Source organism: Syntrophobacter fumaroxidans MPOB (assembly GCF_000014965.1).
GTDB classification, from domain to species: domain Bacteria; phylum Desulfobacterota; class Syntrophobacteria; order Syntrophobacterales; family Syntrophobacteraceae; genus Syntrophobacter; species Syntrophobacter fumaroxidans.
This window is the reverse complement of sequence record NC_008554.1, coordinates 3,675,904-4,137,276: the sequence shown is the minus strand read 5'-3', so window position 1 is coordinate 4,137,276 and position 461,373 is coordinate 3,675,904. Positions and strand designations below refer to the sequence as shown.

The 461,373-nt window shown below is 59.7% G+C and carries 389 protein-coding genes, 1 tRNA gene, 1 pseudogene and 1 riboswitch (1 of these 392 only partly in view); of the genes and pseudogenes, 204 read left to right on the top strand and 187 right to left on the bottom strand.

What is annotated here, in order from left to right:
- Positions 1 to 14, bottom strand: a riboswitch (cyclic di-GMP riboswitch) (it extends 74 nt beyond the left edge of the window).
- Between the two features lie 164 nt (positions 15 to 178).
- Positions 179 to 907, bottom strand: a complete 729-nt coding sequence (locus SFUM_RS17415) for a glutaminyl-peptide cyclotransferase (protein ID WP_244148127.1) — start codon at positions 905 to 907, stop codon at positions 179 to 181.
- On the opposite strand from SFUM_RS17415, the gene SFUM_RS23835 reads away from it, so the two are divergent.
- A complete protein-coding gene (locus tag SFUM_RS23835) occupies positions 872 to 1,105 on the top strand; it encodes a hypothetical protein (RefSeq protein ID WP_167321295.1) in 234 nt (77 codons plus the stop codon). The two genes, SFUM_RS17415 and SFUM_RS23835, sit on opposite strands and share 36 nt — an antisense overlap.
- 163 nt (positions 1,106 to 1,268) lie before the next feature.
- On the opposite strand, the gene SFUM_RS17410 is transcribed toward SFUM_RS23835, so the two are convergent.
- A complete protein-coding gene (locus SFUM_RS17410) occupies positions 1,269 to 2,585 on the bottom strand; it encodes a UDP-glucose dehydrogenase family protein (RefSeq protein WP_011700168.1) in 1,317 nt (438 codons plus the stop codon).
- A gap of 353 nt (positions 2,586 to 2,938) precedes the next feature.
- On the opposite strand from SFUM_RS17410, the gene SFUM_RS22060 reads away from it, so the two are divergent.
- Both SFUM_RS22060 and SFUM_RS17400 read left to right on the top strand, forming a co-directional pair.
- A complete protein-coding gene (locus tag SFUM_RS22060; protein WP_167321372.1) occupies positions 2,939 to 5,524 on the top strand; it encodes a DEAD/DEAH box helicase in 2,586 nt (861 codons plus the stop codon).
- A gap of 204 nt (positions 5,525 to 5,728) precedes the next feature.
- Positions 5,729 to 6,943, top strand: coding sequence for an MFS transporter (locus SFUM_RS17400; protein WP_011700166.1), 1,215 nt, complete (start codon positions 5,729 to 5,731; stop codon positions 6,941 to 6,943).
- 140 nt (positions 6,944 to 7,083) lie between these two features.
- Here SFUM_RS17400 and gatB read toward each other — a convergent pair whose 3' ends face one another.
- From gatB to aspS (SFUM_RS17385), 3 genes are all read right to left on the bottom strand, one after another.
- Positions 7,084 to 8,517 carry an Asp-tRNA(Asn)/Glu-tRNA(Gln) amidotransferase subunit GatB gene (gene gatB / locus SFUM_RS17395; protein ID WP_011700165.1) on the bottom strand — a complete coding sequence of 478 codons (1,434 nt, stop codon included), beginning with the start codon at positions 8,515 to 8,517 and terminating at the stop codon, positions 7,084 to 7,086.
- Positions 8,514 to 9,731, bottom strand: a complete 1,218-nt coding sequence (locus SFUM_RS17390) for an amidase family protein (RefSeq protein ID WP_011700164.1) — start codon at positions 9,729 to 9,731, stop codon at positions 8,514 to 8,516. Before SFUM_RS17390 ends, gatB begins: the two co-directional genes overlap by 4 nt.
- A 109-nt stretch (positions 9,732 to 9,840) precedes the next feature.
- Positions 9,841 to 11,958 carry an aspartate--tRNA ligase gene (gene aspS, locus SFUM_RS17385; protein ID WP_011700163.1) on the bottom strand — a complete coding sequence of 706 codons (2,118 nt, stop codon included), beginning with the start codon at positions 11,956 to 11,958 and terminating at the stop codon, positions 9,841 to 9,843.
- Positions 11,959 to 12,640: 682 nt separating this feature from the next.
- Here aspS (SFUM_RS17385) and SFUM_RS23180 point away from each other — a divergent pair.
- A complete protein-coding gene (locus SFUM_RS23180) occupies positions 12,641 to 12,790 on the top strand; it encodes a hypothetical protein (protein ID WP_153307220.1) in 150 nt (49 codons plus the stop codon).
- 237 nt (positions 12,791 to 13,027) lie between these two features.
- On the opposite strand, the gene SFUM_RS17375 is transcribed toward SFUM_RS23180, so the two are convergent.
- Together SFUM_RS17375 and SFUM_RS17365 are read right to left on the bottom strand one after the other, a co-directional pair.
- The gene (locus tag SFUM_RS17375) at positions 13,028 to 14,266 is read right to left on the bottom strand and encodes an L-lactate MFS transporter (RefSeq protein ID WP_011700162.1); all 1,239 of its coding nucleotides are present in this window, start codon (positions 14,264 to 14,266) and stop codon (positions 13,028 to 13,030) included.
- Positions 14,267 to 15,511: 1,245 nt separating this feature from the next.
- Positions 15,512 to 15,928, bottom strand: coding sequence for a hypothetical protein (locus SFUM_RS17365; RefSeq protein ID WP_011700161.1), 417 nt, complete (start codon positions 15,926 to 15,928; stop codon positions 15,512 to 15,514).
- Positions 15,929 to 16,351: 423 nt separating this feature from the next.
- Between SFUM_RS17365 and gmd the strand changes: the two genes are divergently transcribed.
- From gmd to SFUM_RS17280, 16 genes are all read left to right on the top strand, one after another.
- Positions 16,352 to 17,518, top strand: coding sequence for a GDP-mannose 4,6-dehydratase (gene gmd / locus SFUM_RS17360; protein WP_011700160.1), 1,167 nt, complete (start codon positions 16,352 to 16,354; stop codon positions 17,516 to 17,518).
- 19 nt (positions 17,519 to 17,537) lie between these two features.
- Positions 17,538 to 18,638, top strand: coding sequence for a GDP-L-fucose synthase family protein (locus SFUM_RS17355; protein WP_011700159.1), 1,101 nt, complete (start codon positions 17,538 to 17,540; stop codon positions 18,636 to 18,638).
- 447 nt (positions 18,639 to 19,085) lie between these two features.
- Positions 19,086 to 21,014, top strand: a complete 1,929-nt coding sequence (locus SFUM_RS17350) for a polysaccharide biosynthesis protein (RefSeq protein ID WP_011700158.1) — start codon at positions 19,086 to 19,088, stop codon at positions 21,012 to 21,014.
- 353 nt (positions 21,015 to 21,367) lie between these two features.
- Positions 21,368 to 21,943 carry a VanZ family protein gene (locus SFUM_RS17345; RefSeq protein ID WP_041440861.1) on the top strand — a complete coding sequence of 192 codons (576 nt, stop codon included), beginning with the start codon at positions 21,368 to 21,370 and terminating at the stop codon, positions 21,941 to 21,943.
- 133 nt (positions 21,944 to 22,076) lie between these two features.
- Positions 22,077 to 23,105: an SDR family oxidoreductase gene (locus tag SFUM_RS17340; RefSeq protein WP_011700156.1), complete on the top strand. Its 1,029-nt coding sequence runs from the start codon at positions 22,077 to 22,079 to the stop codon at positions 23,103 to 23,105.
- Positions 23,106 to 23,592: 487 nt separating this feature from the next.
- Positions 23,593 to 25,290, top strand: a complete 1,698-nt coding sequence (locus tag SFUM_RS17330) for a nucleotide sugar dehydrogenase (RefSeq protein ID WP_011700154.1) — start codon at positions 23,593 to 23,595, stop codon at positions 25,288 to 25,290.
- Between the two features lie 120 nt (positions 25,291 to 25,410).
- Positions 25,411 to 26,241: an ABC transporter permease gene (locus SFUM_RS17325; RefSeq protein ID WP_011700153.1), complete on the top strand. Its 831-nt coding sequence runs from the start codon at positions 25,411 to 25,413 to the stop codon at positions 26,239 to 26,241.
- A 26-nt stretch (positions 26,242 to 26,267) separates the two neighbouring features.
- Positions 26,268 to 27,503 carry an ABC transporter ATP-binding protein gene (locus SFUM_RS17320; RefSeq protein WP_011700152.1) on the top strand — a complete coding sequence of 412 codons (1,236 nt, stop codon included), beginning with the start codon at positions 26,268 to 26,270 and terminating at the stop codon, positions 27,501 to 27,503.
- A 132-nt stretch (positions 27,504 to 27,635) separates the two neighbouring features.
- Positions 27,636 to 28,574 carry a glycosyltransferase gene (locus SFUM_RS17315; RefSeq protein WP_011700151.1) on the top strand — a complete coding sequence of 313 codons (939 nt, stop codon included), beginning with the start codon at positions 27,636 to 27,638 and terminating at the stop codon, positions 28,572 to 28,574.
- Positions 28,575 to 29,039: 465 nt separating this feature from the next.
- Positions 29,040 to 29,651 (top strand): class I SAM-dependent methyltransferase, encoded by a 612-nt coding sequence (locus tag SFUM_RS17310; RefSeq protein ID WP_167321371.1) that lies wholly within the window; start codon positions 29,040 to 29,042, stop codon positions 29,649 to 29,651.
- 99 nt (positions 29,652 to 29,750) lie between these two features.
- Positions 29,751 to 30,725 (top strand): class I SAM-dependent methyltransferase, encoded by a 975-nt coding sequence (locus SFUM_RS17305; RefSeq protein ID WP_011700149.1) that lies wholly within the window; start codon positions 29,751 to 29,753, stop codon positions 30,723 to 30,725.
- A 295-nt stretch (positions 30,726 to 31,020) separates the two neighbouring features.
- Positions 31,021 to 31,764, top strand: coding sequence for a class I SAM-dependent methyltransferase (locus SFUM_RS22055; protein ID WP_049766415.1), 744 nt, complete (start codon positions 31,021 to 31,023; stop codon positions 31,762 to 31,764).
- A 91-nt stretch (positions 31,765 to 31,855) separates the two neighbouring features.
- Positions 31,856 to 32,950 (top strand): peptidoglycan bridge formation glycyltransferase FemA/FemB family protein, encoded by a 1,095-nt coding sequence (locus tag SFUM_RS17295; protein ID WP_011700147.1) that lies wholly within the window; start codon positions 31,856 to 31,858, stop codon positions 32,948 to 32,950.
- The gene (locus tag SFUM_RS22050; RefSeq protein ID WP_011700146.1) at positions 32,947 to 33,894 is read left to right on the top strand and encodes a glycosyltransferase family 2 protein; all 948 of its coding nucleotides are present in this window, start codon (positions 32,947 to 32,949) and stop codon (positions 33,892 to 33,894) included. Before SFUM_RS17295 ends, SFUM_RS22050 begins: the two co-directional genes overlap by 4 nt.
- Before the next feature lie 18 nt (positions 33,895 to 33,912).
- Entirely contained in the window at positions 33,913 to 35,121 is a 1,209-nt protein-coding gene (locus SFUM_RS17285; RefSeq protein ID WP_011700145.1) for a prenyltransferase/squalene oxidase repeat-containing protein, read from the top strand.
- 37 nt (positions 35,122 to 35,158) lie between these two features.
- The gene (locus SFUM_RS17280; protein WP_011700144.1) at positions 35,159 to 36,421 is read left to right on the top strand and encodes a glycosyltransferase; all 1,263 of its coding nucleotides are present in this window, start codon (positions 35,159 to 35,161) and stop codon (positions 36,419 to 36,421) included.
- A 446-nt stretch (positions 36,422 to 36,867) separates the two neighbouring features.
- On the opposite strand, the gene SFUM_RS22660 is transcribed toward SFUM_RS17280, so the two are convergent.
- Complete coding sequence (locus SFUM_RS22660; protein WP_083764115.1) at positions 36,868 to 37,686, bottom strand: class I SAM-dependent methyltransferase; 819 nt, start codon at positions 37,684 to 37,686, stop codon at positions 36,868 to 36,870.
- Between the two features lie 596 nt (positions 37,687 to 38,282).
- Here SFUM_RS22660 and SFUM_RS22655 point away from each other — a divergent pair.
- The 21 genes from SFUM_RS22655 (at position 38,283) to SFUM_RS17175 (ending at position 66,744) form a co-directional block, all read left to right on the top strand.
- Positions 38,283 to 39,437: a glycosyltransferase gene (locus SFUM_RS22655; protein ID WP_011700142.1), complete on the top strand. Its 1,155-nt coding sequence runs from the start codon at positions 38,283 to 38,285 to the stop codon at positions 39,435 to 39,437.
- 50 nt (positions 39,438 to 39,487) lie between these two features.
- Entirely contained in the window at positions 39,488 to 40,534 is a 1,047-nt protein-coding gene (locus tag SFUM_RS17265) for a glycosyltransferase (protein ID WP_083764114.1), read from the top strand.
- A gap of 358 nt (positions 40,535 to 40,892) precedes the next feature.
- Positions 40,893 to 42,272 (top strand): O-antigen polymerase, encoded by a 1,380-nt coding sequence (locus SFUM_RS17260; RefSeq protein WP_041440844.1) that lies wholly within the window; start codon positions 40,893 to 40,895, stop codon positions 42,270 to 42,272.
- A 469-nt stretch (positions 42,273 to 42,741) separates the two neighbouring features.
- Positions 42,742 to 43,644: a glycosyltransferase family 4 protein gene (locus SFUM_RS17255; RefSeq protein WP_167321368.1), complete on the top strand. Its 903-nt coding sequence runs from the start codon at positions 42,742 to 42,744 to the stop codon at positions 43,642 to 43,644.
- Between the two features lie 189 nt (positions 43,645 to 43,833).
- Positions 43,834 to 44,808 (top strand): glycosyltransferase, encoded by a 975-nt coding sequence (locus SFUM_RS22650; protein ID WP_083764113.1) that lies wholly within the window; start codon positions 43,834 to 43,836, stop codon positions 44,806 to 44,808.
- 330 nt (positions 44,809 to 45,138) lie between these two features.
- On the top strand, positions 45,139 to 45,807 hold the full coding sequence (locus SFUM_RS17240; protein WP_011700137.1) for a methyltransferase domain-containing protein: 669 nt from the start codon (positions 45,139 to 45,141) through the stop codon (positions 45,805 to 45,807).
- Positions 45,800 to 47,047: a glycosyltransferase gene (locus tag SFUM_RS22045; RefSeq protein ID WP_011700136.1), complete on the top strand. Its 1,248-nt coding sequence runs from the start codon at positions 45,800 to 45,802 to the stop codon at positions 47,045 to 47,047. The genes SFUM_RS17240 and SFUM_RS22045 overlap by 8 nt, the downstream gene beginning before the upstream one ends.
- A 94-nt stretch (positions 47,048 to 47,141) precedes the next feature.
- On the top strand, positions 47,142 to 48,395 hold the full coding sequence (locus tag SFUM_RS17230; RefSeq protein WP_011700135.1) for a glycosyltransferase: 1,254 nt from the start codon (positions 47,142 to 47,144) through the stop codon (positions 48,393 to 48,395).
- A gap of 226 nt (positions 48,396 to 48,621) precedes the next feature.
- The gene (locus SFUM_RS22645; RefSeq protein ID WP_167321367.1) at positions 48,622 to 49,308 is read left to right on the top strand and encodes an FkbM family methyltransferase; all 687 of its coding nucleotides are present in this window, start codon (positions 48,622 to 48,624) and stop codon (positions 49,306 to 49,308) included.
- A gap of 15 nt (positions 49,309 to 49,323) precedes the next feature.
- Complete coding sequence (locus SFUM_RS22985; RefSeq protein WP_011700133.1) at positions 49,324 to 50,325, top strand: DUF6625 family protein; 1,002 nt, start codon at positions 49,324 to 49,326, stop codon at positions 50,323 to 50,325.
- 301 nt (positions 50,326 to 50,626) lie between these two features.
- Positions 50,627 to 51,490, top strand: coding sequence for a glycosyltransferase family 2 protein (locus SFUM_RS17225; RefSeq protein WP_049766413.1), 864 nt, complete (start codon positions 50,627 to 50,629; stop codon positions 51,488 to 51,490).
- Between the two features lie 29 nt (positions 51,491 to 51,519).
- The gene (locus SFUM_RS17220) at positions 51,520 to 52,578 is read left to right on the top strand and encodes a CapA family protein (protein WP_011700131.1); all 1,059 of its coding nucleotides are present in this window, start codon (positions 51,520 to 51,522) and stop codon (positions 52,576 to 52,578) included.
- Positions 52,579 to 52,761: 183 nt separating this feature from the next.
- Positions 52,762 to 54,012 (top strand): phenylacetate--CoA ligase family protein, encoded by a 1,251-nt coding sequence (locus SFUM_RS17215; RefSeq protein WP_011700130.1) that lies wholly within the window; start codon positions 52,762 to 52,764, stop codon positions 54,010 to 54,012.
- Positions 54,013 to 54,111: 99 nt separating this feature from the next.
- On the top strand, positions 54,112 to 56,271 hold the full coding sequence (locus tag SFUM_RS17210) for a bi-domain-containing oxidoreductase (RefSeq protein WP_011700129.1): 2,160 nt from the start codon (positions 54,112 to 54,114) through the stop codon (positions 56,269 to 56,271).
- Between the two features lie 31 nt (positions 56,272 to 56,302).
- The gene (gene wecB / locus SFUM_RS17205; protein WP_011700128.1) at positions 56,303 to 57,391 is read left to right on the top strand and encodes a non-hydrolyzing UDP-N-acetylglucosamine 2-epimerase; all 1,089 of its coding nucleotides are present in this window, start codon (positions 56,303 to 56,305) and stop codon (positions 57,389 to 57,391) included.
- A 722-nt stretch (positions 57,392 to 58,113) separates the two neighbouring features.
- Positions 58,114 to 59,571: a heparinase II/III family protein gene (locus SFUM_RS22040; protein WP_150109552.1), complete on the top strand. Its 1,458-nt coding sequence runs from the start codon at positions 58,114 to 58,116 to the stop codon at positions 59,569 to 59,571.
- Between the two features lie 25 nt (positions 59,572 to 59,596).
- On the top strand, positions 59,597 to 60,835 hold the full coding sequence (locus tag SFUM_RS17195) for a glycosyltransferase family 4 protein (protein WP_011700126.1): 1,239 nt from the start codon (positions 59,597 to 59,599) through the stop codon (positions 60,833 to 60,835).
- A 331-nt stretch (positions 60,836 to 61,166) separates the two neighbouring features.
- Entirely contained in the window at positions 61,167 to 62,732 is a 1,566-nt protein-coding gene (locus SFUM_RS17190; RefSeq protein WP_011700125.1) for an MraY family glycosyltransferase, read from the top strand.
- Positions 62,733 to 62,760: 28 nt separating this feature from the next.
- Positions 62,761 to 64,269, top strand: a complete 1,509-nt coding sequence (locus SFUM_RS17185) for an O-antigen ligase family protein (protein WP_011700124.1) — start codon at positions 62,761 to 62,763, stop codon at positions 64,267 to 64,269.
- Positions 64,270 to 64,307: 38 nt separating this feature from the next.
- On the top strand, positions 64,308 to 65,654 hold the full coding sequence (locus SFUM_RS17180; RefSeq protein ID WP_011700123.1) for a glycosyltransferase: 1,347 nt from the start codon (positions 64,308 to 64,310) through the stop codon (positions 65,652 to 65,654).
- A gap of 13 nt (positions 65,655 to 65,667) precedes the next feature.
- On the top strand, positions 65,668 to 66,744 hold the full coding sequence (locus tag SFUM_RS17175) for a mannose-1-phosphate guanylyltransferase (RefSeq protein ID WP_011700122.1): 1,077 nt from the start codon (positions 65,668 to 65,670) through the stop codon (positions 66,742 to 66,744).
- A gap of 299 nt (positions 66,745 to 67,043) precedes the next feature.
- On the opposite strand, the gene SFUM_RS17170 is transcribed toward SFUM_RS17175, so the two are convergent.
- Genes SFUM_RS17170 through SFUM_RS17160 form a run of 3 tightly spaced genes read right to left on the bottom strand, consistent with a single transcriptional unit; the run spans position 67,044 to position 72,517 of the window.
- On the bottom strand, positions 67,044 to 68,975 hold the full coding sequence (locus tag SFUM_RS17170; RefSeq protein WP_011700121.1) for a J domain-containing protein: 1,932 nt from the start codon (positions 68,973 to 68,975) through the stop codon (positions 67,044 to 67,046).
- A gap of 27 nt (positions 68,976 to 69,002) precedes the next feature.
- Positions 69,003 to 70,202: a tetratricopeptide repeat protein gene (locus tag SFUM_RS17165; RefSeq protein WP_011700120.1), complete on the bottom strand. Its 1,200-nt coding sequence runs from the start codon at positions 70,200 to 70,202 to the stop codon at positions 69,003 to 69,005.
- A complete protein-coding gene (locus SFUM_RS17160) occupies positions 70,199 to 72,517 on the bottom strand; it encodes a GumC family protein (RefSeq protein WP_011700119.1) in 2,319 nt (772 codons plus the stop codon). Before SFUM_RS17160 ends, SFUM_RS17165 begins: the two co-directional genes overlap by 4 nt.
- Positions 72,518 to 73,030: 513 nt before the next feature.
- Here SFUM_RS17160 and SFUM_RS17155 point away from each other — a divergent pair.
- A complete protein-coding gene (locus SFUM_RS17155; RefSeq protein WP_041440831.1) occupies positions 73,031 to 73,765 on the top strand; it encodes a hypothetical protein in 735 nt (244 codons plus the stop codon).
- Between the two features lie 99 nt (positions 73,766 to 73,864).
- Positions 73,865 to 74,920 carry an SLBB domain-containing protein gene (locus SFUM_RS17150; RefSeq protein ID WP_011700117.1) on the top strand — a complete coding sequence of 352 codons (1,056 nt, stop codon included), beginning with the start codon at positions 73,865 to 73,867 and terminating at the stop codon, positions 74,918 to 74,920.
- A 202-nt stretch (positions 74,921 to 75,122) separates the two neighbouring features.
- On the opposite strand, the gene SFUM_RS17145 is transcribed toward SFUM_RS17150, so the two are convergent.
- The 4 genes from SFUM_RS17145 to SFUM_RS17130 all read right to left on the bottom strand — a co-directional run bounded on the left by SFUM_RS17145 (position 75,123) and on the right by SFUM_RS17130 (position 80,374).
- Complete coding sequence (locus tag SFUM_RS17145; protein WP_011700116.1) at positions 75,123 to 76,316, bottom strand: M24 family metallopeptidase; 1,194 nt, start codon at positions 76,314 to 76,316, stop codon at positions 75,123 to 75,125.
- A gap of 185 nt (positions 76,317 to 76,501) precedes the next feature.
- Complete coding sequence (locus SFUM_RS17140) at positions 76,502 to 78,064, bottom strand: DHA2 family efflux MFS transporter permease subunit (protein WP_041443013.1); 1,563 nt, start codon at positions 78,062 to 78,064, stop codon at positions 76,502 to 76,504.
- Positions 78,065 to 78,068: 4 nt separating this feature from the next.
- Positions 78,069 to 79,340 carry an HlyD family secretion protein gene (locus SFUM_RS17135; protein ID WP_011700114.1) on the bottom strand — a complete coding sequence of 424 codons (1,272 nt, stop codon included), beginning with the start codon at positions 79,338 to 79,340 and terminating at the stop codon, positions 78,069 to 78,071.
- Between the two features lie 305 nt (positions 79,341 to 79,645).
- Positions 79,646 to 80,374, bottom strand: coding sequence for an HAD family hydrolase (locus SFUM_RS17130; RefSeq protein ID WP_011700113.1), 729 nt, complete (start codon positions 80,372 to 80,374; stop codon positions 79,646 to 79,648).
- A gap of 329 nt (positions 80,375 to 80,703) precedes the next feature.
- On the opposite strand from SFUM_RS17130, the gene abc-f reads away from it, so the two are divergent.
- Both abc-f and SFUM_RS17120 read left to right on the top strand, forming a co-directional pair.
- Positions 80,704 to 82,707: a ribosomal protection-like ABC-F family protein gene (abc-f, locus tag SFUM_RS17125; RefSeq protein ID WP_011700112.1), complete on the top strand. Its 2,004-nt coding sequence runs from the start codon at positions 80,704 to 80,706 to the stop codon at positions 82,705 to 82,707.
- A 35-nt stretch (positions 82,708 to 82,742) separates the two neighbouring features.
- Complete coding sequence (locus SFUM_RS17120) at positions 82,743 to 83,651, top strand: selenium metabolism-associated LysR family transcriptional regulator (protein WP_011700111.1); 909 nt, start codon at positions 82,743 to 82,745, stop codon at positions 83,649 to 83,651.
- Between the two features lie 220 nt (positions 83,652 to 83,871).
- Here the strand turns inward: SFUM_RS17120 and rsmA are convergent, their stop codons facing one another.
- From rsmA to SFUM_RS23395, 3 genes are all read right to left on the bottom strand, one after another.
- A complete protein-coding gene (rsmA, locus tag SFUM_RS17115) occupies positions 83,872 to 84,729 on the bottom strand; it encodes a 16S rRNA (adenine(1518)-N(6)/adenine(1519)-N(6))-dimethyltransferase RsmA (protein WP_011700110.1) in 858 nt (285 codons plus the stop codon).
- A gap of 310 nt (positions 84,730 to 85,039) precedes the next feature.
- A complete protein-coding gene (gene tsaD / locus SFUM_RS17110) occupies positions 85,040 to 86,059 on the bottom strand; it encodes a tRNA (adenosine(37)-N6)-threonylcarbamoyltransferase complex transferase subunit TsaD (protein WP_011700109.1) in 1,020 nt (339 codons plus the stop codon).
- A gap of 310 nt (positions 86,060 to 86,369) precedes the next feature.
- Entirely contained in the window at positions 86,370 to 86,768 is a 399-nt protein-coding gene (locus SFUM_RS23395) for a tetratricopeptide repeat protein (RefSeq protein WP_167321366.1), read from the bottom strand.
- A gap of 667 nt (positions 86,769 to 87,435) precedes the next feature.
- Here SFUM_RS23395 and SFUM_RS17100 point away from each other — a divergent pair.
- Both SFUM_RS17100 and SFUM_RS17095 read left to right on the top strand, forming a co-directional pair.
- Positions 87,436 to 87,618 (top strand): hypothetical protein, encoded by a 183-nt coding sequence (locus SFUM_RS17100; RefSeq protein ID WP_041440825.1) that lies wholly within the window; start codon positions 87,436 to 87,438, stop codon positions 87,616 to 87,618.
- An 11-nt stretch (positions 87,619 to 87,629) separates the two neighbouring features.
- Positions 87,630 to 87,833 (top strand): DUF6485 family protein, encoded by a 204-nt coding sequence (locus SFUM_RS17095; RefSeq protein WP_011700106.1) that lies wholly within the window; start codon positions 87,630 to 87,632, stop codon positions 87,831 to 87,833.
- 151 nt (positions 87,834 to 87,984) lie between these two features.
- Here the strand turns inward: SFUM_RS17095 and SFUM_RS17090 are convergent, their stop codons facing one another.
- The 4 genes from SFUM_RS17090 to SFUM_RS17075 all read right to left on the bottom strand — a co-directional run bounded on the left by SFUM_RS17090 (position 87,985) and on the right by SFUM_RS17075 (position 91,021).
- Positions 87,985 to 88,524 (bottom strand): rhodanese-like domain-containing protein, encoded by a 540-nt coding sequence (locus SFUM_RS17090; RefSeq protein ID WP_011700105.1) that lies wholly within the window; start codon positions 88,522 to 88,524, stop codon positions 87,985 to 87,987.
- A gap of 166 nt (positions 88,525 to 88,690) precedes the next feature.
- Positions 88,691 to 89,251, bottom strand: a complete 561-nt coding sequence (locus SFUM_RS17085; protein ID WP_011700104.1) for a nucleotidyl transferase family protein — start codon at positions 89,249 to 89,251, stop codon at positions 88,691 to 88,693.
- An 80-nt stretch (positions 89,252 to 89,331) separates the two neighbouring features.
- On the bottom strand, positions 89,332 to 90,075 hold the full coding sequence (locus SFUM_RS17080) for a CDP-alcohol phosphatidyltransferase family protein (protein WP_011700103.1): 744 nt from the start codon (positions 90,073 to 90,075) through the stop codon (positions 89,332 to 89,334).
- A 139-nt stretch (positions 90,076 to 90,214) separates the two neighbouring features.
- Positions 90,215 to 91,021, bottom strand: a complete 807-nt coding sequence (locus SFUM_RS17075) for a sugar phosphate isomerase/epimerase family protein (RefSeq protein ID WP_011700102.1) — start codon at positions 91,019 to 91,021, stop codon at positions 90,215 to 90,217.
- A 564-nt stretch (positions 91,022 to 91,585) separates the two neighbouring features.
- On the opposite strand from SFUM_RS17075, the gene hisS reads away from it, so the two are divergent.
- The 5 genes from hisS (at position 91,586) to hisD (ending at position 98,944) form a co-directional block, all read left to right on the top strand.
- A complete protein-coding gene (hisS, locus tag SFUM_RS17070; RefSeq protein ID WP_011700101.1) occupies positions 91,586 to 92,851 on the top strand; it encodes a histidine--tRNA ligase in 1,266 nt (421 codons plus the stop codon).
- A gap of 193 nt (positions 92,852 to 93,044) precedes the next feature.
- Positions 93,045 to 94,886, top strand: a complete 1,842-nt coding sequence (aspS, locus tag SFUM_RS17065; RefSeq protein ID WP_011700100.1) for an aspartate--tRNA ligase — start codon at positions 93,045 to 93,047, stop codon at positions 94,884 to 94,886.
- Positions 94,887 to 94,891: 5 nt separating this feature from the next.
- Complete coding sequence (locus SFUM_RS17060; RefSeq protein ID WP_011700099.1) at positions 94,892 to 96,721, top strand: triose-phosphate isomerase; 1,830 nt, start codon at positions 94,892 to 94,894, stop codon at positions 96,719 to 96,721.
- 144 nt (positions 96,722 to 96,865) lie between these two features.
- Complete coding sequence (locus SFUM_RS17055) at positions 96,866 to 97,639, top strand: septal ring lytic transglycosylase RlpA family protein (RefSeq protein WP_041440822.1); 774 nt, start codon at positions 96,866 to 96,868, stop codon at positions 97,637 to 97,639.
- Positions 97,640 to 98,944 carry a histidinol dehydrogenase gene (gene hisD / locus SFUM_RS17050; RefSeq protein WP_011700097.1) on the top strand — a complete coding sequence of 435 codons (1,305 nt, stop codon included), beginning with the start codon at positions 97,640 to 97,642 and terminating at the stop codon, positions 98,942 to 98,944.
- Positions 98,945 to 98,968: 24 nt separating this feature from the next.
- Here hisD and cutA read toward each other — a convergent pair whose 3' ends face one another.
- Positions 98,969 to 99,289 carry a divalent-cation tolerance protein CutA gene (cutA, locus tag SFUM_RS17045; RefSeq protein WP_011700096.1) on the bottom strand — a complete coding sequence of 107 codons (321 nt, stop codon included), beginning with the start codon at positions 99,287 to 99,289 and terminating at the stop codon, positions 98,969 to 98,971.
- A 371-nt stretch (positions 99,290 to 99,660) separates the two neighbouring features.
- Here cutA and SFUM_RS17040 point away from each other — a divergent pair, with 371 nt between their 5' ends.
- Entirely contained in the window at positions 99,661 to 100,284 is a 624-nt protein-coding gene (locus SFUM_RS17040; RefSeq protein WP_041440819.1) for a hypothetical protein, read from the top strand.
- Positions 100,285 to 100,349: 65 nt separating this feature from the next.
- Here the strand turns inward: SFUM_RS17040 and SFUM_RS17035 are convergent, their stop codons facing one another.
- From SFUM_RS17035 to SFUM_RS22035, 5 genes are all read right to left on the bottom strand, one after another.
- Positions 100,350 to 100,622, bottom strand: coding sequence for a flagellar biosynthesis anti-sigma factor FlgM (locus SFUM_RS17035; RefSeq protein ID WP_041440818.1), 273 nt, complete (start codon positions 100,620 to 100,622; stop codon positions 100,350 to 100,352).
- A 60-nt stretch (positions 100,623 to 100,682) separates the two neighbouring features.
- Positions 100,683 to 100,940, bottom strand: a complete 258-nt coding sequence (locus tag SFUM_RS17030; protein WP_041440816.1) for a hypothetical protein — start codon at positions 100,938 to 100,940, stop codon at positions 100,683 to 100,685.
- A 209-nt stretch (positions 100,941 to 101,149) separates the two neighbouring features.
- On the bottom strand, positions 101,150 to 101,665 hold the full coding sequence (locus SFUM_RS17025) for a chemotaxis protein CheD (protein ID WP_208597069.1): 516 nt from the start codon (positions 101,663 to 101,665) through the stop codon (positions 101,150 to 101,152).
- A 203-nt stretch (positions 101,666 to 101,868) separates the two neighbouring features.
- Positions 101,869 to 102,696 (bottom strand): ATP-binding protein, encoded by an 828-nt coding sequence (locus tag SFUM_RS17020; RefSeq protein ID WP_011700091.1) that lies wholly within the window; start codon positions 102,694 to 102,696, stop codon positions 101,869 to 101,871.
- Between the two features lie 216 nt (positions 102,697 to 102,912).
- Positions 102,913 to 104,421, bottom strand: coding sequence for an HD domain-containing phosphohydrolase (locus SFUM_RS22035; protein ID WP_011700090.1), 1,509 nt, complete (start codon positions 104,419 to 104,421; stop codon positions 102,913 to 102,915).
- A gap of 538 nt (positions 104,422 to 104,959) precedes the next feature.
- Between SFUM_RS22035 and SFUM_RS22030 the strand changes: the two genes are divergently transcribed.
- Entirely contained in the window at positions 104,960 to 106,627 is a 1,668-nt protein-coding gene (locus SFUM_RS22030; RefSeq protein ID WP_011700089.1) for an acyl-CoA dehydrogenase family protein, read from the top strand.
- Positions 106,628 to 106,897: 270 nt separating this feature from the next.
- Here SFUM_RS22030 and SFUM_RS17005 read toward each other — a convergent pair whose 3' ends face one another.
- A complete protein-coding gene (locus SFUM_RS17005) occupies positions 106,898 to 107,287 on the bottom strand; it encodes a sulfite exporter TauE/SafE family protein (RefSeq protein WP_011700088.1) in 390 nt (129 codons plus the stop codon).
- Between the two features lie 202 nt (positions 107,288 to 107,489).
- Positions 107,490 to 108,809, bottom strand: a complete 1,320-nt coding sequence (locus SFUM_RS17000) for a sulfite exporter TauE/SafE family protein (protein ID WP_011700087.1) — start codon at positions 108,807 to 108,809, stop codon at positions 107,490 to 107,492.
- A 785-nt stretch (positions 108,810 to 109,594) separates the two neighbouring features.
- On the opposite strand from SFUM_RS17000, the gene SFUM_RS16995 reads away from it, so the two are divergent.
- The 3 genes from SFUM_RS16995 (at position 109,595) to SFUM_RS16985 (ending at position 112,846) form a co-directional block, all read left to right on the top strand.
- The gene (locus tag SFUM_RS16995; protein WP_041440812.1) at positions 109,595 to 109,960 is read left to right on the top strand and encodes a response regulator; all 366 of its coding nucleotides are present in this window, start codon (positions 109,595 to 109,597) and stop codon (positions 109,958 to 109,960) included.
- Positions 109,961 to 110,010: 50 nt separating this feature from the next.
- Entirely contained in the window at positions 110,011 to 112,098 is a 2,088-nt protein-coding gene (locus SFUM_RS16990) for a molybdopterin-dependent oxidoreductase (RefSeq protein ID WP_011700085.1), read from the top strand.
- 223 nt (positions 112,099 to 112,321) lie between these two features.
- A complete protein-coding gene (locus SFUM_RS16985; protein WP_011700084.1) occupies positions 112,322 to 112,846 on the top strand; it encodes a 4Fe-4S dicluster domain-containing protein in 525 nt (174 codons plus the stop codon).
- Positions 112,847 to 112,986: 140 nt separating this feature from the next.
- On the opposite strand, the gene fabD is transcribed toward SFUM_RS16985, so the two are convergent.
- Positions 112,987 to 113,907, bottom strand: coding sequence for an ACP S-malonyltransferase (fabD, locus tag SFUM_RS16980; RefSeq protein ID WP_011700083.1), 921 nt, complete (start codon positions 113,905 to 113,907; stop codon positions 112,987 to 112,989).
- Positions 113,908 to 114,386: 479 nt separating this feature from the next.
- Here fabD and SFUM_RS16975 point away from each other — a divergent pair, with 479 nt between their 5' ends.
- The 4 genes from SFUM_RS16975 to SFUM_RS16960 all read left to right on the top strand — a co-directional run bounded on the left by SFUM_RS16975 (position 114,387) and on the right by SFUM_RS16960 (position 117,597).
- Positions 114,387 to 115,022, top strand: a complete 636-nt coding sequence (locus SFUM_RS16975; RefSeq protein ID WP_011700082.1) for an MlaC/ttg2D family ABC transporter substrate-binding protein — start codon at positions 114,387 to 114,389, stop codon at positions 115,020 to 115,022.
- Positions 115,023 to 115,061: 39 nt separating this feature from the next.
- On the top strand, positions 115,062 to 115,739 hold the full coding sequence (radC, locus tag SFUM_RS16970) for a RadC family protein (protein WP_011700081.1): 678 nt from the start codon (positions 115,062 to 115,064) through the stop codon (positions 115,737 to 115,739).
- On the top strand, positions 115,736 to 116,737 hold the full coding sequence (locus SFUM_RS16965) for an NAD(P)H-quinone oxidoreductase (RefSeq protein WP_011700080.1): 1,002 nt from the start codon (positions 115,736 to 115,738) through the stop codon (positions 116,735 to 116,737). Before radC ends, SFUM_RS16965 begins: the two co-directional genes overlap by 4 nt.
- Positions 116,738 to 116,808: 71 nt before the next feature.
- Positions 116,809 to 117,597 carry an ABC transporter ATP-binding protein gene (locus SFUM_RS16960; RefSeq protein WP_011700079.1) on the top strand — a complete coding sequence of 263 codons (789 nt, stop codon included), beginning with the start codon at positions 116,809 to 116,811 and terminating at the stop codon, positions 117,595 to 117,597.
- Positions 117,598 to 117,700: 103 nt separating this feature from the next.
- Here the strand turns inward: SFUM_RS16960 and SFUM_RS16955 are convergent, their stop codons facing one another.
- Positions 117,701 to 118,516 (bottom strand): NTP transferase domain-containing protein, encoded by an 816-nt coding sequence (locus SFUM_RS16955; RefSeq protein WP_011700078.1) that lies wholly within the window; start codon positions 118,514 to 118,516, stop codon positions 117,701 to 117,703.
- 106 nt (positions 118,517 to 118,622) lie between these two features.
- Positions 118,623 to 119,753, bottom strand: a complete 1,131-nt coding sequence (gene mltG / locus SFUM_RS16950) for an endolytic transglycosylase MltG (RefSeq protein WP_011700077.1) — start codon at positions 119,751 to 119,753, stop codon at positions 118,623 to 118,625.
- Between the two features lie 357 nt (positions 119,754 to 120,110).
- Here mltG and purM point away from each other — a divergent pair, with 357 nt between their 5' ends.
- The 7 genes from purM (at position 120,111) to SFUM_RS16915 (ending at position 126,987) form a co-directional block, all read left to right on the top strand.
- Positions 120,111 to 121,157, top strand: coding sequence for a phosphoribosylformylglycinamidine cyclo-ligase (purM, locus tag SFUM_RS16945; RefSeq protein WP_011700076.1), 1,047 nt, complete (start codon positions 120,111 to 120,113; stop codon positions 121,155 to 121,157).
- Between the two features lie 37 nt (positions 121,158 to 121,194).
- Positions 121,195 to 122,127, top strand: coding sequence for an AAA family ATPase (locus tag SFUM_RS16940; protein ID WP_011700075.1), 933 nt, complete (start codon positions 121,195 to 121,197; stop codon positions 122,125 to 122,127).
- Entirely contained in the window at positions 122,124 to 123,008 is an 885-nt protein-coding gene (locus SFUM_RS16935) for a DUF58 domain-containing protein (protein WP_011700074.1), read from the top strand. The genes SFUM_RS16940 and SFUM_RS16935 overlap by 4 nt, the downstream gene beginning before the upstream one ends.
- Positions 122,983 to 124,887 (top strand): transglutaminase TgpA family protein, encoded by a 1,905-nt coding sequence (locus SFUM_RS16930; protein WP_011700073.1) that lies wholly within the window; start codon positions 122,983 to 122,985, stop codon positions 124,885 to 124,887. The genes SFUM_RS16935 and SFUM_RS16930 overlap by 26 nt, the downstream gene beginning before the upstream one ends.
- Positions 124,888 to 125,158: 271 nt before the next feature.
- Complete coding sequence (rpmB, locus tag SFUM_RS16925) at positions 125,159 to 125,353, top strand: 50S ribosomal protein L28 (protein WP_011700072.1); 195 nt, start codon at positions 125,159 to 125,161, stop codon at positions 125,351 to 125,353.
- Between the two features lie 215 nt (positions 125,354 to 125,568).
- Entirely contained in the window at positions 125,569 to 126,369 is an 801-nt protein-coding gene (gene ubiE, locus SFUM_RS16920) for a bifunctional demethylmenaquinone methyltransferase/2-methoxy-6-polyprenyl-1,4-benzoquinol methylase UbiE (protein WP_011700071.1), read from the top strand.
- 9 nt (positions 126,370 to 126,378) lie between these two features.
- Entirely contained in the window at positions 126,379 to 126,987 is a 609-nt protein-coding gene (locus SFUM_RS16915) for a class I SAM-dependent methyltransferase (RefSeq protein WP_011700070.1), read from the top strand.
- Positions 126,988 to 127,406: 419 nt separating this feature from the next.
- Here the strand turns inward: SFUM_RS16915 and SFUM_RS16910 are convergent, their stop codons facing one another.
- Both SFUM_RS16910 and SFUM_RS23175 read right to left on the bottom strand, forming a co-directional pair.
- On the bottom strand, positions 127,407 to 129,962 hold the full coding sequence (locus SFUM_RS16910; RefSeq protein WP_208597068.1) for a TOTE conflict system archaeo-eukaryotic primase domain-containing protein: 2,556 nt from the start codon (positions 129,960 to 129,962) through the stop codon (positions 127,407 to 127,409).
- 459 nt (positions 129,963 to 130,421) lie between these two features.
- Entirely contained in the window at positions 130,422 to 130,580 is a 159-nt protein-coding gene (locus SFUM_RS23175; RefSeq protein ID WP_153307219.1) for a hypothetical protein, read from the bottom strand.
- Positions 130,581 to 131,425: 845 nt separating this feature from the next.
- Between SFUM_RS23175 and SFUM_RS16905 the strand changes: the two genes are divergently transcribed.
- The 6 genes from SFUM_RS16905 to SFUM_RS16880 all read left to right on the top strand — a co-directional run bounded on the left by SFUM_RS16905 (position 131,426) and on the right by SFUM_RS16880 (position 140,272).
- Positions 131,426 to 133,267, top strand: coding sequence for a sensor histidine kinase (locus SFUM_RS16905; protein WP_244148076.1), 1,842 nt, complete (start codon positions 131,426 to 131,428; stop codon positions 133,265 to 133,267).
- Complete coding sequence (locus SFUM_RS16900) at positions 133,260 to 134,702, top strand: sigma-54-dependent transcriptional regulator (protein WP_041440808.1); 1,443 nt, start codon at positions 133,260 to 133,262, stop codon at positions 134,700 to 134,702. The genes SFUM_RS16905 and SFUM_RS16900 overlap by 8 nt, the downstream gene beginning before the upstream one ends.
- 607 nt (positions 134,703 to 135,309) lie before the next feature.
- Positions 135,310 to 135,663 (top strand): hypothetical protein, encoded by a 354-nt coding sequence (locus SFUM_RS16895; RefSeq protein ID WP_011700065.1) that lies wholly within the window; start codon positions 135,310 to 135,312, stop codon positions 135,661 to 135,663.
- A 2-nt stretch (positions 135,664 to 135,665) separates the two neighbouring features.
- Complete coding sequence (locus SFUM_RS16890; RefSeq protein WP_150109548.1) at positions 135,666 to 136,010, top strand: hypothetical protein; 345 nt, start codon at positions 135,666 to 135,668, stop codon at positions 136,008 to 136,010.
- Between the two features lie 36 nt (positions 136,011 to 136,046).
- Positions 136,047 to 137,306, top strand: a complete 1,260-nt coding sequence (locus SFUM_RS16885) for a Glu/Leu/Phe/Val family dehydrogenase (protein WP_011700063.1) — start codon at positions 136,047 to 136,049, stop codon at positions 137,304 to 137,306.
- A 275-nt stretch (positions 137,307 to 137,581) separates the two neighbouring features.
- Complete coding sequence (locus SFUM_RS16880; protein WP_011700062.1) at positions 137,582 to 140,272, top strand: PEP/pyruvate-binding domain-containing protein; 2,691 nt, start codon at positions 137,582 to 137,584, stop codon at positions 140,270 to 140,272.
- Here SFUM_RS16880 and SFUM_RS22025 read toward each other — a convergent pair.
- The gene (locus SFUM_RS22025) at positions 140,247 to 140,936 is read right to left on the bottom strand and encodes a class I SAM-dependent methyltransferase (protein WP_011700061.1); all 690 of its coding nucleotides are present in this window, start codon (positions 140,934 to 140,936) and stop codon (positions 140,247 to 140,249) included. The two genes, SFUM_RS16880 and SFUM_RS22025, sit on opposite strands and share 26 nt — an antisense overlap.
- Before the next feature lie 172 nt (positions 140,937 to 141,108).
- Between SFUM_RS22025 and SFUM_RS16870 the strand changes: the two genes are divergently transcribed.
- The 7 genes from SFUM_RS16870 (at position 141,109) to SFUM_RS16840 (ending at position 149,643) form a co-directional block, all read left to right on the top strand.
- A complete protein-coding gene (locus SFUM_RS16870) occupies positions 141,109 to 142,617 on the top strand; it encodes an RDD family protein (protein WP_011700060.1) in 1,509 nt (502 codons plus the stop codon).
- A gap of 117 nt (positions 142,618 to 142,734) precedes the next feature.
- On the top strand, positions 142,735 to 143,013 hold the full coding sequence (locus SFUM_RS16865; protein ID WP_011700059.1) for a hypothetical protein: 279 nt from the start codon (positions 142,735 to 142,737) through the stop codon (positions 143,011 to 143,013).
- Entirely contained in the window at positions 143,010 to 144,158 is a 1,149-nt protein-coding gene (locus SFUM_RS16860) for a phosphotransferase enzyme family protein (RefSeq protein ID WP_011700058.1), read from the top strand. Before SFUM_RS16865 ends, SFUM_RS16860 begins: the two co-directional genes overlap by 4 nt.
- Complete coding sequence (locus SFUM_RS16855) at positions 144,155 to 144,694, top strand: DOMON-like domain-containing protein (RefSeq protein WP_011700057.1); 540 nt, start codon at positions 144,155 to 144,157, stop codon at positions 144,692 to 144,694. Before SFUM_RS16860 ends, SFUM_RS16855 begins: the two co-directional genes overlap by 4 nt.
- 521 nt (positions 144,695 to 145,215) lie before the next feature.
- Positions 145,216 to 146,328, top strand: coding sequence for a cobalamin B12-binding domain-containing protein (locus tag SFUM_RS16850; RefSeq protein ID WP_011700056.1), 1,113 nt, complete (start codon positions 145,216 to 145,218; stop codon positions 146,326 to 146,328).
- On the top strand, positions 146,316 to 147,920 hold the full coding sequence (locus SFUM_RS16845; protein WP_041440806.1) for an MEDS domain-containing protein: 1,605 nt from the start codon (positions 146,316 to 146,318) through the stop codon (positions 147,918 to 147,920). Before SFUM_RS16850 ends, SFUM_RS16845 begins: the two co-directional genes overlap by 13 nt.
- 451 nt (positions 147,921 to 148,371) lie before the next feature.
- Positions 148,372 to 149,643 (top strand): double-cubane-cluster-containing anaerobic reductase, encoded by a 1,272-nt coding sequence (locus SFUM_RS16840; protein ID WP_011700054.1) that lies wholly within the window; start codon positions 148,372 to 148,374, stop codon positions 149,641 to 149,643.
- 146 nt (positions 149,644 to 149,789) lie between these two features.
- On the opposite strand, the gene SFUM_RS23390 is transcribed toward SFUM_RS16840, so the two are convergent.
- Positions 149,790 to 150,419 carry a methyltransferase family protein gene (locus SFUM_RS23390; RefSeq protein WP_011700053.1) on the bottom strand — a complete coding sequence of 210 codons (630 nt, stop codon included), beginning with the start codon at positions 150,417 to 150,419 and terminating at the stop codon, positions 149,790 to 149,792.
- A gap of 664 nt (positions 150,420 to 151,083) precedes the next feature.
- Between SFUM_RS23390 and SFUM_RS22020 the strand changes: the two genes are divergently transcribed.
- Positions 151,084 to 152,769 carry a sensor histidine kinase gene (locus tag SFUM_RS22020; RefSeq protein WP_011700052.1) on the top strand — a complete coding sequence of 562 codons (1,686 nt, stop codon included), beginning with the start codon at positions 151,084 to 151,086 and terminating at the stop codon, positions 152,767 to 152,769.
- Positions 152,770 to 152,932: 163 nt separating this feature from the next.
- Here SFUM_RS22020 and SFUM_RS16820 read toward each other — a convergent pair whose 3' ends face one another.
- From SFUM_RS16820 to SFUM_RS16810, 3 genes are all read right to left on the bottom strand, one after another.
- Positions 152,933 to 154,126 (bottom strand): FprA family A-type flavoprotein, encoded by a 1,194-nt coding sequence (locus SFUM_RS16820; RefSeq protein WP_011700051.1) that lies wholly within the window; start codon positions 154,124 to 154,126, stop codon positions 152,933 to 152,935.
- A gap of 34 nt (positions 154,127 to 154,160) precedes the next feature.
- Entirely contained in the window at positions 154,161 to 154,736 is a 576-nt protein-coding gene (gene rbr / locus SFUM_RS16815; RefSeq protein WP_011700050.1) for a rubrerythrin, read from the bottom strand.
- 102 nt (positions 154,737 to 154,838) lie between these two features.
- The gene (locus tag SFUM_RS16810) at positions 154,839 to 155,315 is read right to left on the bottom strand and encodes a Fur family transcriptional regulator (protein ID WP_011700049.1); all 477 of its coding nucleotides are present in this window, start codon (positions 155,313 to 155,315) and stop codon (positions 154,839 to 154,841) included.
- Between the two features lie 307 nt (positions 155,316 to 155,622).
- Here SFUM_RS16810 and SFUM_RS16805 point away from each other — a divergent pair, with 307 nt between their 5' ends.
- From SFUM_RS16805 to SFUM_RS16775, 7 genes are all read left to right on the top strand, one after another.
- The gene (locus SFUM_RS16805; RefSeq protein ID WP_011700048.1) at positions 155,623 to 158,118 is read left to right on the top strand and encodes an ABC transporter ATP-binding protein/permease; all 2,496 of its coding nucleotides are present in this window, start codon (positions 155,623 to 155,625) and stop codon (positions 158,116 to 158,118) included.
- A complete protein-coding gene (locus SFUM_RS16800) occupies positions 158,093 to 158,608 on the top strand; it encodes a Crp/Fnr family transcriptional regulator (protein ID WP_011700047.1) in 516 nt (171 codons plus the stop codon). The genes SFUM_RS16805 and SFUM_RS16800 overlap by 26 nt, the downstream gene beginning before the upstream one ends.
- Before the next feature lie 14 nt (positions 158,609 to 158,622).
- Positions 158,623 to 158,892, top strand: coding sequence for a hypothetical protein (locus SFUM_RS16795; RefSeq protein WP_150109547.1), 270 nt, complete (start codon positions 158,623 to 158,625; stop codon positions 158,890 to 158,892).
- A 203-nt stretch (positions 158,893 to 159,095) separates the two neighbouring features.
- A complete protein-coding gene (locus SFUM_RS16790; protein ID WP_011700045.1) occupies positions 159,096 to 159,881 on the top strand; it encodes an HD domain-containing protein in 786 nt (261 codons plus the stop codon).
- Entirely contained in the window at positions 159,853 to 160,821 is a 969-nt protein-coding gene (locus tag SFUM_RS16785) for a P1 family peptidase (protein ID WP_011700044.1), read from the top strand. Before SFUM_RS16790 ends, SFUM_RS16785 begins: the two co-directional genes overlap by 29 nt.
- Before the next feature lie 89 nt (positions 160,822 to 160,910).
- On the top strand, positions 160,911 to 161,855 hold the full coding sequence (locus tag SFUM_RS16780) for a universal stress protein (RefSeq protein ID WP_011700043.1): 945 nt from the start codon (positions 160,911 to 160,913) through the stop codon (positions 161,853 to 161,855).
- A 205-nt stretch (positions 161,856 to 162,060) separates the two neighbouring features.
- A complete protein-coding gene (locus SFUM_RS16775; RefSeq protein WP_011700042.1) occupies positions 162,061 to 163,311 on the top strand; it encodes a Glu/Leu/Phe/Val family dehydrogenase in 1,251 nt (416 codons plus the stop codon).
- A 107-nt stretch (positions 163,312 to 163,418) separates the two neighbouring features.
- On the opposite strand, the gene SFUM_RS16770 is transcribed toward SFUM_RS16775, so the two are convergent.
- Positions 163,419 to 165,773: a PAS domain-containing sensor histidine kinase gene (locus SFUM_RS16770; protein WP_011700041.1), complete on the bottom strand. Its 2,355-nt coding sequence runs from the start codon at positions 165,771 to 165,773 to the stop codon at positions 163,419 to 163,421.
- 618 nt (positions 165,774 to 166,391) lie between these two features.
- Between SFUM_RS16770 and SFUM_RS16760 the strand changes: the two genes are divergently transcribed.
- The 3 genes from SFUM_RS16760 to SFUM_RS23595 all read left to right on the top strand — a co-directional run bounded on the left by SFUM_RS16760 (position 166,392) and on the right by SFUM_RS23595 (position 171,305).
- A complete protein-coding gene (locus SFUM_RS16760) occupies positions 166,392 to 166,829 on the top strand; it encodes a DUF5661 family protein (RefSeq protein WP_011700039.1) in 438 nt (145 codons plus the stop codon).
- 757 nt (positions 166,830 to 167,586) lie between these two features.
- Positions 167,587 to 168,078: a transposase gene (locus tag SFUM_RS16755; protein ID WP_011700038.1), complete on the top strand. Its 492-nt coding sequence runs from the start codon at positions 167,587 to 167,589 to the stop codon at positions 168,076 to 168,078.
- A 431-nt stretch (positions 168,079 to 168,509) separates the two neighbouring features.
- The gene (locus SFUM_RS23595) at positions 168,510 to 171,305 is read left to right on the top strand and encodes a beta propeller repeat protein (protein ID WP_011700037.1); all 2,796 of its coding nucleotides are present in this window, start codon (positions 168,510 to 168,512) and stop codon (positions 171,303 to 171,305) included.
- Between the two features lie 215 nt (positions 171,306 to 171,520).
- Here the strand turns inward: SFUM_RS23595 and SFUM_RS16745 are convergent, their stop codons facing one another.
- Positions 171,521 to 172,039: a c-type cytochrome gene (locus SFUM_RS16745; RefSeq protein ID WP_167321365.1), complete on the bottom strand. Its 519-nt coding sequence runs from the start codon at positions 172,037 to 172,039 to the stop codon at positions 171,521 to 171,523.
- A 960-nt stretch (positions 172,040 to 172,999) separates the two neighbouring features.
- On the opposite strand from SFUM_RS16745, the gene SFUM_RS22010 reads away from it, so the two are divergent.
- Both SFUM_RS22010 and SFUM_RS16735 read left to right on the top strand, forming a co-directional pair.
- Positions 173,000 to 176,647: an NERD domain-containing protein kinase family protein gene (locus SFUM_RS22010; RefSeq protein WP_049766407.1), complete on the top strand. Its 3,648-nt coding sequence runs from the start codon at positions 173,000 to 173,002 to the stop codon at positions 176,645 to 176,647.
- Complete coding sequence (locus SFUM_RS16735) at positions 176,644 to 178,566, top strand: HD-GYP domain-containing protein (protein WP_208597067.1); 1,923 nt, start codon at positions 176,644 to 176,646, stop codon at positions 178,564 to 178,566. Before SFUM_RS22010 ends, SFUM_RS16735 begins: the two co-directional genes overlap by 4 nt.
- 163 nt (positions 178,567 to 178,729) lie before the next feature.
- Here the strand turns inward: SFUM_RS16735 and SFUM_RS16730 are convergent, their stop codons facing one another.
- Entirely contained in the window at positions 178,730 to 179,545 is an 816-nt protein-coding gene (locus tag SFUM_RS16730; RefSeq protein WP_011700033.1) for a class I SAM-dependent methyltransferase, read from the bottom strand.
- A 430-nt stretch (positions 179,546 to 179,975) separates the two neighbouring features.
- Between SFUM_RS16730 and SFUM_RS16725 the strand changes: the two genes are divergently transcribed.
- The gene (locus SFUM_RS16725; protein ID WP_041440799.1) at positions 179,976 to 181,265 is read left to right on the top strand and encodes an OmpP1/FadL family transporter; all 1,290 of its coding nucleotides are present in this window, start codon (positions 179,976 to 179,978) and stop codon (positions 181,263 to 181,265) included.
- A gap of 137 nt (positions 181,266 to 181,402) precedes the next feature.
- On the opposite strand, the gene SFUM_RS16720 is transcribed toward SFUM_RS16725, so the two are convergent.
- From SFUM_RS16720 to SFUM_RS16710, 3 genes are all read right to left on the bottom strand, one after another.
- On the bottom strand, positions 181,403 to 182,998 hold the full coding sequence (locus SFUM_RS16720) for a B12-binding domain-containing radical SAM protein (RefSeq protein ID WP_011700031.1): 1,596 nt from the start codon (positions 182,996 to 182,998) through the stop codon (positions 181,403 to 181,405).
- The gene (locus SFUM_RS16715) at positions 182,991 to 183,896 is read right to left on the bottom strand and encodes an alpha/beta hydrolase family protein (protein ID WP_011700030.1); all 906 of its coding nucleotides are present in this window, start codon (positions 183,894 to 183,896) and stop codon (positions 182,991 to 182,993) included. Before SFUM_RS16715 ends, SFUM_RS16720 begins: the two co-directional genes overlap by 8 nt.
- Positions 183,897 to 184,378: 482 nt before the next feature.
- On the bottom strand, positions 184,379 to 184,984 hold the full coding sequence (locus tag SFUM_RS16710; RefSeq protein WP_337833059.1) for a peptidylprolyl isomerase: 606 nt from the start codon (positions 184,982 to 184,984) through the stop codon (positions 184,379 to 184,381).
- Between the two features lie 232 nt (positions 184,985 to 185,216).
- Here SFUM_RS16710 and SFUM_RS16705 point away from each other — a divergent pair, with 232 nt between their 5' ends.
- Entirely contained in the window at positions 185,217 to 185,636 is a 420-nt protein-coding gene (locus SFUM_RS16705) for a secondary thiamine-phosphate synthase enzyme YjbQ (protein ID WP_011700028.1), read from the top strand.
- 126 nt (positions 185,637 to 185,762) lie between these two features.
- Here SFUM_RS16705 and SFUM_RS16700 read toward each other — a convergent pair whose 3' ends face one another.
- The gene (locus SFUM_RS16700; RefSeq protein ID WP_041440793.1) at positions 185,763 to 187,115 is read right to left on the bottom strand and encodes a M16 family metallopeptidase; all 1,353 of its coding nucleotides are present in this window, start codon (positions 187,113 to 187,115) and stop codon (positions 185,763 to 185,765) included.
- Positions 187,112 to 188,593, bottom strand: a complete 1,482-nt coding sequence (locus SFUM_RS16695; RefSeq protein ID WP_011700026.1) for a M16 family metallopeptidase — start codon at positions 188,591 to 188,593, stop codon at positions 187,112 to 187,114. Before SFUM_RS16695 ends, SFUM_RS16700 begins: the two co-directional genes overlap by 4 nt.
- A 387-nt stretch (positions 188,594 to 188,980) precedes the next feature.
- On the opposite strand from SFUM_RS16695, the gene SFUM_RS16690 reads away from it, so the two are divergent.
- The 16 genes from SFUM_RS16690 to SFUM_RS16605 all read left to right on the top strand — a co-directional run bounded on the left by SFUM_RS16690 (position 188,981) and on the right by SFUM_RS16605 (position 203,770).
- Entirely contained in the window at positions 188,981 to 189,691 is a 711-nt protein-coding gene (locus SFUM_RS16690) for a DUF2231 domain-containing protein (protein ID WP_011700025.1), read from the top strand.
- 553 nt (positions 189,692 to 190,244) lie between these two features.
- Complete coding sequence (locus SFUM_RS16680; protein WP_011700024.1) at positions 190,245 to 191,186, top strand: universal stress protein; 942 nt, start codon at positions 190,245 to 190,247, stop codon at positions 191,184 to 191,186.
- 477 nt (positions 191,187 to 191,663) lie between these two features.
- A complete protein-coding gene (locus SFUM_RS16675; RefSeq protein WP_150109545.1) occupies positions 191,664 to 191,903 on the top strand; it encodes a hypothetical protein in 240 nt (79 codons plus the stop codon).
- 52 nt (positions 191,904 to 191,955) lie between these two features.
- The gene (locus SFUM_RS16670) at positions 191,956 to 192,153 is read left to right on the top strand and encodes a heavy-metal-associated domain-containing protein (RefSeq protein WP_011700022.1); all 198 of its coding nucleotides are present in this window, start codon (positions 191,956 to 191,958) and stop codon (positions 192,151 to 192,153) included.
- Entirely contained in the window at positions 192,146 to 194,620 is a 2,475-nt protein-coding gene (locus tag SFUM_RS16665) for a heavy metal translocating P-type ATPase (RefSeq protein ID WP_083764099.1), read from the top strand. The genes SFUM_RS16670 and SFUM_RS16665 overlap by 8 nt, the downstream gene beginning before the upstream one ends.
- 264 nt (positions 194,621 to 194,884) lie before the next feature.
- Positions 194,885 to 195,043 (top strand): rubredoxin, encoded by a 159-nt coding sequence (gene rd, locus SFUM_RS16660; protein ID WP_011700020.1) that lies wholly within the window; start codon positions 194,885 to 194,887, stop codon positions 195,041 to 195,043.
- Between the two features lie 505 nt (positions 195,044 to 195,548).
- The gene (locus SFUM_RS16650) at positions 195,549 to 196,043 is read left to right on the top strand and encodes a ferritin-like domain-containing protein (protein WP_011700018.1); all 495 of its coding nucleotides are present in this window, start codon (positions 195,549 to 195,551) and stop codon (positions 196,041 to 196,043) included.
- A gap of 456 nt (positions 196,044 to 196,499) precedes the next feature.
- Positions 196,500 to 196,748, top strand: a complete 249-nt coding sequence (locus SFUM_RS22980) for a glutaredoxin family protein (RefSeq protein ID WP_011700017.1) — start codon at positions 196,500 to 196,502, stop codon at positions 196,746 to 196,748.
- Between the two features lie 26 nt (positions 196,749 to 196,774).
- Entirely contained in the window at positions 196,775 to 197,962 is a 1,188-nt protein-coding gene (locus SFUM_RS16640; RefSeq protein WP_011700016.1) for an FAD-dependent oxidoreductase, read from the top strand.
- 52 nt (positions 197,963 to 198,014) lie between these two features.
- Complete coding sequence (locus SFUM_RS16635; RefSeq protein ID WP_011700015.1) at positions 198,015 to 198,209, top strand: ferredoxin; 195 nt, start codon at positions 198,015 to 198,017, stop codon at positions 198,207 to 198,209.
- Positions 198,210 to 198,223: 14 nt separating this feature from the next.
- Positions 198,224 to 198,913 carry a DVU0298 family protein gene (locus SFUM_RS16630; protein ID WP_011700014.1) on the top strand — a complete coding sequence of 230 codons (690 nt, stop codon included), beginning with the start codon at positions 198,224 to 198,226 and terminating at the stop codon, positions 198,911 to 198,913.
- A gap of 43 nt (positions 198,914 to 198,956) precedes the next feature.
- Complete coding sequence (locus SFUM_RS16625; protein ID WP_011700013.1) at positions 198,957 to 199,871, top strand: TIGR01777 family oxidoreductase; 915 nt, start codon at positions 198,957 to 198,959, stop codon at positions 199,869 to 199,871.
- Positions 199,872 to 200,078: 207 nt separating this feature from the next.
- Positions 200,079 to 200,282 (top strand): cold-shock protein, encoded by a 204-nt coding sequence (locus tag SFUM_RS16620; protein WP_011700012.1) that lies wholly within the window; start codon positions 200,079 to 200,081, stop codon positions 200,280 to 200,282.
- Positions 200,283 to 200,382: 100 nt separating this feature from the next.
- The gene (locus SFUM_RS16615) at positions 200,383 to 201,741 is read left to right on the top strand and encodes an acyclic terpene utilization AtuA family protein (RefSeq protein ID WP_011700011.1); all 1,359 of its coding nucleotides are present in this window, start codon (positions 200,383 to 200,385) and stop codon (positions 201,739 to 201,741) included.
- Positions 201,738 to 202,073, top strand: coding sequence for a DUF4387 domain-containing protein (locus SFUM_RS16610; RefSeq protein WP_011700010.1), 336 nt, complete (start codon positions 201,738 to 201,740; stop codon positions 202,071 to 202,073). The genes SFUM_RS16615 and SFUM_RS16610 overlap by 4 nt, the downstream gene beginning before the upstream one ends.
- A gap of 512 nt (positions 202,074 to 202,585) precedes the next feature.
- Positions 202,586 to 203,770: an ATP-binding response regulator gene (locus SFUM_RS16605; protein ID WP_011700009.1), complete on the top strand. Its 1,185-nt coding sequence runs from the start codon at positions 202,586 to 202,588 to the stop codon at positions 203,768 to 203,770.
- 40 nt (positions 203,771 to 203,810) lie between these two features.
- Here the strand turns inward: SFUM_RS16605 and SFUM_RS16600 are convergent, their stop codons facing one another.
- The 3 genes from SFUM_RS16600 to SFUM_RS16590 form a co-directional block, all read right to left on the bottom strand.
- Positions 203,811 to 204,326, bottom strand: a complete 516-nt coding sequence (locus SFUM_RS16600; RefSeq protein ID WP_011700008.1) for a hypothetical protein — start codon at positions 204,324 to 204,326, stop codon at positions 203,811 to 203,813.
- A gap of 57 nt (positions 204,327 to 204,383) precedes the next feature.
- Positions 204,384 to 205,229, bottom strand: coding sequence for a PAC2 family protein (locus SFUM_RS16595; protein WP_041440783.1), 846 nt, complete (start codon positions 205,227 to 205,229; stop codon positions 204,384 to 204,386).
- 109 nt (positions 205,230 to 205,338) lie between these two features.
- Positions 205,339 to 206,022, bottom strand: a complete 684-nt coding sequence (locus tag SFUM_RS16590) for an HAD family hydrolase (protein WP_011700006.1) — start codon at positions 206,020 to 206,022, stop codon at positions 205,339 to 205,341.
- A gap of 269 nt (positions 206,023 to 206,291) precedes the next feature.
- Between SFUM_RS16590 and SFUM_RS16585 the strand changes: the two genes are divergently transcribed.
- The 7 genes from SFUM_RS16585 to cobA all read left to right on the top strand — a co-directional run bounded on the left by SFUM_RS16585 (position 206,292) and on the right by cobA (position 212,888).
- Complete coding sequence (locus tag SFUM_RS16585) at positions 206,292 to 207,269, top strand: aminotransferase class IV (RefSeq protein WP_011700005.1); 978 nt, start codon at positions 206,292 to 206,294, stop codon at positions 207,267 to 207,269.
- 4 nt (positions 207,270 to 207,273) lie between these two features.
- Positions 207,274 to 207,888, top strand: a complete 615-nt coding sequence (locus tag SFUM_RS16580) for a D-sedoheptulose-7-phosphate isomerase (protein WP_011700004.1) — start codon at positions 207,274 to 207,276, stop codon at positions 207,886 to 207,888.
- A complete protein-coding gene (locus SFUM_RS16575; RefSeq protein ID WP_011700003.1) occupies positions 207,885 to 208,853 on the top strand; it encodes a GSU2086 family protein in 969 nt (322 codons plus the stop codon). The genes SFUM_RS16580 and SFUM_RS16575 overlap by 4 nt, the downstream gene beginning before the upstream one ends.
- 2 nt (positions 208,854 to 208,855) lie before the next feature.
- Positions 208,856 to 209,275, top strand: coding sequence for a cyclophilin-like fold protein (locus tag SFUM_RS16570; protein ID WP_011700002.1), 420 nt, complete (start codon positions 208,856 to 208,858; stop codon positions 209,273 to 209,275).
- Positions 209,276 to 209,672: 397 nt separating this feature from the next.
- Complete coding sequence (locus SFUM_RS23830; RefSeq protein ID WP_244148075.1) at positions 209,673 to 210,050, top strand: FmdB family zinc ribbon protein; 378 nt, start codon at positions 209,673 to 209,675, stop codon at positions 210,048 to 210,050.
- A gap of 45 nt (positions 210,051 to 210,095) precedes the next feature.
- Positions 210,096 to 211,025, top strand: a complete 930-nt coding sequence (gene hemC, locus SFUM_RS16560; RefSeq protein WP_011700000.1) for a hydroxymethylbilane synthase — start codon at positions 210,096 to 210,098, stop codon at positions 211,023 to 211,025.
- 303 nt (positions 211,026 to 211,328) lie between these two features.
- Positions 211,329 to 212,888, top strand: a complete 1,560-nt coding sequence (cobA, locus tag SFUM_RS16555) for a uroporphyrinogen-III C-methyltransferase (RefSeq protein WP_011699999.1) — start codon at positions 211,329 to 211,331, stop codon at positions 212,886 to 212,888.
- A 150-nt stretch (positions 212,889 to 213,038) separates the two neighbouring features.
- Here the strand turns inward: cobA and ltrA are convergent, their stop codons facing one another.
- The gene (ltrA, locus tag SFUM_RS16550; RefSeq protein WP_011699998.1) at positions 213,039 to 214,442 is read right to left on the bottom strand and encodes a group II intron reverse transcriptase/maturase; all 1,404 of its coding nucleotides are present in this window, start codon (positions 214,440 to 214,442) and stop codon (positions 213,039 to 213,041) included.
- A 541-nt stretch (positions 214,443 to 214,983) separates the two neighbouring features.
- A complete protein-coding gene (locus SFUM_RS16545) occupies positions 214,984 to 215,748 on the bottom strand; it encodes an MlaA family lipoprotein (protein WP_011699997.1) in 765 nt (254 codons plus the stop codon).
- A 455-nt stretch (positions 215,749 to 216,203) separates the two neighbouring features.
- Between SFUM_RS16545 and ftsH the strand changes: the two genes are divergently transcribed.
- The 4 genes from ftsH (at position 216,204) to SFUM_RS16525 (ending at position 221,816) form a co-directional block, all read left to right on the top strand.
- Positions 216,204 to 218,147, top strand: coding sequence for an ATP-dependent zinc metalloprotease FtsH (gene ftsH / locus SFUM_RS16540; RefSeq protein WP_011699995.1), 1,944 nt, complete (start codon positions 216,204 to 216,206; stop codon positions 218,145 to 218,147).
- 489 nt (positions 218,148 to 218,636) lie between these two features.
- Positions 218,637 to 219,035 (top strand): hypothetical protein, encoded by a 399-nt coding sequence (locus SFUM_RS16535; RefSeq protein ID WP_011699994.1) that lies wholly within the window; start codon positions 218,637 to 218,639, stop codon positions 219,033 to 219,035.
- Positions 219,036 to 219,213: 178 nt separating this feature from the next.
- Positions 219,214 to 221,127 (top strand): molybdopterin-dependent oxidoreductase, encoded by a 1,914-nt coding sequence (locus SFUM_RS16530; RefSeq protein ID WP_011699993.1) that lies wholly within the window; start codon positions 219,214 to 219,216, stop codon positions 221,125 to 221,127.
- A 26-nt stretch (positions 221,128 to 221,153) separates the two neighbouring features.
- Positions 221,154 to 221,816, top strand: a complete 663-nt coding sequence (locus SFUM_RS16525) for a cupin domain-containing protein (RefSeq protein ID WP_011699992.1) — start codon at positions 221,154 to 221,156, stop codon at positions 221,814 to 221,816.
- Positions 221,817 to 221,827: 11 nt separating this feature from the next.
- On the opposite strand, the gene SFUM_RS22000 is transcribed toward SFUM_RS16525, so the two are convergent.
- Genes SFUM_RS22000 through SFUM_RS16510 form a run of 3 tightly spaced genes read right to left on the bottom strand, consistent with a single transcriptional unit; the run spans position 221,828 to position 223,479 of the window.
- Positions 221,828 to 222,865: a glycosyltransferase family 9 protein gene (locus tag SFUM_RS22000; RefSeq protein WP_011699991.1), complete on the bottom strand. Its 1,038-nt coding sequence runs from the start codon at positions 222,863 to 222,865 to the stop codon at positions 221,828 to 221,830.
- A gap of 46 nt (positions 222,866 to 222,911) precedes the next feature.
- Positions 222,912 to 223,202 (bottom strand): hypothetical protein, encoded by a 291-nt coding sequence (locus SFUM_RS16515; protein WP_150109541.1) that lies wholly within the window; start codon positions 223,200 to 223,202, stop codon positions 222,912 to 222,914.
- A gap of 31 nt (positions 223,203 to 223,233) precedes the next feature.
- The gene (locus SFUM_RS16510; protein ID WP_011699989.1) at positions 223,234 to 223,479 is read right to left on the bottom strand and encodes a KH domain-containing protein; all 246 of its coding nucleotides are present in this window, start codon (positions 223,477 to 223,479) and stop codon (positions 223,234 to 223,236) included.
- A gap of 631 nt (positions 223,480 to 224,110) precedes the next feature.
- On the opposite strand from SFUM_RS16510, the gene SFUM_RS16505 reads away from it, so the two are divergent.
- The 8 genes from SFUM_RS16505 to hflX all read left to right on the top strand — a co-directional run bounded on the left by SFUM_RS16505 (position 224,111) and on the right by hflX (position 232,482).
- Positions 224,111 to 225,676 carry an ASKHA domain-containing protein gene (locus SFUM_RS16505; protein WP_011699988.1) on the top strand — a complete coding sequence of 522 codons (1,566 nt, stop codon included), beginning with the start codon at positions 224,111 to 224,113 and terminating at the stop codon, positions 225,674 to 225,676.
- A gap of 294 nt (positions 225,677 to 225,970) precedes the next feature.
- Positions 225,971 to 226,339, top strand: coding sequence for an FtsB family cell division protein (locus tag SFUM_RS21995; protein ID WP_011699987.1), 369 nt, complete (start codon positions 225,971 to 225,973; stop codon positions 226,337 to 226,339).
- 139 nt (positions 226,340 to 226,478) lie between these two features.
- Positions 226,479 to 226,922, top strand: a complete 444-nt coding sequence (gene rpsF / locus SFUM_RS16495) for a 30S ribosomal protein S6 (RefSeq protein WP_011699986.1) — start codon at positions 226,479 to 226,481, stop codon at positions 226,920 to 226,922.
- Positions 226,923 to 226,984: 62 nt separating this feature from the next.
- A complete protein-coding gene (gene rpsR, locus SFUM_RS16490) occupies positions 226,985 to 227,230 on the top strand; it encodes a 30S ribosomal protein S18 (protein ID WP_011699985.1) in 246 nt (81 codons plus the stop codon).
- Positions 227,231 to 227,262: 32 nt separating this feature from the next.
- Positions 227,263 to 228,240 carry a YybS family protein gene (locus tag SFUM_RS16485; RefSeq protein WP_011699984.1) on the top strand — a complete coding sequence of 326 codons (978 nt, stop codon included), beginning with the start codon at positions 227,263 to 227,265 and terminating at the stop codon, positions 228,238 to 228,240.
- A 100-nt stretch (positions 228,241 to 228,340) separates the two neighbouring features.
- Complete coding sequence (rplI, locus tag SFUM_RS16480; protein WP_244148072.1) at positions 228,341 to 228,790, top strand: 50S ribosomal protein L9; 450 nt, start codon at positions 228,341 to 228,343, stop codon at positions 228,788 to 228,790.
- A gap of 5 nt (positions 228,791 to 228,795) precedes the next feature.
- On the top strand, positions 228,796 to 230,133 hold the full coding sequence (gene dnaB, locus SFUM_RS16475) for a replicative DNA helicase (RefSeq protein WP_011699982.1): 1,338 nt from the start codon (positions 228,796 to 228,798) through the stop codon (positions 230,131 to 230,133).
- Positions 230,134 to 230,868: 735 nt separating this feature from the next.
- A complete protein-coding gene (gene hflX, locus SFUM_RS16470) occupies positions 230,869 to 232,482 on the top strand; it encodes a GTPase HflX (protein ID WP_244148071.1) in 1,614 nt (537 codons plus the stop codon).
- Positions 232,483 to 232,516: 34 nt separating this feature from the next.
- Here the strand turns inward: hflX and SFUM_RS16465 are convergent, their stop codons facing one another.
- A complete protein-coding gene (locus SFUM_RS16465; RefSeq protein WP_011699980.1) occupies positions 232,517 to 233,455 on the bottom strand; it encodes a bifunctional riboflavin kinase/FAD synthetase in 939 nt (312 codons plus the stop codon).
- Positions 233,456 to 233,549: 94 nt separating this feature from the next.
- Between SFUM_RS16465 and SFUM_RS16460 the strand changes: the two genes are divergently transcribed.
- A tRNA-Leu gene (locus SFUM_RS16460) sits at positions 233,550 to 233,636 on the top strand.
- Between the two features lie 379 nt (positions 233,637 to 234,015).
- On the opposite strand, the gene SFUM_RS16455 is transcribed toward SFUM_RS16460, so the two are convergent.
- Together SFUM_RS16455 and SFUM_RS16450 are read right to left on the bottom strand one after the other, a co-directional pair.
- Positions 234,016 to 234,840 carry a hypothetical protein gene (locus SFUM_RS16455; RefSeq protein ID WP_011699979.1) on the bottom strand — a complete coding sequence of 275 codons (825 nt, stop codon included), beginning with the start codon at positions 234,838 to 234,840 and terminating at the stop codon, positions 234,016 to 234,018.
- Positions 234,834 to 235,895: a type IV toxin-antitoxin system AbiEi family antitoxin gene (locus tag SFUM_RS16450; RefSeq protein ID WP_011699978.1), complete on the bottom strand. Its 1,062-nt coding sequence runs from the start codon at positions 235,893 to 235,895 to the stop codon at positions 234,834 to 234,836. Before SFUM_RS16450 ends, SFUM_RS16455 begins: the two co-directional genes overlap by 7 nt.
- Before the next feature lie 810 nt (positions 235,896 to 236,705).
- Here SFUM_RS16450 and SFUM_RS16445 point away from each other — a divergent pair.
- From SFUM_RS16445 to SFUM_RS16430, 3 genes are all read left to right on the top strand, one after another.
- The gene (locus SFUM_RS16445) at positions 236,706 to 237,518 is read left to right on the top strand and encodes a hypothetical protein (protein ID WP_011699977.1); all 813 of its coding nucleotides are present in this window, start codon (positions 236,706 to 236,708) and stop codon (positions 237,516 to 237,518) included.
- Positions 237,519 to 238,060: 542 nt separating this feature from the next.
- The gene (locus SFUM_RS16435; protein WP_041440776.1) at positions 238,061 to 238,531 is read left to right on the top strand and encodes a hypothetical protein; all 471 of its coding nucleotides are present in this window, start codon (positions 238,061 to 238,063) and stop codon (positions 238,529 to 238,531) included.
- Positions 238,532 to 238,979: 448 nt separating this feature from the next.
- Positions 238,980 to 240,197, top strand: coding sequence for a choice-of-anchor J domain-containing protein (locus SFUM_RS16430; RefSeq protein ID WP_011699976.1), 1,218 nt, complete (start codon positions 238,980 to 238,982; stop codon positions 240,195 to 240,197).
- On the opposite strand, the gene SFUM_RS16425 is transcribed toward SFUM_RS16430, so the two are convergent.
- From SFUM_RS16425 to SFUM_RS16405, 5 genes are all read right to left on the bottom strand, one after another.
- Positions 240,164 to 240,376: a hypothetical protein gene (locus SFUM_RS16425; RefSeq protein ID WP_011699975.1), complete on the bottom strand. Its 213-nt coding sequence runs from the start codon at positions 240,374 to 240,376 to the stop codon at positions 240,164 to 240,166. The genes SFUM_RS16430 and SFUM_RS16425 overlap by 34 nt on opposite strands.
- 466 nt (positions 240,377 to 240,842) lie before the next feature.
- Positions 240,843 to 243,935: a hypothetical protein gene (locus SFUM_RS16420; protein WP_011699974.1), complete on the bottom strand. Its 3,093-nt coding sequence runs from the start codon at positions 243,933 to 243,935 to the stop codon at positions 240,843 to 240,845.
- Positions 243,936 to 244,187: 252 nt separating this feature from the next.
- Positions 244,188 to 246,920 (bottom strand): MMPL family transporter, encoded by a 2,733-nt coding sequence (locus SFUM_RS16415; RefSeq protein WP_011699973.1) that lies wholly within the window; start codon positions 246,918 to 246,920, stop codon positions 244,188 to 244,190.
- A 402-nt stretch (positions 246,921 to 247,322) separates the two neighbouring features.
- On the bottom strand, positions 247,323 to 248,144 hold the full coding sequence (locus SFUM_RS16410) for a DUF169 domain-containing protein (protein WP_011699972.1): 822 nt from the start codon (positions 248,142 to 248,144) through the stop codon (positions 247,323 to 247,325).
- A 122-nt stretch (positions 248,145 to 248,266) separates the two neighbouring features.
- Complete coding sequence (locus SFUM_RS16405) at positions 248,267 to 248,926, bottom strand: CerR family C-terminal domain-containing protein (protein ID WP_041440773.1); 660 nt, start codon at positions 248,924 to 248,926, stop codon at positions 248,267 to 248,269.
- A gap of 658 nt (positions 248,927 to 249,584) precedes the next feature.
- On the opposite strand from SFUM_RS16405, the gene SFUM_RS16400 reads away from it, so the two are divergent.
- Positions 249,585 to 250,040 (top strand): PAS domain-containing protein, encoded by a 456-nt coding sequence (locus SFUM_RS16400; protein WP_011699970.1) that lies wholly within the window; start codon positions 249,585 to 249,587, stop codon positions 250,038 to 250,040.
- A 185-nt stretch (positions 250,041 to 250,225) separates the two neighbouring features.
- Here the strand turns inward: SFUM_RS16400 and SFUM_RS16395 are convergent, their stop codons facing one another.
- The 19 genes from SFUM_RS16395 to SFUM_RS21985 form a co-directional block, all read right to left on the bottom strand.
- Complete coding sequence (locus SFUM_RS16395; protein WP_011699969.1) at positions 250,226 to 251,083, bottom strand: NAD(P)H-hydrate dehydratase; 858 nt, start codon at positions 251,081 to 251,083, stop codon at positions 250,226 to 250,228.
- On the bottom strand, positions 251,071 to 251,634 hold the full coding sequence (locus SFUM_RS16390; RefSeq protein WP_011699968.1) for a putative Se/S carrier protein: 564 nt from the start codon (positions 251,632 to 251,634) through the stop codon (positions 251,071 to 251,073). The genes SFUM_RS16395 and SFUM_RS16390 overlap by 13 nt, the downstream gene beginning before the upstream one ends.
- A gap of 50 nt (positions 251,635 to 251,684) precedes the next feature.
- A complete protein-coding gene (locus tag SFUM_RS16385; protein WP_041440771.1) occupies positions 251,685 to 251,900 on the bottom strand; it encodes a sulfurtransferase TusA family protein in 216 nt (71 codons plus the stop codon).
- Between the two features lie 19 nt (positions 251,901 to 251,919).
- Entirely contained in the window at positions 251,920 to 253,047 is a 1,128-nt protein-coding gene (gene yedE / locus SFUM_RS16380; protein WP_049766401.1) for a YedE family putative selenium transporter, read from the bottom strand.
- Positions 253,048 to 253,260, bottom strand: a complete 213-nt coding sequence (locus SFUM_RS16375) for a hypothetical protein (protein WP_167321364.1) — start codon at positions 253,258 to 253,260, stop codon at positions 253,048 to 253,050.
- Between the two features lie 317 nt (positions 253,261 to 253,577).
- Positions 253,578 to 254,306, bottom strand: coding sequence for an amino acid ABC transporter ATP-binding protein (locus SFUM_RS16370; RefSeq protein ID WP_011699964.1), 729 nt, complete (start codon positions 254,304 to 254,306; stop codon positions 253,578 to 253,580).
- Positions 254,303 to 254,959 (bottom strand): amino acid ABC transporter permease, encoded by a 657-nt coding sequence (locus tag SFUM_RS16365; protein WP_011699963.1) that lies wholly within the window; start codon positions 254,957 to 254,959, stop codon positions 254,303 to 254,305. Before SFUM_RS16365 ends, SFUM_RS16370 begins: the two co-directional genes overlap by 4 nt.
- Before the next feature lie 3 nt (positions 254,960 to 254,962).
- On the bottom strand, positions 254,963 to 255,685 hold the full coding sequence (locus SFUM_RS16360; protein ID WP_011699962.1) for an amino acid ABC transporter permease: 723 nt from the start codon (positions 255,683 to 255,685) through the stop codon (positions 254,963 to 254,965).
- Between the two features lie 12 nt (positions 255,686 to 255,697).
- Positions 255,698 to 256,585: an ABC transporter substrate-binding protein gene (locus SFUM_RS16355; RefSeq protein ID WP_011699961.1), complete on the bottom strand. Its 888-nt coding sequence runs from the start codon at positions 256,583 to 256,585 to the stop codon at positions 255,698 to 255,700.
- A gap of 70 nt (positions 256,586 to 256,655) precedes the next feature.
- Positions 256,656 to 257,027 (bottom strand): ABC transporter permease subunit, encoded by a 372-nt coding sequence (locus tag SFUM_RS24060; protein WP_011699960.1) that lies wholly within the window; start codon positions 257,025 to 257,027, stop codon positions 256,656 to 256,658.
- 133 nt (positions 257,028 to 257,160) lie between these two features.
- Positions 257,161 to 258,294, bottom strand: coding sequence for a double-cubane-cluster-containing anaerobic reductase (locus tag SFUM_RS16345; protein ID WP_041440767.1), 1,134 nt, complete (start codon positions 258,292 to 258,294; stop codon positions 257,161 to 257,163).
- Entirely contained in the window at positions 258,291 to 259,094 is an 804-nt protein-coding gene (locus tag SFUM_RS16340; RefSeq protein ID WP_011699958.1) for an acyl-CoA dehydratase activase, read from the bottom strand. The genes SFUM_RS16345 and SFUM_RS16340 overlap by 4 nt, the downstream gene beginning before the upstream one ends.
- Before the next feature lie 732 nt (positions 259,095 to 259,826).
- Positions 259,827 to 260,501: a ferredoxin-like domain-containing protein gene (locus SFUM_RS16335; RefSeq protein WP_011699957.1), complete on the bottom strand. Its 675-nt coding sequence runs from the start codon at positions 260,499 to 260,501 to the stop codon at positions 259,827 to 259,829.
- Between the two features lie 519 nt (positions 260,502 to 261,020).
- A complete protein-coding gene (locus SFUM_RS16330; RefSeq protein WP_011699956.1) occupies positions 261,021 to 262,307 on the bottom strand; it encodes a radical SAM protein in 1,287 nt (428 codons plus the stop codon).
- A 249-nt stretch (positions 262,308 to 262,556) separates the two neighbouring features.
- Positions 262,557 to 262,943, bottom strand: a complete 387-nt coding sequence (locus SFUM_RS16325; RefSeq protein ID WP_150109539.1) for a hypothetical protein — start codon at positions 262,941 to 262,943, stop codon at positions 262,557 to 262,559.
- A gap of 124 nt (positions 262,944 to 263,067) precedes the next feature.
- Complete coding sequence (locus SFUM_RS16320) at positions 263,068 to 263,970, bottom strand: carboxypeptidase-like regulatory domain-containing protein (RefSeq protein WP_011699954.1); 903 nt, start codon at positions 263,968 to 263,970, stop codon at positions 263,068 to 263,070.
- A 67-nt stretch (positions 263,971 to 264,037) separates the two neighbouring features.
- The gene (locus tag SFUM_RS16315) at positions 264,038 to 265,348 is read right to left on the bottom strand and encodes a M28 family metallopeptidase (protein ID WP_011699953.1); all 1,311 of its coding nucleotides are present in this window, start codon (positions 265,346 to 265,348) and stop codon (positions 264,038 to 264,040) included.
- 43 nt (positions 265,349 to 265,391) lie between these two features.
- The gene (locus tag SFUM_RS21990; RefSeq protein ID WP_011699952.1) at positions 265,392 to 266,483 is read right to left on the bottom strand and encodes a trypsin-like serine peptidase; all 1,092 of its coding nucleotides are present in this window, start codon (positions 266,481 to 266,483) and stop codon (positions 265,392 to 265,394) included.
- A gap of 796 nt (positions 266,484 to 267,279) precedes the next feature.
- On the bottom strand, positions 267,280 to 268,374 hold the full coding sequence (locus SFUM_RS21985; protein ID WP_011699951.1) for a trypsin-like serine peptidase: 1,095 nt from the start codon (positions 268,372 to 268,374) through the stop codon (positions 267,280 to 267,282).
- 480 nt (positions 268,375 to 268,854) lie between these two features.
- Between SFUM_RS21985 and SFUM_RS21980 the strand changes: the two genes are divergently transcribed.
- The 3 genes from SFUM_RS21980 to SFUM_RS16290 all read left to right on the top strand — a co-directional run bounded on the left by SFUM_RS21980 (position 268,855) and on the right by SFUM_RS16290 (position 271,224).
- The gene (locus tag SFUM_RS21980; protein WP_011699950.1) at positions 268,855 to 269,619 is read left to right on the top strand and encodes a class I SAM-dependent methyltransferase; all 765 of its coding nucleotides are present in this window, start codon (positions 268,855 to 268,857) and stop codon (positions 269,617 to 269,619) included.
- Between the two features lie 284 nt (positions 269,620 to 269,903).
- The gene (locus tag SFUM_RS16295; protein WP_011699949.1) at positions 269,904 to 270,671 is read left to right on the top strand and encodes a tetratricopeptide repeat protein; all 768 of its coding nucleotides are present in this window, start codon (positions 269,904 to 269,906) and stop codon (positions 270,669 to 270,671) included.
- Between the two features lie 100 nt (positions 270,672 to 270,771).
- Complete coding sequence (locus SFUM_RS16290) at positions 270,772 to 271,224, top strand: ferritin-like domain-containing protein (protein ID WP_011699948.1); 453 nt, start codon at positions 270,772 to 270,774, stop codon at positions 271,222 to 271,224.
- Between the two features lie 59 nt (positions 271,225 to 271,283).
- Here the strand turns inward: SFUM_RS16290 and SFUM_RS16285 are convergent, their stop codons facing one another.
- From SFUM_RS16285 to SFUM_RS16210, 16 genes are all read right to left on the bottom strand, one after another.
- The gene (locus SFUM_RS16285) at positions 271,284 to 271,814 is read right to left on the bottom strand and encodes a hypothetical protein (RefSeq protein ID WP_011699947.1); all 531 of its coding nucleotides are present in this window, start codon (positions 271,812 to 271,814) and stop codon (positions 271,284 to 271,286) included.
- 576 nt (positions 271,815 to 272,390) lie between these two features.
- On the bottom strand, positions 272,391 to 273,107 hold the full coding sequence (locus SFUM_RS16280; RefSeq protein WP_041440762.1) for a GntR family transcriptional regulator: 717 nt from the start codon (positions 273,105 to 273,107) through the stop codon (positions 272,391 to 272,393).
- A 225-nt stretch (positions 273,108 to 273,332) separates the two neighbouring features.
- The gene (locus tag SFUM_RS16275; protein WP_011699945.1) at positions 273,333 to 274,190 is read right to left on the bottom strand and encodes a hypothetical protein; all 858 of its coding nucleotides are present in this window, start codon (positions 274,188 to 274,190) and stop codon (positions 273,333 to 273,335) included.
- A gap of 42 nt (positions 274,191 to 274,232) precedes the next feature.
- Entirely contained in the window at positions 274,233 to 274,592 is a 360-nt protein-coding gene (locus SFUM_RS16270) for a cupin domain-containing protein (RefSeq protein ID WP_041440760.1), read from the bottom strand.
- Positions 274,593 to 274,658: 66 nt separating this feature from the next.
- On the bottom strand, positions 274,659 to 275,939 hold the full coding sequence (locus SFUM_RS16265) for a TRAP transporter large permease (RefSeq protein ID WP_011699943.1): 1,281 nt from the start codon (positions 275,937 to 275,939) through the stop codon (positions 274,659 to 274,661).
- Between the two features lies 1 nt (position 275,940).
- Positions 275,941 to 276,438 carry a TRAP transporter small permease gene (locus SFUM_RS16260; protein WP_011699942.1) on the bottom strand — a complete coding sequence of 166 codons (498 nt, stop codon included), beginning with the start codon at positions 276,436 to 276,438 and terminating at the stop codon, positions 275,941 to 275,943.
- Between the two features lie 68 nt (positions 276,439 to 276,506).
- Entirely contained in the window at positions 276,507 to 277,529 is a 1,023-nt protein-coding gene (locus SFUM_RS16255; RefSeq protein ID WP_011699941.1) for a TRAP transporter substrate-binding protein, read from the bottom strand.
- A 109-nt stretch (positions 277,530 to 277,638) separates the two neighbouring features.
- Entirely contained in the window at positions 277,639 to 279,576 is a 1,938-nt protein-coding gene (locus SFUM_RS16250; protein ID WP_011699940.1) for an oxidoreductase, read from the bottom strand.
- Positions 279,577 to 279,996: 420 nt separating this feature from the next.
- Complete coding sequence (locus SFUM_RS16245; RefSeq protein WP_011699939.1) at positions 279,997 to 281,436, bottom strand: 4-hydroxyphenylacetate 3-hydroxylase family protein; 1,440 nt, start codon at positions 281,434 to 281,436, stop codon at positions 279,997 to 279,999.
- Between the two features lie 71 nt (positions 281,437 to 281,507).
- Positions 281,508 to 282,044, bottom strand: coding sequence for a 2-oxoacid:acceptor oxidoreductase family protein (locus SFUM_RS16240; RefSeq protein WP_011699938.1), 537 nt, complete (start codon positions 282,042 to 282,044; stop codon positions 281,508 to 281,510).
- Positions 282,041 to 282,874 (bottom strand): thiamine pyrophosphate-dependent enzyme, encoded by an 834-nt coding sequence (locus SFUM_RS16235; RefSeq protein ID WP_011699937.1) that lies wholly within the window; start codon positions 282,872 to 282,874, stop codon positions 282,041 to 282,043. Before SFUM_RS16235 ends, SFUM_RS16240 begins: the two co-directional genes overlap by 4 nt.
- On the bottom strand, positions 282,871 to 284,028 hold the full coding sequence (locus SFUM_RS16230) for a 2-oxoacid:acceptor oxidoreductase subunit alpha (protein WP_011699936.1): 1,158 nt from the start codon (positions 284,026 to 284,028) through the stop codon (positions 282,871 to 282,873). The genes SFUM_RS16235 and SFUM_RS16230 overlap by 4 nt, the downstream gene beginning before the upstream one ends.
- Positions 284,021 to 284,275, bottom strand: coding sequence for a 4Fe-4S dicluster domain-containing protein (locus SFUM_RS16225; protein ID WP_011699935.1), 255 nt, complete (start codon positions 284,273 to 284,275; stop codon positions 284,021 to 284,023). Before SFUM_RS16225 ends, SFUM_RS16230 begins: the two co-directional genes overlap by 8 nt.
- Before the next feature lie 40 nt (positions 284,276 to 284,315).
- Positions 284,316 to 285,269, bottom strand: coding sequence for a hydroxyacid dehydrogenase (locus tag SFUM_RS16220; protein ID WP_011699934.1), 954 nt, complete (start codon positions 285,267 to 285,269; stop codon positions 284,316 to 284,318).
- Between the two features lie 647 nt (positions 285,270 to 285,916).
- On the bottom strand, positions 285,917 to 286,954 hold the full coding sequence (locus SFUM_RS16215; RefSeq protein WP_011699933.1) for a deoxyhypusine synthase family protein: 1,038 nt from the start codon (positions 286,952 to 286,954) through the stop codon (positions 285,917 to 285,919).
- A 322-nt stretch (positions 286,955 to 287,276) separates the two neighbouring features.
- Positions 287,277 to 287,522, bottom strand: coding sequence for a hypothetical protein (locus SFUM_RS16210; protein WP_041442930.1), 246 nt, complete (start codon positions 287,520 to 287,522; stop codon positions 287,277 to 287,279).
- A 531-nt stretch (positions 287,523 to 288,053) separates the two neighbouring features.
- Between SFUM_RS16210 and SFUM_RS16200 the strand changes: the two genes are divergently transcribed.
- The 11 genes from SFUM_RS16200 to hpnI all read left to right on the top strand — a co-directional run bounded on the left by SFUM_RS16200 (position 288,054) and on the right by hpnI (position 300,353).
- Positions 288,054 to 291,101 carry a CoB--CoM heterodisulfide reductase iron-sulfur subunit A family protein gene (locus SFUM_RS16200; protein ID WP_011699931.1) on the top strand — a complete coding sequence of 1,016 codons (3,048 nt, stop codon included), beginning with the start codon at positions 288,054 to 288,056 and terminating at the stop codon, positions 291,099 to 291,101.
- A complete protein-coding gene (locus SFUM_RS16195; RefSeq protein WP_150109538.1) occupies positions 291,101 to 291,535 on the top strand; it encodes a hydrogenase iron-sulfur subunit in 435 nt (144 codons plus the stop codon). The genes SFUM_RS16200 and SFUM_RS16195 overlap by 1 nt, the downstream gene beginning before the upstream one ends.
- Positions 291,535 to 292,203 (top strand): methylenetetrahydrofolate reductase C-terminal domain-containing protein, encoded by a 669-nt coding sequence (locus tag SFUM_RS16190; RefSeq protein ID WP_011699929.1) that lies wholly within the window; start codon positions 291,535 to 291,537, stop codon positions 292,201 to 292,203. Before SFUM_RS16195 ends, SFUM_RS16190 begins: the two co-directional genes overlap by 1 nt.
- A complete protein-coding gene (locus SFUM_RS16185) occupies positions 292,200 to 293,132 on the top strand; it encodes a methylenetetrahydrofolate reductase (protein ID WP_011699928.1) in 933 nt (310 codons plus the stop codon). The genes SFUM_RS16190 and SFUM_RS16185 overlap by 4 nt, the downstream gene beginning before the upstream one ends.
- A gap of 99 nt (positions 293,133 to 293,231) precedes the next feature.
- Entirely contained in the window at positions 293,232 to 294,638 is a 1,407-nt protein-coding gene (locus SFUM_RS16180) for a deoxyribodipyrimidine photo-lyase (RefSeq protein WP_011699927.1), read from the top strand.
- A gap of 360 nt (positions 294,639 to 294,998) precedes the next feature.
- Positions 294,999 to 295,613, top strand: coding sequence for a hypothetical protein (locus SFUM_RS16175; protein WP_011699926.1), 615 nt, complete (start codon positions 294,999 to 295,001; stop codon positions 295,611 to 295,613).
- Positions 295,614 to 295,964: 351 nt separating this feature from the next.
- Positions 295,965 to 297,392: a hopanoid biosynthesis associated radical SAM protein HpnJ gene (gene hpnJ, locus SFUM_RS16170; RefSeq protein WP_011699925.1), complete on the top strand. Its 1,428-nt coding sequence runs from the start codon at positions 295,965 to 295,967 to the stop codon at positions 297,390 to 297,392.
- A 46-nt stretch (positions 297,393 to 297,438) separates the two neighbouring features.
- A complete protein-coding gene (gene hpnK / locus SFUM_RS16165; RefSeq protein WP_041440754.1) occupies positions 297,439 to 298,305 on the top strand; it encodes a hopanoid biosynthesis-associated protein HpnK in 867 nt (288 codons plus the stop codon).
- Positions 298,302 to 298,703, top strand: a complete 402-nt coding sequence (locus SFUM_RS16160; protein ID WP_049766397.1) for a hypothetical protein — start codon at positions 298,302 to 298,304, stop codon at positions 298,701 to 298,703. The genes hpnK and SFUM_RS16160 overlap by 4 nt, the downstream gene beginning before the upstream one ends.
- A gap of 44 nt (positions 298,704 to 298,747) precedes the next feature.
- Positions 298,748 to 299,116, top strand: a complete 369-nt coding sequence (locus SFUM_RS16155; RefSeq protein ID WP_011699922.1) for an EamA family transporter — start codon at positions 298,748 to 298,750, stop codon at positions 299,114 to 299,116.
- Positions 299,117 to 299,177: 61 nt separating this feature from the next.
- Complete coding sequence (gene hpnI, locus SFUM_RS16150) at positions 299,178 to 300,353, top strand: bacteriohopanetetrol glucosamine biosynthesis glycosyltransferase HpnI (RefSeq protein WP_083764093.1); 1,176 nt, start codon at positions 299,178 to 299,180, stop codon at positions 300,351 to 300,353.
- A 58-nt stretch (positions 300,354 to 300,411) separates the two neighbouring features.
- Here the strand turns inward: hpnI and SFUM_RS16145 are convergent, their stop codons facing one another.
- The 7 genes from SFUM_RS16145 to SFUM_RS16115 all read right to left on the bottom strand — a co-directional run bounded on the left by SFUM_RS16145 (position 300,412) and on the right by SFUM_RS16115 (position 307,847).
- Complete coding sequence (locus SFUM_RS16145; RefSeq protein ID WP_011699920.1) at positions 300,412 to 300,831, bottom strand: hypothetical protein; 420 nt, start codon at positions 300,829 to 300,831, stop codon at positions 300,412 to 300,414.
- Between the two features lie 176 nt (positions 300,832 to 301,007).
- A complete protein-coding gene (locus tag SFUM_RS16140; RefSeq protein WP_011699919.1) occupies positions 301,008 to 301,322 on the bottom strand; it encodes a hypothetical protein in 315 nt (104 codons plus the stop codon).
- Positions 301,309 to 301,926, bottom strand: coding sequence for an RNA polymerase sigma factor (locus tag SFUM_RS16135; RefSeq protein ID WP_041440749.1), 618 nt, complete (start codon positions 301,924 to 301,926; stop codon positions 301,309 to 301,311). The genes SFUM_RS16140 and SFUM_RS16135 overlap by 14 nt, the downstream gene beginning before the upstream one ends.
- A gap of 124 nt (positions 301,927 to 302,050) precedes the next feature.
- Positions 302,051 to 302,548, bottom strand: coding sequence for a Spy/CpxP family protein refolding chaperone (locus SFUM_RS16130; RefSeq protein ID WP_083764092.1), 498 nt, complete (start codon positions 302,546 to 302,548; stop codon positions 302,051 to 302,053).
- A 485-nt stretch (positions 302,549 to 303,033) separates the two neighbouring features.
- Positions 303,034 to 303,594 (bottom strand): MlaC/ttg2D family ABC transporter substrate-binding protein, encoded by a 561-nt coding sequence (locus SFUM_RS16125; protein WP_041440746.1) that lies wholly within the window; start codon positions 303,592 to 303,594, stop codon positions 303,034 to 303,036.
- Positions 303,566 to 306,391 (bottom strand): MMPL family transporter, encoded by a 2,826-nt coding sequence (locus tag SFUM_RS16120; RefSeq protein WP_041440743.1) that lies wholly within the window; start codon positions 306,389 to 306,391, stop codon positions 303,566 to 303,568. The genes SFUM_RS16125 and SFUM_RS16120 overlap by 29 nt, the downstream gene beginning before the upstream one ends.
- A 58-nt stretch (positions 306,392 to 306,449) precedes the next feature.
- Positions 306,450 to 307,847: a TolC family protein gene (locus SFUM_RS16115; protein WP_011699914.1), complete on the bottom strand. Its 1,398-nt coding sequence runs from the start codon at positions 307,845 to 307,847 to the stop codon at positions 306,450 to 306,452.
- 347 nt (positions 307,848 to 308,194) lie between these two features.
- Between SFUM_RS16115 and SFUM_RS21975 the strand changes: the two genes are divergently transcribed.
- Entirely contained in the window at positions 308,195 to 309,076 is an 882-nt protein-coding gene (locus SFUM_RS21975; protein ID WP_011699913.1) for a ChbG/HpnK family deacetylase, read from the top strand.
- Positions 309,073 to 310,077 (top strand): glycosyltransferase family 2 protein, encoded by a 1,005-nt coding sequence (locus SFUM_RS16105; RefSeq protein ID WP_011699912.1) that lies wholly within the window; start codon positions 309,073 to 309,075, stop codon positions 310,075 to 310,077. Before SFUM_RS21975 ends, SFUM_RS16105 begins: the two co-directional genes overlap by 4 nt.
- Before the next feature lie 99 nt (positions 310,078 to 310,176).
- Here SFUM_RS16105 and SFUM_RS16100 read toward each other — a convergent pair whose 3' ends face one another.
- A complete protein-coding gene (locus SFUM_RS16100; protein ID WP_011699911.1) occupies positions 310,177 to 310,518 on the bottom strand; it encodes a lipid-A-disaccharide synthase N-terminal domain-containing protein in 342 nt (113 codons plus the stop codon).
- 578 nt (positions 310,519 to 311,096) lie between these two features.
- Here SFUM_RS16100 and SFUM_RS16095 point away from each other — a divergent pair.
- Complete coding sequence (locus SFUM_RS16095; protein WP_011699910.1) at positions 311,097 to 313,298, top strand: hybrid sensor histidine kinase/response regulator; 2,202 nt, start codon at positions 311,097 to 311,099, stop codon at positions 313,296 to 313,298.
- 198 nt (positions 313,299 to 313,496) lie between these two features.
- On the opposite strand, the gene SFUM_RS16090 is transcribed toward SFUM_RS16095, so the two are convergent.
- The 6 genes from SFUM_RS16090 to ald all read right to left on the bottom strand — a co-directional run bounded on the left by SFUM_RS16090 (position 313,497) and on the right by ald (position 319,973).
- Positions 313,497 to 314,873, bottom strand: coding sequence for a sigma-54-dependent transcriptional regulator (locus tag SFUM_RS16090; RefSeq protein ID WP_011699909.1), 1,377 nt, complete (start codon positions 314,871 to 314,873; stop codon positions 313,497 to 313,499).
- Between the two features lie 24 nt (positions 314,874 to 314,897).
- Complete coding sequence (locus tag SFUM_RS16085) at positions 314,898 to 315,551, bottom strand: hypothetical protein (RefSeq protein ID WP_011699908.1); 654 nt, start codon at positions 315,549 to 315,551, stop codon at positions 314,898 to 314,900.
- Between the two features lie 2 nt (positions 315,552 to 315,553).
- On the bottom strand, positions 315,554 to 317,011 hold the full coding sequence (locus SFUM_RS16080; protein ID WP_011699907.1) for a sensor histidine kinase: 1,458 nt from the start codon (positions 317,009 to 317,011) through the stop codon (positions 315,554 to 315,556).
- A gap of 184 nt (positions 317,012 to 317,195) precedes the next feature.
- The gene (locus tag SFUM_RS16075; protein ID WP_011699906.1) at positions 317,196 to 317,831 is read right to left on the bottom strand and encodes a hypothetical protein; all 636 of its coding nucleotides are present in this window, start codon (positions 317,829 to 317,831) and stop codon (positions 317,196 to 317,198) included.
- Positions 317,832 to 317,852: 21 nt separating this feature from the next.
- Entirely contained in the window at positions 317,853 to 318,689 is an 837-nt protein-coding gene (locus SFUM_RS16070) for a hypothetical protein (protein ID WP_011699905.1), read from the bottom strand.
- Positions 318,690 to 318,851: 162 nt separating this feature from the next.
- On the bottom strand, positions 318,852 to 319,973 hold the full coding sequence (ald, locus tag SFUM_RS16065) for an alanine dehydrogenase (RefSeq protein ID WP_011699904.1): 1,122 nt from the start codon (positions 319,971 to 319,973) through the stop codon (positions 318,852 to 318,854).
- 531 nt (positions 319,974 to 320,504) lie between these two features.
- Here ald and SFUM_RS16060 point away from each other — a divergent pair.
- The 7 genes from SFUM_RS16060 (at position 320,505) to SFUM_RS16030 (ending at position 327,554) form a co-directional block, all read left to right on the top strand.
- Positions 320,505 to 321,674 (top strand): ABC transporter substrate-binding protein, encoded by a 1,170-nt coding sequence (locus tag SFUM_RS16060; protein ID WP_011699903.1) that lies wholly within the window; start codon positions 320,505 to 320,507, stop codon positions 321,672 to 321,674.
- A 129-nt stretch (positions 321,675 to 321,803) separates the two neighbouring features.
- Positions 321,804 to 322,697, top strand: coding sequence for a branched-chain amino acid ABC transporter permease (locus SFUM_RS16055; protein ID WP_353743170.1), 894 nt, complete (start codon positions 321,804 to 321,806; stop codon positions 322,695 to 322,697).
- Between the two features lie 16 nt (positions 322,698 to 322,713).
- Complete coding sequence (locus SFUM_RS16050; RefSeq protein ID WP_011699901.1) at positions 322,714 to 323,736, top strand: branched-chain amino acid ABC transporter permease; 1,023 nt, start codon at positions 322,714 to 322,716, stop codon at positions 323,734 to 323,736.
- Positions 323,737 to 324,513: an ABC transporter ATP-binding protein gene (locus SFUM_RS16045; protein ID WP_011699900.1), complete on the top strand. Its 777-nt coding sequence runs from the start codon at positions 323,737 to 323,739 to the stop codon at positions 324,511 to 324,513.
- On the top strand, positions 324,506 to 325,225 hold the full coding sequence (locus tag SFUM_RS16040; protein ID WP_041440736.1) for an ABC transporter ATP-binding protein: 720 nt from the start codon (positions 324,506 to 324,508) through the stop codon (positions 325,223 to 325,225). The genes SFUM_RS16045 and SFUM_RS16040 overlap by 8 nt, the downstream gene beginning before the upstream one ends.
- A gap of 75 nt (positions 325,226 to 325,300) precedes the next feature.
- Positions 325,301 to 326,878, top strand: a complete 1,578-nt coding sequence (gene serA / locus SFUM_RS16035) for a phosphoglycerate dehydrogenase (protein ID WP_011699898.1) — start codon at positions 325,301 to 325,303, stop codon at positions 326,876 to 326,878.
- A 211-nt stretch (positions 326,879 to 327,089) separates the two neighbouring features.
- Entirely contained in the window at positions 327,090 to 327,554 is a 465-nt protein-coding gene (locus tag SFUM_RS16030) for a hypothetical protein (protein WP_011699897.1), read from the top strand.
- A 359-nt stretch (positions 327,555 to 327,913) separates the two neighbouring features.
- Here the strand turns inward: SFUM_RS16030 and SFUM_RS16025 are convergent, their stop codons facing one another.
- A complete protein-coding gene (locus SFUM_RS16025) occupies positions 327,914 to 328,987 on the bottom strand; it encodes a branched-chain amino acid aminotransferase (protein WP_011699896.1) in 1,074 nt (357 codons plus the stop codon).
- A gap of 159 nt (positions 328,988 to 329,146) precedes the next feature.
- The gene (locus tag SFUM_RS16020) at positions 329,147 to 331,810 is read right to left on the bottom strand and encodes a 1-acyl-sn-glycerol-3-phosphate acyltransferase (protein ID WP_011699895.1); all 2,664 of its coding nucleotides are present in this window, start codon (positions 331,808 to 331,810) and stop codon (positions 329,147 to 329,149) included.
- A 543-nt stretch (positions 331,811 to 332,353) separates the two neighbouring features.
- Between SFUM_RS16020 and recN the strand changes: the two genes are divergently transcribed.
- Positions 332,354 to 334,036 (top strand): DNA repair protein RecN, encoded by a 1,683-nt coding sequence (gene recN, locus SFUM_RS16015; protein ID WP_041440733.1) that lies wholly within the window; start codon positions 332,354 to 332,356, stop codon positions 334,034 to 334,036.
- Here recN and SFUM_RS16010 read toward each other — a convergent pair.
- The 3 genes from SFUM_RS16010 to SFUM_RS15995 form a co-directional block, all read right to left on the bottom strand.
- A complete protein-coding gene (locus SFUM_RS16010; protein ID WP_011699893.1) occupies positions 334,033 to 334,827 on the bottom strand; it encodes an ATP-grasp domain-containing protein in 795 nt (264 codons plus the stop codon). The genes recN and SFUM_RS16010 overlap by 4 nt on opposite strands.
- Positions 334,828 to 334,872: 45 nt before the next feature.
- Positions 334,873 to 335,460 (bottom strand): DUF4337 domain-containing protein, encoded by a 588-nt coding sequence (locus SFUM_RS16005; RefSeq protein WP_011699892.1) that lies wholly within the window; start codon positions 335,458 to 335,460, stop codon positions 334,873 to 334,875.
- 647 nt (positions 335,461 to 336,107) lie between these two features.
- Positions 336,108 to 336,491, bottom strand: coding sequence for a hypothetical protein (locus tag SFUM_RS15995; protein ID WP_011699890.1), 384 nt, complete (start codon positions 336,489 to 336,491; stop codon positions 336,108 to 336,110).
- A 352-nt stretch (positions 336,492 to 336,843) separates the two neighbouring features.
- Between SFUM_RS15995 and SFUM_RS15990 the strand changes: the two genes are divergently transcribed.
- From SFUM_RS15990 to SFUM_RS15955, 8 genes are all read left to right on the top strand, one after another.
- Positions 336,844 to 337,320 (top strand): PaaI family thioesterase, encoded by a 477-nt coding sequence (locus SFUM_RS15990; protein WP_011699889.1) that lies wholly within the window; start codon positions 336,844 to 336,846, stop codon positions 337,318 to 337,320.
- A 219-nt stretch (positions 337,321 to 337,539) separates the two neighbouring features.
- Positions 337,540 to 338,196: a TetR/AcrR family transcriptional regulator gene (locus SFUM_RS15985; RefSeq protein WP_011699888.1), complete on the top strand. Its 657-nt coding sequence runs from the start codon at positions 337,540 to 337,542 to the stop codon at positions 338,194 to 338,196.
- Entirely contained in the window at positions 338,197 to 339,318 is a 1,122-nt protein-coding gene (mqnE, locus tag SFUM_RS15980; RefSeq protein ID WP_011699887.1) for an aminofutalosine synthase MqnE, read from the top strand.
- Between the two features lie 136 nt (positions 339,319 to 339,454).
- The gene (mqnC, locus tag SFUM_RS15975; protein WP_011699886.1) at positions 339,455 to 340,519 is read left to right on the top strand and encodes a cyclic dehypoxanthinyl futalosine synthase; all 1,065 of its coding nucleotides are present in this window, start codon (positions 339,455 to 339,457) and stop codon (positions 340,517 to 340,519) included.
- Positions 340,497 to 341,771: an amidohydrolase family protein gene (locus SFUM_RS15970; protein ID WP_011699885.1), complete on the top strand. Its 1,275-nt coding sequence runs from the start codon at positions 340,497 to 340,499 to the stop codon at positions 341,769 to 341,771. Before mqnC ends, SFUM_RS15970 begins: the two co-directional genes overlap by 23 nt.
- Positions 341,744 to 342,604, top strand: a complete 861-nt coding sequence (locus tag SFUM_RS15965) for a menaquinone biosynthetic enzyme MqnA/MqnD family protein (RefSeq protein WP_011699884.1) — start codon at positions 341,744 to 341,746, stop codon at positions 342,602 to 342,604. Before SFUM_RS15970 ends, SFUM_RS15965 begins: the two co-directional genes overlap by 28 nt.
- Before the next feature lie 163 nt (positions 342,605 to 342,767).
- On the top strand, positions 342,768 to 343,571 hold the full coding sequence (locus tag SFUM_RS15960) for a class I fructose-bisphosphate aldolase (RefSeq protein ID WP_011699883.1): 804 nt from the start codon (positions 342,768 to 342,770) through the stop codon (positions 343,569 to 343,571).
- A 26-nt stretch (positions 343,572 to 343,597) separates the two neighbouring features.
- The gene (locus tag SFUM_RS15955) at positions 343,598 to 344,197 is read left to right on the top strand and encodes a UbiX family flavin prenyltransferase (protein ID WP_011699882.1); all 600 of its coding nucleotides are present in this window, start codon (positions 343,598 to 343,600) and stop codon (positions 344,195 to 344,197) included.
- 14 nt (positions 344,198 to 344,211) lie between these two features.
- Here SFUM_RS15955 and SFUM_RS15950 read toward each other — a convergent pair whose 3' ends face one another.
- Both SFUM_RS15950 and SFUM_RS15945 read right to left on the bottom strand, forming a co-directional pair.
- On the bottom strand, positions 344,212 to 345,498 hold the full coding sequence (locus SFUM_RS15950; protein ID WP_011699881.1) for an AICARFT/IMPCHase: 1,287 nt from the start codon (positions 345,496 to 345,498) through the stop codon (positions 344,212 to 344,214).
- A 79-nt stretch (positions 345,499 to 345,577) separates the two neighbouring features.
- A complete protein-coding gene (locus SFUM_RS15945) occupies positions 345,578 to 346,828 on the bottom strand; it encodes an OmpP1/FadL family transporter (protein WP_011699880.1) in 1,251 nt (416 codons plus the stop codon).
- Positions 346,829 to 347,736: 908 nt separating this feature from the next.
- On the opposite strand from SFUM_RS15945, the gene SFUM_RS15935 reads away from it, so the two are divergent.
- The gene (locus SFUM_RS15935) at positions 347,737 to 348,807 is read left to right on the top strand and encodes a uroporphyrinogen decarboxylase/cobalamine-independent methonine synthase family protein (RefSeq protein WP_011699877.1); all 1,071 of its coding nucleotides are present in this window, start codon (positions 347,737 to 347,739) and stop codon (positions 348,805 to 348,807) included.
- Positions 348,808 to 349,405: 598 nt separating this feature from the next.
- Positions 349,406 to 349,828, top strand: a complete 423-nt coding sequence (locus SFUM_RS15930; protein ID WP_011699876.1) for an AbrB/MazE/SpoVT family DNA-binding domain-containing protein — start codon at positions 349,406 to 349,408, stop codon at positions 349,826 to 349,828.
- Between the two features lie 75 nt (positions 349,829 to 349,903).
- Here the strand turns inward: SFUM_RS15930 and SFUM_RS15925 are convergent, their stop codons facing one another.
- The 5 genes from SFUM_RS15925 to SFUM_RS15905 all read right to left on the bottom strand — a co-directional run bounded on the left by SFUM_RS15925 (position 349,904) and on the right by SFUM_RS15905 (position 354,758).
- Positions 349,904 to 350,536 (bottom strand): CDP-alcohol phosphatidyltransferase family protein, encoded by a 633-nt coding sequence (locus SFUM_RS15925; protein ID WP_011699875.1) that lies wholly within the window; start codon positions 350,534 to 350,536, stop codon positions 349,904 to 349,906.
- 77 nt (positions 350,537 to 350,613) lie between these two features.
- The gene (locus SFUM_RS15920) at positions 350,614 to 351,906 is read right to left on the bottom strand and encodes a molybdopterin molybdotransferase MoeA (RefSeq protein WP_011699874.1); all 1,293 of its coding nucleotides are present in this window, start codon (positions 351,904 to 351,906) and stop codon (positions 350,614 to 350,616) included.
- On the bottom strand, positions 351,897 to 352,472 hold the full coding sequence (locus SFUM_RS15915; protein WP_011699873.1) for a molybdenum cofactor guanylyltransferase: 576 nt from the start codon (positions 352,470 to 352,472) through the stop codon (positions 351,897 to 351,899). The genes SFUM_RS15920 and SFUM_RS15915 overlap by 10 nt, the downstream gene beginning before the upstream one ends.
- Positions 352,473 to 353,129, bottom strand: a complete 657-nt coding sequence (gene mobB, locus SFUM_RS15910; protein ID WP_011699872.1) for a molybdopterin-guanine dinucleotide biosynthesis protein B — start codon at positions 353,127 to 353,129, stop codon at positions 352,473 to 352,475.
- Between the two features lie 186 nt (positions 353,130 to 353,315).
- On the bottom strand, positions 353,316 to 354,758 hold the full coding sequence (locus tag SFUM_RS15905; RefSeq protein ID WP_011699871.1) for an aldehyde dehydrogenase family protein: 1,443 nt from the start codon (positions 354,756 to 354,758) through the stop codon (positions 353,316 to 353,318).
- A 655-nt stretch (positions 354,759 to 355,413) separates the two neighbouring features.
- Between SFUM_RS15905 and lgt the strand changes: the two genes are divergently transcribed.
- From lgt to SFUM_RS15850, 10 genes are all read left to right on the top strand, one after another.
- A complete protein-coding gene (gene lgt / locus SFUM_RS15900; protein WP_041442898.1) occupies positions 355,414 to 356,247 on the top strand; it encodes a prolipoprotein diacylglyceryl transferase in 834 nt (277 codons plus the stop codon).
- A gap of 30 nt (positions 356,248 to 356,277) precedes the next feature.
- Positions 356,278 to 358,215 (top strand): GNAT family N-acetyltransferase, encoded by a 1,938-nt coding sequence (locus SFUM_RS15895; protein WP_011699868.1) that lies wholly within the window; start codon positions 356,278 to 356,280, stop codon positions 358,213 to 358,215.
- A gap of 125 nt (positions 358,216 to 358,340) precedes the next feature.
- Positions 358,341 to 359,453, top strand: coding sequence for an SPFH domain-containing protein (locus SFUM_RS15890; RefSeq protein ID WP_011699867.1), 1,113 nt, complete (start codon positions 358,341 to 358,343; stop codon positions 359,451 to 359,453).
- Positions 359,440 to 360,687, top strand: coding sequence for a hypothetical protein (locus SFUM_RS15885; protein WP_150109537.1), 1,248 nt, complete (start codon positions 359,440 to 359,442; stop codon positions 360,685 to 360,687). The genes SFUM_RS15890 and SFUM_RS15885 overlap by 14 nt, the downstream gene beginning before the upstream one ends.
- Positions 360,688 to 361,114: 427 nt before the next feature.
- The gene (locus SFUM_RS15880; protein WP_150109536.1) at positions 361,115 to 362,017 is read left to right on the top strand and encodes a hypothetical protein; all 903 of its coding nucleotides are present in this window, start codon (positions 361,115 to 361,117) and stop codon (positions 362,015 to 362,017) included.
- Positions 362,018 to 362,274: 257 nt separating this feature from the next.
- On the top strand, positions 362,275 to 363,012 hold the full coding sequence (locus SFUM_RS21970) for a cell division ATP-binding protein FtsE (protein ID WP_049766391.1): 738 nt from the start codon (positions 362,275 to 362,277) through the stop codon (positions 363,010 to 363,012).
- Between the two features lie 53 nt (positions 363,013 to 363,065).
- The gene (locus SFUM_RS15870; RefSeq protein WP_011699863.1) at positions 363,066 to 363,995 is read left to right on the top strand and encodes a cell division protein FtsX; all 930 of its coding nucleotides are present in this window, start codon (positions 363,066 to 363,068) and stop codon (positions 363,993 to 363,995) included.
- A 901-nt stretch (positions 363,996 to 364,896) separates the two neighbouring features.
- The gene (locus SFUM_RS15865) at positions 364,897 to 366,213 is read left to right on the top strand and encodes a S41 family peptidase (protein ID WP_011699862.1); all 1,317 of its coding nucleotides are present in this window, start codon (positions 364,897 to 364,899) and stop codon (positions 366,211 to 366,213) included.
- A 165-nt stretch (positions 366,214 to 366,378) separates the two neighbouring features.
- A complete protein-coding gene (locus tag SFUM_RS21965) occupies positions 366,379 to 367,530 on the top strand; it encodes a divergent polysaccharide deacetylase family protein (RefSeq protein ID WP_049766390.1) in 1,152 nt (383 codons plus the stop codon).
- A 241-nt stretch (positions 367,531 to 367,771) separates the two neighbouring features.
- Positions 367,772 to 368,875, top strand: coding sequence for an OS_HP2 family (seleno)protein (locus SFUM_RS15850; RefSeq protein ID WP_268815319.1), 1,104 nt, complete (start codon positions 367,772 to 367,774; stop codon positions 368,873 to 368,875).
- Positions 368,876 to 369,006: 131 nt separating this feature from the next.
- Here the strand turns inward: SFUM_RS15850 and SFUM_RS15845 are convergent, their stop codons facing one another.
- The 5 genes from SFUM_RS15845 to SFUM_RS15825 form a co-directional block, all read right to left on the bottom strand.
- A complete protein-coding gene (locus SFUM_RS15845; protein WP_011699858.1) occupies positions 369,007 to 369,540 on the bottom strand; it encodes a rhodanese-like domain-containing protein in 534 nt (177 codons plus the stop codon).
- Complete coding sequence (gene ahbD / locus SFUM_RS15840) at positions 369,537 to 370,670, bottom strand: heme b synthase (RefSeq protein WP_011699857.1); 1,134 nt, start codon at positions 370,668 to 370,670, stop codon at positions 369,537 to 369,539. Before ahbD ends, SFUM_RS15845 begins: the two co-directional genes overlap by 4 nt.
- A 316-nt stretch (positions 370,671 to 370,986) precedes the next feature.
- Positions 370,987 to 371,961: a porphobilinogen synthase gene (gene hemB, locus SFUM_RS15835; RefSeq protein WP_011699856.1), complete on the bottom strand. Its 975-nt coding sequence runs from the start codon at positions 371,959 to 371,961 to the stop codon at positions 370,987 to 370,989.
- Between the two features lie 369 nt (positions 371,962 to 372,330).
- The gene (ahbC, locus tag SFUM_RS15830; protein WP_011699855.1) at positions 372,331 to 373,512 is read right to left on the bottom strand and encodes a 12,18-didecarboxysiroheme deacetylase; all 1,182 of its coding nucleotides are present in this window, start codon (positions 373,510 to 373,512) and stop codon (positions 372,331 to 372,333) included.
- A 137-nt stretch (positions 373,513 to 373,649) separates the two neighbouring features.
- Positions 373,650 to 375,434 carry an AAA family ATPase gene (locus SFUM_RS15825; protein WP_011699854.1) on the bottom strand — a complete coding sequence of 595 codons (1,785 nt, stop codon included), beginning with the start codon at positions 375,432 to 375,434 and terminating at the stop codon, positions 373,650 to 373,652.
- Positions 375,435 to 375,781: 347 nt separating this feature from the next.
- On the opposite strand from SFUM_RS15825, the gene SFUM_RS15820 reads away from it, so the two are divergent.
- Both SFUM_RS15820 and SFUM_RS15815 read left to right on the top strand, forming a co-directional pair.
- Positions 375,782 to 376,501, top strand: coding sequence for an MgtC/SapB family protein (locus SFUM_RS15820; RefSeq protein ID WP_011699853.1), 720 nt, complete (start codon positions 375,782 to 375,784; stop codon positions 376,499 to 376,501).
- A 261-nt stretch (positions 376,502 to 376,762) separates the two neighbouring features.
- Positions 376,763 to 377,740, top strand: coding sequence for a M28 family peptidase (locus tag SFUM_RS15815; protein ID WP_011699849.1), 978 nt, complete (start codon positions 376,763 to 376,765; stop codon positions 377,738 to 377,740).
- Positions 377,741 to 377,921: 181 nt separating this feature from the next.
- Here SFUM_RS15815 and murI (SFUM_RS15810) read toward each other — a convergent pair whose 3' ends face one another.
- Entirely contained in the window at positions 377,922 to 378,737 is an 816-nt protein-coding gene (murI, locus tag SFUM_RS15810; protein ID WP_041440718.1) for a glutamate racemase, read from the bottom strand.
- 377 nt (positions 378,738 to 379,114) lie between these two features.
- Between murI (SFUM_RS15810) and SFUM_RS15805 the strand changes: the two genes are divergently transcribed.
- The 4 genes from SFUM_RS15805 (at position 379,115) to SFUM_RS15790 (ending at position 385,261) form a co-directional block, all read left to right on the top strand.
- Positions 379,115 to 380,464 carry a cytochrome ubiquinol oxidase subunit I gene (locus SFUM_RS15805; protein ID WP_011699847.1) on the top strand — a complete coding sequence of 450 codons (1,350 nt, stop codon included), beginning with the start codon at positions 379,115 to 379,117 and terminating at the stop codon, positions 380,462 to 380,464.
- Positions 380,465 to 380,546: 82 nt separating this feature from the next.
- Positions 380,547 to 381,578 carry a cytochrome d ubiquinol oxidase subunit II gene (gene cydB / locus SFUM_RS15800; RefSeq protein ID WP_011699846.1) on the top strand — a complete coding sequence of 344 codons (1,032 nt, stop codon included), beginning with the start codon at positions 380,547 to 380,549 and terminating at the stop codon, positions 381,576 to 381,578.
- A 312-nt stretch (positions 381,579 to 381,890) separates the two neighbouring features.
- Positions 381,891 to 384,260, top strand: coding sequence for a leucine-rich repeat domain-containing protein (locus SFUM_RS15795; protein ID WP_011699845.1), 2,370 nt, complete (start codon positions 381,891 to 381,893; stop codon positions 384,258 to 384,260).
- 752 nt (positions 384,261 to 385,012) lie between these two features.
- Positions 385,013 to 385,261, top strand: a complete 249-nt coding sequence (locus SFUM_RS15790) for a DUF2795 domain-containing protein (protein WP_011699844.1) — start codon at positions 385,013 to 385,015, stop codon at positions 385,259 to 385,261.
- A 531-nt stretch (positions 385,262 to 385,792) separates the two neighbouring features.
- Here SFUM_RS15790 and rsmI (SFUM_RS15785) read toward each other — a convergent pair.
- The 12 genes from rsmI (SFUM_RS15785) to SFUM_RS15730 form a co-directional block, all read right to left on the bottom strand.
- Entirely contained in the window at positions 385,793 to 386,674 is an 882-nt protein-coding gene (gene rsmI, locus SFUM_RS15785; RefSeq protein ID WP_011699843.1) for a 16S rRNA (cytidine(1402)-2'-O)-methyltransferase, read from the bottom strand.
- Positions 386,652 to 387,029: a YraN family protein gene (locus tag SFUM_RS15780; protein WP_041440715.1), complete on the bottom strand. Its 378-nt coding sequence runs from the start codon at positions 387,027 to 387,029 to the stop codon at positions 386,652 to 386,654. Before SFUM_RS15780 ends, rsmI (SFUM_RS15785) begins: the two co-directional genes overlap by 23 nt.
- Positions 386,968 to 387,639 carry a ribonuclease HII gene (gene rnhB / locus SFUM_RS15775; RefSeq protein WP_435051181.1) on the bottom strand — a complete coding sequence of 224 codons (672 nt, stop codon included), beginning with the start codon at positions 387,637 to 387,639 and terminating at the stop codon, positions 386,968 to 386,970. Before rnhB (SFUM_RS15775) ends, SFUM_RS15780 begins: the two co-directional genes overlap by 62 nt.
- Before the next feature lie 29 nt (positions 387,640 to 387,668).
- Positions 387,669 to 388,010, bottom strand: coding sequence for a 50S ribosomal protein L19 (gene rplS / locus SFUM_RS15770; RefSeq protein WP_041442878.1), 342 nt, complete (start codon positions 388,008 to 388,010; stop codon positions 387,669 to 387,671).
- Positions 388,011 to 388,064: 54 nt separating this feature from the next.
- Positions 388,065 to 388,634 (bottom strand): RNA methyltransferase, encoded by a 570-nt coding sequence (locus tag SFUM_RS15765; protein WP_011699839.1) that lies wholly within the window; start codon positions 388,632 to 388,634, stop codon positions 388,065 to 388,067.
- A gap of 9 nt (positions 388,635 to 388,643) precedes the next feature.
- Positions 388,644 to 389,402, bottom strand: a complete 759-nt coding sequence (gene trmD / locus SFUM_RS15760) for a tRNA (guanosine(37)-N1)-methyltransferase TrmD (RefSeq protein WP_011699838.1) — start codon at positions 389,400 to 389,402, stop codon at positions 388,644 to 388,646.
- On the bottom strand, positions 389,399 to 389,929 hold the full coding sequence (gene rimM, locus SFUM_RS15755) for a ribosome maturation factor RimM (protein WP_011699837.1): 531 nt from the start codon (positions 389,927 to 389,929) through the stop codon (positions 389,399 to 389,401). The genes trmD (SFUM_RS15760) and rimM (SFUM_RS15755) overlap by 4 nt, the downstream gene beginning before the upstream one ends.
- Positions 389,922 to 390,155 (bottom strand): KH domain-containing protein, encoded by a 234-nt coding sequence (locus SFUM_RS15750; protein WP_011699836.1) that lies wholly within the window; start codon positions 390,153 to 390,155, stop codon positions 389,922 to 389,924. Before SFUM_RS15750 ends, rimM (SFUM_RS15755) begins: the two co-directional genes overlap by 8 nt.
- Positions 390,156 to 390,195: 40 nt before the next feature.
- Entirely contained in the window at positions 390,196 to 390,456 is a 261-nt protein-coding gene (gene rpsP / locus SFUM_RS15745) for a 30S ribosomal protein S16 (RefSeq protein ID WP_011699835.1), read from the bottom strand.
- A 188-nt stretch (positions 390,457 to 390,644) separates the two neighbouring features.
- Positions 390,645 to 392,009, bottom strand: coding sequence for a signal recognition particle protein (ffh, locus tag SFUM_RS15740; RefSeq protein ID WP_011699834.1), 1,365 nt, complete (start codon positions 392,007 to 392,009; stop codon positions 390,645 to 390,647).
- A 223-nt stretch (positions 392,010 to 392,232) separates the two neighbouring features.
- Positions 392,233 to 394,278 carry a sodium-translocating pyrophosphatase gene (locus SFUM_RS15735; protein WP_011699833.1) on the bottom strand — a complete coding sequence of 682 codons (2,046 nt, stop codon included), beginning with the start codon at positions 394,276 to 394,278 and terminating at the stop codon, positions 392,233 to 392,235.
- Between the two features lie 579 nt (positions 394,279 to 394,857).
- Positions 394,858 to 396,702 carry a dynamin family protein gene (locus SFUM_RS15730; RefSeq protein WP_011699832.1) on the bottom strand — a complete coding sequence of 615 codons (1,845 nt, stop codon included), beginning with the start codon at positions 396,700 to 396,702 and terminating at the stop codon, positions 394,858 to 394,860.
- 328 nt (positions 396,703 to 397,030) lie between these two features.
- Here SFUM_RS15730 and SFUM_RS15725 point away from each other — a divergent pair, with 328 nt between their 5' ends.
- Positions 397,031 to 397,915, top strand: coding sequence for a lytic murein transglycosylase (locus tag SFUM_RS15725; protein WP_049766389.1), 885 nt, complete (start codon positions 397,031 to 397,033; stop codon positions 397,913 to 397,915).
- Positions 397,916 to 397,927: 12 nt separating this feature from the next.
- On the opposite strand, the gene coaD (SFUM_RS15720) is transcribed toward SFUM_RS15725, so the two are convergent.
- The 13 genes from coaD (SFUM_RS15720) to ilvN (SFUM_RS15660) form a co-directional block, all read right to left on the bottom strand.
- A complete protein-coding gene (coaD, locus tag SFUM_RS15720) occupies positions 397,928 to 398,434 on the bottom strand; it encodes a pantetheine-phosphate adenylyltransferase (protein ID WP_011699830.1) in 507 nt (168 codons plus the stop codon).
- Positions 398,435 to 398,477: 43 nt separating this feature from the next.
- Positions 398,478 to 399,035, bottom strand: a complete 558-nt coding sequence (gene rsmD / locus SFUM_RS15715) for a 16S rRNA (guanine(966)-N(2))-methyltransferase RsmD (RefSeq protein ID WP_011699829.1) — start codon at positions 399,033 to 399,035, stop codon at positions 398,478 to 398,480.
- Positions 399,036 to 399,040: 5 nt separating this feature from the next.
- Positions 399,041 to 400,060 (bottom strand): aspartate-semialdehyde dehydrogenase, encoded by a 1,020-nt coding sequence (locus tag SFUM_RS15710; RefSeq protein ID WP_011699828.1) that lies wholly within the window; start codon positions 400,058 to 400,060, stop codon positions 399,041 to 399,043.
- Between the two features lie 81 nt (positions 400,061 to 400,141).
- Entirely contained in the window at positions 400,142 to 401,215 is a 1,074-nt protein-coding gene (locus SFUM_RS15705) for a 3-isopropylmalate dehydrogenase (protein ID WP_011699827.1), read from the bottom strand.
- A 46-nt stretch (positions 401,216 to 401,261) separates the two neighbouring features.
- Positions 401,262 to 401,759, bottom strand: a complete 498-nt coding sequence (locus SFUM_RS15700) for a 3-isopropylmalate dehydratase small subunit (protein WP_011699826.1) — start codon at positions 401,757 to 401,759, stop codon at positions 401,262 to 401,264.
- A 48-nt stretch (positions 401,760 to 401,807) separates the two neighbouring features.
- Positions 401,808 to 403,067: a 3-isopropylmalate dehydratase large subunit gene (leuC, locus tag SFUM_RS15695; protein ID WP_011699825.1), complete on the bottom strand. Its 1,260-nt coding sequence runs from the start codon at positions 403,065 to 403,067 to the stop codon at positions 401,808 to 401,810.
- Positions 403,068 to 403,359: 292 nt separating this feature from the next.
- Complete coding sequence (gene pssA, locus SFUM_RS15690; protein ID WP_011699824.1) at positions 403,360 to 404,223, bottom strand: CDP-diacylglycerol--serine O-phosphatidyltransferase; 864 nt, start codon at positions 404,221 to 404,223, stop codon at positions 403,360 to 403,362.
- A complete protein-coding gene (locus SFUM_RS15685) occupies positions 404,208 to 404,873 on the bottom strand; it encodes a phosphatidylserine decarboxylase family protein (RefSeq protein ID WP_011699823.1) in 666 nt (221 codons plus the stop codon). The genes pssA (SFUM_RS15690) and SFUM_RS15685 overlap by 16 nt, the downstream gene beginning before the upstream one ends.
- A 130-nt stretch (positions 404,874 to 405,003) precedes the next feature.
- The gene (ilvC, locus tag SFUM_RS15680; protein WP_011699822.1) at positions 405,004 to 406,005 is read right to left on the bottom strand and encodes a ketol-acid reductoisomerase; all 1,002 of its coding nucleotides are present in this window, start codon (positions 406,003 to 406,005) and stop codon (positions 405,004 to 405,006) included.
- Between the two features lie 129 nt (positions 406,006 to 406,134).
- Positions 406,135 to 406,635 carry an acetolactate synthase small subunit gene (gene ilvN, locus SFUM_RS15675; RefSeq protein WP_011699821.1) on the bottom strand — a complete coding sequence of 167 codons (501 nt, stop codon included), beginning with the start codon at positions 406,633 to 406,635 and terminating at the stop codon, positions 406,135 to 406,137.
- Between the two features lie 38 nt (positions 406,636 to 406,673).
- Positions 406,674 to 408,392 (bottom strand): biosynthetic-type acetolactate synthase large subunit, encoded by a 1,719-nt coding sequence (ilvB, locus tag SFUM_RS15670; RefSeq protein ID WP_011699820.1) that lies wholly within the window; start codon positions 408,390 to 408,392, stop codon positions 406,674 to 406,676.
- A gap of 468 nt (positions 408,393 to 408,860) precedes the next feature.
- Positions 408,861 to 410,546, bottom strand: coding sequence for a biosynthetic-type acetolactate synthase large subunit (gene ilvB / locus SFUM_RS15665; RefSeq protein ID WP_011699852.1), 1,686 nt, complete (start codon positions 410,544 to 410,546; stop codon positions 408,861 to 408,863).
- A gap of 39 nt (positions 410,547 to 410,585) precedes the next feature.
- Positions 410,586 to 411,104, bottom strand: a complete 519-nt coding sequence (gene ilvN / locus SFUM_RS15660) for an acetolactate synthase small subunit (protein WP_011699818.1) — start codon at positions 411,102 to 411,104, stop codon at positions 410,586 to 410,588.
- Between the two features lie 249 nt (positions 411,105 to 411,353).
- Here ilvN (SFUM_RS15660) and SFUM_RS15655 point away from each other — a divergent pair, with 249 nt between their 5' ends.
- A complete protein-coding gene (locus SFUM_RS15655) occupies positions 411,354 to 411,935 on the top strand; it encodes an HD domain-containing protein (RefSeq protein ID WP_011699817.1) in 582 nt (193 codons plus the stop codon).
- Here SFUM_RS15655 and SFUM_RS15650 read toward each other — a convergent pair.
- Together SFUM_RS15650 and SFUM_RS15645 are read right to left on the bottom strand one after the other, a co-directional pair.
- Positions 411,923 to 412,297, bottom strand: a complete 375-nt coding sequence (locus SFUM_RS15650) for a hypothetical protein (protein WP_011699816.1) — start codon at positions 412,295 to 412,297, stop codon at positions 411,923 to 411,925. The genes SFUM_RS15655 and SFUM_RS15650 overlap by 13 nt on opposite strands.
- Before the next feature lie 168 nt (positions 412,298 to 412,465).
- Positions 412,466 to 412,777, bottom strand: a complete 312-nt coding sequence (locus SFUM_RS15645; protein ID WP_011699851.1) for a hypothetical protein — start codon at positions 412,775 to 412,777, stop codon at positions 412,466 to 412,468.
- Positions 412,778 to 413,662: 885 nt separating this feature from the next.
- On the opposite strand from SFUM_RS15645, the gene SFUM_RS15640 reads away from it, so the two are divergent.
- The 5 genes and pseudogenes from SFUM_RS15640 to SFUM_RS15615 all read left to right on the top strand — a co-directional run bounded on the left by SFUM_RS15640 (position 413,663) and on the right by SFUM_RS15615 (position 420,866).
- Positions 413,663 to 414,280 (top strand): RDD family protein, encoded by a 618-nt coding sequence (locus SFUM_RS15640; RefSeq protein WP_167321362.1) that lies wholly within the window; start codon positions 413,663 to 413,665, stop codon positions 414,278 to 414,280.
- A 367-nt stretch (positions 414,281 to 414,647) separates the two neighbouring features.
- Positions 414,648 to 415,022 (top strand): response regulator, encoded by a 375-nt coding sequence (locus SFUM_RS15635; protein ID WP_011699813.1) that lies wholly within the window; start codon positions 414,648 to 414,650, stop codon positions 415,020 to 415,022.
- A 48-nt stretch (positions 415,023 to 415,070) separates the two neighbouring features.
- On the top strand, positions 415,071 to 415,853 hold the full coding sequence (gene pcaD / locus SFUM_RS15630; protein ID WP_011699812.1) for a 3-oxoadipate enol-lactonase: 783 nt from the start codon (positions 415,071 to 415,073) through the stop codon (positions 415,851 to 415,853).
- 982 nt (positions 415,854 to 416,835) lie between these two features.
- Positions 416,836 to 417,231, top strand: a pseudogene (locus tag SFUM_RS23990) (hydrogenase iron-sulfur subunit); the annotation flags it as partial.
- Positions 417,232 to 417,845: 614 nt separating this feature from the next.
- Complete coding sequence (locus tag SFUM_RS15615; RefSeq protein WP_011699809.1) at positions 417,846 to 420,866, top strand: FAD-dependent oxidoreductase; 3,021 nt, start codon at positions 417,846 to 417,848, stop codon at positions 420,864 to 420,866.
- Positions 420,867 to 421,039: 173 nt separating this feature from the next.
- On the opposite strand, the gene SFUM_RS22975 is transcribed toward SFUM_RS15615, so the two are convergent.
- Positions 421,040 to 421,234 (bottom strand): hypothetical protein, encoded by a 195-nt coding sequence (locus tag SFUM_RS22975; protein WP_041440708.1) that lies wholly within the window; start codon positions 421,232 to 421,234, stop codon positions 421,040 to 421,042.
- A 279-nt stretch (positions 421,235 to 421,513) separates the two neighbouring features.
- Here SFUM_RS22975 and SFUM_RS15605 point away from each other — a divergent pair, with 279 nt between their 5' ends.
- Entirely contained in the window at positions 421,514 to 422,491 is a 978-nt protein-coding gene (locus tag SFUM_RS15605; RefSeq protein WP_011699849.1) for a M28 family peptidase, read from the top strand.
- A 181-nt stretch (positions 422,492 to 422,672) separates the two neighbouring features.
- Here SFUM_RS15605 and murI (SFUM_RS15600) read toward each other — a convergent pair whose 3' ends face one another.
- A complete protein-coding gene (gene murI / locus SFUM_RS15600; RefSeq protein WP_041440718.1) occupies positions 422,673 to 423,488 on the bottom strand; it encodes a glutamate racemase in 816 nt (271 codons plus the stop codon).
- A gap of 377 nt (positions 423,489 to 423,865) precedes the next feature.
- Here murI (SFUM_RS15600) and SFUM_RS15595 point away from each other — a divergent pair, with 377 nt between their 5' ends.
- From SFUM_RS15595 to SFUM_RS15580, 4 genes are all read left to right on the top strand, one after another.
- Positions 423,866 to 425,215 carry a cytochrome ubiquinol oxidase subunit I gene (locus tag SFUM_RS15595; RefSeq protein ID WP_011699847.1) on the top strand — a complete coding sequence of 450 codons (1,350 nt, stop codon included), beginning with the start codon at positions 423,866 to 423,868 and terminating at the stop codon, positions 425,213 to 425,215.
- A gap of 82 nt (positions 425,216 to 425,297) precedes the next feature.
- Entirely contained in the window at positions 425,298 to 426,329 is a 1,032-nt protein-coding gene (gene cydB / locus SFUM_RS15590; RefSeq protein ID WP_011699846.1) for a cytochrome d ubiquinol oxidase subunit II, read from the top strand.
- A gap of 312 nt (positions 426,330 to 426,641) precedes the next feature.
- Positions 426,642 to 429,011, top strand: coding sequence for a leucine-rich repeat domain-containing protein (locus SFUM_RS15585; RefSeq protein ID WP_011699845.1), 2,370 nt, complete (start codon positions 426,642 to 426,644; stop codon positions 429,009 to 429,011).
- A 753-nt stretch (positions 429,012 to 429,764) separates the two neighbouring features.
- Positions 429,765 to 430,013, top strand: a complete 249-nt coding sequence (locus SFUM_RS15580; protein WP_011699844.1) for a DUF2795 domain-containing protein — start codon at positions 429,765 to 429,767, stop codon at positions 430,011 to 430,013.
- 531 nt (positions 430,014 to 430,544) lie between these two features.
- Here the strand turns inward: SFUM_RS15580 and rsmI (SFUM_RS15575) are convergent.
- The 12 genes from rsmI (SFUM_RS15575) to SFUM_RS15520 form a co-directional block, all read right to left on the bottom strand.
- Complete coding sequence (gene rsmI, locus SFUM_RS15575) at positions 430,545 to 431,426, bottom strand: 16S rRNA (cytidine(1402)-2'-O)-methyltransferase (RefSeq protein WP_011699843.1); 882 nt, start codon at positions 431,424 to 431,426, stop codon at positions 430,545 to 430,547.
- Positions 431,404 to 431,781 carry a YraN family protein gene (locus tag SFUM_RS15570; protein WP_041440715.1) on the bottom strand — a complete coding sequence of 126 codons (378 nt, stop codon included), beginning with the start codon at positions 431,779 to 431,781 and terminating at the stop codon, positions 431,404 to 431,406. Before SFUM_RS15570 ends, rsmI (SFUM_RS15575) begins: the two co-directional genes overlap by 23 nt.
- The gene (gene rnhB / locus SFUM_RS15565) at positions 431,720 to 432,391 is read right to left on the bottom strand and encodes a ribonuclease HII (RefSeq protein ID WP_435051181.1); all 672 of its coding nucleotides are present in this window, start codon (positions 432,389 to 432,391) and stop codon (positions 431,720 to 431,722) included. Before rnhB (SFUM_RS15565) ends, SFUM_RS15570 begins: the two co-directional genes overlap by 62 nt.
- Before the next feature lie 29 nt (positions 432,392 to 432,420).
- On the bottom strand, positions 432,421 to 432,762 hold the full coding sequence (gene rplS / locus SFUM_RS15560; protein WP_041442878.1) for a 50S ribosomal protein L19: 342 nt from the start codon (positions 432,760 to 432,762) through the stop codon (positions 432,421 to 432,423).
- Positions 432,763 to 432,816: 54 nt separating this feature from the next.
- The gene (locus tag SFUM_RS15555) at positions 432,817 to 433,386 is read right to left on the bottom strand and encodes an RNA methyltransferase (protein WP_011699839.1); all 570 of its coding nucleotides are present in this window, start codon (positions 433,384 to 433,386) and stop codon (positions 432,817 to 432,819) included.
- A gap of 9 nt (positions 433,387 to 433,395) precedes the next feature.
- Positions 433,396 to 434,154: a tRNA (guanosine(37)-N1)-methyltransferase TrmD gene (gene trmD / locus SFUM_RS15550; protein WP_011699838.1), complete on the bottom strand. Its 759-nt coding sequence runs from the start codon at positions 434,152 to 434,154 to the stop codon at positions 433,396 to 433,398.
- A complete protein-coding gene (rimM, locus tag SFUM_RS15545; RefSeq protein ID WP_011699837.1) occupies positions 434,151 to 434,681 on the bottom strand; it encodes a ribosome maturation factor RimM in 531 nt (176 codons plus the stop codon). Before rimM (SFUM_RS15545) ends, trmD (SFUM_RS15550) begins: the two co-directional genes overlap by 4 nt.
- Positions 434,674 to 434,907, bottom strand: coding sequence for a KH domain-containing protein (locus SFUM_RS15540; protein WP_011699836.1), 234 nt, complete (start codon positions 434,905 to 434,907; stop codon positions 434,674 to 434,676). Before SFUM_RS15540 ends, rimM (SFUM_RS15545) begins: the two co-directional genes overlap by 8 nt.
- Positions 434,908 to 434,947: 40 nt before the next feature.
- Complete coding sequence (gene rpsP, locus SFUM_RS15535) at positions 434,948 to 435,208, bottom strand: 30S ribosomal protein S16 (protein WP_011699835.1); 261 nt, start codon at positions 435,206 to 435,208, stop codon at positions 434,948 to 434,950.
- 188 nt (positions 435,209 to 435,396) lie between these two features.
- Positions 435,397 to 436,761 (bottom strand): signal recognition particle protein, encoded by a 1,365-nt coding sequence (gene ffh, locus SFUM_RS15530; protein ID WP_011699834.1) that lies wholly within the window; start codon positions 436,759 to 436,761, stop codon positions 435,397 to 435,399.
- 223 nt (positions 436,762 to 436,984) lie between these two features.
- On the bottom strand, positions 436,985 to 439,030 hold the full coding sequence (locus SFUM_RS15525) for a sodium-translocating pyrophosphatase (RefSeq protein WP_011699833.1): 2,046 nt from the start codon (positions 439,028 to 439,030) through the stop codon (positions 436,985 to 436,987).
- 579 nt (positions 439,031 to 439,609) lie between these two features.
- Positions 439,610 to 441,454, bottom strand: coding sequence for a dynamin family protein (locus SFUM_RS15520; RefSeq protein WP_011699832.1), 1,845 nt, complete (start codon positions 441,452 to 441,454; stop codon positions 439,610 to 439,612).
- A 328-nt stretch (positions 441,455 to 441,782) separates the two neighbouring features.
- On the opposite strand from SFUM_RS15520, the gene SFUM_RS15515 reads away from it, so the two are divergent.
- The gene (locus SFUM_RS15515; RefSeq protein WP_049766389.1) at positions 441,783 to 442,667 is read left to right on the top strand and encodes a lytic murein transglycosylase; all 885 of its coding nucleotides are present in this window, start codon (positions 441,783 to 441,785) and stop codon (positions 442,665 to 442,667) included.
- Between the two features lie 12 nt (positions 442,668 to 442,679).
- On the opposite strand, the gene coaD (SFUM_RS15510) is transcribed toward SFUM_RS15515, so the two are convergent.
- The 13 genes from coaD (SFUM_RS15510) to ilvN (SFUM_RS15450) all read right to left on the bottom strand — a co-directional run bounded on the left by coaD (SFUM_RS15510) (position 442,680) and on the right by ilvN (SFUM_RS15450) (position 455,856).
- Complete coding sequence (gene coaD, locus SFUM_RS15510) at positions 442,680 to 443,186, bottom strand: pantetheine-phosphate adenylyltransferase (RefSeq protein ID WP_011699830.1); 507 nt, start codon at positions 443,184 to 443,186, stop codon at positions 442,680 to 442,682.
- A 43-nt stretch (positions 443,187 to 443,229) separates the two neighbouring features.
- Entirely contained in the window at positions 443,230 to 443,787 is a 558-nt protein-coding gene (gene rsmD / locus SFUM_RS15505) for a 16S rRNA (guanine(966)-N(2))-methyltransferase RsmD (RefSeq protein ID WP_011699829.1), read from the bottom strand.
- Positions 443,788 to 443,792: 5 nt separating this feature from the next.
- The gene (locus SFUM_RS15500; RefSeq protein WP_011699828.1) at positions 443,793 to 444,812 is read right to left on the bottom strand and encodes an aspartate-semialdehyde dehydrogenase; all 1,020 of its coding nucleotides are present in this window, start codon (positions 444,810 to 444,812) and stop codon (positions 443,793 to 443,795) included.
- Positions 444,813 to 444,893: 81 nt separating this feature from the next.
- Positions 444,894 to 445,967 carry a 3-isopropylmalate dehydrogenase gene (locus SFUM_RS15495; protein WP_011699827.1) on the bottom strand — a complete coding sequence of 358 codons (1,074 nt, stop codon included), beginning with the start codon at positions 445,965 to 445,967 and terminating at the stop codon, positions 444,894 to 444,896.
- Between the two features lie 46 nt (positions 445,968 to 446,013).
- Positions 446,014 to 446,511 (bottom strand): 3-isopropylmalate dehydratase small subunit, encoded by a 498-nt coding sequence (locus SFUM_RS15490; protein ID WP_011699826.1) that lies wholly within the window; start codon positions 446,509 to 446,511, stop codon positions 446,014 to 446,016.
- 48 nt (positions 446,512 to 446,559) lie between these two features.
- Positions 446,560 to 447,819: a 3-isopropylmalate dehydratase large subunit gene (gene leuC, locus SFUM_RS15485; protein ID WP_011699825.1), complete on the bottom strand. Its 1,260-nt coding sequence runs from the start codon at positions 447,817 to 447,819 to the stop codon at positions 446,560 to 446,562.
- Between the two features lie 292 nt (positions 447,820 to 448,111).
- Positions 448,112 to 448,975 carry a CDP-diacylglycerol--serine O-phosphatidyltransferase gene (pssA, locus tag SFUM_RS15480; protein ID WP_011699824.1) on the bottom strand — a complete coding sequence of 288 codons (864 nt, stop codon included), beginning with the start codon at positions 448,973 to 448,975 and terminating at the stop codon, positions 448,112 to 448,114.
- Entirely contained in the window at positions 448,960 to 449,625 is a 666-nt protein-coding gene (locus SFUM_RS15475; protein WP_011699823.1) for a phosphatidylserine decarboxylase family protein, read from the bottom strand. The genes pssA (SFUM_RS15480) and SFUM_RS15475 overlap by 16 nt, the downstream gene beginning before the upstream one ends.
- Positions 449,626 to 449,755: 130 nt before the next feature.
- Entirely contained in the window at positions 449,756 to 450,757 is a 1,002-nt protein-coding gene (gene ilvC / locus SFUM_RS15470; protein WP_011699822.1) for a ketol-acid reductoisomerase, read from the bottom strand.
- Positions 450,758 to 450,886: 129 nt separating this feature from the next.
- Entirely contained in the window at positions 450,887 to 451,387 is a 501-nt protein-coding gene (ilvN, locus tag SFUM_RS15465) for an acetolactate synthase small subunit (RefSeq protein ID WP_011699821.1), read from the bottom strand.
- Positions 451,388 to 451,425: 38 nt separating this feature from the next.
- Positions 451,426 to 453,144 (bottom strand): biosynthetic-type acetolactate synthase large subunit, encoded by a 1,719-nt coding sequence (ilvB, locus tag SFUM_RS15460; protein ID WP_011699820.1) that lies wholly within the window; start codon positions 453,142 to 453,144, stop codon positions 451,426 to 451,428.
- Between the two features lie 468 nt (positions 453,145 to 453,612).
- Entirely contained in the window at positions 453,613 to 455,298 is a 1,686-nt protein-coding gene (ilvB, locus tag SFUM_RS15455) for a biosynthetic-type acetolactate synthase large subunit (RefSeq protein ID WP_011699852.1), read from the bottom strand.
- A 39-nt stretch (positions 455,299 to 455,337) separates the two neighbouring features.
- The gene (ilvN, locus tag SFUM_RS15450; protein ID WP_011699818.1) at positions 455,338 to 455,856 is read right to left on the bottom strand and encodes an acetolactate synthase small subunit; all 519 of its coding nucleotides are present in this window, start codon (positions 455,854 to 455,856) and stop codon (positions 455,338 to 455,340) included.
- Positions 455,857 to 456,105: 249 nt separating this feature from the next.
- On the opposite strand from ilvN (SFUM_RS15450), the gene SFUM_RS15445 reads away from it, so the two are divergent.
- Positions 456,106 to 456,687, top strand: coding sequence for an HD domain-containing protein (locus tag SFUM_RS15445; RefSeq protein WP_011699817.1), 582 nt, complete (start codon positions 456,106 to 456,108; stop codon positions 456,685 to 456,687).
- Here the strand turns inward: SFUM_RS15445 and SFUM_RS15440 are convergent.
- Both SFUM_RS15440 and SFUM_RS15435 read right to left on the bottom strand, forming a co-directional pair.
- A complete protein-coding gene (locus tag SFUM_RS15440) occupies positions 456,675 to 457,049 on the bottom strand; it encodes a hypothetical protein (RefSeq protein ID WP_011699816.1) in 375 nt (124 codons plus the stop codon). The two genes, SFUM_RS15445 and SFUM_RS15440, sit on opposite strands and share 13 nt — an antisense overlap.
- Before the next feature lie 168 nt (positions 457,050 to 457,217).
- A complete protein-coding gene (locus SFUM_RS15435; protein ID WP_011699815.1) occupies positions 457,218 to 457,559 on the bottom strand; it encodes a hypothetical protein in 342 nt (113 codons plus the stop codon).
- Positions 457,560 to 458,414: 855 nt separating this feature from the next.
- On the opposite strand from SFUM_RS15435, the gene SFUM_RS15430 reads away from it, so the two are divergent.
- The 3 genes from SFUM_RS15430 (at position 458,415) to pcaD (SFUM_RS15420) (ending at position 460,605) form a co-directional block, all read left to right on the top strand.
- Positions 458,415 to 459,032 (top strand): RDD family protein, encoded by a 618-nt coding sequence (locus SFUM_RS15430; protein WP_167321362.1) that lies wholly within the window; start codon positions 458,415 to 458,417, stop codon positions 459,030 to 459,032.
- A 367-nt stretch (positions 459,033 to 459,399) separates the two neighbouring features.
- Complete coding sequence (locus tag SFUM_RS15425; protein ID WP_011699813.1) at positions 459,400 to 459,774, top strand: response regulator; 375 nt, start codon at positions 459,400 to 459,402, stop codon at positions 459,772 to 459,774.
- 48 nt (positions 459,775 to 459,822) lie between these two features.
- Positions 459,823 to 460,605 (top strand): 3-oxoadipate enol-lactonase, encoded by a 783-nt coding sequence (gene pcaD / locus SFUM_RS15420; protein WP_011699812.1) that lies wholly within the window; start codon positions 459,823 to 459,825, stop codon positions 460,603 to 460,605.
- Positions 460,606 to 461,373: the final 768 nt, after the last annotated feature.

Below are 461,373 nucleotides of genomic sequence, written 5' to 3'. Positions count from 1 at the left end.
TGCCATTATCGAACATGAGCATTTAATCAGCCTTTTCTCACCGTGTCAAGATCACCGGTCACCGCCGCTCCCCTCGGAAGGCACTCTGTATCACCGGTATTCCTTTCCTCCGCTCTCTCATCGGCTGCGCTCTCGACGCTTCTCGTTCCGGACGCGCACCGCACCCGCCCCGATCGGCCTATCGCCGCGCAACGCGGCAATCCGTCGCGGAACGACCGCTTCTGGCGACGATCCTGATCTCGAAGAGCTTGGGCCACAACTTGCCCGTCACGAGAATGCGGTCTCCCTGCGCATCGTAGGCTATGCCGTTGAGCACCTCGGCCGAATGCGACTGACCCAGCCGGTCCCGCAGCCCACGCAAGTCGATCCATCCCCGAACCTGTCCGGTGTCGGGGGATATTCGCGCGATCACGTCCTCACACCAGATGTTGGCAAAAATCTCCCCTTTGATGAATTCCAACTCGTTCAGTCGCGTCACCGCACCCCTGTCGTCGCGAACCTCGATCCGCCGTGTTTCCGAAAAGGTCTGAGGGTCGAGGAAATAAAGCCTCGCGCTGCCGTCACTCATGATCAGTTCCCTGCCGTCGTGAGTGATCCCCCATCCCTCCGTGGGATACGTGAATTCACCCTGCTGCTCAAAGGACTCCCGGTCGAACACGAACCCGACGCCCGTCCGCCAGGTGAGCACGATCAGCTTGTCTGCCCAGGCGGTCAATCCCTCGCCGAACACTATCCCGGGAAGCGGCTTGAACTTGGCGACCTGCCCTGTTTCGAGTTCCACCCTGCGCAGGCTCGACTTTCCGGTCAACCCGGTGCTTTCATACAAATATCGGTGAGAAAAGGTCAAACCTTGAGTGAATGCGCCGGGATCATGCGGAAATTCCCGAACGACTGCAACATCATACACCGGCAATCGAGAACCGTGAATACGGGACCGCTGTGCGTGGAGGAGGTCGCCCAGGCCCGGGTCGAGACCGGGGAGGCGGACCGTGGGGAGAGCGGCCGGGCGGACGCGCAACGCTTCTCCTGGGTCGCAGGATCGGCCCCGGCCAAGCTTATTCCCGCCCCTCTCATTTCCGGTCGAACCGGCGTCGTGCAATCCTGAAGCCGAATCGGGGCAGGGAAACCCCGTCTCGGGAGGACCGGAAAGAAGCACGCTCAAGAGCACGATCAGCAGCCCGGCCGCCCTGCGGGCCGTTTCGACGTTGCGCCTCCCGTTCGAAAAGACGGGAGGCCGTTTCTTGAACGATGAATGAGGAGCGATCCCGCTAGCCAACCTTCACTCTTCCCACGCTGTGGTAGGCAAAACCGAGCTGAGCCATCGCCTTCGGCCTGTAAACGTTGCGAAGGTCTATGAATATGGGTTGCTTGAGCGACTGTTTGATGCGCATCAGGTCCAGAGCGCGGTACTCGTTCCATTCGGTCAGGAGAACCACAGCGTCCGCACCTTCACAAGCCTCGTACGGGCTCGAGCAATACTTCACTCCGGGAAGAACCTTCGCCGCCTCCGGCATTGCCTGGGGGTCATGAGCGCGCAATCGGGCTCCATGCTCCAGCAGCGTTGAAAGAATGGTCAAGGCGGGAGCGTCGCGGAGGTCGTCGGTTTCGGGTTTGAATGCGAGGCCCAGCACGGCGATGGTCTTTCCCCCCTCATCGCCGCCCAGGGCTTTCCTTATTTTCCTGGCCATCCTGGCCTTTTGAGCCGCGTTGACTTCGACCACCGCTTCCACGATGCGGCAAGTCACTCCGTTTTCCTGCGCGATGCGCAGCAGGGCATGGGTGTCCTTCGGGAAGCAGGAGCCGCCGTAGCCGGGGCCGGCATGCAAAAACTTCTTCCCGATTCGCCCGTCGAGGCCCATCCCTTTTGCCACATCCTGGACATCCGCTCCGATCTCTTCGCAGATGTTGGCCACCTCGTTGATGAAACTGATCTTGGTGGCCAGAAAGGCGTTGGCGGCATACTTGGTCAATTCGGCCGTTTCTATGCTGGTTATCACGAAAGGGGTCTCGATGAGGTACAATGGGCGATAGACCGCTTTGAGGACTTCCTCGGCCCTGGTGGAGTCCACGCCGATCACGACCCGATCGGGATGCATGAAATCGTTTATGGCGGCACCCTCCCTCAGGAACTCCGGGTTGCTCGCCACGTCGAAGGTCGCCGTGGGATTCGCCTCCGACATGATCCTGGCCACCTGGCGCGCCGTTCCAACCGGCACCGTGCTTTTGTTCACCACGACCGTGTAGTCGCTCAAAAAGGGGGCCAACTGCCGCGCCGCGTCATACACGAAGCTCAGATCCGCGTAACCGTCCCCCCTGCGGGATGCGGGGGTCCCCACCGCAATGAAGACCACTTCGGCCTCGGGCACTCCCGGGCTATACCCCGTCGAGAACACAAGCCTGTTGGCCTCGAGGTTTTTTTTCACCAGGACATCCAGCCCCGGTTCATAAATCGGTATTTCTCTCTGTTCAAGACGGGCGATCTTCGCTTCATCGTTATCGATGCAGGTGACCTCGTGTCCGAATTCAGCAAAGCACGCACCGCTCACCAGCCCCACGTACCCGGTTCCAATCACGGCGATTCTCATCTTGTTCCAATCCCTTCAATTGAGCCAAACGTGGACAAATCCTCGTGCCCGCGCGAGCACGTTCGATTTGCCCGCATATTTAACAAGTTCCGAAGCGCCTTACAAGAGCCGACATGGCCGCTCGCAGCGACGCACGTCCTTTCGGATCATATCTCTTGGCTTCAGCGCCTTTCTGGACGATAATACCATAATTGAGCATCCAATCATGCATCCATGTCGGGGGAACCTTGGGAATCGACGCGCACGGTTCATTTGACCGCAGGAGAACGAGAAGGGGATCCCCCCGCAAATTCGTTGCGAAAGAGCGTCAGCGGCCGTTTTCCTTCAACATTCACCGCAGCCTCCAACGTATATTGGAGAAGATAGGGGTTCCCGAGCCCAAACCGTTCGTTCCCGATCCGTTTCAGTTGCAGGCGCTGGAGAAGCTCGACGCTTCCGATGTATTGGTTACCGCGCCCACCGGGGCCGGAAAGACCTATATCGCCGTCGAGGCGATCCGGAAAGTGTTCGGTCGAGGCGGCAAGAGCTGGTACGCATCCCCCCTGAAAGCGCTTTCGAACTCGAAATACGAAGAGTTTATAGCCGATTTCGGCGCATCGAACGTGGGAATACTCACCGGGGACCGCAAGGAAAATGCGCAGGCCCCGATAATCGTGGGAACGACCGAGATCCTGCGAAATCAACTCTACGACACCATGCACCGGGGAGAAGATCTCGAGGTCGACCTGGTGGTGCTCGACGAAGCCCACTATCTCGGCGACGAGGACCGCGGAGTGGTCTGGGAAGAGGTCCTGATCTACCTGCCTCCGCGCGTGAAGCTGCTCCTGCTTTCGGCCACCGTCGAAAATGCGGGGGATATCTGTGCATGGCTCGAGTGGCTGCGCCGCTCCCCCTGCTCCTGGGTCAACACCGAGGAGAGACCCGTCCCGCTTTTCCCCCTCTTTGTCTTTCCGTCGGGCGAGCTGACTCCCCTGGGGACACGGCGCGGGTTGTTCGCAAAGATTCGCGGCGTGGAACCCGGGTCGTTTTCACGGAACGAATTCCCCAATATCCCCGGGCTTATGGAGGTGCTGGACCGCGCCAATCTCCTCCCCGCGATCTTCTTTCTGAAGTCGAGGGCCGATTGTGACCGGGCAATCTCCCTGTGCGGGGCGCCGCGCCGCAAATCGGAAGAGGTGAAACAATTTCACAGGAGGCTGAGCGGGCTCCTCGACTCGTTCCCGTTTCTCAGAAACCACCAACACCTGTCCATCCTCCGGGAAACCGCGGTCGGGGCGCACCACGGCGGCCAACTGCCGCACTGGAAGCTCCTTCTTGAAAGACTCATGCAGCAGGGACACCTGCGGGCCATCTTCTCGACATCCACGGTGGCTGCCGGAGTGAACTTCCCCGCGCGCACGGTTGTCGTCCTGCAAAGCGACCGGTTCAACGGCAGGGAATTCCTCGAGCTCACCGCCACGGACCTGTTGCAGATGACCGGCCGAGCCGGACGGCGCGGAATGGATGAAATCGGTTTTGCGCTCGTCGTTCCCGGACCCTTCCAGAACCCCCAACTGATCCACGATCTGCTGAAAAGCCCCCCGAATCCGATCACCAGTCAGATTCGGGTGAACCATTCGATGGTCCTGAACCTGCTTCTCTCCCACGCTCCCGAGGAAATACGCACCCTGTTCGGCGCGTCCCTGGCCACGTTTCAGAACCTCCATCGCGAAAAAGACATCTCGCGGGAACTCGATGAGGCGCGCATCGAACTCGATAAATATATTCCCGAAACGGCGTGCGGATCGGTGGAACAACTCGCCGAGATTCGCCCTCGATACGACGCGTTGAGGGAAATGCGGCGAAGAGCCAAGAAAAACCTGAGGAGGCAAACGACGTCCGGTTCCATGGGATCATTGCTGGTTCCGGGCAGAGTATTTCGCAGCAGGCGGGGTACCCCCTATATTGCGGTCGCACATCCCCAGATCTCCCGAAGGTCCGTCGAAGCGGTACGGCTGGCGGAGCCCCTGCGCTTTCGCAGGGACCACGTACGGACCCATCACGTGGTCTTCCATCGCATCATGGACCTGGGCGAGCTCATCACGCCCCTGCCTTCCCTCAAGAACCGGCAGGAATGGGAGGCGTTGATGTTCGAAGCGACCGAGCATCCGCCGCGCCCGATGCGCTGCCGGCCCGAGGGGGAGCCGACAATGCCCGTCCCGGACGCGGTGCGCGAGATCAACGAGCTGACCGTTCAACTGGCGGCGCTGCCCTGCGGCACGTGCGCGCTCTTCGCCCCGTGTCTGAAAGGCACTTCCCACCCTTTCACCGCTGCGCTGCAACGCCACTTCGAATACCGTGCACGCGTGCTGACCATCCAGGATCAGCTCTGGCAATCCTTCCTCAAGCACCTCCGTCTCCTCGGGGATGAAGGATACGTGGACGCCGCAGGGCGGCTCACCCGTGACGGCACCTGGGCATCGAAACTCAGGCTGGACCAGCCGCTGCTCATCTCAGAAGGGATCCGTCGCAACGCTTTCCCCGCCGAAGACCCCGAACTGCTGGGTGCCCTCATTGCGCCTTTCGTCATGGACCGGGAAAGGCACGGGGACATCCAGCTCTCCTCGCTGGTCTGGAAATTCCCGGGTCTGGCCAAGCCTTTTTTCCGCATGTTGCACAGTCTCCAGCCTCTGCGGGAAAGACTCCAGGCCGAGGGCTTCTCCGTTCCCCCCATGCCCTTCTGGGCTACGGCAACCGTCTATCACTGGGCCGGAGGATCGTCCTGGCAGACCGTCAGGGAAATCTCGGGCATGGATGAAGGGGACCTTGCCATGCTCATCCTGCGGACCGCCGATCACCTCCGGCAGATCGAGTCCCTCTCGGAGACACACCCATCCCTGGCCGCCGCCGCCCGTCGCGCCATCGAGCTGATTCTCCGGGAACCCGTGCTGGTCGAATAGCCCGCCGTCCCCGTCCGATTGACCGCATGATGCCCTCTCCCCGGGAGATGCCGCGGCGCTGCAGTATTTCAAATGAGACTCACACACCGGCTCACGCCCGGTTGACTCCATGATTTCCGGCTGAGGGCGAAGGGGCTTGACTCGCCAATCCTTTCATGAGCTAATATTTATTCTTCGTTCTCGATCGCTAACGGAGTTGCCGGCATGCAAGTCACCAGCAGCGTCAAGATCACGTCGAGTCATATTCCCACAGGGATTTGGGTTCTTGGTTTCGTGAGTATGCTGATGGACATCTCGTCGGAGATGATCCACAGCCTGCTGCCCCTGTTCATGGTCACGGCGCTGGGGGCCGGCGCCTTTGCCGTCGGCGTGATCGAGGGGCTCGCCGAGTCCACGGCGCTGATTGTCAAGGTATTCTCGGGGACGTTGAGCGATTACCTCGGCAAGCGCAAAGGGTTGGCCCTGTTGGGCTATGGGCTTGGCGCGTTGACCAAGCCGCTGTTTGCGATTGCATCCGGCATCGACCTTGTGTTCACCGCACGCATGCTGGATCGGATCGGCAAAGGGGTGCGCGGTGCGCCGCGCGATGCGCTGGTTGCCGATATCGCACCGCCCCACTTGCGCGGTGCGGCATTCGGCCTGCGCCAGTCGTTGGACACCGTGGGAGCGTTTGTCGGCCCGTTGCTGGCGGTCGTATTGATGCTCCTATGGGCGAACGATTTTCGTGCCGTGTTCTGGGTGGCGGCGATTCCGGGTCTGATGGCGGTCGCGCTCCTGTTCCTCGGCCTTCACGAGCCGGCACGTCATCCGGGCGACAAGCGCGGCAATCCGATCCGCGGGGAGAACCTGCGCCGTCTTGGCGGCGCTTATTGGTGGGTGGTCGGCGTCGGCGCGGTGTTCACCCTGGCACGTTTCAGCGAGGCTTTCCTCGTCCTGCGAGCCCAACAGGGCGGCATTCCGGTTGCTTTCGTGCCGCTTGCGATGGTGGTGATGAATGTCATCTACTCGTTGTCTGCGTACCCATTCGGCAAGCTTTCCGATCATGTGAGCCACACAAAACTGCTGGCACTCGGATTGCTCGTTTTGATCGGGGCCGACCTGTTATTGGCGATGAGCGATCACTGGGAGGTCATGCTTGCGGGTATCGGCCTTTGGGGTGTGCACATGGGCATGACCCAGGGGTTGCTCGCGACCATGATCGCGCATACGGCACCGCCGGACCTGCGCGGCACAGCCTACGGCTTTTTCAACCTGGTGAGCGGACTGGCGATGCTGCTGGCAAGCGTGTTGGCCGGACTGCTTTGGGATCGTCTCGGCGCGGCATACACCTTCTATGCCGGCGCGGTGTTTTGCATCCTCGCCCTCGGCGGCCTTGTCCGGACGGCGGGCCGGCGACCGGTTCCACTTCAGGAACCTTGACGCGCGACGGCGATACGACGGGCTGCCGAAGGGGAGGAAGACCTCGGGCTTGTGTTTCAGGGAGTCACACGGGCAATCCCCCGGCCATCGACCGCGCAGCGTGAATGATAAACCGTGATGGGAACGCCGATCGGGCCGGCTCAGCCGAGCTTGCGCGTCATGATTTCCTTCAACAGGCGGGGGTTCGCCTTGCCCCGGGTTGCCTGCATCGCCTGGCCCATGAGGAATCCCAGGGCTTTCGATGCCCCTTTTCTGAAATTCTCCACGGCGGAAGGGTTTTCTTCCAGGACCCGATCCACGACCGCTTCCAGTTGGTCGGCCTCCGAAACCTGCCTGAACCCCCCCGATTCAACAATTACCTTTAGTGGAGCGTCGCTTCCCCGGAGCTTTCCGAGAATCTCCTTCGCCGCGCTGCTGTTGATTTCATCGCGTTCCAGCATCTTGAGCAGACCCGCGAGGCGATCCGGCGTCAGGCGGCTCGTGGAAACCGTTTCATCGCACTCCTTGAGCAGGGGCAGCACCTGGCCGGCAATCCACTGGGCCGCGAGCCGCGACGACACGCCGCAGTCCGCCACCGCTTCGAAGTATTCGGACACGGACCGCTCGGAACACATGGTCGCGGCATCCTCGTAAGTAAGCCCATAGTGCTTCACAAAACGTTGCGCCTTCTGCTCGGGCATTTCCGGCAGGCGTGTGCGCACCTCATCGAGGTATTCACTTTCGATCACGATCCGCGGCACCGAGGGATCCGGCACGCAAGGGCCTTCAAATTTCCCCCGCATGGGAGACGTCACGCGTTTTTCCGGATCCCAGAGGCGGGTGTGAAGCACGATGGGCTCTCCGTCCACGAGACATTCCTTCTGCCGCTCTATTTCATACGCGATGGCATCCCCCACGCTCCGGATGGAATTCATGTTCTTGATTTCCACCTTCGTGTTGAATTGATCGCTGCCCGCGGGCCGGATGGAGACATTGGCGTCCACGCGCATCGTCCCCTGTTCCATGCTGCACTCCGAACTGCCCGAGTACCGGATCTGCCGGATGAGGCAGCGCAGAAACTCCATCGCGTCCCCGGAATTGCGCAGATCGGGCTCCGTCACGATCTCCACCAGGGGCATCCCCGCGCGGTTGAAGTCCACCAGGCTCACGGGCGTCCTTCCTTCATTCTCATGGACGAGCCGTGCGACGTCCTCTTCCATGTGTACTTTCCGAATCCGGATGGTCTTCCTTGCTCCGTTCGCATCGGTGACGTTCAAATGACCGTTCATCGCCAGAGGCATGTGGAACTGGGAAAGTTGGTAACCCTTGGGCAAGTCCGGATAATAATAGACTTTCTGATCGAATGCGCTTTCCTTTTGAATTTCACAGTCCAGCGCAAGGGAGGCGAGAATCGCCTGCTCGAGTGCCTCCCGGTTGAACCTGGGGAGATTGCCCGGCAGCCAGAGACATATCGGGCAGGTGTTTCGATTCGGTTCATCCCCCGGCCTGCTCGGACACCGGCAGAACATTTTCGTTTCGCAATTCAGCTGGACGTGTATTTCGAGCCCTATTACCGCCTCGTGATCCATACTCATCCTGTTCCTTCCAATTCTTGAAGTATCCTGCCCGCAATCCCGAGAAGGAGCTCATCGCCAAAGGGCGCGCCCATGAGCTGAAGGCCGAGATCCCCGCCTTCACACGTCACAAGCCCCGGGAGTGTGAGCACGGGTTGGCCGGTCACATTCGCGGGAAGCGTGAGCGAGAATGCCTCATAGAGTTGCCCGACGGTATTGGCCCTCCCAAAATCCGACGCGGCCCGCCGGGCGGGAGAGACAACCACGTCCACCTCCCCGTGCAGCCTGCGGCTCTGCCCGACAAGCTCCGAGCGAATCCTGCAAGCCTTTTCGAAAACGGCGTATTGCTCGAACTGGAAGCAGGCGCCCTGGAACAGGTACGCCTTCAAAGGCAAGCCGAAGGATTCGGCCCTTGACCGCAGATACATCTCGTTCCAGTTCCTGGAACCCGCGGCCCTGTGCCCGTAGCGCACCCCGTCGAATTTGCCGCAGCTCGACGATGCTTCGACCGAACCGATCACATTATGGACGACCGGGAAGAACTCGTACTTATCGAACGGTATCTCCCGAACGGCGATGCCCACGCGTTCGAGGTTCGAGAGTGCGGCCTCGAAGGCGGCGCGTTCGATGGAAGAAAGGCCGTGCAAGCATTGAGCAACCACGCCGGCGCTCAGCGGCCGACGGCCGGGCCCCGCGGACGGACTCAATGAAGGCGGGGCGGGATCGGGCAAGGACGGATCCCGGTCGTCACCGCCCCGGATCGCGGTGAAAACATCCTCGATGTCCCCGAGCCTTTTCGCCAGGATACTGCAGCAATCCATGGAGGGAACCAGGCCCACAAGGCCGAAACGGGACACCTGCCCGTAGCTCGGTTTGAAACCGAAGACACCGGCTGAAGCGGCCGCGGCCCGTGCTTCACCCATGGTGTCCGTCATCAGGGCAACGTCGACGTGTCCGCCGGCCACGGCTTTCCCGGCTCCGTCCCCGAGAAGGCCGAAGCCCAGCTCGCACGAACGGGTATTGCCGACAAGGCTTGCACCGGCGTCCCTCAGGCGTTCAACCACGGTGGCGTCCTCGACCGCCACAAATCCCCGCAGCGCCGCGCTGCCCGCTTCCGTGGGCCACCCCTGGACCGATATGCAGGCCTGAACCGCCGCCCGCTTCCCGACGAGCGCTCCTCGCGCGATATTCGAACCCGGCCGTGTATCGATATGACAGAAGATTTCCGAATGCATTGGACTCTCTCCGATTGTCCCCCGCCGCTTTTGCTTCATGCCTGCGCTTCCCTGAGCGGCGTCAGGGGAACGCGATCCGTCCCGGTCCACGCCAGGCCCGATCACAGTCCTATTCCAGGATGCTCGCCACCTTGTAGTAATTCCCCTTCACCGACGGAGCGTTCTTTAAAATCTCGCCGGTTGCAGCCAGGGAGCACTCCCGGGCCCCCATTTTTTCGCCCATGCGGTACACTGCGGAGACGGGCGAGAAGAGAGGCTCGAAATCGCAGTCGATTCCCTCCAGGGTTTCGACCATGCGCACGGCATCGGCAAGCGCGGTGGTGATGGCCGCACGTTCGGCCTCGTCGAACCCGATCCGGGATACCCACGACAGGGAATCGATAAGTTCCTTGCGCTCCTGCAGGAGCCGAACCTGCCTCGCTTCCCCCATGTCCGTCAGGCCAAGCTCCCTGAGCTGTTCCTGCGCCACCTGCGAAGGCGCTCGGGTGAGGGGACAGTATGCGCTGCGGTTCTTGGGGAATGCCGTGACCTCGCGAATGGACGGCGTGCGCAGGATCATGGAGACCACCCTGTCCAGTCCCAGGGCAATCCCTCCGTGGGGCGGCGCTCCATAGTCCAGCGCGCGGACGAAAAAGCCGAACTTGTCTTCGATTTCCTGTTCGGAAAGCCCGAGTGCCCGGAAAATCCGAAGCTGAATATCCTTTTTATTGATGCGCATGCTGCCGCCCCCGAGCTCCTCTCCGTTCACCACCAGGTCGTAAGCGCGGGAACGAAGATCGAGGAGCCCCTGGAGATCGAGGGGATCAAAACTCTCCCGATCCGGAGCCGTAAAGGGGTGGTGGCTCGAAGTGACGCCGTCCTCGGTGGCTTCGAAAAGGGGAAAATCCGTAACCCACAGGGGATGAAAGACTCCGGGAGGGATCAACCCCAGCCTGTCCGCCAGGTGCAGACGCAATTGCCCCAGAGCCGACAACACCAGGTCGTGGGAGGCATCGGCAATCATCAGGATGACGTCGCCGTCGCGTGCATGGAAGCGCCTCAGCACTGCGCCTTTTTCCTCCTCGCTGAAAAACTGGACGATGTTCGAATCCAGCCCCCCTGCCGACACCCGCATCCAGGTCATGCCCTTTGCCCCGAACGAAGGCACGATTTCCTTGGCGTATTCGTTCTGGAGCACGTTCTTGCTGAGCTTCTCCGACTGCCCGCTGACGTTGATGCCCTTGATTCGCCCCCCACGCTGGAGAATCTGCTTGAAAATTCCGTAACGGGTGTTTTCGAAAATATCGGTCGCCTCGATGAATTTCAGGTCGAAACGGGTATCGGGCCGGTCCGAACCATATGTTTCCATGGCTTCGCCGTAAGGCATCCGGGGAAAAGGACGCGGCAGCTCGATTCCCCCCACCTCGAACATCCGTGCCACGAGCTCCTCGGTCAGCTCGAAGATGAATTCCTCGTCGATGAAAGACGCCTCCATATCCAGCTGAGTGAATTCCGGCTGCCGGTTCGGACGCAGGTCCTCGTCGCGAAAGCACCGGACTACCTGGAAGTAGCGCTCGAACCCCGCCATCATGAGCAGCTGTTTGAAGAGCTGAGGCGATTGCGGAAGGGCGTAGAACTCCTTCGGATGCACGCGGCTCGGCACCAGGTAATCCCGAGCCCCTTCCGGAGTGCTCTTGGTGAGGATCGGCGTCTCGATTTCCAAAAAGCCTCGCGTGTCCAGAAAATCACGGGCGCGTTTGATGATGCGATAACGTTTGGCGAGGTGATCCTGCATGCTCGGACGACGCAAGTCGAGATAGCGGTATTGCAGCCTGAGATCCTCGGAAACCGCATCGGCGCGTCCCGATCCGCCTCCGGCCGTCATCGCCTTTTCGGAAATGGGAAAAGGCAGGACGACCGAAGCGGCAAGGATGGAGAGCTCCCGCACCATCACCTCTATTTTCCCGGTCTCGATATGAGGGTTCTCCGTCTCCTCGGTGCGCCTTTGAACCCGGCCTTGCAGCGAAACACAAAACTCGCTCCTCAGCGATGACGCCAATTCGTAAACCCGGCGAGGGGTGTGCTCCGGGCTGAACACCGCCTGTATGAAACCCGTACGGTCACGCAAGTGAATGAAGAGCACCTCCCCATGATCCCTCAAGGCATCGACCCAACCGGAGAGACAGACCTCGCTGCCAACGTCCGAAAGACTCAGATTCCCACAAAATGAGCGGTCGTTTTCTGCCATTTTCCGCTTGTCCTCCCCCGGATTCCCGATCGCGGTCTCCGCATACTTCCCGCCACGGCGTCTCGCCGGACAACGCCTCCCAAGGCGATCCCCATATCCTCCACCGAAGACATGGCCCCTTCAACGGTTATGAGTCACACTGAAAACACAGGCGCAATTCTAAGTCAAACCGAAAAACACGAAGCTACGTCCGGCGGGCACATCGGTCCGCAGCAACTGTGTTCTTCAGTAGGGTGGGATGCGCGACAGCGCAGCCCACGGTCCCAATGCCCTTGCCCCAGTGCTTGGCACCATGAATGATCTGGAGCCGACGCGTGGAACGCCCTCATTAAAGAGGCTAGTGGCCGCGCGCTTTCGCAGCGATCATGACCAGTGCGGGCGCACGAGGCCCGGCTTGAGCGTGGGCACGGAGGAACCGTGCCCACGCTACGGATCCGCACGGTCCCCGGGGTTTATCCCCGCCCGGGTCAACCTCCCCCGACGGGCATGTGTTGTGCCGTCTTGAACGCACCTCGGTATGAGGATTCCGGAAGGGTTCCCGATGGAATGCTCCCCATCTTTATAAAGTTGCGCTACTAATAAATAATGATTATTATAAAGTCGTGCCAAGAGGAAATTGGCACTCGAAGAGGGCCTGCCTCGAATGAACAGTCAGCGGATGAGGCGGGCGAAGGAGGAAAAAATGGAATACAAGGATGGTGGGCTTTGCGTGATGCAGGATCGCAGATTTGCGAGCGGTCAGGAAATCTGTGACGATAAGAGCTGTTATCGGTGCAATAACGGAAACTGGGAACCCAGATTCATTGATCTGGTCTACGGTGTCGGTCCGTAACCCATGCCCGCAGGCTCGAGTGCTGACGTTCACGTTACGGACATGTGCGCGGGATCGGAGAATCGACCGGTAAATCATGTTCCCGTGGAATTCGGCTCCGATCCATCTTAGGGTAAGGCAAAAAAGAACCGCCCCTGATGCAGTGGGGCGGTTTTTTTTGCGAAACGATGAGCTGCCCCGGGAAACCCGGAGCAGCTTACATTCAGACTCCCGGAAACTTGACCCGGAGTGTGCTGACTATGCGTGTTTCTTCTCCGGCGGCTTCGTCATGAAAACGATCGCCGTTCCGAGGGCGCACAGAGCTGCTGCGCAAAGGAAGGGAAGGTAGTACGTCCCCGTCGTATCCTTCAGCCAGCCGCCGACCCAGGGACCGGCAAACCCGGCGAGACCACACGCCGTAAACAGGAGGCCGTAGTTGCTGCCCTGCGCCGTCGGCCCGTAGAACTGGAGGCACGTGGCCGGGAACAATGTAAACATGGCGCCATAGTTCCAGCCGATGACGATGGCAACGATCGACAAGCCGACGACACTGCCGCCGAGCTGAAAAATCGCGATCATCGCCGCTGTCTGCAAGGCAAACAGTGCGGCAAAGTAGACTCGAATACCGATCTTGTCAACAAACCAGCCGGAAAGAATACGCGTCGCCGCATTGCTGAAGGCAAGGGAGCTGACCGCACCGGCGGCGGCCATGGCCGTAAGACCGGCGTCTCTTCCAAAACCGGCGAGATGTCCGATGACCATCAAGCCTGCAAACGAACCGCAGAAGTAGGCCAGGTAGAGCAGCCAGAACTTGGTATCCCCCTTGGCCTCTTCGTACGTCCAGTCGCGGGTCACCTTGGGTGCTGCCGCGCCCGCAGGAGGCGCGGGAGGAGTGTAACCGGCCGGCTTCCAGCCCGCGGGCGGCGGCTCGAGAAAAGCACCGGCAATCAGCGCCATGATCCCCATGGCAACGCCGCAGTACCAGAACACGTAGCGCCATCCCATGCCGGGTTTCTCAATGATGTAGGTCGCCAGGGGGCCCATGAGAAACGATCCGAGACCCAGACCTACCACCGCGAAACCCGTAGCGAGCGCCCGTCTGTCCGGCCACCACTTGGGCGCCGTCGCGATGGGCGGCAAGTAGATCATCCCGCCGCCGAAACCGGCAATGACACCGTACGTAATGTAGAGCTGATACTTTGACTGGATGAATCCCGACAGGATGAATCCGATCGCCAGCAGGACACCGCCCGTCATAACAACCTTGCGGGGACCCATCTTGTCGCTCAATCGCCCTGCGGGAAACGTCATCAACCCGAAAATCAGACAACAGATCGCGAACGCCATGGCGATCTCTGCGCGGGACCACCCGAATTCCGCGTTCAACGGCTTGATAAAAACACTCCATGCGTAAAGAAGCATACCGCATGTGGTGCTACCCAGTAAGCCCAAAAGCAGGGGGACCCATCTCGGCATCGTCGTTTGCTGGTCTGCCATGCCAAATCCTTTCATTTATGATTGTTCATGTATCGAAAATGATCGGAATGCTAATACGTGTCACAAAAAGCCCCAGAGTTCATCGAGGATTAACGGGAAAACCGTGTGAAACCTCCACCACCTCCTTTCTCCGTCGCCGGATGGTCGCAGCAACTGTCGCACACCTGGAATTCGGGCTCTTCGGATTACCTGGAATGATGAATGCGAATATCAAGGGTTCCGGACGATGTCAGAACACGAATGCGAAACGAGCCCGCCCCGAGAAGGGGAAGCGGGAGCCGCCGACGGAGTGCGGCCGTCGACGCTGCTCCGAACCACATCTGGAATGTGCAATACCCTCGAGCCCTTGTCGTCGGACCCCGGTCTCGGCCATCCGACTCGGTCCAGGTGATTTTCTTGAACTCACCTCCTGCTGTGGAACCGGCAGTCATCCGGTGAACGCATGGCCTCTCCGCCTTCGTGGGAGCAGCCAGCCCGGTGGGAACCGGCAGGGTCGACCCGACCGATCCCGCCCCGGTTCGACGGGCCTGCCGCAGGATCGGGCCCGGCTTAACATCGCTCGACATCGAGCGAAAGACCGCCGTCGCCCTTTCCACGAAATGCCACCTCTGTGCATCCCGCCGCGCGGCAAGCCAGGCCCGGGCTTTCCCGTCAGATTGAGAACCCGAATGAGCCTGATTCGCGACCTTCCCGACTGATCGGAAAACAAAAGCAAAACAGGTTGACGATGGTTACGGTAATGACAAACAAACGGCTCCACCCGGAGCATACAACGAAACGCCACAACACGAGTGCCGTAATCGATCCGGCATATGAACAGCGTGGAAATAACTTCAGAAGTGCAGATCGGAGTTGTCAGTATGGCAGCAGGATAATCAGCTCGACCCCGGATACGTGATGATTCGGTCCATCCGCGATACGTGATCGCACAAAGAGTCTCCATCCGGAATCATGGATCACTCGAACGAATTCAGGAACGATTCTTCGGCGCCTCCCTAATATATATCGAATTCAAATAGTTAATGGCGACGAGGTCGCCCCACACCTATACCTTCTATCTATGGGCTTTCATCCCTGCTTATTGCATAGGGACAAACCATTGTCAAGGCAAATTCATATTGTTTCCAGGCGCTTGTAATCATGCACAAGGCCTGATGGCAATTATGCGAAATAATTTGCCATGTTAACCCAATACTCACGGTGTCCGTTCCAACGGACGGCATTCCGGAAGGACGCCTCACAACCCTAGGCAAAATGGTCAAACGGCCGCAAGTGAACGTGTTGAATCTCGGCGTTCAGAAAGAAGCGGCTCTCCTGCACCTTTTTCTCGATCATGCCCGTGGTGAAAATGACCTTGTTCCGGGCGGCGAAGCTCCCGAGGCTCTTGACGGCGGCCAGGGCAACCAATGTGTCGAAACATATCGCCCACGCGATTTCCAGATCCTCGCGGACGACGATGAGATCGACGGCGCGATCCTGCACCCTGGGAGGCAGGTAGTCCGCCACCACTCGGACCTCCGCACTGCAAATCCTTGCGAACAGGTGGCATTGCAGCGTCCGTCGCACTGAATGATCGTTGCGAAAGGGCTTCGGTATTGCGCGCCATGCCCCTTCGAGCTCCCGTTTCCATTCCGCCAGCTGTTCCACAGGATCTTCAAGCATTTGCCCAACTCTCCACAACGCGCCGCATCCGCGCCATCCCGCGCCGACGACGCGCGGGGAAAGCGGAATCGCACCGCCGCAAAACCGCGGGACGAATGTGTGCTTGTGAGCAAAAAGCATACGGTCATCCGCAAGCGAAATCAAGTTCGATGTTCTCGAACCCGCGACAGTCCCTCTTCAACCGTGAGCGCGAAGGCATGCCGGGTTTCCCGTCCGGGAGACTGGCGCCCGGTCAAATGCCTTGACATATCGGTGCATACTCGCTATGTACCGGTGGCAAGAATTCTTGACTATCCCTTTGGTCTCGCGCCCTTTCACCGACCGGGTTCGCGAGGGTGCTTCGACCGTCTGATCCAGGCCCTGTTGGGCTGAGATCATTTTGCCGATAGTTAAGGACGAATCCATTCGAGGAATACGGTATCGATGAGCTCACACAAGGTTGCACTAATAACGGGGATTACGGGCCAGGACGGGGCATACCTGGCGGCTTTTCTGATCAGGAAGGGTTACCGCGTTCATGGAATCAAGCGTCGGGCCTCCCTTTTCAACACTCAGCGCATCGACCATCTCTACCAGGATCCTCACGAACAGGACCGACGTTTCATACTCCACTACGGCGACCTCACGGATGCCACGAATTTGCTGCGCATCATTCAGGAGGTGCAGCCCGACGAGATCTACAACCTTGCGGCCCAAAGCCACGTCAAGGTGTCTTTCGAGACTCCCGAGTACACGGCCAACGCCGACGCCATGGGAACGCTGAGACTGCTCGAGTCGATCCGCATTCTGGGTCTGGAAGCGCGGACCCGCTTCTATCAGGCGTCCACATCCGAGCTTTACGGAAAGGTGCAAGAGACTCCCCAGACGGAGCGCACCCCGTTCTATCCGAGGTCGCCCTATGCGGTGGCCAAGCTTTACGGTTACTGGATCACCGTCAATTACCGGGAGGCTTACGGCATATTCGGATGCAACGGCATCCTTTTCAATCATGAATCCCCCATCCGTGGAGAAACGTTCGTCACCCGCAAGATCACCCGATCGGCTGCCCGCATCGCTCTGGGGCTGCAGGAAAAAATCTATCTCGGCAATCTCTCCGCCCTGCGCGACTGGGGACACGCGCGGGACTTCACGAAGGCGCAGTGGCTGATCCTTCAACAGGACCAGCCGGACGACTACGTGATCGCCACGGGCGAGCAGCATTCGGTTCGCGAGTTCTGCCGGAAAGCCTTCGAAGCGGTCGGAATCGTGCTCGAATGGTCCGGTACGGGCGTCGAGGAAACGGGGAGAATCGCCGCGCTCCGAGACTCCGATCTTCTCCGGCAGGTGTCGGCGCATTGCGGCATGGCGTCTTTGCGGCCCGGCCAGACCATCGTTCATGTTGACCCGCGGTATTTTCGCCCGACGGAAGTCGAGACCCTCCTGGGTAACCCCGCCAAGGCGCGCGAGCGACTGGGGTGGACTCCGGAGGTCACTTTCGATCATCTCGTTCGAGAGATGGTCCTGTATGACTTGCGGGAAGCGGTACGCGACGCCATCTGCCAGCGCAACGGCTTCCCCAGGGCCGCCAGTTGCGAGGCGGATTTCGGTTAGCATTCGTTTGGATACCGCCATGATTCCCACTTCCAGAATATACGTCGCCGGGCACCGCGGCCTGGTGGGCTCGGCGCTCCTCAGAAGGCTGCGAGCGGCCGGCTGCGCGAATCTCATCACGCGCACGCACGCGGAATTGGACCTGGAGAGACAGGCTGACGTGGAGGCGTTCTTTGCCGGGGAACGCCCGGAATACGTTTTTCTTGCAGCCGCAAAGGTTGGGGGAATACGCGCCAACGACACCTACCCGGCCGATTTCATCCGGATCAACCTCAAGATCGAGAGCAATGTGATCGAGGCGGCCTGGCGCAACGACGTGAAAGGGTTGCTTTTCCTGGGCAGTTCCTGCATCTATCCCAAGTTCGCCGGGCAGCCCTTGAAAGAGGAATACCTGCTCACGGGCCTTCTGGAACCGACCAATGAGCCGTACGCCGTGGCCAAGATTGCGGGCATCGAGCTGTGCGAAGCGTTTAACCGCCAGTACGGCACGCGGTTTTGCAGCGTCATGCCGACCAATCTGTACGGTCCGAATGACAATTACGACCTGCTGACTTCCCACGTGCTGCCGGCTTTGATCCGCAAGTACCATCTGGGCAGACTCGCGGCACGGGGCGACTGGGATGCAATCGCCCGGGACGAGGCAAAATACGGCGCCATTCCCGTCGATTTCTTTTCCACCCTGGTGTCCATCGCCAGGTTCGGAAACAAGCCGGTGCCGCCCGTTCCCCACATGCCTCCCCCGAGGAATTCGATCCGACTTTGGGGCACGGGCACCCCGCGACGCGAGTTTCTCCATTCCGACGATCTGGCCGATGCGTGCATTCTGTTGATGAACCGCATCGAAACCCTGTTTTCCAATCCCGGGGAAGTCACTGAAGGCTCACGAGCCGCGAGGCATCTGTTCAACATAGGTTCCGGCCACGACCAGTCCATTGCCGACCTGGCCGCCATGGTGGCTTCCGTGGTGGGGTATGACGGAGAGACCGAATGGGATGCTTCGGAACCCGATGGTACTCCTCAGAAATTGTTGGACATATCGCGGTTGACAAATATGGGCTGGTACCCTAAGATGGGTCTTAGTGAGGGTGTCCGATCCGCTTATGAAGCTTATTGCAGCTGATTTCTACAGGATAGAGCCGCGTCGAGCCGGGTCTCCGCTGCGGGAGTGCGTACGGGCCGGCTGGATAGAGTGGAAGCGTGTGGCTCGTGAGCTGCCATGACTCGGAGGACCGGCTCTTGATGAAATTCCCGGACGTCACGTATTGCCTTTTTACCGAATCCGAATATGCACCGAGTGAACTTCCATGCGAATCTATTTTCCTGTTCGAGCTGTAGTCTCGGATTCCGTTTTGCACGTCTTGTACAGATGACCCCGGCTTCTGCGCGTATTAAAGGGAGCTGGGCTCATGCGTCGGGTGTGACGGATATTGCCGGATTGCTCCGACAGCCCGAATGAAGCGAAGCAATCAGAACCGAAGCGCATGTTGAACCCGGTTCGTCTTTTTGCCCGCCCGGCATGTGGAAAGGCGACTGGGAAACGGTCCTCAGCTCCCGAAGGGTTGTGACCATGATACAGCAATTGCGGAATCCGAAATTTTACTCAATGCTCATCATTGACGCATTTCTTTTCGCCGTGGCCTATTACGGAGCCTACCTGCTCCGCTTTGAATTCACTCTGCCTCCCAATCACCTGCCCCTCATCAATGCTCTCGTTCCTTGGGTCGTCGGCATGAAGCTGGGCGTTTTCTGCCTGTTCGGCCTCTACAGGGGGATGTGGCGGTTTTCGGGACTGGAGGATTTCTGGCGTCTGGGACAGGCGTCCGTTCTTTCCATGCTTCTGATTGTCGCTACGGTGGCTTACACTGACAACTTCACCGGATATCCCCGATCCGTCTTTCTTCTGGACTGCGTTTTGACGTTTCTGCTGACCGGCGGTCTGCGTGTATGCATTCGGTCCTACTATATCGCCAGGAATACGCCGCGGGGGATCCGGGCATTCTCCCTGCCCAGGCTGAATTACGTTGAGAAAGAGCGCAAGCAGATTCTCATCATCGGCGCCGGCGGGTCGGGAGAAAAGATGCTCCGCGAGATCTTCGACAATCCGCAGCTCCATTATCACGTGGTCGGGTTCCTGGACGACGATCCGGGCAAGCGGGGCCGCACGGTGCATGGGGTGCGGGTACTCGGGCCCGCGGACCATTTGTCCAGAGTCCTGGAGCAGAACAATATCGAACAGGTATTTATCTCGGTACCTTCCGCGACCGGAGCTCAGATGCGCCGGCTCATCGATATCTGCAAGGGATGCGGGATTTCCTACAAGACGCTTCCCGCCATCGGTTCGATCATGAACGGCAACGTGAGCATCAAGTCTCTGCGGGACGTCAATTACGAGGATTTGCTGCGCCGTCCTCCGGTCAGCCTGGAAACCGATGCCATCTCAGGCTACCTGACCAACCGCACGGTAATGGTGACGGGGGCGGGCGGGTCCATCGGCTCCGAACTCTGCCGCCAGGTCGCCCAGTTCAAGCCGCAGTTGCTGATCCTGGTCGATGCCAGCGAGTCCAACCTGTTCCATATGCAGATGGAATTGCAGCATGAGAGGGAATTTCGCAACTATCAGTGTATCTTGGGTCAGGTGCAGCAGCGTCTGCTGATGGAGAGCGTGTTCCGGAAGTACCGCCCGGACGTGGTGTTCCACGCCGCGGCTTACAAGCACGTCCCGATGCTGGAAAGGAATCCCTGGGAAGCCGTGTTCAACAACGTGCGCGGCAGCCAGGTAATGATGAAGCTGTCCAAGGATTACGGGGTGAAACGTTTCGTCCTGGTTTCCACCGACAAGGCGGTCCGGCCGACGAACGTGATGGGAACCAGCAAGCGCCTCACGGAGCTCATCCTGCAGTCCTTTCAGGGCAATGGGACAAAGTACATGGCCGTGCGATTCGGCAATGTGGTCGGGTCCTCGGGTTCCGTCATTCCCCTCTTCCGCCGCCAGATCGAGCAGGGAGGCCCGGTCACCGTGACTCATCCCGAGGTCACCCGGTACTTCATGACGATTCCCGAAGCGGCTCAACTCATCCTGCAGGCCGGAGCGCTCGGGGAAGGCGGAGAAATCTTCATCCTGGAAATGGGAACCCCGGTAAAGATCGCGGACATGGCACAGGACCTGATCCGGTTGTCGGGGAAGCAACCGGGCAGGGACATTGAAATCCAGTTCACCGGCCTGCGAGAGGGCGAGAAGCTTTACGAAGAGCTGATCACCCTCGATGAAGGCATCGTAAACACCAGGCACGAAAAGATCCTGGTGCTGCGCCCCAACGGAAATGGAAACGGCAACGGCCATCATGCGGGAAACCACGATGCTTTTCGGCAGTGGCTGGATCGGGAATTGGAAGAGCTTTGCGCCATTGCGCGCAAGCATGACTCATACGCCATCAAGCGCAAGCTCAAGCAACTGGTTCCGGAATACACCCCCCAGGATGCGGAGTGCGTCCTGTAAGCTCCTTCCTTTGCGAATACCATTGTTCTCAACGCCGCACCCGACCGAATATATCTATGCACAACAACAGAAAGGATTGCCTGACGCGGAGCCGAGTCGGAATCGGTTCGGGCGATCTGGCCGCGAAGGGCGGGCGCTTGTCTTCCGAGGGGGCAACTCGCTTGACTTGACTGCCTGTTCGCGATATCTAACCACAATCGCATTGCCCGGATGATTCTTGATTCAGCGGCACGCGTGTAATCGAGTTTGCGGAGCTTTGTGAGCATCTGAGTCATTGTGCTCAGGCAAAGCGAACATCATGTGCCGATGGGGGCGCCTTGCAGGCACCGTGCAGTGGAATACGGCGGGAGCTCATGATTGCTCGAATCACCCCGTGGGGGGTTGTCGCCGCGATTTTTGCGGCTCAATTCTGCGGTGCGGTGGTTGTCGCCGCGGCGTTTCAAATGGACTTCAGGGACCTCGGATTCCAGTTGCTCATCCTGTTTCTGGGGTGTGTCAGCGCCCTGGTTTTCCTGCGCCGCGACCGGGATAACCGCCCAAACGATTTCAGATGGTGGATTCCGCCCTGCCTTTATGCGCTCTTCATCTTCCTGATGTCCGACGATGCTTATCCGGACGCTCTGCCCCTGTTCGATACGAACATTTTTCATCCCATCGAGTACCTCACCTTGGCCTTTCTGCTGGGCTTCGCTTTCGATCGCGTCTTCCGGTACAGGAGCGCGGGCGGGCTGTGCCTCTTTGTCTTTTGCACGGGAGGATTCTGGGCTGTCTGTGACGAAATCCACCAGTCCTTCGTCCCGGGACGCACGCCGACCTTTGCCGACATCGCGATCGATTTCTTCGGGATCGCCGCGGGGTGCGCCGTTTACCTGGCGTTCAGGCGGCTGCCTCTGATGAAACCCGGCGCAGGCGAAAAGAGCCCCGCATGATTCCCTGTACCTGGGCAAGCCGGAGGACGTCCGTTCCGCGGAATCGCTTCCATGCCGTCCTGGAGGCGAAGAAGGCTCCGCTCCATCCGGCCTTGACGGCTGCAACCCCCTCGAAAATAAGGTTGATGACGCGTTGAGCGCCATGGAAGCCGCCACGGAAAGCCTTCGACAGTCGCCCCGGACATGGCTTGTCACGGGTGTGGCCGGGTTCATCGGTTCCAACCTGTTGGAACGCCTCCTCCAGCTTGACCAGCGAGTGGTCGGGCTGGACAATTTTTTTTCGGGGTCTCCTCGGAACCTCGCTGAAGTGAAATCGTCGGTCGGCCCAGGGAAATGGGAACGATTCACCTTTGCGGAAGGGGATGTCCGTGACCCGAAGGCCTGCCTGGAAGCCTGCCGCGGAGTGGATTACGTCCTGCACCAGGCGGGATTCTGCTCGGTGCCCGCCTCGATCGACGAACCCGCTTTGTGCAACGAGGTCAACGTCTGCGGTACGGTCAACATGCTGACGGCGGCACGCGACCTGGGGGTCGGGCGGTTTGTCTACGCATCCAGCAGTTCGGTGTATGGAGACAGCCCTGAGCTGCCCGAGAAAGAGGAGGTCATCGGCAGGCCGTTGTCCCCTTATTCCGTCACCAAGCGGACCGGCGAGCTCTATGCCGCGGCTTTTGCCGCGACCTGCGGGCTTGAAGCCGTCGGGCTGCGCTATTTCAACGTATTCGGTCCGCGGCAGGCTGCCGGCGGAGCCTATGGAGCCGTCATTCCGGCATGGATTTCGGCAATGATCCGCGGGGAGGCCTGCTTCATCAACGGAACAGGCGAAACGAGCCGCGATTTTTGTTACGTGGAAAACGCCGTCCAGGCCAACCTGCTTGCCGCGACCACAGGCAACGCCCAAGCCGTAAACCAAGTCTACAACGTCGCCTTCGGCGAGAGTACAAGCCTGAATGAGCTTTTTCAGATGCTTCTTGACAGACTGTCTCCGCACAATGCTCGTCTCGAGGACTATCGCCCGGTCCACCGGGATTTTCGCCCGGGCGACATCATGCACTCCGTTGCCGACATCGGCAGGGCTCGCGAGCTGCTGGGCTACGAGCCCACTCACGACGTTGCGGCCGGCCTGGACGCGGCGCTGGAATGGTACACGAGAAATCTCCCGTGACCGATTTTTTGTGTTGTTGCGTGCGCGGGATTCGTGGATACTTGGCGCCGAGCCCCGCAAGGGCTTCGACATTTACTCGTTCCGAACCGCAACGGTTCCCTCATTTCCGCAAACCACCATCGGCCGGCGGGTCACAGCGAAGCATGAGCACCGATCATCCCTGCGAACCCTGATGGGCCGGCGGATCGCAACGAACCGTGAAGACGGGCCGGAGCATTTTCACGGGAAAGCGGGAATTCGGAAAGACAGTCCGGCCCCCCGGTTTTCGCCGGGATGAGAATCGCATTTTCTCTCGGGAGCGGGAAATCCTCGGATACTCCCCGGTCCCCGGTTTTCATCGAGGTGAAGGTTCCCTTTTTACAGACAGCCCTCGGTCCCGGGTTCGTCCATGAGAATCGCGATGTCGAAAGGCTGACGTCGAAGTCTCGCATGGGCATGAATCCAAGGTACGAGGGGCCGTCTTCCAACCGCCGAAAAAGGTCGTCACATGCAAAAATCGAATCCACCCAAAGCTTCGGACACATCCGCTTCCTCCGCGGGGCCCGTTGAACCCGCCTGCTCGACCTGTCCCGCAGGGGAAGCGTTCGCCCTGCCCTCTCCCGAAGACTACGAAACCGAGCTCGAGCGCCTGCGGAAGCTGGCGCGCGAACAACGTCTCATGGGACGCGAGATCGTCGTGGTGATGGGCGTGGGGTTCGTGGGGGCCGTTATGGCCGGCGTTATCGCCGACTCAACGGATCCGCGAACGGGAGGCCCCACCCGGTTCGTCATCGGGATGCAGCGCCCGTCCCCCCGCTCCTTCTGGAAGATTCCGTACCTCAACCGCGGGATTGCGCCGGTTCAGGCGGAGGACCCCGAGGTTGCGCCGCTCATCGCGCGTTGCGTCAACGAGAAGCACACCCTCACGGCGACGTTCACCTACGATGCGCTGACCCTGGCGGATGTGGTCGTGGTGGACGTTCAGTGCGACTATCATAAGGAGACCCTCGGGGATGTGCGCCAGGGGCATGCCGACATCGTCGCGCTGGAAGACAGCCTCAAGGTCATCGGCGACAAGATCCCGCCGGAGTGCCTGGTGCTTATCGAGACCACGGTCCCGCCCGGGGCGACGGAATATGTGGCCTACCCCATCATCAAGAAAGCGTTCGCGCGGCGCGGGGTGCAATCGGAGCCGCTCATCGCGCATTCCTTCGAGCGGGTCATGCCGGGGCGCAACTACGTGGCTTCCATCCGCGATTTCTGGCGCGTGTGCAGCGGCATCAACGAGGAATCCCGGCGCAGGGTTCAGGAGTTCCTGTCCGGCGTGCTCAACGTCGCCGAATTTCCCCTGACCGTGCTGGACCGGCCCCTGGAAAGCGAGACCTGCAAGATCATCGAGAATTCCTACCGGGCCACGATTTTGGCCTTTCTTCATGAATGGAGCCTGTTTGCGGAGCGCAACGGCGTCGACCTCATCAAGGTGATCGAAGCCATCAAGGTACGGCCGACCCATTCGAACATGATCTTTCCCGGGCCCGGAATCGGCGGCTACTGCCTGCCCAAGGACGGGGGGCTGGGGGTCTGGGCTTACCAGACGCTGATGGGCTTTGAGGACGACATTTTCAAGATCACGCCGCAGGCCATCGACATCAACGACACACGGGCCCTTCACGTGGCGCAGCTGGTGCGTGACGGGCTCCGCAACATGGGCCGGATCGTCGCCGCGTCCAAGATAGCGCTGCTCGGGGCGTCGTACCGGGAGGACGTGGGAGACACCCGGTACAGCGGTTCGGAGCTGATCGTCCGCAAGCTCACCGAAATGGGGGCCGACGTGGCCGTTCACGACCCGTACGTGCGCCACTGGTGGGAATTCGAGAAGCAGGACACCTACCCCTCACCGGGGCATTCGCGGTCGAGGTTCTTCCGGAACCAGGAAAGGCTCTCGGAGCTCAGAGTCGACGACGACCTTGCCGAGACCCTCAAGGAAGCCGACGCGGTGGTCCTGGCCGTGCGCCATAAGCCTTACGAATCCCTGACGCCGGAACAGGTCGTCGAGATGACGGGGCGTCCCGTGGCCGTGGTGGACTGTTTCGGCATGCTCAACGATGCGAAGATCCGCCGCTTCTTCGAGCTCCGGTGCGAGGTGAAGGGGCTCGGGCGGGGGCACATTCAGCGCATCAAGGAAGAAGTGAGGGGGACGCGCTGAGACCATGGCCCTGCATGGCCCATGAGAATTGCGAATGTGTAATGCTCGCCGTCAGGGAGACATCCACGGGAGAAGGTGCTGTCCGCGCGCGGCCTTTGCGGATGAATGGGGAGCGGGGGTGTGAGCCGGGACACTCAGTTTGATCTCGTCATAGAACCGGGCCGCATCGAAAGGAATTACTTCCGCGATCTGTGGCGGTACCGGGAGTTGTTCGGTTTCCTTGCGTGGCGCGACATCCTGGTGCGCTACAAACAGACCGTCTTCGGGGTGCTGTGGGCGGTGCTCCGGCCTTTTCTGACCATGGTGGTGTTCACGGTCGTGTTCGGCAAGCTGGCCGGGCTTCCCTCGGAAGGGGTTCCGTATCCCATCCTCGTGTATGCCGCCATGTTGCCCTGGCAGTTCGCCTCCACGGCTTTCGGCGAGGCGAGCAACAGCCTGGTTGCCAACGCCGGCCTGTTGACCAAGATCTACTTCCCGCGGCTGATCGTGCCCGCGAGCGCGGTGATCGTTGCGTTCGTGGACTTCCTGGTGGCCTTCGTCATCCTGATCCTGCTGATGATCGGGTACGGGTTCGCCCCTTCCTGGACCATCGTGACGCTGCCGCTCTTCATCCTGCTCGCCTTTTTGACGGCCATGGGAGCGGGCCTGTTTATCGCCGCGCTGAACGTCAGGTACCGGGATTTCCGGCACGTGGTGCCGTTCATGGTCCAGTTCGGCCTCTTCATCTCGCCGGTCGGTTTCTCCAGCAGCGTGGTGCCGGAGCAGTGGCGCCTGGTGTATTCCCTGAACCCCATGGTGGGGGTCATCGACGGCTTCAGGTGGGCCATCCTCGGCAATGCGCGGCTCTATTGGCCGGGCTTCGTCATCTCGACGAGCCTGTCCCTGTTGTTGCTCTTCATTGGACTCCGGTATTTCAGACAAACGGAGCGGACGTTCGCGGACGTGATCTGATCCGGTCGTCCGCATGCCGATCAGCCATGAGTGACGTCGTCATATCGGTAGAAGGTCTCGGGAAGAAATACCGGATCCGCCATGCGCGGGTGGGGCGATACCGGACGTTCCGCGAGGCTCTGGCTCAGGGAGCGGGCAGGCCTTTCCGGGCATTGCGCAGGGCGCTGGGCGCGCGGTCATTGGGCGGGGAAACGCCCGCCGGCGGCGGCGAACGCCCCTCTTCGGAGGATTTTTGGGCCTTGGAGGACGTCGGCTTCGAGGTGCGTCGGGGCGACGTCGTGGGCATCATCGGCCGCAACGGGGCGGGCAAGAGCACGCTGCTCAAGATTCTGAGCCGCATCACCGAACCGACGGCGGGCCGCGTGCGACTGCGGGGGCGCGTGGGGAGCCTGCTCGAAGTCGGCACGGGATTTCACCCGGAACTGAGCGGCCGTGAAAACATCTTCATGAACGGGGCGATCCTCGGCATGACCAGGGCCGAGATCACCCGCAAGTTCGATGAAATCGTGGCTTTCGCCGAGATCGAGAAGTTCCTGGACACCCCGGTCAAACGTTATTCGAGCGGCATGTACGTCCGTCTTGCCTTCGCCGTGGCCGCGCACCTCGACCCCGAGATCCTGCTGGTGGACGAGGTGCTCGCGGTGGGGGACGTCCAGTTCCAGCAGAAATGCCTGGGCAAGATGAGCGAAGTGAGCCGGAGAGGCCGGACGGTGTTGTTCGTGAGCCATAACATGGCGGCGGTGAACGCGTTGTGCGCGAGGGGGATACTCCTGTCGCGCGGCCGCGTCGCCGAGGACGGGCCGGTGTCCGGGGTCGTGGCGGCTTACCTGGCCGATTCCGTCAAGGATCGCGTGAACCTGGAGACGGGCCCCTTGAAGTGGGTGGCCGCCAGGCAGACGATGACGGGTCTGGAGATCTCCGCGGAATACGCCTTCGACCGGCCGGTATCTCTCCCGTGCCTGGGATTCGTCATCAGCGACCATTACGGAAACCCCATCTTCGGTTGCAACCCGAAGATGTCCCACATTCACAGCCTGGAAAACCCCGTCTCGGCGGGCAGCGTCACGGCCAGCATCCGCTCCCCCGAGTTGCGCAACGGGACCTACAGAATGTCCATATGGTTCGGCGACGGCAAGGTCAACTCGGTGGTGATCAGGGACTGCCTGACGTTCGACGTTACGAACCTGGCGGAAACCGGTAATCACAGCGCGGCCGTCAACGGCCCGGTCATCGCCCGCTGCGAGTGGGACTTCAGCGGGTGAGGCGTTTCCGGGCGGGTCGGACCACTTAGCGGTTTCGATGAGGTCTTTCCGGTGTCACCGCCCATCCATCGGTCTCGCCGGAAAAGACTCTGCTCTGATTTCATTTTTGCCCGTTGGTGCCGATGATGCGGCATGCACCGAAAGGAAATGGGGGCTCTGAACTTTTCCATCGTAATCCCCACGTACAATCGTGCCGGACTGCTGGATCGCACGCTCTTCAGCGTGAGCCGGTTGAGGGTCCCAACCGGGGCAGAGGTCGAGTTGGTCGTTGTGAACAACAATTCCACGGATAACACTTCCGCGGTCGTCGGCCGCCATGCCGATGACTTCCCCTTCCCGGTCCGGGAAGTCATCGAGACGAAACAGGGCCTCAACCATGCACGCAACCGCGGAATCGTCGAGGGACGTCACGAGATGCTCGTCTTCCTCGACGACGACGTGAAGGTCAACCCCGAATGGCTGGCAGGATGCCGTGAGGCCGCCGAATCCAACGGGGCCGACTACGTGGTCGGCCCGGTATTTCCGGATTACGTCGACGGCAAGCCCTCCCATGTGACGCCGCGGATCGAGAGGTGGGTGGACTCGTGGTACAGTCGGCGAGGAGACGTCCCGTTTCGATTCGAGGCAGCGGGCGGAGCCTTCCTGCCGGGGTGCAACTTTGCGGTCCGCAAGTCTGTGGCGGAAGAGATCGGAGGATTCAGACCGGATCTCGACCGATGCGGCAAGGAAATGCTTGCGGGAGGGGACACCGAATTCGGATATCGGCTGGTGGAATCCGGTAAGCAGGGCTGGTATGAACCGCGCTGTTCCATCCGGCACGCCGTTACCCTCGACAAGCTCGGCAAGCCCGCCTTGCGGCGGAGGGTCGCCGGGCTCGGACGCACCTGGGCGGTGATGGAAATCGTGCGGTCGGGACCCCGCCCGATCCGCATACGCGAGTGGTGCGGCGGACTGAAACCGGTGGCATTTTGCCTGGCATGCGCAGTGAGCGGGGACCTGAACCGGGCCTTCGAGCTCGAGCTGGACGCCAGGTTCGCTTGGCATTTTTTTCTGAGACGCAACCGAAACTGATGCTGCAAACAGTTCAGTTGCGGGGTTATCGGCAGCTCCATCCAATGCGCCGTCCGGGTTTCGCGAATGCGGCACTTCATGCTGCGACGCATCCGAAAGGCCATGTTCTATCCACCAAGTCCGCCACGCACGGAATTTCTCGTTCACGAATCGAAACGATATCACCCCCACGCGGGGAAGAAATCGCTTGTCCTGCTGCTTGAACAGATCAGCGACTACGAGCCGAACCGGCATCGGCCCTCATCCAATTGATCCATTCGCTCACGGCACCCGTTGGTCGAGCGGTGAATCCTGCCGAGGCCCCGGTCCGGTGGCCGGACCGTCTCGCGGACGGTCTTTCCGCAGCGGAATTGCAGCCATCCGGACACGCAATGACCCTCCGTTATGAATGATCGTATTTCCGATATTGACCTGCTTCCTCCATGTCAGGTCCTTCGCGAAATGTTCGCGACAAGAACCGTTCTGATGCCTGACGGATCGCGCAAGCCGCTGACCGCCAACATCAGCGCGAAAGGGTGCGCCGCCCTGTACAGAATGGTTCTGGCCCTCAGGCCGGTCCTCGTCGTGGAAATCGGCATGGCGCATGGAGTATCCACACTGAGCATTCTCGCGGGGCTGATGCAAACCGGGGGGCGGCTGATCTCCATCGACCCATACACCGACTGGGAATCGGGGAAGCTCGCGGCACTGCACGGCGTATGCAGGGCAGGCTTTACCGGTAATCACAGACACCTGCAACTGCGAAGTTATGAGGCGCTCCCCCGGCTGCTGCTCGAAGAAACCAGCGTGGACCTGGGGTACATAGACGGATGCCATGATTTCGACCACGCATTCATCGATTTCTTTTTCCTGGACCGTATGATTCCGTTCGGCGGCGTTCTGGGGTTCAACGACGCCGGGTGGCCAGCCGTGTTCAAGGTTATTCAGTACCTTCGCAAACATCGCGAATATGAAGAGCTGGACGTGGGCTTGAAACCGGACTACAGCGCGAGGAACGCTTTCCTGGGCGTTGCAAGAAGAATCTTGAACATGCCCCGCCAGGACCGGTACTTCTGCAAGACGGGAGATACAAAATAGCCCGCCATTGTCGGGGGCTTCCGAGACTCTTGTTTCGGCTGCATCAGCCCTGAGAAACTCCGTCGAACGTGTGAATCGGTTTCCTACCGGGTGAACTGAATGAAGGTGCATTTCTCGTGTCCGATCTGCGGAGCCGACCGATGGGAGCCTTTGGCGAAAAGGCGCTACAAACGTTCAGACGCGGTGGGAACGAACACCCCCTATCTATCGACTCGACTCCGGATTCTGTTTGAGTTGTGGTTGCCGGGACGGTGCGACGTTTCTCTCACGGTTCAAGGATGCCGGGAGTGCGGGTTCGTCTGCTATTCCCCGAGACCGGAGGTCGCGGACACGGAGGCGAAGTACCGGTTTTTGAGCGGTATCGAAAAGATCGGCTCCGGCGACATCCCCGCGGACAGCACGTATGAGCTGCGACGTGCCGGGCGGCTTTTCAGATGCGTGGATCGTATGTATCCCATCACCCTCGGGCTGAAAGTGCTGGATTACGGAGGGGGTGACGGGCGACTTCTGCGGTATATCGCGGACCGTGGAGCACAGTGTTTCATCGTCGACTACAACGACTCCCCATGTCCCTGGGTGACCAGGCTCGGGGCGACGGTGCAGGACATGTCATGCAACGATGCCCGGTTTGATCTGGTGATTCTTTCACACGTCCTGGAGCACGTGGCGGATCCGGTGAGCCTTCTCAAGAGCCTCGGCAAGATGTTGGCGCCGGAAGGAATGTTGTATTGCGAGGTTCCAATGGAGCTGTGGCGAAGACTGCCTCAATTGGACGAGCCTGTCACTCACTTGAATTTCTTCACCCCGGGATCGTTGGCTTCGACCATGAGGACTGCCGGGTATCGGGTGTTGAAGTGGAGTTGCCAGGAATACTGGGCGACCCCACCGAATCACTTGGGACTTGCGCTTCAATGCTTTTGTCGATCTTCGGAAACCCTGCCGGAAGGACATCCACGATCGGATCTCGATGAATGGCTACGGCCATCAATCTGCAAACGAGCCGCAATCCGATGGATGACATCGTTGAACAAAATCATCCGGTCGTTGCAGGATGACCTCGAGTCAACAAAATGATCTGTCTTCAGCGCGGCATATACTGTCTGCGTCTTTCGGACAAACCGGCAAAGCCTGCGTTGCTCATCCACCCAGAACGGTTGGATGACGAGACCGGAACGCTTCCGCGCAGTCCTGAAACCTGCCCCGCCAGGAGTACCCGGAGCATGCTTTGGGCATGGGGCAGAACAAAGACTCCGCGAGAATCAGACCCTCGTGGAAAAGCTGATTGGATTGGGTTGAAAGGGCTCGGCTTATGAGATTCCCTGAGTCTTCATCATTTCAGGGGAAGTTGCTGCGATGGATAAAGGGCTCGATGGGCAAAGCTTTTCGAATCGCCGTCAACAATCCCCTGCTCAATTCGGCCGCTGCATGGTGTGGTGCTGATCCACTGCTTTGCCGGCTCCACCATCAGTGGGTGGGCCGCAACTTCAATCCGGCCAAGTCGCTTCAGGAAAACGTGGGCTTTTCGCACCGTGAGGATGTTGAAGCTGCCCTGAGCAAAGTGCATGGTACACTTTGGTCGTTTGCTTGCGGGAATCTTGAGGAGGGCGCTTCGATTCTCGACCTAGGCAGTGGGACAGGCTTGATCGCCAAGCGCATGTCAAGCCGCTTCAAGATTGTCGGGATCGACATTTCGGAAGAATTGACCAGGGTAGCTCGGAAAGAAAACCCCCAATGCGAATTCCACGTGGGAGATTTCCTGAGTTTCGAGTGCGGGTCCGACTTCGCACTGATATACAGCATAGGCGTCCTGATGTATTTCCCACCAAGCCGGCTGAGACTTTTCTTTGAGAGAGCCCATGAAGTCCTCCGCCCTGGCGGATATCTGTTCCTTCAATACTCGCACGCTCTGAAGCGGAGCGACCTTTGGTTTCCCGATATCAGCAGCATCAAGTATTCACCGGCCATTGTGGAGCGGTGCGCTGCGGAATTCTTCAAGATCGAGGCCCATCACCACAGCTTTTTCGAGGAAAAGATCGTCCAGGACTACGACAGGGATCCTTTCCCCATGGACTCCTTTGTCAACGGCTACCTTTTGATTGCGCGAAGGCCCTGATTCCGCAAGAAAACCGTGCGTAATCGAATCCCCCGGCATCCTGGCCGATTCCGAGTGGAACAAGATTGAGTAATGTGGTGCCCAACGAATCATGACAATAGTCCTTGCGCGCTACGGTGACCCTGATGCCAAGAAGCTTCTTGCGGGCATTGACGAGAGGTATCCTTTTCCTTTTCTCGAATCCTACCACAACTACTTGCGCGATTGCCGAAGGGGCGACCCTGTTTTGGCTTTCTCCGAAGATGGCTTCTCATGCATTCCTTTAAGGATGTTCCGGATTCGCGTCTTCCGTTTCGCCGAATTGATGTTCCCCCCTGTGCACGACGGAGAGACTTTGGACGCGGAGAAAGAAGCGGATTTCATATCGACTCTGGTGACCTCACTCACAAGGTTGAAATGCTGTGACAGGCTTATTCAGCCGCCTCCGCACTGCCTGTTTCGCTCTGTCCCGAAAGGCGCGACTGCCTGTGGTTTCGGAAGTTATGTTCTACAATTGGAAGGGAGATCCGAGGACGACTTATTCGCCGGCTTGCACAGCGATCATCGTCGCAAAATTCGCTTGGCTGCGAAAGCGAGATTGCACGTTGATTTCGGCTTCCACCGTGTTAACGACTTTTACGCGCTCTACTCGCGGACAATGCAGCGTTCGAACATGCCTCACGTGAGTTTCAGCGAATGCGCTCGGTTCCATGAACGATTGGCCTCCTCCAATAACGTTTTGTGTGGCATGGTGTACCATGGCGAATCTCCACTTGGAGGGCTTCTGATTCCCTACACCCGACAGGGTGCATACTATTTGTACGGCGCCTCTGCTGAGGAGGTGACCGTGGCGGGAGCGATCAAGCTGCTTCATTGGGAGACAATTCGGCTACTCATGCATCATGGAGTGAAACGATACAACTTCGTTGGAACCCGGTTGAGCGACGTTTGCGGTTCAAAGCTTGAGCACATCCAACGCTTCAAGTCCCGTTTCGGCGGTGTCCTGGAAACCGGGTACCTTTGGAAAATGGACCTCCTCAGGCAACGGGCACGGATTTTCGACTTTTTGGTCGGGCTGCGGAAGAAGACCAGCTGGAATAAGCATGCAACAGCGAGGGACATTATCGATCAAGAACGGCTGAAGTCAGAAACCAAGACCGCCGCCCCTCATACCCTCTCCCCGACACAGCGAAACCGAGCTCTATGAGATATCCTCTGATCAGCATCGTAATTCCTTGTTTCAATTGCGCTGATTTTGTTGGGCAAGCGATTCAAAGCGCACTGTCGCAGACTTACACCAACAGGGAAATCATTGTGATCGATGACGGGTCCGAGGATGAGAGCCTTCGAGTCATTCAGTCTTTCCGGAATGAGATTCAGTGGCAGAGTGGCGAGAATCGCGGCGCATGTGCAGCACGAAACGCTGGTTTGGAGCTTGCTCGTGGCGAGTTCGTGCAGTTTCTCGATGCCGATGACGCTCTTTTTCCCGATAAGCTTGCCAGGACTGTGCCGGTGGCTGTGAGAGAGCGGGTGGACTCAGTGGTCTGCGATGTCCATGTCGTGGGTCTCACCGGAAAAACTCAGGTATGGAGACCGACCTGTGATGCCGACCCAGTGGCAGCGGCTCTTGGCATGGAGGTGGGGCCGGCGGGCCACTTGCTTCGCACCGGATTGGTTCGGGACACAGGTGGCTTCCGTGAGGAGTTGCCATGCGCGCAAGAGCGGGATCTTCACCTCCGGTTCGCCTGTGCCGGAGGGACATTGGCGTATGTGCCTGAAGTACTCGCCAGACTGCTTAAGAGACCGAGGAGTTTGTCCTCTAACACGATCAGAGTGCTCGACCAGTATGCTCGTATCCTGCAGCCGGCCTTTGAGCATCTCGAGTTGGCGGGCAAGCTCAATGACCATCGGAGGCGAGCCTTTGCCGGATTCATGGCGCGCGCAGGACGCTCGTACCTAGCCTTCGGAGAGAGAAGCAAGGCTAACATCTATTTTAATATCGCCCGGCGGTTTCATCACCACGGTGGGGTTGACGAAGCTTATGGAAAACTCGGCGGCAGCATCTGCCGAATCGTGGGCCCATTCTGGACCGACCGTCTCATCAGGATCAGGCGACGGACAACAACACTCCTGATCTCCCCAAACGGCTAGGCATGATGGCGGGGCTCGGTGCAGGCCATCGGGAAAGTCAACCTGTTGTCGATCTCTAGTAGAATTCGACAGACCATGCGGCGAGCAGGATTCCGCTGCGCAGAGTCTTTTCGAGGACGCGGTAAACCGCATCGATCCATTGAGGAATATGCCCGATCAACTATCGATTGGCTGTTTCGAGCTCAGGCCGCCACCTCCGACGGCGGCGTTGCAGAGAGCTATAATGTGGTCAGTCGCAGTTGGAACCCCTCCTACCCGGAGACTACCGGCTACATAGTCTGTTCGTTGCTGCGAGCCGAAAGCCTGCATCTCAAGGAACCGGAGATCCTGCGTGATGCGGTGGTCAAGATGGGTGACTGGCTGTTGTCAACGCAGATGGAATGCGGTGCTTTTCCGGGAGGTCATATCGGCATTGCGCGTAAACACCCCACCGTCTTCAATACGGGACAAATCCTTAAGGGACTTACCGATCTCATTGACAGGGGGTTGGACAGGGATGGACAGTTCGCCGGATGCGCCGCGCGCGCAGCCCACTGGCTGAGGGAAGTCCAGGAACCGACCGGTGAATGGCGCCGTGGTCGCTCTCCTTTGACCCAGGGAACCGTTCACTCGTATGACATACGCACTGCCTGGGCTCTTGCCCGGTATGGAAGATGCGTTTCGGATGACGCAGCGATCCTAGCAGGAATCCGCAACGCCGCATGGTTGTGCTCGCTCGCTGACGCAGCAGCATGGTTCCCCCATATGAGCTTCAGGCCCGACGATGCGCCATTGACTCACACGGTCGCATACACCGTCCAGGGATTGTTGGAAATTGGGTTTCTTGCAGGCCGTTCTGAGTTCGAAGAAATAGCAATGGCTGCCGCCTCGCGCATGAAGGATCTGCAGGACCCGCATACGGGTGCGCTGCCTGGACGCATCGCCCCTGGTTATCGTCGCGCTTCATCCTGGTCCAGCACGACGGGAAATGCACAAATGTCCATCATCTGGTTTCGTCTGGCCGAAGTCACTGGCGATGAATCGTGGCGCAAGTCTGCGCTGCACTCGAATCTTTTCAATTGCTCCCTTCAGGAGTTGGATATGGATCATCCCGACGACGGCAGACGGGGAGGACTCCGGGGATCATTTCCGGGGCACCTCGGCTATGGTCGTTACTGGTACATGAACTGGACGCACAAGTTCCACCTTGACGCCTTGCTCGCCCAAATGGGTATGTCCATCCATTAGCATCCCTGCGTAGTGCGCGAAAGGCCGGTGCCAATACATGGCGGTGCGCGTAAATTACTGTGTCTACCGAGAAGGCTTGAGTCCCGTGTTCGCATCGCAGGTGGTCCGCCCGGCGGAGAGAGTACGCGAATTGGGCCTTTCTGTCGGCTTGACTCTGTTGGTATCCGTTGGCCAACTCCTGCGTCCGGGGTTGGCACGCCGTTGGCACGAAAGGTGGTCATGGCTGAGGAAATCTCTGGGTGAAAGCCCGTGCTTGATTCCTTCCCCTCCTGCAAGAAGCAGGTGGCTGTGGCCGGAGGATCAGGTTCTGCAAGCGTGGCTCCGTTTCCGTTACCGCGCGAAAACACCCGTCATATTGCACTGCCGTGGGACTGAAATGACCTCCATTGCGCTGGCTGCAAGGCGCTCTCTTTCCGGCATCAAAGTCATCTTTGACTGCCGCGGCATTAGCCATGCGGAAATCGAGTACGTCGTGCGTTCGCAGCAATTGTCCCGGATGGATCAGCACCAACTGGACGCAAGAGTCAAACTCCACAGACAGATGGAATTGTCCGCCCTTCAGGAAGCGGATGCAGTGGTCTGTGTCTCTGAGGCAATGTCCGGCTATCTTGCGACAGAACACGGAACACCGAATTCCAGAATCACCACCATCCCTTGCTCGGTTGAAACAGGACCTTTTTGCAATGCATCTGCAAACAGGGAACAGATACGTCATGAATTGGGGCTTTCAGAGCGGCTGGTGGTTGCCTATTGTGGAAGCCTTCATGCGTGGCAACTTCCCGGAACATCCCTTGATCTATTCTGTTCGGTCAAGCAGATCGACCCCACCGCCCACTTTCTCGCCATCACAACCAATGCAAACAGTATGAAACACATGATAGCGGCTCATGGGATACAAAAAGAAGACGCCTCTGTGGTTTCTATTCCACACGATCGCGTCCCAAGCTATCTGGCGGCCGCCGACGTCGGACTTCTACTCCGGGAAGCATCCCTCCTAAACCGGGTCTCGTCACCTGTCAAGTTTGGAGAGTATCTTGCAGCCGGCATACCTGTAGTCATGAGCGAAGGAATCGGTGACTATTCAATGCTGGCAGAATCTGAACGAGTGGGCATGGTTATTGATATGCGATCTTTACAACACCCTGAAAAGATCGCGGCTGCAGTGTGTGGTTTCGTCCAACAATGCCGCCGGGAGGGCGAGGCCTTGCGAAGCCGGTGTAGAGCGGTTGCGAGGCAGCAGCTGTCGTGGGATGCCCACCTGCCAAAGCTCGTGCGTCTCTACGAAGCCCTCGCTTCATGAATCATACCGCAGGAGACAAAGGTTACGTATTGCACTTTCGCTGCCGTTGTGTGTTTACCGAAGAGTCAAGAACCAGCTGCCAGGCAGCCTCGGACATTGATGAGCCCATGCTTCGGAAGAAGTCGGCTTCAGCTGCTCTCGTCCTCTGGATGGCTCTTCTTCCCAGGTGGAAGAAGCTGAAATGCACAAGAGGTCTCCTTGCATGGAGTACAGGTATATGAACTGCAACAACCTATAAGAAGACTACTCACAGAATCATCATGACACTAAGACCACTGAGAAAGAGCTAAATATTCCAACATTTTTTTCATCGAATTCTTGCAATGTTCTTAATGTAAGAATTGGAATATTTGAAAAAAAATCTATAATAAAATGAACTTTACAATTTATAGATAATATCAATAAAACATAATTCTTCTTAAGTATATAATGTTTTCTTATTCCTGCTATTTTGAACAACAGAATATGCTCTCATCCATGATAAGTCCATATTTCTTTATGTCTTCCAAACTGAATAAATGTGAACATCTGTTGACTTCTACATGAAATCCAACTTGTCTAAGCCTCAATATGTAATCTAGTCCATATATACGAACATGATCATCTTGTCCGAACGCAATCAATCTTTCCAATGGACTTTCTATTGATGAATCTTCAATAGTTCTTTCCATTGAATAGGATATTGGAACCTGAAGAATAGCCAGTCCATTTTTTTTCAAGATTCGATACAATTCACTCATAGCCTTTCTATCGTTTGGAACATGCTCCAATACATGATTACATATTATTAAATCATAACTTTCATTTTTTTGTTTAATATCAGTGATATCCATTTGCATATCAACTGATGATGAATATAGGTCTGCCGTAGTATATCTAATATATGGTAAAGATCTTAATTTTCTACTTAGATTTAATTCAGGTGCAACATGCAATACATTTATAGGTTTATTGTAAATATATTCTTTATAGGTTTTTAGGAAAAGATATACAAAACGCTCTCTGTCCCACGAATGACAGCGTGGGCATATGGAATTGAGTCTATAACCGCCGCCTATGACTTGTTTAGCCTTCAGAACTGGAACACTCAATCCACATGGCAACAATGTGGAAAAATGTCCTCCGCAAAACGGGCACTTGTGCCTTATCCCAAGATACTTGAATGAAGCCAAGTAGTGGTAATTATCCAAGATCATTTCATAAAGTCCGCAAGAGACAACGATCCTCTTAAGCTGCCTTCCAAATTGCTGAGCAAAATGGAACATGCCGTTTCTCCTACCATATCCGACAGAGATGATGATTCGCAAACGACCGTGTGGTTCATATCGATTTGCCTGCTTGCCTTACTGGTGTTGTTATTCACTCGGCATCATTATTCTCGTGCCACTGAATGGAAAATCCGGAGAATCACTATGTCAGTCGCCCATATAAGGCAAGTAGTACCGGCTCAATGCGCACGGTACGAAAGACGACCATGGCAGTCAAGGAGTTCTTTGCCCATCATGTCAATTCCCGAGTCTTGCTTCCACAGGTCATCTTCTCAATCGTGAGAAAACCGATGCTCTCTGCATCCGAGCAGAACCATAATTTTGAGCCATCGCTAGTAAGCGCTGATGGACACCAGCGCGGGGGCATTTCACGCTCATCTCCTGTTCCCATGGATAGGAGCGAAATGGTAAGCGGCCAACTCGGTCGTTTCAATGGTTACTGTGGTCTTGACGGCTCTCTGGATTTCTCAGGCAGATAGGAAGAAGACGTTCGCCTTTCCCGTGGATAATAAACACCGAGGCGGATTGCGTTTCTCGATAAAGGCGTACCGCCATGAAACACAGGATCGCTCTGGCTCGAGCAACGCCGATTCATGACAGGAACAACACCGACGGTGCGTGTCCTCCACTGTGTTGACGCTCTCTGGGCGGGCGGCGGGGCGCGTTTCATGCAAACCCTGATCCGCTACCAACAACGACGAAAAGACTGCCAACCCGCTCTATGCGTGTTCTCACCGCGTGGTCTTGAGCCGTCTAATCTTGTAAATATAGATGATTCCCGGAGCTTGGAATTCTCGGGCAGTTTGAAAGACTTTCCAGGGCTTTTCCGCTTTGCCCTCAACTTCCGGTCCGTTCTGAGAGATTTCCAACCGGACATCATCCATTCCCACATGTGGCCCGCGTGTCGCCTCTCCGCCCTGGCAGGTGCCGGTATGGGCCTCCGCCATGTCTGGCATATCCACGATACCTGGCCGTGGTTGTGGTCGTCACGTCCTAGAGCGCGGTTTTACAGGTCATGGACCGGTCTGGCGCACCGGCTTGCTCGACCGCGCATGATCGCCGTGTCCGGCAGAGTGGCCCAATTCACGGCGGCCCACCTGCGATGGAAACCGGATGTCCTGACCGTAATTCCGAATGGCGTCGACCTCAGTGCCGTTCAGCCGGCACGGAGCTCGAAACACGGAACCGGAGAACGCCTGGTGGTGGGAATGACGTCGCTGTTTCTCCCCGGAAAAGGGCATGAGGTATTGATCCAAGCGGTTGCCGAAATCGTCGGTCGAGGGTTTGACGTTGAGGTCCGATTTGCCGGGTATGGCAGCACCGAAGCCCGATGCCGCGCGCTTGTGGCGGAGCTCGGGCTTGAAAATCGGTTCGACTTCCGAGGATTCGTGAACGACATCCCAGCATTCTTGGCTGAACTGGATGTCTTCGTTTTCCCCTCGACCGCGCGCGAGGGAATGCCGATGACCATCCTTGAAGCGATGGCCGCAGGCATACCCGTGGTTTCCGCACCGTTTGACGGAGTGGCGGAGTTGATCGGTTCCGGGCAAAGCGGCGTCATTGTGCCTGAAGTCACTCCCTGTGCCTTGGCTGCGGTGCTGGAGGATTTGGCGCAAGACCCGCAAATGCGACTCGCCCTGGGGTCTGCTGCCCGGGAAAGGGCATGGATGAGGTTTGGCTTCAACCGGGTGGACGAAGAGATTGCCGGGGTGTACCGGGCGGCCCTTAGGGGACGGGCAATCCTTTGAATTCGCAAGACTTGTCCCTCCGCCCATTGGGATGCGGGCATTGACGCTCGATGACTTTGAGAGAACAGCGCTTTTCTCCCTGCATGGCCCCCCCGTTCAGCCCGGATTATCGGGATTGCCGGCTCTGGAGCTTCACTCTGATGGCAGAAATTGACGTCAGCGTTATCATCGTTGCGTGCAATCGACCCCCGGAATTAGAACGAGCATTGCGGTCATCGTTCGCCCAGACGGGGGTCAGTTTCGAGGTTTTCGTATTCGATAACAGCACGGATGGCCGTGTCGCTGCGTTGATTTCCGAAAAATATCCCGATGTAATCTACATGAAAGCACCATCGAACACGGGACCGTGCGTTGCGCGTAATCGTTGCGCCGAGCATGCGGCGGGCGAAGTCCTGGTTTTCCTGGACGACGATGCGTTCTTTACCGATAACACCACCCTCAAGAAGGTATCCTGTGCAATAAGGGCGGCCGAGGATATTGGAGGCCTGGCGATGACCTTTGTCGAGCCTTTCAATCCGCGGAATAAGCTCGACAGTCCCTTGGCCGGGCGGGTTCCGCCCGAGGGAATGAAATCGTTCGTGGCGTGTGCCGCAGCCGTGCGGAAATCCGCTTTTTGTGAGGCTGGAAGCTTTCGTACCGCATTGCTCATCGACGGTGAAGAGCGCGACCTCTGCGTTCGGCTTCTGCTGAAAGGGTATCGGATCGGGTACGTCGCCGTTGGGCCGATTGTCCACTCCAAGAGTCCCATTCGAGACACTGGGAGCAGGGGTGTCCACGCAATAGCCAACCAGATACTGTTTGACTACTGGTATCTTCCCGGCCCGCTCGTCTTGCCGTCGATTCTCCGTCATGCGTGGAAGCTTCTGGTTTACCGGTTCTCCTGGGAGAGCATCCCTCCGAGATTGGAGGGAATCGCGCGAGGCATCGCTGGGTGCCTGCGCTTCCGTGACCTCCGCATGCCGATGACCTTTACACAGTGGCGCTCTTATATCAATCTTCCCCCTCACGGCGCCGAGCCCATCCCCATGTATCCAGCCGCCCTGGAAGGTCATGGAAGCATCGCAGATATGAGCTATGTGTGCACCTCGAATCCCTGAGCGTCCCGAAACCGTGATCTCCAGGTCCCTCTCTTGAGTCGTGCGAAGAAATCTGCGTTTCAGAATGCCTTTGCGAAGCATCGCTGATAGCTCCACGCCCGACATACGCATCCAGCGATGAGGCCCTTCGGCTGCTTCGCTCCTTTGTTGATGGGGTGTCATTTCGCGCGCATTGCGCGCCCGTGACTCCGAAATGTTACGCAGGCGCCCTTTCCGTGCTCAAGACTTAAAACACCGAAATGAGGATGATTTCCGATTCAATCGGGTCGAAGGGCTGAGGCAGGAAACACCCCCAGTTCACGGGACTCGAAGGCTCGCGCTGAAGCCGGATGGGGCCCGGGAAACGAATTCCCACATCATGACCATTCAGTACTCGTTGATCTTTCTTACGGCGTTGGTCTGTCTCGGGGCGATGATCTGGGTCTGGATCAAATACAAGGAGACCATTCACCCCGTTCTGATCATCGGGCCGCTGATGTTCGGAGCTTACGCCTGGACACCCTTCCTGGGCATACTGGAGGATGCCTTCCCCGCCTTGATCGACAGCGAGCGGCTGACAATCGTTCTGTCAGTGAATCTTGCCTTCATTTCCGCCTATTTTGCGGGATGCCTGTGGCAAACGAAAAAGATCCCGCGTAGCGCAGCCCTTTCATCTTTTGACGAGATGCTTGCCTTCATGCGCAGGCTGCGGCCGAAGGTCACCAAACTGGCCGTATTTTTAGCGGCCTTCGCCCACTTTGGCTATTGGTCCGGTATCATACACTCGGGCGGTTTCCTGTCGGCGTTTGGCCAGGCGAAAGGCGGCGGGAGCACCGGGGTGGGTTATCTGGACGAATCCATGCTGGCCGGATTTCCAGCGGCCATCGCTTTTGCTGCTTCACGGTCCGGCAGGGGCAAACTCGCACGCCAGTTGGTCTGTTGCGCGCTCATGATGCTTCCCGGTCTGATCCAGGGGACCTTCGGAGGGCGGCGTGGCCCTCTTTTCCTCTCTTTGATGACACTTATGTTGTGCTGGTTTCTCATCAGAGGCAAACAACCGACCATAAAAGCCCTTGCGATTGCCACACTGGTATGCAGCCTTGCGGTCTTGTTCTGGGGGTCACAACGAAAGCATGTTTACCTCGGCAGCACCGAGGGAATGGAAGTTGATCGTTTCCTGGAGTCGATCCAGGAAGAGCGTGGCAGCGAGGGCGGAACATTCACAACGGGGGCCGCTCTGATAGTGACGAGCATGGAAAGCGGCAAGTACAACTGGGGGAGCAGGTATCTTGTGACCTATTTCGTACGTCCGATCCCCAGGCAGTTTTTCGAGGATAAGCAGCAGGTTTACTATTGGGGCACCAGCGGTGCGCCCGATGCGTATGACTTCTTGAGGGTCATGGGCTGGGAGCCTCTCGCCGGTTTCGCGACGGGTTTTGTGGCCGACCTTTTTGTGGAATTCTCCTGGGGGGGCCTGATCGTCGCGTTCTTGTACGGAGCGCTGGTTGGGTTTGTTTGGCGCCGCGCCCGCCTGTTGGGGGGAATTTGGCTGATGGAACTCTGCCTGGCAATGATGCTGTCAATTTATATCCCCACTCAGAGCGTTTCGGCATTCTTACAGCGGTTCCTGCTGATGAGCGGGTTCTGCTGGATTGGGTGGCGGCTCATCCTGCAACGCGACTGGCGGCTTTGGCAATCAAGGCTGCGGCTCGAGCGGCAGGGCCGTAGCGTCGCCCCGGTACCGGGCCTCCTCAGGTGAGTTTCCGTTCAATGCTGCACTGCCAACCGACTTTTCCGGTCCCCCGTCAATTCTCCAAGGTGCTTCTCCGCACCTGTCCGGAGAGGATCCGATGAGGCTTCTGGTCGCACAAATAGGGGCGAGACGCCACTACGCGGTACCCAGGGTTCTGCATGGGGCAGGCATGCTGGATAGGTTGGTAACCGACGCCTGCGGGGACCTGTTTCCCTGGTCGCTGGCTGATCTCGTTCCGGCGTTTCTTCGCAGAGACGCTCTCTCGCGACTGGCAGCCCGTTCCTCCGGTTTGCCCCGTGGAAAAGTGACGGGCCTTTTCATCTTCACCGTTTCCGCTTTGCTCGGTCCCTCGCGACGCAAACCCGGAGGGAACAACATCTCCTGGTGGCTGCATCGCAACAGACGGTTCAATGAGCTCGTGATCGGGAAAGGCTTTGGCTCTGCTGACGGGGTATATGTCTTCAATGGAGCGGGGTTGGAGGTCTTGAAGGAGGCGAAAAGACTGGGCCTTTTCCGCGTGTTGGACCAGACCTCCGCCCCGATGCGACACGATGCCGAGTTGTTGATCTCGGAATCCGAACGGTGGCCGGACTGGTCGACCGAAGCCGACTCCATCTACAATTGGCTTCCAATGGCCGAGCGCGAAGAAGAAGAATGGCAACTGGCGGACCGGATTATCTGCGGGTCGGAATATGTAGCGGAAGGCATTCGGGTATTGGGGGGCCCCGCAAAGAAATCCCGCGTGGTCCCTTACCCATGCGATCATGGCATGCAGCCACCGGCAACTGAACATGTCACGCCGGCGGAAAAGCAGGAAAAGCGATGCGGACAGCGGAGCAACAATTTGATGCAAAGCCGCACGCGATCTACAGCCGGGTTGCACATCCTTTTTGCCGGCACACTCAACTTGCGCAAGGGGCTCCCCTATCTTCACGAGGCCATACGGCTATTCGGAGCTGGCCGCGCGAAGTGGCGGATTGTGGGTCCACCTGCGATCAGTCGGCAAGCTCTTGCCATGCTCGGGAGGGTGGCGGAGGTACGAGGGGCAGTGCCGCGCTCGGAAATGGTTGAGCACTACGCGTGGGCAGACATCCTGGTGTTGCCCACCATCTCCGAGGGGTCCGCCAACGTTTGTTATGAGGCACTTGCCCGAGCGGTGCCGGTGATCACGACACCCAATGCCGGCTCCATAGTCCGCGATATGATCGATGGCTTCATCGTCCCTGTTAGATCCCCAGCTTCGATCGCCGAGAAATTGGCTCTCCTGGAAGGAAATCCCTCATTATTACAGGAAATGTCACTTCGGGCTCTTGAACGATCACGAGAATTCACGGTGAATACATATGCATTCTATTTGGAAAATGCCATAAAATACTGAACAATACGATAGCATCCGCTTCCATTTAAGAGCACTATTTTTAGTTCTTTTCCATTTCATATAATAATGTACATATCTAACATATACAATCGATTCAGAAATTAATCAATAAGAAATAAATATGTTTAATTTAGTAACATAACCACGATATAGTAAATTTGGCAATTAGAATCAATATTTAGATTTCATATGAGTGATATAGTTTACAATTTTGTAATACCAAATGATCTGAAACATAGTCATGATGATTGGGAACCATCGCATAAAGACTTCCATATATTCAATGATGGCCGCTATGCATGGGTTCTTCTTACATATTATTTGATGAAGAAAACCGGCTTGAAGGCTAGAATATCGTCTTCCTTATCATTCGAGCAAATCAATTTGACTCATGTCCGAACCGTATCCGAAATGAAGGTCGTCCCCCCGTGCTTCCTGATCACATGCCTGGCGGATTGGACCACTCGCGTTCCATTTCGACATCTGGACGTAGTGCAGAATCAGCTTCAAGCAGGTCCAAGTGCCGTGTGGATTCCCCATTGGCCTCAAGCGGGGCTTCTGCCGCGTGCCCATGACCGGGCGGAAGTCCGCCGCGCAGGATTCCTTGGCCGCGTCGACAACGAGACGGAATTTAAACGCATTGGTGAGAGGCTTCGCGTGAACGGGATTGACTTCATAGTGCGCGGGGAAGAAACATGGAACAACTTCTCGGATTTGGACTTGTCTCTGAGTCTGAGGTTCATGGCGCCCTACCGCATTCGTCGCAAACCACCCACCAAGCTGATCAATGCATGGTTGGCGGGTGTGCCCTTCGTGGCCTTGGATGAGCCCGCTTTCGAACAGATAGGCTGCAACGGCCAGGACTACCTCGGGGTGCGGACTCCTGAGGAAGTGGTTGAGGCGATCATCGCACTGAGGGAAAACCCCGAGTTGTACCGGATGCTGGTAGAAAACGGTCGGAAGAAGGCAGTCGAATACGATTGGAAAGCAACCACACAAAGATGGACAGAGCTGCTGGAAGGTCCGCTGCGTGAGCGGTACGAGCTCTGGAAGCGTCGTCCGCTGTTCGAGGCGGTGCGCTTCCGACTGCTCCATGCCGCATGGATGTTCTGGAAACGGTCGATAAAAGTCTTCGCGCATCATGTTCACCACACAAGAGCATAGCAGTACCGCCGCTAGGAGTCTCGGAACCCTTTGACCGCTCAGTGAGCAGCCTGTACGGGACCACTTCGACATCTCGGGACGAAATCGCCACGTCGTGTCCAAACGAGGTGCTCTGCCGGCATTGCCTTTCTAAAGTGCGGACACTGTTCGGCATTACCTGATGATATAAGTTGGCAACATGTCGGGCACACCTGGAACCGGCTTTTCGCAGGAATTGGTCAAGGTGCTTCCAAGACCTGTAATTTCCGGTGATTGTCACAAGCCGCTGATCCCTGTCACCACGTCGATAGCAAGAGAGCATCCAATTTTTTTCCTGGAGGATGATATCAAATGGTTAGGACGTTCACTGCCTTGGTTTTTCGCACACTGTACAGGATGGCGACCATTGGTCTGGCCAAAGGGCCGCACGTCAGCCGGTACACCATGTACGCAAGGCTGGGAGCGCATCGGCGCGAGAGGAGACCGGGCGAGCGGGCGCTCGCGGTCAGCGGATCGGAGGATCTGGCCCGGCTGCTGGGTTTCGGCCCGGAACAGATCACCGATGCGTCGTACCCGGAATGCAATATCCTCGGTCTGCCGTTCGAGGACGATCGGTTCGAGGCGGTCGTGAGCGACCAGGTTGTCGAGCACGTCGAAGGAGACCCTTTCGCGGCGGTGGCGGAGAGTTTCCGCGTCGTGAAACCGGGAGGGCTGGTGGTGCACACTTCCTGTTTCATGACCCCGGTTCACGGGTCGCCGGGCGATTTCTGGCGGTTTACGCCCGAAGGGCTGGCGCTGCTGGTCAAACCGTTCGGAGACATCATCGAGGCGGACGCATGGGGAAACCCGTTGGTGCTTCTCTACGGCTTTCTCGGGCTGCGACGCGAACCCGTGCCCCATGCCGCCTGGCACCCGGCGCACCGGATCGCCGCCTGGAACGTGCGGTCCTGGCCCATGAGCACCTGGGTGGTGGCGAGAAAACACGATCCGCTCGGACAGGCAACGGCATCGAATGCGTAGCATCGCGGTCCTCTGGATGCGCTTTGGTCCCTACCATCTCGCTCGCCTGCGAGGAGCGGCCGAACGTGCCGCGCGGGACGGCGCGGTCGTGCACGGCATCGAAGTGGCGGGCATGGACCACTACGGGTGGCGGCGGACGGATGGAGCCGCCGACTTTGCCCGGCACTGCCTCTTTCCGGACCGGCACTACGACGAACTGTCCGCCGGCGCGATCGCCCGGGCCGTGGGTCTGGAACTGGATAAGCTCCAGCCGGACGGCGTGGGCATCAACGGGTGGAGCGTCCCGGAAGCGCGGGCGGCGCTTGCGTGGTGTCGAAAGAACGGCAGGAGGGCGGTGGCCTTCTCGGAATCCCTGCCGGGAAAGCCTCGGCCTCCTGTCTGGAAAGAATGGGTGAAATCCTGGATCGTGAGACGCTTCGACGCGGCGCTCGTCGGCGGGGCGCCTCACCGGGAATACGTCGTGAAGCTCGGCATGCCTGCCGAACGCGTGTTTCAAGGGTATGACGTCGTCGACAACGATTATTTCCGCGCGGCAGCGCAAGCGGTTCGCACATCGACGCCCACACGGAAGGGCGGCATGCCGAAAGCGCGGAATCCTTCCCCCGGGACCGAAACGGTCGTGTCCCGTGCAACCGTCGATCAAGGAGAGCGCGGCATGCCCGCGCCCTCTCCCGTGCATTTGCCTCATGCCGGGGACGGCCCGCTCTATTTCTATGCAAACACGCGCCTCATCGCGCGCAAGAACATCGACGGACTGCTGCGGGCTTACGCATCGTACCGAAGAGAGTTCGCCGATCCCTGGGACCTCGTGGTGACGGGAAGCGGCGAGGAAGAACCCCGGCTCAGGGCGCTCTGCTCGGAGCTCGCCCTGGACGAGCACGTGCGGTGGCCGGGTTTCGTCCAGTACGAGGAGCTGCCTCGATATTACGGGCCGGCGGGAGCGTTTGTCCACCCGGCCAGGTCGGAGCCCTGGGGGCTCGTGGTGAACGAAGCCTGTGCCAGTGGGCTGCCCGTGCTCGTGTCGCGGACGGTGGGCGCGGGTTTCGAGCTGGTTGAGGAAGGACTCAACGGTTTTCTGTTCGATCCCTTCGACGTCGGGGCCATCTGCGCGGCGCTGGTGAGAATGAGCGAAATGACGCCGGGCGAGCGCGCGGACATGGGCGGGCAATCGTGGGAGATCGTCTCCCGGTGGGGCCCGTCCCGTTTCGGAGAGGCCTTATGGGCCGCAATGACCGCATGATCGACACCACCCCGACGATCCCGCGGGGGCGCGCGGATGGTTCCGGCTCGCGATCCTCCGCCCGGCGCGCAGACCGACCGCCACAAGTGAAACCATGAAAATCCTGCACGTCGTCAGGGGGGTGAACCAATCCTCGGGCACCACTCACGCCATTCTTCCCATGGCCGAGGAACAGGCGCGGCGAGGACACGAGGTGTGGCTCTATCACGTCCGCAAACCTCCCGGCGTGCTCGAGGCGGCTCCCGACCCCACATTTGTGAAGACCCGTGTCTTCGATCTGTCCCTTCCCTTCGACCACCCCGGATTCTCCACAAGCTTTGCCCGCGCGGTGTCGCGGGACATCGGCCGCTTCGACGTGGTTCACATCCAGGCCGTGCGGAATTTCGCGACCTGGTGGACCATGCGTTGCGCTGCCGGAGCGGGTGTCCCTTACATCGTCGCTCCCCAGGGGTCGTATGAAGACTGGAACCTGGGCCGACGGTCCGTGAGAAACCGTTTATATGACCGGTTCTTCGAAATCCCTCTCCTGAACCGCGCGGCGCGGGTCCATTGCCTGACCCCGCGCGAAGTTGAGCAGGTCCGGGCGATGGGGGTCACCGCGAAGTGCGTGGTCATTCCCAACGGCGTGCTCGTCGACGGAGCTCTGCCAGGGCCGGGACTGGAACCAAATCCCAAACGAAACGCTTACAAGAAAACGGACGGATTGCGGCGGCTCCTTTTCCTCGGTCGCATCCACCCCAAGAAGGGACTCGACCTGTTGCTGCCCGCCTTTGCGCAGGCGGCTGAAAAGCTGCTCGACCTGCGGCTGGTGATCGCGGGGTCCGACAACGGGAGCGGGGAACTCGTCAAGACGATCGCCGCCGCGGAAGCGCTCTTCCCCGGCCTGGTGGACTCCTCCTCTGCCCGGCCAACCCCGGCGTCCGCCCGCCGTCACGGTGCCGCGATCCGCGAGGAGAATCGTGCCCCGGCTCGTATCGTGTTTCTGGGAGAGGTGAAAGGCCGGGCGAAAGAAGCCTGCTTCGCCCTGGCCGACGCCTTCATCCTGCCTTCGTATTCCGAGGGATTGCCCGTGGCGGTGCTTGAGGCCCTCGCACACGGGTTGCCCACCATCGTGACCGACGGCTGCAACCTCCCCGAAATCGCCCGGGAAGGAGCCGGAGTGCAGGCCGATACCACGCCCGACGGCGTGGCGGATGCAATTTTGAGGCTGTTCGCGGATTCAACCGCGCTGGCTTCCTGTGCCCAAGCCGCACGAAACCTTGCGCTGGAACGCTTCTCCTGGCCGAAGATCGTTGACCGCCTGCTTGCGGTCTACGCGGCTCTGCCAATAGCTCATTCATTTGGTTGAGCTTCTGCTGCGCACTCGTCCGAAGCCCCTCGCACAAATCCGCCCCATCGCCGGCACATAGAAGCTGGGCTAACCCGGTTGCGTCACGCACTCATTGCGTTCCCCCTTTGTCAGGTACATCACACCTCCTCCATGGTGTGCCTAAACCTGAAAGGAATTTATGTACTTATATAAAATACTACATACATTCATCCATGGTTCAGCACGTAAGTTGGGATATATCATCATGAAATCCTGGAAATATCCTGAATCCACCATGAATTTATTAGATCTGGCAATCGAAGCCCATCTTGCACGCATGGCTATTTCCGACTTTGTCTTCGTTCAAATAGGTGCCAACAATGGAGTAGATGAAGATCCTTTAAGGAAACATATTCTTAGATGGAACTTAAAAGGTATTCTTGTGGAACCACTTCCTGATATTTATGAAGAATTGATTCAAAATTATAAGGATCAAGCTCAATTGCACTTCGAAAATGCCGCAGTCGCCGGTCACGATGGGAAAATTTCCATGTGGAGACATGAAACCCATGATACATTAAGACTCAAAGCACTGAGTAAGACGGCCTCTCTCCATCGAGAAATAGCATTTAAGCGACTTAATACTAATCCACAATTCGGGGATTATTTGCGGGAAATAGTTGTAACTTCTATTTCACTTTCATCTCTCTTTGCCAAGTATGGGATATCAAGACTTTCTTTGTTATTTATTGATGCAGAAGGCTATGATTGGAAAATCGTGCGAGAAGCACTTAGCATCGGAATCAAGCCAAGTATTATTTATTTTGAGCATTTGAATTTAGAGCAAGGTGAAAAAATTGAAAGCCGTACCAGACTACTACAAAACGGATATCAATATACTGAGGATAGCAAAGATACTCTCGCCGTAAGAAAAGTGATTGAAGGTTCATGATATGAGGACCACAGAATGAAACACAGTATTTGTATAGCATCAGTCTACTTTGGAAAACTTCCTGTTTATCATCCATTTTTTATTGATAGCTGCTCAAGAAATCCGTCTGTTGATTTTGTTCTTATCGGCGATCACTGGGAATTGATAAAATCTTATCTTCCTGAAAATTGCCGAACAATTCACTTAACTCTTGAAGAATTCAACAAATTGTCGACCAATATGTTGGGAATTAATATAGATCTTGTGAACCCTTATAAGCTGTGCGACCTAAAACCTGCACTTGGTAATATTTTTCGAAGTATATTTCATGAGTACGATTTTTGGGGATATACTGATATAGATTTGATTTTGGGAAATATTCGTTCATTTTTTACAAGAGAACTATTAGATGTATATGATGTATTATTTGTAAGGAAAGAATATGCCACCGGTTCGTTATTTTTGATTAGAAATTGTGGGTGCTGCAATTATTTATATATGAATAGCCCAGACTACGAATCTGTATTTGCAGATGCACACAAATATTATGATTTTGATGAATGTGCCCATGAATGGCAACAATTACGAGAAGGAATATCAATATTTGATATCAAGACTAATATTGTGAGTTTTACTCAAGTCGTAAAAAAAATGGAAATGGAAATGCAACTTCGGCCTTATTTCAAAAATATTGCTTTAGAGTACATACCGCGCAAGCAGAGTGCAGTATTCCAGAATGGGCGCATTTATTACAATGGGAAGGAATATATTATATATCATTTCGTCAGAAACAAGATGAGCAGCTTTTTTACATTCCCACATTGGAATGTGATTCCTACAAACTATCGAATTACTCCTTATGGCGTTTTTGAGATCGGAGAGCAGGACTCACCATTATATGTTTTTTTTCACAGAAGAAGCCAAATTATACCATGCTGGAAAAAGCGACTAAAAAGAGCAGTTGATTTGGCTCTACAAAACCAACTGTTTAGACATATTAAATCATACATACAATATAGATTTGCCAATCATACATAGACTATATATTAACGTATTATGATATGCATTGTATTACTATCAAATTATGATAAGTTTGGGAAAAGTGAGTTATATTCATCATCGATTGGAATTTTAACTTATCCAGTATTAAAATATTGGATTATTTGATCAAATATTATTTTTAAAGAAATGTATTATATATTATAAGGATTTTGTTAGGCAATTCACTGATGCATTTTAGATTTCAAATTAATACACTATCTCAAACATTCTAAATGAGCTGTTTTTTGTTAAGAAGCGAGTGGCCACTTCTTTTTCCATTATTATGCCTGAAACTCCCTTGACCGCCATCATCCTCACCTTCAACGAGGAAATCAACATCGTTCGCTGCCTCAATTGCCTCGACTGGGCGGATGATGTGGTCATCGTTGACTCTGGAAGCGCCGACCGGACCCTGGAGCTGGCTGCGCAGGCCCGTCCGGACATCCGGGTATTCACTCACCCTTTCAAGGATTTCGGCGACCAGCGCAACTGGGCGCTCGACAACGTTCAGCCGAAACACGAATGGGTTCTCTTTGTCGATGCCGATGAATTCTGCGTTCCGGAACTGGCCCGGGAGATCGGCGAGTACATTCGCTCACCGGGCGACACCGTCGGGGCATTCATCGCCGGCAAGAACCACTTCATGGGTAAATGGCTCCGCCATTCCGGCCTTTATCCCTCTTACCAGTTGAGACTGCTCAAAATGGGGGCCGTGCGCTACCGGAAGGAAGGGCACGGTCAGCGCGAAGTGACGGACGGTAAGGCGGCCTTTCTGAAAGAGGGATGGATACACGAAGGTTTCAGTAAAGGTTTAACGAATTGGCTCGACAAACACAATCGATATAGCACTGAAGAAGTGGACCTGATGGTGCGTCTTAGGAGCGAACCTCCCGGGCTGCGGCAACTTTTCTCCAAGAACCCTCTTCGCCGGAGGGAATGCATGAAACGCATGGGCGCCAAGCTGCTGCCGCTCATGCCACTTCTGAGGTTCGGGTACCGGTATGGGCTCCGTGGGGGGTTCCTTGATGGAAAACCGGGGTTTCTATTTTCTCTTTTATACGCTTCAGTCAGCATCCAGGTGGTCGCGAAGGTGTACGAGGCGGAACGCAACAGGACTCCCATGGGCGATGATCGAGCAAGAAGGCCTTCAAATCGGATTTGACGTGCAATAATCCGGGGCGTATTCGGTTTGTGGAAGACTGGTTGCTCTCACCAAAAATCCTACAGCAGGCATCTGCGGAAGAGGACATCTGCTGGGTCGGGAACTTTGAATGCGCTATTTCCCAAACCCCGGTCGACACCCCGGAGAAGGCCTACCATCTTGTCTTGCCGGAATCGGCCTGGGAATGGGTCGTGCGATCGCCTTTCCGGGCATTGAATCTTGCGAACAACCACTCGGCCGACGCGGGTGTGAAAGCCCTTGAAAGGCTCGTGCGCCGGCTCATGGATGAGACGACGATACAGCCCTATGGTCTGACGTTCCTCCCTTTCGCCCGCCTTCAGGTGGGCCGATACCGGTGTGCCGTCATTGGTTGCGCGGAACGGGGATACCCCCCTAACCGGATGCTCTTGCCCCTGGACGCCGTGGAAAGGGAGATCGCTCGCATCCGCCCGAATGCGGACCGAGTATTCATCACACCCCACTGGGGATATGAGGGCGAATTCGCCGGCCACCCGTCCCCCCGGCAGCGCAAACTGGCCAGACATTGGATTGAGGCCGGTGCCGACGGGATCTTCGGGCATCACGCGCATTCCATTCATGGCGTCGAGACCATCCGGGCAAAGCCGGTCTGGTTTTCTCTCGGCAATTTCGACTTCGATCATGTGGAAGGCGCAAAGCACCCTCTTTCCGGCCTGGGATTGACGGTTGATTATTCGGTTGCCGAGCACGATTCCTGGGTGTACCAATTCATCTGGCACCACGAGTTGATGCCTTTTTCAGCGGCGCTCCAGCCCCGCGCCGAAAAATATCTGCATGAAATCTCGAAGGACTTTAAGGGCGTATGCGGATGGCCAACGCGAAAATGGTTGCGGTCTGTGGGGCCTCGCTATATACGAAAGTCGGATTCGAGTTGGCGGAATCGGTTACGCAGAACCCCCCTTCCTGGAGTGATTGTGAAATGGATGCTCTGGAACCTGCTGCCGAAGACTCTGCTCATGCGAATGGCCTGCCTTTGCACAGAAGCGGCACCTCTCACAACGGTAAGAGAGTTCGAAGAGAGTCTTGCTCCAATGTGGCCACGCAAGTGAGCCTAAGAGAATGAACCGGGTATAGACTTCTTGTCCTACACAACACTTCGACGAATTTATGAAGGCTTACCGCCTCTTCTGAAATCGCCGATCCGATTCGTGCCGTTTCATATCTTGGCGGGAAAGAGCTACTCCGAGACTATCAGACGGGGCCGTTTTCTCGATCGAGCGAATAGAGGCGAGATGCGCGCCTACCAGGAAGAGGCGCTGGAGAAGATCCTGAGTTTCGCCTGCGATCAGATCCCGGCTTACAGGCATTTGAGATCGGTTGTTGCAAGATTCCGCCCCTTCGATGCTCTCCAGGAGTTTCCCCTACTCGACAAGGAAACCCTGCAGAGCGATATGTCTGGCTACCTTCCCCGGGATTTTGATCGGATTCCCCACCATGAATGCAGCACCGGGGGCACCTCCGGCAATCAACTGAGGTTTTTCCTCGACGACCAATCCCAATCGATTGAGATGGCCTTTATGCACTTGCAGTGGGCGAGAGTCGGGTACACACCCGGGTGCAGAAAGGCAACCTTTCGCGGGGTCGAGTTCCGGTCCGTATCCGATAGGATTTACTGGCAGCCAAACCCCGTCTATAACGAATTGCAGTTTTCCCCGTTCCACATGAACGAGGCCACCCTCGACCGGTATCTCCACAAACTTGGGCAATATCGTCCGCGCTTCATTCACGGGTATCCATCCGCCATATCGCTGCTCGCCGACTTCATAACCAGGAACAGGCTGAAGACTGGTATTCGCTTGCAGTTAGATGCCGTTCTGCTGGCCTCCGAAGGGATTCTGCCAGGACAACGCGAGCTGATCGAAGAAGCCTTTTCGACAAGGGTGTATTCGTGGTACGGGCACAGCGAGCGGGTGGTTCTGGCGGGCGAATGCGAAAAGAGTCCTGCGTACCATCATTTTCCCGACTACGGCATACTTGAAATCATCGACGATAACGGCAATGTGTTGCAAAAGGAAGGCGAACCGGGAGAAATCGTGGGTACCGGTCTCATCAACCGTTCCCTGCCGCTGATTCGATATCGAACGGGCGACAAGGCACGAATGCTTGGGCACGAGTGTGCCTGCGGCCGCTCCTTTGACCGTTTCGATCAGGTGGAAGGGCGGTGGCGACAGGAATTCGTCATCGGGAAGACGGGATCCAGGATTTCGCTCGCGGCACTTAACATGCATGGCCCGCTTTTTGACCATATCGTGCGTTACCAGTATTACCAGAAACGCGCGGGAGAACTTCAACTGCGCGTGATGGTTTCGAGTGGTTTCACGGCATTGGAGAAAAAAGCTTTGCAGGAGGCTTATGCCCGGAAGACGGGGTCGGAGTTGAGCGTTGAAGTCAAGACTGTGGAGGACATTCCTCTGACTTCCCGAGGCAAGCTGCGCCGCCTGGTTCAGAACCTCCAGACCGGGCCTTCTTTCAGCGAGATATAGAACTCTTTTTCATCCTGTCCCCAAAGGGAACCGCTGTTTTCTCATATCGCGTAAGAACACCTCCCTTTGAGGGCCGATGAATTCTGCCAGGATGAGCAAATGCTCCAAATCACACAAAACATCCGTGACGGACGCCTGAGCGTGGTTACGGTTCCCGAGCCCCTGGCCCGGCCGGGACACGTGCTCATCGCCAATGCCTGCTCCCTGATCTCCGCGGGCACCGAGAAGATGGTGATGGACCTGGCCGGAAAGTCGCTCCTCGGCAAGGCGCGGGAGCGACCCGACCATGTGCGGCGCGTCCTTCAAAAGCTCCGCGGCGAGGGGATCCTTCAAACGCTTGCCCAGGTGAGGGAGAAACTCGACGAACCCATGGCCATGGGCTACTGCTCCTCCGGCATCGTGCTGGCCTGCGGAAGCGGGGTGCAGGAATTCAAACCGGGCGACCGGGTCGCGAGCAACGGGCCTCACGCCGGCGTGGTGTGCGTTCCGAAAAACCTTTGTGCAACGGTGCCCGATGGCGTGTCCTTCGAGCAGGCGGCGTTCACGGTACTGGGAGCGATCGCGCTGCAGGGAGTCCGGCTGGCCCGCCTGAGCCTCGGCGATACGGCTTTCGTCATCGGGCTGGGCCTGGTCGGCCAGCTCGCGGTTGCACTGCTCAAGGCCCAGGGCTGCCGAGTTCTGGCCACCGATCCGGATTCCGCGAAGTGCGTCCTGGCCGCGACTTTGGGCGCCGACCCGGCCGCCCCCCATCTGGACGCCGGCCGGGTCCTGCGACTCACGCGCGGCCTGGGTGCCGATGCCGTCCTCATCGCCGCATCCACCAAGTCGGACGGCCCGGTGGAACTGGCGGGCGAGGCGGTGCGGCAAAAGGGCCGTGTGGTGGCCGTCGGGGCCGTCGGGCTGAATTTGCCCCGCCGGCCCTACTATTTCAAGGAAGCCGAATTCGTGGTCTCCTGCTCCTATGGCCCCGGGCGCTACGACCCGGAATACGAAGAAAGAGGGCGCGACTATCCCGCCGCCCACGTGCGCTGGACCGAACAGCGCAACATGCAGGCCGTCCTCGACCTCATGGCGTCGGGGCGCCTGGATGTGCGGCCTCTCATTTCACATCGGTTCAGGATCGAGAACGCGGAAGCCGCATATGCGTTGATCGAAGCCGGGATGCAACCCTATCTGGGAATCATCCTCGAATACCCGGATAAGCCGGCTCCACTGAAAAGGCTGACGCTCCCCGCCGTCTCGGGCGTCCGGCAACAGGATTCCATCGGGGTCGGATGCCTCGGGGCGGGCAATTTCGCCCGCATGGTTCTTCTCCCTGCAATCGCGAAGGACAAACGGCTGCAACCCCGCATCATCTGCTCGGCCGGCGGGCTCAGCGCGGCGCATTCCGGATTGAAGTCGGGGTTTGAGGCAGCCACGGCGGATGAGGACGAGGTATTCAAGAACGACCGAGTATCGGCGGTCTTCGTCGTCACCCGCCACGACCGGCATGCCTCCCAGGTGATCGAGGGGATTCGCTCGGGCAGGCATGTTTTCGTCGAGAAGCCGCTCGCCCTCACGGTGGAGGAATTGATCGCCGTCGAGGCGGCTCTGGGCGAAGCCGTTTCCGCCGGGTCCGCGCCGCTCCTGATGGTCGGTTTCAACCGGCGGTTCTCCCCGGCGGCCCGCCGGGTGAAGGAATTCTTCAGCGCGGTGCATGAGCCTCTCACGGTCATGATCCGCTTCAACGCGGGCGAAATTCCCGCCGAGCACTGGACCCAGGACGAGTCAACGGGGGGCGGGCGCATCATCGGAGAGGCCTGCCACGCCATCGATCTGGCCGCCTGCCTGGCAGGCGCTCCACCGGTGCGCGTCTTCGCCGAGTCGATCGGCGGTCTTTCCTCGCCCCGAATCACGGACGACCAGTGCTTCATAACCCTCAGGCACGCCAACGGGGCGATCTCCACCGTGGCCTACCTTTCCGGAGGCGACAAGGCATTCCCCAAGGAGCGGGTGGAAGTGATCGGAGGGGGACGAATCGCCGTCATCGAGGATTTCCGCGAGGTGATCACCTGCGCCGGCGGGAAGATCGCCAAAACGCGGCTGGGCCGGCAGGACAAGGGGCACCGGGCGGAAATCGAGGCTTTCGCGAGCGCCGTGGCCGACGGCGGGCCATGGCCCATACCATGGGAAGAGCTGCGCGCCGTTTCGCTGGCAGCCATTCTGGCCGTTCGAAGCATCCGGGAAGGAGTGCCGTTCGAGTTGGATTCGGCACTGTGAGTGCGGTAGTCTCAAATCAAAGACAACCCATATGAAAATCCTGCACGTTGTGGGCGCGCGGCCCAATTTCATGAAGGTGGAACCGGTTGCCCGGGCCCTGGCCGGTCTCGAAGGACTCGACCAGATCCTGGTGCACACCGGGCAGCATTACGACCCCGACATGTCGGACGTCTTCTTCCGGGAGCTCGGGCTGCCGGCTCCCGATGTCAACCTGGAAGTGGGCTCGGGCACCCACGCCGTTCAAACCGCCCTGATCATGATGCGCTTCGAGGAAACGGCCGGGGAGCAGAAACCGGATCTCGTCATGGTCTACGGGGACGTCAATTCCACCGTGGCGAGCGCTCTCGTGTGCGCAAAGCTCGGCATCCCGGTGGCGCACGTCGAGGCCGGCCTGCGATCGTTCGACCGGTCCATGCCTGAAGAAATCAACCGGCTCCTCACGGACCAGATATCCGACCTGCTTTTTACTCCTTCCCGGGACGGTAATGAGAATCTGGCTCGGGAGGGCATCCCGCAGCACAAGGTTCACCTCGTGGGCAATGTCATGATCGATACGCTCGTGCGACTTCTGCCGGCCGCGGACCGCAGATGGCCCGAACTGCGGCGCTCGCTCGAACTGAACGGGAACTTCGGCCTGGTCACGCTGCATCGCCCGGCCAACGTGGATGAGCCGTCCCGGCTGGCACGCCTGATGTCCTCGCTCGAGACAATCGCGGACCGGCTACCACTTCTGTTTCCGGTCCATCCCAGAACGCGGGACAGGCTTTCGATCCCGGGCCTGAAACGGGCGAATTCGAGCCTCAGGCTGATGGACCCCGTCGGCTACCTGGATTTCCTCGCGCTGCAAAAACGGGCCAGGGTCGTCATCACGGATTCGGGCGGCATCCAGGAAGAAACGACCTTTCTTGGCGTGCCGTGCCTGACCATGCGCGAAAACACAGAACGGCCGGTCACGATCGCCACCGGGACGAACACCCTCGTGGGATCGGATCCGGCGGGGCTCGAGCGGGAAGTGGAACGGGTGCTCGACGACGGCGGCAAGTCCGGTTGCGTGCCTCCTCTGTGGGACGGCAAAACCGGCGAAAGGATCGCCGGCATCATCGGGCGCCTGTATCTCTAATGCTGCTTCCCCTGAATTCCGCCAACCGGTTCTTCAGTTTTCGGCACCCCGGTTGACCGACAAACCCGGCGAAATACTATCGTTTGGCTTGAGGGAAGCCACACCGGGCATCTTCCGGCCCGAACGCGACGGCCCCACATGCGATGTTATACGGATTTACCTAGAAAATAGACTCCCTCGGGAGTCTGTTTTCATGCTTCGCGGGTGTCGCAGGGGGCATGGATAATTGCGTTCAAAATGATACTCTCAAAGCGTGGGGGACGTATCCCCCACACCCCCTCGCCGCTTCGCGGCTCCGTGTGGCGCTGCGGCGGCGGCCTTCGGCCAGTCGCCGACAGCGCCGAGCACTCGGCCTCACGCGCTTGCGCGTGTGGCCGAAACTTGGGGGGTGCGGGGGAATCATTCCCCCGCTCTTTTGTGCTTGAAAGATCCATCTCTTATGAAACTTCGTATTACATTTCAGGCATCCGGGCGGATGCCCGAACACCGGTGCGCACCTGCTGCACGCCTATCCCTGCGCTGAGTCGACAGTGAACCCCCATTTGTTCTTTCATACCGTTCGGTACCTCCGGCCCCGCCAGGTCATCTTCCGGGTGGCCCGTGCTCTGCTCCCGTTTTCGCGGTTGCCCGGGCCCCTCGGGCCGCACCGGCTGCGGCCAAGAGCTTCGGAACCCGCGGCGGAGCTCCGGAGCGACGGGTTCGACGGTTCCGGCTTCACTTTCTTGAACCGCAGGCTGCCGTTTTCCGGTCCCGAACGGTGGCGGCAGCCCGGTGCGGACCGGTTGTGGACTTACAATCTCCACGCCTTTCGTTTTCTGAGCGGAATTCAGCCCCGTGACGGCCTCTTTCTGGTTTTGGACTGGATCGCGGAAAACACCGATCCGAAAGGTCCGGGATGGGAACCCTATCCTCTTTCGATCCGCATTCGGGAATGGATCGAATGGGTTCACTCAAACAGGGGTCTCGACGAAGCCGCCGCGCATCGGATCGTGGGCAGCATCGCCCGTCAGACGGCCGCGCTGGAGGCACAGATCGAATATCATCTCATGGGAAACCATCTCCTGGAGAATGCCGTCACGCTTTGCTGGGCCGGCTTGAGCCTGGACGGGGAGCGTGCGTCGAAATGGGTACGGCGCGGCCTGTCGATCCTCCGGGAGGAGTTGGCCACGCAGGTGCTTCCCGATGGAGCACACGACGAGCGCAGCCCCATGTACCAGGCGCTGCTTGCCGAAGCGCTGCTGCGGCTGGCCGGAGTCGCGGACAAGGTCCGAAGCCGGGATGCGGACACCATCGGGCACCTGTCCCAATCGGCCGGCACGAATCTGCTCGGTTCCCTGAGCCGGCTGGTCCATCCGGATGGCGAATACGCGCTGCTCAATGACTGCGCGCTGGGGGTGGCACCCACTTACGGAGCATTGATCCAACGGTTCATCGCCGGGGGAGACCCCGGGATGGAGAACCTCGATACGCGCCTCGGCGCGTGGGCATTGGCCGACGCGGGATATTTCGGGTGGCGGGATGGCTACGGCACCTGCCTCGTTTTCGATTCGGGACCGATCGGGCCGGACCATCAACCCGGCCACGGCCATGCCGACGCTCTCTCGTTCGAGCTGAGCCGCCGGGGCATGCGCGTGATCGCGGATACCGGCGTTTTCACGTACAATCCGTGTTCCGTCCGCCAATATGATCGCGGCACCGCCGCGCACAACACCATCCAGGTGGACGGCCGGGACCAGTCTGAATTGTGGGAGTCTTTTCGCTGCGCGCGCAGGATCTCGATCCGTTCCGCCGGCACAGGCTTCCGGGATGGTGGTCTCGAGTTGCATGGTTCCTGCGGAGGGCCGGGAAAAAGCGGGCAGACCGTGATGCACAGCCGGAGCATTCGAATCGAACCCCCGGTGATCGGGTTTCACGACGAATTGACCGCGCCGGGCAGACACCAGGCCGTCCTTCGGGTGCACTTGGCCCCCGGGCTCACCTGTTCTCTCGACTCGGACGGCTGGAAAGCGGCGGCCGGTTCGGAGGCGTTGGCGCGGGTGAGCGGCCGCGGTTTCTCTTTTGATGCGACGACCACTCCCTATCACCCCCGTTTCGGGGTGGAAATCGATCGCCCGGCGCTTTCGGCCGCATTCGATTTTCACGATCGACTGGAACTGAACTGGTCCATACATCTGCTTTGACCGGGAGGTCCGTCCGCGTCCCTTCATGAGAATCCTGTTCCTTTCACATTACTTCCCTCCCGAAGTCAACGCACCGGCCATCAGGACTTTCGAGCATTGCAGGGAATGGGTGCGTGCGGGCCACGACGTGCACGTGGTCACGTGCGTGCCCAGTCATCCCCGCGGCGTGCCTTTTGCCGGCTATAGAAGGCGCTGGTACGACCGATCCCTGCTGGACGGGATTCACGTTCACCGGGTGTGGACCTACCTGGCTGCGAATACAGGAGTTTTCAAGCGCACGCTCAATTACCTGTCCTTCGTGCCCACATCGGTGTGGCGTTCGCTGAGACTCGGAAAATTCGACGTCATCGTCGCCACCTCCCCCCAGTTTTTCAACGCTGTGGCGGGGCGACTCGCCGGGGCGCTGACACGAACCCCGTGGGTTTTCGAGCTCCGGGATCTATGGCCGGAATCGGCGGCCGCGGTCGGGGCCGTAAGGAATTCATGGATTCTGCGTCTCACGGAACAACTGGAACTTTCCTTGTACCGGAATGCGCTCGCCGTCGTGTGCGTCACGCGTGCTTTCATCGATAACCTGACCGGGCGCGGTATTCCCGGTTCAAAAATCGAGTATGTTCCCAACGGCATCGACGTCGAATTCTGGAAAGCGGGTGACGCCCGCGTCGTACGATGCCTGCACGGCCTGAAGCACGATGACGTTCTGGTCAGCTACATCGGCACGGTTGGCATGGCCCATGGTCTGGAAGTCCTGCCGGCGGCAGCGGCGTCGCTGCAAAGATCGCATCCCCATGTACGTTTTCTTGTTGTCGGTGACGGAGCTGAATTATCGTCAGTTCGCGCCCACGCCGAGGCGATGCGACTGACAAACGTCGAATTCACCGGGCTGGTGCCGCACAAAACCGTCAGGGATTACATGGCGGCAACCGATATTTCCCTTGTAGTGCTGCGCGGATCGGAACTGTTCAAGACGGTCCTGCCGTCGAAGATGCTCGAGGCAATGGGCGCCGGAAAACCCATCGTGCTGGGGGTGCAGGGGGAAGCCAGGCGGATCCTGGAGCTGTCCGGCGGCGGCATTGCCGTTGCGCCTGAAGATGGCGCGGCCCTGGCTTCCGCCATCATTGAACTGGCGGAAAACCGGGCATTGAGACGGAAAATGGGAAATGCGGGACGGTCCTTCGCGATTCGTGAATTCAACCGCAGTGAATGGGCACGAAGATATGCCGACATACTCAAAGAACGGGTGCACGGGCCGGGCGCTGATTGAAGCGTCATTGGACAACCTCTGCCGGAAGCGTGATTTCAGGACCCGACAGAATATATGGTGTTCCCGCAAACGGGATAGCGCACATCGAATTGGTGATTTGCCGGTAGATGTTTACCCTCCAAGCAAATTTTTTGTTGGGACCGAACGCCATTTGAATCATCCGGAGAAAATTTCTTCAGTTTGTTTTAATATTGTCCGTAGTTCTTGTGTAACATTAAATTTGTGTTATGTTCGCAATGGCGAATTCGCAGTCTGCCGTGTGATTGGCGCTGCACTGTCGAAACGGTTGATTCGTCTCTGAGTCCTCATGACGTTCGTCATTTGGTGATCGATGTATACTATTCTGATCGCGTTTCTCGCATCCCTCCTCCTGGCCCTGACGCTTACGCCGGTGGTGGGAAGGATCGCCAAACGACTCGACGTCGTCGATCGGCCCGCAGCGCGCAAAATCCATGTCGAACCGATTCCCCGGCTGGGCGGGATTGCCGTCTACCTGGCTTTCATGTTGCCCTTCTGGGGCTGCGTGCTCTTTTTCTCGTCATACTGGGATTCGTCCTTGATCTGGATTTCGGCAGGGGCCACCGTGGTGTTCGTCATGGGGCTCTGTGATGACGTTCACCAGCTCCGCCCGGACGTGAAGTTCCTGTTTCAGATCGTGGCGGCCCTCCTGGCCTGCGAGGGCGGGTTGTTCTTCAAACAGATCGCCTTGCCGTGGGGTTCCGAATTCTCCCTGGGATGGTTTTCCGGTATCGTCACTCTGTTCTGGGTCCTCCTGGTGGTGAACGCCGTCAACCTGATCGACGGACTGGACGGGCTGGCGACCGGCACGAGTCTTTTCGTTTCCCTGGTTCTGCTGGTATTGACCGAGAACGGCGGCAACACCGCCGCTGTTGTCGGCCTCGCCGCCCTGGCCGGAGCCTGCATGGGATTTCTGCGTTACAATTTCAACCCGGCGTCGATCTTCCTGGGTGATTGCGGTAGTTACTTTCTCGGCTTCATCCTCGCTTCGCTCAGCATTCTCGGGTCTCTCAAGAGTCCTGCAACCGTTGCGATCATCATACCCATCGTGGCCCTGGGGCTGCCGTTGATGGACACGATCCTGGCGCCCATACGAAGGTTCGTGCTCGGCCGAAGCATGTTCCAGCCCGACAAGAGCCATATCCACCACAGATTGCTCAGAATGGGGCTCAGCCAGCGCAAGGCCGTCCTGATCATGTACGGGGCGACACTGTTTCTCGGAGTGTTTGCACTGCTCATCGTCCACGCGAGGGATGTCAAGGCCGGGTTCCTGCTCCTGGTTCTTGGATTTCTTGTCGTCTTCTTCATACGCAAGATCGGCTACCTGGAATACGTGACTGTTGACAAGGTTGTGGGCTACTTCCATGACGTCACGGACGTGATGGGCTTCGCGCGCGAGCGCCGCACGTTCCTGGACCAGCAGCTTCACATCGCCCGTGCCGCGAGCGTGGAGGAGATGTGGGAGCGCATCGTGAGCGCATGCGAACTGCTCAAGATGGATGAAGCCAGGATTCATTTCAATGGAGTCTGGTGGAACGGCCCGGGAGACACCTACAGGTGGTGCCTCAACGAGATCTGCCTCGACCTGGACCAGTGCCGGGACCGCGTGCTGGTGCTGGAGCTGCCGCTGGTGAACGGGAGCAAGAGCTACGGCACGCTGTCGCTGAGAAAAGATCTGCTCCAAGACCCCATAAGCCATTACACCCTGAGACGCATCGAGCACCTGAGACGCACCGTTGTGGCGAAGCTCAAGGAGCTCGAGGACAAACAGGGCTCTCTCCAGTGTCGATCGGTCGATCGGCCGTCTCCTGTAGCCTCAAGTCTCCCGATAAATGAAACCGCTCATCATGCCCCCCAGGCCAGGCGTCCGCTCATATGACCCTTTCGGGGCCAACAGAGGCCCGGGCGTGAGACCTCTGGGCAGCATCTTCCTGACCCGGGTCACGATCGCCCTCCCGGTCCTGTTCCTCCCGTTTTTCCTGGGGGGCGCGCGCCCCTGGTTCTGGAGCATGTTCGCCGCGCTGTTCATGATCGGAACGGCGGTGCTGTTGTGGATGGAGCCCGAATCGCCTTCCCTGATGCGGGAAATCCCCGTGAAGTGGCAGGGTGCCGGAGTCTTCATCCTGGCTTTTCCGGTTTTGCAGCTGATTCCCCTGCCGCCCTCCGCCCTGGCCGTGCTGGCTCCGCACCGCCTGCTCTGGCTGCAACGGGCCGCCGAGGCAGCCGGAAGCCCGCAGGGGGGATGGGCTGCAATTTCCTATCTTCCCGTGATGACTATGTTTTCCCTGTTCTGGTGGGTGTTTCTGGTCCTGTTCGGCATTCTCTTGCGAAACGCCCTCCGGGAAGGCTCTCCCGAATGGTTCTTTCGCCTGCTCTTTTTCGTGGCTGCGTCCGAGGCTCTCTACGGCATCCTGCAAGTGCTCGTGCCTTCCCTGGGAGTGCTCTGGGAAGCCGCCGGGACCGGCGACGCACGGGGAACCTTCGTGAACCGGAACCACTTCGCCGCGTTTCTGGGAATGATCTGGCCGGTCCTTCTCGGGTATACCCTTTCTCCGGAAGAACCTCCTTCGAGATTGTCCCGGCAAAAGACCTACGATGCCCGGGAACGAAACGCCCAGATCAGGCAGAAGCAGTTGTTTTTTTCCTTTCTTGTCGGCATGGTGCTGTTTGCCCTGGTCTTTTCCGAATCAAGGGGGGGTATTCTCAGTGCCCTGATCGCTCTCACTGCCTTTACGATCATCGGCAGAATACGGCGACCGGGCATGCTCGCTTTCGTCGTCGTCTGCTGGGGGGTGATGATCGCCTACGGGAGCATCGTCGGCTTCGGCAACATCATCGCCCGTTTTGACGTCCTGGAGGGCGGCGCCTTGGGCCGTTTCAAGATTTGGGCCGACAGTTGCCGGCTGATTCGGGACCATTTCCTGACCGGAACCGGTCTGGACACCTTCGCTCACGCGATTCGTCTCTACCAGTCCCATCTGCTCGACGACCAGGAAATCGTCCATGCGCACAGCGACTACCTCGAGCTCGCCGGAGAGCTGGGCGTGCCCGTTGCCGCCGGGTTGACCGTGCTGGCATGGGGATACTGGGTCCTGGCAGCCCGGCGCGCATGGAAACTCGATGCCGGGGAGAATCTGCCCGATCGCCGGCGTTCGAGCGGTCCTTCCGGCACCCTTTCCCTTTCCGACATTCCAGGCGGGTCAGGAAGTGCGATTCACCGTTCTCCGATTCCGGCGGGGCTGCGGGCCGGTGGGATTCACTGCGAGAGCGGCGGCGACTCGCGGAGACGTCTGATCGCCGCCGGGGCACTGGCGGGCTGCCTGGCCTTTCTGTGCCACAGCGTGGTGGAATTCAACTGGCAAATCCCCGCCAATCAGTTATATTTCGTCGTGCTCATCGTTTTGATGAGTCTTTGAAAGCAAGCGCTCTCACCTGAAGCGACGTTGGGGATCGAATGAAAGTCGGAATGGTTTTCCCGGCATCATGGCGGGCCAGAAGCGTTCAGGCACTGACCTGGAGCATCCTGTGCGAGCTTTTTCGTCACGCCATGGCGGCCCAGGGGGTGGAAGTGAAGCTGTTCGGGCTGGACCCGCCTCCGGAGCGGGGGCCGATCCCCCCGTTGTCCGATTCGGACTCATCCGCCCTCGAGTGTCTCAGCCTTGGCGCGGCAATGGAGGAAGCATCGGAATTCGATCTTCTGCACACCCATGACAACCTGCTTTCGGTTTCGTACGCCCCCTTCGTTAAGATCCCCATCGTCTCGAGTTTTTACGGCCGTTTGTCGGAGGGAGTGCTGCCCATATTCCGCAAATGGAACCACCGTTGCGCCTACGTATCGGCCAGCGACGCATCACGCGATTCGAGCCTGGATTATGCCGGGACCATCTACCCGGCGGTCGATGCAAGCGTGTTCAACTGTCGCGCCAAGCCCGGCGACCATCTGCTGTGGTATGGACCGGTCGGTAAGACGGGCGGGGTTCGGGACGCCGTTGAAATCGCGTTGCGCTCGGACCGGAAACTGCTCATTGTCGGCAACATCGAAGACCCTGACTACTACGAGATGGAAATTGCCCGCTACGTGGACGGCTCCAGGATAAGGCACGCACCTTCCCTCAGTCCCGAAAAGCTCGGGGAGCTGTGGGGAAAGGCCGCGGCGGTTCTGTGCACCTCCGAGGAGCCTGCCTTCCCGCTTCACATCCTCGAATCGAACGCCTGCGGAACGCCGGTGGTCGGATTCAACCGGGGAACCATGGCGGAAATCGTGAAAATCGGCGAGAACGGAATCCTCGCCGCGGACATGGACCGGATCGTCGAGGAGGTTCGCAGAATCGACTCCTGGGACCGCTCAGCCTGCCGCCGGTTCGTGGAAGAGCGATTCAACATGGAGCGGATGGCCTGCGAGTACGTGCAGCTCTACCGCGCCGTTCTGGAAAGGACAAAGCCCCACGCGGCCATGTCCAGGCCGCCATGGGGCCTGTGGACGGTCCTCGAGGACAGCCCGACCTACAAGGTCAAGCGCGTCGATGTGCTCCCCGGGAAGAGACTGAGCTATCAGCTGCACTACAAACGGTCGGAACACTGGATGATCGTCCAGGGTCAGGCCCTTGTAACCCTCGACGATCGAAAAATCCCGCTCGAGGTGGGAGAGTACATCGACATCCCGGCCGGCGTCAAACACCGGATCGAAAACCCCGGCACGACGATCATGAGCTTCATCGAAGTCCAGCAGGGGACGTATTTCGGCGAAGACGACATTATCCGGCTCGAGGACGATTACGGGCGCAAGGGAACGGTCTGCTGAGAAGGACGGCTTCATGTACGTGGTGATCATGGCGGGCGGTTCCGGAACGAGGTTCTGGCCTGTCAGCCGTAAGGCGCGGCCCAAGCAACTGCTGAGCATTATCGGCGATCAGCCGATGGTCAAGGCGACTTACGAGCGGATCAAAGGGCTCGTGCCCGATTCCCGGATCATTCTGGTGGTGGGTCGTGAGCATTTCGACGAAACGAGCCGACTCTTCTCGGGAACCGAAGTTCGCATCCTGGCGGAGCCCCAGGGAAAAAACACGGCACCCTGCATAGGGCTGGCCGCGAGATACGTGGAATACCTCGCCGGCAATGCCCCAATGGTGATCCTCCCCGCGGACCACTTCGTCGCTCGGCCCGCTGTTTTCAGAACCGCGCTCATGCATGCCGTATCACTCTCGGCCGACGACAGGGCCATCTTCACTCTCGGCATCGTGCCCACACGACCTGAAACGGGTTACGGGTACATCGAGACGGACCCGGTCGAACGGAACGCCGACGGGGTCGCGTTCCATCGGGCCAAACGGTTTGTGGAAAAACCTCCTCTCCACAAGGCGGAGGAATACCTGCTCGGAGGCGGCACCTACTGGAACGCCGGTATCTTCATTGCCACATCCTCCCTTCTGCTGGCGGAATTCTCGGAGCATATGCCCGCGTTTCATTCGGGACTGACCGGGTTGACCGGGTTTGACTCGGACGAACATGCTCAACGGTTGGCTTCGCTCTACGAAGGAATCGACGGCATCTCTTTCGATTACGCGATCATGGAGAAAACCGGCCGGACCGTCTATGTGCTTCCCTGCGACTGCGGCTGGAGCGACGTTGGCTCATGGTACAGCCTCTACGAAACGCGGCGGGCGGAACAGGACGAGGCGGGAAACCTGGCCGAGGGAGACGCGATGCTCATCGACTGCCGGGGTTCTTTCGTCATGGCCCGGGGCAACAGGCATGTGGCGGCACTGGGAGTCAAGGGGATTCTGATCGTGGACACCGAAGATGCGGTGCTCGTTGCGGACCTCGAAAAGACGCAGGAAGTGAGGAAAGTGATCTCCGGCCTGAAGGACCGTTGCCTGAACAAGCTGCTTTGAACGCCAAGGATTCCTTTCGAGCAGGGTGACGCCGGGCTCTCGGCCTGAGCGTGTGGCCGAAACTTGGGGGGTGCGGGGGAATCATTCCCCCGCTCTTTGGTGCTTGAAAAATCCATCTTGAACGCAATTATCCATGCCCCCTGCGACACCCGCGAAGCATGAAAACAGACTCACCCGGGAATCTATTTTCTAGGTAACTTCGTATGAGTTCCCCCCGGGGGCAGCAACGGCGATGCATATTTTCGGGCTTCGCCGTGAGTTCCGCTCCAGGCCCGCGGCGCGTTGCGCTCAACCCGGAATCAGTCGGATCGCCTGACGGATTCCCAGAAGTTGTAGGTCAGAGTCCTGATTCGGAAATCGTCATCGTGCATGGTCAGCTCCATCAGGATCGAGCCCCTGGATTCCACGGTGGGTTCCCCCTTGAACTTTACCGCCATCTCGAAGCTGCCGCTGACGATCATCTTCTCCCGGGCAAGCCTGAAGTCGGCAGGGTGGATTTGATAACGAATTTTTTCGGCCCGTTTGAAATTGGAGATGTACGTCGAGAACAGATGATCGAGCGACTTGCCGTTTTCAACGGCGTTCGGTTCAAAAAAACCGAACAACCGGGTAGGATTTCTGTTCTCGTATGCCGCGACATACCGCCTGATAAAATCGTGCGCCCGAATACTCATCTCGTCGATTGACGGCATGGGGGCGTCCGTGAGCGCATGATTTTCGATTGTTCCCGGCGGAGCGTCCGCAGGCAAAGCCTGCCGCTTCGTATCCCCCAGGTCGCCCGGACGGCGTTTTCCAACCTGTTTCGCATCCTTGACCATCTGGGGAACGGCCCTGCCCTCCATTTTGCCCGCAACTCCCCGGGTCCCCGCTTCCGCCTGCCTCACCGGCTTGATTTCCGCTCCTTTGCCCTCCCTTGTCTTCTCACCCGTCACCTGTCTTTCGGTCTTCCCCTTTCGCTTCACGGAACCGGCAGTTTCCGCAGGAATGGGCTCTTGCAAGGTTTCGCCGTGTTCCGGCAATCCCATCGAACCCTGTTCCCCGTTCTTCGGTCCGATTTCAGACTCCGGACCGATTCGTGCCGCGCGAGTCTCCGTCTCACCCCGCCGTGACGCCGACTCCGCAAGATCCCGCGGAATACCGGGCGGCTCCGGGGCTCCGTACGCATCATCCCTGAAAGCATCCACCGCCTTTCCGGATTCGACCGTCTCCGCCGGCGCCGCAACCGGCGCATTCGCACCGTCACCCGACGGTTTGTCCGATGATGGCGGCGTACCCGCACCGGGAACGATCCCAGCCGCGGCGTCCGTCTTCCGAAAGACACGATCCTGCTCGAAACCCGCTGCGCGCCTTGACGCGAGATCGCCGGGCGGCTCCTCGATCACCGCCGGTTCACGGGTTGGAGCGATGTCGTATCCGTGATCCGGCTGCGCGGCAGGAGGTGTTTCCGCAATGTCGTTCGGCCGGGTTTCTCCCGAAATCGCGGGTTCCGCCGAAGACGGGACGTCCTCTCTAATTGCGATTTCGACGGATTTGACGCTCGAGAACGGATTTTCATCCTCCCGTGCTTCGCCCGCCTGTTTCACCCGGTAATATCTGTCGGTCAGCAGGTATTCATAATCGACCCAAAAGCAGAACAGCAGCAGAATGAGGACGGGAATTCCAAGCTGCCAGAGCTGCCTGAGCCACCATCCATTGCCGACGGCATTCAACTCCTCCTCTGCCTGATCATCCAGCCAACCGGGAATCGCCGACTCGGCATCGTACCGTTCCCGGCGCTTCTCGTCCGAGAGGACCTCGTACGCTTTGCGAATTGTCCTGAAGCTCTCGGTCGTGTCAGTATCGCCCGGGTTCAAATCGGGATGATACCTGAGACTGAGCTGCCTGAAGGCCTTCTTGATCTCATCCCGGCCGGCGCTCGGTTCAACGCCCAGGATTTCGTAGCAGCTCAAGTCGGGAGACGTCAAACCGAGGGAATGAAGGACCAGGTGGAGACGTGCACTGAAACGGTCGGGGCGTATCTGATGCAGGCGGCAGAGCCTCGACAAGCGATCGCGTTCTTCGTCCGAGGCGGAGTTTGAGCGAATCGCGCCGTCAATCCGCTCGGCCTCCTTGAGCAAAGCGGAATCGGAAGTGATTTTCGCAATAAGCCGGTGTGAGTTCTTTTCTCCCGCGAGCAGCCGCACCAGGACTTCCAGAGCGTCATTGCGCCCGCGCATAGAAAAAGGCGGCATATCTCCTTCTTCCCCTGCCTGTCCGAGCTATTCCACAGTTACGCCATCCAGCCAGTAGTCACCACTTATCTTGTTGTCGAACCTCAGACTGTCTTTCCTCGACACCTTGACCGTGATCGCCTCACAGGCGTCGGGAACAGCCACTTCGAGCTCCTCTTCGGTCCACGGGGTGGTGCCCCCAACCGGCGAAGTGGCGACATTCAAACCGCTGCAGCGGTAGCCCGTCACCTCCAGGAATACCCCCTTGTCGGTCGTCAATGCACTGCTCCTGCGGAAGAAATGCAGCCGGTAATTCCGCCCGGGTTCAACCGGAACGGTTTGAGACACATGGTGGAACGCCACATTCGCGGTACCGTTGAACCGGATGTGGAGGCAGCCGTCCCCCGAGGCGCAGCCCTGCCGGGTTGTTTCGATGATGGCCGCCGGCGTTTTCCCGAAGCGCCACCCGAATGCCGTGTTGAGCGGCTCGGTCCGGAATTCGCCGTCACATACCCCAAGACCCGTGGAACCGGTGATTTCCCGCCACAATTCCTTGGCCATCTTCATCCGGTCGTTTTCCATGAGGAACTGGCAGAAACGCAGTCCCAAGTCTCCATCCACGGGCACCCGCTCCTCTTTCATACGTTCCCAGAGCCTCACGGCCAGGTCCGTTTCCCTGGAGCTCAGCAACTGCTCGAAACACAACTTCCGATTTTCAGCCGTAACATGGAGAATAATCCCGTTCCAATCCCGCCAGAACGTGTGCGCAAGGAGAAAAGCCTCATTCCTGCGATGCGGCAGCCTGGCGAGGATGTAGTTGAGCGTCTCCGCGAAACGCTTTTCGTCGCCCAGATCGAAGGCCAGCAGAAACTCCTGCCATTTCCAGGTGCTCACGTGGGAAATAGAAGGCAAAAGCAGATCGCACAGCTTTTGTGTCTCCTCTTTGCGTCCCAGCACGGCGTGGACTTTTGCCAGAGCAAACCATGCTTCGATCAGAAGCGGATCTTGAGCGACGGCTTTCCGAAAGTAGGCGGCGGCCGTTTCCATGTCGAGATCGACAAAATACTCGTAGTTCCCTTTCAGATAAAGCACTTCGGAGAACAGGTTCCCGGAGGTATGCTTCAGTTCGAATGCATAGTCGTGCCCGGCCATTCTGTTCGTCCAGACTCCGAACCATATCAGGCTTCCGGACATCCCCAGGAGCAGCAGGGTCGTCAGAACACGAAAGAGGAATCCCGTGCGTTTCATGCTCTTTCCTGAGGAGGATGTTCGGGAAGACTCTCGGGTGGCGAGCCGTACGCCTGCTGATAATAGTAATGGTAGTATTTGTAATACTTGTAGTAATAGCCGCCCAAATGGTGCCCGACGTTGAGCTTGTTCACCAGGCATCCCAGCAGATTGCCGCGCACGTTGTACAGGCTTCTGCGGAACATCCGGAGGGCTTCACGGTGGGTGTGTCCAAGGATGCTGACCAGAATCACCCCGTTGACATAGTTTCCCAATACGAGCACGTCGGCGAATCCGACCGCCGGAGGCGCATCGAGAATCACTCGGTCGAAGCTCTCCCCCAAGGTTTTCAGGATGTCGCGCATCCGGTTGGAGGCGAGCAGTTCCGCGGGATTCGGAGGTATGGGCCCCGAAGGAATGAAAAACAGATTCGGCGTGCCCGTCGTCTGAATCGTCTCCCCCACATTGCAGATCCCGCTCAAGAGCTGGCTCAGCCCCTTTTGTTTCGATCCTCGGCCGTTGGAGAAGACTTTGTGGAGCCTCGGCTTTCTCAGGTCGGCGTCGATCAGCAGCACCTTTTCATCCGACCCGGCGAAAGCCAGCGCCAGGTTCGACGATATCGCGCTCTTCCCCTCGGCGGCACTGGTGCTTGTGATGAGAAAAGTCCTGGGCGGCTGATCGACGGGACTTGACAGCTGAATCGACACCTTGGCCGTCCTGATGGACTCGGCAAAACTGGATTTCGGCCTGGTTTTGACCAGGGAATCCAAATCGTGCAAATCTTCGTTCTCAACGAGAGGCAACACGCCCAGCACGGGAATGTGGAACCGGTCCGTGATTTCGTCGACACGTTTCACCGTATTGTCCAGGTATTCGAGGAAGAACGATATGCCTATGCCGCCGATGAGGCCGATCACGATGGCCAGAAGCAGGTTTCGGCGCACGTCGGGCTTATAGGGCGAAAGAGGTAGCGATGCGTATTCCACCACCTGGATGTTTCCCAGCTCCGTTCCCACATTGGCGTCAATCTCCTTGGAACGTTCCAGAAGGCTCTGGTGGATGAGCTTGCTGGTCTCGACCTCCCGTTCGAGAATCTTGAACTGGGTGGCCCGATCGTTGAGTTCCATGGCCAGGTTTTTTTTCTCTTCCGCCTCCTTTTGCAGAGCCTCTTCTTTTTTCAACGAAGCCAGATAGTCGTTCTTCAACGAGTGCTGCATGCGGTTTTCTTCTTCTTTGATCTGCTTCTCGATGTCCACCATTCTGGCTTTGAGCGTCTTCAATTTCGGATAGTCGTCCTTGAATATCGTGTACATCTCCTGGTACTGCCCGGCCAGGGCCACGTAATCGGCGCGAAGCTTCTGCAGCATCTGGCTTTCCACCACGATCGGCAATGCCGAGACTCCGCTTTTCAGGCTCTGCAGGTAGACGGATTCTTTTCCGATGCGTTCGGTTTGAGACACCGTCAGTGCCTTGTTGACCTCCTCGAGCTGATGGTAAATCAGATTCAGGTTGGAACTGAGCGAGACGATACCGGATTTTTGGGCAAAAGCATTCAGATTGCTTTCCGCTCTTTCGAGCTGGATGCGGACCACTTCCAGCTGTTTTTCAAGTTGTTGTTTCGCCGAGCTCGCCGCATCCATTCTTTTGTCCATCTGCCAGCTGATGAATTCCTGGATCAGAGTATTGACGAAGTCCCGGGCCTGCGCCGGATCGGTGGAGCTGAACGAAACGTTGACCAGGGTTGTGTCCCGCTCGGGATGCACTTCCAGATTCCCACCGACCCAGCTCTGCATTCCCTTTTCTTTCTTGAGACTTGCAATGGACGGATCGGGAGTCTTTTCCACCGCCTTGCCGAATTGCAGCGATTCGGAAAGGCTCTTGCGAAACCTCTCGATCAATCCTTCGGCCTTGGCTTCCCGGCTTCGAGCCGGATCGGTCTCCAACAGGTTCATCTTTCGCAAAACCCGCTGGGCGAGGGCGCCGCTCTGCAACAGCTTCACCTGGGTTTGCACGAAATCCCTCGTGAAAAACATCTGCCCGCCCGTGATATCCTCGAACTTCGTGACCTTGGGAAACCTCGGGCTCATTTCCAGCCGCCCGCTCGCCCTGAACACCGGTTTCATGCTGAGGCTCACCACCAGCACGGTCATGAACACGGCGAACAGGAAGGTGAGAATCAGCCACTTGCGTCTTAGAATGATCTCCAGGTAGTCCCGCAGATCGGCGGAATCCTCGAATTCCGGCAGCGACTCCCTGGTTTCCACGCTGGGCAGATTCGCTCCGTAGACGGAGACGGGATGCTCCTGTCCGGGACGTTTTTCGAGTGAATCGTTCATGCGTTGCTCCATGCAATGGAGTCAGCGAACCGTTTGTGACCCGGTCGACAACACTGATCGTCGAGATTCAGGGAATACCACCCCGGGGTTCGACGGACGACCGAAGGCGGCAATGACCCGCATCCCGGGACTCGACTTTCCGGAAATGCTAAACAGCTTTCGACTTATTTTCACAGCCGGGAAACCTAAGGCCCGGCCTTTCAGGGAACCTCGTCCGTCGAGGGAGGATTCGCCCCGGCGTACTTTTGTTACATCGACGCAATTCAATATTTTGCATAACTTTTTTCTCAATAACAGCTAAAATATTGCCGAGTATCATGGAAAAACAAACACGTTTCAAGACGAGAGTGGATTCTCTTTGAAAACGGCAGCGATTCTATGGCGATGTACGTGGGAGTCTTACTGAAACTTGAGATGTGACTCGTTAGTGTCTTGACTCGAAGGTAATCATTGAGTACAAAAGCGGCATTGGGGTTGGAGTCTGGTCTGATGAAACGGAGGAGGCCCGCATCGATGAAATTCTGTCCCGGAATCATTGCCCTGCTTCTGGTCTTCTCTTTGGTCGTCCAGCCCGTCGCGGGATATGCCGGTTCGAACGCCCGTCTCGTCCCTTCGGGGAAGGTCAGCGTTCTCCACGGCGGCAAGGAAGTGAGCCGGTTTCGATCCGAAATGCCCCTGCCGCAAGGCATCCTGATGGCCTGCAACGGAAACTGCGTGGTGCAGAGCCGCGATGTTCAGATGGTGGTTCACGATAAGGCGGTTTTTGCCTTGATTGAGGACAATGGCCAGTGGGACCTGACGGTAAACTCCGGACGCGTCGATTTTGCCGTCCGCACTGAGGGGAAGCCGATTTCCTTTCATACCCCCCACGATCTGGTTCAAACTCAGCGGATGATCGTACCTGCCGGGAGCGAAGGGCTCTTGAGGGGGCACATCATCGTGGAGGCGAAGACCACCGAACTGGGTGTCGACCAGGGAGCCATGCAGGTATTGAGCCGTAACGGCGTCGACCTGATCCAGGAGGGTCACTCCATCGTGTTGGCCCAGGCGGAGATGTCCGCATCACCCCGGGAAGACGGCAAGGATGCTCGACCTGACGCGGGAGGATTTCCTCTTTCCGCTGCGAGTGCCGTGGCCGGCCCCGATATGTCCACGATATGGATCGCAGGGCTGACCGCGCTCGGCATTCTTGGGGGCGCGGTGGCTCTGAGCGCCGATACCCACGGCAGACCGGTCAGTCCCCAGTGATCCGGTTCCCGTTATCGAGATGAAGTCGGAAGGGCGGTATCCATCGTGCGTTGTGGATGCCGCCTTTTGCATCCATCCCGGGCAAAGGATGTCCTCATCATGAGTATCCCGTTTCAGCACGTCGGATTTTGCGGACTTCGGGCCTTTGCGGCCATTGCTTTATTCGCCGCGGCCGTCGCCGGATGCGGCACTCCCAAAGGGCCGCCGCCCACAGCCAACGTCGAGGTTCTGCTGGCGGATGAAAGCGGATCGAGAAAGGAAATCGGCGAAATCAACCAGAAACTGCTCGCCTCGGTGAGCACGGCGCCCAATCTGCGGGACTATGTATTGGGCGAAGGGGATTTGATACAAGTCACCGTGTTCGAGGCCGAGGAGCTGAAAACCGAAGCCCGGGTCGGGTCTCGGGGCTTTATCACTTTGCCCCTCCTGGGACCGGTTCTGATCAAGGGCCTCACCACACGTGAGGCGGAACAGAAAATCGAGGACCTCTACAAGAGGAAATATCTTCAGAGCCCTCACGTCAGCATTTTCGTCAAAGAGCAGTTGGCCGGCAAGATAACCCTGCTCGGCGCGGTCAAGAATCCGGGGGCGGTGCCCTACCTGACCCGCCAGCGTCTGCTGGACTCGCTTGCGGGCGTAGGCGGTCTTTCCGAGAAGGCCGGAAAGATGGTCCAGGTGCGGCGTCCCAACGATGACCCCAAGCTGCAACCGATGGTCTTCATGATCGATCTGGACGAGATCATCAAGCAGGGGAACACGGATCTCAACATCGAAATCCAACGCGGCGACGTTATTTTCGTCCCGGAGGCCGGTACGATTTACGTCGACGGCGCGGTCAAGAAACCCGGCAACTATCCGATCTCCCAGTCCACGACTGTTCAGGAGGCGATCGTCATGGCAGGCGGGTTTTCTCTCACGGCGGATGAGGGAAACATCAAGCTGGTCCGCGTGATGCCGAGCGGCAAGCGGGAAGTGGTGAAATTGAGCATATCGGACATCCAGCAAGGTTCCGCCCACAGCATGTCGGTGAAGGACAGGGATGTGCTCTTCGTTGAGACCAACACGCCCAAGGCGTTGCTCTACGGACTTCGGCTCAATCTCGGCGGGGGATTGTTCGGTATCGGCTATGATCCGCGAAGCGGAACGGCCTATTAGCGTGAAGGCCGGTCCGGTCGGCGGTTCAATCGGTTGACCGTTCGTCGACCCGGCACGACCCGGGGACCGGCATACATCCGGCCTCAACCGGGGAAGTCGCGCCGCCGACCGGCCAGGGACCGATTGATACCGCCGGGCATGGAGGATTTTCGGAATGCGACGCGCGTGAGGTATCCCCGGAGCCACGCTCTTCCCGTGACGGTCACAATATGCGCAGTTCCTCCGAGGCGGGATTGAGCGATTCCAGCCCGTCGTGCCTGACGACGTAGGTATTTTCCAGGCCGGCGATCCCTTCCCCCGGCAGGATGAACTTGGGCTCGAAGGCGAAGGTCATGCCTTCCTGGAGAACCAGGGTCTGCCCCCGGGCGATGAGCGGAAACTCATCGACCTCCAGCCCGAGTCCGTGCGCCACGAAGGGTGCCCGCTGCTCCCCGGTTCCCATGAACCACTCATCCCATCCCGCCTCCCTGACCCATTGCCACACCGCGTCATGGAGCTCTCCCGTCACGGCTCCGGGTTTCGCCGTTTGTCGAAACCGTTGATGGATCAGAGCGGACAGGCGGTATGCTTCCTGCAATCGAGCAGGGGGAGCGCCAAGCGAATAGTCCCGGGTCTGGTCGTTCAAGTACCCGTGCCAACAGGCCATGGTATCGACGCTGACCAGTTCGCCCGGTCGGATTCTCCTCTCGCTTGCACCCTGCGCGAAGGCCGGTGAGAACCCCTCGCCTCCCGTCGGAGAATCGAAATAGGACGGCGTGGCGGCTTCCGGACCCGAGAGGAGATGTCCGAACACAACCTCCATGTTGAAGGTCCTGCAGCGGCCGAGGCCGAGGTGTCCGGCCCTGTGCGCCACCATTTGCAGTTCGGCGGACAGCTCCACTTCCGAAATGCCTTCGCGAAGTACCTGGGGGACCGCATCGGCAATTGCCTTCGAAATGATGCCGGCCAAGCGCATCATCTCCAGTTCCCACTTTGATTTGATCGTCCGTATCCGGCGGATCAGGAGACTGACATCGACGATCTCCTGGTCGGGAAACAGTTTCTCCCTGTACATGAACAGGAGATTCGCGGGAAGCACGTCCAGTTCCATGCCCAGTCGCCGCGGGACAAACCCCTTGCAGGCCGCTTCCACCACGGGAGGAAGATCGGACAGGCTTTGTAGAGGAACCACGGGGCGAATGGGCGAAAGGCTTTCCGCGCGATCCACGTCGCGCCTCACCAGGAAAATCGGCTTCCCTGAAGCAGGCACGATAAGGTGGGCGTCCTGGACGGTGCCGGTGAAGTAGTACAGGTCTGTGTTCTGTCGAACAACCGCCGCGTCCACCCCGCTCGTCGACAGCAGTGCCTGAAACATCCTCAAACGGGCGGCAATTTCACTTTCGGGGACCTGAAACAATGTTCAATACTCCTCTTCGCTGAGGTGGTGCGACCGTCGTCGCCACTGGGGCCGAAGGGCGGAGAGTCGCGACGCATCCGGATTTGCGCCTGTGTTGGAACGACGGCGACGACCATCCGGCATCGTTGCCGGTCCACAGCCCGTTCCGGTTGGCGGGTCCGTGCAAACGGCGGCAGGAAAACGCGTCAATGCACGCCCTCCTTCCACCCGAAAGGCCTGGCGGATTTCTTGAGCAGCGGCATGAGCGCCAGTAGGCTTAAGGTGGCGATGGCGAGCAACAGAAAAGTATCGTTGAAAGCCAGCATACTGGCCTGGCGCAGAACTTCCCTGTAGGTCATCACAAGCCCCCCCGTCGGGCAGGATGCCTGCGGCTGATTCATCTGCAGCCATGAGCAGACCTGATCGAAGTAGGTCTGAAAGGCGGCATTGAAGGGAGTAATGTACTCCGAAAGATGCGTCTGGTGCAATTGCGACCTCTGTGACAGCACGGTCGTGCTGAACGCCACGCCGAAGCTGCCCCCAAGGTTGCGCAACAGGTTGAAGATGCCCGACGCATTCCCCATCTCCTCCCTGGAAATGTTCACATAGGCCGCTGCGGCCAGGGGTACGAAGAACAGCCCCATCCCGAATCCCTGCACGAAGCGCGGCCATGCGACGGTGTAGAAATCCGCCTCGAGATTGAAACCGGACATCATCCACGTGGACAAAGCGGTCGCCACTAGTCCGATGGACAGCAGGTACCGGGGCTTCACGCCTTTTTTAAGCAGAACGCCGACAACGGGCATGATGAAAAAGCTGGCGAACCCTCCCGGTCCCAGCACCAGCCCGGCCCAAAGCGCCGTGTAGCCCATGAGTTGCTGCAGGTAGAGGGGCAACAGCACGATGCTCCCGAACAGGCAGAAGAATCCGAAAAACATGATAACGGTCCCGGCCGCGAAACTCCGGTCTCGCAAGACCCTGAGGTTCACCACGGGATGTTCGGCGTTGAGTTCCACGATGACGAACAAAACCAGCGAGAGCGCGGCAGCGATGCTGAGGACCACGATGAAATGCGAATTGAACCAGTCTTCGCGTTCACCCTTGTCCAGAACGATCTGCAGGCAACCGAGCCCGACGGTCAACAGAAAAAGCCCCCAGGTGTCCATTCTGAACTGGGTTCGGCGCAGATAGGGCGGATCCTGGATGAAGAGCACCACCAGGAATAGCGCCAGGATCCCCGCCGGAAGGTTGATGTAGAACACCCACCGCCAGCTCCAGTTGTCCGTTATCCAGCCCCCGAGAACGGGCCCCAGTATGGGAGCCAGCACAACCCCCATCCCGAAAGCCGCCATGGCGATGCCGTGCTCCTTTGGAGAAAACGATTCCAGCAGAATGGCCTGAGACAGCGGCTGCAGCCCGCCTCCACCCAACCCCTGCAGGATTCTGCAAAGAATCAGCACTTCCAGGGAGGGCGCGGCGCCGCAAAACAGGGAGCTGAGCGTGAAGATGACCACGGAGAAGATCAGGTAGCGCTTGCGCCCGAACACGCTTGCCAGCCAACCCGTTATGGGAATGATGATCGCGTTGGACACCAGGTAGGAGGTCAGTACCCAGGTCGACTCATCCACGCCGGCATTCAGGCTGCCCTGGATGTGCGGCAGCGAAACGTTGACGACGCTCGTGTCCATCACCTCGATGAAGGTCGGCAGCATCACCGTCAAGGCGATGGCCCACTTGTTCGATCGAGATGCTTCGAAGGCGTCGTTCATGGTTTCAGGGCGCCGCATTCGAGGGAGGTTTCACGGTATCCGCCATCAGCACGGGACCGCTTCTGTCCGAGGTATCGACGGTCACCACCAGCGACAGCCCAAGCCGCAAAGGATGGTCGCGGGGCGGCGGTCCGTCCAGCAGTATCCGGACCGGAACGCGCTGGACCACCTTGATCCAGTTACCGGTGGCGTTCTCGGCCGGAATCAGCGAAAACGCCGCTCCCGTCCCCGCCCGGATACCCGCCACCTTTCCGGTGTAGGACCAGCCGGGGTAGATGTCCGCCCTGATGCTTGCCGGCTGACCGAGACGGACGTTTTTCAGCTGGGTTTCCTTGTAGTTCGCTTCGACATAGATGTCCTGGAGAGGCACCACCGCCATGAGGGGCTGTCCCGGCTGGACCCTCGCCCCGACCTGGACGCTCTTCTGCGCGATGAATCCGTCGATGGGCGCCGTGATCGTGCAGTAGGAAAGATTCAGCCGGGCAGCCTCGAGCTCGGCACTGCTCTTGTCTCTGCCCGCCCTGAGCGAGGCGAGCCTGTACTGCTGAATTTCGACGTTGTCCCGGTCGCTCTGGGCCACCTGAAACTGGGCTCCCGCCCGCTCCACCTGCTGTGTCGCAGCAGCCAGCGATGCTTCCGTTGCCAGGATCTGTGAATCGGCTGCCGCCAGTTGCGCCTGTGCCTTTCTGAGCGCCGTCAGGGCTTGTTCCTGCTGTCGCCGGGTCCCTGCACCCGTCTTGTACAGGTTGTCGAAACGTTCGAAATCTCTCTGGAACTGGGCGAGATCGGCGGCCACGGCCGAACGAGTGTTCTTGAGCTCGCCAAGCCGGTGCCGCGCTTGCGATTCCGCGTCCCTGGCCGCCTTGAGAGCCGCTTCGGCGGCCCGGGCCTGGCCTGAGGTCTGGGCGTCGGTCAGGGGGACGGAAATCTCCGCGGCCCGGACCTCCGCTTCATTTTGGTTCAGAGCGGCCTGCGCCCTCTCGACGGCGACCCGATAATCGGTGGGATCCAGCTCGACCAGCACCCGGCCCTCTTCGACCCGGCGGTCGTTCTCGACCAGAACCCGGATCACGGTTCCGGGCACTCTCGCACTGATCGGGGCAGGATCGACCTTCGCATAGGCGTCGTCGGTCGTAACCCGGTTGCGCATGAACAGCCACCAGTAAACCCCACTCATCAACCCGGCGACAACGCACACCCACACGGCCGTTTTCACGCGCCTCGCGCGCACTCGATTGGGCTTGGATTCCGTTTCCGGATTCTGGTTTTCCGCCATGTCGATTCGCCTCTTTTCTGGACTGAACGGCGACTGAGTCCCTTGCGGGGATCGTCGTCATTGCGTCGAATCGCCCCGCACAGGGGGTTCGAAACGAAACGGGAACGTCTTCGCCATCATTCCGACGGCAACCGGGCTCCGGGAAGCGCCTCCGCCTCCCGGCTTTTCCTGGGAGTGAAGAGTGCGGGAGGATTCCGTGCAATCGCCTGCAACACCGTGCACTCATTCCCCGTGCACGGAGATTCAGGGCACCGCCGCAGCGTGGGAAACTCGTGTTCCGGGACTCAATCCCGGTGCACGGGGATTCAGGACCTTCCGGTTCGGACCAGTCGAATCAGGCCGGCATGGTCGAGCTCCGACAGGCTCCCGACAATGTGGTCTGCATCCTCGAGGCTCCCCCGCGGGAAGGAATTGGTGATCCCTACAACATACATGCCGGCCGTTCTGGCGGATTGGATACCGGCCGGAGTATCCTCGACGGCGACGCAATTCCTCGCGTCGAGAACAGCGTGCCCGCCAAGGACTCTGACCTCGTCGAGGGCCTTGATGTAGGTTTGCGGATCGGGTTTGCTCCGTTCCACGTCATCGGCGGCGACCAGGATCGAAAAACAATCCTGCAGCCCAAGGGAAGCCACGAATGCGCTCACTTCATGGCGCAGCGCACCGGATGCCACACCCAGAAGCACATTGTGGCTGTGGAGCTCCCGGACCAATTCGATGACCCCCGGAAAGGTGGGCACTCCATCGGCGACGATTTTCCGCAGCGCTCCGTCCTTCGCATCGACGAGCTCGGCCAGGGTGCGCCCATCCAGGTCGCGTCCGGCTTCTCGAAAGGCCTCCCGGAAAGCGTCCCGGTCATCGAAACCGATGTAGTGCTCCAGGTAGCGGGCGTAGTCGTGACCGAGGCCCAGGGGTTTCAATACCTCCTGGAGCGCCCGATAGTGGAGGGGTTCACTGTCGACGAGCACGCCGTCGCAGTCGAATATGACCGCTTGAAGCTCAAAAGAGGCTCCCACGTCGAAAACATTTTGCATGACCGGCACATACCGAATATTAAGATTTGTGGTTCTGAAAACTGAGACCTTCTCGAAACGGTACTCAACATGTTAACTATTGACCTGCACACATTCACAATCTCAGGATGCGTTTTTTAGCATGTTTTTCGGTTTACGAAAACTCTCCAGTTTCGGGCATGTAACACCATGGTCCTTATGCGGCTCGCGCCGGGCGCAGGCCGGCTCCCCCCGGGCTGCCCGGAAATGCGAGGGGAGTCGGCACCTTGAAGCCATGAACCCGTCCGTTCGACTTCAGGGCGCCGCGCCGGGTTTTGTCTCGCACCTTTCTTGAACGGGAAACGGATTCCGTGCTGTCCGTCCACGCTGTTGCAAAGTTCATCGGCGACAGGAAGCTCTTCGCCGACGTTTCCTTTTCCACCCTCCCCGGTGAAAGGATCGGCCTGATCGGTCTCAACGGGACGGGAAAGTCAACCCTTTTCCGCATCCTGCTTGGAGAGATGCCCCCGGACGCCGGTTCCGTGGTCCGGAGCCGGGGACTCACCATCGGGCATCTGCCGCAACAGGTTGTGCCGACAAAGGACAAGACCGTTCTCGAATACGCCATGGACGTGCACGAGCAGCTGCACGACCTCGAATCCGAGATGCACGCCATCGGCCGAGCGATGGATATGGAAACGGACCCCGAACGCAGCCGGGAATTGGCTTTGCGGCACGCACACGTCAACGAGCAACTGGAGCGCCTCGGGGGCTACGACCTCGAGGCCCGGGCGGCCAAAATCCTGGCCGGCCTGGGCTTTCGAGATTCTCGCTTCGGCACGGCGGTTTCGACGTTGAGCGGCGGGTGGATCATGCGACTGGAAATCGCCCGACTGCTCTTGTCCGGCCCGGAGCTTCTGCTGCTGGACGAACCGACCAACCACCTCGACCTCATGTCTTTGCTGTGGCTGGAAGACTATCTTCTCTCGACCACTTCGGCGATGCTCATCGTTTCCCATGACCGTTCCTTTCTGAACAGGCTGGTGACCAGGGTACTCGAGCTCGAGCAGGGCCGTCTCCACGAGTACGCCGGAAACTACGATGCCTACCTGGAGGAAAAGGCACGCCGGCGCGAGGTCCAACTGGCCTCTTATCAAAATCAGCAGGATCGCATCCGTCAGGCCGAACGTTTCATCGAACGAAACCGCTATCGGAAATCCACGGCAAGCCGCGCGCAAAGTCGACTCAAGGTGCTGGAGAAGATGGAAAGGATCGAAGCCCCAGTGTCTCGGGGGGCCGAAATCCATTTCACCTTTCCCGCCCCGGCGCGGTCCGGCAAACGCGTTCTGGAGCTGCATCAGGCGCGCAAGGCCTACGGAGCGCACCTCGTTTACTCCGACCTCGAGCTGGTTCTCGAAAAGGGAGACCGCATCGCGTTCATCGGCGAAAACGGAGCGGGCAAGAGCACGCTTCTCAAGATGTTGGCCGGGGCGGAACCCCTGTCGGGCGGAGAACGTATCGTCGGGCACAACGCTTTCATCGGCTACTACGCACAGCATCAATGGGAGCAGTTGCGCCCCGAATGCACCGTGCTCGAAGAAGCCGCTTCGGTTTCAGGCGACATCCCCGCCTCTCAGCTCCGGGGGCTCCTGGGCGCCTTTCTTTTCCACGGTGAGGACGTTCATAAGAGAGTATCGATTCTGAGCGGCGGCGAGAAAGCGCGTCTCATTCTCTGCCGGCTGCTTCTTCAGCGGCCCAACGTGCTGCTCATGGACGAACCCACCAACCACCTGGATATCCCGGCGCGCGAAGTCCTCGAGGGGGCCCTGCGGGAATACCGGGGCACCATCTGTTTTATCAGCCACGACCGGCGGTTCATCAACAACATCGCAAACAGGATCCTGGTTGTCGAACGAGGCAGAATCCACATTTTCCCTGGCAATTATGACGATTACCGTGACATATGGAGCAAGCGTCTCGAAGACGACCGGTTGCGGGAGGACGCGGCAGCGACTGCGGGAGAGGGTGAAAACCGGCGGCAGAGCGGCTCCGCCCGCAAGGAGCAGGACAGGCGCCGTATTGAAGCCCGGTGGCGAAATGAGCTCTATCAGGCAAAGCGGCCCCTGCAGGAGCGCTTGGAGCGGGTGGAGGCCGAACTGCAACAGGCGCATCGGGATCTGGACGCCTTCAACCAACTGCTGGCCGCGCCCGATACGTACCGTGACGGCGCCAGGGTCCAGGATTTGCACAAGGACTACAAGTCCTGCCAGGCCAGGATCGCAGAGCTCACGCAGGTCTGGGAAGAAAACGCCCTGATGCTGGAAGAAATCGAGGAGAACTTCTGGAAAGCCAGAGCGCACAACGGCCCGGGTTGAACCGTTGTGCCGACATGAGGGGAGATAGCGAACCTATGGACATCCATCGTTTGGTCGTCTTCTGCAGAGTCCTGGAGATGGGAAGCTTCACCAAAGCCGCCGAAGCGGTCTGCCTGACTCAGCCGACGGTGAGCGAACACGTCCGGGCGCTCGAGGAGACTCTGGGCGAGAAGCTCATCGACCGGCTGGGACGTGAAGTACTCCCGACTCCCGCCGGGAAGATCCTCTACCAGTATGCCCGGGACATCATCCAATTGCGCGACGAAGCCGTCCAGGCCCTGGAGAAGTTCAAAGGCAACCTTTCGGGCGCGCTGCTCATCGGGGCGAGCACTATCCCGGGCACCTATGTCCTGCCGGAATTGATCGGATCGTTCAAGAAATCCTACCCCGCCATCCAGATAACATTGCGGATTACGGACAGTGCGGAAGTTGTGGCAAGAACGATCGACGGCGGCGTGGAATTCGGGGTCATCGGCGCACGCCTGGAAGACAGGAGAATCGTTCTGGAGGAGGCGTTTTCCGACGAACTGGTGCTCGCCGTCTTCCGCGACCACCCATGGGCGGTCAGGAAGTCGGTGAGCCTCGAAGAGCTCGCCGGCGAACCGTTCATTCTGAGGGAGCGAGGTTCGGGCACGAGGATCGTGATGAACCAGGCCCTCGAAGCCCATGGATTTTCTCCGACCAAGCTGAACATCGTGGCCGAGATGGGAAGCACCGAAGCGATCCGGCAGGGCATCAAGGCCGGGATCGGCATTTCCATTCTCTCTCACCGGGCTGTCGCCGAAGACCTTCGGCATGGTTCGCTGTTCGCCGTGCCGCTGGCCGGAATCCGTTTTTCGCGGCCGTTCTTCCTGGTCCAGAGAAAGAACCGGCAGATGTCTCCCCTGTGCTCGGCTTTTCTGAACCACCTCAGGTTCCAGGCCATGAAGAACGAGACGAGCTGACACGGAACCGCATTCAATTCGATGCACGGCGACCGACCCGCGGCACAGGGCCTTGTGCCCGGCTTTCATGCGCCCGCAAGGGATTGTTCCGCGTTGTCCTGCCTGCCTTCTGACGCGGTCTCGAGCGCCGATTCGCACGATGCCGGGCGCCGCCCGTGCACCGCGGCAAGAATGAAAGCCGCTTCCCGACGCTCGGCGCAGTGCGCTCCTTTATGCGACTTTATCTTCCGCCCGACTCTTTCAGCGCCTTGCAAAGCTCAACGAACTGGCCGGGGGTCAATGCATCCGGCCTCAACCCGGGGGCGACCCCGCATTTCGCGAAGACATCCTGCAATCCCCCCCCTTGGCCCCCGTAGGTTCCCTTGAGGCTGTTGTGCAGGGTTTTGCGCCGTTGCTGGAAGGCGATGCTGACCAACCTCCTCAGCAAGCCGAAAGGCGGCAGGTCCGGCGGCAGGGGATGCTTGAAGTCGAGTCGGAGCACCATGGATTCGACCTTGGGAGGCGGATAGAACTGCTGCGGACCGACCGTGAAAAGCCGTTTGACTTCGGCGTACACCGCCAGCAGTACAGACAGCACCCCATAATCCCTCGTGCCGGGGCTCGCCGTCAGACGGGCGCCCACCTCCTTCTGGACCATGAATACCGCCCGCTTCACGGCTTGAACGGAATCCAGCAAATGGAAGAGAAGCGGCGACGTGATATTGTAGGGAAGGTTGCCCAGCACCACCAGGGGCTGCCCGGCAGCCTCCGCCAGGGCGTTGAAATCGAAGGTGACAGCGTCCTGCCGGTGCAGCCTGACCTGCGAGCCGGCAGGCAGGTTCTCTTCCAGGTACGTCGCCAGATCGCGATCCAGCTCAACCAGGTGCAGACGAGCGGCCAACGGCAGTATGAACCGGGTGAGGGCGCCCAACCCGGGACCGATTTCAACCACCGTGTCCGACGCATCGAATTCGGCACACCTTACGATCTGTTCCGCGGTAGCCGAGTGATCCAGGAAATGCTGCCCGAACCGCTTTCTGGGGCGGGTATCCCGCAACCGGAAATACTGCCGTGGAGTCGGGAACGGCTCATGGTTCATAGTTTACAGCTCATGTTTTTCGGCCTGCATGATCCAGGGCCTGCCCCCGCGCCGGAAACCGCGACGGCATTATCGAATGCGCGAAATCCAACCGCCGACGGTCGCATGCAAAGGGTCCATCGAGATCAAGAATCAGGGATCAAGGGGGAGGGAAGGAGGACGCGGACAAACCCAGCCCCTTGCACTCACGAAATCGCAGGGGAGGACCTTGCGCCCTCCCGCCCACTGCCGTCGCTTCGTACGCGATTACCCGGGACGCCCGCTCCGCCGGCGAAGCTTCGGAAGTCTGCATTGACGGGACAGGCGGATATCAGAACCATCTCGATCGCGCATCGAGGTCCACCGGGTCCAGGCAGAACCCGGAACGTTTCCAGGTCCGATACGCAGCGGCGGCAATCATCACCGCGTTGTCCGTGCAGTAGCGCCTGGCCGGCAGATGCAGCTCGAATCGATGCATCCCGGCTTCTTCCTCGAACCGTTCTCTCAGACGCAGATTGGCCGCCACTCCCCCAACCACGGCGATGTCCCCGACGGAGCACATCCCCGCGGCTCTTACGGTCTTGTTGACCAGCACCTCCACAACGGCTTCCTGAAAGCTCGCCAACAGGTCCGCCAGGCGATAGGCCCCCTGCTCTCCGGATTCGGAGGGAGGCCCATGCTGCCGGACAAAAGTGGCCACGGAGGTCTTCAGACCGCTGAAGCTGAATTCCAGCGATCGGCCGTCGATGAATGCTCTCGGAAAATTGAAGGCGTGCGGGTCGCCGCCGGCGGCCAGCCGCTCGATCTCGACACCACCCGGGTAGCCGAGAGCCAGCAGCTTGGCAACCTTGTCGAAAGCCTCCCCGGCGGCATCGTCTCGAGTGGAACCGAGGAAAGAAGTCGTTCCGTCAGGGTCGACCCGGTAGAGGGCGGTGTGCCCGCCCGAGACGACCAGGCAGACAAACGGCCGGGTGAGCTCTTCTCTGCCCAGGAATGCGGCCTGGATGTGTCCTTCCAGGTGGTTGACGGCAACCATCGGTTTCTTGAGGGCGTACGCAAGCGCCTTGGCCGCGCTCAGCCCCACCAGGAGAGCTCCCACCAGGCCGGGTCCCTGCGTCGCGGCAATGGCGTCCACCTGCCCCCATGTGACGCCGGCCTCGTGCATGGCCTCTCCCAGCACGGGCAAGATGGCTTCCACGTGCTTGCGCGATGCCAGCTCCGGAACGACGCCGCCATAGGGTCCGTGAAGAGCCGCCTGACTCGCGACGACATCGGAAAGCACCCTCGATCCGTCCTCCACGACGGCGGCAGCCGTTTCATCACAGGAACTTTCGACACCCAGTATGATCATCCCGCGCATCCCCTCTGAACCAACCCTTTCGAGCTTAATATGAATCCCATGTCTTTGGAAAGAGGGAATGCTTCCCGAAGGATCGACGGACAAGCCTTTTCCATCCGGTTTCCTACCGGATGCCGGGTTTTACGGCGAGAAGGGAAAAAGGGGACGCGCGGCTCGGCCCGATCATGGGCACAAGGGGACCGTGCCCCCCTGGCACCCTGACACGATGCCGATCCTCACGGTTCGTTGTAAGCCCGCGCAGCAAGGCTGTTCTTGAGAATGCCCGGTCTGAACACCACGGCCTTTCCGGGGCAAAGCCCCCTCACATGCTTGCGCCTCGTTTGGCAAGGGGCTTTTGGTTCGTGGACAGGCCGCCGGCATCCTTTTCGGCGATTTCGGCAAGAGATTTGTCCTTAGCCCAATCCTGGCTGGTCCTGGAAGGGACCTCGCGGGAACCGAGTGCCCGCGCCTTTTCATACATCTCCCGCGCCTGTGCTTCTCGACCGGTGTTTTCATAGACGACGCCCATGTTGATGAGCGCATACGGATTGTCCGGATTGATGGCAAGGGCTTCCGCCAAGTGTTTTTCAGCCTGGGTGTAGTTCCGGCTCAGTATGTCCTCGTATCCCCGGTTGGACAATCTCATGTCGGCGGATAAGCCGGCACAGCCCGTCAGGAGAACAACAAACCCGATCAACAACAGAATTCCACCACCCCTCATGGTACCCCCCTTCGCTCGCGCCTCCGGCATTTTTTCTCCGCCCCCCATACGATTCCCCGCCAACTTCCGTTCGCATGGATGAGCCGCCCGAACGCATACTCGATATTGCTCTGCGCCTCGCCTGCTCCGAGCACACGGGCGAGCCGACATCGCGGGCATTGACCTCTCCGGGATTGTCCGCCTGCCCCCGGGCGCACGGATAAGCCTCGCCGAATCAAACCGGCCACCCCTTCCGGCCGTATCCATTCGAGCTTCCGGCAATATCCCGGCACCCGGCATCACCGGGTCGGCCCCCCGAGCCCCATGCCCAACCGAGAAATCCGGCGAGCACAGGGTATGTCTTCATAATCGTCAGAACGAAAAATGCATTTGAGTCGTTTTGGGAAGAATTAATATATACCTCAAGACCGTTCGAACGGCAAAGTCCAATCGTATTCCGGAATCCGCGGTGAGCGGAGTCGATCCGGGGAGGAGACCGCGGCGCTTTGCCGGGCACGGCTGTTTCCCGGACCGTGGCTTCGAACGGAGCAGGGCCGTCCCTTCTTGTCGGGGTTCGTCGGCACATTCGTAAATTCTTGAAAGGGATACGACCTTGTGCTAGGAATAACTATTGCGTTTTGACCGTTGTGCTGGAAAACACCAATGTGCAATCAAGGAGGAGCTTGGGATGAGCTGGGCGTGGCGATTCGGGATGATTATTCTCACTGGAGTGCCGGCAATCGTCGGGGGCGGTCTCTTTTATTCTATTTTCGATTCATGGAACGCGGTCATTGCCTGGGAGGTGATCCTGATCGTCCTGATGGGGACGGTGATCATCAGGGGAGGCAAGAGCGCGGCCTCATCGCACTGAGAAGTGAAGCCATGGACTGCAAGCAGGATCGAAACCTGGAGAGGTGCAATTGCACTTACAGCGGTTGTTCGAGGCAGGGCATCTGCTGCGAGTGTCTTCACTATCACCTGAAGAGCCGACAACTGCCTGGGTGCTGCTTCCCTCAAGACGCGGAGCGAACCTACGACCGTTCCTTCGAACACTTCGCTCGCCTGGTCAGCGGGAAGAAAGTCTAGGGCTCTTGCGTGCAAGGACAAAACGTCCTGCCTTCTCGACACCCGGTCCCGGGAAGACCGCGCGGTGTTGCGAAAGCAGGACGCTTGTCGTTGAAATGATGCCGGTGGACCATTCGCGCCGGATGTCGAATCGCGGGGGGTCGTTCGATCGTCAGTCCGTTCTGTCGACCATGTACCCGGCTTCCAGCCATCCCTTGATCCCGTCGGGATAACGATACACCCTGGTGTAACCGAGCCTGGCCGCCCACATCGCCCCGTTGTGACTGCGGCCGCACTGCGTGTCCCGTCCGTAGAAAACCACCTTCCGGTTCTTGTCCGGCCCAAGGAGTTCTTCGAACTTCGCCTTCGTTTTGTCGTCCAACCGGTTTACTTCGTCGTTCGGAAACTCAAACGGCACCGCGCCCGGAATGTGGTGCTTCCTGAAGCCGTCGTCAAGCGGCATGGTATCGACGATCAACAGGGTCCTCATATCCGACGCCCATCGGGGATCGAGTTGATCCAGCCAGGCCTTGAATTCGCCGGTGCTGACGATTCTGTATCCCCCTCCGGCGGCTTCGTTGTGAAATTTCGCTGCAAGCTTCTGCACTTCCGCTTCATCGGTTCGCCCGCCGAGCGCGAACACGCCGGAAGACAGGCACAGTAACAAGGCAAGGCCCAACATCCATACGCCAAGCGCTTTCCCACTCTTCATCGTCAAACCGTCCTCCTCTCGTTGTTCCCGCCCGTTTCATTCGCGCGGCCCCGCGCAAGTCCGGGAGGCGCGCGAACCGCCCACCGGCAAAAGAGAGCCGTCAACGCGGCCATCGGTCGCGGAGCGCGATGGATGGCGATCCTCTCGTTGCTGCGGGTATTCGGTATCAGGAACGACTCGCAAGGCTTCGCAACCTCGAGGGAATACCCCACCGTTTCAGGTGAAGGGCGACCGAAAACGGGACCAGGTGTTCCCAGGGATCGTCGTGGATCATGCGCTCGCGGATCTCCCCGGCGCTCAGTCCTTTTTCATCCAGCGGCCTGGTCCAAAGGACCTCGGTCTTCAACTCCAGGGAGCGGAACAGCTCCAGCTTTTTTTGTCCCCAGTTGTCATACATCGTGAGATAGAACACGGCGTCGAGGGGCACATAATACCTGTAGAGCTCGGGGAAATTGATGGGAAACGGAACGACCGAGAAGCTGCGGTCGCTCACGCCTGCCTCGTTCATCGCAGATCGCACCAGGACGTAGCGCTCGAAGTACGTGAGCGGATTCGCAGTGGGGAGGCTTCGCTTCGGATCGGCCGGGTCGTCCCTGGTCGAGGCGGGATCGGGATTGGTGATGCCGATGACCAGGTGAAGGCACCTCGACTTGCCCGCCAGAAGGTATTTCATATGGTCATTGTGGAGCACCTGGAAGCGCCCGTGGATCACGCCTTTTTCCGTCATGGCACGTCTCCGGTTCACTTCTTGAACCCTGTCCCCGATCACCGTTCTTTTTCCCACCGATTGCCGCGACAAGCGGTTTGTCAAACTCCGGATCGAGATGGAAAGCCCCCGCGACGGGCCCCGGGGTCCCGGGTGGATTGCGAAGCCCCGTCGCCGGCCGATCCGTGAGCGCGTTTCAGTCGGCCGACGATCACCAGGTTCGTGTGAATCGCCAGGTAGAGCAGAGCGATCACCGCGGCATAACACGAAAAGACCGTCAGAAAACCACATACGACCACGACAAAGGTCCGGGTGCCTTTGCTCGCCAGGGTCGGTCTCCCCAGCTCCACCGCCAGGCATTCGGCCCGAGCGGTCGAATAACTGATGAGCCCGCTTCCGACAACGGCAAGAAATCCCAGCAGCCCCAACAACCAATAGGGAACGGCCTCAACATTTCGCCCGATCCACACGGTGAGGCCGATCACCAGCGCCCCGTCCGCATACCGGTCCAGCACTGAATCCCAGAAAGCCCCCGCTTTGCTCTGGGCGTTGGTCAACCGCGCGAACTGGCCGTCAACCCCGTCGAGCACCTGTGCGCACGCGGCCATCGCGCTCGCCGCCCACGCGGGTCCGAACGCAAAGACGGCGCCCGCCATCGTCCCCAGACCGCTCGCGGCAAGAGTGATCATCCAGGGCCGCAATCCCCGCAAGCCCAGCAGGCGGGGGGTGATTCGAGCCGAGAGATTGCACTTGATCCACTTCAGGATGAACCGATCCGTGGGCTTCGTTTTCCAGTCGTTCGGAAAACGATCGGGGATATCAATGGGTTGTCCTGTGTCGTTCATATACCTCGTGTCCCCGGGACCTCCGGGTTGCCGAATCGATCCCCGTTACGCCTTCGGTCCGATCCCCCCCCTCGTCGATGCCGCCCCGGGGAAGACCGCGCCGGTCCCCGGCTCAGGCCCGACTGGACCACTCCATGATTCATGAACCGGTGAGCCGGCCGTTCGATTGAAAGTACTCGTTGACGATCGACAAGGTCTGGAAAAGGGCGGCAGGTTCGCGCAGCTCCAGCACCCACCAGTCGCACGACAGGGAGCGGAGGAGGTTCAACCGTTCTTCCACGTCCTCCAGCCGGTTTGGCGGCAAATGTACGTCGTCCCTTTCCTCGTGGTAAATGTGGGCATTGAAGACCTTCTCCTGGTGAGGCAACACGAAGTCTTCGACGGCGTAATGCTGCGTCTCGACCGAATGACTCACCGCGGCATGCCCGATGTCGAGGGTTACCCCCGCTCCGGACCTGCGGATGAGCTTCTCGAAGAGCTCGGGCCGGCTGGACCACCCGGAAGCCAGGTTCTCGAGGCAAATGCGAATCCCCAACCCCCGGGCGAAGCTTACCAGTTCGGAGAGGGCCTTTGTCGTGCGATCCCACGAAAGTCCGTTCATGGCCTCGCGCCCCAAACCCAGATGGATGGTCACGAACCGCCCCTCCAGCCGGTGCACCAGGCGACAAATCCGGCGAAATAACGCCATGGCGGCCCTTGCTTTGGTCGCGTCCTCGTCGCCCAGGTCCACTTCTTTGAACGCGCAGTGATAGCGAACCTCCAGGGGATGCAGCGCCGCTATCTTTCCGATGATTTCGGACTCCCCGGCCGGATCTTCGGGCAGCTCGTCCAACTTGAAAGTCCAGTCAACCCCGGAAAAACCGTTTTCGAGCGCCAGTCTCCGTGTTTCCAGGGGATCGTCCTGGAAGTTGCACACAGCCAATTTGATGGTCGTCCTTGCATCCATGCCCGTACGGAATTCATCTCCCTGATTGCCGTCGAATTGCGGCGGTTGTTTGTGCGTTCGCCCGGCGAGCGCATCCGCAACCCGGTGTCAAAACCCGGGAAAACCCAACGCCCGGCAACCGGCGGCACCGCTCGTGATTTGGTTATAGTGCATGATGCCCATTTTTCAAATCGAAAGTCTCAATGGCATTTGTCGAATCAATCGAATTCATTGATGCGCGCACGGGGCCGGAAAAGAAACGCGAAGATCCGCCGCGCTGCCGGTCACCATCCGAGCGCACCCGTCGCCGACACATGGCCGACGGGAAATTCCGGCGTTCCGCGCGGTCAGGATGCCCCCCCGGCGCGCGTGGTTGCGGGTTCCAGGTTCATGAAGGTTCGCGGATACGACCACGGGAGCCTCGAACCTTTCAGCAGGCCGGTGCCTCCTCTCTTCCTGCCTCCCCCGGGCAATACCCCTTTGCGACGCGTCCCAAAGATGTTTCCCTTGACTTTTGCCTGCCCGTTCTTTACAAAAATTCGTTTATGTTTCGATCGTATGCGCACACTCCGGAGTGGAACAGGAATGGAAAGCATCCAGGCCATCAGAGGCATGAACGATATTCTGCCGGGGCAGATCGAATGGTGGCAGAAAGTGGAGAAAGCCGCCCGCGAAGTCCTGGAGGATTTCGGCTACCGTGAGATTCGAACTCCCGTCCTCGAGAAGCTCGAGCTCTTCGCCAGGGGAATCGGCGAGAGCACCGACATTGTGGAAAAGGAAATGTACGCCTTCCCCGACCGCAAGGGGGACATGCTGGGTCTGCGTCCGGAGGCCACCGCATCGGTGGTGAGAGCATACATCCAGCATAATCTGCAGGCGGATCCCTTCACTCAGAAGTTCTACCTGATGGGACCGATGTTCCGCCATGAACGCCCCCAGAAAGGGCGCTATCGACAGTTTCACCAGATCGACGCGGAAGCGTTCGGCATCGACGATCCCATGCTCGACGCCGAAGTCATGTACATGCTCCGGCTTTTCTTCGAACGCGTCGGCCTGAGCGGAGTCGTTCTGCACATCAACTCCCTAGGCTGCCATGAATGCCGGCAGGAATATCGTTCGGTTTTGAAGGAATATCTCGGAGGCCACGTCGAGCGCCTGTGCCCGGATTGCCTGCGGCGGCGCGAGACCAATCCCCTGCGGGTGTTCGACTGCAAGGTGGAACGTTGCCAGGCTGTGCTCGAGGACGCTCCTTTGCTGCCGGACTACATCTGCGGCGACTGCGGAGAACACTTCGCCCGAGTAAGGGACTACCTCCAGCAGCTCCAAACGGATTTCGTCATCGACCCGAGAATGGTGCGGGGATTGGACTATTACACGCGAACCACCTTCGAAGTCATAACGGACCGCCTGGGAGCTCAAAATGCCGTGGGGGGCGGCGGACGCTACAACGGGCTGGTACGGGATCTGGGAGGGCCGGACTTGCCCGGCATCGGGTTCGCCATCGGGATGGAACGCCTCATCCTGCTGCTCCAGCAGGAAGGGGAGGAATCGAAGCGAAGCCCGCGGCTGTTCATCGCAACCCTGGGGGAAGCGGCAAGACTGAAGGGCTTTCTGCTGGCCCAGCAGTTTCGAGCCCTCGGCGTTTCGACCGAAACGGACTATGAAGCCAGGAGCCTCAAGAGCCAGATGCGCCGCGCCGACCGGTCGGGAGCGCGTTACGTACTCATCCTGGGAGAAGAGGAAATCGCCCGGGGCGAAATCCAGCTCCGGGACCTGCGGGAGAAGTCCCAGGTCAATCTGCCCCTGGCGTCGGCGTCGGAAACCGTCCACCGGATGTGTCGAGACGCCTGATGCCGTTCCGCCCTTCCCGGACCGGTATTCATTGCTTGCAGACCGGAGAAGGACGGCGGGCAACGGTCCGGACCGCTTCGATGAGAAGGCTGAACGGACCGCAACGACAAGCATTCATCGTTCGCCGCTCGGATCCGCTATAGGTCCTTTTCCGACGGCGTTTGTATCCACGGGAGGAAGTCGAGTGAGCGCGATGGAACCGCAAACGGACATGCAACCGGACAGCCCGCCGGAAACCGCGATCGACCTGGACGATCTGGGAGACTGGCGCAAGACTCATTCGTGCAACAGCCTGGGACGCGGGCACGTGGGTGAAACCGTGGTCCTGATGGGATGGGTGCAACGCAGGCGCGACCACGGCGGGTTGATTTTCGTGGACCTGCGAGACCGGGAGGGACTCACGCAGGTGGTCTTCGACCCTCAGTTCGACGCCGTGGCCCACGAACACGCGCATTCCCTGCGCAGCGAATACGTCATCGCCGTCACCGGCACGGTGAGGCCGCGTCCGGAAGGAATGACCAATCCCAGGCTGGTTACGGGAGAAATCGAGGTGATCACCAGGGAACTGAAGATCCTCAATTCGTCCAAGACCCCTCCTTTTCATGTCGAGGACGACGTCGAAGCCAGCGAAAATATCCGCCTGCGGTACCGTTATATCGATCTGCGCCGTCCAAGGATGTTCCACAACCTCCTTTTGCGGCACCGGGCCGTCCAACTCACCCGGGAATACTTCAACGGGGCGGGCTTCCTGGAAGTGGAAACCCCGGTCCTGACGAAGAGCACGCCTGAAGGGGCAAGAGATTACCTCGTGCCGAGTCGCGTCAATCCGGGCAAGTTCTACGCCTTGCCCCAGTCGCCTCAGCTTTTCAAGCAGATCCTCATGGTGGCGGGTTTCGAGCGTTACTACCAGATCGTGAAGTGTTTTCGGGATGAGGACCTGAGAGCGGATCGTCAACCGGAATTCACCCAGCTCGACCTTGAAATGTCCTTCGTGAATGAAGAACATATCTACGAACTCATCGAAAGCTGGATACGGCTCCTGATGAAAGAGCTGCTGGGGGTGGAGATGGCGCCGCCGTTTCCGCGCATGTCCTATGCGGAGGCCATGCGATTGTATGGAACCGATCGACCGGACACGCGCTTCGGCTTGTTGTTGACGGACGTCACCGACATCGTGGCGGATTCCGAGCTGCGCGTGTTCCGGCAGGCGGTCGAGCGAAACGGGATCGTGAAGGCGCTCCGGGTGCCCGGAGGGGGAGGTCTGTCTCGAAAGGATCTGGACGATCTGACCGAATACGTGAAAATATTCGGTGCCCAGGGCATGGCCTGGATCAGGATTCAGCCGGAGGGATGGCAATCCCCGATCGCCAAGTTTCTCCAGGAGAGCGTACGCGAACGCCTGGCGGAAAGGCTGGAAATCGAGAACGGCGACATCGTCATGTTCCTTGCCGACCAGGGCAAGGTGGTCAACGACGCATTGGGAAATCTGCGGGTTCGGCTCGGAAATCAGCTCGAACTCATTGACCCCGGGAGCTATAATTTTGTTTGGGTGTCGCATTTCCCGCTGCTCGAATGGGATGCGGAGGAGAAGCGTTACACGGCGGTCCATCACCCGTTCACGTCGCCGATCGAGGAAGACGTCCCGCTTCTGCGGGAACATCCCGAGCAGGTGAGGAGCCGGGCCTACGACCTGGTGCTCAATGGTATCGAAATCGGGGGCGGGAGCATCCGCATCCATCGCCAGGAGCTCCAGGAGCTTGTGTTCGGTGCGCTGGGCATCGGTCGCGAGGAGGCCGCGGAGAAATTCGGCTTTCTTCTGGAAGCGCTTCAGTACGGGGCGCCGCCCCACGGTGGGATCGCATTCGGCGTGGACAGGCTGGTCATGCTGTTGAGCGGTTCCACTTCGATCCGGGACGTGATCGCTTTTCCGAAGACGCAGAAGGCGACCTGCCTGATGAGCGGGGCGCCGTCGGAGCCGGAGTTGCGGCAACTCCTGGAGTTGTGCGTGAGGGTTGAAAGCGAACGGAGGAGTTGATTCCAATGGCCCGATGGAACAGTAAGAAACGGGTCCTGGACCACGAACATTCGCGGTTCTGGCGGCACAACCTGATCGATACCGCCGAACCGAATCTCATGAGGGAGGTGTTCCCGTACACCGAGGTGCCCCGGATCGACTTCGACCACATGATGCTGCCCATCGATCCGGCGGAGGACGTGTTCATCACCGATACGACCTTCCGTGACGGTCAGCAGGCCCGTCCTCCCTACACGGTCAAGCAGATCGGGACCATCTTCGATTTTCTGCACCGGCTGTCCGGCCCCGGTGGAGTGATCCGGCAGTCGGAGTTTTTCCTGTACACCGGCAAAGACCGGGAAGCCCTCGATTTATGCCGTTCCAAGGGTTACGCATTCCCCAAGATCACGGGCTGGATTCGTGCCGTCGAACAGGATCTTCAGCTGGTTGCCGATATGGGGCTCGATGAAACCGGGATCCTCACCTCGGTCTCCGACTATCATATCTTCCTGAAGCTCAACCTCGACCGCAAAGGCGCGTTCGACAAGTACCTGAGAATCGCCCGGACCGCCATCGAAAAAGGGATCATTCCGCGATGCCATTTTGAAGACGTGACCCGCGCGGACGTTTACGGATTCTGCATCCCGCTCGCCACCGAGCTGATGAGGCTCCGGGAGGAGAGCGGAATCGACGTGAAAATCCGGCTGTGCGACACCCTCGGATTCGGGCTCACTTACACCGGAGCGGCGCTTCCGCGCAGTGTTCCCAAGATCGTGCGGGCCTTCATCGAGGAAGCCGGCGTCCCCGGACACCTGCTGGAATGGCACGGCCACAACGACTTTCACAAAGTACTCGTCAATGCCGCCACCGCCTGGCTGTACGGGTGCAGCGGCGCCAACGGGACGCTGCTCGGTTTCGGGGAGCGCACGGGAAACGCGCCCATCGAAGGCCTGATCATGGAGTACATCGGCCTGATGGGAACCACCAACGGAATCGACACCACAGCCATTACGGACATGGCCGAATACTTCCAATCCGTGCTCGGGTATCGCATACCGCCCAACTATCCCTACGTGGGTGAAGAATTCAACGCCACGCGCGCGGGTATCCATGCGGACGGACTGGTGAAGCATGAAGAAATCTATAATATCTTCGATACCCGGATCCTTCTCAGGAGGCCCGTCAGCATCATCATTTCGGACAAGTCGGGCGTCGCGTCCATTGCCTACTGGGTGAACACGCGGTTGCGACTGGAGGGGGAACGCCGCCTGGACAAGCGGCACCCGGGGATCATCAAGATCCACAAGAGGGTGATGCACGAATACGAGCAGGGTCGCAACACCTCCATTTCCAACGAGGAACTGGAGCGGTGGTCCCGGCGGTTCCTGCCGGAGTTCTTCGTCAGCGAATTCGATCTGCTCAAACGAAAGGCCTACGCGCTTGCCGCGCACCTGGTGGAGGAAGTGGTCGAAAGCGAGGTCATCAAGAGCATGGACCCGGCGCGCCAGGAACTGGCACTGCAGACCATGCTGGATCTCAACCCCTTTATCCAGTACATCTATGTCACCGACCACGAAGGCCGCAAGCTCACCAGGAACATCACCCATATCGTGGACAAGGCCAAGTACGAGAGTGCGAAGGTGGGAGAAGATCTCTCGGACCGTCCGTGGTTCATCGAACCCATGAAGGACGGAAAGGTGCACGTCACGGACTTCTACACGTCACGGTACACCGGGGCGCTCTGCATCACGGTGTCGGCCCCCATCCGGAACGAATCCGAAGAGATCGTGGGAATCCTGGGCATCGATATCCGGTTTGAAGATCTGGCCAAGATGGAGCAGAACGGGGATGTCTAGGAGCCCGGGGCTGAGATTGAGTCGATGAGAGCCCGCCACTCCCGCGAACGGCCATGAGCCGACGGCGGTTTCGCCGGTGGCGGGACGATCGGCGGCGGCACAGGACCGGCACCAGCCTCGAGAGGATAGAGTGGGCTCGTGAGAATGCCTTGGAGAACACGCGTCGGTATCGGCCTCCTGCTCGCCGTTCTTGCGGCCGGCTGCACCAGGACGCCTCCGCCTCCGCCCCCCACGCCCTCTCCACCGGTTTCCGGCCTGCGAACGCAAAGACCTTACCAGATCAACGGGATCTGGTACTATCCCCTTCCTTCCGCCGAAGGCTACGTCGAGGAAGGCACCGCCAGCTGGTACGGGTCGGACTTCCACGGAAGGCCGACGGCATGCGGCGAACGCTACGACATGTTCGCCATGACCGCCGCCCACAAGACGCTTCCCCTGGGCACGTACGTCAAGGTCACCAATCTCGAAAACCACCGGTCCACGATCCTGAGGATAAACGACCGGGGACCTTTCGTGGCCGGCAGGATCATCGACCTCTCCTGCCGCGGAGCCCAGGAACTCGATTCCTATCGGAAAGGGACGGCAAGGGTCAGGGTGGAAGCGGTTCAATACGCGTCCGAGGAGAAGCTGGGCACGAACACATACTGGAGGGTGGATCCGGTCCCGTCTTTCCGTTACGGCCAATTCACCATCCAGATTGGAGCCTTCCGGGAACAGCCGAACGCCTTGAAGCTAAAGGACAGGATGTCAAGGCATTTCGATGGGGCTCAGATCGTCCAGGCCTATGAAAAAGGGTGCATTCTCCACCGCGTGCAGGTGGGGATGTACAGGGATTTGCTCCTGGCCCGCAAAGAACTCGATTCTCTGCGCATTCACGGTTTCAGCGATGCGTTCATCGTGGCAGTGGAGGGACAATAAGTGCTCGAAGCCATTTCTTATCCATCGGTGGAAGCCGACAGCCGCCTGGCTGTCATCGCGTCGCGCAAAATGGGCCCCGACGTCGCCCTTGAAAAGAGCGTCATTGAAATCCTTCTCGACGTCAAGGCAAACGGTGACGACGCCCTGCTCCGCTACACCAGGCAATTCGACGCCTCCGAGCTTGACGCCGAACGGCTCACGGTTTCACCCGAGGAAATCCGGTCGGCTTATGACGCGGTCGACCCCGAGCTTCTCGGAATCATCCAAGAGGCGATGGCAAACATCGAGGCCTTTCATCGCCAGCAACTGCGTCCTTCGCATTTCATCACCAAGCCCGACGGGACATTCCTCGGACAGATGGTGCGGCCGGTTGAAGCCGCGGGACTTTACATTCCCGGGGGGCAGGCGGGGGAAACGCCGCTCCTCTCGTCCGTCCTCATGAACGGCATACCGGCACGCCTCGCCGGCGTGCGGGACATCGCCATGGTCACTCCGCCGCGCGCGGACGGAAGCGTGAGCCCGGCCCTTCTGGTCGCGGCCGCAGAGGTGGGCATAACCCGCATCCACAGGGCCGGCAGCGCCTGGGGCATCGCCGCTCTCGCCTACGGCACGGAATCCGTGCGCAAAGTCGACGTCGTCGTCGGACCCGGCAACATCTATGTTTCCCTGGCCAAGAAACTGGTTTGGGGAGCAGTGGGCATAGACATGCTCGCAGGCCCGAGTGAAATTCTCGTTGTCGCCGACGATCGCGGCAACCCCCGATACATTGCGGCGGATCTGCTCAGCCAGGCCGAGCACGATCCCATGGCAAGCGCCGTCCTGATCACCACGGAGGCGTCCCTGGCCGAAAAAGTAGCCGCCAGCCTCGAGGAGCAACTGCTCCGGCTGCCGCGGCAAGAAATCGCCCGCCGGGCGCTGCGCGATTACGGTGCCATATTCCTGGCGGAAGACCTGGATCAGGCGTTGGAACTGGCCAACGGTATCGCTCCCGAGCATCTGGAGCTTCAGGTGTGCGATCCGTGGGCGTGTCTTGGCAAGATCAGGAACGCGGGGGCGGTCTTCATGGGCGAGTGGACTCCGGAAGCCGTGGGAGACTACTTCGCGGGGCCCAATCACGTGCTCCCCACCGCGGGAACCGCCCGGTTCGCCTCAGCCCTGGGCGTCGAAAACTTCCTCAAGAGGACCAGCGTGATTTCATTTTCCGGAAATGCGTTCCGGCGCGACGCGGAGGCTATCGTCCGCATGGCCGAAATGGAAGGGCTCGAAGCCCATGCCGCCTCGATCCGTGTGAGGATGAAACCCTGACGCAGGGGCGAAATGCACGCTCGTTCACCGGGAATTGTCCCGAACCCAATCAAGGTAGTCGGGCAGTCCTTCCGCGATCGGAATCCGAACGATTTCGGGAACTTCATAGGTGTGCAGTTCCCTGACCCGCGCCTGAAGCTTCGAAAAAACGGAGGACCGAATCTTCATCACGAGCAGAAACTCCTCTTCATCGCAAATCTCGTTCTTCCACCGGTACACGGATCGAATACGAGGAATGATATTGACACAGGCAGCCAGCTCTTCTTCCACCAGCTTTACGGCCAGCAGAGAAGCTTGTTCCTCTCCGCCGGCAGTGACCAGAACGACCGACACTTCCGCCATCATTCGTTCAGCCTCCCGGATCAGGGGGGTTTCGTGAAACGCTCAGATGTCTCTGAACGCGGGCGTTCCTGCCTGGCATCGGCACCCCGCGGTCAAATGGTGCGCATATCCCTTTTGCAGGTCAGGATCTCCTCTTCCAGGGCAAACTTAGCCCAGGGGAGGCCGTTTTGGAAGGGATTTCCTCCCTCGGGCGGAACCCCTGCTCGCGCGGGTTCCCGGATCGGGACCGATGAGACCGGATGGTGAGCGCTCCGGCAGTGGACGGCGCAGAACTTGCCAATGGGCGTGCGATACCGATCCGCCTTCGAGATCGCGCGATGAGGGATCGGCGCAAAACGAGGCGGGCCGGAATGAATCCCAATGGAGCGACGCGCATGGGCGAGTACAATCAGGATCAATGGATAAGCCTTCAAGCCGTCAGGGGGACCTGCGATGCTCTGGCGGCAAGTGAAGTCGAAAGGCTGAAGGAAGGCTGCCTGGACTATCTCCGGTTCAGGGCCGGGTTGGATCGCTTCCAGGACGAGCTCATTGCGGCCGCCTGCAGGACCATCTGTTTCGATACCGGGATGAGCGCATGCTGCGGCTTCGAAAGCATCTTCACCTTCTTTGCCGATCACGTCGTCAACACCCTGTTCTCGGAGCGGCGTGAAACGGACGCCCTCTTCAGCGTGCTCAGGCGGGCGAATCGCACCGGAAGATGCGTCTATCTGGGAAACGGCGGGTGCATGTGGCGCATTCGTCCCATTTCCTGCGCCATGTTCTTCTGCGACAAGATCAAGGAAGGAATCCTGCGCGCCGACCCGGAGACGGCGGAACGCTGGAGTGCGCTCCAGGCCATGGAAAAGGAATTCACATGGCCCGTGAAGCCGGTGCTCTTCGACGACCTGGAAAAATACTTCCTGGGGCTCGGTGCGAAGTCGCCGCACATGTATTTTCATCAGAGCCCCGGGCTGTTGAGGCTCAAGAAAAAATCGGGAACGGGTGATTTTCGAGCATGAGAAAACCGTTGCGGGAAAAACATGCGGACCGGGGGCACGAATCCCTGCCGGGGCGTCATGAACGTCTACCAGAGCTCTCCCAGCATCTTCCGTGCGATTTCATCAGGTTGAATGGTGTAGGCATCGTTTTCGATGAGACTCTTGATAGACCGTATTCGCTCGGGCCGAACCTCTCCACTCACAATTTCCTCCACTATCCTGGCGACTTGAGTCGTGATGAGCGCAGTGTCATCGGTTGCGGATGCGGTCCTTTTTCCATGTCGAGCCTTGCCGTTGGCCTTTTCCTCAAGCCATCTCGTACCGCGACCCGGGTGATCCGAGTTCTTTCTCGTTCCCATCGGTATACCTTTCAGAGCATTCCCCACCCCACGGCAGGGGAATCTTTTTTGTCCGTTTTGTCAGCTGAGCGGATTTTCTTCGTCGGGAGACCGTTCTCCTCCCATGTATACTTCTTCTCGAGGATAGGCTTTTTCAAGCGCCAGGGAAGTCATCCGTTCCATGACCATACGATGCCTGATATCGTCGGGAATAGCCATTCTCTCACGGGCTATCGCGTCCTCGCCGACTTCCGCCTTGCCCGAATCACGGGACCGACGCCGCAACCGTTTTCCGTATGTGCGAAGCAGGCTTTGAACCAGATAATCCGTTATCATCATGGGGTTGTCTCCCTCAATGATGTAATCGGTCTCCAAGGGAGAATACTTTAGGAGGCAACCGTTGCTCAAGCCACAAATTTTGCAGGGTTAACGTTCATCCGGATGCCCATGGGAACCCGGCTCGGCGACCAAGAACCGTTTTCTGCCGCGAAACCGTATTCTATCACTCGGGCATTGCCGGCCCTGCCGCACAACCCCCTCCGGCACCTTTATCGAGACCCGTGATAAGGATACCAGTCTCCGCTTCTGATCCTCTCCACCCGGATGACCATTACCTGGTTGGTATAACTATTGTATACAAGCTTTCGTCCCTTATTGCCGCCAACATCTTCGGAAACGACGCGGACTCCGCATCTTTGCAGGACGTGCCGGGCAATCGCCACGTTGGCATGGCTCACTTCCGCGGCACTCGTCAGGCCGTCGGCCAGTAGCGCGCCGCCGAAGATCTGCGCTTCCAGGTCTTCGGGATCGCTCCCCATCTTCAGGAACGACCGGACCAAGGCATTGGTGGCAACATTACCGAATTTCGCGGTGGCCTGTTCGGGGTCTTCCACCAGCGGAAACAGGAAGTGATTCATCCCACCGAATTCCCTGAGGTTATCACGGAGGCAGACGGCAACGCACGACCCCAGCACCGTTGAAATCAGGCTGGGCTGTCTCGACACAAAGATAAATCCCGGCCTCAGAAAGTATTCCCTGAGCTCAGGAATTTCCTTTTCTGCCAACTGATTTCTCATCGCCCCAACCGATCTCTTTCCCCGTGTTGCGTTGCATCCCTCCAGGAGCGGCTCAACGCACGAATCACCCCGCCCTTCATCCGAACCGCGATCATGGCTGGCCCCGACGGCACCCTCGACCTGCGCATCGCACGACGTCGGTCCGACACATCAAAACCGAAATCGAGCGCATTTTCAAGGGGGAGAACGAGCTAGCGACGGTTCACCGGTATTTCCAGGATTACCCGGGTTCCCTCCTCCTCGCGTTCGAACCGGATCTTACCCCCGTAAGGCTCAAGGAGGCGCTCCACGGCAAACAGGCCGAACCCCGAATGTTTCTCTTCCTCCCCTTCGGGCATGGGATTCTCCCACATGGAATAGAAGAGTCCGGACCACATTTCCTCATTGCCGCTCGACCCACAGCCGGTATCCTTGAAAACAACCGTCACCTTGCCGTCCATCGCCAGGGATTCGATGGTGAGCTTCTTGCGCTTCGCCCCCCGCATGGCGACGAGAGCATTCCTGATCAGATGGATGAGCACCGGGATAAGGCAGCGGCCTGGGATATGGAGCATCGGCAAATTCTTGGTCAAGCGCAAATCGAGCTCAACCTGGTGTTTGAAAAACAGATCGGCGCGAAACACATTGGTCAATTTGGTGAGCACAAGGTTGAGCTCCAGTTCCGTCCCTTTGCGCTCCACCTCGTAGATCACCATAAAATCCCGCAACATCTGCGCCACACCGGCAATCTGCTGGTGCAGGTGCGTGAACCGCGTGCGTTGCTTGAGCATCAGCTCATCCCATTCCTCCGTATCGGTTTTGCAGTGGGAGCGCATGAATGCGTCCTGAGCGTCCAATCCCCGGATCAGGATCTCCAGCAGCATGGAGATATTCTGCAGTGGTCCGTTGATATTGTGGATGAGACCTTTGAGGAAATGGCCGAGATAAGCCAGTCGGTCCTTTTCGAACAACGCTTCCAGGCATTTTTCGTAGAAAACGTCAAGATCCTCGGGGGTTTCCGGGAAATTCGCATATTTCATAATGCACTCGAATCGAAAACATCTGGAGGTGCTGTACACGTCTGCGAAGCGTTGACCCGGACAGAGTGTTCCTCGGCCCGACAGAAACAGAACCACGTGAGGGTAAAGTCGCGCCAGGGGTAATTGGAGGAATGGTCTGCCTCGCACCCGGCCGACCGGCCCGCGGGGAAGGGCCGGTCAGGAACCGGTGCCTGACGTCAACTTCCCGACAGGACCTCAGGCCTTGGTCCGGATGGTTTCCAAAAAGGCATCGATCACCGCCGGATCGAATTGCGTGCCGCTGTGCCTTTGCAGCTCCAGGACAGCTTCGGACCGGGACATGCCTTCCCGGTACGCCCGTTTCGTGGTCATGGCGTCGAACGCATCCGCAACGGCCACAATACGCGCCAGCAGCGGGATCTCATCCCGGGAGAGACCATCGGGGTAGCCCTCACCGTTCCAGCGTTCGTGATGATACCTGATGATGGCTCTTTCCTCGGCACTCAGTCCGAGCTCGGCCACAATGGTCTCCCCTATGACCGGATGTTGCTTGATCAACTCGTATTCCTCAACCGTCAAGGCTCCGGTCTTGTTCAGGATGTTGTCCCGGATGCCGATCTTGCCGATATCGTGCAAATGGCAGATCGTATTGAGCGACTCCACCTGTGTGCCGGACAAGCCCATTTTCCTCCCGATGGAGATGGCGTATCGGGTCACCCGCTCGGAGTGCTTCCCGGTATAGGGGTCCTTGGCTTCGAGCGCATTGACGAGCGATCTCAGAATACCATAAAAATTGGCGATAAGACTCTCATAGAGTGCCATATTTTCGATGGCGAGCGCGGATTTTTTCACCAGGAAATCGAGCAGTTTCATATCCGTCGGCGGCAGGCTGCTGTTTCCCCCGTTGTGACAGGCCGCGAGGAAGCCGAACAGCTCACCCCTGATGCGGACCGGCCAGCAGCTCAACGCGCTCCCCTCCACGGCAAAGTCGCCCGGCAGCGGAGAGTACGCCTCCACCTTGTGGCGCGGGAGAAAGAAGTGGCCGGCATCATCGAGAAACACCTTCCTGAGCGAATCATCCGGAATCGAGAAAATCGAAGGGCTCGATCCGTTCACGCCGGGGCCGTGCTCGGCCATGCGAACGATACTCCTCTGCCCTCTGGGCAACACGAAGAACCCCGCCTTCACAATGCTGCCCAAACCCGATGCCAGCCTCACGATGCAGGGATACAGGTCCTCGCTGGAACGGGCTTCATCGATTTCCGTGGATATTTCGAACAGCTTGAACTGCTCTCGAATCTTTTCCTCCAGCTCGAGGTTGACCAGTTGCAGTTCCTTCCTGGCTTCGCATTCCATCAGGAGGCCAAGGTTTTCCATCAGCAGGGTGCGTTCCTTGGTGATTCGCTCGAGGGCCAATACCACGTTTTGCATCGTGAACGGTTTCGTCAGAAAGTCCGATGCGCCCTTCTGCATGGCTTCAATCGTGGCATGCATCGTTGGAAAACCGCTCATCATCACGACCGGCAGTCGCGGATCACGCCGTTTGAATTCCTCGAGGAGCTCCAGACCGTTTATGTCCGGCAGTTTCAAGTCAATAAACGCACAATCGAACGTCTCCTGTTCCATGGCCAAACGTGCTTCACGCCCCGAGACGCAAAGCTGGACTTTTTCGTGGCCGAGGTGATGGAGACATTCGTCCAGCAGTTTCCCAAGATGGGGATCATCTTCGATTATGACTATTCTCATGTCCCGCCGAGCTTACCGGTTCAACGAATTTCAGATGTTCAGATTGCCCCCTCCACGCGACGATCGATCCGTCGACCCCAATCAATCCCAACCCTTCGATGAATGCCGCCCTCTTCGGGCCATTGCTGGTACGCGCGCTGCCGGGCGGGACAAGGCGCTCCTCGTCCCCCGTGCTTATGATTGGACTTGATCCCTTACTCCTTTATCGAAAAAGAGCCTGATTAACTTGAATTCTCCATGTTCCACATCTATTTTTAATTTTGCCCTAGCTCCGCACGGAAAGCCGAGGTTTTCCGGCATTCGGGCAAGGGTCCCGGGAGAGACGGGATTTTTGCGCCTTCTCGACACCGGAGAAACCGTTCCTGAGATCCATTCCACAGCCCGGCGCTTTCACCACGGCTTTGGGAATTCGAGTTCGACGAGAGCCGCATGACGGCAGCGCGCCGGTCATGACACCCTCGCCTTAAGACAGCGTGCGGGCGGCCGCGCCGACTTCGGCCGTTCCATCGGCGCCATGCTTGCCGCCGGAAGGGAAGCTATGCCTCCAGACGCTTTTCTTGAACGGATATTCCACGGATCGATCGACCCGGATGTCTTTCAATCATTCAGGGTTGTCCAGGACGAGGCCAAGGTGGATCGCCTCCGAAAGGCATATGCCGCCATCCTTGACGAATATCCCGCGGGGGCACTCGAGGCCGCGGGCGCAATACCCGAAAGAATGCTGAGGAGAATGGGTGAGATCGGTCTTTTCGGGGTCACGATTCCGGAGGAGTACGGAGGCCTGGGCTTCAATGTCTGGGAATACATGCGCCTTGTCGAAGCGATGGTGAAAATGGATGTCTCCGTTGCCATCGCCTCCATCGCTCACTGCTCAATCGGTGTGAAAGGCGTCCAGTTGTTCGGAAACGACGCGCAGAAGCGCAAGTACCTCGTTCCGGCGGCGACAGGCGAGATGATCTTCTCCTATGCCCTCACGGAGCCCCGGATCGGCTCCGACGCGCAGCATATCGAGACCCTGGCGGAGCTGTCGCCGGACGGAAGCCATTACATCCTGAACGGGCAGAAAACATACATCACCAACGCCAACTACGCGGGAGGCCTCACCGTATTCGCCCGGATGGATCCCCGGCGCCCCGGCTTCCTGGGGGTTTTCATCGTCGAAACGGGATGGGAGGGAGTCAAAGTCGGGAAAGACATGCCCAAGATGGGCCTAAAGGCAAGTTCCACTGCACCCGTCCGGTTCACGAACGTCCGCGTTCCCGTGGAAAACCTCCTGGGAAAACCCGGTGAGGGATTCAAAATTGCCATGACGGTTCTCAACTACGGCCGGCTCGGCCTGGGTGCCGCCTCCGTGGGAATGATGGAAAGGTCCCTTCGGGACATGATGAAAAGGTCCTCCACGCGGGTTCAGTTCCAAGTCCCGATCAGGGATTTCCCCTTGATCCAGGAAAAACTGGTCAGGGCGCGGGTGAACGCCGCGGTGAGCAAGGCCATGAACGACTTCGCCGCCCACTTTCTGAATGCGGCCCCCCGCCTCAACGTTGCCATCGAGACTTCCCACTGCAAGCTTTTCGGAACCACCCGTGCCTGGGACACCCTTTACGACGCGCTCCAGGTCGCGGGCGGCTCGGGCTATCTCTCGACCCAGCCTTACGAGAAACGAATGAGGGATTTTCGCGTGGCCACGGTGTTTGAAGGTACGACCGAGATTCATTCCATCTATCCGGCTCTCTTCCTGATACGGAAAACGGCAAAGGATGCCCTGCGCGGCGGGAGACGGACCGCGGCACTCACCTTCTGCCTGAAGGCACTGGCGGCCAGGATCGATTGGGAGCTCGGATTCGACAACAGGATCATGAGACGTGCGTGGCGGCTGGCCGGAGCCAACGCAAGGACAATCTCCAGGATGATTCCCGCGTTGTACCTTCTCTATCGGGACAGACTGCCGGAGAAGGAATATCTGCTGCGCAGGATCTCCACGTTGAGCCTTTATCTGTTCGGTTTGGTCGCTTTGCTCGCCGGCATGAGCGCCCGCAGCGGATCGGGACCGTACGGCGAGGAAGACCTCCGCGTACTGGCCCACTTCACCGAGGAGGCCGCACTGGCGAGGAAAGCAAGCCGGCGGCTCTTCGATTCGAGAAAGGAAATTCTGGACGGGCTCATCTGCCGGGATCTGTTTCGCGGGTGGAAAGACGAACGCGGGTGATCCCCTGCGGGATTCCTTCAGCCGCCGTTCCGAACGCCCGAAACGAATCCGGTCGCATTGGGCACCGGAAGCGTTTCGTTTTGCCCGGCTCCGGCGAGGGCTCTTGATAGGTCCTATAGGTCTTATAGGACCTATTTCCTTCTTTGCCTGAGAAGCTCCAGAGATTCTTGACAGGTCCTATAGGTCTTATAGGACCTATTCCCGCCCCCGAGCTAAAGAGGGCTCCGGGGGGGGCGGGAATTTTCGTGACCATCGGGCGTCTTTCGGGAATCAATAGACGCCGAGCAGATTCAATGCGAGCAGGAGCAATCCCGCGACCGCGACTCTTTTCACCACCAGGGGGCTTACCCGCTTGGCGATCTGCGGTGCGATGTACCCGCCGAGGATTGCCGCCGGGAACATCACCAGGAAGAATATCAAATCGAAATTGCCGAATTGAAAGTGGCGGGCACTGCCGACCACCGTGTTGAAGAAAATCGCCAGCAGGGAACTGCCCACGACGACAAACATCGGGAGCCTCAACCCGACGGTCATGAGCGGCACCATGAAGGGACCGCCTCCAAATCCGAACATCGATGAGAGCACCGCGATCACGAAACCGCCGATACACCCCAGGATGACATTGACATTGAACTCTTGTCCCCAAAATTCAACTACCATGACTTTCCCTCGCTTTCTTGCCTGTGAGCATGCCCAACGACCCGTTTAACCTCATCCGGGCGAAGTCCGGATGCCGGCATTTCGACTCTGTTCCCGCCTGTGCCGCGCCGGCGGCGGCTCGCACGTTTCGCTGCAGGCTGCGGCTCATGGTCTTTCGGGCGAATGACAGAAAGGATCATGCCTCGCGCTTTCGGATCGGCCGCTATGCGACCGCCGGGCGGAGCGTTTTCTCTTCGGCCTTTTTCTTGAATTCTTTCAGGATGGCCTGTTCCTTCTTGTTCTTTGCCAGATAGGCGGGCATCGTCTGCCAGAACATGAGGCCGGCCAACACGATCAGGATCCATCCGAAAATGAACTTATACTGGCTCAGCGAGACCAATTCCGTGAGCTTGGGGCCGATAAAGGCCCCCAATACCATGGACAGTCCGATGGTGGTGCCGAGCTTCCAGTTGATGAACTTGATTTTCGAGTAGTTGACGATCCCGCTGGCCTGGGAAAAGGCCACCGTGGGCATGACCGTGCCCGCGACCACCGTGTGGGGAAGCGGCCACAGGGAAACCAGCAGAGGATTCAGTATGAATCCTCCTCCCGCGCCCATCAGCACCCCGAATATGGCAATCGCGAGGGTGAGGAGGAACGGTCCGAAGAAATTGATGCTTGTCCCGGCATTGCTGAAATAGATGTTGGGAAAAGAAATATTGTTCTCGACGGTGATGGTCCGGCTCTTAACGTCTTTGTCCGCAACGGCCCTGATGAAATACTTGCCGGGCGCGGAACCCCCATCGATGTTGACCTTGGCGGAGAAGGTTCCGTCAGGCTTCACTTCCACGTTGGGCATGAACACCTTGGCCGGGTCTCTGAAGCGGGCTTTGACCAGTTGCATGGAGCGCCTTCGGTTTTCCTTCTCCTCCATGGCGGGCAGCAAGTCCCCGCGCGACCCCACGACACTTCCCAGCAGGGTCGCCTGGTACCGGTCGATTTTGATCCTCGCGGGTACCGAATACGCCGCTTCCGCTCCGAGGTCCTTTATCGCCTGGGAAGCACTCCAGTCACCCTTCAGCTTCTTGATATTCTCCAGTGTGCCCTTGAGCTCCCCGGGCGTGTAAATACGATAGTACGCCGGCATTGCCTCGGTCATGTAAAGGATGTACGGCCTCTTTCCGGTGTCCTTGTCCACCGACGCATCGAATCTCGAGGCCCGGACCGCGTCCTCGGCCCAAACTTCCAGGTAAACGGGTTTCCCCGCCGGGGCGCTTCCCGTAACCGACAGGACGCCGCCGTTGTTCAATGCGGTCATGTCCGTTTGAATAGTGACCGGTTCGACCGCCTTGGCGGTCCCCGCCTCCGGCTTGGCTTCCGGCAATCCACCGGCCGGAGCCCCCCCCGGGGCGACCTCGGGTCTTGCCCCGGGCGCGGCCTGGGAAAGATTCACCTGTGCCTGCTGGGCGATCCCGTTATTCTGGTAGAACATGAACAGGGTCGCACTCACCGCAACCAACACCGAAATCCAGTATCTCTTCATCGATTTCCTCCTTGCATCGCTTGACCATCGGCACCAGGCCCAGGGCCCGGGCAAAAATCCGGGAACACGCGCTCTCCATGAGCGCTCGTCATCGGTCAGTCCCATCCGCCTTGGAGCAAATACCGCGCCAAACACGAAGTCCCCCTTTATGTTCCCTCGGTGGCTGACTCCGCTGGAAACCCCGTCGGCCGTCCGTGAGCCCGGGAAGCCGCTCGCGCATGGATGGACGTCATCCGGAGGCAGACCCGGGCCCTCAACAGGCGATGGCCAGATTGGACGCAGGGTGCAGCAATTTCACTGCTCTTGAGGCGGGAAACGCACGGGGAAAGGCCGAACGCCCTTTCCTGCAACACTTTTGTTGCACCGCAATACAAAACTTGCACTTCGAGCCCCTGCGCCCGCCGGACAACGGTTGCGTCTTTCCCTCACCACCGTGGGATGCGGGCTTACAATCAATTATGAGACTGGGTCAAAGCCGAAAACTCTTTCACGTAAACCGTCATCGCCGGGGGGTCACAATGAAGCGTAAAAGTCATCTCCCACCGGTTGAGAGGCCCCGGAAACGCCCTCCCGCCCGACCCCGGGCAACTCGCCCCGTCCCGGAATCGGGGTGAGAGCGGGGGGAGGCGCTCGATCGCCTGGCTCGGCCCTCGGCGGGAGCCGCCTGGTACGATATTTGCTCAAGGTATCACGGCGTTTTGAACCGCTTCCCCACGGGAGGTGACGGGACGAAGCGCGGCATGAGATCTTTCGGCGGGCTCCGAGCCGGATTCCAAGGAGTGGTGATGGCGTTGGTGCTGGTGTTGGATGATGAGCGGGATGCCTGTCAGTTGATGGCCCGGATCATTTCCTCCTTCGGCCATGAGGTGAAAGCGTTCACGGACAGCGAGGAAGCGCTGAAATGGGTCACCCGGGTGGAACCCGATCTGGCGCTCCTGGATGTAGGACTGCGCGGCTCTTACGGGATCGACGTCGTGGACCGGTTTTTGCGCATCCGGCCGAAGCTTAAAGCCATTCTGATCACGGGTTATCCGTCCATGGCGACTGCCGGAGAAGCCTTTCATTCCGGCACACTGGACCTCCTGGTGAAGCCGGTGGAACTCGATGAGCTTGAAGCGCGTGTCCGCCTTGCATTGGGATTGATAAAATAACCGGGTCTGGCGATAATCTCACCGCGAAGACAGGCACGAAAGGAAAATGCATGACCAGGGACGTATATTCGTTGTGTTTCATGTGTACGATACGATGCCCCATCAAGGTGACCGTCGAGAACGATGAAGTCCTCTGGATCGAGGGAAATCCCCACGTTCCCGGAATCGAAGGCGCGCTGTGCGCGAAGGGGTCCGCGGGTGTCGCCCTGTTGCAGGACCATGAACGACTCCGGCACCCCATGATCCGCACCGGTCCGCGAGGCTCCGGACAATGGCGCAGGGCCTCCTGGGACGAAGCGCTGGATTTCGTGGCCGACCGCCTGCGCGGCATCATCGAGCGCCACGGAGCGCACAGCATACTCTGGGGAGAGCGCACCAACCTCAACACGCACATCAGCAAGGCATTCATGAAGGGTATCGGATCACCCAACCACTTCACTCACGACGCCCTGTGCAAAGGCTCGGTGAACACCGCATTTCGCAGCCTCACGGGGTACGACGACACACAGGTTGGGGTGGACTACGCCAACACGAAGCACATCGTCATGTACGGACGGAATCTGTTCGAGGCCCTGGAGATCAAGGCGATCAACAATCTCCTGAGCGCCATGGGAAAAGGCGCAAAACTCACTTACATCGACCCCCGAGTGACCGTCACCGCCTCGAAAGCGACACGGTACTGGATGATTCGGCCCGGCACGGACCTGGCGCTGAATTACGCCCTCATGCACGTTATTCTCGAGGAAGGTCTCTTCGACGCCGAATTTGTCCGGCGATGGGTGCTCGGTCTGGAGGAACTACGGGCTTTCGTGGAGCCTTTCACGCCTGCCCGGGCGGAAGAGGAAACGGGGATTCCGGCTGCCGAAATCACGGCCCTGGCAAGAGAGTTGGCGGAAGACAAGCCCGCCGTCGCGTTTCACTACGGGTACCGGGGCGCTCACCACACGAACGAAGTCTACCTCCGGCGTTCGATCATCATGCTCAATGCCCTGATGGGCAGCATCGAAACCCCGGGTGGACTGTTTTTCAAGAAAGGAATGAAGACGGCGGGGTATGGAGAGCTGGGCAAGTACGCCGCCCAGGAATTCCCCAAGATTGCGGGCCCGCGATTCGACGGGTCCGGCAGCACCCGGTTCCCCATCGCCGATCCGGCGCACGGTAATCCTCAAGCCCTGGCTCAGGCCATCCTCAGCGAACAGCCCTACCCCATCAAGGCGCTGATCGCCAATCGCTTCGAACCGCTTCAGTCCATCCCCGACGCCTCCGCAACCCGCGAGGCTCTCGACAAACTCGATCTGCTGGTCTCCATCGACATCAACATGAATGAATTCGCCTGGTGCGCCGATGTGGTGCTCCCGGAATCCATGTACCTCGAACGCGGGGATTCCATCCAGGCGGTGTCCGGGCTCAAACCCCAGCTCTGCATCCGCCAACAGGCGGTGACGCCCCGACACGACACAAAACCCGGATGGCTCATCGTGAAACAACTGGCCGACCGGCTCGGCGCAGGTAAGTATCTTCCCTTCGAAACCATCGAGGACATCTGGAACTTTCAGCTCCAGGGTACCGGTCTGACGGTGGAGGAGCTTCAGGCGAGGGGGTTCATCTCCTTGACCGAGAAACCGATTTTCTGGGATAGAGCAAACGGACTGCCGTTCAAGACGCCCTCGGGCAAGATCGAGTTTGTCAGTTCCCTGCTGGAGAATGCCGGTTTCCCCTCGTTTCCCGCATACGCCAGGGTCGAGCCGCTTTCCGAAGGGTCCTTCAGGCTGCTCGTGGGCCGTTGCGCCGTTCACACCCACGGCTCGACTCAGAACAATCCCTATCTCAACGAGCTTGTCTCCGAAAACGAGCTCTGGATCAATTCCTCCGCCGCGGCGCGACTCGGCATCACGGACGGCTGCCCGGTCGAGGTCTCATCTTCCCGAGGCGCGGCCACCATCAGGGCGAAGGTCACGGAGTTCATTCACCCCGAGGCGGTCTTCATGCTCCATGGATTCGGCAACACCGTGCCGGTCCAGACTCGCGCTTGCATGAAAGGAGCCAGCGACGCGCTGCTCCAGGAAAACGTTTCCGATTTTGCGGGCGGGAGCCCGGCACTTGACGAGACGCAGGTGCGGGTGAAGCGGCTCGATTGAAAAAAGCGGACGCCGGGTCGAGCGGAGGTATCGGACACGGACCGGCTCGGAGATTTGTTTTCCCCGGGCGGCGAGCGCTCGGGCCGGGCCGTCGATAACCGGTTGTCACCCGGAATGATCGCGAGCAATCCTGGACTGCAACGGTCCGCGTAATGCCCCGCTTCGTTCCGCGCGACACCAGGCTGCAACATTACATGCCGGCCGGCGCATGAAAGGATGAGCAATGAGTCAGTATTACCTGCACCAGGACCAGGACAAATGCATCGGGTGCATGAGCTGTGAAGTGCACTGCAAGGTCAGCCACGGTCTTCCCGTTGGGCCGCGGCTCACCCAGATCGTTGAGGTGGGGCCCAGGATGGTCGGCAACCTGCCCAGGACGGCATTCGTTTTCATGCCCTGTTTTCATTGCGAAGTCCCGTGGTGCGTGCCTGTCTGTCCCACCGGCGCCATGCGCAAGAGGCCGTTCGACGGTATCGTCTACGTGGAACCCTCCCTGTGCGTGGGATGCAAAAGGTGCATCTCCGCCTGCCCCTGGGGAGCTCCCCAGTGGAACCCCGCGACGAAAAAAGTGGTCAAGTGCGACTACTGCATGGACCGGGTGGACCGTGGGCTGAAGCCGGCCTGCGTCACCAAGTGCGTGACTCATTGCCTGCGTTTTGGAAAGGTGACCGAACCGAACAACGCGCGTCGCGAGCGCCTCGCGCGGCAGATGGCGTTCGAACCGCCGCCGAGTCCGAAACAACGCTGAATCAACACGCAACCCGAGCACACCCCGTGGGAACGGAGGCGTTCCGGTGTTCGTTCACGCCTGTTTCCACACCGCCCGTCGGGCATGAGTGCGTTGTAAACGGAATAAACGCCTCGTCGGGTCGTGACCCGCGGCTTGTCTTACCGGTTGGCTTGCAGAAAAGCGGCCAGGCTTGCCGAGTCCTCGACGTTGAGCGCCTTGACGTTGCGGTTGATGCGGCGCATCAGGCCCCGCAGTACTTTCTTGGGACCCACCTCGACGAAGTGGTCATGCCCCGCGGCGATGAGGCTTTCCATCGACTGTTGCCAGAGCACCGGGCTGCAGATCTGGTCGATCAGTTTCCCGGGAGCCTCCTGGGCGCTTTGGAGCGGAGCGGCATCCACGTTGTTGATGACCGGGATCTGAGGGTCGTGGAACGTGCACCGGCGCACATGAGGTTCAAACCTGTTACGGGCCGACGTCATGCAGCGGCTGTGCCATGGACCGCTCACGTTCAGTTTCACGCACATCTTCGCGCCGGCTTCCGTGCTCAGGGAAATCGCCCGCTCCACGGGGTCCACGTGCCCGGTGATGATGGTCTGTTCGGCGCAATTGACGTTGGCCACCTCGACTCCGCAGGTATCGCAGATCTCTTTGAGCTTGCCCTGATCGAGGTCCATGATGGCCGCCATCGACCCCGGCTCCTCATCCGCGGCTTCCTGCATGAAAATGCCGCGCCGTCTGACGAGATTCAAGACATCCTTGAGATCGAGCACTCCGGCGACAAAGAGGGCGCTGTACTCTCCGAGGCTGTGACCGGCCGCGGCCATCGGATAGATTTCATGAAGCTGCAGCACGGTAAAACAGGCCAGGTTCACAACGGTAACGGCGGGCTGAACGTTGTCCGTCAGCACCAGGATTTCCTCCGGTCCTTCAAAACACAGCTTCGCGATGTCCATCTCGAGGATCTCGCCCGCCTGTGAGAACAACTCCCGGACCTCGCTGTAATTTTCGTAGAACTCCCGCCCCATGCCCACATACTGGGAACCCTGGCCGGGGAAGAGAAAAACCCAATCCTTCATGAACGCGCTCCTTTCAGATCGCCGGCCCCGCGTTTCACCGCACCTGCTTCAAAACGGTCGCTCCACCGGGAACGGTCGATTATCGGACAACGACCGCGCACACCATCAACAGGGCCGGCTTCCACTTCACATGACCGTTTACGCGGGAGAAGCACATGATGTCGGCTGCGTCCACAAGCCGTCGTCCAAATCACAGACAAGCCTTATAGCATAATTATTTTTTGACGGTAAACGAAAGACTCGCCGATTCAGGCATGGGAGAGCGGAATAAGGAAGGCCGGCATCGGGCGATGCGCGGTCCCCGTCGAACCGGGTCCGGCCGGAGAAACTGACGCATTTGCACGGGTTCATTAAATTTCTTCGCGTCCAACAAAAAGAACTTTCTGCCGATCCTCACTTACTGATAGTATGGAAAATTGTTCGAAGGGCCGGATACTCCCGCCTATGCCCCGGAAGTAGAAAGCACAGGAGAAGACATAATGCTGCTTAAAGCGATCAAAGGGATTCTCTGGACAGGTTTGCTGCTGTGGTTGTTTTCTCTCACGATCCCGATACGGGCCGCCGCCGCCGCCAACCCTCCGATTTCGGTCATCAAGGCCGGAACCGAACAGGCCTTGCAGATACTGAGGAGTTCCCGGTCCGGACAGGCGCCTTCCGTTCGCCAGCGCAGAGCGGAAATCATGGTCATCGTGGACAGGTACTTCAACTTCCACGAAATGGCCAGGCGCTCCCTGGGACGGTTGTGGCGCGACCAGCCGGCCGAAAAGCAGGCGGAGTTCGTCCGCCTTTTCAAGGACATGCTTTTCAATACATACATCGACAAGGTTGAAAGCTATACCGGCTCGAACGAGAAGTTTGCCTACGACAAGGAGAGTATCGACGGAGACTATGCCGTCGTCAAGACCCGCATCCAGGGGTACAAGAACACCGACGTCAAGGTCGACTACCGTCTGCGCTTCGAGAACGGGGAATGGCAGGTCTACGATGTCATCGTCGAGGGGATCAGCCTTGTCGACAACTACCGCAGCCAATTCGCTTCCATCCTTGGCAATGAATCGTTCGACGGTCTCTTGAGGCGAATGCGTCAGAAGGTTAACGAGATGGGCCGATCCTGAGCGCGCGGATGAGCCCGAGCAAGCGGATGGGACAGCCTGATGGGAAGCGGAAACGAGGGACACCGGGCACGCCTTCGAGAGCGCTTCGGGCGAAGCGGATTGAGCGGATTCCATGACCATGAAGTGTTGGAACTGCTGCTGTCCTACGCCATCCCCAGGAGGGACGTAAAACCGCTCGCCAAGGACCTTCTGTCCAGGTTCGGAAGTCTTGCGGCCGTCCTGGACGCCCCTCCGGCCGTTCTCCGGAACGTGCCGGGAATCGGCCCGAATGCCGCCGCCCTGCTCAGCATCCTTCCCGAGCTTTTCACACGTTACCGGGAAAGTCGCTGGCACCGGGAGGAGACTTTCAATTCCACCCGCGGGGCGGTGTCCTACCTGTCCGCGTTGCTGTGCACGGAACGCAGTGAAAAGTTTTGCATCCTGGCGCTGAACAGCACCAACGACCTGATCCAGATGGAGGAGATTCAGCGCGGGAGTGTCAATCGAACCGCGGTTTTCCCGCGGCTCGTGGTGGAAGCAAGCCTGAAACATCGTGCCACCGCGGTGATCCTGGCCCACAACCATCCGGGGGGAGATCCGAACCCGTCCGCCGCCGACCAGCAACTCACGCGCAGACTGAAACGAATTCTCAACGACCTGGACATCATCGTGCACGATCATATCATCATTGCCGGCCCGCGGTATTACTCCTTTGCCGAACACGGAGGACTGGAATGAACAAGCAGCGGATGCCCGCCGTCGTGGTTCGCGAAACAGGGAAGAAAGGCGATTGGAACGAGCTTTCCATCGAGGAGGTGCCGCTGCCCCAGGTGAAGCAGGATGAGGTGATCGTCCAGGTCCACGCGTGTTCCGTCAACCGTGCCGACCTGCTCCAGAGACGCGGCCTCTACCCGCCTCCCCTGGGCGCTTCCTCGATCATGGGGCTCGACTTTGCCGGCACCATCACCGAAGTGGGATCGAACGTGGAAGGCTGGGAACCCTGGGCCAAGGTTTTCGGCATAACCGCAGGAGGCGGCTACGGCCGCTACGTGGCGGTCCCCGCCGCACACCTGGTGCCCATTCCCGCCAACCTGAGCTTCGTCGACGCGGCAGCGGCGGCCGAGGTATTCTTCACGGCTTTTCTCAACATTTTCCTCGAGGCGATGATCGAAAGCGGGGAAACCCTTCTCATCCACGGCGGGGGCAGCGGAGTCGGAACCGCCGCGATACAGCTGGCACGGGCGGCCGCGGTCCGGGTGATCGTCACGGCCGGAAGCGAGGACAAATTGCAGCGCTGCCTGGAATTGGGGGCCGCGCACGGCATCAATTACAAGGAGCAGGATTTCGCGGCCGAGGTGCTGGAACTTACGGAAGGGCGCGGAGTCGATGTGATCCTCGACTGGATAGGGGCATCCTACCTGGAAAAGCACCTGCGCATCCTGAAGACGCGGGGCCGTCTCGTGCTGATCGGGCTGATGGGCGGAACCAGGACGGAGATTCAACTGCCCGTCGTGCTCACCAAGCGGCTGCGCATCATCGGGTCCGTCCTGAGGAGCCAGTCCGACAAGGAAAAGGCCGCCCTCGTTCGGGCGTTCACCGACTGGGTCCTGCCCCTCCTGGAGTCGGGCAAGGTCCGTCCGGTGGTGGACCGCGTCTTCCCGATCGACAAAGTCGAGGAGGCCCACCAATATATGCTTGCGGGCGAACACTTCGGAAAGCTCGTCCTCACCTGGTGAGCGGGCGGGAACGCCGACGCATCCCGTCGGGAGTTCACACGGTCTCGACGGCCGGAAAACGATGAACCCATATGGATGAATGGATTTCACTCAATGAAGTGTCCTTTGTGCGAAGCCGCCGGACGATCCTGGACGGCATCGACTGGAACATTTCCCCCGGGGACAACTGGGTCGTTCTCGGGGCGAACGGCTCGGGGAAAACCACGCTCCTTCGCCTTCTGGCGGGGTACCTGTGGCCCACGCAAGGCCGGATAACCGTCCTCGGAGAACGATTCGGTCAGACGGATCTGCGTGAATTGAGAATGAAAATCGGATGGGTCGGTTCCTTCCTCGAAGCCCAGATCCCTTCCGGTCAAGCCCCCCTGGACCTGATCGTCAGCGGCAAGTTCGCGTCCATCGGCATCTTCCAGACTCCTGCCGAAGACGACTATCGGAAAGCACGCGAGCTTGCGAAACGGCTGGGCTGTGAGAGAATCATCGATCTCCCGTACGGGGTCCTGTCTCAGGGAGAAAAGCAGCGGCTGCTCATCGCCCGAGCCATGATCCACCGCCCTCAGCTGCTCATCCTCGATGAACCGTGCGCCGGCCTGGACCTGGTGTCCAGGGAACAGCTGCTCCGGACGCTCCAGGCCCTCGGCGAAGCCCCGGATGCCCCCTGCATGGTCCTCGTCACGCATCACCTCCAGGAGATCATGCCGGCCTTCACGCATGTGTTCCTCTTGAAAGACGGCCGCCGCCTGGCATCCGGAACAAAGGAAGAGATTTTGAGATCGGAGCTTCTGAGCGAAACCTTCGGCATTGCCGTAGAGGTGGTTGCAGAAAACGGGCGATACTGGACGAAGGTTTCATTCACGGGATAGGACCCACCCGGAATGCCGTGCTTCAGAGAAAGGCGCTTCCACCCGGTTTACGCTTTTTCCGATGAAGGCGGAGCGCTCTCGCATTGCTCGATCCGCCGGGGCATCATTTCGATCCGGCCAGTGCCGCGAACCTTCGCTGCACCAGTTGGAGCGCTTCCGGAGTGTCCACCCCCGTCACCTCCTCTTCCGGTGCCTCCGCCACGCCGATGGAGAGCCCGCCGGCTCTCATGAGCTCGACCAGGTCCGTCAGGAAATACTCCTCGATGGTCACCCAGGAGTCCCCGCGCCGTTTCTTCACGACGTGAGCCTTCCCGGCGAGAAGCCCGAGGTACTCGACGAGCCCCCGGCGCCTTACGGCGTAGACGCCGGCGTTGCAGAAGCGCAAACGCTCCTGCTCCTCGACCGGATACGCGTGCCAGTATTTCCACTCCACGATGCGAAGGACCTCGCCCTCCCGCATCTCCAGCATTCCGTACTGGGCCTTGTCGGCCGGAATGAACGCAAGCACCACCAGGTCGTGGACGCCAAGTCCTTCCACGAGCCTTGCGTAGGTGTTCGGGCGAATCAGGGGCACATCGCCCATTGTGATGATGACGGCTTCCTCCCCGACGGTTTCAAGAAACGGGGCAGCCGCCAGCAGAGCGCCGCCCGTACCGTTGGTGACCGGTTGATGCAGGAAGGAGGCTTCCAGCCCCGACAAAGCCCGGATCACTTCATCGGCACAATGATGAACGACAATGCCCTTCGGCCCTGCCGGGAGATTCTTCAACACTTCGAGCAGGATGGGACGATCGCCCGAATATATCGAAGCGTGGGGAGCAAGCGGCAGCAAAGTCTTGTTCCCGTCGTATCCGAGCATACGGCTGCCCTTGCCCGCGGCAAGGACAACACTCGCAACGCCGTGCGGTTTCCATTCCATCGCGACGACCTTCCCTTCGCACTGATAGAGATTCCCAGACGAGCGGGCTCCCTTGCCCGCAAAATCCCGTATCCTTTCGCCGGCCCCGATCCGGGCTCCGGACCGCTCAGGGCGCCTCACCCGTCGTAGTTGAGGCGGACTCCGAGCCGTCCGCCGCCTGAGGGGACCGGTCTTCAGTCGGGACGGAAGGCGCCGCTCGATTGGACGATTCCCCTTCCTGCATCGCCTTCCTCTTCTCCTGGTACCGGGTCACCGCCTTCTGATGTTCGGACAGCGTCTCTGAAAAATAATGGGACCCGTCGTTATTGCTTACGAAATAGATGTATCGGACGTCCTCGGGATAAAACGCGGCGCGCAGCGACTTTGCCCCGGGATTGCATATCGGCCCGACGGGCAACCCTTTCTTCAGGTAGGTGTTGTAAGGGCTCTGGCGCTTGAGCTGGGCGGCGGTGACGGGCCCGGTGAAATCGGGCAGGTCGTAGACCGCCGTCGGGTCGCTTTGCAGCGGCATATTGAGCTTCAATCGGTTGTAGAAAACCGCGGCAATGATCGACCGCTCGGAATCGATGACCGCCTCCTTTTCCACCATGGACGCCAGGATGACGATGTCGTTGAGGCTGTACCCGAGCTCTTCCGCGCGCTGCCGCCAATCAGGGGGAAGATGCCGCCAGAACTGACGAACCATGGCTTTCACGACCTGAGCGCCGTTGATCGGTCTGCTGAAAGTGTAGGTTTCCGGAAAGAGGTAACCTTCCAGGGTGGGGACATCCAATCCCAGGGCGCCGATGCTTTCCCTGTCCGTTGCAAGCTTGATGAACTCGGCCTCGGGGATGATCCCCCTCTGCGCGAGCGCTCTGGCCATGTCGCGAATGGTCGCCCCTTCGGGCAGGGTCGCGGAGCAGACAATGACCCGCCCGTGAATGATTTGATCGAGGATCTGGTCGGGAGTGGACAACGGCATGAAAGCGTACTCTCCGGCCTGAAGCTTGCCCAGGGAGCGCCGGAGCCAGCACAGAAGGTAGAATTCCTGGGCGTTGGCCACCACGCCGTGGTCGTGGAGCAGTTGCGCCACGCGTGGACCGCTCATCCCGGGTTGGATGGTCAGTTGACGGATTTCGCGGGAAGGGCTGCCGGGCAATCGCGTGAAAAGCCAGAAATGGAAAACGGCTGAACCCGCGACGAGCAGCGCCAGACCAAGAAATCCGGCCAGGAGCATAAGCCCCGTTTTTCGGTTCATATTGTCTTCTCCAAATCGACCTGTTTCCTTTATCATGAAAGCCTGGGCAGAACAACTCCCGGCCTTTCCCGCGGCTGCGAAAAACATTCGACTGTCATTTGTTTTCCTGTTAGTATATTGAATATTTAGGGTGTGTTGCACGGTTCCGGGTGCTCTGAATTCCATTATTCTCTTGACTGTCAATGTTCGGAGTGGATTTCCCTGCGGCAAGAGATTATAAGGCAGTATTTGACGATACCGAATACGGGGCGATTCTGTTTCGCGAAAACGCCTGCCAGGGTTGAAAGGGCTGGAACGAAAGCCGGGGCATTGCATTGACGGGTTGATTCTTGGACGGAAAGGGGAAGCAGGAGACCCATGGGCAAAGATCTTTACCGGGAAGCCGGTGTGGACCTGGACAAAGCCAACGAACTGGTCGACCGCATCAGGCCGCTTGTGCGCTCCACCTTTACCAGTGGGGTGATCACGGATATTGGTGGTTTCGGCGGCTTGTTTTCCGTCAATTGCCATCAGATGTCGCAACCCGTCCTGGTGTCCTCGACGGACGGCGTTGGAACCAAGCTGAAGGTGGCATTCCTGGCGAACAGGCACGACAGTGTCGGCATCGACCTGGTGGCGATGTGCGTCAACGACATCATCGTGCAGGGAGCCAGACCCCTGTTTTTCCTGGACTATCTGGCCCTGGGGCGGGTCGACCTGGACCTGATCGAGGACCTGGTCGCCGGGATCGCGCGCGGATGCAAGGAAGCCGGTTGTTCGCTGATCGGAGGCGAGACGGCGGAAATGCCCGATTTCTACCGGGACGGTGAATATGACATGGCTGGATTCGCCGTTGGGCTGGTGGACAATGGGGATATCATCGACGGCTCCACGATTCGAGTCGGGGATCAGATCGTGGGCATCGCATCCAGCGGACTGCATTCCAACGGCTACAGCCTGGTGAGGCGGATCATCTTCGACCGGCTGGGGCTCCAGCCCGACAGCTACCTGGGCGAATGCGGCCGGACGGTGGCCGAGGAACTGCTCGAACCGACCCGCATCTATGTCGAACCGGTCTTGAAGGTCATGCGCCAATACCGGATTTCGGGCATGGCCCACATCACCGGAGGCGGTTTCTACGACAACATCCCGCGCATCCTGCCCAAGGCCTGCCAGGCTCTGTTCCACAAAGGCTCGTGGAATGTCCCGCCTATTTTTGATTTTCTGCGGGAGCAAGGGGGAATATCCGAAGAGGAAATGTACCGCGTCTTCAACAACGGGATCGGTTATGTGCTGGTGGTGGAAGCGTCGAAATCCCAGGAGATCATTCAGCTTCTGAACGCCATGGGCCGGCCCGCTTACAGGATCGGCGAAATCGTTCCAAGGGAGGAGAAGGCCCCGCCCGTTCGCATCGTGGACCGGTAGTCAAACGCTCATTCCCGCACGGATTCGTATTGCAGCGATGATGGAAAACAACGGAAAAATCGACAAAGCCATCCACTTCCTCTCTCAATATCTGCACGGCAAGGAACGAGCGCTGGAACTGGCTCTCACCTGCTTTTTTTCCCGCGGCCATCTGCTCATCGAGGATCTGCCCGGTCTGGGCAAAACCACCCTGGCCATCGCCATCGCCAAGGTACTGGGCCTCACCTTCGGAAGGATCCAGTGCACGAGCGACCTGCTGCCGTCCGACATCACCGGGGTTTCCATATTCGACAAAAACACCGGGGCATTCATCTTTCAACCCGGTCCCATCTTCAATCATATCGTGCTCGTGGACGAGATCAACCGGGCGACCCCCAAGACGCAGAGCGCCTTGCTGGAAGCCATGGGAGAGAAGCAGGTCACCATCGAGGGCCGGACCTACGATCTGCCGCGTCCATTCCTGGTCATCGCCACTCAGAACCCGACCGAGCAATTCGGGACCTTTCCCCTGCCGGAATCCCAGATGGACCGCTTCATGATGAAGATCAGCATCGGCTATCCGCCGCGAGAGGCGGAGCGCGAGATTCTGCGGGGCGGGAGTAAGAGACGGGCCATACAGGCTCTGGAACCCATGATGGGAAAACAGGAGGTCATGGAGATCCAGGACCGGATCAGGACCGGCGTCTATCTTTCGGAGAAGGTCCTCGACTACCTGCTCAACATCATCGAAGCCACGCGCGCCAACGAATACCTGTTGAGCGGGCTGTCGACCCGCGGCGCCCTGGCGCTGGTCAACACGGCGAAATCCAGTGCCTTCTTCTCGGGAAAGGATTACGTGGTGCCCGAGAACATCAAGCGGGTTGCGGAATATGTCATTCCGCACAGGGTCCTGTTCCGGGAGGAATACGAGAGCGTGAACAAGAAGGAGATCATAAAATCGATACTGGAAGAAGTCCCCGTCCCGGCGTGATCAAGATCAACAAAGCCGGATACCTTTATATCCTGCTCACCATTCTCATCGGCTTTTCGGCCGTGAATACCGCGAACAACCTCGTCTACATCATCACCTCCGGCCTGTTGAGCTACATGCTGGTTTCGGGCTTTTTCGGACGCGGGAACATCCGAGGCATCGAGGCACAGCTGGAATTTCCGGAAGAAACATTCGCGGGAATAGACACCCCGGTCATGGTCAAGCTCGTCAACCGGCGAAAACGCATGCCCGCCTTTCTGGTCGGAATCGAACTGTACGGACGGGAAGTGTTCTTTCCTTTCGCCGAGCCGATGTCGTCCACCAGCAGGCATACCACCATGAGGTTCGACCGCAGGGGCCTGCACCGGGTGGGCGCGCATACCGTGACATCGACATTCCCGTTCAATTTTTTCACGCGGTACCGGCGCGTCAGCAGCGAGAAAGCCCTGGTGGTCTATCCGAAACCGGTCCGGTGCGGGGTGCCCGGGATTTATGATTTTCGGTCCCGCACCCTCGGAGACAGACCCTCCGACGCCTCCGGGTACGATTCCGACCTGATCTCCATCAGAGACTACGTCCCGGGGGACCATCCCCGGTACATCAGCTGGAAATCCACGGCGAAGACCGGGGTTCTCATGACCAAGGAGCTGTCCACGATCGAGCTCCGGCACCTGATCATCGATTTCGATCAATTGCCGAAAAAGGATCTGGAATACACCATCTCCTGCGTCGCTTACACGGTGCTCAGGATGATTCGTTCCGGAACCCCGGTGGGGATGACGATCGGAGGGCGGACTTACCCCCCCGACAACTCCTCGGCCCAGAAAACGCTGCTTCTGACCCGATTGGCGCTCTATGGTCAAGATCAAGACGCTGCTTAGGCTGATCACTTATCTGTGTATCGCCGCCGCTTACGCATCCGTCGCCCCCTACGTGGCGATCGCCTATTCCCTGAGTTTCGGGGTCCTGTGCGCCGTGGCGATCGCCCGCGATCACACGGGGGGCCTTCGTTTGCCGCGCTGGCTGCTGAACCTCGTCGCCGTGGCGGTCCTGGTGTTTTCTTTCTCCCGGATATCCCCGGACTATCTCATCGAACCGATCCTCAACGCGTCTCTGATCCTCATCGGCATCAAGCTCCTCGAAGACAGGAAATTCAGGGACTATATGCAGATTTATGCCCTCTGCATGTTTCTTCTGATCGGGTCCAGCCTGATCTCGTTCAGCGTGATCTTCGTCCTCTATTTCTGCCTGCTCTTCGCCTTTTCCACCGCTTCCCTGATGCTCCTCGCCTATTTCTCCCACGAGGAAGACATGACGATCACCAGAGACAACATGGTGAGGATCATCCAGAACGCGGCCCTGATCTGTGTCATTTCCATCCCGGCCAGCGGTTTGTTCTTCCTTATTCTGCCGCGCACCAACTACCCGTTGTTCACCTTTCTGAACCAGTGGGCCTACGCCAAGTCCGGCTTCAGCGATTCGGTCACTCTCGGCGACGTGGCGGGCATCCAGGAAGACCGTCACGTCATTTTTCGTGCCGAGATGCCGAAAACGGACGACGGCCTGCTGTACTGGCGGGGACTTGAACTCGATGCGTTCAACGGCACATCCTGGACGTCGAGCTCCGGCGGAGCCTCGCTCTTCGAGGAGCTCCGCGGGAAGACGGTTTCCCAGACGATCTACATGGAACCATACGGCAACAAGTACCTGTTTGCCCTGGACAAGCCCGTCTCCCTCCAGGTGCAACTCGGACGCCGCGTGTGGAGGCTGTCCTCCACCGCCTGGTTCCGCAAGGTGGAAGCGCGTATAAAATACACGGCCCTGTCGGCGCCGACCGAGCTGCTGCCGGAGAAGACCATCGAACGGCAACGCTACCTGCAGCTGCCCGCCGACTTCTCCCCCCGGATCAGGAGCCTGGTCGAGAACATTCTGAAGGAACGTCCCGGCGACCCCGCGATAGCCCTCTACGATCACGTCAAATTCGGACAATACCGATACTCTCTCGACAATCTCCCCTTTTCAAAGAATCCTTTGGAGTCCTTTCTGTTCTCCAGGAAGGCGGGGAATTGCGAGTACTTCGCCTCCTCGCTGGCGGTGATGCTGCGCATGGCGGGGATTCCCGCCCGCCTGGTGGGCGGCTATCGGGGCGGGTACCACAACCCGGCGGCGGGATACTACATGGTCCTGCAGAAAAACGCCCACGTCTGGGTGGAAGCTTACATGGACAACCGCGGATGGCTGAGGCTCGACCCGACGCCCCACTCCCTCGACACCCCCTCGGAGGTCTACGGCCGGAGCCTGTTCCTGAAGTTGTCGCTGATGATGGACACCTTCAATTATTATTGGGACAAGATCGTCATAAGCTACGATTTCAGTCAGCAGATCAAGCTCTTCAGACAAGTGAACGCTTTGTTCGAACACCCCGTGTTTTCGCTGAAAGCGGGCAAAGAGACACTCATACGGTATCTCCCGGAGCTTGCCGTCGTCATCCTCCTGGGAGGAATCGCCTTCGGACTGCTGAGGCCTCGGAAAAGCGCGGAGGCGAGGATCATCGAACGCTTCGCCGCCAAGATGGCCTCGCTCGGCTACAGGAAGAGGGAGGCGGAGGGACTGGAAGAGTTCCTGGGCCGCATCGAGGATGCGGATGTGCGCCAAAAGGCGCATCTCTTCGTCGATGAGTTTCAGCATCTTTTCTACAGGGACTGCACGTTCGACAGGGAACGGATCGTCCATCTCGAAAGGAGAATCGACGATATTTAGCGTGGATTCTCACAGGCAATTCGATGCCGTGAAGCCGCAACAAACCGGGGATGGAGAGCAAATCGCTCCCGCCGTCAATTCTCCGGGCTTCCGAGAGGCAACGCCGGCGGTGAGGCGGCCGGCCTGTCCCGGTTCGATTTAAAAAGGCCTTGCCCTGGGGATACTCGTGTGATAGAAGGGATTTTTCGTTAAACCGAGCATCCGGGCCGAGTTTTCTCGACCGAGGTTCACCATATGAGATTTTGATCCGAATGGAAAGGACAGCAGCGTCATGAGCAGGAAATGCGAGTTTTGCGGGAAAGAACCGCATGTCGGCAACAATGTGAGCCACGCGAACAACAAGACCAAGCGTCTATGGTATCCCAATCTCCAGACCGTGCGGCACATGGACAAGAGCGGGGCCGTCCGCCGGGTCAAGGCGTGTACCCGGTGCATCCGGACCGGTCTCGTGGTGAAGCCCGCCTGAGAGTCGGTTCCCGAATCGTCCAGGGAACGCCCGGTCCCTTTGCGCGGACCGGCGATTTTCTTCACCCGGGCCGCATCCTTTCGTGACGCAGAGACGAAGACACACCCGGTCCGGGCGGGCGGCCGCAGCCGGGACGGAGAGTCGGAGCCGCATTGACCCGCCCGTTCCGCACCTATCCCCATCCTTCCGCCTGAGCCGGACCCCCAGGAGCGCTTATGCGCAACGCCTCATCACCCGCACCGGAACGGCGGCACGACGTCCCGCCGGAAAGTGTCCCCGGCGCCGCTCACTTCGGCTTCGTCGCAGTCCCGGAGAGCGAGAAGGTGAATCTCGTTCGCCGTCATTTCAACACGGTGGCCCCCAAATACGATTTCATGAACACCCTTTTGAGCTTCGGCGTGCATTACGCGTGGAAGCGCATCGCCGTGGGGATGATGGACCTGAAGGAAGGCGACCGGGTCATCGACGTTTGCGGCGGCACCGCCGACCTCGCCCTCATGGCCGCCCGCCGCATCGGCCCCTCGGGACGGGTTTTTCTTTATGACATCAACTGGGCAATGATGGTGACCGGCCGGCCCAAGGTCGAGAGCTCCCCATACCACAACCGCATCGTCTATACCCAGGGCGACGCGGAAAGCATCTCCTTTGCCGACAATTCGCTGGACGGAGCCATGGTCGGCTTCGGGATTCGCAATCTGACCCACATGGAGCGGGGCTTCCGCGAAATGCACCGCGTTCTCAGGCCGGGGGGCAAATTGATGTGCCTCGAATTCTCCGAACCGGTCACGCCCTGGTTTCGTTTTCTCTACGACTTCTACTCGTTCCGCATCATGCCCGCGCTGGGGCGGCTGCTGGCCGGATCCCGCCTGGCCTACACCTACCTCCCGGAATCGATCCGGCTTTTTCCCGGCCCTGGAGAGCTCAAGTCGAAGCTGGAATCCATCGGATTCATTGATGTCCGGTATCGTCTCCTCACCAACGGCATAGCCGCCGTCCACGTGGGCGTAAAAGCCTGAGAGGCCTCCATGAAACTGAATTGGGCGGAACGCCTGGTCGTGAACAATCCGTTGCGGGTGATCGAGCAGCGGTTTCAGATCAGGCGGCTGCGGAAGGCGGGGGTCCTGGAACCCGGGGCCAGAGTGCTCGAGATCGGGTGTGGTCGAGGCGCCGGCGCCGACTTGATCCTCGATGCTTTTCAGCCCGAAATGGTTTTCGCCATGGACCTCGACGAACGGATGATCCGCAAGGCACGGACCTACCTGTCGCCGGCCAGGCGGTCCCGGGTGGCCATGTATGCCGGAGACGCCGTCGACCTGCCGCACCGGAACGGCTCCATGGACGCCGTGTTCGGATTCGGCGTGCTCCATCACATCCCCGACTGGCAGCGGGGGCTCGCCGAGGTGGCCAGAGTGCTCAGACCCGGCGGCGTTTACTTCCTCGAGGAAATCTACCCGTTCCTCTACCAGAATCCCGTCACGAAGCACATCCTTCTCCACCCCGCCGGGAATCGTTTCCGCAGCGCCGATCTCCACCAAGCCTTAGAGGAGGCCGGTTTTTCCCTGATCGACTCCCTGGAAGTGAAGTTCGCCTGGGTCCTCGCCGTACTGGTGAAAAGAGGGCCTGCGGAGGCCTGACGTTCCCGGTGGAGTGAGCCCCCCGATGCTCCCGATCGAGGCTTTCCTGTTGAGCGGACCCGGCGGCACAAGCCATTCCGCTTCGGCACAATCCCCCCTCTGCCGACGACCACAATCCGTCGGGTCCATTCCGGCCGTCTCCGAAAAACCCCTCATGAGGAGGGATTCCGGTGAAGACTGTGTCCTGGGCTGCACCGCGTGACGGACGGACTCTCAGCGCAAACGCATCAGACCACGTTATGTTCAGGATTACCCAACACCTGCCCGGCGGGAGGTGTCGCGGGCAGGGATAAAGCCGGCCCCTGCGGACCGATGCGCCGGTCGGACGCGGGGGAGGGCATCATGCCCTCCTGCCCAATGCGCCCATCTTGAACGCACCTCCGTGCCAAACCTTCCATCGTCCGTCCCCGAGTACTTGTTCATTCCTGGATCGCATAGCCGATTTTGCGGTAGCCCATGCGCCGGCGGCCGTACATTCGTGCCAGCATGGGCACCCGCAGGTCGGCGTAATCGTAGATGAGGACGTCCTTCTTTTGCTCGTGGAGCCGGTGCAGCCTCCCCGCATACTGGACGAGCACTCCGCGCCAGGATACCGGCAGGGCAAGGAACAGGGTATCCAGACGGGCGTCGTCGAACCCTTCGCCCAGGTACCGGCCCGTGGCGACGATCACCCTCGCCTCCCCTTCGGCGCTCCCGGCAAGGGCTTTCGCCGCCGCCGCCCGCTGCTTTTTCCCCATGCCGCCTTGCAGGACGACGACGTTTCGGACCTGCGGGACAAGACGTTGCGCAAGCAGGGACAGGTGTTCCCGGCGCTCCGTCAGGATCACCGGAAATCGCCCGGCTGCGACGGCATCGAGCACATCCCGGACGATCATCCCGTTTCGGTTTTCGTCCCGGACCAGCGCCGCATAGACTTCATGGATGGCCGGATCGGTTTCACGCCTGAGAGCGCCGGGCAGGAGGAATTCCGTTTGACGCGGGATCACCCTGTGGCAAAAAGGCCTGGCGGCGGCCTGCCGTCGCTCGTCCACGTGGTGCCGGACCGGCCCGCATTGCATGAAGATGATGGGATGATGGCCGTCTTTGCGCGTGACCGTGGCGGACAGCCCCGTGACGTATTTCGCCCTGCACTGGCGGGCGACGGTTTCGAAGCTGCGGGCGGAAATATGGTGGCATTCGTCGACGACCAGGTGCCCGTATTCCGCGACCAGGTCGGCCACGACGCCCTTTCTGACGAGGCCCTGGATGATCGCGACGTCCACAATCCCGGTCGGATCGCGCTTCCCGCCGCCGATCCGTCCGATCCGCCCGGAGGGCAGCTCCAACAGTTCATCCAATCGGGCGCCCCACTGATCGAGAAGCTCCCGCCGGTGGACCAGCACCAGCGTATTCACCCCGCGGTCGGCGATGAGACGGGCTGCCACCACGGTCTTGCCGAAGGCCGTCGTCGCCGAGAGCACTCCCGTGTCGTGTTCCAGCATGGCGCGGGCGGCCGGCTCCTGGTCGGGTCGCAGCGTGCCGGTGAACCGGACGTCGATGGGAATGCCCCCAAACCGCTCGTCCACCACGACCGGTGCGATTCCGATCGAAGACAGGAAAGCCGCCGTCTCCTCCAGGCATCCCCTTGGAAGGCCCAGGTGGTCCGGAAAATCTTCGCAGCACCCGATGACCCTCGGTATCTGAAAGGTGGGCAGCCTCATGGCCTGAGCCTTGTAGAACTCCGGATTCTGAAAGGCCGCCAGGCGGATCAACCGGTTTCTCAACGCGGGGGGGAGCCCTTCCTTCGCCACGTAGACCTGGTTTGCGACGGTGAGCGTAACGCTCGGCGGGAGCGGTCCCGGAAGGGGAAGCTCCTTCCGGCGCCCCGAGGGGGGGAGCGTCCAGGGAGGATCATCGTCCTCGTCCGTTACGACCGTGCGCACCCCCATCACGCGCCCGCCCGCGACGGCTTTTTGGGCGAGGTTTTCCACTTCGCCCGGCTCCATGCGCCGCACGGAGGAAAGGTATGCCCACTGGTCGGGGAAGGGAACGAAGGCCTCATCCACAAATACACTGTTGCCCGTCTCGCGCGGCCGGCGCTGCAGGGGAAGAGCGATGAGGCCGCCGAACCCCCCTTTGGGAAGAGTGTCCTGGCTCGGGAAGAATCGATCGTAGGAGTCGAGGCCCATTTCGGGCCGGGACTCCATGGTTTCCGTGAGCAGAAAAGAGCCCATCCGGCGCGCCGTCCCGGCGTCCACGGGCGCAGTAAAGAATATCCAGACGTGGCCGCCGTTCCCGGAACGCGAACGCTCCAGGGCGGCCGGGACGCCGAAGTCCGCGCAAGTCTTCAGGAACGCCGCCGCGTCCTCCCGCCAGCCGCTCTTGTCGAAGTCGACGGCAAGGAACCGGCAGGACTCGCCCGGAAGCAAGGGGTAGACCCCGATGGTGAAGTCCCGCTTCGATCTTCCCTGCCGCTCGCCTCCGAGCAGGTGATTCCCCACCACCTCGTCGGTGACGGGAAGAAATTCGCGGTTCGGGCACTCGCCGCACCGCACGCGGGGTTTTCGGCACCGGGGCTTGATCCATTCGTTGCGGCATGCCGGAAGATACCCCGACTTGCCGGTCTTGCGGCTCTCGAATCGCTTGGGATAGACGTCCTCCCGGCCCCTGAAAAGGCTCCTGAAAAGAGCGATCTTCTCTTCCGCCGGCGATTGATCGGTGACCTTCGACGCCGGCTCGGACCGAGGATCGTCATGCAACGTCGCATCCGGCGGCCGGTCCGGCCCTGCTCCCTCCATGGGCGAGGGGTCCGGCAGAGGCGGGAGCCATATCGGGCCTTCCGGTGACGTCGCCGTGGAGGGAGCCTCAACAACAACCCTCTTATCACGACGCAAGCCTTCAATATATCGCAGGATTTCCGCTCTTCTACGGTCTAGCCCGGCCAGTTCCTCTTCGGCGGCGGCCAGCAACTCGTCCAGGTCCGCGATGGTACGCATCCCAATCCCCCTGAATGTTCGGCGGGCGTCGCCCATGCTGCCGGCAAAACCGCTCCGCTCCTGGAACATTATTTCAGATTATCAGGTAAATTCAATCAGAACGGATCAGGCGGCATCTGGGGATTCATCCGTATAGCACAGGGCATCGGTTTGATTCGAGCCGGGGAGGAACTCCGGTTTGAAGCCCGCATTTCTCGGGGTTGCCCCCCCAAGAACCGGGCGATTCGGACCCTGAGTGCGGAAACCTCAGGCGGGAGCCGGCGGCGATAACCGGCCTTGCACGAGGTTGCGGCACGATGACGCCATGCCCGCTTTGCGCCGATTGCGGCCGGCTTCCCGGGACAAGCCGGGTTGCAGCTCGGCCCCGGCCCGGAGAACTCCCCTCTTCCGGTATGTCGTCAGGCTGGACAGACGGGCTCGTACACTCAAACGAATCCGCCTGTGTCGATCTGTCGGAGCTCACTTCTTCTTGTTTGGCTTCGGATTCAGATTCCCTTTTTTTTCCATGGCCTGCTCGAAGGCACGTTCTTCATCGGCATCGATCCAGTCGTCCGTCTCCATGAGCGGAGCGGAGCGTTCCGCATCGCCATGTTCTTCTTCCCTCTTTTTTTTCGCCATATGCGACTCCGTTTTTCCTCGATTGGACAATCGTGCGGGACAAGGCTGGGTCAAGGAGAAACGAAACCCCACCCCGCACAAAGCCCCCGAGCCCTCCGTGTGCACGCCGAAACCGTGCCCGCCTCGGGTCGACGGCGATCCGGCTTCCGGGACGGCATGGACGAGCGCAGTCCCCGCCGGTGCGGCTTCGCAATGCCCGCACCCATGCATTGTCTCGGGAAAGCTCGGCGGGCGCTGTCTCGAATACATTGCCATTCCGGACGGATATCCGCACATTCCCCCGTGTCGTTCCCCTGGACGATGCGGCCGTACCGGCCTCTTCTTGTGTTTTTCCCGGCCCTTGAGTCTCCCTCTGACGAATGACGATGCGGGGGTTCATCCTGCGTGAACCTTCCCCGCCTGCTCAGATGAACTGAAAAAGTCCGCTCGCGCCTGCATCGGTGTCTGCCATGGACTCCACGTGACTTTCCCGTCCAATCGGCAGAACCGTCCAGACACTGAATTGGAAAACGGCCTACACCCGCGGAAGCGCCACGGATCGGAAAGGAGAGGAGCACCAGGTTCCCCGTGAGCGCGTCGAAGCACGGAGACGACAGGTTTGCGGCACACTTTCACGAACTGGCCGCAATGCAGCCCGCCGGGGGGGAAAGGACCAGGAGAGACGGATACGGGGGAGCCGCTGGACGGCACTGCGCAAGATATCGCTATTTTGAGGTTTTCTGCATATAATTGAGTGCCGATTCACTCGGTGCTTTCGTCGGGTTTTCGAAAGACTCCTTGCAGTGGGGCAAATAAAATCTGACAAATGCTCGGATTTGGGGGCCGGATTGAAAAAGGCACTTCCGGTGAACAGCCTGCAAGTCAAATTGATGCTGCTTTTCTTCGTGTTCGCGCTGGTGCCGCTTTGCGCGGTCGGAATGCTTTCCATCCGGACGGCGGAGGAGCTCATCCTGAATATGGCCACGAACCAGATCGGGCAAGTGGCGGTGGACAAGGCCGCGCTGCTCGGGCGGTGGATTTCCGAACGCAAGGCCGACCTTGAAGTCATGGCGGGTTCGTCGGTCCTGAGGTCCATGGAGCCGGAACAGATCGTTCCCTACTTGGAGTTGGTGAGAAATAAGTACAGAGTGTACGATGAAATTGCGGTGCAGACCCTCCAGGGCCATACGATCTGTCGCGTCGGAGGAACGGCGTCGGAGCTCCGGGTGGGAGATCGGGGAGTGGAGCCCGAAATCGCCGGGCTGAGCATGCCCGCCATTCAGTTGAGCTCCGACGGAAAGGAATCCTGCCTTCTCATCTCGGCTCCGCTGATCGGAGAATCCGGAGATCTGAAAGGCGTCGTCAGAGCATCCGTCGGGACCGGCACGATTCTCGCTGTTGTGTTGCGGGTTTCGCTGGGGGAAACGGGGGAGTGCTACCTCGTGGACCGGGAAGGCACATTTCTTGCCCACAAGGAGCCGCGGAGAATACTCACTCAGAACATCGCCCAGTCGGAGAGCTTCAAGAATATTCTCAGTGGCCGAAACCGCAGAATCAGTTACATCGACTATCGGGGAATCGAGGTCATCGGGGCCTCGATGATGGTAGGCGACACGGACTGGGCCCTCGTGGTGGAGCAGGACAAGGCGGAGGCCTTCCATGCCGTCAATGAACTGAGGCGCTTCGTGTTCCTCGTCATCGCCACGGCCATCTTCGGCACGCTGATTTCCGCGTGGTTGCTCTCGAGGTATGTTGCCACTCCGATTCGAAGGCTGAGCACGGCAGCCCGCTCTCTTGCCCGGGGAGACTTCGAGAGGGTGGATATCGAGACAATGGATCGCGGCGATGAGGTGGGGCTCCTCTACGACGCCTTCGGTGAAATGGCGAGGCAGTTGAAGGACCGGCAGAACAGGCTGGAGGAGAAAGTCACCCGCAGTGAAGCGGAGCTCAAGGAAACGGACGTAAGGCTGAAGCGGACCCAGGCGGCGGTTGCCCGCTCACAGCAGCTGGCGTCCCTGGGGCAGCTTGCCGCCGGTGTCGCTCACGAGATCAGGACGCCCCTCACATCGCTCAAAATGTTTCTGCAGTCCATTGAAAGCGAGCTGGAAATATCTTTCGAGTACGAGGAAGACTTTCAGATCGCCATGACTCAAATATTGCGCATGGAGGCCACGATCAACCGGTTCCTCGACTTTGCCAAGCCGCAGGCTCCGGTATTCACGGAAGTGGACGTCAAGGAACTGATTCAAGACGCTCTGCTGGTGGCGGGGCCGAGAGCAAAACAGCAGGAAACCGTGGTCCGGACCAGGATAGCCGACTCACTTCCACGGATCCGGGGGGATAGAAAGCAGCTTGGAGAAGCCCTTCTGAATCTCATGGTCAACGGGCTCGAGGCATTGAATGCAGGCGGAGAATTGAGTCTCCTCGCCGAACTGGAACCGTCCGTGACGGATAAAGGATTGCGGGAGTATATCCGCATCGACGTTGCGGACACCGGGCCGGGAATACGGGAGGAGGCCATGCCGAGCCTTTTCGATCCCTTCTTCACCACCAAGGCCACCGGTACCGGGCTTGGTCTTTCCATCGTTGACGGCACGGTCAAGAGGCATGGCGGGAGGATCCGAGTGGAAAACGGCGTGGGCGGGGGTGCGACGTTCTCATTGCTCATCCCGATTCGAGTGGAAGGAATGCTTGAGAAAGATGGATAAGATATTGATCGTTGACGACGACGAGGGCCTCGTTCACTTCCTTACCCGTTTCTTTTCCAGGAAGGAATACGAAGTGCTCTCGTGCAACAGCGGAACGGCGGCCTTGGAGGCGGTGGGACGCGAACCCTTCGACCTGATTCTCCTCGATTACAAGATGCCGGGCAAGAACGGGCTCGAAACCCTCAAGGAGATCCGGCGCCTGCAGGTGAAAACGCCCATCATCGTGATGACTGCCTACGGCACCATGGACACGGCCATCGAAGCCATGAAGCTCGGAGCGTACGACTATCTCCTCAAGCCTTTCGACAGGAACGGGCTGGAGCGCATTGCCAGGGATGCCCTCGAGGTGAACCGCCTCATGAAGGAGGTGGTGAGCTTTCCGGCCCACAGCCTCACATCCGCCCGGGTTCCAAAGGGAGAAATCAAGATCATCGGCAATCACACTCGAATGCAGGAGGTCTATAAGCTCATCGGGCAGGTCGCAAACAAGGACGTCACGGTGCTCATCACCGGAGAATCCGGCACGGGGAAGGAACTGGTCGCCCGGGCCCTCTATCACCATAGTGACCGAAAAAACAAGCCGTTTCTCGGGGTCAACTGTGCCGCCATCCCGGAGACGCTTTTCGAGAGCGAGCTTTTTGGCTACGAACGCGGGGCCTTCACGGGTGCCGAGCGCACTCACATCGGCAAGTTTGAAAGATGCCACGGCGGCACGCTGTTCTTCGATGAAATCGCCGAGATGCCTCTTTCCACGCAGGCCAAGCTTCTCCGTGCGCTCCAATACGGGGAGATCGAACGGGTCGGCGCCGAACAGCCCCTGAAGGTGGACGTCAGGGTCCTCGTGGCAACGAACAAGAACCTCGAAAGAGCGGTCGAACAAGGCAGATTCAGGGAAGATCTCTACTGGAGGCTCAAAATCATCTCCATCCATCTGCCGCCGTTGCGGGAACGCCCGGAAGACATCCCGGCCCTGGTCGATTATTTCCTGGTCCGTTTTGGAGAGGAGTACAAGTCCCCGATTCGACGTATCGAAGACGGTGCCCTTGCGAAGCTGAAGTCCCATGCCTGGCCGGGAAACGTGAGAGAGCTCGAGAACACCGTCAGGCGCGCGGTCGTGCTCTCTTCGGGCGACGTCATCCGCGAGGAACATCTCCGGTTCGACTCCGGCGGCCATGAACCGTCGTCGCCTGAATGGGACAAAAACCCATGGGCGAGGGTGGAACGAAAGCTCGAGGAGCTGATCCCGGACCTGCTGCAGGTCGGGGGTGAAGCGATGCATGAGAGCATCATCGATATGGTTGAGAGAATCCTGTTGTCCAAAGTCCTCGAACAGTGCGGCAACAACCAGGTCAAAGCCGCGAGAGTGCTTGGCGTCAGCCGCAATACACTCAGGCACCGCATGAAGAAATTCGATTTTCTGCCGCCTTCGGAGTGAACCGGACGCACCACGGATTGGCCTTCAAGATCACGGAATACGGGATCAGCGAAATGGGGGCCGTGGAGATAAACCCCGCACCTCCAATTCACGCGATGGTGCAAGGAGAGGACTTTATGCCCTCCCGCCCATTGCCGTCGGCTTGAACGCAATGTTCCACGATGCTGCGCGTCACCCGCGAAGCATGAAAACAGGCTCACCCGGGAATCTGTTTTCTGGGTAAATTTGAATGAAGACACGTCAAAGGGGCTCCGCAAGACGCCCCTGAATGCACCGAGGGCGCATTTTCGAACGCCGATTCATCGGTCCCGTCATCGAGATTGTTGTTTTCTCACCACCCCTGTTCAGATCCTGAACAGCGTCGGGAATGATCCAAATTCCCGGTGTCTGTCCCACTCGGCGACAATTCTGTTGCCTGCCTCCATGGTGCGGGAGCAGCAGAAGCCCGTGAGCTTCAAGGCGCTCGCGCACTCCTCACTCATGGAAAATCCCATTGATACCGGCATCTTGGATGAGACTCATCCCGCCATGGCCCTTCGGCACGCTAATTGCCTGCACCATTGCTGGAGCGTTTTGCATGTTGACTGCCCCAATGGGAGGCTGCGCAATGAAAGATCCGACTGAGATCGAAACCAGGTATTGGAGCAGCAGTCGCACCGGAGGCATGGACAGGGAAATTCGGCGTGCCAACGCAAGATTGCGGCATTTCCGGGGGATTGCCGCCAGCGTCATGAGCGACGCCCAGGCGCTCTGGCAGGAGATCTGGGACCTGCTTCAGGACTCGCGTTCGGCCGAAGAGATCCTCGACGGCTCAAACAGCTCAGCCTGCCGCCTTTCTGCCGGAGAGGCTTCGAGCCTGGTCCTTGAGAAACTCCACCTCCTGGGCGTCTTGATCGATTATGCCGGAAGGCTTTGCGAGGGTTCCATAGGAGACCTGCCTCATAAGGAAGGAGAGCAATGATCATGACGAAACAACTCACGGTTGTCTCCGGCAGGAAACCGGGCAAGGGACGGAAGGTCTTGTTGCCTGCGGAGAAATTCAAACATCACAGGAAAGTCACGGGGGTCGTTCTGCAAGGCGCGCAGGACGCATGGGCGGAGTTGTGGCAGGAGTTGCAGGGAACGGTTACCGATGGGGTGATGATCCTTCCCGAGGCGGAAAAGGGATTCAAGCCGAAATGCGGGTGGCCGGAATTTCTCGAGAAGATGTGGCTGTTGAAACATCAAATCGATTATGCGAAGCGGTTTTCCGAAGGGACGACGGTGGTGACGATGCACGCGGACAAGGACTCAAGGGCAATGGAATGAATTTTGGGAAAGTCTAAAACGAGAGGAAGAAGACAGATGGCAGGCACCGACAATCACAGTAATCCGTTCAAGATAGCTCAGAAGCAGATCAATGACTGCGCGGATGTGCTCAAGCTCGGGCAAAGTACCCGGGAAGTGCTCCTGCGCCCCATGCGCGAGTTCCACGTGAATTTCCCCGTCCGCATGGACGACGGCACGACGAAGCTGTTCCAGGGCTTCCGAGTCCAATACAATGACGCCAAGGGTCCCACCAAGGGCGGCATCCGGTTCCATCCCGAAGAGACCGTGGACACGGTTCGGGCACTCGCCGCATGGATGACCTGGAAATGTGCCCTGCTGGACCTGCCCCTGGGCGGTGCAAAAGGGGGAGTGATCTGCAACCCGAAGGAGCTCTCGCAATTCGAGCTCGAGCGCATAAGCCGGAGCTACATAAAGGCCGTCGGTGCCTTCATCGGGCCGGACAAGGACATACCCGCTCCCGACGTCTATACCAATCCGCAAATCATGGCGTGGATGGTTGATGAGTACTCGTCCATCATCGGAAAGAACCAATTTGGTGTCATCACGGGCAAACCCCTCTCTCTGGGGGGGTCTCCCGGACGAGGGGATGCTACGGCCAGGGGCGGCATGTACACGCTTCGAGAAGCGGCCCGTCGTGTAGGCCTGGACTTGAGCAAGGCGACCATGGCCATCCAGGGATACGGCAATGCGGGATCCTACGCGGCAAGCCTTGCTCAATCCATGTTCGGCATCAAGGTTGTGGCGGTTTGCGACTCGAAGGGCGCCGTCACCTGCGAGAACGGCATCTGCGCCGATACGGTGGACGCGCACAAGAGAAAGACGTCATCCGTCCTGAACTGCGAGGGTACGCGGAACATGACAAACGACGAGCTCTTGGCGCTGGATGTGGACGTGCTGGTACTGGCCGCCCTTGAGAACACCATCACCGAGCGGAACGTTGACAAGGTGAAAGCCAAGATACTCGTCGAATTGGCCAACGGGCCGACCACCCCCGACGCCGATGAGGTCCTCTATCGCAAGGGAATACACGTCATCCCGGACTTCCTGTGCAACGCCGGAGGCGTCACCGTTTCCTATTTTGAAATGGTTCAGAATGCCTACATGTATTACTGGGATGAGGCGGAAGTCCATGAAAAGCTGGACAAAAGGATGACGAAGGCGTATCATGAGGTTGTTGAATTGTCGGAAAAATACAAGATCAACATGCGCAAAGCCGCATACGCGGTTGCGGTTGCAAGGGTTGTCGAAGCCATGAAATTGCGTGGTTGGGTATAGCGACAGCCGTCTTGTTCCGCGAGGGCAGGGAGAAGTCCTCGCGGCCTGTTCCTGATGCCCCTTTATTGGTGGCAGGCTTAAACCGATGGCCATGGGCGAGATGGGGTCCGGCTCATGGCCGTTGGCCATAGATACTGAGAGACACGGGATCGGCTTTGCAGATCGCGACGCACCGCCGAGACGGCGAATAGATACGCCGTCTCGGCGGTTGTTTCTGGGGTTTGATGTTTTTTCCGGCGCGAGGCCGGGAGGAATGTTCGTAAGAGGGAGAGAAGGTGCAATCGGATGTCGTGAGCAGCGGGATCTCCGCACTGAACGGGATCCTGCAGGGGTTGCGCCTGGGGGACAATGTGGTGTGGCAGGTGGACGGAATGGACACCTACCAGCACGTGGTGCATCCCTTTGTGAGCCAGGCCGTCCAGGACCGTCGCACCGTCGTGTATGTCCGCTTCGGCGCGCGTCGAAGCATTCTCCGTCCAGAGGCCGGAGTCGGCTGCGAAGACGTCGATCCGAGACACGGTTTTGATTCGTTCAGCGCCCAGGTCAACGGAATCATCGAGAAGAAAGGCACGGGCGTCTTCTATGTGTTCGACAATCTCTCCGAGCTGGTGGCGGAATGGGCCACCGACGAGCTCCTGGCAAACTTCTTCCAGGTGACGTGCCCCTATCTTCATGAGCTGGACACGGTCGCGTATTTCGCCCTCACACGCGGACGGCACTCCCACCGCGCAGTCGCAAGGATCCGGGATACCACTCAAGTTCTGATCGATCTTTACCATGTCAAGGAAAATCTCTATATCCATCCGCTCAAGGTCTGGGATCGTTACTCCTCACAGATGTTCCTGCCCCACTTGTTCACCGAAGGCGTTCTCACTCCCGTCTTTCACAGCGGTGACGCATCGGCCATATCGCTCACCGCCGGGGTTCCGCCCCTTCGCGTCAAGGCGGATTCCATCGCGCCGTGGGACAGCGTTCACAGGAAGCTCTCCCAGTACGACGAAAACGAATTGAAACAACTGGAGGGCACACCGGAAATCCAGGCCCTGAAACAGGAACTCTCGCAGATGATCATCGGGGCCGATCCGGAACACAAGCGCCTGTCGGATGAATACCTCACGCTGCAGGAACTGCTGGAGGTCAGAGACAGGCTGATCGGCTCCGGTCGAATCGGCGGGAAAGCGGCAGGAATGCTCCTCGCCCGGGGTATCCTCCGCAAAGCTTCCGGCGACGTGAATTTCTCCGAGGTCCTCGAAGAACACGATTCGTTTTACATCGGCTCGGATGTCTTTTTCACATTTCTCATCAATAACGGTCTCTTTCGCTTGAGGTTACGCCTGACCCGGGATTCACAGATTTCCACCGAGGAATTCGAACAGGTCGAAAACCGTTTCCTTGAAGGCGAATTCCCCGGCGAGATCATGGATCAGTTCAAAGACCTCATCGAGTATTTCGGTCAAGCCCCGATCATCGTCCGATCGAGCAGCCTGCTCGAGGATGGTTTCGGAAATGCTTTCGCGGGCAAATACCGTAGCGAATTCTGCGTGAACCAGGGAAGCCCCGAGGTGAGGCTGGAGGCTTTCCTGCGGGCGGTCAAGCTCGTCTATGCAAGCGCCGTCAATCCGGATGCCCTTGCATACCGAAGGCAGCGGGGCCTCGGGGAGTCCGACGAGCAGATGGCAATCCTCGTTCAGCGTGTTTCGGGAATGCGCTACGACGGCTTCTTCTTCCCCTCGCTTGCGGGCGTGGCGTTTTCTTACAACCTGTACCGGTGGACGAATCGCATCGATCCCCATCAGGGGATCATCAGGCTTGTTTTCGGCCTCGGCACGCGGGCGGTCAACCGGGAGGGCGGCGACTACCCCCGTTTGATTGCCGTGAGCCACCCGCTCCTTCGCCCTGAAATCGGGTCGAAGATCGCATTCTACTCACAACACGAGATAGACCTGCTGGACCTTGAACGCAACGAATTCAGGAGCGTTCCCCTGATCGAAATCGCGCAGCGGGACAACTACCCGAATCTTGCTCTCTACGTGTCCGTCAACGAGGACGGATATATGAGCGACCCTGAGGGCAGTCACATCAGGAACCCGGAAAAATGCATCCTGACCTTCAACAATCTCCTCGGACGCACCGGATTCATAAAAGTCATGAAGGAGCTTCTGGCTACGCTCGAATCGGCCTACGGACATCCCGTCGACACGGAATTCACCGCCTCTCCGGGTTCGAGCGGGGATCTGCGGCTGAACATCGTGCAGTGCCGTCCCATGCGAATACCGGGATCGGCCGAAGACGTGGTCTTGCCGTCCAGGGTCCCGAAAGAACTCCTTCTGTTCAGAACGAACCGCGCTATCTCGGGAGGCGAGGTCAGAGACATGAAGTACATCGTTTATGTGGACCCGACCGCCTATGCCGTGCGCGCTCCCATGGAAATCCGGCAGGGGATCGGCCGCATTGTCGGAGAGCTCAACAGGCATCCGGATATTGCCCGGAACCGGGTGATGATGATGGGACCCGGCCGATGGGGCAGCTCGAACATCATGTTGGGCGTCAACACGACCTACGCGGATATCAACAACGCCTCCGTCCTCGTGGAGATAGCCCGCGTGGAAGACGGCCACGTACCGGACGTGTCCTACGGGACTCACTTCTTTCTCGACCTCGTCGAATCCCGCGTTATCTACCTGCCCCTGTATCCGGACGAACCGGAAGCGGACTTCAATTTCTCTTTTTTCGAGAACTCCCCGAACAGCCTTGCGCAATTTCTCCAGGGGGCGGAAAAATTCGAACCGTTCATCAAAGTGATCGATGTCTTTCTCGCCGGTGGGAAGCGCTGTGCCCACGTCCTCGCCGATGCCCGCAAAGGCGCGGCGGTATGCTTTCTCCGCGCCGCCTACAACACCCCGAAGGAGGAATCCGGTCTTCACGCCGGGTCTACGGCGGTCACCGTGGCAAAACCGAGCGCTTGACCATCATCAGGCAACACAGCATGCCGGCGAATCGCGTCCGTCCCCGGCCGAACAGCGAGGAGGCGGCCAGTTCCTCAAGCTCCCTGGAACCATAGAAAGGCTCCTCAAAGGTGTGGAGCCACAGGAGCATCGTTCTCAGGCGGCCGAACCGGCGGCTCACGTCCTTCAGAACAGCTTCCGGCGTGTCGGCTGCAAGATCGTAGATCAGAGCATATCCCCCGTGCTTCAAGACGCGATGGATTTCGTTCAATGCCCCCACGGGATCCTTCCAGTGGTGCATGCTCCCCGTACTCACCACCGCATCGAATCTGCCGTCCGGAAACGGCACGTGGTTCGCCGCGGCTTCCACGATGGAAATCGTTTCGCCAAAGCCTGCCTGCGCCATGTTTTCTCTGGCTACGGAGACCATGGCGCGCGAGATGTCGAGGCCGGTCAGCCGCAGTCTCGGATTCAGCCGCGCAAGCTCCGGCAGAAGCCGTCCCGGCCCCGTCCCCACGTCCAGGATCTCGCCCTCGGGGCAGCAGAGCAGGATGTCCGCGGCCAGCAGCCGGTAGCCGTATTGGAAGACGGCGGTTTTACCGACCATGTCGTACAAAACGGCCCCGGGCCATGGGATGCCTTCGGGGTGAAAACACTTGAGTATTCTTCGCGCGGGCGAGAGCACGCATACCTCCCCTTCGGAGCCGCCCTCCGGCCGGAGGTTCCGGCGCCTTTTCCATACAGCTGCCTGACCATTGTGCCGATTGAGTTCATGAGCCTTTCAATAATGATAACCAGCACCGATGCAATTACAAACGCACCGTTTCAGAACGTTCCGATGATCGGGAGGAACCCGCATGGAGAATGGTTCTTTCGTAGTGGTTTTGCAGGGCAGGCTGAAGGATGGGATGGACCCGGAGGAATGCAAAAACCGGCTGGCAAAGCTTTTCGGGATCAGCCCGGATCGGGCCGGGACGTTGATCGGAAACGGGCCGACGGTGATAAAGCGGGGAGTGTCCGGCGCGGTTGCGGAAACATACAGGACGGCCCTCGACCAGGCCGGTCTCGTGTGCGACGTAGAGCCCGACCCGGCGGTTTTCGGGGCACTCGAGCTCGAAAACCCGTCCGACGAGCCGCAGGCAGCCCCTCCCGCGGACGCCCCGGCCTGTCCGAAGTGCGGATACCGCCCGGGTGGTCCCGGCGATCCCGTTCTGGGCGACGAGTGCCCGCGATGCGGCATCATCGTCTCCAAAGTCCTTCAAACCCGAACGACGCCCGGCGATATGGCCGATTCCTTCGACGATGAGGAACTCGAATCGGTCGAATTCCCGGACCCGGGTTTCATGGGCATGATCACCGCCTTGGAACACATTCTGCCCGAAACCATGGTTCTGCCTCCGGAAAGAGCACGGGGAACGCCGGCGTCGTTGAAACGGCGATTTCTCGCAGGGCTGGCTTCCGTTTGCGTGTGGGTATGGACAACTTTCATTCTGCAGATTCCGATTGGCGTCGTCCTCGGTCTGATGGCCGCACTGGGGCCCAATTTCAGCCTGACCTTAAGGCAAGCGCAGGACATCCGTGGAGTGGTCGGTCTTTTCGCCGGCGTCTACGTTTTCCTCTATCTGCCATGGCGATGGAACGGCCTGACTTACGGACAACGCCTCATGGGATTGTGGGTCCAGCCCACGGGAGCCGAGACCCATGAATCCTTCTTTCCCCGCGTCCTGCTGCGATTCCTTGGAACCGTCGCAAACCTGGCGACCTTCGGCGTGCTGAACCTGGTTTGGACGTGCGTCACGGAGAGGAGAAACATCTCCGACACTTTTTCCTCGAGCATCCAGGTCGAAGCCGGGAACATGCCGTCGCACCCGGTGCGGGAGGCTCTCCGGCCGCTCGCCTACGCTCTGGCCGCGGGGCTCCTCATCGGCGGGGTGGCCGCGGCGTGCGCGGGCCTTTCCACGCACAAGGCCGGTCGGCTTGAGTCCCAAACACCGTTCGGAACTCCCGGGACTCTTCCCGGCCGCGGCGTGGACGAGCGACCGGATGCCCGCGGCCTGCCGCCCGAGCGGAAGGCGCCTTTCGCCGCGAGGACGAGCTCCTACCAGGTGCTGAAGCTGCTGTCCGCCATGCAGCACCGATACCGTGTGGAGCACGGGGTCTATTCAAACGATCTCGAAGCCCTGATGGTCGAACAGGGAGCGGGGATTTTCGAGCCGTCGGGCCCTGTCTTCAAACTGCTCTATTCCGGGGACCTCAAAATGTATCTCACGGATCGCGGTTTTGAGATCGGCCTCAGGCAGGGCGAACGCTGGTCGGTGATTTCCGAGAAAGGCATGCAGGGGGACCGGGCGAACTTCCAGCGTTGAGTGGGGATGTCGTTAGCGTTGAGTGGGGATTGACGACGCGGCCCGAAATCTGCGACAATGGCACGGTCATTTCACAGGACGAATCATCTCGTTACAATCTCAAAGGAGGTCGTCTTCATGAGAATGTTTCTGTCGACGGCGGTTGCGGGGTTCTTCCTCCTCTCGACGACGTTCGTGCCCGGCGCGGCTTTCGCTAAAAAGGGCGGAGTCGGCCACGGCGGCGGCGTACGGGACGAGGTATTCTATCACAGCCATTCGGACCGGAGCTATTCGGGCAAGGACCAGTTCAAAGGGCAGGGGAATGCCTACGGTCGGGACAAGGTGAAATCCCAGAAGGTCAAGGGCGCAAAGAACAAGTCGGGGAAAGTGAAAGACAGCAAGCAGAAATCCAAGTGACAGGCCGGGAAGACACGCAATACGACCCTCCCCGCAAGGGTGACGCCCGGGAGACGCTTCTGCCCGTAGCGGAGTGTTTCGAACCCCGGGGAACGATTGTGGACATACGGCCGTTTGGAAGCGGCAACGTCCACGACACGTACCTGGTGAGCCTCCAAGACGGTGAGGCTCCCCGATTTATCCTGCAGCGCGTGAACACGAAAGTCTTTCATCGACCGGAAATGGTGATGCGAAACATGCGCATCGCCACGGAACACATCCGGCTCAGGCTCCTTGACGTTCAGCCCGGGACGGATCGTCGCTGGGAAGTGATGCGCGTTCTCGCCGCGCGTGACGGGCGCGACCACTTTATCGATTCCGACGGGTCGTTCTGGCGTGCCCTCAGTTTCATCGAAGGCGCCCGGACGTTCGACATTGTCGAGGACACGGATCACGCCCGGGAAGTCGGCTACGCGCTGGGCCGTTTCCAGCGGCTCGTCAGCGACCTGCCTCCGGAGCTGCTGGCCGACACTCTGGAAGGTTTCCACATCTTGCCGCTCTACCTGCGTCACTACGATCGGGTCCTGACCGAAATCTCTCCGGGAGCATCTCCCGAAATGAAACACTGCCTGAGATTCGTGAATGAACGCCGGAGCCGGGTGAATGTGCTCGAAGACGCCCGCGCTTGCGGCCGGCTCGTTCATCGTACGATTCACGGCGACCCGAAAGTCAACAACGTCATGCTGGACGCCGTCAGCCGGCGCGCCGTCAGCATGGTGGATCTGGACACCGTCAAGCCGGGCCTGGTGCATTACGATATCGGCGACTGCCTGCGCTCGTGCTGCAACCCGCTCGGAGAGGAAACGGCGAACTGGGAATCGGTGCGCTTCGAACCCGAGTTCTGCCGCGCGATTCTGGAAGGCTACCTGCCGCAGGCCAAGGTTTTTCTCACGCAAGGCGACCGGGACCACATCTACGACGCCGTTTCGTTGATCGCCTTCGAGCTGGGACTGAGATTCTTCACGGACTACCTGGAGGGCGACGTCTACTTCAAGGTCGCGCACCGGAAACACAACCTCGCGCGGGCGCTCGTCCAGTTTCGGCTCACCGCGAGCATTGAGTCCCAGGAATCGACTATCCGTGAGATTATCGAAGACTTGACATGAATGCTATCGATCACTTGCTGCGCCCCTTTCCCACTCCCGGAATCCCGCCCGCACTCCGTCTCACGGCCCGCATCGCCCGCTGTTCCCGCTCGCTGGCCATCGACTTCGAACTGCATGGAAAAGTGGCCGATCTGACCTTTCCGGCGCGCTCCGAGGCACCCGCGCGCAGGCACGGACTCTGGGAGGAATCCTGCTTCGAGTTCTTCCTTGCCGCCCCTCATTCTTACTCGTACTTCGAGTTCAACCTGTCGCCGTCAGGGCATTGGAACGTATACCGGTTCACCGGTTACCGCCAGGGAATGCGCGAGGTGGAGGCCTTCGAGTCGCTCCCGTTCGCTACCCGATTGCGCCCGGATTCCTTCCTGCTGTCCTTGGCACTCGATCTCGATCCGCTTTTCGAGACCGTCCACCCCCTTGATGTCGCGATCAGCGCCGTCATACGGCATCACGACGGCGGAACGTCCTGGTGGGCACTGGCTCATCCCGCCGCGCAGCCTGATTTCCACCACCGGGACGGTTTCACCCTGCGGGTATGAAACGACCCGCGCACCGACTTCCCCGCACTCAGTCCTGACAAAATAAGAGGACCGCCGTCGTTCGTGCCGGCGAACCGCCGTGAACCGGAAGCTCACGACGAGCCATGAAGATCGTCTACCCCATTCCCGCGCGCGGGAATGGGGCGCGGGCAAGGCTCATGTCAAACAAGGTTTCCGCCCGGGGCCCCGGCCTACGCAGCGATGGAGGACGCATATGCCGACAGGCCGGTAGAGCGGACATTCACCTCTTCCTCCGCAGTCGATGCCCCCCCCGGCAATGAACGGTTATTCCTTCTCCGGATGAACCGGGAAAATTGGAGCACCTCGAAAGATCCTGCTTGAAATTGGACCGCACTTTGAAGTATTTATGAGAACAACACGATCGATAATCCCATACCCACACAAAATTACTCCCACGATCAGGCAGCACAGGCTCGCTCCGGGTTCGCCATGCCCGGGATGGAAGCGCGCGGGCGCGGTTTTTGCCCAGAATACCGGACGCTTGCGCAGGGAGCCGTCACATGCTCAACCGAATCATCTCGGAAGCGAAGACGTTGACTCACATGCCGCTTGAAGCGGCGACCGTTTACGACACCTTCAAGGGGCGTATGATCGAGCAGGTCGACCGGGAGTTGACCGCGCTTCCTGCCATCCATGTCCTGATCGGCCACAACCCTCTGTCGATGATGTACGAGCATCACCGCAACCACGCGCGTCTCATGCTGGGGGTTTTTGCCCTGAACCGGTTTGACCTGTTGGCCGGAACCGTGCCGTGGTCATACCGGGCCTGTCACGCCCATGGATTTTCATACGAATATTTTCGGGTCGAGCTGAAAGCCTGGAAACGAGCGGTGGCGCGGCACATCGACGGGCTCTGCGCCCGGGCGATACTCGAGGTCTATGACTGGATCCTGCGGAGGCACGGTGAAATGATCCAACTGGCTGAACAAAGCTGCGGGCCGCCGATTGCAGCGGGATCTCCTCTGGATGAAACGGGGCACGCCTTCCTGTCGGCAGTGTTGGCAGGAGACCGCCGGGAGTGCCTTCGCCTCGCCGGGAACTCGGCCGCGACACCGCAAGGGCTGGAATCCTTCTACCTGGAGGTCGTTCAGCCCTGTATGCACGAGCTGGGACGCCTCTGGGAGCAGGGAGAGATTTCGGTGGTGCAGGAAAACCTGGCCACAGCCATGATGTCCGGTGTGATGGCGACGATCCGCCCGCGCGTGAGGATCGACGCCCCCGAACGTGGAAAAGCCGTCGTCACGTCCGCTCCAAACGAAACCCACACCTTGGGCGCATGGCTCATCTCGGATCTTCTCAGCCTGGACGGCTGGGAGGTGGACTACCTCGGTGCCGCCTCCTCCCGGCCGGACATCATTGACGTGCTTTTGAGCGTCAGGCCCGATCTTCTCGCCATTTCCGTAGCCATGCCGTACAACCTGCACCCGGCGATGAAGCTCATGGCAGTCGTGCGAAAGCAGCCCGCGCTGGCTGGAATCAAAATCATGATCGGCGGTTATTTCACCCGAATCATCCCCGGTCTCGATCGGCTGGCGGGTGCGGACGGAGTGGCGTCCGACGCGAAATCGGCCATTGCATTGGCTGGAGAATGGAGGCGATCATGCACAGGATGAGTGACCTGCTGCCGGGAGACCATTTGTGCTATCTTTATGAATCGGAGCGGGAGCGCCGGGAGGTGCTCATCATGTTCGTTCGCCAGGGTCTGGACTGGCATGAGAAAATCCTCTACGTGGCGGACCCCCCCGGCTTTGAAGGACTGGCCGAAGGGTTGCGCGCCCAGGGAGTGGACCCCGCGGGATACGTCGAATCCGGGCAGATCACGGTTCTTGCCCCCAGCAGCCTTTTCGGGACAGATCGCGGATTCGACCCTGCCGCAATGATCGAGATCATCGAGGACGAAACCGAAAAGGCGATGGACCAGGGTTTCAACGGTCTCCGGGTGACGGTGGAAACGCAAGGGGTGCTGAAGGAGACGGCGGGGGAGCACCGGCTGCTGGAATTCGAAAACCTGCTGAACGGGTTTTTCCCGGGCAAAAGGTGTCTCGCCTTGTGTCAGTACCATAGCGAGGATTTCAGCCCGGCATTGTTTCACCAGGTACTGGCCATCCACCCGGCCGTCCTGGCGGGAAACTCGGTGCACCGGAATCCCTACTATGTCCCTCCGCGATCCCCGGAAGCAGAGGGAGACGCGATGCCCGACGTTGAGACCTGGCTGGAGAGGCTCGGGGCGGGCGAGGGACCGGTCAAAGCCGGCGGCGCGGGTTCGAGCGGAATGGTCGCAACGCTGTTCCGCTGGGAGTATCCCGAGGTGCTGGAACAGTACCTGGACGAGCTGAGCGAGGTGGCCGTCGCCATACTCGACCGGGGGAAAAATATCCTGCACTGCAATCGCGGCTTCCTCCGGCTGTTGAATCAGTCGAATGATCCCGGGGGCCGGAACCTGGCGGAGTTCCTCATTGCCGACAGCCTCGCGCACCTGCCCTTCCCGCCGCCCGGAGCCCATAAGAAGACCCGTCTGAATTTCCTGCCCACCGGTTCCGTCGTGCATACCCTCAACTGCTTCATCTTCGGGACGCTCCAGGGATACGTGATCGTCGGCGAGAGGATCATGCTGACCAACAACGATATCGTCGCCGGCATTTCGAACCTCACAAACGAACTGGCCAGCGTGACGCACGAACTGCAGAAGAAATGCGTCGCACTCGAAAGAGCCAATGCGGTCATAGGCAAGCTCGCCGTCTCCGATCCCGTTACCGGTCTCTTCAACAGCCGATCGCTCATGGCGGAGTTGAGCCGGGCGGTGTCTCTGGCGAGACGCCACGGCGGCCCCCTGTCTCTGGCTGTCGGAGGTCCGGATCCGCTCACGCCCGCACGCACCCACGACCGGAGCGAAGAAACACTGAAAGATTTCGTCGCCCTTTTGGCTGGTTCATGCCGCAAGGAAGACTTCTTCGCCTGCCTGGAGGGCGGGCGGTTCGCAGTCATCCTGCCGCATACCGATCTTTCGGGAGCTGCCGTTTTCGCGAAAAAAATCACCGAGTCCTTCGTCCGCCCGGCCGCCAGCGAAACCGCAGAAAATCTGACCGTCAGCTTCGGGATCACTGGATTCGCCCGGGAGGACACCCCGGAGAACATCATCCGACGGGCCGCCACCGCGCTCGATGAAGCCAGGCGGGCCGGCGGGAACCGCGTGGAGGAACGGTAGCCGGTCGAGCGGGCATGAAAGGAAAGCAAAGCCGGACGTATTTCCACTCCCATGATGCCTGTTCGGCCGGACGGCAACTCGCCGCCGGACCGGCGGGCGGCAGGAAGTAATGAGAACCCGCCCGGTCCATGCCGCAGCATTCCTCCCATCCATCCGGCGACTTTCTTCCCGCCGGCGCCTTCCCCCAATGCAAACAGCACCAGGAATCGATCATACCAATTGGACACATAAACAGAATCCACTTAGACTGCCGTTCTCAAGCTCCGCCGGTATGGAGGGGCACCCATCCGCGGGGTCCGGTTAGCGCGGGACCCGGACCGGAAGTCGGGTGGGCTGCTCTCGACCGATTCGTGCCTTACAGGCGGGAGAAACGCAGCACGGCATGCCCGCCGCCAAGGCGTTTCCAGGTGAATGCGCAACAGAACCCTTCCCGAATTCCGGAGGCCAGGTGATGAACGACTATGAATCCATGTGGGAGAGGCTAAACCTCGATTTAGACGCGCATGCAGCCCTGCTCGAGGTGCTCGGCAAGTTCTACGGCGACATCTACATGAGCCAGACGGGTCGGCTCAAGGGAATGGAATACCTCGACTTCGTTCTGTCCGAGGTCCACGGATTGCGGATCAAGGAACTTCAGGATGCGAAAGCCGGGGGGAAGAAGGTCATCGGCACCTTTTGCGTGTTCGTCCCCGAAGAACTCGTCCTCGCCGCGAGCGGTATCCAGGTGGGGTTGTGCGCGGGGGCCGAAGCGGGTCGGGGCGAAGCGGAAAAAATCCTTCCACGGAATACCTGTGCGTTGATCAAGTCTTTCGTGGGATTCAAGCTTTCCCGTCTCTGCCCGTATATCGAGTCGTGCGACCTGGTGGTCGGTGAGACCACCTGCGACGGGAAGAAGAAAGCCTACGAAATGTTTGCCGAATACGCTCCGGTGTATGTCATGGAAATCCCCCAGATGAAAAACCGTTGCGACCGCGAGCTGTGGAAGGCGGAAGTGCTCCGGTTCAAGGACCGGGTCGAGGAAGTCACGGGCAACCGGATCACTGCGTCCGGCCTGAAAGAGGCGATCCGCATCGTGAACGCACGCCGCAGGGCGCTCCAGCGCCTCAACCGATTGCGTGCGGCGGCCCCCGTGCCCATTTCGGGCCGGGACGTGCTGCTCATCAACCAGATCTCCTTCTATGACGACCCCCAGCGCTTCACAGCCAAAGTGGGAGAGTTGTGCGACGAGCTCGAGTCCCGGGTCGGGACCGGGCAAGGCATCGTGTCCGAAGAGACTCCGCGGCTCATGCTCTCCGGATGCCCGATGGCGGTTCCGAACTGGAAACTGCCCTATATCGTGGAGTCTTCGGGTGCAGTCATCGTGGGAGAGGAGTCCTGCATCGGAACGCGCAACACCCGTGACCTCGTGGACGAAGGAGCCGGGACGCTCGAAGCGATGCTGGACGCCATCGTCGACCGGTACATGCGGATCGACTGCGCCTGCTTCACACCGAATACCGAACGGCTGGAGCACATCGTTCAAATGGCCGGTGACCTCCGGGTACGCGGAGTAATCCACTACGCCCTCTCCTTTTGCCAACCCTATGCCATGGAAGCGTACAAGGTGGAAAAGGCGCTCAAAGCGAAGGGCCTGCCCGTGCTCACCATCGAAACCGACTACGGCATGGAGGACGTCGAGCAGTTGAAAACCCGCGTGGAAGCCTTCGTGGAAATGCTTCACTGACAAGCCTCGCCGAGGCCGTGGGAAGCCGGGTGTTCTTCGGTGCCGATCAAGCCGGGCGGCGCGGCTTTTCCCGGCTTCCGGTCAGCCTCCTCCTCCCGCCAGGGGCTATGCACGGTCGGGGAAGCCGGGGGCCGCTCTTTGCAGCGTCACGGAATGCGAAGAAGATCGGGGAGGACCCCGTTGCGGTGCAGTCCTTCGAGCAGTCGGAGGACACCGAGAACGAGGATGAAAAACGAAGCGTCCACGAAGCAGCGGCGATATTTCCCGGCATTCACCGGATACGTTTCCGGCTCGTTGAAGAGCGACGGCCTGGGAAAGAACCGGGGCACGGTCCGGGCATATCGATCATAGGCCTCGCCGTGCCGGGCGCTGAGGTCGTTTTCCTCGCGGCGCACCACAAACGGGTAGTAGAGATGGAAGGCGACCAGCAGGAGGGCCAGGACGACCAGGCTCTTCGCGGCAAGACCGATCCCGGTCACTCCGATCAGGCTGAAGAAGTAGAGCGGATGCCGGACCATGGAATAAGGCCCCTGGGTAATAATCTTATCGCCCTTGTATCCCGCGATGTACATGGAGGCCCACAAACGGCCGAGGGCACTTGCCACGACCAGGACCAGTCCCGCGAATTCGAGAAGCATCGCGGTGAATCCGCCGTCTACCCAGACGGGAGTGGTCAGCGCCAGCAGAGCGGCCACCACCACGGCAACCATCTGGGTCATGAATATTCGTGTGCCGAGCAAGAACTCGACCATTCTTGCCGGAATCCCGGTCGACATCCACCAATCCGTTCCCGGCGGCCTTAGCCGCCCGAGTTGAATCCCGCCCTCTCGAAAGAAGAAAAATACCCTCATGCCGAATCGCCTGTTGCGTTCCGGGTTAGAGTATGCACGCAACGCCGCCGTTCGTCCACCCCAAACAGGACACCCCAAACAGGATGCACAGGGGATGTCGGGGATGGATATCGCCCAGGCGGGAAGCGGATGTGCGTGAACGGAGGGATCGTTTGAAAATGTGGCCGGGGCCCGCCCTGCCCTCGCCTCTTTGAAAGGTGCCGCCGGCTGCTCGGGCATGACGGGCTCGGGAGCGGGCCGCGCAGATCGACCGTTCGGCGGCCGTTTCGAGAGCGGGCCGGATGCGGTGCCGGGTGGGCCTGTGCGGAATCGTTTCGTCGCGTGATCCCGGGGTGGAATCCCCGGGGCCATGGAGCGCGTTCCATTGAAAAAATGAACGTTAACAAATTGTTGCATACTTCTTACATGACTGTAATAACTAAAAAAATATTTAATTTATACAAATGTCCGGAATCTCCGAAGTAGAAAACAAATTGATAAACGATTTTGTTTAATCTATTGATGGTTGTTAAGGATCAGCCCATTTTGGAATGTGTCAGTCAACTGACTCTCCGTAACCGGTCCCTTGGACAAGCGCAAGGCCCGTTCCATGCAAAAGAAGAAGAGATTAACGCCGCCGGACGGTGAGAAGCGCTCCCGGCCGAGCGACAGCGAAGTTGACCCGGCCGCCGCCCGCCCCCCTGCAATGGAGGATATCGGGGAAGGACTGCGGACAGGCTGGAACTATTACACGAACATTCTCGAGTGCATGAACGACGGCGTTTTCATCATCGATTCCGACTTCAACATCCAGTATCTCAACAAGGCGGCCGAACGCGTCTTTGGAACTCCCCGGAACAGAAAGTGTTACGAGTACTTTCACAATCGGAATACCCCCTGCTATCGGTGCCGTATCGACGCGGTATTCAGCGGGAAGACGGTGCGGCGCATGAAGAACTACCCGCGCATTGGAAAGATCCATGAAGTTTTTGAAACGCGTCTGACGAATCCCGACGGCAGCTATGCCAAGCTTGGAATCGTCCACGACATCACCGACTTCATGCAGGTCGAGGAAGCCTTGCGGCTCGACGAAGCGCGTTTTGAAGCCCTTTATCGGCTGGGCCACATGGCAGAGGCGCCGATAGACGAGATCGCCGGTTTCGCGATGGAACAGGCGGTGAAGATCACTCGCAGCAGATTCGGTTTCCTTGGTTTCGTGAGTGAAGACGAGACGATATTCACCCGGCACGCCACTTCGGGAACGGCCATGAAGACCTGCCGAGTGAGCGGGAACCAGGCACGGTTCCAGGTGGATGAAGCGGGGGTATGGGCGGACGCGATCCGGGAACGAAGGCCGATCATCATCAACGACTATAAATCATATCGGGGAAGGAAGGGCATTCCCAAAGGCCACGTGCCGCTCAAACGCATCATGAGCGTACCGGTGCTGGACGGCCGGCGGGTTGTCGCGCTGGGCACGGTGGCGAACAAGGACGCGGAGTACAATGGAGCGGACGTTCGCCATCTCGCGCTGCTCATCGATACGATGTGGCGGATGGTCCAGCGCAAGGAAGCGGAACGCAACCTGCGCGTGTCCGAAAGCCAGCTCCGCGTCCTGTCCTCCAAGCTCCTGACGGTTCAGGAGGAAGAACGGGCGCGGCTTGCTCACGAGCTCCACGACAGCATCGGCCAAACCCTGGTGGCGGTCAAGTTCGGCATCGAGAACGCGCTCAAAGGGAGGACCGTGGGTGGCCTCGACGCCGTGTCGCAGCTCCTCGACCCCCTGGTGCCCATGGTTCAGAATGCAGTGGAGGAAGCCCGAAAGCTGTACATGGGACTGCGGCCCACCATTCTGGACGATTTCGGGGCGATCGCGGCGATCGGGTGGTTATGCAGCGAGTTCGAAGAGACGCATACGGGCATGCTCGTGGAGAAGACGGTGGACATTGACGAGGAGCATATCCCGATACCCGTGAAAATCGTCCTCTTCAGGACCGTTCAGGAAGCACTCAACAATGCGGCCAGGCACAGCGAGGCCACCCGGGTGGGGCTTTTCCTGAAGAAGGAGAAATCAGGCATAACGCTGGTCCTGGAGGACAACGGGATTGGTTTCGACAGCTCGCGCTATTTGTCGGGAGCGCAGGGAACGGGGCTGGGAATCGTGAGCATGAAGGAACGTATCGAGTTGTCGGGAGGAACCTTCTCCATCGAGTCGCAATCGGGAGCGGGAACCGCAATCCGTGCGTTCTGGCCGGATGAGTTCAGGCTGAAACTCTCACCCGATTTTCACCTCTGATACAATGGGGCGTTCACGATGAGCGCATTGGGCGGGAGGGCATAAAACCCTCCCCCTTTTATGTCTGACGGGCACATCGGTCCGTAGCAGGGGGCGGGGATTATCCCGCCCGCGTCACCTGCCCGACGGGCAGGTGTTGTGGCATCTTGAACGCACCTGGGTATCAGGCCTTCGCCTTCACCGCGCGGCCGATTTCCCGCCCGAACTCGATGCAACGGCTCAAGTCTTCCTCCGTAGGGGCGAATTTCATCCGCAGGCCGGGATTGAGCACTTCGACCTTCATTTCCTCCATGGCGCCGGTGAGAAGCTTCACCGCTTCACCACTCCAGCCGTAGGAACCGAAAGCGGCACCGATCTTCCCCTGGGGGCGCAGTCCCTTCATGTAGGTCAGCAGGTCGGCCATGGTGGGCATCATTCCGTTGTTGAGCGTGGGTGAACCCAGGATCAGCGCCCTGGCGTCGAGCACCTCCGCCATGACCTCGCTGCGGTGGGTCAACTCGAGATTGAACAACCTGAAATCGATTCCTTCCATTCCCAGGCCTTGGGAAATGGCCAAAGCCATGGACTCCGTGCTCTTCCACATCGTGTCGTAGATGATCAGGGCTTTTTGCCTGCTCACCTGCCGGCTCCAGGCGTCATAGGCGGCGAGGATCCTGCCCGGGTCCGCCCGCCAGATGAGCCCATGGTCGGGAGCGATCATGTCGAATTGGAGGCCGAGTTTCTTCACCGTCTCGATGAGTTTTTGCACCAGCGGTGAAAACAGCAGCAGAATGTTGGCGTAGTACTTGGCCGCATGGGCCAGCAGCTCTTCGGCGTTCACCTGGTCGTCAAACCGCTCGCTGGTGGCCCAGTGCTGGCCGAACCCGTCGCTTGAGAAGAGCAGGCGGTCCTCGGGTATATAGGACATCATGCTGTCCGGCCAGTGCAGCATGCGTGTTTCGAGAAACTGCACCGTCCGGCTCCCGAGGCTCAGGTTTTGCCCCGTCCCGACCACCTCGAAGGGCCAGTCCTCCCGATGGTAGTGCTCGATCAGCGCCTTCCTGCCCATGTCCGAACAGAACACTTTCTCCGGCCGGATGAGCTCCACGACGTCGGGCACCGATCCGGAATGATCCATTTCGACGTGGTTGACCACGAGATAGTCGATCTTGCGCGGGTCGACGATTCTGCGGATGTTTTGCACCAGTTGGTTCTTGAAGGGCTGCTTCACGGTGTCGAACAAGGTGATCTTGTCGTCCACGACCAGGTAGGCGTTGTAGGTCGTCCCCTTGGGCGTCGAGTAGCCATGAAAGCTGCGGATGTTCCAGTCTATGACCCCCACCCAGTAAATCCCTTTCTTAATCTCGAAAGGATGCATTTGAATCCCCTTTGTTGAATGGAAACTATGCGGCTTACCAGTTCTCTCCGAGCAGCTCGAAAAAACTCTGCGGGTGAGAACACGCAGGACAGGTGGTGGGAGCCTCGGGGGCTTCGTGGAGGTAGCCGCAGTTCAGGCAGCGCCAGACAACATGGCCGTCACGCTTGAACACCCGGCCTTTTTCGATGTTTTCGGCCAGTTCCCGATAGCGCTTTTCGTGCTGCTTCTCCGCAACGGAAATCGCATGAAAGACATTGGCGATGTTGTGGAAACCTTCCGCCTGGGCCACCCGGGCAAAATCCGGATACAACTCGGCGTGTTCGTGGTGCTCACCTTCCGCGGCCGCTTTCAGGTTCTCAAGGGTGCCGCCGATGACTCCCGCGGGAAATGCCGCGGCGACGGCAACCTCCCCGCCTTCCAGGAACTGAAAGAACCGCTTGGCGTGTTCCTTTTCCTGGTTGGCGGTCTCCTCGAAAACGGCTGCAATCTGCATCAACCCCTCTTTGCGCGCCTGTCCCGCGAAATACGAGTAGCGATTGCGCGCCTGCGACTCACCGGCAAACGCCATGAGCAGGTTCTTCTCCGTTTGCGTTCCGTTCAGCCGACCCATTACCCATCTCCTCACAAAATGGTTGAAGTGATCGTTGTTGACCCGCGACAACTCGCGGGCTCAACACCCGAGGACAAACACGGCGCCTCCGTCCGGCCGTATCTACGTGTCCGGCCGGCCCACCCCGCCGGAGTGCCCCCTCCGGGTGTCCCTGTCCCGGCAGGCACGCTCCGGTGCCTTGCATTTCGGACAAAGGCCCAGGAATTCCAAGCGAACCTCACGAATCTCATAGGAAGCGTCGATCTCACCGATAGCCCGGGATAAAGTCGAATCTCCGAGCGGCAGGTCATCCATGGCGCCGCACTCAAGGCACCTGACGTGGCAGTGCATCCGCGGATCGGCGTCAAAGCGCTTCTGCCTTCCGCAGATGTCCAGCTTACGTATGGTGCCTTGAAGGGCGAGAACCTCCAGGTTCCGGTAAACGGTCCCCAGACTGATTCTGGGCAACTTTCGGCGCACCCGCTCATAGACCTCGTCGGCGGTGGGATGCCACCGGCAGTTTCTGAGCTCCTCCAGGATCGTCCTCCGCTGGGAGGTCATTCTGAAGGCTCGAGGCTGGAGCACATTTTCCATTTTCATGGCGTTATCCCCGAAAGCACGGCTTGCTCATCACCCCCGCACACATAACGGCCGAAACGGCCGGCCCATCAATCCGCATGACCCGAGCACTTCGACCCGTGCTTACAGCTGTTGGTAACGATTACTAATAACATCCAGCCTCAATGTCAACCTGTTCGGCCTTCGCGCCGGACACCGCCTCACATTACCCGACGGCGCCTCGACACCGTGTCGTTAGCCTCGACACCGTTGACATTCCCAGGCTTCTGAGTCAAGTTGTTACGGTGATCGGCGTCCGTTGCCCTTGCCACCTCCGGAGATCTCATCCATGATCACCAAGAAATCCCTGTTTTCGTGGGTCTTGGAACGTCACCGCGGAGCTCAGATTCTTTTGTTCTTTTTGATTCTGAGCACACTTTTCTTTCGTGTGTTTCCACTCGAAATGCAAAAGAGGATCGTTAACCAGGCGATCGCCCTGAAGAAACTGGAGCTCCTGCTGCTCTACTGCGGGCTGTATTTGGGCGCCGTGGTGCTGGCGGGCGTCCTGAAGTACACGATCAATCTCCTGCAGGAATACATCGGCCAGAAGCTTCTGCTCCAGCTCAGGACCCAACTCTACGATCACATCCTGAGCCTGCCCCTGTCGTTTTTCAGGCGCACCTCGGCCGGGATGGTGATCACATCTCTGACATCGGAACTGGCGGTCATCGGGGAGTTTCTGGGCGGGGCACTGGCCATTCCCATCATCAATATCCTGACGCTGGTTGCTTTTGCGGCATACCTGGCCTATCTCGAACCGGTCCTGGCCGCCTTGAGTTTTTGCATCTATCCCGTTGAAGTCCTGATCATTCCCTTTTTGCAGAAACGATTCAACCGGCTGAATCAGAAGCGCATCGACCTGACGCGATCCATGAGCAACGTGATCGGCGAGGCGGTTTCGGGGATGCACGAAGTCCAGGGCAACACGGGGCGGCAGATCGAGAACTTGAAGCTCTCCCGTTATGCCGATCCGTTATTTGCCGTCCGCTATGCCATGGGCAAGGTCAAGTACCTGATCAAGTTCGCCAACAACTTCTTTCAAAGCCTCGGTCCGTTCATTCTGTTCCTCGTCGGAGGATACTTCACCATTCAGGGGCGTTTCGACCTGGGCGCTCTGGTGGCTTTTCTTTCCGCCTACGAAAAGCTCTACGATCCCTGGAAGGAACTGATGGATTATTACCAGAGTCTCCAGGACAGCCGAGTCAGGTATCGGCAGATCATGGAATACTTTGACGAGAAGCCGGAGTTCCGGATGCTTCCCGACGTGGAAAGAGAACCCTGTGAGCTCGAGGGCCGAATTGAAGTCAAGGATCTCTCCTTTCTAGCCGACGGTGAGATTCGAATCCTGGACAGGATTTCGATGGAGGTGGGGCCGGGCGAGCAGGTCGCTCTCGTCGGACTCTCCGGAAGCGGGAAAAGCACTCTTGCCATGCTCATGGGGCAGCTCTACAGCTATGACCTCGGCCATGTTCTTGTGGACGGCATGGAATTGAAGGATCTGTCCAAACTCGACGTCGGTCGAAACGTCGGCTATGTCGCACAGTATCCGTTCATATTTGACGGCACCATCCTGGAAAATCTGCTCTATGCCTGCGCTTCGCTCAACGCGACCGCCCCCCGTCACGGCAGACCGATCCCGGAGCGCGGCGAGGTTCTGGCCGCGGTGGAATCCGTGGGCCTGTCGGAGGATGTTCTCAACATAGGCCTCAACGCGGTGCTTTCCCCGGACCGGCATGAGGAGCTGGCGGCGCGGTTGATCGGCGCCAGGCAGGTCTTCTTTGCCAGATGGGGAAAGGAGCTCGAAGACGACGTCGACTTCTTCGATGAGAACCGATACCAGCATTCCATGAGCATCGGGGAAAACATCGTCTTCGGGCATTCGCAGAACACCGACTACGACCTCGAGCGGCTGCCGCGCAACGCCTTCTTCAGGAAGTTCCTGTCTGATGAGGACCTGGTGGCTCCGCTCCTGGAGCTTGGGGAGGACATCGCCAGGCAGACGGTATCCTTGCTGGAAGGCTTGGAGGATGAGGCGTTCTTCTTTGAGTCGAGCCCGATTCGCGCGGAAGAGATGGAGGCCTACGGCGAGGTGGTCGAGCGCCTGCCCAGAGGATTGGAATCGCTCCCATCGCAAGACCGGGATGCGTTGCTCCGGTTGGCGCTCAGGTTTATCCCCGCCAGGCACAAGATGGCCTCCCTGCCGCTCGCCCTCCAAACCCGGATTCTCGAGGCCCGGCGGAGCTTTGTACGCAGGATTTCGGAAAAGCAACCCGACGCCGTCACGTTTTACAGGCAATGCGAATATCTCTTTTCCCAGAATGTTGTGAACAATATCCTTTTCGGCCGCGCCAAAGCGATCCATCCGCACGCCATGGAACGGGTCCGCGACCGGGTCGTGGAACTGCTCCGAGCGGAGGCTTTGCTTGAAGACCTGATGGAAGTGGGGTTACAATTCAACGTGGGAAGTAAGGGTGACAGGCTCTCGGGCGGCCAGAAGCAGAAAGTCGCCATTGCGCGTGCTCTGCTCAAGAAACCCCACATCCTCATTCTCGACGAAGCCACCGCCAGCCTGGACAACGCCTCCCAGGGACGCGTGCAGGCGCTCTTCAACAATGAGCTCAGGGGCAAATCCACTCTCGTGGCCGTCGTTCATCGGCTGGAGCTCGTTCGCGGTTACGACCGGATCGCCGTCATGAAGGCGGGTAAAATCGTGGAGATTGGGCAGTACGACGAATTGCTGAACAGAAGGGGGCTTTTCTATGAGCTTGCCCACGGAACGGAATAGCGAATGTGCGCCTGCATCGAGAGGGCGTTGCGAGCTCGAGGACAGCCTCGAAATCCTGCGCAACGTTTCCGTTTTTGCAGGCATTCCGCTGCCCCGGTTGAAACTTTACGCCTATCTGAGCAGGAAGATGTGCTTTCAGGCCGGGGAGTTTCTCTTCCACCAGGGAGACTCCGGTGACCGCGGCTACATCGTCATCTCGGGCCGGTTGCAGGTGATCAGGGAATTGAAGGAACATTCCGTGTTGCTGCACGAATTCAAACCGGGAGATTTCTTCGGAGGCATGGCCCTGCTCTCGGATGTGAACAGGCTTTTCTCGGTCAGGGCCGTCACGTCGGCGGAATGTCTCTCCCTGGACCGTGAGAGTTTCCGGAAGCTGATGATCCAATTTCCGGAAATCGCCTTCAAGGTGCTCGACATGATGATCAGGCGCATCGTGAACATGGAGGAAAAGCTGCTGCAAACCCAAATCAGCGAAGGCGTGCGCGGCTAGAAAGCATGGACGGGATGAAAGCAGGAAACGACATCCGGACGCACACGTACACCGACTCGGAACGGGAAGAGGAGGAAAAGCGGCTGCGCCGTCTCCAGAGGATTGTGGGTTTGTGCCTCTCCCTCATCGCGCAATCCTCGATTTCCATGGAAGAAGCCGAGCGGCTGGCGGCCGGAGCACGCTCGCATGCCTTGCGGCTCTTCCCCGGTAAGGAAGCGACCTTCGAAATGATCTATGCGCCTCGGTTCAGGCGATTGATTGCGGAAAAATTCGGTTTGCATTAAACTTTGCTCTTGCGGACTCAATCACAACGGCTCCTTCTTCCCGAGTCGCCTTCACCGGACGGATGACCGGAATTCGGCGGCCGTCCCGGGGCGGACTCCGCGGGACGATTCCCGCACTTCGAGCGTAGCGGAAGGCACGGGTGAGGAAGCCGCCGGCAGCAATACGGCGCTTCAACCTTTTCGTTTCCAAAGAGCGGCATCGCATGAATGAAATGACTCGGAGATTGCAGCGGGAAGCGGAACGAATCGCGTCGAAACATCCTCTTCCCGAATTCTACTTCCGGTTCAAGGCGCCCATTGCTTTAGCCCGAAGGCTGTATTTCAACCATCCGCTGGTGGTGCTCATGCGCAAGACCGTGCAGCCCGTGCTCCAGGAAGACCTGGGACACGGCATGTTTCACAGCGCGCGAGTCAGCATGGACACGGCGACGCTGGTTTTCGTGGAAAGCCAGTCCGTTTCCGCCAACCCCCTCGGCATCGAGAGGATGATGGTGCTCGGCTTGCTCGCGGGTTTGCTGCACGACATCTGCCGCGACCGGGAGCATCACGCGGAGGTCGGCGCAATCGAAGCGGAGAAGGTGCTGAAGCGGTTCGCCTTAAGCAGGAACGAGACGAAGTGCATTTGCGAGGCCATCAGGAACCATGAAGCCTTCATTGCCCCAACGCCTTGCAAGCGCCGGGCCTATCAGCTGATCAGCGACTGCCTCTACGACGCGGACAAGTTTCGCTGGGGGGCGGACACTTTCCTGCATACACTGTGGCACATAGCCGACCACCAGGGGCTCACGCCCAGGGAGCTCATCGATCGTTTTCCCTGGGGCATATCGGGCACACTCCGCATCGCCGAAACCTTCCGAACACCCACGGGCCGCCAGTACGGACCCGAGATCATCCAGACGGGGATCGATATCGGCAAGGAGATCTATCGATACCTCCTGCAGCATTTCAAGGAAGAAGCCCATGAAGAACGACACCCTGACCGCCATTGACGGAATTCGAGTCGGTCACGCCGAACTCGACGGTATCCCCAGCGGCTGTACCGTTGTTTTGCCCGGCGGGGGCGCGATTGCCGGCGTCGATGTCCGCGGCGGCGCTCCCGGGACCTACGGCACCGATGCGTTCTATCCCCTGAACCTGGTTGATCAGGTGCACGGGTTGTTTTTCACCGGGGGCAGCGCATTCGGACACAACGTGGCGGGAGGAGTGAGGCAGTATCTGCGGGAACGGAATCTCGGGTTCGACACGGGTCACGGCCTCGTTCCGATCGTCGCAGGCGCCGTGATCTTCGACCTCAGCATCAACCGGTCGGCCGTCTATCCCGATGCGGCGCTCGGTTACGCCGCCTGCGTCTCGGCTTCCACGGACCCGGTGGCGGAGGGGAACACCGGAGCGGGCCGAGGAGCCACGGTCGGCAAACTCTACGGCATCGAGCAGGCGATGGCGGGAGGCGTCGGCAGCGCCTGCGTCTTTGCCGCACGCGGCGTAAGAGTCGGCGCACTTTTCGTCGTGAATGCCTTCGGCGACGTCGTCGATCCGGACAATCGCAAGATCCTGGCGGGAACCAGAAAAGACCGCACCCGTCTCGAGCTCGTCGACTCCGATGCCGAATTGATGCGAATCGAGCAATTTCAAGGCTTTCCCGATGGGCAGGCCACCGTCGTCGGTGTCGTTGCGACCAACGTGAAATGCAACAAAACCCAGCTCACCAAGGTTGCCCAGATGGCGCACGACGGAATGGCCAGGACGGTCTACCCCGCCCACACCATGCACGACGGAGATGCCATTTTCGCTCTGAGCGTGGGGGAGATCAAGGGGGTCGAGGTGAGCATCGTCGGAGCACTCGCGGCACGGGCGACGGCCGAGGCAATCATAAGGGCGGTCCGCAATGCGCGGGCACTCGATGCCATTCCGTGCCATTCCGATCTGTGACGTAACGTGCGAGACCGGGCGGAGAGGTGCCGACCGCGGCAGTCTCCGGTCCGCCGCCCGATTCCCATAATATCGAACGAGGTTGAAGAATGAGCGCCGACCAGAAGAAGAGAGCCTTGTTGGTTGTGGACGGGTCCTATCAGTCGTTCGAAACCGTCGGGTACGTGAGCGGGATTCTGCCCGCTTCCCGTTGCGAGCTGGTGTTGCTGCATATCAGCAGCAAGGTCCCGGAAGCCTTCTGGGACCTGGAAAAGGATCCCGTTTGGCACCAGAAGGTCCAGACGGTCAGGGGATGGGAAAGGCAGCAGGAAAGAAAGATCTCCGACTTTATGGACCGTTCCAGGCAGGTTCTTGTGGATGCGGGATTCCCCGGGGAAGCCGTCAGGGTTGAAATCCGGGAACGCCGGGAAGGCATCGCGCGGGACATCGGCAAGGAAGGGCTTCGAGGATACAGCGCCGTGATCCTGGGGAGACGGGGCCTGAGCACCGTGCAGGACCTTTCCCTGGGTGGCGTTGCCCAGAAACTGGCGCTCAAGCTTACCGGCACCACGGTCTGGCTCGTGGGCGGCAAACCCGAGCAGACCGGCATCCTCATCGGTCTCGATTCATCCGAGGGTTCCATGGCGGCCGTGGAGTACGTAGCTGAAATGACTCGCGGGAGCGCTCCGAAGATCGCGCTCGTTCATGTCGTCCGTTCCGTGTCGAGCGGTCAGGGGGACGTCGAGGAAGTGTTCACGGAGGAGTACCGCGAGAAGCACGTCGAGGAAGCCACAAACCGGATTCGACCGGTCTTTCGCAAAGCGACCGAGAAGCTGGTTGCCGCGGGGATTCCCGCCGACCGGATTTCCGCCAGGATCCTTTCGAAGGTGTTCAGCCGCGCGGGAACGCTCCTCCAGGAGGCCGGGCGGATGAACTTCGGAACCATCGTGGTGGGACGCAGGGGCTTGTCAACGGTGCAGGAATTCGACATGGGCCGCGTGAGCAACAAGCTCATGCAGGCAGCCAGGGACCGGGCCGTGTGGCTTGTGGGCTAGAAGCGCCTCGGATGCGGCGCAACCGGAGGTTTCGTTGCCTCCGGGCCTCGCTTGCGGGTTTTTCCCCGTTGGAGCGCTCACCGGTCCTCCTTCCTCCGCATCGTCACGCAGCTCGAGAATGCCGGAATCGCGGGATCGTTTTTCCACGGGCGACGCTCCGTCGTCCGGGAGTCCAATTCAAGGTCCGTCACAACAGGAGTCAGCCATGGACGAAACATTCAATCCGTTCAGAATCGCCCAGCAGCAACTGGATCACGCCGCGGAAAGACTCGGGTTGGACGCGGCGACGCACGAGCTGTTGCGCTGGCCGATGCGTGAAATCAAGGTGACGCTCCCGGTCAGAATGGACGACGGATCAACGAAGATCTTTCACGCGTTCAGGGTTCAATACAACACCGCCAGGGGGCCCGCCAAAGGGGGCATCCGCTGGCATCCGCAGGAGACCATCGACACCGTCAGGGCCTTGGCCGCCTGGATGACATGGAAGACCTCGGTTGTCGACATTCCCCTCGGCGGCGGCAAGGGCGGCGTCATCTGCAATCCCAAGGAGCTGTCGGAAGCGGAAAAGGAACGCCTCGCCCGCGCGTACATCCGCGCCGTCGCCGGGTCGCTCGGAGGCAGCAGGGACGTGCCGGCGCCCGACGTATACACGACTCCCCAGATCATGGCCTGGATGCTGGATGAATACGAAACGATCCGGGGCGAGAATCACCCCGGCGTCATTACCGGAAAGCCGATTCCGCTGGGAGGCTCCCAGGGACGCAGCGACGCCACGGCGCGAGGGGGCATCTACGTCACGAGGGAAGCCGCGGCGGCCTACGGCATCGAGCTCAAGGGCGGAACCATGGCCGTCATGGGCTTTGGCAACGTGGGCCATCACGCGGCCCTCCTGGGCGAAGAGATCCTCGGCTTGAAGCTGGTGGCCGCTTCCGATTCCAAGGGCGGGGTTGTCAACCCCGCGGGCATGGATGCCCGGGCGCTGGCCGACCACAAGTCGAGGACCGGAGCCCTCAAAGGATTCCCAGGCACGGACGCGATCACCAACGACGACCTGCTGGGGTTGGATGTGACGGTCCTGTTCCCGGCGGCCCTCGAGAACGCCATCACCCGGGACAATGCGTCGCGGCTCCGCTGCCCGATGGTCTGCGAACTGGCCAACGGACCGACCGCGCCCGAGGCCGACGCGATCCTGGACGCCAAGGGCATCGTCGTGCTGCCGGACTTCCTGGCCAATGCCGGAGGCGTGACCGTTTCCTACTTCGAACAGGTGCAAAACGCCTACAACTTCTACTGGGAACTCCAGGAGGTGCACCAGAGGCTCGACAGCAAGATGACTCACGCGTTCCGGAGCGTCCTTGAAATGAGCCGGCGCAACCAGGTGCCTCTCCGCGAGGCAGCCTACCTCGTGTCCGTAGCCCGAGTGGCCGAGGCATGCAGGCTGCGCGGCTGGGTCTGAACGGGAAATGCTCGGCGTTCGGTCGGGCCTGCCTGCGCTCCCGGGCGGAATCCCCCGCGGGAGCGTCTGCCGGACGGCCGGTAGATTTGAAAGGAAAGCGACGGGCTTCAGTGCCGGCGGGGCGGTTTCGCCTTTCCAAGGGATGCCGGCACGGGCCAGGAAACGCTGACGGTCGTCCCTTTGCCGCGGATTGAGCTGACACTGAGGGAACCGCCGGAGAGAGCCACCCTTTCTCTCATTCCCGCGAGGCCGAAACCTTTCTCGCTTTCAACGGCATGATGAAGGCTGTCCTGATCAAAGCCCACGCCATCGTCGGCAACATCGAGTCGAATCGCACCCCCGGAGATCGACAGCGCGACCTCCACGCCCTCGGCCCGGCTGTGCCTTGAAATGTTGTTCAAAGCTTCCTCGACGACTCTGAAAATCACGATTTTGAGAGACTCCGGAATGCAGTCCTCTTCAAGCTCGATACGCTCACTGATCCTCATTTCCGGATAGTTTCGACGAAATTCCTTGCACAGCCAGTCGATGGTCACGATGACCCCCAGGTCGTCGAGCATCGAAGGCCTCAGCCCCATGTAAAGCCTGCGTGCCTCCTCGATGGCGCCCTGGATGATAGGAATCAACAGACCCAGTGAGTGAAAAACCGTCTCCTCCCCCGCGGAGGCTCCATACCGCACGGCGTTTTCCACTCCGTACTTGATTGCCGCAAGCGACTGCCCGATGCTGTCGTGAAGCTCGGCGGCGACTCTTTTCCGCTCCTCCTCCTGTGCCGTCAGCAAACGTGATGAAAGATACTTGAGCTGCCGCTCCGAATCCTTGATCGCCATTTCGAGCTTCTTGCGTTCCGTGATGTCCTCGATAAAGCCTTCCAGGTACAGGGGATTTCCCTTCTCATCCCGGACCAGGCGGATATTTTGATTCACCGTGATGCTCTTGCCGTTCTTGCGCAGCAGATCGCTCTCGACCTTGACCAGTTCACCCCCTTCAGCAAGCCTTTTCAGCAGCTCGGTCCTCTGCCGGGGATCGGCGTACACCTGTTCGGCAATATTGCTGACCAGCCGCATCACCTCTTCCGGCGATTCGTAGCCCAACATGCGCGCGAAAGCAGGATTGAGACTCAGGTGTTTTCCCTGCAGCGTCGCCTGAAAAATGCCGATCACCCCGTGCTCGAAGATGCTGCGGTATTTCTCCTCGGACCTCTGCAGCGCTTCTTTGGCCAGCCGGGCGTCGGTCATGTCGCGGCACACGGATACCACGTGAGTGACCCGATCCCGACGACCGTAATAGGGATAGCAGGAAACGCCGTAAAACCTCGGCCCTTCCTCCTTGTGGGGTGTCCAAAGCTCGTAGTGAACAACCTCCCCCTTGAAGCAACGGTCCAGGTAGCCTCGGTTTTCATTGAAATACTCTTCCCCCCAGATTTCACCCAGCCCGCGGCCGACGATCTCCTCGCGGCCCGCTCCCACAGCCTTGCACAGCGCCGTATTGACCGCCTCGTAGGTGTAATCCGGAGCGATCAAAACCATGATGTCCCCCGAGGTATTGACGATGAACTCGTATTTCTTCCAAATCTCTTCGAGCATCTTGCGGTCGGTAGTGTCCCTCCCCACCGCCTGGTACTCCGTCAACTTGCCCGAGCCGTCGAAAATGGCACGGTAGCTCCATTGCTGCCAGCAAAGCTTTTCGTTGCAGCGTAACGACCTCTGCTCCACCATCTCCACCGGGTGCGACCGGGTCAGCGACGTGAGCACCTTTTTGAGGAGCGGTCGATCTTTTGAATGAACGCTGCCGAGATAGTTCCGGCCCAGAAAAAACTCCTTGCTCCTTTCGAAATATCGACAGTAGGCGTCGTTCACGAACGTGAGTCGACCATCGGGCTGAAACCGGATGATCAGTTCCGTCTGGTCTTCTATAATGCCGCGGAAGCGGGCTTCGTTATCCTGGAGCTCCCGGATCATGCCGAGTTTTTCGGTGATGTCCTGCACCTGGGCCAGGTAACCCGAAGGCTTGCCGCCCTCCTCCGAGATGAGAGGGGCGATCAGCACGTCCAGGTAAACAAGCCCTTCCTTAGAGGTGGGATAGAGTTCCAGCTCCCGAACCCGGTTGAAATCGAACGGCACCTCCAAGCGCATCGTCATGCCCTCACGCAGACACCGAATGACGTCTTCCGGAAGATTGGGATCCTTAAAGAGATCAAAGTGCTTGACCGCCGAAAACCCCGGCACTCCGAACATCTCCAGACAGGCCCGGTTGGCGTTGACCAGCATTCCGTTCTCGTCATAGAGCTCGATGCAAATGGGTGAGGCGGAAAAGATCTGTTTGAATCTCTGTCGGCTCTCCCGGAGAAACTTCTCCATCTGCCGGGCAGAGGATTCCGCGCGCTCCAAATGCCTGATGCGTTCCCGCAACCGGGCTATCTCCTGGCGCAACAGATCCTCTGGGGTGTCCCGATCACTCATCCGAGTCGCTCCGGAAAACACAGACGTCATGACGTTTGAAAGGCACCGAACCACTTTGACGTAATCTATACTAAGCCCTGGAGAAAAACAAGCCGCGCGATTTCGGCGTGTGACGGCACGATCCCCGCGGACGGAATGCCCCCTCCCACGTACCGGAGCCCGTGAACCGGGATCGATTCAGGCGCATCTTCACCCCGTCATGCCGCCGCACGACCCCGAATATTTCATGTCGTCCCGATCGATACATTTTGATTATGGCGAAACGATTCTTAAATTTGGACGTAATGGGACTTGAAATGACTGCCTTTCATCGTGCGCGGCTGAGCATCGTTGCAGGTGCGATGAAGCAGGAGAAGAGCGGCTGGAATCCCCCGGGGCGGGCAATTGGTCCGAGTCCTCCGGCAACGGGATTGTGGAATGCGGCGCTCGGACATTGCAGATCAACGGGGCAGAGTTATCTTGCGGGGAAAAAGAAACGTCCGATGACGTGGCCCAGGCGGATCCTGGGAACCGTGTCCCTGAGACGAGGCGGAAGCAAGCCACGGGAGGAGAAGACGCGCACTGTCTTCCCGAAGCCGTGAGAAGAAAACACCTGAACCGAAAAACGGAGGAATAAGTATGGAATTGCCGGAATACGTCAGTATTGAGGAAGTCAGGCGCATTTGCCGGGATCTGAAACTTCGCGATTGGACGGAAATCACGGACGGTCGAGTGCTCGCGGAGGAGGCCCGGACAATCCTTGCGGAAGTGAACCGCGAAGGCATGGACGTGCCGCTCGAAGATTTCCGAAGGGGACTCGAGGTGGAGCTGGAGCATGGGACACGGTTCAAAGACGCCAACGTGACCAACAATCATCCGCTTCTGACCGGAAAAATAGTCATCGCGCACCTCAAGGAGACCATGGACTATTACCTGCGCCTGGAAGTCGCCGAGCTCGAAGGCGATATCCTCAAGGCCCTGCTGCGAAAGAACCTGCCCAAGGTCGAAAAGCTCTACGCGGAGCTCGCCAAAGCTCGAGCGGCACTGAGCGAAGCCGAGGCAAAGCAGCTTGGATGATGATTGCCGCCGGTCAATGAAGGCAATCGAGCGCGATGGGCCTGAAGCGTTGCTTCCATAAGCGGCGCCCTCGCCCCGGGTCCCCCCGTCGGTGCCGAAACCGGACAAGCGTCATTTCCATGGAACGCCGTGCATGATGGACTCTCGCTTAAAAACGCCGACCGTCGCCCTCATTGCCGCACAATCGGGAGTCCGGGTCTTCATCGTCTCCCGTGCCTCCGGCCTTCGCCGGGGGCACGGGAGCCATTCGCCCCGGCCGGTGGGCCACGCGGATACAGGAAGAGCGACAACCGTCGGGAAGTCGCGCGCGGCAAAGGGGCCGACACCGGGAAGGCCGGGCACGCTCTTGGAACGTTCCGGGCCCTTGCGTTGCCCGTTCGAAGCCCCTTAAACGGATTTAATGTATCCGACGGGACAAAGCACATGGCGAAAACCCGTCCTGCCCGAACGAGCCCATGCGGGAAGCTCCGGGACAGGAATTCCAGCGGTGTGAATACCTGCCTTCCGGGAATCGCCCGTGCCCGCCCGTCATGTCATTGACGAGAGCTGCATGCCCCCTGCTCCTCCGCGACCATATGACAAATAATGTCACTTTTGTGCCGTTTTTTGTCTGACCCGCCTCCATTGATACTGAAGATCTTCATGATTTTCCATCAATGTCTCAGATCGAAACTTATCCTTAAATAATCGAGATTTTGTTTACGGAATATGCCATACTCTCCAGGCATCTTCCATTCAGCGGATCCGGAGGAGGAACATGGCTGAAATATCGTCTCGGCAACTGTCCGATGCCTTCTGGGAAAAGGTGGAGCCTTTGATTCCGAGGCCCGAACGAGACCCGGAAAGGAGCTACCGGCGAAAACCGGGAGGGGGCAGGAAACCGCTGCCGCCGCGAAAAATCCTCGAAGCTGTTTTGTACGTTCTCCGCACGGGTTGCCGCTGGAAATCGCTCCCCGGAGCACGCTTCGGCAGCCCCAGCGCCGTCCACGCCCATTTCACCAGATGGATGCGCGCGGGTTTCTTCACCCGGCTCTGGCGCGCGGGCCTGGCCGAATATGACGAGATGGAAGGCATCGCGTGGCGCTGGCAGGACAATGACGCCGGAACGCTCGAAGGGGCGCCGGCCGACCGGAAAGCCGGCGGCCGAAGGTCGAGGGGGAAGGGAGAAGACAAGATCGAGGGAGCCGGCTACGGCGGCCGGTTCTGGGGTCCCGCGGTCAATCGTCGCCGTCGGGGCGGATCGCATTGAAAGGCATCGGCTGGAATGATGCGGGCGATTTCCGCAACCAGGAATTTATTTATGGATATTTTGCCAATATATACTCGATGCATAGAGAGTTCCGAAAGGTCAGTGCAGAACGGATGAAATGAAGGCCTGCCGCAGATCCCCAAATATTAATTTTCATTAATTTTATTTATGGCTCGCTATTTGCTAATTCTTTAATTGCTTATCAAAATCTTAGGGTCGTGGGGCGGATTCTGTGCCTGTTTTCTTTCAAGCCCGTCAGTCCGGATCGTCAATCAAGGACAAGGCAACGGCGGCACATGGAGAGGCGGCTTGCCGCGTGCGGAATCGGAAGAGGTCCGTCGTGAAAACCTTGTGGCCCTAACACGACACGGAATGGCATCCTGAAATGCGCAGCGGGTGCTCAGGCGCCGACAAGAATCAAGGGGGGATTTATGAACGTTCGTCGAGTCGCTCAAGTTGTATTGCTTCTATTCGTCGCGCTTCTCGTTTTTCTTCCGCAGCCGGCCACCGGTGCAAGCCCATTGGACACCTGGCGCTTGAGAAATCCCTTGCCGGAGCTCGGCAACCACCTCAACGGGGTCTCGTGCAGTTCATCTGCCTGCACCGCGGTTGGTGTGGGCGGAAGGATCATCACCTCCACCGACGGTTACAATTGGACCACGAGGGATTCGAGAACCAGCGACACCCTCTATCAGGCGGCATATGGAAACAACAGATGGGTCGCCGTGGGCGACAAGGGCACCATCGTGAGGTCAACCAACGCGGGGGTCTCCTGGAGAGTTTCCATCGAGGGATATTCGGATGTGGACGGCCTTCGCGGAGTCGCTTTCGGCAAAGGGTCCGGCAGCTCGTCGGCAAGGTTTGTCGCCGTGGGCAAGTCCGGGAGAATCCTATCCTCCACGGATGGGATCAACTGGAACTACCAGGTTTCCGGGACCGGCAGCCAGCTCAATGCGGTGGCTTTCGGTAACGGCGTTTTCATCGCCGTGGGCAGCGCGGTGTCCGGTACAACCCACCCGGTGATCCTGAGATCCACGAACGGGACAACCTGGACCGAGGTATACGGCAGCGCCACCCAGAGCTTTTTCGGAGTCACCTACGGGGACGGTCAGTTCATGGTCGTCGGTTCCCAGTGTTCCGACACAACCATCCTTGTTTCGAACTCCACCGGCACGAGCTGGAGTTGGAACGATCCGCAGGACACTTCGACCCTCAAGGCAGTGGCCTTCGGTTCCATCAACACCGGTCCCACCTTCGTTGCGATAAACGGTTCGGGCACTGTGTTCACTGCTCCATCCAAGACCGAAAACTGGGTCAAATGGTCTTCGGGGGTTCTGGGGTATCCGTCGGCTAACACTTCGAACAACGTGCTCAACGGTATCACGTTCTTCAAAAAGACCTTCATCGTCGTCGGTTCCGACGGCAAACTGATGACCTCGGCGGACGGCGCGTCGTGGACTGAAAGGCCCTCGGCGGCATCCAATTTTGTCAACGGGGTCGTGTATGCCGAAAACATTTACGTCGCGGTGGGCTGGGGCGGCCAAATCCTGACGTCGACGGATTCGCGGGCATGGGTCGAAAGGGATTCGGGAACATCATTTTCCCTGTATGGGATCGCCTATGGAAACGGAACTTTCGTTGCCGTGGGCTCCCGGGGAAAAATCGTCTCTTCCGCGGACGGAACAACCTGGGTATCGCGAACCTCGAACTTCACCGGGCCGCTTTTTGCCGTCACCTACAGCTCTGCTGCGGGGCTTTTCGTGGCGGTGGGTTCGAGCGGGAAAATACTCACATCGCCGAACGGAGGGACATGGACGTCGAGAACTTCAGGCACCAGCAGCTATCTATACGCCGTGGCTTACGGCGACGGCCAATTCATCACCGTCGGCCAGGGCGGCAAGATCCTGACTTCACCAACCGGCAGTACATGGACCAGCCGCACTCCTTCGTCGATCAGCACCCATTGTCTCTACGGAGTGACCTATGGCGGCGGCATGTATGTGGCGGTGGGTGAAAACGGGACCGTTCTGACCTCGCCGGACCGCACGACATGGACCAAGAGGAACAGCGGCGTCACCAATGCGCTCAGGGGGATCACCTATGTTCAAAGCACCTATGTCACAGTAGGAAGCGGGGGCAAGATTCTCACTTCAGCCGACGCCTCCTCATGGTCTTCCAAGACCTCGAACATTCCGTACTCGCTTCTGACAATAACCGCAAAGCCTGACGGCACTATGGTCGCCGCGGGGACTTTCGCAACCATTCTCTGTTACAATCCCGCGAAGGATTCCTGGATCATCCGCTCCACGGGAACATACAAGACCATCAAGGCGATAGCCCGAGGAACGGTCAACGGACAGGTCAGGTACGTCGTTGTTGGTGAAAGCGCCACGGTTCTCACCTCCTCGAACGGCAGCACATGGGATATCAAGACCATCCCGGGAGCGGGCTGGCTCAATGGGGTCATCTACGGCCACGGCCGGTTTGTCGCGGTTGGTGCGACTTCTGCCAACAAGGCGGGCGTTTTCACCTCAACGAACGGCGACACCTGGACCGAGCAAACGTTCGTCAAGCCTCCCGGTTTTTCCTGGCAGATTGAGCTCCCCAGCGGCACGGCCCTGAACGGTATAACTCTTGGCGACAACGTCTTCGTGGCCGGCGGCGAGGACGGGGTGGTCGTCAGATCGACCGACGGAACGTCCTGGTACTATTACCTCCTCGAAACCTGCTTCGATACGAAGAGCGTGTCCTACGGGAGGGACACTTTCGTCATGGTGGGCAATTACAATCCTTATACCCGCACCATTCTCGACTCGCCGGACGGGATCTACTGGACCATGTCCTATGCCCCCATCATTCCTCAATCCCCGACCACGGGGTTTTCGGGCGTTGACTTCGGCGGCAACCGCTTCGTCGTCGTAGGCCCGAGCGTGAAGATCGTCGTATCGACGCAAGCAAGCCCGGTATTCGGTTGGAGACAAAGGGCTCTGCAGGATTTTACGGGCAGCTTCGATTTCACGGGAATCAGCTACGGCGGAGGTGATGTTTTCGCCGCCGTCGGCACATTGGGGCAAATCCTCACGACACCGGACGGCGCAACGTGGACCTTCAGGAAATCAGGCACCACGAAGAAGCTGTATGGAATCGCTTACGGCAACAGCACGAACGGGAAAACCTTCATGGCCGTGGGAGAAGGCGGGATGATCCTTCAATCCGGCGCCCTCTAGCGGGACTCCGCACCCGGAGAGAAGACATGAATGCCCGTAGATAGCCGCCGGGGAATAAATGCGGCGCAGTTGCGAACATGGCTCAGCGGTCACGGCACCAGGCAAGCCTGGTGCCGTGACCGCCTGCGGCCTCCGCAGCACCGTCCCTTTTTACCGCCTTCCGTTCAATAACAGGGAAAAACCTCCCACATACCGTCCCGCAACCACACAACCTGTCACGGCCCCGCTTTGTCCGTTTTCGCGGTCATGCTCCGGTATTCTTCAGCTCCGATACCGGGTAAACGCTTCACGAACGCCACCGCAGCCCAGAGCTCCACGTCTTCGAAAAAGGAGCCGAAGGCGGGCATCCCGGTCATCTTGATCCCGTTCTTGATGACCCAGAATACCCGGGCTTCCTTGAAATCCCGCCGAAATGCATCGGAGGCCAGGTTGGCGGGAGCCGGGTAGAGTCCCTGCGCAAAAACCGCGCTCGGCACTCCGGGCGCTCCATGGCAGTAACGGCAGACTTCGTCGTAGGTGCGCGCTCCGTCAGAGACCAGCCGGGCATCATCGAGCGCCGGGACGGAAATCCCGCGGCTGTGCGCCTCTATCGATCGGTCTCGGATCAGCTCGATCGCCGTGACGGTCGCATCCCAATGCGGGACGTTGGCGGCCACGTTGTACCAGCCTTGCCATGCGAACAACGCCGCTCCCCCCGCGACGATCAGAAACCATACGATTGATTTCGAAACCATCCTCATTTTTCCTCCTCCCGGGATGCCGGGCTCCCTCGACCCAACGCCGTCGACACCCGTACATGGAACCGGCTTCACCGATGAACCCGCTCATTTGAAGGCCGACGCTTGGCGCCCTCTGAATCCGGGCTTGAGGGCCGCCCGGCCATGGAAGCCCCGGGGGCTCGACGCCCGAATGCCGCCTCGTATCGCATAACACAATAATAACCAGCATTTGGTAAGCATTATCAGCAGGCTTTGCCATCTTTCCCGCCCTCGAAACCTCATTGCCCGTCTACTCCACGGGCTGGTCCCGCACCCGGGGGCATCTCCACGAATATTCCGGGGATTCACCGCCGACCGCCTCCACTGATTCGACGTTTCTTTCGGCATTAAAACATAAGTTCAAAGGCATCCTTCCTAGAAGTCCCGGATCGAAGGCGCCGATGTTTATTTATTCTCGAAGCACGGCAGGAACAATTCCAATACAGGCTGCTTTTGGAATGGGCATCGTGAACGGGAGAACGTGAAGTTCACTGCTGTCTCCCGGCGGCAGGATCAGAATGCGGGGCGGCGTTTTATCTCCAGCTCTCGTACTGTGCACGACGACACGGTTCCTGATGGTATGCGGAAGCAGAAGGTGGCGGTTTTTCGCAGACTTTTTTTCGGATGTTCAATGATCGTTTGCTTTTGGTGTTTCCGGAGGCTAAACTGGAAAGCACAGATATGGGGTTGAGGGGCGGAACGTAATCAACGAACAGTAACATTATAGATCTTGTTGCTGACTTTCCCGAAAAATAATCGGCTTGCAGGAAATATCCGCAGGTGCCGCAAACTGGTTCGCGTGCGCTTCCGCTTGGAGGAGGCCGGTTTTCGCTCCACTGGAACAGGGGTGGGGTGTGCTCCCGGCTTCCCCGGAGCCCGCGGACCGCGCTGTGGCGGGGCGATTTACGGGCCATCGACGATCAAGGGAGCGCTCTAGTGGCTCGACTGATTTTACCTCTCAGTGGTTCGCTGCCTCGAAGCGAAAGCCTGAAGAAAGTGATCCGCTTTCTGGTGGAGAATCTGCCCCCGGTGCCTGCACCCAAATCCCTTGAAGGGCTCGGGCTCCACGGTCCCGAGTATGTCGTCCTGCCCGTCCTGGCCATCCCCGACGAACACGCTCGCCAGGTGTGCGAGATCGACATTGTGCTCATTGCCCCTCATGCCGTCTTTGTATTGGATATCAAGGACTGGGGTCCTCAGATTCAAGGCGATGACGAGTTCTGGTGCGTGGATGGAACACGTGAACGCCGGAATCCTTTCCGCAGCCTGCACTTCAAGATCGAATCCCTGCGCACCCTGGTCGGCAGGGCGGACACCGGCCTCTACAGGCGCACTTCGTTCAGGGAACTGGTGGTGCTGGCCCGCGATTCCGTGCAGCTGAACGTCAACGGGGCATCGAGGTGGCCTGTGCTCCCCATGGACGACCGGCTGCTGAACCGCCTCACCGATCCCGGTGCCGGTCCGTCCGCTAACTTGCTCGAAAGCGATTCCCTGTCGGACCAAAAGCAACTGGCCGAAATCCTCCATCGCTGGGGCGCGTACATGAAACCGCCCTCGGTGGTTCATGGACACAGGCTTTGCGAGACTCTCTCAATCGAACCCGGACTGACCGAATACCTGGCTCGCTCCCTGGAACCACAGCAGGAAGGACAGCTCCGGCGCATCCGCGTGATCACCCTGCCGTTCCTGAACGACCGCGCTCGACAGCACGAACGGGCCGAACGGATAGGGGAGGACCGGAAAGCGTTCGAAAAGATCGGACCCCACCCCAATATCGTCGGTTGCGCGGAATATTATGACGAAACCAACGACCAGGTTGTCCAGGTCCTGGACCGAGCCGAGGAGAATACGCTTCGATCCCGCATGTTGAAAGGAACGCTCGGCCCGGATGCAACTTTGCGGATAGTCGAAGGGGTGGCCCGCGGGCTCGATGCCTGCCATCGAAACGGCGTCGTTCACGGGGAGTTGTGCCCCGGGGACATCCTGCTGACCGCCTCGGGTCCCCGGATCATGAATTTCCGCCGGGGCCTTCTCGCTCCGCGGGACTTGCTGCCGGACTGGCCCATCCGTCCGGGGCGGGAAAACCATCCGTATATCGCTCCCGAGCGCGCGCTTTTCCCGGACGACCATCCTGTGTCGCCTTCGGCCGACCTGTATTCGCTGGGCGCCGTCTTCTACCAGATGTTGTGCGGGGAGCCTCCGTTTCCCCACCCTGATGCATTCTATGACTCGGGGGGAAAGCTCCCCGACGAGTGGTTGCCTTCCAGGAGGAACGGGAGCATCCCGTCCTGGATCGACGGCGTGATCGGTGGTCTGTGCACCGGCAGCCGCGAGCGTTATCGCAGCGCGGGCGAGCTCCTTGCCGATCTCGAAGCCGGAATGCGGCTCCCGACGGATTCAGCCCAGGCTAAACCTGACTCCACTCCCCCTTTCCCGTGGCACCGGAGCGAGGGGGCCCCGCTCGCGATCCGAAACGGCGACCTGGGACACATCAACCTGCTCCGTATCGCCGATTTGTTTCAGAACACGGACCTGGACGACAGGCTTGACGAAACCAGAAGCATCCATAAGAAAGACCTTATCAACGACATCAATTTCATCAATTTTCAAGACCAGAGCATTCTCGTCAATTTCCGTCACAAGAAGTACGAATCCCTGGTCTCGCTCAGGGCGAAGCCTCTTCCCTGTCTGGGAGAAACGCTCGATTGCCGGCTGACCGACCCGCTTACTCTGCATGACCACGGGTCTTATGATTTCCTGAATCTGATCCTCACCGACGGCCTCAAGATCGTTCTCGTGAAGCCTGACCTCAAGGGGATCGAGGCGGGCGTGCTCCGCTTCGAGCTTCCCGAGACGAGCCACGAACTGAGGTTCAGGAAATCGAAGCGCTACCCGTGCCGGGATGTGGAGGTGGAATTCATCCAGGCAGGGGCGGTGCTTTCCGGGTCTCTGATCGAATTCAGCGCCGTTTCGTTTCGGATCGAGGTCACCATCGTCCCTCCTCAGTCCTTCCTGTGGATCAATCCCAAGGCTACCGCAACGATCATTTTCCGCAAGGAAGGGCGGGTCGTCTTTTCGGGCGAATGCCGCATCACCCGTGAGAGTCACGGGCAGAAGACTCGGACTTTCGTGTTGCGGACTCTCAGCGACAACATCCGAAGGTTCAAGCCCAAGGCATTCAGGAGCACTCGGTTGCGGTTGTCTCCCACCCCGAACCTGATCTTTCGACATCCTTTGACCGGGAGGATGGTCAACCTCGAAATCGAGGACATTTCAGGGGGCGGCGTGTCCGTGGAGGAGAATTGTGAGGATTCCGTCCTGCTCACCGGCATGATCGTTCCGGAAATCGAGATCGAATTTGCCAACGGCTTCAAGATCACTTGCACGGGCCAGGTCGTTTACCGAAACGCGGTCCGCAACGGCAACCGGGACAACCACGTGCGTTGCGGCATGGCCTTCCTGGACATGAACGTCGGAGACCAGGTCAGGCTCTCGAGCGTTCTGCACCGTGCCGCCGATCAACGTTCCTACGTTTGCGGACGGGTGGATCTCGACGCCCTGTGGAAGTTTTTCTTCGAAACCGGATTCTTTTACCCGCGCAAGTATGCGCTCATTCACGCCAACAAGGAAAAGCTCAAAGACACTTACGAAAAGCTGTATCTGCACAGCCCGGAAATCGTCAAGCATTTCACGTACCAGGAGAAGGGGGCGATCCACGGACACATTTCCATGGTCAGGTTCTATGACAACACATGGCTGTTCCATCACCATGCCGCCACGGGGTCCTGGCTCAGAAAAGCGGGCATCGTCGTGCTCGAACAGATCGGTCGTTATGTGAACGACTTCGCCTGCCTCTATTCGACTCACATGAACTTCATCATTTCCTACTACCGCCCCGAGAACAGGTTCCCCAACCGGGTGTTCGGAGGATTCACGAAGAGCCTGAACGATCCGCGGGGGGCATCTCTGAACCGGTTCGCTTACCTGCATCTGCACGGAGAGCCGGCAAGCCTGACGGAACCCGCCCCGCTGCTTGAGGACCATGAGCTTCACCCCACCCAACCCGAAGATTTGCTCGAACTGGGAAGCTTTTACGAACACACTTCCGGTGGTCTCCTGCTCTACGCCCTGGATTTACATCCGGACATGATCAGGTGCTGCGACCTGAACAAAGAGTACCGACGGCTCGGTTTCAAAAGGGAGCGGCACTTGTTTTCCCTGAAAAAAGGCCGCGAGCTGAAGGCGGTCATCATGATCACCCGCTCCGATATCGGGCTGAACCTCTCCAATCTCACGAACTGCATGCATGTCATCGTGCTGGACCAGGACAATCTGCCCGGCACGGCTTTTCTGTCCGCCCTGGGCACTCTCATGCGGCGGCTGCGGATTGAGGATCCGCAGGATTTTCCCATTTTGCTCTATCCGGTGAGCTACGCCGAGAGCAGGCGTATCCCTTTTGAAAAACAGTACGATCTCTGGGTGTTCAATTCCCAGTACAGCGATCAGTATTTCTCCTACATGGAGAACCTGCTCAGCCGTTCCCGCCGCAAACAGGAACAGGGCAGCGGGATCACGGTGATTTGAGGGCCGAGATGGACCGTCCCCTCTACAACAGCAGAATCATAAACACCTTTATCGCGCTGCTCAGGAAGCGTTATCCCTACATCAACATCTCGGATCTGCTCAATTATGCGGGAATGGAACGCTACCAGGTCGAAGACGAAGGACACTGGTTCAGCCAGAGCCAGGTGGACCGGTTTTATGAACAGTTGGTGAACGTCACCGGCAACACGAACATCGCGCGGGAAGCCGGCAGGTTCGCGGCGTCGGCGGAATCGATCGGGGCCATGAAACAGTACGTCCTCAGTCATGTGGCACCCGCCACCGCCTACGAGATGCTCGGCAAAGCCAGCATCAACTTCACGAGATCGTCGACCTGCACGGCCAGGCGGCTTCGGTCGGAAACCGTCGAGCTCACCTTCACTCCCGTCGAGGGTGTCCGGGAAAGACCCTACCAGTGCGAGAACAGGATCGGACACATCGACGCGGTATCCTTGGTGTTCAAGCATCGGCTGCCTAGAATCGAACATCCGGAGTGCATGTTTCGCGACAACGGCCAAGTTTGCCGTTACATCGTCTCGTGGCAGCGCTCGCCATCCGCATTCTGGCACAAGGTGCGGAATGCTTTCGCCGTCGGCATCGCGCTGGTGGGACTCATCGCCTGCCAGGAGGTTTCCTCGTACACCCTGGGTGTCTTTCTGGCGGCGGGCCTGCTCGGCGTGCTCCTCATCAGCCTCTACGCCTCGCATTTGCAGGTGCGCGAATTCAGCAGCGCCATTGTGAACCTCAGGGACTCCAACGACAAGCTGATCGAGCAGATCAACACCAATTATAACAATGCGTTGTTCATCAACGAGATCGGTCAGGCGCTCAGCAAGCAGATGGAAATCGACGGCATCCTGAGCAATGTCATACGCAAATTCGAGCAGCGGCTGGACTTCGACCGCGGCATGATCTGGCTGGTGAGCACGGACAGAACAAGGCTGAATTTCTGCACGGGGTTCGGCTATTCGGAGGACTTGATCGAGATTCTCAACAACTCCAGCTTCCGCGTGAGGTCGGACTCGAGGGGCATCTTCATCATCTCGTTGCGTGAACGCAAACCTTTCCTCATCAACAACATCGATGAGATCAAGGATGAACTGTCGCCCCGGAGCCTTGAATTCGCGCGGCAAATGAAAACCAAGTCCTTCATCTGCTGCCCGATCATTTACGAAGACGACGCGTTGGGCATCATCGCGGTGGACAACCTGCAGACCAAAAGGCTCCTGCTTCAGAGCGACATCAGCCTCATCATGGGAGTGGCCCAGGAAATCGCCATCAGCCTGCACAATGCGGCCCTGATTCAGTCCAAACTGGAGCAGTTCCGGTCGATCCTGCACACCCTCGCCGCCAGTATTGACGCCCGGGCCCCCCTCACTGCCGGTCATTCGGAACGGGTCACCGAATACGCGGTCGGGATCTCCGAGGAAATGGGCATGCCGAAGGACTTTTGCGAAATGATTCGGGTCGCGGCCTTGCTGCACGACTACGGGAAGATCGGGGTTTGTGACTCGATCCTGAAGAAAAACGGGAAGCTGGAGCCCGAGGAGCGGCAGGAAATCGAGAAACACGCTGAAAAAACAAGAATCATCTTGGAACAGATCCGTTTCGAGGGGTTGTACCGGCAAGTCCCTGAGATCGCCGGCTGCCACCACGAAAAATATGACGGCAGCGGTTATCCGAAGGGGCTGCGGGGAATGGAAATCCCCCTCGGCGCAAGGATCCTCGCCGTGGCAGACGTGTTTGAGGCCATCACATCAAAGAGACACTACCGGGACCCCATGCCATTGGGACAAGCCTTGGAGATTCTCAACCACGAACGTGGAATTCACTTCGACAGCGATGTCGTCGACGCTTTCCTCAGGTACCTTCAACGCAAGGAAATGGTGCCCCGGCCCTAGGGCGGCGTGTGACGGTCCCGCCGGATGCGCGCCGATCGAGGCTGAGGGAGGAAAACGCCCCCGGGGCGCCTCGATTCGACACGACTTCTCCGAAAGGCGCAGATGCGCCGGGGCGGTGCGAGTGCGTATCGACCGGGAGCCGACGCTTCGCATGGACGTTTCGCTATCTTTCGTCCAACGGCCTGCGACCCCGGCAGCGGATCAGGGGAGAATAGGTGAACCGTCCCGGATCGGAAAAGAAATCTTTGAATTCCGCCTTGAATTCTTCGACTCCGCCGCCGTATTCGGCGAAATCGAAGCCGAGCTTCCGCGAAGCGACTTCCACCTTCTTCGCCCAGTTGTACGAATCCTTTCCTTCCAGATCGCCGAAAATCAGATGGTGAGCCTCGACGAACAGATCGATCTCCTGGTACCCGAGCCGGTAGAGATGTGAATAGAGTCTCCTGCCGGCGTAAGGGTCAAAATCGGCTTCCCGCTCGGACATTCCGACGAGAGCGAACAGGGTTCTCTCGAGCCTTGGAGGGATTCCATAGTGACAGAGGCAATTGTGATCGAGATCGATGAGGCAAAGGACCCCTCCCGGCTTGACGATTCGGGAAAGGTGGGAAACCAGCTCGAAACCGGTGGAACGATAGTACTCGAGCACGAAGCGCACCCAGACGAAGTCGAAGAGGCCGAGGTCCTCGAGCGGTTCCCGGATGTCCCGGCACCTGAACTCAATCCCCTCCCCTCCATAGTGATCGACGGCGTAAGCGACCCTCTCGGGGGATCCGTCGATTCCGATCACCGTTCCCCCCGGTTGAACCAGCGCGTTCAGGCACGCGCTGGTCTTGCCCGTTCCGCAGCAGATGTCCGCGACCCGCATTCCCGGCCCGAGGCCCGCCCAGAGGGCCTGCGCCTCAACGGACCGGCAATCCGTCTTCATTTCCAGACGGGTCGCCTCATCCTCGCTTTCCATCAGGTACTCGATGCATTGCATGTGGTCGGGATGGCTCCTGTATTTTTTCAAATTCGGGATCAGCTTCTATTACCACGGCGCGCCAGCTTTTCCAACGGTATTCGGACCGCTTGAAAAAAGAGCGCTGCACGAATCTCGCCGCGCTCCCGAAGCATTCTCGTGATGATGAAATGCGATGTTGACATCCGGTCACAAATGCTGTTTGTATGAATTCACACCTCATGCGGAACACTATCCCCCGTTCCTGTGTGTCCGGCTCTTGCCGCTGCAGGACAGTCCGGGCAATCATCATCGCGACGCTCCCGAGCACGGCTCTGCCGCGCACCCCGGAGCGCCGTCCATGGATCGAGGAACATCCGGTCTCCATCCGGCAAGCCGACGGCAACGAGTCGAAGGCCGCGGACGGCCCCCCTGGCCGAAGGGGATCGCCAACGAACAAGGAGGTTGGAGTATGCTGTGTCTGCGTATCGCCGGTTCCATGCTGTTGATCGTGCTGGCCAGTTTCGCCCTGATCGGCGCTTCTCCCGCTTTCGGTTCGGGCTTTGCCATCTACACACAGGGAGCCGCATCCCTCGGGCAGGCCGCAGCCACCATCGCCCACGGGGAAGATCCCTCGGTCATTTTCTTCAACCCCGCCCTGATGAGCAAATTCGAAGGCACTCAGGTCGAAGTCGGGACCACGTTGCTCATTCCCCTGCGCGATTTCAAGAGCGGGCTCACCGGAAATTCCACCAGTGCCGAAAAGGATGTTTTCTTTCCTTCCACTTTTTTTGTCACTCACCGGTTCACGGACAAGATCAGCCTGGGACTCGGAGTGTTCAATCCCTTCGGACTCGCCACGGAATGGGCGGACAACTGGGAAGGAAGATATATCGCGACCAAGTCCGAATTGACGACTTACGACATCAACCCCGTGATTTCCTGGCAGGTCACGCCGTGGCTGGCCATCGGCGGCGGTCCCGATTTCCTGATCCTGGACACCACCTTGGAGAAAAAGCTCTATTTCGCGCCCTTGGGGCTCGCCGACGGAGGACAGAGGTTCAAAGGGGACGGTCACGGCGTGGGATGGAGTTTCGGGGCGCTGTTTGAACCCCATCCGGATGTATCCATCGGGGCATCGTATCGGAGCATGGTCAGAGTGAACGTCGACGGCAAGGCTGAGTTCACCCTGCCCAACGGCGCACCGGCTTATTTCTCACTGCTGTTTCCCGACACCGACGGCGACGCCCAACTCAATCTCCCCCAGCGCGTTCACTTCGGTGTGTGCTACAAGGGCTTCTATCCCCTCACCCTGGAAGTCGCCGCGCGATGGGAAGGGTGGTCTTCCTTCGAACAGTTGATCATCCGGCTCGACAAGCCGGTCGCAGGCAGCATGGTGTCCGTCAACAACAGGAACTGGCACGACGTATGGACCGGAAGCATCGGGGCCAAATACCAGTTGAACGACCGGTTCGCGCTTGTGGCCGGATACCTCTACCAGGGCAATCCCGTTCCGGATTCCACCTTCGACCCGTCCATCCCGGACGCCGACGCCCACCTGATCACCATCGGGACGGATTTCAGGTATGGAGCGCTGCGCGCCGGGTTGTCCTACGGCTTCCAGAAAATGGTGAGCCGCACCAAAAACAACACGGTGGACGACAATCCCAACGACGGCTTCTTCAATCCCTTGACTGCGGCCAACGGGGAGTACAACACGGACATCCATCTCATCGGGCTGACCCTGAGCTACATGTTCTGACGGGGCTGAGACCCTTCGGCGGGGAGGACGCAGGCTGCTCAAGGGTGTCGGAATGGCCGTTGTATTTCTCGCAAACGCCCGTGAGCCGGGGGCTTGGCACGAACCGTGAAAACGTGCCGGCCCGGGGCGTACCGCGGTTACTTCAGGATTTCGGCAAACGAGCGCACGACCAACGATTTGTCGTAAGGTGCATCCAGGAATCGTTTCGACAGACTGTGCCGCAATTTGATGAAATTCTTTTTCTTCTCCAATGACAGCCCGGCCATCATCTCCAGATTGTCACCACTGTAGATGGGGCTTGTGTTCTCGATCCGGCGGAACGCACTGCGGATGCACCGGTGAGCGGTGGCGGAATCCATGGTGGAATGCTTCCATTCCTTCATGTAACCCGACAGACCGTATTCGGCCCGCTTCGCCGGTTCGTAGATGGGGCTGAGCGGCACCAGAAGGAACGGATAGATGGACCACGAAAATAACCCGGGTTGAGACGGGTTCGGCATGCTTTCGATGAAATCCACCGTTCTTTCGAAGCTTTCCCTGGTTTCTCCGGGAAAACCCACGATAAAGCAGCAGGAACAGTCGATCCCGGCGTCCAGCAGTCGCCCGATCACGCGGGCGTACATGTCGGGGTCGGACTTCTTGTTCATCCTTCTCAGGACTTCTCTGTCCGCCGATTCCACTCCCATCTGCACCTCGATGCAGCCGGCACGCTTGAGGAGCTCCAAATCCGCGCCTTCGAGGGAGCTTGCCCTGAAAAAACTCATCCATTTCAGGTTCAGTCCCGCCTCCAGAAACGCTTCGCACACCCGGTTCAGGTCGTTCCTGCCAAGCCTGAAATTGTCGTCCACAAATCTCACGTACTTGATTCCCCTGGCCGCAATTCGAGTCAACTCGGACACCAGGACGCCGAGGGGTTTCACGTGCGCGGGCCGGTCCCCCCTTACGAAATTGCAGAATTCGCACTTGCAGGGGCAACCGTAGCTGGCCTGAACATTGACGGCGCCGGATTTGAACAGGTCATCCGGCATGCCGTCCCAGTCGATGCTCGGATCGTCCGGGTCGACCTCGCTCACGCTCCTGGGCGAGAATACGTACCGCCGGCCGTCCCAGTGCGCGACATCGGGCAGCCCGGACACGGCTTTCCCGCTCTTGATCAGGCCGAGCGCCTTCGAAAGCACCCATTCGCCTTTCATGGAGACGATATACAGATCGACATCGGGCCGGTTGTCGTCGTTCAGAAACAAGTAGTCGTCGGACGGGCTCGTCACATCATAGCCGGAGCTTCCCCGACGCTGCATGATAAGATAGGACGAATAGACAAACGGGCCTCCGGCAACAATATATATATCGGGCGCCACCGAACGTATGTCGCGAACAAGATCGTAGAGGCTTTTCTTATTGAGTATAAAGGTTGTGGATATGACCACCATCTTGGGGTTGTCGCGCAGCAACTGCAGGAAACGATGGCGCTCACTGTAATAGGAATCGATCAATTCAGCGTTGACCCCCTCCCCGAGCAGGCGGCTCAGGAGCACGATCCCGTTGAGCTTGGGCGCACAATGCCAATTGTTTTCATTTTCGCCTTTGACGGGGTCAACGATCCTTCCATCATTTTCGAGCATGTTGCGAACGTTTTGGATGATCGCGGGCCTCCCCTCCACCTGCAGCCTGAGGAGGCTTGAAACCGAGTAGGTATCGTTCCCGGTATCGGAGATTACGATTGCATCAAGCATGTTTACCTCGAACGGCAATCATTCCCAAGGTGTCCATGAACGACACGATCTGACGTTCATCGACGAAAAAATCCAGATGATTGCCCGGGAAAACCGTGACATTCTCATGCGGCACCAATCGGCGGGACCATTCCAACGTCCTTGAAGCGGACACCAGGTTGTCGTCGCCGTTCAATACGAAGTGGAACGAAAAACCGTATTTTTCTATGAGGAGCTTCACGTAGGGGATGATGTCAAATGAGACGATGTCGGCGATTTCTTTGAACGTTCTTATAGGGTTTCGCACGGTTTTGATGAAGAACGAATGGACCGCTGAGAGCTTTCTCCGGAAATCCCTTCTCGTTTCCGGCGCATTTCGTCCGCTGATGACAAGCCTTGCGACGGCTGAGGCATACCCGCTCAACACATGAATGAACAAGAATCTGAGACAATGTGGAACATATCTCATTTGTCTATCGAACCCCGCAGGATTCACCAGAACAACCGCGGGGATGGAGGCCCTGTAGGTCTCCGGAGCCTCGACGAGCAGGCGGGCCACTTCAAAGGCGGCATAAGATTGCGCGATGATGTGAATACTTGAGATCCCGCGGTCTCGCTTCAAATGATCGATAAAGTCTCCAAGGGCCAGCTTGCGATCGGCCTTGGAATCCGTCTTAAAATCGATCAGCCCGCCGATGTCCCGTTCGATCGATGCCACCGAATATCCCTTGCCCACCAGGCAATTGATGAAAAACTCGATATCCGCCAGTTGAATACTCGTTCCGGACAACACCAATATACACTGGTCAGGTGGGCTGCCGTGTGCTTCGATGAAGAGCCCCCCATATTCCATCGACGACAATGCCCCATCTGTTCCGGTCGAGTAAGTCTTTATGAAGTCGCTCAATCGACCGCTCATTGCATTCCTTTCGATGAGAATCCGGGGAAGAACAAACATGAATTCGCACAAAGGAATTCAACGCCCCTGTTTTTCTCTCATGCGGCTCTCGGTTCTCCGATCGCATGTGACTTTAATGTCTGGGTCTCCGCAGGATTAGGCGTTACATATCATTCCATCTGTGGGTAAACAAGCGAAAAAATGGCTGTTCTCAGAGAACGGGCAGGGGGGACTCATGGTGTCCGAAGTTTCCGGCTCCAGTTGTGCGCGTCAAGCCTTGCAGTCTGGTCACAGCCTGTCAGGTGACCCCAGACGCGCAGGGTGGGATGCGCGGCAGCGCAGCCCACGGTCCTGACGACCACTGGCTCGCTCGTGGCGGGAAGGACATCCGGTTCGGGCTGTCGACCACCCTCACCGGGCGTCGCACGCACATCGACGGTTCCGTCCGCTCCCGGCCGGCATTCAGCGCGATCGTCCACGCCGGCCGGGACTTCGACGCTCCGTCATTGGGCTCTCTTGACACTCTCGATGACCACCGGTTTGACCGGCACATTCTGGTGCATGCCTGCACCGGCCGTAGGGACTTTTTTGATCCGGTCCACAACGTCCATGCCGTCGATGACATGGCCGAAGACCGCATAACCGAATCCCGCGGGGCTATCGTCACGATGATTGAGAAAGTCGTTGTCCTTCACATTGATGAAGAACTGACATGTGGCGCTGTCCACAACGCCGGTGCGCGCCATCGCGATCGTTCCCCTGGTATTCTTCAGCTCCGCGCGCGCCTCGTTCTTAATGGGATCGCGGGGTGTCTTGCTGCGCATGTCGGCGGTCATGCCGCCTCCCTGGATCATGAAATCATCGATGACCCGGTGAAAGACGGTCTTATCGTAAAACCCGTCGTCCACGTAGCGAAGGAAATTTTTCACCGTGATCGGGGCCTTGTCCGCCCAGAGCTCGACGCGGATGTCGCCCTCAGACGTTTGAATCACTGCCACCGGATTTTGCTGCTCCGTCATTTTCTCCTCCTTTGCTGTGCCGGCACCGGCGGAAAAAAGGCCGAAGGCGGCTGCGAATACGACAATCAGTGTGACTTTTCCCGCTTTCATGAATGCCCGCTCCTTCAATGTCTCATTGCGCAAGAATTGCATCGGCATGTACGGACCGGGGAAGAGAGAGGGGAGAAGACCACTTCTGCACCTTCTTCTTTGGCCTTGCCCATCACAACCCTGGAACCTAAACTTGCTGAGACTGCGATAGCCCGCATTGGTGCCAGCCTAATAACCATTATCGCGGTCGGATGCAAGGAAAAGTGAATTCCGACGAATGAAAGGGGTGCCCATGAAATCTTATCGCAAAGAACTCTGGTTCAACATCCCCACCCGGAGGGCCTTCGTGAACATCACCGGGCAAGTTGCCGAAGCCCTTGCCGAAAGCGGCGTCAAGGAAGGTCTCGTGCTCTGCAACGCCATGCACATCACCGCGTCGGTATTCATCAATGATGACGAAGGGGGCCTTCACCACGACTACGATCAATGGCTGGAACGGCTCGCTCCCCATGAACCCGTCGACCGGTACCGGCACAACGACACCGGGGAGGACAATGCCGACGCACACCTCAAGCGGCAGGTCATGGGACGCGAAGTGGTTGTGGCGGTAACCGGAGGAAAGCTCGATCTCGGCCCCTGGGAGCAGATCTTCTACGGAGAGTTCGACGGGCGCAGGCGAAAGCGTGCCCTGGTGAAGATCATCGGAGAATAAGGGACGACACCCCTTGCGCTTCACCTGCGTCGAACAGGATACCGGGGTCCGTTCAAGTCCACGGCATCGGGCGGGAGGGAGGAAAGCCCTCCCCCCCCGCGCGTCGCCCCCCGACGCTCGCTCTCCCTATTTGTTCTCCCCGATTGCTGCCTCCTTGAGGTTCCCGACGATCACCAGCACGTAATTGTCGGGATGGAGGTACTTGTTGGCGACTCTCAAAACATCCTCGCGAGTCACCGAGTTGATGAGGGAGGGATATCTTTCCGGGTAGTCCAACCCCAGACCGAAGTATTCGATCAAGGAATAGAATTTCGCGATTTCCTTCTGCGTGGAATACCGGATGGCGAAACTCCCGATCAGGGCCTTTTTCGCCAGCTCGAGCTCGCCCTCGGAAACGGGTTCCCCGCGTATCCTCTCCAGCTCGCCGAGAACCAGTGAGATGGCTTCGCGCGCCGATGCATTCTTCGTCTGCAGACCGATCTCGAAGGCACCCGGGAGCTTGCGCGGCACCATCATGCTGAACACCGAATAGGCCAGGCCTCTCTTGATACGGATTTCGGACATGAGGCGCGAGGTGAAATTGGAATGCCCGAGGATGTAGTTCATCACCGAAAAGGCGCTGTAGTCTTTGTTGGACCTCTCCATGCCCGCATTACCCAGGAGGATGCTCGCCTGGCTCACATCCTTGTCGATCCCGACCGTCCTGGCGGCGCCGGCGAACACCGTCGGGCGATCCGCCTTCGGGACGGCTCCTCCGGACCATTTGAGGAGCTCCGGCACGAGCAGCCTCTTTACCTCATCCATGGTGATGTCCCCGCCGATCACCAGGATGGCGTTGCCGGGAACGTAGTAATCCCGGTGGAATCGGACCGCCGCATCCCTGGATATCGCGGACAGAGTGGCTTCGGTGCCCTTGACGGGGCTCCCGTAAGGGCTCGAAAGGTAAAGCTCCCTGTCGAATGCCTGTTCGGCGATCTTCTCCGGATCATCCTCATCGGATTTGATTTCGCCTGCGATCTTACGCTTTTCCGCAAGGAACTGCGCTTCAGGAAACGAGGCCTTCGTCACGACCCGCATGAGCAGGCGGAAGCTGCCCTCGAGGTTTTTCCTGAGGCTTTGCATGGTCAGTGCCGCAAGATCCTTGTCGCAAAAGGATGCCAGGGAGGTCCCCAAAAAGTCGAGTTCCCGGTTGAGAGCGCGATCGTCCTGCTCCTCGGTGCCCAGCAGGATGCTCCCGGCGGTGAGGTTCGCCAGCCCTTCCTGTCCCGGGGGGTCCCTCCACGAACCGGCGTCGAAGAGAAGCTGCAGGGTGACGATCGGGGTCGAGTGCTCCTCGAAGAACAGAACCACCAGTTCGTTGGGCAGCACCGTCCGTTCCACGGGGGGCAGCGCTTGAGTCTCCGAAGGAAAGAGCCCGCCCGAAACGATGAGGGTGATGAAAACCAGAAAGGAAACGACCGCGGCTTTCCGATGCATCATTGTCTCCGGCCCTCCTGTTCCCCCGAACCGGCGCTCCCGGTCGGACCGCCCGGGCACGGCGCTTCGGTCGTGACGGCACCTTCGTTTTTCAAGCGAACCGTTTTTTCGATGATGGGTGAACTTGCGGGCGGAGGCACCCCCTCCTCGCCGGCGGCAGGGACTATCGTGCCGACGGTCAGATTGCGGGGAGTGAAATAGAGGCGTGCCACCCGCCGGATATCCTCCGCGGTGACCTTGCGGATGGACGGCACGTATCGGGCGATTTCCTTCCAGCCGACGGCGATCTCGTATTGCGCGAGCATCATACCCTGGTAGAACAGGGAGTCCCGATGGAAGACGAACATCGCCTCGAGCTGATTCTTGGCCTTTTCCAGCTCCTCATCGCTCACGGGTTCGTTCTTGAGCCGTTCAAGTTCAGCCGTCACCGCCTCCTCGACATCTCCGGCAGTCTTGCCCGGCATAACGGTCGCCGAGATGTAGAAAAGCCCCGGATCGAAGCTCAGGGGAGAATAGTCCGCGTCAGCCTCCACTGCAAGCCTCCCGTCGGCGATCAGCCGTTCGTAAAGCCTGGAACTCTTCGCGGAGGCCAGGACCGAGGAAATGACTTCCAATACGTAAGCATCCGGGCTCCGCACGTTCGGCACATGGTAGGCCATGATCACGGCGGCGAGTTGCGCCGGCCGCTCCACCTCGATCCGCCGCATGCCAACCTGAGGAGGATCCTCGAAGCGGAGCCGTTCCGGGACGGCTCCCCCGGGAATGACGCCGAAAGCCTTCTCCAGGCGCGGAAGGAGGTCTTCCATTGTGGCATCCCCCACAACCACGATGAAGGCGTTGGCGGGGTTGTAGAACGCACGGTAGAAGGCCGAGGCGTCTTCCACCGTAAGACGGGCAAGGTCATCGAACCACCCGACGGGCGGCCAGCGGTAGGGCTGGTTCTGGTAGGCGGTCGCGTCCAGCTGTTCGAGGAGATAGGCCTGAGGATTGTCCTCGGTCCTCATCCGCCGCTCCTCCATCACGACCATTTTCTCCGTCTGGAAGTCCGCCGGGCTTAGCTTCAGATTCATCATGCGATCCGCCTCCAGATCAATGGCCACCTGAAGCCTGTCCGAACCGAGGTTTTCGAAATAGGCCGCGTAATCGCTGGAAGTGAAGGCGTTGAATTCGGCCCCGTTTTCCTGGATTCTGCGGCTGAATTCGCTTCCGGAGACGGTTTGAGTCCCCTTGAACATCAGGTGCTCGAACAGGTGAGCGAGCCCCGTCTTACCCCATTGTTCGTTGCGCGAGCCCGCCCGGTACCATACCTGGAAGGACACGATCGGGGCGCGGTGGTTTTCCTGGAGAATAACCCTCATGCCGTTGGAAAGCAGGGCCTCGGAAACCCCTTCCTGGCCCCGGGCCGGTGCCGCTCCAGCGCCGTGATGGATCGCGGTCGCCAGCAGCACAGTCAAGAGCAGCTTCAGACTGTTCGAAATCACTCGTTCCTCCGGAGATGAACGCGGGTCGCCCCCGCTCGAATTCATGTCGTCAATGCTTGCCGGCCAGGGTGAACTCGCCCGGAACGCCTGCGTTCACCCGGTCTGCTCCTAACAATAAGACGCACCTTGACCGATGCAACATCGCACCTTTCCCGGAGCCTCTCCACTGCAAGGATCGAGGGCGAACGATCGGCTGGGCGGCTTGGAATGTCGAAGTTGAAGAACCCGTCACAGCGCCGTTGCTCGCGGGCGGATATCTTGCTTTGGACACCTGGTCCGCGAAAATGCCGCGCTTGACAACGGATGGGCAAGCACTCATCTTTGCAGGGAATTCCACGACGGATCGGCATCGGAACATCAAAGCAATCGCAATCGGAGACCCAATCCATGATCGAATACGACCCGGAAACCCTGGCCCGCTTTGACGGCAAGGACGGAAAGCCGGTGTACATCGCTCACCAGGGCAAAGTTTACGACGTTTCGAACAGCAAGCTCTGGAAAACAGGAATCCACATGCGGCGACATCCCGCCGGCAGGGATCTGACCACGGACATCCAGGCCGCGCCTCACGGCCCGGAGGTGCTCGAACGAGTCCCCCAGGTCGGGGTGCTCAAGGAAGCCGTCCCGGAGCGGGGTGCCTTGCCAATCATCGAAGGACTGCTGCACAGGTATCCCATGCTCAGGCGCCATCCGCACCCCATGACCGTGCACTTCCCCATCGTTTTCATGATGGCCGCGCCGTCTTTCAACATTCTTTACCTGCTCACCGGGGTCAAATCTTTCGAAGTCACCGCACTCCACTGCCTCGGTGCAGGACTCCTTTTCACCCCCCTGGTGATGCTCACCGGGCTCTTGACCTGGCGGCTGAACTACCTGGCCCGGCCGCTCAAGCCGATCAACATCAAGATCGCGGTTTCGGCCGTCATGCTCCTGGTGGGGCTCGCCGCATTCTTCTGGCGGGTCGCCGTTCCGGGCTTGATGGACCTCCCGGGGGCGGCGGGCACCCTCTACTTTCTGCTCACCCTCTCGCTCATTCCCATGGTGGGCGTGATCGGATGGCATGGGGCGATGTTGACGTTTCCCTTCGAGCGGGAGTAGGGGAACTTCCCCCCGTTTCCTCGTGAATTCCATTCCGAGTGGAAAGTCGTTCAACGCCACGGGTTCATTCGGCCAATGGGACCCTGCGGCTCGCCGAGGGCTTCCTCGCCTGCACAAGCGGAGCTTGAGCCCCGGATGTGCCGAAGGCTTTCCGGTTCCGGCGGCAAGCCGGAACGATGCCTCATTCCCCGGACACGAAAACCGGGCGCCCCAAGCTTTCGCACCCCCTCTGATTGCCCTCGGATCGAGGCGTTCGATTCCCCTCGCCGGGGTTCCGCGGGATGTTTGGCCTTGTTCGGCCGAACCCTTTCCCGGAGCCTTTCAGGTCCCCGTGTCCCGGAAAATCCCCGGAACCTTCGACCAGGCCGCTGGTTGTGCATTGCACGAGACCGCTCGCCAATGTCCAATAATCCGCACAAATGAGTGTGCAGCGCGATGTGCTTTTGATATATTGTCCTGGCTGTTTCGGCATGGATTCAATGCTTCTCGTTGTCGGTCGGGTCTTTCCGATCGAAGCGGCATCATGCGGTTCGTTCCGTGGATGAGGAGGAAAATGAGTCAGGACAGGAGAAGAATTCTCGTCGCGGTGGATGGCTCCGAACAGACTCAGGAGGCCGTAAGCTACTTGAGCGGTATCGTGCCGTCTTTTGAGACGAGCGTGGTCCTGTTCCACGTCATGAACAGGGTGCCGGATGCCTTCTGGGACTGGGAGAAGGACCCTCTGACTCCAACGCATCTCGATTACCTCAAAGATTGGGAAATGCAGAAAGAGAACCGCATACGCCAGTTCATGCGCCAGGCGCGGCGCGTGCTGGTGGACGTCGGAATACCCGAATATTCCGTGATGATCAGCATCCAGAAAATCAGGGAAGGAATTGCCCGGGACATTCTGACGGAAGCCCAGAGGGGTTATGACGCGGTTGTCGTCGGGCGCACGGGACTCGGAGGCATCGACGAACGGATGCTCGGCAGCGTCGCCGGCAAGACCACCGCAAAGCTGAATACGAGCGCGGTCTGGCTGGTGGGAGGCAAACCCCGGAAGGGCAAGATCCTCATCGCCATGGATTCTTCCGCGGGAGCGATGCGGGCGGTCGACCACGTCTGCCGGATGGCCGCCGTCAAGACCCACTCGATAAGCCTCCTTCACGTGGTCAGAGGAATATCGGTCACTGCCGCCGGCCAGGAGCAGATCTTTCCGGAAGGCTACCGGCAACGGCTCCTCGAAGAGGCGGAAAACGAGATACGACCGGCATTCGAAGAGGCGACCGAACGACTGAAAGCGGCGGGAGTCAAGGCGGACAGGATCTCCATCAAGGTGATCTCAGGGGTCGCAAGCCGGGCCGGGGCGATTATCGAAGAAGCACGCCAGGGAGGTTTCGGCACTATCGTGGTGGGCAGAAAAGGGCTGTCCGGAATCGAAGAATTCGACATGGGGCGTGTCACCTTCAAGCTTACGCAAATCGCCGGAAACATGGCCCTGTGGGTCGTGGCCTGACGCCTCCGGTCTTCGGTCTTTCCGCGGAGCAAGAGATTTCCCCGCGACAATTCGCATTCGTCGTCTCTGCAACTGCCGGGAGGACCTGCCCTCCCGGAACCTCCAGATCGGCTTCAACCCGGGCCGGAGCCTTCGTTGCCGGCGTTCTCGCGGCCCATCTTTCCCGCAACGATCCGAAAGTCCGCCCATGCGCAAACCTTCCTTGCACCACAAGCACACACACGCCGCCTTCTGTGCTTTTCCGCCACGGTCTCTTGCTTGCGCCTGCCCGCGAGGTTATTTTTCCCGGCGTATGGTCCGCGAGGGTCGGTCCTCGTCCCGCGGGCTCGAACTTCGGGCACTCCCTGCTCTCGACGAACCGCCGGGTTGCATCGTTCGGCCCGATCCCCTTGCGTTCCGGGGCGAGCTGCGGAGTCCTGCCGTTGGCGAGTGACGTTCGGGGTTTGCCGTCAATGAATTCCCGTCATGGAGAACAGCATGAATCTATTCGAATACGAAATTACCCAGCACAGCGCCGACTCGTTCAGGGAGATGGTTTATTTCTGCTCCCCGGAGGGAACCTGTCGGCTCGAAAGCATTCCTCGGCCGCAGATCCAGGTGATGGAGAAGCTGCTCAACGAACGTGGTCGAAAAGGGTGGGAGCTTCTCCAAGTGTCCTTCGGAAAAGATGGGATACTGGTTTTCTGGAAGAGAATGATTATCGAAGAGAATGAATGAGCGTAGGGGAGAGAATCTTCGAAACGGCAATCGATTTCTACGGGGAGAATCAATGACCACACTCAAAATCAAAGGCATGTCCTGCCGGCATTGTGTCAAGGCGGTCACCAAGGCCTTGTCCGAAATCGATGGAGTGACCGGCGTCACGGTGGATCTGGAGAGCGGCCGCGCCACGTTCGAATCCACCGGACCCGTGGATATGAACCTCGTGCGGGAACGGATCGAAAAGGCTGGTTTCAACCTTGTCTAAGGCGACGATTCACATCGCGGGCATGACGTGCGCGGCCTGCGTGCGAAGGGTGGAGCAGGGGTTGAAGGAGCTCGAGGGAGTTCGCGACGCCTCCGTCAATTTCGCAACGTCCAGGGCGTCGGTGGACTATGACCCCGAAGTCTCCGGCACCGAGGCCATCGCGGAAAGAATCAGGGATATCGGCTACGAACCCGTCTCCATCGATTCGGCCGAGGACGAGAAGCTGCGCAAGACCACTCTCCTGGTGGGGGGGATGAGCTGCGCGGCCTGCGTGCGCCGCGTCGAAAACGCGCTCAAATCGGTACCGGGGGTTGACCGGGCGGCCGTCAACCTGGCGTCGTCGAGGGCGACCGTTTTCCATGATTCGCGCGTTGCCCCGGTTGCATCCCTGAGAGCCGCCGTCGAGGACGCAGGGTATGAATACCTGGGCCTGTTCCGGGAGACCCCGCAGGAGGATCCGGTGGAAGCCGCGCGGGACCGGGAGCTTCGGGACCTGCGCGTCAAAGTCGCGGTCGGCGCGGTGCTGAGCGTCGTCATCATGACGGGAAGCATGCAGCACTGGTTTCCCTTCCTGCATGGAATACCCCGGGGGATCATGCAGGTCGCGCTCCTTGTCCTGACCACTCCGGTGGTTTTCTGGGTGGGCGACCGGTTCCTCATCGGGGCACTCAAGGCCACACGCCGGAAGTCGGCCGACATGAACACCCTGGTGGCCATCGGAGCGTTTTCCGCCTACGTCTATTCGACCCTGGCCACTCTGTGGCCCGCCTTTTTTGCCTCAGCGGGGATCGAAACGCACGTCTACTTCGACGGCGCGGCCATGATCATTACGCTGGTACTTCTGGGACGGCTGCTCGAGATGAAAGCGCGCGGAAGGACCACCGCCGCCATCAAGAAGCTCATGCAACTGACCCCGAAGACGGCCCGGGTGATCCACGGCGACCGTGAAATGGACATCCCCGTGGAGGAGGTTGTCGAGGGCAACCTGATCCTGGTGAAACCGGGCGGCAGGGTCCCCACCGACGGCCGGGTGGAGACGGGCGCCTCGGCGGTGGACGAATCCATGCTCACGGGTGAGAGCATCCCGGTGGCCAAGGAACCCGGGAGCAACGTCTTCGCCGGAACCATCAACCAGACCGGGAGTTTCACCTTTCGGGCGACGCGCGTGGGGTCGGAAACCGCCCTGGCCCAGATCATTCGGCTCGTGGAGGAAGCCCAGGGCTCCAAGGCTCCGATCCAGTATTTCGCCGACCGGGTCGCCGCCGTCTTTTCCCCGGCGGTGATCGCCATTGCCCTGGTCACTTTCTGCATCTGGTATTTTGTCGTGCCCGGCGACACGTTCAGCCGCGCGCTGCTCAACTTCGTCTCCGTTTTGATCATCTCCTGCCCCTGCGCCATGGGGCTCGCCACTCCGACGGCGGTCATGGTCGGCACGGGCCTGGGGGCCGAGAGCGGCATTCTCATCAAAGGCGGCGAGAGCCTGGAACGGGCCCACGAGCTCACCACCGTGGTCTTCGACAAAACCGGAACGCTCACCAACGGAACCCCGGAAGTTACCGACGTCATTACCGCGCCCGGAATGCAACGCAGCGAATTGCTGACGCTGGCGGCATCCATCGAAGCGGTTTCGGAGCACCCCCTGGCACGCGCCGTCGTCGAACGCGCAAGCGCGGAAGGTTGTGCCCCTCTTCCGGTGGAAGATTTCCGCGCGCTGTCCGGCCTGGGCTCGCGGGGACTTGTGAACGGCAGGGAAGTGATGGTCGGCAGCGCCCGGCTGCTCGCGGAGCATTCCGTCGATTTCGGGGAGTTGAACACTCAGGCCGAGACCCTGGTTGCAGCCGGCAGGACATGCGTTTACGTGGGAGCGCAACGGCGCATCATCGGCGTGATCGCCCTTGCCGACGGGGTCAAGGAGTCCGCCGTCGCGGCCGTCGCCCGCCTGCGGGAACGCGGCATGGAAGTGGCCATGATCACCGGAGACCGCAAGGAAACGGCATTGGCCATAGCGAAGGTGGTGGGAATCGAACGCGTGATGGCCGAAGTCCTGCCAGGCGACAAGGCCGGCGAAATCCGCAGGCTGCAAAATGAGGGCAAAGTCGTTGCGATGGTGGGTGACGGCATAAACGACGCCCCCGCCCTGGCGGCCGCCGATGTCGGCATCGCCCTGGGCGCCGGGACCGACGTGGCCATGGAAGCCGCGGATATTACCCTCATCAAGGGAGATCTCCGGCTGGTGGTGTCGGCCATCGAGCTTTCATCCCTCACCATGAGGGTCATCAAGCAGAATCTGTTCTGGGCCTTCTTTTACAACTCGCTCGGCATCCCCGTGGCGGCGGGAGCGCTCTATCCCTTTTTCGGCATCCTGCTCGATCCCATGTTCGCCGCGGGGGCCATGGCACTCAGTTCGGTTTCCGTAGTGAGCAACGCGCTCCGTCTCAAGCGGCTTTGGGGAAAGCGACGAAACTGAATTCCGGATAGATGTCCGAGACTTTCCACTATTCCGGCATTGACTTTGATGCGGTGAATATGTGAAGAACAAACATTGTATCCAGTTTTGCGAACCGCCTTTGGACCTTCACCACTGAGTAGGAACAGGCGCTTGCCGGTTTCCGGCCGGCAAAGCCGTCGGCATTGGAAGAAATCCCCGCCCTCCCTGGTACGGGAGCAATTGAGGGGGATTCGAGGTTGATTTCCCGGCCAACACCAACAGACGAAGGAGGAAAAAGAGACTATGGATCGATACGTATGCACGGTTTGCGGTTATGTTTACGACCCCGCGGTCGGTGACCCCGACAACGACATCGCCCCCGGAACGAAATTCGAGGACCTCCCCGAGGACTGGGTTTGCCCGGTGTGCGGCGCAGCCAAGAGTGATTTTGAAAAGGAATGATTCCTGCCTTTGCCTGCGAGCCCAACGGCCCGCTCGAACGGCAGGAGAGACATCCCCCGCGAAGGACTCGGGCGGAGCGGCCCGCCCTTGCAGGAGGATCGGTCTGGTGTGATGTTCGTGATCTTCGCGACGGTCGGGATCGACCCGGCCTCGCCGCGACCGGTTTCGAGGCCCATGAGTTTTGATTCGAGCCATCGAACGGGCCGCTCCATGACGCCGGGTCCCGGCCTCGCGGAAGAAGGCCGAAAGGCGATCGACCGATACGACCGGGTATCGCGCGGTTTCCGGACCACACCACAAACGGCAACTTATACCGAGGTGCGTTCAAGATGACACGACACCTGCCCGTCGGGGGGGTGACGCGGGCGGAAATAAACCCCGTCCCCACGGACCGATGTGCCCGTCAGGCTTAGCGAGAGGAGGGCTTTATACCCTCCCGCCCAATGCAATCATCTTGAACGCAAAATTGTATTCGGGGCATAGACACCCGGGGAGTTAAAAAGCCATGAGTTTCAAGTTCAATGCGGCGGAAGTTTTCAACATTGCCATCAAGATTGAAGAGAACGGGAAGAAATTTTACGACGCCTCCCTGAAAGTCATCCAAGATCCCGGAGTCAGGAAACTCTTCGCGGATCTTGCCGAACAGGAGGTTGAACACAAGAAACGGTTCGAAGCTCTGAAGGCCCAACTCCCGAAGAGCTCGACCGTGAGCACGGTGTGGGATCCCGACAATGAACTGGATCGGTACATCAAGATGATGGCGGACGAGCACGTCTTCGTCACGAGTGCCGGTTTGGACCAGGAACTGGCCCGGGTGACCGACGTGAAGAGCGCTCTGAGACTGGCCATCGAATTCGAGAAGGATTCGGTGATCTTCTTCCTGGGGCTCGAGGACGCCACCGTGAGCAAGCAGGACCAGGAACTGATCAAGGCGTTGGTGAAGGAGGAGCAGGAACACCTGAGGCGCCTGTCGTTGGAGCTCAGCAGGATTTCCCGCTAAGCCCGCCGGGTTTCGGGGTTTACAACGTTTTTCGGAGACCCTCCGAGCGGCTTTGTGCCGGGCTTCGTATCCTTCGGGACGGAAGGGGCCGGTTCGTCGGCCAGAGCCGCGGATTTCACCCGTGCAACCGCTTGCTTCGCCTGCAAAACGCCTCGGCGATGGCGTTGTAGTTTGTCGCGCTGCAGGGCGCATCGCAAGGTCCGACGCATGCGCCGTTGAGCCGGTGTGTTTGCAGGTTGTCCGGGAAAGCTGCGTTCGGCGCCTCGGCGCCGTGGAGGATGCCTCGGCGGCCCTTGCGTTCACGCAGTAGTGAGCGCCGAAAACCGTACCGGCGGGCTCACCGGGAGCTTGCACCCATGCCGGGGGGCGAACGCGTCGGTTCGGTGCGAAGGGACCCTGCCCCGGCTCGACCGGCGGACATTCCTGCCCGGCACCCGATTGAAAGGAAATGAAATCATGGACAAGAAAGTGAAGATATATACCACGCCCGGCTGCAACTATTGCCGCCAGGCAAAGGAGTTCCTCGAGGAAAAGGGCATCGATTTCGAGTCGGTTGACGTGAGCGCCGACAAGGAAGCCATGCAGGAGATGAGGAAGCTGACCGAGGGCGGGCGCAGTGTTCCCGTGATCAGGGTCTGCGACCAGGTGTTGGTGGGCTTCGATCGCAAGGATCTCGAGAAGGCGCTGGAGTGCCTTGGCGCTTGACGGTGGTTCTGTGTCAGGTGAGGACTATGGCCGTGGATGTGATCGTCTATACGGTGGAGGAATGCCCGTTTTGCGAGAAGGCCAAGCGGTTTCTCGCCGAGAAGGGTATCGAATACAAGGAAATCCCAGTTCGCCCGGCCTCCAGGCAGTGGCTCGAGATGAAGGAAAAGACCGGGGGCGGCACAGTTCCCCAGGTGCTCGTCGAAGGCGTGCCGGTCGGCGGGTATTCCGACCTGGTGAGCCTCGAGGCGACCGGAGAGCTTTACCGCAGGCTCGGAATGAAGGACAGGGAGGCCGCCGCGACCCTTTACGACGTCATCATTCTCGGGGCAGGTCCCGCCGGGTTGAGCGCCGCCATATACGCCATCCGCAAGCTGCTCAAAACCCTGGTCATCAGCCGGGATGTGGGCGGCCAGGTGACCTGGACCGCGGATGTGGAGAACTATCTCGGGTTCAGCCATGTGAACGCCGGTGACCTCGTGGCCAGGTTCGAAGAACATGTGAAGACCTTCGGAGTGGAGAGGGTAATCGGGCCCGAGGTCACCTCCGTGGACCTCACCGCCAAAATCAAGCGGGTGGTGACCGACGACGGGAAGGTGTACTCCGGAAAAACATTGATCATCGCCACCGGGGGCAGGCATCGGCACATGAACATCGAAGGCGAGCACGAACTCATCGCCAAGGGGATCTCCTACTGCTCGACCTGCGATGCTCCGTTGTACGACGGGGCGGACGTGGCCGTCATCGGAGGCGGCAATTCCGCCCTCGCTGCCGCCCTGGACCTCATCCAAATTGCAAACAGGATCTACCTGGTGTCCATGACGCCACTGACCGGGGATCCTCTTTACCAGGAAAAGGTGCAGAAATCCGAAAAGGTGGAGATGTTCCTCGAATACGTCCCCGTCAGGGTCCTTGGCGACAAAGCCGTGCGGGGGGTCGAGATCCGGAGCCTTCAGAGCGGGGAAGTCAGGGAATTGACCGTCGAAGGGATTTTCGTCGAGATCGGCATCCTGCCGAACTCGTCTCTGTTTGTGGACACGCTGGCCACCAATCGGAGAGGCGAAATCCTGGTGGACCTGGAATGCCGCACCGGACTGGCGGGGGTTTTTGCCTGCGGGGACGTCACCAACGTCCCTTTCAAACAGGTGGTGGTGGCTGTCGGGGAGGGCGCCAAGGCGGCCCTGTCCGCGTACAGTTACCTGATCAACCAGTAGCGGGTGAGCCTGGATTCGGCCGCCCTTCCGATCGCGAAAGGCTGAAACGCTCATGGCAAAGGTTCCCGTACTGGACCTGAATCGTTGTTCGGATTGCGAGGGGTGCCTCGAAATCTGTCCTGAGGTGTTCAAGCGCAACGCGGCCGGGTATATCGAAGTCGCCGATCTTTCGTCATATCCCGAGGATTGCGTCGAGGAGGCCATCAGCTGTTGTCCCGCCGACTGCATTGCCTGGGATGAGTCCTGAACGGAGAGCCGACGGTGAAGACCCCGCGGGAAACGACTCGAACCCTCAAGGCGGGACTGCGGCAGGTGCTGCAGTCGGACGACTGGGACGACCGCCTGCTGGAATGGTCGTATTCCCAATCGCGCAGACTGATCAACCCTCTCCTCTCATTTCTCCTCTCTCCCGACGAGACCCTCAAGTGGCGCTCCGTCTCAGCGGTCGGCCTGGTGATGTCGGTGACGGCCTCGACCGACATGGAAGCGGCGCGCGTCATCATGCGGCGTCTCATCTGGAGTCTCAACGATGAATCGGGCGGCATCGGGTGGGGATCCCCCGAAGCCATGGGTGAGATCATGGCCTGCCATCGCGGCCTGGCCGAGGAGTACCATCGCATCCTGGTCTCTTACATCCGGCGGGACGGCAATCTTCTGGAGAATGAATTGCTCGAGCGGGGGGTGCTCTGGGGAATCGGGAGGCTGGCACAGGTGCGGGCGGGTTTGATCGGCTATGCGCCGCCTCACGTCGCCCTCTATCTTGAATCGCATGACCCCCTTCATCGGGGGCTGGCGGCATGGAGCCTGGGATTCCTCGACGCTTCACCGTTCCGGCATCAACTGGAACGGCTCCTCGACCAGGGAGTGGAAATCCGGGTCTACGAAAACCGGAGCATACGGTCGTTCAGCATCGGTGAACTGGCGGCGCGGGCGATCCGCAACAGGGGATGAGCCGCGTTGCGCCGGCCTGCGGGAACGGCAAAGGGGAGAAGTCATGAAAGTCTTCATAACCGGAGGCACCGGATTCGTCGGGAGCTATTTGATTTCGAGGCTTGCCGACCTGGGACACGAAGTCACCACGGTTACTCGTGGGGCGGCGGGGCGAACCCCGCGCAGCGGCGTTTCCTTCATCCAGGGGTCCACGACGGCTCCCGGAGCCTGGCAGCAGGGCGTCGCCGGCCACGACACGGTCATCAACCTGGCTGGAGCCTCCATATTCACCAGGTGGACGAAGGACGCCCGTCGGTCGATCATCGAGAGCCGGGTGCTCACCACCCGCAACCTGGTCGACGCCATGGCCGCGTGCGATCCAAAGCCTCTTCTGCTCAGCACTTCCGCGGTCGGATACTACGGAAGCCGTGAAGACGATGCGATCATTGACGAAACCAGTCCCCCGGGGGACGAATTCCTGACCCGCGTGAGTGTCGAATGGGAAGCGGAAGCACGACGCGCCGAAGCCTTCGGCAGTCGTGTGGCGCTGTGCCGGTTCGGGATCATCCTCGGCAGAGGCGGCGGGGCGCTTGCCAAAATGGCTCCGGCATTCAAATATATGGTCGGCAGCGTTCTTGGAAGCGGGAGACAGTGGTTCCCGTGGATCCACCTGGAAGATGTCTTCCAGATCGTGCTTTTCCTGATGGAGCGCCGGCACATCTCCGGCCCCGTCAACTTCACCGCCCCCAATCCGGTCACCAATGAGGAATTGAGCCGCGAGCTGGCCCGGACTTTCGGCAAGCCGCTTTTCATGCCTGCCGTCCCGGCATTTGCCTTGAGGATCATACTCGGGGAATTCGGCGACGTGCTCCTCAAGGGGCAGCGGGCCATCCCCCGGCGCCTGTTGGACGAGGGCTACCGGTTTCGTTTTCCGGAGCTGCACGGGGCGTTGGCGGACCTGCTCCGGGATTCCCGGTGATTCCCGACTCTTAAGGCACACCAATAATATTCAATTGCTTGACAGCCCATCTCGAATGCGCTAACGTCATTTTTAATTTATATGGTGAGGTTCGATACAGTGGGGTTTCTCTGAAAAATCGGTCATCTTTTCGTCGGGCGATTTAGAGAGTGCACTCAGTGACGAGCCGCAAGCATTATAACAGCAAGACAGAAAGGATTTGTCAAGATGTCGGAAGGCCGGGTAAAGTGGTTCAACGACAAAAAGGGCTACGGTTTCATCGAAACCACGGATCAGGGTGACGTATTCGTACACTACAGCGCCATTGCTGCGGAAGGCTTCCGCAGCCTCAGTGAGGGCGAACGGGTGACATTCGATGTGGAACGCGGGCCGAAGGGACCCCAGGCTGTGAATGTGAAGAAAGTCGAGTAGGTAAGGCGTCTATCGCTGAGATGCATTTTTCCGCCAGGGAATTCCCCCTGGCTTTTTTTATCCGTGAGGGTCGAGTTTCGCCCTGGCAACGGAGTCGCTCATGGCTCGCCATCCCTACCAGGTTTTGTCCCCCACCGCCATCCTCGGTTACGGTTTCCCCGAAGACTCTTTCCGCAACGGCATGGACAAGAAACCCGACCTGATCGCCGTCGACGCCGGCAGCACCGATCCCGGCCCTTATTACCTTGGATCGGGCAAGTCTTTCACGAACCGGTTGGCGGTGAAGCGCGACCTTTCCTTTATGCTGCGTGCCGCGGTCGAGGCTTCGATCCCGCTGATCATCGGCACGGCGGGAGGCAGCGGGGCGCGTCCACATGTGGAATGGACCCTGGAAATCATCGAGGAGCTGGCCAGGGAAAACGGCATTTCCTTCCGCATGGCGGTCATCCATGCCGACATTCCCCAGGCGGACGTCCTGGACGCGCTGGCGCGGGGGCGGCTGCGGCCCTTGCCTCCCGCGCCTCAAATCACGCCCGGGGAAATCCGCTCCAGCACCCGAATTGTCGCGCAGATGGGCGCGGAACCGGTCATCAGGGCGCTCTCCCTGGGTTGCAGGATCATCGTCTGCGGACGCTGCTACGATCCGGTGCCGTTCGCGGCGCCGCCGCTCCTCGAAGGCTTCGATCCCGGGCCGGCTTATCACATGGGCAAGATCCTGGAATGCGCGGCGATTGCGGCTACCCCCGGCAGCGGCCGCGATTGCGTCATGGGGCTTCTCTACGAGGATTGCTTCGAGCTCGAATCGCTCAACGCGCAAAGACGCTTCACCCGCATTTCCACGGCCGCCCACACGCTCTACGAAAAATCCGATCCCTACTCGCTTCCCGGCCCGGGCGGGATGCTTGATTTGAGGAACACCCGTTTCGTCGCTCTGGAAAACGGCAGGGTGCGCGTTTCCGGCAGCCGTTTCATCCCCGCGCCCACTTACTCCGTCAAGCTCGAAGGCGTGAAACCGGTGGGATTTCGAACCATTTCCATAGCCGGAATCAGGGACCCCGTCCTCATCGGCCAGATCGAGCCGGTCCTGGATTCGATTTGCACCGAGGTCGAGCAGGGGTTCGGAGGGGCAGGCAGACTTCTGTTCCACCGGTACGGCCAAAACGCCGTGATGGGGGCGCTGGAGCCCGAAAAGAACGTTAAGCCCCATGAAGTGGGTTTGGTGATCGAGGCCGTCGCTCCCGACCAGGAACAGGCCAACGCCCTCTGTGCCTACGCCCGCAGCACGCTGCTCCACTACGGGTATCCCGACCGCATATCCACCGCCGGGAACCTCGCCCTTCTCTATAGCCCTTCCGACATCTCGTGCGGCGAGGTCTTCGAATTCAACATCTATCACCTCATGGAAACCGATGACCCCTCGGCTCCATTTCCCATCGAGGTGCGCGAGGTGGGTCGATGAGAACCGTTCCCCTCACGGAGCTAGCGGCGGTCATTCGGAGCAAGAATGCCGGCCCTTACGAGCTGACCCTGGACATCATATTCAAGAGAGAAGCGGATTACCTGTTCCTCAAAGAAGCTGGATTCTTCACCAGGGAATTGTTCGCCCGGCTCTATGGAATCGCGCCGGACCAGGTCCTCAACGTGGTCTATTTCGACCCCGCTGCCGCGGTCAAAGCGACTCTGGTGAGGCCTCTCGTGTCGGGAGCGCTCGGAGACACCGACATCTACGGTGCTCAACAGCATGCCCCCCTTCTGGCCCTTCAAGTGCCTTCGCCCGGTAGCGGGTCCTGAACCTGCCCGGAGCAACGGATTTTCCACCACCGGCATCATCGAAATTGGCGATGTCCCCCCCAGATTGCTCTTGCCCATCGCAGAAGGGAGAGGCATTATGTATTGATTGCGCTTCTCCTTCCGGAGTGACGGATGAGACGCAAGTTCGGTTATGTGAATCGTACTGCCGCATTCCAATTCCTCCTGACATGTCCCTCGACCTCCCCTGCCCCCGGCCTGGCCCGACGCAGGCTTGTGCGGCGATGTGCGCTTGAGGATTGACGGTATTATGTTTTGTCTTGCTTGGCGTTGAAAGATCGGATATCGGCTCTTTTCCAATACTGGTTTGCGATTCAAGGACGCCGATTCCCCGCAACCTCGGCATAACCTTCGCGGCGTCGCCCGGGGCCGATGCCGTCCTCGCGCAGGGGAAGGCGGGGGGAAGAGCTTGCCTGTAACTCCCGAGCGTCCGCGTCAGGCAGTCTGCGATGTGATTCAAACGTGTGTTGACACGACTTTCGGGATGGCATGAGATGAACAGGAAAACAAAAATCCTTGTGGTTGACGACGAACCGGAGATGTTGTCCCTGACCAGTTGGATTCTCGATTCGGCCGGCTACGAGGTTTTTGAGGCATCCACCGCGGCGGAATGCCTCGAGTCCGTGCATGAGCATCGTCCCGACCTGGTCCTCCTCGATGTCGTCCTTCCCGACCTCAGCGGCCTTGAGGTTTGTCGAAGAATCAAGGGGGACCCCGACCTCGGGAGGACCTTCGTGGTCCTCATGTCCGGCAGCCTGGTGTCGCCCTCGCAGCAGGCCCTGGGCTTGGACATGGGTGGAGACGGTTACATTGCGCGGCCGGTGGCCAGTGCGGAACTGCTGGCAAGAGTGCAGTCGCTGGTTCGCATCAAACGAGTGGAAGACGCACTCCAGAACGCATATTCTCAGCTGGAGAAACGGGTTGAGGAGCGGACCGCCGAATTGGCGGAAGCCAACGAGCAGCTGCAGTCGGAGATCGAAGAACGTAAACGGACCGAGCAGAAGCTGCGAAGATCGGAAAGTCAGCTTCGATTTCTGTCTTCCCAGCTCATCCGGACCCAGGAAGAGGAGCGGAAAAGAATCGCGCTCGAGGTCCACGACAGCATCGGTTCCACGCTTACGGCCATCAAGTTTTCCCTTGAGCACATCGTGTCCGAAGCCAAGGATGCTCCGGCCGTTTGTGAAGCGCTCAAAACGCCCATTTCATTCACTCAGATCGCCATCGAAGAATCCCGCAAGATCATGAACGACCTGCGTCCCGCCGTGCTCGACGATTTAGGGATCTCCGCCACGGTCGGGTGGTTTTGCAGGCAGTTCCAGAGCATCCATCCCGCGATTCGAATCGAACGCAGGGTTGAAGCCAACGAGGAAGAAATACCCGAGCCCTTGAAAATCGTCGTGTTCAGGATCATGCAGGAGGCTTTTCACAACATTTCCAAGCACAGCCGGGCCGATTTGGTCAGGGTTTCCTTGACCGTGAAAGGCGGTGCCCTGAGGTTGACCATCGAGGACAACGGGGTCGGTTTCAATGTGAAGGCTTTGCGACGCAAGGAAGGGCAAATAAGGAGGCTCGGGCTCACCAGCATGAAAGAGCGCACGGAACTCTCCGGCGGGTCTTTCACTCTCAAGTCCCGAACGGGCGGGGGCACGACGGTCGAAGCTTTCTGGCCGAAAGTTTAGGGCGTACCCGTCCGTTTCCACCCGTTTGCGATCGGCGTCCTCACCTCTCCTGTTTCCTGGATGGACATCCACGCAGTTGATGGGCCATGATTTCCCGGACGCGGGAATCGATGTCCTCCTCCCAGGCTGAGGCTTCACCGCCGTCCAGATCGAAATCGAGGCTCGTGGGGCTGTGCACGGAGAGCAAGCCGAGCCCGGCGGCAAGCGCATCACGGACCCACGCGGCCCAGCATGCACGAGCCTCTTCCTCTCCGGCGATCAATTCTTCGAGGGTCACCCGGAAGGACAACCCGCGAAGGTCCAGGTCCCGGTTGATCTCCTCCACGAGCTCCCGGTCGAGTTCGGGGCGGCGCTCCTTGACGGCCTGTGTCACGATTTCCAGGTAGAGGAGAAAAGGCTCCAGCGTGACAAGCCCGGGATGGCAGACCGCGCACCGCTCACGGTCATGCTCGACGGCCGCGTTTTCGGCGAAGCGATTCTGTCGGGCAATTTCCTTGAAGTGCTCAATCGTTTGATCGAACAGTGCCTTTTGCCCGGAACTCATTGCCTCCTTCATTTCGCAATCCCTTAAGAACGGCTCTGCCGGATCCCTGCGGATATTGCGAACACCCCGTCACTCATCGGGATGATCGCCCCGCTTTCTCAAAAACTCTGCCAACCGCACGACTTTCGACGACCGGGGATGGTCTTCATCGGTCCGCTCCCGCTTCACGGCTTCGAAGAGCTTCCTGAACTCCTGGTCCTCGGTGATCAGCGCCTCGATTTCCTGCTCCCTCTTTGCCCAGCCTTCGGCCAGGGCGGAGGTGTCGATCCCGACCCCGATGAGGCCGCCGAGAACCGACAACAGGTTCGCGACGATCATTTCATGAGGCCCTCGCAGATAAAAGGGGAAGTGCGCCCAGACGCACGAGCATGAGACGTCGAGCGTCCTTGCCGTTTCCATGAAGGCGGAATGGACCGCCGCCGGCCCGTCGTACTCGATCCGCCTGCAGCCAAGCGCCCGCAGCCGGTTGAAGGCGGTGGTATCCTGCACCACGCTCGAAATCACGATTTCCTCGTGGGAAACATGGTCGTAGACACATCCGAGCAGGGTGACTTCGACACACCCCCACTTCTTGAGCAGCTGAAGAATCTCGCTGCTGAATGTCCTCCAGTTGCCGGAGGGTTCGGGGCCGAAACCCAGCACCAACGCGGGGGCGGAAGGCACGCTGCACACGGAGAGGGTGTAGGAAGGCCAATCGAGCTGTTTGATTTGACCGTGACGAATGCTGACCTGCGGCCGCATGGTCTGGGTGGACCAGCACCCGTCCATGTCGCAGACGGCGGCCGGTTCGTGTGCGAGCGACCGGCGGAGCTCGACAAAGGCGAGCTCGACCGTTTTGCCCGCGTCCGGCCAGCCCGAGAAACTCAAAAGAGCTTTGGGAGCGACGATCCCCTCTTGGAGAATTCGAATTTCCATATTCCGACATCTTTCAGGCGCAGGAATCGCCAAGATCGCATGCACACGGGAATGCCGAGCCGGAGAACACGATGCCGTCGGCGGTGACCCCATCCATCCCGATGCGCGCTCAGATCAGTCCCTGCCCTTCGAGGACCGCCATGAGCTCCCGGCAGTCCGGAGCCGTCCAGCGGGCGCCGCTGCGCATCAACTCCTCCCGTGTGGTGTGGCCGCTGGACACGCCCGCCGTAAGGACCCCGGCTCTGTGGCCGGTCTGGATATCCAGAGGATGGTCACCGATCATGAGCGCGGTCCCGGCGGCTCCACCGATTCTGCGGAGGGCACGCAGCAGATGGTCGGGATCGGGCTTCACCCGCGGAACGTGTTCGCGGGCCAGAAGAGCCGAGCAGTGCTCCTCGAGGTCGGGAAACACCATGCGCACCGCTTTTTCGCAGTTTCTCGTGATCACGGCCACGCGGATGCGCTTCATCCGCAGGGTACCGAGAACCCCGCGCGTGAAATCGAATAGGCATCCTCCGCGGGCAGCCTCGAGCTCCATCTCCTCGATGAGTGCGAGGCACCTCCGCCTGAGCACGTCCGCCGAGTCGCGATCCCTCGAGGCGAGGTCCTCGGCAAGCGTTTCGATCCATTCGAGGACGGGAATCCGAGTGTCCGGCGGGGCCGTCCGGACGTATTCCCGTGCCAATTCACCGATCCGGCTCTTCATTTCACCGAAATTGAGCCGCAACTCAGCGAGGGTGCCGTCAAAATCGAACACCATGGATTCGATTCTGGGGGGGAAGGTGTCGTTCATGATTCGCCTCTGGAATCCTTTTCCCTGGAATCCTTTTCCCTTGCAGAAGCGGACCCTCTCTATTATGTTTGACAGCGCCGCCCTCCGGGGTTCTTGAAGAGTGTAGACCCTTGGTCGAGATTGGACAAGCCATAGTTGCACGAAACACTCGAAAAGACGGCCGGCAGCGGATGCCGCGACGGGCAGGAGGGGGCTTTTCCGAGGTGCGTCCGTGGCGCAGGCTGCAACCCTTTTCCAGGTTCACCGCAGGAACCGATCTTGGAGCGACCATGTCAATTCGAAGACTGAGTTTCGATGAGGTGATCGATCGTCTGTTGTTGCTCAAAGAGCCGTTTCACAAGGACTATCTGGCGATGTATTCGAGTTGGTATGGTGGGATCATCACCGATCCGGCATTGATGATGGTCCCCGTGGACGATCACATGGTACACAGGGGAGACGGGATATTCGAGGCATTCAAATGCGTGAACTGGAAAGTGTACGGTCTCCATCGTCACCTGGCAAGGCTGGAGCGGTCCGCCAAGGCATCGATGCTGGACCTGCCGATGAGCAGGATTCAACTGGAGGAGATCGTGCTGTGTACGATTGCTGCGGCCAGTGAACCGGATAGCCTGGTCAAACTGCTCGTGTCCAGAGGTCCCGGCGGTCTGTCGGCCAATCCTTACGAATGTCCGGCCAGGCAGGTCTACGTGATCGTCTCCAGGCTCAACCTTCCACCCGAGGAAAAATACCTTGAGGGGGTAAAGCTCATCTCAAGCAATGTCCCGATCAAGCAGGAGTACCTGGCAAACATAAAGAGCTGCAACTACTTGCCCAACGCTCTCATGAAAAAGGAATCCGAAGACGCCGGCGCGGATTTTGCCGTCTCCATCGACGATCGCGGTTTCCTGGGGGAAGGGCCGACGGAGAACATCGGAATCATCACGAAGAAACGGGAATTCCTGGTGCCGCGGTTTCACCGCGTCCTCAGGGGCACCACCATCACGCGCGTGATGGAGCTGGCCCAGCCGATGGTTGCCTCGGGCGAGTTGAGCGACGTGAGGGAAGCCGACATCACCGTCGAACAAGCCCACGAGGCGGCGGAAATCATCATGTTCGGCACCACCTTCGACGTATTGTCCGTCGTCGACTTCGACGGACGGCAGGTGGGAGAAGGAAAGCCGGGGCCGATCTATCGGGTGTTTCGCGAGATTCTGAACCGGGACATCCGGGAATGTCGCGAGATGCTCACGCCCGTCAAGGAATAACGGCATGAACACAGACATGCGCGAGCGCATGAAAGCCATTGCGGAGCGGGCTTTCCTCGAATCCATCGAAGCCAAGCGGAACCTCTGTCGGGAGGGCACGGAACTCCTCGTGGACATGGCCGCGCTGCTGGCCGGAGCTTTTCGGGAAAACCGCCGCCTGTTCATCTTCGGAAACGGGGGCAGCGCCGCCGACGCCCAGCACCTGGCCGCCGAGTTCGTCAACCGGTTTCAGCTGGAGCGCCCGCCGCTTCCGGCCCTCGCTCTGACCGTGGATTCTTCGGTCATGACGAGCATCGGAAACGACTTCCGGTTCGACGACATTTTTGCCAGGCAGCTCCAGGCTCTGGCTCAACCTGGCGACGTCGCGTTCGGGATCAGCACGAGCGGCCGCTCCCCCAATGTGGTTGCAGCTCTGCGTTGGGCGCGCGAGCACCGCGTCCGGACCATCGGGTTTTGCGGACGGGCCCGATCCGACATGGACCCCCATTGCGATCTGGCGCTCCACGTTCCGGCCGCTCTCACGGCCCGTATTCAGGAATGCCACATCACCGCGGGCCACATCCTTTGCGGACTCGTGGAGGAAATGCTGTTCGGGCGGGGCACGGAGAGCAACCCATGACGGCACGTTCTTCCGACTGGAAGCCGCTGGACTTCGAAGGGCTGAAGACGGGCAGCCTCAAAGATCGACCGAGCAAGGTCGCATTTGATGATTTCGGCAGGGCCTGGATACCCGGTGAATCGTTTGCCGCCTTCCTGGACAAGCTGCCGCGCATCCTTGCATCCGAGCAGCTCAGGCTGGCCGCGGCCGCCTTCGCCACGGCGGTCGAGGCGGGACGTACGGTGATCCTGGGCATGGGCGCCCATCCCATCAAGGTGGGGTTGAACCCCATCCTGGTGGACGCAATCGAGCGCGGATTGCTGTCGGGCCTGGCCCTGAACGGCGCCGGCATCATCCATGACGTCGAAGTGGCTTTGGCCGGCAAGACCTCCGAAGACGTCGCCGCGCACCTGGACGGAGGAACCTTCGGAACCGCCCGTGAAACGGCTGAATTCATCCACGGCGCCGTCGCATCGGCATACCGGAAAGGCTCTGTCGGTCTGGGAAAAGCGGTGGGGCTCCGGCTTATCGAGGAAAACGTCCCCTACGCACGGCTGAGCGTACTGGCCGCGGCGGCCCGACGCGGTATCCCCGTAACCGTGCACGTGGCGGTGGGAACGGACATCATCCATATGCACCCGGCCATGGACGGGGCGGCCACGGGCGCTTTGAGCCACCTGGACTTCAAGCTCTTCTGCCGCCTGGTCACCACCTTGAAAGAAGGCGTGTTCATCAATCTGGGATCGGCGGTGATCCTGCCGGAAGTCTTTCTGAAAGCCGTCAGCGTGGCGCGCAATATGGGCTTTCCACTGGAAGGCATCACGACCATCAACATGGATTTCCAGCGTCAGTACCGTACCCAGGCAAACGTGGTGGAACGCCCGACGATGAGAACGGGCAAGGGAATCGTCCTGATCGGCCATCACGAAATCATGCTCCCCCTGTTGATTGCGGCGGTGCTGGAACGCTTGTCCAAGGAGTCATGACCGTGGCGAAACGCATTCGCATTCAAGCGGGCTCGATGTCCGTGTCCGCCGAATTGACGGATTCGGCTACGGGCCGAGCGGTCTTTGCGGCATTGCCCATCCGGGCCGAAGCCCGCACCTGGGGCGATGAGATCTACTTCGGCATCCCCGTGAGTCAGCCTCTGGACGAGTCCGCGGCGGAAGTCGTGGATGTCGGCGACCTGGGTTTCTGGCCGACCGGGAAGGCCTTCTGCATCTTCTTCGGTCCGACCCCAATGAGCCGCGGCAGTGAAATCCGCCCCGCCGGCGCGGTCAACGTCATCGGGAAGGTCCTGGACGATCCGCGGGTATTCAAGGCCGTGCGCGACGGTGATCCCGTAATCCTGGAAGCCGACGTCCAGCGGGACTTCCCGGAAATCCAAAGAAGCGGGAGCCAGGGGTGACTTCCGGACGATTCCCGGATATCCCGCCGACACGATCGCTGCACGCTCGATCATGACGCGGAACCCGAAAGCCCGGGGCTCTCGCAGCCCGGGCGGCATGTACCGGCAAACGCTCCGCGCAAAGGAATGCGCCGGGGAGACGCCCTGCTCGAAGCAAATCTTCATGATGCCTGCCTCATCCACGGAACATCGAAAAACGGTGCGTTCGAGGCGGCTCTCGTGACTACCGCGGCGATTTCCCTGCGACCCGGTGTGCGTCGCGTCCCGGGAGACGGTATTGCCTCGTCTTTCGTCGGTGCGAAATTGGCCTGAGGCATTGGATAACCGTTCGGAAGGTATTATAATTGGTGCTCGGCTGAGATGTCCTTTTCCCCGACGCGCGGCTGGAGCGAGCCCCGTGGAGGGGGACGCGGCCGGGCGCGCCGCGGAGCGGAAGTCGGCGGACGAACGTTGCCGAAGCTCCCGCTCCAATGCCGGGCACAGTTGCCTGGCCCTGGGGGGCGCGGTACATTCGTCCTTTGTAACCCTGCTGGAGGGAGAAATGCCCATTTTCGAGTACCAGTGCTGTAAGTGCGGGGAGGAGTTCGAAACCCTGGTGTTCAGGAGCGATGAACCGGTGAGCTGTCCGAAGTGCGACTGTGCCGAGGTCCGGAAGATGATGTCCGTGTGCGGATTCAAGAGCGGGGGAGACAAAGGGGCGGCCGGCAGCCGGATGGGAACGGGCGCGTCATCGTGCGCCGGTTGTGCCGGGGGGTCCTGCAGCACATGCCATTGATGATATTCGAGAGTCGCCGGGGCTTCATGCCCCTGAGAGGGTGCATTGACTGATCGAGTGATTCGTATAGGAACCCGGGGCAGCATGCTTGCTCTCAAGCAGAGCGGAAACGTCAAGGCCGCCATGGAAGCGCTGTGGCCCGGTCTTCGGGTTGAGTTGCAGGTCGTTAGGACGACCGGCGACAAGATTCTTGATGTACCGTTGGCCAAGGTGGGCGGCAAGGGTTTGTTCGTCAAGGAAATCGAAGATGCGCTCCTGGCGCGCACGGTGGATCTGGCCGTTCACAGCATGAAGGACGTGCCCGCGATCCTGCCCGAGGGGCTCGAAATCGGGGCGATTCCCAAACGCGAGGACCCGCGGGACGTTATCGTGACCCGAACCGGGAAAGGAATCGCGGATTTGCCCATGGGAGGCCGAGTCGGCACCAGCAGCCTGAGGCGGGCTTCCCAAATCCGCAAGCTGCGTCCCGACATCGAGATAGCGAATCTGAGGGGAAACATCGAAACCAGGCTTCGGAAGCTGACGGAAGGGGCATTCGATGCCATCATCCTTGCAGCGGCCGGGTTGCATCGGATGGGATGGCAGAACCGCGTCACCTCCTACCTCGACCCCGCCGATTTTCTGCCCGCCATCGGCCAGGGAGCCATCGGGATCGAGCTCCGCTGCGACGACGGGGAGGTGCGGGAGCTTTTGGCCCCGCTGCACGACCCGGATACCCACGTCGCGGTGGAAGCGGAGCGGAGCCTCCTGAGAACGCTCGAGGGGGGGTGCCAGGTGCCCATCGGAGGACACGCGCATCTCGTCGACGGCACGCTTACGCTCTCCGGCATGGTGGCATCCATCGACGGCGAGGAACTGTTCCGCGCTTCCCGGGCGGGTTCTCCGGCGCAAGCCCGGAAGATTGGCCGCGACGTCGGGATGGAGCTCCTGGATTCCGGCGCCAGGCGTATCCTGGAGGAGATTTACCGCGCCTGAGAACAGCGGCACCACCGCCCAGGAGCTCGAATCGAACGCGGAAATCCCGTTGATACCAGGTTGCATTCAAGTTCGTGGGACTGGGCGGGAGGGCATAAAGCCCTCCCCCTTGTATGTCCACGACTGACCGGCACATCGGTCCGTACGCGCGGGGTTTATCCCCGACCGCGTCGCCTCCCGCCGGGCAGGTGCTGTGTGATCTTGAGCGCACCTCGGTATGAAATGTCCTTTCTCCGGTTTCGTTGCACTCGAGACAACGAGATCAGCCGAGTCGAATCTTAACGCAACCGAGGAAGAAGAATCGTGTCCAAAGGCAAAGCCTACCTGGTTGGAGCGGGTCCCGGCGATCCCGGGCTGTTGACCCTTCGCGGCCGTGAAGTCCTGGAGAAAGCCGAAGTGGTCATCTATGACTACCTTGCGAACGAGGAGTTCCTGAAATACGCTCCCCCCGATGCCGAGAAGATCTATGTGGGCAAGAAAGGCGGCGACCATACCCTGAGCCAGGACGGCATCAATGCGCTGCTGGTCGCCAAGGCGCGCGACCGGGTGGTGGTCCGCCTCAAAGGCGGAGACCCCTTCGTGTTCGGACGTGGTGGAGAGGAAGCTCAAGTCCTGGTCGAGGCGGGTATCCCGTTCGAGGTGGTGCCCGGCGTAACGGCCGCCGTCTCGGTGCCGGCCTATGCGGGCATCCCCCTTTCCCATCGAGACCACACGGCGAGCATGGCCTTCGTCACCGGCCATGAACGGGAGGACAAAGGCGATTCCAAAATCGCCTGGGACAAGCTTGCCACCGGTGTCGGCACCCTGGTGTTTTTCATGGGCGTGAAGAACTTGCCGGAAATCTGCCGAAGTCTGATCGCGCACGGCAGACCGGCACGGACGCCGGTGGCCGTCATTCGCTGGGGAACGACACCCGACCAGCAGACGGTGACCGGAACACTCGAAAACATTGTGGAAAGGGTCCGGGAAGCTCAGCTCAAACCGCCGGCGATCACCGTCGTGGGCGACGTGGTGAATCTGCGCGGCGAGCTGAACTGGTTCGAGAATCGTCCACTGTTCGGCAGGCGCATCGTGGTGACCCGTGCACGCGAACAGGCGAGCGATTTCAAAGGCATGTTGACCGAACTGGGCGCACACTGTATCGAGTTTCCGACCATCGCCATCGAACCGCCTCCATCCTGGCGGGAGCTCGATGAAGCCATCCGGCGGCTGGCATCCTATGACTGGGCGATTTTCACCAGCGTGAACGGCGTCCGGTTTTTCATGGAAAGGCTGCGGGCACTGGGGCTGGACGTTCGCGAACTGAAGGGTGTCCGTCTGGCGGCCATCGGCCCGAAGACGGCTGAAGCTCTGGAGAAAACGGGCCTGAGAGTCGATCTCGTGCCCTCGGAATACCGTGCGGAATCCATTCTCGATTCGCTCGGCGACGCGGACTTGCGAGAGCGTCGCTTTCTGATCCCGCGGGCTATGGTCGCCCGGGATATCCTTCCGGAAACGCTCCGTGCCAAAGGCGCTTTGGTCGAGGTGGTGCCGGCCTATCGGACCGTCATCCCGAGGGAGCGCGGCCCGGAAATTGCCGAACGCTTCCGGAAGGCCGAAATTCATTGCCTCACCTTCACCTCCTCGTCCACCGTCTCCAATTTCTTCAGTCTCTTTGACCGGGGCGAGATTCTGCCGCTCCTCGAAGGGGTCGCAATCGCCTGCATCGGACCGGTCACCGCGCAGACCGCCGTGAAACACGGCCTGAAAGTCCACATCATGCCCGCCGAATACACCATTCCAGGGCTGGCGAACGCCATTTGCTCGCATTTCGAGGCAAAGAGACCGGAAAAGCCGGTCCCGGGCGAAGACCCGGTTGACTGAAACAATTTTGCATTCAAGATGAGCGCACTGGGTGGGAGGGCACAAAGCCTTCCCCTTGTCTACATCTGACGGGCACACCATCGGGTAGGAGGGGAAGTCGCCTTCCCCGTCCTCCCACACCACCGTGCGTACGGTTCCGTACACGGCGGTTCATGAAGTACATTGAAGTCTTCGTAGCTGACTTAGCAGTGACACGAGTCCAAGTCGTTCAAAGAAGCGTTTGGGGAAACATTGGTTCATGTGTGAGGCTCCGGAGTTCCACCAGGGGCCTCTCTGATTCTTGGCTGATCGCCAAGCCCTCTCTTCCCCCAAACCGCACTTCATCATGTTCTTTGCCCGAGTGTAGGTCCTTTTCCACTGTCGCCAGATGATGCACCGAAACTTGCGGCGTATCCATTCATCGAGCTCCTCGAAATTTCCCTTCACCTCGGACAGCCGGAAATAGTTCACCCAACCTCGTAAAACAGGTGTCAGCTCTTCGATAACGCGGCGGATATTGCGTCCTCGGCCCATCCGAAACTGTTCCCTTAGCTTCGCTTTCATGCGATCCACCACGGCGGGGGCCACTCTCAGCCTTGGCCGTTTATGGAACGTCATGCTGTAGCCCAGGAACTTGCGGACCCACGGACGCGCTACCGCGCTCTTGTCCACGTTGACCTTGAGCTTCAGTCTGTTGGCAAGAAACCGGGTGAGACTTTCCAGTACCCTTTGCCCTGCGCGCCTTGACTTTACATAGATGTTGCAGTCGTCAGCGTACCGACAAAACGCATGGCCCCTTTGCTCCAGTTCTTTATCCAAGTCATCAAGCAAGATGTTGGAAAGAAGTGGTGAGAGTGGTCCCCCCTGTGGGGTTCCCTCCGTTCGGGGCGATACGACACCTCCGACCATCGACCCTGCCTGAAGATAGCGACGGATGAGTTGAAGAACTCTCCTATCCGCTATTTTGCGGGCGAGCCGCGCCATCAGGATATCGTGATTGACGCGGTCAAAGAACTTCTCCAGGTCCATGTCCACGACCCACCGCCGGTCTGTTGCGGCATATTCCCGTGCTCTGAGCACGGCCTGGTGCGCACTGCGACCGGGTCGGAATCCGTAGCTCGACTCGGAAAAGTCCGGGTCGAAGATGGGTTGCATTACCTGATTGAGCGCCTGCTGTATGAGCCGGTCCATCACCGTTGGAATGCCCAATTGTCGCATTCCCTTCCCGCCCGGCTTGGGTATTTCCACCTTTCGCACGGGTTGCGGTTGGTACCTGCCCTCAAGCAGTTCTTCCTTGATGCGCGGCCAGTGTTCACGAAGGCAGGCTCTGAGGGCATCAACGCTTACTCCGTCCACGCCCGCCGAACCTTTATTCGCCTCCACCTGGCGAAGCGCTCCAAACATGTTCTCGCGTTCGACCACCGCCTCCATCAACTGCATTGTCCTCTGGCGGGAGTCATCTCTCCTTGCCGCGAGGCTTGACGCACAAGCAACGGGTCCTTGCGGATTCCCTCCGCTCCCCCCCGAAGATGTGCCGGGCGTCCCAGTCCGGCTGTCCGCGTCTCCATTCCTCATCGAAATTCAAGGCTCCCGTCACACACTTCACGTTCGGGCCTTCAGTCCGGTCGAAGGACCTACTATGCCCTCTGCTGACTTCTGTCGACCCTTCCCGCCGCCTCTCGACAGCGGTAGCACAAGGCAGATCGACAGACCTCCCCGGGTAATGCGCACCCACCTTCACGCTTATGCCCGCCGCATTTACGCCCACGCCTTCCGTACAGGTATCGGACTTTGAAGATATTGGCCCTCTCATCCGGCATGACCGCCTCATATGCGGTTCCTATTCGTCGAGCCAGCGCTTTGCCTGCGGCTTCCTTCAGATTCCACCTCGCGATGGACACCCTTGCCGTCCGGCTAACAGTTCCCCCTGTCGGGCCTGTAGAGGACTTGCACCTCCAAGTGAACGCGCCCTGCCGGGCGCACCAAAAGAAAAGGGCGGGGATCATCCCGCCCTTCTTTCATGCACCTTCGTTCGCGGCATCACCCTGCCGCGGCAACCCCGTCCCACAGCGCCATCGACGCCGCGGGCCGCCAAAGCCCGGCGCCGCGGGGCACACTACTTCGCCATCTCCTCCGCACGATACTGCGTGTAAGCCTCGCGCATGGAGATGTAGGGATCGAGGGCCGATTTCTTGAAATCCTCGTACTCGCCTATCCTCAACGACATGCTGTTGACCGTTTTCCCGGCCTTCACCCCTGCGCTCACAGGCGTGCTCGCCAGCCAGAACACAGGGTTCATGACCGAATCGACACCGAGTCCGACGGTATCCCGAACATTGGATGGCCCAAAAACGGGCAGCACGATGTAGAACCCCGATCCGGCGCCCCAGGCACCCAGTGTCTGGCCGAAGTCCTCATCGCGCACGACGAGTCCGAAATCACGGGCGGCGATGTCCCACATTCCGGCGAATCCGAGGGTCGAGTTGACGGCAAAGCGGCCGGCTTCCGTACCGGCATATTGGAACTTGCCCTGAAGGACATTGTTGATGAACCGAACGGGAAACATGAAGTTGGTAAAGGCATTGCGCACACAGATTCTGAACCCTTCCGGAAAGTACCAGCTATAGACGGTGGCGGTCGGCTTCATGACCCAGAAATAGAGGCGGTCGTTGAGCTTGAATATGCCTCGGTTCAGTTTCTCCAAGGGATCGGAGATCGGCTCGGCCGCGGGTGCAGCACGTTCCTCATTGTTTCCCGCCCCGGCTGCAAATGCAACCCCTTGCACGCGCCGGGCGCCGGCCCCGGACCCAAGATCTGCAAGTACGGGCGCGAGAAGCAACAGTACTGCAAAAATGCTCACTACTCTAAGCACTCGTTCCATCCAAATGCCTCCCTTCATGTCAAGACCCGGAATCGGACGACATACTAATTCTTATAATCGGTAAATACAAAGAAAAAATCACACAAATGACATGACAACGTGGCCTTGCACCGCGACGGCCATACACCTGTACCTTACTCCCTCCGCCCCGGAGGACCGAAACGAGCCGGAAATGGTTTTCACTTTAGTCACTTTTTTCCATTTGTCCCGAGATGCATTGCATACTTGCTGGACTGTAATATATTTTAAATGGTACCGAGCCGCATGTTGGAGCCGGTTCGCCTCCTCGCCGCGGGTCTTCTCCGGGAAAAGCGTCGGAATTGAAAATGCGTCCTGCACGGAACGGCAGCTCGGGATGCGGCCGTTCCCGTTGCGACGTCCAAGGGTGGCTTCGGAGCGGGGATATCCGGGCAAGCGGGTTGAACCCGTCGAGACACAGTCTCAAGGAGCGGCACATGGCAAGGAAGAGTGACGAAGATACCAACCCGATGGACAAGTTCATGGACAGACTCAGAGGCTCCCCTGGTGACGGAGGTCCCGGCCGCCCCGACCCTTCGCAAAGGAAGGTGCATTTCTCGATCTGGTATTTCATTCTGGCATTGTTACTGATCGTGTGGATGCAGACATACATGGGGGAACAGCAGAGCGAGAAGATAAGCTATTCCGAATTCAAGCAACGGGTCCACGACGGGAACGTCCAGAACCTTGTCATCGAGCATGACCGGATTACGGGCACCATGAAGGAGAACGACGGCCCCGGCCGGCGGTTCAACACTATCCGGGTGGAGGATCCCGAGCTGGTGAAGCAGCTCGAGGCGAAAAACATCAGGTTCAGCGGCGACGTGCAGAACCCATGGTTGGGCCTCATCACCTGGTGGCTGCTGCCGTTCGCGATCATGATCTTCTTCTGGAGCTTCCTCATGCGGCGCATGGGAGGCGGCCCCCAGGGGGTGCTTTCGGTGGGAAAGGCGCGGGTCAAGATATTTGCGGAAAAGGAAATCACGATCACTTTTGACGACGTCGCGGGAATCGATGAAGCCAAGGGAGAGCTCGAAGAGATCGTTCAGTTCCTTAAAGACCCCGGTAAGTTCCAGCGTCTCGGCGGCCGCATCCCCAAGGGCGTGCTACTGGTGGGTGCCCCCGGTACGGGAAAGACCCTGTTGGCTAAGGCGGTGGCGGGGGAGGCGGGTGTCCCCTTTTTCAGCATGAGCGGTTCTGAATTCGTCGAGATGTTCGTGGGTGTCGGAGCGGCCCGGGTGAGAGATCTTTTCGGGCAGGCCAAGGACCATGCGCCGTGCATCATTTTCATCGATGAGCTCGATGCCCTGGGAAAGGCCAGGGGGCTCAACCCCATCGGCGGCCACGACGAACGCGAACAGACATTGAACCAGCTCCTGGTGGAAATGGACGGGTTCGATCCGAGGTCGGGGGTGATCATCATGGCTGCCACCAACCGGCCGGAGATCCTCGATCCGGCCCTGTTGCGCCCGGGTCGCTTCGACCGGCACGTCGCCATCGACAAACCGGACATCAGGGGGCGTGAAGCGATCCTCAGAGTACACGTCAAGGAAGTGAAGCTCGGCTCCGAAGTCGACCTCAAGAAGATCGCCGGGATGACCCCCGGTTTCGTCGGCGCCGACCTGGCCAACCTGGTGAATGAAGCCGCCCTGGTAGCGGCCAGGCGAGACCGGGACGAAGTCACCATGGCCGACTTCCAGGAAGCCGCCGACCGGATCATCGGCGGCCTCGAAAAGAAGAACCGGGCCATGAATCCAAAGGAAAAAGAGATCGTCGCCTACCACGAAGCCGGCCACGCCCTCGTGGCCATGCTCCTTCCCAACGTGGACCCGGTCAACAAGGTCTCCATCATTCCCCGCGGCATCGCCGCTCTCGGGTATACGCAGCAGCTTCCCACCGAAGACCGTTACCTGATGACCCGCAACGAGCTGCTGGATCGCCTGCAGGTTCTGCTCGGAGGCCGGGTTTCGGAGGAAATCATCTTCGGGGACGTGTCCACCGGGGCACAGAACGATCTGCAGCGGGCAACCGACATTGCGCGCAGCATGGTCATGGAATACGGGATGAGCGAACGCCTGGGGCCTTTGACCTATACTCGCGATCCGCGTTCCGCCCACCTGGACCTGGGGCTGGGGTCGCGTGAACGGGACTACAGCGAAATGATCGCCCAGGAAATCGATGAAGAAATCACCCGGATCGTGGAAGACGCTCATGAAAAGGTACGCGCCACACTGAAACGGGAACGCGGATGCCTCGAGAAACTGGCCAAAATCCTCCTGGAAAAGGAGTCCATCGACGGCGAGGAGCTGAAGCAATTCTGCCAGGAGGTGAAATCCCACATCGCCCGGGATCCCGTGCAGGTTGAGGGAGGGGCGGCATAGCCCGGCAAGGTCCGCCCCGGACCCTTACGGCCGAAGGGTTGCCCGGACGGATTTTGGCTCCATGCCGGTTCGCGGTCAAGATGACAGGATGAAAGATCATCGGAAGCCGATGCGGACGGCAACCGACCTCGTCCCGTGTGCGACACGCGCGCTTTCGGGGCGGGGCCTTGCTCACCCGCCCATCTCAACCGTCGTGAACTCAATTGCCCATGGCGCCCGTTTCACCCCCCGAAGGATGTCTCCCGGGAGACCGTCTGTTGCCCGAGCCGGTATCAAAGGGGCACCGGTACATCAGCCGAACCGGCGATCCGCACGAGTGGCAGTCCCGCCCCCGACCCGGCCGTCCGCCGACGGAATTCCCATACCGTCCGGGGGAACGTCGGCGGAGCCGCGGTGGAATCCGGCATTGCGATCGTTGGCAAGGTGGACGAGTCTCCTGCAATGCGTTACCTTTGTACGACGATTCTCGATCCTGAAGGTTGAAACGCGATGAAACCCGGCGCCGGCGATGCAAATCGCACAACAATCCAATGGAGCCGTCTCGAAGACGAATTCGAACGATTCGAATCCGACCCGCAGGACTGTTCGCTCGACTGCAGGCTCTTCGTGCGGTCCCTTTCGGCCCCCGTGCCGGGATTCGTCGAGAGGTTGCTGAAAAGAAGAATTTCGCGGGAAGAGTCACGGGAAGAGGCGATCCGGGCGCTGTACTGTTTCCTTCTGCAGAAGCGCTACGATGAGCGGCTGAACCTCCTGCACTTCGCCTTCTACATTTTTGACGAACAGACCTGCCTGCCGGCTGAGATCATCGACCGGACGCCGTTCCCTCACGAGGACGGCACTCCGAAATTCAGGCACATCAACGATCCGGGGTTCGATATCGAATCATGAGACCTTCAGGCGTCCAGGACAAAGGCAAAGGCGGAGCCCACGCGCGCGAAATGGAGCGCGGCGCGGGAGGAATCCCTGCCACGTCCCCGGCGGTCCGGCCGTTTGAGGGCGCCGCGCGCGATCGGGCCCGGGGCGTGTCGAACAGCCGCGCCATGAATGGAAGCCAGGGGAACCGGCCGTGAAAACCGTCACCGCATGCACCCTGGACTGCCCCGATTCGTGTTCGCTCGTCGTCGAGACATCGCCGAACGGGAAAACGACGCTCAGGGGCAATCCCGACCATCCCGTCACCGCCGGGTTCGTTTGCCGGAAGGCGAGGAATTTCGTGAAGCGGCTGCGCAGCCCGTATCGCATCACGTCTCCGCTGCTGCGCAGGGGCGGCGAGTGGCTTCGCCTCGGATGGGATGAGGCACTGGATCTTTGCGCACGAAAGATCGGGGAATACCGCCGGGAGCCTCAATCGATCCTGCACGTTCACGGAGAAGGCGCCAAGGGTGTTCTGAAGCAGGCGAGCAAGCTGTTCTTCGCCCTGCTGGGTTCGAGCCGCGTCAAGGGATCGCTGTGCGATTCGGCGGGCTATGTCGCCTATGTGGCCGATTTCGGTTCCCGGGACAACAACTCGGTGACCGACCTTCTCAACGCCCGGGCGATCGTGAACTGGGGCCGTGACCTTTCCCGCAGCTCCGTGCACACGGCAGCCGTGGTGGAGCGCGCCCGCCGGGGCGGCACCCGCGTTCTGACGGTTTCCCCCGGCGGCATGAGCAACGCCTCCGCCTCGGACATCACGGTGCGGATCAGGCCCGGGACGGACCGGTTCCTGGCCGCGGCCGTGATCCGCCGATTGATCGAGCGGGAACGTATCGGCGAGGAGCTCCTCACCCACACCAAAGGATGGGAAGATTTCCGCGAGTTGGTCCTGGCCCGTGATCCGGCCGGGCTGGCCGCCGCCTGTGAAGTGAACGACGAAGACATCGAGCGAATCTATTCCTTCTACGCCGATGGGGGACCCGTCGCGACGATTGTCGGAACCGGATTGCAGCGATATCTCCACGGTGGCGAGAACGTGCGGTTCATCAACGCGCTCGCCGTCCTTTCAGGCAATATGGGCCGCTCGGGGGGAGGCAGTCACTACCACCTTCATTCCCTGCACAGCGTGGACTTCGGCTGGGCAAAAGGGCCGGCCGAATCCTCGCGCCGTACGCTGGTCTACCCGACCATCGGACGGAACATCCTGGAAGCGTCGGCCCCTCCCGTCAGGATGCTCTGGGTGAACGGGTCGAACTTCGTGAACCAGGCGCCCGATTCCCTGCAAACCGTCCGCGCCCTCGAAAAGATCAAGTTCAAAGTCGTGGTCGACGCCTTCATGACGGACACCGCCCGGCATGCGGACCTTGTCCTGCCCTGTGCCCTCATCCTGGAGCAGGAAGACATTGTGGCCTCCTACCTGCACGATTTCGTGCATCACGTGAAGAAGGTGTTCGACCCTCCCGGGGAGGCCCGCACCGATTACGAAATCCTCTCCGAGCTGGGCCGGCGGCTCGACCCGCCGATCCTGCTGCCGGACCCGCAAACGTGCTTCCGAGCGGCTCTCGACCGCCCGAACATTGAGGGCACGCTCGAGGAGTTGCGCGCGAAGTGTTTCATCGAGGCGAAGCGGCCCGCCGTGGCCTACCCCGGCATGGTCTTCGCCCATTCGGACGGCAAATGCCGCTTCCCGCCGGAGCTCCACCCGGAACCGCCCCCGCCCGAGGGTTATCCGCTGCGCCTGCTGACCCTGATTCGCGGAGACAGCATTCATTCGCAGATCCCGCAGGAAGACCAGGCCGCCCGGCCCACGGTGTGGATCGCCCCCGAGAATCCGTTCGCGGAGTCGGGGGAACGCCTCGAGAATGCATGGGTGGTTTCCCCCCTGGGACGACTGCGCGTGGAGGTGAGGCTGATGGCGGGGTTGCACCCGGCGGTGGTGTTGTATCGCCGTGGAGACTGGATGAGCGCCGGCGGCGGAGCGAATCGGCTCATCGCCGCGGGGCTGACCGATATGGGGAGTGGTGCCCCATTCTACGAACAATACGTACGACTGGAAACCGAATAGACGAACGGATCGCCAAGGAGGAACCGATGAATCCCGTGAACCGGACTATGCCCTCGGAAATTCAGGATTTCTACGATCGTTGCACGACGGGTCTCGCCAACCAGGACGACACGCAGGCCTGCATCAGCTTCGTCAAGGCCGAGTTGCCGCGGCTCCTGCTGAACAAAGCCCTTTTCGTGGGCCTGATGGAAAATATCGTGAACCGGCAGGGCTACCCCGACGCCAAGCGCCCCACCGTGTTCGACAACGAAATCCCCCTTTTCGTTCATCCCGACGGGCTCTTCTCGTTGCGTTTGTACCTCTGGGGGCCGGAAGAATTCACCTACCCCCACGACCACAATTCATGGGGTGTCCTCGGGGCCGTGTCGCCCGGCTTCGAAGTGATCAATTATCGCAGGGAGGACGACGGCTCGCGGGAGGGGTTCGCCCGGTTGAGTGAATCGGAGCGATTTCTGCTCGGTGCCGGCGAGACCTGCCACACGCTGCCGTTCGACGACGGCATCCACATCACGGGAAATCCCGACGACTCGGCGGTGCTCTCCCTCAATTTTTACGGGCGGGTCCTGCCGCGCGGATACCTCTACCGGTTCAACATTCATAAACAGCGCGCCTACAGGGTATATCCGCCCCGACGCAAGAAGGAGATACTCGCGGGGCAGGCATTGGAGTTTCTAAGGCGGGGGCTCTGACGGCGGCGGGGTCAGCAACGGGCCGGCAGGAACTCCTCCAGGGACGATTTGATGGTTTCCGAAGGCGTCTCGACGGATGAAGGCGGCCAGAGCAGGTTTGTGGCTGGATCCCACGAGGCCCGAACGACCCGGACATTGGCACCCGCAGGGGCCCAGACTCGCGGGTCGGTGGGACCGAAGATCACCGCGGCGGGAATGGACGTCGCCGCGGCAAGATGGCTGACCCCGGAATCGTTTCCCACGTAGAGGCGGCATCCTGAAAGCAGGGCGGCCAGTCGGGGAAGGCTCAAGCCTTCCACCAGCCGGACCCCGATCCGCCGCGCCGCGCTCGCAAAAGGATACAGGTGCTCGTCGGCCGGTCCCAGGATCATGAGAACCGGTACGCCCTTCTCCTTTCGCATCCATTCGAGCAGCCCCCACCACCTTGCAAGAGGCCAGACTTTTGCCCTGCCTCCACTGCCGGGATGCACCGCGACCGGTTTGCCGCCCGCGCAGGCGGCACCGCCGGGCGTGCCTCCGTGCCCCGGGCCGCCGGTCCCTTCGTCAAGCCAATGGGCGACGTGGCCTCGGTCCTCCGGTGAGGGGGAGATGCATGCGGCCGCGTCTTGAACCTCCCAACCCAACGCACGCACCTGGTCGGCGACGAACCGCGATGCGTGGAGCGCGACGCCCGGTCCCGGGAAAGACTGCAGCCAGTGCACGGAAGCGGACGTCCTGCGTCCCAGGCGATCGGCCACGGCTCGGCTGCTTTCCTGCCCGAAAAAGAAAATCTCGTGAGCGTTGGTGAAAAAGGAAGGAGGGACCGCCCGCCTCCACTGTTCCGCATCGAAAAAAGGCAGAAGCTCCGGGCCGCCGGCGGGGTGAAACCCGTCGACGTACGGTTTGTCTTCGATGAGCCGGAAGTGCTCCGTTCGAGTCCAAAGACCCATCCGAATGTCGGGACTGCAACGGTGCAGACCTTCGAGAACGCCGAGCACCAGGAGAAAATCCCCCAGCGCCCCCTGGTGAACGACGACGATCCTGTTCAAGCGGGGATTTTGCGTCGGCAACCTTGCGCCTCGTTCCATGAAAGCCGTTGCGGGAAGGGAGGAAGTGCTAGGACCCGGAGCCGCCCTCTTTCGTATCGGTCCGCGAGAGCTTCTGGTTGGACCAGCGCTTCAGAAAATGGCCCACTTTCGACACCACGGGAGGAGGCTTCAGAACGCCTTCCGTTCGCAGCGCCTGCTGAAGACAGGACCGGAGCAGCTTGCAGTCCCGGCATGCGGCCTGCGGCTGGATGATGCCGCTCTCGTCCCTGGGACACACATTCTCCGGCCTGCCGAAACACGCTGGAGGCCCCTCCTGCTCGCAATCGCCCGTCGAAGGGTTCTGTTCCATCGCACTCATGTGTATTCTTCGGCCCTTCACACGGCTCCCGCTACTCCAGGATCTCCAAGACCGCACGCTTGTGAAGTTTGGTGGCTGCCGCGTTCATGATGGTCCGGAGGGCGTGGGCATTACGCCCTTCCTTGCCGATGATCTTCCCCAGGTCCACTTTTGCGGCTCTGAGCTCGATCACTGAAATCTGGTGGCCCGTAATCTCTCTGACAATCACTTCTTCAGGATATTCTGCAAGAGCCCGAGCAATCACTTCAACCAGTTCTTTGATTTGAATGTCGTCCATAACTTCCCTGTTCCAATGGTCCAAACGCGGTTCACGACAATCACCGAGCGACGGCATACCTGACCGTCGCTTCAGCCTGAGGCCTAAAAGCCTGATGCAAGATTCCCGGTTGTGCGGCAGCGAATCAAAGGCAACAAACAATCTCGAGTTCCACGGGGCAGACGGTCTTGATGAGAGCTTGAGGAGTCAATCCAGGAAGTTCATACCCTTACGTGCCAAAGAATCGTCCCTTGTTTGTTGTCCGCCCAACACTACTGTAAAGAGACCGAACATGTCAAGCTTCAGGATAACTTGTTCCGGTCAATGCAAATGCTGCCCTGGATGGCTTCGTTGGGGGGTGGGAGCCACCATCGACCCGAGACACATCACCGCGCAGTCGGCACGACCCGCTTCGGAAACCGGGGGGACGGAGTCCGGGCAGCGAACGGACGGCTTCCGACGAACCCGCCGGCTGCCTGCCGCCCGCCGACTCCGCAAACTGGTTTCGAGTCGGCCTCCAAATTGATATTACAGTAAAACAATGAAATTGTAACAAGAAGAGTGCGAAAAGGAATGAAAAAAGTCGCCGCTTGTATTACATGAAGTGGGACAACGCTCGTCGGACACTCGCGAGGAAAGGCACAGGAGGACAATGCAGCCGTCACAGTCCCCGGGGCCGCCGCATGCGCCCCTGGTTGAAGTGCTTCAACTGGAGCTTGCCCCACCATCTCTGGCAGACAATACCGCGGACCTCGACCGCCTCCTGAGGGCATTGCGCCGGCAAGGATTCGAGCCGATTCAGGTCCGGCTTGCCGACGCCGACGAATTCGCGGCCCGAATTCGCGGGGAGAATTTTCACGTCACCGTCCTTGTGGGCTTCTTCGGTTCTCACTGGGAGATCGTCGATATCCTTCCCGGAAGTTCCTCTCCAACTCCGCTCGGACTTGCCATCGATCTGGGCAGCTCCACCATCGGCCTGTTCTTTATCGATCTCGCCGACCGCAAGACCGTGGCCGGGACTTCCATTCCCAACCCGCAGGCCGAGTACGGGGAGGACATCCTTTCGCGGCTCCTGTTCGCCCGAGCCAGGGGCAATCGCAAGATCCTGCAGCGCATCGTCATCGGCGGCATCAACCGGGCGATCCGGGAAACCCTGGAGAACCTGGGGCGTTCTCTTTCGGATTTGTGCGCCGTGACGGTTGCGGGCAATACCGTGATGAGTCATTTTTTCCTGGGGCTTGACCCGGCGAATCTATTCAAGGAACCTTACATCCCCGCGGTAAATCATTTCCCCACGTTCCGCGGCAAGGATTCGACCCTTGCCATGCACCCTCGCGGCCCGGTATACGTTTTCCCCAATGCCGGCTCCTACCTGGGGGGCGACCTGATCGCCGGGGTCCTTGCCTGCGGGATGCACAGAACGGAAGAAATCAGCCTGCTGGCGGACGTGGGAACCAACGCGGAAGTGGTTCTGGGCAACCGAGAATGGCTGGTCGCCTGCGCCGGCGCCGCGGGACCGGCCCTCGAAGGCGGAGCACTCGAACGTGGCATGCCGGCCGCGCCCGGCGCCATCGACCGGGTCCGCATCGACCCCGCCACGTTCGAACCGGACTTCCACGTCCTGGGCGATGTGAAGCCCTCGGGTATCTGCGGTTCCGGGGTGATCGACCTCATCGCCGAGATGTTCCGGGCTCGCCTCCTGACCCGGCAGGGCAAGCTGAGCTCGCCGCCGGGGTGCAGGCGCGTCGTCCACACCGAGGACGGCCCCGCATACGTTCTCGCCGACCCCGACCGGACCGCCGACGAAAAGGAGTTGCTCATCACTGAAACCGACGTCGAGGTTTTTCTCAAGTCCAAGGCGGCGATGTACGCCATGCTCAACGTCGCCGTCAAGAAGGTCGGCATCCGATTCGATGACGTCAGGCACTTCTATGTGGCCGGGGCGTTCGGGGAATCCATCGACCCGGCCATGGCCGTGCGCATCGGCATGATCCCCGATCTGCCCATGGAGACCTTCCACAGGATGGGAAACACGGCCGCGGCCGGGGCCGCCATGTTGCTGGTCGACCGCGACCTCCTGAAGGATATGGAAAAGGCGTGCGGCCGGATCACCTACGTGGAATTGAACGTGAACGCGGAATTCATGGATGAGTTCAGGAGCGCGCTCTTTTTGCCTCACACGAGCCGCCGGTTGTTCCCTTCGGTGAACGTGCCGTAACGCGGGTTGCGTTCAAGATCACGCAACACCTGCCCGGCAGGAGGCGACGCGGGCGGGGATAAACCTCGCCCCCAGCACCAACCGATGTGCCGCTCGGATGCAGCAAGGGAGGGCCTTGTGCCCTCCCGACGGAGTTGAACGCACCTCGGTATAAGATTACCTAGAAAATAGATTCCCGGGTGAGTCTGTTTTCATGCTTCGCGGGTGTCGGAGGGGGCATGGATAATTGCGGGAAAAGGCCGGGCCTTCCGGAAGGTCCGTGGATCGAACACCAAGCACCGAGGTGCGGATGACATGAACCGGAAAACGCCGGATACGCCTCACAAATCGGAAGGCGGGCTCCTGTCCCTTTTCAAGGGCGTCCAGCTGCTCCGCTTCCTGGTGGTGATCCTTCTGGTCGCGAACCTGATCCTGCTCTACGCCATTTTCTTTTCCGCCCAGGGGATTCAAGGCTACCGTCGACACGAAGAGCAGGTCCGGGAGCTGGAAGCCAAGATCCTCAAGCTGAAAAGAGAGAACCAGAAGCTCTTCGACAAGATCGTGAGCTTCAAGAACGACCCGCAGGCTCAGGAGCGACTCGTGCGCCAGGAACTGGGCTGGGTCCGGGAGGGTGAGCTCATGATCGAGTTCGGACCGCCCGACGTCGCCGGCCCCAGGAAGTGAGGCGGCGGACTGCCTCCGCCGAGAATGTTCTTGACGCTGTTTAAAGGAATATGATAGCAAATATGGTTTGCCGAACCAGGCTCCTTGCTCCAATCAAGAACGAGAGTGGGGCTGCATAATCCAAAAGGAGAGAGTAACGATGCGTAAGTATGAAACCTTTTTTATCATCGATCCGGATTTGCCGGACGAAGTGACGGCGGCGGTCGACGAGAAGATCAAGTCGGTTGTCGGCGCCAACGGCGGGGACGTCGTTTCTTACGTCCCCTGGGGAAAGAAGAAACTGGCCTATCCGGTGAAGAAGCGGTCGCGCGGCCTTTACGTGCTCATGGAATATGCCGGGGATTCCCGGCTGGTGGCCGAGCTCGAGCGCAACATGCGGCTGGATGAACGCGTGCTCAAGTTCATCACCGTCAAGCTGGACGACCGCTACGATCCGGAGAAGGAAGCAGCCCGCATGGCCGCGAATCTCCCCTCGTTCCCGGAGGACGAGGACACCGAGGAAAAGGGTTCCGCGCCCCTTGCCCGGGAGGAAGAAGGCATCGGCGAGGAAGCGCAGACGGATGAAGCGGAAGACAAGGAGTAGCGCAGTTCCGGGACCTCAAGGTTTCGGACCATCGGGACACCGGGTGTCACAGGGAGAACACTATGGCCATCAGACGCAGGCGACGCACTTTCCATCGGCGCAAGGTATGCCGTTTTTGTGTGGATAGCGAGCTCAAGATTGATTACAAAGATTCCAAGACGTTGCGTTATTTTGTCACCGAACGGGGCAAGATAGTCCCCCGGCGCATTTCCGGCAACTGTGCGAAGCACCAGAGGGAGTTGACTCTGGCGGTGAAGAGGGCACGCCAGATCGCGTTGTTGCCTCACACCACGATCCATAACGTGTAAACAGCACTGCGCCCTCTGCTCGATGTGGGTCCATGGGCCTGTTCAGCCAAAACAACGGCTTCGACCGTAATCCCGGCCTGGGAATGGAGATCGCCGTCGGCACGACGGCGACGTTGATCTCGTTCCTGGCCATTCTTCTCATCCCGGTTGCGGGCGTCGTCGCGGGCGTGCTGACTCCCCTGCCCACTCTGCTCTCGCTTTACAGGAGAGGGCGGCCGATGGGCTACTGGGGCCCCGGCGTGACCGTTCTGGCGGGTGTGTTGTTGTTGGTGGTCCTGGGGATGCCGCAGATCGTGCCGTATTTTTGCCTGCTGCTTTCCATGGGAGTGCTGATGGGGCTGGGCATGAGGCGGCAATGGTCCATCGAGAAGACGATCGGAGTGCCCACCCTGTTTGTATTTGTGGCCGGCGCGTTCCTGTTCTGGCTCGCTGCGGGGGATTCCGAAACCGGATTCGCGGGTTTCGTCGAGGAGGATTTGCGCAACTCCATTCGTGCCGCCATGCAGCAGTACGGTGGGGAAGGCGAGGAGAAGAAGGTCCTCGAGCAATCCCTGCAAAACATGGTCCCCTTTCTGGTCAAGCTCCTGCCGGGCGCGGCCGTGTCCACCACTCTGCTGGCGGCATGGTTCAATGTCGTGGCCGCGAGGCGCTACTGCCGCATGGCCCGGCTCCCCTTTCCGGCCTGGGGACAGTGGCTCGAATGGAAGGCTCCGGATCATTTGATCTGGGGAGTGATCGCGGCCGGAGTGATGCTGCTGGTGCCGGGCAAGACGCTCACGGTGGTGGGACTGAACCTCCTGCTCATTCTGGCCACCGTGTACCTGTTCCAGGGTCTGGCCATATTGGGGTTTTACTTCGAGCGATGGAAGATGCCCCGGGCGATGAGACTCCTCAGCTACGGCATCGTTTTGCTTCAGCAGTTCGCGACGATGGCCGTGATCCTGCTGGGCCTCTTCGACCTGTGGTGCGATTTTCGGCGCCTGACCCGGAAGCCGGCGGAAAGCCCTTGAGCGGTTTGCCGCCGTGCGGCGAAAAGAGACGATCCCGCCGCGCGGGAAGATACGGATATTGTGGGGCGGCACGGCTTGCCCCAGTCATTCCAAGGAGAACATGATGAAAGTGATTTTGACTGAGAACCTCTCTTCTCTGGGCCAGATCGGGCAGGTGGTCAACGTGGCCCCGGGGTATGCCCGCAACTATCTGTTCCCTCAGGGACTGGCTCTGGAAGCCACCGGAAAGAACGTGAAGGAGCTGGACCATCGTAAGCGGGTGCTGGCGGCCAAGCGCGAAAAGATTCGCCAGGAAATGCTTTCGGTGGCCGAGAAGATCAACCAGGTCAAGCTCGTGCTGCGCCGGAAAGTGGCCGACGAGGACAAGCTGTACGGCTCGGTGAGTGCCGCCGACATCCAGAGCGCGCTCGAGGAACGGGGCTTCATCGTGGCCCGCAAGGACATTCAGCTCGATCAGCCCATCAAGCAACTCGGGGAATTCACGGTTTCCGTCCGCGTGGACGCTCAGATTGCGGCCACCGTCGGTGTCGTGGTTGAAAAAGAAGAGTAGCCGAAGTGGATGCCATCGCGGAAGAACTCAAGAAGGTTCCGCCGCAGCAGCTGGAGGCGGAGCAGTCGCTTCTCGGGGGAATTCTGATCGATAACGACGGGTTGCCCGCGGCCCTCGAAATCATCAAGGGCGATGAGTTCTACCGGGAATCGCACCGGATCATTTTCCGCGCAATCCAGGAACTCTTCGAACGCAACGAACCGATCGATCTCGTCACCACGGCCGCCCTGCTCGCCGAGAAAAACCAGCTTGAAGCCGTGGGAGGCGCGCCCTACCTGGCATCGCTGGTGGATGCCGTGCCGTCCGCCAGCAACGTTGCCACCTACGCGCGGATCATCAATGAGAAGGCCCTGCTGCGCCGCCTGATCCAAACGGCCAACGAAATCAGCTCATGGTCCTATGGAGGTGGGAAGAACGTCGAGGAGATTCTCGACGAGGCGGAGTCCTCGATTTTTTCCATCACCGAAAACCGCATCCGCAACAGCTACTCGTCCCTTAAGGACATCGTCAAGAAGAGCATCGAGTCCATCGAGCGTTATCAGGAACAGCGGGACATGGTAAACGGGGTTCCCAGCCACTACCGGGATCTCGACAAGATCACCGCCGGGTTCCAGAAGTCCGACCTGATCGTCATCGCCGCGCGGCCCAGCATGGGCAAGACCGCCCTGGCATTGTGCATCGCCCGGAACGCCGCGGTCGAGAGCGGCATTCCGGTGGGGTTCTTCTCCCTGGAGATGAGCAAGGAGCAGCTGGCCATGCGCCTGCTCTGTGCCGAGGCCCGCGTCGATTCGCACAAGATCCGCACCGGCTTTCTCAGTCAGACCGAATGCGCCAAGATGCTCACCGCCGCGGGTTCTTTCATGGACGTCCCCATTTACATCGACGACACGCCGTCCATTTCGGCGCTGGAGCTGCGCGCCAAGGCGCGGCGGATGATGGCGGACCGCGGCCTGGGAATGGTGGTGGTGGACTACCTGCAGCTGATGCGGGGCAAGGAATCCGAACGGAGGGAACAGGAAATCTCCGACATCTCCCGGTCCCTGAAGGCGCTGGCTAAGGAGCTCAACATCCCCGTCATTGCCCTGGCGCAGCTCAACCGCAAGGTCGAGGAACGATCGGTGAAGAAGCCGATGCTGAGCGACCTGCGCGAATCGGGAGCCATCGAGCAGGACGCGGACGTGATCGCCTTCATCTACCGCGACGAAGTTTACAATCCCAACAGTCCCGACAAGGGAACCGCCGAAATCCTGATCGCAAAGCAACGAAACGGCCCCACCGGAGAAATCCGGCTCGGCTACATCAGCTTGTACACCCGATTTGAAAATCTTGCCCTTTCATCGTGAATATCAAAACTCATGCCCGTACCGGCAGCCCCTTGCACCCGGATCGAACCACCTGCCGGGGGGCGTGGAATTGCTCCGGCATAAGGCTTCATTCCCTGGAGCATCAGGGATATAATAATATGGTGAGCCATCGGAGCATCCATCCCGAGGCGCGTTCAAGATCACACAGCGCCTGCCCGGCGGAAGGCGACGCGGGCGGGGATTGACCTCGGGCACCGTCCGGAACCGTAGGGTGGGCATGGTTCCTCCGTGCCAACGATCAGGCCGAGTCCCGTTCACCCGCACTCGTTATGATCGCTGCGAAAGCGTGCGGCCACCAGCCTATTCAATGGGGACGTTTCACACGTCGGTTCCGGATCGTTCATGGCGCCAAGCGCTGGGGCAAGGATATTGGGATCGTGGGCCGCGCTGTCGCGCATCCCACCCTTGTATGGACTCATGTGCCGGTCAGACGTACAAGGGGAGGGCTTTATGCCCTCCCGCCTGATGCTGCGGACTTGAACGCAATTGTCCATGAGGCTGCGCTTCACTCGCAAAGCGTGAAAACAGGCTCACCCGGGAATCTATTTTCCAGGCGACCTTGCATCTAAACTCCGAGGCAACGCACCGGTCGGCACATTCCTTGGGAAAGGGGGTACGCTCATCCGAAAATCGTATGGCAACACTGCCGGGCTCAAGAGCAGCATCCGCGACCGCATTGAAAAACTATACCGCCGCAAGGTTTCGCCGCGCCAGGTGATCTCTCCCGAATTGGCCCGCGATCTTGCCCGCCTCTCCTTTGAATGCGGGCGCCGGCTCGGGCTTCTCATCGGCCGCGACGGCACGGTGGAAATGGTGCTGGTGGGGGGCCCCCGCTCGCTCTTTATCCCCGATCTGCCGAAGAGCCGCGGCGGGCGGTGGCGTTTGCGCGGGCTGCGGCTGGTCCATACGCATCTGCAGGCCGAAGGCCTCTCGCAAGACGATCTCATGGACCTGGTGTTCCTGCGCCTCGACTGTGTGGCGGGAATCCGGGTCGATCCCAACGGCGGCGCCACGCTGCTCGACGTGGCCCATATCCTTCCTGGGGCCGGCCACGATCGCGGATGGGAAGTGCTTCCGCCCCTGTGGTGCTACGATCCCGACCTGGACTTTCAGGAGCTGGTGAAGTCCCTGGAAGATGAGCTCGACCGGAATCGGCTCGCCATTCCGGCCACCACCCGGCAGGACCGGGCGATCCTGGTGAGCGTCACGGAAAAGGACCGGGAGACCGCCCGCCGGTCCATGGAAGAGCTGGTCGAGCTGGCCCGCACCAGCGGGATCGTGGTCGCGGACACCATCGTGCAGCGCCTGCGCTCCGTCAATCCGAAGTATCTCATCGGGAAAGGCAAGCTCAGCGAAATCGTGCTCCGGGCGTTGCAGTGCGGAGTGGATCTCCTCATTTTCGACCGGGAGCTGAACCCGTCCCAGGTGAGATCCCTCACAGACACCACCGAGCTGCGGGTGATCGACCGCACCCAGCTCATCCTGGACATTTTCGCCCAGCGCGCCCAGAGCCGCGAAGGGAAGATTCAGGTCGAGACGGCGCAGCTCAAGTATCTGCTGCCCCGCCTGGGGGTCAAGGACGACGCGCTTTCCAGGCTGACCGGGGGAATCGGGGCCAGAGGCCCCGGGGAAACGACGCTCGAAATCAACCGGCGGCGCATCAAGGACCGGATCGCCCACCTCGACGACCAGCTCCGGGGGGTGAGGCGCAACCGCGATCAGCGCAGGGCCAGGCGGCTGCGCAAGGACATCCCCACCGTTTCCATCGTGGGCTACACCAACGCCGGCAAGTCCACCCTGCTCAACACCCTGACGCACAGCGGCGTGTTCGTGGAAGACAAGCTCTTCGCCACCCTCGACCCCACCAGCAGGAGGCTGCGGTTTCCGCGGGATTTCGAAGTGATCGTGACCGACACCGTCGGGTTCATCCGCGACCTTCCCCAGGACCTCCTCGACGCCTTCGCGGCGACTCTAGAGGAACTGGACGACGCTGATCTGCTGTTGCACGTGGTGGACATCAGCAATCCGCACTTCGAGGAACAGATGGAAGCGGTGGACCGCATCCTCGGGAAGCTCGAGCTGCAGGCCAAGCCCACCGTCCTGGTCTTCAACAAGATTGACCGGGTGGACCCGGAATGGGCGCGCCGGAAGGTCCGGCGTCACGGCGGCGTGGCCATATCCGCCCTGTCGACGGGCACCGTCGATCCGCTCATCGCGGCCATGCAGGACCAGGTGGAGGCACTGATGGAGGAGGGTTTCTATGCGGCGGCGCGCCAGCCGGAGCCCGAAATTGCCGAAGAGCCCGACGAGAGCGCCTGGGAACTCTAGCGCCGCGAGGAGCTCCGGTGCGGGATCATCCCGTTCATTCCGCTTTTCTGTCGGCGAAGAATTCCCTTGCCCTGGCGACGTCCAGCTTGATCTGGTCGGCCAGTTCCTGCGGTCCGGCGAATCGTCTTTCATCGCGGATCCGGTCCAGGAACCAGACCTTGATGGATTCTCCGTAAATGTTGCGGCTGAAGTCGAAGATGTGCACCTCCAGGGACAGGTCCGTATCGCCGAAGGTGGGATTGTAGCCGAGGTTGGCGGCGCCGCGGTAGCGGGTGCCGTTGACTTCGACTTCGACGATATAGACGCCCGTTCGCGGCGGGGCCTGGCTGGACATGCGGATGTTGGCGGTGGGAAACCCGAGCAGCCGGCCTCCCCGCTGGCGGCCGACTTCCACGATGCCGTCGATTTCATAGCAACGCCCCAGGAGGCGGTTGGCCCGCTTCATCTCCCCTTTGAGGATGAGCTGACGGATCACCGTGCTGCTCACGACGGTGTCGTCCAGGCGCACCCCCGACAGCGTCTCGACTTCGAATCCGAATTCCCTGCCCAGTTCCTTGAGCAGAACGATATCGCCTTCACGGCTGTATCCGAACCGGTAATCGTGGCCGACGACGAGGGCCTTTATCCCGATCCGGCCGACCAGCAGGTCTTCCACAAATCCCCGCGCCGAAATCCGGGAGAACTCCCTGCTGAAGGGAACGACGATGGCGGCATCGATGCCGGACGCCGAAATGAGCTCCAGCTTTCGTTCCTGGGACGTGATGAATTGAAGGTTCTTGTTGGGGAACAGGACTTCGACGGGATGCGGATCGAAAGTCATGACGACCGACTTCCCGCCCAGTCGTTTCGCCCATTCCTTGACTCTGTCGAAGAGGGCCTGGTGGCCTCGGTGCACGCCGTCGAAATTGCCGATGGTGATAGCGGGGTTGTTGAGGGATTGGCGGATATTCTCCAATCCGCGAAAGATTTCCATTGAAGCTTTGACACCTCCCGGAGCGTGGATTCTGCTTGACAGCTAAAGACTTTTAACATATCCTTCATGGGTTGCGTTTGCAACGCTTTTGTTTGCCGAAGTGGCGGAATTGGTAGACGCGCTAGGTTCAGGGTCTAGTGGGCGTACGCCTGTCGGGGTTCGAGTCCCCGCTTCGGCACCAAGCAAAAACAGGGAGTTAGCGGCTTTCGCTAGCTCCCTTTCTTTTTGGATTTTGATCTTGGGTAACGGCAGGGGGAAGATCTGGTGGGGCTAATCGCAGTTGGAGCCGTTCTTATACGAAGTTACCTAGAAAATATATTCCCGGGTGAGTCTGTTTTCTAGGTAAATCCGTTCTTAGGTAACATCTTGGGTCACAGCATCACACAGGTGCTGGAAACCCTTCAGACAACACTGTTCAGCCGTAGAAACTTGTGGGAGAAACTTCATCCGGGGCCATGCAAGCAGCCCTCTCCGACGTCGGGACAATTGCGATTGAATTTCAACCGCTTATAACCGAACAGCAGTGGCTTTGCCCCTGAAAACTTTTTTAAGCTTCAGGTTCATCCAATCCCCAGCTTTTCCAGGACATAGTTGACGCGTTCATACGCATCCCGGCACAGCAATGCACGATCTTCCGGATCGGTAACGTCCATGAAGGCGGCCACGTGTGTGGGACCAAGGTGCGCTTCGGAAGCGAAGTGCCTGGCGATCTTCCCGAATCCTTCCATCACCAGCCTGTGATCAACATGAGATATGAGTTCCTCCGCCAGGGCATCCAGACCTCCAGGATAGTGCAGGATGCAATAATATATATCGTAAGCGTCTTTTTCTTTTAGACGGTCATCGAGGGCCATACCCTTCATGACCAGAAAAGAGACGATCGAGGCCACCTGGATCCGAACCGAATCGACACCACCATCAGGGAGCTCCCCATCAATCGTTACCTCCATCGGGTTGTTGAAGGCGATGTCACACCCTCGCGCCTTTCTTGCCTGAACTCCCTGCAGTTTCTGGTGCCTGTGGCCCTTCCCCGTTCCCTCATACTCCCCGGCGAGTAGATCCACCTCTACGGTGATTGGCCTGCCGCCCACACTGACATCGCGCAGGTAAATGAAGGGCTGATTCCCCTGTCTGTATCCTCGACCGGTAAAAAGTTCCTGGATGGATCTGTAGCCCTCCTCCGTCAGATGCGTATGGTCGAGGGCAAGGTCCACGTCGAGGCTGCCCGCATGGGGCGGTTGCTTCCCCGGAAAGAGGAGGTCCGGCACCCATCCGCCGACGATCACGATGTGATGCCGGTATTCCCCCAGCAGGCGGGCAAGCTCGATCACCACTTTGCGGGCGGCTTCGACACCATCGGCAGTGTAGTCTCTCTTCGTTACCATAATGGCATGATGGCCTGCTCGAGGACAGCCTGAGCGGCTTCCTCGCCTCGCCCCTTGATGGCCATGAGGTCCAGGTAAAGTTGAACCGGCGAGGCGATCCGAATGTCGCCCACAGATCTTATGCCATAAAAGACTCCGGCGTCGTATGGCCGCATCAGAAGGACATTCGCCCCGCTGGAGACTTCCTTCAAGCCAAGCCGGAAGGCCAGTTCCTCTTGTGGAACGTTGACATATGCCGCGGCACGCTGATACCGCACTGCCGGGGCCAGCCTCGCAGCCCCGGAAAATCCGGTCAGCGCATACTCCGTTCCGCTCTCGGCACAGGCCTCGGCCAGGTCGGCTTCAAATTCCCACACTTTCTTAAAGGTGTAGAAGTTGCGTCCCTCATTCCTTTTCGCATCATAATTTGCGGCCCATTCCGACAGGAGTTCGAAGGGCTTTGTCAATTGGAACTGCCCATGCTCAGGCGACGACCACTCGCGAGCGCCCAGGAGAGCTTTTACTTTCGAAACCTGCCCCAGACTGACTTGTGCTTCCTTGGCCAAGTCCTGCAACTTCCACCGTCCGTGTGGGGAGGTAAGAAGCACGCGGAGAATTCGCTCGGCCTTTGGCGAGTAGAGCGAGCGCAAATCGCGCCTCTCGGCAAAGAGATTTGGCCTGCCCTGTCTCTCGAGGTAGACATACCCAAAGGACAGAAGGCAGTTGCCGCTGAAGTCCACATACCCGATTTTTTCCTCGGCGCAAATCTCCGCGGCTTTGGGAGAGATGAACGGGGCAATCACCAGACCATAGGTTCCAGGTGGGGCTGAATAGCGGTACTTCACCAACTGGCTCGCGGCTTCCCGCACATACCGCGGCTCCCCGCTGCTTTTCATTTCAGCTATCAGGCTTTGTTCTCCGTAAGGGAGTCCAACGGTGATCAGGAGATCGGGCCGCCGGTAACTCGATCTGACCTCTTTGATTATGGCCTTTATCTCGACGAAAGGAATACCCTCCAAACAGGAGTGGATTGCGTTCACTGCCTTTTCGGCGAATTCTTCGGGGGAGATTTTCATCCAAACTATCCTTTTCACCATTCGGTAAACATAATATTAATGGTGAAATCTGGCCGATGTCAACGCAATATTTCACTAAACATGGCTATTTCACCAAACGGTGAAATAGTGAAAATGGATGAAACTCGCTCAGCTTCCACCGAGTCTCATGGCTGCGCCTTCTTCCTTCCGCCGGCATTTCCTGCTTTGGCATCTTCGCGTGCCGGCATGCGGGCCCAGACCTGGTAATCCTCTTCGACACTCACTATCTGTTCTTCAGGCACACTCCCGCTTCCCGACTCACAACCTCCAGCGCCCAGCCCCGCGGCAACCGAAGAAACCATCCCCCTTTTCGACCTGTGCCCTGCCGTCAACGTTGCCCAAGCCCCAAAGCCCCTGCCTTCCCGTGCAGCCCCTGCTTCTCCGCTCCCACAGTCCCTCCTCCCTGGCTTACGGGCTCCTGCAAATCCGTGTCCAGGCAATTCGGCTCCCGGCATAGACGCCCTTTCAAGTCGCCGGTGAGACGCAACGGCGGACGGACCGAAGTCTACTGCCAATTGCCTATACCATCGAGGGGTGTGCGCCATGCGAACAAATCACCCTTGACCCGACCTTATAAAGAGGCGATAACGTGCACAGAGAGGCAAGAATGTGTTTTTGACCCAATGAAATCCTCATCATGTATCGCCACATGGTTGTCGGCACGAAACAATCCGACACTTCGAAGTACTGAGGGGAAGCGCCTGATGGATTGGCTGCGGCAAATCCCCGGACCAGGAAGCTTCTTTTTGAGGAACACCACGGGAAGCTACGCCGAAAGGAGGTTTTCCCATGAGATGCATGCGCGTTGCTTTGCTGTTTGTTTTCTTGCTGGCCGGCTCGGTTGCCGCTGGAGCGGGCGAGGTGGTTGTGGAGTTCACAAGCGATGGACCCGGTGGACAAAGTCCCTACACAATCATCAAGAATGCTCTTGGTACCGATTCTCTCGAGGTGCCTGACAATTTTCATTCCCCACCCGTTGCCCACATTCAGGACCAGACGCTGGTCGCAGTCGGCAACTGTTTTCTTTTCATCCTTCACCGGGATAAAGACGGCGACCCGACCGGCACAACCAAGAATCAAAGAAACGAAATAAAGGTTGGCAAGTACGCCATCGACGAAGCGAAGGGAACGCCGGACAATCCGCTAACGTATGAGTGGCTTTTCAAGGTAGGGAAGGATATGAAAGTCTCCAGGGAATTCACTCATATCTTCCAACTGAAAAGCGTTGGCGGAGATGATTCGCAACCGATTATTACCCTGACTGGAGCAAAGGTATCAGGAAATGACAGATTGCAGCTTAGATATAATCAAAGCTCTGCTTCCAAGCTTCAAATACTGCGTAGCATCCCATGGTCATCAGCTAGAAACAGGTGGATAAAAGCAACGATATCGACTACGTTCAAGGATGATGGATATCTTAAAGTCAGACTTTCAAGACTCAGCGATAACTATACTATACTATCTTATAGTAATCAAAATATTGACATGTGGCGCGGTGGAACATTCGTCCGATCCAAATATGGCATATATCGCAGTCTCAATTACAAAACGGAGTTAAATGATGGGAGAGTGTTCTTTGCTAACTTTCGTATCATAAAATAAGGTTCATCCGGATCATGAGTAACTGAGAATGCAGGTACTTATTCCGGAAGACCCGTTTTTTCGGACAGAACCCGGTAGCGAAAAGGTTCTCCGGGATTTCCTGGTGGACATGTTGAGGCACCATTCATGTTCCTGCCCCACGATCAGCAACACCATGAGTCGTGCCCGCGTGCTGAGACCATGGACGATGTTCGCCTGAACATGGATTGCCCACGTCACGACTATTGTCCGGCCCATGGCGATAGCATCGAGGGCGCCAGGTTGGATTCAGCGATTGTGAGGGTACGGTTCCAGTATCCCGGGGAGGGAAGAAGGGGAATCAAGCTCTCAGATTTTCCGTGACCTTGGCCGGAGACAGGATGAATCGGCTTGATCGCAAACACACGGGTCTGTGTTCCAACCCGTTGATATTGTACCTTTAGTACGTTCGCTTTCGAGATTTCACAAACTTGCCTTTACTAATTGGGGCAATCCGAAGTACAAAACCGCTCAAGCAAAATAATGCACATTTTAAAGCCAACCCAAGACATCAAGGAGGATTCATGCGATATCATTGGAGAAAGTCCGTATTACTGATTATTGCCATCTGGTTGGTTGCAGGGGTCGGAACTGCCTGGGCAGTACTGAGTTTCAGCGGAGACAAGTGCTGGACGGTAAAGATTACGCGGACTGAGGATGGCCCCGTAAATGAGACCACCACCATGAAACTGCACATCAAAGTGTTGGATACGACCACCTACGCCGTGCACGGCACGTTGTCCACTCCAACCCAGAACCCTATGATCATGATGGGTACCGGCGCGCGGATTGGCGCAAAGATCTACCTCAACTTGGCCACAACGCTGATCGACAGTTCAGCTGACCGCTTGGCAGGTGTTACGCGGATTGAACTCAACCCCACGACGCTCAATGGAACATTTTGGTCGATTGAAAACGACTTTGGCACTGTGGGAGGTGCGTTCCATTCCAGTAATTACTGGGCCGGAACCCTGACTTACAAAAGGTGCCCGTAAAAAGGTTCATCCGGTCAGTGAGTACCTTGCTCCGAGAATGCAGGTACTCATTTCCCGGAAGACCCTGATTTTATCATACGGAGGCCCCTCCCCGGATGCCTGGTCATTTCAGTCCCGAATCCGGAGAACCCCCGCCTGTTCGGGCTTTATGAGAAGCTTTCTTATCATCCTCCGCACTACACCGATGCACGTTTGCCGGTTTGTGGAAACCGCAGAATTCCTCATCCCGCCGTGCAGTACCTGGCGGCATGCAGATATGCGGGCATCAATCGGCAGTTCCACACCCCAAAACGAGAGGTTCCCATTGATCGAAAGAACTGAGATGGGGCTCATTATCAGCCGTGATTGACTGAAGCCTCCAGTATGGTATACTTGCGCAACGGTTTGGGATTATTGCCGGTTTCCCCCCGCCATCCGGCTTCCGATGCTCCAACGCGAGGAGAAGCGTATGAAGAGATCCGTTTTCCATTGTGCTGGTTTGGTATCCGTGTTCCTCCTGGTGTTGTTCTCGTTTGCCTGCCCGGTGTCCGCCGGGATTGAGGAGGTATACGGGATCGAGGAAGTGATCTACGCGACGGGCTTTGAAGCCGGCCCGGGCGATTGGTCCGCCGAAGACGGTCTGTGGGAAATCGGCTCCCCCGCGGCCGGACCGGGGAGCTGTTACGAGGGCGCTCAATGCGCCGGCACCCGAACCGGTCCCTCCGTCGGCCGGCTCGTCTCGCCTCCCGTGGTTCTGCCATCCGTTGCAGGTGGTGAGGAGATTCATCTGAGCTTCCGTCATTGGTACTCATACGGTCCCGACTATCAGGGAAGCGGAACGGTCGAGATCAGTCACTTCGATTTTCAAACGGACGGATGGTCCCAATGGGAAGCTCTCGGGGACTCGTTCATCGGAAAGAGCACCCGCTGGTCCCTGGAGGACGTCGATTTGACCGCCTATAACGGCCGGACGGTCAGAATCGCTTTCAAAAGCGATTCGGGGAACCGCGACGATGCCGGCTGGCATGTGGATGCCGTTGAAATACGGAAGAGCGGGAACGATTTTGCCGCGGAGGGGGCCACTGCCGTACGGCCGACCATCACCTCTTTCAAGATCAACAACGGCGCCGCCACAACCACCAGGCGCAGAGTTTTTCTGAACAACACCACAACCGGGACTCCCACCCGGTACAAGGCCAGTGAATCGCCGACGTTTGCGGGCGCAACCTGGCATCCCTACTCGAGGAACCCGAGTTTCACCCTGAGCGCGGGTGCCGGCACGAAGACGGTCTATTTCAGGGTGAAAAACGCGGCAGGCCAGTCAACGGTCAAACAGGACACGATCAAGCTCACCAATCCCCTGGGCGGGACCTGGACCGGGCGTTGGACCAGCGATTACGGCGCCGATTCAGGGTCCCTGAAGCTGGTCGCCACGCAGACCGCGACGGGTTACACGGGAAGACTGACCGTCGGGAACACGGAATGCGGAACCTTTTCAGACCTGCCGGCAAAGCTCACTCTATCCGGCAACACGGTGACATGCACCGCCGCATCTTCCTGCGCCGGGCAGCCGATCCAGCTGAAATTCACCGAAGGCGTACTGAGCGACAATACGATAAACGGATATTACAACATCTATGTGAGCGGGAGCCATTACGATTCCGGGACTTTCAGACTGAGCAAATGAGAGCGGGCGGGCCGGTGATCTCCCGCGCCCGCACCCGCCATGCCGCCGACGATATTGCTGTAGTCCTCGTACAGTTCGCCGTCGACGCAGACGACGCATTTGTCCCGCAGGGATGCGAATTCACCGTGAAGGATCTCTCTGCCTTCCACGAAGCAGCTTCTTTTGTCGGCGTACGGCATGCCGGCCTCCTGTGCGCATTCCCTTTTCTAAGGAACTTCATGTATATAATACGGATTTGCGTTCAAAATGATCCTTTAAAAGCGTGGGGGACGTATCCCCCACACCCCCTCGCCGCTTCGCGGCTCCGTGTGGCGCTGCGACGGCGGCCTTCGGCCAGTCGCCGACAGCGCCGAGCGCTCGGCCTCACGCGCTTGCGCGTGTGGCCGAAACTTGGGGGGTGCGGGGGAATCATTCCCCCGCTCTTTGGTGCTTGAAAAATCCATCTTGAACGCAATTATCCATGCCCCCTGCGACACCCGCGAAGCATGAAAACAGACTCACCCGGGAATCTATTTTCTAGGTAACTTCGTATAAGAGGGACCAGGAGGGTTGTTGAGACAGAGACGATATTCCGGACCCCGGCTCACGCAAGATCACAAGGTCAAATCCGCACTTTGCACAATAAAGTCGATATGAGACGAGTGTCTATTTTGGATGCAGGCCCAGCAAGGAACGGCAGGAACTCCTCAAGCGGCGGGGCCACCACAGCAGGACGTCTTTCCCGCACGGCTTGTAGGCGAGCTCCTCCAACGTATCCAGGTACGCCTCCGAGCGGTCCAGGTAGAAAGAGAGCGCCCGGGCGAAATTCCTGCCGACGATCCCGTTCACGATCAGCTGGCTGGTTTCGCGATCGCGCCGGAGGACGGACTGAGAGCGAAGAAAGATCTGGCGCTCGTCGTTGGACATTCCACGAAGCAATGAACAGAGAACGCTTCGCGCGCGGGGCTGGTACATCCAGAAGTAGAGCAGGTCGAGGGCGTTGATGATCATGATCTTCTCCAGGTCGCGGGCTTCTGTGCCGAGCTTTCGCATGAACCGCTTCGGAGATTCGAGCATCTTGAGCATGTCGGTCTGGGGATAGATCAGTTCCAGCTGGGAGTAGGCGTCGTAGAGCTGTCCGAGCTTGGTCGCGTAATCCTTTTCGCGCATGCAGGTGTGTTTGTACCGGTCCGCCAGGCCTTCGATGACACCGGCCACGCAGTCGGAGGCGGTCTTGGAGATGATGGCCGCCCACTTCTGAAGCACTCCCGCGATATCCTGAACGGCAAAGCCCGCCAGGATGCCGCCCACGGCCGAGTTGAACAGCAGGGCCAGGGGGATGGAGATGACGGTGCGGAAGAGATTCCCCACGGCGGCGGCTCTGGGCAGCCCTCGCCACGTGTTGTGGCTGAAGATATACAGACCGTTGGCGACGGCCATGATCGAATACAGCAGAACCGGGTCGGAGCCGGCGGTTATCTCGAACGATCTTTCGAGGATGACGGTCTTGACCAGGTATTCGAGCAGGGGAACGGAAAGGCCCGTGTAGAGAAGCGAATCGGACAGCCTGTCCCAACTCACGTAGCTGTTCCATTTGAGCAGCGGTGAGCGCCAGACGCCGCCGGCGCCCAGGACGGACTGAACGATATTCCGGAAGAAGGTTATTCCCAGCCAGATCGCGCCCCCGAAGTAAGCGAGCAGCCACCAGTCTTTCGTGAAGTAAAACGTGGCGAACGCGGGGCCGAAACCGATCAGCACCTTGAGCGCGTCCCGCAGTATGCCGTTCAGATACCTCCAGGAAATCCTCGCTTTCGTGGCCTTGTCCCTGGGGTTGATTTCCAGGCGATTCCCCCGCTCTTCGCTTATTCCTCCGAGAGTGACGATGTTCCCCTCTTCCGACATGCAGGCTGACGTCTCATTGAACTCCCAATCTTTGTGATTCTGGTCGAGGAGACGACGCAATACCGGAAATTGGCTCAAAATGCGGAACAGCCAACCCCATGGGGAACCCGAGACGGAATGAGGAATACGGGTTGTGCGAAGAAAGGCATCCACCTTGATCGGAATGATCCATCGCGGGGTGCGGAAGGAACTGCGCACCTCTCTCTGTGCCCTCCGGGGCAGGGTGCAAAGCAGAGCAAGCCCCATTCCGTGCAGGCGGCGGGAATGGCCGGTCGAATCGCTGCCGATTCGGGATCGGAGCGGTACATGTTTGTAATAGTTCTGCAGTGACGCGATATCCGCAAGAATCTCATTGAGCCTGCCGATCCTGGGTGAATCCGGCCCCTGAGTTTCCGTGATGCGCCCTATCATGGCGCGGATGTGCTTTTTCAGCGAAATGACGTTCCCGTCATTGATGGCCCGCTGCAGATCGCTGATTTCCTGATGGGTCGTCTTGCCCAGGGAGAAATCCTTGAGGTTGAAGATTTCCAGATGGGTTATCGCACCCTTGCTTCCGTAGAGCAGCTCGAGCACATCGTCAGCCGAAAGATTGCTCAAGTTGAGCGTGATCCTGCACCCCGTATGGAGTTTCGTCAGGCGGTCGATGAGCTCGCAGGGCGTGAGCTGCATCAACCGGGGAACATCGGGACCCTCGCGAGGCACATGCGGATCGGGGATGCCGGGATTGTGCACCGGCCTCAAATAGAGATCCACGATCGCTTCGGAATCGAGCTTGTTCAACTCATCAACGAATAACGCGATCTTTCTTCGTTCCTCGAAAACGAGCCCGTCGAACCCTTCCCGCAGCTCCGCAACCCGCGCGTTCATCTGCGGCAGCAATCGGCTGTGAATGAAGATTCCCAGGTGGAGAATCGAAGGCTGTCCCGTCCCGACAAAAGACAGAAACTCCTCCCGATCCAGTTCCTGGAGCTCCAGCCCGTATTTCTCGTTGATGGCCGGCCGGTGCCTCAGGTTGAATTCCTCGAGAATCCTCAGAACGTACCGCTGCTGGTACTCCGAAACCTCCCTCCCCTCTTCCATGAATGACTTTATCCTGGGATCCTCGAGGAAGGAAAGGAAGTCCTTGGAATCCAAGAAACCGCGCGGCACGTAAATGAGCTGCACATAACGGCTGTAAAACCTGGCCGGAAACTCGATCCCGATCCGGACCGAAATTCCCATGATTTCCGCCGATGCCAGCAGCTCTCTGGCGGCGCTCACGGGCACGTAATTGTAGTAGACGACCGTCAACTGCCTTACGCCCTTGATCCAGGCATCCAGGATGAGATGAGAGGGGGATTTGCGCCCCTTGGTGTAGGCGTCATGGACGTGATCGTCGAAGGACACCTGGTTCCATTCTTCCGGCATTTCCAAAAGATGGTACCGACGCAGCAGAGACCGGATGATCCTCGGCTTGCCGGTCGCCGCGGAACGAAAATCATGGGCGAGCTGCAACTGCCGGACCTTGTCGTCGCGGGTCCGGACCAGCTCCTTCATGATCTCGAGAAGGACGCGGGCGGTATTCTTCTGCATGGCCCCTTCGCCGCTGTGCATGACCTCGTCCCGGAGACAGCGCAGGGCGGTTATGCGGTCGTCGGACTTGCCGATTTCCAGGGAGTCGAGCAGACGTACCGCGGAATAGGCAATCCGGAGCGCCCTGGATGCCGCCAATTCCTTGATTCCGCGTGGATGGAGGTATGGGTAAAGCAGGTTTTTGAGGTACACGAAGGATTCGTTCTGATCCAGAACGTTGCTCACGATGCCGAGAAGCTCATAGTCTCGCTGATCGAAAAGTATCCTGGGAATTGCCTTGCGCATACTCAGCCGCCTTCCGCTCCTCGTTCAACGGTGCCGGAGAACGAACCGGGCCGCAACCCGACAAAGCACGAAGGCCTGTCGAGCAGGCTTCTTCCTTCACTCCTCTTCTCAGCCCGGGAACCCCGCATTCCCGCTCAGAGATTGGTACTATTAACATATCGAGCGTCAGCAAATAAATCAAATGGAATGGTCGTCGCAGCCGGTCCGGAAACCCATTGCAAACCCCATTTACGGCGGGAGGCATTGTCCATCTCACCGCGCGACGGCCTGCCCCTCCTCTTCGACCTTTTGAGGTTGCAGGGACGTCAAAATGGCGGGCAGCACGAGTATGGCGCTCGCCAGGACGCAGAGGCTTCCGGCCCAGGCCACGAACCCCAGGCTGAAAATACCCCTGTGATGAGAGATCATGAGAGCGCCGAAGCCCACCGTCGTCGTCAGGGCGGCCAGGATGACCCCTTTCCCCGTGCTGAACGGAAGGTGTCCGGGCAGCATCCTTCCCTCCTTCCAGCGGCTCAGAATGACGACGGCATATTCCACGCCCGCCCCCACCACGAGCGGCATGAACACGCTGTTCGCGAGATTGAACTGAACGTCGGCCACGCCCATGATTCCGACGGTCAACAGTGTTCCAAGACCCAGGGGGACGAGCGCCAGCAGGGTCAGCCGCAGGTTTCTGAACGTGAGTGCCAGCAGAATGGAGATCCCCACCAGCGCGAACATGGAAGCCTTGATGCACGCATTCCTGTACGCGGAGGCAAAAACGAACAGGGACACGGGTTCCCCGACGACTTCCGGGTCAACGCTCTGAATCTCCCGCACGAATTTAGTGAGCGCGTGTGCTTCCCAGACGGACTCCTTGGGGTATATGCGCAACAGGTAGATACCGTCCTGGACGAACCAGCCTCTCAAAAGAGCGGGCAGATTCTCCACATCCATGGGTGACGGATCGGTCCCCTTTCTCAAGGAATCCCATTTGTTCATCATGTCTTCCAGGAATCGTTTGCGGTACTCCATGAGCCTTTCGGGTGCGTGGGACGATCCGCGGAGCAGGCCGACGATCTCCTGCGTGAGCGCCCGCACACGGGTCATTTGCTCCACGAGAGGCTTGTCCGCCCCCCATCGTTCAGCCTGATCGTCCTGGAGCTTGAACCGGATCCGCTCCAGGACTTCCACGAATTCCGCCGGCGACGGCGGCCGGCTCTCCATTGCATCGGCGCGTATTTCAGGAATCCTGGGACCAAGGGAACGGAGCAGGGGAATCTTTTCCTCCTGGTCCTCCGGGAGCAGCGAAAAGATACTCTCGACCTCTGAAACGGACGGCAGAGCTTTCAGCGCGGCGGACTTCGTCCTCACTTCCTCCGGCGAGGCGGCAAAGGAACTGGCGGACAGTGCCGATCGTTCCGAGTTCTCGATCAGCGCTTTTTCCCAAACGACCGATTCGGCCTCCGCGGGTTGGAGCCGCAAGGGGTTGAGATCGAAGTACACATGGCTTCCGCTCAGCGTGCACAAAAGAGCCAGCACTCCGGCCCCGGCCAGAACCAGCCGCGAGTGGCCGGGTCTGAGCCGAATCAGGTCCTTTTCCCCCGGTATTGCCTCCGGAGACAATTTTTGTTTCGGTTTTCCTCCCGCCAGCACGGCAAGAGCGGGCAGTACGCTGAAGTCGGCGAACAGGTTGAGCAGGATTCCCATCCCGGTCACCAGCCCCAGCTCGATCAACCCCCTGAAACCCGTCAACACAAACGGCAGGAAAGCCAGCGTCGTACTGAGCCCGGCAAGAAGAATCCCGGGGCCGGAGCGGTCGTTCACGATCCTGACGACCGACTTCATGTCGCAGTCGCCGCAATGCTCCTCCTCTTCCAGCCGGGAGAACCAGTGGATGCCCGAATCCACCCCGAGCCCGCACAGCAAGGGGGCAAAGACAATGGAGATGATGTTGAGGTGGCCGACAAACAGCGTCGTCCAGCCCAGCGTCCAGCAGAGTCCCACGGTGAGGGAGATGATCTGGAGCAGCGGGCGGCGGACACTCCGCCGGAAGGCCACCAGGAGAACGAACACCCCGGCGATGGAGAGCCACGTGGCAACCTCCATGTCGCTCAAAACAGTGGTCATCTCGTCGTTGATCAATGCTTCCTGACCAGTCACCCCCGCCTGCACGTCGGGATAGGAAGCCCTTACCTCCAGGAGCAGAGCGCGAAGCTTGTCCAGGGCCCCCTGTGTTCGGAGAAATCCCTCGTCCGATTTATGGGGTATGACGAAGGCCAGGAGGTACTGCTTCCTGCCTTCCCAGAAGAAGCCCTCAAGGTCGGGATCCCACGAGGAATCCTTGAACAGGGAAGACCACGGCGATTGGTAAGAGGGAGAGTCGTTCAGATAGCTCGACATCCCCTCCAGAACCGTGATGAGAAAATTCAGGTCGAAAGGTTCCTGCCGGCTGTCTTCGGTTGCCTTTTCATCGAGAAAGCCCGTGAACAGCTCGCCAACCATCCGGGAGGCCATCTCCTGGTTGATGAGCCGCAGCAGGCTCAACAACCCCGGCTCCTGAGCCAGCCCCCGGACGAGCTTTTCCTGCTCGACGATCTTGTCCCTGAGGTCGACCAGTTCCTGCCTGTCCAGGTATAAGAGTTGCCACGTCTTGAACATCTCCGGGTCCACGCGATAGAACATGTTCTGAAAGTGGACCGGATCCTGTGCGATTTTCGAGGACAGCTCGTTGGCAAAAGCGACCGCCCGGTGCGGGTTCGAAGCCTTGACGGCAACGGTGAACCGCCTCTTGCTGTCTGAAGTGAAGGCGTCGAGTCTGTCGCTCAAGGCGATCAAGGGATGATCCGGTGAGATGAGCTCGAGTTGGTCCGTAAGCATGCCGAGCTTCGTTACGGTCAGCCCGACGGACGCGATGGCCGATGCGAAAGCGATGGCCAGCACCAGGCGCGGCCAGTTCAGCACGAAGTTCATCCATATCCGCAGGTAGCGTCTCAGCAAGTCCATATCCGCTCTTTACTCGCATCCTTTCTTCATCGGCACTCTCATCACCCCGGGAAAACGGCTCGGACTCCGGGTCGATCATGAAGTCACGGAACCGCAACGCACCTTTCGAAGCACACGGCGGTCCGTCCTCCGCGAAGATGCGGGCACGCTCCCCATCGCTCCGTCCGCGGCAAGCCGTCCCGCTGCCGGGCCGCGATTCAAAGACCCAAAGTCTCCGACAATGTCATCGACCTTTTTTTCATTTTCCAGCAGTACTTCCCCGGTTATCCGCCCTTGAGACGGCGCATGACCGGCAAGTCTCCCCGAGGGGCAGTCGGGACCGGTCCGAAGACCCCCTGCGCCATTGGCGCGGACTCCCCAACTTCACGTTAAGCCGCGCCGCATTCGGGGTCAACACGAGATTCATGGCTTGGACGCCAGGAGAGACCGCCAGGGCTGTCTTTCCAGAAAGCTCCCCTCCACGTTGCCCTCCATTTCCAGAAACATTTCCCAGGGCATGCCGAATGAGAGGTATTCCGAGCCCAGAAGACCGCGAACGTATTTCCTGGCCGAAATGTCCGTCAGCCCTACAACGGCTCTCGGCTTTCCCGATTTCGCCTCCCTGTACGGGAGGATTCCTATGGTCTGGCACCCCGCGGCCCACGGGATCGTTACGTTTTCCATGCCCTCTCTGCCGTAATTGGCAAGAATGACAAGCGCCGACAACTGATCCGGATCGGCAAGAAAAACCACCGTCTCGGGCTTCTCGCGTTGGGGGTCGATTTCCGAGAGGGGCTTGAACAGTACATAACCGGCCTGGATTTCCCTCATGGGAATTTCCCCGAGCCACTGTTCCACCAGTTCGGGTGTCTTAACATAGCCTTCGCCCTCAAGGAAGTTTTCCATGAACGCTTTTCCGGCAGCGTCTCCCACGGACTTGGCAACTTCCCTGCCCCTTTCCCACCGGGCGTTGCCGGATGAGAGAAAGTGGGCAAAGCATTCAACACCGCCTGGAAAGCGCAGATAGGTATTTCCGAACCCAAGCCCGACACCGCCGCCCCAACAGCCATAGGTCTGCGCGTCGAAGGCCGCCGTCTTGCCCTTTGCGGCGTTGGCGAACATGAACATGACGCAGCCCCACTTTCCTTTCTTGAACTGCAGGGCATTGTCCGGCTTCTCGTCCGCCAGGAGGATGGCGACGGGATTGTATTTGAGTCCGACAGCTCCGGCGATTTTCGATTCCATAGGCTCACCCCTTCCCGGTTGGTCGACTGTCCCGAGACAGTTCTTTCTACGCTTTTGCGAGCGAGAATGGAAGCCGTGCTCCACGCCTCGAGCGGTGCCGTCCGCCCTCAGGGCAAGGAAACTCAGGGTGATTTCCCCGCTCTGAGCTCTCGAATGCCTCCAATGGAGAACCGCGAAATATGATCCGCAATACGCTCGATGTCGGACGGATCGAAGCTCTTCGGTCGAAGCACGGCAATGGCCCGTCTTGCCGTGTAATGCTGCAGGCACTGTCCGACGATGCTCATCAGGCACAGGAAAACGACATCGCTCTCCTCACCCTCCGGCGGGTCGGCTTCTTCGAGCAGCTCGCGTACTATGCCGGCCAGATACGAAAAAAGGGGCCGTACCGAATTCTGCAGCAATCGGTCCAGAGCTTCGGTCGGTTCCGCGATTTCGCGGGCAAGGAGCTTCCCGTGCCAGGCCGGAACCCCTTCGGCCAGGATGCGCGACAGCAGTGAGTGAACGAATGCCCGGAGTCTCTCCTGCGGTGTGGCTCCCTCCCGGAGGCCCAAGTCGGGCGGGTATTTTTCCACGGCGGATCGCTGCGTGTGCTCGAGGACCGCCGCGTAGAGTCCTTCCTTGTCCCGGAAGTGGTAGTTCACGGAACCCACATGAGCGCCGGCACGGCTGCAAATTTCCCTGACGGTCGCCCATCGGAATCCCTGCCGCGCAAACACCGCTCCAGCCGCCTCGATCAGCCTCGCCTTCGTATCGTCGCTTTTCTTCGGGCCATCCTGCATGGAAATCTCTTTATCCGCTGTACAAACGTTAGTTTTGAGCGCCGGTTTGGAACAATAGTTTGGAACATTCGTTCGCATCTGTCAATTGAATTCTTCGACATTGAATTCTCCCGCGATCCCTCCGCACCTCCAAAGGGGATGGACCGAGGGCGTTGTGATCGCTACGAAACCGTGCGACCACCAGCCTCTTCAAGGGGGGCGTTCCACACATCGGCTCCGGATCGTTCATGCGCCAATTGCTGAGGCAAGGGCGTTAAAACCGTGGGCTGCGCCGTCGCGCATCCCACCCTACGCGACTCCAAAGTTGACAAGGAACACGCTCGCCACCGACTGATGTGCCCGTCAGACTCAGGGGACGGCTTCATGCCCTCCCGACGCAGCCTGCTATGAGCAGGCGGAACGGCGACCCCCGGCAGGAGGAGGTTGCATGACGGCTCCGAACCGCTTATGTTGAGAAAGCCTTCGGGCCGACCGTCCGCCCTGAGCGCGCGGGATCGCTGCATGACAGGCCCGTTCTGGTCATGGGATGGACGGTCCCGCCCTGCGCGCGCGGGATCGCTCATATCGGAGCGGGCGGTCTCCCCCTCGCGGCGCCGGCGCGCAATCCCGGGAATTCCCGCCGCAAACCGAACCGAAGAAACATCATTGAGGAGGACCGATGCAGGAAGATTCGTACGAGTGGTTGTGCCGGCAGATTGTCGATGAGGCCCCGGATGCAATCATTTTTGCAAATCGGGACGGGCGGATTGAGCTCTGGAATTCCGGGGCGGAATTTATTTTCGGATACACCGCGGTGGAGGTGATGGGACAAAGCCTCGATTGCATCATCCCGGAGAAACTGCGTGCCCGGCACTGGGACGGCTACCAGAGGGTCATGGCCACCGGTTCGACCCGCTACGGCAGGCAATTGCTGGCGGTACCGGCAATACGGAAGGACGGGTCACGCATTTCCGTTGAATTCACCGTGGTTCTCCCACGCTCTTCCGCCGGGGAAGTCCTGGGGGCCGCGGCGATCATTCGCGATGTAACCGCCCGGTGGCAAAAGGAGAAAGAGCTCAAAGAGCGCCTGAACCAGCAGTTGAAGTCACCCGAGGCGGGGGCAGTATCCCGTTAGTCCGTTAATACGGATTTACCTAGAAAATAGATTCCCTCGGGAGTCTATTTTCTAGGTAACTTCGTATAAGAAGCGATTCATCCGACGGATCAAGCCGAATCTTCGTGCAAAGAACCCGCACCGCCATCGGCCATTCCCGAACCATCCGCTGAGTTGGGACTCGACCCGTGCACGGTTTCGACCGCTTACCGCAGAACGGCTTCCAGGGCCGCGGGCAGGGAACGGAGCAAATCTGCGATGGTCGAGGCCGGAGTTGGCCTGGCGAGCAGCCCCATCACCCGGTTCGCTTTCGCCGCCAGGGAACAGGCCTGCGCTATGGGGTATCGCGCGGCAATGAAGGCCCCCGCCAGCGCGGTCAGAGTGTCTCCCGTCCCGCCGATGGGCTCCATGGCCTCCACCACGGGCTCGCAAATCCTCTCCAGGATGCCCTGCGAGGAGGCGACGACATCGCAGCGGCCTTTCACCAGGAGATAACTGGAGGCATTTTCGTGCCGATAGGCCCGTTGAATGAGCTCGGGAGCGCGATCCTCTTCCTGCAGGATGAACCCCCGAGTGTAAAAAGGATGCGGGGCTTTTTCGTCGGCCAGAAAGGCCAGCTCACCGACATCCGGGGTGAAGAGGTCGTAGCATGCGGCAAAGCCGCTCATTTTTGCCACGTACATGAAGCCCGCGTCGGCCACCAGGACAGGTCGGCGAGCCAGTTCCTCAAGATGCAGGAACACGCGGTTGTGCCAGTCCACGTCGGGTTGCAGGTAGTGAAAGACGATCACGTCCGGGGAAATGACGGGAAGCGCCCGGCAAAGATGCTCATAGACCCGGATCGACCCCTTCCCCCGCCCGGTATCCCCCGCGAGCAGGGCCAGGGGAGGTTCCACGTCCAGGGCTTGTGAGGCGATGCAGGCCGCGGCCAGCAGCGCGGGAGTGCCGCGGCCGACGGGGACGAGCTGAGCGTCGAGACGCAGGCCCCCTTCCTCGAGCAGGCAACGGCCTTCATAGAGGGGAAAATCATCCCGGGGGATGGTACCGACAATCAGCCAGGACATCGGCGCAGAAGTTCCTCGTAAGCCAGCTGCAGAGCGTATCCGCACAGCGTGTGGCCCATGCTGCGCGGCGCGGGCGCCTCGAGCAGGGACTTGCCCACCAGGCTCTCCGCCAGGAAAGGCACATCCGGGCAGCCTCCGCCCGAAACGTTCACAATGCGAAGATCGTTCTTGTCGATGGTGATCTTCATGTTGGCCGCCCGCACCATGAGGTGATCGCCGAAATCCTTGGCGTGAAACAGACCCACGGGTTCCAGAAGCAGGTCCTGGAGCGGCAGTATCTTGAGCGGGGCAATCTTCGCCCCGCCCAGGAGCTCCGCTATCCGCAACTGGGAAACCAGCGGGAATTCGATCACCAGGTCGCACCCGGTACGGAGGTCTGGAGGCGGACCCTTTACGGAAACGGTGAAACCCGCCTCCTTGAGCAGCGATTCGGCCCGGATCACCTCGCTGGTGTGGTGAAAAACCAGGATCCCCCTGTCGGAACGACCGTCAGCCCCGCGTTTCAGGCCGACAACGCTGCCGGCGATTGCCACAATCTTTTTCCAAAACATATTTAGATACCACGATTGTTGGAGCACTGTGAAATGAATTCAGAAATCCGTCATTGACCCAGGATCAAATGCCATTCGTCACCCTGTCGCCGCTCCTCCCTTACTTCCCAACCCTTTGCGCGAGCGGCGCGACTGACGTTTTCCCGGCTGACCTCGTTGTCAACGATGACCTCGATCTCGCCGCTTGCCTTTTCCTTGATTTTTGACATCACCAGCAAAACCGGTTGAGGACAGGAAAGGCCCCTGGCATCGACGATCTCACTCATTGGTTCCTCCTTCACCCGATCAGGCGCGAGTGCGCTCGATATTGCCGAAACCGATAACCAGACAGAAAAACAGGCACACTGCCACCGCGGCCATCCCGTGGGGACCGATGCCCGCGGGCGAGCTGGCCAGGCCGAAATTGTGGGCGAAAGCAGCGCCCGTGATCATCCCGAAAACGAATACCCCGGCGTCGGCATCCCCTTCGCCCGACATGAACAGCTGCCGCCCCGGACAGCCTCCGGCCAGGGCGAACGAAAACCCCGCCACCAGCATGCCCGCAAAATTCCAGAAAGCCTGCGTATGGGCGACGGGTTGCTTTTCAAAACCCGGATGGAACTGGCCCAGGACCAGGTTGGTCACCAGTGCCGCCGCCAGCAGCGCCAGGAAACCGGAAAAGAGATGCCACTGCCGGAACAGGATCAGGTCCCGCAGTGCCCCCATGGTGCAAAACCGGCTGCGCTGAGCGATGAAACCCACCAGCAGGCCGATGCCAAGCGAAATGAAAAGCGGCGCATGAGCGGCCCCCGGTCCCTTGGCGCTGTAAAAAAGCACTCCGCTCTGCGTCTGGCCCTCCACGGGAGGATAGATGAAACGCAGCGCGAGCAGACCGAGAATGAGCAGCGGCATGAGAAGCCCCGTTCCGAAACTCTGCTTCTGGCTGCGGCCAAGACTATAGCCCTGCTTGAAAAAGAGCGTGCCGATCCATACGCCGACCACTAATCCCGCCAGCCCCAGCAGCGCGTTGCCGTCTCCTCCCGCCAGCCTCAAAAGCGTGCGCCACGGACAGCCCAGAAACACCAGCGCCCCGATCATGGCCGTCATCCCGAGCACAAACCGCGCCAGGGGCGCCGACCCTCCCCTTGATTTGAATTCACGGGTGGCCAGGGCCGCAACGAACGAGCCCAGCACAAACCCCAGGATTTCCGGCCTCAGGTACTGCACCACGTCGGCCCGGTGCATCCCCACGGCGCCGGTAATATCCCGGTCGAAGCAGGCGACACAGATGCCCATGTTTCCGGGGTTGCCCAGCTTTTGAAGCAAGGCGGCCAAGACCCCTATCAGAGCTCCAACCGCGATGATGCCCGTTCCCGTCGCAAGCAAATTCCTGGTCTTCTCCACTCTCCGCCTCCTCGTCAGATGCTCTCCCATTCAGGTTTGGGTCAAAGGACAGACCAACTCCTCCGTTGCGTACACATGCCTGGACTCACAGTGAGGGCAGGTCACCGAGACCTTTCCCTTGAGCCTTCTCGTCCCCGGCGGGTTCTCCTCGACTTTCAACTCCCCCGCAATCTCCCAGTCCCGCGTCCAATAGCTCTTTCCCTTCAGAGGACAGACAAAATAGAGTTCCACCGGTCTTACCAAGCTTCTCGGTAAAGGTTCCTGTTGGTGCACCCGGCCGCGTGAAGCCGCTCACGCGACCCACACGAAACCGCGGACTTGACGCCGAGCAGACTCTTCTTTGGCCGAACGCGGGGGTTAAGAGATTCTAGAGGAAATCCAATTAATTATAAAATCGATATTTACGATGGATGGCCGCATTGCCATAGGCGATACTATCGTTGCCGGCCGTGCCTGATTCGCATGGACGCGGATTTCGCTTCCGCCGGTTCCGGTTGCCGCATACCCGGAAAATCCGTGCGATTCCTCTCCCGGATGCCACCATGTGCCTGCGACGCGGGCTACTTCAATATCCTGCTCAAGAATTCCCTGGTTCTCGGGTTTTCGGGGCACTCAAAGAACGTTCCTGCCGGCTTTCGTTCCACAAAACGCCCATGATCCATGAACGCCACTTCGTCGGCCACCTCCCGGGCGAACCCCATCTCGTGCGTGACCACAACCATGGTCATCCCGCTCTTTGCCAGATCGATCATGACATCGAGGACCTCCTTGATCATCTCCGGGTCAAGGGCCGAAGTCGGTTCGTCAAAGAGCATGGCTTTCGGTTCCATAGCCAGGCTCCTGGCAATGGCAACCCGCTGTTGCTGTCCCCCGGACAGCTCTCCCGGGTACCTGGAGGCCTTGTCGGGAATTCCCACGCGCGTCAGGAGCTGCATCGCCTTGTTTTCAGCGTCTTTTTCCGATTGGTTCAAAACCTTTCGAGGAGCCAGGGTGATGTTGTCGAGCACGGTCATGTGCGGGTAGAGCTCGAAGTGCTGAAAAACCATGCCGATCTTTGCCCGAAGCTTGTGGATATCGGTTTCGCGTGATCTCAAGGACTGGCCGTCGATGATGATTTCGCCCTCCTGGAAGCGCTCCAGCCCGTTGATGCACCTCAACAGGGAACTCTTTCCGGAACCGCTGGGACCGCAGATCACCACCGTCCTTCCCTTGGGGATGCGGGCCGAGACGTCGTCGATCACCTTGTGATCCTTGCGGTACCACAGGCTGAGATTCCTGATTTCGATCACGACAGGCTGACCTCCCTGCGTCTTTCAAGTCGGCGCGCCGCCGCGGAGCCGAGGAAACAGAGGACGAGATAGACCGTTCCCGCAAAAAGGTAGAGCTCAATGGAGCGGGCCTCGCGCGTGTCGACCAGGTTCACGCGGCGCAGAAACTCCCGCAGCCCGATGACATAAGCCAGCGAGGTATCCTGAAAGATTACGACGGCCTGCGTGGTGAGAGCCGGCAGCATGTTTCTCAGGGCCTGGGGGAGAATGATGTACAGCTGCACCTGGTGATACCTGAGCCCGCAGGAATACCCGGCGGCGGCCTGCCCCCCGGACACGGACTGCACTCCACCCCGGACGATTTCGGCGAAATAGGCCGCTTCGAAGGCAACAAAGGCGATGAGAGTCGATACGAATGCGCCCAGGGGTTTCCCGGTCATGACGGGGACCAGGAAATAGAACCAGAAAATGACCAGGATGAGGGGCTGGCTTCGGAAAAAATGAACGTACACGGTCACCGGATAGTAAATCCAGGGTATCCGGGACAGGCGGCCCAGACCGAGGAGAATGCCCCAGAGCAAGCCGCCGGCCAGGGCAACGGCGGTGATCTCGAACGTGACCACAAGACCTCCGGCCATGAATTCCAGGTTTCGTGCAATGACCTGCAGGTCCATGCTCTAGCTCTCTCGCGCGATCATACCGGGGATGCGCATCTTACTCTCGATCCGGCCCATCAGCACAATCACCGACAGGCTCGTCAAAAGATACACCAGGCTGGCGGCCGTGGTGGTTTCCAGGCCGTGAAAGGTGAACGAATCGATGTAGTTGGCCATGCCCGTCGTCTCCATGACGCCGATCGTCATGGCGAGCGATGAATTCTTGAAACAGGTCAGGAACTCCGTGCTCAACAGGGGAATCACGACCCGGAGGGCATAGGGCAGGATCACATGCCGGTAAGTTCCGGCGGGGCTCAAGCCGGTGGAAAGGGCTGCCCGGAACTGACCGGCGGGCACCGCCAGGAGCCCGGATCGCACCGCTTCCGCGACCCGGGCCGCGGTGTAGGTCCCCAACGCCAGAACGCCCAGGACATAAGACAGGTCACGGACATTGGCATAAAGCCACCGCTCCGTTTTCCCGGGCAGGAGCGAAGGGACGGCGAAATACCAGAAAAACAGCTGGACCAATAAGGGGATGTTGCGCAGAGTCTCCACATAGGCGCCACCCACCAGCCGGGCCGCCCGGCAGGGCATGATCCTGCACAGCGCGATCGCCACGCCGACCGGCAGGGCGATGGCCCAGGCCAGCAGCGACAGATGAACCGTGGTCCATACACCCTGTAGCAGCATTTTCCCGTATGGGTGGCGCCAAAGAACACTCCAGTCGAAATCGTAATGAAGCATGAGGACCCGCCGCTAGTCGGGAAAACTGAGGACTTTGAGCATGATCCTGTACTCTCCGGTCATGGGCAGAACCAATTGCCCGCCGGGTCCGAACCATTTGTTGTAGATCTTCTCGAACGTACCATCCTTGTACATCCTGATGAGCGTCGCATTCACAAAGTCCCGCCACTTGCTGTCATCCCTGGGCAGGATGAATCCGTAGGGCTCGTAGGTGAGAAAGGGTGCCACGACTTCCCAGTCGTCCGGTTTCTGAGCTTTTGCCCTCATGCCCGCCAGCATCGCTTCATCGGTGAAATAGGCATCTATTTTGCCCTGCTGCAATCCCAGGAACCCCTTGGCATGGTCTTCGAAAAGCACCATTTCGCAGGGCGGATCGATCGTCTTGGCATCGATGGCCTTTTGCAGCCCTTTGATATTGGCGGTGGAACCGCTGCCGACACCCACCTTTTTGCCGGCCAGTTGTCGATAATCGCGGATTGGACTGCCTTTGGGCACCAGCAGCTTGGTACCGGTCAGGAAATAGGGGAGCGAAAAATCAACCGCTTCTTCCCGCTCCAGCGTAATGGTCGTGGAGCCGATTCCGACATCGACGGTGCCGTTGGCCACCAAAGGAATGCGATTCTTGGGATTCATTGGAGTCTTGATATATTCGATCTTCTTACCGAATTTCGTTTCGAGCGCTTTGGCCAGCTCGGCCCCGAGATCCATGTCGAATCCCACCCATTGCCCTTTTTCGTCCATGTAGCCAAAGGGAACCGCGCCTTCCCGGTGCCCCATATTGACTTTGCCGGTCCTCTCGATCTTGTCCATCACACTCTCAGCATGCGCCGGACAGGCCGTGTTGGCGGTCCACATCAGCAAAAGGGCTGCCGCACTCGCTCCAAATAACTTTCTCATCATGCTTCGAACCTCCCTTCCCGGATTCTTTCGTTTGTGGGTTCCTTACCTCAAGACTATCGCCCCTATCCTTTCATCCCGCGGAAAAGGTCCCCCGTTCGCCGGCCACCAGACCGTGCGTCATTCCCGCCGCGGGCGATCCTCTCTCCCGGCCTCCCCCACGCCGCACGGATGATCCGGCGACCCCGCCAACCCCCGCCGAGTGGGTTTTCATGGCAAGAGCAGCAAGGATGCCGCTAAGCGCCATGATCGATCCGACGGAAAGATCGATGCCTGCCGTGGCAATGACCACGGTCATACCCACCGCCGCAAGCAGCGTCGGGGAGGATTGGACGAATATGTTGAAAACGTTCCGGAAAGAGGGAAAGTGAGGCGACGCGACGCTGAAAAAATCGGCAGTGGCCAACAGGAAAAGCAACAACCCGATCCGCTGGGCAAAAGCCATTGGTCTGTCCCATCGAAGCTTTGGACGAGTGGAACCTGTTCTCGTTACAACCCCGCACAGTGCCCGTCCGGCGCAGAAGACGAAGGCCGTTGAGTCGACCGAAGACGCCCCTGAGAACAGTTAATGCATCCTCTCAGGCAATCAGTTCCAAAAAGGCCTCGATCCGGGTTCTCAGTTGCTCCGTGTCGGAGGAGGAATAGTCCGTTTCGATGTGCAGGGACGGCAGTCCATGGCGCGTCTCGATGAATTCCCTGACGACGAAGGACTCCACGTTGTAGGTATGGCAGCATTGCCAGGTCAGATCGACCACTCCCTGCACACGATAATCCTCCACCAGACCCCGGATCAGGTTCAATCGTTCCTCATTGGGCGTCATGCATGAGCAGGGAATCCGCAGATAGCGCCTTGCCAGCGCCTGCAGCGGATCGGCCGTGTCCTCCTCCACAAGCAGGTCCTGACCCTTGATGCCGGTGCAGTTTTCCATAGAGACGATCACGCCGCCGCATTCCTCGATGAGTTGCAGCACTTTTTCCGATCCCGTGCCCACCGGACAACCGGTGAACAGGATGCGCGGAGCCCCCCGTCGATGGACGGCCACCCCGGCAGCGCACCGTTCCTCCAGTTCCTTGATGAGCTGCCGCAGCAGCACGGCATAAGCTTCCAGGTCGGAACAGGAGCTTTTCGTTTCCATCACCGTCATCATGTCCAGACCCGACAACGGGACCGTTTCGGCCCTGCTGAAGCGGGATATCTGCCAGAGCAGCTTTCTCACCTCGTTCTGGAGCTTGATCTGGCGATTCAACTCCCGGACTTCCACGCTCCGACCGGTCTGTTCTTCGAGGAAGCCTTTTAACCGGATCATTTCCTGCACCCAGAAAGCCAAGGCCTGGCCCCCGTCGGCGTCAAAAGGCAGATGCATGAGATGGAGAGGTTTGATCCTTCCCATCAACTCGAACATCTTCTTCTTTCCATCACACGTGGTTTCGCCCAGGATGAAATCCGAAGCCCCAAAATACGGGCATGTGTCCGTCACTGCATACCCATAGCTGGACTTGATCAGGGGGCAGAGATTGGGGGGAAGCGTCTTTTCGGCGGCAGAGATCGGAGCTTCCTTCTTGCCGCACAGGCTCACCGGGATCGCCCCGGCCGCTCTCACCAGCTCGGTTGGGGCGAACAGACAGTAGACTCCCGCGACTTTCCCCCCCGCCTCCTTGTGTTCCACAAGGCTGAGCAGAGAGCGTTCGCCGGCCCGCTCAAACTCCTTCATGATTTCCGGTCGCAACGGGTACCCCTTTCCTTTGCCCCGGCCATCCCGTGGAGGGCAGCGCCGATGGCCCCCACCATGTCGGGGTGGTCGGGGATGATAAGCGAAATATTCAACTGCTCCTCCAGCACTTTTCCGGCACACGGGTTGTGCGCCACCCCCCCGGCAAAAACCAGCGGCGGCTCCATCCCAACCCTGCGGAGCATGCCGACGGTCCGCTGAACGATCGCCAGGTGCAGCCCCATGGCGATGTTTTCGGCGCGCTCGCCGCGAGCCATGAGCGAGGTGGCTTCGCTTTCCGCGAATACCGTGCACATGCTGTTGATCTGGATACGCTTGTCCGACCGCAAGGCAAATTCTCCGAATGCCTCCAGGGGGATCTGCAGGGCCGTCGCCATGAACTCCAGGAATTTACCCGTCCCCGCGGCACAGCGGTCGTTCATCTCGAATTTCGCCACCCTGCCGTGCGGAGCGAGCAGGATCACCTTGGTGTCCTGACCGCCGATATCAAGCACCGTTCGGACTTCCGGGAACAGGTATCGCGCTCCGAGCGCATAGGCCTGGATTTCCGTGATGGCCGAGACTTCAATCCCTCGAAGGGATTCGATAAAAAGCTTCCGGCCGTAACCCGTGGCCACAACCCGGCCCACCCTCATCCCGTCGAGGAGCTTCTCGCATTGCGCCAACGGATCGTATGTCGTCGGCACCTTCATTTGCCGGATCTGCCGCGTGCCTTCAAACACCACCAGCTCAATCGACCGGGACCCGATGTCGATTCCCGCAACGCTTTCAAGGCCGCTCACATTCCGTTCCTCATATCCGTGAATGCATGGAGCCGGGGCCTCCGTGACGGCACCCCCGCGGCTCTCCGCCGGCGACCGCGAACGCCGTTGTCGTCGTTTCCGCGAACCGACCCGAGCCGGACAGTCGCGACGGATCACATAGATGTGCCAAACCAGGGCATTCTCATACGAATCGTCATTGCTTGCGCGCACCCCACATGGGACGCGACAACCCCATCCGTCATTGCCTCGAGACCGGGAATCCGGCCTCCCCAGGGCCTTGCGGGCTCCAGTCTTCGCGGGCACGACCTCCGGGGCTGCTCGTTCGCCACGCTTTCAACTCTTAAGGGAAAAGGCAGGCGAGGGCAAATCGTTAATATGAATGGAAATCTATTTCAGGTATTGGAAAACACGATGCTGGAGCTGTCCGATCGAAGTTTGACTCCTGGCTTGTAATGCCGATTCGCGTTCGCGCGGGCACAATGCCGGTTTGCCAGGCTGTGCGGCGAGCGTGTCGTGCCATCTCCCCAAGACGCGACCCGGTCTGGTCCTCCGCAACGAAGCATGACCCCGTTCCTCAAAGAACAGGCCCCGGAAAGCACAAGGGGGGCCGCCTCCACAGGAGGCTCCCCCCTTTTTTCGCTAGCCGCTTCCCCGGGTGTGCATTGCGCGCGCATGTGGAATGGGCCGGCTGGACGGCGTCACAGCACGGCGCGGCGTCGGTTACACGGCCGGCCCAAGTGGCAACCAACGTCACGCGTTGGGCAGTCCCAGGTCTCCCAGAAACTTCTCCAGGCCGACCTCGTCGATCACCCGGCCCAACCGCTTGGTTTTCCCCATTTTCTGAAACCAGTCGATCACCTTGTCCGCCAGGGCCAATGCCTGCTCGTCGTTGAGACCGGTGGCGATCACATCGGCAAGGCGGGGCTTCAGACCCGACACGAAACCACCGGCCAGGACGCGCCAGCCGTTCTGCATCCCCACCAGACCAAAATCCTTGATGGACGACTCCGAGCAGTTGTTCGGGCATCCGGAAACACCGATCTTGAATTTGAAGGGCAGGGTGACTCCGTGATACTTCTCGTCCAGCTTGAGCCCCATTGCGACGGCATCCTGAACCCCGATGCGGCAGAAGGTCGTTCCCGGGCAGATTTTCACGGACCGGACGCAGAGGCCGATGGCCGCCCCGGGAGACAGGCCCAGCTCATTCCAGACCCCGTCGATGTCTTCCTCGCGCAGCCCCACGAGGGCGAAACGCTCGGCCGAGGTCAGTTTAACGGCTTTGGCCCCGTATTTTTCAGCCACGTCGGCAATCCTGCGGAGCAGGTTGAAGTCCGTGATGATCCCGCCCGGCACGTGAGGAGCGATTGCGTAGCTCGTCTTGTCCCTTTGCAGAATGGCGCCCTTTTCCAGTATGTCCCCGGCCATATCCCCTCCTTGTGATTAATGATGTGTGCGGTCGTCGCGTCGGGATGTACAAATCCTGCACAGTGGCCGTTCCCGGCCCAGATGAGAAAATTAGTGTTTCCTATTTGAGAATGCAACCTTTTGGATTCCGATAATTGAATTATCCCGAAGGTGCCGAATATCGAACTTGCTGCAGAGAGAAGGGGGCCGTTTCCGGATGCCGGTTGGGGGACATTCCGACGTCTGATACCATTTTGCGTTCAAAATGAGTGCATTGGGCGGGAGGGCATAAAGCCCCCCCCTTGCTACGTCTGACGGGCACATCGGTCCGTAGCAAGGGGCGGGGTTTATCCCCGACCACGTCACCTCCCGCCGGGCAGGTGTTGCGTCATCTTGAACGCACCTCGGTATGATGAGCCGTGGGCGCCGGACTCCGGCTTCGTCGGCTCCGGGCGGGGCATGCGGCCGATTGGATCGGCATCGCTGTTCGTGAGCCGCCCGACCCGCCGGTGAAGCCTCGGGCGTCCTCTTCTCGGCCGTTCAGGAAAAGCTTCGGTTGCAGCAGCGGGCGCATCCGGGGAAAAGCCGGCCGGCAATCAGTTCCCGGAAGCGTTGCATGCCGGGACCGTTCCATACTTCATCGATTGACTGCCGCGCGACGTTTCCCGCCACGACGTGAAGGCAGGGGGACACGGTGCCGTCCGGCATGATCCGGAGCGTTTTCCAGAGCGTGTCGCATTTGCCGGGAAAAGGGTGATCCAAATCCAGGTAGTAAGGTTCGAGCATCCCGGTGGAGAGATCGGGCAGGAAAGAAAGCCGCAGGCGACCGCGCGCCGCCTTTCTCGCCCTTTGGAGACCTTCGGCGATACGGCCCACGTCTTCTTCGACGATGTCGCTCTCGTAGTACTCCCCTTCCGGGATGGAGGGATGAACCAGGTGGATCTCGCCCAATCCGGCCGCCTTGCGGGCAAACACCCGGTTGTGTCTTGCCACGTGGGCCGCCGAGCTGAAGATCGTGTGCTGAAATTGCAGGAAATCGACCCCCAGTTCCAGGGCGATCGGAACCATGTCCTGAATGCATTCCACATTTGTTTTGGAAATCGTGAAGTTGATGCCGACAACAGGGGTGGGGCTGCGCCGCCTCGCGCGTGCCGAAAGCAGGGAACGAACGCCGTCGGAGGTTCTCCGGAAAAGCCCGGGCCGGCCTCGCACCTCGTCATGGACGCGGGCCGGTCCGTCCATTGAGACGATCACGATTCCCACCCCCTCTTCCACGAGCATCCCGGCGTTTCCGGAAAGAAGCGTTCCGTTGGTGGCCAATTGAACGAACAGGTGTCGCCTGCCGGCCTCTTTGATGAACTCCTCGAAGCCGGGATACAACATCGGTTCACCGCCGGTCACATACAGGGCGGGGCGGAAAGTCGTGACCCGGTCCATCAGGCGTACCCATGCGGACACCGGCAATTCCCGCTCCGGGTCAAACCAGGTCAACCCGGGTGCCGCCGGGGAGGCGTGCCGATGCTGAATGCACATGCCGCACTTGAGATTGCACCGCCTGGTGAGGTTGATGCTGATGTTGGCGGGGAGCCCGCTGGTTCCGGGATGCAGCCTGCGGTCCATCCGAATTCCCACGTGCCGGCGATATTCGCCGCGCAGGAGAGTCATGACGTGCCGGGGATTGTGAATCGTGTGACGGAGCATCGAAACCACCAGGTTTCTTCTCCGGGACCCGGCTTCGATTTGGCCGCAATTCGAGGCAGGCACCTCCGTCCGCATGATTCCCGCTCCTCCGGTCGCTTCCTGCAACACTTTGTCAAGGTCCGGCATTCAAGCTCCGAAGAAACGGAGACGAACCGAACCTGAAGCAAATTACAGCAGACCGAAGCGTCATGTCCATCGAAACGAGCGGACGCGTGCTTGCCCGGTTGCGGCCGGCCCCTCATCCCACTTTTTCGGAGACGTCACCGACCGGGCGAGAATGATTTTCGGCGCGGGTCCGAGCTCCAGTTCCTTGGGCGGGAGCGAGCCGGTCGGTGCTCGCGCGCTCCGCCGCGGCACCGGGCCCGCCCCCGGCATCTATTCGGCTACATAGGAGGCCGTATCGGTGGACCTGTTGTATTTCAGCGTGATCTTATTGATCTTGCACAGGTTGACGTCGCGGAAAAAGGACGACGTATTGTCATCGGCCCAGGTCACCTTGATGTTCCACACGCATCCCTTTTCAATTCCGGCGAATTCCACCCTGAAGCCGGCACCGTCGGGAAGAACGGCGTCGAGCTCGTTCTCGTTCCATATCTCGTCCCCGGGGGGATTGATGCCGATGAACCTGATCGGGTAGCCGGTGGCATTCACGATGGTGAAGTCACGCTGATCGGCCGAAGACAAAACAACCTGAAAACACAGCACCAATGCGGCGGCAACGGCGATAGCCCCGATGGTCTTAAACAGAACTTTCTTCATCATGTTCTCCTTGTGCCTGAAACCGTTCCTGAACTCCCGTCGGCCGGAGGCACCCTGCCGGGCATCGTGACGCCTGAGGCCAAGTCCGTCCCGTTCCGGCATCCTCGTGTCCCGCCCGGGCCCCCGTTCATTTCTTCCGAGGTCCCGTTTCCAGGACCTTGCCGTCCTCGGAAAATCTCGTTGCGATGTTCCTGTTTGCCCGGACCGCCCTCGCGGTTCCCCCGCGGCGGCCTGCAACGGCAAAGTCTGTCGTGCATTCATCCGCGGAGACGCCCTTGCAGAAGAAACCCTCCAGCGGGGGCATCTTGGGGGACACGTATCCGGCTCCCCCGAATACCAGGTAGAAATAGGGCCCCTCCGGTGCCTGGGCTCCCAGGCTGCAGGTGAGGACCACCTTGTTGGCGCCCGGCCTGATGACCTTCCAGGTGTGTTGAGCGAACGGGTAGAGCGCCCAGAGATCGTAGAACCTGGAATGATCCGCGCGGCACGGAGGCTCCATCTCGCCCCAGAACAGCATGCCCAGAATGTTTTTCGTGGTGTTGATCACCGTGGCGGTGATCTTCACCGTGCCGCCCGAATCGGGAATCACCACGGGGTCGATGGGCATGGTTTCAAAATAAAACGGCCTGGCCTTGATCCTGATGGGATTCAAAACCTTCGCGGAGCCGCTCGCAAGCACGATGTTCTTCTTGTGAGCGAAATCCCAGGCCTGGACTCCATCGTAGAGTTGCGGCAGGTACTTGTCGGCGCAATACTCGGTTTCCGGGTCACAGTCCGCGTAGGCCTCGCATTCAAGGAAGTAAGTCCCCGCCTCGAGGTAGTTGAAGCTGTAGTTACCGGCTGCATCGGTTCCCTCGGCGGCCGTAAAGTCAAAGCCTCCCGTCGCATTCCGCTTGTAGAGCAGAAGACTCGCATCGAGCGGTGCGCCGGACTCATCCTCGATCACCACTCCGCTCAACGTGGCCGCCGTCCCCAAGGTCGGCAGGGCCAGCATGCAGGCGGTCACCCAAATCAGGAATGTCTTTTTCATTATTGGCTCCTCGATTTCCACCGGATCGAATCACGCTTTCGGACTGCCCGTCCCACGGCTCCGGCGCTCAGGGCGTCGCATCCATTATGCCGGCTTCGGCCAGCAGGGCCGCGGCGACTTTCGTCACCTCGATGGCAAACGGCAGGTCCTGGTGTCCCAGAGTGTCCCGTGCTGAATGAAGAGGCTCATAGTCCGCGGCGTCACAGTCCATTTGAATCAGAAGACCGCCGGCCATTTCCTCGTCAAGGAACGGCTCATGATCGCTACCCGAATACTTGACCGTGTGCTCGACATCCAAATCCGTGTAGGTCCTGACGTATCCCACCAGCCGGTCCAGCGCCCGGGCCTGCCGCGTTATCCCGCGCGATCCTTCGATGATGATGCCGCGGGTTGCGTCCGCCTTGTAGAAGGAGATCATGTCCAGCACCACGAACGCCTTGAGATCGGCATCTTCTCCGGCATCGATCAATTCCTGAACATACTTTCTGCTGCCCAGCAGGTCTATTTCTTCCCCGCCGAAGGCCACAAAGACGATGGACGCCTCCGTGTCCACGGTCCGAAACACCCGGGCCAGTTCCAGCACGGCGGCCACGCCGCTGGCGTTGTCACAGGCCCCGGGAGCCGTATTGCAGGCGCCTCCCTCGCCGTTGGCGGAATCGTAATGCGCCCCGACCAGGTAGAACTCCTCGGGCCTCACCTTGCCCACCTTCCTGCCGATCACATTGAATCCCTTCCACTCCTCGCACCCGCCCTCGCAGTCATTGGGGAAGCTCATCGAAGCATTCGTCCTCAGCCCCAGGGCCTTGAACTCCCGGCTGATCTTGTCGCGGGCCGTCAGCACCTCGTTGGCGCAGGAATACCGCGTCTCGAGGTCTCGCGCCAGCATGGCCATGTACTCCCCGTACCTGGAACGATTGAGCTTGCTGATCAGCGCATTCACCTTCGGATCCGGTTCGCCTTTGACGCCCCCGGCTTTTCGGGTCACCACCATGCTGCGCCTGACCGGCCACAGCCGCACGCTTTTCAATCCACCAAGCTCTTCCGGGCGTTTCACGACGGCGAGCCGAAAAGCACCGTGCCTGTAGAGGGTGTCATACCCGGCGATTTGTGACAGCGCCCGGTGGTCCCGCACCAGAAACAACTCCGTCAGGGGAATGTCGCGCGTGTCGAGCAACTTGCCTTTCACCGGCAGACGACTGTCGTGTATGAGCACCCGGTCTTCCCCGAAGGCCAGAACGATCGGTTTTTCGCCCAGAGCCGGAACGCTCGACAGAGCCGAAGAGCCCCTGACGAGGGTCACCGACACGGCGTGGCTCGTTCCGCAGAGCGCAACGACCAACAGCCAAACAAGGCCCATGGCGCAAGAGAGCCGTTTCATATTCTTCCTCCCGCAAAACCCCCGGTCCACCTGTTGCGGCCCCTCACTTCGCCACGGCCCTGTCTTTGAGGTCTTTGACTCTCGTGTCGAAATAGGGTGAAAAGATCTCTCCGGTGTCTTCATTGGAGTAGCTGTTCACTCCGTTGGCAAAGTTCGTGCCGGCGACCTTGGGGCCCGGTTTGAACTTCATGATCCACGGGCCTCCGCTGCAACCCTCGGTTTGAGTGGTCCCGATCCCGGTGGCGTCAGGCACCACGGAATCGTCGACGTATGCATAAGACGCCTGGGTTTCCACCATGAACTCTCCATCCCATGGATCGTCGGCGGGATAGCCGAACATGTTCCAGTGTCTTGTGCGGCTGGCATTGTAGTAAAAGCCCAGGAAACCCACCCTCTGCGAAAGCTTCTTGCCGTTCTTGTCGCTGACCGCGGCGAAACCCACGTCGCGACCGCAGTCGCCCTCCTGGTGATACTCCTGGAACGTCCCCAGCCAGAAAGCCGTCCACTCTCCATAGGGCTCTTCCCCGTCCTGGTAGGAGGGGACGAAAATCCAGTTCGAGTGATAGGTCCCCCCACCGTCCGAGACGCAGTGCCCCGCCGTCAGGACCGCCCGGCCTCCGATGGACGCCCCCGAACAGACGTATTCCTCCCCGTCCTCCGTGAAGAATATCTTCCCTATGGTTCTGTACGGATACGGGGTGGTGGAAATCCCGTAGAGGGAATCCAGCACCGGGAACGTGGTGTGCGGCGCGGGATAGTTGTATCCGGCGGTCGAGGCTCCCACCATCTCCGCGGTGTCCCCTCCGATCCCTGGTTCCGCGACACCGTGGAGTCCGGCTTTCCGGCTGGCGGAGCGGCCGGGAGCGCCTTCCCCCGGATCACCCGGGTCCATGCCGGGAGGTCCCGAAAGCTGCTCTTCCGTATTCGCCGGCACCCTGTGAACGGTCCCCTTCTTCCTGGTCGAAGGGTACGGTTTGGCGTTTTTCATTTTTTCCTTGGTCCAGTATTTTCCCGCGGCGTTCACCTTGTCCTTGGGAATCGAATACGTGGCGAAACCTTCCGCGGCATAGGCACCGAAGGCCGCCACCGACACAAAGAGCAGGGCTCCGAACAGAACGCACAAGAACCTTTTCATACTCCCCTCCCTTTTGGAGCTGTCGAATCGTCGCCCGACAGCGCGGAACCGGAACCTGAGACGACTGCATGACATTCGGCTTTGACATCGTCCCCCTGCTATCGCCTGGAGAAATCGAAGACGACCGCCCACATCCTCCAGCGGCCGCCCTCCCGTCAAGCGCAAAAACCCAGCCCTCTTTCTCCCCCTGCAGGTATTCCTCGGTCGAAGCAAAAAATCCCTTGGAACAAACCTTAAATGTCGGGAAGAAATATTAAACGTATATAGAATGATAAAGAAACTCAGCGAAAGCTCATTCCCATGCGCAGGTACATCAGTATCTTTGATTTCAATCAAAAATACAATTAAAATCGTTTTATAGAAAAATATTAAATTCACGAAAGATTGGCGAGTTTAACGAAGGAGCTCCCACTTTGGGGTGCAAGGATGTATTTCGATTGTCTTTGAGGTTTTGGTGAACCCACGGGCAGGGAGTCCCCACCACAGAGCCTCCCTCGAACAAGACCGTCGATGGGTCGATATCAAAGACGTGCTCGAATAGATATTCTCACTCCGACGTTTACTGATTGACCAATAACAGTCTCCGCAGAGAAACAACAGACCCGGGCCGCGCGTTTTCCACCACTTCGCGTAGTCCCGCCGGCTTCGGGGAAATCGTGTGTCTTCCTCTCGACCCCGACTGCGTTCCCCGCCCCGGAGACCACCCATACGGCACGGCCCCGCGAACGATCCAACGATGGCGCTTCGCCGGCCTTCAAAGGCTTTTGTGGATCATCGGCCCCGATGAGCTTGCGCGCTACTTTGCCACGGCTTTGTCTTTCAAAGCCTTGACCCTTGAGTCGAAATAGGGCGAATAGATTTCCCGGCTCTCTTCGTCAAGGGAATAACTGTTCAAGCCGTTGGCGAGGTTCGCGTTGGAGAACTTGTGCCCCGGTTTGAACCTCAGAAGCCACGGGCCGCCGCTGCATCCCCCCGTCTGGCTGGTGCCGATTCCGATGGCATTGGGCGTCACGGCAGCATCGATATACGCATAGGATGCCTGGGTTTCCACCATGAACTCTCCGTCCCACGGTTCATCGCCGGGATAGCCGAACATGTTCCAGTGCCTCAGGCGGGCGAGATTGTACGCAAAGCCCAGGAAGCCCACCCTCTGGGAAAGCTTCCTGCCCTTCTTGTCTCTGACCGCGGCAAAGCCCACGTCTCGAGCCCTGTCCTGTTTCTGGTGAAACTCGGAAAGCGTCGCCAGCCAGAACGCGATCCAACGTCCGTAAGGCTCCTTCCCGTCCTGGTAGGAAGGAACGAAAATCCAGTTGGAGTGGTAGGTCCCCGCGCCGTCCGAGACACAGTGTCCCGCCGTGAGGACCGCCCTGCCTCCGATGGACGCGCCCGAGCACTCGTAGTCCTCCCCGTCCTCCGTAAAAAAAATTTTCCCTATCGTTCTGTATGGATAGGGCGTGGTGCCGACACCGTACAAGGTGTCCATCACACGGAACGTGGTGTGAGGCGCGGGATACTTGTATCCGATGGTCGCGGCTCCCGCCGACTCGATCGTGTCAGCCCCGTCCCGTGATTCCGAAACGACATGTGGCACGGCCCCGCGACGGTTGACAGGAGCGGTGACGTTTTCGCCCGGGTCGCCCGGGTCGACGCCGGGAGGCCCCGGGAACTGCCCGTCCGGAAGCGCTGAGACTCTGTGCCCGATCTCCTTCCGCACGGCCAAGGGATATGGTTTCGCGTTTCTCATCCTCTCCCCGGTCCAGTACTTCGCCGCGGCGCTCACCTTGTCCCCGGAAATCCAGTGAGTGGAAAAATCTTCCGCGGCGCAAGCGGGGAAGGGCGTCACCAACGTTAGAAACAGGACTCCGAGCAGGATACAAAGGGTCCTTCTCATACTTTGCCTCCATTTGTGGTCCTGCCATTCGAAACTCGACACCGCTGAACCGGAACCTGGGACAACCACCGGAATCTCCCGCGTCGCAATAGAGCCGCTTATCGTTTTCGAGGAAAAGAAGAGAACCGCTCCCCCCTCCCGCACGGCCGCGTCCATGAAATCGAACGGCCGGACGGTTTTTGTCCCCCCCGCTCCGGCGCCGCGCATGGAAGGCGCGCCTGAGCCGGACAAACAGCAGCCAGGTCCATGAAGCATGGGGAACCGACATTGACTCACCCGGAATACAACCGAAAGATGATTCCCCAGCAAGAGCTGTCAGTACCTTGAATCTCGATGAAAAAGCAACTGGAATTCCCGAATCAAACATTACAAATGAAACGCTATTTCTTATGTTAATTTACCGATGCTTTAGCAGTCCATCGGACGGCGGTTCCCGCCGGGACGATTCCTCGGTGTACCGATTCCAAGCAAGGTGATATCATGCAGCCTGCGGTCGGCTCCGGAAGGCTTCCCGCGGACCCGTTCCTTACCGTATTCCCGGGAGTGCCCATGCACGTCGAAACCCTGTCTTTTGATAAACGATACGATCGCAGCAAATACATCGCGACACGATTTGCCCGCTATCTGCGGGGACGAATTCTCGATGTCGGTTGCGACGAGGCTCATCTGAGGCATCTGTTGCCCGATTGCCACTACATCGGCATCGATGTCGCAGGAAGTCCCGATCTCCTTGTGGACCTCGAACGCGCAAAGCGCCTGCCTTTCGCCGATGAGACCTTCGACGCGGTGGTTTGCAGCGACGTGCTGGAACATCTTGACCATCTTCACCGGGTTTTCGGAGAATTGGTGCGGTGCGCACGGAAGGTCCTCATCGTTTCCCTCCCGAACAACTGGGTCAACGCCAGGCTCCCCATCGCGCGAGGCCGGGGACGCATCGGATTCTACGGTCTGCCTGCGGACGAGCCGCAAGACAGGCACAAGTGGTTCTTCAATCTGTCCGAAGCCGTGGACTTCTTCACCGCTCAAACGAAAAGGCACCCTCTGAGAATCGTCGAGTGCTTCTGCAACGAGAAACCGAGACCGGTTTTCATCCGTGCTTTGAGGAGGCTGCGCTATCGTGAGCGTTTCAGCTACCTCAATCGGTACGCTCACACACTGTGGGCGGTGTTTGAGAAGGTGTCCCCGGCCTCCCTGTTGCTCGATCGAGCCGATGGACCGGAAACGGGGGGAGGTCGACGGGCTTGAATGACTTTCCGTACGGCGCAGGAGGACCGCTACCGGCTCCGAATTCCCGCGCCGACCGTTTCCGCCGTTCGTGCCTTTGCGGGAAGGCGCAAGCGCCGCAACGCAGCGTCGGCGGGAGGAAGCGTAGCGGCACAGTGTCCAGGGGCGTGGAACGCTTTCCCGGAGCCCGGCCGGCTCTGTAATGACAGCCTTCCCGCTTCGTAGCGATCTCGCAGGTCGCTGCCGATCGCGGGACCGGCGCCTCGCAGTACAGCCAACGCAGCCTCAAGAAAGGAACCGCTGCCATGATCGATCTTCTCCAACGAACGGTTGGACGCCTTTGCACCGGAACGGCACTGGGTCTCGTCGTGCTGTTGTTCATGATGGCGGAGTCACAAGCCTGGCCGGTCCCGGGGGCGCCCGAACGGGATGCCCCCGCGGTCTCCGCGGAGCGGGTCCGCAGTCTTGCCGATCAGGGAGACCGGGATGCCCAGTTCACCCTGGGAAGCATGTATCTCCTGGGGAATGGAATACAGCAGGATCAAAGTCAGGCGGCGGAGTGGTTCCGCAAGTCGGCCGAGCAGGGCAACGCCCTGGCCCAGACCAGCCTGGGAGCCATGTATTACCTGGGACAGGGGGTGCCCGGGGACCACGGCCAGGCGGCAGAATGGTACCGTAAGGCCGCCGAACAGGGTGAGGCCTCGGCCCAGTACAACCTGGGCAACCTGTATCTTCTCGGGCACGGCGTGGAGAAAGATGAGGCTCAAGCCATGCAATGGTTCCGCAAGGCGGCGGAGCAGGGCATGGTCCTGGCCCAGTTCAATCTCGCCGGAGGCTATGCCGAAGGCCGGGGCCTGCCCCGCGATGACCGGGAAGCCGCCAAATGGTGCCGCAAGGCCGCCGAACAGGGTGACGTGACCGCTCAGTACCAGTTGGGACTTATGTACGAGGCAGGGCGCGGCGTGGAAAAGGATCGCCGGGAGGCGATCTCATGGCTGACGTCTGCGGCCCGCAAAGGCTTCGAACCCGCAAAAACCCTGTTGCTCAAGATGGGGGTCGATTCTTCAAAATGAAGGCGCCTCCATCCTTGACGCGGCCGGGAACTTGCACTATGTTCTTTTCCAACTATCCCGCGCACCGTTTTTTTCCACTCATGCTGAAAAGGAACAGAAAATGAAACTCGAAGAGTACAAGAAGGTTATTTCCATGGCCATTGGCAACGAAATCGCCGCGTTCGACTTCTACACCACCGTGAGCAAGACGGCAAAAGACGCGAACATCAAGGCAATCTTCAAGGAATTGGCCGAGGAAGAGAAAAAACACCGGAGCTATCTGGAAGGGCTGCTCGCCAATCCCAAAACGATGCATTTCGATGAGTCCGCGGACTACAAGGTGGCCGAATCGGTGGATAAGCCGAAATTGTCCGTCGAGATGAAGCCCAAGGACGCCATCGCCCTGGCAATGAAGGAAGAAGAGGAAGCGATGGTGATGTACCAGGCCCTGGCCGCCTCCAGCAAAGATGCCGATCAGAAGAGCATGTTCAATTCGCTGGCCCTCATGGAAAAGGGCCACAAAACCAGGCTGGAGAACATGTACACCAGCATGGCCTTTCCCGAAGTCTGGTAACGGCCCGATCAGGTCCGTGCGTTTCCGGGCGAGTTCCGCCCACTCGAATGTGAACCCAGCTACCGGATGGGATATTCCCAGAAATTGGTCGGGTTGCCCCCTTCCCTGGCGCTGCCCTCCCGCGCCGTTCCGGTGTAACTGAACGCAATGGAATCGGTGCCGGGAGGAAGCCGCAGCGTGCGGTCGAACGTCACGGAAGAAGTCATCGCCGAAGGTTGCAGGACGTTGTTCGCGTCGCTCACCAATCCCGCCGTGCCCAGCACCTTGCCCTGACCGTCGACAAAGATCACGGCCATGTGAAAATTCATCACCAGGCTGTAATTGTACCTTATGGGATCGGCGTAGCGAACCTGGCCGTATAACCTGATGGAACCCTGCTTCACGCTGTAGCCGTAGTCCAGGTTCACTTCGTTGGTGGACCACTTTGCGGTCCGATCCCCCTCTGAAATGGGAATTCTCTTGTTTTCGGGCACGGTTCCCTTCTGGAAACCGAGCACCACCGCATGGCATCCCAGCGTCAACAGCACCGCGATGAGCGCCGCGATCGACCTTTTTAAAATATAACGGCTTATTCCGTTAAACCTGCTCATGATTCTCTCCATGATTCCCCGCCTTGCCCGAATCATCGCACTTATCCCCAGGCCGTACGCCGTGGCGAATCGCCCCCGGGGCAAACACATCTCCTGCTTCTTATGTCGGTCCCGGAGCGGCGAAAAGTCTACACACCCCTCGGGATACTTCGTCATTGTCGTGAAAATGGTTCGCCGGGACAAGCGGAATCTGCAGATGGGCGGGCATGCCTTCCCGGGGAGGACCTCAGTGTCGGAGCCCTTGCGGCGCATCATTCTTCCGGAGTTCCAAAAAGAAGAGGCGGGCGAGCGGAACCAACGGCCGGAGGGTGGCTCTTCCGCGCGACCCGCCTCTCGATGTCCGGGGAAGAGCAATGACGGAGATTCCCAACGGACAAGAGCAAGTCGGAACAGGCAAATTCATCGCTCTGCCGCCGCGCCGGAACAACATCCGTTGCGGCTGGATTGTTAACAATAGTATCAACGATTTGGACTGCCGATGTCAAGGTGTTTTTCACGGAAGGAAAGCCGGACGGAATGCCGCGACGTCACCGGCTGCGGGGGCCGCCGCGCTTCGGGCGAAAGGATGAAATATTCTTAACTGTGCACTTCTCCCGTTTTCTTCCTCTTGCGTGAAGCATTACCGATCAGGGCTTTGCGCGTCTGCAACTGAAACAGGTAGAAATCCTTGGCGTGGGTGATGTGATCCCGGGCCAACCGTTCGAGCGCCTGGAGATCCCGCTTTTCGAGCGCCGCCACAAACTGACGGTGTTCCTCGAGGATCTCGGTCACGATCCGTTGCGAGGACCAGGACGTGTGGCGCAGGATGTGGCACCGGGCTCTGAGTTGGTTGATCATCTGGAGCAGCGTCTGGTTTTTCGCCAGCTTGAAGATGTAATCGTGAAAATTGGAGTTGGCGGTGATCATGGTTTCGAAGTCCCGCCGGGTGTAGCTGTCTTCCACATGCCCGACCATGCGCTTGAGGACGCTGATGTCCGTGGGACGGACATGATTGCAGGCCAGGCGGGTGGCAAGGGTTTCCAGGGCCACCCGAACTTCGAAGATCTCCTGAATCACGTCTTCATCCAGGTCGGTGACCACCGCGCCTTTATACGGGATGACGGTGACGATGCCCTTGGTCTCGAGGATCTTCAGGGCGTCGCGAATCCAGAATCGGCTCACATTCAGGGCCTTCGCCAGGTTCAGCTCGATGAGCCGCTCCCGCGGCTGAAAGACCCCGGTCAGAATCATGTTCTCCAGCTTGCCGACCAAGCCCTCGAATTCGCTTTTCAGGTTTTTCTTCTGAATTTGCATCAGTCTCACTCCCAACCGTTCCGAATTCCGCCCCACCCTCGCCGTCGACCCCCGACTCGAAGTTATACGATGTGATTCAAAAGAGTTGCAGGGAAAAATCACCTGCCTGCGCCCGTTCAAGAGAGACTACTATAATGTCGAAATCCATCTTGTCCATCATTTTACGCAGGATCGTCACGGGACGCGCCCGAAGCTTGCGCTCTTCGAGCGCGTCCCCCGATCCTGTCAGAACCTGCAGCCGTTCAAAACTTCCTGGATCTCCTCTTCGGTGAGCCTCACGTAATCCGCGTTCATCACATCCGCCAGCATGGCCGTCGTCCAAACGTCATAGCCGGGGTTGGCATCAAAAATCCACGGTTCCCAGGCGGGTTCGATCACGACCGACGGGGTGAACAGCCAACCGATGTCGAACACCACTTCCGGCTTCCTGCCCATGAACACGAGTTTCCCCCGGTACTTGCCGCCCACCATGTAGACGTTGGGGCAGGTGTAGAATATCTGGAGCCCTTCGCGCGCCAGGGCCGCTTCCGCATGCTTCTGGATGGCGTCGGGATGCACGCTCGAGTGCACGTTGATGTGCATGTGGTTCGTCGTGGACATCACGGGAAATTCCAAGCCCTTGAGGAAATGCTCGGACTTGAAATACTCCTCCAGGGCCTTCTCTTCCTTCGGACCCACGGCGCGAAAGGGGAACTGCTTGTAAAAGTGATTGATGTACCAGCGGTTCCACACCAGCAGATTGCAGCCGGATTCGCCCCCTTCGCACGCCCTGAGGCCGACATCCTTGTTGAAGAACCACTGGAAGTCGAAATGGGGCTTTCCCTTGGGCTCGACTCCGTGAAGGCTCCCCATCCCGGCCTTGGGCGCCATGTGGTCGATCTTCCTGGCTGACGGCCAGCCCAACCGCTCGAAATAGCCCGCCATGACGGCTTCCAGCGAATCGGGGTGCACCGAGGTGTCCACGTAGGCATGGATGTGAGTTCCCTGCGGATCGGGCTCGAGCATCGCCGAACACAACCTGCGCCAGTGATCGGATTCAGCGAAATAGGATTTGACCTCAGCCAGTAACGCCTTGCGTTCCATCGTGTTTTCCTCCGGATTCAGATTTGGACCTTGCAACCAGTTTCACTTCTTCTTGTCGTAGGACCCCGGCCTCACGGGAGGGCTGAAGACACTGACCAGCACCAGCGGCTCCTCGCCGATGGTCCTGACGCCGTGCTCCACTCCGGGCTCGGTGAAAACCGCCACGCCCGGCTCGAGCGGGTAGACCTTGTCCCCGACCCTGGTCTCCCCGCGGCCCGAAACGACGTAAATGATTTCCTCCTCGGCCGCGTGTTTGTGGGTCCCCGGATCGCTGCCGGGCGGGAAGGACACGACGCCGAGGATCATATTCATGCAATTGCCGTCTTCCGGCCCGATGAGCTTCTTCCAGAGCCTTCCCGGCAACTGCAGGCCGCTGACATCCTGTTCTTTCACATAGTGCATTCCTTGCTCCCTTTCTGATCGAATCGACTTTGCGCCGCTTTCCATTTCATTCGATCCTCCGCGGCATCAATGGAACAGGTTCGGGACGAAAGTGGTGAATGTCGGGAAAAAGGTGATGAGCACCAGGATCCCGATCATCGTGATGACAAGCGGGACCGAGAACCGGGTCACCTTTTCCATCGGGACTTTCGCGATGGATGCCGACACGTACAGGCAGTATCCCACGGGGGGCGTCAGCAGCCCGATGGACATGTTCATGACGAAGATCATGGCCATGTGCAGCGGGTCGATGCCCAGGGACTCTCCGAGCGGGATGAGCACGGGCACGATGATGATGATGCCCACGAGAATGTCGATGAGGCACCCGAGCAGCAGGAGGATCACGTTCAGCAGCATCAGGATCACATACTTGTTGTCGGACACGCTGAGCATGAATTTCTCGAACATCTCGGGCACGCCCTCGTTGATGGAGATGTACGAAAACACCGCCGCGGATGCGATGATGATCACCAGCTTGGCGGTAGTCTTGGCCGATTCGAGCAGCATTTTGGGCAGCTGCGCCCAGGTCATTTCCTTGTAGACGAACAGGGCGATGAACAGGCAGTAGAACACTCCGATCATCGCCGATTCCGTGGGCGTGAACGCTCCGGTGACGATTCCACCGACTATGAGTATCGGGGTGAACAACGCCAGGGCCGCCCCGCGGAAAGCCACCCAGACGTTCCTCCAGCGGAATGTGTACGGCACCGGCGGCCCGTAGCCTCTCCTCTTGGACAGAACGTGGCAGATGATCATGAGGCTTACGCCGATCATCGTGCCGGGAATGTACCCGGAGAGGAAAAGGTCGAGCAGCGAGAGGCCGGCGGTCATGGAATAGACGATCATCGGGATGGACGGCGGGATGATGTTGCCCAAAGGACCGGCCGTGGCGACCACCGATGCCGAAAACTCCCTGGGATAGTTCTCCTTTTCCATGGAGGGAACGAGCACCGAGGCGACGGCGGACGTGTCCGCGACGGCCGACCCGGAGATCCCGCCCATGATCATCCCGGTGAAAACGGTCACCATGGCGAGTCCGCCCTTGAACTGGCCGATCAGTGAATTGGAGAAATCCACGGCCCGCTTGGATATCCCCCCCAGGCACATGATGTCCCCCACGAGCACGAAACCGGGAATGGCCAGAAGCACGAAGGAATCCATGCCGATCATCATCCGCTGGGCGATGATCTGGAGTGGGAAGTCCCCTACGACGCAGGCGTAGGCGGCCGTCAGGCCGAAAGAGAAATAGATCGGCAGTCCGAGCAGGGCGGTGAGCAGAAAGACGCCTATGACGGAAAGCATAAACATGTCATTTCTCCCCGGAAGCCGGCTGCCTCGGCTTGTCCAGCAGCAGACGGACGATGTTTTCGACGATAAACAAGGACATGAGAGCGCTCCCCACCGTCAGCGGCAGGTAGAGCCATCCCATGGAGATTCCGAAGGTGGGCGACGTCGCCTGCGCCACCTTGGGATAGATCTTCATGCCCTGGTAGATCAGCACGCCGCAGAACAGGAGCGAGAGGGCCAGGTTCAGCACACGAAAGGGTTTCTTGAATCGGGCGGGAAGCCAGTCGATGAAAAGGCCGATGTTCAGATGGGTATCGTCCCGCGACACCAGGGCGGCCGCCAGGAAAACCATCCAGACGAACATGAACCGGGTGATCTCGATGGACCACTCGGGCGGGCTGTGCAGCACGTACCGCATCACCACCGCGTAGAAAAGAATGGACACCATGACGGCGATGAACGCGGCGGAAATGAAGCTGATGACCCGATCGACAGCGTCGAGCACTTTACCGGGACTCATACGAGCACCTTTCGTTGAGGGAGGGGGGGACGAAAAGGATCGTCCGCCCCTCCGACGACATCCGAGCGCTACTTCTTTTCTCTGAACGCCTTGACGAAGGCGGTGCTTTCATCCATGAACTCGGGGCCGATCTTGGCCCGGAACTGCTCGTATACCGGCTTCGTCTTCTCGCGGAATGCATTGAAGGCTTCCGGGGTCAGGGAATTGACCTTGGTTCCCTTGCCTTCGAGCAGCTTCTGGCTGGCCTCGTCGACCTTCATCTGCTCCATCCTGGTCCACTGCATCGCTTCCGCGGCGGATTTCCTGATGATCTTCTGCTCCTCCGGCGTGAATTCGTCGAAGAGCTTCTTGCTCATGATGAGGGGCGCGGGTTCGTAGTAGTGTTTCGTCTGGGAAGCGAATTTGGCCAGTTCGTAGAGCTTCAGGGCGTAGCCGAGGCCGTAGGTGGTGGCGATGCCGTCCACGGTACCCTGGCGCAGGCCGAGCAGGCACTCGCTCCAGGCCATGGGGGTGCTGATGCCTCCCATGTAGGTCACGATGGACATGTCCATGGGGGTCTCGAGGGTCCGGATTTTCAGTCCCTGCATGTCTTCGGGCTTCGTAATGGGACGGACGTTGTTCCAGATGCCCCGGAACGACCAGGTCGACCATCCGAGGCCGACGATGTCCTTCTCATTGAGCATGCCGAGCAGTTTCTGTCCGGGGGCTCCGTCGAGATACGCGTTCGCTTCCTTGTGGTCGTTGAAGAAGTAAGGCATGGCGACCATGAAGTACTGGGGAATGATGGTGGCCAGGACCGACCCGCTGATGACGGCGGCATCCAGCGTGTTCAGGCGGCATCCCTCGATCATTTCCCTGTCGCCGCCCATGACGGCACGACCGAGGATCTTGATCTCCAGCTTGCCCTTGGACTGCTCCTTGAGAACCTTTTGCCACTTCTCGAGACCCTGGTAAATGGTGGTTTCGGGAAGGGCGACCGTGGCCACTCGGATCGTCTTGGCGGCCTGGACGGTCGGAACCGTCAGCACGGCCGAACAGAGCAGACAAAGACCAACCAGACCCAACATCTTGAACACTCTTCGCACTTTCATCTAAATCCTCCTGCTTTGTTGGTGCGGTTCAGCGGCTTTCGCCCTCTCTCACGTCTCTCAAACGGCGGATGGCGGCCGGCCCGTTTCGCACGGTCCCGAGCCGCCCCAATCATATCCCGACGGCAAGCTCAAACGCCTGGTGAATCGCGTTGAAAGCATTGCCGGGATTCCGGCTGTCACCCACAACGTGCCAGGTTCCCCCGCATTCCGCCTGCCTGGCCGACAGATCGTCCACCGGCCGCATTCCGAGCGCCAGCACGACCGAGCGGGCCGGGATCGCGACCTCCCTGCCTCCTCCGATGAGCGGCCGGTCGGAGGCGATCACCGCGTCTTCCCGGATGGCGACCACGCGGTGACCGGTGAGCACGGTCACGCCGTTGGCGGAGAGCCTCGACATGAGCGATTCCCGAACGCCGATCCCGCCGATGATATCCCGTCCGGCCGTGTCTAGGACCTCGATCACCGTGACCTCGATGCCCTTCCCGGCAATCAGGTCGGCCGTTTCGAGCCCGGAAGCCCCCCCGCCGACGACCACCACGGGGCCCGGATCGATCGCCGCCTGCCCCCAGAGCACCTCCGGAACCATGAACACGTGCGGGAGATCGGCCCCGGGGATGGGAGGACGACTCGACGTCGACCCCGTCGCCAGCACATAGACATCGGCCTTCAGGGATTTCAGCAACTCCGTGGTCGCGGCCGTGCCCAGCCGGACGTCAACCCCCAGGCGGGGAAGCTCTCCCGCGTAAAACTCCACCAGCTTGCCGAAATCTCCCTTCTTGGGCGGCAGCGCCGCCAGGTTGAACTGGCCTCCCACCCGGTCCTGTTTTTCCAGCACAATCACTTCGTGCCCGCGCAGCCTGGCGACCCGTGCCGCTTCGCAACCGGCCGGCCCCGCGCCGACCACCACCACGCGCTTCTTCACCGGGGCTTCGGTGATCGGCGATTCGAACTCCCGGCCCGCAACCGGGTTGTACATGCAACTGATGAAGGGCCGCCGCGGGTCCCTCAAGGCACCGAAACAACCCTGGTTGCACCGGATGCACTGGCGGAGCTCGTGAATGCGGCCCTCGGCCACCTTGCGCGGCCATTCCGGGTCGGCTATGAGCGGCCGTCCCAGACCGATGAGATCCGCCTGGCCGGCTTCCACCGCTTCCGCGGCGATCTGCGGGGTCATCGAGTTCCCGACGATGACGGGGACCTTCACTTTTTCCCTGATTGACTTTGCGATGGGAAGCAGCAAGCCCCTCTGAACGTCCGAAGGAGGGATGGCGATGTGGTTCTTGTGCCCCAACCCGCCCGACACGTTGATCGCCGTAACCCCGGCGTTCTCAAGGGCGATTGAAAGCGCCACCGCATCCTCCGCGGAGAATCCTTCGGGGACGAACTCGCTCCCCGAGATCCGGTAGATCACAGGATATTCCGATCCGAGGCGCGACCGAATCTCGGCCAGGATTTCCAGGGGGAAGCGAAAACGTCCCGCCCGGTCCCCGCCGTACTCATCTTTTCTTTTGTTCCAATAAGGAGAAAGGAACTCGGACAGCAGACATCCGTGGCAGGCATGGATTTCCACCACGTCGAATCCGGCCGCCCGCGTCCGCTCCGCGGCATCCGCGAACAACACGGTGAGGTAGCGGATTTCCTCGTGGTTCAGTTCCTTGCAGCCCGGTTCGCGGAAAGGCGAATCGGCCGAAACCGTGTAGGAGGGAAATCCGTTCAACTGCTGTCGGAAATAGAGGCCGAGTTGCAGGGAAGCGAGCGCCCCGCCGTCGTGGATGCGCCGGGCCAGGTGCGCCAGGCCGCCCACCAGGTGGCCGCCGTATGCCCCGAGGGCATTTTTCACGTGGGGCAGCATGGGATGGATGTACGCCTCTTCGACGGTGATCAAAGCGGTTCCGCCGGCGGCGCGCGCGGCATAGTATTCGGCGATGCGGTCGTTGACCTCCCCGCGCGGCCCCGCAAAACAGGTGGACATCGCCGTCATGACCAGGCGGTTCCGGAGGGTCAGGGGGCCTATCCGGACCGGCTCGAACAATCTGTCCATGGACATTCACACCTCCTCGACTCCGGATATTCCCCCGATCTGCAATCATCCGGAGGTCTCAACAAAACGGAGAAACCTCTGCCTTCGTTTCGCTTCCGCCGGGGAGGCAAAACAAGACATGGGATGCATGGTCCTCGTTCCCGCGAACCTCCATGAGCCGAAGGTTCACAAGCAAACACGAACGTCGTCCCCGCCTGGTCTGCAGGCCGGATCGCGGGTACGAGGGAACCGCGTCCAGCCTGATCCCCTTGCGCCGGCGGAGGCCGACATGTTACCACGCCCGCCGGATCGCGGGCACGATAAGACCGTGCCCACCCTTGCTACAGAGGCTTGCGGGGCGCCGCCCGCGATCCGCTCGCAACTCTCGATGCCCGCGCCCGATTGCCCGCCGGGGCGGGTTTCCGGGCCGCCTCGATCCGCTCCCGCCTACTTCGATTCGATTCCCGCCAACCGCTTGGCCGCGTCCTTCTTGGCCTTGAGGTTGCTTTCCCGCAGGATCGTGATCCTGTGGGCCTCGGGAGAACCGCCTCCATGGATGTCCGAAATCGTATCGGCGCTTTCCATGACGAGCTTTTCGATCAGCCGGTACATTTTGACGCGGTCTTCCACCGGCACCGACGCCACCCCCTTCAGGTATTTTTTCAGCAGTTCCCCGACTTCGGGAATGGCCAGGTCGCGATCCGAAGGCAGATCGGCCACGAAGCCTCCGGCGATGTCCACCAGCAGGCGGCCGGCCTCGCTCATTTCCTTGCCTTCGTGGATCTTGGACGCATTGGCCAGCACCGTGTCGATGAAGTAGGTTCCGGAAGGTTCTTTTTTGCCCTCGTAGGACGCGGCCAGGCTGCAGCCGTAGAGGGTTTCCGCCCGGTGGACCATCTCGATGGCCTTCTGCTTGAGATGCCCGGCCTTCTCCGTCCCGTTGTAGTCCATCATGGTGAGGGCCGCTCCGACCATGCAGTCGATCTTGCCCGACTTGCAGCCGCCGTGGCTCTGGCGGTGATAAGCCGAAAAGCGGTTCACCATCTCCACGGCGAATTCCACCTCGCCGCACATGAAGACCCGCTCCCAGGGAACGAACACGTCCTTGAAGATCACGGTCGGGCAGTACTTGGAATAGTGAAGGTTGCCCAGGTCGCAGCCGTCCAGCTGGCGGGTGTCGAGGCTCGATCGGCCCACGACGTGAATCAGGCCGGGAGTGTCGTTGGGGATGGCAAAAGCGAGCGCGTAGTCCTCGTCGCCCTTTCGCAGGGCACGCGTCGGCAGGACGATGATTTCGTGCGAGGAGAGGGAACCGGTCTGGTGCGCCTTGGCGCCCCTCACGACGATGCCGTCCGCATTGCGTTCCACGACCCTCACGTACATGTCCTTGTCTTCCTGCTCGTGGGGGGCCAGGGAACGGTCGCCCTTGACGTCGGTCACGCCGGCGTTGCAGGTCAGGTCGTTTTTCTGAACATGCTTCAGAAACTCGATGAACCGTTTGAAGTAAGGGGTGGAATGCTTGGCGTCGATGTCGTAGGTCACGATGGAAAGGGCGGACAGGCAGTCCAGCCCCGTGCACCGTTGAAAGCAGGTCCCGACACGAGTGCCCATGAGACGATTGATCTTCACCCTGGCGACGAGGTCCGCGATGGACGACGGGGGCAACGTATACCGGTTGACGGGTTCGTGAATGAGGGGACTTTCAGTCACAATGAGAGGGCGATACTCCTCCGTCTCTGCCAGTTCGTACGTCGCCCCCGTCGCCTCGATGCCCGCTCGCAGGCGTGGATTGTCCACAACGCTTTCGATCTTCTCACCGAACATGTAGACCGTCGGCTTCATGCCTCGCAAGGATTCTATATATTCCGCCTTCGTTTTGAGTCCCATGATGTCTCCTCTCTATAATCACCGGTATGCCTGGCCCGGGGCCGCGGGGAGCGAAATCCGGCGGCCTCGTGCTAGCCCGCGACGCTCTGATAGCCCGCGTCGAAAGCCTCCAGGTTGATTTTGTCTTTGCCTTGCGGCACGGAATCCCGGATCGCCTTCTCCAGGGCTTCCCTCGATACCACTTCCGTCACGCGACAGAACGCCCCGAGAATCACCATGTTGGCGGTCATCGGCGCGTTGAGCCGGTTGCGCGAGATGGTCGTGGCGGCGACCTTGTAGAGGCGGCCCGCGCCTCCGGGCGGCTCAGTCACCATGTCGCTGTCGATGATCAGAGTCCCCGCGGGTTTCAGGCCCGACGCAAACCGCGTGATGGAATCCTGCGCCTGCGCCACCAGGACGTCGGGATGGGTCACGCGGGGGAAGACCACGGGATTTTCGCATATGATCAGCCACGCCGCCGCAAAGCCGCCTCTCAATTCGGAGGAATAAGCCTGGGTTTGCGCGGCGTATTTCCCGTCGTACATCACCGCCGCAGCCCCGAGAATCTGCCCGGCCAGAATGGACCCCTGGCCTCCGACACCCGCTATGGTCACTTCCACACGACTCATTTCATTTCCTCCATCACTCGGCGTTTCAAGAGTTCCCATTGGGTGGAGAGCTCGGGCTTTTCCACATCGACCAGTTCACCCACGAGGATTTTGTCCTTGAGTGCCTCCGGGTCCATGTTCTTCGCTTTTTCGAACTTGACGCTGTTCTCCTTGTAATGCCTCAGGATATCGAGCGCCTTGCCCATCTTCGTCACCTTGCCGAACTGGACCGGGCACTGGCTCACCGCTTCGACCAGGGCAAATCCCTTCTTCTGGATGGCCTTTTTGATGGACCTGGTCATCTGCCTCGGGTGCCAGGTGGTCCAGCGCGCCACGAAGGACGCTCCCGCGGCGGCCACCAGGGCGGAAATGTCGAACGTCGGTTCGAGTGTCCCATACGGGTTGGTGACCGTCATCAGGCCCCGAGGCGTGGTGGGCGCGGTCTGTCCGCCGGTCATGGCATAGATGCCGTTGTTCACGAGTACGACGGTCAGGTCGATGTTCCGGCGCGCCGCGTGGATCAGGTGGTTCCCGCCGATGGCCGCCAGGTCGCCGTCCCCGCTCGTCACCATCACGTGCTTGCCGGGCAGGCCGAGCTTCACGCCGGTGGCAAAGGCGATGGGACGCCCGTGGGTCGTGTGGAGCGTGTCGACTTCGAACAGCGGGCTCGGAATCCATGCCGAGCAGCCGATGCCGGACACGAAAACAAAGTCGTCCATGCTCAGGCCGAGCTCATCGATGGCCCTGAGGATCGATTGAATGATAATCCCATTCCCGCACCCCGGGCAGTTCGTCGTCCTGGTCACGTGCGGCCTCATGTATTTTCGCAACGGGTGTACAACAGCGCTCATCGAATCATCTCCTTGATCCGCTTGACCACGTACTCGGGATCGTGTATCTGCCCGAGGATTTGAGGCGGCAGAAAATCCACTTTGCACGCATGGGCCGCTTCGGCTTTGACATAAGGAAAGAGTTGCCCGCAATTGTCTTCCATCACGATGACGTGGCGCACCCGCTCCGCCATTCGCCGGATTTGCTTCTCGGGGAACGGCCAGCAGGTCACAAGCCGCATCGTCCCGATGCTCAGCCCCTCGCCCGCCGCAAGCTCCACCGCCGCCCGCGCCGCCCGCGACACGGTCCCGTAGCTCACCACCGCGACTTCCTTGCCTTCGTAGTCCTCCTCCACGTCGATGATGTCGTCGGCGTGCTTGAGGATCTTCTCGATGGGCGCGGTGATGAACGTGTGCATGACCTCGGGATCGCTCAAATTGCGCATCCCGTGCCGGTCATGGCAGGAACTGGTCACGTGCGCGTGCAGGGACCGGCCGAACACGGGCATGGGAGCAACGTTGACGTCCAGAAAGTCCTGGCGTTCCTTCACGCTCCCCCCTTTGGTCTGGACCCTGCGCTCGACCGTCGGCACCTTCTGCGCCTCGGGAATGAACACCCGCTCCCTCATGTGCCCGATGAACCCGTCCGCCATGACGAACACCGGCACGCGGTAACGCTCCGCAAGGTTGAAGGCCCGCACCGTGTGGTCGAACATCTCCTGGGGGCCGCTCGGACAGAGCGCGATGATCTGGTAGTCGCCGTGGGAGCCTCGAGCGACCTGGACGATATCCCCGGCCATGCCGACCGAGGGGACCCCGGTGGACGGCCCGACTCTCTGCACGTCGATGATGACGAGGGGCGTTTCGGTAGCCACCGCAAAGCCGATGGTCTCCTGCATCAGGCTGATGCCGGGACCGGAAGTCGCCGTCAGGGCCTTGCAGCCGGCCCATGAGGCGCCGACGACCGAGCAAATGGCGCTGATCTCGTCTTCGGTCTGGAGAAAAATCCCCCCCTGACCCGGCAGTCTGGAGGCAAGACGGTTGACGATGTCGCTGGCTGGCGTGATGGGATAACCGGCGGCAAAATTGCAGCCGGCGGCTATGGCCCCTTCCGCGCAGGCAAGGTTTCCCATCATGAAATGCGTGCCGGTCATTACCTTTCCTGGGCTACTCATCTTCGTCCTCTTGATTGGTGGTTTGCACCTCGGCATCCGTTTCCACGACAATGGCGAAATCAGGGCAGTAGATCATGCAGTTGAGACAGGCGGTGCATTCTTCCCGGTTTTCCACCTCGGGAGGCAGGTACCCGTTCTGGTTCATCTCCCGGGAAGTCTTGAACAGACCTTTGGGGCATACGAAGGTGCAGATCCCGCAATCCTCGACGCCCTTGCACGACTGTTCGAAAATGGTAACCGTAGGCATATCAACCTCCATCACTGTAACGTCAAAGACCACGACCGGATCACACCGTCACCGGATATTCCGGTTCCCGCCCTTCCAGTACCGCAACCACGTCAGAAGCCACCAGGCTCATGCGGATCATGGCTTCCTCGGAATGGGCCGACATGTGCGGCGTTCCCACGAAATTGTCCATCTTGAGCAGCGGATGGTCGGCAGGGACCGGTTCGACTTCGTACACGTCCGAACCGACGCCCGCGATCCGTTTCTCGCGCAGTGCCCCCGCTACGTCCTCCTCATTCCACACCGGCCCCCTGGCCATGTTGATCAGGAAGGCGGTGGGCTTCATCAAACGGATCAGCTTCGCATTGACGAAGTGCCGAGTGCTCGGGAGCAAAGGGAGATTGACGCTGATGAAATCGGACTGCTCGAAGACCTCCTCACCGCTCACGCGCTTCGCCTGAAGCTCCTTCTCCACCGCGGGATAGTCGCACACGTCATAGTAAATGACGTTCATGGCGAAACCGTTGCGGCAGATTCTCGCCGTCTGCCGGCCGATTCGGCCGAAACCGAGGACGCCCAGCGCCTTGCCGTGGAGCTCGGTCCCGATGAGCCGGTTGCGGGCGGCCCAATCCCCGGTGCGCAGGGCGATGTCTCCGGTCCGGATCATTTTGGCCAGCATGATCGCCATCCCGACGAAATGCTCCGCCACGCTCTCCGTGTTGGCGGTCGGCGTGAACACGACCTTGACCCCCCGCTCCTTGGCACAGCGCAGGTCAATGGCATCCAGCCCCACGCCGTGGCGTCCGATCACCTTGAGCCGCGGGGCGGATTCGATGAGGGCACGGGTAACGGCGCCGTTGGCGCGGATGATGATTCCGTCGACATCGGCCGCCTGGGCGATCAGGTTCTTTTCGTCGAGTGAAGTCGCATACACGAGTTCGCACTTTTCCGCCAGGACTTCGGTCCCCCGAGCATGCATGGATTCGTAGAGCAGGATCTTGAACTTTGGGGCCATCGCGATCTCCTCGTTCGTTTCAACATCACAGCGCCCTTGGCAAACGATCTGTCCTCGACATTGCAGCAACTTTCGAGACCTTGAAAGGCGGGCAATCCTTCCGGGCAGCCCGCAATTATCGGCAAGATTGTTAACAATTTTATCAACCACAACAAACCCCCTGTCAAGCACTTTTTTTCGAACCGGGGAAAATGTGCCGGAAACCTGGGTGGGGTGATGATCCGGCGCGTCCCGGCAGAGCACCGAAGTCCAGGCGAATCGGACGCGCCTCGTTGCGGAAGAATTTGCGGAGGGGCTCGGGGAGCCGGGGTTGCCGGTCCGACAAGCCAGGAGACATGATCACAATGACAACAGCCGGGCGTTGAGCCGGGATATCCGTGTTTGCCGGTCCGTCAGATTTCGCGAGGCGCGTCCCGGCTCCCCCCGTTAGATCACTGCCTGGATCAGGCCGGGTTGAGCGCGGCGGAACCTTGTGGATCTTGCGTTTCAGAAGCCCAATAGGGCCTAATAGGACTTTGATAAGTCTAATAGGACCTATAGGACTTATGAAAGTTTGCCGGGACCCCGGCGGGACGGCCGCGATCGTCGAGGACGACTTCCTGAGCCGGTCGCTCGACATGCGCCCATGCATATCTTTCTTCTATAGATTATGGGTCGTTGGAACGTTCGGACGATCGGCAACCGGCCTGGTCCATCGATTCGAGCACGTAGGAGAACACCAGCGGCAGCACGATGCTCGCGTCCGATTCGATGATGAACCGGGGGGAATCGACATCCAGCTTTCCCCAGGTGATTTTCTCGTTGGGCACGGCTCCGGAGTAGGAACCGTAGCTCGTGGTGGAATCGCTGATCTGGCAGAAATAGCTCCAATACGGGACGTCTTCCCACATGTCCTGTTTCAGAATCGGCACGACGCAAATGGGGAAATCGCCCGCGATCCCGCCGCCGACCTGAAAAAACCCGATCCGCCTTTGTGCCGAGGCCGACCTGTACCAGTCGACAAGATGCAGCATGTATTCGATGCCGGTGCGGATTACGCCGGAGTTGCGGACGACGCCCTTCAGAACCTGGGCGACGAAGACGTTCCCGAGGGTCGAGTCTTCCCATCCGGGGATGAAAATCGGAAGGTTCTTTTGCGCCGCGGCAAGCACCCAACTGTTTCGAGGATCGATCTGGTAGAGAGGTTCCAGTTTCCCCTCCATCAGCAGCGAGTAAAGGAACTCGTGGGGAAAGCGTCGTTGGCCCGCGGCGTCGGCGCTTTTCCATCCCTCCAGGACAATTCCCCCGATACGCCTGATGGCTTCTTCCTCAGGGATGCAGGTATCCGTCACGCGGTTCAGGCCCTTTTCCAGCAGATCCTTCTCGTCATCGGGCGTGAGGTCGCGGTAATGAGGAACGCGCACGTAGTGCTTCTGAGCCACGAGGTTGAAGATGTCTTCTTCGAAATTGGCACCCGTGCAACAGATGGCGTGCACTTTGTCCCGCCGGATCATCTCCGCGAGCGTGAGCCCTATCTCGGCCGTGCTCATCGCGCCCGCCATGGCCAGGAACATGAAACCGCCATCTTCCAGCAGTTGTATATAGGACTCGGCGGCATCCTTGACGACGGCGGCGTTGAAATGGCGGAAATGGTGCCGAATGAATTCCGAGACACCGCCTTTTCCGGGGACGTCCGACCTGCTCATCACAACTTCTTCCTTCCGCCGCACACCCTGGGCCTCGTGCGCGGATATTGCGTTCAATGAAGTGGGCATTTCGTGAAAATATAGAAACTTTTCCCCGCGTTGTCATGCAATTAATTCCTTGCGGCGCGATATTGCCTGAGATTTCGGGCACATGTCCCATGCATTCGGGGGACGGGGAATGGGATGATTGTCCGAACGGATTCCGCCTGAAAATGAAGATCGGCCGGAAACGTCGGTGCCGACGGCCGTCGCGAGTGAACGCTCCAGCCGGCGCGACCCGCAACGAAAGACGAGAACGCCCGGCCGAACCTCTGTGAGCGGATCAGCCGAAATGGATCTGCTTGCTCACGACGGCCGGTTGATCGAGCTCGACCACCCGGGGGGCGATTCGTCTGAGCTCTTCCTTGTTCCACTGCGGGTCCTCTCCGATCAGTTCGAGGGCCTCCTCGGGCGACCCGGCCAGGACGACGATTTCAGCCTGCAGGTAGTTGTCGCGGTAAACATGCGGTTCATCGAACATGGACCAGCTCGAGTAGAGTTTGCTATGCCGCCAGATGAAGATTTTCATGTCGCACCCTCCGTGCAGCGGATTCGCCCGGCTGCCCCGCTCCATGCGGGCCATGCCTCCCACTCGACGGGACAACCGCTCAAATCCCCGGAAAATTGGAGTCTTGAGGTTACCACGCTCACGGCTGAAGTATATAATAGCTGAGGTACGTATGAGGACGATAAATCGCGTTCATCACGAAGGCCCGCTTCGGATGCCCGCAGCGGCTCCGGGCCGGCGAGCGACGGGGGAAGGCGCGCGGATCACCCCCCGTGCCGTAACCGGCTGAGGAGGTTCCGGCTTTTTTCGCGAAGGAATTGTGCAATTTCCTCTTTTCGATTCGGCCATTTTGCAATATGATAGTGCCTGTCATTGGTGATCGTATCCTTCTTTCTGTTCGACCGCTCCGTTTCAGTTCGATTTCCTATCTTGTTGATTTCCTGTCTTGCCGTTCAACCATTGTTCTTTCAGGCTCCAGAAGCTTATTCTTGCCACGGGATTTTCCGGAGCAGTGCTGTGGAACGTCCCATCAACGCCTTAGAGGTACAAATTATGGAGACTAGCAACGGCAGTACATTTGGATCGGTTATGGTCGTGGGTGGCGGCGTTGCCGGCATCCAGGCCGCACTGGACCTCGCCAACGCGGGCTTCTACGTCTACCTGGTGGAAAGGGCATCCGCGATCGGCGGGGCGATGTCGCAGTTGGACAAGACGTTTCCCACCAACGACTGTTCGATGTGCATCCTTTCTCCCAAACTCGTGGAGTGCGGCAGCCATCCGAGCATCCGGCTCCTGACCACGAGCGAGTTGACGGCCCTGGAGGGTGATGTGGGGCGCTTCCGGGCCAAGGTCCTTCAGCATCCCCGCTACGTGGACCTCTCGAAGTGCATTTCCTGTGGCGCCTGCGCCGAGAAATGCCCCGCCGTGGTGAGTGATGCCTACAACGCCGGGCTCGGAAAGCGCAAGGCGATCTACAAACTGTACGCGCAAGCGACCCCTTCCGGATACGCCATCGATGCCGCCAACTGCCGCAGGATCGGGCGGGGAAAGAAATGCAGCGTCTGCGCCAAATTCTGCCCTGCCGGCGCGGTCGACTACACCCAGCAGGAGCAGGTGCTCGATCTCGAAGTGGGGGCGGTGATTCTGTCCGCCGGGTTCCAGGCCTTCGATCCCGCCGGGCTGGACACTTACCTGTACAACGATCATCCCAACGTGGTCACGAGTCTCGAGTTCGAGCGCATCCTCAGCGCCTCGGGCCCGTTCATGGGGCACCTGGTCCGGCCTTCGGATCACGCGGAGCCTCGCCGGATCGCATGGATTCAGTGCGTCGGATCGCGCAACGTCAATCACTGCGAGAACGGCTATTGTTCGAGCGTCTGCTGCATGTATGCCATAAAGGAGGCGATTGTCGCCAAGGAGCACAGCAAGGAGCCCCTGGATGCGACGGTTTTCTTCATGGACATGCGCACGTACGGAAAGGATTTCGAGAAGTATTACAACCGGGCGCAATCCGAGTACGGCGTGAAGTTCGTCCGATCGAGGGTGCACACCATCGATCGGGCGCCGGGGGACCGGCTGAGCATATCGTATACCACCGAAGCGGGGGAGCAATCCGAGGAGCAGTTCGACATGGTGGTTCTGTCGGTCGGCATGGAGGTATCCGCCGAAGCGACCGCCCTGGCGGGAAGACTCGGCATTTCGCTCAACAGTTATCGGTTCGCGGAAACCAGCTCCTTTGCGCCGGTGAGCACTTCGCGTCCGGGGGTCTACGTTTGCGGCGTGCTCCAGGGACCGAAGGACATTCCGTTTGCGGTGGCGGAAGCCAGCGCGGCGGCCGGAGCGGCGGCCGGGGACCTCGCGGATTCCAGGGGAACGAGGGTGAAGGTGAGGGAGCTCCCCCCCGAGCTCGATCTTGGCGATGAGAGTCCCCGCATCGGAGTCTTTGTCTGCAACTGCGGCATCAACATCGGTTCCGTCGTCAAGGTCCCGGAGGTGGTCGAGTATGCCGCGAAGCTGCCTCACGTCGTTTGGACGGAGGAAAACCTTTTCACGTGTTCCCAGGATACCCAGGAACGCATCCGGCAGGCGATCAAAGAGCACCGGCTGAACCGTGTGGTGGTCGCGGCCTGTTCGCCGCGCACCCACGAACCGCTCTTTCAGGACACCTTGAAAGGCTGCGGCCTCAACAAGTACCTTTTTGAAATGGCCAATATCCGCGACCAGGATTCCTGGGTGCACCAGAAAGAACCGGGGAATGCCACGGAAAAGGCCGTCGATTTGGTCCGCATGGCCGTGGCCAGGGCCGCGCTCCTCAAGCCCCTCATCGAGCGGCCTCTCGAAATCAACCAGAAGGCGCTCGTGATCGGGGGAGGAATTTCCGGATTGAACGCGGCTCTCAACCTTGCCCGGCAAGGCTTCGAGGTGGCCCTCGTGGAAAAGGAAAAAGAACTCGGAGGCATCGCCCGCCGCCTCCACCACACCATCGAAGGTCTCGACGTGCAGTCCTACCTGGCGGAACTGGTCAGAGAGGTGCGTGGGAACGGCAGGATCGAGGTCCTCTCCGACACGGTCGTAGCCGGATACAAGGGATACAAGGGCAACTTCGTCACCGAGGTGCGGACGAACTCGGGAGAGGAGCGGCGCACGATCGATCACGGCGTCGCCATCGTGGCCACCGGTGCCGTTGAATACAAGCCGACGGAGTTTCTCCACGGGGAGCACCCGATGGTCATGACCCAGCTCGACCTCGGGCGCCTGATCCATGAGGACGGCCGGGGAATCTCCAAGTGGCGGCGCGTCGTCATGGTCCAGTGCGTGGGCTCGCGCAACGAGCAGAACCCCAACTGCAGCCGCATCTGTTGCCAGAACGCGGTAAAGAACGCCCTGACCCTGAAGGAGCTGAACCCGGACCTCGAGATTATCATCCTTTACAGAGACATGAGGATGTACGGAATGCTCGAGGATTACTACACCAAGGCGAGGCAGGAAGGGATCCTCTTCTGCCGGTATCAACAGGCCAATCCGCCCGCGGTGACATCGGAAAACGGCGCCCTGCGGGTTACCTTCAGCGATCACGTGCTGAACCGGAGCATCCAGGCCGGGGTCGATGCCGTCGTGCTCAGCGCCGGGACCGTGGCGGCCGACAACGAGCGCCTGGCCACGTTGCTGAAGGTTCCGCGCAATGCCGAGGGTTTCTTCATCGAGGCCCACGCCAAGCTCCGCCCGGTGGACTTCTCCTCCGAGGGCATCTACCTGTGCGGAATGGCCCACGGGCCGAAGCTCATCAGCGAATCCATCGCCCAGGCCATGGCGGCGGCATCACGCGCGGGAGCGTTTCTCTCCTCCAAGGACCTCACCATCGGAGGAGTGGTTGCCCGGGTGGACCCGAGCCTGTGCGCGGCCTGCCTGGTGTGTGTCAGAAGCTGCCCTTACGGCGTCCCGCAAATCAACAAGGACGACGTTTCGGAAATCAACGAAGCTCTGTGCCAGGGCTGCGGGATCTGCGCGTCCGAGTGCCCGGCAAAGGCGATTCGACTGGCCCACTACGCAGATGATCAAATCATGGTCAAGGTGGATGCCCTGTTGGAAGGAGTGCTTTGATGGATCAATTCGAACCGGTGATCGTGTCTTTTTGCTGTACCTATTGAGCATACTCCGCAGCGGACCTGGCAGGTTCCATGCGATTGAGTTACCCCAGCAACATCAGGATTGTAAAGGTGCCCTGCACCGGCAGTGTGGCTCCGATCCACCTTCTGAGAACCCTCGAAAAGGGTGCCGACGGAGTTTTCGTCGCCGGGTGCCTGGAGGGAGACTGCCATTACCAGGCCGGGAATCTCCGGGCCAGAAAGCGGGTGGACTACGTGCAGGAAATTTTGAAAAGCATCGGGATCGAACCCGAGCGGGTCGTGATGTACAATCTGTCCGCCGGGGAAGGTCCGAGATTTGCCGAGATTGCGGTGGAAATGACGGAAAAGATCCGACAGTTGGGGCCCAACCCCATAAAGCGTCAAGGTGACGCGAAGGAGACTGCCTAATGATCATGGCCAAAGCGAAACCCATTGAAGAAATCGTTGACGAGATCAAGGATTTCAAGAGAATCCTGATCGCCGGCTGCAACGGCTGCGTGACGGTCTGTGAAGCCGGGGGAATGAAGGAAGTGGAAGTCCTGGCATCGGCGCTCCGGATGTATTTCAAAAAGACCGGGCAAGACATGGAGATAGGGGAGATCAGTCTCACGCGCCAGTGCGACAAGGAGTACATCAAGGAACTGCGGGACGGGATAGGCAAGTACGATGCCGTGGTTTCGCTCGCCTGCGGCGCGGGGGTTCAGTTCCTGGCGGAAATGTATGAGACCAAGCCGATTCTTCCCGGAGTGGACACCTGTTTCATCGGGGTGACGGAAGAACCTGGGGTCTGGACGGAGCGGTGCGCGGCCTGCGGAGAATGCATGCTGGCCAGCACGGGAGGCATCTGCCCCATCGCCCGGTGCTCGAAGCGGATGGCCAATGGTCCCTGCGGTGGCTCCTCGGACGGGAAATGCGAAGTGAACAAGGAAATCGCCTGTGGATGGCAGCTCATCTACGACCGTCTGAAGGTCTTGGGACAATTGGACCGGTTCGAGAAACCCGTCAGTCCCAAGAATTGGAAAACAAGCCGCGACGGCGGCCCACGAAAGATCATCAGGGAGGTCTCGCGCCAATGAGCACAACCACCCCAAGCAAACTGCAAAAGATTCTTGCTGCCGGACACTTTGGCGTCACCACCGAATGCGGGCCTCCCAGGAGCTGCGATGGCGGTGTCGTGGAAGAGAAAGCCAAACACGTCGCCGGTCACGTGGATGCGATCAACGTCACCGACAACCAGACGGCGGTGGTTCGGATGTGCAGCCTCGCCTCCTGCATCCGGCTCCGAATCATGGGCCTCGAACCGGTGCTTCAGATGGTGACCCGCGATCGGAACCGCATCGGGCTCCAGAGCGACTTGCTCGGAGCGGCGTCCTTCGGGATCAACAACGTGCTGTGCCTGACCGGCGACCACCAGAGCTTCGGCGATCACCCGGAAGCGGCCAACGTTTTCGATCTCGATTCCACCCAGCTCATTCAGACCGTGAAGTTGATGCGCGACGACGCCAAGCTGCTGAGCGGAGCCGAGTTGAAAACGTGCCCTCAGATGTTCATCGGAGCGGCCGAAAACCCGTTCGCCGATCCGTTCGATGTCCGGGTTTCGCGCCTGGCCAAAAAGGTCGCGGCGGGAGCGCAATTCATCCAGACCCAGTGCATCTACAACCTGGACAAGTTCAAGAAGTGGATGCAGGGCATCGTCGACCGGGGACTCCACGAAAAGGTTCATATCCTCGCCGGGTTTACGCCCATGAAGGGGGTGGGTATGGCCAAGTACATGAAAAATCGGGTCCCGGGAATGGACGTTCCGGATGACATCATCAAAAGGCTGCAGGGAGTCCCCAAGGAAAAACAGCCCGATGAGGGAATCAACATCTGCATCGAACACATCCAGGAACTGAAGGAAGTGAAAGGCGTCGCCGGCTTTCACATCATGGCGATCGAATGGGAGGAGAAGGTTCCCGAGATCGTGGAGCGCGCGGGACTGTATCCCAGGCCCAAGGTCGATTGACCCCTCCGGCGGCGCCATCCGTGCCGGGAATCCGCCCGGCGATTCGGACCCGGCGGGGAGACGCCCATCGAGAGGCGTCGAGCAGGGAGAGGACACCAGGTGGAACGATCGGACGTTGAGGCGGAGAGGATCACGTTCCTCAACCGGCAGAAGCGCTCCAAAGGCGCTTACGTCCTTTATTGGATGCAGCAATCCCAGCGGAGCGAGTTCAACCACGCCCTGGAATACGCGGCTCACCGGGCGAATTCGCTCCGGCAACCGCTGGTGGTCGTATTCGGCCTCACCGGCGATTACCCCGAAGCCAACCTTCGGCATTATACGTTCATGCTTGAAGGGCTCGAGGAAACCGGGGCGTCCCTGCAGGCGCGCGGGATCAAACTGGTCGTGATGCACGCTTCCCCCCCGGACGCCGCCCTGGCGGCCGCATCGGAGGCATCGTTCCTGGTCTGCGATCGTGGGTATATGCGGCACCAGGCGCTCTGGCGCGCCGCCGTGGCGGCCGCGGCTCCCTGTCCGGTGGTGCAGGTGGAGGCCGACGCGATCGTTCCGGTCGAAACCGCGTCCAGCAAGGCCGAATACGCGGCGCGCACGCTGCGGCCGAGGGTTCACACCCACGCCCGCTCGTTTTTGACGGAACCGGCCCCTGCCGAGCTGCGCAAATCGTCCCTCGATGCGGATCTGAACGGCATGGACGTCACGGACACGGCGAGGGTCCTGCGCAAGCTGCGCGCCGATCGCTCGGTTCCTTCCGTGACCCGGTACTACCGCGGAGGGACAAGCCGCGCAAAAGAATTATTCGAGACTTTTTTGCGGGATGATATCGGCCGATACACGGAGGACCGAAATCAGCCGCACGCCGGCGCCGTGTCGCACATGAGCATGTACCTGCATTTCGGACAGATATCCCCCGTCTACCTGGCGCTCCGGCTCGGAGAAGTCGGCCGCGAGCGGGATACGCAGAAAGCGGCGTTTCTGGAACAGTTGCTGGTACGGCGTGAGCTCGCCTTGAATTTCGTCCATCATACCCGGAATTACGATTCCTATGAATGTCTGCCGCGCTGGGCGCGGGAAACACTGGCCCGGCACCGCAAAGACCGCCGCGAGTTCCGCTACGGCCGGCAGGAGCTGGAGAACCTGCGGACACACGACGAATACTGGAACGCCGCCATGACGGAGATGAAGTTTACCGGCTACATGCACAATCACATGAGGATGTACTGGGGGAAGAAAATACTGGAGTGGAGCGAAACGCCCGAAGAGGCATTCCAGACCATCCTGGCCCTGAACAACAAGTATTTCCTGGACGGCCGCGATCCCAATTCCTATGCGGGAGCAGGATGGGTTCTCGGTCTGCACGACCGGCCATGGAAGGAGCGCCCGATTTTCGGAACCGTACGGTACATGGCCGCCTCCGGTCTCGAGCGAAAATGCGACATCAAAGGCTACGTGGAAGAAATGAAGCGGCTGCGTGCTGGGGCGACCCAGCCGCGCGCGACGGCGGGATGACCCTTTTTATGCCCTTCGAGCGGGGGACGGCTCCAAACCCCGCGTCAAACAATCCTTGATAGGAATTCCGGTCTTCATTATATTGAGCGGGGGAATTCCCCGACCCCCTTACGGAGTCGCCGACCTGCGCACCCTGGTGGAACCGGAGACATTCAGATTTTCCACGCCGGCACGGGGTCTTCGCTTCTGAACCGGCCCAGGGAAGAAGAGCGAGGGATGCAACCCCACGCCCGTAAAGCCTTTCTCCGAGGTCGTTTTTCGCCGGGAGAGGAGTCCAAAGGACATGCAGGGGCCGTGTGCTTTTCCTCCCGGAGTCATTGAACGGAGACATCGAGATTCCCATTTCCAAGGAGCCGCCTCATGAAGAAACTGGTTTGCCTTTCCGCCGCACTGGTGGTTTCACTCCTGTTCTGCGGCTTGTGCGGTGCCGAGGCTCCTCGTCAGATCGCCGGATTCCGCCTCGGCGTGAACGTCTCTCAATACAAGGATCAGGTTCAAGTGGAGACGGCGGTGCCGCTGCGCCACTCCGAGTATTTGTCCGAGGTGGACATCAAGCCTATCGACGGTTACAGGAGCGGATACCTATCCTACGGAAACTGCGACCAGCCGGGAATCATCGTCAAGATAAAGTTGAAGTACGACAGGGATGACAAAGAGTTTTTCGACGAATTGATGGAACGGTTCGACAAGAAATTCGGAAAGCCCTCCGAGTACAAGGGTGACGCATTCCGGGCATGCATCGCCTGGAAATGGTCATTCACGGATTCGGAAAAAAACAAGATCAACATGGTGTTGCAGCACAATTGCCAGGATGATGAAGATTACACCAGCGGCAACGCGGTCAAGCTCTGGATGAAGAACCGCATCGACAGGGAGCGCGCCTGCCACGAGGAGAAGCAAACGGAATCGAAGGGGGAGGATGCCGAGAAGAAAGCCCGAAAGAAGCCCGACATCAGGAACCTGATCCCGGAATGAAACCGGAGCGCCCGCCTGTTCAAGTCAATGGAAGCAAGACCGAAAGTCATGACTAGGTCGGGCTGTTTCCGCCTCCCCATGGGTTCCGGCCCCTGCTCCTCAAAACTCCCTAGTTGCGCAAAACGGCCCTGCGCCGCCCTGCCCGGTGCGTCCCATGGGTTCATGCGCCCTTACCGGTAAGCAGCCTGAGGTCTTCGCGCCCGAGCGAGGTTCTTGCGCGCGTTCGCAAAGGCTCCCGAGCGTTGAGGGGAGGCCGGGGACAATCGCCCCCGCAGCCCCGGCGCACTTCACTTGACATCAATACCCATGCCCCTTATAGTTCATCGACTCAAGAAGCCATGGGAGGACCAAATGAAGACTCTGCTCCTGAATCCTCCGTCGTTCGAGAAGTTTGACGGGGGGGCAGGTTCCCGCTGGCCGGCCCGGCGTGAGATCACGTCGTACTGGTATCCGGTGTGGCTCGCCTATCCGGCGGGAATGATCAAGGAAAGCAGGCTGCTCGATGCCCCTCCTCACGGTGTCACTCCGGAGGAAACCATACGCATTGCCGGAGACTACGACTTCATTGTCCTGTTCACCAGCACACCGGGGTTCAACAACGATATCCTGCTGGCGGAAATGATCAAGAAGAGCCATCCGGACGTCCGAATAGCTTTCGTCGGTCCGCCGGTGTCGGTTCACCCGGAGGAGTCCCTGAGGGCCTCCCCGGCGATCGACTTCGTGGTGAGGAAGGAATTCGATCACGCGGTCACCGAATTCGCCCAGGGAAAACCTCTGCCCGATATACTCGGCGTGAGCTACCTGGAGAACGGCCACATCGTCCACACCCCCGATCGCCCTGTGTTCACCGACCTGGATTCATTGCCCTCGGTGGTGGATGTCTACAAGCGGGACTTGGACATAACCCGCTACAACGTGCCGTTCCTCCTCCACCCGTTCATCGCCTTTTACACCGGCCGGGGCTGTCCCGCGCGGTGCACCTATTGTCTTTGGCCGCAGACGTTCAGCGGCCACACATACCGCCCGCGGGCAGCCGAAAGCGTGGCCTCCGACGTGAAACGCGCCTTCGAGCTCTTCCCGAACCTCAAGGAGATCTTCTTCGATGACGATACCTTTTCGTGGGACAAGACCCGGGTGCTCGATCTGTGCGCAAAGCTCAAGCCCCTCGGGTTCACCTGGTCCTGCACGTGTCGCGTCAACGCCGATCATGAGATGCTGAAGGCGATGAGAGACGCCGGCTGCCGTCTCCTGATCGTCGGATTCGAATCCGGCGACTCCGGCATTCTGAAGAACGTCAAGAAAGGCGCGACCCCCGAGCTGGCCATGAGTTTTATGAAGACGGCCAGGAGCCTGGGGTTGGCGGTTCACGGGGATTTCATCATCGGCTTGCCGGGGGAAACCCGGGAGACGATCAAGACAACCATGCGGTTTGCCGAGGAGCTCGACTGCGAGACCATCCAGGTGTCCATAGCGCACCCGTTTCCAGGCACCGATTTCGAAGTCTGGCTGCGCGATCGGGGTTACCTGACCAAGGACGAGATGTTCGATGAACTGGGGCACCAGCTCCCCAATTTCGAATACCCCGGCCTCACAAGGCATGAAATCGTCCAGGCCGTCGAAGACTTTTACGGGCGATACTATTTTCGTCCGAAAGTGGCCTTTCGCATCATCAGGCGCGCGCTTTTCGACAAGACGGAAAGAAGTCGCCTGTACAGAGAAGCGAGGGAATATCTCCAGCTTCGGGCCAAACGAAAGCGATTCGTGCGGGGAAAGGTTTGAAGCTGCAGGGCAGGCGAAGATTTGGCGACACCGGTTTCGGGGTGTGATGAACCGAGCTCGAGTGATTCTCAACGGCGATGATTTCGGGGCCTCCGAAGAAGTCAACCACGCCATTGTCGCGGCATTCCGACGGGGCGTCCTGTCGAGTTGCAGCCTCATCGTCACCGGCGATGCCGCCCCTCACGCAGTCAAGCTGGCCAGGGAAAATCCCGGTTTGGCCGTCGGTCTCCATCTCGTCACCGTTCTCGGCAAGTCCGTGCTGCCCCCCAAGGAAATACCGGCGTTGGTGGACCGGAACGGATGTTTTCCTTCCGATCCGGCCATCGCCGGATTGCGGTATTTTTTTTGCCCGGCGGCCAGGAAGCAGTTGAAACGCGAGCTCTCGGCCCAGTTCGAGCAGTTCAGGGCCACCGGTCTGAGGGCATCTCACGTGGACAGCCACCTGCACATGCACGTGCATCCGGTGGTGTTCGACGCGGCCGTGGAACTCGCCGGGAAGCACGGCATCCGGGGAATGCGGTTGCCGGAAGACGATCTGTGGACTGCCGTACGCTTCGACGGCGGCCTGTCCGCTGCAAGAATGCTCACCACCCTCGTTTTTCGCCTGTTGTGCCGGCGCATGAAGCGGGTCCTGAGAAGGGAGGGCTTCGCATTTGCTCCGAGGGTCTTCGGCCACCTGATGAGCGGCGGAATGACCGAGGAATATGTCCTCCACGTGTTGAGACATCTCCCGGTCGCAACGAACGAAATTTACTTCCATCCGGCCCTGTGTCATAGTGTGGAACGTGGTGACGCCACGGCGGCCCAGCTTGCGAAGGAATTCGAAATCCTGATCAGCCCCCGAGTGAAGGAGGCCATCCGGACAGGCGGTATCGATGTGATCAATTACAGCAACTTGAAGGCATGCTTATGAAAACCGCCGTTGTTCTGACCATAGCCGTGTTCGCCCAAGCCATCGGCAATGCGTGTTTGAGCAAGGGGATGAAAGGCATTGCCCTTGACCAGTTCGATGGAAGCTTCTCGGCCATGCTTTTGCTGGATGCCATGAGAGAACCGCTGATCTGGCTGGGCACGCTGCTGCTGATCCTCTTCCTCGTGATGTTCTCGGCGACGCTCACATGGGCGGACTTGAGCCTTGTGCTGCCGGCTACGGCGTTCGGCTACATCCTGAACGTTTTTTTCGGTTACCATTTTCTCAATGAAACGGTGTCCAATGCGCGATGGGCCGGCACCGTCCTGATCTTCGTCGGTGTAGTGCTCGTCGCGGGGTCGGGCCGCAAATCCAAGCGCCGCCTGGACGGCGATGCATGACGGAGGCGGATCCGGCTTCCGATACCGGTTTGATGGAGCACTGAATGATAACCGCTCTCCTGGTTCTGATCATCGTCGTGTCGAACGCCGCCGGCGATGTGTTGATCACACGGGGGATGAAGCAGATCGGCGAAGTCGCTTCCATCTCCCCTCGTGAATTGCTTTCCGTCGCCGGAAGAGTATTCACCAACCTGAGTTTCCTTTCGGGCGTGGCCAGCCTTGCGGTGAGCTTCTTCGCCTTTCTGGCCGTTCTGTCCTGGGCGGATTTGAGTTTCGTCGTTCCCGCGACGTCGCTTGTTTACGTCGTTACGATTATCGGAGCCAGATTCGTCCTGAAGGAAGAGGTCAACGGGTTGCGCTGGGCGGGAACACTGCTGGTCTGCATGGGTGTCGCGCTGGTCTGTGTTCCCTGAAAGGGATCGGCCCTCGGGTCCGCGAATCCGCCGGCCGCATCGATTGAACCCATGGCATGAAATGCAGGCTCCGATGCTCACCGATTGTGTCGTTTTTTTCCTGTCCCTGCTGTCCCTTGCCGGGTGCGCCTATTACCTCACCTGCATCGTTGCCGCACGGCGGTTCTTTTCCCGCCCGCGCTCCGCTGCGCCGGTCTCCGCGGTCCGACCCGCCTCGATTCTCATTCCTCTGTGCGGCGCCGATTTCCAGGCCTATGACAACTACGCTTCGTTCTGCCGCCTGGACTACCCCGAGTTTCAGCTCGTGTTCGGCGTCCAGGACCCCATGGACAGTTCGATCCCGGTGGTGGAACGGCTGAAGGAGAACTTCCCTCACTGCGACATTCATCTGGTGATCGACTCGAAGGCCATCGGGACAAACCCCAAGGTGAGCAATTTGAACAACATGCTCGCGGCCGCCCGGCATGAATTGATCGTAATTGTGGACAGCGACATCCGGGTGGAAGCGGACTACCTGTCCACCCTGGTTCCGGAGCTCGCGGACGAGCGTATCGGCCTCGTCACCTGCCTTTATCGCGCCGGGGCGACCCCGAATTGGACGTCATTGCTCGAAGCGGTCGGGATAACGGGCGAGTTTGCCCCGGGTGTTTTGGTCGCCGACTTCACCGAAGGCATCCGGTTCGCTTTCGGCGCCACCATGGCGACCACGAAAACCAGGCTGTCTTCCATCGGGGGGTTTGCGGCCATCGCCGATTACCTCGGGGACGACTACATGCTGGGAAACCTGCTTTGGAGAGAGGGATACGAAATCAGGCTGGGAAGGCCGGTGGTGGAGACGATGCCGCCTCCGCTCAGCTTCCGCTCGATGCTCAATCATCAAATCCGCTGGTCGCGAAACATCCGGGCCTGCCGTCCCATGGGCCATTTCGGGACGGCGATCACTTACGGCACGGTTCCGGCGCTGCTCAACTTCATTTTCTTCGCCTCGCCCTTTACTTTCCTGCTGCTGGGCGCCGTTGCGGCCCTGCGGCTTTTTACCGGGTGGTACGTCGGGGTGCGCGGCCTGCGGGATCGGATACTGGAAAAGAACCTCTGGCTGCTGTTGCCTCGGGACCTGTTGGGATTTGGCGTCTGGTGCGCCAGCCTGACCGGATGGAGCGTGGAATGGCGAGGACGGCGCTACCGTTTGCAGAAAGACGGCAGGATGCTGCCGCCGGGCGAGAGACCGGAGCCTTGAGCTTTCGCGGCATTTCGGGCGTCGCCGGGCTTTCATGGGGCCAATCGCTGCTTCTTCTTCAGGTGCAGTCCCAGCCGCCGTGGCGCCCCCCGTGCCAATCCAGCTGTCTCTTCCAACGATCCCGGGCTCTTGTATGCATGGCGTCGAGTTTCTCTTGCTGCTCGGGTGTCAGCAAGGGCTTCATCTGGGCGATTGCCCCCCGGATGATCTCCTCGACCTCCGGCCTGTGTTTTCTCCGGGTTTCCATCAACCGCCGCTCGGCCTCACAGATGATCCTGCCCACCTCAACCCGCTGTTCCCCGGTCAACTGAAGCTCTCCGGCCAGCCGCCGCATGATGTTCTTGCCCATCATGGGCCGATGGCCGCCGATGAGTGACTGTTCCAGCGATCCTTTGAGGTAGAATCCCGTTCCGGCGACACCAACCAGGACTCCCGAAAGAAAAAGCGCGATCAATCCGAGCCATACTTTCCACTTCATCGTCGTTCAGCTTTCATACCAGGTTGCATTCAAGTCCGCAGCACCTGGGCGGGAGGGCATAAAGCGTTTCTCTTGCTACGTCTGGCCGGCACATCGTTCCGCAGGGACCGGGTTTATCCACGCCCGCGTCTTCTCCCGCCGGACAGGTTTTGCGTGATCTTGAACGCACCTTGGTATCACAAGAGATCAAGAGAGCCGGCGATCAGAATGTCGTCGCCGAAAAACGCCGCCGCTTCGTATTCCGCGCCCGAATTCGACCCGAAGGTATAGAAAAGCACCAGCACGGCCACCAGCGAAACCGTGGCGGCGAACCTCCATACCAGCCGCAGTGGAACAGGCTCCCGCACATCATCCCGTCGGGGAGCGGCCGCGCGGATGTCCCGCATGATGTCGCTTCTCAGCCGCGAGCTCATCCGTTCCGTTTCCCTGTGCCGACGGGCGGACAGCAATGCGTTCTCGATTCTCGAAATCTCTTCCTCATCTGCTTTCATCTTCGTGATCCTTCTGTTCCAGCAGCTCGGAAACGACTCTCCTCATTTTACGTTTTGCCCGGTAAGCCCTCACTTTGACGCCCACGACGCTCCATCCCAGCAAATCGGCGGCTTCCTTCACCGGAATGCCGTCGAGATAGAGCATCGTGAGAACCGTGCGATCGCCCGCGGACAATCTTTCGAGGGCATACTCGAGGACTTCCCCGGCTTCCTTCCTGCCCGCTTCCCTTTCGAAAACCTCCTGCGATTCGACGCTTCGCACGGCATCGACCCATTTCTGGTGGTCCTCCGTGAGACTCGTCAGGGCTATTTCCCTGTTTCTTCGTCGATTTCGCCAGAAATCATAACAGCACCTCACCGCGATTTTGGACAGCCAGTACCCGAAGGGGGCCTTCGCCGAATAACCGGGCAGGGAGCGGTAGGCCCGCACGAAAGCCTCGTGGACCACTTCTTCCGTATAGTCGCGCGGCACATGGTTCGAGACAATACGACAGACCCGATCGCCATATTTCTCCATCAGCGATTCGAAGGCGTTCACATCGCCTCCGAGTACCCTCCCGATGACCTCGGAATCGAAATCGTCACCGCGCCGGTTGTCCTTCACTGGGATCAAGGGCCTCTCTGTGCAGGAAAATCCACCGGACAATGAGACTCGGAGCGCGCGTCCGGAGGGGGAATATCCGTTGGTCGCGGCCGTCGCTCCCGAGCCGCGACCGTAAGGGGAAGGATCACTTGCCGTACTTGTCGATCCAGTCATCCAACAGGAAGTTCCCTCGATGCCCTCTCCCTTCAAACATCGCTCCGAAATGCGCCCGCTGTTCCGCCAGTGCCGCGCGTTGTTCCGGCGTGAGCACGCCCTTGATCTCCGAGAGCGCTCGCCCTCTCAAAACGGCCGCCTGCTCTCCAACGGTTGCGAGTTGCCGGACGGCCTGCCTGATGGCTTCCTCATCCAGAGGCTCGGCATTGATCCGGTCGAACAGGGCCTTTTTCGCCTCCCTCATTTGCCCGACCACCGTCCTGAACTCGTCGCGATTGGATTTCATGATCACGGCGACGTCATGCTTCTGAGCCTCCGAAAGATTCAAGCTGAGCAGGGTTCCGAGCATGCATCCCCCGTACCCTCCTCCGCCACCGTGACCACGCGGCCCGGCCGCAGCGACGCTCGCCCCCACGGAGGCCATTGTAAACAGCACAAGGATTGAAACCAAAGCGATCTTTTTCATCATACTCTCCTTTTTCGGAACAACTCCATTCGAAACTTTCCGGTGCAGCCGGATCCACTTTCGATGACTTAGTCGCAGCGGCCACGGCAAAAGTTACAGTCGGTGGTCCCGATTCCCGGTATGCCTTCGGAATCGTAGCGCAAAGGCAATCTCCGCCGAGAAGGGGAACCAGTTACGATTTATGCCGATTCACGTTCAGGGTTGCCGAGGAGGGGATCAGCGGAAGGTATCGCGGGCGGGTTTCGCGGCGATTATGACAAGAGCGGGCGTACGCGAGGCCCGGTGTGATCGCAGGCTCGCAACGGTCAAGGCAATAAGCGGGCGAAAGGCTCGGCCTGATCGTGTGCACGGAGGAACCGCGCCCACCCTGCCGATCCGTGCAGTCGCTTACACGGATCGGCAGGGTGGGCCAGGCGGCAGCGCAATCCACGGCTCTAATGCCCCCGGCCCAGCGCTCGGCGCCATGAAGAACCTTGCTCACGGCTATTTTACGGCTTGGTATCGCCCACAACGGCGTTCTTCTGCACGCGCATCTTGCTCAGCAGATCGCCGATGCCGTTGGCCTGTATCGCGCGCGAGAAGGTTGTGTTGTAGTTTTCCACAATGCTGACGCCGTCGATCACCACATCCCGGATGCCCCATTTATTGCTCTTGAAATCGAGCATATAATCCACGGGGATGTGTTCGTTGGCGCGCATGATGACGGTCCGCACCATCTTGCTTTTGCCTTCCGAGGATTCTCCGCGGTATTCGATGGTTTCCCGCTGCAGAAAGTTCAGCACCATCCGGGTGTAGGAATCCTGGAAGAGCGCAATGAAGAGCCCCTGGAATTCGGAGCGTTGAGCCGCGGACAGTTTGTCCCAGTGGCCCTTGATCGCCTCCCGGGCCATTTCGGAGGACAGGAAATTGTCGCTGATGAGCTTGCGCACCAGCTTCGCCCGCTCCGCGCGATGGGCCTCACCCTGAAGATCGCCCCGGGTCTGGATCTCCATCGCTTTGTCGAGAACCACCTTCACCTGGTCAGTGGCGCTTCCGGTTTGCGCCGACACAGGAAGAGCACTCACGAGTGAGCACAGGCACATCAAGGCAATTTGAAACCATCGTACCATTGTCTTTCTCCTTCTTCAGCGGAATGCCTTCGGGCGGATTCATGCCCGCCAGTATCGCCGGCAATACGAAAATAGCGGTTGCCAGAACACACAGGCTCCCGGACCATGCAACGAAACCGAGGCTGAAAATCCCCTGGTGACGGGAAATCATGAGCGTCCCGAATCCCACCGTGGTGGTGAGCGCGGCCAGGATGACCCCTTTCCCGGTGCTCCAGGGCAGATGTCCGGGCTGCATCCCGCCCTCCCGCCAGCGGGCGATGATGATGATCGCGTACTCGACCCCCGCTCCCACAACCAGGGGCATGAACATACTGTTCGCCAGGTTGAAGTCGACCCCCGCAACGCCCATTATGCCCGCGGTCCAAACCGTTCCGACAACGAGGGGGATGAGCGCGAGCGCGGCGTGCCTGAGGTTCCGGAAAGTCAGAATCAGCAGCAGGAAGATCGCCGCGAGGGCATAGGCGGACGCGAGCATGCATGCCCTCTTGTAGGCCGAAGCGAACAAATGGAGCGAGACCGGATCTCCGACGACGTCCTTTTCGACGCTCATCACATCCTTCACGAATCGGGCGAGGGCTTCCTCTTCCCAGACGGATTGCCTGGGAAAGACGCGGAGCAGATACAGCCCGTCCCTGAGAAACTGGTCCCGGAGCACCTTGGGCGTATCATCGAGGGTCATGGGCCGCGCCGCCGCACCGTCCCTCAGGAAGCTCCAGGTCTCGGTCAGGTCGTCCGTAAACCTGGCCCGATACCCCGCAAGGCGCTGCAAACCTTCCGGGGAAGCGCGCAAAGCGCCGATGATGCCTGCACCCAGGTTCCTGACCGTGGCCATCTGTTCCACCAGGGGCTTGTCGGCCCCCCACTTTTCCGCCTGATCGTCCTGCAGCTTGAACCGTATCCGTTCCAGCGTCTCGATCAAGTCGGAAATGTAGGGGGGATCAGGCTGTGCCCGGGAGGGGCGCATTTCGGGTATCAGGGGCAGCAGGGCCCTCAACAGGGGCAGCTTCTCCTCCTGGTCCTCGGGAAGAATGCCGAATACGGTCTTGACGCTCGCGACCGTCGGCAGAGCTTCGAACCGTTTCGCCTTGGCCGACGTCTCCTCGGGAGATGAGGCGAACGCGGCCGCCGACAGCAACTGATGCTCCGACTGTTCGATCAGCGTCTTTTCCCATACCACGGATTCAGCGTTTGCGGCCTGGAGAAGCAGAGGGTTCAATTCGAAGCGCACTCCCCGCAGCCCCAGGAGACTCAACACGCAAAGCCCTAACGCGGCGGCCAGGACGAGACTCGCCGAACCCCTCCCCAGCCGGATCAGGTCGCGCTCGGCTTGAATACCGGGATCGACCTCCGCTCTCTTGCGACATCCTCCGAAAATAATCATCAAGGCCGGCAGAACGGTAAAACCCGCAAGCAGAATCAGCAAAATGCCCATGCCGGTGATCAGCCCCAATTCCATCAAGCCCGCGAACCCGGTCAACACGAACGGAATGAAGGAAAAAGCCGCGCTCAGCCCGGCCAGAACAATGCCGGGGCCCGACCGGTCCATCACTCTTTCGGTCAGCGCCCGGTTGTCGAGCGCCCCGCCACGCTCCTCTTCCTCAAACCTGGCCATCCAGTGAATTCCGTAGTCGACGCCCAGCCCGCACAGCAGAGGCGCAAAGACGACGGACAAAATATTCAGGTGGCCTATGAAAATCGTAGTCCATCCGAATGTCCAGCAGAGGCCGACGATCAGGGTCGCCACCTCGATGACGGATCTGCGCAGGCTCCGAAGAAACAAGATCAGGAGCACAAACACGCCGAGCAGGGAGAGCCACGTCGCCACGCTCATATCCCCCAGGACCGTCCTCATTTCATCGTTGTTCAGGGCTTCCTGGCCGGTCACACCGGCTTCGACGTCCGGATGGAGCGCTTTCACATCGCGAACATGCCGCCTGAGCGCGCCGAGAGATATCTGAGTGTCACTGAACGCGTCCACGGCCAGCTTCGCCGGAATGGCTATCAAGACCGCGAAGCGCTTGTTCGCCTCCCAGAAATACCCTTCCTGATCGAGATCCCAGGCCTTGCTCTTGAAAAATGAAGACCATGGGGAGGTGTATTTGTCATGGCCGTCGAGATAGCTGGAGAGCCCGCTGAGCGTCTGGATGAGAAAGCCCAGGTCCATGGGCTCTTTGCCCTTGGACCTTTTCGCGGCAGGGTCTTCGTCGAGGAAGCCCGTGAACAGCTCTCCCACCATGCGCGAAGCCATCTCCCGGTTCACCAGCTTCAGGAATCCGAGCAGGTCGGGCTCCGCGGACAACTCCGCGATCATTTTGGAATGTTCTTCAAGGCTTTCCCTGATTTGCAGGAGGTCCTTCCGGTCCAGGTAAAGCAGGGCCCATTTCTTGAACAGGTCGGGGTCCACCCGGTAAAACACGTCTCTGAAGTGCGCGGCGTCTTTTCCGACACGAGCCCCCAGCTCGGAGATGAAGGCGACGGCTTGCCGCGGCGTGGGAGCCTTGATCACGACGGAAAACGTCGCCCGGCCGTCAAAATTGAAAGGTTCCAGTTTCCTGGAAAGGGCAATCAAGGGGTGCTTGGCGGAGATCAGCTCCAGCTGATCCGTTTGGACGTGCAGTTTTGTCGCGGCCAGGAAAAGCGAGGCCGCCGCAGTGACAAGAGCCATTCCCAAAACAAGGCGTGGCCTGGGCAGAACCCAGGCCACCCACGATTGCACGAGCCTTGAGAGCAGGTTCATTTCCGGTGTGGCATCCTGTTCTATTCCGCTTTCAGTTCCACCCGAGCTCCATTCCGACTCACGAACCGCCGGTCCGGTATTCCGCGATCGCATGGCTCAGCCGAGCCAGCGAAACATTGTACTTGTAAAGTGCGGAAAGGTATTCCCCCTGGTTCTTCCCATAACGATCGATCGCATCGAACATGTCCTTGGCCGTTCCCACCCCGACATCAAAACTCGCAAAGGAGGACACGACCCACTTCCTGGCCGCGACCGTGCCTTTCCCGTAGTTCTCGTAAGCCGCCTGGGATTCCACGACCTCCTGGTAATACTTTGCCACTTCCACGGGGATATTGCGTTCGGCGTATTCTTTCGTATGGACCAGTTTCTGGTGCTCGGCCCGGGCCCTCGCCAGCTTACCCTGGCCGATACCCAGGTCGAAATGCCAATTGGCGCCGAGAAATGCCCCGGCTTCAACATGGTTGAATTCGTCATGAAAGTACGAAATGTCCAGTTTTTCCCTGCCAGGCGCGCCCGCAAACGAGCCGACGCCGGCAACGAATATCGACGGATAGAGGTCCGCCCTGGCACCTTCGACCATGGCCTTCCGTGCCTGTATGCCCTTCTTCAGCTGCTCGAATTCCGGTCTTTCCGCCAGGGCCTGCTGGATGTATTCCTCCAGAGAGCCCAACTGCCGAACATTCTTCGGGAGCTCCTTCGTGTCCAGCCTGAAGTCCTCACCGGCCGGATAGTTGATGGCTCTCTTCAGCGCCATGTAGGCCAACTGAGCTCCCGTATCGGCCTTGACCTGAAACTGTTTGATCTCCGCTTCATACGCCTCGAGCCGGTACAGGTCGCTGCGGTCCACGTTCTTCGAACCGGCCTCGAGCAAACGCTCGATGCGCCTGCGGGCGTCCTTGACGAATTCCTCGGCATCCTGCGAGGCCGATTTCCCCTGCGTGGCGACCACCAATCCGTAGTACATTTCCTTGATCGTCAGGATGACCTCGCCTTTCTTCTGTTCCTTGATCGACTTCTGAACCTCGACCCCCAGCGCCGCGGCGTCTCTGCGGTTGGAGATCTTCCCGAAGGTGTACAGGGGCTGAACGAGAAAGAAATCGAGGCTCCCGAATATCCCCACGTCGCCCTCGTCGCGGTCCTCGATGTGGCCGATGTTCGTGACCGGATCGATCCTGACGATCGGTTTCTTCGCATCCTCGGAGGGGGCGCCGATAGCCACCACATCCAATTGCGCCCATTGGCCTCCCCTGGCCTGCGCGAGATCGCCCTGAGCCGCCTTGATGTCCTGATCGGCCTCTTTCAGTTGCGGGCTCGTCTCGAGCGCCATCTGAACGATTTCGTCCAGAGTCAAGACCCGCAGGCCCTCAGCCCGGGCTGCCCCCCCGGCGACGACCATCAATCCGGCAACCAGTACCGGCATCCAATACCGCGCTATTCGCCATCGGATGTCGCTCATACTCTCCCCCCTGCATTGACTGTATGCGACGGCTCCCGCCGGCACCAAAGATACAGTAGATGAGATTGAAAGAAAAGCGGGAATGCTCCCAGCGTATAGGTCGGTGAGCGCGCGCGTCAACTTGACACTTGCCCCCAGTTCTGTTAGCTAGTCACCACCTGAGACGTGGGCATTGCGCTTTGCGGCGTCGCTTCGAGCAGGTCCGGATGCCTGAGGGCCACCGGGCCGCATCGCTTTCAGAGGGGGTTCTGCGCCAGTCTCGACGAGCGGTTGTGGCGGGATGCCGTCGGCAGGCCCGTCGTTCAAGAAACGAGTGGAGCCCGGACTACCGGGATTCGGCAACCGACATGAAATGCATTCTCGTTATCAACGCCGACGACTTCGGCTATACCGGCGGGATCAACGCCACAATCCAATGCTGCGCCGCCGAAGGGGTCCTTCGCAACACGACGCTCATGGCGAACGGTCCCGCCTTCGACGATGCGGTTGCCATTGCCAAAGCGAACCGGTCGCTGAGCGTTGGCGTTCATCTCAACCTCACGGAACTGAAACCGGTCGCGAGTCCGGACAAGGTTCCCACGCTGGTCGATGAAACCGGCGCGATGCAGTCGAGTCCCCGCGGCCTTGCCGCAGCGCTGGTCAGCGGAGCAGTCTCGGCGGGGGACATTCGAAGGGAGCTTCTGGCACAGGTTTCCAAAATCATGGACTGCGGTATCGTGCCGACGCATCTCGACAGTCACAAGCACGTGCACGTTCTTCCCCCGGTTCTGGAAGTCGCGATCGAGATCGCGCGCAGGTATTCCATCCCCTGGATCAGGAACCCCTTCGAAGATGCATCCGCGTGGCGGCTGATCACAGCGGTTGGGAAGAACGACCGCCGCGTGTTCTTGAAGCAGTATGCGGAGGCGAACATCATCAAGCCGTTGCAGCCTGTGTTCAGGCATTTCGTAAGGCGGTCGGGCCTGAGGACTCCGGACGGCTTCCACGGCCTTTCAGTGACCGGCCTCTGGAACGAAAAGGTCCTGAGTCGCCTGGTCGGACGGCTGAAGCCGGGCGTGAACGAATGGATGGTACACCCCGGGGTGGTCGATCAGGCATTGAAGAATGCCCGAACCCGGTTGCTCGGTCAACGGGAAGTGGAACGTGACATCCTGCTCTCACCCGTTTGGGTGAGTCTTTCGGACAGGCATGGATTCAGCGTGAGGGGTTTTGGAGAGGAGCTGTCGTGACAACACCACCTGTGGATACGGATGTTCCCGCGGTCGGACCCGGTCACGGTCCGGACGTTTCCGTGGTGATCCCGCTTCACAACGAAGCGAGTACACTCCGGGAACTTTACCAGCGGGTCAAAGACACCATGGAAAACTTGCCGGGAACCTGGGAAATGGTCTTGGTGAACGACGGCAGCACGGACGCCACGCCCGGGATTCTGGATGAGCTGCACGCGTGCGACTCGAGGGTCGTGGTTGTCCATCTGCGGCGCAACTACGGCCAGACACCCGCCCTCATGGCCGGGTTCGACCACGCTCTGGGCGAATACATCGTCGCCATGGACGGCGATCTGCAGCACGCACCCGAGGAAATCCCGAATTTCCTGGAGAAAATCAACGAGGGCTACGACCTCGTTTCGGGCTGGAGGCTGACCCGATCGGACGCTCTGCTGACGCGCACGATCCCCTCGCGTATCGCCAACTGGTTGATCGCCAAAGTCTCCGGCGTCCAGGTGCACGATTTCGGGACCACGTTCAAGGCGTATCGGCGTGACGTGCTCGCCGACCTCCACCTCTACGGCGAACTGCACCGATTCGTCCCCGCGCTCATCTCCTTGTACGGAGCGCGCATCGTCGAGATTCCCATCAAGGACATGGGGCGCAACGAGGGAAAATCGCACTACGGGCTTTCGAGAACGTTCCGGGTCATGTTCGACCTGGTGACGGTGGGTTTTTTGCGCAGGTACCTGACGAGGCCGCTGCACTTTTTCGGCAAGATGTTCCTTGCGTGTGTCGGCCCGTCTTTCCTGATCGGCACGTTCCTCGCCTACCGCAAGCTCTTCGATGGAATATCCATCATCGAGCATCACGGACCGCTTGCCATCGTGGCTTCCGTGCTGATGCTGGCGGGAGTCCAGTTTCTGGCCATCGGTCTGATCGGCGAAATCCTGGTGCGTATTTACTATGAGACCCAGAACAAGAGAATCTACGCGGTGAAGAGGGTCTGCCGCAGGCCGTAGAAACCGCGTCTCCCCGTTTACGGCCCGTTCCGGCTCGCCATCCTGCGCCCCATGCGGCTCGTTCGAACACCCACGAGGCCCCGGGCGCCTCGGGACGTCTCAGGTGGTGCCGGACTCCGCTTCTTTCTTTTTTCGCCCGCGTTCCCGGTAGATGAGGTAGATGTTCCTGCCGTAGACCACCAGACCGCTCGCCTGGCCCAGAATGAACACCGGGTCCCGGCGAATCACGGCATAGATCAACAACAGCCCCCCGCCGGCCACGCTCAGATACCAGAAAGCCATCGGGACCACGCTCCGGCCCTGCCTTTCACTCACGATCCACTGCACCAGGAACCGCGCCGAAAAGAGGCCCTGTGCAACGAATCCCAGAAAAAGTATTCCCGTCTCCGCCGACATGAATTCCTGGGGAAACAGCTTCAGGGCAACCAATCCTTTTTCCATGGTAATCCTCGGTCTGTTCGAACGGAATGCTTCACTGCAGCCGCTTCCCAACGCCGCAAAGCGGCTCGAATGCGGCCGAATTCCCGAGCTCGGCCGATCCGGTCCCAGAACTTTTCCTCCTCATGCGTGCAAAGCGCGACCGGCTCCACCAATCCCGACATCGCCGGCAAGCCCCTCCCTCGCGCAAGGGCGACAAGGCTCCCGTCCATCTTTGATCGCGAATGCCGACACCAGGCTTTCCCCGCTCATGCGTGCAAAGCGGAGGCACCCCTCACGGCAGCCACGGCATTCACAAGCTTTCCCGGCGCAAAGGCGTATCACCGGTAAATACTGCGGAGGTCTGCTTGATGCAACTCTATTGTCAGAGGCGGCAAATCACGCCATAGCGGTAAACGAATTCGGATTGAAAATCAACTCGGCTTTTAAGATGAGATCAGCCTTTCAACCGGAAAGAACGTCAGATTGATTCTTTTTAATTGAAAAACCACCCTGACTAGCCTTAATTATAGAGGAATTTGGCCGATGGGGGAGCAATCTGTGCAGGCGGGGTCTGGACAGTTAGCGGCAGGGACTCATTTATGAACGCCATCTTCATTATGGCATTCGTCCTGGCATCTTGTCTAACAGGAGCTTATTTTCTGCACAAACCGATTCGAATATTAAATCGCGATAAGGTCCTCTACCTGTTCGGGGTCGCCGCCCTGCTGCTTGGATTGAGGCTTTTCCAAGTGCTCTGGGAACGGGGTCCGGGACAACCTCGTTTCTCCGATCCGATTTTCGGCTGGAATGAACCCGTTTTTCTTTCCGCCGCAATCATGGTATTAGTGGTTTGCGCGCTGCTCGTGCCGATTGTGATCCGCCGCGGGGAGGAACGGAAATCGGCCGGGAAGGGCGCGGAGGAAACGGAGCGGCTTCTGGCGGCGGTGCTTTCCGCATCCCCCGTCGGTTTCTGCCTGCTCAAGGAAGACATCATCCAATGGGTGAATCAGGCTCTGTGCGACATACTCGGCCGCGGTGCCGAGGAACTCGAAGGCCGCAGCATCGCCGGGCTTTATGCTGAAGAGGGCGAGCACGAGCGGGTGAAGACGCAACTGCTCAACGGGTGCACCTCTTCGGAGGGCGCCGGGGCAGCCGCGTGTTGGATTCGCGGGAACGGCTCCACGCTGCATTGTCTTCTGCAGGCCGCTCCCACGGGCATGAGCACCCTCGATGGAAAACGTGTCCTGGCCGTGATGGACACGTCGGAATTGAAACGAAAGGAAGAGGCTTTACTCGAAAGCGAGGAACGCTACCGCAGATTTTTCGAGGAAGACCTCGCTGCGGCGTACGTTTCGACCCCGGACGGCCGGTTGTTGTCCTGCAATCCGGCATTTGTTAGAATATTCGGTTTTCCATCGGTTGAGGCGGCGATCACCAGTGACCTCAACTTTCTCCAGCCGGCGTCCGATTCCGAAGCTGGTGTTGTCGAACTCATCAGGAAACGGAAGAAGATCGAGAATTATCGATGTGAGCTCAACCGTTGCGACGGGAAGAGAGTGCACGTCGTGATGAACGCCGTGGGGACGTTCACTCGGCAAGGCGAGTTGACTCTCCTCAAAGGCTACCTGCTGGATGTGACGGATCAGAAGAACCTCGAAGAACAATTGCGCCAAGCCCAGAAGATGGAAGCCGTGGGGCGGCTTGCAGGAGGGATCGCGCACGATTTCAACAATCTGCTCACGGCCATTACCGGCTACGCCGATACGTTGGAATCAAACCTCAAAGGGGAAGACGCTTTGAGAAAGAATGCGGAAGAAATCAGAAGGGCTGCGGAAAGGGCCGCCGCCTTGACGAGCCAGCTCCTGGCCTTCAGCCGCAAGCAGGTTCTGAGGCCGAGAGTACTGGACCTTCGTGACGTTGTCGCACGCATGGAGGAAATGCTTCGCCGTCTGATCGGGGAAAACATCGCGCTTTGCACGGCTGTCGACGAGGGACTCTGGCGCGTGAAAGCCGACCAGGGACAGATTGAACAGGTCATCATGAACCTGGTCGTGAATGCCCGGGATGCCATGCCCCAGGGAGGCCGGCTGCTGATCGAAGCCCGCAACGTCGAGCTCGACGGCAGCTACGTCAGCAGACACATGGCCGTGAACCCCGGTTCTTACGTGCTGCTCGCCGTGAGCGACGACGGCATGGGCATGAGCAGTGAAACCATTTCTCACCTGTTCGAGCCCTTTTATACCACCAAGGAACAGGGAAAGGGAACGGGGCTGGGACTGGCAACGGTTTACGGAATCGTGACTCAGAGCGGCGGGCACATCTGGGTGTACAGTGAACCGGGAGAAGGCACGACATTCAAAATCTATCTGCCCCGGGTGGAAGGCGAGGTCGAAGAAGTGCTGCCGGCCCGGCAGGAAGCTATTCCGGTCGAAGGCAGCGAGACTATCCTGCTGGTGGAAGACGATGATCTGGTGAGGAACATGATCTGTGAAACCTTGAAACAGAATGGCTACACCATGCTCAACGCCGCCAGTGGAGATGAAGCGCTGAACCTGTGCGGCGATCACGAGGGGGTGATCGATCTGCTGGTCACCGATGTGGTCATGCCCGGAATGAACGGGCGGGAACTGGCTGAACGGTTGTCGACCGCATACCCGCGTCTGAAAACGCTTTTCATCTCGGGCTACACCGACCACGGCATCGTGCACAACGGCATTCTCGACCCGGAGACCGATTTTCTGCAAAAACCCTTCAAGTTGGATGCGCTGGCAAGGAAAATCCGTCAGATCATGGACAGCTGATTTCCCGGAAGCGCGACACTCCCGGCCGCACTCTCACTCCCCTGTCGGATACGACGTTCAAGACCGCGTTAAAGTGTCCTGTCGAACCAAACCAAATATCAAATGCAGAAGTATCAAGGCTCATCGGGAACCCCGCGATCTCGGCGGGTCGATCGCGGGCAGGCTTGCGGACGTGCCCGGTCACGGGAGGCTTTCGAATCAATCCGTTTCTTCCGCGCTCGCCCGTTTTCCGCTCGATTCGATTCCGTATTTCTTGATTTTGTAATTGATCGCCCTGCGGCTGATGCCCAGCAGTTGAGCGGCATCCTTCTGGACCCAGCCGGCCTGCTGGAGAGCCCGCACAATGGCGTTGCGTTCGCTTTCTTCCAGGGAGAGCGAATCGCCGACGGATACGTGCGGCTTCAGGGGCGCATGCGGCAGCCCTGACAAGTGCAGATCGCTGGGACGCAAGACGCTCTCGCGGCAAAGGACGGCTCCGGCTTCCAAGGCGTTCTTCAGCTCCCGGACATTTCCGGGCCACGGGTATTCGGAGAGCCATCGAATCGTTTCCTGGGGGAGCCTCACGGGGGGCAGATTCTGACTCTCACAAAAAGACTGAAGAAAGTGCTGAGCCAGCAGCGGAATATCCTCCCGCCTTTCCCGGAGCGGCGGAATTCTGAGCGTGACGACTCGGAGCCGGTAGTACAGATCTTCTCTGAAATTGCCGGCCTCGACGTCCTCGGGCAGGTCCACGTTGGTGGCCGCGATCACACGGCAGTTCACCGGTATTTCGCGCAGATCGCCGATGCGCCGAATCTTGCGGTCTTCCAGGAAACGCAGCAGCCGGACCTGCATTTCGGGTGAAATGTTGCCGATCTCATCCAGAAAAAGCGTGCCCCGCTCCGCCGCTTCGATCAGTCCCTTTTTGTCTCTGATGGCGTGAGTGAACGCTCCCCGCACATGGCCGAAAAGCTCGCTTTCCAGAAGCCCCGTCGGCGTGGAGCCGCAATCGACCACGACAAACGGGAACAGTCGCCTCGGGCCTTTCTGGTGAATCAGGCGGGCCACGCGTTCCTTGCCCACCCCGCTCTCGCCCAGAATCAGCACGTTCACGTCACTGGGGGCAATGCGCTCCACCAGGTCCTGGAGCTCTCTCATGGAGGCGCTTTTACCGCCCCAGAACTCGTGTTTCGGGGAAATCGTCTCCTGGGCAGGCAGATGGGGGACGGGTTTTCGCAGAATCTCCTTGACCTTCAGGACCAGGTCGCGGCCGTCGAAAGGCTTCGTGAGATAGTCGACCGCTCCGGCCTTCACGGCTTTCACGGCATCGGAGATCGTGCCGTAGGCCGTCAGAAAGATAACCGGAAGCCCGGCATGAAAGGTCTGTATCTCGTGGAAAAGGTCCATTCCTCCCATCCCCGGCATTCGTACATCGGTGATCACGAGATCCACGGCACCGGCTTTGAGGAGATCGAGCGCTTCCTGTCCGCTGGTCGCCTTGAGCACCCGGAAATCCATCGAAGACAGACGTGCCTCAATGACCTCCAGGATGTGCAAATCGTCATCCACCACGAGGATGGTCCGCTTGGTCTGCAAAATCCTCTCCGCATCCGGGTTCCCTCACGGGGAGGAAACCTCTTGCTTTTTCTCCTGAAACTTGAGGTGTATCTCTTCCAGGGAGTTGATCTGATGTTTGAGCCGGCGGTTTTCCTTTTCCTTGGCTTCAAGCTTCGCTTTCAATTGCTCCACTTCTTTTTCCTTGCCCTGGAAAAGGCTTTTGTACGGAGGCACGTTGTTCGCCGTCGCCTCCTGGGAGGACAAAGCCTTGTTCCTGGCGCTCTCGGCGACGATCCGACTGGTCAGCCGCTCCAGAAAAAGCGTGAGCAGAAGCGGATCTTCGGCTTCCGGCGCAGTCTGAGCCCGCCTGCTCCAGAATTCCCAGAAAGACATCGCCTCACCGTACTCTTCCGGTGTCCTCGCAAGCATGAATCGCGTCACAGCCTGCCCGAAAAGGGCCTTGCGGCTGACGGATTCGGTCTTGGCGTGTTCGTTGAGCTCCTCGAATATCACCAACGCCCGGGCATAATCCCCCTCCCGGAAAGCGGAGACTCCATCAGCCCACGTCCCGGGTTCGACCTGCTGCGCGGGCCGGGCCTGCCCCCGCAACGTCACCGTCGGGTGCACGCTGCACGCCACATGACCGCACAAGACCATGCAAACCAGCAGCGGGACCCTCCAGCCAACCAGAATCCCCAAAGGAAAACGAACGCTCATGGTCATGCCTCATCCACCGCGGGAAGAGTGAAGGAAAAGGTACACCCTTCTCCCGTTCGACTGCTCACCCAGACTCTTCCGCCGTGAGCCTCCACAATATGCTTGGAAATGCTGAGTCCCAAACCGACACCGTCCACCTCGTCCCTGACCCCCGAAGCCCGATAATACTTGTGAAAAACCAGGGTCAGTTCCTCGTCCGGTATCCCCGGGCCGCTGTCCGATACGGAAAACGTCAGGTTGGAGCCACTCTTAGCAGGATCGAACTCTGCCTTTACCACAACATCCGTGCCCGGTGGGGAAAATTTGATGGCATTCCCCAACAAATTGAGAAGCACCTGCTGCAGGTTTTCCGGATCGCCCATAGCCCGGGGAATTCCAGGGGCGATTTCGGTCCGGATGCTGATCCCCTTCGCCTCCGCGGCGGGGGTGACCCTGTGGATGCTCCCCGCCACGAACTCGGCGGCATCGAGGGGCCGCGGCCGGATGGACACGGCACCCGCCTCGAGCCTGGACACCTGCATGAGATGGTTCAGCAGGGAGGTTATCCTTTGTATTTCATCGCTGGCGATCTGCAGGAACCGCCTCTGCCGCTCGTTGATTTCCCCCACCACCTCTTCGACGATCAAATTGACGGACTCCCTGATCGAGGTCAGCGGCGTCCTTATTTCGTGGCTCAGCATGGAGATGAAATCCGACCTCATGCGCTCTTCTTCGGCCAGCCGGGCGGCCATCTCGTTGAATGCCCCCGCAAGCTCTCCGAATTCGTCCTTGGTCAGGATGCGGATCGGTTCGATGGACCCTTCCCTGGTTATGGAACGAATGCCCCGGCGCAATTCCTGGAGCGGCTTGTTCATGTAATGCCCGAGGTAGATGCTGCCGAGAAGGCCGGCGAGCACCGACACGCCGAGGCCGATGAACCCGGCCTGGAGCGCCATGCGGCCCGTCTGGCTGAGGACCCGCATCTCCGATTCGATTTCCTGTTCGTTCGCGGCCCTGGCCTTGGATATCTTCCGGATCCACTCGTTGATGACCTCCTCGGCAAGCCAGGGAGTCTTCGCCCCTTCACCTTCCACCGGTTCGCTTCCGGTCGCGGCAAAGTGAATCTGGTAGTTCCGGAAGAGGTCGTCCCAGGGGTCGCCTTGCTTGCCCCATCCGGAGCTTATGCGCAGGATCTCGACCAGATTCCCCTCGTACTCCTTTTGCGCCGAGAAAAAGAACTCCTTGTAGTCCTCCTTCTTGAGTAAGTCGTACTTGCGTTCGTTTTCCGCCATCCAGAGCAGGCTGTCGATCATCTTCTTGGATGCCGCGGCGATCCTGTAGTTCCTGTTCACGACCGTTTCGGATATCTGCATGATTTGGCGCATGTGGACAAAAAGGATGACGATGGTTCCATAGAAAATCGTGGCGAGCGCGAAATACCAGAAGAATAGCTTGATAATGATTCCGAACTTTATTTTCATCCCGTCCCTGCCTTCACCTGCGGCACCGAACAGAAGGGAAAATCACACACCGAGCAATCGGACACGCTTTTCGGCTTGAAGCACGCCTGCGGTGTTCCGGCGGCACAACTCAGCGTAATTTAAAATGATAGATGAACCACGGACAAGAGTCAACCGGGCCTGCCTGCCGCGAGTCGCCGCGGCGCTACATCCTTTCGGCCTCTTCCTCAAAGAGCTCCAGCTCGACTTCACCCGTCTCAGGGTCTCGAGCCGATTCCAGGAATCGGTCCACGGACAGGCAGGCGGGGACACGGGGCCGGAGGGTGAGAACGAATCTTCCACCGAGATGCAAAGCGACTCTTCCCGACGACGAAGGTGCTTCGAAGCAAAGGCGCTGCCGCTCAGGCTCGTATGCGATGCGGATGAGAACGGGTCGACCTCCTTCCGGCCGGATCAGCCCTTCGGCCGAGAGCGGGTCCTCAGCCACTGGAAGCGGTGTCTGAGACTGAGCGGCCAGGTCCGCGGCGACTCCCGGGGACACTTCGGGCCCTCCGGATTTTCGTCTCCGGATTCTGGTCCAAAGTGAGCCCAGCACTTCGGGTAAAGCCGGAGGCGGCTCAATCCCATGAGCTGCCGCGATTTCCGGGTAGACCCGCAAAATGCTCTCGCAATCGCAGCGCACTTCAGACGGCAGCACAAGCCGGACCCGTTCATAATCGGACAGAAGGGGCGCGAGCACTTCGCTCACAAGTTCCGACGGGAGCGTGCCCAGCAGCATCTGCTCCCAGAGGCTGCGGAAAACGGCTTCCGGAAACTTGTCGAAGAGCGTTTCGCCATTCATGACCGCAATCCTCTCGCCCGTTCAACAGAAAAGGAACAATACCTGACGGTAAAGGCATTCCCGGTGACCCGCCAGGAGCATCCGGTTGGCGTGATCGAGACGGTTGTCGAGGTTGAACTGCCTCCTGAGCTTTTCCGCCAGCGGCCTGCGGTCTTCGCCCTGGAGCCACCCGTAAAGGGTATCGTCCCATTTCCCCCCTTCATAATTGTAGCTCGGAACCGCCGTCTCCTCGTTGATGATCTTCCCTTCGATCGCCCGGTCCAACAGGTTCGTCAAGGCACAGCGCAGATACCCCGTCCCGGACGCGCACGCCCGTTCCCGATCGACCCGGACGAGATCCATGAGCAGGTAGGCCAGCCAGACCATTGACTTGATCCGCTGGGTCCGGTCCTGATCCACGGAAGTCTTGTCGCCGGCCGGGGAGAAGAACCGCAGGAACACGGCCACGTCTTTCGTGTCGGCGCTCTTGAGAGGACCTGCGAACAGGCACCTGACGATCATCCTGACGGCTTCCTGCCGCCGGGGGATGAGGACCCTGTCTTCCTCCGCCCCCTGCGCCATCCCGAAGGCGTCCTCGAGGACAACCCGAATGGTCTCCGCTTCCTTGAACAGCACGAAGTGCTCGAACTCCAACTCGAGCTTCATGCGTTCGAGCACGTACTTCAGCACTTCCGACCGGGCCTCATCCGCCTTTTTCCGATCGTTTCCTCCTTTCCGCCGAAAGACCTCCCCCACCAGTACCGTCAGTGCTTCGCGGTGTTTCCGGGCGGTCCTGGCGAGCGGCTTGAACCGGGTCTGCGTCCAAACCTCAATGAGATCGTTCACGAATCGGCCGGCATCGGCGTCCCAATCCCGCATTCCGAAGACTCCCGCTCAGAGGGAAAGAAACGAAGAGGAACCCTGAAATCGCGTTTGAATCGTCACCGGATGCAAACAGTCCGATGCCGCGGACGAGGAAGCCGCCGGCAGGCACAGCGCCCGCAGCCCAAGACACTCCATGCCGCAACGGTCATCGAGCGCTTACCCGAGCACCTCGTCCACCGGTTTGTAGAACTTTTCCAGTCCGAAGGCCTCCGCCACGGGCTGAAAGGTGATGGCGCCCTTGTAGAGATTGAGTCCTCTCTTGAGGGCGAGGTTCCGGGCACATGCCTTTTCGAGCGTCTCACCGGCCAGTTTCAGACCGTATTTGATGGTGCGGTTGTTGAGCGCGAACGTGGAAGTGCGCGCGTAGGCCCCCGGCATGTTGGCCACGCAGTAGTGAACGATGTTTTCAAGAACGTAAATCGGTTCCGCGTGGGTGGTCGGCCTCGACGTCACGGAGCACCCTCCCTGATCGATGGCGACGTCCACGAAAACGCAACCGGGTTTGAGGAGCTTCAGAGTCTCCCGCGTGATCAGTTTGGGTGCCTTGGCCCCAGGAACAAGGACGGCGCCGATGACGATATCGGCATCCTCGATATGGAAATCGATGGTGTGGCTGTCTGAGAAAACGGTCGCCACGTTGGGGGGCATGATATCGCTCAGACGTCCGAGGGTATCCAGGTTGATATCGAGTATGGTGACCCTGGCCCCCAGCCCTGCCGCAACATGGGCGGCATTCCTGCCCACGGTCCCGCCGCCGAGGATCAGGACGTTCCCGGGCTTGACTCCCGGCACGCCGGTCGGCAGAAGCCCGCGCCCGCCATGAATTCTGCCCATGTAGAAGGCTCCCATGAGCGGGGCCATGCGGCCCGCAATCTCGCTCATCGGCTTTAAAAGAGGCAGGGAACCGTCCGCTTCCTGGACGGTCTCGTAAGCGAGAGCGATGATGCCTTTTTCCAGGCATGCCCGGGTCAGCCGTTCATCGGCGGCGAAATGGAAATACGTGTACACCAGTTGGTCCCGCTGAAGCAGATCGTACTCGACCGGCAAAGGCTCCTTGACCTTGACGATCATCTCGCAGGACTTCCAGACCTCTTCCGCCGTCGGCAGAACACGGGCGCCCGCGGAGACGTATTCGGCATCGGCGATCCCGGACCCGGCTCCAGCGTCCTTTTGCATGTAGACTTCATGACCTGCTTCGCAGTACGCTTTGACCGCAGCCGGAGTAAGCCCGACCCGGTATTCATGGTTTTTGATTTCCTTCGGGCATCCGATTTTCATGGAATCGAAGTCTCCTCGATGATTGTTCACGGGCTCTGCAACCGGAAGTCGGTGACCCTTCCCGGAAGCGGGAGTTCGACACGCATTCTTTATAGCGGATTCTCCCTGTTTTTTGCACGTTAATTCAAGAACTCACGACGTTAATTCCACTTTCCGCAGTCGTGCCCGCGATGTTATGACTCGCGGGCGGTCATCGGCGGCTGCCGCCCCGGAACCGAAGGCCGGGAGAACAAGCGTGCGTCGCCGGAATCGCACGGCGGCCTTCGGCGATTCATCCCCGCCGGGGGCCGGAAGCGTAACGGTCGTCCCTGCGCACTGGAGACGGCTCCCCCCAAAGCGGGTAAACGGCCCGGCGTCCGCCCGCCGCTTCCACGCGGCGGCGCGCGAACGATCGACCCCCATATGTGGCGCCGAATAAGCAATCACGATTGACAGCTCCCGGGTTTTGTGCTGTAAGGACATGTGATCCTGGACCTTAAGACCACTGGTAGCGTTCGCTGCGATTGTCTCATCACAGGGAGGAGAGCCGTCATGAAGAAAATGTTGTGGATCATGGCACTGAGCTTGATCGTGCCGCTTTGCGTCACACCCGCTTCGTGGAGCGCCGACACCATCAAGGTCGGTTTCAACATTCCCCTGACGGGCGACATTCCCAAGGTCGGGGAAAGCTCCAAGTTCGCCGCGGAAATCCTCAAAGGCGAGATCAACGCCGCCGGAGGGCTGAAAGTCGGGGACAAGACCTACCAGCTGGAATTCATTTACGAAGACAATGAATCCAAAGCCGAATCGGCCACCGCCACGGCCTTGAAGCTCATCACACAGGACGGCGTCCTGGCGATCATCGGCCCCCAGTCGAGCAAGCAGGCCATCCCGGCGGGTCAGGTATGCAACGACAACAAAACTCCCATGATCTCCCCCTGGTCGACCAACCCCAAAACCACTGAAAATCGCCCCTACGTATTCCGGGCGTGTTTCCTCGATCCGTTCCAGGGCCCGGTGGCCGCCAAGTTCGTAACCGAGGAATTCAAGGCCAAGAAGGCGGCCGTGCTTTACGACATCGCCAGCGACTATCCGAAGGGCCTTGCGGAGTTCTTCAAGGACGCCTTCGAAAAGATCCACGGACCGGGCTCGGTGGTGGCGTTCGAGACATTCACCACGAAGGACAAGGATTTCAGCGCCCAGCTCACCAAAATCGTCGCTTCCGGGGCCGACGTTTTGTTCACTCCGCAATACTACGATGAAGTCCCCCTGATCGTGAAACAGGCCCAGGAACTCGGGTGGAAGAAACCCATCATGGGCAGCGACAGCTGGGGATCGGCCGAGCTGATGAAGCTCTGCGGCGATGCCTGCAAGGGCTACTGCTTCAGCACTCATTACGCTGCCGCCGGAGCCAAGGGAGCCACCAAGGAATTCATCGACAAGTACAACACGAAGTACGGCTACGTGCCCGACGACGTTGCCGCTCTCACCTGGGATGCCATCAACCTGCTCTTCACCGCCGTGAAGAACACCGGCGGGCTGAGCGGCAATCTCGACAAGGACCGCGACGCCATCAAGGATAAGCTCACGCAGGTCAAGGACTTCGAGGGCATCACCGGAAAGATGACCTTCGCGCCGGGCGGCAATCCGACCAAGTGCGCGGTGGTCGTCAAGATCAGCGACAAGGGTGAATTCGAGTTCTTCAAGTCAGCCTGTCCCTGAACCGCCGTCATGTGTTGACCGATCCGATTTGACATGGAAGGCGGGAAGCGATTCCCGCCTTTCTATATGGTTTCTCAAGAGGAGCGGCCTTTGTTTTTGCAGTCGTTTTTTCAGAACGTTCTCAACGCCATGCAATGGGGAAGCTTTTACGCCCTCATCGCTCTGGGTTACACGCTGGTCTACGGCGTGCTGCTGCTGATCAACTTCGCTCACGGCGATATTTTCATGGTGGGCGCCTACATCGGTTTTTTCATCGCAACCCTGCTCCTCGGGCATTACACGGCGGCGCTTCCATTCGCACTTTCTCCGACGGCCATCTTTGTCCTGAGCCTTATTCTGACGATGATCCTCACAGCGGGCGTGGGGGTAGCCATCGAACGGGTTGCCTACCGTCCGTTGCGGCGCAAGGGGGTCTCGCGCCTCTACGTGGTCATCACCGCCCTGATGTGCGGGCTGATCCTGGAAAACGGCAACCTCGCCCTGCTGGGCGCCAGCCGCCGAAGCTTTCCGGAACTGCTCCCCAAGGCCGTGTACACCGTCGGCGGAGTCGTCATCAGCAACATCAAGATCCTGGTCATCGTCACCACCATACTCGTCTTCCTGCTGCTCGAAACCATCGTCCGCAAGACCAAGATCGGCATGGCGATGCGCGCGATTTCCTACGACCGGATGGCTGTCCCCCTGATGGGAATTCCGGTCGACACGGTGATCGTGTTCACATTCATTCTGGGTTCGTCGATGGCCGCCCTGGCCGGAGTCCTGTTCGCGACCGCCTACCCGGTCCTGGAGCCGTACATGGGCGCGCTGGTAGGCTGGAAAGCGTTCATCGCGGCTGTCCTTGGCGGAATCGGAGAGATTCGCGGGGCATTCCTGGGAGGATTCCTCCTCGGATTCATCGAAATTTTTGTCGCGGCCTATTTCCCCTCGACCCTGAGGGATCTCATCGCCTTCAGCATTCTATTGATGTTTCTCACTGTAAAGCCGACGGGGATCTTCGGCGTCGCCCGCGCGACCAAAATCTAGGACCAGGACAAAAAGCATGCGATCATTGTCGATACTGGCATACGTCCTTCTGGGCATTCTCCTCGTCGCCGGCGCCATGGGCAACTGGGTGAATTCCTATATTCAACTCGTCATCATGTACATCGGCATCAACATCATACTTTCCTCCTCGCTGAACCTCGTCAACGGTTACATGGGCGAGTTTTCGGTGGGGCATGCCGGGTTCATGGCGGTCGGTGCCTACATCACTTCGGTGCTCAACGTATGGTTCTTCACCGACAGCACAATTTTCGGACCTTCTCTTTTCCCGCCGGTGAGCGCGGTCGTGCTGTTCCCCGTCACTTTGCTCATCGGGGGCATCGGTGCCGCCCTGGCGGGGCTGTTGGTGGCCATCCCCTCGTTCCGGACCCGGGGAGACTACCTCGCCATCATCACGTTGGCGGTCAACTACATTGTCAAGAGCTCCATCGAGAACCTGCAGGTGATCGGCGGCGCCCGGGGTTTCATGGGAATGGGGGGCGTCGTAAATGCGATGAAGAGCGCCGTCCCGGTACCCTGGGTTCTGATCTGGGTACTGATCGCCACCGGCTTGACGATCTGGGTCCTCTACCGCTTTGTCAATTCCACCTACGGAAAAGGGATCGTGGCGATCCGGGACGATGAAATCGCCGCGGAAATAATGAGCGTGGATACCCGGCGGATGAAAATGGTCGCCTTCATGCTGTCCTCCGGATTGGCGGGCATTGCCGGGGGTCTGTTCGCTCACGTGCTCGGCTATATCAATCCCGGAACCTTCACGATCATGAAATCCACGGAAGTCCTGGTGATGGTGTACCTCGGAGGCATGGGTTCGCTCAGCGGGTCCGTCCTGAGCGCCGTCATCCTCACCGTCGGCCTCGAGCTCTTCCGCTCCTTCCAGGTCTGGAAGTGGGTGGTGGTCCCGCTTTTGCTCATTCTGCTGATGCTCTTCCGTCCCGAGGGGCTTTTTGGTCATCGCGAACTGACCGACGTCTTCCCGTGGCTCGGCCGCCGGTTTGCCAAGAAGGAAAGGCAGGTGTAGATGTCGCTGCTTGAAATAAGGGATTTGACTCACTTCTTCGGCGGGCTTCGGGCAGTCTACAACCTCAACCTGACGCTCGAAGGCGGGGAGCTCCTGGGTCTCATCGGACCCAACGGCGCCGGGAAAACCACCGTGTTCAATCTGGTGTGCGGCTTCTACAGACCCACGGAGGGCGAGATTCAACTGCTCGGGAAAAACATCGCCGGCCTGCGTCCGCACAAGGTCACGGCCCTGGGTATCGCGCGCACCTTCCAGAACATACGGTTGTGGAACACCCTGACCGTCTTCGACAACCTGTGCATCTCACAACACTACCTGCTGGGTTACGGGCTCGTCAAATCGGTTCTGCGCACGCCATCCTTCCGTGCCAGTGAAGCGAAGGTCCGTAGAACGGCGAGCGAGCTGCTCGAATTGCTCGGGCTGAATCACTACGCCAAGGAATACCCCAAGAATCTGCCCTACGGTCTGCAGAGGCGGCTTGAAATCGGGCGCGCCTTGTCGATCCACCCGAAGCTGCTGCTCCTCGACGAACCCGCCGCGGGAATGAACCCCGGCGAAGTCGAGCAACTCATCGATCTGATCCGCTGGATCCGCACGGAATTCAAGCTGACCATCTGGCTGATCGAACACCACATGCGCGTGGTGATGAGCGTGTGCGACCATATCAAGGTTCTCGATTTCGGAGAGACGATCGCCGACGGCACTCCGGACCAGGTGAAACAGAACCGGCGGGTGATCCAGGCCTACCTTGGAGAAGAAGAACCGTCCTATGCTTGAAGTCAGGAATCTGCATGTACGTTACGGCAGCATAACCGCCTTGCGGGGAATCAGCTTCCACGTGAACGACGGAGAAGTGGTTGCCTTGCTGGGAGCAAACGGAGCGGGGAAGTCGACGACCCTGATGAGCATCATGCGGTTGCCGCCGCCGGAAGGACCGACGGTGAGCGAGGGCGGCATCACTTACAACGGAATCGATCTGCTCCCCGTCCCGGCCCATGTCCTGGTGGCGAAATTCGGTATCGGGCTCGTCCCCGAAGGGCGGCACATTTTCGGAAATCTGAGCGTGCTGGAGAACCTGAAACTGGCCAGCTACGCCCGGACCGACAAAGAGAACCTCGACGCCGACTACGAGCGGGTGTTCTCGCTCTTCCCGCGCCTCAAGGACAGGAGGAACCAGCGGGGGGACACCCTGAGCGGCGGGGAGCAACAGATGCTCGCCATGGGGCGCGCGTTCATGAGCGGGGTCCGTTTCATTCTTCTGGACGAACCCTCGATGGGCCTGGCCCCGCTGCTCATGCAGGAGCTTTTCCGGGTGCTCAAGCAGCTCAACGAAGCCGGAATGACGATCCTGGTGGTGGAGCAGAACGCCCGCATCGCCTTGAAATACGCACACCGGGCCTATGTCCTGGAGGCGGGGAACATCGTGATGGAAGGCTCCGCCGAGGCGTTGCGCAACGATCCGAAGATCCAGAGGGCTTATCTCGGATAGACCGTCTTCCCGCCCGGGAAGAGCGTTCGGAACGCTTCCACGCTGTCCGCTGGAACGCAAGGAAGGGTACATGCCATGAAAGTCCTGATTTGCGATGGAATGCATGAAGTCGGCCTGTCCATACTCAGGGCCGCCGAAGGGATCGATGTGGATGTTCCGGACCAGCCGGGCGCCGAGGAAATCAAGGCGATGCTGCCCGACTACGATGCGGTGATCGTGCGAAGCCGCACCCGCATCACCGCCGAGCTCATCGAGAACGCCCCCCGGCTGAAAGTGATCGGTCGAGCCGGCACGGGCGTCGACAACATCGACGTCAAAGCGGCGAGCGCGCGCGGCGCCCTGGTCATGAACACCCCCGGCGCGAACGCGACCGCGGCGGCCGAACACACCATCGCGATGATGCTCGCCCTGGCCCGGCACATTCCCCAGGCGACGCAATCCATGCGCGAAGGACGCTGGGACAAGAAACGCTTCATGGGTACCGAATTGTTCCACCAGACTTTGGGGATCATCGGTCTCGGGAAGATCGGAAGCATCGTGGCGGACCGGGCGCTGTCAATGAAGATGGACGTTCTCGGCCACGATCCGTACATCATTCCGGAAGCGGCGGCCATCCTCGGCGTCGAGTGGGTGCCCCTGGACGAGTTGCTGGCCCGCTCCGATTTCCTTACACTGCATACCCCTTCCACCAGCGAGACTGTTCGCATCCTGAATCGCGAGACCCTGGCCCGGACCAAGCCCGGCGTGCGCATCCTCAACTGCGCCCGAGGCGGTCTGATCGACGAGCAGGCGCTCTACGAATTCCTGCTGAACGGCCACGTGGGTGGGGCGGCTCTGGATGTCTTCGAACAGGAGCCGCCGGTCGACAGCCCCTTGCTGAAGCTGGAAAACGTCATCTTCACTCCGCACCTGGGCGCGTCCAGCTACCAGGCTCAGGCCAACGTGGCGCGGGCCATAGCCACCCAGATCGTTGACTACCTCCTCTACGGGATCATCCGCAACGCGGTGAATTTTCCGTCCATCCGCCCCCAGGACTACGAGAAAATCAAGCCCTACCTCGTTCTGGCGGAACGGCTCGGGAGCCTGCAGGGGCAGGTTTCCACCCCCATTCAGCGGCTCGAGATCACTTACAGCGGCTCCGACCTTCAGGAACTGCCTCTTCAGCCCCTCACCCACACCGTGATCAAGGGCTTGCTCGATCCCATTCTGGCCGAAAAGGTCAATCTCGTGAACGCGCCGCTGCTGCTCAAGGAGCGACAGATCGAGCTGATCACGACGACCCGTTCCGAATCCAAGGGATACACCGGCGAAATCGCGGTCAAAGCCATCAGCCCGCGCGAGGAATTCTCCGCCGCCGGCGCGGTGCTTCAGGGACACGAGATTCGCCTGATCCGGATCAACGATTATCGTCTCGAAGCCGAGCTCGAGGGCATCAACCTCCTGATCCAGAACTACGACAAACCGGGGACCATCGGCTTGATTGGAACCACCCTCGGGAGCCACCAGGTGAACATCGCCAACATGCATTTGAGCCGAACCCCGCGGGACAAGGCGATCGCCATCATCCGGCTGGACAACGAAGCCCCGCCGGAAGCCATCGAGACGTTGCGGAGGCATCCAAGCATCATCAGTGTCCAGCAGGTCAAACTGTGAGCCTCCTGGAAGTGGTCCCCGGGGTGATTGCCCGGGGAAGGCGCCCCGGGGTGGGTCCATGTCCGGGCGTGACCCTGCGCTCGATACACCGGGGCCCCTCCCGGGACCGCCCGATCGACGCATTGGAGTACGGTAAAGTCCGCGGCCACAGGAGTGCACTGCGGGTACGGGAAATCCGGCAGCTCATTCTCGCGATTCAAAGGAGCCGTTGATGAAAGTGGCAGAACCGTCACGTGTGGAAAGGAGCTACGTTCAGAAGATCGACGCCGGGCCGGAAAAGGTGTTCCCTCTTCTCTGTCCCGTTCGGGAAGCTGAATGGGTCAAGGGCTGGGACCCCTACCTCGTGCTCTCCCGGTCGGGCTATGCGGAGAAGGACTGCGTCTTCCTGACCGGCGACCCTCAGGAACCCGTCGTGTGGGTCATGACCGAGCTGGACCCGGTGAATTTCCGCCTGGAAATCGTCAAGGTTACACCGGGGGAGACGGTGGGAAAGATCACCATCGCCCTGGAAAGAACGGGGGAAGACGCCACGAACGCCCGCGTGACTTACATGTACACGGCGTTGAGCGGCGCCGGGGAAGAATTCGTACGGGAATACACGGAGGAGTTCTACCTCGAGTTCATGCAATACTGGGAAAAGTCCCTGAACCGGTTTCTCAAGACCGGCGGCACGTGATGCCGCGTGGAGGCGGACAGAGTGGATTCCCGCACCGTCCGCGACGGGGCGGGCGACGACGGAGAGCCGGCGTTTGACCGGATCGATCGGTCGTGTCCTGGAACCGGCTCACGGAGCCCGGCACGCGCAACCGCCCCGCCTTTAAACGTCAAACCCTGTTCGGCCGGAGGGGGAAATGCCGAACAGGGTCCAGGGGTTAGGAGAAGGCGACATATCGTCAACCTCAAAAGAAACTTAAGCATACCGAGCCGATATTTCAACCCTCGTGCAGTCCATCCCAACATCAGGCAAGAGACTGAAAAATCAAACCTTTTGGAGGCGAAGGGCCGGGGCGGGCTGTTTGCCCCGCGTCGGGCTTTCTACACCTTCACCGGGTAGATCCATCCGAACGGATCTTCCTTCTCACCGTACTGAATGCCGACGATTTCGTCGTAGAGCCTGTGCGACCATTCGCCGACCCCGCCATTCCCGACGGTGTGGTTTTTGTCCTTGAAGGAGATTTCTCCCACGGGAGAAATGACCGCTGCCGTGCCCGTGCCGAAGATTTCCTTCATGTTCCCCGATTTGACGGCGTCAATGACCTCGTCGATGGAGATCGGCCGCTCCGTCACCGTGATCCCCCAGTGACGGGCCAGCTCGATGACCGAGTCTCTGGTCACGCCGGGCAGGATTGAACCGGTCAACGGCGGCGTCACGAGCTCATCCTTGATCCTGAAGAAGATGTTCATGGTTCCCACTTCTTCTATGAACCGTCGCTCGATCCCATCCAGCCACAAAACCTGGGTGAATCCCTTTTTCTTGGCCATTTCCGCCGCATACAGGCTGGAGGCGTAGTTGGCCATGGTTTTCGCCTCGCCCACACCCCCGCGCACAGCCCGCACATATTCATCGGATACGTATATCTTCACGGGATTGAAACCCTCGGCATAGTAGGCCGCCACCGGGCCCGTAATGATATAGTAAAGGTACTCGCCGGCCGGGCGCACTCCCAGGTGCGGCTCGCTGGCGATCATGGTCGGCCGGATGTAAAGGGAAGAACCGAGGCTGTGCGGCACCCAGTCCCTGTCGATCTTCAGCAGCGCCTCGACGGCTCGGAACTGGAAATCGACGTCCACCGGGGGCATGCACATCCTCAACGCCGACCGCTTGAACCGTTCGAAGTTCTTCTCCGGACGGAACAGGTGAATCTTGCCGTTGGGCCACCGATAGCCTTTCAGTCCCTCGAAGATGCCCTGTCCGTAATGGAGCACCATGGCCGCGGGATCCAGCCCGAGGATCTGGTAGGGCACCACTCGTGCGTCCTGCCACGCGCCGGCGCGGAAATCCATCATGAACATGTGGTCGCTGAAAACCCTCCCGAAGATGAGCTTGCTCTCGTCCTTCGGTTTTGGGCGCCGCTTGTCCGGAGCAACCGGTTGAACTCTTATTTCCATTGACTGCCTCCTGCAAAACGAGAAAAAGTGGCGATCTTCAACGCGCGATGCAATGCGATGCACTCGATGCTCCACATGACCCGCTGCATGTCTGCGTGCCGGGAATCCTGCACGGACCTCGACGGCGTATCACGGAATGTGGGGAGCAGGCTCCTTGTGCTATTGGAGCGCGAAATGAGGCGACCGGAGGAAACGGCTGATCTGCTTGCTGTAGTGTTGTATCAGTGCCCGGTTGCCCGCATCCGTATAGCATTCCTGCTCTTTTTCCTTGCCCTTGTCGCAGTCGACCTTTTCGATGATGTTCTTTTCGACATAAAATTTCAGCGCGTTCCCGAAAATCATCTTGGAAATGCACTCGGGGCGCTCCACCAGTTCCAGCTTCAGAGCCTTCTGTCCCAGGGAGAGAACCTTCTTGATGAAATCTCTTTCCGTATACGGTTTCTTCTGCAGGTAGCGTGTCGCCCTCAGCACCAGCCAGTAGCCCTCGAAGTAGTTGCGCAACAGGCCGTGGAAGGAATGAGCGGCCTGCTGGCCTCTATGAGACAGCGTGTAAGGCTGATCTTCCTCGCCCAGGAGGTGCAGCCAACCCAGGGTGTTGAAGCTGTCGAGGACCCCCTCCACCAGCTTCTCGTCGCTCACTTCATTGTCGTATACGAATTCGAACTTGAAGAAGTTTTTCATGAACGCGACATCTTCCACGACCTGGGAAATGCTGAAACGAAACGTCTGCTGCGACAGGATCGAGGTGGCGACATAAGCCGGGGGCAGCAGAAAATGGATCAGATTGTTCTTGTAATACTCGAGCAGAAGGCGCTTGCTGTCGTCCATGGTGAAGACTTCTTCCTCGAGGTCGTCGTCTTCATCCTTGAGCTTCCCGATGATCTTACCCCGTTCGAGGTCCCAGAGCGTATCCTGGAGGCTCGCCTGGTAGTTGCGCAACGTCTTCGAAAGCTTCACCCCGCAGTTGTTCAGGTAACCGTGGAACATATCACAGACCTCGTGGAATTCCGCCTTCGAAACTCCGTGCCGCTCCGACGTCAACAGGGCCGAAGCGGCCAGGGCATGAGGGGTCACCAGGGTGGCCTGATTGATGCTGTTGATGATCCGGTAGCCGAAATCCCGGTACATGGCGTGCCGTTCCTTGGGCAACAGCTTCGTGGAGTCTCCCCGGTAACGTTCGAGGTAGCGCTGCAGGGAAACGGGCTCGGCGAAAGTGACGTAGATGCGCCCATACCGTTTCTTGAGAAATCCCCTGGCACGAACCAGTTGACGAATATTCTCCTCGACCTTGCTCCCGCCCGCAACTTCCTTGGTGTAGGATTCCTCCTCCGGAATCCGATCGTAGCTGATGGATGTGGGCACGAAAACCAGATCGTCCAGGAATTCGTCCTCGACCGCCTGGATCAGGATGGCGAGCAACCCGAGCTTGGGCAGGACCATTTTCCCCGTGCGGCTGCGCCCTCCTTCGATGAAGAACTCTATGTTGTGCCCCAGTTGCACCATGGTCTTCACATAGAGCGAAAACACCTCGGAATAGAACTTCAGGCCCTTGAAACTGCGGCGGATGAAGAAGGCACCCCCTCTTCGGAAGACCGGTCCCAGCGGCCAGAAGGACAGGTTCTTCCCCGCGGCGATGAACGGACAGGTCAGGTTGTTCTGAAACAGAATGCACGAGAGCACCAGGTAGTCGATATGACTCTTGTGACACGGTATGTAGACGAGAGTGTCGTGCCGCGCGGCCCGCTTCACCTTCTGCAGGCTGTCGACATCCACTTCGATCCCGTCGAACAGGTTGTTCCAGACCCAGTTGAGGGTCTTCTCCCCGACCTGAATGAGGGTGGTGCTGTAATTGGCCGCGATTTCCTCGAGGTAGTCGTCGGCCTCCTTGCGGACCCTCCAGATCTCCTGGTTCTGCGAACGGGCTCGCCGCTGCATGAAAGCATCCAGGCGCGGGTGGTGCAGGATGATCTCCTTCAACTCGAGCTTGCTCTTCAGCGTGGGGCCCACCACCGCCCGTTTGATCTCATCCACCGAATCGATCAAGCCACGACGGATCTCGAAAACTTGCTTGCGCCTGTGGTACGGCCCCTCCGCCAGCTCGGGCAGCACTTCCTGCAGGTTCAGAGCTTCCCCGGCTTCCATCACGCAATTCGGAGAACCGCGAAAGAACGCCACGAGTTTGCGCAAATGCCCCGGCTGCTCTCTCTGACCGAGGAACACCTCGAGCATCCCCTTGCGTTCCCTGCCCGGATGCCGGGTATAGAGCAGCATGATCGGCACGACGAATATGGGGCGATCGGTCTCCCGCTGAACCTCGAGCAGCAGCTCCAGGGGGTCGTTTCCAACGAGCACGGCCCGGCGGTAGTACCCCCTCTTGCCCAGCAAAAAGAGCAAACCCGATTCGCCTTTTTTTATTTTCTCACGGTAGTGCCCGCTGTCGTAAGGATTCGGAAGCTCCCCCCTGCGTATCAGGTGGTAGAAATGGAAGGCCAGCAGCTTCAGGGCATACCAGCGCGGCTGGTAGAAGTATGGATGCAGATCGAACAGAAAGGATGCCGGAGGCAAACCAAGCTGGTGCAACCTCAGATTCAGGTACACGAAATCCAGTTGCGAACGGTACTTGACCGCATAGACAACGGTGCCGCGCCGCGCCAGATCTTCGAGCATGTGCTGTTGGTCTTCCGGCATGGAAATGCGGGAAGCGAGACGCTCGCTCCAGGCCTGAAGCGGAACCCTGGCTTTCGTGTCGACCGAATAACCAAAAGGGTCGCCCGAAACGGTGAACTCCGTCCCCGCACGCCGACCCCGCCAGAACTTCTTCATGGTTCGCGACCTTCCTCCACCTGAGTGCATCCCGGGCTGAGCGATTCCACGGCTCGGAACCCCGATTCGGACCGGCGCACGGCCGACCCCTGCCAGGGGCTGACCAACCCGTTGGACAGGGGCGGGGTTCATCCCCCGCGGTGGCTTGGGCTTCTCCCATCCCGTGCACGGAATCGCTCGATTCGGATGCGTGCCGCAGTCGAAAACAAAGAGAGTCAAGTTAACAAAAATAGTGGCGGAATCCAACATCTTTTGTTGCGCTGCAACGTGTCGCGGCGATCCATGGCTCCCGCCGACAGCCGCACATCGACAGGAACCTTCTCTACGCCTAAAGAAGGTCCGTGTCCATGAGAGACATCCGATTTCACGAAAATTTTATCTTACGATGCCGGGAAATCATGATATCAAATCTGCTGGGCTTGCGCGCAGGTCATATTCCGGACCGAGGGAAGGCACGGGCCTTGCCTGCTCCGCCATGAACCGGGGTGCCCTTTCCCTTCATTGCGCGCACCCCGCGCACGGCACTCACAAAAGGATATCCAGGTGCTCAGAGATCTGGTCGTAAGCAATTTCGCGATCATCAAGGACCTCGAAGTCTCTTTCGAAGACGGATTGAACGTGCTCACCGGTGAGACCGGCGCGGGAAAATCGATCCTCATCGGTGCCGTCAATTTGCTTCTGGGCAGCCGCGCATCCCAGGAAATGATCCGCAGCGGAACCGGCGAAGCCTTGGTGGAGGCGGTCTTCTCGGTATCGAACCGACCAAGATTCATCGATCGGATGCGAGAGCTGGGCCTGGATGAGAGCGGCGAAATCCTCATCCGGCGGAGCATCAACCGCAACGGTCGAAACCGCATCTTCGTCAACGACTGCACCGTCAGTCTCCAGCAGCTGCAGATCCTCGCCGAAGGTTTGATCTCCATCTCCGGCCAGCACGAACACCAACTGCTGCTGAACCCTGAAATCCACCTCGGGCTCCTGGACAGTTTCGGCGCCCTGGACTCCCGCTGCCGGGAAGTGGCGTGCGCCTACTCGGAATGGTCAAGGACCGACGAAGCACTGAAGCAGCTCAGGCGGCACAAGCAGGACCGTGCCGCTCAACTCGATTTCATGACCTTTCAATTCGAAGAACTGAAAGCGGCGAGTCTGCGCCCCGGTGAGGACGCGGAGCTCGAGCAGGAGCGGAACATACTGCGGCATGCGGCCACACTTTTGGAAGCCGCTCAATCCGCCTACCAGATCATGTACGAAGGAAAGGGCGCCATCCTCGAACGATTGGCCGAAGTCGAGAAGAACGTCGGCGTGCTCGTACGCATCGACCCTGCACAATCGGGGCTTCTCGAGGAACTGGAGCAGGGAAGAATCCAGCTTGCCGAGACGGCCCGCGCCCTGCACCGGTACATGGGCGGGATTTCCTTCGATCCTCAACGGCTCACCGCCGTCGAGGATCGACTGGCCCTTCTGCAACGGCTCGGGAAGAAATACGGCGGCACCGTGGCGGCCATGATCGAGCGATTTGAAGAGCTTGGGCGAGCGCTTGCCCATGGCGAGGATGCCGATTTGCGGGAAGAGGAGATGAGCAGGGACCTCGAACGGCTCCGCCAGGCATACCTTGACCTGGCGGAAACGCTTTCCGCCGAACGACGCGCCGTCGCGGACCGGCTTTCGCGCGAGGTCGAAAGGACCCTGGCCGAGCTCGACATGCCGAAGGCCCGTTTCGGCGTGGAGTTCGAACGCCCCCAGAAGGGCGAGGCAGGACCGGCTTTCGCCGAAAACGGCATCGACCGGGTGGAGTTTCTTCTCTCGGCAAACCCCGGCGAAGAAATGAAACCGCTCGCCAAGGTCGCTTCGGGGGGCGAGCTGTCGCGTATCCTGCTGGCGCTCAAAAGCCTTTTGAGCCGTAACGACGAAGGCGAGACCCTTGTTTTCGACGAAGTGGACGCGGGGATCGGAGGGCGCACCGCCGAACTTGTCGGCCTTCAGTTGAAGAAACTCGCCGGGAGCCACCAGGTGATCTGTATCACGCACCTTCCCCAGATCGCCTGCTACGGCGAGCATCACTACCGGGTGGCCAAGCGCGTGACCGGCGGGGAAACCGCCACCGAAATCGTGCGGCTGGATCGCGATGACCGGATCGAAGAGCTGGCGCGGATGCTCGGCGGCATCCGCATTTCCGAGAAGACCCGTGCGCATGCCCTGGAGATCCTGCAGAAGGCCCGGGGCTAGCAACCTGGGGCCAGGATACCCTGCCGATCCAGATCGGCCAATATCTCGTAGATGTCCAATCCCTTCTCGCGAAACCCCTGCAGGCCGTAGACCATGTTCGCCTCGAGCACGTAGTAACGACCGCCCGCACAACAGATGTCCAGCCCGGCCTCCCCGAAACCGCACCGCCGCACCACCTCCCGCGCAAATTCCAGCGCCTCCGCCGGTATGTCCTTATGGGAAATGGTGCCGCCCAGGGACACATTGTTGCGAAAATCGCCCTCCCGCCGCATCCGCCAATAGGAGTGCACCACCGTCCCGGCGATGAGGACCGCCCTGATGTCGCGATCGATGGGGAGATACTCCTGGATGTAGGCGGGCAGATGTCGCTCGAGGTATCTTTGCAGCTCTTCCCCGTTCCGGACCAGGAATACCCCGGTGCCCATCGAGGACCCGACCGGAGTCTTGGCGATGAACGGGTAGCCGAATTCGCTCTCGATGCGCTCCGCTCTTCGGCGACCGTAATAGATACCGGTGCGGGGATGGGAAATACCGAGCAGCCGGAAGAGGTTCGTCTGGTTGATCTTGTTTCCCAGAAAGCGATAGTAGTTTCCCGGGAAAACCTCCTTGCCCACCGCACGGAAAACCGTCTCGTACAACGGACTGGGATAGAACACCGCGGGGGCCCCCTCGATGGCCCGACGCAGCTCCACCGGATAGTCCTCCCAGTTGGGCTCGACCCCGACACACCGGAACGACGGGCATCGGCGCAGCCGCTTTCCCAGCGATATGCCCTTTGCGGAAACCTTCATGATCTCGATGCCATTCCGCCGCCGCACACCCTCAGGAGCGAACGCCTAGCTCAGAAAGGGCAGGCTGAAAAGCAGCAGATAACCATTGACGCACAGGATCGTGCCGCAGATTGCGGCTCCGAGGGCAAAGAAAAAAACCATCCTGGAGCTTGAAAGGATGGAAATGGACGCCATGACCAATGCGATCTGCAACAGGACCTCGGCATAGTCAAAGTAAGGATCCTTTGCCATGTTCATGTCGCGCTCCCGTTCGAGCGCCTTGGCCTCCTGTTCGATCTCCTTCTTCTCCCTGCCGTATCGTTGCTCTTCCTCCTTCACCCTGGATATCGCCGCTTCCAGCTCTTTCCTCACTTCCGGCTTCATCGAAGCCTTATCGGACAGAAGTTCCAGCTGGAGACGAAACGTCTCGTTCCGATACAGGTGCTCCCGAATCACCTTCGCCTGGTAGAATGCCCACTGATTCGACGCCTGCTGCTGCGCCAACATCATCGCCTTCATGGCGTTGTTCCCGCCCAGGGCCGTGATCGCGAGCATCACCGCAAACAGCGCGGTTACCAGCGCGACTCTCCTGGTGAAGGTTTTCTCCTTGAGATCCCTCAGCTCATCGGGATCAGGCAGTTCGATGTCGCCCATCTGCAGGTCCTCTCCATCTTGTCCGTTTTTCGTTTCGCGGAGCCCGACCGGCCGAACCCGGCCGACGGATTCGGTCGGAACGGCGGCCTTCCCCCGAGACCATGCCGGTCCTGCCGGCCAAATAAGCGCCGCATTCCGCAACGCCGCGCTTTAGGGCCGACCGGTATGGCACATCAGCTCCATTCCCGTTATTCAGGTAAGGTTCCCGGGGCATGCGGCGCGCATTTTCCGGAAGGCCCGGCAAGCGGGCTCGATCATGCCTCACATTCCGCTGCTCGAACTGCCTCTCACCCGAACATTGCCCCCGTACGTCGCCTGGGGGCTCGATGAATTCCCGCCGCCGGACGATTGGCCGCCGTCAGTCGATGCACAAGCCGTCAACATGAGAACCGCGAACAAAAGTGCCGCAATGAGTTTCATGTGCCTCCAATCCATGTTCCCGGGTACCGGCTGCCGGGACCCGCGAAGCTGCGAAGCCGCCCGGATCGCAAGGGAAAATGGGCGGTGAACGATCGGCGCTCGATGCCGCATCCTTTCTCCGGCATTCCCGGCAACCCGGCCGTTATCGTGCGCCAGTGTTTTCACCCGCCGTTTTGTTACCGAACACCTTGCGTCGCGCGGCAACGACCCCGCACGCCGCCGACGGCCTACGAGGTGCCTCCCGTGACCATCGTATAGGTGACCGAACCGTCATCCTCTTTGCCCTGTATGGTCACCTGGAGCATCAGTTTGTCCTTCTGGAAATGAATGACCGCGGCATCTTCCTGCTGCATCTGGAACACGATCTTCCAACCGCCGGCGGCCACATTTTTCTTAAAAAATTCGAAAACGGCGTCCCGATCGGCCTGGACCTTCAGAGTAGCCATGCTGTGGCCCTGCATGTCCATAACCTGCTCGATTTTCGAACCGGGATAAAGAGGCACATCCTTCAGCTGATCCGGCAGAGTCATCGCGGCCATGGCTCCCGCCGCCAAAAGAAGAATCAACGCCATCGAACCCGCAATCAAATACACTCCCCGCTTTCCGCCCATCTTTTCCTCCTCCGGAGTGGTCCGTGACCGTGCAACGCTTCGGTCGTCAAATCATCCATTCGCCTCCGTCCTGATGATCACGGGAATAATTACTCCAAAACATTTTTTGCGTCATCTTAAAAAGCGCGGCGCCGCCGCCCTCAACCCCCATGGAGCGCACTCCCAAACCCCGACATCCTCGAAGGGCCGATGCCGCCCTTTGGCAAGAAGCACGGCTCATGCCCATGCAACCACCGTTGCTGCGGCGGCTCGAGCGGAATTCCACAAGATCTGTCCCGAAGGCCCCTTTCGGGTGTAGGATATCTTTGCGATCCAATTCATACCCGGAGAGGAAAGGAGACTCTAGCAGCCCATGCCGGACAAAACCAAAACGAACGTTTCTCCATCGATGGGGCCGCACCGCTTCGAAATGGGTGCCTGGATCAGCTGTGCGCCTTTTGAGCGCCTGCTGAATATCGAGATCGCGGAAGCTTCCGACGGCCGTGCGGTCTTGAGGATGCCTTTCTTCATCGAATACGCCCAGGGCGGGGGGCTGATGCACGGCGGCGCCCTGGTGAGCCTGGCCGACACGGCGGTGGTCATGGCCATCAAGAGCCTGGTTCCCGAACTATCCCATTTTGCGACCATCACCATGGAAACGAAGTTCCTCCTGCCGGTCAAACGGGGAATTGTCACGGCGAGAGCGGAGGTGATCGAGCGCGAAGGCCGACTACTCAAAGGCCGGGCAACCGTCTATGATGAGCAGGATCGAGTGGTGATGGAGTTTGCGTCTCTTTTCAAGATGGCCAGGGACACCAGGATCAGGGGGATCACATTCATCGGGGCTTGAGACCGGCGCCTGTCGCCGATTTTGCCGCCCTTGTGCCGGACGCGCAGGTCCGATCCGCGAGAGCGGCTTCTCCTGCCCCTCCGGGGCAAGAATCCGCGATGGTGCCCGCCCGGGGCGACGAATCCTCGATGCGTCGCCCGGCTTTTCGCATAAGCTCTTGACCCGACCGCCCGCCCACCCTATAATGACCACCTGGTCATTATCCTGGAAAGGGTGGGCATGAACCCTCGCGATACGTTCAAGAATCTTGAGAGCCGGAAGAAGGACCGCATTCTGGATTCGGCCATCGAAGAGTTTGCCGACCAGGGGTTCCGACAGGCCAGCATCAATCGGATCGTTCGGGAGCTCGGCATCGCCAAGGGTTCCATCTTTCAATACTTCGGCAGCAAAGAAGGCCTGTTTCATTTCGTTTTCGATCACGCCGTGGACCTGGTGAGGCGTTCGCTGCGCCAGGTGAAACAGGAAACGACCGAAACCGATTTCTTCGAGCGCATCAGGCGAAGCATCCTTGCCGGAATTCAGTTCATACGGCGTCATCCCAGAGTTTATCGCATCTATCTCAAGATGATCTTCCAGGAGGACTTCCCGCTCCGGGCCGAATTCCTCCAGCAGGTCCACCTGTTTTCCGGAGAGTACCTGAGACCGCTGGTGGAAGCGGGTATTGCCCGTGGCGAGCTGCGGCCCGACCTGAACGTCGAGATGAGCGTGTTCTTTCTGGATGCGCTCATGGACCGGTTTCTGCAGGCTTATTGCGTCTCGTTCCTGGACGCCGGAGCGGGATTGTACCAGGCGGACGAAGGGGAAGTTGACAAGCGCGTGGACGAATTCATCCGGCTGCTCAGAAACGGCATGGGATCGAGAATACCCGGGGAGTAGATGGAAATGCTGGATTTGGAATGGGTCCGGAAGATCGGACTGGACGATATTTACGAGAAGGTCCGCGCCGGTCTGCGGCTGAGCATCGAAGACGGAGAGCGGCTGTTCGCCTGCCCCGACGTCGTTTCCGTCGGGGCGCTGGCGCACCAGGTCCGAACGCGGATGCACGGCCGGGCCGCATACTATGTCGTGAATCAGCACATCAATTACTCCAACGTGTGCGTCAACGGGTGCCGCTTCTGCGCCTTCAGCCGCAGGAAAGGTGAACCGCAGGCTTTTCAGCTGACCAGTTCCGAGGTCGTCGACAAGGTGGCCGCGCGCCGGGACGACAGGATCACCGAGGTCCACATTGTCGGCGGTTGCCACCCTGAACTGCCGTTCGGCTACTATGAAGAGATCCTGTGTCGAATCAAGCAGTTGCGCCCGGAAGTATTGATCAAGGCATTCACTGCGGTGGAAATCGCCCATTTCGCGGCCCGCGAGGGCATCTCTACCCGGGAAGTGCTCATGCGGCTCAAGTCCGCCGGGCTCGACATGCTGCCCGGCGGGGGCGCCGAGGTTTTCAGTCCCCGAATCCGCGGCCTGTTGTGCCCTGAGAAGCTGAGCGGGCAGGGCTGGCTGGAAATCAACCGGGAAGCCCATGAGCTGGGGATCAAAACCAACGCCACCATGTTATACGGCCATATCGAAACGGAAAGGGAGCGCCTCGAACACCTGGCGGCCCTGCGCCGGCTCCAGGATGAGACCGCCGGTTTCGTGTGCTTCATTCCCCTTCCCTTCCAGCCCGCGAATACCGGGATCGAGGGAGTGGAGGCGACCACCGGCGTCGAAGACTTGAAGACCATCGCCGTCAGTCGCCTCATGCTCGACAATTTCGCACACATCAAGGCCTACTGGGTCATGCTCACCGTCAAGACGGCCCAGGTGGCGCTGCATTTCGGCGCTGACGATTTCGACGGAACGGTCGTCGAGGAAAAGATCGGGCACATGGCCGGGGCCGAATCGGAACAGGCCCTCACACGGGCGGAAATCGAGAGGATCATTGCTGAAGCGGGTTTCGAGCCGGTGGAGAGGAACAGCTTCTTTGAGAGGCTTGCCCCACAGGTGGACGAAGCCGTGTGAGGAAGTTTTGTTTTCTTGAGAACGTTTTGAACAGCGCGTTCGTCGGCGTCACGACGGTGGGAGCCGGGGGCATATTTCGAGTCGGATCGGGACTCGAGCCGCCAACCGGCTGAAACGAGCAACGGAGAGGGTCCGCGTGTCCATCGACAGCACCGTCAAATTACTGGAGTCCGGAGGCCGTCTTCTTTTCGAGGACGCCGCGGAGCTCTACGAGAAGGCGGACTTTCACCTCCTCGGGCGCCTGGCTCACGCGCGCAGGCTGGAGAAGTGTCCCGCGCCCGTGGTGACTTACGTTATCGACCGGAACATCAACTATTCGAACATATGCGTGTGCGGATGCCGCTTCTGCGCGTTCTTCCGGGCTCCCGGTCAGGACGGAGGCTACCTGCTCACCCACGGGGAGCTGGCGGCCAAGATCGAGGAAACCCTGGCTCTCGGGGGCACGCAGATCCTCATGCAGGGCGGGCACCATCCCGATCTGCCATTGGCCTGGTACGAAGAAACGCTGCGATTCATCAAGAATCGCTACCCCATTCACGTTCATTCGTTCTCCCCGCCCGAAATCGTTCATTTCAGCCGGATCGAGCGGACGGACGTCGGGACGGTCATCCGCCGCCTGAGGGAAGCGGGGCTCGATTCGATACCCGGCGGGGGAGCCGAGATACTGGTGGATTCGATCCGCCGGAGCGTTTCTCCGAACAAGTGCTCGGCGCGGGAATGGCTGGACGTCATGGAAGAGGCGCACCACCAGGGGCTTCGCACCACCGCCACGATGATGTTCGGCCACGAGGAGGAACCCCGCCACCGCCTGGAACACCTGTTTGCGTTGCGGGAGTTGCAGGATCGCACAGGCGGATTCACCGCCTTCATTCCATGGGCTTTTCAGCCGATGAACACCAACATCCCCGGACCGCCCGCTACGGCGACGGCCTATCTGCGACTCCTGGCCGTTTCCCGGCTGGTCCTGGACAACTTTGACAACGTGCAGGCATCCTGGGTCACCATGGGGCCCAAGATCGCGCAGCTGTCCCTTTTTTTCGGCGCCAACGATTTCGGCTCGACGATGATCGAGGAGAACGTCGTGGCCGCGGCCGGAGTTCACTTTCGACTGTCCGTGGGGGAAATCCGGCGGCTCATACGGTCCGCCGGATTTGAGCCGCGGCAGAGGAACATGGCCTATGAGCGCGTTGAATCCCCTTGAAACGCGCCCGCAGGGAACTCTCACCCTGCATCGCGCCGCGTGGGTGGTCCCCGTGTCGACCCCCGCGATCTCCGGAGGCGCCGTGCTGGAGGACGGAAACGTCATCCTGGCCTGCGGGGAATACCCCGCCGTGAGGAAGCAAAGCCCGGCCGGCACGATGGAGATCGATCACGGCTGCGCGGCCCTGATGCCGGCTTTGGTGAACGCCCACACGCACTCCGAGCTGTCCGCCCTCGGCGGCAAGATACCTTTGCCCCAGCCCGGTTTCGCCTCGTGGTTGCGTGAGCTCCTGCCCCGGCGCGCCGCTCTGCGGCCGGAAGAGCAGGCCCGGGCGGCGGCACAGGCTGGGCGGACCATCCACACCACGGGAACGGGGCTCTACGGGGATCACTCGAACGATTGGGCGCGTATGCCCGCCGGCGGGCCACCCGGGCCGGACAGGCAGCTCTTTGCGGAAATCCTTGGCTTCGACCGGGCCGAGCTCGAGGGTCCCGGCGGAAATGCGGTTCCGGAAGCCGGGGACGCTCGTGGACCGAACGGCCATGTGAGCCTTGCGGCCCATGCCTGCTATTCGACGTCGGCCGAACTGATCCGGCGGGCCAAGGCCTGGACTTCGCAACGTCGGCTTCCCTTCAGCATCCATGCTGCCGAGCACCCGGAAGAAATGGAATTCGTCGAAAAAGGCACGGGATTCTGCCGTGATTTTCTGGAGAGTCTCGGAAAATGGGTTCCGGACTGGAGACCGCCCGGAACGACCCCGATCCGTTATCTCGAAAGCCTCGGAGTCCTGGACGAACGGACCCTTCTGGTCCACGCGGTGCACGTCCGGGAATCGGACTGGGAGATCATCGCCCGGTACCGCTGTGCCGTATGTTTTTGTCCGCGCAGCAACCACTACCTTGGCGTCGGCCGCGCCGATATCGGCAAGGCGCTTCACCTGGGAATCCCGACGGCACTCGGGACCGACAGCCTGGCGGGCAACACCGATCTGGATCTCTTCCGCGAGGCCGCTTTCGTTCTTGACCGCCATCCCGACGTCCCTCCCCGCGATCTGCTCCGCGCGATCACGCTGGGAGGTGCGTCGGCGCTGCTCAGACAACGGGATGCAGGATCGCTCGATCCCACGAAGCGGTCCCGTTTGCTCGAAATCGTCTTGCCGCGTTCCACCTCCGAATCCCGACTGGCTGAAACGATCATCCGCATGGGAAGCAAAGGAGCAGTCCGATGGGCCAATCGTCCCGAACACGATTGAGACTGGGAAGAATCAGCTACCTCAACGTTCTGCCGATCTATTATCCCCTGGAATCAGGCATCATCGCGCACCCGTTTGAAATCGTCCCGGGAACTCCCGCCTGTTTGAACGGCCTGATGGCCGATGGCCGACTGGACCTGAGCGTCGTGTCGTCCATCGAATACGCCCGCCACCCGGACAGGTATTTCATCGTGCCCGATCTTTCCATCAGCTGCTTCGGGCCGGTGAAAAGCGTTCTGCTTCTGAGCCGGCGCCCGTGGACCGAGCTTGAAGGGGAGTCGATCCTGGTGAGCAGTCAGTCGCACACTTCCATCGCGCTGCTCAGAATCCTGTTTGCCTTTCAACACGGCATGCACGTCCGGCTGGTCCCCGGCGACTGCACCGAGGCGCTCGCCCGCAGGGATTCGCCGGCTGCTTTTCTGGCGATCGGCGATGAGGCCTTGAGACTCAAGACTGTGGAAGGGTACCCATACTGCTGCGATCTGGGTGAGGCGTGGACGAGATGGACCGGACTTCCTTTCGTGTTCGCGCTTTGGGTGGTCCAGAGAAATGCCGTTGACAAAGGAGCGGGGGAGATTCCCGTCGGGATGGGAGCACTGGCGGCCGCGAAGCAATGGGGATGCTCCCACCTCGACACGATTTGCGCAGAGGCGTTGCGCAAGGGGATTTTGAGGAAAGAAGAACTCGAGGAATACTACCGGATGCTCGGCTACAACCTGGACGGCAATGAACAGAGCGGCCTGGAACGCTTTTTCGGGTATCTGCCGCAGATCGGGGAAGTCCCTGAGGCCCCGCGCCTGGAACTGTTCTCGCCACTGGCTTCCGTGGCCTGATGCCGATTCGCTTCCAAGACTGCGGCATCGGGGATCGGCGGAAGGCGTGGTGGACGGGGCATTCCGGATCCGGGGGGGCGCCGGCGCCGGGCGGAGCGCAGCCTCGAACCCGTCGGTTAAGGCATGACCCATTCCCGGTTCGGCAGGAATCGGAGAGACTGCGATGAGCGGAAAAGACCTTCGGATGAAAAGGTTCATGCCTTCCCGCGACGGCCGGATCGTCATCTTCCCCCTGGATCACGGGGTCAGCTGCGGGCCGCTGCCCGGGCTGCGGGACATGGAAAGCATCATTGGCACGGGTATCCGGGCCGGTTGCGATGCGTTGGTGCTCCACAAGGGCATGATGCGGCGCCTGGAAGCTGTTCCCGAAAGACCGCCGGGAGTCTTCATGCATCTTTCCGCGAGCACCCCCATGGGACCCGCCTATCACTACAAGGTGATGGCAGGCGACGTTGAGGAGGCTATCCGGCGAGGGGCGGACGGAGTGTCCGCGCAGTTGAACCTGGGCGACGAACACGAACCGGAAATGCTCCGCGATCTCGGCGCGCTCGGAAGCGCCTGTTGCAAATGGCAGATCCCGCTCCTGGTCATGGCTTATGTCCGGGGCGGCCTTGCACCTTCACCGGTCCCGGACTCGGCCGTCGCTCACGCGGCGCGGGTCGCCGCCGAGCTCGGCGCCGACCTCGTCAAAGTTCCTTTGCCGCGGGACGAAGCCGTTCTTGCGCAAATCGCGGCCGACCTGCACGTTCCGGTGGTCGTTGCGGGAGGAAGCAGCGTGACGGATGCTACGGACTTTCTTTGCAGAATGGAGCGGGCACTGAAATCGGGGGCCCGCGGAGTCGCCGCGGGACGGAACGTATTCCAGCACGCGGAACCCGAGAGAGTCATGCGTGCCCTATGCGGCCTGGTCCATCGCGATCTGCCCGCGGCTCGGGCATGGGCCGAAGCCGGTCCGAAGGGGACTTGAGCGCGATCCCGGTGGAGCGGGAGACAATGGACAAAAAAAACATCATCGTAGCAGTCACGGGCGCCAGCGGAGCTCCTTACGCCGCGGAACTCCTGCTCTTCCTGAGTCGAGCGAAATTCGCGGTTCAAGTGGTGGCATCCGATGCGGGCAAGCTGGTGTACGAGCTTGAAACCGGGACGCGGCTCGACCGGGTTCTCCCCGCCGATGCGCGACTCTACGACGTGAACGACTTCACCGCCCCGTTTGCGAGCGGCTCATTTCCGTGTGAAGGCATGGTGGTCGTCCCGTGCACCATGGGCACGCTCGGCGCCATCGCCTCCGGCATTTCGCAGAACCTCATCCACCGCGCCGCGGACGTCTGCCTCAAGGAACGACGCAGACTCATCCTGGTTCCCCGCGAAACGCCGCTGAACCAGATCCATCTCGAGAACATGCTCCGGCTTTCCCGTGCCGGCGCGATCATCGTCCCCGCCATGCCCGGGTTCTATCACCGTCCGCAGTCCGTCGCCGAGCTGGTCCGGTTCGTGGTTGCGCGAATCCTCGAACAGCTCGGCATTCCGCAGGACCTGCTCGAACCGTGGGACGCCCGAAAACTCCGGCCCCCCGATCCGATTCATGAAGCGTGAACCACCCCGGGTCTTCAGTGTTTGAACGCCCTCTGGCCCGTCAGAACCATGGTCGCATCGGCTTCGTTGCAAGCCTCGATGACTTCCCAGTCCCTCATCGATCCGCCGGGTTGCACCACTGCCGTGATGCCCTGCCGCAGACCGACGTCCACACCGTCGCGGAAGGGAAAGAAGGCATCCGAAACCATGGCCGCCCCAATCAGTCCACCCTTGGCTTCGCGGGTCTCGGCGTCAATCCGTTCCTTCTCGTCCGCGGTGCGCTCCCCTTTCTCGATGGCCAGCTCGAGTTCCTTGTAGGACATTTTGAAGCGGTCGAAGCAGATAGCGTCCGCATATTTCTGGTAGGCCTTGTACACGGCGATTTCGGCCACTCCCACGCGGTCCTGCTCCCCGGTCCCGATTCCCACCGTGCACCCGTCTTTCACGTAGAGAACCGAATTGGAGGTCACGCCCTGTTCCACGAACCAGCCGAACAGCAGATCTTCCATCTCCCGGGGGGTGGGGGTGCGGTTGATCCGGTAATGCTTTCCCTTGTAGGTCGTTTCGGCAAGCTTCAGGTCTTTGGCGTCCCTTATCCTGTTCAGAGGCGACTGCTGGACGATCAGCCCTCCGTCGATCAGGGATTTGAAATCCACGAACCGTTGCGGAAGGTACTCGCGCAGCCGGTCGATGCGAGCCACCTGGATGATGCGAAGGTTGGCGCGCTTCTTCAGAAGCTCCAGCGTGCCTTCCTCGAAATCGGGGGCGGCCACCACCTCGAGATAGTTTTTCGACACCTGTTCCGCGGCGGCCCTGTCCATCGGCCGATTGAGAACGAGGCAGCCTCCGAAGGCGGCGATGCGGTCGGCCCGGTTGGCACGGTGGTATGCCTCGGCGACACTCTTGCCGTAGGCGGCTCCGCACGGATTGTTGTGTTTGAGGATGACCGCGGCCGGCTTGTCCATCAGGTATTTGAGAATGTTCAAGCCATTGTCCAGGTCGGTGAGGTTCGTTTTGCCGGGATGTTTCCCTTCCTGCACCATATCCCTTTCGGTTATGGCGCTGACGATGCCTTGTCCCGGTTCGATGAACCGGCACTCGCCCAGGACCAGGTTTCCGTCCACAAGTTCATAGAGCGCCGCTTCCTGGCCGGGGTTTTCACCATAGCGGAGCCCTTTCTCGATGAGCTGACCCGACTCATCCGGAAACTTCCAGGATCGCTTGCGATAAACCAGTTCCCTGTCCCCGAAGACAACGCGGAGTGAATCCGGAAAGTGGTCTTCCATGACGGTCTTATACATTTTCTTGAGATCTTCGGCCATGCACAACACCTCCTCGAAAAATTAAGAGCCCGGGGAAAGTCCCCAGGCCCTTGTTAAAGATAAAGACGGATAAAATCAATCAAAACTTGTAGCCGACGCTGATCCCGATCAGATGGGCATGCCCGTTCCTGAACTGCGACGGCCTGATGAAGCCGGAGGCCTCGGAGTCACTGACGTCCCGATCCTCGATGAGTAGATACGTGTAGGACAGGTCGGTGGTCCAGTTCCCCCAGTGAAAACCCGGGCCGAAGTTGAACAGGTGCCTGTCGTTGGCCGGCACGAGATAGTCGACGTACTTGTCGACACTGGGTTCCTGGTCGAACACGTATCCCGCTCTCAGGTCCAGCCATTCGCACACTTTGTATTCAACCCCGAACTGGATCCTCCAGACGTCTTCCCATTGCTTTTCCCTCGTGACCGTGGATGTGGGGCCGACGATCGGCTCCTCGTACTGGATGGTCAACGCATTGTACGTGCTCCACCGGGTCCAGACGGCTCCGACCTCGAAGCTGAGGTTCGGCATGGGATAAAACGTGGCGCCAAAAAAGAGCTCATCCGGCAGCGTGATGGTCCCGCTGCCGTCCATGTTGACAAAATTGAAGGGATAGAACGACACGTTCGGCGAAAACTCCACATTGCCGTCCACATGCTGCTTGACCTGGCTGCGATAGGAAATCCCCAGGCGCAACCAATCGCAAGCCCGGTAATGCATGGCGAGGTTGAACCCATACCCGAAGGAACTGCCGCTCAGGTCCTGGTCGATGATTCCCAGACCGTAGCCGCTCAAGTCCGCAACGCTCTGCTCGAGCTTCAGGTCGAACCACATGATGTCAAATCCCGCCGCGATGGAAAACTGGTCGTTCAGCTTGAGGGCGACATTGGGATTGAAGTTCAGGGTCTGGATCACCGCGTTGTAGTTGCTGAACCTGCCCGGCCAGTCGCTGTCGAATTCCGTGCCCAGCCCGAAGGGTGAGAACAACCCCACGCCGAACCAGAGCCGGTCGGAAAACTGGTACGTGGCATAAAAATGCGGCGCAAGCCACACGTTGTCCTTGGTTCCATAGGAGGCGCCCACGAACTTTACATCGGTGCTCGGTATGATGGCGGTGAGACCGGCCATCATCTGGATTCCCTCCAGCTGGGTCATACCCGCCGGGTTGTAAAACAGAGCGGACGGATCATCGGCGCGACCCACCAGGGTCCCCCCCAGAGCGTTGCCCCTGGCGCTTCCCTCGTACAGCGCGAAGCCCGCGCCGAATCCCGGCCGGCTCGCGCCAAGAAACACCATTGCAACGATCAGCAGACATAGCAATACACTCCTCCCCCTCATTTCCTCCTCCTCATTTGCGTGATGGAATTCAGTCCCCTCGATGCACCAATCCGGAACCGGCGCACACTTCACACCCCCCGGTTCCACCCTCTGTCGTGAATCTCAGCCCGGACATGACCGCTCGATCAGGAACCACACGCGCTACAGACGGGCTGCAAACCGATGACAAAGCGACAAATCCAACATAAGCTAAAACATTATTATGACTTGGAATACGATGCGAGGAACCTATCAAACGAATGCCCTGTCGTCAAGGAGAAATTCGGCCTTGCGCAAGGAGGGATTCCCGGTGGCGGAGCAACCCCCTGGGCCGTGCGAAAACCGTTCGACTCCGGCAATTCGTCTGTGGAATCCGCGCAAATGACAAAATTTCACAAGCCTTGTGGAAATTGGAGCTTGCCGGTTTGACTATACTTTTTCCGTATGATACTGTTCAGCGATCTTTTGGCGGCATCCGGCGGTACCGATTTTCCCGCCCCGGCCGCAGGGTGCAGAGGTTCTTTTCGGGTCTTTCCGGAAAGGCGTACCGGCCTGGTTGCCGACAAAGCGGTCCCCCCGGGGAAGACATGCCTCCTGCGGGCGTTTGGGCAGGTCTTGGGGGCGAACGGCAGCCGACACGTCGGCCAGGGCGGCCATGAAAGGTCGCATTGCGGAATACGGGTAACCCGATCCGGATGATGCCCGCGCCGTCGCGGCGAGGAAGCGAGGGATCACCGGCCTGGCGCAGGAACCCAAAAAATCTTGCAGCGCAGGACTGCGGCCTCGCTTGCGCGGCTTACGAACCCTCCGGCATTCCTCAGGTATCCATCGGCCGGATGGACTTTCTTCTCGATGCCCTGCCGTTCCCGCTCCGACGGTGAAGGGGCGGATTCATATCATTGGGCGATTCGTGCGGGAGATGTGAACCGATGCTCGGACTCCAACCCCTCGCTTCAGCGACTCTCGTGGGCAGTATGCCGCACAGAGACCGCGGGAAGGTCATCGAACTGATCCTGCGGACCGTGCCCGAAATCCCGGTGTGGCCCCAACTTCCGTCATATCCTTCCGAAGGGATGATGGTTCAGTACCTCGAGGGCCTGCCCGGCGTTCATCGGGAATCGGAACGCACCTGCGTGCGAACGGACACGGAGGAATTCGACCGGGAACTGTATGCTTTTTACGAGGAATACCTGGAGGTGGAGTCGGAGGCGAGAGCGCTTGAAGATTCCCGCTTCAGGATGGGCTCCGAAACCGGCGAATCGTTTTTTCGGTTTCTGGAAATCCTCGGCGGACATCGCGCGGGTCTCAAGGCGGTGAAGGGCCAGATCGTCGGCCCTTTTACCCTGCTTGCCGGGATGAAAGACCAGCAGGACAGGGCGCTCCTCTATGACGACCGGCTGCAGGACGCCGTCGTGAAACACCTCGCCATGAAAGCCAAATGGCAGGTTGGCAGGCTGCGCGCGTTCGGCTGTCCGGTGATCGTTTTTCTCGACGAACCGGCACTGGCCGGGTTCGGTTCGTCGGCCTTCATCAGTGTCACGCGGGAGCTCGTCCAGTCCCTCCTCAAGGAAGTGGTGGACGCGGTGCACCAGGCGGGGGGGCTCGCCGGAATACACGTGTGCGCCAATACCGACTGGCTCCTGGCTTTCGAGTCGGGTGTCGACATCATCAACTTCGACTCTTACAAGTACTTCGACAGGTTCGCACTGTACGGAGATGCTTTCTCCAGGTTCATGGCGGACGGACGACTCGTCGCCTGGGGGATGGTGCCCACTCTGGATAGAGGCGCGATCCTGGCTGAAAGCGCGCAAAGTCTCGCGGATAAATGGTTTGCTCAAATTCAACACTTGGTTACTCCCCAGTTGTCGACTCAGACGATCCTCGCACAGTCCATTTTCACCCCCAGCTGTGGGTGCGCATGCCTGGAAGAATCCATTGCGGAACGAGTGCTGGAACTTACCGGTAGCCTCAGTGAGCTTATGAAAGCGGCCTGTCGATGATACTTCGGGGGAGGAAGAGTCCGCCGAAGAAGTGATCGTGGAGCCGTCGCCTCAGAAAAAGGTGATTTCTTCCAAACGGCGGCATAGAAAGACCTCGGAGGATTTGAACACCGGAAGCCTGACACAAAGCCCCGAATTGGACTATCGAATTTGATGCACTAGACTCTTGACAATGAAAACATATTTATTTACGATGAATATGTAGCAGTTGTTCATGCAGTCGAGAACCACTTGCCCCTGGAAGGTTCACTCCCTGGGGACGATTCCAGATAGTAGTTCGACAATTGAATTCGATCCTTCCAAGCCGTTTCGCTCTCTAATGCTAGGGAGCAAAATGAAGTGGGTGTGGTGCATTAGCCCGCCGGTTCTGCCTTATTCGGGCTTATGGTCCCTGATATGGATGTGTTTGATAGGATTGTTGGGTTATGACGGGGCAGATGCGTCAAAGGTCGTCGTCAGCGCTGGAGGTGCATCGAGTGGGCACCGGGCCCTTTCTATGAGCAGCAATCAACTGATATGCGGTAGTCATGAATATCAGTGTTTCGCTCATATCGAATATCAGAAGAGAACCAGGACGAAGTGAAAAGAGGTATCAGTAATGCAAATCGAATACAAGAACATCGATGCGAAGCTCGTGGTGAATGAAATTCGCAACGGACGCTCACTTGAATCCGTTCAAAAACTTTTTGGAATCAAGTTCAAGAGCGAGGTCCAGGATTTGTACCTGCAAGGTCTGATGGAACTGGGAGAGATTCCTCAGCTCGAATTCAACAAGCGGGAGGCGGTAAAACCCCAAAACCCCATGGCCGACCGCTCGGCGGTACGGCGGCGGGAAAAGCCCGTGCCGTCCGCCTCCACACTCATCAAGACGCCCAATTTCAGGACCATCGGGCAAAGCGGCAGCATCACCCTGAACAAGGCTCTCCTCATCGAACAACTGGGGTTCGGCGTGGGGGATTCGTTCGAAATATACCGAGAGGACGACCGAGTCATCCTGAGAAAGACGGTCCATTCCAACTGAGTCGGCCCGCCGTCCTTCGACGGCGGGCAAAAGGCGCCTCCGGGGAGAGGGATGCACCGCCTCTGCTCCCCGGGATCAGGGGCGCAGCTTGTTCAGCACGTGCAGGAACCGCCAGAGGGCCGTCAAATTGGTGCCGACGGCCAGGATCAGGAGTCCGGCAAAGAGCATCAGGTCGCGAGTCCACCCGGAGCTCGCGATCAGATTCACGAAAGGATTCAGAATGCCGGACAGGCCCAGCAGAATGATCCTTTCCCCCCTCTGAAAGAAACCCACCAGGCAGCGTTCTCCGAGCCCTTCCGCTCTGGCTCTTGTATAGCTCACCATGAGCGAACCGAACAGGATCAACAGGATCAGCAGGGAGAAGAAGGGTGTCTTGGCATCCTGTCTGTAGAAATAGGTCCAGATGCCCAGGTAGATGATGAGCTCGGTGTAGCGATCCAGGATGGAATCGAGAAAGGCCCCGAATTTCTTGCTCTGTCCGGTGGCCCTTGCCAGCGAACCGTCCAGAGTATCCAGCAACCCCGTGAGCAAAGTCAGGATTCCGCCCACCAGGGGGAAGAAAACGAACGCGAGCCCGGCCAGCATGCTCGTAACCAGCCCCATGAGGGAAATGTGGTTGGGCGTGAGGTGGAAACGCACGAGCTTCGGAACGATGAGACGTTCCAACAGGTTGTAGTAGCCGGTCTCAATGGGGGTCCCTTTGAGCATGACAACCTCTCGATCGGCAGTACGGTGAATGGGGACCTCAAGCCTGGTTCAATCAGCTGTGCCGGATCTGCGCTGTTTCAGTCAAGGATCGGACCTGAGCCTGTTCCGCCAGACGCATCGCCCACCCGGAAATCCGTTTGACACAGGATGGGCCTGGCAAGCAGGGGGAAGTCATGCAAACGCACCTGGATTTCATTCCCCGCTGCCACTTCTACCACATGGGGCGCCAAAAGAGTATAAGCAAAACTGTTCCTCAGCCTTGAGAACAGGGAACCCTCCCCGCCTGCGACGGGGGTAAACGTGGGGGGCGTGGACGACATCCCCAGGAATCCGCGCACCGCAAGATACAGTCCCTTTTTCTTCTTGACGGCGGAGGTCAGGACAGCCCGGATTTGCGGCCTCTGCGTGCGGTCGATTCCGACCGTTTTCCACAGGACCGGCGCCACGAGTTCTTCGAAAACCAATTGAGCCGCCCATGGATTGCCCGGCAGACCCCACAGGAGCTGTCCGCCCCTCGAACCCAGGGCGCTCCTCTTCCCGGGGGAGATGTTCAGATCGGAGAAGTGGAGTTCCACCCCCAGGTTGTTCCAGGCATCGAGCACATAGTCCCGGTCTCCTCTGCCCATGCCCCCGGTGCTGATGACCAGGTCCGCGGCGACGTGCCGGAGCCGTTCCTCGATCGATGCCGGATTGTCTTTCGCCACCCCAAGCTGCACGGCCTCTGCGCCGTGCACGACAACGAGCGCCGCCAGCAGCTGCCGATTGTTGCAGTACGTCCAGGGACCGTCCAGACTCTCCCCGAGTTCCCTGACCTCATCGCCGGTCGCCAGCAACGCGACCCTGGGTTTGCGGTACACGGGGACGGTCACATGCCCCAGGGCGGCGATGAGTGCCAGCCGGGTAGGCCCGAGGACCTCGCCCGCTCCCAGCAGCGCTTCGCTTTCCAGGATATCGCCTCCCCCGGGAATGAGACCGTGCCCGGGTGGAAACGGCTCTTCCAGAATGACCAGGTCGTCACGCCGAAAGACCTTCTCCTGGGGGATTACAAGATCCGCTCCGCACGGTACGGGGGCGCCCGTCAGGACCCTGGCGCACCAACCCGGCCCGACCGTCGTTTCCGACGCGTATCCGGCGGGGAAGACCCCGGCAAGGACGCGCAAAGACACCGGAGCGGCGGCAGCCGCTCCGGCCAGGTCTTCGCTTCGAACGGCATAGCCGTCCAGCCGCGACCGGGCCTCGGCCGGGATATCGCGGCCGGCCGCGATGCTTCGGCCGAGCACGCGGCCCAGGGCTTCCTGCAGCCCGACGTCCTCCACCACGGGACGGGGCGTCATGCTCAGCGCCAGTGCTGCGGCTTCTTTCAAATCCATTTGAGCTTTTCCATATCCTCAGGCGTGTTCACATTGAGGAAACTCAGCCCTTCAGGGTCCGCGCGGCGCCACTGCTCCTCCGCAAGCGCGTGAACCCGCACTTTCCCATAGAAGGACACGATTTTCTTTTCCCCCTGTTCGAGGGCCTGGCCCACGGCCGGTGTGCAGCGCCGGTGGTACAGGGCGAACAGAGGCTCGTGTTGGCCGCGGGAAACCGGAACGACGACATCGTATCCGTCCCTGCACTCCAGCATCATTTCCACGAGGGCGGGAACGAGGAAGGGCATGTCCGTCGCCTTGGCGAACACCCATTCATTGGGACTGAACAACAGGGCCGTGAAGATCCCCCCGAGGGGCCCCTGGTGAGGGATGATGTCCCGGACGAGCGTGGCGTCGACATCGTAGTAGGGACTCAAATCGTTGGCGACGATGAAAACCGGCGCGCAAAAGGCACGTATCGATTCGGCAATGCGATCGATGAGCCTTCTGCCCTCAAAGACCTCCAGCGATTTGTTCCGTCCGTAGCGGAGACTCTTCCCGCCGGCCAGCACGGCTCCCGTGATCAATCACTCATCCCCCAGTCGAATTTGCACATCGATACTTTTCTGACCTTTCCATCCTCTGAGCGTGGACAGCATTCCGCGAATGCCTTCCGCAAGGAAATCCTTGACGAAATCCTTCATGGGAAGCTGGCGGCCGTCGAGGAGCACCAATACCCGAGGCCGTTTGCGGGGTTTGAGGAACCTGTCTTCGATCAGGTCGGCAAGTCGGGCGACTTCGGCAAACTTGAAGACGGGCATGTCCGTCGGCACCGGATCGTCGCTGACCGTTGCGAGGAGGTTGTCCTCCTTGCCGCAGATCGGCTTGGATTCGACGGCGGCGCGAAAAACCTCGACCTTGGGATAGTGCAGTTTCTTGTAACCCTCGGTCAGAATGATGTCCGTATCCCAGAAATATCGGCCCGCCAGCTCTTCCAGTTCCATTTCACCGCTCATTTCACGGATCATGCCGATCCGGGAGGGCGACGAGACGGCGATGACCGAAGCCCCGGCTTGCCGGTGCCGCCAGGAATCCTTGCCCTCCCGGTCCATTTCGAATCCGTGAACGTCATGCTTTACGGTTCCCACCCGATACCCTCTCCGCACCATTTCGGGGATCAGCTTTTCCAGGTAGGTTGTCTTGCCGGAATTGGAAGCTCCAACGACACACACGATCGGCTGCATGTTTTCTCCTTGGTGCGGTTGCCGGTCGAACCAGCCCGCCTCAGGCTCCAAGTTGTGTTGAACGTATCGATTTTTCATGCCGCGGGGGGGCGCCCCGAACATGACACACCTGCGTTACGTTGAAGAAGTCGAGTTTCGACGCCCGGGGGTGAGGCGGGCATCCTGAAGAATTTCGTACGGACACGCTCAGTAGGACAGATAGATGGTCTTGAGCTCCGTGTATTCTTCGACGCCGAACCGGGACTTCTCTCTTCCCAGCCCGCTCTCCTTCATGCCTCCGAACGGGGCCTGGGAATATGCCTGGTGGATCCTGTTGACCCAAACGCTCCCGACCTCGAGCTGGTTGGCCCACTTGAGCGCTTCGGCGATATCTCCCGTGAAAAGATAGGCGGCGAGACCGAAAGGAGTCGCATTGGCCGCCTCGATCACTTCCTCGATCCTTTTGAAAGGCCTGATCATCACCACCGGGCCGAAGATTTCCTCGCCGACGACGCTCATCGACGCATCGACTCCGGTGAGAACCGTCGGGGGATAGAAAAAACCCGCTGCGCCGATCTTCACATCGTTTCCGCCGAGAACGACTCGGGCGCCTTCCTTGACGGCGACATCCACCTGTGCGCGGACCCTGGAAAGAACGCCCGCATTGTTGAGCGGTCCCAGGTCAACCTCGGGACTTGCGGGATGTCCCACGCGCAGAGCGGCCGCTTTGGCAACGAACTCGGCCAGAAAGTCCGCGTATATCTCCTCAGCAACATAATAGCGGCTCACGCGATAACAATACTGGCCGGAATTTTTCATGCTCTGCATGAGCAACTGGGGGAGCAGTTCCTCCCAGGGCGCATCCGAGCAAATGATCGCCGGGCAGTTTCCCCCGAGCTCCAGGATCGTCTTTCTCACCCAACGGCCGCTGGCCATCAGGATCTCCTTGCCCACTTCGGTGCTGCCGGTAAAGGTGATGAGGCGCGGGACGGGATTGTCCACCAGCAGGCGACCCGTCGGCCGGCCGGGGCCCGTGACCGCATTCAGCACCCCCTCCGGAATGCCGGCCCGGCAGGCCAGCTGAGCAAGCCGAAGCGTGCTCAGGGGGGTGTGTTCGTCGGGTTTCATCACCACCGTGCAACCCACGGACAGGGCGGGAGCAATCTTGCAGGCGAGCGTGCTCAACGGGTAATTGTAAGGCGTGATGGCCACCACCACCCCTACGGGTTCCCGCACGATCATCACCTGCTCGCGATGATATCCGAGCAAGGGAATCTGCCCGGTCAGGCGCAGGCTTTCCTCCGCGAAATAATCGATCAGGCCGGCCGCGCTCAGGACTTCTTCCTTCGCGGACCGGACGGGTTTCCCCACCTCCGTGCTCACCAGCGAGGTGAACTCGTCGACATGCCCGCGGACGAGTTCCGCCAAGGCATGCATGAGCTCCGCACGGCGCGGCGCAGGCGTGGACTTCCAGACCCCCAGGCTTCGGTCGGCACTCTTGAGCGCGAGCGTCACGAGGCGCTCGTCAGCCGTCGCCGCGTAACCGATACAACTCCCGTCCGCCGGATTCACAAGGGGATAGCGACCATCCGCAGGCTCATTTCGACCCTCTATCCAGCAAGAGGCGCAGTCTGTACCGAGACCTTCCACGTTTCGTCACTCCGAAAAAAGCCGGTTGCCGGCTACAATCGATTCTCGAATTGTGCAGTATGTCACACCGCGGGGAGGCTGTCAAACACCGCTCCCGTACATGGCGACAACAGGAATCCATCCGCCGCGGCCTGTTCTTTCGCTGGAAGCGCAAACCTCCCGCGAGATTCAAAACCGGTTCATCCGGGCGGCGAGCTCCTGCAATTCGCCGGTGATCTCACCGTCCGCGCAGGCAGGGGCAGGGCCTGCCGTCACAGGTTTTCCGCATTTGGGCGGCAAGGTGGACAGGTGCCCGGTATCACTTCCCGAAAGACCTTCAAGACCGCCGGTCCCGTGGTTGCATTTGACCGGACCGGTACCCTGTGCTAGTGTCCGTTCGAATCGGCGGCACATTCCGCCTCGTATCACGGCGACCCGCACCGGCACGGCCGACGTCCGCAGCAACGATTCCCGCGAGCGGGACGCGCGTCCGCTTCCGCCTGGCCGATCCTCGAGCGCGAAGGGACTTTCGGAAGCCTCGCCCCTTGATGGGAAAGCCGCACGGGGTTAAATACCCGGTGGGGCGGAACGGGACGATCGTCCCTGCGCGCCGATGGAGTTCGCCTCCATCAAGGTTTGGCAACGCAACCATCCGACAGGAGAGATTTCTCAGGCAATGATTCCATACCCGAACATCAATCCGGAGATCGTCTCGTTCGGCCCGTTCAACCTGCCGTGGCTCGGGGCCGTGGGCCCTATCAGCATCAGGTGGTACGGGGTGATGTACGTCGTCGGCTTCGTGATGTCCTACGTTTTCATCCAGAAGCAGAAACGATCGAAGGAAGTCGGACTGGTGGGCACGGTGGCCCAGGACCTGATTTTCTACCTGGCCGTCGGCCTGATCATCGGTGCGCGTCTCGGCTACGTCGTTTTCTACGAGTTCAACAACTACGGCTATTACCTCAAGAACCCTCTTGAAATCATGGCCACCTGGCATGGCGGGATGTCCTTTCATGGGGGGCTCATCGGCGCTGTCCTGGCCGCCTGGATTTTCAGCCGTCGCAGACGGGTCCCTTTCGGGGTGGTGGTGGACAGCACCACGGTCACTGTTCCCATCGGGCTGGGGTTCGGCCGCATCGGCAATTTCATCAATGCGGAGCTGCTCGGGCTTCCGTCGAATGTTCCGTGGGCGATGATCTTTCCCACGGGGGGGCCCGTCCCGCGCCACCCCACCCAGCTCTACGAAGCCCTCCTGGAAGGCCTCGTGCTGTTCGTCATCTTGTGGAACCTTCGCCGCAAACCCTTCCGGGACGGAATGATGCTCGTGTTTTTTCTGTTCTTTTACGGTCTCTTCAGGTTTATTCTGGAATTCTTCAAAGAGCCCGACCCGCAGATCGGTTATCTGCTGGGTTATTTCACCATGGGCCATATCCTGTGTTTTTTCATGATCGTTGCGGCCGTCATCCTGGGTTTGTATCTCAATCGAAGCGCGCCGGCGGCGCGAGCCTGATTTCGGCCGACAGCATGCAGGGACGGTTCCATGAGAAACTCCGATACGGAAGCAGGAAATGAAAGCCGGGGAGCCTTCGAGTTCTCTTCGCCGCTTTCCTGGCGCTCTCTTTACAAAGAGCGACTGACTACCGCCGAGCGGGCCATTGAAGCTATAAAGCGGGGGCATCGGGTCTTCATCGGTTCGGGGTGCAGCGAGCCCCAGCACCTGGCCCAGGCCCTGGAAGAAGCCATTCCCTTGCTGGCGGACCTCGAGATCCTGCACATCCTGAGTGTGGGCAAGACGCGCTACACGGAAGCGGGATTCGACAAGTGCCGCCTGAAGTCGTTCTTCGTGGCGTCGGCCAGCCGCGAAGCCGTGGCCCAGGGCAGAGCCGACTACACTCCGATCAATCTCGGGGACGTTCCGGCGCTGTTCCGCAGCGGCGCGATGCCCATCGACGTGGCGCTCATCCAGGTTTCCCCTCCCGACGAACACGGGTTTTGCAGCTACGGTATCGCGGTGGACATCGTGAAGGCGGCGGTGGAGAGCGCCAGGCTCGTGATCGCCCAGGTCAATCCTCAAATGCCGATGACGCTCGGGGACAGTTTCATCCACATCCGCGATATCCACGTTCTGGTCGAACACGAGGAACCGCTGCTCGAAGTCGGCCTGCCGCTCATGAACCCGATCGCCCAGGACATCGGCCGGCATGTGGCCACGCTCATCGAAGACGGCTCCACCATTCGCGTCGGGGTGGGCAGCATATCCACCGCGGTCTTGTACGCCCTCGAGAACAAAAAGGATCTCGGGGTTCATGCGGACATGATCACGGACGCTTACATGCACCTGGTCAAGAAGGGGGTCATCACCAATGCCCGCAAGACCCTGCACCCGGGGAAGATCGTCACGAGCTTCTGTCTGGGTTCGAGGGAACTCTACGATTTCGTGGACAACAACCCGATGGTGGCCTTCCATCCGATCGAGTACACGAACAACTACCTGGTCATATCGGAAAACGACCAGATGGTGTCCATCAACCCGGGGCTCGAAGTGGATCTCACGGGCCAGGTCTGTTCGGATTCCATGGGATATGAAATCTACAGCGGCGTCGGCGGAGCGATCGATTTCCTGCGGGGAGCCCGGGGGTCGCGCGGCGGGAAGGCGATCATGGTTCTCCCTTCAACGACGCTTGACGGAAGCACATCGAGAATCGTGCCGGTCCTGACGGAGGGGTCGGGCGTCGTGATGACTCGCGGCGGGGTGCAGTACGTGGTGACCGAGTACGGGTCGGCGTATCTTTTGGGGAGGAGTACCCGCGAGCGGGCCCTGGCCCTGATCGGCATCGCTCATCCCGACTTTCGCGAGGAACTGATGGAAGCCGCCGAGACGTTGAATTACCTGCAGGCCGACGTGTCGCGGGGGCCCAGCACCAGGGCCGTATACCCCCTCGACTGGGAAGTGTCCCATTCGTTCGACATTCAATCGAAAGTCTTTATCAGACCCGTCAAACCCACCGACGAGCGCGCGATAAAGGAGTTTTTCTACTCACTGCCCAAGAGCGAGAGCTACATCCGTTTCTTGTCGGTAATGAAGGTTTTCCCGCACTACGATGTCCGAAGCATGGTGAACATCGATTATCGGAGGGAGATGAGCCTCATCGCCCTGGTGGGAGAAATGTCCTCGCAGCGGGTGGTTGCCATCGCGCGATATGTTCTGGATGAGGCGACCATGACCGCCGAGGTTGATTTCGCCGTGCATCCCGAACACAGCCGTCAGGGACTTGCCACGGTCCTCGTGCACCACATGGCGGAAGGGGCCCGCAAAAATGGCGTAAAGAGACTGGTCGCTTACATTTCCGCCGGAAATGAACGGGTTTTCGGAGTCTTCCAAAAAACCGGCTTCTTGGTCCAGAGCTCGTTCCGGGAAGGTGTTTACGAAATACGGGTCGATCTCCAGGAGCGCGCCCAGGTCTGTCTGCTCCTCTGAGTGTGGTTTTGTTTCATCTCGTCCGGGGAAAGAACCGAATCATAAGTGCGGTCCCGCAAATCACGCGCCGCAACACCATTTGAAAATTCAGGCCAAAATCCTGCAAAAAAGGCGGAGAGCCACGCATGGGAACCAACAACGTTGTATTCCTTGAAGTCTTGGAATGGTTCGATGAGAGCGGCAAGGAGATGGTTCACAGGATTCCGGAAACGGGGTCCGGCGAGATCAAGTACGGAGCGCAGCTCATCGTGCGGGAGAGCCAGGCGGCGGTCTTCTTCTATTCCGGGAAGGCCTACGACGCTTTCGGCCCGGGCCGGCACACGCTTGTCACCGGGAACATCCCGGTCCTTACCAAGGTGCTCAGTTTGCCCTGGGCTCTGACCAGTCCGCTTCGAGCCGAAGTGTACATGGTCAATATGAAAGTCTTCCCGAACCTCAAATGGGGCACCCGGGATCCCGTCGCGTTCAAGGATTCCAAACTCGGGCTGATCCGGCTCAGAGCCTTCGGAGTCTTCAACGTCAGGGTCATCCAGCCGGTTCTTTTCATCAACAGCCTGGTCGGAACCCAGGGCATTTACATGCGGGAGGAAATCGAGGAATACCTCAACCGCGTGATCGTCTCCCGCTTCAATGACCACATGGGGGAAAACCTCGATTCGGTGTTCGACCTTCCGGGCAGGTACGATGAGCTTTCCGACGGGTTGATCGGCAGACTGCGGGAAGATTTCAGTCATTTCGGGCTGGAGCTTTCACAACTCTACATCAATTCCATCACCCCGCCAGCGGATGTGCAGAAGGCCATCGACGACAAGAGTCGCCTGGCCATCTTCGACGACCTCGAAAAGCTCACGCGCATGAAAGCCGCCATGGCGCTCGAGAAGGCTTCCGAGTCCCGCGGCGAAGCCGCGGCCGGGGTGGGCATGGGTGTGGGGATGATGATGCCGGCGCTGTTCGGAGCCGCCATGCAGAAGTCGGAGGCCGAGGCCTCGGTCTACACATGCCACGCGTGCCGGCAGGTCATCCCGAAGGATTCCAGGTTCTGTCCCAGCTGCGGGCAACACCTGGTGATCTTCGCTCAATGCGCCGAGTGCAAAAGCGACTTGCCGCCCAACGCCAGGTTCTGCCCATCCTGCGGGCGCGCCGTGGCGGCGAAGAAACCGTCGAGGAAGTGTCCCGGATGCGGGACGGAAAATCTGGCCGAATCCATTTACTGCAATCAATGTGGTGAGCGAATCTAGCCTTCAGAGCTGGCAGATCGAGCAACAGTGCCCTCAGTGCGGCGCTCCCCTTGTACTGGAGGAGACGGATCGCGTGCTGTCGTGCGAGTTCTGCCGGGTGAAGCTCACCATCTCGTTTCCCGGCCATTGCCGGTGCTACCTTCCCCCCGCGCGGAGTCGTCCCGACCTGCTCTTCATCCCGTACTGGAGATTCAAGGGAATGGTCTTTTCCTCCACGGAGGAAGGGGTCCGCGCGCGGATCGTCGATTCCAACCAACTGGCGGTGAATTCGCTAAACCTTCCTCCGTCCCTAGGTTTGAGGCCGCAGGTGATGCGGCTGAAATTCGCGGCACCGAAACCGGAAGGCCGTTTCATCAAACCCGGCGCGCCCGTCAGGGTATTTTCCATGAAAGTGGATGATACGTTTCAGGGCGCCTCGGAAAGGATTTCCCGGGGGCTCTACGAAGCGTTCATCGGTGAAACGGTGAGCGCGATCTACACGCCGGTGTTCGTCGAGGGCCGCACCGTCCTGGACGCCGTCCTCAACCGCCCGCTCTGCGCGGCCGATGTCGAGGACGCCCCGGAGCTCGACCCGGATTCCTCCTTCGACTGGCCGATCACGTTCTCATCGACCCTGTGTCCGCACTGCGGCTGGGATTTGGAGACCGAGAGAGACGGCCTGGTTCTGCTCTGCAGAAACTGCGGCTCCGCCTGGGAGCACCTCCGGGGCGAACTGAAAAGGATCTCCTTTTTCCTGCCCCTCGATTCGAACCCTTCGGCGATTCATTTGCCTTTCTGGAAGCTTCGTACGCGTTTTGAAGGATTGCAGCTCGATTCCTTCGGGGATCTGGTGCGGCTCGCCAATATGCCCAAAATAGCCCGGGCCGGTGAAGCCGACCGCGATCTGCACTTCCTGATCCCCGCCTTCAAGATTCAACCCCGGGTCTTCCTGCGGCTCGCCAAGCTTCTCACCTCGAATTCGTTGGACGAGGGGCCGAGCGCGGAACCGGGCAGCCTGCTCCTGCACCCGGTGACCCTACCTGCCGCCGAAGCCGTCGAAAGCATCAAGACCATCCTGTTCGCCATGGTCGCCCCGAAAAGAGCGTTCTTCCCTCTGCTTGGCAGAATACGGCCACGGGTGGAAGAATACGGCCTGACCTACCTGCCCTTTGTTCCGAAGGGCCACGAGCTCGTTCAGCCCGATTTGCAGACCAGCATAAACAAGAATGTACTCAATTGGGGAAGATTGATTTAGTATAGCCTCAGTGGTTTCCATCGGAGTCCCTCCTCTACCCCTGGTCGCATGCGGGAGGTGAGCGGGATTGCGCGTAACGGTTCGAGCGGGCTGCCGCTCCGGGAGGCCCATTCACACCGAGGTGCGCTCAAGATGACACAACACCTGCCCCGTGGGAGGTTGACGCGGGCGGGGATAGACTCCGCCCCTTGTACGGACCGATGTGCCCGTCAGACGTACAAGGGGGGGCTTTATGCCCTCCCGCCCAATGCACGCATCTTGAACGCAATTATCCATGGCGCCGGCGTCACCCGCGAAGCATGAAAACAGACTCCCCCGGGAGTTTATTTTTTGGGTAAGTGGTATAACACCGTCTTTGCGGGGCCGGCGTCGCATGACGCGGCATGCGCCTTGCGGCATGGCGCACGGAGGCAGCGGGATCGACACCGTGGATCGATTGGGGAAGCTGGAAGAAGAAATCCAGGCGTTGAAGGCGGCTCTCGGGCAGACGCGTGAGGAATTGGAGGCGTTGCGCGATGAGCTCAGCGCACGCCGACACCCCGTCGAACAAATCCTGCTGCAGAGGGGCCTTCCCTTCCTTGCGGGAGGCGATTTTGCGCAGGTTCTCATCCCGGCGGACCTCCCGGCACCGTTCAAGGCGCGTTTCTTCGCCCTCATGCAACGCTATTCGTTCCGGCTCTTTCTGAGGGATTTGATCCAGTTCCCCGAAGGCAAGCACCCTCGCGCTCTGAGCCGCTATTGCTCCGTCAGAACCGTTCGCTCCTACCTGAAAGTCCTGCGGGAGCTGGGCATCGTGGAACTGTCCGAGGGGGACGGGTATCGCCTGGTCCCCAAAGGAGCACAAAGCTTCGGTCCCACGCTGGAGTGGTACGTGTGCGAGATCTTCCTGCGGGAATTCATGGCGCCGGCCCTCTTTAACGTGCGGCTGCGCAACACCCGCCACGGCGGTGACTACGACGTCGTCGCCCTGCTGTCCGGATACCTGGTCTGCGTCGAAGTCAAATCTTCCCCGCCCAGAGGGGTGGAAATCCAGTCGGTTGCCGCCTTTCTGAACCGGCTCGAAGATCTCAACCCGCACATGGCCGTTTTCCTCGTCGACACCGAGCTGCGAATGAAAGACAAGATCGTTCCGCTCTTCGCCGAAGCTCTCGAGCAGTCGGGGAGGGCACTCTGCGACCGGGACGTGCAAAGGCTCGTGGGAGAAATATTCCATATCCGTCACGGAATCTATTTGATCAACAGCAGAAAAGGAATATACAGCAACCTGCGTACTTGCTTTCGCGATTTCCTGGTTTGGCAGAAGGTCGCGATCGGCGGTTCGCGTTCTTGAGTTTTCCCTTGCTGCCGGAGTTGCAGGGCTTTTGCAGCGGCCGACATCCAGGTCTCGATGCCTCCGATCCACGGAAGTCGTCTGTTGAAGCGGATGCTCTGAAGGCCCGGGCAAGCCCCGCCTTCCCTCAGGAAAAGCGGAACGGCCGGCGCCTCGGGGTTTCGATGCGCGCGCCCCGGCACGTCCGGTCCCGGTAAATGACCTGGCCGGGAAAAAACTCTCGGGAGCTTGGGCACGACTGGAAATGGGCTGCACGAATGACATTGAAAACGCATGACACATCCTCGTCCGAAAAGGGGGACAGCACTGCCCTGGTGCGCTGCTACCACGTGGAGAAGGAGTTCCGGGGGGGACCGAAAGTCTTTACGGACGCTACGGTCCACGTGCCCCGGAGCGCGGTTTTCTTGCTGTCCGGGCCCGCCGGAGTCGGGAAGAGCGTGTTCGTGCGACTGCTGCTCGGTCTGGAACAACCGGACGGGGGACAGGTCTGGATCGAAAACCGGAATCTACGGCGCCTGTCCGCGCAGGATTCCGCCCGTTTGCGGCGCCGTACGGGCATTGTGCTCCAGGAGACCAGGATTCTCATGAGCGAAACCGTTGGAGCCAACGTCGCCCTGCCCTTGGAAATCATCGGGATGGAACCGTCGGTTGCGGCCAGAAGGGTCCGCTCGATCCTCCGCTCCTTCGGACTCGAATACCGGGATTCCGTCGTCTGCCGCAACCTGTCCGCCAGCCGGCGCAAGCTGGTCGCCATTGCCCGTGCAACGGTCCACGATCCGTTCCTTTTGATTGCCGACGAACCCTTTGAAGGCATGGATGAACCGGACGTGCGGAAGGCGGTTGAAGCCATGAAACGGCTGAACATGTCCGGAACCACGTTGGTCCTCACCGGTCGAGTCGACACCTTGGGGGAAGCGTTTCCCGGCTGCCGCCGCGGAGTGATCGTCGACGGAAAGATCGAGGAAGAACGCCCGGCGGATTGGATTCCCGCGTAAAGCAGGACTTGACGCACGAATGCGATCCACCCCGTCAGAGGAATCGGGAGACCATGGGACAAAAAGCCACCCGCGTTTACGGGCATATCGCCGATAGCATCAGGGCCGACGAAGGCCTGTTCGTCACCGGCCTGGCGCTGATCGCCGTGTGCCTATTCCTTGCCGGCGCCCTGCTGTTGGGACTGAGAGCGGCGCACCGGGCCGTCGCGGATTTTCCGGCGGAGCCCGGGGCCACCGTATATTTCCACCCTCGGCTTGCCGACGGGATGCTGCAAAACCTCTCCACCGAACTGCGTCAATGGCCCGGGATCGCCCGGGTGACCGTTTTTCCCGCCGCCGAGCCGCGCAGCAGGGTGCGTGTCGGCCTGGAAAATTGGGCCGATTTCCTGAATGGGCCGGGTGAGGCAGTTTGCGGACCGAGCCTGGAGATCGAGCTCAAATCCGGAGAAATCACCCGGGAAGAAACCGCTGAGCTTATCGCAAAGCTGAAGCAACTCCCGCAGGCGGATCGGGTCCGCTCCCGGGGAGAATGGGTGGAAAAGACGCAACTCCTCGTCAATGCCGTCGATTATACCGTGGCCGGTTTCCTGGCTTTTTTCTCAATTCTGGCGCTTTTCATCATTCTACAGTGGATTCGAGCCGGCATGCTGCGCCGCTCGGATAGACTGGAAATCCTGCACGTGCTGGGAGCGGAACCGTCTTTCGTTGTATTGCCGTATCATGTGGAAGGCACCTGCCTCGGGGCGGCAGGCGCTATCTTCGCGGCGGCGCTGCTGTCCTTGCTCGTCGTCATGTGCCGCGACCTCCTGCCCTCTCCTCTGTCGGGACTTTCGCTGCCGCGGGCCTGGGAAATGCTTCTGTTTGATTCGATGCTGATCGCGTGGGGAGCGTTCCTGGGGTTCCTCGGCAGTTGGCTTGCGTTCAGGCACCACGCGCTCAGAGGAGAATTTGCGATTCCCCGTGCGCTGTTTCGCCGATCTTGATAATACCGGTTACGGAGGTGTCGGTCCGCCAGGAACGGATGAATTCGGGGGATTGGGAGTGAAAGGCCGATCCCGGCCTGTAACTCTTTACAGCCGCAAGGAAATCGGCTATGCAATGGTTACGGCGGTGTCTGAAGGATGGAATGCCGTTATTGAATCCAACATGCCGGGGGAAAGTCCCCCCGCTCAGTGACGCCTTGTCTTTCTCACGAATGGTGCAACCTGGCGGCGGAAGCCCGGAGAACGCGGCTCTCGCTACGCAGGGATTGAGCGATTGGACTGGTTGGGCCGATCCGTGCGGCAGGTCGGAATCTCCGTGTCTTTCCCGCAGCGGCAGGTGTACAGGCCCGTTGAAGACGGCTTCCGGGCGGGACGATTCACACGAGGCGTGCAGCGGAGATTCAAAGGGAGCAGGCGAACCCTGACGGCAAGTCATCCCGGCACCTGCGTATTTCAGGCTTTTTGAGAACATACGGCTCTCGGAGTAGAGCGGTTTCGGTCTGTTATAAATGGAGAGGTTTTCCCGAGTTTTGGCTCCAAAGACCGTGCCACTTCCTTGGAGATGCTGTATAATGGTAAAATTCTTGGTGGTGCCCGAACGGTCGAACCTCCGGGGTGCGTAAAGACTCGGCGGCACCATTCGGTCGGTTCAAGGTACATGGGCAAGAGCGATCGGGAGGCGTGAAGGGTTTTGCCCGGTTCGACCGCTCTTGACCGGAGCGTTGCCTGGACAACGAGTGGTGGAGTCAACACGGGAGAGATGATCGCGACGGCAAGCTGAATCAGCTGCCCGGACGGCCGAAAGCTGAGTTTCGAGCTCCGGCGGCGCGGGGGGTCGGTCGTCCCCGTGCCGTGTTTGGCACAGGATAATTCGTAGAGAGAATGTAGAATGAGGAAACCCATGTCAAAGAAGCGCGCCAAAGTCATCGTATTGCTCGCTGCGTTTGCCTTTCTGCTCATGAGTTATTCCGGTCTGAGAGCGGCCAGGAACAGCCCTGACAATTCCGACATGTATCAGTACTTGAAGCTCTTCAGCGACGTGTTGAACATCGTTCAGGACAACTACGTCGAGAAGGTTGACACAAAGAAATTGATGTACGGGGCCGTCAACGGCATGCTCCGGGAACTCGATCCTCATTCTTCGTTTCTGCGTCCCGAAGACTACAAGGAACTGCAGATAGAAACCAAAGGGAAGTTCGGCGGCCTGGGAATCGAAATCACCATGCGCGACAACGTGTTGACCGTCGTCGCGCCCCTTGAGGACACGCCCGCGGATCGTGCGGGGGTACTGGCCAATGACCAGATTGTCAAGATCGACGACCAGCCGACCCAGGACATGTCCCTCATGGACGCCGTGCAGAAAATGCGGGGTCCCAAGGGAACCAAGGTCAGGCTGACCATTATCCGCAAAGGCGAAAAGAAGCCTCTCGAATTCGAGCTCACCCGGGACATCATTGCAATACAGAGCGTGAAGTACCGGACGCTGGAATCGGGTTACGGCTATGTGAGGATCACGAGTTTCCAAAGCGGGACAGCCAATGATCTGCGCAAGGCTCTGGAACACCTGGAAAATGACAACCACCCGCTTCAGGGCCTCGTGCTCGATCTGCGCAACGACCCGGGAGGACTCCTGGATCAGGCGGTCGAGGTGAGCGACGAATTCATCGATGAAGGCCTTATCGTATACACGGGCGGGCGCCTGGAGAGTCAGAAGATGCGCTTTGAGGCGCACAAGGGAACCAAGGCGCACGGCTACCCGATGGTCGTTCTGGTGAATTCGGGGAGCGCCAGCGCGTCGGAAATTGTGGCCGGGGCGCTTCAGGACCACAAACGTGCCATCATTCTCGGTGAACCCACGTTCGGGAAGGGTTCCGTTCAGACGGTCATCCCTCTCAACGACGGCTCGGCGCTTCGCCTGACCACCTCGCTGTACTACACGCCATCGGGCAGATCCATTCAGGCCAAGGGGATCGAGCCTGACATCGTGGTCAAGCGCGAGACCCCGCAAAAGGGGGAAGAGCCGGTCGGCGACGAGTTGCGCCGCATTCGGGAAAAGGATCTGCCGCGGCACATGGAGAATCAGAAACCCGATTCCGGCGGCGTCAAGCCGGAAAGCATTCCCATGGATTCCAAGCTGATCGATCAGGACAACCAGCTCAGAAGGGCGCTGGATCTTCTGAAAAGTTACAAAATCATGGCCCAGATGCAGTTCAATTAATCCGAACAGGGCTGAAACATCCACATGCCGTCAAGGTCGGGACCGGCTCGAAGAGGAGCCTCTAAAGGGCGTGGTGTATCCTCGCGCAAAGGTGGAGGGCGCTCGCCCCGGAAAACCCTGAGGAGCGCCGGGAAAGCCACCCGGGGAAAGTCATTCTCCGCGGGTATGCCGCGGTCCCGTTTTCTCCCGCTGCTGACCGTCTGGTTTCTGGCCGTTCTGGCTCTTGCGTCCCTGCTCTACTGGAACGGCGGGACCGAAAAACCGCCTCCGAAGCCGGCCGCAAACAAGGCAACCTCCACGGGGCAATCCTCCGTCCCGAAACCTCGAATGGCCGATCCGCCCGCCAAACAGCCGGAAGCCGGCCCCGTCGCCGGCAGTCGAACGCCTTCTCCGAAAGGCGGAGAACCGGGCGGGAAGGAGCCTGGAACGCGAGAGCCCGCCAGGACGACCGCGCCGGCGGGAAAACCGCTCATCGAGCCTCCGCCCCCGTTTCACAGTCGAGACATCCCCATCGACCAACCGAAGGAGCCGGCTCGCAAACCTGATTCGATAACGCTTTCGGCGCTCAGACCGGGTGTTCCCCCCGGCACGGCGCCTCCCCCGCCTTCGCCTGTACCCGCCCCCGTGGCGAAGGTGGCCATCGTCATCGATGATTTCGGTCAGAACCTGGAAGTCGCAAAGAAGTTCCTGAGCATCCCCTTGCCGCTCTCGTTTGCGATCCTGCCAAATCAGCGCCACACCGCCGAAATCGCTGAACTGGCACATGCGCACCACCGCGAAGTGCTGCTCCACCTCCCCATGGAGCCACAGGGATATCCCAAGATGGATCCCGGATCGGGGGCACTTCTCACCTCCATGTCCAGGGGCAGGCTCCGGCGCACTCTTCTCGCCGCCCTCGATTCCACTCCTTATTTTATCGGAGTGAACAATCACATGGGCTCCAAGTTCACCGAGAACACCCCTTCCATGAGAGTCGTCATGTCGGAGCTCCGGCACAGGAAGCTCTTCTTTCTGGACAGCGCCACCACCGGAGACAGCGTCGGTTTCGCGCTGGCCCGGGAGTACGGCATCCCGGCCAGAAAACGCGACATTTTTCTCGACCACACCCTGACGGATGAGGCCGTGCAGTCCCAGGTCGATCAGCTCATCAGGAAGGCGAAGATCGAAGGAACCGCTCTGGCCATCGGCCATCCACACGAGGTGACCTTGAAGGCACTCATCGAAGGGGTGGACCGTTTTAAGGAGGAGAACGTCGCCGTGGTTCCTTCGAGCGAATTGATGATCGTCCCCTCGCGCCGGGTTGGAGGAAGGGATTGAACGCACCGTGGAGGTATCGTGGGGCGAGAGTGCCCGTCCGAGCCGCTTTTGGTCTTGACCTTTGCCGGGGGAAGAGCTATGCAAAACTGCACCATTATAAGAACATACGGGAGACGCCCTGAGCGGATTCCCATTCGCCCGCCGATTTGGAGAACACTTGGATCGGAACAAACTGCTCGGAAGCTCGATCGGGCTGTGTCGACAAGACTCGCGTGAGAATCGAAAGAGAGGAAACTCGAGAATGCTTCGTGGTATGAAAGTTCTTTTTCTGCTGCTCATTTTTTGCTGCTGGGCAGGTTCCGCCCAGGGTGCCGCCTCCGCGCCAAGACCGGCCAAGGGGACCTCCAAGCCGACCGCTCGTGCCGCGCCGGCCATTGAAATCCCCGAAACCACCTTCGATTTCGGGGAAGCCTTCGAGGGAGTGGAAGTGGAGCACGATTTCGTCGTGAAAAACACCGGCAAAGCCGAGCTCCTGATCGACCAGGTGCGCCCTGGTTGAGGCTGCGCGGTGGCCCATTTTGACAGGGTCATCCCTCCCGGCGGCGAGGGCAAGGTACGACTGAGAGTGAGCTTGAAGGGATTCCAGGGCGAGATCAAGAAGAGCGCGGCCATATACAGCAGCGACGAACAGAATCCTCGCCTGGCTGTGAGCGTTCAGGGCGTGGTAAAGACCCTGATCGAGGTCCGCCCGAACACCGCCGTCACCTTCCGGGGAATGGCGGACCAGGTGTCCGAACACGTTTTCGAGCTGGTGAGCCAGGGGCAGCCGTTTCACATCACCAAGGTCGAGACGAACCTGGAAGGCAAGATCGACTATACGCTGGAAAACATCGAGGATGGAAAGTTCTATAAGGTCAAGGTGGCGAACAAGCTCAGGCAGGGCAATTACAACGGGTTCATCAAGTGTCTGACGGACTTGCCACAGAAACCCGAAGTGGTGGTGCGCGTGAGCGGACTGATCGAAGGAGAAGTCACTGTGAAGCCGCAGACCATCCTGATCGGAAAACTGGCCGCACAGCAGCCTGAACGCACCGGGAAGGTGGCGGTGGCGAGCAATCGCGCCAAACCCTTCCATATCACCAAGTTGATCTACGATGAACGGCTGATCACCGTCAGCCAGGCGCCGATGGCTGACAACGAACACGGCTACACGCTTGAGATCGCCGCCAGGCTGGGCAGCGTTCCAACCGGAACGAGGCAGCAGACCTCCCTGGTGATCGAGACCGATGCGGCGCCCCAGGAGAAACAGGAAATCCAGGTCCACGTCTTCAACACCGTGGACGGGACCGCCCGCGTCCAAACCCCAAAGCCCCAGGTTCCACCGCAGCCGTCTGCCGGGCAGTAGCAGGCGGCCGGCGCTGCGTACGGGCCGGCGCCGCTCGGATGAGGATCGAGTTTTCCCCGTGCCATGAAAATCGCGCGATCGAGACCGGTGGCCGTCGACGGAGGCGGGAGCGGGCTGTTTTCAGCGCGGTATCATTCTCTCTCGACGGGCAGGTTCGCCGCCTGCCAGACGGACCAGCCGTTCAAGAGCACCCGCACGTGGGGGTAGCCTTTGCCCACGAGGGCCACGGCCAAATCTTTGCTCAGGGTGCACGCTTCCCCATCGCAGTAGGTGATCAGAAGGGTATCCGGAGGAATGTCCGCCATGATTTGCGGAAAACGGTTCTCGAAATCCTCCCATGGCAGATTTCTGGCGCCTTCGACATGACCCATCCGGTAGAATTTGGCCTCGCGGGCGTCGATGAACACCGCACCCCGGGTCATGTACAACGCCGTCGCTTCCTCCAGGTCAACGACGGGGTTCTCTTGAGTCGGGATGGAGGCGACCTGCTTCTCCATCGACCATTCCGCCACGAGCGGCAAGCCGGCCAGTCGAAAGTGATTGACCGTCAGGCCGAGCAGCACTCCGAACACAACCACCAGGGCACCTTGCCAAACGCCGGTCAGCAGCTTCCGGCCGGGTGCAGCCCCGTCGTACCCTTGAGCCGCCGCAAATGCCTCTATCATGGCTGTTCCTCCGAAGCCGCATCAGACCGAGGTTGATAAAGACACAGGGGTTCCTCCGCGAGGTAGTCCCCCGTGCTTTCATAGGCTCTCGCCCGGCAGCCGCCGCACACCCGGACGTATTCACACCGCCCGCACTTGCCGCGGTATTGTTTGAAATCCCTCAGGTCCCGGAACACGGGCGAATTCTCCCAGATTTCGCGGAACGACCGCTCGCGGATGTTGCCGCAGTCGACTTCCAGGTACCCGCAGGGCTGCACCTGGCCGATGTGGGAAATGAACGAGAACCCGGTTCCTCCGAGGCATCCGCGCGTCATCGCGTCCAGGCCGAACGTCCGGAAGGTCACCTCCCTGCCGTCGGCCTTCGCCCGCTGCCTCAGGATCCGGTAGTAGTGGGGAGCGCAGGTCGCCTTCAACTGCAACGGCACCTTGTCCCTCCGTTCGTAAAACCAGTGCAGGGTTTTCTCGTACTGTTCGGCGCTGATCCCCTGTTCGGCCAAATCCTTGCCGCGTCCCATCGGAACGAGCAAGAAAATGTGGTGAGCCGCCGCACCCAGGGAAACCGTCAGGTCGTGGATGGCCGGAAATTCATCCAGATTCTGCTGCGTGATGGTGGTATTCACCTGGAAAGGGAGCCCCGCTTCCCTGGCGTAGGCAATCCCCCGCATCGCTCCGTCGAATGCTCCGTGGACTCTGCGAAAAGCGTCGTGAGAACTCGCGTCGGCACCGTCCAGGCTTACGCTTATTCTCTGGATACCCGTCTCGATCATGCGTTTTGCCGTTTCCGGCGTGAGCAGGGTTCCGTTTACGGCCATAGTCATTCGAAAACCCTTGGCGTTACCGTAAGCGGCGATCTCAAAGATATCGGGCCGGAGCAGAGGTTCGCCTCCCGTGAGGATGATGATGGGACTGGCGACGGTCCCGATATCGTCCAGCAGTCGGAAGCATTCGTCGGTCTTGAGCTCATTCTCGTAAGGACGGTCGAGCGCTGCGGCCCGGCAGTGGACGCAGGCCAGATTGCAGGTGCGGGTGACTTCCCAGGCGACCAGTCGCAGATTGCCTTGCCGCGGCGGCCCGTTCGCCGCCCCTCGACCTGCATGGGAACCGGGATGGGATGCTTGATGATGGTTCATCGAGTGCTTCTTCCTGAAATCAAAGCGCCCCGGCGGCCTGCCGGTGGGTTCAACACCGGTTTGCGAACACCGGGGCGGGACTGATCCGTCCTTCCCGCAAACCGCCTCCGGCCTCAAGTCCGCAACGAAGCTTGCATGTCGTTATCGTCATTCCCGGGCGGGCGAAAACCCGGGCGCTTTCAGAGCCGTCGGCATCCCGGAACCCGCCCGCCCCCCCCGAGACGGGCTGTGCCGTGAAGACGCGGGGAACACATCGTTTAACGCACGACCGCGCATCGATCTCAGCCGGCGCGGACCGCTTTCTTGCGGAAAGCGCTTATGCCCTGAGGACTTTCGCGGCGTCCTTGGCAAAATAGGTCAGGATCAGGTCGGCGCCCGCCCGCCTGATCGCAATGAGGGTTTCCATCATGACCCGCTGTTCGTCCAGCCAGCCGTTGGCCGCCGCCGCCTTGATCATGGCGTATTCGCCGCTCACGTTGTAGGCCGCCACCGGCCGGTCGAACTCGTCCTTGACCCGGCGAATGATGTCCAGGTAGGGCAAAGCGGGCTTGACCATGACCATGTCCGCGCCTTCCTCGATATCCAGGGCGACTTCCCTCATGGCTTCCTCGGAGTTGGCCATATCCATCTGGTAGGCGCGGCGGTCTCCGAACTGAGGCGCCGAGTCCGCCGCGTCCCGGAACGGACCGTAGAATCCCGAACAGTACTTTGCGGAGTATGCCAGGATGCCCACCTGGTCGAGCCCGCTCTCATCGAGCGCCTCCCTGATGGCTCCCACTCTCCCGTCCATCATGTCGGAAGGCGCCACCAGGTCCGCCCCCGACTGCGCGTGGGACAACGCCGTCTTCGCCAGCACCTCGAGCGTGGCGTCGTTATCCACCTCCTTGCCCTTGAGAAGACCGCAGTGTCCGTGGCTGGTGTATTCACACAAACACACGTCGGTGATCACCACCAGGTCGGGATACCGGTCCTTGATGGCCCGGGTCGCCTGTTGAACCGCACCGCTTTCCGCATGAGCCTCACTCCCCCACTCGTCCTTGGCGGAAGGCAGGCCGAACAGCAACACGGCAGGGATGTTCAGGCCCGCGGCGCTTTTCACTTCCTTGAGCAGCGTGTCCACGGAGAACTGGTGGACCCCGGGCATGGACGGAACCGGGTTCTTCACCCCTTTCCCGGGCATCACGAACAGAGGATACACCAGTTGGTCCACCCTGAGGGACGTCTCCCTGACCATCCGTCGCAGGTTTTCAGTGCGCCGAAAGCGCCTGGGCCGATACACCGGAAAGTACATTGTCTTCCCCTTCTCGAGGTTCAAAGTGGAGGTCCACGTTCAGCAAAATCATCCGCGGAGCCGTCGCAGCCAATCCCATGTTCGCAATCGCGGGCGTGCGATCACCCATTTGCAAACGGGAAGCCGGCGGCTTCCCACACGAAGTCGGTCCGGCATCCTTCGCCCTCCCGAAGGGACGGGTCGGGATGGCTTCCCGCTCGCGTGCCCCATGACCCGGTTGTCTCTTTGGACACGCCGGAGAATGCCTCCGGGGCGCCCCGCCCAAGGTTATCGCCGCGAGCCGTAATCCGATCGCTTCCCTTATCCAACGGGAAGAGCATCCGGATGGAGGATTCAATAGCCCGACAACAGGCGCGACGGCCCGCTCGTCTACCCGGCAATCTCCCGTTCCGTCAGATAGCAGGCGGGGTCCGGCGCCCACAGATCGCCGGTGGCAGCTTCCGAGCGCACCCGGAAATTCCCCCCGCAGACCCCGAGCCAACGGCATTCGGCACATCGGCCCTTCACATGGAGCTTCTTGTCCTTGAGCTGATTCATAAGGGGGTTGGAGACGTCCGTCCAGATTTCGCTGAAAGGCCTCTGCCGCACATTGCCGAAGGAATAGTGGCGCCAGAACTGGTCGGCGTGCACGCTGCCGTCCCAACTGATGCACCCGATTCCCCGGCCCGAGTTGTTGCCTTCGTTCATCTGCAGCAACTCCAGCACCTCGGAAGCTCTCGTCGATCCTTCACGCAGCATTCTCAGGTAGAGGTAGGGGCCGTCCGCATGGTTGTCGACGGTCAGAACCTCCTTGGGCTTGCCGCGCTCGTGCAGGTCCCTGGTCCGGTCGATGATGAGGTCCACCGCGGCGCGGGTCTCCTCATGGGAGAGGTCCTCCTCCATGAGCTTGGTGCCGCGTCCGGCGTAAACGAGGTGGTAGAAACAGACCCGCGGGATGTCCCGTGCTTCCAGCAGATCGAACACAGCCGGAATTTCGCGCGCGTTCAGGCGGTTCATGGTAAAGCGCAACCCCACCTTGATTCCCGCTTCCCGGCAAGCGGTTATCCCGTCCAGCGCCATCCGAAAAGCCCCCTTCACACCGCGGAAACGGTCGTTGACCGGCTCCATGCCGTCAAGGCTGATGCCGACATAGGACAGGCCCACGGTCTTGAGCTCGCGGGCGACCGCGGGAGTGATGAGCGTCCCGTTGGTCGAGATCACCGCCCGCATTCCCTTTTCGACCGCATAGGCGGCCAACTCGACCAGGTCGGGGCGCATCAGCGGCTCCCCGCCCGAAAAGAGCACCACGGGCGTTCCGAATTGCGCCAGGTCATCCAGGACCTTTTTCCCCTCGGCGCCGGTCATCTCATCGGGAAAAACCTGGTCCCGGGCATGGGCGTAACAGTGCACGCATCGCAGATTGCAGCGCCGTGTTACGTTCCAGACGACGACCGGTTTCTTGTCGATGGAAAATTGCAGCAGGTGGGAAGGCAGTTGCCCGCTGTGTCGCCCGTAGCGAAGGGCATCGGAGGGCTCAACGGTTCCACAGTAAAGCTTTGAAATACCGATCATAATAAGATTTTCCTCGTCTATCCTGATCCGGTCCGGGCCTTCAAACCGCGTTCCCTCCGGGACCCGGCGGGAAACCACGAACCCGGACCTGTTCCCGCCGACTCCGTGCAAGCCGGAACATGCAAGTTGAGCGTCGTCTAGACCTCTGTTTTCATTTCGGAGGGGCTCAGCGGATACTGACGATAGTTTTCCCTGATCAGTTCGTCGAGGTACGTCCCGTGATGGACGACCGCTTCCTTTGGCAGGACAAACCGCCTTTGCCCGCTCCTGTCCGAAATCAGCTTGAAACCGTAATCGAAATCATTGGAAATTTCCACACATATCGCAGTGGCAGTCGTCTCTCGATCCAGCGCCCCCTTGATGATCTCGCTGATCGCCTCTTCGTCGAAACTGATCTTGAAGCCGTGCTTCTCGTAGAAGTCCGCCTCGAAGACCCGAACCTGGTTATGCATCAGGATGACTTCGTCGAATATCCCGTCGATGGGAAACCCGGTCTTGAGGTGATAATCCAACACCAGGTCGACCCGGTCGGGAGAAAAAACCCAGGGGTAGCTCTCGATGAATTTCTTCTTCTGTTGGGCCACCTGCTCCTGTAGCGCCAGCCGCTCCTCCTCCAGCGCCCTGTCATAGGCTTCCAGGGTCCGGGGATCGTCGGGATTCTCGAACAGGCGGGCCAGTTCCTCCTCCGGGGTCAGAACAACCTGCCTGCCGACCACGAGTTGCTGGATTCCCGAAGACGGCAATCGCTTCTCGAACGACAGAAGCACCTTTTCGATCACGCTGACCAGTCCGCGCGCGCCCGTTTTCTCTTCAAATGCCTTTTCAGCCAGGAGGCGAAGCGCATCGTCTTCGAACTTGATGTCGATGCCGTAACTGCGAAAATCTTCCTTCTTGCCCTGAATGATCGGGTTCCGGACGTTTTTCAGGATCTGATAGAGGTCTTCCACCTCCAGGGGTTCGAGTACCGCGACAACGGGCAACCGTCCGACGAATTCGCTCTCGAAACCGTATTCGATCAGATCTTCGGCCTTGGCGTGCCGGAGGTACTTCGTATCGTCCTCTCTGCTCTGTATCTGCGCCCCGAAACCGATGCCCTGCTTCTGCATGCGTTTCTTCGCGATCGCGGCCAACCCGTTGAACGCCCCGCTCATGATGAACAAAATGTTCCTGGTATTTACGGTCCGCTTTTCACGCTTCCCGGTCTTGCGGTACTGTTCGATGGCCTGTATCTGGGAAACCGGATCGTGCGGGACCTTGAGGTCCACATCGGTCTCTTCCATCGGCTTGAGCAACGCCCTCTGCACCCCGGTCCGGGACACATCCGGCCCGATGTAATGGTTGGAGGAGGCGATCTTGTCCACTTCATCCACGTAAATGATGCCGTATTCGGCCAATTCGATATCGTCATCGGCTTCCACAACCAATTCTCTGACCAGGTCTTCGACATCGCCGCCGACATAGCCCGTTTCACTGAACTTGGTGGCGTCGCCCTTGACGAAAGGAACCCCGATCTTCTGGGCGATGAGCTTGACCAGATAGGTCTTCCCCACGCCGGTGGGGCCGATCAGGAGGATGTTGTTCTTGATCCTGCCGACGGGATTCTCGACCCCGTAGCGGGATCGTCTTCGCTGGAAACGGATGCGATTGTAATGCGTGCTGATCTTGGTGGCGAGAACGGCCTTGGCTTCGTCCTGCCGGATCACGAACTGGTCCAGGTAAGCCTCAAGCTCTTCGGGCTTCATATCGAACCTGATTTTCTCCACTCCACCCGATTTTTTCGCCATGTCCGCGGATTCCTTGGGCTGAGCCGTTGCCATCGGAGAAACCACCTTGATCCGGTAGCCGTATTTCTTGGAGAGATACTCGCCGATCTCCTTTTCCAGCTCTTCCTGGTCCGGAAATTTGGGGTAATCATCCGCCATAGGAGTATCCTTCCGAAGAGTTTCTCTACGAGGAAGCCGTCTTCGCGCCCGGTGACCCCGGTAATATAAACTTTCAGGAAAGCCATTTCAACCAGCCCCGGGCCGCGGGAAAGACCATCTCTCACTTCTATTATAAGCTCTTGCCGACAAAACGGCATGACCCCGGCTCGCGGAATGCCCGGCGGAGGCGCGGCGTTCGTGTCATGGGACCGCCGTAAAAAGGAGATGATTTCGCGCCCGGGGTTGAGTATCCTGCGGGCAACCGCAACATCAACGGCTTGAAGCGGCAAGACGGCACGGCCGCCCGACGGCGGTCAAGCGGCGGTCTCTCACATCGGTGGGCAACTGTGGACACGTTTGCATTCGACTTCATCCCGGCCTTGGAAATGATCGGCAAATTGACCCTGGCCGCTCTGCTCGGCGCCGCCGTGGGTTTCGAGCGGGAATCCCATGGACAGTCCGCGGGTCTAAGAACAAACCTGATGATTTGCGTGGGATCGTGCCTGATGATGATGCTTTCCCTGCACATGGAGGAACTGTTCTGGAGGCTCGATGCAAATTCCATCGTTCGGATCGACCCCGGCAGAATCGCGTCCTATGCGATTTCAGGCATGGGTTTTCTGGGCGCCGGGGCCATCATCAAAGGGCGCGGCACAGTGCGCGGCCTGACCACCGCGGCAGGGCTCTGGCTCAACACGGGCATAGGCCTGGCGATCGGCGCCGGCTACCTGCTGCCCGCGATCTATACGACTTTCATCAGTTTGTTCATCCTCTATAACCTTCGGTTCCTCAAAGTTTTCGTCGCCCATGACGTCTACACCGTGCTGACCATTTCGTGTATCAGCTCCGAAAAACCATTGACGCGCATCCGCAAGATTCTCGGCGAACACCCGGGGATCGACATCCGTTTCATCAACTACAGCTCCCATCTCTCCACCGACTCCGTGACCTACCGGATTCGCCTGCGCAGTAAGGAACATCATCCCTGGGGAAAGATCATCGGTCGTCTCACCGCCGATATTCCCGGGCTGAAGGAAATCGCCTGGGAAGAGAGCGACGTTCCCTGAAGTGACACCCCGGAGATTGCGTGGTGCTCGATCGTTTTCCCCGATACGGGGCTGTTGTATCGGGGAAACGCCATGAGCCGCCTGCAACGGCGGACCGGGCACGGATTCATCATGCCGGGACCGGGCTGAAATTGTCTTCGGACCGTCATGAGCCGGAACGGGCGAGGGATGGCCGGATACCGGCCGCCGCTCCGGACTTGCACGCAAGGTTTTCCGGACCGGAGATCATCCTGTTCACGAAAAGCGAACAAGGAACAAGGGATGCGATTCCTGTGGAGGATTATCGTGTTGACCGCGGTCTCGGTGCTCGTCTCAGTGGCGATATTGTGGTTTGTGCTCACCCAGCCGACCTGGCGCACGTCGGCTGAAAACCTCCCGGCATCCATTGATCCCGCACGCCTCGAACGGCACACGCGGATGCTTTCGGAAACTTTTGTGCCGCGGGATGCGGGCCATCCCGAAAACCTGGACCGGGCGGCGGCCTACGTTCGGGACGAATTCGATAAAGCGGGAGGCCGGGTCGTCGAACAGCCGTTTCAAGTCGATGGATCGACGTATCGCAACGTAATCGCCTGCTTCGGACCGGAAACGCAGGACAGAATCGTTGTCGGCGCACATTACGACGCTTTTGAGGAATGGCCGGGCGCCGACGACAACGCCGGCGCCGTGGCGGGACTGATCGAACTGGCACATCTGCTCCGTAAGAGCTCCTTGAACACCCTCGTTGAACTCGTCGCCTACAGCCTGGAGGAACCTCCCTATTACGGAACGCCGCATATGGGCAGCGCCGTCCATGCGTCTTCACTGAAGGCGCGGAACCGATCGGTTCGCATCATGATCTGCCTTGAGGCGATCGGTTTCTTCAACGACCGGCAAGGGAGTCAGAAATTTCCATTCATCCTGCTCAAAGCTTTCTACCCGAGCCGGGGAGATTTCATCGCCGTCGTGGGCAAAATGGACCAAACCGACGTGGTGCGCCGGGTCAAGAGAGCCATGCGGGGCGTCTCCCCTCTGCCCGTTCATTCCATAAACGCCCCGGCGATCGTCCCCGGGATCGATTTCTCCGACCATCGCAATTACTGGCGCGAGGGCTGGAAAGCGGTCATGATCACCGATACGGCCTTCTACCGCAACGCAAGCTACCACACTGCCGGCGACACGGCCGACACCCTCGACTACAAACGCATGGCCATGGTCGTGCAGGGAGTCCATCAGGCCGTGCTGCATTTCAGCCGTTAGTTTTCCGTCGATTCATGAGGAGTTGCATCGAAAACGGCGGCTTTGACACGCGGCAGGAAACCGAGGCAGAGATTCCCCCGTCCCCCGGGGCTACAGCCCGCGTGCGCATGCGGCGGCGCCCCTCGGGAACCGGCGGGAAAGCGCTTTCAGTCGCTGATGAGAAGCGGATTCGGGGCAGCCTTCACCATTTCACGACCTGCACCTTGGGCAGGCTCCTTCCAAGGAACCGCTCGCCGATCCCCTGGAAGCGCAAGGGCACATCGCTGACAAAGAAGCGGTAATCCGGGGGGGAAGCACTTCGATTCCACAGATCCATTTCAGTGAGCACCGCGGCGGTCCGCTCGGCCATGGCCTCGGCCGAGTCGACCAAATGGATGTCCTTTCCCACCACTTTCTGCAGGAGGGGTTTGAGCAGAGGATAGTGCGTACAGCCCAGGACCAGCGTATCGATCTGGTGAGTGGTTACGGGGCGCAGGTATTCCCGCGCGGTCAGCCGCGTTACCGGGTGATCGAGCCACCCTTCTTCCACGAGCGGCACGAAGAGGGGGCACGCCTGCGAGAATATGCGAATTCCGGCATCATGGCGGTGGATCGCCCGCGCGTAGGCGTTGCTGTTGATCGTGGCGGGAGTCCCGATGACGCCCACGTACCTGGCCCGAGTTGCCTCGACCGCGCTGCTCGCGCCGGCATCGATGACGTCCAGGACCGGAACGGGCGAGAGCCCCACGATGACCTCGCGGGCCACGGCCGCCATGGTGTTGCAGGCGACGATCAGCAGCTTCACCTGCTGCCGGAGCAAAAACTCGGTGATCTCCCCGGCAAACTTCGATATGGTGTCGACGGATTTCACCCCGTAAGGCACCCGGGCCGTATCCCCGAAGTAGATGATACTCTCGAACGGGAGCCTTTCCATCAAGGCCCGAACGACGGTCAACCCGCCGATTCCCGAGTCGAAAACACCTATGGCGCTGTTGGAATCCGGTTTCACAAAATTCATGTCATGGCACACGCATGCGAAGGTTCACCGCGAACGACCGGGCCTGACGGCATTTTCGACGCGGCTCAGGCAGCGTCGGGCGATACACGCTACATGGCCCTCGGTTGCCGAAACGCGCCGGAAAACCATGCCCGAGCGGAGCGCGGGCTAGCATTTTTATCATATCAGCTTTAACTTGAGGACGCATTTGCTAATTTCTCAAGATCGCGTACCCTCGGCGCCTCGTCCTCCCGGGACGCGGCGCGGCCCTCCGGGCAGGCCGGGCCGGTACGCGGGGCTGCAACGCGGCCCGGCCGGAATTCATCCACCCTGCCGTCCCTGGTTCAGTGATGCGGGACGGGCGGACATACCCGTTTCATCGGGAGACTCGAAATCGTATGGACACCCTTTTCGATCACGTCACTTTGTCCCGCATCCAGTTTGCGGTAACGGCCCATTTCCACATTCTGTGGCCGGTTCTGACCGTGGGCCTCAGCATTTTCCTGGTGCTGATGGAGGCCCTCTACCTCAAGACCGGCGACAAACGCTATTACGATCATTGCCGTTTCTGGACCAAGCTTTTTCTGCTCAACTTCAGCATCGGCGTGGTCTCGGGAATCCCCATGGAATTCCAGTTCGGCACGAACTGGAGCCCTTTTTCCGTCGCGGGCGGAGACTTCTTCGGGCACATGCTCGGGTTCGAGGCCGCCATGGCGTTCATGCTCGAAGCGACCTTCCTTGGGGTCATGGTGTTCGGCTGGAAGCGGGTTTCGCCGGGCATGCACCTGTTCGCGACCTCGATGGTGGCCCTCGGCGGCTCTCTTTCCGCTTTCTGGATCATGGTCGCCAACTCCTGGATGCAGACTCCGACCGGCGGGGTATTCGAGAACGGGCGTTTCATCATCACCAGCAGACTTGACGCCATCTTCAACCCGGACATGCCCTGGGGCGTGTCCCACATGTGGGTGGCCTGCCTGGAGGTTTCGCTCTTCGTGGTGGGTGGGCTCAGCGCCTGGTATATCCTCAAGAGGCGCCATGCGGCGTTCTTCCTGCAATCCTTCAAGATCGCCGTCGTCGCGGCGGTTCTCGTCGCACCGCTGCAGATCCTCCTCGGGGACGGTTCGGGCATCGCCGTTTTCCACCATCAGCCAGCCAAGCTTGCAGCCATTGAAGCCCACTGGGAGACCAACCCGCCGGGGCGGGGAGCCCCGGAACTGCTGATTGCGTGGCCCAACCAGGAAGAACAGAAGAACGACTGGGCTATCGGTATCCCCAACGGCTTGAGCCTGCTCGTGACCCACAGTTGGACCGGTCCGGTAAAAGGGCTGAAAGAATTCCCCCGCAGCGACCAGCCACCGGTGACGCCGCTCTTCTATGCCTTCCGAGTGATGGTGGGGATAGGCTTCCTGCTCTTCTTCCTCGTGATCTGGACACTTTGGGCGTGGAAACGGGGAGACCTCACCCCGGATCGCCTGCCCACCCGCAAATGGCTGCTCTATTCATGGATCGGGGCAGTGCCTCTGAGCTACCTGGCCATGGAAACCGGATGGATAACCCGGGAAATCGGGCGGCAGCCCTGGATTCTGTACAATCTACTGCGCACCTCGGATGCCGCCACCATGATCCCCGCCGCGACGGTCGGGACCTCGCTGCTCACGTTCGCCATTCTTTACCCGCTGCTCTTCATCCTGTTCATGGGATTTGCGCGCAGAATCATCGTCAAGGGGCCGGACACCCACGCCGGCTGAGCCGAAAACAAGTGAACCGACCGGAATAGGCCGAATAGAAAGCAGCAAATCATCATTCCGCGCCGACCGAAGGAACTTGAATATGGGAGCGATAGAGTCTCACCTTCCGGAAATATGGCTGGCCATCATCGGTTTTTTCCTGCTCTACTACGCCATCAGCGACGGGGCCGACCTCGGGGTCGGCATCCTCTCGCTCGCCGCGACCGACGAACGCGAACGGGGGCTCATCATGGGGTCCATCGGGAGCATCTGGCACGACAACCAGACCTGGCTGGTTCTGCTGGGGGGAATGCTCTTCGGCGCTTTCCCGCTTTTCTATGGCGTGCTCCTTTCGGCACTCTACGTACCGATCCTCTGCATGATCTTCGGGCTGGTCTTCAGGGGCGTGTCGTTCGAGTTCCGCGAGAATTCGAGGCATCCCGCCGTCTGGAGCAGGTGTTTCGGGGTGGGAAGCCTGATCGTGACCCTCTCCCAAGGGTTTGCTTTGGGCGGGCTGCTGGGCGGCCTCGACGTCCGGGAGGGAGTTTTCAAAGGCAGCGTGCTGGGCTGGGCCAACCCCTTTTCCTGCCTCGTCGCTCTCGGCGTGCTGTGCGGCTACGTCATGCTGGGTTCCAACTTCCTGGTGTTCAAAACCGCCGGACCGATCCAGGCGAGAAGCTACCGCACCTCTTTCGCGGCTTCCCTGATGACCCTCGGAATCTCCATCCTGGTGCACCTCTTCACGGCAGCGAAATATCCGCAGATGGTCCGCAAGCTTACGACGCTTCCGGAAGCATACTACATCGCGGTATTCCCGGTGCTCGCCGCCTTTTGCTTCGTCATGCTGTTCGTGAGCCTCCGGAGGAAGCGCGAGCTCGCCCCTCTGCTCTGCAACGCCGGGATCATCCTGTTTTCCTTCATAGGACTCTCTCTGGGCATGTACCCCGACATGATCCCCAACGTGGTCTCTTCCGCCGTCACCGTCCACGCCGCGGCCGCTTCCAAGGACACCCTCGAATTCATGCTCCAGGTGACGTCGGTTCTGCTCCCCGTCATTCTGGTCTACACCGGCTACAAGCATCGGATCTTCCAGGGGAAGGTCACCACGGAGGCCTACTCGGGCAAGGACGAGTGACCCCGGCGGGCTCATCGTTGCCCGCGCTCCCCCACGTCCGCCCGTAAGGCACCCGCGACTGCTCTCATTCGGGATTCGACAGGCAGCGCGCATCCGTGCGGATCAATCCCGGCGGATCGAGGCGGGAAACATTTCCGTGGTGCGCTGCAATTCCGTTTGACATCGTTTCTGAAACTCACTACGGTTTAGTAAATCATATCCATTATTAGAAAACATGCGAATCCTTTATAAGTGCTCAGGCAGCCGGCGGGTGGCTGACCCGGTCCTCTCTTCAGCCCATTTTCGTGCTGCGGCGTTGAAAGGAGCTCCGCGATGGCGATGGGAGTGAGAGCCTTCTTGTTCGTCCTGGTCCTTCTTGTCTCCGTGCCGGGGTCCGCCCCGGCCCAGGAAACCGTTTCGCGCGCGCCGGGCATCGTTGACATCGGGGAACCGCTGTCCTTCATCGAGTTCGAGCAGGCCTACGGCGACAACAAAGAACTACCGAGGACCGACGAGGATGTCCTGGCGCTCGCCCGGCGCCTGTTCCACGATCCCGAACAGGAGGCGCTTCTCGAGGTGCGGCAGCAGGGGTTGGAGCTCTGCGGCTCCTACGACCTGCAACTGCTGCTCACCGCCCTGAAAAACCCCGCCATATCGGAAGCCGCCCGCGAAACCGTCCGGCGGATCATCGAACGGGAAGACGCAGTCCCTTACAAGCAGGCGACCAGGAAGCACTTCAGGTTCTACTACCGGGACAACCATCCCGACCCGAAATATAACGTGACGTTGCGGGATGTTGAAGCCGCCGCCGAGATCCTGAACCGTCTCTGGTACAGGTATTCCCGAGATTTCAGGACTCCGCTGAACTACATCTCGACAATCGATCCGGTCGGCCGCCGGATGATCGATATCCTCATAAGGCCTCTCCCCGGTTCGGTGGGAGGCATGACCAGCCCCGACAGCCCGGTGATCCAGCTCGCTCCCTGGGGGATGAAAGACGAATGTTTCCGGAAGGAAATCTGCGCTCATGAATTATTCCACCGCGTACAGTTCTCTTACGGATGGCACGGGGAATCATCCACCAGGTGGCTGCTGGAAGGGTCGGCCACCTGGTCCCAGAAATACGCCTATCCTCAGGAGCATGCTTACATGCGCTGGATGAACAGGGGACTGTCCACACCAAACGTCGACCTGACGACTCGCGCCTATGACGCCTGCCACCTGTGGGTTTACCTGGCGGAGCGGGCCGGGTGGAGTGCAATCCGGCAGTTGTGGGCCAATTACAAGGAACACGGTCCCATGGAGTCGCTCGACCTGGTGACCGCCAGGAGGCTGGGCCTGAACTTCGAAGAATTTCTGACCCAGTGGATGAAGGCCAATTATGTCAAGGACACCGCGAACGCTCCCCCCAGGTACGAGTACGAAGAGGACGATGAGCCGGGCCTCAATTGCGGGCGCGAGTACGGCCCCTTGAGGCATGTCGACAAGAACTGGATGAAACCGGTAACCAGGTTCACGATCACCGTCAATGCCGGCGGAACGCTGCAAGCCTTCGGCGCCCACTACTATGTTTTCCCGCTGGACCCCTCCGTTACGGAATTCACCTTCAAGCTCAAAGGATCGGAGAGCGGCGTTTTTCGCTACTATGTGCTGGGCACGAAAGACAACCTGGGCGTGGCCGCGTATAACGGGGAGGGCTCGAGCTTCAGCATCCATAAGAAGCTTGCCGAGAACGAATGGGACCAAGTGGCGGTCGTCGTGATGGCCTTGATGTTCGGCGGCGACTACACCCTCGTTTATAACGGGGACCTGCCGGTCGCGTTTCCCGACCCCGTGCTCAGGTCCATCGTCAGGAAAGCGATCGGAAAACCCACGGGGCCCATTCTGAAGAGCGACCTGATCCGGTTGGAGTCGATCGACGACTGGGGCTACGACGGCAAGATCAGCAATCTCTCGGGTCTCGAGTATTGCGGCAACCTTCAATCGCTGCAGCTCCCGAATCATCTCATAGCGGACGTCGCACCCCTGGCCCGCCTCAGGAAAATCACTCAACTCAACCTGACCCGCAATCAAGTGGCGAACCTGCGGCCGCTTCGGTTCCTGGATGAGTTGAAGAGCCTCGAGCTATACGACAACCAATTAATTGACATCTGGCCTATCCAGTGGTGCAAGAAGCTGATTGTACTCGACCTGGGCCGCAACCGGATTCAGTCGGTGGAAACGCTCGAAAATCTGATCGATCTCACCTATCTCAGCCTCGACCAGAACCGAATCGGTAACATCAGCCCCCTCTCCGGCCTGGCGAAGCTGAAGGAACTGAATTTGAGCGGCAACCTCATCCAAAGCCTGGAACCGCTTTTCATGTTGACCGGCCTGCTCAACCTTCACGCCTCCGACAACCGGGTCTCGACGGCCGCAGGACTGCAATCCCTGTCCAACCTCGTGGTGTTGAGTCTCGCCCGCAACCCGGTCGCGGATATATCCGATCTTGCGTTCCTCCACGACATCGGAAGCGTGAACCTCGATTCCACCGAGGTCGAGGACATCCAGCCGCTGGTGGACAATCCCGGGTTGGGCATGAACGATTACGTCTGGCTGCGCGATACCGGTCTGAGCCACAACTGCGACCCGGCGAAAGGAGACGTCAAGGACTGCAAGGACGTTGAAACCCTGAAAAACCGCGGGGTTTATGTGGGCTGGTGAGGCCGGACAGCCTTTCCCTTAGCCTACGCGCATCCCCCGGTCCGCCCGAACCGGCAATACCGGACGGCATTCGAGGAGGTGACTCGGAGCGGCGGCGAATCAAGCCCGCCTCAGGGACCGCCGGTCACCTCGAACTGATCTTGGCTGCCGGCGCATAGAACGGCAGATGATCAAGCCCTCGCGGCCCGGATTCCACCGCACGCCCGGTTCCGGAGGGGGGTTCAATCCCGTTCCGTCGCGCCTTCGCTACGCCGGCAGTCCATGAACCCGATCGGAACCGGCAGTCAAATTTCGTGCCCGACAGGGGATTCGCCACGATTTTCGTCGAGCCGAATCCCCTTGCCCACTCCGGGGGCGGCCTTCCTCACCGGCGCTTCCGGCAGTTGAATTAACTTTTATTCATAATTCGAATACACACTTCACAGTATTTTAAAATTCGCCGAACTCCTGTATGCTTCGTTATCACTTCAATTGAGCGATTCCGTGCACAGGGCGGTACGAGCAGGATTCACCGCGGGTGGGGATAAACCGCTTCTCCGCCCGACGGGTTGCCCGGCCGCGCGCAGTGGAGGGCCTTTCGTCCGACAGAACCGCGCTCCGAGCATTTGAATCGCTCAACTCAGGTATCATTCGGTCCATCATTTTTGGCTGAAAACCTTCAGGGAGGAGCGGAATCGGAGGGCGTGCGATTCATGTGGGACGACACTTTCGATGACGCGGACTTCTCATGATATTCGGGGAAGGAAAGTACCATGACCAGGGGCGTGAGGGGCGGTGGCCCGGCCAACATCATGAAACATCTCAAGAGCATCCACTTTCCGGCAGACAAGGGCATGATCCTGTCGCACGCCCGACGGGGTCCGGGCCCGAGCACGCGAATGGTGGTGGAGATATTGGAGCGCATCCCCGAGAGGGAATACTGCTCCCCCGCTGAAATCGTCCGCGAAGTCGGCAGGATCAACAAGATCGCACAGCCCGTCCAGGAATTGAACGCAACCTGAACCGGGTTGAATCTTCATACCGGCGTGCATGAAAAAGCGCAGGAGATGGGGTCAACGGATGATGAGGCGGGCGGTGATAAGCCCGCTCCCACGTACCGATGTGCCCGTCAGACAGTGCAACTGTGCTCTTTGTCAACTCTTGATTCGCGCAGGGCGGGGTGCGCGGCGGCGCAGCCCGCGGTCCCAATACCCTTGCCCCAGTGCTTGGCGCCATGAACGATCCGGAGCCGACGTGTGGAACGCCCCCATGGCCGCACGCTTTCACAGCGATCATGACGAGTACGGGGTACGAGGCTCGGCCGGACCGCGGGCACGCTGTTCCCTCCCGGCCATACCATCGGCCCGATGGGGAAGCTCCCGGCCGGACCGTGGGCACGGTGGGACCGTGCCCACCCTACGGATCCGCACGGCCCTCGGGGTTTATCCCCGCCCGCATAACCTCCGGATATGTCTGACCGGCACATGAGTCCGTACAAGGGGCGGGCTTTAGCCCTCCCGCCTGATGCACTCAACTTGTACATGAATTATATATCAGGTGCGTGGTTTGCCGCGCAAGGCTTCCCGGTAGACGGTTCGTCGCGGCACCCGGCGCGCGGCTGCAATCCGTTCGACGGCCTCCTTGAGGGTGACGCCCGGCGTATCGAGAAGAAGCCGCAATTCCCCCCGCCAGTCACGCTCTTCCCGTTCGGCCGCGATTATCCCTTCGGCCGCGCCCTCCACCACCAGGGTCAATTCGCCTTTCACCTCTCCGGAGAAATGCTCCCGGCATCGGCTGACCAACCCCCGGAACACCTCTTCATGCCGCTTGGTGAGCTCCCGGGCGACGGCGATGCGCCGGTCTCCCCAGAACGTGAGGATGTCTTCGAGCGTCCGGGCGAGTCTCTTCGGGGATTCGTAAAGGACCAGGGTCATGGTCAGGATGGCGTGGGATGCGAAAAACTTCGTGCGCCCATGTCCGCGGGAAGGGGCAAAGCCCAGGAACACAAAAGGATGAGTGGGCAGCCCTGAAGCAACCAGGGCCGCAATCAGCGCCGTGGGACCGGGAATGACGACGAGGGGCAACCCCCGATCCACCGCGCCCGCGATGAGCAATGCGCCCGGATCGGACACCCCGGGCGTGCCCGCATCGGTCACCAGGGCAACGCTTTCCCCCGCCTCGATGCGCTCCATAAGCTCGCGGCCGCTCCGCTCCAGGTTGTGGCCGTGATAGCTCACCAGGGGTTTGTGGATGTCGTGACGGCTGAGCAGTTTGCGCGTGTGTCTTGTGTCTTCGGCCGCGATGAGATGGACGGAACGCAGAGTCTCCAACGCCCTCAGGCTGATGTCGGAGAGATTGCCGATGGGGGTGGCCACCACGTAAAGGGTGCCGGGGCCTGCCCTTTCCCCGGCATTATTCGAGCGCTTCGAATGCATTGACAATCCAGGTCACCTCGGGTTTTCCACCGCTCCAGGTCACCGCTACGACGTCAAACCGGGCCGGATGCCCCTCGAACCGCTTTTCTCGAAGATACCACAGCGCCAGGCGCGTGAGGCGCCGCTGCTTGGCGATGGACACCGACTCCTGGGGCAGGCCGAATCTCGATCCGCAGCGCGACTTCACCTCAACGAAAACCAGGGTTTTCCCGTCCCGGACGATGAGATCGATCTCCCCCGCCGCACAGCGGAAATTCCGCTCCACAAGACGGCAACCCTTGCTCGCGAGAAAATCAGCCGCGAGGCCTTCGCCCTTTCTTCCCTTCCGATGACTGTCTTCCGGCGGCGGTTTCAAGCCCTTCTCCCTCCGACGCGCGCACGCCGCCGAAACTCAAGCGGTGAATCGGGCACGGCCCGTACCTGCGCAAAGCATCCAGATGCCGTGCGGTCCCGTAGCCCTTGTTTCGATCGAAACCATAGACGGGGTACTTCAGGTGGTATTCACACATGAGGCGATCACGATGCACCTTGGCGACAATGGACGCCGCGGCGATGGACAGGGACTTCGCATCCCCCTGGGGAATGCCTTTTTGCGCGATGAACAGAGGCAGTTCGTAAGGGCCGTCGATGAGGAGACAGTGCGGAGGGGTTTTCAGACCGGCAACGGCCGCGATCATCGCCTGGAAAGTGGCTTGCAGGATATTCACCCGGTCGATTTCAGAGGGTTCGACACGCCCGATACCCACATCGCAACCGCACGACAGGATATCTTCACAACAGGATTCCCGCTGCCCGGCCGAAAGCTTCTTCGAATCCGCAACTCCCGGCAGACGGACACCCGCCGGCACCACGACTGCGGCAGCCACCACCGGGCCGGCCAACGGGCCGCGTCCCACCTCATCGATTCCGGCAACCAATTGAAAACCCTGCCGATAGGCTTGCTTCTCGAAATGCAGCATGTCCATCGCCAGGGCTTCAACGGGTTTGCGTCCCACTAGCGCCTCTCTTTGATTCTGGCCGCTTTCCCCAGGCGCTTGCGCAGGTAGTAGAGCCGGGACCGGCGCACCCGCCCGTGTCGCAGCACCTCGATTCGATCCAGTTGCGGTGAATGGACCGGGAATATACGCTCCACACCCACTCCATAGGACACCTTCCTTACCGTGAAGGTCGCTCCCATGTTCCCCCTGTGATGGCGAATCACCACCCCTTCGAATACCTGAATGCGCTCCTTGTCCCCTTCTCGAATCTTCACATGTACCTTGACCGTGTCTCCGACCCGAAACGGGGGGATGTCGGCACGCATGTGATCTCTTTCGATCGTTTCAATCAGACTCATCCCCATTTGTATCCTCCATTCAGATTGATCGGGGAGGGTTGAAGCCCCCCGTTCTCATATGCTTTGGTCCGCGCGGAGCAGGCGGTCAAACAGAATGGCCGCCGCACACCGTACGGACAAATGATTGTAACCGTTCATCCCGGCGATCGGCTCGAGCACTGCGTCAACCTGGTCGAAGACCGCCGGGGCCAGCCCCCATCCCGTGCCAAACAGCAACAGGTAAGGCTTCGCATCTTCCACCAGCAGGCGCCTCGCCTCCCGGTGCGTCAGGCGCCTCTCACCTTTCCCGGCCGTGGTCGCCCAGATTCCCGGCCGCAGGCCATGAACCGATGCGATGTCGTCGGCGGCCGCCCGGATATCTTCAACCACCTTGATTCGCCGCAACGCCTCCACGCGTTCCGGAAGCAGCTCCCTTGCAATCCCTTCGTTCCAGTGCTTCAAAAGCCGCTCCGACAATGCCTGCTGGTCCCGGAGCGGGGTGACCACGTAACACGCCCGCACATCATAGGTGCGGCCGGCTCGGGCCAGATCGTGCAGATCGAGGTTGGTGATCGCCGAAGCGATGATCTCACCCCTTCGATTCAGCACCGGGTAATGCACGAGAGCCGCGTACAGACGCGCCATCGCCGCGCTCTATCCCGCGACACGGAGCGGATTCGGTGCCTGAGGCCGCTCCGCCTCCCGCAGCAGTTCCAGGTCCTCCGCCGAGATTTCCAGTCGCGCAAACAAATCGGGCCTGAGCCGTTTCGTACGCAGCAGGGCCTGCCCGCGCCGCCAGCGTCGGATGGCTTCGTGATGCCCCGACAGCAGCACATCGGGAACCGGGTGGCCGCGAAATTCCTGGGGTCTCGTGTACTGCGGATACTCCAGGATCGGTTCGGTAAAGGACTCCGCCGCAGCCGAAGACGCATTGCCCAGAACTCCGGGAATCAGTCGTGTGACGGCATCCACCACCACCATGGCTGCCAGCTCACCTCCGGTCAATACGTAATCCCCGATGGAAATCGTTTCATCGGCAAAGTGCTCGGCAATACGCTCATCCACCCCCTCGTAACGCCCGCAGATCAGGATCAACCGCGGCAGCAGGCTCAGCCTTGCGGCCAAGTCCTGGGTGAACAGCCTTCCCGCGGGGGTGAGCAGCGCCACCGGCGCTTCGGGGCCTTCCCCGGCCACCGCCTCGACGGCGGCGACGATGGGTTCGGGCTTCATGACCATACCCTCCCCGCCGCCAAAAGGACGATCGTCGGTCATCTGGTGCTTGTCGAAGGCATGGTCGCGTATGTTGTGCACGCGAATCTCGACCAACCCGCGCTCCCGGGCTTTTCCGAGAATGCTTTCCCCCAGCGGCGCATCGAACATGCCGGGGAAAATGGTCAGAATGTCAAAGATCATGCGTCAACCAACCCTTCCGGCAGATCGACCACCATTCGTTTCCGCTCCAGGTCGATTTCCCGGATCACGTCCTCAATGGCCGGAATGAGTATTTCCCGCCCCTCACGCTCCGCCACGTAGACATCGTTGCCGCCGGTTTCGATGATCTTGCGCAGAACGCCCAGCGATTCGCCGTCCAGGGTCACGATATCGAGTCCGATGAGCCGGTAGTGGTAATACTCTCCTTCGGAAACGGGCGGGAGTCGGTCTTCAGGCAGGAAGATCTCTTCTCCTACGAACGGCTGTGCCCCATTGACGTCCTTGATTTCTTCAAATCCGCACACCAGCATTCTGCCCTGCGCCCGGAGGCCGATCAATGTGAGGGTGCAGTAACCCCCATTTTTCGAGCGCAGAAAAAACCTCTCCCCGGCCGCCTGCGCGGCGAGGCTTTCTCCATAGGGAAAAATTTTCAAAGCCCCGCGAATCCCGTGAGTGCGTGTGACCTTACCCACCGGAACGAGGCAGGCTGGTTCCACCGTCTTACTCAATGATCTCCAGAACAGCCCGTTTTCGTATCTTGGTCGAAGCGGCGCTCAAAATGGTGCGCATGGCACGAGCCGTGCGCCCCTGCTTGCCAATCACCTTGCCGAGATCCTCTTTGGCTACCCTCAATTCGATCACCGAAGTCTGCTCACCTTCAATTTCCGATACTTTCACTTTCTCAGGACTATCCACTAAAGCTCGCGCCATAAATTCGATCAATTCCTTCAACATGGTGACCTCCGGATTTCCTGCGCCGCATTCAATGCAAAATCTACGAGGCTTCAGTGACTGCTTGTCCACCATATTTCTGAATCAGATTGCGCACCGTGTCGGTGGGTTTCGCACCCTGCTGAAGCCAATACTGAAGCCTGTCGGAATCGATTTTCACTTCGGCCGTGTCCGGCAAGGGGTTGTAGGTACCAATGCGTTCAATGAAACGACCGTCTCGAGGCGCCTCGGATGACGCGACCACGATCCTGTAGAAAGGCCTTTTCTTTCTTCCTCCACGTGCCAAACGTATACGCACTGCCATGACTCGTTCGTTTCCTCCTGGTCAACGTTTTACTCGTCGAACCGGTCCGCATGGCCGCTCGACTTCAGCCGCGGCACCGTGATCGAACAAAAAAATCGATTGAATCTTCACTAGTTATAAGAAAGCCGCACCCGTGGCCGCTTCAAACTCTTGGCCGCAACAAACTTTTATACCGTATCCGTGGGTAATTAAAAAGGAAAAAATGCTCTCTTGTGCTTTCCCTTCCCTTTCTTCTTCCTGGTCGCCGGAGCGGAACCCCCGCCGCCCATCATCTGCCGCATCATGCGCCGGGCTTCCGAGTAGCTCTTGAGCAGCCGGTTCACCTCCTGGACCGATGTTCCGCTGCCGTCGGCAATACGCTTGCGACGGCCGGCATTGATGATGTCCGCATTCCTGCGCTCGCCCCGGGTCATGGAATTGATGATCGCTTCCATGCGGACGAACTCCTTCTCGTCCACCTGCAGTTTCTTCAGCTCCTTGAGCTTTCCCATGCCCGGGAGCATCCCGAGGATCTGTTCCAGGGACCCCAGTTTCTTCACCTGGCGCAACTGGTTGCGAAAATCTTCCAGAGAGAAGGTATCCTCCCGGAATTTCTTCGCCATTGCCAGGGCTTCTTTTTCATCGAAGGCCTCCTGGGCCTTCTCGATCATCGACAGCACATCTCCCATCCCCAGTATCCGCGAGCTCATCCGGTCGGGATGGAAGACTTCCAGGGCATCCAGCTTTTCGCCAAGTCCGATGAACTTGATCGGGCACCGCGTCACGGCCCGGATGGACAGAGCGGCGCCTCCGCGGGCGTCGCCGTCGAGCTTGGTCAGGATCACCCCGCTGAGACCGAGTGTTTCATGAAACGCGCTCGCCACCTGGACCGCGTCCTGGCCGGTCATGGCGTCAGCCACCAGGAGGATTTCCGCCGGCTGCAGAATCTCCTTCAAACGGCCGAGTTCGCCCATGAGTTCCGTGTCGATGTGCAGCCGTCCGGCGGTATCCACAATCAGCGTATCGCAGTTGTGCTCCCGGGCGTAACCCTGGGCTTCCCGGGCGATCTCCTCGGGCTTTTGACGGACCGTCGAGGGATACACCGGCAGGTTGATCTGTCCCGCCAGAGTCACCAGTTGCTCGATGGCGGCCGGTCGATAGACGTCGGCGGGCACCAGGCAGGGCTTCCGGTGCTCCTGCACGAGCTTTCGGGCAAGCTTTGCGGTGGTGGTCGTCTTCCCGGAGCCCTGAAGCCCCACCATGAGCAGGCAGACCGGAGGTTTTCCGATCAGGCGAAGCGGTTCGGACTGCCCGCCCATGAGGTCGGTCAGCGCCTCGTTGACGATCTTGATCACCTGCTGGCCCGGCGTGAGACTGGTCATCACCTCCTGGCCGACCGCGCGCTCCGCGATCCCGGTCACGAAATCCTTGGCCACTTTGTAGTGGACGTCGGCTTCCAGGAGCGCCATCCGGACCTCTCGCAAGGCCTCCCGAATATTCTCCTCGGTCAGTTTTCCCTGGCCGCGCAGATTCTTAAAAATTCGTTGAAACTTATCCGACAGATTGTCAAACATAATGGCTCACGTTCTTTCCCGCGTGATTTTGCATTCCCGCAGGCTGCACTCTATCTGCATTGGCCTGCCAAGTCAACAAATCGCGGGGATACGGCCTTGAAATGCGCTTTCTTTCGAGAACGACCTCATAAAGCGGGAGATAACCGGAACGATCGGGCCGGGGGAAGGAGGGGCGATGATCAACCGGTGGGGATGGCTCCCCACCGGTTTGCTTTCGCAACGTCTACTTCAGCAAAGGCACGATCAACAGGGCCACGATGTTCACAACCTTGATCATGGGGTTGATGGCCGGGCCTGCGGTGTCTTTGTACGGGTCGCCGACGGTATCGCCGGTGACCGCGGCTTTGTGGGCGTCGGAACCCTTGCCGCCGTACATTCCGTCTTCGATGAACTTCTTGGCGTTATCCCAGGCGCCGCCGCCGCTGGTCATGGCGATGGCCTGGAACAGACCGGTCACGATGCTGCCGATCAGCACGCCGCCGAGAGCTTCCTTCCCGACGAGCAAGCCCACCACGAGCGGGGCCGCCACGGGGATGAGGGCCGGAAGCATCATCTGCTTGATCGCGCTCTTGGTCACGATGTCGACGCACTTGCCGTATTCGGGCTTGGTGGTGCCTTCCATGATTCCGGGAAGTTCCCTGAACTGACGGCGAACCTCCTCGACCACGCCTCCGGCCGCCTTACCCACGGCTTCCATCAGCAGGGAGCCGAAGTAGTAGGGCAGAAGACCGCCGATAAAAAGCCCGACAATGATCTTCGGATTGGACAGGTCAAAGAAGATCTGGGTCGGAAACGACCTGGAGTACTCGGCGAAAAGAACCAGGGCCGCAAGACCCGCGGAACCGATGGCATAACCCTTGGTGACGGCCTTGGTGGTGTTTCCGACCGCATCGAGCGGATCGGTGATGGCGCGCACGCTCTCGGGCAGCTCGGCCATTTCCGCGATACCCCCGGCGTTGTCGGTGATCGGCCCGTAAGAGTCGATGGCCACCACGATACCCGTCATGGACAGCATCGCCACGGCGGACAGAGCGATGGCGAACAACCCCGCGGCCGGATTGCCGCTGAAACCGCCGCCGAGCTGGTAGGCCCAGATGATGGCGCCGCAGATGACCAGGGCGGGCAGCCCGGTACTCTTCATGCTCACCGCGAGGCCGGCGATGACGTTGGTGCCGTGACCGGTCACGCTGGCGGCCGCGATGTGCTTAACGGGGCCGAAGCTCTTGGAGGTGAAATACTCGGTGATCATAACGATCAGGCCGGTCAGCACCAGGCCGATCACGGCCGTCGTGAAGACGCCCATGGAGGAGAATGCGGGCTGTACTCCGGGGAGCTTGAGGAACCAGTCGGAGGCGAAGTAAAACGCCACCGCGGCCAGAATACCGGATACCGCAAGGCCTTTGTACAGGGCGCCCATGATGTACTGGTTCTTGCCCAGGCGGACGAAGTAGGTACCAATGATGGAGGCGACGATGGAAATCCCGCCGATCAGCAGGGGGAACTCGATCCAGGGACTATCGGCGCCGAAAACCGTTTTCGCCAGAAGCATCGCGGCCACGAGGGTCACGGTGTAGGTTTCATAGAGGTCTGCCGCCATACCGGCGCAGTCACCCACATTGTCTCCGACGTTGTCCGCGATAACGGCCGCGTTTCTGGGATCGTCCTCGGGAATTCCCGCTTCGACCTTGCCGACCAGGTCGGCGCCCACGTCAGCGGCTTTGGTGTAAATGCCGCCCGCGATACGGGCAAACACGCTCATCAGGGAGCAACCGAAACCAAGACCCACCAGGGCGTGGAATGCGTCATCGACGGGGGCCATCGACTTCGCGACCAGGTAATACCCGGTGATGCCGAGCAGACCGAGACCGACCACCATGATACCGGTCACGGACCCGCCCTTGAAGGCAACGTTGAGTGCCGACTGAATCCCCTTCTTGGCGGCTTCCGTCGTCCTCACGTTGGCCTTAACGGAGACCATCATGCCGATGTAGCCGGCCACTGCCGAACCCACGGTGCCGACCAGAAACCCGATCGCCGTCCACTTGCCCAGATAAACCAACAGGGCGGCGAGGATAACCGCCACGACCGCGACGGTTTTGTATTCGCGGTTGAGGAAGGCGACAGCGCCTTCCTTGATGGCATCCGAGATCTGTTGCATCTTCTCGGACCCGGCACTCTGCTTGGATACCCACGCCGCGGTCACCAGCGCGTAGATGACTCCCAACGCACCGCAGACGAGGGCGAATTGCGTAATGAGACTGGCGTTCATGTAGATAGTCCTCCTTCAAAAGATTTTGGCATTGACTTCACTCTCCTCAGGTCAGGGGCTGGGTCACCCCGCTTTGTTGCGCAGTCCGTTCCCCTCGGGACCTCCTTTGCTCATCTGAAGATTTTGAAAGGCTGATTCCATACGATTCGACACGATATTAATGCCTTGAGAAGTCCCTCCCTCAAGAGGGGGTCTCAGTGGATCACAACAGCGAGAAAGCCCGGCACATGGTCCGCTCCGTCCCTCTCCGCGATTCAATCGGTCCCGGAGAGCGTTCAGAATGGTCATGTCAGATGAGGCACCGGATTAAGAAGGACTGAATTGACAGGCTGTCTGCTTGGTTTTCAGCACAGTTTTTCTTGTCTCTCTCGCGGGTTCCGAGCTTAGTAACAAGACGGGGTCTCGAAGATATTCCCTCCCCAAATGCGCGACAAAACTACTTTAGCAGCACCTGCTTTGTCAAGCATAAAAGCTCAAGGAAAAACAGCATGATCCTCAACCCGGCAACTCGGCGGACGAAACGCGGCGACCGCGCACGGCCCTCCGCCTTCGAACGAAAATTCTTCATCCCCCAGCCGCTCACATGGCTTCGCATTGGCGGATGATCTCCGCCAGCCGCCGCCCGGTTCCCTCCAGGCGCGCAAGCTCGGCGCCGTGCGCGGCATTCAGGGCCTCCACCTCCTTTTCTCCCCTGGACTTCAGGTCCATCCCCAGCGCAATGGCCGCCCCGATCCCCTCCATCGTGGCATCGATCCGTTTCATCATCTCCGACCTGAACCTGCGCCTGCCGCGGTCGATTCGGCTCAGAAAATCGAACCTCAAACGCCCGCTCTGCATTTCGATCGTCTCGAGCATGTGACGGCGTCGCTTGCTCACGATCAGACGATTCGCAAAGTCGTAGAGGAATGTCTTGAGCTTTTTGAATTTGTCGCTGATGTATCCCGGGGCCACCTGGGTGAGCGAATCGGTCAGCAAGTCGAGCCCCACCGCTTCGCTCCTGAACTTCAGATAGAATCCGGATTCGCCGGCCCAGGCCGGCTCCGGGGCCGATGCGCTGAAGGGTATGGCAAACAGCTGCGAGGAGAACTTCATCAGTTCATCCACCGTCTCGTTCGCCCTGGTCACGAATCTCGAACAGATCGACTCGAATTCCTTCGCAAGCGTCTCCTCCTCGACCTCGCACCACTCGAGGAAAGCCCGTTCGATCCCCTCCGTGACGTATTTTTCCAGAGCTTCGCTCAGTTCCTTGAGAGACAGTTCCCGGTGTTCTTCGTGAAAGCGGTCGAATCCTTCCTCCATCTGCGGAATAAGATCTTTTTTCAAAACGGCAAGGTCTTCGTCGAGTTTTTTTCGAATGAGCCGGTCGACCTCGCCGTCGAGGAGCACATCGAAATCCTGCTTGTCGCGGATGATTTCCTCTTTCTTGGCATCGAAGCGGGCGATCTTGCCCTGAAGTTCCTCGAGCGGGGTCAGAATGGACTGCAGCTCGAGCTCGATCTCGAGGCGGCAACGGGCGATCGTCCTCGCCAGGCTGTTGGCGACGGAGAGCAGAAGCACCTTCCCCTTTTCGCGCAGCAGGAATTCGTTCAGCACCTCCGCGAACGCCTCGATCCTGCTCGCCTTCAGCGTCTGTGCCGTCCCTTCCAGCTTGCCCTGGAGGGCCAGTTTCGCCGAAACCGGATAAACCCGCACCCCGCCGCCCAGAACCTCCTCCAGGGCTCCCCTGGAAAAGACAATCGACTTCTCGATTTCATCCTCCGTGAGGTGGTCGATCTTGTTCAAAAGGAAGAATATCCTTCCCGAATACTGCCGCACGTCGGCCAGAAATTCCAGCTCGGCCTTGCTCACGGGCTGGTCGACCGAGAGCAGGAAAAGGGCGGCGTCGGACTTGGGCAGGTAGCGATAGGCCACATCCGTATTGTGGACATACACCGACCCCACGCCCGGGGTGTCGATCAACCGTACACCGTCCTTCAGATACGGCGACGGGTAAGTGATGATCACCTCCTTGACGTTCTTCATGTTGTTGGGATTGCCCGCTTCAGTAACGTATTCGGAAAGGGTGAGCGGATCGGCCTCCCGCACCTGCCCGTCGTTATAAAACACCTTCACGCGGAGCTCTTCCCCGTAGGACAGCACGGTGACGATGGAAGTGAGGGGAACCACCGAAACCGGAAGCAGATCGGCACCCATCAGGGCATTGATGAGATAGGTCTTGCCTCTCTTGAACTGACCGACGACCACCAGGTTGAAGGTGTTCGTTTCCACCTTCTCCCTCAGTTCCGCGCAGGGCTGGGTACACGACCTCTCCAGGGCCAGGACGTCGGCAATGCATTCCAGCAGCCGCGACCGCAGTTGCTGGAATTCTCCGATTTGCCGCGGTCGGCTCTCGGCTGTGGGAATCGCTTCGGGCTTAGCGTTCATGGATCGCCTCGAAAAAAAACTCCTGCCGAACATTCTTCAGCAGGAGTGATCAGCATCGGCAGATTGTAACGGCAAAGGAATGTTTTTCTGTTTCGTTGCAATGCAAAGAGTGCTTACGTATAATAAATGGTCTGAAAAACCTCAAGCAAAAACAGCCGCAACCGGCGACTCCGGGTGATGCCGAATCGGGTTTGCCGTTGCGGTGATCCATCACTTCGGGCGAAGCGGGGTGTTCGGAAGTCAAGCAGGTGGAGACCCTCGACCGACGCCTGGAACGACCGCCGGTTGTTCGCACCGCGGCATGAAGCCGACATCGAAAGGAGACGTCTTGAACCAACCGCTCCCGCACAGGACCGTGTGTACCCCGATCGTTTGCCTGCTCGCCATCGTGACGTGCCTTTGCGCGGCTTTGCCCGGCCCGGCCGCGGCCTACGACATCTATGCCCCCCTCAAGCAGAGGCTCATCCAGGACGGCCTGCGCCCGAACGTGGTGTCGCTCGCCTTTCAGCCCCCTCCGCCTCCGCAGTACAAGATCGTGGCGCTCACTTTTCGAATCCGGGAAGGCAAGCGCAGTTACGCGCAGTTCCTGACTCCAGCCTCCATCGCCAAGGCGCAGCAGTTTCTCGATCGTCACGCCGCCACGTTCGCCAGGGCCGAAAGCGCGTCCGGGGTGGACCGGCGGGTGATCGCGGCCATCCTGCTGGTGGAAACCCGGTTCGGCAGCTACACCGGTCAGACGCCGACACTGGCCGTTTTTTCCACGTTCGCCGTCATGGACCAAAGGGAGAACCGGGACAAGATCTGGTCCATGCTGACGGTCAGGGACCGCAAGCGATGGAACAGGGACGCCTTCGACCGCAAGATGATGGACCGTTCCAAGTGGGCCTACCAGGAACTGAGCTCGTTGTTGCGGTGGGCCGACTCCAACGGCATGGACGTACAAGCTTACCGAGGCTCCGTGATGGGGGCGATCGGCTGGGCGCAATTCCTGCCTTCGAGTCTCGTGCGATACGGCATGGACGGCGATCAGGACGGCGTCGTCGACCTGTTCACCGCTCAGGACGCCATCTTCAGCGTGGCCAACTACCTGCGCGGGCACGGCTGGACGGAGGCCCGGACCGAAGCGGAGAAGGAGCGCGTGATTTACGCTTACAACCACAGCCGCCCGTACTGCGAGGCCGTGTTGGGAATCGCCGACCGGTTGCGCCTGTAAACGGGACAGGGCTCAAAGCGACCGGTTCGGTTCCTTCAGCCGCTCCGCCAATCGTTTTTCCACGGCCGGAGACACCAGCCCCGTCACACAGCCCCCGGACATCACCACTTCCTTGATGATGCGGGAACTGATGTATATCCACCGCATGCCGGTCATGAGATACAGGGTCTCGATCTCCGTGCTCAACTTGCGGTTCATCAACGCCATCTGGAATTCATACTCAAAGTCGCTGATGGCCCTCAGCCCCCTGAGAATGGTGTTGGCCTTGATGGACGACACGTAATCGACCAGCAACCCGTTGAACGACCCGACCTGGATCCGGCTTTGCATGGGATGCCCTTCGATGCTGGCATTGATCATCTCCAGCCTCTCCTCGAAGGTGAAGAGCGGCTTCTTCCCGGGGTTGGCCGCCACCGCGATGACAATACTGTCGAAAATCTTCAGACCACGCTCGATGAGATCCAGGTGGCCGTTGGTGATGGGATCGAACGAACCGGGATAGACCGCCACTTTTTTCATTGCCGACTCCTTTGAAATCGTCGCCTTGGGTTCGCCTGCCGCTTCAACGGGGAACATCTCTCACAAAGAATGAAATCCGCGTGTCGCCATACCTGCGTTCCTCGGTTTTCACCCAGCCCTCCTGAGGGGTCGTCGGAAGAACGTCCTTCGCATGGTGCTCGCCGATCACCAGTGTATCGGAATGGGTCACTTTGCCGAGACGCGGAAGGCTTGCTTCGAGGCAGCCCTTTCCGTAAGGGGGATCCATGAACACCAGATCGAAGCTCCCGCCTTCTTCGGCAAGCCGCAGGAGCGCTTTCCGAACCGGGGCAAGAATGACCCGCGCACGGTCCTGAACGCCGCATCTGGCGATGTTTTCCTCGATGATGCGCACGGCATCCCGGCTTTGATCCACAAAAACGGCCCGTGAAGCCCCTCGGCTCAACGCCTCCAGGCCGAAAGCTCCGGTTCCGGCAAACAGGTCGAGCACTCGCGCGCCGGGAACATGAGGCGCTATGATACTGAAGACCGCTTCGCGCACTCTGTCGATGGTCGGCCGGATACGCGCGTCCCCGGGCGAACGCAGGCGCCGGCCGCCGAATTGGCCGGCCACGATCCGCATGGTCGTCAGATCAGGTTCCGCGCCGCGAGTATTTCGGCAATCTGGACGGCATTGCTTGCGGCTCCCTTGCGGATATTGTCCGCCACCACCCACATGGCCAGCCCGTTTTCCACCGATGGATCCATTCGGATTCTGCCCACCAGGGTGTCGTCCGTGCCGGCCGCCTGCAGCGGGACCGGGTACCGGTGCTGCCCCGGGTCGTCCACGACGATTACGCCGGGAGCCCCGGACAGGATTTCCCGGACGCGCTCCGCCGAAATCGGGGCCCTCGTCTCGATATTGACGGATTCGGAATGACCGAAGTACACCGGCACTCTCACCGTCGTCGCACAGACCTGAATTTCGGGGTCTTCGAAGATCTTGCGCGTCTCGTTGACCATTTTCATCTCTTCTTCGGTGAACCCGTTGTCGAGAAAGGCCCCTATGTGCGGGAAACAGTTGAAAGCGATCTGGTGGGGGTAGACCTCCCTGGTGACTTCCCTGCCCTCGCTCAGGTCCGCCACCTGCCTGCGCAACTCTTCGATGGCCCGCTTTCCGGTGCCCGAAACGGCCTGGAACGTGGTCACGACGATGCGCCTGATCCCGACCGCATCCTGAATGGGTTTCAGCGCAACGACCATCTGGATGGTCGAACAGTTGGGATTGGCAATGATCGTCGGATGGTCGCCCAGGGCATGAGCGTTGACCTCCGGGACCACCAGCGGAATCCGGGGATCCATGCGGAATGCGCTGGAATTGTCAACCACCACGCAACCCGCTTCCGCAGCGATGGGGGCGAACTTCCTGCTCACGCCCGAACCCGCCGAAAACAAGGCCAGTTGAACCCCCCGGAACGACTTCTCGGTGAGCTCCTCGACCGGCAGCATTCGGCCCTTGTAAGGCAGGCTCTTTCCGATGGACCGCGCCGACGCGAGCAGCTTGAGCTCACCTACCGGAAAGGAGCGCTCCTCCAGGACCTGGATCATCAGGTTTCCAACCGCGCCGGTGGCGCCCACCACTGCAACTCGAAAGGATTTTTCCGCCATTTTTCCCGTTGCCTTTCTGTCCGTTCCCGTTCCCCTCAACACAGGGGGCACAGGGTTGATCCGTTGCCGACTGCCGCGGGTTCATGCCCCGGCGATGTACTCCGCCACGAGGTCGCCCACTTCGCTGGTGGAGCGCCCCATCCGCCCCGCCGACAGGCTCTTGATGTCCCGCGCCACCACCTTCTTGATGGCCTTCTCGATCAGCGCCGCGGCAGGGCGCTCTTCCAGATGGTCCAACATCATTTGCACCGCGGCGACGGCCGCCAGGGGATTGATGACGTTTTGCCCGGTGTATTTGGGCGCGGACCCGCCGATGGGCTCGAACATGGACACGCCCGAAGGATTGATGTTGCCGCCCGCGGCAATTCCCATCCCGCCCTGGATCATGGCCCCGAGGTCGGTGATGATGTCCCCGAACATGTTGTCCGTCACGATGACGTCAAACCACTCGGGGTTTTTCACCATCCACATGCACGTCGCATCCACATGGGCGTAGTCGGTCCCGATATCCGGGTATTCCCCCGCCACTTCGTTGAACACGCGCTGCCAGAGGTCGAAGGCATAGGTCAGGACGTTCGTCTTGCCGCACAAGGTCAACTTTTTCCCGGCGTTCCTCCGGCGGCAGAAGTCAAACGCGAAGCGGATGCAACGCTCGACGCCCACGCGCGTGTTGATCGATTCCTGGATCGCCACCTCGTGAGGCGTCCCCTTGCGTAGAAAACCGCCCGAACCGGCGTACAGCCCTTCGGTGTTCTCGCGCACAACGACGAAGTCGATGTCCTCGGGCCTCTTGTCCTTGAGGGGAGTCTCCACCCCGGGATACAGGATGACCGGACGCAGGTTGATGTACTGGTCCAGTTGGAACCGCAGCTCCAGCAGAAGCCCTTTTTCCAGGATTCCCGGCTTGACGTCGGGATGTCCTATCGCGCCGAGCAGAATGGCGTCGAAAGTCCGCAATTCATCGAGAACTCCCTGCGGGAGGATATCCCCGGTCTTCAGGTACCTCTCGCCGCCCAGGTCGTAATGCACCTTCTCCACCTTGAAGCCCTTCACGGCGGCGACCGCGTCGAGCGCCTTGAGCCCTTCCCGGACCACTTCCGGCCCTGTGCCGTCTCCGGGAATCACCGCAATGCGATATGCTTTTCCTTGTGCCATAACCCGCCTTCCGTTCGTGTAATGTCGTGTCGGTCAAAAATCGGGACTATTCCCCGGAGAGCTGTTCCCGAACATAGGGCATCAACCCGCCCACCCGGAGAAGCTCCTGCATGAAAGGGGGCACGGGGTGCGTATGGTATTGCTCCCCGGTGGTGAGGTTGAGAATGATTCCCCGGTCCACATCCACTTCCAGTTCATCGCCTGTCCTGACCGCCGCTGCCGCATCGGGGGATTCCAGGATCAACAGCCCCATGTTGAAGGCGTTGCGGTAGAAAATCCGCGCAAAACTGTGCGCGATGACGCAGCTCAGCCCCGCGGCCTTGATCGAAACCGGTGCGTGCTCCCTGGAGGAACCACACCCGAAGTTCTTCCCCGCGACGATGATGTCGCCCGCCTTCGCCTTCTTCACAAATTCGGGATCGGCGTCTTCCATGCAGTGCCCGGCAAGGAACTTGGGATCGGAAGAAATCAGGTACCGAGCGGGAATGATGGCATCCGTGTCCACGTCATCCCCGAATCTCCATGCTTTTCCTTTTAGTTTCATCGAATGGACCTCATCTGCATCGCCATGGTTGCCTTCGGAACGAACATACTACAGTTCATCCGGATGGACGATTCGTCCCGCAACGGCCGAAGCCGCCGCCACCGCCGGATTGCTCAGATAGATTTCGCTTTCGGCGTGGCCCATGCGACCCAGGAAATTGCGGTTCGTGGTCGCCACGGCCTTTTCGCCGGCGGCCAGGATTCCCATGTGACCGCCGAGACAGGGGCCGCAGGTGGGGGTGCTCACCGCGGCTTCCGCGTCCACGAAAGTCTCGAGCAACCCGTTTCTCAGGGCCTGCCGGTAGATCTCCCGGGTTGCCGGAATAATCATGCAGCGTACCCCGGGGGCGACCTTCCTGCCCTTGAGGATTGCGGCGGCCGTTTCGAGATCCTCGTAGCGCCCGTTGGTGCAGGAACCGATCACCACCTGATCGATGACCGTCCGCGGGATCCGGGAAACCGGACGAACGTTGGCGGGCGAGTGCGGGAGCGCTACCATGGGCTCGAACGCGGAAACGTCCCATTCATGGACGGATTCGAAGGCCGCATCGGGATCGCTCCGATAGAATTCATAGGATCTTTTGGCCCGCCCCTTCACATATTCCTCGGTGACGGGATCGGGGGCTATGATGCCCGCCTTGGCGCCCGCTTCGATGGCCATGTTGCACATGGAGAAGCGGTCCGACATCGGAAGCCGGTCGATGACCTCCCCCGTGAACTCCATGGCTCGATAGCGGGCCCCGTCCACTCCGATCTGTCCGATGGTGTACAGGATGAGATCCTTTCCCCCCACCCACGGCCCGAGCTTGCCCCGGTACACGAACTTCATGGAAAAGGGCACCTTGAACCAGACCCGTCCCGTGATCATCGCCGCCGCGAGATCCGTGCTGCCCACTCCCGTGGCGAACGCGCCCAGTGCGCCATAGGTGCAGGTGTGACTGTCCGCACCGATGACGACGTCACCCGGAAGCACCAGCCCCTGTTCCGGAAGCAGCGCGTGTTCAACCCCCATCCGGCCCACTTCGAAGTAGTGCGTGAGGTTCCATTCCCGTGCAAAGTCCCGCAGGATCTTGCACTGCATGGCCGAGGCGATGTCCTTGTTGGGCGCAAAGTGGTCGGGAACGAGGGCAATACGCTCCGGGTCGAAAACGCGCGAGGCCCCAACCTTGCGAAACGCCTCGATCGCCAGCGGCGCGGTGATATCGTTTCCCAGAGCGAAATCGATGCCGGCTTCGATCAGGTCGTCGGGAAGGACCGTCGATTTGCCCGAGTGCCTGGCCAGGATTTTTTCACTGATGGTCATGGGCATGGTTCTCTTCACCTCTTGCTCGATCCCCCGGGAAAATGTCCGGCACCTCGCAGGCGCGGGCAAGTCAAGGTTCTCGAGCCCATGTTGTTGATCGGCTTTCAGCCGAATACTCCACCCGCAGACGCACTTTTCATGCATTCCCCGGGTAATCCGAGGCGGTCACAGCCACAGGACGGGACCGGCACGGCGAACCCCGGCAATCAGCCGGTTCCGGCGCAGGAAAACCCCGGGCTCGGCGTCGCTCGAACCGTCCCTGCACCCGCTCCACCACAATCAGCCGGTTGACCGTCGGTCAGGTTTGAGACTGTTCTTCGGCGGGCGCCGGTTGCCCGGGGCCCTCCTCCGCGGCCTCCACCGACTTGGGCGGCTCGACCACCGGCGTACCGGGTTTTCCCTTGAGACGCCATATGACATAGCGGACCGGTCCCGATACGAGGTAGACCATAAGCATCAGGAAGAGCATCAGGCCGGGGTTGACGGCCACGATCGTCAGCCCGAGAACAGCCACGAACAGAACCGTGATGGGTTTGGCCTTGACGATTTCAAAATCTTTGAAGCTGTTGTAGGGGACCGTGCTGACCATCAGGAAACCGAGGATGTACGTGGCCACGAGCAGGAGGACCCCTCCGGACGGCGGCAGCGTGATCTCCAGCACCTCGATGAACAGCAGGGTGGTCGCCACGACGCTCGCCGCACCGGGAATCGGCAAACCCACGAAGTATTTCTTGCTCGCGGTTTCCGTCTGCACGTTGAATCTGGCCAGCCGCAGGGCTCCGCAGGCCACGAAAACAAAGGCGGCCAGCCAGCCGAGTCGTCCGAAAGGCCGAAGGGCCCACAGGTACATCAACAGGGCCGGGGTCACGCCGAAGGCCACCAGATCCGCAAGAGAATCGTATTCGACGCCGAAACGGCTGGTTGCCCGCGTGAACCGGGCCACCTTTCCGTCCAGGATGTCGAACACGCACGAAACCAGAATCGCTATGGCGGCCCTGTCGAAGTGTGCGTCGATGGCGCTCACGATGCCGAAAAAGCCGCTGAACAGGTTGGCCGTGGTGAAGAGATTCGGCACGATATAAGTGCCCCTGGCCACTTCACCTTCCCTGAATCGGCGCCACTTGCGCTTCCTCGGGCGCCGCCTCTTTATTTCAGGCGACATAAGGCGGTTTCTCCCCCGTAGACGTGCTGCCCGCGAGACACCAGGAACTCACTGTCTTCCGGAACGTAGACATCCATGCGCGACCCGAAGCGAATCATCCCGAAACGCTCCCCCCTGACCACCTTGTCGTCGGCGCCCGGCCAGCACACGATCCGGCGGGCAATGAGCCCGGCGACCTGCGTCAGAACGATGTCGGCTCCCTCATCGGTCCGAATCCAGAGCCAGTTCTGTTCGTTCTCCCGGCCGGCTGCGGCTCGATTCGCCGCAAGAAAGCGTCCTTTCTGATAGCACACACCCCGAACGATCCCCGAACAGGGAATGCGATTCACATGAACATCGAACACGGACATGAAAATGCTGATCCGCAGACGCGGTCCCGGGATGAACCGCGCCGACTCTACCCTGTCGATGGCGATCACCTTCCCGTCGGCGCAGGAGACCAGTTCTCGATCGCCCGCCATGGCCACCCGCTCGGGATCGCGGAAAAAATGCCCAACGAGTAAAGTCACCGCCGTCAGAACCCAGGCAAGGAACGAACATCCCAAAATCGCGGCAACAAAGGTGACGAACATCCCCGCAACAATGAACGGAACCCCTTCCCGCGCCACCGGAATGTGTGCCGATTTCTGTCGAAAGTCCGTGCGATCCAAGTGAGTATTCCACCCCTCTCCGGCAGGCCCGCAATGGTCGATACGGCCCCCGGGGCTCCTCAGGTCAACGGCAAAAGCCGCTCCCCCGCACATGATCCATCCATGGGAGGGAGCGGCTTCCGGTCGTCGATCAAATCATCTTCACGGCATCGAGGAACGGCATCATGGAACGCAGCTTCGCCCCGACATCCTCCACCAGGAGTTTCTTCTCACGCTCGCGAGTGGTCCGAAACATGGGCCTTCCCGCCATATTCTCCAGAATCCATTCACGGGCGAAATCCCCTGACTGGACTTCTTCGAGGATCCGCTTCATTTCGGCGCGCGTCTCCGCGGTGATGATCCGCTTGCCGCGGCTGAGATCCCCGTATTCGGCGGTATCGCTGACCGAATAGCGCATGTAGGCCAGACCGCCCCGGTAGATCAAATCCACGATCAGCTTCAGCTCGTGCATGCACTCGAAAAAAGCGATTTCGGGCTGGTACCCGGCTTCCACCAGAGTGTCGAATCCCGCCTTGATGAGCTCGGACACGCCGCCACACAGCACGGCCTGCTCCCCGAACAGGTCGGTTTCGGTTTCTTCTTTGAACGTGGTCTCCAGGACACCCGCGCGAGTGGCGCCGATGCCCTTGGCATAAGCGAGCGCGATCTGCAGTGCATTGCCCGAGGCGTCCTGCTGAACCGCCACCAGGGCGGGAACCCCGGCTCCCCGCACGTATTCGCTGCGCACCAGGTGGCCGGGTCCCTTGGGAGCCACCATGACCACGTTGATATCCTTGGGCGGAACGATCTGACCGTAATGGATGTTGAAACCGTGCGAAAAAAGAAGCGTTTCCCCTGCTTTCATGGCGGGCCCCACTTCCTGCCGGTACAACTGCGCCTGAACGTGATCCTCGGTGAGGATCTGCACGATTTCGCAGGCTGCCGCAGCTTCCTTGGCCGAAACGGGGGAGAAACCGTCTTCCTTCGCCTTTTCGAAATTCTCACTGCCCGCCCGGTCGCTCACCACGACCTCGACACCGCTGTCGCGCAGGTTCTGCGCCTGGGCATGTCCCTGGCTGCCGTAGCCGACCACGGCGACCTTCTTCCCACGAAGTACATTCAGATCCGCATCCGCCTCGTAATAAATCCGCATACCGACACTCCTTGGTTTTGTGATTCACGGCTCCCGGCGCGCGACGCCCGGCCCCCTCTCGCTCGGCGGGCCGGACCGCCCCGAAGCAGGCCTCGGCACAGTGAGCCGTGAGCTTCCTCAGTTGCAGGGTCAATGTTTCTTGCTTCGGGCCAGCGCCGCTTTCCCGGTGCGGGCCACTTCCACTATACCGATCTGGCCGAGCAGTTCCATGATCGCCTGGATCTTGCTCTCGTTGCCGGTAACCTCAAGCGTATAGAAGTGAGGACTGACGTCAACCACCTTGGCCCGAAAAATATCCACGATGCGCAGGACTTCGGCCCTGGTCGGCGGTTCCGCCCGCACCTTGATAATCGCCATCTCACGATCGACGAACTCCGTTTCCGAGAAATCATACACCTTGATGACGTTGATCAGCTTGTTCAACTGCTTGACGATCTGAGACAGTACGCGCTCGTCCCCGGTCGTCACCAGGGTGATGCGGGTAAGGCCGGGTTCATGGGTTTCGGCCGCGGTAACGGTCTCGATGTTGTAGCCCCTGCCGCTGAACAATCCCACCACCCGAGCCAGAACTCCCGGTACGTTCTGCACCAGTATGCCTATGGTGTACCTCTGCTTTTCGCTGATTATCACTTGATTCCCTCCTGATGCTTTCGTCGAGCCGTGGGAAGCTACGCCAGAAGCATCTCGGTTATGCTCTTTCCGGGCGGGACTATGGGGTAAACGCCTTCTTCCCGCGACACGAGGAAGTCCATCAGTACAGGCTTTCTGATCTTGAAAGCTTCCCGCAGAACCGGCTCGACTTCTTCGGGCTTATTGGCCCTCAGCCCAATCGCTCCGTAGGCCTCGGCGAGCTTCACGAAATCCGGAGAGCCTTCCATGCAGGACCCCGTGTAGTTCTTCTCGTAGAAAAGCTCCTGCCATTGGCGGGGCAATCCCAGGTAGAGATTGTTGAGGATCGCCACTTTCACCGGGATGTCATTGCAGACGGCCGTACAAAGCTCCTGGATGTTCATCTGGATGCTCCCGTCTCCCGCAATGTCGATGACGAGCCTGTCGGGGAAGGCCATCTGCGCGCCGATGGCGGCCGGAAACCCGTAGCCCATCGTTCCCAGGCCTCCGGAGGTCAGCAGGGAGCGCGGGCGGTCGAATTCGAAGAACTGGGCGGTCCACATCTGGTGCTGGCCCACTTCCGTCGTGATGATGGCATCGCCGCCGGTGAGCTCCCAGATTTTTTCAATGACGTATTGGGGCTTTATGAGCTCGTTTCCCTGAACATAAGTGAGCGGATGTCCTTTTTTCCATGCGTTGATCTGATCGAACCAAGGGCGTCGCACGTCGGAAACACCTTCCAGGGGTTCGCCTTCGAACAACCGGATCAACTGCTGGAGCGCATTCTTGCAGTCGCCCACAATGGGAACGTCAACCACCACGTTCTTGCTGATGCTCGACGGGTCGACGTCAATGTGTATGATTTTGGCCTTCGGCGCAAACTCGCTGATCTTGCCGGTGACACGGTCGTCGAAGCGCACGCCGACGCCGAAGATCACATCGGCCTGGGATATCGCCATGTTCGCCTGGTAGGTGCCGTGCATCCCCACCATACCCAGCCAGAGCGGATTGGGCCGCCGCCGGCCTTTGGCGTCGGCAATCCCGGCCGGAAAACAGCCAAGGCCCATGAGCGAGCAGGTCACCGGGGCCTGGATCAGGTCGGCTATCCTGATCAACTCCTGCGATGAATCCGAAATGATGATACCGCCTCCCGCGAAGATGAGCGGCGATTTGGCCTTCCTCAAAACCTCGTACGCCCGCTTTACCTGCCCGGAATGGGCTTCGACCGTGGGACGGTAGCCGGGAAGGTCCACCTTCTTGGGATACTTGAAGTCGGTGGAGGCCTGGATCACGTCCTTGGGCAGGTCGACCACAACCGGACCGGGCCGCCCCGTGCGCGCCAGGTAAAACGCCTCGCGAATCACCCGGGACATGTCGTTGACGTTGCGCACGAGGTAGCTGTGCTTCGTGCACGGACGTGTAATGCCGATGATGTCCACTTCCTGGAAGGCATCGTCGCCGATAAGCGGCGTCGGCACCTGCCCGGTAAAGACCACCATGGGGACGGAATCCATGTACGCGGTGGCGACGCCGGTGACCGTGTTGGTGGCGCCCGGGCCGGAGGTAACCAGGCACACACCGACGCGTCCGCTCGCCCTGGCGTAACCGTCGGCCATGTGAGCGGCACCCTGTTCGTGGCGCACCAGGATGTGCCGAATATTGTGCTTTGGCATCTCGTGGTATATGTCGAGCACTGCCCCGCCGGGGAAACCGAAGATGACCTCGACCCCTTCCTTCTTCAAGCACTCGAAAAATATCTGAGCTCCCCGCATTTTCATAAAGGTCCTTATAATGATGGATTGACTCCGAAAATCAAGAGCTGATCGACTGCCCCGCTCCATCTCGGGCGGCGACGCATCGACACAACTAAATCGAAGCAATTTTCATGAGATAGACGGGTGATTGTACGTGACATGTCACACCCTGTCAACGGTCCGTACTCTTCGAACGGACGATGATTCCGGGCCGCGTCCGGGTCCGCGGCTTTCAGTCGCTGCGGACTGTGAACCGGCGACGATCTCATACCCGTACCTGGGGAGAGGCAATGAACGGGAGGAAGTCCGTGAGCGCTGGCTTGGAGATTGGAGGAGAACGACGGGGTTCGAATGGACCCCAAAACCGCTGGCCCCCTTCGTCTCTCCGATCGAACCGCAAAACCGCGTGGAAAGTCACTCGCTGCAATTCCGGCCCGGACAGGCCGTTCGAGCTTTCCGGTCCCCTTCCTCGGGCTGAAAATCCTCCTTCGATCAGGAGCAGTCGATCGCCTCGTGGATCCCTTTTCCGGCAAGTACCATGGGCGATACGTTTTCTTCGGCTGCGACCAGGCAGTTGACAATGGCCGCTCCGGGGGCCTCAATTATCCCCGGAAGCCGGGAAGTCACCTCCTCTTCCGTTCGCAGCGTGTGCCCGGGAATTCCATAGGCTTTGGCCAACGTTTCAAAATCCGGGTGGAACCGGAAATTGACCGACATGTAACGGCCTTCGCAGTAAAACTCTTGCAACTGCCGCACCATGCCGAGGGCATGGTTGTTCAGGATGATGATCTTGGCCGGCACACCCTGTTCGATCATGGTGCCCAACTCCTGCATGGTCATCTGGATACTGCCGTCGCCGGTCACCAGCACAACCTTCGCGTTCGGCCGACCAATGCTCGCGCCGATGGCCGCGGGAAGGCCGAACCCCATGCACCCCAGTCCCCCCGAGGAAATCAGCGTGCGGGGGGACTTGAAACGGTAGTACTGAGCCACCCACATCTGGTGCTGGCCGACGTCCGTGGCCACAATAGCGTTCCCCCGCGTGCAGGCCCACAGCTGTTCGATGATGAACTGGGGTTTCAGGCCGCCTTCCCGGCTGTACGAAAGGGGATGCTGCTCCTTGAGCTCCCGTATGCGGGCCAGCCAGGCCGAGCGATCCGTCTTTTCCAGCTGCGGCAAAAGCGACTGGAGCACCGTCTTCACGTCTCCCACCAGGGGCACGTGCACGTTGACGATCTTGCCGATCTCGGCAGGGTCGATGTCGATGTGAATGACCGTAGCCTGAGGGGCGAAGGCATTGATGTTCATGGTGACGCGGTCGTCAAACCGCGCTCCGAGGCCGATCAGCAGGTCGCATTCGGTGATGGCCAGATTCGCGTAACGCGTCCCGTGCAAGCCGAGCATTCCGAGAAAGAGCGGGTGGTCCCCGGGAAAACCGGCCAGTCCCATGAAAGTGTTGGTCACCGGAGCGGAAATGGTCTCCGCCAGCTGGAGCAGCTCCCCGGCCGCATCCGAGGTGACGATCCCACCCCCGGCGTAAATCACCGGTCGTTTGGATTTGCGGATCAGTTCCGCGATCTCACCGATCTTCGCGGGGTGCCCGCGGTACGTCGGCTTGTACCCGCGCAGCCGCACCGTGCCCGGGTACTTGAACGAAATCACGCTCTGCGCCACGTCTTTGGGCAAATCGACCAGCACCGGACCCGGACGTCCCGTGGAGGCGATATGGAAAGCGTTCTTCACGATGGCCGGCAGCCTCTGGGGATCCTTTACCAGGTAGTTGTGCTTGGTGACCGGCATGGTGATGCCGAATATGTCCACCTCCTGAAAGGCGTCCGTGCCGATTTGACTGGTGGGAACCTGGCCGGTGAAAACCACAAGGGGTATGGAATCCATGTACGCGTTGGCAATCCCGGTGACCAGGTTGGTGGCCCCCGGCCCCGAGGTGGCCACGCAAACCCCCACCCGGCCGGTGACCCTTGCGTATCCGTCAGCGGCGTGCACCGCTCCCTGCTCGTGCCTCACCAGCACGTGCCTGATACGCGAAGAATGGTACAAAGCATCGTAGACCGGCAGGATCGCCCCTCCCGGATAGCCGAACACCACCTCCACGTTTTCCTTTTCGAGGCACTTTATCAACGCTTCTGCAACGGTGATCTCCAAAACCATACCTCCCATGTGCGGACCGGGGCCGCACCAGCCCTTCCGCAGCCGGCCCTAAGACTCTATCTCCTTCGATCCGCCGTCCACGCTGACGAACCTTGCGCCGCGCAACATGGCAACCTTCCCGGTCCGAACCAGTTCCTTGATCCCGTACGGGCGCAAGGACTCCTCGAAGGCATTGATCTTCCCCTCGGTCCCGGTACACTCGAACGTTATGGTCTTGCGGGCCAGATCGACCACCCGCGCCCGGAAGATACCGGCGATGTGCATGATTTCCACCCGCTGGCTGGGCTCGGCCGCCACCTTGACCATCACCAGTTCCCGATCGACGTATTCATCGGTGGTGATGTCGCTGATCTTGATGACGTCGATCAGCTTATGGAGCTGCTTGGTGACCTGCTCGATGTAATGGTGATCGCCCTCGACCACGATGGTCATCCTGGACACATCGTTTCGCTCGGTACGGCCGACCGCCAGGCTGTCGATGTTGAATCCCCGCCGGGCAAACAAGCCGGCGACCCGGGTCAGGACACCGGGACTGTTTTCCACGAGAACCGAAAGGGTGTGTTTCATCCGTCCCGAAACCTCCTCGATCCGACACCTTAATCAAGGTACATGCGATTAAACGAGCTATATAGTATATAGTATATAGTAACCGAAACCCGATGAAAAGCTAAAACGATGAAATTTCGAGGCGCCCTTGTCGAATTGGTTTGCCCGCGGAAACCGGTTCGACTAGTCTGATTCCCGCACAGAGCAGCCCCGGAGGGCAGGCGGCCAAAACCGCGCATCCATCGACCGATTGGAAAGGAAACACGCACATTGAATCACAAGGACATCGTTCATTTCTTCTTCGAGCTGGGAATGCTCAAGAAAACCCCCCGTTCAGGGTTCCAGTTTCTCGGTTCCGGCAAGGAATCCGTTGCGGAGCATTCATACCGGGTGGCCATGATCGGCTACACCCTCGCCACGCTCACCGATCATCCCGACCGGTACAAGGTCGTCCTTCTGTGCCTCTTTCACGACGTCCCCGAGGCCCGGACGGGCGACCTCAACTATGTCAACAAGCAGTATGTCGTTCCCGATGAGACCTCAGCCGTCAACGATCTTGCCTCGACTTTGCCGTTCGGGTCCGAATACCGGGAGCTGCTGAAGGAATATCGCGACGAGGAGACGGAGGCGTCGAAGCTGGTGCATGATGCCGATCAGTTGGACCTCATCCTGGAGCTCAAGGAACAGCACGACCTCGGCAACACCTACGCGCGCCAGTGGATTCACTTCGCGCTCAAACGGCTGAAGACGGACATCGGCAAGCGACTGGGCGCCGAAATCCTGCGCACCGACTCGGCAGACTGGTGGTTCAAGGGACACGACCACTGGTGGCTTCGGGATCAGGAGGAGTGATCCCTCCTGCGCCGTTCCAATATGGACACCACTTTTGCCGCCGACCCGCCGGCCGCCCCGGGGTCTTTGCGGGCCGCTTCCCCGGATTCCTCCTCCCCGGGTGACGAGCCGTCCGTGATTACTTCCGCATCCGGGGCGACAACCTTTTCCAGCCTCATAGGCCTCCCGCCCATGGTGAATTCCACGCCGTCGATGTAACCGCGCCGCAATATCCAGGTCACCACGAACAGCGGAACCTGCAGCACCAACAGCTTCGCATGGAACCAGTCCGGCTTCACGTCCGGGGAAATCGATTCCACCCGCGCGAAGAACGCCGGCGTATCGTCCATGTAAACCAGCACCACGTCGCCTTCCTGGGTCATTCCCGTAATCCCCGGCCCGGAACGCGCTCCGATGAAACGCACTCCGGACCGTTCAGAATCGTCACATTCCCGCGGCACCCTGTATCCAAATCGGAAGCGGCCGGTATCGTTTTCGCCGACGCCGTGAAACGCACCGCCGTCGGCATTCGCCCTCCCCGTCGCTTGTTTTCAGCGTTGGGATATCGCCCTTCGGGAGGCATTGTCACAAGGCCCCAGGACCCTCACCGATGAGGGATCGGCGTAGAACCGATCGCGGGGCAGAAGCTCGCCCCGGACCCGGATTTTCTTTCCCTCGTAAGGCGCAAGGTTCAGTTTCTGGACATTGATCCGGTAGACGGTGACCTGCTTTTTCCCGGCGGGGTCCGCGGACCCCCGGTGAATCGAATAGAGCGTCCCGCCAATGACGCAGCCCGTAAGGGTGCGAGGCACCGGTCCGGATGCCCATGCCGGTCCGGCCAGCGTAAGTCCGCAAAGCACCATGATACCGATAACGGCCGTTGGAAGCCTCTTTTCTTTTCTCCCCCGTCTAAATTGGCTTCGCCCGGGATATCCGGACCTGCCGGTTTTTTGCCATCATACCACAGCCGCGTGCAATGTCCGATTGCTTTTGACGGCCCGGAAGGTGCCCGAGGAACTTTTTCCTCATTCTTTTTCCTGTTCCCTCATAAGAATTCCGTCGCAGTACGAAAAAGCCTGACGTATGGAAGACTCAACCTTTTTCCCTTTTGCATCAAGACCCTTCAAGTCATCTGTCGTCTATCCTTTGCCTATAGGAACATCATGACATCAGGCTGTTCACGGCGGCATTCCGATATTGATTTCGGAGCATTCGATGTGAATATATTGGAAAAAGCATTTCAGAACCTCATTCGGAAAGCCGATTGATCGTTGAAAGCGATTGTGAAAGATTTGAGCGCCTGGATCGCGTTCCACTTGTATCAACATAAGCGCCTGGAGCATTCCGGAAGGCGTTCCATCGGGAGGACGCAAACCCTGTTGATCAATTGCAGCGGATTGCGTTCCCCCCAATTCAAACCCGGACGCCCGGAGGATCGTATGCGAATTGTATGCCCGACGTGTGAGACCGTTCACCACATCAAAGACGGCCGAGTTCCCCGCAAGAAGGCTACCGGCAAGTGCACGCAATGCGGCGCACGTCTCATCATCGATCCCGGACAACCGGCGCCCGGTGTGGAAGCGGCCTTGCCGTACGCCGCAAGCCGAAACGTTCCAGTTGAAAAGTCCCATGTGCCCGGCAACCCCAAAATGACGGCTGCGCCCGACGCGGACAGGCCCCTCCCGGCGCCTGTCCGAGATAAGCATCTTTCCGCGCATGGCGGGGACAAACCGGCTCCGGCAGGCAACATGAACAAACCGTTTCGCGCAGGCGGCAGGGACAGGCCGATTCCCCCTCAACGCGCGAAAAGGCGTGTTCCCGCGCCGAAAAGGCCCATCCGGAGCGACCTGGGGAAAGCCGGTTCCGCGTGGAGGCGCATCGTCGCCTTTGCACTGGATATGGGCCTGGTCGCAGGCGCCACCTTCGCGATGACCATCGTGCTGCCCGCATCGTTTCAAATCCCCGGACTGCCGGCGCTCGGGCTCTTTGGAGCGCTTGCAATGCTGTATTTCGGCATCCTTCAGAGCTCTCCGGGAAAGGGACAGACCTTCGGAAAATACATCACCGGGATCCAGGTGCTCGACGAAGAGGGCCTTCCGCTTTCCTTCTTTCGCTCCGTCGTCAGGTTCATGTTCACGGCCCTGCCTGCGTGCCTGGCCGTCCTGGCGCTCCCTCCCAAAACGGGCGCCTCGACGATCGACGCCACCTTGACGGCCGCTTTCCTGGGAATCTGTCTTTTCGACGTCTATCTCTTTCTTTTCGGTGGGCCCATGGGGCAGTCCCTCCACGACATGATGCTGGGCACATACGTGGTGGCCGCCCCCAAAGCGGGGCGAGTAGGCCGGGAACCCCTCTGGAACGCATAGGCCCCCTTCGCCGGGCTCTTGCTCTTTTCCCGGCCGTGTTCAACGCTCACCCCCGCCGAAACCGGAAGTTTGCCTCCAACTCGATCCGATCCTGTGGTAATGTTTGTATTGATATGACGGCCGGTTTCTCAAGTGAGGCCGCACATTGGCGCAAGCTCTTTCCCCGTGCCGACAGGGAGCCCCCTCCACCTTCGATCGCCTCTCGCCGCACGTTGCCCCTCAACCCGGTATTCAAGGGGCGTGGCGGCTCCACCGATCGAGAGCGGCCCCGTCGACTCGGGAGCGAAGGAATCCGCCGGGCATTCCCCCGCAGCCCCACGGTCCGGTAGGGCTTTCGAGGGTGTCCGGAAAGAAGGAGGATGAAGGAATGGCAAAGATCCTGATCGCAGATGACGACGCCCGGGTACGAGAGATGCTCGAAGAGACGCTCCAGGAGCTTGCCGACGAGGGCGTGGAACTGATCCTGGCCGGCAACGGCATGGAAGCCCTCGAGGCGATTCGGCAGCACCGGCCCGAACTGGTTTTCCTCGACGTCCTGATGCCCAAGATGAACGGTCTCGAAGTCTGCAACGCCGTGAGGAATCAGTACGGGCTGAAGGATGTTCACATCGTGATGCTCACCACGGAAGGGCAGGAATACGAAAACCGGCGCCTGGAAGAAGCGGGCGCCGACCGGTCGATGACGAAGCCCCTCGACCCCGACGACGTCTACGATACGGCCGTGGCCGTCCTGCGAGGGTAGCCGCGGCGCGCGCGCGTCGCTGAAGAACGGATGAAGGAGGAAAGACCGATGCGGGTTCGAGTCAACGACGTCCTGATCCGCTACGAAATGCAGGGGCCTCCGGGGGCGCCGGTGGTGACTTTCAGCCATTCCCTGGCCGCAGCTCTCGAATCGTGGGATTTGCAGCTGCCGCCGCTGCGCGACGCGTACCGGGTCTTGCGCATGGACACGCGCGGACACGGGGGTTCTTCGGCGCCGCCCGGCCCTTACACGATGGAGATGCTGAGCTCGGACGTGATCGGTCTTCTCGACCACCTGGACATCGCGCGTACCCATTTCGTGGGCCTTTCACTGGGCGGCATGATCGGCCAGGTCCTTGCCGTCGGTTACCCTGAACGGCTCGACAGGCTCGTTCTCTGCGACACCAGCAATCGCATGCCTTCCGAGACGGCTCCCGTCTGGGAGGAGCGCATCCGAACGGCGGAAACGCAAGGCATGACCGCTCTCGCCCGGGAAACCCTCGAACGCTGGTTCAGCGAGGCCTTCCGCCGGGATCAGCCGCAAGCGACCGAGCGCATCCGGAACATGATCGTTCGCACGCCGGTTGCCGGTTACACGGGGTGCTGCCGGGCCATCAGCCGGTTCGATCTGTCGGGAGAATTGTCCAGGGTGAAGGTGCCCACCTTGATCATGGTGGGGGAAAAAGACGAAGGCACGCCGGTGAGCGCGGCCGAAACCATTCAACGGCAGATTGAGGGATCGGAGCTGTTCGTCATCCCCGGCGCTTTGCATCTGTCCAACATTGAAGGCGCCGCTCATTTCAACCGGAGGCTTTTGAGTTTCCTGAGCTAGCGTTCCTCCGGGAAAGCATTGGAGAACCTGCTGCACCAAAAGACCGGGGCCATCCGCGGCGGTCCCATGCGGCATGGTTCGTTCAAAAACACCTCTACCCCGTCCCGACTCTGTTTTCCTCACGAAAAGACATGAAAAAACCACTGCATTATTCTTCATATTACGGATTTTCCGGGTCTTCTTCCTATGAAAAGCCGGAAAATCCATCGATATTATTGATTGTACAAAGAAGCCAAGGTCTTGTAAGCTTTTTGCGGATTATGACGGATCGTCTCAAGCGGAGCATTCTACTGCTTCCCGCCGCTCCCGAGCCTCTGTTGGAGTCGCGGGGATTGTCCTGGTTGGGAGCTTTTCCATGCAATTGTCTTTCGGCTTTGGGTGAAGTGGCTTGATGTTCCTGCCGGGGTCGGCAGGTTCAGAGCAAGGCTGAAAGATCCCTCGCCTTTCCTCGGTTCCAATCTTTGCGGTCAACTCATCAGCCGTGCTCTCCAGTTGTCCTGGTACGGGAAGGAACGAGAACCGGTCCTGACGGCCTCTGCCTGATGCGCGGCGGCTGCCCGGGTGTGGGGTCGGCAGCCGAGGCACGACCGTTGGCGTGAGTTCCCTCTCATGCATGATAAAGGCTTGCGGCAATGAATATCCGCATCGCCGAGTTCGTAATGCGTGCCGGCGCCCCATGGAGCGAACGGCCGAGGTGTCCGCGCCGGGGGTTCGAGGTCGTTTATGCTGCAATATCGACCCGTCCAAGAAGATTGCCACGGGAGGACTTAATGAACCCGTCATTTGCTTTTGTCCTCACTGGGGCTGCCGGGGTGCCGGCGACGGCAGCCGGTGCGGGAGAGCCCGGCGATCGGCGCTTGGCCCCGAGGAGGTCTCCCGGGGTGGTGGAAGCAGCGCAAGCCCGGTGGGAGGGGTTGGGCGTCGATAGTGGAAGAAGAGAAATGATGTGAGAGGCTCAGCTTTGACTTAAAGGAAATGAACCATGACCGATTCTTTCGAACCCAAGATCCTGGCTTTTCTATGCAACTGGTGTTCTTACGCCGGAGCGGACCTGGCAGGCGTTTCCCGTTTTCAGTATCCACCGACCATTCGCGTGGTGCGCACCATGTGTTCGGGCCGGGTGGATCCCGTTTTCATCGTGGAGGGTCTCCGGAGCGGATTTGACGCTGTGGCCGTGTTCGGGTGCCACATCGGGGACTGCCATTATCTCGACGGGAACCTTTTCACGGAACAGCGCATGGCAATGATTCGGGAGTTGTTTGAGCTCTCCGGGATCGGTGCTGAGCGGGCCCAGTTGAGGTGGGTGAGCGCCGCTGAAGGCCAGCAGTTCGCTCAGTTTGTGAAGGAGTTGAGCGATCTGACGCGGACGCTCGGCCCCTTCGACGCCAAACGGCAGGCGCTGGTCCTCTCAGCCCTGGAAGGTGCCCTCGCGGCTCCCCGCTTGAGGTGGCTCCTCGGTATGGAGCGGCCGCTCACCGAAGGGAAGAATGTTTACGGCGAAGCTCTCGACTTGGGAGAATACCGACAGGTGAAGGCAACGGCGGTCCGCGAGGAATATCGGAAAGCTCTCATCCTGGAATGCCTCCGCGAGGGTCCGCTTTCCGTTCGCCAGATCGCCGCCAGGAGCGGGCTGGGAGTCTACGAAATATCCTTGCTCCTGAGCGAGGTGGAGCGGGCGGGGTTGGTGGACCTGCATCATTACGAGGGGACAACCCCCCAATTTGTGCGCCTTGGTTTGTAAACGGATGGGGAACGCGGCGACAGGAATCAGCCGAGCCGGTTCCCAACCCCGAGCCTTGGAACCCATCCGGGCTTCCGGTTCTTGCGGTGCATGGAGGCGCTTTCACCTTGAAGACACGCGCGAGGCGGGCGTTGCGGTATTGCGTTCCAAACCGATCCGGTCTTGAGATTCGTTAACCCGGCATTGTCGCGGGACAATGCTGTTGTGGGGCCTGCGGCGGAGAACCCGGAGGTCAAGGAGTCGTGATTGCCATGAGTGATGTAAAAACAGGGGCCATTGGTGCGGTACTGGTAGTGGGAGCAGGAGTGGCGGGGATGCAGGCCTCGTTGGACCTGGCGGATTCGGGGTATCTGGTCCATCTGGCGGATCGCTCCCCGGCCATCGGCGGGATCATGTCTCAACTGGACAAGACCTTCCCCACCAACGACTGTGCCATGTGCATCATCTCCCCGAAACTGGTTGAGGTCGGGCGTCATCCCAACATCCGCATTTATCCCGGTTCGGAGGTGGAGGCACTTGAAGGCAAAGCCGGCTGCTTCAAACCGACCCTCGCCACTCAGCCACGGTTCATCGATCTCGAACGGTGCACGGCCTGCGGGCAGTGCCGCCAGGTATGCCCCGCCAGCGCCATCAATGAATTCAACCAGGGGATCGATCGCCGGGAAGCCACCTTCATGCGCTATCCCCAGGCCATTCCCCGGGGGTACGGCATTGACCGGGCAAGCTGTCTCGGCTGCGGTCTGTGCGAAAAGGTCTGTCTGGCGCAAGCCGTTCGCTACGACGACCAGCCCCGTCGTACCGCGCTCGAAGTAGGAGCGGTGATCCTGGCTCCCGGCAATGAAGTCTTCGACCCTTCCAACATGGATACTTATCCCTACCGCGACCACCCCAACGTGGTCACCAGCCTCGAATTCGAACGGATCCTCAGTGCTTCGGGACCTTACCGCGGCCATCTCATGCGTCCTTACGACCGTGAAGAACCAACCAGGATCGCCTGGCTCCAGTGCGTGGGATCACGCGATCTGCAGCATTGCGACAACGCTTATTGTTCCGGCGTGTGCTGCATGTATGCGATCAAAGAAGCGGTTATCGCCATGGAGCATGCACAGGGGAAGTTGGACACGGCCATCTTCTTCATGGACATGCGAACCTACGGAAAGGATTTCGAGCATTTCTACAACCGCGCCCGGGACGAGCACGGGGTACGCTTCATTCGCTCGCGGGTCCATTCGGTAACACCGGTTGGCGATGGAGACCTCAGCATTGCTTACGGCACCGAGTCCGGAAGCATCGAGGAAGAAATCTTCAACATGGTGGTCCTCTCGGTCGGTTTCGAAGTGGGACGCGAAACCATCGCTCTGTCGCAACGCCTGGGAATCGAGATCAATGAAAACCGCTTTGCGCGCACCACCAGCTTTGCCCCGGTGGAGACCTCGCGCGAGGGCATTTATGTTTGCGGCACCTTTCAGGGGCCCAAGGACATCCCGCAATCGGTTATGGAGGCCTCCGCCGCCGTGGCGGCTTCGAGTACCCTTCTGAGCGAAGCCCGATGGACTCAGGCCGCGGTTCCGGAAAAGCCCGTCGAAGTGGACGTCAGAGGGGAGCCTCCGCGCATCGGCGTCTTTGTCTGCCAGTGCGGCATCAATATCGGGGGCGTGGTGGATGTCCCGGCCGTCCGGGAATACGCGAAAGGTCTTCCACACGTCGTCTACGTGGAAGACAACCTTTATACCTGTTCCCAGGATACCCAGGTCAAGATGTGCCAGGTCATCAAGGAACAAGGCATCAACCGCGTCATCGTTGCGGCCTGCACGCCCAGTACCCACGAACCGCTGTTCCGCGAAACCCTGGTGAGCGCCGGGCGGAACAAATACCTGTTCGAGATGGCCAACATCCGCAACCACGACTCGTGGGTCCACCAGGGCGATCCCGTCCGGGCCACGCAAAAGGCCAAGGACCTCGTACGCATGGCGGTTGCCAAAGCCGCCCTTCTGGAACCGCTCGAGGAACCTCGTCTCAGCATTACCCGGGGCGCTCTGGTCATTGGGGGGGGAGTGGCAGGCATGGTAGCCGCCCGCGCTCTTGCCGATCTCGGATATCCCGTGCACCTGGCCGAACGTGGCGCCCAGCTTGGCGGTCAGGCACGCAGCCTGTTCAAAACCTGGCGCGGCGAGGACATCCGGCGTTTCGTAGACGATCTCGCGCAAACCGTCCTGCATCATCCCCGCGTCACTGTCCACCTCGCCAGTACCGTCACCCAGGTGGAAGGCTTTGTGGGAAATTTCCGGTCGACTCTCGGAAACGGCACCGATCCGGTTACGGTGGAACACGGGGTGGCGATCATCGCCACGGGGGGAAAGGAGCATCGGCCTGAAGGTTACCTCTACGGGCAGGACCCAAGAGTGCTCACCCATCAGGAACTGGACGAACGTTTCGCCGCTCGGGATCCCTTTTTGAGCTCCGTGGAATCCGCCGTTTTCATTCAGTGCGTGGGCTCGCGCGAGCCGGAACGGCCGTATTGCAGCCGGGTTTGTTGCACCCACACGGTGGAAAGCGCGCTCGAGCTCAAGCGTCTCAATCCAGCCATGGATGTCTTCGTACTCTACCGGGACCTGCGTACCTACGGCGAGCGGGAATTGCTCTACCAGGAGGCGCGCCGGGCGGGGGTGCTCTTTGTCCGGTATACTCTCGAAAACAAGCCGTTGGTGGAAGAGCGTGAGGAAAGGCTGCGCGTGACGGTCTTCGACCCGATTCTCCAGCGGCAGGTGGTCTTGTCGGCGGATCTCATGGTGTTGGCGAGCGCCGTCATTCCCAATGAAGCCCGCCAGCTCTCCCAGTTCTTCAAGATTCCCGTGACGGCCGAAAACTTCTTCCTCGAAGCCCACGCCAAGCTGCGGCCGGTGGATTTTGCCACTGACGGGGTCTACGTTTGCGGCCTCGCGCATTATCCCAAATCCATTGATGAGAGCATTGCCCAAGCTCAGGCGGCCGCCGCCCGCGCGGCCATTCTCCTGGCCCGCGACAGTCTCGCGCTGAGCGGCACCGTGGCTTCGAGCAATCCGAACGTCTGCAGCGGTTGCGGAGTCTGTGTGAACATTTGTCCTTTTTCCGCGCCGCGCTTCATGGAATCGGGAAGAGACGCCGGCAAGGCGGAGATCAATCCTGCTCTGTGCAAGGGCTGTGGGCTATGCGCCGCTTCCTGCCGCTCCGGTGCCATCCGCCTGAAGGGCTTCGATGACGCCCAGATTTTTGCCATGATCGAGAGTGTATAGAGCTTCATAAGAAGAGAGAAGAGATCGAAGACCGATGCGTGCGGTTGGGGACCGACGATCATCGCCCTTTTGCGTGACTGAGCGCACGGAACTGCCGGTCCGGCCGAAGCGAACCGTATGCGGAATGTCCCTGTTCCCGGATCATGCGGACTCCCCGCTGTTCGCCGCATCCGCTACCGGTCCTCGGGCTCGGGGGTCTCATCCGGAGCCAGCCAATAGACGCAATTGGCGCAGCACTGCCCGATGGTCCCCACTCTTCGGACCTCGCCGGGACGATAGGCCTTGCAGCTCGCGTCCCATCTTCTCCACGGGTCGTGACTCATCTCGGCGAATTCGCATACGCCCCATGTGTTGACCAGCTTTTCCATACGCGGTGCTTCCGTGGGCGGGGGGGCAGGGCACGCTTCGCTCCCCCGCTTTATCCGGCCCGTGAGGAAAGGCCGTTTCCCGCGGGCTGTGTTCGATCCGTTTCCATTGCTTTGAAGCTCGGTCGGCACGGCCGGCGACCGGGCTGAAATTGTCTTCGGACCGTCATGAGCCGGAACGGGCGAGGGATGGCCGGATACCGGCCGCCGCTCCGGACTTGCACGCAAGGTTTTCCGGACCGGAGATCATCCTGTTCACGAAAAGCGAACAAGGAACAAGGGATGCGATTCCTGTGGAGGATTATCGTGTTGACCGCGGTCTCGGTGCTCGTCTCAGTGGCGATATTGTGGTTTGTGCTCACCCAGCCGACCTGGCGCACGTCGGCTGAAAACCTCCCGGCATCCATTGATCCCGCACGCCTCGAACGGCACACGCGGATGCTTTCGGAAACTTTTGTGCCGCGGGATGCGGGCCATCCCGAAAACCTGGACCGGGCGGCGGCCTACGTTCGGGACGAATTCGATAAAGCGGGAGGCCGGGTCGTCGAACAGCCGTTTCAAGTCGATGGATCGACGTATCGCAACGTAATCGCCTGCTTCGGACCGGAAACGCAGGACAGAATCGTTGTCGGCGCACATTACGACGCTTTTGAGGAATGGCCGGGCGCCGACGACAACGCCGGCGCCGTGGCGGGACTGATCGAACTGGCACATCTGCTCCGTAAGAGCTCCTTGAACACCCTCGTTGAACTCGTCGCCTACAGCCTGGAGGAACCTCCCTATTACGGAACGCCGCATATGGGCAGCGCCGTCCATGCGTCTTCACTGAAGGCGCGGAACCGATCGGTTCGCATCATGATCTGCCTTGAGGCGATCGGTTTCTTCAACGACCGGCAAGGGAGTCAGAAATTTCCATTCATCCTGCTCAAAGCTTTCTACCCGAGCCGGGGAGATTTCATCGCCGTCGTGGGCAAAATGGACCAAACCGACGTGGTGCGCCGGGTCAAGAGAGCCATGCGGGGCGTCTCCCCTCTGCCCGTTCATTCCATAAACGCCCCGGCGATCGTCCCCGGGATCGATTTCTCCGACCATCGCAATTACTGGCGCGAGGGCTGGAAAGCGGTCATGATCACCGATACGGCCTTCTACCGCAACGCAAGCTACCACACTGCCGGCGACACGGCCGACACCCTCGACTACAAACGCATGGCCATGGTCGTGCAGGGAGTCCATCAGGCCGTGCTGCATTTCAGCCGTTAGTTTTCCGTCGATTCATGAGGAGTTGCATCGAAAACGGCGGCTTTGACACGCGGCAGGAAACCGAGGCAGAGATTCCCCCGTCCCCCGGGGCTACAGCCCGCGTGCGCATGCGGCGGCGCCCCTCGGGAACCGGCGGGAAAGCGCTTTCAGTCGCTGATGAGAAGCGGATTCGGGGCAGCCTTCACCATTTCACGACCTGCACCTTGGGCAGGCTCCTTCCAAGGAACCGCTCGCCGATCCCCTGGAAGCGCAAGGGCACATCGCTGACAAAGAAGCGGTAATCCGGGGGGGAAGCACTTCGATTCCACAGATCCATTTCAGTGAGCACCGCGGCGGTCCGCTCGGCCATGGCCTCGGCCGAGTCGACCAAATGGATGTCCTTTCCCACCACTTTCTGCAGGAGGGGTTTGAGCAGAGGATAGTGCGTACAGCCCAGGACCAGCGTATCGATCTGGTGAGTGGTTACGGGGCGCAGGTATTCCCGCGCGGTCAGCCGCGTTACCGGGTGATCGAGCCACCCTTCTTCCACGAGCGGCACGAAGAGGGGGCACGCCTGCGAGAATATGCGAATTCCGGCATCATGGCGGTGGATCGCCCGCGCGTAGGCGTTGCTGTTGATCGTGGCGGGAGTCCCGATGACGCCCACGTACCTGGCCCGAGTTGCCTCGACCGCGCTGCTCGCGCCGGCATCGATGACGTCCAGGACCGGAACGGGCGAGAGCCCCACGATGACCTCGCGGGCCACGGCCGCCATGGTGTTGCAGGCGACGATCAGCAGCTTCACCTGCTGCCGGAGCAAAAACTCGGTGATCTCCCCGGCAAACTTCGATATGGTGTCGACGGATTTCACCCCGTAAGGCACCCGGGCCGTATCCCCGAAGTAGATGATACTCTCGAACGGGAGCCTTTCCATCAAGGCCCGAACGACGGTCAACCCGCCGATTCCCGAGTCGAAAACACCTATGGCGCTGTTGGAATCCGGTTTCACAAAATTCATGTCATGGCACACGCATGCGAAGGTTCACCGCGAACGACCGGGCCTGACGGCATTTTCGACGCGGCTCAGGCAGCGTCGGGCGATACACGCTACATGGCCCTCGGTTGCCGAAACGCGCCGGAAAACCATGCCCGAGCGGAGCGCGGGCTAGCATTTTTATCATATCAGCTTTAACTTGAGGACGCATTTGCTAATTTCTCAAGATCGCGTACCCTCGGCGCCTCGTCCTCCCGGGACGCGGCGCGGCCCTCCGGGCAGGCCGGGCCGGTACGCGGGGCTGCAACGCGGCCCGGCCGGAATTCATCCACCCTGCCGTCCCTGGTTCAGTGATGCGGGACGGGCGGACATACCCGTTTCATCGGGAGACTCGAAATCGTATGGACACCCTTTTCGATCACGTCACTTTGTCCCGCATCCAGTTTGCGGTAACGGCCCATTTCCACATTCTGTGGCCGGTTCTGACCGTGGGCCTCAGCATTTTCCTGGTGCTGATGGAGGCCCTCTACCTCAAGACCGGCGACAAACGCTATTACGATCATTGCCGTTTCTGGACCAAGCTTTTTCTGCTCAACTTCAGCATCGGCGTGGTCTCGGGAATCCCCATGGAATTCCAGTTCGGCACGAACTGGAGCCCTTTTTCCGTCGCGGGCGGAGACTTCTTCGGGCACATGCTCGGGTTCGAGGCCGCCATGGCGTTCATGCTCGAAGCGACCTTCCTTGGGGTCATGGTGTTCGGCTGGAAGCGGGTTTCGCCGGGCATGCACCTGTTCGCGACCTCGATGGTGGCCCTCGGCGGCTCTCTTTCCGCTTTCTGGATCATGGTCGCCAACTCCTGGATGCAGACTCCGACCGGCGGGGTATTCGAGAACGGGCGTTTCATCATCACCAGCAGACTTGACGCCATCTTCAACCCGGACATGCCCTGGGGCGTGTCCCACATGTGGGTGGCCTGCCTGGAGGTTTCGCTCTTCGTGGTGGGTGGGCTCAGCGCCTGGTATATCCTCAAGAGGCGCCATGCGGCGTTCTTCCTGCAATCCTTCAAGATCGCCGTCGTCGCGGCGGTTCTCGTCGCACCGCTGCAGATCCTCCTCGGGGACGGTTCGGGCATCGCCGTTTTCCACCATCAGCCAGCCAAGCTTGCAGCCATTGAAGCCCACTGGGAGACCAACCCGCCGGGGCGGGGAGCCCCGGAACTGCTGATTGCGTGGCCCAACCAGGAAGAACAGAAGAACGACTGGGCTATCGGTATCCCCAACGGCTTGAGCCTGCTCGTGACCCACAGTTGGACCGGTCCGGTAAAAGGGCTGAAAGAATTCCCCCGCAGCGACCAGCCACCGGTGACGCCGCTCTTCTATGCCTTCCGAGTGATGGTGGGGATAGGCTTCCTGCTCTTCTTCCTCGTGATCTGGACACTTTGGGCGTGGAAACGGGGAGACCTCACCCCGGATCGCCTGCCCACCCGCAAATGGCTGCTCTATTCATGGATCGGGGCAGTGCCTCTGAGCTACCTGGCCATGGAAACCGGATGGATAACCCGGGAAATCGGGCGGCAGCCCTGGATTCTGTACAATCTACTGCGCACCTCGGATGCCGCCACCATGATCCCCGCCGCGACGGTCGGGACCTCGCTGCTCACGTTCGCCATTCTTTACCCGCTGCTCTTCATCCTGTTCATGGGATTTGCGCGCAGAATCATCGTCAAGGGGCCGGACACCCACGCCGGCTGAGCCGAAAACAAGTGAACCGACCGGAATAGGCCGAATAGAAAGCAGCAAATCATCATTCCGCGCCGACCGAAGGAACTTGAATATGGGAGCGATAGAGTCTCACCTTCCGGAAATATGGCTGGCCATCATCGGTTTTTTCCTGCTCTACTACGCCATCAGCGACGGGGCCGACCTCGGGGTCGGCATCCTCTCGCTCGCCGCGACCGACGAACGCGAACGGGGGCTCATCATGGGGTCCATCGGGAGCATCTGGCACGACAACCAGACCTGGCTGGTTCTGCTGGGGGGAATGCTCTTCGGCGCTTTCCCGCTTTTCTATGGCGTGCTCCTTTCGGCACTCTACGTACCGATCCTCTGCATGATCTTCGGGCTGGTCTTCAGGGGCGTGTCGTTCGAGTTCCGCGAGAATTCGAGGCATCCCGCCGTCTGGAGCAGGTGTTTCGGGGTGGGAAGCCTGATCGTGACCCTCTCCCAAGGGTTTGCTTTGGGCGGGCTGCTGGGCGGCCTCGACGTCCGGGAGGGAGTTTTCAAAGGCAGCGTGCTGGGCTGGGCCAACCCCTTTTCCTGCCTCGTCGCTCTCGGCGTGCTGTGCGGCTACGTCATGCTGGGTTCCAACTTCCTGGTGTTCAAAACCGCCGGACCGATCCAGGCGAGAAGCTACCGCACCTCTTTCGCGGCTTCCCTGATGACCCTCGGAATCTCCATCCTGGTGCACCTCTTCACGGCAGCGAAATATCCGCAGATGGTCCGCAAGCTTACGACGCTTCCGGAAGCATACTACATCGCGGTATTCCCGGTGCTCGCCGCCTTTTGCTTCGTCATGCTGTTCGTGAGCCTCCGGAGGAAGCGCGAGCTCGCCCCTCTGCTCTGCAACGCCGGGATCATCCTGTTTTCCTTCATAGGACTCTCTCTGGGCATGTACCCCGACATGATCCCCAACGTGGTCTCTTCCGCCGTCACCGTCCACGCCGCGGCCGCTTCCAAGGACACCCTCGAATTCATGCTCCAGGTGACGTCGGTTCTGCTCCCCGTCATTCTGGTCTACACCGGCTACAAGCATCGGATCTTCCAGGGGAAGGTCACCACGGAGGCCTACTCGGGCAAGGACGAGTGACCCCGGCGGGCTCATCGTTGCCCGCGCTCCCCCACGTCCGCCCGTAAGGCACCCGCGACTGCTCTCATTCGGGATTCGACAGGCAGCGCGCATCCGTGCGGATCAATCCCGGCGGATCGAGGCGGGAAACATTTCCGTGGTGCGCTGCAATTCCGTTTGACATCGTTTCTGAAACTCACTACGGTTTAGTAAATCATATCCATTATTAGAAAACATGCGAATCCTTTATAAGTGCTCAGGCAGCCGGCGGGTGGCTGACCCGGTCCTCTCTTCAGCCCATTTTCGTGCTGCGGCGTTGAAAGGAGCTCCGCGATGGCGATGGGAGTGAGAGCCTTCTTGTTCGTCCTGGTCCTTCTTGTCTCCGTGCCGGGGTCCGCCCCGGCCCAGGAAACCGTTTCGCGCGCGCCGGGCATCGTTGACATCGGGGAACCGCTGTCCTTCATCGAGTTCGAGCAGGCCTACGGCGACAACAAAGAACTACCGAGGACCGACGAGGATGTCCTGGCGCTCGCCCGGCGCCTGTTCCACGATCCCGAACAGGAGGCGCTTCTCGAGGTGCGGCAGCAGGGGTTGGAGCTCTGCGGCTCCTACGACCTGCAACTGCTGCTCACCGCCCTGAAAAACCCCGCCATATCGGAAGCCGCCCGCGAAACCGTCCGGCGGATCATCGAACGGGAAGACGCAGTCCCTTACAAGCAGGCGACCAGGAAGCACTTCAGGTTCTACTACCGGGACAACCATCCCGACCCGAAATATAACGTGACGTTGCGGGATGTTGAAGCCGCCGCCGAGATCCTGAACCGTCTCTGGTACAGGTATTCCCGAGATTTCAGGACTCCGCTGAACTACATCTCGACAATCGATCCGGTCGGCCGCCGGATGATCGATATCCTCATAAGGCCTCTCCCCGGTTCGGTGGGAGGCATGACCAGCCCCGACAGCCCGGTGATCCAGCTCGCTCCCTGGGGGATGAAAGACGAATGTTTCCGGAAGGAAATCTGCGCTCATGAATTATTCCACCGCGTACAGTTCTCTTACGGATGGCACGGGGAATCATCCACCAGGTGGCTGCTGGAAGGGTCGGCCACCTGGTCCCAGAAATACGCCTATCCTCAGGAGCATGCTTACATGCGCTGGATGAACAGGGGACTGTCCACACCAAACGTCGACCTGACGACTCGCGCCTATGACGCCTGCCACCTGTGGGTTTACCTGGCGGAGCGGGCCGGGTGGAGTGCAATCCGGCAGTTGTGGGCCAATTACAAGGAACACGGTCCCATGGAGTCGCTCGACCTGGTGACCGCCAGGAGGCTGGGCCTGAACTTCGAAGAATTTCTGACCCAGTGGATGAAGGCCAATTATGTCAAGGACACCGCGAACGCTCCCCCCAGGTACGAGTACGAAGAGGACGATGAGCCGGGCCTCAATTGCGGGCGCGAGTACGGCCCCTTGAGGCATGTCGACAAGAACTGGATGAAACCGGTAACCAGGTTCACGATCACCGTCAATGCCGGCGGAACGCTGCAAGCCTTCGGCGCCCACTACTATGTTTTCCCGCTGGACCCCTCCGTTACGGAATTCACCTTCAAGCTCAAAGGATCGGAGAGCGGCGTTTTTCGCTACTATGTGCTGGGCACGAAAGACAACCTGGGCGTGGCCGCGTATAACGGGGAGGGCTCGAGCTTCAGCATCCATAAGAAGCTTGCCGAGAACGAATGGGACCAAGTGGCGGTCGTCGTGATGGCCTTGATGTTCGGCGGCGACTACACCCTCGTTTATAACGGGGACCTGCCGGTCGCGTTTCCCGACCCCGTGCTCAGGTCCATCGTCAGGAAAGCGATCGGAAAACCCACGGGGCCCATTCTGAAGAGCGACCTGATCCGGTTGGAGTCGATCGACGACTGGGGCTACGACGGCAAGATCAGCAATCTCTCGGGTCTCGAGTATTGCGGCAACCTTCAATCGCTGCAGCTCCCGAATCATCTCATAGCGGACGTCGCACCCCTGGCCCGCCTCAGGAAAATCACTCAACTCAACCTGACCCGCAATCAAGTGGCGAACCTGCGGCCGCTTCGGTTCCTGGATGAGTTGAAGAGCCTCGAGCTATACGACAACCAATTAATTGACATCTGGCCTATCCAGTGGTGCAAGAAGCTGATTGTACTCGACCTGGGCCGCAACCGGATTCAGTCGGTGGAAACGCTCGAAAATCTGATCGATCTCACCTATCTCAGCCTCGACCAGAACCGAATCGGTAACATCAGCCCCCTCTCCGGCCTGGCGAAGCTGAAGGAACTGAATTTGAGCGGCAACCTCATCCAAAGCCTGGAACCGCTTTTCATGTTGACCGGCCTGCTCAACCTTCACGCCTCCGACAACCGGGTCTCGACGGCCGCAGGACTGCAATCCCTGTCCAACCTCGTGGTGTTGAGTCTCGCCCGCAACCCGGTCGCGGATATATCCGATCTTGCGTTCCTCCACGACATCGGAAGCGTGAACCTCGATTCCACCGAGGTCGAGGACATCCAGCCGCTGGTGGACAATCCCGGGTTGGGCATGAACGATTACGTCTGGCTGCGCGATACCGGTCTGAGCCACAACTGCGACCCGGCGAAAGGAGACGTCAAGGACTGCAAGGACGTTGAAACCCTGAAAAACCGCGGGGTTTATGTGGGCTGGTGAGGCCGGACAGCCTTTCCCTTAGCCTACGCGCATCCCCCGGTCCGCCCGAACCGGCAATACCGGACGGCATTCGAGGAGGTGACTCGGAGCGGCGGCGAATCAAGCCCGCCTCAGGGACCGCCGGTCACCTCGAACTGATCTTGGCTGCCGGCGCATAGAACGGCAGATGATCAAGCCCTCGCGGCCCGGATTCCACCGCACGCCCGGTTCCGGAGGGGGGTTCAATCCCGTTCCGTCGCGCCTTCGCTTACGCCGGCAGTCCATGAACCCGATCGGAACCGGCAGTCAAATTTCGTGCCCGACAGGGGATTCGCCACGATTTTCGTCGAGCCGAATCCCCTTGCCCACTCCGGGGGCGGCCTTCCTCACCGGCGCTTCCGGCAGTTGAATTAACTTTTATTCATAATTCGAATACACACTTCACAGTATTTTAAAATTCGCCGAACTCCTGTATGCTTCGTTATCACTTCAATTGAGCGATTCCGTGCACAGGGCGGTACGAGCAGGATTCACCGCGGGTGGGGATAAACCGCTTCTCCGCCCGACGGGTTGCCCGGCCGCGCGCAGTGGAGGGCCTTTCGTCCGACAGAACCGCGCTCCGAGCATTTGAATCGCTCAACTCAGGTATCATTCGGTCCATCATTTTTGGCTGAAAACCTTCAGGGAGGAGCGGAATCGGAGGGCGTGCGATTCATGTGGGACGACACTTTCGATGACGCGGACTTCTCATGATATTCGGGGAAGGAAAGTACCATGACCAGGGGCGTGAGGGGCGGTGGCCCGGCCAACATCATGAAACATCTCAAGAGCATCCACTTTCCGGCAGACAAGGGCATGATCCTGTCGCACGCCCGACGGGGTCCGGGCCCGAGCACGCGAATGGTGGTGGAGATATTGGAGCGCATCCCCGAGAGGGAATACTGCTCCCCCGCTGAAATCGTCCGCGAAGTCGGCAGGATCAACAAGATCGCACAGCCCGTCCAGGAATTGAACGCAACCTGAACCGGGTTGAATCTTCATACCGGCGTGCATGAAAAAGCGCAGGAGATGGGGTCAACGGATGATGAGGCGGGCGGTGATAAGCCCGCTCCCACGTACCGATGTGCCCGTCAGACAGTGCAACTGTGCTCTTTGTCAACTCTTGATTCGCGCAGGGCGGGGTGCGCGGCGGCGCAGCCCGCGGTCCCAATACCCTTGCCCCAGTGCTTGGCGCCATGAACGATCCGGAGCCGACGTGTGGAACGCCCCCATGGCCGCACGCTTTCACAGCGATCATGACGAGTACGGGGTACGAGGCTCGGCCGGACCGCGGGCACGCTGTTCCCTCCCGGCCATACCATCGGCCCGATGGGGAAGCTCCCGGCCGGACCGTGGGCACGGTGGGACCGTGCCCACCCTACGGATCCGCACGGCCCTCGGGGTTTATCCCCGCCCGCATAACCTCCGGATATGTCTGACCGGCACATGAGTCCGTACAAGGGGCGGGCTTTAGCCCTCCCGCCTGATGCACTCAACTTGTACATGAATTATATATCAGGTGCGTGGTTTGCCGCGCAAGGCTTCCCGGTAGACGGTTCGTCGCGGCACCCGGCGCGCGGCTGCAATCCGTTCGACGGCCTCCTTGAGGGTGACGCCCGGCGTATCGAGAAGAAGCCGCAATTCCCCCCGCCAGTCACGCTCTTCCCGTTCGGCCGCGATTATCCCTTCGGCCGCGCCCTCCACCACCAGGGTCAATTCGCCTTTCACCTCTCCGGAGAAATGCTCCCGGCATCGGCTGACCAACCCCCGGAACACCTCTTCATGCCGCTTGGTGAGCTCCCGGGCGACGGCGATGCGCCGGTCTCCCCAGAACGTGAGGATGTCTTCGAGCGTCCGGGCGAGTCTCTTCGGGGATTCGTAAAGGACCAGGGTCATGGTCAGGATGGCGTGGGATGCGAAAAACTTCGTGCGCCCATGTCCGCGGGAAGGGGCAAAGCCCAGGAACACAAAAGGATGAGTGGGCAGCCCTGAAGCAACCAGGGCCGCAATCAGCGCCGTGGGACCGGGAATGACGACGAGGGGCAACCCCCGATCCACCGCGCCCGCGATGAGCAATGCGCCCGGATCGGACACCCCGGGCGTGCCCGCATCGGTCACCAGGGCAACGCTTTCCCCCGCCTCGATGCGCTCCATAAGCTCGCGGCCGCTCCGCTCCAGGTTGTGGCCGTGATAGCTCACCAGGGGTTTGTGGATGTCGTGACGGCTGAGCAGTTTGCGCGTGTGTCTTGTGTCTTCGGCCGCGATGAGATGGACGGAACGCAGAGTCTCCAACGCCCTCAGGCTGATGTCGGAGAGATTGCCGATGGGGGTGGCCACCACGTAAAGGGTGCCGGGGCCTGCCCTTTCCCCGGCATTATTCGAGCGCTTCGAATGCATTGACAATCCAGGTCACCTCGGGTTTTCCACCGCTCCAGGTCACCGCTACGACGTCAAACCGGGCCGGATGCCCCTCGAACCGCTTTTCTCGAAGATACCACAGCGCCAGGCGCGTGAGGCGCCGCTGCTTGGCGATGGACACCGACTCCTGGGGCAGGCCGAATCTCGATCCGCAGCGCGACTTCACCTCAACGAAAACCAGGGTTTTCCCGTCCCGGACGATGAGATCGATCTCCCCCGCCGCACAGCGGAAATTCCGCTCCACAAGACGGCAACCCTTGCTCGCGAGAAAATCAGCCGCGAGGCCTTCGCCCTTTCTTCCCTTCCGATGACTGTCTTCCGGCGGCGGTTTCAAGCCCTTCTCCCTCCGACGCGCGCACGCCGCCGAAACTCAAGCGGTGAATCGGGCACGGCCCGTACCTGCGCAAAGCATCCAGATGCCGTGCGGTCCCGTAGCCCTTGTTTCGATCGAAACCATAGACGGGGTACTTCAGGTGGTATTCACACATGAGGCGATCACGATGCACCTTGGCGACAATGGACGCCGCGGCGATGGACAGGGACTTCGCATCCCCCTGGGGAATGCCTTTTTGCGCGATGAACAGAGGCAGTTCGTAAGGGCCGTCGATGAGGAGACAGTGCGGAGGGGTTTTCAGACCGGCAACGGCCGCGATCATCGCCTGGAAAGTGGCTTGCAGGATATTCACCCGGTCGATTTCAGAGGGTTCGACACGCCCGATACCCACATCGCAACCGCACGACAGGATATCTTCACAACAGGATTCCCGCTGCCCGGCCGAAAGCTTCTTCGAATCCGCAACTCCCGGCAGACGGACACCCGCCGGCACCACGACTGCGGCAGCCACCACCGGGCCGGCCAACGGGCCGCGTCCCACCTCATCGATTCCGGCAACCAATTGAAAACCCTGCCGATAGGCTTGCTTCTCGAAATGCAGCATGTCCATCGCCAGGGCTTCAACGGGTTTGCGTCCCACTAGCGCCTCTCTTTGATTCTGGCCGCTTTCCCCAGGCGCTTGCGCAGGTAGTAGAGCCGGGACCGGCGCACCCGCCCGTGTCGCAGCACCTCGATTCGATCCAGTTGCGGTGAATGGACCGGGAATATACGCTCCACACCCACTCCATAGGACACCTTCCTTACCGTGAAGGTCGCTCCCATGTTCCCCCTGTGATGGCGAATCACCACCCCTTCGAATACCTGAATGCGCTCCTTGTCCCCTTCTCGAATCTTCACATGTACCTTGACCGTGTCTCCGACCCGAAACGGGGGGATGTCGGCACGCATGTGATCTCTTTCGATCGTTTCAATCAGACTCATCCCCATTTGTATCCTCCATTCAGATTGATCGGGGAGGGTTGAAGCCCCCCGTTCTCATATGCTTTGGTCCGCGCGGAGCAGGCGGTCAAACAGAATGGCCGCCGCACACCGTACGGACAAATGATTGTAACCGTTCATCCCGGCGATCGGCTCGAGCACTGCGTCAACCTGGTCGAAGACCGCCGGGGCCAGCCCCCATCCCGTGCCAAACAGCAACAGGTAAGGCTTCGCATCTTCCACCAGCAGGCGCCTCGCCTCCCGGTGCGTCAGGCGCCTCTCACCTTTCCCGGCCGTGGTCGCCCAGATTCCCGGCCGCAGGCCATGAACCGATGCGATGTCGTCGGCGGCCGCCCGGATATCTTCAACCACCTTGATTCGCCGCAACGCCTCCACGCGTTCCGGAAGCAGCTCCCTTGCAATCCCTTCGTTCCAGTGCTTCAAAAGCCGCTCCGACAATGCCTGCTGGTCCCGGAGCGGGGTGACCACGTAACACGCCCGCACATCATAGGTGCGGCCGGCTCGGGCCAGATCGTGCAGATCGAGGTTGGTGATCGCCGAAGCGATGATCTCACCCCTTCGATTCAGCACCGGGTAATGCACGAGAGCCGCGTACAGACGCGCCATCGCCGCGCTCTATCCCGCGACACGGAGCGGATTCGGTGCCTGAGGCCGCTCCGCCTCCCGCAGCAGTTCCAGGTCCTCCGCCGAGATTTCCAGTCGCGCAAACAAATCGGGCCTGAGCCGTTTCGTACGCAGCAGGGCCTGCCCGCGCCGCCAGCGTCGGATGGCTTCGTGATGCCCCGACAGCAGCACATCGGGAACCGGGTGGCCGCGAAATTCCTGGGGTCTCGTGTACTGCGGATACTCCAGGATCGGTTCGGTAAAGGACTCCGCCGCAGCCGAAGACGCATTGCCCAGAACTCCGGGAATCAGTCGTGTGACGGCATCCACCACCACCATGGCTGCCAGCTCACCTCCGGTCAATACGTAATCCCCGATGGAAATCGTTTCATCGGCAAAGTGCTCGGCAATACGCTCATCCACCCCCTCGTAACGCCCGCAGATCAGGATCAACCGCGGCAGCAGGCTCAGCCTTGCGGCCAAGTCCTGGGTGAACAGCCTTCCCGCGGGGGTGAGCAGCGCCACCGGCGCTTCGGGGCCTTCCCCGGCCACCGCCTCGACGGCGGCGACGATGGGTTCGGGCTTCATGACCATACCCTCCCCGCCGCCAAAAGGACGATCGTCGGTCATCTGGTGCTTGTCGAAGGCATGGTCGCGTATGTTGTGCACGCGAATCTCGACCAACCCGCGCTCCCGGGCTTTTCCGAGAATGCTTTCCCCCAGCGGCGCATCGAACATGCCGGGGAAAATGGTCAGAATGTCAAAGATCATGCGTCAACCAACCCTTCCGGCAGATCGACCACCATTCGTTTCCGCTCCAGGTCGATTTCCCGGATCACGTCCTCAATGGCCGGAATGAGTATTTCCCGCCCCTCACGCTCCGCCACGTAGACATCGTTGCCGCCGGTTTCGATGATCTTGCGCAGAACGCCCAGCGATTCGCCGTCCAGGGTCACGATATCGAGTCCGATGAGCCGGTAGTGGTAATACTCTCCTTCGGAAACGGGCGGGAGTCGGTCTTCAGGCAGGAAGATCTCTTCTCCTACGAACGGCTGTGCCCCATTGACGTCCTTGATTTCTTCAAATCCGCACACCAGCATTCTGCCCTGCGCCCGGAGGCCGATCAATGTGAGGGTGCAGTAACCCCCATTTTTCGAGCGCAGAAAAAACCTCTCCCCGGCCGCCTGCGCGGCGAGGCTTTCTCCATAGGGAAAAATTTTCAAAGCCCCGCGAATCCCGTGAGTGCGTGTGACCTTACCCACCGGAACGAGGCAGGCTGGTTCCACCGTCTTACTCAATGATCTCCAGAACAGCCCGTTTTCGTATCTTGGTCGAAGCGGCGCTCAAAATGGTGCGCATGGCACGAGCCGTGCGCCCCTGCTTGCCAATCACCTTGCCGAGATCCTCTTTGGCTACCCTCAATTCGATCACCGAAGTCTGCTCACCTTCAATTTCCGATACTTTCACTTTCTCAGGACTATCCACTAAAGCTCGCGCCATAAATTCGATCAATTCCTTCAACATGGTGACCTCCGGATTTCCTGCGCCGCATTCAATGCAAAATCTACGAGGCTTCAGTGACTGCTTGTCCACCATATTTCTGAATCAGATTGCGCACCGTGTCGGTGGGTTTCGCACCCTGCTGAAGCCAATACTGAAGCCTGTCGGAATCGATTTTCACTTCGGCCGTGTCCGGCAAGGGGTTGTAGGTACCAATGCGTTCAATGAAACGACCGTCTCGAGGCGCCTCGGATGACGCGACCACGATCCTGTAGAAAGGCCTTTTCTTTCTTCCTCCACGTGCCAAACGTATACGCACTGCCATGACTCGTTCGTTTCCTCCTGGTCAACGTTTTACTCGTCGAACCGGTCCGCATGGCCGCTCGACTTCAGCCGCGGCACCGTGATCGAACAAAAAAATCGATTGAATCTTCACTAGTTATAAGAAAGCCGCACCCGTGGCCGCTTCAAACTCTTGGCCGCAACAAACTTTTATACCGTATCCGTGGGTAATTAAAAAGGAAAAAATGCTCTCTTGTGCTTTCCCTTCCCTTTCTTCTTCCTGGTCGCCGGAGCGGAACCCCCGCCGCCCATCATCTGCCGCATCATGCGCCGGGCTTCCGAGTAGCTCTTGAGCAGCCGGTTCACCTCCTGGACCGATGTTCCGCTGCCGTCGGCAATACGCTTGCGACGGCCGGCATTGATGATGTCCGCATTCCTGCGCTCGCCCCGGGTCATGGAATTGATGATCGCTTCCATGCGGACGAACTCCTTCTCGTCCACCTGCAGTTTCTTCAGCTCCTTGAGCTTTCCCATGCCCGGGAGCATCCCGAGGATCTGTTCCAGGGACCCCAGTTTCTTCACCTGGCGCAACTGGTTGCGAAAATCTTCCAGAGAGAAGGTATCCTCCCGGAATTTCTTCGCCATTGCCAGGGCTTCTTTTTCATCGAAGGCCTCCTGGGCCTTCTCGATCATCGACAGCACATCTCCCATCCCCAGTATCCGCGAGCTCATCCGGTCGGGATGGAAGACTTCCAGGGCATCCAGCTTTTCGCCAAGTCCGATGAACTTGATCGGGCACCGCGTCACGGCCCGGATGGACAGAGCGGCGCCTCCGCGGGCGTCGCCGTCGAGCTTGGTCAGGATCACCCCGCTGAGACCGAGTGTTTCATGAAACGCGCTCGCCACCTGGACCGCGTCCTGGCCGGTCATGGCGTCAGCCACCAGGAGGATTTCCGCCGGCTGCAGAATCTCCTTCAAACGGCCGAGTTCGCCCATGAGTTCCGTGTCGATGTGCAGCCGTCCGGCGGTATCCACAATCAGCGTATCGCAGTTGTGCTCCCGGGCGTAACCCTGGGCTTCCCGGGCGATCTCCTCGGGCTTTTGACGGACCGTCGAGGGATACACCGGCAGGTTGATCTGTCCCGCCAGAGTCACCAGTTGCTCGATGGCGGCCGGTCGATAGACGTCGGCGGGCACCAGGCAGGGCTTCCGGTGCTCCTGCACGAGCTTTCGGGCAAGCTTTGCGGTGGTGGTCGTCTTCCCGGAGCCCTGAAGCCCCACCATGAGCAGGCAGACCGGAGGTTTTCCGATCAGGCGAAGCGGTTCGGACTGCCCGCCCATGAGGTCGGTCAGCGCCTCGTTGACGATCTTGATCACCTGCTGGCCCGGCGTGAGACTGGTCATCACCTCCTGGCCGACCGCGCGCTCCGCGATCCCGGTCACGAAATCCTTGGCCACTTTGTAGTGGACGTCGGCTTCCAGGAGCGCCATCCGGACCTCTCGCAAGGCCTCCCGAATATTCTCCTCGGTCAGTTTTCCCTGGCCGCGCAGATTCTTAAAAATTCGTTGAAACTTATCCGACAGATTGTCAAACATAATGGCTCACGTTCTTTCCCGCGTGATTTTGCATTCCCGCAGGCTGCACTCTATCTGCATTGGCCTGCCAAGTCAACAAATCGCGGGGATACGGCCTTGAAATGCGCTTTCTTTCGAGAACGACCTCATAAAGCGGGAGATAACCGGAACGATCGGGCCGGGGGAAGGAGGGGCGATGATCAACCGGTGGGGATGGCTCCCCACCGGTTTGCTTTCGCAACGTCTACTTCAGCAAAGGCACGATCAACAGGGCCACGATGTTCACAACCTTGATCATGGGGTTGATGGCCGGGCCTGCGGTGTCTTTGTACGGGTCGCCGACGGTATCGCCGGTGACCGCGGCTTTGTGGGCGTCGGAACCCTTGCCGCCGTACATTCCGTCTTCGATGAACTTCTTGGCGTTATCCCAGGCGCCGCCGCCGCTGGTCATGGCGATGGCCTGGAACAGACCGGTCACGATGCTGCCGATCAGCACGCCGCCGAGAGCTTCCTTCCCGACGAGCAAGCCCACCACGAGCGGGGCCGCCACGGGGATGAGGGCCGGAAGCATCATCTGCTTGATCGCGCTCTTGGTCACGATGTCGACGCACTTGCCGTATTCGGGCTTGGTGGTGCCTTCCATGATTCCGGGAAGTTCCCTGAACTGACGGCGAACCTCCTCGACCACGCCTCCGGCCGCCTTACCCACGGCTTCCATCAGCAGGGAGCCGAAGTAGTAGGGCAGAAGACCGCCGATAAAAAGCCCGACAATGATCTTCGGATTGGACAGGTCAAAGAAGATCTGGGTCGGAAACGACCTGGAGTACTCGGCGAAAAGAACCAGGGCCGCAAGACCCGCGGAACCGATGGCATAACCCTTGGTGACGGCCTTGGTGGTGTTTCCGACCGCATCGAGCGGATCGGTGATGGCGCGCACGCTCTCGGGCAGCTCGGCCATTTCCGCGATACCCCCGGCGTTGTCGGTGATCGGCCCGTAAGAGTCGATGGCCACCACGATACCCGTCATGGACAGCATCGCCACGGCGGACAGAGCGATGGCGAACAACCCCGCGGCCGGATTGCCGCTGAAACCGCCGCCGAGCTGGTAGGCCCAGATGATGGCGCCGCAGATGACCAGGGCGGGCAGCCCGGTACTCTTCATGCTCACCGCGAGGCCGGCGATGACGTTGGTGCCGTGACCGGTCACGCTGGCGGCCGCGATGTGCTTAACGGGGCCGAAGCTCTTGGAGGTGAAATACTCGGTGATCATAACGATCAGGCCGGTCAGCACCAGGCCGATCACGGCCGTCGTGAAGACGCCCATGGAGGAGAATGCGGGCTGTACTCCGGGGAGCTTGAGGAACCAGTCGGAGGCGAAGTAAAACGCCACCGCGGCCAGAATACCGGATACCGCAAGGCCTTTGTACAGGGCGCCCATGATGTACTGGTTCTTGCCCAGGCGGACGAAGTAGGTACCAATGATGGAGGCGACGATGGAAATCCCGCCGATCAGCAGGGGGAACTCGATCCAGGGACTATCGGCGCCGAAAACCGTTTTCGCCAGAAGCATCGCGGCCACGAGGGTCACGGTGTAGGTTTCATAGAGGTCTGCCGCCATACCGGCGCAGTCACCCACATTGTCTCCGACGTTGTCCGCGATAACGGCCGCGTTTCTGGGATCGTCCTCGGGAATTCCCGCTTCGACCTTGCCGACCAGGTCGGCGCCCACGTCAGCGGCTTTGGTGTAAATGCCGCCCGCGATACGGGCAAACACGCTCATCAGGGAGCAACCGAAACCAAGACCCACCAGGGCGTGGAATGCGTCATCGACGGGGGCCATCGACTTCGCGACCAGGTAATACCCGGTGATGCCGAGCAGACCGAGACCGACCACCATGATACCGGTCACGGACCCGCCCTTGAAGGCAACGTTGAGTGCCGACTGAATCCCCTTCTTGGCGGCTTCCGTCGTCCTCACGTTGGCCTTAACGGAGACCATCATGCCGATGTAGCCGGCCACTGCCGAACCCACGGTGCCGACCAGAAACCCGATCGCCGTCCACTTGCCCAGATAAACCAACAGGGCGGCGAGGATAACCGCCACGACCGCGACGGTTTTGTATTCGCGGTTGAGGAAGGCGACAGCGCCTTCCTTGATGGCATCCGAGATCTGTTGCATCTTCTCGGACCCGGCACTCTGCTTGGATACCCACGCCGCGGTCACCAGCGCGTAGATGACTCCCAACGCACCGCAGACGAGGGCGAATTGCGTAATGAGACTGGCGTTCATGTAGATAGTCCTCCTTCAAAAGATTTTGGCATTGACTTCACTCTCCTCAGGTCAGGGGCTGGGTCACCCCGCTTTGTTGCGCAGTCCGTTCCCCTCGGGACCTCCTTTGCTCATCTGAAGATTTTGAAAGGCTGATTCCATACGATTCGACACGATATTAATGCCTTGAGAAGTCCCTCCCTCAAGAGGGGGTCTCAGTGGATCACAACAGCGAGAAAGCCCGGCACATGGTCCGCTCCGTCCCTCTCCGCGATTCAATCGGTCCCGGAGAGCGTTCAGAATGGTCATGTCAGATGAGGCACCGGATTAAGAAGGACTGAATTGACAGGCTGTCTGCTTGGTTTTCAGCACAGTTTTTCTTGTCTCTCTCGCGGGTTCCGAGCTTAGTAACAAGACGGGGTCTCGAAGATATTCCCTCCCCAAATGCGCGACAAAACTACTTTAGCAGCACCTGCTTTGTCAAGCATAAAAGCTCAAGGAAAAACAGCATGATCCTCAACCCGGCAACTCGGCGGACGAAACGCGGCGACCGCGCACGGCCCTCCGCCTTCGAACGAAAATTCTTCATCCCCCAGCCGCTCACATGGCTTCGCATTGGCGGATGATCTCCGCCAGCCGCCGCCCGGTTCCCTCCAGGCGCGCAAGCTCGGCGCCGTGCGCGGCATTCAGGGCCTCCACCTCCTTTTCTCCCCTGGACTTCAGGTCCATCCCCAGCGCAATGGCCGCCCCGATCCCCTCCATCGTGGCATCGATCCGTTTCATCATCTCCGACCTGAACCTGCGCCTGCCGCGGTCGATTCGGCTCAGAAAATCGAACCTCAAACGCCCGCTCTGCATTTCGATCGTCTCGAGCATGTGACGGCGTCGCTTGCTCACGATCAGACGATTCGCAAAGTCGTAGAGGAATGTCTTGAGCTTTTTGAATTTGTCGCTGATGTATCCCGGGGCCACCTGGGTGAGCGAATCGGTCAGCAAGTCGAGCCCCACCGCTTCGCTCCTGAACTTCAGATAGAATCCGGATTCGCCGGCCCAGGCCGGCTCCGGGGCCGATGCGCTGAAGGGTATGGCAAACAGCTGCGAGGAGAACTTCATCAGTTCATCCACCGTCTCGTTCGCCCTGGTCACGAATCTCGAACAGATCGACTCGAATTCCTTCGCAAGCGTCTCCTCCTCGACCTCGCACCACTCGAGGAAAGCCCGTTCGATCCCCTCCGTGACGTATTTTTCCAGAGCTTCGCTCAGTTCCTTGAGAGACAGTTCCCGGTGTTCTTCGTGAAAGCGGTCGAATCCTTCCTCCATCTGCGGAATAAGATCTTTTTTCAAAACGGCAAGGTCTTCGTCGAGTTTTTTTCGAATGAGCCGGTCGACCTCGCCGTCGAGGAGCACATCGAAATCCTGCTTGTCGCGGATGATTTCCTCTTTCTTGGCATCGAAGCGGGCGATCTTGCCCTGAAGTTCCTCGAGCGGGGTCAGAATGGACTGCAGCTCGAGCTCGATCTCGAGGCGGCAACGGGCGATCGTCCTCGCCAGGCTGTTGGCGACGGAGAGCAGAAGCACCTTCCCCTTTTCGCGCAGCAGGAATTCGTTCAGCACCTCCGCGAACGCCTCGATCCTGCTCGCCTTCAGCGTCTGTGCCGTCCCTTCCAGCTTGCCCTGGAGGGCCAGTTTCGCCGAAACCGGATAAACCCGCACCCCGCCGCCCAGAACCTCCTCCAGGGCTCCCCTGGAAAAGACAATCGACTTCTCGATTTCATCCTCCGTGAGGTGGTCGATCTTGTTCAAAAGGAAGAATATCCTTCCCGAATACTGCCGCACGTCGGCCAGAAATTCCAGCTCGGCCTTGCTCACGGGCTGGTCGACCGAGAGCAGGAAAAGGGCGGCGTCGGACTTGGGCAGGTAGCGATAGGCCACATCCGTATTGTGGACATACACCGACCCCACGCCCGGGGTGTCGATCAACCGTACACCGTCCTTCAGATACGGCGACGGGTAAGTGATGATCACCTCCTTGACGTTCTTCATGTTGTTGGGATTGCCCGCTTCAGTAACGTATTCGGAAAGGGTGAGCGGATCGGCCTCCCGCACCTGCCCGTCGTTATAAAACACCTTCACGCGGAGCTCTTCCCCGTAGGACAGCACGGTGACGATGGAAGTGAGGGGAACCACCGAAACCGGAAGCAGATCGGCACCCATCAGGGCATTGATGAGATAGGTCTTGCCTCTCTTGAACTGACCGACGACCACCAGGTTGAAGGTGTTCGTTTCCACCTTCTCCCTCAGTTCCGCGCAGGGCTGGGTACACGACCTCTCCAGGGCCAGGACGTCGGCAATGCATTCCAGCAGCCGCGACCGCAGTTGCTGGAATTCTCCGATTTGCCGCGGTCGGCTCTCGGCTGTGGGAATCGCTTCGGGCTTAGCGTTCATGGATCGCCTCGAAAAAAAACTCCTGCCGAACATTCTTCAGCAGGAGTGATCAGCATCGGCAGATTGTAACGGCAAAGGAATGTTTTTCTGTTTCGTTGCAATGCAAAGAGTGCTTACGTATAATAAATGGTCTGAAAAACCTCAAGCAAAAACAGCCGCAACCGGCGACTCCGGGTGATGCCGAATCGGGTTTGCCGTTGCGGTGATCCATCACTTCGGGCGAAGCGGGGTGTTCGGAAGTCAAGCAGGTGGAGACCCTCGACCGACGCCTGGAACGACCGCCGGTTGTTCGCACCGCGGCATGAAGCCGACATCGAAAGGAGACGTCTTGAACCAACCGCTCCCGCACAGGACCGTGTGTACCCCGATCGTTTGCCTGCTCGCCATCGTGACGTGCCTTTGCGCGGCTTTGCCCGGCCCGGCCGCGGCCTACGACATCTATGCCCCCCTCAAGCAGAGGCTCATCCAGGACGGCCTGCGCCCGAACGTGGTGTCGCTCGCCTTTCAGCCCCCTCCGCCTCCGCAGTACAAGATCGTGGCGCTCACTTTTCGAATCCGGGAAGGCAAGCGCAGTTACGCGCAGTTCCTGACTCCAGCCTCCATCGCCAAGGCGCAGCAGTTTCTCGATCGTCACGCCGCCACGTTCGCCAGGGCCGAAAGCGCGTCCGGGGTGGACCGGCGGGTGATCGCGGCCATCCTGCTGGTGGAAACCCGGTTCGGCAGCTACACCGGTCAGACGCCGACACTGGCCGTTTTTTCCACGTTCGCCGTCATGGACCAAAGGGAGAACCGGGACAAGATCTGGTCCATGCTGACGGTCAGGGACCGCAAGCGATGGAACAGGGACGCCTTCGACCGCAAGATGATGGACCGTTCCAAGTGGGCCTACCAGGAACTGAGCTCGTTGTTGCGGTGGGCCGACTCCAACGGCATGGACGTACAAGCTTACCGAGGCTCCGTGATGGGGGCGATCGGCTGGGCGCAATTCCTGCCTTCGAGTCTCGTGCGATACGGCATGGACGGCGATCAGGACGGCGTCGTCGACCTGTTCACCGCTCAGGACGCCATCTTCAGCGTGGCCAACTACCTGCGCGGGCACGGCTGGACGGAGGCCCGGACCGAAGCGGAGAAGGAGCGCGTGATTTACGCTTACAACCACAGCCGCCCGTACTGCGAGGCCGTGTTGGGAATCGCCGACCGGTTGCGCCTGTAAACGGGACAGGGCTCAAAGCGACCGGTTCGGTTCCTTCAGCCGCTCCGCCAATCGTTTTTCCACGGCCGGAGACACCAGCCCCGTCACACAGCCCCCGGACATCACCACTTCCTTGATGATGCGGGAACTGATGTATATCCACCGCATGCCGGTCATGAGATACAGGGTCTCGATCTCCGTGCTCAACTTGCGGTTCATCAACGCCATCTGGAATTCATACTCAAAGTCGCTGATGGCCCTCAGCCCCCTGAGAATGGTGTTGGCCTTGATGGACGACACGTAATCGACCAGCAACCCGTTGAACGACCCGACCTGGATCCGGCTTTGCATGGGATGCCCTTCGATGCTGGCATTGATCATCTCCAGCCTCTCCTCGAAGGTGAAGAGCGGCTTCTTCCCGGGGTTGGCCGCCACCGCGATGACAATACTGTCGAAAATCTTCAGACCACGCTCGATGAGATCCAGGTGGCCGTTGGTGATGGGATCGAACGAACCGGGATAGACCGCCACTTTTTTCATTGCCGACTCCTTTGAAATCGTCGCCTTGGGTTCGCCTGCCGCTTCAACGGGGAACATCTCTCACAAAGAATGAAATCCGCGTGTCGCCATACCTGCGTTCCTCGGTTTTCACCCAGCCCTCCTGAGGGGTCGTCGGAAGAACGTCCTTCGCATGGTGCTCGCCGATCACCAGTGTATCGGAATGGGTCACTTTGCCGAGACGCGGAAGGCTTGCTTCGAGGCAGCCCTTTCCGTAAGGGGGATCCATGAACACCAGATCGAAGCTCCCGCCTTCTTCGGCAAGCCGCAGGAGCGCTTTCCGAACCGGGGCAAGAATGACCCGCGCACGGTCCTGAACGCCGCATCTGGCGATGTTTTCCTCGATGATGCGCACGGCATCCCGGCTTTGATCCACAAAAACGGCCCGTGAAGCCCCTCGGCTCAACGCCTCCAGGCCGAAAGCTCCGGTTCCGGCAAACAGGTCGAGCACTCGCGCGCCGGGAACATGAGGCGCTATGATACTGAAGACCGCTTCGCGCACTCTGTCGATGGTCGGCCGGATACGCGCGTCCCCGGGCGAACGCAGGCGCCGGCCGCCGAATTGGCCGGCCACGATCCGCATGGTCGTCAGATCAGGTTCCGCGCCGCGAGTATTTCGGCAATCTGGACGGCATTGCTTGCGGCTCCCTTGCGGATATTGTCCGCCACCACCCACATGGCCAGCCCGTTTTCCACCGATGGATCCATTCGGATTCTGCCCACCAGGGTGTCGTCCGTGCCGGCCGCCTGCAGCGGGACCGGGTACCGGTGCTGCCCCGGGTCGTCCACGACGATTACGCCGGGAGCCCCGGACAGGATTTCCCGGACGCGCTCCGCCGAAATCGGGGCCCTCGTCTCGATATTGACGGATTCGGAATGACCGAAGTACACCGGCACTCTCACCGTCGTCGCACAGACCTGAATTTCGGGGTCTTCGAAGATCTTGCGCGTCTCGTTGACCATTTTCATCTCTTCTTCGGTGAACCCGTTGTCGAGAAAGGCCCCTATGTGCGGGAAACAGTTGAAAGCGATCTGGTGGGGGTAGACCTCCCTGGTGACTTCCCTGCCCTCGCTCAGGTCCGCCACCTGCCTGCGCAACTCTTCGATGGCCCGCTTTCCGGTGCCCGAAACGGCCTGGAACGTGGTCACGACGATGCGCCTGATCCCGACCGCATCCTGAATGGGTTTCAGCGCAACGACCATCTGGATGGTCGAACAGTTGGGATTGGCAATGATCGTCGGATGGTCGCCCAGGGCATGAGCGTTGACCTCCGGGACCACCAGCGGAATCCGGGGATCCATGCGGAATGCGCTGGAATTGTCAACCACCACGCAACCCGCTTCCGCAGCGATGGGGGCGAACTTCCTGCTCACGCCCGAACCCGCCGAAAACAAGGCCAGTTGAACCCCCCGGAACGACTTCTCGGTGAGCTCCTCGACCGGCAGCATTCGGCCCTTGTAAGGCAGGCTCTTTCCGATGGACCGCGCCGACGCGAGCAGCTTGAGCTCACCTACCGGAAAGGAGCGCTCCTCCAGGACCTGGATCATCAGGTTTCCAACCGCGCCGGTGGCGCCCACCACTGCAACTCGAAAGGATTTTTCCGCCATTTTTCCCGTTGCCTTTCTGTCCGTTCCCGTTCCCCTCAACACAGGGGGCACAGGGTTGATCCGTTGCCGACTGCCGCGGGTTCATGCCCCGGCGATGTACTCCGCCACGAGGTCGCCCACTTCGCTGGTGGAGCGCCCCATCCGCCCCGCCGACAGGCTCTTGATGTCCCGCGCCACCACCTTCTTGATGGCCTTCTCGATCAGCGCCGCGGCAGGGCGCTCTTCCAGATGGTCCAACATCATTTGCACCGCGGCGACGGCCGCCAGGGGATTGATGACGTTTTGCCCGGTGTATTTGGGCGCGGACCCGCCGATGGGCTCGAACATGGACACGCCCGAAGGATTGATGTTGCCGCCCGCGGCAATTCCCATCCCGCCCTGGATCATGGCCCCGAGGTCGGTGATGATGTCCCCGAACATGTTGTCCGTCACGATGACGTCAAACCACTCGGGGTTTTTCACCATCCACATGCACGTCGCATCCACATGGGCGTAGTCGGTCCCGATATCCGGGTATTCCCCCGCCACTTCGTTGAACACGCGCTGCCAGAGGTCGAAGGCATAGGTCAGGACGTTCGTCTTGCCGCACAAGGTCAACTTTTTCCCGGCGTTCCTCCGGCGGCAGAAGTCAAACGCGAAGCGGATGCAACGCTCGACGCCCACGCGCGTGTTGATCGATTCCTGGATCGCCACCTCGTGAGGCGTCCCCTTGCGTAGAAAACCGCCCGAACCGGCGTACAGCCCTTCGGTGTTCTCGCGCACAACGACGAAGTCGATGTCCTCGGGCCTCTTGTCCTTGAGGGGAGTCTCCACCCCGGGATACAGGATGACCGGACGCAGGTTGATGTACTGGTCCAGTTGGAACCGCAGCTCCAGCAGAAGCCCTTTTTCCAGGATTCCCGGCTTGACGTCGGGATGTCCTATCGCGCCGAGCAGAATGGCGTCGAAAGTCCGCAATTCATCGAGAACTCCCTGCGGGAGGATATCCCCGGTCTTCAGGTACCTCTCGCCGCCCAGGTCGTAATGCACCTTCTCCACCTTGAAGCCCTTCACGGCGGCGACCGCGTCGAGCGCCTTGAGCCCTTCCCGGACCACTTCCGGCCCTGTGCCGTCTCCGGGAATCACCGCAATGCGATATGCTTTTCCTTGTGCCATAACCCGCCTTCCGTTCGTGTAATGTCGTGTCGGTCAAAAATCGGGACTATTCCCCGGAGAGCTGTTCCCGAACATAGGGCATCAACCCGCCCACCCGGAGAAGCTCCTGCATGAAAGGGGGCACGGGGTGCGTATGGTATTGCTCCCCGGTGGTGAGGTTGAGAATGATTCCCCGGTCCACATCCACTTCCAGTTCATCGCCTGTCCTGACCGCCGCTGCCGCATCGGGGGATTCCAGGATCAACAGCCCCATGTTGAAGGCGTTGCGGTAGAAAATCCGCGCAAAACTGTGCGCGATGACGCAGCTCAGCCCCGCGGCCTTGATCGAAACCGGTGCGTGCTCCCTGGAGGAACCACACCCGAAGTTCTTCCCCGCGACGATGATGTCGCCCGCCTTCGCCTTCTTCACAAATTCGGGATCGGCGTCTTCCATGCAGTGCCCGGCAAGGAACTTGGGATCGGAAGAAATCAGGTACCGAGCGGGAATGATGGCATCCGTGTCCACGTCATCCCCGAATCTCCATGCTTTTCCTTTTAGTTTCATCGAATGGACCTCATCTGCATCGCCATGGTTGCCTTCGGAACGAACATACTACAGTTCATCCGGATGGACGATTCGTCCCGCAACGGCCGAAGCCGCCGCCACCGCCGGATTGCTCAGATAGATTTCGCTTTCGGCGTGGCCCATGCGACCCAGGAAATTGCGGTTCGTGGTCGCCACGGCCTTTTCGCCGGCGGCCAGGATTCCCATGTGACCGCCGAGACAGGGGCCGCAGGTGGGGGTGCTCACCGCGGCTTCCGCGTCCACGAAAGTCTCGAGCAACCCGTTTCTCAGGGCCTGCCGGTAGATCTCCCGGGTTGCCGGAATAATCATGCAGCGTACCCCGGGGGCGACCTTCCTGCCCTTGAGGATTGCGGCGGCCGTTTCGAGATCCTCGTAGCGCCCGTTGGTGCAGGAACCGATCACCACCTGATCGATGACCGTCCGCGGGATCCGGGAAACCGGACGAACGTTGGCGGGCGAGTGCGGGAGCGCTACCATGGGCTCGAACGCGGAAACGTCCCATTCATGGACGGATTCGAAGGCCGCATCGGGATCGCTCCGATAGAATTCATAGGATCTTTTGGCCCGCCCCTTCACATATTCCTCGGTGACGGGATCGGGGGCTATGATGCCCGCCTTGGCGCCCGCTTCGATGGCCATGTTGCACATGGAGAAGCGGTCCGACATCGGAAGCCGGTCGATGACCTCCCCCGTGAACTCCATGGCTCGATAGCGGGCCCCGTCCACTCCGATCTGTCCGATGGTGTACAGGATGAGATCCTTTCCCCCCACCCACGGCCCGAGCTTGCCCCGGTACACGAACTTCATGGAAAAGGGCACCTTGAACCAGACCCGTCCCGTGATCATCGCCGCCGCGAGATCCGTGCTGCCCACTCCCGTGGCGAACGCGCCCAGTGCGCCATAGGTGCAGGTGTGACTGTCCGCACCGATGACGACGTCACCCGGAAGCACCAGCCCCTGTTCCGGAAGCAGCGCGTGTTCAACCCCCATCCGGCCCACTTCGAAGTAGTGCGTGAGGTTCCATTCCCGTGCAAAGTCCCGCAGGATCTTGCACTGCATGGCCGAGGCGATGTCCTTGTTGGGCGCAAAGTGGTCGGGAACGAGGGCAATACGCTCCGGGTCGAAAACGCGCGAGGCCCCAACCTTGCGAAACGCCTCGATCGCCAGCGGCGCGGTGATATCGTTTCCCAGAGCGAAATCGATGCCGGCTTCGATCAGGTCGTCGGGAAGGACCGTCGATTTGCCCGAGTGCCTGGCCAGGATTTTTTCACTGATGGTCATGGGCATGGTTCTCTTCACCTCTTGCTCGATCCCCCGGGAAAATGTCCGGCACCTCGCAGGCGCGGGCAAGTCAAGGTTCTCGAGCCCATGTTGTTGATCGGCTTTCAGCCGAATACTCCACCCGCAGACGCACTTTTCATGCATTCCCCGGGTAATCCGAGGCGGTCACAGCCACAGGACGGGACCGGCACGGCGAACCCCGGCAATCAGCCGGTTCCGGCGCAGGAAAACCCCGGGCTCGGCGTCGCTCGAACCGTCCCTGCACCCGCTCCACCACAATCAGCCGGTTGACCGTCGGTCAGGTTTGAGACTGTTCTTCGGCGGGCGCCGGTTGCCCGGGGCCCTCCTCCGCGGCCTCCACCGACTTGGGCGGCTCGACCACCGGCGTACCGGGTTTTCCCTTGAGACGCCATATGACATAGCGGACCGGTCCCGATACGAGGTAGACCATAAGCATCAGGAAGAGCATCAGGCCGGGGTTGACGGCCACGATCGTCAGCCCGAGAACAGCCACGAACAGAACCGTGATGGGTTTGGCCTTGACGATTTCAAAATCTTTGAAGCTGTTGTAGGGGACCGTGCTGACCATCAGGAAACCGAGGATGTACGTGGCCACGAGCAGGAGGACCCCTCCGGACGGCGGCAGCGTGATCTCCAGCACCTCGATGAACAGCAGGGTGGTCGCCACGACGCTCGCCGCACCGGGAATCGGCAAACCCACGAAGTATTTCTTGCTCGCGGTTTCCGTCTGCACGTTGAATCTGGCCAGCCGCAGGGCTCCGCAGGCCACGAAAACAAAGGCGGCCAGCCAGCCGAGTCGTCCGAAAGGCCGAAGGGCCCACAGGTACATCAACAGGGCCGGGGTCACGCCGAAGGCCACCAGATCCGCAAGAGAATCGTATTCGACGCCGAAACGGCTGGTTGCCCGCGTGAACCGGGCCACCTTTCCGTCCAGGATGTCGAACACGCACGAAACCAGAATCGCTATGGCGGCCCTGTCGAAGTGTGCGTCGATGGCGCTCACGATGCCGAAAAAGCCGCTGAACAGGTTGGCCGTGGTGAAGAGATTCGGCACGATATAAGTGCCCCTGGCCACTTCACCTTCCCTGAATCGGCGCCACTTGCGCTTCCTCGGGCGCCGCCTCTTTATTTCAGGCGACATAAGGCGGTTTCTCCCCCGTAGACGTGCTGCCCGCGAGACACCAGGAACTCACTGTCTTCCGGAACGTAGACATCCATGCGCGACCCGAAGCGAATCATCCCGAAACGCTCCCCCCTGACCACCTTGTCGTCGGCGCCCGGCCAGCACACGATCCGGCGGGCAATGAGCCCGGCGACCTGCGTCAGAACGATGTCGGCTCCCTCATCGGTCCGAATCCAGAGCCAGTTCTGTTCGTTCTCCCGGCCGGCTGCGGCTCGATTCGCCGCAAGAAAGCGTCCTTTCTGATAGCACACACCCCGAACGATCCCCGAACAGGGAATGCGATTCACATGAACATCGAACACGGACATGAAAATGCTGATCCGCAGACGCGGTCCCGGGATGAACCGCGCCGACTCTACCCTGTCGATGGCGATCACCTTCCCGTCGGCGCAGGAGACCAGTTCTCGATCGCCCGCCATGGCCACCCGCTCGGGATCGCGGAAAAAATGCCCAACGAGTAAAGTCACCGCCGTCAGAACCCAGGCAAGGAACGAACATCCCAAAATCGCGGCAACAAAGGTGACGAACATCCCCGCAACAATGAACGGAACCCCTTCCCGCGCCACCGGAATGTGTGCCGATTTCTGTCGAAAGTCCGTGCGATCCAAGTGAGTATTCCACCCCTCTCCGGCAGGCCCGCAATGGTCGATACGGCCCCCGGGGCTCCTCAGGTCAACGGCAAAAGCCGCTCCCCCGCACATGATCCATCCATGGGAGGGAGCGGCTTCCGGTCGTCGATCAAATCATCTTCACGGCATCGAGGAACGGCATCATGGAACGCAGCTTCGCCCCGACATCCTCCACCAGGAGTTTCTTCTCACGCTCGCGAGTGGTCCGAAACATGGGCCTTCCCGCCATATTCTCCAGAATCCATTCACGGGCGAAATCCCCTGACTGGACTTCTTCGAGGATCCGCTTCATTTCGGCGCGCGTCTCCGCGGTGATGATCCGCTTGCCGCGGCTGAGATCCCCGTATTCGGCGGTATCGCTGACCGAATAGCGCATGTAGGCCAGACCGCCCCGGTAGATCAAATCCACGATCAGCTTCAGCTCGTGCATGCACTCGAAAAAAGCGATTTCGGGCTGGTACCCGGCTTCCACCAGAGTGTCGAATCCCGCCTTGATGAGCTCGGACACGCCGCCACACAGCACGGCCTGCTCCCCGAACAGGTCGGTTTCGGTTTCTTCTTTGAACGTGGTCTCCAGGACACCCGCGCGAGTGGCGCCGATGCCCTTGGCATAAGCGAGCGCGATCTGCAGTGCATTGCCCGAGGCGTCCTGCTGAACCGCCACCAGGGCGGGAACCCCGGCTCCCCGCACGTATTCGCTGCGCACCAGGTGGCCGGGTCCCTTGGGAGCCACCATGACCACGTTGATATCCTTGGGCGGAACGATCTGACCGTAATGGATGTTGAAACCGTGCGAAAAAAGAAGCGTTTCCCCTGCTTTCATGGCGGGCCCCACTTCCTGCCGGTACAACTGCGCCTGAACGTGATCCTCGGTGAGGATCTGCACGATTTCGCAGGCTGCCGCAGCTTCCTTGGCCGAAACGGGGGAGAAACCGTCTTCCTTCGCCTTTTCGAAATTCTCACTGCCCGCCCGGTCGCTCACCACGACCTCGACACCGCTGTCGCGCAGGTTCTGCGCCTGGGCATGTCCCTGGCTGCCGTAGCCGACCACGGCGACCTTCTTCCCACGAAGTACATTCAGATCCGCATCCGCCTCGTAATAAATCCGCATACCGACACTCCTTGGTTTTGTGATTCACGGCTCCCGGCGCGCGACGCCCGGCCCCCTCTCGCTCGGCGGGCCGGACCGCCCCGAAGCAGGCCTCGGCACAGTGAGCCGTGAGCTTCCTCAGTTGCAGGGTCAATGTTTCTTGCTTCGGGCCAGCGCCGCTTTCCCGGTGCGGGCCACTTCCACTATACCGATCTGGCCGAGCAGTTCCATGATCGCCTGGATCTTGCTCTCGTTGCCGGTAACCTCAAGCGTATAGAAGTGAGGACTGACGTCAACCACCTTGGCCCGAAAAATATCCACGATGCGCAGGACTTCGGCCCTGGTCGGCGGTTCCGCCCGCACCTTGATAATCGCCATCTCACGATCGACGAACTCCGTTTCCGAGAAATCATACACCTTGATGACGTTGATCAGCTTGTTCAACTGCTTGACGATCTGAGACAGTACGCGCTCGTCCCCGGTCGTCACCAGGGTGATGCGGGTAAGGCCGGGTTCATGGGTTTCGGCCGCGGTAACGGTCTCGATGTTGTAGCCCCTGCCGCTGAACAATCCCACCACCCGAGCCAGAACTCCCGGTACGTTCTGCACCAGTATGCCTATGGTGTACCTCTGCTTTTCGCTGATTATCACTTGATTCCCTCCTGATGCTTTCGTCGAGCCGTGGGAAGCTACGCCAGAAGCATCTCGGTTATGCTCTTTCCGGGCGGGACTATGGGGTAAACGCCTTCTTCCCGCGACACGAGGAAGTCCATCAGTACAGGCTTTCTGATCTTGAAAGCTTCCCGCAGAACCGGCTCGACTTCTTCGGGCTTATTGGCCCTCAGCCCAATCGCTCCGTAGGCCTCGGCGAGCTTCACGAAATCCGGAGAGCCTTCCATGCAGGACCCCGTGTAGTTCTTCTCGTAGAAAAGCTCCTGCCATTGGCGGGGCAATCCCAGGTAGAGATTGTTGAGGATCGCCACTTTCACCGGGATGTCATTGCAGACGGCCGTACAAAGCTCCTGGATGTTCATCTGGATGCTCCCGTCTCCCGCAATGTCGATGACGAGCCTGTCGGGGAAGGCCATCTGCGCGCCGATGGCGGCCGGAAACCCGTAGCCCATCGTTCCCAGGCCTCCGGAGGTCAGCAGGGAGCGCGGGCGGTCGAATTCGAAGAACTGGGCGGTCCACATCTGGTGCTGGCCCACTTCCGTCGTGATGATGGCATCGCCGCCGGTGAGCTCCCAGATTTTTTCAATGACGTATTGGGGCTTTATGAGCTCGTTTCCCTGAACATAAGTGAGCGGATGTCCTTTTTTCCATGCGTTGATCTGATCGAACCAAGGGCGTCGCACGTCGGAAACACCTTCCAGGGGTTCGCCTTCGAACAACCGGATCAACTGCTGGAGCGCATTCTTGCAGTCGCCCACAATGGGAACGTCAACCACCACGTTCTTGCTGATGCTCGACGGGTCGACGTCAATGTGTATGATTTTGGCCTTCGGCGCAAACTCGCTGATCTTGCCGGTGACACGGTCGTCGAAGCGCACGCCGACGCCGAAGATCACATCGGCCTGGGATATCGCCATGTTCGCCTGGTAGGTGCCGTGCATCCCCACCATACCCAGCCAGAGCGGATTGGGCCGCCGCCGGCCTTTGGCGTCGGCAATCCCGGCCGGAAAACAGCCAAGGCCCATGAGCGAGCAGGTCACCGGGGCCTGGATCAGGTCGGCTATCCTGATCAACTCCTGCGATGAATCCGAAATGATGATACCGCCTCCCGCGAAGATGAGCGGCGATTTGGCCTTCCTCAAAACCTCGTACGCCCGCTTTACCTGCCCGGAATGGGCTTCGACCGTGGGACGGTAGCCGGGAAGGTCCACCTTCTTGGGATACTTGAAGTCGGTGGAGGCCTGGATCACGTCCTTGGGCAGGTCGACCACAACCGGACCGGGCCGCCCCGTGCGCGCCAGGTAAAACGCCTCGCGAATCACCCGGGACATGTCGTTGACGTTGCGCACGAGGTAGCTGTGCTTCGTGCACGGACGTGTAATGCCGATGATGTCCACTTCCTGGAAGGCATCGTCGCCGATAAGCGGCGTCGGCACCTGCCCGGTAAAGACCACCATGGGGACGGAATCCATGTACGCGGTGGCGACGCCGGTGACCGTGTTGGTGGCGCCCGGGCCGGAGGTAACCAGGCACACACCGACGCGTCCGCTCGCCCTGGCGTAACCGTCGGCCATGTGAGCGGCACCCTGTTCGTGGCGCACCAGGATGTGCCGAATATTGTGCTTTGGCATCTCGTGGTATATGTCGAGCACTGCCCCGCCGGGGAAACCGAAGATGACCTCGACCCCTTCCTTCTTCAAGCACTCGAAAAATATCTGAGCTCCCCGCATTTTCATAAAGGTCCTTATAATGATGGATTGACTCCGAAAATCAAGAGCTGATCGACTGCCCCGCTCCATCTCGGGCGGCGACGCATCGACACAACTAAATCGAAGCAATTTTCATGAGATAGACGGGTGATTGTACGTGACATGTCACACCCTGTCAACGGTCCGTACTCTTCGAACGGACGATGATTCCGGGCCGCGTCCGGGTCCGCGGCTTTCAGTCGCTGCGGACTGTGAACCGGCGACGATCTCATACCCGTACCTGGGGAGAGGCAATGAACGGGAGGAAGTCCGTGAGCGCTGGCTTGGAGATTGGAGGAGAACGACGGGGTTCGAATGGACCCCAAAACCGCTGGCCCCCTTCGTCTCTCCGATCGAACCGCAAAACCGCGTGGAAAGTCACTCGCTGCAATTCCGGCCCGGACAGGCCGTTCGAGCTTTCCGGTCCCCTTCCTCGGGCTGAAAATCCTCCTTCGATCAGGAGCAGTCGATCGCCTCGTGGATCCCTTTTCCGGCAAGTACCATGGGCGATACGTTTTCTTCGGCTGCGACCAGGCAGTTGACAATGGCCGCTCCGGGGGCCTCAATTATCCCCGGAAGCCGGGAAGTCACCTCCTCTTCCGTTCGCAGCGTGTGCCCGGGAATTCCATAGGCTTTGGCCAACGTTTCAAAATCCGGGTGGAACCGGAAATTGACCGACATGTAACGGCCTTCGCAGTAAAACTCTTGCAACTGCCGCACCATGCCGAGGGCATGGTTGTTCAGGATGATGATCTTGGCCGGCACACCCTGTTCGATCATGGTGCCCAACTCCTGCATGGTCATCTGGATACTGCCGTCGCCGGTCACCAGCACAACCTTCGCGTTCGGCCGACCAATGCTCGCGCCGATGGCCGCGGGAAGGCCGAACCCCATGCACCCCAGTCCCCCCGAGGAAATCAGCGTGCGGGGGGACTTGAAACGGTAGTACTGAGCCACCCACATCTGGTGCTGGCCGACGTCCGTGGCCACAATAGCGTTCCCCCGCGTGCAGGCCCACAGCTGTTCGATGATGAACTGGGGTTTCAGGCCGCCTTCCCGGCTGTACGAAAGGGGATGCTGCTCCTTGAGCTCCCGTATGCGGGCCAGCCAGGCCGAGCGATCCGTCTTTTCCAGCTGCGGCAAAAGCGACTGGAGCACCGTCTTCACGTCTCCCACCAGGGGCACGTGCACGTTGACGATCTTGCCGATCTCGGCAGGGTCGATGTCGATGTGAATGACCGTAGCCTGAGGGGCGAAGGCATTGATGTTCATGGTGACGCGGTCGTCAAACCGCGCTCCGAGGCCGATCAGCAGGTCGCATTCGGTGATGGCCAGATTCGCGTAACGCGTCCCGTGCAAGCCGAGCATTCCGAGAAAGAGCGGGTGGTCCCCGGGAAAACCGGCCAGTCCCATGAAAGTGTTGGTCACCGGAGCGGAAATGGTCTCCGCCAGCTGGAGCAGCTCCCCGGCCGCATCCGAGGTGACGATCCCACCCCCGGCGTAAATCACCGGTCGTTTGGATTTGCGGATCAGTTCCGCGATCTCACCGATCTTCGCGGGGTGCCCGCGGTACGTCGGCTTGTACCCGCGCAGCCGCACCGTGCCCGGGTACTTGAACGAAATCACGCTCTGCGCCACGTCTTTGGGCAAATCGACCAGCACCGGACCCGGACGTCCCGTGGAGGCGATATGGAAAGCGTTCTTCACGATGGCCGGCAGCCTCTGGGGATCCTTTACCAGGTAGTTGTGCTTGGTGACCGGCATGGTGATGCCGAATATGTCCACCTCCTGAAAGGCGTCCGTGCCGATTTGACTGGTGGGAACCTGGCCGGTGAAAACCACAAGGGGTATGGAATCCATGTACGCGTTGGCAATCCCGGTGACCAGGTTGGTGGCCCCCGGCCCCGAGGTGGCCACGCAAACCCCCACCCGGCCGGTGACCCTTGCGTATCCGTCAGCGGCGTGCACCGCTCCCTGCTCGTGCCTCACCAGCACGTGCCTGATACGCGAAGAATGGTACAAAGCATCGTAGACCGGCAGGATCGCCCCTCCCGGATAGCCGAACACCACCTCCACGTTTTCCTTTTCGAGGCACTTTATCAACGCTTCTGCAACGGTGATCTCCAAAACCATACCTCCCATGTGCGGACCGGGGCCGCACCAGCCCTTCCGCAGCCGGCCCTAAGACTCTATCTCCTTCGATCCGCCGTCCACGCTGACGAACCTTGCGCCGCGCAACATGGCAACCTTCCCGGTCCGAACCAGTTCCTTGATCCCGTACGGGCGCAAGGACTCCTCGAAGGCATTGATCTTCCCCTCGGTCCCGGTACACTCGAACGTTATGGTCTTGCGGGCCAGATCGACCACCCGCGCCCGGAAGATACCGGCGATGTGCATGATTTCCACCCGCTGGCTGGGCTCGGCCGCCACCTTGACCATCACCAGTTCCCGATCGACGTATTCATCGGTGGTGATGTCGCTGATCTTGATGACGTCGATCAGCTTATGGAGCTGCTTGGTGACCTGCTCGATGTAATGGTGATCGCCCTCGACCACGATGGTCATCCTGGACACATCGTTTCGCTCGGTACGGCCGACCGCCAGGCTGTCGATGTTGAATCCCCGCCGGGCAAACAAGCCGGCGACCCGGGTCAGGACACCGGGACTGTTTTCCACGAGAACCGAAAGGGTGTGTTTCATCCGTCCCGAAACCTCCTCGATCCGACACCTTAATCAAGGTACATGCGATTAAACGAGCTATATAGTATATAGTATATAGTAACCGAAACCCGATGAAAAGCTAAAACGATGAAATTTCGAGGCGCCCTTGTCGAATTGGTTTGCCCGCGGAAACCGGTTCGACTAGTCTGATTCCCGCACAGAGCAGCCCCGGAGGGCAGGCGGCCAAAACCGCGCATCCATCGACCGATTGGAAAGGAAACACGCACATTGAATCACAAGGACATCGTTCATTTCTTCTTCGAGCTGGGAATGCTCAAGAAAACCCCCCGTTCAGGGTTCCAGTTTCTCGGTTCCGGCAAGGAATCCGTTGCGGAGCATTCATACCGGGTGGCCATGATCGGCTACACCCTCGCCACGCTCACCGATCATCCCGACCGGTACAAGGTCGTCCTTCTGTGCCTCTTTCACGACGTCCCCGAGGCCCGGACGGGCGACCTCAACTATGTCAACAAGCAGTATGTCGTTCCCGATGAGACCTCAGCCGTCAACGATCTTGCCTCGACTTTGCCGTTCGGGTCCGAATACCGGGAGCTGCTGAAGGAATATCGCGACGAGGAGACGGAGGCGTCGAAGCTGGTGCATGATGCCGATCAGTTGGACCTCATCCTGGAGCTCAAGGAACAGCACGACCTCGGCAACACCTACGCGCGCCAGTGGATTCACTTCGCGCTCAAACGGCTGAAGACGGACATCGGCAAGCGACTGGGCGCCGAAATCCTGCGCACCGACTCGGCAGACTGGTGGTTCAAGGGACACGACCACTGGTGGCTTCGGGATCAGGAGGAGTGATCCCTCCTGCGCCGTTCCAATATGGACACCACTTTTGCCGCCGACCCGCCGGCCGCCCCGGGGTCTTTGCGGGCCGCTTCCCCGGATTCCTCCTCCCCGGGTGACGAGCCGTCCGTGATTACTTCCGCATCCGGGGCGACAACCTTTTCCAGCCTCATAGGCCTCCCGCCCATGGTGAATTCCACGCCGTCGATGTAACCGCGCCGCAATATCCAGGTCACCACGAACAGCGGAACCTGCAGCACCAACAGCTTCGCATGGAACCAGTCCGGCTTCACGTCCGGGGAAATCGATTCCACCCGCGCGAAGAACGCCGGCGTATCGTCCATGTAAACCAGCACCACGTCGCCTTCCTGGGTCATTCCCGTAATCCCCGGCCCGGAACGCGCTCCGATGAAACGCACTCCGGACCGTTCAGAATCGTCACATTCCCGCGGCACCCTGTATCCAAATCGGAAGCGGCCGGTATCGTTTTCGCCGACGCCGTGAAACGCACCGCCGTCGGCATTCGCCCTCCCCGTCGCTTGTTTTCAGCGTTGGGATATCGCCCTTCGGGAGGCATTGTCACAAGGCCCCAGGACCCTCACCGATGAGGGATCGGCGTAGAACCGATCGCGGGGCAGAAGCTCGCCCCGGACCCGGATTTTCTTTCCCTCGTAAGGCGCAAGGTTCAGTTTCTGGACATTGATCCGGTAGACGGTGACCTGCTTTTTCCCGGCGGGGTCCGCGGACCCCCGGTGAATCGAATAGAGCGTCCCGCCAATGACGCAGCCCGTAAGGGTGCGAGGCACCGGTCCGGATGCCCATGCCGGTCCGGCCAGCGTAAGTCCGCAAAGCACCATGATACCGATAACGGCCGTTGGAAGCCTCATTTCTTTTCTCCCCCGTCTAAATTGGCTTCGCCCGGGATATCCGGACCTGCCGGTTTTTTGCCATCATACCACAGCCGCGTGCAATGTCCGATTGCTTTTGACGGCCCGGAAGGTGCCCGAGGAACTTTTTCCTCATTCTTTTTCCTGTTCCCTCATAAGAATTCCGTCGCAGTACGAAAAAGCCTGACGTATGGAAGACTCAACCTTTTTCCCTTTTGCATCAAGACCCTTCAAGTCATCTGTCGTCTATCCTTTGCCTATAGGAACATCATGACATCAGGCTGTTCACGGCGGCATTCCGATATTGATTTCGGAGCATTCGATGTGAATATATTGGAAAAAGCATTTCAGAACCTCATTCGGAAAGCCGATTGATCGTTGAAAGCGATTGTGAAAGATTTGAGCGCCTGGATCGCGTTCCACTTGTATCAACATAAGCGCCTGGAGCATTCCGGAAGGCGTTCCATCGGGAGGACGCAAACCCTGTTGATCAATTGCAGCGGATTGCGTTCCCCCCAATTCAAACCCGGACGCCCGGAGGATCGTATGCGAATTGTATGCCCGACGTGTGAGACCGTTCACCACATCAAAGACGGCCGAGTTCCCCGCAAGAAGGCTACCGGCAAGTGCACGCAATGCGGCGCACGTCTCATCATCGATCCCGGACAACCGGCGCCCGGTGTGGAAGCGGCCTTGCCGTACGCCGCAAGCCGAAACGTTCCAGTTGAAAAGTCCCATGTGCCCGGCAACCCCAAAATGACGGCTGCGCCCGACGCGGACAGGCCCCTCCCGGCGCCTGTCCGAGATAAGCATCTTTCCGCGCATGGCGGGGACAAACCGGCTCCGGCAGGCAACATGAACAAACCGTTTCGCGCAGGCGGCAGGGACAGGCCGATTCCCCCTCAACGCGCGAAAAGGCGTGTTCCCGCGCCGAAAAGGCCCATCCGGAGCGACCTGGGGAAAGCCGGTTCCGCGTGGAGGCGCATCGTCGCCTTTGCACTGGATATGGGCCTGGTCGCAGGCGCCACCTTCGCGATGACCATCGTGCTGCCCGCATCGTTTCAAATCCCCGGACTGCCGGCGCTCGGGCTCTTTGGAGCGCTTGCAATGCTGTATTTCGGCATCCTTCAGAGCTCTCCGGGAAAGGGACAGACCTTCGGAAAATACATCACCGGGATCCAGGTGCTCGACGAAGAGGGCCTTCCGCTTTCCTTCTTTCGCTCCGTCGTCAGGTTCATGTTCACGGCCCTGCCTGCGTGCCTGGCCGTCCTGGCGCTCCCTCCCAAAACGGGCGCCTCGACGATCGACGCCACCTTGACGGCCGCTTTCCTGGGAATCTGTCTTTTCGACGTCTATCTCTTTCTTTTCGGTGGGCCCATGGGGCAGTCCCTCCACGACATGATGCTGGGCACATACGTGGTGGCCGCCCCCAAAGCGGGGCGAGTAGGCCGGGAACCCCTCTGGAACGCATAGGCCCCCTTCGCCGGGCTCTTGCTCTTTTCCCGGCCGTGTTCAACGCTCACCCCCGCCGAAACCGGAAGTTTGCCTCCAACTCGATCCGATCCTGTGGTAATGTTTGTATTGATATGACGGCCGGTTTCTCAAGTGAGGCCGCACATTGGCGCAAGCTCTTTCCCCGTGCCGACAGGGAGCCCCCTCCACCTTCGATCGCCTCTCGCCGCACGTTGCCCCTCAACCCGGTATTCAAGGGGCGTGGCGGCTCCACCGATCGAGAGCGGCCCCGTCGACTCGGGAGCGAAGGAATCCGCCGGGCATTCCCCCGCAGCCCCACGGTCCGGTAGGGCTTTCGAGGGTGTCCGGAAAGAAGGAGGATGAAGGAATGGCAAAGATCCTGATCGCAGATGACGACGCCCGGGTACGAGAGATGCTCGAAGAGACGCTCCAGGAGCTTGCCGACGAGGGCGTGGAACTGATCCTGGCCGGCAACGGCATGGAAGCCCTCGAGGCGATTCGGCAGCACCGGCCCGAACTGGTTTTCCTCGACGTCCTGATGCCCAAGATGAACGGTCTCGAAGTCTGCAACGCCGTGAGGAATCAGTACGGGCTGAAGGATGTTCACATCGTGATGCTCACCACGGAAGGGCAGGAATACGAAAACCGGCGCCTGGAAGAAGCGGGCGCCGACCGGTCGATGACGAAGCCCCTCGACCCCGACGACGTCTACGATACGGCCGTGGCCGTCCTGCGAGGGTAGCCGCGGCGCGCGCGCGTCGCTGAAGAACGGATGAAGGAGGAAAGACCGATGCGGGTTCGAGTCAACGACGTCCTGATCCGCTACGAAATGCAGGGGCCTCCGGGGGCGCCGGTGGTGACTTTCAGCCATTCCCTGGCCGCAGCTCTCGAATCGTGGGATTTGCAGCTGCCGCCGCTGCGCGACGCGTACCGGGTCTTGCGCATGGACACGCGCGGACACGGGGGTTCTTCGGCGCCGCCCGGCCCTTACACGATGGAGATGCTGAGCTCGGACGTGATCGGTCTTCTCGACCACCTGGACATCGCGCGTACCCATTTCGTGGGCCTTTCACTGGGCGGCATGATCGGCCAGGTCCTTGCCGTCGGTTACCCTGAACGGCTCGACAGGCTCGTTCTCTGCGACACCAGCAATCGCATGCCTTCCGAGACGGCTCCCGTCTGGGAGGAGCGCATCCGAACGGCGGAAACGCAAGGCATGACCGCTCTCGCCCGGGAAACCCTCGAACGCTGGTTCAGCGAGGCCTTCCGCCGGGATCAGCCGCAAGCGACCGAGCGCATCCGGAACATGATCGTTCGCACGCCGGTTGCCGGTTACACGGGGTGCTGCCGGGCCATCAGCCGGTTCGATCTGTCGGGAGAATTGTCCAGGGTGAAGGTGCCCACCTTGATCATGGTGGGGGAAAAAGACGAAGGCACGCCGGTGAGCGCGGCCGAAACCATTCAACGGCAGATTGAGGGATCGGAGCTGTTCGTCATCCCCGGCGCTTTGCATCTGTCCAACATTGAAGGCGCCGCTCATTTCAACCGGAGGCTTTTGAGTTTCCTGAGCTAGCGTTCCTCCGGGAAAGCATTGGAGAACCTGCTGCACCAAAAGACCGGGGCCATCCGCGGCGGTCCCATGCGGCATGGTTCGTTCAAAAACACCTCTACCCCGTCCCGACTCTGTTTTCCTCACGAAAAGACATGAAAAAACCACTGCATTATTCTTCATATTACGGATTTTCCGGGTCTTCTTCCTATGAAAAGCCGGAAAATCCATCGATATTATTGATTGTACAAAGAAGCCAAGGTCTTGTAAGCTTTTTGCGGATTATGACGGATCGTCTCAAGCGGAGCATTCTACTGCTTCCCGCCGCTCCCGAGCCTCTGTTGGAGTCGCGGGGATTGTCCTGGTTGGGAGCTTTTCCATGCAATTGTCTTTCGGCTTTGGGTGAAGTGGCTTGATGTTCCTGCCGGGGTCGGCAGGTTCAGAGCAAGGCTGAAAGATCCCTCGCCTTTCCTCGGTTCCAATCTTTGCGGTCAACTCATCAGCCGTGCTCTCCAGTTGTCCTGGTACGGGAAGGAACGAGAACCGGTCCTGACGGCCTCTGCCTGATGCGCGGCGGCTGCCCGGGTGTGGGGTCGGCAGCCGAGGCACGACCGTTGGCGTGAGTTCCCTCTCATGCATGATAAAGGCTTGCGGCAATGAATATCCGCATCGCCGAGTTCGTAATGCGTGCCGGCGCCCCATGGAGCGAACGGCCGAGGTGTCCGCGCCGGGGGTTCGAGGTCGTTTATGCTGCAATATCGACCCGTCCAAGAAGATTGCCACGGGAGGACT

What these genes read in the sequence shown, in the direction of transcription:
- SFUM_RS23835 (WP_167321295.1), top strand. Translation starts at nt 872, where the DNA reads ATGCGGAAATTCCCGAACGACTGCAACATCATACACCGGCAATCGAGA.
- SFUM_RS17410 (WP_011700168.1), bottom strand. Translation starts at nt 2,585, where the DNA reads ATGAGAATCGCCGTGATTGGAACCGGGTACGTGGGGCTGGTGAGCGGT.
- SFUM_RS17400 (WP_011700166.1), top strand. Translation starts at nt 5,729, where the DNA reads ATGCAAGTCACCAGCAGCGTCAAGATCACGTCGAGTCATATTCCCACA.
- gatB (WP_011700165.1), bottom strand. Translation starts at nt 8,517, where the DNA reads ATGAGTATGGATCACGAGGCGGTAATAGGGCTCGAAATACACGTCCAG.
- SFUM_RS17390 (WP_011700164.1), bottom strand. Translation starts at nt 9,731, where the DNA reads ATGCATTCGGAAATCTTCTGTCATATCGATACACGGCCGGGTTCGAAT.
- aspS (WP_011700163.1), bottom strand. Translation starts at nt 11,958, where the DNA reads ATGGCAGAAAACGACCGCTCATTTTGTGGGAATCTGAGTCTTTCGGAC.
- SFUM_RS23180 (WP_153307220.1), top strand. Translation starts at nt 12,641, where the DNA reads ATGGAATACAAGGATGGTGGGCTTTGCGTGATGCAGGATCGCAGATTT.
- SFUM_RS17375 (WP_011700162.1), bottom strand. Translation starts at nt 14,266, where the DNA reads ATGGCAGACCAGCAAACGACGATGCCGAGATGGGTCCCCCTGCTTTTG.
- SFUM_RS17365 (WP_011700161.1), bottom strand. Translation starts at nt 15,928, where the DNA reads ATGCTTGAAGATCCTGTGGAACAGCTGGCGGAATGGAAACGGGAGCTC.
- gmd (WP_011700160.1), top strand. Translation starts at nt 16,352, where the DNA reads ATGAGCTCACACAAGGTTGCACTAATAACGGGGATTACGGGCCAGGAC.
- SFUM_RS17355 (WP_011700159.1), top strand. Translation starts at nt 17,538, where the DNA reads ATGATTCCCACTTCCAGAATATACGTCGCCGGGCACCGCGGCCTGGTG.
- SFUM_RS17350 (WP_011700158.1), top strand. Translation starts at nt 19,086, where the DNA reads ATGATACAGCAATTGCGGAATCCGAAATTTTACTCAATGCTCATCATT.
- SFUM_RS17345 (WP_041440861.1), top strand. Translation starts at nt 21,368, where the DNA reads ATGATTGCTCGAATCACCCCGTGGGGGGTTGTCGCCGCGATTTTTGCG.
- SFUM_RS17330 (WP_011700154.1), top strand. Translation starts at nt 23,593, where the DNA reads ATGCAAAAATCGAATCCACCCAAAGCTTCGGACACATCCGCTTCCTCC.
- SFUM_RS17320 (WP_011700152.1), top strand. Translation starts at nt 26,268, where the DNA reads ATGAGTGACGTCGTCATATCGGTAGAAGGTCTCGGGAAGAAATACCGG.
- SFUM_RS17315 (WP_011700151.1), top strand. Translation starts at nt 27,636, where the DNA reads ATGCACCGAAAGGAAATGGGGGCTCTGAACTTTTCCATCGTAATCCCC.
- SFUM_RS17310 (WP_167321371.1), top strand. Translation starts at nt 29,040, where the DNA reads ATGCCTGACGGATCGCGCAAGCCGCTGACCGCCAACATCAGCGCGAAA.
- SFUM_RS17305 (WP_011700149.1), top strand. Translation starts at nt 29,751, where the DNA reads ATGAAGGTGCATTTCTCGTGTCCGATCTGCGGAGCCGACCGATGGGAG.
- SFUM_RS22055 (WP_049766415.1), top strand. Translation starts at nt 31,021, where the DNA reads ATGGGCAAAGCTTTTCGAATCGCCGTCAACAATCCCCTGCTCAATTCG.
- SFUM_RS17295 (WP_011700147.1), top strand. Translation starts at nt 31,856, where the DNA reads ATGACAATAGTCCTTGCGCGCTACGGTGACCCTGATGCCAAGAAGCTT.
- SFUM_RS22050 (WP_011700146.1), top strand. Translation starts at nt 32,947, where the DNA reads ATGAGATATCCTCTGATCAGCATCGTAATTCCTTGTTTCAATTGCGCT.
- SFUM_RS17280 (WP_011700144.1), top strand. Translation starts at nt 35,159, where the DNA reads ATGGCGGTGCGCGTAAATTACTGTGTCTACCGAGAAGGCTTGAGTCCC.
- SFUM_RS22660 (WP_083764115.1), bottom strand. Translation starts at nt 37,686, where the DNA reads ATGTTCCATTTTGCTCAGCAATTTGGAAGGCAGCTTAAGAGGATCGTT.
- SFUM_RS22655 (WP_011700142.1), top strand. Translation starts at nt 38,283, where the DNA reads ATGACAGGAACAACACCGACGGTGCGTGTCCTCCACTGTGTTGACGCT.
- SFUM_RS17265 (WP_083764114.1), top strand. Translation starts at nt 39,488, where the DNA reads ATGACTTTGAGAGAACAGCGCTTTTCTCCCTGCATGGCCCCCCCGTTC.
- SFUM_RS17260 (WP_041440844.1), top strand. Translation starts at nt 40,893, where the DNA reads ATGACCATTCAGTACTCGTTGATCTTTCTTACGGCGTTGGTCTGTCTC.
- SFUM_RS22650 (WP_083764113.1), top strand. Translation starts at nt 43,834, where the DNA reads ATGAGTGATATAGTTTACAATTTTGTAATACCAAATGATCTGAAACAT.
- SFUM_RS17240 (WP_011700137.1), top strand. Translation starts at nt 45,139, where the DNA reads ATGGTTAGGACGTTCACTGCCTTGGTTTTTCGCACACTGTACAGGATG.
- SFUM_RS22045 (WP_011700136.1), top strand. Translation starts at nt 45,800, where the DNA reads ATGCGTAGCATCGCGGTCCTCTGGATGCGCTTTGGTCCCTACCATCTC.
- SFUM_RS17230 (WP_011700135.1), top strand. Translation starts at nt 47,142, where the DNA reads ATGAAAATCCTGCACGTCGTCAGGGGGGTGAACCAATCCTCGGGCACC.
- SFUM_RS22645 (WP_167321367.1), top strand. Translation starts at nt 48,622, where the DNA reads ATGAAATCCTGGAAATATCCTGAATCCACCATGAATTTATTAGATCTG.
- SFUM_RS22985 (WP_011700133.1), top strand. Translation starts at nt 49,324, where the DNA reads ATGAAACACAGTATTTGTATAGCATCAGTCTACTTTGGAAAACTTCCT.
- SFUM_RS17215 (WP_011700130.1), top strand. Translation starts at nt 52,762, where the DNA reads ATGCGCGCCTACCAGGAAGAGGCGCTGGAGAAGATCCTGAGTTTCGCC.
- SFUM_RS17210 (WP_011700129.1), top strand. Translation starts at nt 54,112, where the DNA reads ATGCTCCAAATCACACAAAACATCCGTGACGGACGCCTGAGCGTGGTT.
- wecB (WP_011700128.1), top strand. Translation starts at nt 56,303, where the DNA reads ATGAAAATCCTGCACGTTGTGGGCGCGCGGCCCAATTTCATGAAGGTG.
- SFUM_RS17195 (WP_011700126.1), top strand. Translation starts at nt 59,597, where the DNA reads ATGAGAATCCTGTTCCTTTCACATTACTTCCCTCCCGAAGTCAACGCA.
- SFUM_RS17190 (WP_011700125.1), top strand. Translation starts at nt 61,167, where the DNA reads ATGTATACTATTCTGATCGCGTTTCTCGCATCCCTCCTCCTGGCCCTG.
- SFUM_RS17180 (WP_011700123.1), top strand. Translation starts at nt 64,308, where the DNA reads ATGAAAGTCGGAATGGTTTTCCCGGCATCATGGCGGGCCAGAAGCGTT.
- SFUM_RS17175 (WP_011700122.1), top strand. Translation starts at nt 65,668, where the DNA reads ATGTACGTGGTGATCATGGCGGGCGGTTCCGGAACGAGGTTCTGGCCT.
- SFUM_RS17170 (WP_011700121.1), bottom strand. Translation starts at nt 68,975, where the DNA reads ATGCCGCCTTTTTCTATGCGCGGGCGCAATGACGCTCTGGAAGTCCTG.
- SFUM_RS17165 (WP_011700120.1), bottom strand. Translation starts at nt 70,202, where the DNA reads ATGAAACGCACGGGATTCCTCTTTCGTGTTCTGACGACCCTGCTGCTC.
- SFUM_RS17160 (WP_011700119.1), bottom strand. Translation starts at nt 72,517, where the DNA reads ATGAACGATTCACTCGAAAAACGTCCCGGACAGGAGCATCCCGTCTCC.
- SFUM_RS17155 (WP_041440831.1), top strand. Translation starts at nt 73,031, where the DNA reads ATGAAATTCTGTCCCGGAATCATTGCCCTGCTTCTGGTCTTCTCTTTG.
- SFUM_RS17150 (WP_011700117.1), top strand. Translation starts at nt 73,865, where the DNA reads ATGAGTATCCCGTTTCAGCACGTCGGATTTTGCGGACTTCGGGCCTTT.
- SFUM_RS17140 (WP_041443013.1), bottom strand. Translation starts at nt 78,064, where the DNA reads ATGAACGACGCCTTCGAAGCATCTCGATCGAACAAGTGGGCCATCGCC.
- SFUM_RS17135 (WP_011700114.1), bottom strand. Translation starts at nt 79,340, where the DNA reads ATGGCGGAAAACCAGAATCCGGAAACGGAATCCAAGCCCAATCGAGTG.
- SFUM_RS17130 (WP_011700113.1), bottom strand. Translation starts at nt 80,374, where the DNA reads ATGCAAAATGTTTTCGACGTGGGAGCCTCTTTTGAGCTTCAAGCGGTC.
- SFUM_RS17120 (WP_011700111.1), top strand. Translation starts at nt 82,743, where the DNA reads ATGGACATCCATCGTTTGGTCGTCTTCTGCAGAGTCCTGGAGATGGGA.
- rsmA (WP_011700110.1), bottom strand. Translation starts at nt 84,729, where the DNA reads ATGAACCATGAGCCGTTCCCGACTCCACGGCAGTATTTCCGGTTGCGG.
- tsaD (WP_011700109.1), bottom strand. Translation starts at nt 86,059, where the DNA reads ATGATCATACTGGGTGTCGAAAGTTCCTGTGATGAAACGGCTGCCGCC.
- SFUM_RS23395 (WP_167321366.1), bottom strand. Translation starts at nt 86,768, where the DNA reads ATGAGGGGTGGTGGAATTCTGTTGTTGATCGGGTTTGTTGTTCTCCTG.
- SFUM_RS17100 (WP_041440825.1), top strand. Translation starts at nt 87,436, where the DNA reads ATGAGCTGGGCGTGGCGATTCGGGATGATTATTCTCACTGGAGTGCCG.
- SFUM_RS17095 (WP_011700106.1), top strand. Translation starts at nt 87,630, where the DNA reads ATGGACTGCAAGCAGGATCGAAACCTGGAGAGGTGCAATTGCACTTAC.
- SFUM_RS17090 (WP_011700105.1), bottom strand. Translation starts at nt 88,524, where the DNA reads ATGAAGAGTGGGAAAGCGCTTGGCGTATGGATGTTGGGCCTTGCCTTG.
- SFUM_RS17085 (WP_011700104.1), bottom strand. Translation starts at nt 89,251, where the DNA reads ATGACGGAAAAAGGCGTGATCCACGGGCGCTTCCAGGTGCTCCACAAT.
- SFUM_RS17080 (WP_011700103.1), bottom strand. Translation starts at nt 90,075, where the DNA reads ATGAACGACACAGGACAACCCATTGATATCCCCGATCGTTTTCCGAAC.
- SFUM_RS17075 (WP_011700102.1), bottom strand. Translation starts at nt 91,021, where the DNA reads ATGGATGCAAGGACGACCATCAAATTGGCTGTGTGCAACTTCCAGGAC.
- hisS (WP_011700101.1), top strand. Translation starts at nt 91,586, where the DNA reads ATGGAAAGCATCCAGGCCATCAGAGGCATGAACGATATTCTGCCGGGG.
- aspS (WP_011700100.1), top strand. Translation starts at nt 93,045, where the DNA reads ATGGAACCGCAAACGGACATGCAACCGGACAGCCCGCCGGAAACCGCG.
- SFUM_RS17060 (WP_011700099.1), top strand. Translation starts at nt 94,892, where the DNA reads ATGGCCCGATGGAACAGTAAGAAACGGGTCCTGGACCACGAACATTCG.
- SFUM_RS17055 (WP_041440822.1), top strand. Translation starts at nt 96,866, where the DNA reads ATGCCTTGGAGAACACGCGTCGGTATCGGCCTCCTGCTCGCCGTTCTT.
- cutA (WP_011700096.1), bottom strand. Translation starts at nt 99,289, where the DNA reads ATGATGGCGGAAGTGTCGGTCGTTCTGGTCACTGCCGGCGGAGAGGAA.
- SFUM_RS17040 (WP_041440819.1), top strand. Translation starts at nt 99,661, where the DNA reads ATGGGCGAGTACAATCAGGATCAATGGATAAGCCTTCAAGCCGTCAGG.
- SFUM_RS17035 (WP_041440818.1), bottom strand. Translation starts at nt 100,622, where the DNA reads ATGGGAACGAGAAAGAACTCGGATCACCCGGGTCGCGGTACGAGATGG.
- SFUM_RS17030 (WP_041440816.1), bottom strand. Translation starts at nt 100,940, where the DNA reads ATGATGATAACGGATTATCTGGTTCAAAGCCTGCTTCGCACATACGGA.
- SFUM_RS17020 (WP_011700091.1), bottom strand. Translation starts at nt 102,696, where the DNA reads ATGAAATATGCGAATTTCCCGGAAACCCCCGAGGATCTTGACGTTTTC.
- SFUM_RS22035 (WP_011700090.1), bottom strand. Translation starts at nt 104,421, where the DNA reads ATGAGAATAGTCATAATCGAAGATGATCCCCATCTTGGGAAACTGCTG.
- SFUM_RS22030 (WP_011700089.1), top strand. Translation starts at nt 104,960, where the DNA reads ATGCCTCCAGACGCTTTTCTTGAACGGATATTCCACGGATCGATCGAC.
- SFUM_RS17005 (WP_011700088.1), bottom strand. Translation starts at nt 107,287, where the DNA reads ATGGTAGTTGAATTTTGGGGACAAGAGTTCAATGTCAATGTCATCCTG.
- SFUM_RS17000 (WP_011700087.1), bottom strand. Translation starts at nt 108,809, where the DNA reads ATGAAGAGATACTGGATTTCGGTGTTGGTTGCGGTGAGTGCGACCCTG.
- SFUM_RS16995 (WP_041440812.1), top strand. Translation starts at nt 109,595, where the DNA reads ATGGCGTTGGTGCTGGTGTTGGATGATGAGCGGGATGCCTGTCAGTTG.
- SFUM_RS16990 (WP_011700085.1), top strand. Translation starts at nt 110,011, where the DNA reads ATGACCAGGGACGTATATTCGTTGTGTTTCATGTGTACGATACGATGC.
- SFUM_RS16985 (WP_011700084.1), top strand. Translation starts at nt 112,322, where the DNA reads ATGAGTCAGTATTACCTGCACCAGGACCAGGACAAATGCATCGGGTGC.
- fabD (WP_011700083.1), bottom strand. Translation starts at nt 113,907, where the DNA reads ATGAAGGATTGGGTTTTTCTCTTCCCCGGCCAGGGTTCCCAGTATGTG.
- SFUM_RS16975 (WP_011700082.1), top strand. Translation starts at nt 114,387, where the DNA reads ATGCTGCTTAAAGCGATCAAAGGGATTCTCTGGACAGGTTTGCTGCTG.
- radC (WP_011700081.1), top strand. Translation starts at nt 115,062, where the DNA reads ATGGGAAGCGGAAACGAGGGACACCGGGCACGCCTTCGAGAGCGCTTC.
- SFUM_RS16965 (WP_011700080.1), top strand. Translation starts at nt 115,736, where the DNA reads ATGAACAAGCAGCGGATGCCCGCCGTCGTGGTTCGCGAAACAGGGAAG.
- SFUM_RS16960 (WP_011700079.1), top strand. Translation starts at nt 116,809, where the DNA reads ATGGATGAATGGATTTCACTCAATGAAGTGTCCTTTGTGCGAAGCCGC.
- SFUM_RS16955 (WP_011700078.1), bottom strand. Translation starts at nt 118,516, where the DNA reads ATGGAATGGAAACCGCACGGCGTTGCGAGTGTTGTCCTTGCCGCGGGC.
- mltG (WP_011700077.1), bottom strand. Translation starts at nt 119,753, where the DNA reads ATGAACCGAAAAACGGGGCTTATGCTCCTGGCCGGATTTCTTGGTCTG.
- purM (WP_011700076.1), top strand. Translation starts at nt 120,111, where the DNA reads ATGGGCAAAGATCTTTACCGGGAAGCCGGTGTGGACCTGGACAAAGCC.
- SFUM_RS16940 (WP_011700075.1), top strand. Translation starts at nt 121,195, where the DNA reads ATGATGGAAAACAACGGAAAAATCGACAAAGCCATCCACTTCCTCTCT.
- SFUM_RS16930 (WP_011700073.1), top strand. Translation starts at nt 122,983, where the DNA reads ATGGTCAAGATCAAGACGCTGCTTAGGCTGATCACTTATCTGTGTATC.
- rpmB (WP_011700072.1), top strand. Translation starts at nt 125,159, where the DNA reads ATGAGCAGGAAATGCGAGTTTTGCGGGAAAGAACCGCATGTCGGCAAC.
- ubiE (WP_011700071.1), top strand. Translation starts at nt 125,569, where the DNA reads ATGCGCAACGCCTCATCACCCGCACCGGAACGGCGGCACGACGTCCCG.
- SFUM_RS16915 (WP_011700070.1), top strand. Translation starts at nt 126,379, where the DNA reads ATGAAACTGAATTGGGCGGAACGCCTGGTCGTGAACAATCCGTTGCGG.
- SFUM_RS16910 (WP_208597068.1), bottom strand. Translation starts at nt 129,962, where the DNA reads ATGCGTACCATCGCGGACCTGGACGAGTTGCTGGCCGCCGCCGAAGAG.
- SFUM_RS23175 (WP_153307219.1), bottom strand. Translation starts at nt 130,580, where the DNA reads ATGGCGAAAAAAAAGAGGGAAGAAGAACATGGCGATGCGGAACGCTCC.
- SFUM_RS16900 (WP_041440808.1), top strand. Translation starts at nt 133,260, where the DNA reads ATGGATAAGATATTGATCGTTGACGACGACGAGGGCCTCGTTCACTTC.
- SFUM_RS16895 (WP_011700065.1), top strand. Translation starts at nt 135,310, where the DNA reads ATGAAAGATCCGACTGAGATCGAAACCAGGTATTGGAGCAGCAGTCGC.
- SFUM_RS16890 (WP_150109548.1), top strand. Translation starts at nt 135,666, where the DNA reads ATGACGAAACAACTCACGGTTGTCTCCGGCAGGAAACCGGGCAAGGGA.
- SFUM_RS16885 (WP_011700063.1), top strand. Translation starts at nt 136,047, where the DNA reads ATGGCAGGCACCGACAATCACAGTAATCCGTTCAAGATAGCTCAGAAG.
- SFUM_RS16870 (WP_011700060.1), top strand. Translation starts at nt 141,109, where the DNA reads ATGGAGAATGGTTCTTTCGTAGTGGTTTTGCAGGGCAGGCTGAAGGAT.
- SFUM_RS16865 (WP_011700059.1), top strand. Translation starts at nt 142,735, where the DNA reads ATGAGAATGTTTCTGTCGACGGCGGTTGCGGGGTTCTTCCTCCTCTCG.
- SFUM_RS16855 (WP_011700057.1), top strand. Translation starts at nt 144,155, where the DNA reads ATGAATGCTATCGATCACTTGCTGCGCCCCTTTCCCACTCCCGGAATC.
- SFUM_RS16850 (WP_011700056.1), top strand. Translation starts at nt 145,216, where the DNA reads ATGCTCAACCGAATCATCTCGGAAGCGAAGACGTTGACTCACATGCCG.
- SFUM_RS16845 (WP_041440806.1), top strand. Translation starts at nt 146,316, where the DNA reads ATGCACAGGATGAGTGACCTGCTGCCGGGAGACCATTTGTGCTATCTT.
- SFUM_RS16840 (WP_011700054.1), top strand. Translation starts at nt 148,372, where the DNA reads ATGAACGACTATGAATCCATGTGGGAGAGGCTAAACCTCGATTTAGAC.
- SFUM_RS23390 (WP_011700053.1), bottom strand. Translation starts at nt 150,419, where the DNA reads ATGTCGACCGGGATTCCGGCAAGAATGGTCGAGTTCTTGCTCGGCACA.
- SFUM_RS22020 (WP_011700052.1), top strand. Translation starts at nt 151,084, where the DNA reads ATGCAAAAGAAGAAGAGATTAACGCCGCCGGACGGTGAGAAGCGCTCC.
- SFUM_RS16820 (WP_011700051.1), bottom strand. Translation starts at nt 154,126, where the DNA reads ATGCATCCTTTCGAGATTAAGAAAGGGATTTACTGGGTGGGGGTCATA.
- rbr (WP_011700050.1), bottom strand. Translation starts at nt 154,736, where the DNA reads ATGGGTCGGCTGAACGGAACGCAAACGGAGAAGAACCTGCTCATGGCG.
- SFUM_RS16810 (WP_011700049.1), bottom strand. Translation starts at nt 155,315, where the DNA reads ATGAAAATGGAAAATGTGCTCCAGCCTCGAGCCTTCAGAATGACCTCC.
- SFUM_RS16805 (WP_011700048.1), top strand. Translation starts at nt 155,623, where the DNA reads ATGATCACCAAGAAATCCCTGTTTTCGTGGGTCTTGGAACGTCACCGC.
- SFUM_RS16800 (WP_011700047.1), top strand. Translation starts at nt 158,093, where the DNA reads ATGAGCTTGCCCACGGAACGGAATAGCGAATGTGCGCCTGCATCGAGA.
- SFUM_RS16795 (WP_150109547.1), top strand. Translation starts at nt 158,623, where the DNA reads ATGAAAGCAGGAAACGACATCCGGACGCACACGTACACCGACTCGGAA.
- SFUM_RS16790 (WP_011700045.1), top strand. Translation starts at nt 159,096, where the DNA reads ATGAATGAAATGACTCGGAGATTGCAGCGGGAAGCGGAACGAATCGCG.
- SFUM_RS16785 (WP_011700044.1), top strand. Translation starts at nt 159,853, where the DNA reads ATGAAGAACGACACCCTGACCGCCATTGACGGAATTCGAGTCGGTCAC.
- SFUM_RS16780 (WP_011700043.1), top strand. Translation starts at nt 160,911, where the DNA reads ATGAGCGCCGACCAGAAGAAGAGAGCCTTGTTGGTTGTGGACGGGTCC.
- SFUM_RS16775 (WP_011700042.1), top strand. Translation starts at nt 162,061, where the DNA reads ATGGACGAAACATTCAATCCGTTCAGAATCGCCCAGCAGCAACTGGAT.
- SFUM_RS16770 (WP_011700041.1), bottom strand. Translation starts at nt 165,773, where the DNA reads ATGAGTGATCGGGACACCCCAGAGGATCTGTTGCGCCAGGAGATAGCC.
- SFUM_RS16760 (WP_011700039.1), top strand. Translation starts at nt 166,392, where the DNA reads ATGGAATTGCCGGAATACGTCAGTATTGAGGAAGTCAGGCGCATTTGC.
- SFUM_RS16755 (WP_011700038.1), top strand. Translation starts at nt 167,587, where the DNA reads ATGGCTGAAATATCGTCTCGGCAACTGTCCGATGCCTTCTGGGAAAAG.
- SFUM_RS23595 (WP_011700037.1), top strand. Translation starts at nt 168,510, where the DNA reads ATGAACGTTCGTCGAGTCGCTCAAGTTGTATTGCTTCTATTCGTCGCG.
- SFUM_RS16745 (WP_167321365.1), bottom strand. Translation starts at nt 172,039, where the DNA reads ATGGTTTCGAAATCAATCGTATGGTTTCTGATCGTCGCGGGGGGAGCG.
- SFUM_RS16730 (WP_011700033.1), bottom strand. Translation starts at nt 179,545, where the DNA reads ATGCAATGCATCGAGTACCTGATGGAAAGCGAGGATGAGGCGACCCGT.
- SFUM_RS16725 (WP_041440799.1), top strand. Translation starts at nt 179,976, where the DNA reads ATGCTGTGTCTGCGTATCGCCGGTTCCATGCTGTTGATCGTGCTGGCC.
- SFUM_RS16720 (WP_011700031.1), bottom strand. Translation starts at nt 182,998, where the DNA reads ATGCTTGATGCAATCGTAATCTCCGATACCGGGAACGATACCTACTCG.
- SFUM_RS16715 (WP_011700030.1), bottom strand. Translation starts at nt 183,896, where the DNA reads ATGAGCGGTCGATTGAGCGACTTCATAAAGACTTACTCGACCGGAACA.
- SFUM_RS16710 (WP_337833059.1), bottom strand. Translation starts at nt 184,984, where the DNA reads ATGAAAGCGGGAAAAGTCACACTGATTGTCGTATTCGCAGCCGCCTTC.
- SFUM_RS16705 (WP_011700028.1), top strand. Translation starts at nt 185,217, where the DNA reads ATGAAATCTTATCGCAAAGAACTCTGGTTCAACATCCCCACCCGGAGG.
- SFUM_RS16700 (WP_041440793.1), bottom strand. Translation starts at nt 187,115, where the DNA reads ATGATGCATCGGAAAGCCGCGGTCGTTTCCTTTCTGGTTTTCATCACC.
- SFUM_RS16690 (WP_011700025.1), top strand. Translation starts at nt 188,981, where the DNA reads ATGATCGAATACGACCCGGAAACCCTGGCCCGCTTTGACGGCAAGGAC.
- SFUM_RS16680 (WP_011700024.1), top strand. Translation starts at nt 190,245, where the DNA reads ATGAGTCAGGACAGGAGAAGAATTCTCGTCGCGGTGGATGGCTCCGAA.
- SFUM_RS16675 (WP_150109545.1), top strand. Translation starts at nt 191,664, where the DNA reads ATGAATCTATTCGAATACGAAATTACCCAGCACAGCGCCGACTCGTTC.
- SFUM_RS16670 (WP_011700022.1), top strand. Translation starts at nt 191,956, where the DNA reads ATGACCACACTCAAAATCAAAGGCATGTCCTGCCGGCATTGTGTCAAG.
- rd (WP_011700020.1), top strand. Translation starts at nt 194,885, where the DNA reads ATGGATCGATACGTATGCACGGTTTGCGGTTATGTTTACGACCCCGCG.
- SFUM_RS16650 (WP_011700018.1), top strand. Translation starts at nt 195,549, where the DNA reads ATGAGTTTCAAGTTCAATGCGGCGGAAGTTTTCAACATTGCCATCAAG.
- SFUM_RS22980 (WP_011700017.1), top strand. Translation starts at nt 196,500, where the DNA reads ATGGACAAGAAAGTGAAGATATATACCACGCCCGGCTGCAACTATTGC.
- SFUM_RS16640 (WP_011700016.1), top strand. Translation starts at nt 196,775, where the DNA reads ATGGCCGTGGATGTGATCGTCTATACGGTGGAGGAATGCCCGTTTTGC.
- SFUM_RS16635 (WP_011700015.1), top strand. Translation starts at nt 198,015, where the DNA reads ATGGCAAAGGTTCCCGTACTGGACCTGAATCGTTGTTCGGATTGCGAG.
- SFUM_RS16625 (WP_011700013.1), top strand. Translation starts at nt 198,957, where the DNA reads ATGAAAGTCTTCATAACCGGAGGCACCGGATTCGTCGGGAGCTATTTG.
- SFUM_RS16620 (WP_011700012.1), top strand. Translation starts at nt 200,079, where the DNA reads ATGTCGGAAGGCCGGGTAAAGTGGTTCAACGACAAAAAGGGCTACGGT.
- SFUM_RS16615 (WP_011700011.1), top strand. Translation starts at nt 200,383, where the DNA reads ATGGCTCGCCATCCCTACCAGGTTTTGTCCCCCACCGCCATCCTCGGT.
- SFUM_RS16610 (WP_011700010.1), top strand. Translation starts at nt 201,738, where the DNA reads ATGAGAACCGTTCCCCTCACGGAGCTAGCGGCGGTCATTCGGAGCAAG.
- SFUM_RS16605 (WP_011700009.1), top strand. Translation starts at nt 202,586, where the DNA reads ATGAACAGGAAAACAAAAATCCTTGTGGTTGACGACGAACCGGAGATG.
- SFUM_RS16600 (WP_011700008.1), bottom strand. Translation starts at nt 204,326, where the DNA reads ATGAAGGAGGCAATGAGTTCCGGGCAAAAGGCACTGTTCGATCAAACG.
- SFUM_RS16595 (WP_041440783.1), bottom strand. Translation starts at nt 205,229, where the DNA reads ATGGAAATTCGAATTCTCCAAGAGGGGATCGTCGCTCCCAAAGCTCTT.
- SFUM_RS16590 (WP_011700006.1), bottom strand. Translation starts at nt 206,022, where the DNA reads ATGAACGACACCTTCCCCCCCAGAATCGAATCCATGGTGTTCGATTTT.
- SFUM_RS16585 (WP_011700005.1), top strand. Translation starts at nt 206,292, where the DNA reads ATGTCAATTCGAAGACTGAGTTTCGATGAGGTGATCGATCGTCTGTTG.
- SFUM_RS16580 (WP_011700004.1), top strand. Translation starts at nt 207,274, where the DNA reads ATGAACACAGACATGCGCGAGCGCATGAAAGCCATTGCGGAGCGGGCT.
- SFUM_RS16575 (WP_011700003.1), top strand. Translation starts at nt 207,885, where the DNA reads ATGACGGCACGTTCTTCCGACTGGAAGCCGCTGGACTTCGAAGGGCTG.
- ltrA (WP_011699998.1), bottom strand. Translation starts at nt 214,442, where the DNA reads ATGAGGAATGGAGACGCGGACAGCCGGACTGGGACGCCCGGCACATCT.
- SFUM_RS16545 (WP_011699997.1), bottom strand. Translation starts at nt 215,748, where the DNA reads ATGGAACGAGTGCTTAGAGTAGTGAGCATTTTTGCAGTACTGTTGCTT.
- ftsH (WP_011699995.1), top strand. Translation starts at nt 216,204, where the DNA reads ATGGCAAGGAAGAGTGACGAAGATACCAACCCGATGGACAAGTTCATG.
- SFUM_RS16535 (WP_011699994.1), top strand. Translation starts at nt 218,637, where the DNA reads ATGAAACCCGGCGCCGGCGATGCAAATCGCACAACAATCCAATGGAGC.
- SFUM_RS16525 (WP_011699992.1), top strand. Translation starts at nt 221,154, where the DNA reads ATGAATCCCGTGAACCGGACTATGCCCTCGGAAATTCAGGATTTCTAC.
- SFUM_RS16515 (WP_150109541.1), bottom strand. Translation starts at nt 223,202, where the DNA reads ATGAGTGCGATGGAACAGAACCCTTCGACGGGCGATTGCGAGCAGGAG.
- SFUM_RS16510 (WP_011699989.1), bottom strand. Translation starts at nt 223,479, where the DNA reads ATGGACGACATTCAAATCAAAGAACTGGTTGAAGTGATTGCTCGGGCT.
- SFUM_RS16505 (WP_011699988.1), top strand. Translation starts at nt 224,111, where the DNA reads ATGCAGCCGTCACAGTCCCCGGGGCCGCCGCATGCGCCCCTGGTTGAA.
- SFUM_RS21995 (WP_011699987.1), top strand. Translation starts at nt 225,971, where the DNA reads ATGAACCGGAAAACGCCGGATACGCCTCACAAATCGGAAGGCGGGCTC.
- rpsF (WP_011699986.1), top strand. Translation starts at nt 226,479, where the DNA reads ATGCGTAAGTATGAAACCTTTTTTATCATCGATCCGGATTTGCCGGAC.
- rpsR (WP_011699985.1), top strand. Translation starts at nt 226,985, where the DNA reads ATGGCCATCAGACGCAGGCGACGCACTTTCCATCGGCGCAAGGTATGC.
- SFUM_RS16485 (WP_011699984.1), top strand. Translation starts at nt 227,263, where the DNA reads ATGGGCCTGTTCAGCCAAAACAACGGCTTCGACCGTAATCCCGGCCTG.
- rplI (WP_244148072.1), top strand. Translation starts at nt 228,341, where the DNA reads ATGATGAAAGTGATTTTGACTGAGAACCTCTCTTCTCTGGGCCAGATC.
- SFUM_RS16465 (WP_011699980.1), bottom strand. Translation starts at nt 233,455, where the DNA reads ATGGAAATCTTTCGCGGATTGGAGAATATCCGCCAATCCCTCAACAAC.
- SFUM_RS16455 (WP_011699979.1), bottom strand. Translation starts at nt 234,840, where the DNA reads ATGGTAACGAAGAGAGACTACACTGCCGATGGTGTCGAAGCCGCCCGC.
- SFUM_RS16450 (WP_011699978.1), bottom strand. Translation starts at nt 235,895, where the DNA reads ATGAAAATCTCCCCCGAAGAATTCGCCGAAAAGGCAGTGAACGCAATC.
- SFUM_RS16445 (WP_011699977.1), top strand. Translation starts at nt 236,706, where the DNA reads ATGAGATGCATGCGCGTTGCTTTGCTGTTTGTTTTCTTGCTGGCCGGC.
- SFUM_RS16435 (WP_041440776.1), top strand. Translation starts at nt 238,061, where the DNA reads ATGCGATATCATTGGAGAAAGTCCGTATTACTGATTATTGCCATCTGG.
- SFUM_RS16430 (WP_011699976.1), top strand. Translation starts at nt 238,980, where the DNA reads ATGAAGAGATCCGTTTTCCATTGTGCTGGTTTGGTATCCGTGTTCCTC.
- SFUM_RS16425 (WP_011699975.1), bottom strand. Translation starts at nt 240,376, where the DNA reads ATGCCGTACGCCGACAAAAGAAGCTGCTTCGTGGAAGGCAGAGAGATC.
- SFUM_RS16420 (WP_011699974.1), bottom strand. Translation starts at nt 243,935, where the DNA reads ATGCGCAAGGCAATTCCCAGGATACTTTTCGATCAGCGAGACTATGAG.
- SFUM_RS16415 (WP_011699973.1), bottom strand. Translation starts at nt 246,920, where the DNA reads ATGGACTTGCTGAGACGCTACCTGCGGATATGGATGAACTTCGTGCTG.
- SFUM_RS16410 (WP_011699972.1), bottom strand. Translation starts at nt 248,144, where the DNA reads ATGGAATCGAAAATCGCCGGAGCTGTCGGACTCAAATACAATCCCGTC.
- SFUM_RS16405 (WP_041440773.1), bottom strand. Translation starts at nt 248,926, where the DNA reads ATGCAGGATGGCCCGAAGAAAAGCGACGATACGAAGGCGAGGCTGATC.
- SFUM_RS16400 (WP_011699970.1), top strand. Translation starts at nt 249,585, where the DNA reads ATGCAGGAAGATTCGTACGAGTGGTTGTGCCGGCAGATTGTCGATGAG.
- SFUM_RS16395 (WP_011699969.1), bottom strand. Translation starts at nt 251,083, where the DNA reads ATGTCCTGGCTGATTGTCGGTACCATCCCCCGGGATGATTTTCCCCTC.
- SFUM_RS16390 (WP_011699968.1), bottom strand. Translation starts at nt 251,634, where the DNA reads ATGTTTTGGAAAAAGATTGTGGCAATCGCCGGCAGCGTTGTCGGCCTG.
- SFUM_RS16385 (WP_041440771.1), bottom strand. Translation starts at nt 251,900, where the DNA reads ATGAGTGAGATCGTCGATGCCAGGGGCCTTTCCTGTCCTCAACCGGTT.
- yedE (WP_049766401.1), bottom strand. Translation starts at nt 253,047, where the DNA reads ATGGGAGAGCATCTGACGAGGAGGCGGAGAGTGGAGAAGACCAGGAAT.
- SFUM_RS16365 (WP_011699963.1), bottom strand. Translation starts at nt 254,959, where the DNA reads ATGGACCTGCAGGTCATTGCACGAAACCTGGAATTCATGGCCGGAGGT.
- SFUM_RS16360 (WP_011699962.1), bottom strand. Translation starts at nt 255,685, where the DNA reads ATGCTTCATTACGATTTCGACTGGAGTGTTCTTTGGCGCCACCCATAC.
- SFUM_RS16355 (WP_011699961.1), bottom strand. Translation starts at nt 256,585, where the DNA reads ATGATGAGAAAGTTATTTGGAGCGAGTGCGGCAGCCCTTTTGCTGATG.
- SFUM_RS24060 (WP_011699960.1), bottom strand. Translation starts at nt 257,027, where the DNA reads ATGGCTTTTGCCCAGCGGATCGGGTTGTTGCTTTTCCTGTTGGCCACT.
- SFUM_RS16345 (WP_041440767.1), bottom strand. Translation starts at nt 258,294, where the DNA reads ATGAAGGAGTTTGAGCGGGCCGGCGAACGCTCTCTGCTCAGCCTTGTG.
- SFUM_RS16335 (WP_011699957.1), bottom strand. Translation starts at nt 260,501, where the DNA reads ATGGCCGGGGACATACTGGAAAAGGGCGCCATTCTGCAAAGGGACAAG.
- SFUM_RS16330 (WP_011699956.1), bottom strand. Translation starts at nt 262,307, where the DNA reads ATGCCGGACCTTGACAAAGTGTTGCAGGAAGCGACCGGAGGAGCGGGA.
- SFUM_RS16325 (WP_150109539.1), bottom strand. Translation starts at nt 262,943, where the DNA reads ATGATGAAGAAAGTTCTGTTTAAGACCATCGGGGCTATCGCCGTTGCC.
- SFUM_RS16320 (WP_011699954.1), bottom strand. Translation starts at nt 263,970, where the DNA reads ATGAAAAAGACATTCCTGATTTGGGTGACCGCCTGCATGCTGGCCCTG.
- SFUM_RS16315 (WP_011699953.1), bottom strand. Translation starts at nt 265,348, where the DNA reads ATGAAACGGCTCTCTTGCGCCATGGGCCTTGTTTGGCTGTTGGTCGTT.
- SFUM_RS21990 (WP_011699952.1), bottom strand. Translation starts at nt 266,483, where the DNA reads ATGAAAAGGTTCTTGTGCGTTCTGTTCGGAGCCCTGCTCTTTGTGTCG.
- SFUM_RS21985 (WP_011699951.1), bottom strand. Translation starts at nt 268,374, where the DNA reads ATGAGAAGGACCCTTTGTATCCTGCTCGGAGTCCTGTTTCTAACGTTG.
- SFUM_RS21980 (WP_011699950.1), top strand. Translation starts at nt 268,855, where the DNA reads ATGCAGCCTGCGGTCGGCTCCGGAAGGCTTCCCGCGGACCCGTTCCTT.
- SFUM_RS16295 (WP_011699949.1), top strand. Translation starts at nt 269,904, where the DNA reads ATGATCGATCTTCTCCAACGAACGGTTGGACGCCTTTGCACCGGAACG.
- SFUM_RS16290 (WP_011699948.1), top strand. Translation starts at nt 270,772, where the DNA reads ATGAAACTCGAAGAGTACAAGAAGGTTATTTCCATGGCCATTGGCAAC.
- SFUM_RS16285 (WP_011699947.1), bottom strand. Translation starts at nt 271,814, where the DNA reads ATGAGCAGGTTTAACGGAATAAGCCGTTATATTTTAAAAAGGTCGATC.
- SFUM_RS16280 (WP_041440762.1), bottom strand. Translation starts at nt 273,107, where the DNA reads ATGCAAATTCAGAAGAAAAACCTGAAAAGCGAATTCGAGGGCTTGGTC.
- SFUM_RS16275 (WP_011699945.1), bottom strand. Translation starts at nt 274,190, where the DNA reads ATGGAACGCAAGGCGTTACTGGCTGAGGTCAAATCCTATTTCGCTGAA.
- SFUM_RS16270 (WP_041440760.1), bottom strand. Translation starts at nt 274,592, where the DNA reads ATGCACTATGTGAAAGAACAGGATGTCAGCGGCCTGCAGTTGCCGGGA.
- SFUM_RS16265 (WP_011699943.1), bottom strand. Translation starts at nt 275,939, where the DNA reads ATGTTTATGCTTTCCGTCATAGGCGTCTTTCTGCTCACCGCCCTGCTC.
- SFUM_RS16260 (WP_011699942.1), bottom strand. Translation starts at nt 276,438, where the DNA reads ATGAGTCCCGGTAAAGTGCTCGACGCTGTCGATCGGGTCATCAGCTTC.
- SFUM_RS16255 (WP_011699941.1), bottom strand. Translation starts at nt 277,529, where the DNA reads ATGAAAGTGCGAAGAGTGTTCAAGATGTTGGGTCTGGTTGGTCTTTGT.
- SFUM_RS16250 (WP_011699940.1), bottom strand. Translation starts at nt 279,576, where the DNA reads ATGTCCATGGACAGATTGTTCGAGCCGGTCCGGATAGGCCCCCTGACC.
- SFUM_RS16245 (WP_011699939.1), bottom strand. Translation starts at nt 281,436, where the DNA reads ATGGGACTCAAAACGAAGGCGGAATATATAGAATCCTTGCGAGGCATG.
- SFUM_RS16240 (WP_011699938.1), bottom strand. Translation starts at nt 282,044, where the DNA reads ATGAGTCGTGTGGAAGTGACCATAGCGGGTGTCGGAGGCCAGGGGTCC.
- SFUM_RS16235 (WP_011699937.1), bottom strand. Translation starts at nt 282,874, where the DNA reads ATGAGCGCTGTTGTACACCCGTTGCGAAAATACATGAGGCCGCACGTG.
- SFUM_RS16230 (WP_011699936.1), bottom strand. Translation starts at nt 284,028, where the DNA reads ATGAGTAGCCCAGGAAAGGTAATGACCGGCACGCATTTCATGATGGGA.
- SFUM_RS16225 (WP_011699935.1), bottom strand. Translation starts at nt 284,275, where the DNA reads ATGCCTACGGTTACCATTTTCGAACAGTCGTGCAAGGGCGTCGAGGAT.
- SFUM_RS16220 (WP_011699934.1), bottom strand. Translation starts at nt 285,269, where the DNA reads ATGGCCCCAAAGTTCAAGATCCTGCTCTACGAATCCATGCATGCTCGG.
- SFUM_RS16215 (WP_011699933.1), bottom strand. Translation starts at nt 286,954, where the DNA reads ATGAGCAGGTCGGACGTCCCCGGAAAAGGCGGTGTCTCGGAATTCATT.
- SFUM_RS16210 (WP_041442930.1), bottom strand. Translation starts at nt 287,522, where the DNA reads ATGAAAATCTTCATCTGGCGGCATAGCAAACTCTACTCGAGCTGGTCC.
- SFUM_RS16200 (WP_011699931.1), top strand. Translation starts at nt 288,054, where the DNA reads ATGGAGACTAGCAACGGCAGTACATTTGGATCGGTTATGGTCGTGGGT.
- SFUM_RS16190 (WP_011699929.1), top strand. Translation starts at nt 291,535, where the DNA reads ATGATCATGGCCAAAGCGAAACCCATTGAAGAAATCGTTGACGAGATC.
- SFUM_RS16185 (WP_011699928.1), top strand. Translation starts at nt 292,200, where the DNA reads ATGAGCACAACCACCCCAAGCAAACTGCAAAAGATTCTTGCTGCCGGA.
- SFUM_RS16175 (WP_011699926.1), top strand. Translation starts at nt 294,999, where the DNA reads ATGAAGAAACTGGTTTGCCTTTCCGCCGCACTGGTGGTTTCACTCCTG.
- hpnJ (WP_011699925.1), top strand. Translation starts at nt 295,965, where the DNA reads ATGAAGACTCTGCTCCTGAATCCTCCGTCGTTCGAGAAGTTTGACGGG.
- hpnK (WP_041440754.1), top strand. Translation starts at nt 297,439, where the DNA reads ATGAACCGAGCTCGAGTGATTCTCAACGGCGATGATTTCGGGGCCTCC.
- SFUM_RS16160 (WP_049766397.1), top strand. Translation starts at nt 298,302, where the DNA reads ATGAAAACCGCCGTTGTTCTGACCATAGCCGTGTTCGCCCAAGCCATC.
- SFUM_RS16155 (WP_011699922.1), top strand. Translation starts at nt 298,748, where the DNA reads ATGATAACCGCTCTCCTGGTTCTGATCATCGTCGTGTCGAACGCCGCC.
- hpnI (WP_083764093.1), top strand. Translation starts at nt 299,178, where the DNA reads ATGCAGGCTCCGATGCTCACCGATTGTGTCGTTTTTTTCCTGTCCCTG.
- SFUM_RS16145 (WP_011699920.1), bottom strand. Translation starts at nt 300,831, where the DNA reads ATGAAGTGGAAAGTATGGCTCGGATTGATCGCGCTTTTTCTTTCGGGA.
- SFUM_RS16140 (WP_011699919.1), bottom strand. Translation starts at nt 301,322, where the DNA reads ATGAAAGCAGATGAGGAAGAGATTTCGAGAATCGAGAACGCATTGCTG.
- SFUM_RS16130 (WP_083764092.1), bottom strand. Translation starts at nt 302,548, where the DNA reads ATGATGAAAAAGATCGCTTTGGTTTCAATCCTTGTGCTGTTTACAATG.
- SFUM_RS16120 (WP_041440743.1), bottom strand. Translation starts at nt 306,391, where the DNA reads ATGAACCTGCTCTCAAGGCTCGTGCAATCGTGGGTGGCCTGGGTTCTG.
- SFUM_RS16115 (WP_011699914.1), bottom strand. Translation starts at nt 307,847, where the DNA reads ATGAGCGACATCCGATGGCGAATAGCGCGGTATTGGATGCCGGTACTG.
- SFUM_RS21975 (WP_011699913.1), top strand. Translation starts at nt 308,195, where the DNA reads ATGAAATGCATTCTCGTTATCAACGCCGACGACTTCGGCTATACCGGC.
- SFUM_RS16100 (WP_011699911.1), bottom strand. Translation starts at nt 310,518, where the DNA reads ATGGAAAAAGGATTGGTTGCCCTGAAGCTGTTTCCCCAGGAATTCATG.
- SFUM_RS16095 (WP_011699910.1), top strand. Translation starts at nt 311,097, where the DNA reads ATGAACGCCATCTTCATTATGGCATTCGTCCTGGCATCTTGTCTAACA.
- SFUM_RS16085 (WP_011699908.1), bottom strand. Translation starts at nt 315,551, where the DNA reads ATGAGCGTTCGTTTTCCTTTGGGGATTCTGGTTGGCTGGAGGGTCCCG.
- SFUM_RS16080 (WP_011699907.1), bottom strand. Translation starts at nt 317,011, where the DNA reads ATGAAAATAAAGTTCGGAATCATTATCAAGCTATTCTTCTGGTATTTC.
- SFUM_RS16075 (WP_011699906.1), bottom strand. Translation starts at nt 317,831, where the DNA reads ATGAATGGCGAAACGCTCTTCGACAAGTTTCCGGAAGCCGTTTTCCGC.
- SFUM_RS16070 (WP_011699905.1), bottom strand. Translation starts at nt 318,689, where the DNA reads ATGCGGGATTGGGACGCCGATGCCGGCCGATTCGTGAACGATCTCATT.
- ald (WP_011699904.1), bottom strand. Translation starts at nt 319,973, where the DNA reads ATGAAAATCGGATGCCCGAAGGAAATCAAAAACCATGAATACCGGGTC.
- SFUM_RS16060 (WP_011699903.1), top strand. Translation starts at nt 320,505, where the DNA reads ATGAAGAAAATGTTGTGGATCATGGCACTGAGCTTGATCGTGCCGCTT.
- SFUM_RS16055 (WP_353743170.1), top strand. Translation starts at nt 321,804, where the DNA reads ATGCAATGGGGAAGCTTTTACGCCCTCATCGCTCTGGGTTACACGCTG.
- SFUM_RS16050 (WP_011699901.1), top strand. Translation starts at nt 322,714, where the DNA reads ATGCGATCATTGTCGATACTGGCATACGTCCTTCTGGGCATTCTCCTC.
- SFUM_RS16045 (WP_011699900.1), top strand. Translation starts at nt 323,737, where the DNA reads ATGTCGCTGCTTGAAATAAGGGATTTGACTCACTTCTTCGGCGGGCTT.
- SFUM_RS16040 (WP_041440736.1), top strand. Translation starts at nt 324,506, where the DNA reads ATGCTTGAAGTCAGGAATCTGCATGTACGTTACGGCAGCATAACCGCC.
- serA (WP_011699898.1), top strand. Translation starts at nt 325,301, where the DNA reads ATGAAAGTCCTGATTTGCGATGGAATGCATGAAGTCGGCCTGTCCATA.
- SFUM_RS16030 (WP_011699897.1), top strand. Translation starts at nt 327,090, where the DNA reads ATGAAAGTGGCAGAACCGTCACGTGTGGAAAGGAGCTACGTTCAGAAG.
- SFUM_RS16025 (WP_011699896.1), bottom strand. Translation starts at nt 328,987, where the DNA reads ATGGAAATAAGAGTTCAACCGGTTGCTCCGGACAAGCGGCGCCCAAAA.
- SFUM_RS16020 (WP_011699895.1), bottom strand. Translation starts at nt 331,810, where the DNA reads ATGAAGAAGTTCTGGCGGGGTCGGCGTGCGGGGACGGAGTTCACCGTT.
- SFUM_RS16010 (WP_011699893.1), bottom strand. Translation starts at nt 334,827, where the DNA reads ATGAAGGTTTCCGCAAAGGGCATATCGCTGGGAAAGCGGCTGCGCCGA.
- SFUM_RS16005 (WP_011699892.1), bottom strand. Translation starts at nt 335,460, where the DNA reads ATGGGCGACATCGAACTGCCTGATCCCGATGAGCTGAGGGATCTCAAG.
- SFUM_RS15995 (WP_011699890.1), bottom strand. Translation starts at nt 336,491, where the DNA reads ATGGGCGGAAAGCGGGGAGTGTATTTGATTGCGGGTTCGATGGCGTTG.
- SFUM_RS15990 (WP_011699889.1), top strand. Translation starts at nt 336,844, where the DNA reads ATGCCGGACAAAACCAAAACGAACGTTTCTCCATCGATGGGGCCGCAC.
- SFUM_RS15985 (WP_011699888.1), top strand. Translation starts at nt 337,540, where the DNA reads ATGAACCCTCGCGATACGTTCAAGAATCTTGAGAGCCGGAAGAAGGAC.
- mqnE (WP_011699887.1), top strand. Translation starts at nt 338,197, where the DNA reads ATGGAAATGCTGGATTTGGAATGGGTCCGGAAGATCGGACTGGACGAT.
- SFUM_RS15970 (WP_011699885.1), top strand. Translation starts at nt 340,497, where the DNA reads ATGAGCGCGTTGAATCCCCTTGAAACGCGCCCGCAGGGAACTCTCACC.
- SFUM_RS15965 (WP_011699884.1), top strand. Translation starts at nt 341,744, where the DNA reads ATGGGCCAATCGTCCCGAACACGATTGAGACTGGGAAGAATCAGCTAC.
- SFUM_RS15960 (WP_011699883.1), top strand. Translation starts at nt 342,768, where the DNA reads ATGAGCGGAAAAGACCTTCGGATGAAAAGGTTCATGCCTTCCCGCGAC.
- SFUM_RS15955 (WP_011699882.1), top strand. Translation starts at nt 343,598, where the DNA reads ATGGACAAAAAAAACATCATCGTAGCAGTCACGGGCGCCAGCGGAGCT.
- SFUM_RS15950 (WP_011699881.1), bottom strand. Translation starts at nt 345,498, where the DNA reads ATGGCCGAAGATCTCAAGAAAATGTATAAGACCGTCATGGAAGACCAC.
- SFUM_RS15945 (WP_011699880.1), bottom strand. Translation starts at nt 346,828, where the DNA reads ATGAGGGGGAGGAGTGTATTGCTATGTCTGCTGATCGTTGCAATGGTG.
- SFUM_RS15935 (WP_011699877.1), top strand. Translation starts at nt 347,737, where the DNA reads ATGCTCGGACTCCAACCCCTCGCTTCAGCGACTCTCGTGGGCAGTATG.
- SFUM_RS15930 (WP_011699876.1), top strand. Translation starts at nt 349,406, where the DNA reads ATGCAAATCGAATACAAGAACATCGATGCGAAGCTCGTGGTGAATGAA.
- SFUM_RS15925 (WP_011699875.1), bottom strand. Translation starts at nt 350,536, where the DNA reads ATGCTCAAAGGGACCCCCATTGAGACCGGCTACTACAACCTGTTGGAA.
- SFUM_RS15920 (WP_011699874.1), bottom strand. Translation starts at nt 351,906, where the DNA reads ATGGATTTGAAAGAAGCCGCAGCACTGGCGCTGAGCATGACGCCCCGT.
- mobB (WP_011699872.1), bottom strand. Translation starts at nt 353,129, where the DNA reads ATGCAGCCGATCGTGTGTGTCGTTGGAGCTTCCAATTCCGGCAAGACA.
- lgt (WP_041442898.1), top strand. Translation starts at nt 355,414, where the DNA reads ATGATTCCATACCCGAACATCAATCCGGAGATCGTCTCGTTCGGCCCG.
- SFUM_RS15895 (WP_011699868.1), top strand. Translation starts at nt 356,278, where the DNA reads ATGAGAAACTCCGATACGGAAGCAGGAAATGAAAGCCGGGGAGCCTTC.
- SFUM_RS15890 (WP_011699867.1), top strand. Translation starts at nt 358,341, where the DNA reads ATGGGAACCAACAACGTTGTATTCCTTGAAGTCTTGGAATGGTTCGAT.
- SFUM_RS21970 (WP_049766391.1), top strand. Translation starts at nt 362,275, where the DNA reads ATGACATTGAAAACGCATGACACATCCTCGTCCGAAAAGGGGGACAGC.
- SFUM_RS15870 (WP_011699863.1), top strand. Translation starts at nt 363,066, where the DNA reads ATGGGACAAAAAGCCACCCGCGTTTACGGGCATATCGCCGATAGCATC.
- SFUM_RS15865 (WP_011699862.1), top strand. Translation starts at nt 364,897, where the DNA reads ATGTCAAAGAAGCGCGCCAAAGTCATCGTATTGCTCGCTGCGTTTGCC.
- SFUM_RS21965 (WP_049766390.1), top strand. Translation starts at nt 366,379, where the DNA reads ATGCCGCGGTCCCGTTTTCTCCCGCTGCTGACCGTCTGGTTTCTGGCC.
- SFUM_RS15845 (WP_011699858.1), bottom strand. Translation starts at nt 369,540, where the DNA reads ATGATAGAGGCATTTGCGGCGGCTCAAGGGTACGACGGGGCTGCACCC.
- ahbD (WP_011699857.1), bottom strand. Translation starts at nt 370,670, where the DNA reads ATGAACCATCATCAAGCATCCCATCCCGGTTCCCATGCAGGTCGAGGG.
- hemB (WP_011699856.1), bottom strand. Translation starts at nt 371,961, where the DNA reads ATGTACTTTCCGGTGTATCGGCCCAGGCGCTTTCGGCGCACTGAAAAC.
- ahbC (WP_011699855.1), bottom strand. Translation starts at nt 373,512, where the DNA reads ATGATCGGTATTTCAAAGCTTTACTGTGGAACCGTTGAGCCCTCCGAT.
- SFUM_RS15825 (WP_011699854.1), bottom strand. Translation starts at nt 375,434, where the DNA reads ATGGCGGATGATTACCCCAAATTTCCGGACCAGGAAGAGCTGGAAAAG.
- SFUM_RS15815 (WP_011699849.1), top strand. Translation starts at nt 376,763, where the DNA reads ATGCGATTCCTGTGGAGGATTATCGTGTTGACCGCGGTCTCGGTGCTC.
- murI (WP_041440718.1), bottom strand. Translation starts at nt 378,737, where the DNA reads ATGAATTTTGTGAAACCGGATTCCAACAGCGCCATAGGTGTTTTCGAC.
- SFUM_RS15805 (WP_011699847.1), top strand. Translation starts at nt 379,115, where the DNA reads ATGGACACCCTTTTCGATCACGTCACTTTGTCCCGCATCCAGTTTGCG.
- cydB (WP_011699846.1), top strand. Translation starts at nt 380,547, where the DNA reads ATGGGAGCGATAGAGTCTCACCTTCCGGAAATATGGCTGGCCATCATC.
- SFUM_RS15795 (WP_011699845.1), top strand. Translation starts at nt 381,891, where the DNA reads ATGGCGATGGGAGTGAGAGCCTTCTTGTTCGTCCTGGTCCTTCTTGTC.
- SFUM_RS15790 (WP_011699844.1), top strand. Translation starts at nt 385,013, where the DNA reads ATGACCAGGGGCGTGAGGGGCGGTGGCCCGGCCAACATCATGAAACAT.
- rsmI (WP_011699843.1), bottom strand. Translation starts at nt 386,674, where the DNA reads ATGCATTCGAAGCGCTCGAATAATGCCGGGGAAAGGGCAGGCCCCGGC.
- rnhB (WP_435051181.1), bottom strand. Translation starts at nt 387,639, where the DNA reads ATGGACATGCTGCATTTCGAGAAGCAAGCCTATCGGCAGGGTTTTCAA.
- rplS (WP_041442878.1), bottom strand. Translation starts at nt 388,010, where the DNA reads ATGAGTCTGATTGAAACGATCGAAAGAGATCACATGCGTGCCGACATC.
- SFUM_RS15765 (WP_011699839.1), bottom strand. Translation starts at nt 388,634, where the DNA reads ATGGCGCGTCTGTACGCGGCTCTCGTGCATTACCCGGTGCTGAATCGA.
- trmD (WP_011699838.1), bottom strand. Translation starts at nt 389,402, where the DNA reads ATGATCTTTGACATTCTGACCATTTTCCCCGGCATGTTCGATGCGCCG.
- SFUM_RS15750 (WP_011699836.1), bottom strand. Translation starts at nt 390,155, where the DNA reads ATGTTGAAGGAATTGATCGAATTTATGGCGCGAGCTTTAGTGGATAGT.
- rpsP (WP_011699835.1), bottom strand. Translation starts at nt 390,456, where the DNA reads ATGGCAGTGCGTATACGTTTGGCACGTGGAGGAAGAAAGAAAAGGCCT.
- ffh (WP_011699834.1), bottom strand. Translation starts at nt 392,009, where the DNA reads ATGTTTGACAATCTGTCGGATAAGTTTCAACGAATTTTTAAGAATCTG.
- SFUM_RS15735 (WP_011699833.1), bottom strand. Translation starts at nt 394,278, where the DNA reads ATGAACGCCAGTCTCATTACGCAATTCGCCCTCGTCTGCGGTGCGTTG.
- SFUM_RS15730 (WP_011699832.1), bottom strand. Translation starts at nt 396,702, where the DNA reads ATGAACGCTAAGCCCGAAGCGATTCCCACAGCCGAGAGCCGACCGCGG.
- coaD (WP_011699830.1), bottom strand. Translation starts at nt 398,434, where the DNA reads ATGAAAAAAGTGGCGGTCTATCCCGGTTCGTTCGATCCCATCACCAAC.
- rsmD (WP_011699829.1), bottom strand. Translation starts at nt 399,035, where the DNA reads ATGCGGATCGTGGCCGGCCAATTCGGCGGCCGGCGCCTGCGTTCGCCC.
- SFUM_RS15710 (WP_011699828.1), bottom strand. Translation starts at nt 400,060, where the DNA reads ATGGCGGAAAAATCCTTTCGAGTTGCAGTGGTGGGCGCCACCGGCGCG.
- SFUM_RS15705 (WP_011699827.1), bottom strand. Translation starts at nt 401,215, where the DNA reads ATGGCACAAGGAAAAGCATATCGCATTGCGGTGATTCCCGGAGACGGC.
- SFUM_RS15700 (WP_011699826.1), bottom strand. Translation starts at nt 401,759, where the DNA reads ATGAAACTAAAAGGAAAAGCATGGAGATTCGGGGATGACGTGGACACG.
- leuC (WP_011699825.1), bottom strand. Translation starts at nt 403,067, where the DNA reads ATGCCCATGACCATCAGTGAAAAAATCCTGGCCAGGCACTCGGGCAAA.
- pssA (WP_011699824.1), bottom strand. Translation starts at nt 404,223, where the DNA reads ATGTCGCCTGAAATAAAGAGGCGGCGCCCGAGGAAGCGCAAGTGGCGC.
- ilvC (WP_011699822.1), bottom strand. Translation starts at nt 406,005, where the DNA reads ATGCGGATTTATTACGAGGCGGATGCGGATCTGAATGTACTTCGTGGG.
- ilvB (WP_011699820.1), bottom strand. Translation starts at nt 408,392, where the DNA reads ATGAAAATGCGGGGAGCTCAGATATTTTTCGAGTGCTTGAAGAAGGAA.
- ilvB (WP_011699852.1), bottom strand. Translation starts at nt 410,546, where the DNA reads ATGGGAGGTATGGTTTTGGAGATCACCGTTGCAGAAGCGTTGATAAAG.
- ilvN (WP_011699818.1), bottom strand. Translation starts at nt 411,104, where the DNA reads ATGAAACACACCCTTTCGGTTCTCGTGGAAAACAGTCCCGGTGTCCTG.
- SFUM_RS15650 (WP_011699816.1), bottom strand. Translation starts at nt 412,297, where the DNA reads ATGACCCAGGAAGGCGACGTGGTGCTGGTTTACATGGACGATACGCCG.
- SFUM_RS15645 (WP_011699851.1), bottom strand. Translation starts at nt 412,777, where the DNA reads ATGGTGCTTTGCGGACTTACGCTGGCCGGACCGGCATGGGCATCCGGA.
- SFUM_RS15640 (WP_167321362.1), top strand. Translation starts at nt 413,663, where the DNA reads ATGAACAAACCGTTTCGCGCAGGCGGCAGGGACAGGCCGATTCCCCCT.
- SFUM_RS15635 (WP_011699813.1), top strand. Translation starts at nt 414,648, where the DNA reads ATGGCAAAGATCCTGATCGCAGATGACGACGCCCGGGTACGAGAGATG.
- pcaD (WP_011699812.1), top strand. Translation starts at nt 415,071, where the DNA reads ATGCGGGTTCGAGTCAACGACGTCCTGATCCGCTACGAAATGCAGGGG.
- SFUM_RS15615 (WP_011699809.1), top strand. Translation starts at nt 417,846, where the DNA reads ATGAGTGATGTAAAAACAGGGGCCATTGGTGCGGTACTGGTAGTGGGA.
- SFUM_RS22975 (WP_041440708.1), bottom strand. Translation starts at nt 421,234, where the DNA reads ATGGAAAAGCTGGTCAACACATGGGGCGTATGCGAATTCGCCGAGATG.
- SFUM_RS15605 (WP_011699849.1), top strand. Translation starts at nt 421,514, where the DNA reads ATGCGATTCCTGTGGAGGATTATCGTGTTGACCGCGGTCTCGGTGCTC.
- murI (WP_041440718.1), bottom strand. Translation starts at nt 423,488, where the DNA reads ATGAATTTTGTGAAACCGGATTCCAACAGCGCCATAGGTGTTTTCGAC.
- SFUM_RS15595 (WP_011699847.1), top strand. Translation starts at nt 423,866, where the DNA reads ATGGACACCCTTTTCGATCACGTCACTTTGTCCCGCATCCAGTTTGCG.
- cydB (WP_011699846.1), top strand. Translation starts at nt 425,298, where the DNA reads ATGGGAGCGATAGAGTCTCACCTTCCGGAAATATGGCTGGCCATCATC.
- SFUM_RS15585 (WP_011699845.1), top strand. Translation starts at nt 426,642, where the DNA reads ATGGCGATGGGAGTGAGAGCCTTCTTGTTCGTCCTGGTCCTTCTTGTC.
- SFUM_RS15580 (WP_011699844.1), top strand. Translation starts at nt 429,765, where the DNA reads ATGACCAGGGGCGTGAGGGGCGGTGGCCCGGCCAACATCATGAAACAT.
- rsmI (WP_011699843.1), bottom strand. Translation starts at nt 431,426, where the DNA reads ATGCATTCGAAGCGCTCGAATAATGCCGGGGAAAGGGCAGGCCCCGGC.
- rnhB (WP_435051181.1), bottom strand. Translation starts at nt 432,391, where the DNA reads ATGGACATGCTGCATTTCGAGAAGCAAGCCTATCGGCAGGGTTTTCAA.
- rplS (WP_041442878.1), bottom strand. Translation starts at nt 432,762, where the DNA reads ATGAGTCTGATTGAAACGATCGAAAGAGATCACATGCGTGCCGACATC.
- SFUM_RS15555 (WP_011699839.1), bottom strand. Translation starts at nt 433,386, where the DNA reads ATGGCGCGTCTGTACGCGGCTCTCGTGCATTACCCGGTGCTGAATCGA.
- trmD (WP_011699838.1), bottom strand. Translation starts at nt 434,154, where the DNA reads ATGATCTTTGACATTCTGACCATTTTCCCCGGCATGTTCGATGCGCCG.
- SFUM_RS15540 (WP_011699836.1), bottom strand. Translation starts at nt 434,907, where the DNA reads ATGTTGAAGGAATTGATCGAATTTATGGCGCGAGCTTTAGTGGATAGT.
- rpsP (WP_011699835.1), bottom strand. Translation starts at nt 435,208, where the DNA reads ATGGCAGTGCGTATACGTTTGGCACGTGGAGGAAGAAAGAAAAGGCCT.
- ffh (WP_011699834.1), bottom strand. Translation starts at nt 436,761, where the DNA reads ATGTTTGACAATCTGTCGGATAAGTTTCAACGAATTTTTAAGAATCTG.
- SFUM_RS15525 (WP_011699833.1), bottom strand. Translation starts at nt 439,030, where the DNA reads ATGAACGCCAGTCTCATTACGCAATTCGCCCTCGTCTGCGGTGCGTTG.
- SFUM_RS15520 (WP_011699832.1), bottom strand. Translation starts at nt 441,454, where the DNA reads ATGAACGCTAAGCCCGAAGCGATTCCCACAGCCGAGAGCCGACCGCGG.
- coaD (WP_011699830.1), bottom strand. Translation starts at nt 443,186, where the DNA reads ATGAAAAAAGTGGCGGTCTATCCCGGTTCGTTCGATCCCATCACCAAC.
- rsmD (WP_011699829.1), bottom strand. Translation starts at nt 443,787, where the DNA reads ATGCGGATCGTGGCCGGCCAATTCGGCGGCCGGCGCCTGCGTTCGCCC.
- SFUM_RS15500 (WP_011699828.1), bottom strand. Translation starts at nt 444,812, where the DNA reads ATGGCGGAAAAATCCTTTCGAGTTGCAGTGGTGGGCGCCACCGGCGCG.
- SFUM_RS15495 (WP_011699827.1), bottom strand. Translation starts at nt 445,967, where the DNA reads ATGGCACAAGGAAAAGCATATCGCATTGCGGTGATTCCCGGAGACGGC.
- SFUM_RS15490 (WP_011699826.1), bottom strand. Translation starts at nt 446,511, where the DNA reads ATGAAACTAAAAGGAAAAGCATGGAGATTCGGGGATGACGTGGACACG.
- leuC (WP_011699825.1), bottom strand. Translation starts at nt 447,819, where the DNA reads ATGCCCATGACCATCAGTGAAAAAATCCTGGCCAGGCACTCGGGCAAA.
- pssA (WP_011699824.1), bottom strand. Translation starts at nt 448,975, where the DNA reads ATGTCGCCTGAAATAAAGAGGCGGCGCCCGAGGAAGCGCAAGTGGCGC.
- ilvC (WP_011699822.1), bottom strand. Translation starts at nt 450,757, where the DNA reads ATGCGGATTTATTACGAGGCGGATGCGGATCTGAATGTACTTCGTGGG.
- ilvB (WP_011699820.1), bottom strand. Translation starts at nt 453,144, where the DNA reads ATGAAAATGCGGGGAGCTCAGATATTTTTCGAGTGCTTGAAGAAGGAA.
- ilvB (WP_011699852.1), bottom strand. Translation starts at nt 455,298, where the DNA reads ATGGGAGGTATGGTTTTGGAGATCACCGTTGCAGAAGCGTTGATAAAG.
- ilvN (WP_011699818.1), bottom strand. Translation starts at nt 455,856, where the DNA reads ATGAAACACACCCTTTCGGTTCTCGTGGAAAACAGTCCCGGTGTCCTG.
- SFUM_RS15440 (WP_011699816.1), bottom strand. Translation starts at nt 457,049, where the DNA reads ATGACCCAGGAAGGCGACGTGGTGCTGGTTTACATGGACGATACGCCG.
- SFUM_RS15435 (WP_011699815.1), bottom strand. Translation starts at nt 457,559, where the DNA reads ATGAGGCTTCCAACGGCCGTTATCGGTATCATGGTGCTTTGCGGACTT.
- SFUM_RS15430 (WP_167321362.1), top strand. Translation starts at nt 458,415, where the DNA reads ATGAACAAACCGTTTCGCGCAGGCGGCAGGGACAGGCCGATTCCCCCT.
- SFUM_RS15425 (WP_011699813.1), top strand. Translation starts at nt 459,400, where the DNA reads ATGGCAAAGATCCTGATCGCAGATGACGACGCCCGGGTACGAGAGATG.
- pcaD (WP_011699812.1), top strand. Translation starts at nt 459,823, where the DNA reads ATGCGGGTTCGAGTCAACGACGTCCTGATCCGCTACGAAATGCAGGGG.